This is a genomic window from Streptomyces paromomycinus (assembly GCF_003865155.1).
GTDB classification, from domain to species: Bacteria; Actinomycetota; Actinomycetes; order Streptomycetales; family Streptomycetaceae; genus Streptomyces; species Streptomyces chrestomyceticus.
Genome location: NZ_BHZD01000001.1, coordinates 7,381,221 through 7,835,806, shown reverse-complemented (window position 1 = coordinate 7,835,806; position 454,586 = coordinate 7,381,221). Strand labels below are relative to the sequence as shown.

The 454,586-nt window shown below is 72.4% G+C and carries 405 protein-coding genes, 1 tRNA gene, 3 rRNA genes, 4 pseudogenes and 1 riboswitch (2 of these 414 cut by a window edge); of the genes and pseudogenes, 185 read left to right on the top strand and 228 right to left on the bottom strand.

The genetic code is table 11. The features are described 5' to 3' along the window. Positions 1–1,110 carry the end of a helix-hairpin-helix domain-containing protein gene (locus OEIGOIKO_RS33795; RefSeq protein WP_125057226.1) on the top strand. The gene continues 1,608 nt to the left of window position 1, outside the view, so 1,110 of the gene's 2,718 nt are visible here — the last part of the coding sequence; its start codon lies off the left edge, out of view; the stop codon is at positions 1,108–1,110. 88 nt (positions 1,111–1,198) lie between these two features. Here OEIGOIKO_RS33795 and OEIGOIKO_RS33790 read toward each other — a convergent pair whose 3' ends face one another. Then, a complete protein-coding gene (locus OEIGOIKO_RS33790; protein WP_125048006.1) occupies positions 1,199–1,900 on the bottom strand; it encodes a hypothetical protein in 702 nt (233 codons plus the stop codon). A 47-nt stretch (positions 1,901–1,947) separates the two neighbouring features. Between OEIGOIKO_RS33790 and OEIGOIKO_RS33785 the strand changes: the two genes are divergently transcribed. Further along, a complete protein-coding gene (locus tag OEIGOIKO_RS33785) occupies positions 1,948–2,136 on the top strand; it encodes a DUF5703 family protein (RefSeq protein WP_003986762.1) in 189 nt (62 codons plus the stop codon). Positions 2,137–2,396: 260 nt separating this feature from the next. Here OEIGOIKO_RS33785 and OEIGOIKO_RS33780 read toward each other — a convergent pair whose 3' ends face one another. The 3 genes from OEIGOIKO_RS33780 to OEIGOIKO_RS33770 form a co-directional block, all read right to left on the bottom strand. After that, complete coding sequence (locus OEIGOIKO_RS33780) at positions 2,397–3,248, bottom strand: chaplin (protein ID WP_125057225.1); 852 nt, start codon at positions 3,246–3,248, stop codon at positions 2,397–2,399. A 140-nt stretch (positions 3,249–3,388) separates the two neighbouring features. Continuing rightward, a complete protein-coding gene (locus OEIGOIKO_RS33775) occupies positions 3,389–3,622 on the bottom strand; it encodes a chaplin (RefSeq protein ID WP_031010739.1) in 234 nt (77 codons plus the stop codon). A gap of 189 nt (positions 3,623–3,811) precedes the next feature. Then, entirely contained in the window at positions 3,812–5,137 is a 1,326-nt protein-coding gene (locus OEIGOIKO_RS33770) for a M20/M25/M40 family metallo-hydrolase (RefSeq protein WP_125057224.1), read from the bottom strand. Between the two features lie 234 nt (positions 5,138–5,371). Between OEIGOIKO_RS33770 and OEIGOIKO_RS33765 the strand changes: the two genes are divergently transcribed. From OEIGOIKO_RS33765 to OEIGOIKO_RS33745, 5 genes are all read left to right on the top strand, one after another. Continuing rightward, positions 5,372–5,459: transfer RNA gene (locus OEIGOIKO_RS33765), tRNA-Leu, on the top strand. Positions 5,460–5,518: 59 nt separating this feature from the next. Next, positions 5,519–6,457 carry an NAD-dependent epimerase/dehydratase family protein gene (locus OEIGOIKO_RS33760; protein WP_125057223.1) on the top strand — a complete coding sequence of 313 codons (939 nt, stop codon included), beginning with the start codon at positions 5,519–5,521 and terminating at the stop codon, positions 6,455–6,457. Positions 6,458–6,767: 310 nt separating this feature from the next. Further along, on the top strand, positions 6,768–7,208 hold the full coding sequence (locus tag OEIGOIKO_RS33755; RefSeq protein ID WP_125057222.1) for a helix-turn-helix transcriptional regulator: 441 nt from the start codon (positions 6,768–6,770) through the stop codon (positions 7,206–7,208). A 62-nt stretch (positions 7,209–7,270) separates the two neighbouring features. Then, on the top strand, positions 7,271–7,780 hold the full coding sequence (locus OEIGOIKO_RS33750; RefSeq protein ID WP_246177713.1) for an ImmA/IrrE family metallo-endopeptidase: 510 nt from the start codon (positions 7,271–7,273) through the stop codon (positions 7,778–7,780). Then, positions 7,777–9,114 carry an MAB_1171c family putative transporter gene (locus OEIGOIKO_RS33745; RefSeq protein WP_125057220.1) on the top strand — a complete coding sequence of 446 codons (1,338 nt, stop codon included), beginning with the start codon at positions 7,777–7,779 and terminating at the stop codon, positions 9,112–9,114. The genes OEIGOIKO_RS33750 and OEIGOIKO_RS33745 overlap by 4 nt, the downstream gene beginning before the upstream one ends. A gap of 55 nt (positions 9,115–9,169) precedes the next feature. Here the strand turns inward: OEIGOIKO_RS33745 and OEIGOIKO_RS33740 are convergent, their stop codons facing one another. From OEIGOIKO_RS33740 to OEIGOIKO_RS33720, 5 genes are all read right to left on the bottom strand, one after another. After that, positions 9,170–10,012, bottom strand: coding sequence for an SMP-30/gluconolactonase/LRE family protein (locus OEIGOIKO_RS33740; RefSeq protein ID WP_125057219.1), 843 nt, complete (start codon positions 10,010–10,012; stop codon positions 9,170–9,172). Between the two features lie 34 nt (positions 10,013–10,046). Further along, positions 10,047–11,120, bottom strand: a complete 1,074-nt coding sequence (locus OEIGOIKO_RS33735; protein ID WP_170251938.1) for a DUF1611 domain-containing protein — start codon at positions 11,118–11,120, stop codon at positions 10,047–10,049. 107 nt (positions 11,121–11,227) lie between these two features. After that, on the bottom strand, positions 11,228–12,730 hold the full coding sequence (locus OEIGOIKO_RS33730) for an aldehyde dehydrogenase family protein (RefSeq protein WP_246177711.1): 1,503 nt from the start codon (positions 12,728–12,730) through the stop codon (positions 11,228–11,230). 1 nt (position 12,731) lies between these two features. Continuing rightward, positions 12,732–13,829, bottom strand: a complete 1,098-nt coding sequence (locus tag OEIGOIKO_RS33725) for an acyl-CoA synthetase family protein (RefSeq protein WP_125057217.1) — start codon at positions 13,827–13,829, stop codon at positions 12,732–12,734. A gap of 285 nt (positions 13,830–14,114) precedes the next feature. Next, positions 14,115–14,939, bottom strand: coding sequence for a class I SAM-dependent methyltransferase (locus tag OEIGOIKO_RS33720; protein ID WP_125059306.1), 825 nt, complete (start codon positions 14,937–14,939; stop codon positions 14,115–14,117). A gap of 257 nt (positions 14,940–15,196) precedes the next feature. Here OEIGOIKO_RS33720 and OEIGOIKO_RS33715 point away from each other — a divergent pair, with 257 nt between their 5' ends. Next, entirely contained in the window at positions 15,197–16,462 is a 1,266-nt protein-coding gene (locus OEIGOIKO_RS33715) for a DegT/DnrJ/EryC1/StrS family aminotransferase (protein ID WP_170251937.1), read from the top strand. Between the two features lie 72 nt (positions 16,463–16,534). Here the strand turns inward: OEIGOIKO_RS33715 and OEIGOIKO_RS33710 are convergent, their stop codons facing one another. Both OEIGOIKO_RS33710 and OEIGOIKO_RS43225 read right to left on the bottom strand, forming a co-directional pair. Then, positions 16,535–17,152 (bottom strand): class I SAM-dependent methyltransferase, encoded by a 618-nt coding sequence (locus OEIGOIKO_RS33710; protein ID WP_125057215.1) that lies wholly within the window; start codon positions 17,150–17,152, stop codon positions 16,535–16,537. A 22-nt stretch (positions 17,153–17,174) separates the two neighbouring features. Next, positions 17,175–17,801, bottom strand: a complete 627-nt coding sequence (locus OEIGOIKO_RS43225) for a DUF6314 family protein (protein WP_246177709.1) — start codon at positions 17,799–17,801, stop codon at positions 17,175–17,177. Positions 17,802–17,973: 172 nt separating this feature from the next. On the opposite strand from OEIGOIKO_RS43225, the gene OEIGOIKO_RS33700 reads away from it, so the two are divergent. After that, positions 17,974–18,684, top strand: a complete 711-nt coding sequence (locus OEIGOIKO_RS33700) for an HAD family hydrolase (RefSeq protein WP_246178194.1) — start codon at positions 17,974–17,976, stop codon at positions 18,682–18,684. Positions 18,685–18,741: 57 nt separating this feature from the next. Here OEIGOIKO_RS33700 and OEIGOIKO_RS33695 read toward each other — a convergent pair whose 3' ends face one another. Together OEIGOIKO_RS33695 and OEIGOIKO_RS33690 are read right to left on the bottom strand one after the other, a co-directional pair. Then, positions 18,742–20,373: an ABC-F family ATP-binding cassette domain-containing protein gene (locus OEIGOIKO_RS33695; RefSeq protein ID WP_125057213.1), complete on the bottom strand. Its 1,632-nt coding sequence runs from the start codon at positions 20,371–20,373 to the stop codon at positions 18,742–18,744. Between the two features lie 384 nt (positions 20,374–20,757). Further along, a complete protein-coding gene (locus tag OEIGOIKO_RS33690; RefSeq protein ID WP_125059304.1) occupies positions 20,758–22,128 on the bottom strand; it encodes a cytochrome P450 in 1,371 nt (456 codons plus the stop codon). 43 nt (positions 22,129–22,171) lie between these two features. Here OEIGOIKO_RS33690 and OEIGOIKO_RS33685 point away from each other — a divergent pair, with 43 nt between their 5' ends. Then, positions 22,172–22,573 (top strand): (2Fe-2S) ferredoxin domain-containing protein, encoded by a 402-nt coding sequence (locus OEIGOIKO_RS33685; RefSeq protein ID WP_125057212.1) that lies wholly within the window; start codon positions 22,172–22,174, stop codon positions 22,571–22,573. A gap of 80 nt (positions 22,574–22,653) precedes the next feature. Continuing rightward, a complete protein-coding gene (locus OEIGOIKO_RS33680; protein ID WP_246177708.1) occupies positions 22,654–23,550 on the top strand; it encodes a phosphotransferase family protein in 897 nt (298 codons plus the stop codon). A gap of 75 nt (positions 23,551–23,625) precedes the next feature. On the opposite strand, the gene OEIGOIKO_RS33675 is transcribed toward OEIGOIKO_RS33680, so the two are convergent. The 4 genes from OEIGOIKO_RS33675 to OEIGOIKO_RS33660 all read right to left on the bottom strand — a co-directional run bounded on the left by OEIGOIKO_RS33675 (position 23,626) and on the right by OEIGOIKO_RS33660 (position 30,243). Then, entirely contained in the window at positions 23,626–25,587 is a 1,962-nt protein-coding gene (locus tag OEIGOIKO_RS33675; RefSeq protein WP_125057210.1) for a primary-amine oxidase, read from the bottom strand. A gap of 3 nt (positions 25,588–25,590) precedes the next feature. Then, positions 25,591–27,198: an APC family permease gene (locus OEIGOIKO_RS33670; protein WP_174857263.1), complete on the bottom strand. Its 1,608-nt coding sequence runs from the start codon at positions 27,196–27,198 to the stop codon at positions 25,591–25,593. Between the two features lie 192 nt (positions 27,199–27,390). Beyond that, positions 27,391–28,344: a hypothetical protein gene (locus OEIGOIKO_RS33665; RefSeq protein WP_125057209.1), complete on the bottom strand. Its 954-nt coding sequence runs from the start codon at positions 28,342–28,344 to the stop codon at positions 27,391–27,393. A 243-nt stretch (positions 28,345–28,587) separates the two neighbouring features. Next, complete coding sequence (locus tag OEIGOIKO_RS33660) at positions 28,588–30,243, bottom strand: FAD-binding dehydrogenase (protein WP_125057208.1); 1,656 nt, start codon at positions 30,241–30,243, stop codon at positions 28,588–28,590. A gap of 233 nt (positions 30,244–30,476) precedes the next feature. Between OEIGOIKO_RS33660 and OEIGOIKO_RS33655 the strand changes: the two genes are divergently transcribed. The 10 genes from OEIGOIKO_RS33655 to OEIGOIKO_RS33610 all read left to right on the top strand — a co-directional run bounded on the left by OEIGOIKO_RS33655 (position 30,477) and on the right by OEIGOIKO_RS33610 (position 38,953). After that, positions 30,477–31,367: a DMT family transporter gene (locus OEIGOIKO_RS33655; RefSeq protein ID WP_125057207.1), complete on the top strand. Its 891-nt coding sequence runs from the start codon at positions 30,477–30,479 to the stop codon at positions 31,365–31,367. Between the two features lie 225 nt (positions 31,368–31,592). After that, a complete protein-coding gene (locus OEIGOIKO_RS33650) occupies positions 31,593–32,465 on the top strand; it encodes an MBL fold metallo-hydrolase (protein WP_174857262.1) in 873 nt (290 codons plus the stop codon). Positions 32,466–32,552: 87 nt separating this feature from the next. Further along, positions 32,553–33,212: a helix-turn-helix domain-containing protein gene (locus tag OEIGOIKO_RS33645; protein ID WP_125057205.1), complete on the top strand. Its 660-nt coding sequence runs from the start codon at positions 32,553–32,555 to the stop codon at positions 33,210–33,212. Between the two features lie 41 nt (positions 33,213–33,253). Continuing rightward, positions 33,254–34,018, top strand: coding sequence for a glucose 1-dehydrogenase (locus OEIGOIKO_RS33640; protein ID WP_125057204.1), 765 nt, complete (start codon positions 33,254–33,256; stop codon positions 34,016–34,018). 85 nt (positions 34,019–34,103) lie between these two features. Beyond that, the gene (locus OEIGOIKO_RS33635) at positions 34,104–34,637 is read left to right on the top strand and encodes an NUDIX hydrolase (protein ID WP_125057203.1); all 534 of its coding nucleotides are present in this window, start codon (positions 34,104–34,106) and stop codon (positions 34,635–34,637) included. 162 nt (positions 34,638–34,799) lie between these two features. Continuing rightward, positions 34,800–35,210, top strand: coding sequence for a YidH family protein (locus tag OEIGOIKO_RS33630; RefSeq protein ID WP_125057202.1), 411 nt, complete (start codon positions 34,800–34,802; stop codon positions 35,208–35,210). 3 nt (positions 35,211–35,213) lie between these two features. Further along, positions 35,214–35,552 carry a DUF202 domain-containing protein gene (locus OEIGOIKO_RS33625; protein ID WP_125057201.1) on the top strand — a complete coding sequence of 113 codons (339 nt, stop codon included), beginning with the start codon at positions 35,214–35,216 and terminating at the stop codon, positions 35,550–35,552. Between the two features lie 131 nt (positions 35,553–35,683). After that, a complete protein-coding gene (locus OEIGOIKO_RS33620; protein ID WP_125057200.1) occupies positions 35,684–36,742 on the top strand; it encodes a phosphotransferase family protein in 1,059 nt (352 codons plus the stop codon). Between the two features lie 9 nt (positions 36,743–36,751). Continuing rightward, on the top strand, positions 36,752–37,966 hold the full coding sequence (locus OEIGOIKO_RS33615) for an acyl-CoA dehydrogenase family protein (RefSeq protein ID WP_125057199.1): 1,215 nt from the start codon (positions 36,752–36,754) through the stop codon (positions 37,964–37,966). Between the two features lie 99 nt (positions 37,967–38,065). Then, positions 38,066–38,953 (top strand): bifunctional helix-turn-helix transcriptional regulator/GNAT family N-acetyltransferase, encoded by an 888-nt coding sequence (locus OEIGOIKO_RS33610; protein ID WP_125057198.1) that lies wholly within the window; start codon positions 38,066–38,068, stop codon positions 38,951–38,953. 29 nt (positions 38,954–38,982) lie between these two features. Here the strand turns inward: OEIGOIKO_RS33610 and OEIGOIKO_RS33605 are convergent, their stop codons facing one another. From OEIGOIKO_RS33605 to OEIGOIKO_RS33595, 3 genes are all read right to left on the bottom strand, one after another. Continuing rightward, positions 38,983–39,579, bottom strand: coding sequence for a TetR/AcrR family transcriptional regulator (locus OEIGOIKO_RS33605; RefSeq protein WP_125057197.1), 597 nt, complete (start codon positions 39,577–39,579; stop codon positions 38,983–38,985). Positions 39,580–39,652: 73 nt separating this feature from the next. Next, positions 39,653–41,308, bottom strand: a complete 1,656-nt coding sequence (locus OEIGOIKO_RS33600) for a class I adenylate-forming enzyme family protein (protein WP_125057196.1) — start codon at positions 41,306–41,308, stop codon at positions 39,653–39,655. Next, on the bottom strand, positions 41,305–42,099 hold the full coding sequence (locus tag OEIGOIKO_RS33595) for an SDR family oxidoreductase (protein ID WP_125057195.1): 795 nt from the start codon (positions 42,097–42,099) through the stop codon (positions 41,305–41,307). Before OEIGOIKO_RS33595 ends, OEIGOIKO_RS33600 begins: the two co-directional genes overlap by 4 nt. Positions 42,100–42,315: 216 nt before the next feature. Here OEIGOIKO_RS33595 and OEIGOIKO_RS33590 point away from each other — a divergent pair, with 216 nt between their 5' ends. Both OEIGOIKO_RS33590 and OEIGOIKO_RS33585 read left to right on the top strand, forming a co-directional pair. Next, on the top strand, positions 42,316–43,662 hold the full coding sequence (locus OEIGOIKO_RS33590) for an exo-beta-N-acetylmuramidase NamZ family protein (RefSeq protein WP_125057194.1): 1,347 nt from the start codon (positions 42,316–42,318) through the stop codon (positions 43,660–43,662). Positions 43,663–43,781: 119 nt separating this feature from the next. Then, the gene (locus OEIGOIKO_RS33585; protein WP_125057193.1) at positions 43,782–44,795 is read left to right on the top strand and encodes a methyltransferase; all 1,014 of its coding nucleotides are present in this window, start codon (positions 43,782–43,784) and stop codon (positions 44,793–44,795) included. A gap of 79 nt (positions 44,796–44,874) precedes the next feature. Here OEIGOIKO_RS33585 and OEIGOIKO_RS33580 read toward each other — a convergent pair whose 3' ends face one another. Next, positions 44,875–45,306, bottom strand: a complete 432-nt coding sequence (locus tag OEIGOIKO_RS33580; protein WP_125057192.1) for a hypothetical protein — start codon at positions 45,304–45,306, stop codon at positions 44,875–44,877. Positions 45,307–45,541: 235 nt separating this feature from the next. Here OEIGOIKO_RS33580 and OEIGOIKO_RS33575 point away from each other — a divergent pair, with 235 nt between their 5' ends. The 7 genes from OEIGOIKO_RS33575 (at position 45,542) to OEIGOIKO_RS33550 (ending at position 53,392) form a co-directional block, all read left to right on the top strand. Beyond that, positions 45,542–46,858 carry an MFS transporter gene (locus OEIGOIKO_RS33575; RefSeq protein ID WP_125059300.1) on the top strand — a complete coding sequence of 439 codons (1,317 nt, stop codon included), beginning with the start codon at positions 45,542–45,544 and terminating at the stop codon, positions 46,856–46,858. Positions 46,859–47,075: 217 nt separating this feature from the next. Beyond that, positions 47,076–48,392 (top strand): serine-threonine protein kinase, encoded by a 1,317-nt coding sequence (locus OEIGOIKO_RS33570; RefSeq protein ID WP_125057191.1) that lies wholly within the window; start codon positions 47,076–47,078, stop codon positions 48,390–48,392. 455 nt (positions 48,393–48,847) lie between these two features. Next, the gene (locus tag OEIGOIKO_RS33565; RefSeq protein WP_125057190.1) at positions 48,848–49,465 is read left to right on the top strand and encodes a hypothetical protein; all 618 of its coding nucleotides are present in this window, start codon (positions 48,848–48,850) and stop codon (positions 49,463–49,465) included. A 79-nt stretch (positions 49,466–49,544) separates the two neighbouring features. After that, positions 49,545–50,357, top strand: coding sequence for a 3-keto-5-aminohexanoate cleavage protein (locus OEIGOIKO_RS33560; RefSeq protein ID WP_125057189.1), 813 nt, complete (start codon positions 49,545–49,547; stop codon positions 50,355–50,357). A gap of 19 nt (positions 50,358–50,376) precedes the next feature. Next, positions 50,377–51,756, top strand: a complete 1,380-nt coding sequence (locus tag OEIGOIKO_RS33555) for an OFA family MFS transporter (RefSeq protein WP_125057188.1) — start codon at positions 50,377–50,379, stop codon at positions 51,754–51,756. Next, a complete protein-coding gene (locus tag OEIGOIKO_RS44075) occupies positions 51,753–51,866 on the top strand; it encodes an MFS transporter small subunit (RefSeq protein ID WP_413790152.1) in 114 nt (37 codons plus the stop codon). Before OEIGOIKO_RS33555 ends, OEIGOIKO_RS44075 begins: the two co-directional genes overlap by 4 nt. A gap of 83 nt (positions 51,867–51,949) precedes the next feature. Then, on the top strand, positions 51,950–53,392 hold the full coding sequence (locus OEIGOIKO_RS33550) for an amidase (protein WP_125057187.1): 1,443 nt from the start codon (positions 51,950–51,952) through the stop codon (positions 53,390–53,392). Between the two features lie 33 nt (positions 53,393–53,425). Here OEIGOIKO_RS33550 and soxR read toward each other — a convergent pair whose 3' ends face one another. From soxR to OEIGOIKO_RS33530, 4 genes are all read right to left on the bottom strand, one after another. After that, entirely contained in the window at positions 53,426–54,019 is a 594-nt protein-coding gene (gene soxR, locus OEIGOIKO_RS33545) for a redox-sensitive transcriptional activator SoxR (protein WP_125057186.1), read from the bottom strand. A gap of 108 nt (positions 54,020–54,127) precedes the next feature. Further along, complete coding sequence (locus OEIGOIKO_RS33540; RefSeq protein WP_125057185.1) at positions 54,128–54,589, bottom strand: MaoC family dehydratase; 462 nt, start codon at positions 54,587–54,589, stop codon at positions 54,128–54,130. A 176-nt stretch (positions 54,590–54,765) separates the two neighbouring features. After that, the gene (locus OEIGOIKO_RS33535) at positions 54,766–55,392 is read right to left on the bottom strand and encodes a TetR/AcrR family transcriptional regulator (protein ID WP_125057184.1); all 627 of its coding nucleotides are present in this window, start codon (positions 55,390–55,392) and stop codon (positions 54,766–54,768) included. Positions 55,393–55,512: 120 nt separating this feature from the next. After that, complete coding sequence (locus tag OEIGOIKO_RS33530) at positions 55,513–56,664, bottom strand: acyl-CoA dehydrogenase family protein (protein WP_125057183.1); 1,152 nt, start codon at positions 56,662–56,664, stop codon at positions 55,513–55,515. Positions 56,665–56,770: 106 nt separating this feature from the next. Between OEIGOIKO_RS33530 and OEIGOIKO_RS33525 the strand changes: the two genes are divergently transcribed. Together OEIGOIKO_RS33525 and OEIGOIKO_RS33520 are read left to right on the top strand one after the other, a co-directional pair. Then, complete coding sequence (locus OEIGOIKO_RS33525) at positions 56,771–57,418, top strand: TetR/AcrR family transcriptional regulator (RefSeq protein WP_125057182.1); 648 nt, start codon at positions 56,771–56,773, stop codon at positions 57,416–57,418. Positions 57,419–57,501: 83 nt separating this feature from the next. Continuing rightward, a complete protein-coding gene (locus tag OEIGOIKO_RS33520) occupies positions 57,502–58,533 on the top strand; it encodes an urea transporter (RefSeq protein WP_174857261.1) in 1,032 nt (343 codons plus the stop codon). 618 nt (positions 58,534–59,151) lie between these two features. Here OEIGOIKO_RS33520 and OEIGOIKO_RS33515 read toward each other — a convergent pair. From OEIGOIKO_RS33515 to OEIGOIKO_RS33490, 6 genes are all read right to left on the bottom strand, one after another. Then, on the bottom strand, positions 59,152–59,589 hold the full coding sequence (locus tag OEIGOIKO_RS33515) for a hypothetical protein (RefSeq protein WP_125057181.1): 438 nt from the start codon (positions 59,587–59,589) through the stop codon (positions 59,152–59,154). Positions 59,590–59,695: 106 nt separating this feature from the next. Next, positions 59,696–60,778, bottom strand: a complete 1,083-nt coding sequence (locus tag OEIGOIKO_RS33510; protein ID WP_125057180.1) for a Zn-dependent alcohol dehydrogenase — start codon at positions 60,776–60,778, stop codon at positions 59,696–59,698. Positions 60,779–60,846: 68 nt separating this feature from the next. Continuing rightward, positions 60,847–62,265, bottom strand: a complete 1,419-nt coding sequence (locus OEIGOIKO_RS33505) for an aldehyde dehydrogenase family protein (protein WP_125057179.1) — start codon at positions 62,263–62,265, stop codon at positions 60,847–60,849. A gap of 139 nt (positions 62,266–62,404) precedes the next feature. Continuing rightward, positions 62,405–63,175 carry a class I SAM-dependent methyltransferase gene (locus OEIGOIKO_RS33500; RefSeq protein ID WP_125057178.1) on the bottom strand — a complete coding sequence of 257 codons (771 nt, stop codon included), beginning with the start codon at positions 63,173–63,175 and terminating at the stop codon, positions 62,405–62,407. Between the two features lie 31 nt (positions 63,176–63,206). Next, positions 63,207–64,601, bottom strand: coding sequence for an MFS transporter (locus OEIGOIKO_RS33495; protein ID WP_125057177.1), 1,395 nt, complete (start codon positions 64,599–64,601; stop codon positions 63,207–63,209). Positions 64,602–64,604: 3 nt separating this feature from the next. Then, complete coding sequence (locus OEIGOIKO_RS33490; RefSeq protein WP_125057176.1) at positions 64,605–66,128, bottom strand: CitMHS family transporter; 1,524 nt, start codon at positions 66,126–66,128, stop codon at positions 64,605–64,607. 283 nt (positions 66,129–66,411) lie between these two features. On the opposite strand from OEIGOIKO_RS33490, the gene hmgA reads away from it, so the two are divergent. From hmgA to OEIGOIKO_RS33475, 3 genes are all read left to right on the top strand, one after another. Continuing rightward, positions 66,412–67,737, top strand: a complete 1,326-nt coding sequence (gene hmgA, locus OEIGOIKO_RS33485; protein WP_125057175.1) for a homogentisate 1,2-dioxygenase — start codon at positions 66,412–66,414, stop codon at positions 67,735–67,737. A 120-nt stretch (positions 67,738–67,857) separates the two neighbouring features. Beyond that, positions 67,858–68,607: a GntR family transcriptional regulator gene (locus OEIGOIKO_RS33480; RefSeq protein WP_125057174.1), complete on the top strand. Its 750-nt coding sequence runs from the start codon at positions 67,858–67,860 to the stop codon at positions 68,605–68,607. Between the two features lie 70 nt (positions 68,608–68,677). Continuing rightward, positions 68,678–69,547, top strand: a complete 870-nt coding sequence (locus tag OEIGOIKO_RS33475) for a poly-gamma-glutamate hydrolase family protein (RefSeq protein WP_125057173.1) — start codon at positions 68,678–68,680, stop codon at positions 69,545–69,547. 115 nt (positions 69,548–69,662) lie between these two features. Here OEIGOIKO_RS33475 and OEIGOIKO_RS33470 read toward each other — a convergent pair whose 3' ends face one another. Beyond that, the gene (locus tag OEIGOIKO_RS33470) at positions 69,663–71,024 is read right to left on the bottom strand and encodes an MFS transporter (RefSeq protein WP_125057172.1); all 1,362 of its coding nucleotides are present in this window, start codon (positions 71,022–71,024) and stop codon (positions 69,663–69,665) included. A gap of 213 nt (positions 71,025–71,237) precedes the next feature. On the opposite strand from OEIGOIKO_RS33470, the gene OEIGOIKO_RS33465 reads away from it, so the two are divergent. Further along, a complete protein-coding gene (locus tag OEIGOIKO_RS33465; RefSeq protein ID WP_371858990.1) occupies positions 71,238–72,512 on the top strand; it encodes a type ISP restriction/modification enzyme in 1,275 nt (424 codons plus the stop codon). Between the two features lie 71 nt (positions 72,513–72,583). Then, positions 72,584–73,789, top strand: a complete 1,206-nt coding sequence (locus OEIGOIKO_RS33460) for a CaiB/BaiF CoA transferase family protein (protein ID WP_125057171.1) — start codon at positions 72,584–72,586, stop codon at positions 73,787–73,789. A 31-nt stretch (positions 73,790–73,820) separates the two neighbouring features. Here the strand turns inward: OEIGOIKO_RS33460 and OEIGOIKO_RS33455 are convergent, their stop codons facing one another. From OEIGOIKO_RS33455 to sigK, 3 genes are all read right to left on the bottom strand, one after another. Further along, entirely contained in the window at positions 73,821–74,090 is a 270-nt protein-coding gene (locus tag OEIGOIKO_RS33455) for a hypothetical protein (RefSeq protein ID WP_033039582.1), read from the bottom strand. Positions 74,091–74,223: 133 nt separating this feature from the next. After that, positions 74,224–75,078, bottom strand: a complete 855-nt coding sequence (locus OEIGOIKO_RS33450) for an anti-sigma factor (RefSeq protein WP_125057170.1) — start codon at positions 75,076–75,078, stop codon at positions 74,224–74,226. After that, a complete protein-coding gene (gene sigK, locus OEIGOIKO_RS33445; RefSeq protein WP_125057169.1) occupies positions 75,075–75,674 on the bottom strand; it encodes an ECF RNA polymerase sigma factor SigK in 600 nt (199 codons plus the stop codon). The genes OEIGOIKO_RS33450 and sigK overlap by 4 nt, the downstream gene beginning before the upstream one ends. A gap of 203 nt (positions 75,675–75,877) precedes the next feature. On the opposite strand from sigK, the gene OEIGOIKO_RS33440 reads away from it, so the two are divergent. Genes OEIGOIKO_RS33440 through OEIGOIKO_RS33425 form a run of 4 tightly spaced genes read left to right on the top strand, consistent with a single transcriptional unit; the run spans position 75,878 to position 81,982 of the window. Then, positions 75,878–77,521 (top strand): DUF4331 domain-containing protein, encoded by a 1,644-nt coding sequence (locus OEIGOIKO_RS33440; protein WP_125057168.1) that lies wholly within the window; start codon positions 75,878–75,880, stop codon positions 77,519–77,521. 23 nt (positions 77,522–77,544) lie between these two features. Then, positions 77,545–78,864: a tetratricopeptide repeat protein gene (locus tag OEIGOIKO_RS33435; RefSeq protein WP_174857260.1), complete on the top strand. Its 1,320-nt coding sequence runs from the start codon at positions 77,545–77,547 to the stop codon at positions 78,862–78,864. Then, complete coding sequence (locus tag OEIGOIKO_RS33430) at positions 78,861–80,429, top strand: nickel transporter (RefSeq protein WP_125057167.1); 1,569 nt, start codon at positions 78,861–78,863, stop codon at positions 80,427–80,429. Before OEIGOIKO_RS33435 ends, OEIGOIKO_RS33430 begins: the two co-directional genes overlap by 4 nt. Before the next feature lie 44 nt (positions 80,430–80,473). Further along, positions 80,474–81,982: a serine/threonine-protein kinase gene (locus tag OEIGOIKO_RS33425; protein ID WP_125057166.1), complete on the top strand. Its 1,509-nt coding sequence runs from the start codon at positions 80,474–80,476 to the stop codon at positions 81,980–81,982. A 77-nt stretch (positions 81,983–82,059) separates the two neighbouring features. Here OEIGOIKO_RS33425 and OEIGOIKO_RS33420 read toward each other — a convergent pair whose 3' ends face one another. Continuing rightward, positions 82,060–82,863, bottom strand: coding sequence for an SGNH/GDSL hydrolase family protein (locus OEIGOIKO_RS33420; RefSeq protein ID WP_125057165.1), 804 nt, complete (start codon positions 82,861–82,863; stop codon positions 82,060–82,062). 356 nt (positions 82,864–83,219) lie between these two features. Between OEIGOIKO_RS33420 and OEIGOIKO_RS33415 the strand changes: the two genes are divergently transcribed. The 6 genes from OEIGOIKO_RS33415 to OEIGOIKO_RS33390 all read left to right on the top strand — a co-directional run bounded on the left by OEIGOIKO_RS33415 (position 83,220) and on the right by OEIGOIKO_RS33390 (position 91,874). Continuing rightward, positions 83,220–83,741 carry a hypothetical protein gene (locus OEIGOIKO_RS33415; RefSeq protein WP_246177706.1) on the top strand — a complete coding sequence of 174 codons (522 nt, stop codon included), beginning with the start codon at positions 83,220–83,222 and terminating at the stop codon, positions 83,739–83,741. Between the two features lies 1 nt (position 83,742). Next, positions 83,743–84,840 (top strand): GNAT family N-acetyltransferase, encoded by a 1,098-nt coding sequence (locus OEIGOIKO_RS33410; protein WP_125057164.1) that lies wholly within the window; start codon positions 83,743–83,745, stop codon positions 84,838–84,840. Between the two features lie 387 nt (positions 84,841–85,227). Then, entirely contained in the window at positions 85,228–86,043 is an 816-nt protein-coding gene (locus tag OEIGOIKO_RS33405) for a glycosyltransferase family 2 protein (RefSeq protein ID WP_125057163.1), read from the top strand. Beyond that, on the top strand, positions 86,040–87,179 hold the full coding sequence (locus OEIGOIKO_RS33400; protein WP_125057162.1) for a glycosyltransferase family 2 protein: 1,140 nt from the start codon (positions 86,040–86,042) through the stop codon (positions 87,177–87,179). The genes OEIGOIKO_RS33405 and OEIGOIKO_RS33400 overlap by 4 nt, the downstream gene beginning before the upstream one ends. Positions 87,180–87,205: 26 nt before the next feature. Then, entirely contained in the window at positions 87,206–87,988 is a 783-nt protein-coding gene (locus OEIGOIKO_RS33395; RefSeq protein ID WP_125059292.1) for a polysaccharide deacetylase family protein, read from the top strand. After that, complete coding sequence (locus OEIGOIKO_RS33390; RefSeq protein WP_125057161.1) at positions 87,981–91,874, top strand: lipopolysaccharide biosynthesis protein; 3,894 nt, start codon at positions 87,981–87,983, stop codon at positions 91,872–91,874. Before OEIGOIKO_RS33395 ends, OEIGOIKO_RS33390 begins: the two co-directional genes overlap by 8 nt. 3 nt (positions 91,875–91,877) lie before the next feature. Here OEIGOIKO_RS33390 and OEIGOIKO_RS33385 read toward each other — a convergent pair whose 3' ends face one another. Further along, positions 91,878–93,305, bottom strand: coding sequence for a glycoside hydrolase family protein (locus OEIGOIKO_RS33385; protein WP_125057160.1), 1,428 nt, complete (start codon positions 93,303–93,305; stop codon positions 91,878–91,880). Positions 93,306–93,460: 155 nt separating this feature from the next. On the opposite strand from OEIGOIKO_RS33385, the gene OEIGOIKO_RS33380 reads away from it, so the two are divergent. After that, positions 93,461–94,573, top strand: a complete 1,113-nt coding sequence (locus OEIGOIKO_RS33380; protein WP_125057159.1) for a DUF5925 domain-containing protein — start codon at positions 93,461–93,463, stop codon at positions 94,571–94,573. 140 nt (positions 94,574–94,713) lie between these two features. Further along, positions 94,714–95,070 (top strand): hypothetical protein, encoded by a 357-nt coding sequence (locus tag OEIGOIKO_RS33375; protein WP_125057158.1) that lies wholly within the window; start codon positions 94,714–94,716, stop codon positions 95,068–95,070. A 34-nt stretch (positions 95,071–95,104) separates the two neighbouring features. On the opposite strand, the gene OEIGOIKO_RS33370 is transcribed toward OEIGOIKO_RS33375, so the two are convergent. Continuing rightward, positions 95,105–95,533 (bottom strand): VOC family protein, encoded by a 429-nt coding sequence (locus OEIGOIKO_RS33370; RefSeq protein ID WP_125057157.1) that lies wholly within the window; start codon positions 95,531–95,533, stop codon positions 95,105–95,107. After that, positions 95,530–95,928, bottom strand: coding sequence for a GntR family transcriptional regulator (locus tag OEIGOIKO_RS33365; RefSeq protein ID WP_125047946.1), 399 nt, complete (start codon positions 95,926–95,928; stop codon positions 95,530–95,532). Before OEIGOIKO_RS33365 ends, OEIGOIKO_RS33370 begins: the two co-directional genes overlap by 4 nt. Positions 95,929–96,146: 218 nt before the next feature. Between OEIGOIKO_RS33365 and OEIGOIKO_RS33360 the strand changes: the two genes are divergently transcribed. The 5 genes from OEIGOIKO_RS33360 (at position 96,147) to OEIGOIKO_RS33340 (ending at position 99,376) form a co-directional block, all read left to right on the top strand. Beyond that, positions 96,147–97,076: a GNAT family N-acetyltransferase gene (locus OEIGOIKO_RS33360; protein ID WP_125057156.1), complete on the top strand. Its 930-nt coding sequence runs from the start codon at positions 96,147–96,149 to the stop codon at positions 97,074–97,076. 201 nt (positions 97,077–97,277) lie between these two features. Beyond that, complete coding sequence (locus OEIGOIKO_RS33355) at positions 97,278–97,667, top strand: hypothetical protein (protein WP_125057155.1); 390 nt, start codon at positions 97,278–97,280, stop codon at positions 97,665–97,667. Further along, a complete protein-coding gene (locus tag OEIGOIKO_RS33350) occupies positions 97,664–98,476 on the top strand; it encodes a transcriptional regulator (RefSeq protein ID WP_246177705.1) in 813 nt (270 codons plus the stop codon). The genes OEIGOIKO_RS33355 and OEIGOIKO_RS33350 overlap by 4 nt, the downstream gene beginning before the upstream one ends. 76 nt (positions 98,477–98,552) lie before the next feature. Next, a complete protein-coding gene (locus tag OEIGOIKO_RS33345; RefSeq protein ID WP_125057154.1) occupies positions 98,553–98,951 on the top strand; it encodes a roadblock/LC7 domain-containing protein in 399 nt (132 codons plus the stop codon). 50 nt (positions 98,952–99,001) lie between these two features. Further along, positions 99,002–99,376 carry a hypothetical protein gene (locus OEIGOIKO_RS33340; protein ID WP_125057153.1) on the top strand — a complete coding sequence of 125 codons (375 nt, stop codon included), beginning with the start codon at positions 99,002–99,004 and terminating at the stop codon, positions 99,374–99,376. A gap of 5 nt (positions 99,377–99,381) precedes the next feature. Here the strand turns inward: OEIGOIKO_RS33340 and OEIGOIKO_RS33335 are convergent, their stop codons facing one another. From OEIGOIKO_RS33335 to OEIGOIKO_RS33320, 4 genes are all read right to left on the bottom strand, one after another. Further along, complete coding sequence (locus tag OEIGOIKO_RS33335) at positions 99,382–100,650, bottom strand: type III PLP-dependent enzyme (protein WP_246177704.1); 1,269 nt, start codon at positions 100,648–100,650, stop codon at positions 99,382–99,384. After that, positions 100,647–102,443 carry an IucA/IucC family protein gene (locus OEIGOIKO_RS33330; protein ID WP_125057152.1) on the bottom strand — a complete coding sequence of 599 codons (1,797 nt, stop codon included), beginning with the start codon at positions 102,441–102,443 and terminating at the stop codon, positions 100,647–100,649. Before OEIGOIKO_RS33330 ends, OEIGOIKO_RS33335 begins: the two co-directional genes overlap by 4 nt. A gap of 165 nt (positions 102,444–102,608) precedes the next feature. Continuing rightward, positions 102,609–104,471, bottom strand: coding sequence for an IucA/IucC family protein (locus tag OEIGOIKO_RS33325; protein ID WP_125057151.1), 1,863 nt, complete (start codon positions 104,469–104,471; stop codon positions 102,609–102,611). Positions 104,472–104,557: 86 nt separating this feature from the next. Further along, positions 104,558–105,799 (bottom strand): ATP-grasp domain-containing protein, encoded by a 1,242-nt coding sequence (locus tag OEIGOIKO_RS33320; protein WP_125059286.1) that lies wholly within the window; start codon positions 105,797–105,799, stop codon positions 104,558–104,560. 708 nt (positions 105,800–106,507) lie between these two features. On the opposite strand from OEIGOIKO_RS33320, the gene OEIGOIKO_RS33315 reads away from it, so the two are divergent. Together OEIGOIKO_RS33315 and OEIGOIKO_RS33310 are read left to right on the top strand one after the other, a co-directional pair. Further along, positions 106,508–107,539 carry a lytic polysaccharide monooxygenase gene (locus OEIGOIKO_RS33315; protein ID WP_125057150.1) on the top strand — a complete coding sequence of 344 codons (1,032 nt, stop codon included), beginning with the start codon at positions 106,508–106,510 and terminating at the stop codon, positions 107,537–107,539. 397 nt (positions 107,540–107,936) lie between these two features. Continuing rightward, the gene (locus tag OEIGOIKO_RS33310) at positions 107,937–108,599 is read left to right on the top strand and encodes a pyridoxamine 5'-phosphate oxidase family protein (RefSeq protein ID WP_125057149.1); all 663 of its coding nucleotides are present in this window, start codon (positions 107,937–107,939) and stop codon (positions 108,597–108,599) included. Here the strand turns inward: OEIGOIKO_RS33310 and OEIGOIKO_RS33305 are convergent. Beyond that, positions 108,563–109,633, bottom strand: coding sequence for a DNA polymerase Y family protein (locus OEIGOIKO_RS33305; RefSeq protein ID WP_174857259.1), 1,071 nt, complete (start codon positions 109,631–109,633; stop codon positions 108,563–108,565). The genes OEIGOIKO_RS33310 and OEIGOIKO_RS33305 overlap by 37 nt on opposite strands. Further along, complete coding sequence (locus OEIGOIKO_RS33300; protein WP_125057148.1) at positions 109,630–113,352, bottom strand: DNA polymerase III subunit alpha; 3,723 nt, start codon at positions 113,350–113,352, stop codon at positions 109,630–109,632. Before OEIGOIKO_RS33300 ends, OEIGOIKO_RS33305 begins: the two co-directional genes overlap by 4 nt. Before the next feature lie 243 nt (positions 113,353–113,595). On the opposite strand from OEIGOIKO_RS33300, the gene OEIGOIKO_RS33295 reads away from it, so the two are divergent. Then, positions 113,596–114,675 carry an ABC transporter permease gene (locus OEIGOIKO_RS33295; RefSeq protein WP_125057147.1) on the top strand — a complete coding sequence of 360 codons (1,080 nt, stop codon included), beginning with the start codon at positions 113,596–113,598 and terminating at the stop codon, positions 114,673–114,675. Positions 114,676–114,711: 36 nt separating this feature from the next. Here the strand turns inward: OEIGOIKO_RS33295 and OEIGOIKO_RS33290 are convergent, their stop codons facing one another. Then, positions 114,712–115,161, bottom strand: a complete 450-nt coding sequence (locus OEIGOIKO_RS33290) for a hypothetical protein (RefSeq protein ID WP_125057146.1) — start codon at positions 115,159–115,161, stop codon at positions 114,712–114,714. A gap of 114 nt (positions 115,162–115,275) precedes the next feature. Then, the gene (locus OEIGOIKO_RS33285) at positions 115,276–116,040 is read right to left on the bottom strand and encodes an SDR family NAD(P)-dependent oxidoreductase (protein WP_125057145.1); all 765 of its coding nucleotides are present in this window, start codon (positions 116,038–116,040) and stop codon (positions 115,276–115,278) included. A 128-nt stretch (positions 116,041–116,168) separates the two neighbouring features. Between OEIGOIKO_RS33285 and OEIGOIKO_RS33280 the strand changes: the two genes are divergently transcribed. Further along, positions 116,169–116,882, top strand: coding sequence for a TetR family transcriptional regulator (locus tag OEIGOIKO_RS33280; RefSeq protein WP_125057144.1), 714 nt, complete (start codon positions 116,169–116,171; stop codon positions 116,880–116,882). Between the two features lie 117 nt (positions 116,883–116,999). Here OEIGOIKO_RS33280 and htpG read toward each other — a convergent pair whose 3' ends face one another. Next, a complete protein-coding gene (gene htpG, locus OEIGOIKO_RS33275) occupies positions 117,000–118,928 on the bottom strand; it encodes a molecular chaperone HtpG (RefSeq protein ID WP_125057143.1) in 1,929 nt (642 codons plus the stop codon). A gap of 540 nt (positions 118,929–119,468) precedes the next feature. On the opposite strand from htpG, the gene OEIGOIKO_RS33270 reads away from it, so the two are divergent. Then, complete coding sequence (locus OEIGOIKO_RS33270; RefSeq protein WP_125057142.1) at positions 119,469–119,894, top strand: subtilase-type protease inhibitor; 426 nt, start codon at positions 119,469–119,471, stop codon at positions 119,892–119,894. A 794-nt stretch (positions 119,895–120,688) separates the two neighbouring features. On the opposite strand, the gene OEIGOIKO_RS33265 is transcribed toward OEIGOIKO_RS33270, so the two are convergent. From OEIGOIKO_RS33265 to OEIGOIKO_RS33235, 7 genes are all read right to left on the bottom strand, one after another. Then, entirely contained in the window at positions 120,689–121,753 is a 1,065-nt protein-coding gene (locus OEIGOIKO_RS33265) for a S1 family peptidase (protein WP_125057141.1), read from the bottom strand. A gap of 446 nt (positions 121,754–122,199) precedes the next feature. After that, on the bottom strand, positions 122,200–123,180 hold the full coding sequence (locus OEIGOIKO_RS33260; RefSeq protein ID WP_125057140.1) for a slipin family protein: 981 nt from the start codon (positions 123,178–123,180) through the stop codon (positions 122,200–122,202). A 273-nt stretch (positions 123,181–123,453) separates the two neighbouring features. Next, on the bottom strand, positions 123,454–124,362 hold the full coding sequence (locus OEIGOIKO_RS33255) for a S1 family peptidase (protein ID WP_125057139.1): 909 nt from the start codon (positions 124,360–124,362) through the stop codon (positions 123,454–123,456). Positions 124,363–124,650: 288 nt separating this feature from the next. Next, positions 124,651–125,454, bottom strand: coding sequence for a DUF1684 domain-containing protein (locus OEIGOIKO_RS33250; RefSeq protein ID WP_125057138.1), 804 nt, complete (start codon positions 125,452–125,454; stop codon positions 124,651–124,653). A 4-nt stretch (positions 125,455–125,458) separates the two neighbouring features. Next, complete coding sequence (locus tag OEIGOIKO_RS33245; RefSeq protein WP_125059282.1) at positions 125,459–126,748, bottom strand: NtaA/DmoA family FMN-dependent monooxygenase; 1,290 nt, start codon at positions 126,746–126,748, stop codon at positions 125,459–125,461. Positions 126,749–126,867: 119 nt separating this feature from the next. Then, the gene (locus OEIGOIKO_RS33240) at positions 126,868–127,908 is read right to left on the bottom strand and encodes an LLM class flavin-dependent oxidoreductase (protein ID WP_125057137.1); all 1,041 of its coding nucleotides are present in this window, start codon (positions 127,906–127,908) and stop codon (positions 126,868–126,870) included. A gap of 52 nt (positions 127,909–127,960) precedes the next feature. Further along, positions 127,961–129,886 (bottom strand): FAD/NAD(P)-binding protein, encoded by a 1,926-nt coding sequence (locus tag OEIGOIKO_RS33235; RefSeq protein WP_125057136.1) that lies wholly within the window; start codon positions 129,884–129,886, stop codon positions 127,961–127,963. 852 nt (positions 129,887–130,738) lie between these two features. Between OEIGOIKO_RS33235 and OEIGOIKO_RS33230 the strand changes: the two genes are divergently transcribed. Beyond that, positions 130,739–131,191, top strand: coding sequence for a cell division protein SepF (locus OEIGOIKO_RS33230; protein ID WP_030019475.1), 453 nt, complete (start codon positions 130,739–130,741; stop codon positions 131,189–131,191). Between the two features lie 72 nt (positions 131,192–131,263). On the opposite strand, the gene OEIGOIKO_RS33225 is transcribed toward OEIGOIKO_RS33230, so the two are convergent. Together OEIGOIKO_RS33225 and OEIGOIKO_RS33220 are read right to left on the bottom strand one after the other, a co-directional pair. Next, a complete protein-coding gene (locus tag OEIGOIKO_RS33225; protein ID WP_125057135.1) occupies positions 131,264–132,460 on the bottom strand; it encodes an acyl-CoA dehydrogenase family protein in 1,197 nt (398 codons plus the stop codon). A 228-nt stretch (positions 132,461–132,688) separates the two neighbouring features. Further along, a complete protein-coding gene (locus OEIGOIKO_RS33220; protein ID WP_125057134.1) occupies positions 132,689–134,308 on the bottom strand; it encodes an MFS transporter in 1,620 nt (539 codons plus the stop codon). Between the two features lie 212 nt (positions 134,309–134,520). On the opposite strand from OEIGOIKO_RS33220, the gene OEIGOIKO_RS33215 reads away from it, so the two are divergent. Together OEIGOIKO_RS33215 and OEIGOIKO_RS33210 are read left to right on the top strand one after the other, a co-directional pair. Beyond that, positions 134,521–135,747: a hypothetical protein gene (locus tag OEIGOIKO_RS33215; RefSeq protein ID WP_125057133.1), complete on the top strand. Its 1,227-nt coding sequence runs from the start codon at positions 134,521–134,523 to the stop codon at positions 135,745–135,747. Positions 135,748–136,012: 265 nt separating this feature from the next. Next, a complete protein-coding gene (locus OEIGOIKO_RS33210; RefSeq protein ID WP_174857258.1) occupies positions 136,013–137,035 on the top strand; it encodes a phosphatase PAP2 family protein in 1,023 nt (340 codons plus the stop codon). 117 nt (positions 137,036–137,152) lie between these two features. Here the strand turns inward: OEIGOIKO_RS33210 and OEIGOIKO_RS33205 are convergent, their stop codons facing one another. Continuing rightward, positions 137,153–137,368, bottom strand: a complete 216-nt coding sequence (locus OEIGOIKO_RS33205) for an I78 family peptidase inhibitor (RefSeq protein ID WP_125057132.1) — start codon at positions 137,366–137,368, stop codon at positions 137,153–137,155. 399 nt (positions 137,369–137,767) lie between these two features. Between OEIGOIKO_RS33205 and OEIGOIKO_RS33200 the strand changes: the two genes are divergently transcribed. The 11 genes from OEIGOIKO_RS33200 (at position 137,768) to ctaD (ending at position 145,116) form a co-directional block, all read left to right on the top strand. Further along, complete coding sequence (locus tag OEIGOIKO_RS33200) at positions 137,768–138,088, top strand: gas vesicle protein GvpO (RefSeq protein ID WP_125057131.1); 321 nt, start codon at positions 137,768–137,770, stop codon at positions 138,086–138,088. Continuing rightward, positions 138,085–138,516: a gas vesicle structural protein GvpA gene (locus tag OEIGOIKO_RS33195; protein WP_125057130.1), complete on the top strand. Its 432-nt coding sequence runs from the start codon at positions 138,085–138,087 to the stop codon at positions 138,514–138,516. Before OEIGOIKO_RS33200 ends, OEIGOIKO_RS33195 begins: the two co-directional genes overlap by 4 nt. Further along, the gene (locus OEIGOIKO_RS33190; RefSeq protein WP_125057129.1) at positions 138,513–139,253 is read left to right on the top strand and encodes a GvpL/GvpF family gas vesicle protein; all 741 of its coding nucleotides are present in this window, start codon (positions 138,513–138,515) and stop codon (positions 139,251–139,253) included. Before OEIGOIKO_RS33195 ends, OEIGOIKO_RS33190 begins: the two co-directional genes overlap by 4 nt. A gap of 3 nt (positions 139,254–139,256) precedes the next feature. Continuing rightward, the gene (locus tag OEIGOIKO_RS33185; protein ID WP_125057128.1) at positions 139,257–139,502 is read left to right on the top strand and encodes a gas vesicle protein GvpG; all 246 of its coding nucleotides are present in this window, start codon (positions 139,257–139,259) and stop codon (positions 139,500–139,502) included. Between the two features lie 156 nt (positions 139,503–139,658). Next, positions 139,659–140,339: a DNA primase gene (locus OEIGOIKO_RS33180; RefSeq protein WP_125057127.1), complete on the top strand. Its 681-nt coding sequence runs from the start codon at positions 139,659–139,661 to the stop codon at positions 140,337–140,339. Continuing rightward, on the top strand, positions 140,332–141,525 hold the full coding sequence (locus tag OEIGOIKO_RS33175) for an SRPBCC family protein (protein WP_125057126.1): 1,194 nt from the start codon (positions 140,332–140,334) through the stop codon (positions 141,523–141,525). The genes OEIGOIKO_RS33180 and OEIGOIKO_RS33175 overlap by 8 nt, the downstream gene beginning before the upstream one ends. After that, positions 141,522–141,845 (top strand): gas vesicle protein, encoded by a 324-nt coding sequence (locus tag OEIGOIKO_RS33170; protein WP_030019464.1) that lies wholly within the window; start codon positions 141,522–141,524, stop codon positions 141,843–141,845. The genes OEIGOIKO_RS33175 and OEIGOIKO_RS33170 overlap by 4 nt, the downstream gene beginning before the upstream one ends. Then, positions 141,842–142,669, top strand: a complete 828-nt coding sequence (locus OEIGOIKO_RS33165; RefSeq protein WP_246177703.1) for a GvpL/GvpF family gas vesicle protein — start codon at positions 141,842–141,844, stop codon at positions 142,667–142,669. Before OEIGOIKO_RS33170 ends, OEIGOIKO_RS33165 begins: the two co-directional genes overlap by 4 nt. Further along, positions 142,666–142,887: a gas vesicle protein gene (locus OEIGOIKO_RS33160; RefSeq protein WP_125057125.1), complete on the top strand. Its 222-nt coding sequence runs from the start codon at positions 142,666–142,668 to the stop codon at positions 142,885–142,887. The genes OEIGOIKO_RS33165 and OEIGOIKO_RS33160 overlap by 4 nt, the downstream gene beginning before the upstream one ends. 31 nt (positions 142,888–142,918) lie before the next feature. Continuing rightward, positions 142,919–143,194, top strand: a complete 276-nt coding sequence (locus OEIGOIKO_RS33155) for a gas vesicle protein K (RefSeq protein ID WP_031008978.1) — start codon at positions 142,919–142,921, stop codon at positions 143,192–143,194. A 197-nt stretch (positions 143,195–143,391) separates the two neighbouring features. Further along, positions 143,392–145,116, top strand: coding sequence for an aa3-type cytochrome oxidase subunit I (gene ctaD / locus OEIGOIKO_RS33150; protein ID WP_125057124.1), 1,725 nt, complete (start codon positions 143,392–143,394; stop codon positions 145,114–145,116). Here ctaD and OEIGOIKO_RS33145 read toward each other — a convergent pair. The 5 genes from OEIGOIKO_RS33145 to OEIGOIKO_RS33125 all read right to left on the bottom strand — a co-directional run bounded on the left by OEIGOIKO_RS33145 (position 145,031) and on the right by OEIGOIKO_RS33125 (position 149,711). Further along, entirely contained in the window at positions 145,031–146,041 is a 1,011-nt protein-coding gene (locus tag OEIGOIKO_RS33145; protein WP_125057123.1) for a helix-turn-helix transcriptional regulator, read from the bottom strand. The two genes, ctaD and OEIGOIKO_RS33145, sit on opposite strands and share 86 nt — an antisense overlap. A 53-nt stretch (positions 146,042–146,094) precedes the next feature. Continuing rightward, positions 146,095–146,265 carry a hypothetical protein gene (locus OEIGOIKO_RS33140; RefSeq protein ID WP_030019458.1) on the bottom strand — a complete coding sequence of 57 codons (171 nt, stop codon included), beginning with the start codon at positions 146,263–146,265 and terminating at the stop codon, positions 146,095–146,097. 71 nt (positions 146,266–146,336) lie between these two features. Beyond that, complete coding sequence (locus tag OEIGOIKO_RS33135; RefSeq protein ID WP_246177702.1) at positions 146,337–147,392, bottom strand: hypothetical protein; 1,056 nt, start codon at positions 147,390–147,392, stop codon at positions 146,337–146,339. 455 nt (positions 147,393–147,847) lie between these two features. After that, positions 147,848–149,179, bottom strand: coding sequence for an ABC transporter substrate-binding protein (locus OEIGOIKO_RS33130; protein ID WP_125057122.1), 1,332 nt, complete (start codon positions 149,177–149,179; stop codon positions 147,848–147,850). Beyond that, a complete protein-coding gene (locus OEIGOIKO_RS33125; protein WP_246177701.1) occupies positions 149,157–149,711 on the bottom strand; it encodes a hypothetical protein in 555 nt (184 codons plus the stop codon). The genes OEIGOIKO_RS33130 and OEIGOIKO_RS33125 overlap by 23 nt, the downstream gene beginning before the upstream one ends. A 113-nt stretch (positions 149,712–149,824) precedes the next feature. On the opposite strand from OEIGOIKO_RS33125, the gene OEIGOIKO_RS33120 reads away from it, so the two are divergent. The 3 genes from OEIGOIKO_RS33120 (at position 149,825) to OEIGOIKO_RS33110 (ending at position 153,973) form a co-directional block, all read left to right on the top strand. Then, positions 149,825–150,358, top strand: a complete 534-nt coding sequence (locus tag OEIGOIKO_RS33120; protein WP_125057121.1) for a hypothetical protein — start codon at positions 149,825–149,827, stop codon at positions 150,356–150,358. Further along, on the top strand, positions 150,355–153,144 hold the full coding sequence (locus OEIGOIKO_RS33115) for an ABC transporter permease subunit (protein ID WP_125057120.1): 2,790 nt from the start codon (positions 150,355–150,357) through the stop codon (positions 153,142–153,144). The genes OEIGOIKO_RS33120 and OEIGOIKO_RS33115 overlap by 4 nt, the downstream gene beginning before the upstream one ends. 82 nt (positions 153,145–153,226) lie before the next feature. Then, a complete protein-coding gene (locus tag OEIGOIKO_RS33110) occupies positions 153,227–153,973 on the top strand; it encodes an ATP-binding cassette domain-containing protein (protein ID WP_125059272.1) in 747 nt (248 codons plus the stop codon). On the opposite strand, the gene OEIGOIKO_RS33105 is transcribed toward OEIGOIKO_RS33110, so the two are convergent. Both OEIGOIKO_RS33105 and OEIGOIKO_RS33100 read right to left on the bottom strand, forming a co-directional pair. Further along, positions 153,894–154,412, bottom strand: coding sequence for a transglycosylase family protein (locus OEIGOIKO_RS33105; protein WP_174857257.1), 519 nt, complete (start codon positions 154,410–154,412; stop codon positions 153,894–153,896). The genes OEIGOIKO_RS33110 and OEIGOIKO_RS33105 overlap by 80 nt on opposite strands. A 174-nt stretch (positions 154,413–154,586) precedes the next feature. Further along, positions 154,587–155,252, bottom strand: a complete 666-nt coding sequence (locus tag OEIGOIKO_RS33100) for a LysM peptidoglycan-binding domain-containing protein (protein WP_125057119.1) — start codon at positions 155,250–155,252, stop codon at positions 154,587–154,589. A gap of 594 nt (positions 155,253–155,846) precedes the next feature. Between OEIGOIKO_RS33100 and OEIGOIKO_RS33095 the strand changes: the two genes are divergently transcribed. Then, positions 155,847–156,668, top strand: coding sequence for a hypothetical protein (locus OEIGOIKO_RS33095; RefSeq protein WP_125057118.1), 822 nt, complete (start codon positions 155,847–155,849; stop codon positions 156,666–156,668). Between the two features lie 257 nt (positions 156,669–156,925). Beyond that, positions 156,926–157,309, top strand: a complete 384-nt coding sequence (locus tag OEIGOIKO_RS33090) for a hypothetical protein (RefSeq protein ID WP_246177700.1) — start codon at positions 156,926–156,928, stop codon at positions 157,307–157,309. 9 nt (positions 157,310–157,318) lie between these two features. On the opposite strand, the gene der is transcribed toward OEIGOIKO_RS33090, so the two are convergent. From der to OEIGOIKO_RS33060, 6 genes are all read right to left on the bottom strand, one after another. Next, on the bottom strand, positions 157,319–158,779 hold the full coding sequence (gene der, locus OEIGOIKO_RS33085) for a ribosome biogenesis GTPase Der (protein WP_125057117.1): 1,461 nt from the start codon (positions 158,777–158,779) through the stop codon (positions 157,319–157,321). 65 nt (positions 158,780–158,844) lie between these two features. Then, on the bottom strand, positions 158,845–159,432 hold the full coding sequence (locus OEIGOIKO_RS33080) for a lysophospholipid acyltransferase family protein (protein WP_246178189.1): 588 nt from the start codon (positions 159,430–159,432) through the stop codon (positions 158,845–158,847). A gap of 89 nt (positions 159,433–159,521) precedes the next feature. After that, a complete protein-coding gene (cmk, locus tag OEIGOIKO_RS33075) occupies positions 159,522–160,235 on the bottom strand; it encodes a (d)CMP kinase (protein ID WP_031008998.1) in 714 nt (237 codons plus the stop codon). A 161-nt stretch (positions 160,236–160,396) separates the two neighbouring features. Beyond that, positions 160,397–161,482: a prephenate dehydrogenase gene (locus OEIGOIKO_RS33070; RefSeq protein ID WP_125057115.1), complete on the bottom strand. Its 1,086-nt coding sequence runs from the start codon at positions 161,480–161,482 to the stop codon at positions 160,397–160,399. Then, on the bottom strand, positions 161,479–161,841 hold the full coding sequence (gene aroH / locus OEIGOIKO_RS33065) for a chorismate mutase (RefSeq protein ID WP_125057114.1): 363 nt from the start codon (positions 161,839–161,841) through the stop codon (positions 161,479–161,481). Before aroH ends, OEIGOIKO_RS33070 begins: the two co-directional genes overlap by 4 nt. 203 nt (positions 161,842–162,044) lie before the next feature. Then, positions 162,045–162,527: a YidB family protein gene (locus OEIGOIKO_RS33060; RefSeq protein WP_125057113.1), complete on the bottom strand. Its 483-nt coding sequence runs from the start codon at positions 162,525–162,527 to the stop codon at positions 162,045–162,047. A 142-nt stretch (positions 162,528–162,669) separates the two neighbouring features. Here OEIGOIKO_RS33060 and OEIGOIKO_RS33055 point away from each other — a divergent pair, with 142 nt between their 5' ends. Continuing rightward, positions 162,670–163,398, top strand: coding sequence for a nucleotidyltransferase domain-containing protein (locus OEIGOIKO_RS33055; RefSeq protein WP_125057112.1), 729 nt, complete (start codon positions 162,670–162,672; stop codon positions 163,396–163,398). Here OEIGOIKO_RS33055 and OEIGOIKO_RS33050 read toward each other — a convergent pair. The 11 genes and pseudogenes from OEIGOIKO_RS33050 to OEIGOIKO_RS33000 form a co-directional block, all read right to left on the bottom strand. After that, a pseudogene (locus OEIGOIKO_RS33050) lies at positions 163,351–163,766 on the bottom strand (hypothetical protein). The gene OEIGOIKO_RS33055 and the pseudogene OEIGOIKO_RS33050 sit on opposite strands and share 48 nt — an antisense overlap. 45 nt (positions 163,767–163,811) lie before the next feature. Further along, entirely contained in the window at positions 163,812–164,828 is a 1,017-nt protein-coding gene (locus tag OEIGOIKO_RS33045; protein ID WP_125057111.1) for an ADP-ribosylglycohydrolase family protein, read from the bottom strand. An 86-nt stretch (positions 164,829–164,914) separates the two neighbouring features. After that, positions 164,915–166,111 carry a pseudouridine synthase gene (locus OEIGOIKO_RS33040; RefSeq protein WP_125057110.1) on the bottom strand — a complete coding sequence of 399 codons (1,197 nt, stop codon included), beginning with the start codon at positions 166,109–166,111 and terminating at the stop codon, positions 164,915–164,917. Continuing rightward, entirely contained in the window at positions 166,111–166,770 is a 660-nt protein-coding gene (scpB, locus tag OEIGOIKO_RS33035; protein ID WP_371858989.1) for an SMC-Scp complex subunit ScpB, read from the bottom strand. Before scpB ends, OEIGOIKO_RS33040 begins: the two co-directional genes overlap by 1 nt. Next, entirely contained in the window at positions 166,767–167,639 is an 873-nt protein-coding gene (locus tag OEIGOIKO_RS33030; protein ID WP_125057109.1) for a segregation and condensation protein A, read from the bottom strand. The genes scpB and OEIGOIKO_RS33030 overlap by 4 nt, the downstream gene beginning before the upstream one ends. Positions 167,640–168,771: 1,132 nt before the next feature. Further along, positions 168,772–169,329, bottom strand: a complete 558-nt coding sequence (locus OEIGOIKO_RS33025) for a hypothetical protein (RefSeq protein ID WP_125057108.1) — start codon at positions 169,327–169,329, stop codon at positions 168,772–168,774. Further along, the gene (locus OEIGOIKO_RS33020) at positions 169,326–170,342 is read right to left on the bottom strand and encodes a ParA family protein (protein WP_030019435.1); all 1,017 of its coding nucleotides are present in this window, start codon (positions 170,340–170,342) and stop codon (positions 169,326–169,328) included. Before OEIGOIKO_RS33020 ends, OEIGOIKO_RS33025 begins: the two co-directional genes overlap by 4 nt. 489 nt (positions 170,343–170,831) lie before the next feature. Then, the gene (gene ald / locus OEIGOIKO_RS33015) at positions 170,832–171,947 is read right to left on the bottom strand and encodes an alanine dehydrogenase (protein WP_032928116.1); all 1,116 of its coding nucleotides are present in this window, start codon (positions 171,945–171,947) and stop codon (positions 170,832–170,834) included. Positions 171,948–172,113: 166 nt separating this feature from the next. Beyond that, the gene (locus OEIGOIKO_RS33010) at positions 172,114–174,342 is read right to left on the bottom strand and encodes a tetratricopeptide repeat protein (protein ID WP_371858988.1); all 2,229 of its coding nucleotides are present in this window, start codon (positions 174,340–174,342) and stop codon (positions 172,114–172,116) included. A gap of 173 nt (positions 174,343–174,515) precedes the next feature. After that, a complete protein-coding gene (locus OEIGOIKO_RS33005) occupies positions 174,516–175,142 on the bottom strand; it encodes an NUDIX domain-containing protein (RefSeq protein WP_030019433.1) in 627 nt (208 codons plus the stop codon). Between the two features lie 125 nt (positions 175,143–175,267). After that, positions 175,268–176,947, bottom strand: a complete 1,680-nt coding sequence (locus OEIGOIKO_RS33000) for a CTP synthase (protein WP_125057107.1) — start codon at positions 176,945–176,947, stop codon at positions 175,268–175,270. 436 nt (positions 176,948–177,383) lie between these two features. Here OEIGOIKO_RS33000 and OEIGOIKO_RS32995 point away from each other — a divergent pair, with 436 nt between their 5' ends. Next, positions 177,384–179,195, top strand: coding sequence for a glycoside hydrolase family 15 protein (locus OEIGOIKO_RS32995; RefSeq protein WP_125057106.1), 1,812 nt, complete (start codon positions 177,384–177,386; stop codon positions 179,193–179,195). A gap of 69 nt (positions 179,196–179,264) precedes the next feature. On the opposite strand, the gene OEIGOIKO_RS32990 is transcribed toward OEIGOIKO_RS32995, so the two are convergent. Together OEIGOIKO_RS32990 and OEIGOIKO_RS32985 are read right to left on the bottom strand one after the other, a co-directional pair. Further along, positions 179,265–180,431 (bottom strand): beta-1,3-glucanase family protein, encoded by a 1,167-nt coding sequence (locus OEIGOIKO_RS32990; protein ID WP_125057105.1) that lies wholly within the window; start codon positions 180,429–180,431, stop codon positions 179,265–179,267. Further along, positions 180,428–181,456 (bottom strand): glycoside hydrolase family 16 protein, encoded by a 1,029-nt coding sequence (locus tag OEIGOIKO_RS32985; RefSeq protein ID WP_246177699.1) that lies wholly within the window; start codon positions 181,454–181,456, stop codon positions 180,428–180,430. Before OEIGOIKO_RS32985 ends, OEIGOIKO_RS32990 begins: the two co-directional genes overlap by 4 nt. 173 nt (positions 181,457–181,629) lie before the next feature. Between OEIGOIKO_RS32985 and OEIGOIKO_RS32980 the strand changes: the two genes are divergently transcribed. Together OEIGOIKO_RS32980 and OEIGOIKO_RS32975 are read left to right on the top strand one after the other, a co-directional pair. Beyond that, positions 181,630–182,676: a LacI family DNA-binding transcriptional regulator gene (locus OEIGOIKO_RS32980; protein ID WP_125057104.1), complete on the top strand. Its 1,047-nt coding sequence runs from the start codon at positions 181,630–181,632 to the stop codon at positions 182,674–182,676. Between the two features lie 75 nt (positions 182,677–182,751). After that, positions 182,752–184,377, top strand: a complete 1,626-nt coding sequence (locus tag OEIGOIKO_RS32975) for a PucR family transcriptional regulator (RefSeq protein WP_125057103.1) — start codon at positions 182,752–182,754, stop codon at positions 184,375–184,377. A gap of 47 nt (positions 184,378–184,424) precedes the next feature. Here OEIGOIKO_RS32975 and OEIGOIKO_RS32970 read toward each other — a convergent pair whose 3' ends face one another. The 4 genes from OEIGOIKO_RS32970 to recN form a co-directional block, all read right to left on the bottom strand. Next, positions 184,425–185,120 (bottom strand): LysE family translocator, encoded by a 696-nt coding sequence (locus OEIGOIKO_RS32970; protein WP_125057102.1) that lies wholly within the window; start codon positions 185,118–185,120, stop codon positions 184,425–184,427. A gap of 136 nt (positions 185,121–185,256) precedes the next feature. After that, a complete protein-coding gene (locus OEIGOIKO_RS32965) occupies positions 185,257–186,399 on the bottom strand; it encodes a glycosyltransferase family 4 protein (protein ID WP_125057101.1) in 1,143 nt (380 codons plus the stop codon). A gap of 265 nt (positions 186,400–186,664) precedes the next feature. Then, the gene (locus tag OEIGOIKO_RS32960) at positions 186,665–187,447 is read right to left on the bottom strand and encodes a hypothetical protein (protein ID WP_125057100.1); all 783 of its coding nucleotides are present in this window, start codon (positions 187,445–187,447) and stop codon (positions 186,665–186,667) included. Positions 187,448–187,594: 147 nt separating this feature from the next. Beyond that, entirely contained in the window at positions 187,595–189,331 is a 1,737-nt protein-coding gene (recN, locus tag OEIGOIKO_RS32955; protein WP_125059264.1) for a DNA repair protein RecN, read from the bottom strand. Positions 189,332–189,597: 266 nt separating this feature from the next. On the opposite strand from recN, the gene OEIGOIKO_RS32950 reads away from it, so the two are divergent. Then, positions 189,598–191,094, top strand: a complete 1,497-nt coding sequence (locus OEIGOIKO_RS32950; protein WP_125057099.1) for a S41 family peptidase — start codon at positions 189,598–189,600, stop codon at positions 191,092–191,094. Next, positions 191,091–192,098 carry a CPBP family intramembrane glutamic endopeptidase gene (locus OEIGOIKO_RS32945; protein WP_125057098.1) on the top strand — a complete coding sequence of 336 codons (1,008 nt, stop codon included), beginning with the start codon at positions 191,091–191,093 and terminating at the stop codon, positions 192,096–192,098. Before OEIGOIKO_RS32950 ends, OEIGOIKO_RS32945 begins: the two co-directional genes overlap by 4 nt. Here OEIGOIKO_RS32945 and OEIGOIKO_RS32940 read toward each other — a convergent pair. The 3 genes from OEIGOIKO_RS32940 to OEIGOIKO_RS44010 all read right to left on the bottom strand — a co-directional run bounded on the left by OEIGOIKO_RS32940 (position 192,034) and on the right by OEIGOIKO_RS44010 (position 194,376). Next, on the bottom strand, positions 192,034–192,906 hold the full coding sequence (locus OEIGOIKO_RS32940; RefSeq protein WP_032928120.1) for an NAD kinase: 873 nt from the start codon (positions 192,904–192,906) through the stop codon (positions 192,034–192,036). The two genes, OEIGOIKO_RS32945 and OEIGOIKO_RS32940, sit on opposite strands and share 65 nt — an antisense overlap. A gap of 107 nt (positions 192,907–193,013) precedes the next feature. Beyond that, positions 193,014–193,829: a TlyA family RNA methyltransferase gene (locus tag OEIGOIKO_RS32935; RefSeq protein ID WP_125057097.1), complete on the bottom strand. Its 816-nt coding sequence runs from the start codon at positions 193,827–193,829 to the stop codon at positions 193,014–193,016. Between the two features lie 7 nt (positions 193,830–193,836). Further along, positions 193,837–194,376, bottom strand: a complete 540-nt coding sequence (locus OEIGOIKO_RS44010) for a hypothetical protein (RefSeq protein WP_371858987.1) — start codon at positions 194,374–194,376, stop codon at positions 193,837–193,839. A gap of 76 nt (positions 194,377–194,452) precedes the next feature. Here OEIGOIKO_RS44010 and OEIGOIKO_RS32925 point away from each other — a divergent pair, with 76 nt between their 5' ends. After that, on the top strand, positions 194,453–194,800 hold the full coding sequence (locus tag OEIGOIKO_RS32925; RefSeq protein ID WP_125059262.1) for a sterol-binding protein: 348 nt from the start codon (positions 194,453–194,455) through the stop codon (positions 194,798–194,800). 55 nt (positions 194,801–194,855) lie between these two features. Here OEIGOIKO_RS32925 and OEIGOIKO_RS32920 read toward each other — a convergent pair whose 3' ends face one another. From OEIGOIKO_RS32920 to OEIGOIKO_RS32910, 3 genes are all read right to left on the bottom strand, one after another. Next, positions 194,856–195,668, bottom strand: coding sequence for an ABC transporter ATP-binding protein (locus tag OEIGOIKO_RS32920; RefSeq protein WP_031010640.1), 813 nt, complete (start codon positions 195,666–195,668; stop codon positions 194,856–194,858). Positions 195,669–195,807: 139 nt separating this feature from the next. Further along, complete coding sequence (locus OEIGOIKO_RS32915) at positions 195,808–196,917, bottom strand: FecCD family ABC transporter permease (protein WP_125057096.1); 1,110 nt, start codon at positions 196,915–196,917, stop codon at positions 195,808–195,810. After that, entirely contained in the window at positions 196,914–197,957 is a 1,044-nt protein-coding gene (locus tag OEIGOIKO_RS32910) for an iron chelate uptake ABC transporter family permease subunit (RefSeq protein WP_125057095.1), read from the bottom strand. The genes OEIGOIKO_RS32915 and OEIGOIKO_RS32910 overlap by 4 nt, the downstream gene beginning before the upstream one ends. Positions 197,958–198,142: 185 nt before the next feature. On the opposite strand from OEIGOIKO_RS32910, the gene OEIGOIKO_RS32905 reads away from it, so the two are divergent. Continuing rightward, complete coding sequence (locus tag OEIGOIKO_RS32905; RefSeq protein WP_125057094.1) at positions 198,143–199,186, top strand: ABC transporter substrate-binding protein; 1,044 nt, start codon at positions 198,143–198,145, stop codon at positions 199,184–199,186. Between the two features lie 115 nt (positions 199,187–199,301). Continuing rightward, positions 199,302–200,201 carry a siderophore-interacting protein gene (locus OEIGOIKO_RS32900; protein WP_125057093.1) on the top strand — a complete coding sequence of 300 codons (900 nt, stop codon included), beginning with the start codon at positions 199,302–199,304 and terminating at the stop codon, positions 200,199–200,201. Between the two features lie 117 nt (positions 200,202–200,318). Here the strand turns inward: OEIGOIKO_RS32900 and OEIGOIKO_RS32895 are convergent, their stop codons facing one another. Beyond that, positions 200,319–201,344: an HAD-IIA family hydrolase gene (locus tag OEIGOIKO_RS32895; RefSeq protein ID WP_125057092.1), complete on the bottom strand. Its 1,026-nt coding sequence runs from the start codon at positions 201,342–201,344 to the stop codon at positions 200,319–200,321. Between the two features lie 141 nt (positions 201,345–201,485). Here OEIGOIKO_RS32895 and OEIGOIKO_RS32890 point away from each other — a divergent pair, with 141 nt between their 5' ends. The 5 genes from OEIGOIKO_RS32890 to OEIGOIKO_RS32870 all read left to right on the top strand — a co-directional run bounded on the left by OEIGOIKO_RS32890 (position 201,486) and on the right by OEIGOIKO_RS32870 (position 208,391). Further along, positions 201,486–202,748 carry a DUF1015 family protein gene (locus OEIGOIKO_RS32890; protein WP_125057091.1) on the top strand — a complete coding sequence of 421 codons (1,263 nt, stop codon included), beginning with the start codon at positions 201,486–201,488 and terminating at the stop codon, positions 202,746–202,748. Between the two features lie 271 nt (positions 202,749–203,019). After that, positions 203,020–204,606 carry a pyridoxal phosphate-dependent decarboxylase family protein gene (locus OEIGOIKO_RS32885; protein ID WP_246177698.1) on the top strand — a complete coding sequence of 529 codons (1,587 nt, stop codon included), beginning with the start codon at positions 203,020–203,022 and terminating at the stop codon, positions 204,604–204,606. Between the two features lie 64 nt (positions 204,607–204,670). After that, positions 204,671–205,993 carry a lysine N(6)-hydroxylase/L-ornithine N(5)-oxygenase family protein gene (locus tag OEIGOIKO_RS32880; protein WP_125057090.1) on the top strand — a complete coding sequence of 441 codons (1,323 nt, stop codon included), beginning with the start codon at positions 204,671–204,673 and terminating at the stop codon, positions 205,991–205,993. Then, positions 205,990–206,562, top strand: a complete 573-nt coding sequence (locus tag OEIGOIKO_RS32875; protein ID WP_125057089.1) for a GNAT family N-acetyltransferase — start codon at positions 205,990–205,992, stop codon at positions 206,560–206,562. Before OEIGOIKO_RS32880 ends, OEIGOIKO_RS32875 begins: the two co-directional genes overlap by 4 nt. After that, a complete protein-coding gene (locus OEIGOIKO_RS32870; protein WP_125057088.1) occupies positions 206,556–208,391 on the top strand; it encodes an IucA/IucC family protein in 1,836 nt (611 codons plus the stop codon). Before OEIGOIKO_RS32875 ends, OEIGOIKO_RS32870 begins: the two co-directional genes overlap by 7 nt. Before the next feature lie 86 nt (positions 208,392–208,477). Here the strand turns inward: OEIGOIKO_RS32870 and OEIGOIKO_RS42355 are convergent, their stop codons facing one another. The 6 genes from OEIGOIKO_RS42355 to OEIGOIKO_RS32840 all read right to left on the bottom strand — a co-directional run bounded on the left by OEIGOIKO_RS42355 (position 208,478) and on the right by OEIGOIKO_RS32840 (position 217,280). Further along, positions 208,478–209,320, bottom strand: coding sequence for a tetratricopeptide repeat protein (locus OEIGOIKO_RS42355; RefSeq protein ID WP_218040071.1), 843 nt, complete (start codon positions 209,318–209,320; stop codon positions 208,478–208,480). After that, positions 209,257–210,510: a hypothetical protein gene (locus OEIGOIKO_RS42350; protein ID WP_218040082.1), complete on the bottom strand. Its 1,254-nt coding sequence runs from the start codon at positions 210,508–210,510 to the stop codon at positions 209,257–209,259. Before OEIGOIKO_RS42350 ends, OEIGOIKO_RS42355 begins: the two co-directional genes overlap by 64 nt. 206 nt (positions 210,511–210,716) lie before the next feature. Beyond that, positions 210,717–210,833: ribosomal RNA gene (gene rrf / locus OEIGOIKO_RS32860) — 5S ribosomal RNA — on the bottom strand. A 121-nt stretch (positions 210,834–210,954) separates the two neighbouring features. Then, positions 210,955–214,075, bottom strand: a 23S ribosomal RNA gene (locus OEIGOIKO_RS32855). Between the two features lie 303 nt (positions 214,076–214,378). Then, positions 214,379–215,907: ribosomal RNA gene (locus OEIGOIKO_RS32850) — 16S ribosomal RNA — on the bottom strand. Together the 16S, 23S and 5S rRNA genes form the textbook arrangement of a ribosomal RNA operon. 719 nt (positions 215,908–216,626) lie before the next feature. Next, positions 216,627–217,280: a DNA-3-methyladenine glycosylase gene (locus tag OEIGOIKO_RS32840; RefSeq protein WP_125057085.1), complete on the bottom strand. Its 654-nt coding sequence runs from the start codon at positions 217,278–217,280 to the stop codon at positions 216,627–216,629. A 183-nt stretch (positions 217,281–217,463) separates the two neighbouring features. Between OEIGOIKO_RS32840 and OEIGOIKO_RS32835 the strand changes: the two genes are divergently transcribed. From OEIGOIKO_RS32835 to OEIGOIKO_RS32825, 3 genes are all read left to right on the top strand, one after another. Beyond that, positions 217,464–218,246 carry a sporulation protein gene (locus OEIGOIKO_RS32835; protein WP_125057084.1) on the top strand — a complete coding sequence of 261 codons (783 nt, stop codon included), beginning with the start codon at positions 217,464–217,466 and terminating at the stop codon, positions 218,244–218,246. A 97-nt stretch (positions 218,247–218,343) separates the two neighbouring features. Beyond that, positions 218,344–218,883: a YbhB/YbcL family Raf kinase inhibitor-like protein gene (locus OEIGOIKO_RS32830; protein WP_125057083.1), complete on the top strand. Its 540-nt coding sequence runs from the start codon at positions 218,344–218,346 to the stop codon at positions 218,881–218,883. A 461-nt stretch (positions 218,884–219,344) separates the two neighbouring features. Continuing rightward, entirely contained in the window at positions 219,345–219,848 is a 504-nt protein-coding gene (locus OEIGOIKO_RS32825) for an HNH endonuclease (RefSeq protein ID WP_031010336.1), read from the top strand. Between the two features lie 12 nt (positions 219,849–219,860). On the opposite strand, the gene OEIGOIKO_RS32820 is transcribed toward OEIGOIKO_RS32825, so the two are convergent. From OEIGOIKO_RS32820 to OEIGOIKO_RS32805, 4 genes are all read right to left on the bottom strand, one after another. After that, positions 219,861–220,628 carry a sulfite exporter TauE/SafE family protein gene (locus OEIGOIKO_RS32820; RefSeq protein ID WP_125057082.1) on the bottom strand — a complete coding sequence of 256 codons (768 nt, stop codon included), beginning with the start codon at positions 220,626–220,628 and terminating at the stop codon, positions 219,861–219,863. Positions 220,629–220,763: 135 nt separating this feature from the next. Continuing rightward, the gene (locus OEIGOIKO_RS32815) at positions 220,764–221,714 is read right to left on the bottom strand and encodes an SPFH domain-containing protein (RefSeq protein ID WP_031010341.1); all 951 of its coding nucleotides are present in this window, start codon (positions 221,712–221,714) and stop codon (positions 220,764–220,766) included. A gap of 139 nt (positions 221,715–221,853) precedes the next feature. Then, positions 221,854–222,264, bottom strand: a complete 411-nt coding sequence (locus OEIGOIKO_RS32810; protein WP_031010343.1) for an NfeD family protein — start codon at positions 222,262–222,264, stop codon at positions 221,854–221,856. Between the two features lie 88 nt (positions 222,265–222,352). Next, positions 222,353–223,144, bottom strand: coding sequence for an ABC transporter ATP-binding protein (locus OEIGOIKO_RS32805; RefSeq protein ID WP_125047871.1), 792 nt, complete (start codon positions 223,142–223,144; stop codon positions 222,353–222,355). A 108-nt stretch (positions 223,145–223,252) separates the two neighbouring features. On the opposite strand from OEIGOIKO_RS32805, the gene OEIGOIKO_RS42255 reads away from it, so the two are divergent. Continuing rightward, a complete protein-coding gene (locus tag OEIGOIKO_RS42255; protein WP_125057081.1) occupies positions 223,253–224,074 on the top strand; it encodes a hypothetical protein in 822 nt (273 codons plus the stop codon). Positions 224,075–224,228: 154 nt separating this feature from the next. Here the strand turns inward: OEIGOIKO_RS42255 and OEIGOIKO_RS32795 are convergent, their stop codons facing one another. From OEIGOIKO_RS32795 to OEIGOIKO_RS32780, 4 genes are all read right to left on the bottom strand, one after another. Then, entirely contained in the window at positions 224,229–224,474 is a 246-nt protein-coding gene (locus OEIGOIKO_RS32795) for a chaplin (RefSeq protein ID WP_125057080.1), read from the bottom strand. A gap of 114 nt (positions 224,475–224,588) precedes the next feature. Further along, positions 224,589–224,828 carry a chaplin gene (locus OEIGOIKO_RS32790; RefSeq protein ID WP_125057079.1) on the bottom strand — a complete coding sequence of 80 codons (240 nt, stop codon included), beginning with the start codon at positions 224,826–224,828 and terminating at the stop codon, positions 224,589–224,591. A gap of 219 nt (positions 224,829–225,047) precedes the next feature. Further along, entirely contained in the window at positions 225,048–225,695 is a 648-nt protein-coding gene (locus OEIGOIKO_RS32785) for a response regulator (RefSeq protein WP_125057078.1), read from the bottom strand. After that, a complete protein-coding gene (locus tag OEIGOIKO_RS32780) occupies positions 225,688–226,863 on the bottom strand; it encodes a GAF domain-containing sensor histidine kinase (RefSeq protein WP_125057077.1) in 1,176 nt (391 codons plus the stop codon). Before OEIGOIKO_RS32780 ends, OEIGOIKO_RS32785 begins: the two co-directional genes overlap by 8 nt. Before the next feature lie 202 nt (positions 226,864–227,065). On the opposite strand from OEIGOIKO_RS32780, the gene OEIGOIKO_RS32775 reads away from it, so the two are divergent. From OEIGOIKO_RS32775 to OEIGOIKO_RS32760, 4 genes are all read left to right on the top strand, one after another. Beyond that, complete coding sequence (locus tag OEIGOIKO_RS32775; RefSeq protein ID WP_125057076.1) at positions 227,066–227,860, top strand: SDR family NAD(P)-dependent oxidoreductase; 795 nt, start codon at positions 227,066–227,068, stop codon at positions 227,858–227,860. Then, positions 227,857–228,975 (top strand): S-adenosylmethionine:tRNA ribosyltransferase-isomerase, encoded by a 1,119-nt coding sequence (locus tag OEIGOIKO_RS32770; RefSeq protein ID WP_125057075.1) that lies wholly within the window; start codon positions 227,857–227,859, stop codon positions 228,973–228,975. The genes OEIGOIKO_RS32775 and OEIGOIKO_RS32770 overlap by 4 nt, the downstream gene beginning before the upstream one ends. Before the next feature lie 16 nt (positions 228,976–228,991). Continuing rightward, positions 228,992–229,693, top strand: a complete 702-nt coding sequence (locus OEIGOIKO_RS32765; RefSeq protein WP_174857256.1) for a nitroreductase family protein — start codon at positions 228,992–228,994, stop codon at positions 229,691–229,693. A gap of 364 nt (positions 229,694–230,057) precedes the next feature. Beyond that, complete coding sequence (locus OEIGOIKO_RS32760) at positions 230,058–230,792, top strand: transglycosylase SLT domain-containing protein (protein WP_125057074.1); 735 nt, start codon at positions 230,058–230,060, stop codon at positions 230,790–230,792. Positions 230,793–230,868: 76 nt separating this feature from the next. On the opposite strand, the gene OEIGOIKO_RS32755 is transcribed toward OEIGOIKO_RS32760, so the two are convergent. Next, entirely contained in the window at positions 230,869–233,595 is a 2,727-nt protein-coding gene (locus OEIGOIKO_RS32755; RefSeq protein ID WP_125057073.1) for an FHA domain-containing protein, read from the bottom strand. Positions 233,596–233,846: 251 nt separating this feature from the next. Between OEIGOIKO_RS32755 and OEIGOIKO_RS32750 the strand changes: the two genes are divergently transcribed. Both OEIGOIKO_RS32750 and serB read left to right on the top strand, forming a co-directional pair. After that, positions 233,847–235,976, top strand: a complete 2,130-nt coding sequence (locus OEIGOIKO_RS32750) for a streptophobe family protein (protein ID WP_125057072.1) — start codon at positions 233,847–233,849, stop codon at positions 235,974–235,976. Positions 235,977–236,069: 93 nt separating this feature from the next. After that, positions 236,070–237,317, top strand: coding sequence for a phosphoserine phosphatase SerB (serB, locus tag OEIGOIKO_RS32745; RefSeq protein ID WP_031010382.1), 1,248 nt, complete (start codon positions 236,070–236,072; stop codon positions 237,315–237,317). 161 nt (positions 237,318–237,478) lie between these two features. Here the strand turns inward: serB and OEIGOIKO_RS32740 are convergent, their stop codons facing one another. The 4 genes from OEIGOIKO_RS32740 to OEIGOIKO_RS32730 form a co-directional block, all read right to left on the bottom strand. Continuing rightward, positions 237,479–237,997 (bottom strand): SixA phosphatase family protein, encoded by a 519-nt coding sequence (locus tag OEIGOIKO_RS32740; protein ID WP_125057071.1) that lies wholly within the window; start codon positions 237,995–237,997, stop codon positions 237,479–237,481. 97 nt (positions 237,998–238,094) lie between these two features. Then, complete coding sequence (locus tag OEIGOIKO_RS32735) at positions 238,095–238,304, bottom strand: hypothetical protein (protein WP_125057070.1); 210 nt, start codon at positions 238,302–238,304, stop codon at positions 238,095–238,097. 205 nt (positions 238,305–238,509) lie between these two features. Further along, the gene (locus OEIGOIKO_RS43615) at positions 238,510–238,626 is read right to left on the bottom strand and encodes an SGM_5486 family transporter-associated protein (protein WP_275126387.1); all 117 of its coding nucleotides are present in this window, start codon (positions 238,624–238,626) and stop codon (positions 238,510–238,512) included. A gap of 4 nt (positions 238,627–238,630) precedes the next feature. Then, positions 238,631–239,956, bottom strand: a complete 1,326-nt coding sequence (locus OEIGOIKO_RS32730; RefSeq protein WP_125057069.1) for a CynX/NimT family MFS transporter — start codon at positions 239,954–239,956, stop codon at positions 238,631–238,633. 141 nt (positions 239,957–240,097) lie between these two features. On the opposite strand from OEIGOIKO_RS32730, the gene OEIGOIKO_RS32725 reads away from it, so the two are divergent. Next, positions 240,098–240,781 carry a FadR/GntR family transcriptional regulator gene (locus OEIGOIKO_RS32725; RefSeq protein WP_125057068.1) on the top strand — a complete coding sequence of 228 codons (684 nt, stop codon included), beginning with the start codon at positions 240,098–240,100 and terminating at the stop codon, positions 240,779–240,781. 79 nt (positions 240,782–240,860) lie between these two features. Here OEIGOIKO_RS32725 and fabI read toward each other — a convergent pair whose 3' ends face one another. After that, positions 240,861–241,637, bottom strand: coding sequence for an enoyl-ACP reductase FabI (fabI, locus tag OEIGOIKO_RS32720; protein ID WP_030021378.1), 777 nt, complete (start codon positions 241,635–241,637; stop codon positions 240,861–240,863). Positions 241,638–241,642: 5 nt separating this feature from the next. Continuing rightward, the gene (fabG, locus tag OEIGOIKO_RS32715) at positions 241,643–242,347 is read right to left on the bottom strand and encodes a 3-oxoacyl-[acyl-carrier-protein] reductase (RefSeq protein WP_031010395.1); all 705 of its coding nucleotides are present in this window, start codon (positions 242,345–242,347) and stop codon (positions 241,643–241,645) included. A 208-nt stretch (positions 242,348–242,555) separates the two neighbouring features. Here fabG and OEIGOIKO_RS32710 point away from each other — a divergent pair, with 208 nt between their 5' ends. Then, on the top strand, positions 242,556–244,091 hold the full coding sequence (locus OEIGOIKO_RS32710; protein WP_125057067.1) for a TldD/PmbA family protein: 1,536 nt from the start codon (positions 242,556–242,558) through the stop codon (positions 244,089–244,091). A gap of 82 nt (positions 244,092–244,173) precedes the next feature. Here the strand turns inward: OEIGOIKO_RS32710 and OEIGOIKO_RS32705 are convergent, their stop codons facing one another. The 6 genes from OEIGOIKO_RS32705 to OEIGOIKO_RS32680 all read right to left on the bottom strand — a co-directional run bounded on the left by OEIGOIKO_RS32705 (position 244,174) and on the right by OEIGOIKO_RS32680 (position 249,177). Continuing rightward, the gene (locus tag OEIGOIKO_RS32705) at positions 244,174–245,421 is read right to left on the bottom strand and encodes a tyrosine-type recombinase/integrase (protein WP_125057066.1); all 1,248 of its coding nucleotides are present in this window, start codon (positions 245,419–245,421) and stop codon (positions 244,174–244,176) included. 47 nt (positions 245,422–245,468) lie between these two features. After that, positions 245,469–245,630 carry a helix-turn-helix domain-containing protein gene (locus OEIGOIKO_RS32700; protein ID WP_125057065.1) on the bottom strand — a complete coding sequence of 54 codons (162 nt, stop codon included), beginning with the start codon at positions 245,628–245,630 and terminating at the stop codon, positions 245,469–245,471. 20 nt (positions 245,631–245,650) lie between these two features. After that, positions 245,651–247,243 (bottom strand): replication initiator, encoded by a 1,593-nt coding sequence (locus OEIGOIKO_RS32695; RefSeq protein ID WP_359872295.1) that lies wholly within the window; start codon positions 247,241–247,243, stop codon positions 245,651–245,653. A gap of 79 nt (positions 247,244–247,322) precedes the next feature. After that, positions 247,323–247,517: a hypothetical protein gene (locus OEIGOIKO_RS32690; RefSeq protein ID WP_125057064.1), complete on the bottom strand. Its 195-nt coding sequence runs from the start codon at positions 247,515–247,517 to the stop codon at positions 247,323–247,325. Further along, positions 247,514–248,821 (bottom strand): FtsK/SpoIIIE domain-containing protein, encoded by a 1,308-nt coding sequence (locus OEIGOIKO_RS32685; RefSeq protein ID WP_125057063.1) that lies wholly within the window; start codon positions 248,819–248,821, stop codon positions 247,514–247,516. The genes OEIGOIKO_RS32690 and OEIGOIKO_RS32685 overlap by 4 nt, the downstream gene beginning before the upstream one ends. Continuing rightward, positions 248,821–249,177: an SCO3933 family regulatory protein gene (locus tag OEIGOIKO_RS32680; RefSeq protein WP_125057062.1), complete on the bottom strand. Its 357-nt coding sequence runs from the start codon at positions 249,175–249,177 to the stop codon at positions 248,821–248,823. Before OEIGOIKO_RS32680 ends, OEIGOIKO_RS32685 begins: the two co-directional genes overlap by 1 nt. Positions 249,178–249,347: 170 nt before the next feature. Here OEIGOIKO_RS32680 and OEIGOIKO_RS32675 point away from each other — a divergent pair, with 170 nt between their 5' ends. Then, entirely contained in the window at positions 249,348–250,127 is a 780-nt protein-coding gene (locus OEIGOIKO_RS32675) for a GntR family transcriptional regulator (protein ID WP_125057061.1), read from the top strand. Between the two features lie 381 nt (positions 250,128–250,508). Here OEIGOIKO_RS32675 and OEIGOIKO_RS32670 read toward each other — a convergent pair whose 3' ends face one another. The 4 genes from OEIGOIKO_RS32670 to OEIGOIKO_RS32655 form a co-directional block, all read right to left on the bottom strand. Continuing rightward, on the bottom strand, positions 250,509–251,228 hold the full coding sequence (locus OEIGOIKO_RS32670; protein ID WP_125057060.1) for a hypothetical protein: 720 nt from the start codon (positions 251,226–251,228) through the stop codon (positions 250,509–250,511). Between the two features lie 833 nt (positions 251,229–252,061). Further along, positions 252,062–252,349, bottom strand: coding sequence for a hypothetical protein (locus tag OEIGOIKO_RS32665; protein WP_125057059.1), 288 nt, complete (start codon positions 252,347–252,349; stop codon positions 252,062–252,064). A gap of 580 nt (positions 252,350–252,929) precedes the next feature. Then, complete coding sequence (locus OEIGOIKO_RS32660) at positions 252,930–253,166, bottom strand: DUF7848 domain-containing protein (RefSeq protein WP_125057058.1); 237 nt, start codon at positions 253,164–253,166, stop codon at positions 252,930–252,932. Between the two features lie 208 nt (positions 253,167–253,374). Then, entirely contained in the window at positions 253,375–253,830 is a 456-nt protein-coding gene (locus tag OEIGOIKO_RS32655; RefSeq protein WP_246177693.1) for an ATP-binding protein, read from the bottom strand. Positions 253,831–253,909: 79 nt separating this feature from the next. Here OEIGOIKO_RS32655 and OEIGOIKO_RS41910 point away from each other — a divergent pair, with 79 nt between their 5' ends. From OEIGOIKO_RS41910 to tyrS, 5 genes and pseudogenes are all read left to right on the top strand, one after another. Beyond that, positions 253,910–255,208, top strand: a complete 1,299-nt coding sequence (locus tag OEIGOIKO_RS41910) for a tetratricopeptide repeat protein (RefSeq protein WP_170251935.1) — start codon at positions 253,910–253,912, stop codon at positions 255,206–255,208. Positions 255,209–255,240: 32 nt separating this feature from the next. Then, positions 255,241–255,975 (top strand): creatininase family protein, encoded by a 735-nt coding sequence (locus OEIGOIKO_RS32640; protein ID WP_125057055.1) that lies wholly within the window; start codon positions 255,241–255,243, stop codon positions 255,973–255,975. A gap of 182 nt (positions 255,976–256,157) precedes the next feature. Further along, a pseudogene (locus tag OEIGOIKO_RS32635) lies at positions 256,158–256,424 on the top strand (TldD/PmbA family protein); the annotation flags it as partial. Next, a complete protein-coding gene (locus OEIGOIKO_RS32630) occupies positions 256,421–257,824 on the top strand; it encodes a metallopeptidase TldD-related protein (RefSeq protein ID WP_125057054.1) in 1,404 nt (467 codons plus the stop codon). The pseudogene OEIGOIKO_RS32635 and the gene OEIGOIKO_RS32630, both read left to right, overlap by 4 nt. Positions 257,825–257,945: 121 nt before the next feature. Beyond that, positions 257,946–259,349 (top strand): tyrosine--tRNA ligase, encoded by a 1,404-nt coding sequence (tyrS, locus tag OEIGOIKO_RS32625; RefSeq protein WP_125057053.1) that lies wholly within the window; start codon positions 257,946–257,948, stop codon positions 259,347–259,349. 110 nt (positions 259,350–259,459) lie between these two features. On the opposite strand, the gene OEIGOIKO_RS32620 is transcribed toward tyrS, so the two are convergent. Beyond that, positions 259,460–259,738: a GlsB/YeaQ/YmgE family stress response membrane protein gene (locus OEIGOIKO_RS32620; protein WP_125057052.1), complete on the bottom strand. Its 279-nt coding sequence runs from the start codon at positions 259,736–259,738 to the stop codon at positions 259,460–259,462. 218 nt (positions 259,739–259,956) lie between these two features. Between OEIGOIKO_RS32620 and OEIGOIKO_RS32615 the strand changes: the two genes are divergently transcribed. Both OEIGOIKO_RS32615 and OEIGOIKO_RS32610 read left to right on the top strand, forming a co-directional pair. Then, positions 259,957–260,331: a DUF3099 domain-containing protein gene (locus OEIGOIKO_RS32615; protein WP_125057051.1), complete on the top strand. Its 375-nt coding sequence runs from the start codon at positions 259,957–259,959 to the stop codon at positions 260,329–260,331. A 280-nt stretch (positions 260,332–260,611) separates the two neighbouring features. After that, complete coding sequence (locus OEIGOIKO_RS32610; RefSeq protein WP_125059252.1) at positions 260,612–260,887, top strand: hypothetical protein; 276 nt, start codon at positions 260,612–260,614, stop codon at positions 260,885–260,887. A 69-nt stretch (positions 260,888–260,956) separates the two neighbouring features. Here OEIGOIKO_RS32610 and moaA read toward each other — a convergent pair whose 3' ends face one another. The 3 genes from moaA to OEIGOIKO_RS32595 form a co-directional block, all read right to left on the bottom strand. After that, positions 260,957–261,946: a GTP 3',8-cyclase MoaA gene (gene moaA / locus OEIGOIKO_RS32605; protein ID WP_125057050.1), complete on the bottom strand. Its 990-nt coding sequence runs from the start codon at positions 261,944–261,946 to the stop codon at positions 260,957–260,959. Positions 261,947–262,167: 221 nt separating this feature from the next. Then, positions 262,168–263,832: a solute symporter family protein gene (locus OEIGOIKO_RS32600; RefSeq protein ID WP_174857255.1), complete on the bottom strand. Its 1,665-nt coding sequence runs from the start codon at positions 263,830–263,832 to the stop codon at positions 262,168–262,170. Continuing rightward, complete coding sequence (locus tag OEIGOIKO_RS32595; RefSeq protein ID WP_125057049.1) at positions 263,829–264,176, bottom strand: DUF485 domain-containing protein; 348 nt, start codon at positions 264,174–264,176, stop codon at positions 263,829–263,831. Before OEIGOIKO_RS32595 ends, OEIGOIKO_RS32600 begins: the two co-directional genes overlap by 4 nt. Positions 264,177–264,357: 181 nt before the next feature. On the opposite strand from OEIGOIKO_RS32595, the gene OEIGOIKO_RS32590 reads away from it, so the two are divergent. Further along, on the top strand, positions 264,358–264,543 hold the full coding sequence (locus OEIGOIKO_RS32590) for a hypothetical protein (protein ID WP_125057048.1): 186 nt from the start codon (positions 264,358–264,360) through the stop codon (positions 264,541–264,543). A gap of 212 nt (positions 264,544–264,755) precedes the next feature. Beyond that, positions 264,756–266,279 carry a S8 family peptidase gene (locus tag OEIGOIKO_RS32585; protein ID WP_125057047.1) on the top strand — a complete coding sequence of 508 codons (1,524 nt, stop codon included), beginning with the start codon at positions 264,756–264,758 and terminating at the stop codon, positions 266,277–266,279. Positions 266,280–266,375: 96 nt separating this feature from the next. On the opposite strand, the gene OEIGOIKO_RS32580 is transcribed toward OEIGOIKO_RS32585, so the two are convergent. The 3 genes from OEIGOIKO_RS32580 to OEIGOIKO_RS32570 all read right to left on the bottom strand — a co-directional run bounded on the left by OEIGOIKO_RS32580 (position 266,376) and on the right by OEIGOIKO_RS32570 (position 269,666). Further along, a complete protein-coding gene (locus tag OEIGOIKO_RS32580; RefSeq protein WP_170251934.1) occupies positions 266,376–267,923 on the bottom strand; it encodes a TIGR03086 family metal-binding protein in 1,548 nt (515 codons plus the stop codon). Positions 267,924–268,014: 91 nt separating this feature from the next. Further along, positions 268,015–268,722 carry a lysoplasmalogenase gene (locus tag OEIGOIKO_RS32575; protein ID WP_125057045.1) on the bottom strand — a complete coding sequence of 236 codons (708 nt, stop codon included), beginning with the start codon at positions 268,720–268,722 and terminating at the stop codon, positions 268,015–268,017. After that, a complete protein-coding gene (locus tag OEIGOIKO_RS32570; protein ID WP_125057044.1) occupies positions 268,719–269,666 on the bottom strand; it encodes a sterol desaturase family protein in 948 nt (315 codons plus the stop codon). Before OEIGOIKO_RS32570 ends, OEIGOIKO_RS32575 begins: the two co-directional genes overlap by 4 nt. A gap of 352 nt (positions 269,667–270,018) precedes the next feature. On the opposite strand from OEIGOIKO_RS32570, the gene OEIGOIKO_RS32565 reads away from it, so the two are divergent. The 5 genes from OEIGOIKO_RS32565 (at position 270,019) to OEIGOIKO_RS32545 (ending at position 274,803) form a co-directional block, all read left to right on the top strand. After that, on the top strand, positions 270,019–271,050 hold the full coding sequence (locus OEIGOIKO_RS32565) for a DEDDh family exonuclease (RefSeq protein ID WP_371858750.1): 1,032 nt from the start codon (positions 270,019–270,021) through the stop codon (positions 271,048–271,050). A 63-nt stretch (positions 271,051–271,113) separates the two neighbouring features. Further along, positions 271,114–271,347 (top strand): hypothetical protein, encoded by a 234-nt coding sequence (locus OEIGOIKO_RS32560; RefSeq protein WP_063759381.1) that lies wholly within the window; start codon positions 271,114–271,116, stop codon positions 271,345–271,347. 47 nt (positions 271,348–271,394) lie between these two features. Continuing rightward, the gene (locus tag OEIGOIKO_RS32555) at positions 271,395–272,228 is read left to right on the top strand and encodes an SURF1 family cytochrome oxidase biogenesis protein (protein WP_125057043.1); all 834 of its coding nucleotides are present in this window, start codon (positions 271,395–271,397) and stop codon (positions 272,226–272,228) included. Between the two features lie 29 nt (positions 272,229–272,257). Continuing rightward, entirely contained in the window at positions 272,258–274,042 is a 1,785-nt protein-coding gene (locus tag OEIGOIKO_RS32550; protein ID WP_125057042.1) for a glycoside hydrolase family 15 protein, read from the top strand. Positions 274,043–274,047: 5 nt separating this feature from the next. Continuing rightward, positions 274,048–274,803 (top strand): SDR family oxidoreductase, encoded by a 756-nt coding sequence (locus OEIGOIKO_RS32545; protein WP_125057041.1) that lies wholly within the window; start codon positions 274,048–274,050, stop codon positions 274,801–274,803. A gap of 99 nt (positions 274,804–274,902) precedes the next feature. Here the strand turns inward: OEIGOIKO_RS32545 and amaP are convergent, their stop codons facing one another. The 5 genes from amaP to OEIGOIKO_RS32520 all read right to left on the bottom strand — a co-directional run bounded on the left by amaP (position 274,903) and on the right by OEIGOIKO_RS32520 (position 277,472). Next, a complete protein-coding gene (amaP, locus tag OEIGOIKO_RS32540; protein ID WP_125057040.1) occupies positions 274,903–275,508 on the bottom strand; it encodes an alkaline shock response membrane anchor protein AmaP in 606 nt (201 codons plus the stop codon). Positions 275,509–275,516: 8 nt separating this feature from the next. Further along, on the bottom strand, positions 275,517–276,302 hold the full coding sequence (locus OEIGOIKO_RS32535; RefSeq protein WP_246177691.1) for a DUF6286 domain-containing protein: 786 nt from the start codon (positions 276,300–276,302) through the stop codon (positions 275,517–275,519). Then, complete coding sequence (locus tag OEIGOIKO_RS32530; protein ID WP_125057039.1) at positions 276,299–276,703, bottom strand: Asp23/Gls24 family envelope stress response protein; 405 nt, start codon at positions 276,701–276,703, stop codon at positions 276,299–276,301. The genes OEIGOIKO_RS32535 and OEIGOIKO_RS32530 overlap by 4 nt, the downstream gene beginning before the upstream one ends. Before the next feature lie 6 nt (positions 276,704–276,709). Beyond that, on the bottom strand, positions 276,710–276,907 hold the full coding sequence (locus tag OEIGOIKO_RS32525) for a hypothetical protein (protein WP_125057038.1): 198 nt from the start codon (positions 276,905–276,907) through the stop codon (positions 276,710–276,712). A gap of 82 nt (positions 276,908–276,989) precedes the next feature. After that, positions 276,990–277,472 carry an Asp23/Gls24 family envelope stress response protein gene (locus OEIGOIKO_RS32520; RefSeq protein WP_125047843.1) on the bottom strand — a complete coding sequence of 161 codons (483 nt, stop codon included), beginning with the start codon at positions 277,470–277,472 and terminating at the stop codon, positions 276,990–276,992. A 192-nt stretch (positions 277,473–277,664) separates the two neighbouring features. On the opposite strand from OEIGOIKO_RS32520, the gene OEIGOIKO_RS32515 reads away from it, so the two are divergent. Beyond that, positions 277,665–278,501 carry a hypothetical protein gene (locus OEIGOIKO_RS32515; protein ID WP_246177688.1) on the top strand — a complete coding sequence of 279 codons (837 nt, stop codon included), beginning with the start codon at positions 277,665–277,667 and terminating at the stop codon, positions 278,499–278,501. Positions 278,502–278,517: 16 nt separating this feature from the next. Here OEIGOIKO_RS32515 and OEIGOIKO_RS32510 read toward each other — a convergent pair whose 3' ends face one another. The 3 genes from OEIGOIKO_RS32510 to OEIGOIKO_RS32500 all read right to left on the bottom strand — a co-directional run bounded on the left by OEIGOIKO_RS32510 (position 278,518) and on the right by OEIGOIKO_RS32500 (position 281,585). Then, positions 278,518–279,297, bottom strand: a complete 780-nt coding sequence (locus tag OEIGOIKO_RS32510; protein WP_125057037.1) for an enoyl-CoA hydratase/isomerase family protein — start codon at positions 279,295–279,297, stop codon at positions 278,518–278,520. Between the two features lie 121 nt (positions 279,298–279,418). After that, a complete protein-coding gene (locus OEIGOIKO_RS32505; RefSeq protein ID WP_030021347.1) occupies positions 279,419–279,640 on the bottom strand; it encodes a helix-turn-helix domain-containing protein in 222 nt (73 codons plus the stop codon). A gap of 346 nt (positions 279,641–279,986) precedes the next feature. Further along, entirely contained in the window at positions 279,987–281,585 is a 1,599-nt protein-coding gene (locus OEIGOIKO_RS32500) for an ABC-F family ATP-binding cassette domain-containing protein (protein WP_125057036.1), read from the bottom strand. Positions 281,586–281,972: 387 nt separating this feature from the next. Between OEIGOIKO_RS32500 and ypfJ the strand changes: the two genes are divergently transcribed. Continuing rightward, positions 281,973–282,863: a KPN_02809 family neutral zinc metallopeptidase gene (gene ypfJ, locus OEIGOIKO_RS32495; protein ID WP_125059246.1), complete on the top strand. Its 891-nt coding sequence runs from the start codon at positions 281,973–281,975 to the stop codon at positions 282,861–282,863. A 192-nt stretch (positions 282,864–283,055) separates the two neighbouring features. Next, positions 283,056–283,481 carry a VOC family protein gene (locus OEIGOIKO_RS32490; protein ID WP_125057035.1) on the top strand — a complete coding sequence of 142 codons (426 nt, stop codon included), beginning with the start codon at positions 283,056–283,058 and terminating at the stop codon, positions 283,479–283,481. A gap of 78 nt (positions 283,482–283,559) precedes the next feature. Here OEIGOIKO_RS32490 and OEIGOIKO_RS32485 read toward each other — a convergent pair whose 3' ends face one another. The 3 genes from OEIGOIKO_RS32485 to OEIGOIKO_RS32475 form a co-directional block, all read right to left on the bottom strand. Further along, positions 283,560–285,044 carry a hypothetical protein gene (locus OEIGOIKO_RS32485; RefSeq protein ID WP_125057034.1) on the bottom strand — a complete coding sequence of 495 codons (1,485 nt, stop codon included), beginning with the start codon at positions 285,042–285,044 and terminating at the stop codon, positions 283,560–283,562. 867 nt (positions 285,045–285,911) lie between these two features. Continuing rightward, entirely contained in the window at positions 285,912–287,036 is a 1,125-nt protein-coding gene (locus OEIGOIKO_RS32480; protein WP_125057033.1) for an alpha/beta hydrolase, read from the bottom strand. A 300-nt stretch (positions 287,037–287,336) separates the two neighbouring features. Next, positions 287,337–287,990, bottom strand: coding sequence for a class II aldolase/adducin family protein (locus OEIGOIKO_RS32475; RefSeq protein WP_125057032.1), 654 nt, complete (start codon positions 287,988–287,990; stop codon positions 287,337–287,339). A gap of 360 nt (positions 287,991–288,350) precedes the next feature. On the opposite strand from OEIGOIKO_RS32475, the gene OEIGOIKO_RS32470 reads away from it, so the two are divergent. The 9 genes from OEIGOIKO_RS32470 (at position 288,351) to OEIGOIKO_RS32430 (ending at position 298,992) form a co-directional block, all read left to right on the top strand. Then, positions 288,351–289,187 carry a lysozyme gene (locus OEIGOIKO_RS32470; RefSeq protein WP_125057031.1) on the top strand — a complete coding sequence of 279 codons (837 nt, stop codon included), beginning with the start codon at positions 288,351–288,353 and terminating at the stop codon, positions 289,185–289,187. Positions 289,188–289,449: 262 nt separating this feature from the next. Next, entirely contained in the window at positions 289,450–290,778 is a 1,329-nt protein-coding gene (locus OEIGOIKO_RS32465; protein ID WP_170251933.1) for an inorganic phosphate transporter, read from the top strand. 37 nt (positions 290,779–290,815) lie between these two features. Then, a complete protein-coding gene (locus OEIGOIKO_RS32460; protein ID WP_125057030.1) occupies positions 290,816–291,061 on the top strand; it encodes a hypothetical protein in 246 nt (81 codons plus the stop codon). A gap of 170 nt (positions 291,062–291,231) precedes the next feature. Then, a riboswitch (cobalamin riboswitch) is annotated at positions 291,232–291,378 on the top strand. 131 nt (positions 291,379–291,509) lie between these two features. Then, on the top strand, positions 291,510–292,493 hold the full coding sequence (locus tag OEIGOIKO_RS32455) for a cobalamin biosynthesis protein (RefSeq protein WP_125057029.1): 984 nt from the start codon (positions 291,510–291,512) through the stop codon (positions 292,491–292,493). Positions 292,494–292,524: 31 nt separating this feature from the next. Then, positions 292,525–294,141, top strand: coding sequence for a cobyric acid synthase (locus OEIGOIKO_RS32450; protein WP_125057028.1), 1,617 nt, complete (start codon positions 292,525–292,527; stop codon positions 294,139–294,141). After that, positions 294,141–296,276, top strand: coding sequence for a putative cobaltochelatase (locus OEIGOIKO_RS32445; RefSeq protein ID WP_125057027.1), 2,136 nt, complete (start codon positions 294,141–294,143; stop codon positions 296,274–296,276). The genes OEIGOIKO_RS32450 and OEIGOIKO_RS32445 overlap by 1 nt, the downstream gene beginning before the upstream one ends. After that, the gene (gene cobO, locus OEIGOIKO_RS32440; protein ID WP_125057026.1) at positions 296,276–296,875 is read left to right on the top strand and encodes a cob(I)yrinic acid a,c-diamide adenosyltransferase; all 600 of its coding nucleotides are present in this window, start codon (positions 296,276–296,278) and stop codon (positions 296,873–296,875) included. Before OEIGOIKO_RS32445 ends, cobO begins: the two co-directional genes overlap by 1 nt. A gap of 55 nt (positions 296,876–296,930) precedes the next feature. Then, complete coding sequence (locus OEIGOIKO_RS32435; protein WP_125057025.1) at positions 296,931–298,355, top strand: cobyrinate a,c-diamide synthase; 1,425 nt, start codon at positions 296,931–296,933, stop codon at positions 298,353–298,355. After that, positions 298,348–298,992: a VOC family protein gene (locus OEIGOIKO_RS32430; RefSeq protein WP_125057024.1), complete on the top strand. Its 645-nt coding sequence runs from the start codon at positions 298,348–298,350 to the stop codon at positions 298,990–298,992. The genes OEIGOIKO_RS32435 and OEIGOIKO_RS32430 overlap by 8 nt, the downstream gene beginning before the upstream one ends. A 38-nt stretch (positions 298,993–299,030) precedes the next feature. On the opposite strand, the gene OEIGOIKO_RS32425 is transcribed toward OEIGOIKO_RS32430, so the two are convergent. Next, positions 299,031–299,756 (bottom strand): ZIP family metal transporter, encoded by a 726-nt coding sequence (locus OEIGOIKO_RS32425; RefSeq protein ID WP_125047827.1) that lies wholly within the window; start codon positions 299,754–299,756, stop codon positions 299,031–299,033. Between the two features lie 122 nt (positions 299,757–299,878). Between OEIGOIKO_RS32425 and OEIGOIKO_RS32420 the strand changes: the two genes are divergently transcribed. Together OEIGOIKO_RS32420 and cobC are read left to right on the top strand one after the other, a co-directional pair. Beyond that, positions 299,879–300,340 carry a cobalamin biosynthesis protein gene (locus tag OEIGOIKO_RS32420; RefSeq protein ID WP_125057023.1) on the top strand — a complete coding sequence of 154 codons (462 nt, stop codon included), beginning with the start codon at positions 299,879–299,881 and terminating at the stop codon, positions 300,338–300,340. Continuing rightward, positions 300,337–301,440: an Rv2231c family pyridoxal phosphate-dependent protein CobC gene (gene cobC, locus OEIGOIKO_RS32415; protein WP_174857254.1), complete on the top strand. Its 1,104-nt coding sequence runs from the start codon at positions 300,337–300,339 to the stop codon at positions 301,438–301,440. Before OEIGOIKO_RS32420 ends, cobC begins: the two co-directional genes overlap by 4 nt. A gap of 29 nt (positions 301,441–301,469) precedes the next feature. Here the strand turns inward: cobC and OEIGOIKO_RS32410 are convergent, their stop codons facing one another. Next, positions 301,470–302,216: an SDR family NAD(P)-dependent oxidoreductase gene (locus tag OEIGOIKO_RS32410; protein WP_125057022.1), complete on the bottom strand. Its 747-nt coding sequence runs from the start codon at positions 302,214–302,216 to the stop codon at positions 301,470–301,472. A gap of 3 nt (positions 302,217–302,219) precedes the next feature. Here OEIGOIKO_RS32410 and OEIGOIKO_RS32405 point away from each other — a divergent pair, with 3 nt between their 5' ends. Both OEIGOIKO_RS32405 and OEIGOIKO_RS32400 read left to right on the top strand, forming a co-directional pair. Next, on the top strand, positions 302,220–302,570 hold the full coding sequence (locus tag OEIGOIKO_RS32405; RefSeq protein WP_246177686.1) for an ArsR/SmtB family transcription factor: 351 nt from the start codon (positions 302,220–302,222) through the stop codon (positions 302,568–302,570). Positions 302,571–302,641: 71 nt separating this feature from the next. Beyond that, positions 302,642–303,613, top strand: a complete 972-nt coding sequence (locus OEIGOIKO_RS32400) for a bile acid:sodium symporter family protein (RefSeq protein ID WP_125057021.1) — start codon at positions 302,642–302,644, stop codon at positions 303,611–303,613. 256 nt (positions 303,614–303,869) lie between these two features. Here OEIGOIKO_RS32400 and OEIGOIKO_RS32395 read toward each other — a convergent pair whose 3' ends face one another. Beyond that, on the bottom strand, positions 303,870–304,961 hold the full coding sequence (locus tag OEIGOIKO_RS32395) for an amidohydrolase family protein (protein ID WP_125057020.1): 1,092 nt from the start codon (positions 304,959–304,961) through the stop codon (positions 303,870–303,872). Between the two features lie 491 nt (positions 304,962–305,452). Here OEIGOIKO_RS32395 and ectA point away from each other — a divergent pair, with 491 nt between their 5' ends. From ectA to thpD, 4 genes are all read left to right on the top strand, one after another. Then, positions 305,453–305,968 carry a diaminobutyrate acetyltransferase gene (gene ectA, locus OEIGOIKO_RS32390; RefSeq protein WP_125057019.1) on the top strand — a complete coding sequence of 172 codons (516 nt, stop codon included), beginning with the start codon at positions 305,453–305,455 and terminating at the stop codon, positions 305,966–305,968. 65 nt (positions 305,969–306,033) lie between these two features. After that, positions 306,034–307,302 (top strand): diaminobutyrate--2-oxoglutarate transaminase, encoded by a 1,269-nt coding sequence (gene ectB, locus OEIGOIKO_RS32385; protein WP_125057018.1) that lies wholly within the window; start codon positions 306,034–306,036, stop codon positions 307,300–307,302. 57 nt (positions 307,303–307,359) lie between these two features. Further along, positions 307,360–307,773 (top strand): ectoine synthase, encoded by a 414-nt coding sequence (locus tag OEIGOIKO_RS32380; protein ID WP_125057017.1) that lies wholly within the window; start codon positions 307,360–307,362, stop codon positions 307,771–307,773. Positions 307,774–307,866: 93 nt separating this feature from the next. Next, positions 307,867–308,766, top strand: coding sequence for an ectoine hydroxylase (gene thpD / locus OEIGOIKO_RS32375; RefSeq protein ID WP_125057016.1), 900 nt, complete (start codon positions 307,867–307,869; stop codon positions 308,764–308,766). Between the two features lie 93 nt (positions 308,767–308,859). Here the strand turns inward: thpD and OEIGOIKO_RS32370 are convergent, their stop codons facing one another. Further along, a complete protein-coding gene (locus OEIGOIKO_RS32370) occupies positions 308,860–310,017 on the bottom strand; it encodes a maleylpyruvate isomerase mycothiol-dependent enzyme family protein (RefSeq protein ID WP_246177684.1) in 1,158 nt (385 codons plus the stop codon). A 340-nt stretch (positions 310,018–310,357) separates the two neighbouring features. Next, positions 310,358–310,963 (bottom strand): RNA polymerase sigma factor, encoded by a 606-nt coding sequence (locus tag OEIGOIKO_RS32365; RefSeq protein WP_246177683.1) that lies wholly within the window; start codon positions 310,961–310,963, stop codon positions 310,358–310,360. A gap of 155 nt (positions 310,964–311,118) precedes the next feature. Here OEIGOIKO_RS32365 and OEIGOIKO_RS32360 point away from each other — a divergent pair, with 155 nt between their 5' ends. Continuing rightward, a complete protein-coding gene (locus tag OEIGOIKO_RS32360; RefSeq protein WP_125057013.1) occupies positions 311,119–312,429 on the top strand; it encodes an alpha/beta fold hydrolase in 1,311 nt (436 codons plus the stop codon). An 86-nt stretch (positions 312,430–312,515) separates the two neighbouring features. Here the strand turns inward: OEIGOIKO_RS32360 and OEIGOIKO_RS32355 are convergent, their stop codons facing one another. The 4 genes and pseudogenes from OEIGOIKO_RS32355 to OEIGOIKO_RS43215 all read right to left on the bottom strand — a co-directional run. Then, positions 312,516–313,574 carry an aminotransferase class V-fold PLP-dependent enzyme gene (locus tag OEIGOIKO_RS32355; RefSeq protein ID WP_170251932.1) on the bottom strand — a complete coding sequence of 353 codons (1,059 nt, stop codon included), beginning with the start codon at positions 313,572–313,574 and terminating at the stop codon, positions 312,516–312,518. Between the two features lie 117 nt (positions 313,575–313,691). Continuing rightward, positions 313,692–314,423 (bottom strand): DsbA family oxidoreductase, encoded by a 732-nt coding sequence (locus tag OEIGOIKO_RS32350; protein WP_125057012.1) that lies wholly within the window; start codon positions 314,421–314,423, stop codon positions 313,692–313,694. A gap of 310 nt (positions 314,424–314,733) precedes the next feature. Then, a complete protein-coding gene (locus OEIGOIKO_RS43220) occupies positions 314,734–315,495 on the bottom strand; it encodes a hypothetical protein (RefSeq protein WP_246178294.1) in 762 nt (253 codons plus the stop codon). Positions 315,496–315,765: 270 nt separating this feature from the next. Continuing rightward, positions 315,766–315,948, bottom strand: a pseudogene (locus tag OEIGOIKO_RS43215) (helix-turn-helix transcriptional regulator); the annotation flags it as partial. Between the two features lie 449 nt (positions 315,949–316,397). Here OEIGOIKO_RS43215 and OEIGOIKO_RS32340 point away from each other — a divergent pair. Then, positions 316,398–316,706 carry a DUF7848 domain-containing protein gene (locus OEIGOIKO_RS32340; protein ID WP_246177681.1) on the top strand — a complete coding sequence of 103 codons (309 nt, stop codon included), beginning with the start codon at positions 316,398–316,400 and terminating at the stop codon, positions 316,704–316,706. A gap of 220 nt (positions 316,707–316,926) precedes the next feature. Beyond that, positions 316,927–317,580 (top strand): class I SAM-dependent methyltransferase, encoded by a 654-nt coding sequence (locus OEIGOIKO_RS32335; protein ID WP_125057010.1) that lies wholly within the window; start codon positions 316,927–316,929, stop codon positions 317,578–317,580. Here OEIGOIKO_RS32335 and OEIGOIKO_RS32330 read toward each other — a convergent pair. Both OEIGOIKO_RS32330 and OEIGOIKO_RS32325 read right to left on the bottom strand, forming a co-directional pair. After that, positions 317,558–318,235, bottom strand: coding sequence for a GNAT family N-acetyltransferase (locus OEIGOIKO_RS32330; RefSeq protein ID WP_125057009.1), 678 nt, complete (start codon positions 318,233–318,235; stop codon positions 317,558–317,560). The two genes, OEIGOIKO_RS32335 and OEIGOIKO_RS32330, sit on opposite strands and share 23 nt — an antisense overlap. A gap of 11 nt (positions 318,236–318,246) precedes the next feature. After that, complete coding sequence (locus OEIGOIKO_RS32325; protein ID WP_246177679.1) at positions 318,247–319,893, bottom strand: aldehyde dehydrogenase (NADP(+)); 1,647 nt, start codon at positions 319,891–319,893, stop codon at positions 318,247–318,249. 127 nt (positions 319,894–320,020) lie between these two features. Here OEIGOIKO_RS32325 and OEIGOIKO_RS32320 point away from each other — a divergent pair, with 127 nt between their 5' ends. The 5 genes from OEIGOIKO_RS32320 to OEIGOIKO_RS32300 all read left to right on the top strand — a co-directional run bounded on the left by OEIGOIKO_RS32320 (position 320,021) and on the right by OEIGOIKO_RS32300 (position 324,799). Further along, entirely contained in the window at positions 320,021–320,791 is a 771-nt protein-coding gene (locus OEIGOIKO_RS32320; protein WP_125057008.1) for an IclR family transcriptional regulator, read from the top strand. 230 nt (positions 320,792–321,021) lie between these two features. After that, positions 321,022–322,350 carry a histidine kinase gene (locus OEIGOIKO_RS32315; RefSeq protein WP_174857252.1) on the top strand — a complete coding sequence of 443 codons (1,329 nt, stop codon included), beginning with the start codon at positions 321,022–321,024 and terminating at the stop codon, positions 322,348–322,350. Between the two features lie 83 nt (positions 322,351–322,433). Then, positions 322,434–323,057, top strand: a complete 624-nt coding sequence (locus OEIGOIKO_RS32310; protein WP_246178181.1) for a response regulator transcription factor — start codon at positions 322,434–322,436, stop codon at positions 323,055–323,057. A 391-nt stretch (positions 323,058–323,448) separates the two neighbouring features. After that, on the top strand, positions 323,449–323,955 hold the full coding sequence (locus OEIGOIKO_RS32305) for a hypothetical protein (protein WP_125057006.1): 507 nt from the start codon (positions 323,449–323,451) through the stop codon (positions 323,953–323,955). Between the two features lie 151 nt (positions 323,956–324,106). Then, positions 324,107–324,799, top strand: coding sequence for a class F sortase (locus OEIGOIKO_RS32300; RefSeq protein ID WP_125057005.1), 693 nt, complete (start codon positions 324,107–324,109; stop codon positions 324,797–324,799). A 65-nt stretch (positions 324,800–324,864) separates the two neighbouring features. Here OEIGOIKO_RS32300 and OEIGOIKO_RS32295 read toward each other — a convergent pair whose 3' ends face one another. From OEIGOIKO_RS32295 to OEIGOIKO_RS32285, 3 genes are read right to left on the bottom strand one after another with little or no spacing between them, the layout of a single operon-like run. Continuing rightward, entirely contained in the window at positions 324,865–325,974 is a 1,110-nt protein-coding gene (locus OEIGOIKO_RS32295; protein WP_125057004.1) for a DUF7916 family protein, read from the bottom strand. 51 nt (positions 325,975–326,025) lie between these two features. Further along, the gene (locus tag OEIGOIKO_RS32290) at positions 326,026–327,342 is read right to left on the bottom strand and encodes a glycoside hydrolase family 10 protein (protein ID WP_125057003.1); all 1,317 of its coding nucleotides are present in this window, start codon (positions 327,340–327,342) and stop codon (positions 326,026–326,028) included. Continuing rightward, complete coding sequence (locus tag OEIGOIKO_RS32285) at positions 327,342–328,289, bottom strand: 5-dehydro-4-deoxyglucarate dehydratase (protein ID WP_246177677.1); 948 nt, start codon at positions 328,287–328,289, stop codon at positions 327,342–327,344. Before OEIGOIKO_RS32285 ends, OEIGOIKO_RS32290 begins: the two co-directional genes overlap by 1 nt. A 393-nt stretch (positions 328,290–328,682) precedes the next feature. Between OEIGOIKO_RS32285 and OEIGOIKO_RS32280 the strand changes: the two genes are divergently transcribed. The 3 genes from OEIGOIKO_RS32280 to OEIGOIKO_RS32270 all read left to right on the top strand — a co-directional run bounded on the left by OEIGOIKO_RS32280 (position 328,683) and on the right by OEIGOIKO_RS32270 (position 331,251). Further along, positions 328,683–329,492 (top strand): NAD-dependent epimerase/dehydratase family protein, encoded by an 810-nt coding sequence (locus OEIGOIKO_RS32280; RefSeq protein ID WP_125057002.1) that lies wholly within the window; start codon positions 328,683–328,685, stop codon positions 329,490–329,492. 138 nt (positions 329,493–329,630) lie between these two features. Beyond that, positions 329,631–329,903 (top strand): GlsB/YeaQ/YmgE family stress response membrane protein, encoded by a 273-nt coding sequence (locus tag OEIGOIKO_RS32275; protein WP_030021300.1) that lies wholly within the window; start codon positions 329,631–329,633, stop codon positions 329,901–329,903. A 103-nt stretch (positions 329,904–330,006) separates the two neighbouring features. Continuing rightward, on the top strand, positions 330,007–331,251 hold the full coding sequence (locus tag OEIGOIKO_RS32270) for a TerD family protein (protein WP_125057001.1): 1,245 nt from the start codon (positions 330,007–330,009) through the stop codon (positions 331,249–331,251). Between the two features lie 165 nt (positions 331,252–331,416). Here the strand turns inward: OEIGOIKO_RS32270 and OEIGOIKO_RS32265 are convergent, their stop codons facing one another. The 5 genes from OEIGOIKO_RS32265 to OEIGOIKO_RS32245 all read right to left on the bottom strand — a co-directional run bounded on the left by OEIGOIKO_RS32265 (position 331,417) and on the right by OEIGOIKO_RS32245 (position 335,944). Continuing rightward, complete coding sequence (locus OEIGOIKO_RS32265) at positions 331,417–331,674, bottom strand: hypothetical protein (RefSeq protein WP_125057000.1); 258 nt, start codon at positions 331,672–331,674, stop codon at positions 331,417–331,419. 268 nt (positions 331,675–331,942) lie between these two features. Further along, positions 331,943–333,130: a helix-turn-helix domain-containing protein gene (locus OEIGOIKO_RS32260; RefSeq protein WP_125056999.1), complete on the bottom strand. Its 1,188-nt coding sequence runs from the start codon at positions 333,128–333,130 to the stop codon at positions 331,943–331,945. Between the two features lie 105 nt (positions 333,131–333,235). Next, complete coding sequence (locus OEIGOIKO_RS32255; RefSeq protein ID WP_125056998.1) at positions 333,236–333,874, bottom strand: HAD family hydrolase; 639 nt, start codon at positions 333,872–333,874, stop codon at positions 333,236–333,238. A 271-nt stretch (positions 333,875–334,145) separates the two neighbouring features. Then, positions 334,146–335,039 carry a hypothetical protein gene (locus tag OEIGOIKO_RS43205; protein WP_246177674.1) on the bottom strand — a complete coding sequence of 298 codons (894 nt, stop codon included), beginning with the start codon at positions 335,037–335,039 and terminating at the stop codon, positions 334,146–334,148. Next, positions 335,036–335,944 carry an ABC transporter ATP-binding protein gene (locus OEIGOIKO_RS32245; RefSeq protein WP_125056997.1) on the bottom strand — a complete coding sequence of 303 codons (909 nt, stop codon included), beginning with the start codon at positions 335,942–335,944 and terminating at the stop codon, positions 335,036–335,038. The genes OEIGOIKO_RS43205 and OEIGOIKO_RS32245 overlap by 4 nt, the downstream gene beginning before the upstream one ends. Positions 335,945–336,515: 571 nt before the next feature. Here OEIGOIKO_RS32245 and OEIGOIKO_RS32240 point away from each other — a divergent pair. The 4 genes from OEIGOIKO_RS32240 (at position 336,516) to OEIGOIKO_RS32225 (ending at position 338,271) form a co-directional block, all read left to right on the top strand. Further along, complete coding sequence (locus OEIGOIKO_RS32240) at positions 336,516–336,980, top strand: hypothetical protein (protein ID WP_125056996.1); 465 nt, start codon at positions 336,516–336,518, stop codon at positions 336,978–336,980. A gap of 19 nt (positions 336,981–336,999) precedes the next feature. Further along, on the top strand, positions 337,000–337,326 hold the full coding sequence (locus OEIGOIKO_RS32235; protein ID WP_125056995.1) for a hypothetical protein: 327 nt from the start codon (positions 337,000–337,002) through the stop codon (positions 337,324–337,326). Between the two features lie 145 nt (positions 337,327–337,471). After that, entirely contained in the window at positions 337,472–337,924 is a 453-nt protein-coding gene (locus OEIGOIKO_RS32230) for a hypothetical protein (RefSeq protein WP_125056994.1), read from the top strand. Positions 337,925–338,004: 80 nt separating this feature from the next. Then, complete coding sequence (locus tag OEIGOIKO_RS32225) at positions 338,005–338,271, top strand: hypothetical protein (protein ID WP_125056993.1); 267 nt, start codon at positions 338,005–338,007, stop codon at positions 338,269–338,271. Positions 338,272–338,324: 53 nt separating this feature from the next. On the opposite strand, the gene OEIGOIKO_RS32220 is transcribed toward OEIGOIKO_RS32225, so the two are convergent. Both OEIGOIKO_RS32220 and OEIGOIKO_RS32215 read right to left on the bottom strand, forming a co-directional pair. Beyond that, positions 338,325–339,434, bottom strand: coding sequence for an LLM class flavin-dependent oxidoreductase (locus OEIGOIKO_RS32220; RefSeq protein WP_125056992.1), 1,110 nt, complete (start codon positions 339,432–339,434; stop codon positions 338,325–338,327). Positions 339,435–339,544: 110 nt separating this feature from the next. Further along, positions 339,545–341,011: an alkaline phosphatase PhoX gene (locus OEIGOIKO_RS32215; protein ID WP_125056991.1), complete on the bottom strand. Its 1,467-nt coding sequence runs from the start codon at positions 341,009–341,011 to the stop codon at positions 339,545–339,547. 505 nt (positions 341,012–341,516) lie between these two features. Between OEIGOIKO_RS32215 and OEIGOIKO_RS32210 the strand changes: the two genes are divergently transcribed. Together OEIGOIKO_RS32210 and OEIGOIKO_RS32205 are read left to right on the top strand one after the other, a co-directional pair. Continuing rightward, positions 341,517–342,674 carry a chymotrypsin family serine protease gene (locus tag OEIGOIKO_RS32210; RefSeq protein WP_125056990.1) on the top strand — a complete coding sequence of 386 codons (1,158 nt, stop codon included), beginning with the start codon at positions 341,517–341,519 and terminating at the stop codon, positions 342,672–342,674. A gap of 23 nt (positions 342,675–342,697) precedes the next feature. Further along, a complete protein-coding gene (locus OEIGOIKO_RS32205; RefSeq protein WP_125056989.1) occupies positions 342,698–343,138 on the top strand; it encodes a hypothetical protein in 441 nt (146 codons plus the stop codon). A gap of 95 nt (positions 343,139–343,233) precedes the next feature. Here OEIGOIKO_RS32205 and OEIGOIKO_RS32200 read toward each other — a convergent pair whose 3' ends face one another. Continuing rightward, positions 343,234–344,742: a hypothetical protein gene (locus OEIGOIKO_RS32200; protein WP_125056988.1), complete on the bottom strand. Its 1,509-nt coding sequence runs from the start codon at positions 344,740–344,742 to the stop codon at positions 343,234–343,236. 311 nt (positions 344,743–345,053) lie between these two features. Between OEIGOIKO_RS32200 and OEIGOIKO_RS32195 the strand changes: the two genes are divergently transcribed. Then, complete coding sequence (locus tag OEIGOIKO_RS32195; RefSeq protein ID WP_371859034.1) at positions 345,054–346,865, top strand: endonuclease/exonuclease/phosphatase family protein; 1,812 nt, start codon at positions 345,054–345,056, stop codon at positions 346,863–346,865. Between the two features lie 5 nt (positions 346,866–346,870). On the opposite strand, the gene OEIGOIKO_RS43200 is transcribed toward OEIGOIKO_RS32195, so the two are convergent. Then, positions 346,871–347,041: a hypothetical protein gene (locus OEIGOIKO_RS43200; protein WP_246177673.1), complete on the bottom strand. Its 171-nt coding sequence runs from the start codon at positions 347,039–347,041 to the stop codon at positions 346,871–346,873. On the opposite strand from OEIGOIKO_RS43200, the gene dapA reads away from it, so the two are divergent. Then, entirely contained in the window at positions 347,040–347,894 is an 855-nt protein-coding gene (gene dapA / locus OEIGOIKO_RS32190; RefSeq protein WP_246177671.1) for a 4-hydroxy-tetrahydrodipicolinate synthase, read from the top strand. The genes OEIGOIKO_RS43200 and dapA overlap by 2 nt on opposite strands. On the opposite strand, the gene OEIGOIKO_RS32185 is transcribed toward dapA, so the two are convergent. The 3 genes from OEIGOIKO_RS32185 to OEIGOIKO_RS41905 are packed head-to-tail and all read right to left on the bottom strand — an operon-like array spanning position 347,851 to position 349,595. Further along, positions 347,851–348,666 carry an EI24 domain-containing protein gene (locus tag OEIGOIKO_RS32185; protein WP_246177669.1) on the bottom strand — a complete coding sequence of 272 codons (816 nt, stop codon included), beginning with the start codon at positions 348,664–348,666 and terminating at the stop codon, positions 347,851–347,853. The genes dapA and OEIGOIKO_RS32185 overlap by 44 nt on opposite strands. A gap of 57 nt (positions 348,667–348,723) precedes the next feature. Further along, positions 348,724–349,434 carry a hypothetical protein gene (locus tag OEIGOIKO_RS32180; RefSeq protein ID WP_125056986.1) on the bottom strand — a complete coding sequence of 237 codons (711 nt, stop codon included), beginning with the start codon at positions 349,432–349,434 and terminating at the stop codon, positions 348,724–348,726. Continuing rightward, a complete protein-coding gene (locus OEIGOIKO_RS41905) occupies positions 349,431–349,595 on the bottom strand; it encodes a hypothetical protein (RefSeq protein ID WP_170251931.1) in 165 nt (54 codons plus the stop codon). Before OEIGOIKO_RS41905 ends, OEIGOIKO_RS32180 begins: the two co-directional genes overlap by 4 nt. 363 nt (positions 349,596–349,958) lie before the next feature. On the opposite strand from OEIGOIKO_RS41905, the gene OEIGOIKO_RS32175 reads away from it, so the two are divergent. The 5 genes from OEIGOIKO_RS32175 to OEIGOIKO_RS32155 all read left to right on the top strand — a co-directional run bounded on the left by OEIGOIKO_RS32175 (position 349,959) and on the right by OEIGOIKO_RS32155 (position 360,403). Continuing rightward, complete coding sequence (locus OEIGOIKO_RS32175; RefSeq protein WP_125056985.1) at positions 349,959–350,429, top strand: hypothetical protein; 471 nt, start codon at positions 349,959–349,961, stop codon at positions 350,427–350,429. A 171-nt stretch (positions 350,430–350,600) separates the two neighbouring features. Further along, positions 350,601–350,912, top strand: a complete 312-nt coding sequence (locus OEIGOIKO_RS32170) for a hypothetical protein (RefSeq protein ID WP_246177668.1) — start codon at positions 350,601–350,603, stop codon at positions 350,910–350,912. Between the two features lie 243 nt (positions 350,913–351,155). Continuing rightward, positions 351,156–357,848, top strand: a complete 6,693-nt coding sequence (locus OEIGOIKO_RS32165; protein WP_125056984.1) for a toxin glutamine deamidase domain-containing protein — start codon at positions 351,156–351,158, stop codon at positions 357,846–357,848. Next, entirely contained in the window at positions 357,845–358,114 is a 270-nt protein-coding gene (locus tag OEIGOIKO_RS32160) for a DUF6406 domain-containing protein (RefSeq protein ID WP_125056983.1), read from the top strand. The genes OEIGOIKO_RS32165 and OEIGOIKO_RS32160 overlap by 4 nt, the downstream gene beginning before the upstream one ends. A gap of 57 nt (positions 358,115–358,171) precedes the next feature. Beyond that, a complete protein-coding gene (locus OEIGOIKO_RS32155) occupies positions 358,172–360,403 on the top strand; it encodes an SUKH-4 family immunity protein (protein ID WP_125056982.1) in 2,232 nt (743 codons plus the stop codon). 69 nt (positions 360,404–360,472) lie between these two features. On the opposite strand, the gene OEIGOIKO_RS32150 is transcribed toward OEIGOIKO_RS32155, so the two are convergent. The 8 genes from OEIGOIKO_RS32150 to OEIGOIKO_RS32115 all read right to left on the bottom strand — a co-directional run bounded on the left by OEIGOIKO_RS32150 (position 360,473) and on the right by OEIGOIKO_RS32115 (position 367,659). Next, positions 360,473–361,792 carry an SUKH-4 family immunity protein gene (locus OEIGOIKO_RS32150; RefSeq protein ID WP_125056981.1) on the bottom strand — a complete coding sequence of 440 codons (1,320 nt, stop codon included), beginning with the start codon at positions 361,790–361,792 and terminating at the stop codon, positions 360,473–360,475. Positions 361,793–361,830: 38 nt separating this feature from the next. Continuing rightward, positions 361,831–363,861, bottom strand: coding sequence for an ATP-binding protein (locus OEIGOIKO_RS32145; RefSeq protein WP_125056980.1), 2,031 nt, complete (start codon positions 363,859–363,861; stop codon positions 361,831–361,833). A 236-nt stretch (positions 363,862–364,097) separates the two neighbouring features. Beyond that, entirely contained in the window at positions 364,098–365,090 is a 993-nt protein-coding gene (gene dapD / locus OEIGOIKO_RS32140) for a 2,3,4,5-tetrahydropyridine-2,6-dicarboxylate N-succinyltransferase (RefSeq protein WP_125056979.1), read from the bottom strand. 137 nt (positions 365,091–365,227) lie between these two features. Then, positions 365,228–365,803: a TetR/AcrR family transcriptional regulator gene (locus OEIGOIKO_RS32135; RefSeq protein WP_125056978.1), complete on the bottom strand. Its 576-nt coding sequence runs from the start codon at positions 365,801–365,803 to the stop codon at positions 365,228–365,230. Beyond that, positions 365,803–366,123, bottom strand: a complete 321-nt coding sequence (locus tag OEIGOIKO_RS32130) for a DMT family transporter (RefSeq protein WP_125056977.1) — start codon at positions 366,121–366,123, stop codon at positions 365,803–365,805. The genes OEIGOIKO_RS32135 and OEIGOIKO_RS32130 overlap by 1 nt, the downstream gene beginning before the upstream one ends. A 79-nt stretch (positions 366,124–366,202) precedes the next feature. Further along, entirely contained in the window at positions 366,203–366,568 is a 366-nt protein-coding gene (locus OEIGOIKO_RS32125) for a VOC family protein (RefSeq protein ID WP_125056976.1), read from the bottom strand. 52 nt (positions 366,569–366,620) lie between these two features. Continuing rightward, positions 366,621–366,848: a DUF397 domain-containing protein gene (locus OEIGOIKO_RS32120; RefSeq protein WP_125056975.1), complete on the bottom strand. Its 228-nt coding sequence runs from the start codon at positions 366,846–366,848 to the stop codon at positions 366,621–366,623. Then, entirely contained in the window at positions 366,835–367,659 is an 825-nt protein-coding gene (locus OEIGOIKO_RS32115) for a helix-turn-helix domain-containing protein (RefSeq protein ID WP_125056974.1), read from the bottom strand. The genes OEIGOIKO_RS32120 and OEIGOIKO_RS32115 overlap by 14 nt, the downstream gene beginning before the upstream one ends. Before the next feature lie 119 nt (positions 367,660–367,778). On the opposite strand from OEIGOIKO_RS32115, the gene OEIGOIKO_RS32110 reads away from it, so the two are divergent. Continuing rightward, positions 367,779–368,003, top strand: a complete 225-nt coding sequence (locus OEIGOIKO_RS32110) for a hypothetical protein (protein WP_125056973.1) — start codon at positions 367,779–367,781, stop codon at positions 368,001–368,003. A gap of 74 nt (positions 368,004–368,077) precedes the next feature. Here OEIGOIKO_RS32110 and OEIGOIKO_RS32105 read toward each other — a convergent pair whose 3' ends face one another. From OEIGOIKO_RS32105 to OEIGOIKO_RS32070, 8 genes are read right to left on the bottom strand one after another with little or no spacing between them, the layout of a single operon-like run. Next, positions 368,078–368,413 (bottom strand): metal-sulfur cluster assembly factor, encoded by a 336-nt coding sequence (locus OEIGOIKO_RS32105; RefSeq protein WP_125047785.1) that lies wholly within the window; start codon positions 368,411–368,413, stop codon positions 368,078–368,080. After that, positions 368,410–368,868, bottom strand: coding sequence for a Fe-S cluster assembly sulfur transfer protein SufU (gene sufU / locus OEIGOIKO_RS32100; RefSeq protein WP_003983960.1), 459 nt, complete (start codon positions 368,866–368,868; stop codon positions 368,410–368,412). Before sufU ends, OEIGOIKO_RS32105 begins: the two co-directional genes overlap by 4 nt. Before the next feature lie 20 nt (positions 368,869–368,888). Then, positions 368,889–370,145, bottom strand: a complete 1,257-nt coding sequence (locus OEIGOIKO_RS32095; protein WP_125056972.1) for a cysteine desulfurase — start codon at positions 370,143–370,145, stop codon at positions 368,889–368,891. After that, on the bottom strand, positions 370,142–370,906 hold the full coding sequence (gene sufC / locus OEIGOIKO_RS32090) for a Fe-S cluster assembly ATPase SufC (protein ID WP_030021262.1): 765 nt from the start codon (positions 370,904–370,906) through the stop codon (positions 370,142–370,144). The genes OEIGOIKO_RS32095 and sufC overlap by 4 nt, the downstream gene beginning before the upstream one ends. A gap of 6 nt (positions 370,907–370,912) precedes the next feature. Further along, positions 370,913–371,248 carry a non-heme iron oxygenase ferredoxin subunit gene (locus tag OEIGOIKO_RS32085; protein WP_125056971.1) on the bottom strand — a complete coding sequence of 112 codons (336 nt, stop codon included), beginning with the start codon at positions 371,246–371,248 and terminating at the stop codon, positions 370,913–370,915. Continuing rightward, positions 371,245–372,429, bottom strand: a complete 1,185-nt coding sequence (gene sufD, locus OEIGOIKO_RS32080) for a Fe-S cluster assembly protein SufD (protein ID WP_125056970.1) — start codon at positions 372,427–372,429, stop codon at positions 371,245–371,247. The genes OEIGOIKO_RS32085 and sufD overlap by 4 nt, the downstream gene beginning before the upstream one ends. Positions 372,430–372,486: 57 nt before the next feature. Beyond that, positions 372,487–373,908 (bottom strand): Fe-S cluster assembly protein SufB, encoded by a 1,422-nt coding sequence (sufB, locus tag OEIGOIKO_RS32075; RefSeq protein WP_031007078.1) that lies wholly within the window; start codon positions 373,906–373,908, stop codon positions 372,487–372,489. Further along, the gene (locus tag OEIGOIKO_RS32070; protein ID WP_125056969.1) at positions 373,905–374,753 is read right to left on the bottom strand and encodes a helix-turn-helix transcriptional regulator; all 849 of its coding nucleotides are present in this window, start codon (positions 374,751–374,753) and stop codon (positions 373,905–373,907) included. The genes sufB and OEIGOIKO_RS32070 overlap by 4 nt, the downstream gene beginning before the upstream one ends. Before the next feature lie 360 nt (positions 374,754–375,113). Between OEIGOIKO_RS32070 and OEIGOIKO_RS32065 the strand changes: the two genes are divergently transcribed. From OEIGOIKO_RS32065 to OEIGOIKO_RS32055, 3 genes are all read left to right on the top strand, one after another. Continuing rightward, complete coding sequence (locus tag OEIGOIKO_RS32065; protein WP_125056968.1) at positions 375,114–376,076, top strand: ABC transporter ATP-binding protein; 963 nt, start codon at positions 375,114–375,116, stop codon at positions 376,074–376,076. Further along, on the top strand, positions 376,073–376,879 hold the full coding sequence (locus tag OEIGOIKO_RS32060) for an ABC transporter permease (protein WP_125056967.1): 807 nt from the start codon (positions 376,073–376,075) through the stop codon (positions 376,877–376,879). The genes OEIGOIKO_RS32065 and OEIGOIKO_RS32060 overlap by 4 nt, the downstream gene beginning before the upstream one ends. A 98-nt stretch (positions 376,880–376,977) precedes the next feature. Beyond that, on the top strand, positions 376,978–378,015 hold the full coding sequence (locus OEIGOIKO_RS32055; protein WP_125056966.1) for a COX15/CtaA family protein: 1,038 nt from the start codon (positions 376,978–376,980) through the stop codon (positions 378,013–378,015). On the opposite strand, the gene OEIGOIKO_RS32050 is transcribed toward OEIGOIKO_RS32055, so the two are convergent. The 3 genes and pseudogenes from OEIGOIKO_RS32050 to OEIGOIKO_RS32040 all read right to left on the bottom strand — a co-directional run bounded on the left by OEIGOIKO_RS32050 (position 377,979) and on the right by OEIGOIKO_RS32040 (position 380,703). After that, entirely contained in the window at positions 377,979–379,034 is a 1,056-nt protein-coding gene (locus tag OEIGOIKO_RS32050; protein WP_125056965.1) for an amidohydrolase, read from the bottom strand. The two genes, OEIGOIKO_RS32055 and OEIGOIKO_RS32050, sit on opposite strands and share 37 nt — an antisense overlap. A 189-nt stretch (positions 379,035–379,223) precedes the next feature. Beyond that, positions 379,224–379,607, bottom strand: coding sequence for a hypothetical protein (locus OEIGOIKO_RS32045; protein ID WP_125056964.1), 384 nt, complete (start codon positions 379,605–379,607; stop codon positions 379,224–379,226). Positions 379,608–379,750: 143 nt separating this feature from the next. After that, a pseudogene (locus OEIGOIKO_RS32040) lies at positions 379,751–380,703 on the bottom strand (heme o synthase). Between the two features lie 520 nt (positions 380,704–381,223). On the opposite strand from OEIGOIKO_RS32040, the gene tkt reads away from it, so the two are divergent. The 5 genes from tkt to pgl are packed head-to-tail and all read left to right on the top strand — an operon-like array spanning position 381,224 to position 387,883. Beyond that, the gene (gene tkt / locus OEIGOIKO_RS32035; RefSeq protein ID WP_125056963.1) at positions 381,224–383,302 is read left to right on the top strand and encodes a transketolase; all 2,079 of its coding nucleotides are present in this window, start codon (positions 381,224–381,226) and stop codon (positions 383,300–383,302) included. A gap of 35 nt (positions 383,303–383,337) precedes the next feature. After that, positions 383,338–384,456, top strand: coding sequence for a transaldolase (gene tal / locus OEIGOIKO_RS32030; protein WP_125056962.1), 1,119 nt, complete (start codon positions 383,338–383,340; stop codon positions 384,454–384,456). Between the two features lie 6 nt (positions 384,457–384,462). Next, positions 384,463–385,986: a glucose-6-phosphate dehydrogenase gene (zwf, locus tag OEIGOIKO_RS32025; protein WP_125056961.1), complete on the top strand. Its 1,524-nt coding sequence runs from the start codon at positions 384,463–384,465 to the stop codon at positions 385,984–385,986. Then, positions 385,983–387,104, top strand: a complete 1,122-nt coding sequence (opcA, locus tag OEIGOIKO_RS32020; RefSeq protein ID WP_125056960.1) for a glucose-6-phosphate dehydrogenase assembly protein OpcA — start codon at positions 385,983–385,985, stop codon at positions 387,102–387,104. The genes zwf and opcA overlap by 4 nt, the downstream gene beginning before the upstream one ends. Then, positions 387,101–387,883, top strand: a complete 783-nt coding sequence (pgl, locus tag OEIGOIKO_RS32015; RefSeq protein ID WP_031007103.1) for a 6-phosphogluconolactonase — start codon at positions 387,101–387,103, stop codon at positions 387,881–387,883. Before opcA ends, pgl begins: the two co-directional genes overlap by 4 nt. A 378-nt stretch (positions 387,884–388,261) precedes the next feature. Here pgl and OEIGOIKO_RS32010 read toward each other — a convergent pair whose 3' ends face one another. The 14 genes from OEIGOIKO_RS32010 to OEIGOIKO_RS31945 form a co-directional block, all read right to left on the bottom strand. Then, the gene (locus OEIGOIKO_RS32010) at positions 388,262–388,525 is read right to left on the bottom strand and encodes a hypothetical protein (RefSeq protein ID WP_125056959.1); all 264 of its coding nucleotides are present in this window, start codon (positions 388,523–388,525) and stop codon (positions 388,262–388,264) included. Then, positions 388,525–390,177, bottom strand: a complete 1,653-nt coding sequence (gene pgi / locus OEIGOIKO_RS32005) for a glucose-6-phosphate isomerase (protein WP_125059227.1) — start codon at positions 390,175–390,177, stop codon at positions 388,525–388,527. Before pgi ends, OEIGOIKO_RS32010 begins: the two co-directional genes overlap by 1 nt. Positions 390,178–390,413: 236 nt before the next feature. After that, positions 390,414–390,749, bottom strand: a complete 336-nt coding sequence (locus OEIGOIKO_RS32000; RefSeq protein WP_003986538.1) for an RNA polymerase-binding protein RbpA — start codon at positions 390,747–390,749, stop codon at positions 390,414–390,416. Positions 390,750–390,906: 157 nt separating this feature from the next. Beyond that, positions 390,907–391,143, bottom strand: coding sequence for a preprotein translocase subunit SecG (gene secG, locus OEIGOIKO_RS31995; RefSeq protein WP_003986537.1), 237 nt, complete (start codon positions 391,141–391,143; stop codon positions 390,907–390,909). A gap of 133 nt (positions 391,144–391,276) precedes the next feature. Then, positions 391,277–392,053 carry a triose-phosphate isomerase gene (gene tpiA, locus OEIGOIKO_RS31990; protein ID WP_030017965.1) on the bottom strand — a complete coding sequence of 259 codons (777 nt, stop codon included), beginning with the start codon at positions 392,051–392,053 and terminating at the stop codon, positions 391,277–391,279. Positions 392,054–392,059: 6 nt separating this feature from the next. Beyond that, entirely contained in the window at positions 392,060–393,271 is a 1,212-nt protein-coding gene (locus tag OEIGOIKO_RS31985) for a phosphoglycerate kinase (RefSeq protein ID WP_125056958.1), read from the bottom strand. A gap of 114 nt (positions 393,272–393,385) precedes the next feature. Continuing rightward, a complete protein-coding gene (gene gap / locus OEIGOIKO_RS31980) occupies positions 393,386–394,390 on the bottom strand; it encodes a type I glyceraldehyde-3-phosphate dehydrogenase (protein ID WP_125056957.1) in 1,005 nt (334 codons plus the stop codon). A 171-nt stretch (positions 394,391–394,561) separates the two neighbouring features. Further along, a complete protein-coding gene (locus OEIGOIKO_RS31975; RefSeq protein WP_125056956.1) occupies positions 394,562–397,519 on the bottom strand; it encodes a M14 family metallopeptidase in 2,958 nt (985 codons plus the stop codon). 945 nt (positions 397,520–398,464) lie between these two features. Beyond that, positions 398,465–399,454: a DNA-binding protein WhiA gene (whiA, locus tag OEIGOIKO_RS31970; protein WP_003987139.1), complete on the bottom strand. Its 990-nt coding sequence runs from the start codon at positions 399,452–399,454 to the stop codon at positions 398,465–398,467. Beyond that, positions 399,445–400,509 (bottom strand): gluconeogenesis factor YvcK family protein, encoded by a 1,065-nt coding sequence (locus OEIGOIKO_RS31965; RefSeq protein WP_031007127.1) that lies wholly within the window; start codon positions 400,507–400,509, stop codon positions 399,445–399,447. Before OEIGOIKO_RS31965 ends, whiA begins: the two co-directional genes overlap by 10 nt. Continuing rightward, positions 400,506–401,411: an RNase adapter RapZ gene (rapZ, locus tag OEIGOIKO_RS31960; protein ID WP_030023515.1), complete on the bottom strand. Its 906-nt coding sequence runs from the start codon at positions 401,409–401,411 to the stop codon at positions 400,506–400,508. The genes OEIGOIKO_RS31965 and rapZ overlap by 4 nt, the downstream gene beginning before the upstream one ends. 86 nt (positions 401,412–401,497) lie before the next feature. Beyond that, complete coding sequence (gene uvrC / locus OEIGOIKO_RS31955; protein WP_125056955.1) at positions 401,498–403,660, bottom strand: excinuclease ABC subunit UvrC; 2,163 nt, start codon at positions 403,658–403,660, stop codon at positions 401,498–401,500. Between the two features lie 275 nt (positions 403,661–403,935). Then, complete coding sequence (locus OEIGOIKO_RS31950; RefSeq protein WP_246177666.1) at positions 403,936–404,832, bottom strand: hypothetical protein; 897 nt, start codon at positions 404,830–404,832, stop codon at positions 403,936–403,938. Positions 404,833–404,836: 4 nt separating this feature from the next. Next, on the bottom strand, positions 404,837–405,487 hold the full coding sequence (locus tag OEIGOIKO_RS31945) for a papain-like cysteine protease family protein (RefSeq protein WP_125056954.1): 651 nt from the start codon (positions 405,485–405,487) through the stop codon (positions 404,837–404,839). Between the two features lie 408 nt (positions 405,488–405,895). On the opposite strand from OEIGOIKO_RS31945, the gene OEIGOIKO_RS31940 reads away from it, so the two are divergent. After that, a complete protein-coding gene (locus tag OEIGOIKO_RS31940) occupies positions 405,896–406,816 on the top strand; it encodes a hypothetical protein (protein ID WP_125056953.1) in 921 nt (306 codons plus the stop codon). A gap of 49 nt (positions 406,817–406,865) precedes the next feature. Here OEIGOIKO_RS31940 and OEIGOIKO_RS31935 read toward each other — a convergent pair whose 3' ends face one another. The 6 genes from OEIGOIKO_RS31935 to OEIGOIKO_RS31910 form a co-directional block, all read right to left on the bottom strand. Then, a complete protein-coding gene (locus OEIGOIKO_RS31935; RefSeq protein WP_125056952.1) occupies positions 406,866–407,252 on the bottom strand; it encodes an MTH1187 family thiamine-binding protein in 387 nt (128 codons plus the stop codon). A gap of 61 nt (positions 407,253–407,313) precedes the next feature. After that, a complete protein-coding gene (locus OEIGOIKO_RS31930; RefSeq protein ID WP_125056951.1) occupies positions 407,314–408,471 on the bottom strand; it encodes an MAB_1171c family putative transporter in 1,158 nt (385 codons plus the stop codon). Continuing rightward, the gene (locus tag OEIGOIKO_RS31925) at positions 408,456–409,007 is read right to left on the bottom strand and encodes an ImmA/IrrE family metallo-endopeptidase (RefSeq protein WP_125056950.1); all 552 of its coding nucleotides are present in this window, start codon (positions 409,005–409,007) and stop codon (positions 408,456–408,458) included. The genes OEIGOIKO_RS31930 and OEIGOIKO_RS31925 overlap by 16 nt, the downstream gene beginning before the upstream one ends. 266 nt (positions 409,008–409,273) lie before the next feature. Beyond that, positions 409,274–409,684, bottom strand: a complete 411-nt coding sequence (locus tag OEIGOIKO_RS31920) for a Rieske (2Fe-2S) protein (RefSeq protein ID WP_125056949.1) — start codon at positions 409,682–409,684, stop codon at positions 409,274–409,276. A 34-nt stretch (positions 409,685–409,718) separates the two neighbouring features. Then, positions 409,719–411,167, bottom strand: coding sequence for a sugar porter family MFS transporter (locus OEIGOIKO_RS31915; protein ID WP_125056948.1), 1,449 nt, complete (start codon positions 411,165–411,167; stop codon positions 409,719–409,721). A 6-nt stretch (positions 411,168–411,173) separates the two neighbouring features. Beyond that, on the bottom strand, positions 411,174–412,208 hold the full coding sequence (locus OEIGOIKO_RS31910) for a zinc-dependent alcohol dehydrogenase family protein (RefSeq protein WP_125056947.1): 1,035 nt from the start codon (positions 412,206–412,208) through the stop codon (positions 411,174–411,176). A 177-nt stretch (positions 412,209–412,385) separates the two neighbouring features. Between OEIGOIKO_RS31910 and OEIGOIKO_RS31905 the strand changes: the two genes are divergently transcribed. Then, a complete protein-coding gene (locus OEIGOIKO_RS31905; RefSeq protein WP_125056946.1) occupies positions 412,386–413,387 on the top strand; it encodes a LacI family DNA-binding transcriptional regulator in 1,002 nt (333 codons plus the stop codon). A gap of 41 nt (positions 413,388–413,428) precedes the next feature. Continuing rightward, complete coding sequence (locus OEIGOIKO_RS31900) at positions 413,429–414,376, top strand: carbohydrate kinase family protein (protein ID WP_125056945.1); 948 nt, start codon at positions 413,429–413,431, stop codon at positions 414,374–414,376. Positions 414,377–414,996: 620 nt separating this feature from the next. On the opposite strand, the gene uvrA is transcribed toward OEIGOIKO_RS31900, so the two are convergent. After that, positions 414,997–418,068 (bottom strand): excinuclease ABC subunit UvrA, encoded by a 3,072-nt coding sequence (gene uvrA / locus OEIGOIKO_RS31895; RefSeq protein ID WP_125056944.1) that lies wholly within the window; start codon positions 418,066–418,068, stop codon positions 414,997–414,999. 588 nt (positions 418,069–418,656) lie between these two features. Beyond that, positions 418,657–419,358, bottom strand: coding sequence for a TetR/AcrR family transcriptional regulator (locus OEIGOIKO_RS31890; protein ID WP_125056943.1), 702 nt, complete (start codon positions 419,356–419,358; stop codon positions 418,657–418,659). A 48-nt stretch (positions 419,359–419,406) separates the two neighbouring features. On the opposite strand from OEIGOIKO_RS31890, the gene OEIGOIKO_RS31885 reads away from it, so the two are divergent. From OEIGOIKO_RS31885 to OEIGOIKO_RS31875, 3 genes are all read left to right on the top strand, one after another. Next, the gene (locus tag OEIGOIKO_RS31885; RefSeq protein WP_125056942.1) at positions 419,407–421,221 is read left to right on the top strand and encodes an FAD-dependent oxidoreductase; all 1,815 of its coding nucleotides are present in this window, start codon (positions 419,407–419,409) and stop codon (positions 421,219–421,221) included. Positions 421,222–421,550: 329 nt separating this feature from the next. Then, a complete protein-coding gene (locus OEIGOIKO_RS31880) occupies positions 421,551–422,321 on the top strand; it encodes a maleylpyruvate isomerase family mycothiol-dependent enzyme (RefSeq protein WP_125056941.1) in 771 nt (256 codons plus the stop codon). A 9-nt stretch (positions 422,322–422,330) separates the two neighbouring features. Then, positions 422,331–422,987: an MBL fold metallo-hydrolase gene (locus tag OEIGOIKO_RS31875; RefSeq protein ID WP_125056940.1), complete on the top strand. Its 657-nt coding sequence runs from the start codon at positions 422,331–422,333 to the stop codon at positions 422,985–422,987. Positions 422,988–423,086: 99 nt separating this feature from the next. On the opposite strand, the gene OEIGOIKO_RS31870 is transcribed toward OEIGOIKO_RS31875, so the two are convergent. From OEIGOIKO_RS31870 to uvrB, 5 genes are all read right to left on the bottom strand, one after another. Then, a complete protein-coding gene (locus tag OEIGOIKO_RS31870; RefSeq protein WP_125056939.1) occupies positions 423,087–423,545 on the bottom strand; it encodes a lamin tail domain-containing protein in 459 nt (152 codons plus the stop codon). Between the two features lie 234 nt (positions 423,546–423,779). Further along, complete coding sequence (locus OEIGOIKO_RS31865; protein ID WP_125056938.1) at positions 423,780–424,838, bottom strand: TerC family protein; 1,059 nt, start codon at positions 424,836–424,838, stop codon at positions 423,780–423,782. Positions 424,839–425,233: 395 nt separating this feature from the next. Further along, positions 425,234–427,399 (bottom strand): TerD family protein, encoded by a 2,166-nt coding sequence (locus OEIGOIKO_RS31860; protein WP_125056937.1) that lies wholly within the window; start codon positions 427,397–427,399, stop codon positions 425,234–425,236. Positions 427,400–427,456: 57 nt separating this feature from the next. Next, positions 427,457–428,035, bottom strand: coding sequence for a TerD family protein (locus tag OEIGOIKO_RS31855; RefSeq protein ID WP_031003749.1), 579 nt, complete (start codon positions 428,033–428,035; stop codon positions 427,457–427,459). 588 nt (positions 428,036–428,623) lie between these two features. Beyond that, entirely contained in the window at positions 428,624–430,753 is a 2,130-nt protein-coding gene (gene uvrB / locus OEIGOIKO_RS31850) for an excinuclease ABC subunit UvrB (protein WP_125056936.1), read from the bottom strand. A 363-nt stretch (positions 430,754–431,116) separates the two neighbouring features. On the opposite strand from uvrB, the gene OEIGOIKO_RS31845 reads away from it, so the two are divergent. The 3 genes from OEIGOIKO_RS31845 (at position 431,117) to OEIGOIKO_RS31835 (ending at position 433,422) form a co-directional block, all read left to right on the top strand. Next, the gene (locus OEIGOIKO_RS31845; RefSeq protein WP_125056935.1) at positions 431,117–431,998 is read left to right on the top strand and encodes a glycerophosphodiester phosphodiesterase; all 882 of its coding nucleotides are present in this window, start codon (positions 431,117–431,119) and stop codon (positions 431,996–431,998) included. A gap of 117 nt (positions 431,999–432,115) precedes the next feature. Further along, on the top strand, positions 432,116–432,691 hold the full coding sequence (locus OEIGOIKO_RS31840) for a methylated-DNA--[protein]-cysteine S-methyltransferase (RefSeq protein ID WP_125059224.1): 576 nt from the start codon (positions 432,116–432,118) through the stop codon (positions 432,689–432,691). Between the two features lie 188 nt (positions 432,692–432,879). Further along, entirely contained in the window at positions 432,880–433,422 is a 543-nt protein-coding gene (locus OEIGOIKO_RS31835; protein ID WP_125056934.1) for a DUF1697 domain-containing protein, read from the top strand. A gap of 27 nt (positions 433,423–433,449) precedes the next feature. On the opposite strand, the gene OEIGOIKO_RS31830 is transcribed toward OEIGOIKO_RS31835, so the two are convergent. Continuing rightward, positions 433,450–434,049 (bottom strand): DUF1349 domain-containing protein, encoded by a 600-nt coding sequence (locus tag OEIGOIKO_RS31830; protein WP_125059222.1) that lies wholly within the window; start codon positions 434,047–434,049, stop codon positions 433,450–433,452. A gap of 213 nt (positions 434,050–434,262) precedes the next feature. Further along, complete coding sequence (locus OEIGOIKO_RS31825) at positions 434,263–434,901, bottom strand: nucleoside/nucleotide kinase family protein (protein ID WP_125056933.1); 639 nt, start codon at positions 434,899–434,901, stop codon at positions 434,263–434,265. 770 nt (positions 434,902–435,671) lie between these two features. On the opposite strand from OEIGOIKO_RS31825, the gene OEIGOIKO_RS31820 reads away from it, so the two are divergent. Further along, on the top strand, positions 435,672–436,916 hold the full coding sequence (locus tag OEIGOIKO_RS31820; protein ID WP_246177662.1) for a hypothetical protein: 1,245 nt from the start codon (positions 435,672–435,674) through the stop codon (positions 436,914–436,916). Here OEIGOIKO_RS31820 and OEIGOIKO_RS31815 read toward each other — a convergent pair. From OEIGOIKO_RS31815 to OEIGOIKO_RS31795, 5 genes are all read right to left on the bottom strand, one after another. Next, entirely contained in the window at positions 436,900–439,377 is a 2,478-nt protein-coding gene (locus OEIGOIKO_RS31815; RefSeq protein WP_246177661.1) for a tetratricopeptide repeat protein, read from the bottom strand. The genes OEIGOIKO_RS31820 and OEIGOIKO_RS31815 overlap by 17 nt on opposite strands. Beyond that, on the bottom strand, positions 439,370–439,828 hold the full coding sequence (locus OEIGOIKO_RS31810) for a hypothetical protein (protein WP_125056932.1): 459 nt from the start codon (positions 439,826–439,828) through the stop codon (positions 439,370–439,372). Before OEIGOIKO_RS31810 ends, OEIGOIKO_RS31815 begins: the two co-directional genes overlap by 8 nt. 192 nt (positions 439,829–440,020) lie before the next feature. Then, complete coding sequence (locus OEIGOIKO_RS31805) at positions 440,021–442,006, bottom strand: helicase-associated domain-containing protein (protein WP_246177660.1); 1,986 nt, start codon at positions 442,004–442,006, stop codon at positions 440,021–440,023. Positions 442,007–442,020: 14 nt separating this feature from the next. Continuing rightward, positions 442,021–443,820, bottom strand: coding sequence for an SWIM zinc finger family protein (locus OEIGOIKO_RS31800; protein ID WP_125056930.1), 1,800 nt, complete (start codon positions 443,818–443,820; stop codon positions 442,021–442,023). After that, positions 443,817–446,705 (bottom strand): SNF2-related protein, encoded by a 2,889-nt coding sequence (locus OEIGOIKO_RS31795; RefSeq protein ID WP_170252082.1) that lies wholly within the window; start codon positions 446,703–446,705, stop codon positions 443,817–443,819. The genes OEIGOIKO_RS31800 and OEIGOIKO_RS31795 overlap by 4 nt, the downstream gene beginning before the upstream one ends. Before the next feature lie 671 nt (positions 446,706–447,376). Between OEIGOIKO_RS31795 and OEIGOIKO_RS31790 the strand changes: the two genes are divergently transcribed. Together OEIGOIKO_RS31790 and OEIGOIKO_RS43795 are read left to right on the top strand one after the other, a co-directional pair. After that, positions 447,377–448,894 (top strand): UvrD-helicase domain-containing protein, encoded by a 1,518-nt coding sequence (locus OEIGOIKO_RS31790; RefSeq protein ID WP_125059218.1) that lies wholly within the window; start codon positions 447,377–447,379, stop codon positions 448,892–448,894. Positions 448,895–449,054: 160 nt separating this feature from the next. Further along, on the top strand, positions 449,055–449,483 hold the full coding sequence (locus OEIGOIKO_RS43795) for a DUF6343 family protein (RefSeq protein WP_307721252.1): 429 nt from the start codon (positions 449,055–449,057) through the stop codon (positions 449,481–449,483). A 193-nt stretch (positions 449,484–449,676) separates the two neighbouring features. Here OEIGOIKO_RS43795 and OEIGOIKO_RS31780 read toward each other — a convergent pair whose 3' ends face one another. From OEIGOIKO_RS31780 to OEIGOIKO_RS31765, 4 genes are all read right to left on the bottom strand, one after another. After that, a complete protein-coding gene (locus OEIGOIKO_RS31780; protein WP_125047710.1) occupies positions 449,677–450,060 on the bottom strand; it encodes a tetratricopeptide repeat protein in 384 nt (127 codons plus the stop codon). 351 nt (positions 450,061–450,411) lie between these two features. Further along, entirely contained in the window at positions 450,412–450,747 is a 336-nt protein-coding gene (locus OEIGOIKO_RS31775; protein ID WP_125056928.1) for a cupin domain-containing protein, read from the bottom strand. Positions 450,748–451,035: 288 nt separating this feature from the next. After that, positions 451,036–451,632, bottom strand: coding sequence for a dephospho-CoA kinase (gene coaE, locus OEIGOIKO_RS31770; RefSeq protein ID WP_125056927.1), 597 nt, complete (start codon positions 451,630–451,632; stop codon positions 451,036–451,038). 85 nt (positions 451,633–451,717) lie between these two features. Next, positions 451,718–452,665, bottom strand: a complete 948-nt coding sequence (locus OEIGOIKO_RS31765; RefSeq protein WP_125056926.1) for a proteasome assembly chaperone family protein — start codon at positions 452,663–452,665, stop codon at positions 451,718–451,720. A 349-nt stretch (positions 452,666–453,014) separates the two neighbouring features. Here OEIGOIKO_RS31765 and OEIGOIKO_RS31760 point away from each other — a divergent pair, with 349 nt between their 5' ends. Continuing rightward, the gene (locus OEIGOIKO_RS31760) at positions 453,015–454,007 is read left to right on the top strand and encodes a right-handed parallel beta-helix repeat-containing protein (protein ID WP_125056925.1); all 993 of its coding nucleotides are present in this window, start codon (positions 453,015–453,017) and stop codon (positions 454,005–454,007) included. 199 nt (positions 454,008–454,206) lie between these two features. Here the strand turns inward: OEIGOIKO_RS31760 and rpsA are convergent, their stop codons facing one another. Next, positions 454,207–454,586 carry the 3' portion of a 30S ribosomal protein S1 gene (gene rpsA / locus OEIGOIKO_RS31755; RefSeq protein WP_031003786.1) on the bottom strand. It continues 1,138 nt past the right edge of the window, so the window shows 380 of its 1,518 coding nt (coding positions 1,139–1,518); its start codon lies beyond the right edge, outside the window; the stop codon is at positions 454,207–454,209.

Here is a 454,586-nt window from a genome sequence, read left to right as displayed (position 1 = left end):
CGCGCGCTCGGTCTCCGGGCGTGCGGCGCCACGCACACCCCGGACGGCCGGGCCCGCCTGGCCCGGCACCTCGCCGAGGCCGCCGACCCGTACACCGGCCTCGCCGCGGCCCCGGCGCCCGGTGCCGCCGCCGAGGCCGCCGTCACGCTCTCCGGGCTGCTGGCCGGCCGCGAAGGCCCCGGCCGGGACGCGGACGGCGCGCTCGCCCTGGACCTGCTCGTCGTCCTGGACGCGCCCCAACTGGACCTGGAGACCGCCGCGCTGCTCGTGGAGTCGCTGACCGACGGCGCCCGGCTGGTGCTCAGCGGCGACCCGGGCGTGCTGTGGTCGGCCGGTCCCGGCCGGCTCTTCGCGGACGTACTGGCCGCCCGCTGCTGCCCGCAGGTCGCCTCCCGCACCCCGGACTTCGGGCCGGTCGGCGAGCTGGTCTCGGGCATCGGCATCGGCGAGCTGAACCAGGTCGAGGCGCCCGGCAAGGAAGTAGTGATCATTCCGGCGCGTGATGCGGGCGAGGCGGTGCACCGTACCGTCCAGCTCGTCGCCGACTCGGTGCCCCGGGCGATCGGGGTGCCCGCCGAGCAGACGCAGGTCGTCACCGTCGGCCACGGCGGCGCCGCGGGCACCCGCGCGCTGAACGCGGCCCTCAAGGAGCGGCTCAACCCCGGCCCCGGCCGGTTCGGCGGCTTCGACCCGGGCGACCGCGTCGCCTACTCGCCCGCCCCCGGCCGTACGGTCACCGGCACGGTCACCGGCGCCGACGCGGCCGGCCTGCACCTGGACTGCGCCGGCTCGCCCGTGGTCGTGCCGCGTGAGCGGGTGGGCCCGGACACGGTCCGGCACGGCTGGGCCGTCACCGCCCACCAGGCGGCCGGGGCGCGCTGGCCCGCCGTGGTGGCCGTCCTGCCGGGCGACGCCGCGAAGGGCCTCACCCGCTCCTGGGTGTACACCGCCTTCGGCCGCGCCGAGCGCCATCTGTCCGTCGTGCAGGGCGTGGACCAGGCGCTGCCGCGCGCGGTCGCGGAAATTCCGGCGAAGGAGCGCACCACCCGTCTGCGGACGCTGCTCCAGCTCCACACGGCACAGGCCACGGCGGACGCGTCGGCCGGCTGACCACTCGACGCCCGGTGCCGGAGCGGCGCGTCGGTACGCGCCGCCCCGGCACCGGGCACCCGTCACCCGGCAGGGCGTCCGTGCGCCGTCAGCGATCCCCGTCGAGCGTCTCCAGCACGTCGTCGTCATCGGCGCCCAGCTCCTCGTCGAAGACGGAGCTGACGTCGAAGCGGCACACCACCCGCTGCGGATCGGTCTGGTCGAACGGCGCGGACAGCCACTCCCCCGGTTCCGGCGTCTCGTCGGCGGCGACGACCCACAGGGTGGAGTCGCCCTCCTCCAGGCCGAACTCCTTGTGCCGGGTGGCGATCTCGTCCGGTTCGAACTCCCCGAAGAGCACGCCCAGCGCCGCGTGCACGCTGCTGCCGACCACGCCGGCCACCGATCCCGTACCGCCGTTGACCGCCCTGGCCTCCGCCGCGGCGTCGGCCGCCGACTCCGGATCGAGATCGGCGATCCGCTGCGCCTGCGACAGCAGCCGCTGTGGTTCGACCACCGCGTAGTCGCGGCGGATCAGCACGCTGAGCGCGCTGGGTTCCTCCGGGCCCGCGTAGGCGGGCAGGGTGTCGTTGCCGGGGATCTCGAAGGGAGTGACCTCGTCATAGGTGTCGTACAGCAGCTCGTCGTACGCCTCAGCCGCCGCGGCGAGTTCGTCGAACGCGGCGTAGACGGCGGGGTCGTCCTGGCCCGAGCGGTGTTCGACCGCGTCGAGGTGACGGTCCAGCGCGGCTTTGACCGCCTCGGCGGCGGCACGTACCTCGGCAGCGGAAGGCTGCGCAGCATCAGACATAGTGCAGACGCTATCCGTACCGGGGCCGGTCCCGCACAATAGATGCGATGCCGGAATACGAATTCTGCGATGTGTACGTGCCGCGAGGGGTCTCCCGCAAGGCCGCCACACGCCTGCTGACCGACCATGCCGAGTACGGACACTGGGAGTTGGACCGCCTGCGCCTCAACCCTGACGGCAGCCGCCGGGTGCGGCTGCGCCGCCGTATCATCCGCCAGATCCGGGCGACCTGGTGAACCGCCACGGCCGCCGCGGCACGGGCCGGACCGCATGACCGCTCCCGGAATCCCCGGTTCCGTGCGGTCCGTACGCGCCGGGGCCCGGCAGCCCCCTTCCCGGCAGCTCCGCATACGCCGGAGCGGGCCCCGCCGGCGCGGGACCCGCTCTGACGTGCCGGCCTGACGGCGCGGCCGGGCCGGTGCACGACCGGCCCCGTCGGCGCCCGTTCGGTGCGCCCGGCGGCCGGGCCGCTCCCGGCCGCGGCGCCGGTGACCGGTCAGGCCCGTGCGGAACGCGCGCGGCGGTACAGCACCGCACCGCCGATCAGCAGACCCGCGCTCGCCGGAAGCGCGATGCCGAGCGCTCCCGCACCGGTCTGCGCGAGGAAGTGCTCCTCGCCCCCGGGCGGGGTGACGATCTGCGTATGCGGCGTCGACTCCTCCTTCCGGACCTGCGGTGCCCGGTCCTGCACGGCGCCCGCCGTGTCCGTCGTGTGCGGCCGGTGGTCCGGGGTGACCGGCCCGGCCGGTTCGCCCGCGCGGTCCTCGGCCGGTGACGCGGAACCGCCCGGGGCCCGCGGGCCAGGGCGGCCGTCGGACGGCCGCGGGTCCTGTCCGGCCGGGGTGTCCGGCGAGGAGCCGTGATCGGTGCGCGTACCCGTACCGTCGCCGGTGCTGCCGCCCCCGCCCGCGCAGCCGTTGGCGTTGACGGGGTTGCCGATCCCGACGACCGACACGGAGTTGCCGCAGGCGTTGACGGGCGCGTGGACCGGCGCCTGCACCTGGTTGCCCGAGCCGACGCCGGGCGAGCCCTGCGCCGAGCCCTGGGCACCGGCGCCGCCGCCACCGCGGCTGTTGGCGCCCTGGCCCCGTTCGCCGTGCGAGCCGCCGCCGTTGACACAGGTGTTTCCCATGGCGGGATTCAGCAGTCCGACGACGTTCGCGGAATTCCCGCAGGCCTGCACCGGGATGTCCACGGGAATTTGGGCGGCATTGCCGGCCAACACCCCGGGGGAATGCGCCGCATTCCCCTGCGCACCGGAATCCGCGTGCGCGTAGCTGCCCGCGACGGCCAGTACACCGCTCGCTGCCGCCATCGTGATCAGGCCCTTTTTCGCGACCTGTCGCATAGGTTCGCTCTCCCCTGCCTCTGACTTCCGAATGACCCGCGGCGCGTAGCGCGGCGGGCCGGAACACCCGTCGGCTCCGGAGTGCATGGCGCGCACTCCGGAGCCGACCGGGTTACAGCCTTACGGATTCAGGCACCGCGTCAGTCGTTGACGCAGGTGTTGCCAAAGGCAGGGTTCAGCAGCCCGATGATGTCAATCGTGTTGCCGCACAGGTTGATCGGCACGTGGATCGGGACCTGGACGGCGTTGCCCGAAATGACACCCGGGGAGTTCAGGGCGGCGCCCTGCGTCCCCGAGTCGGCAACGGCCAGGCCCGCGCCGGCGAGCACCAGACCGCCGGTGGCAGCCGCGGCAGCGACGACCTTCTTGATCATTATTCCTCCTTGTTGGCAATGCGGTCCCAGCCGCGGACCGCACCCTCTGCAACGAGGAGAAGGTGATGAAGCTACGAGCCTATGACGCCATTCACCCGTTCCGGCTACATGCGTACACCTGGCCGACAGTGCCGGTCGCGTACCACGTCAGGGCCCGGTTTTCCGTGCCGCGCCGCGGCAGTTCGCCGGTCAGCTCTGCTCGATGAACCGGTCGAGTACCCGCGTACCGAACTTCAGTCCGTCGACCGGCACCCGCTCGTCCACGCCGTGGAACATCCCGGCGAAGTCCAGCTCCGGCGGCAGCTTGAGCGGCGCGAAACCGAAGCACCGGATACCGAGGTCGTCGAAGGACTTCGCGTCCGTACCGCCGGAGAGCATGTACGGAACGGCCCGCGCGACCGGGTCCTCGGCCTTCAGCGCCGACTGCATGGCCGCCACCAGCGGGCCGTCGAAACCGGTCTCCAGTGCCTTGTCGGCATGAATGTCCTCGCGCTTGACCCGCGGGCCGAGAATCCGGTCCAGATCGGCGAGGAATTCCTCCTCGTGGCCGGGCAGGAACCGGCCGTCGACGGCCGCGGTCGCCTGGCCCGGGATGACGTTGACCTTGTAGCCGGCGCCCAGTTGGGTCGGTGCCGCGGTGTTCTGCAGCGTGGCACCGATGATCTTCGCGATGCCGCCCAGCTTGGCGAGCGTCTCCTCCATGTCCTCCGGGTCCAGCTCGGTGCCCAGGGCGTCCGACAGCTCGTCGAGGAAGGACCGTACGGTCTTGGTCACCCGCACCGGGAACTTGTGCCGCCCCAGCCGCCCGACCGCCTCGCACAGCTCGGTGATCGCGTTGTCGCTGTTGGTCATCGACCCGTGACCGGCCGTGCCGTCCACGGTCAGCCGCATCCAGTGCATGCCCTTCTGGGCCGTCTCGATCAGGTACAGCCGCAGGTTCTCGTTGACGGTGAAGGAGAAGCCGCCGACCTCGCCGATGGCCTCCGTGACGCCCTCGAAGACGCCGGGATGCTTGTCCACGAGGTGCCGGGCGCCGTACACGCCGCCCGCCTCCTCGTCGGCGAGGAAGGCCAGCACGATGTCGCGCGGCGGCCTGCGGCCGGAGCGCAGCCGGTCGCGGACGACCGCGAGGGTCATCGCGTCCATGTCCTTCATGTCGACCGCGCCGCGGCCCCACACGCAGCCGTCCGCGATCTCCCCGGAGAACGGGTGGTGGGTCCAGTCCTCCGCGTTGGCGGGCACCACGTCGGTGTGCCCGTGGATCAGCAGCGCGGGCCGCGACGGGTCGGTGCCCTCGATGCGGGCCACCGTCGAGGCGCGGCCCTTGTGCGACTCGATGATCTGCGGTTCCAGGCCGACCTCGGCGAGCTTCTCCGCCACGTACTCGGCGGCGGCGCGTTCACCGGGGCCGGAATGGTCGCCGTAGTTGCTCGTGTCGATCCTGATCAGGTCCCGGCACAGGTCGACGACCTCGTCCTCGCCGGTGACCGTACGGGCCGGCTGCGACTCGCTCACACTGCCTCCTCATGGTTCACGGCCGCGCCGTCCTCCCGGTGGGGCACGGACCGCGGCGGGGGTCCACCGCCATCCTCCCTCTCGGCGGCGCTGTGCCCAAGGCCGCAATACTCCCGACATCCGCTGGTCACAGGCGCACCCCTGGCGCCGGACGGCCGTGATCGACCACCCCTGAACGTTTGCTATTGTTTTCCATGTCGGAACGGCCCAGCGGGCCGCACCGGCAGACACCTGGTCCGGGTGGCGGAATGGCAGACGCGCTAGCTTGAGGTGCTAGTGCCCTTTATCGGGCGTGGGGGTTCAAGTCCCCCCTCGGACACCAGCAAGAACCAGCTCAGCTGGGGTTCTTCGCGTTTGCGCCCCGCCCGCTACCCTGCGCGCATGAATCTTCATGTCGTCATAGGTCACGGCCCGGCCGGAGCCGCCACCGCGCGGCTGCTGGCGGACAAGGGCCGTGCGGTACGGGTCGTCACGCGGTCGGGCGGGCAGGCGGAGCCGGGCATCGAGCATGTCGCACTGGACGCCGCGGACCCCGGGCGGCTGACAGCGGCCGTGCGGGACGCGGCGGCGATCCACCTCTGTGCCGCGCCGCCCTATCACCGCTGGACCCGCGACTGGCCGCCGCTGGCCGCCGCGGTCAGCCAGGCGGCTGAGGCGACCGGCGCGGTGCTCGTCCTGCTGGGGAATCTGTATGGGTACGGCCCGGTTCAGGGTGAGATGACGGAAACGCTGCCGTTGGCGGCGACCGGCCCGAAGGGGCGCGTACGGGCCCGTATCTGGGAACAGGCGCTCGCGCTGCACGAGAAGGGCCGTATCCGGGCGGTGGAGGTACGCGCCTCGGACTTCTTCGGGCCGGGTGTGACCGACGGCGGTCACCTGGCCTCCCGGGTCGTGCCGCGGCTGCTGCGCGGCAAACCGGTGTCCGTCCTCGGTGATCCGGACGCGCCGCACAGCTGGACCTACGTTCCCGATGTGGCGCGGACCCTGGCCGAGGTCGCGGAGCAGGAGCAGGCGTGGGGGCGGGCCTGGCACGTGCCGACCTTGCCGCCCTTGTCGGTACGGGAGATGACCGGCAGGCTCGCGGCACAGGCGGGGGTGCCGCCGGTTCCGGTGCGCCGGCTGCCGTCCGTGGCGCTGCGTGCCGGGGCGGTCTTCTCGCCGATGTTGCGGGAACTTCGGGAAGTCCAGTACCAGTTCGACCGGCCGTTCGTGGTGGACTCCGGTGCGTACCGTGCCGCGTTCGCCGCCGAGGCCACGCCTCTCGACCGTCAGCTCGAAGCGACGGTGGACTGGTGGCGCGGCCGGCCGGCCGGAGGGTGACAGGAGGCGAAGGGCCCGTGGCGCGGCAGTGGCCACGGGCGGACGTCATGTGGGGGGCGGCTGAACGGCAGTCCGCGCCACCGCGGGGCAGCGGCTCATCGCGTCGGCGCCGCGCGACCGTGGCCGGTCGCCGCCGCGACGAGCTGTCCCTCAAGCGGACACCCCCGTCGTCCGCGTGAGTGGACATCGGAACTGCTCTGTTCATCTCCGCTAACGCGCTCCGACGGTAAGTGCACGCAAGATTCCTGTCAACTAGGATGAGTTGGCACTCCCAGGCAGCTCACCCCGGCGCACTCACGAAGGAGACCTGATGTCGTCACTGGCCGGGAAGGTCGACAAGCTGTTCACCACGATCCGCGCGAACGGCCGTGAGTACACCTACGAGGAAGTCGCGCGCGGGTGCAGCGAACTGAGCGGCGGAACGTTCTCCAAGACGTACGTCTGGCAGCTGCGCACCGGCCAGCGCACCAACCCCACCAAGCGCCATCTGGAGGCGCTCGCCGCGTTCTTCCGGGTCCCGGCGGCCTACTTCTTCGACGACGACACCGCCGACCGCGTCGACTCCCAGCTCGCCCTCGCCTCGGCGATGGGCAACGCGGAGGTCCGCGACATCGCGCTGCGCGCCATGAGCATGGACGACTCCGGCCGCAAGTCGCTGGCCCGCATCATCCGCGAGGTCAGCATGATGCACGCCACCACCGGCGCGGCCCGGGGCCGGCAGGCGAACCGTCCGGCCGACGGCGAGGAGTAGTGCTCCGGATGCCTTTCCGCCGGCGTGACCGCCACGGCAGAGGGTCTTCCGGGATGAGGGCCATGCGCCGCCAGTGCCAGGACAAACTGGCGTCGTTCGGGCTTCCCGCCCGCTACGACCTCCCGCAGCTCTGCGACCATCTGGCCCGGGCACGGGGCCGGGAGCTCGAACTGGTCGCCATGCCGATGGAGACCTCGGGGCCGTGCGGCCTGTGGCTGACCTTCCCCGGTACGGACTACGTCGTCTACGAGGCGCACACCAGCCGCCATCACCAGGAACACATCATCGCCCACGAACTGGCCCACATGATCTGCGGGCACCACGGAGTCGGCGTCCCCGGGACCGATCCCGGCAGTCTGCTCTTCCCCGACCTCGACCCCTCCCTCGTGCAGGACCTGCTGTACCGCGAGAACTACTCGGACGCCCAGGAACAGGAAGCGGAGGTCATGGCTTTTCTCCTCGGGGAGGCGCTGCGCGCCGGTCCACGCGGGGGCGCGGCGGCGCCGGACCCGGACAGCGCGCTGGGCCGGATCCACGGCTCGCTGAACTGGCGCCGTGAGGACGGTACATGACCGGCATCACCCACATCCGCTATCCGATCGCCGCGCTCGCCTGCTGGCTCGCGTTCGCCTACACCCTGGTGCCGCTGCTGCGCGGGCACCGCCGCAACGCGGGGCTGACGGCGCTGTGCGTCTCCTTCGGGTGCCAGGGCATGTACCTGGCGATGTCCACCCCCGCCCGCTGGACGGGCACCCTGTTCGGCACCATCACCTGGTACAACGTCTCGGTCCAGTTGTGGATCATCGCGGTGCTCGCCAGCCAGCAGATCCTGCTGATCCACTGGATGTACCCCAGGGCCGAGGCCCGGGTGCGGGCCCGGCGGCGGATGCTGCTGCTCGCGGTGGTGCCGGTGACGATGGCGGTGCTGTTCTTCCTGGCGACCCTCCAGGGCCCGCCGCGCAACGTCTTCAAGCATCCGGGCGACCAGCCGTTCTTCGTCGCCTACCAGGCCGCTTACCTCACCGCGTTCGTGGTCGGCAAGGTCCTGGTGGCCCGCGCCTGCTGGCACTTCGCCAAGCTCACCGACCACGCGTGGGTGCGGCGCGGGCTGCGCATCGCGGCGGCCGGCGCGGCCGTCGAGCTGGTCTATCCGGCCGGCCGGTACGCCGATGTCTTCCTGACGCAGTACGGCTGGAATCCGCTCCAGTGGTCCGACGTGTCCCGTACGACGCTGACGATCGGCATGGTCCTCAACATCGTCGGCTGGACCGCGCCGCTGTGGGGGCCGCGGATCTCCGCCGTCCGCGGCTGGCTGGCGGACTACCGCAGTTACCGGCTGCTGCGCCCGCTGTGGCTGGCCCTGCACCAGGCCCATCCGGAGATCTCCCTGCCGTCCAGCACCGGCAGCGACCTGTCTGCCCTGTACGACCTGCGGTTCCACCTGCACCGCCGGGTGATCGAGATCCGGGACGGCTGTCTGGCGCTGCGCGGGCACCACGGGGACCCGGGCGCGGTGCTCTCACCGGGTCAGGGGGCCGCCGGGGAGCGGCAGGCCGAGGTGGAGGCGGCACACATCGCGGCGGCGCTCGCGGCCGGGCCCCGGGTGCCGGGGCAGGTGCCGGTACCGGTGCCGGACGGCCGGGCGGCGGAGGACGGCTCGGGAACGGACGGCCGGGCGGCGGACGGTGCGGCAACAGTGACAGGCGGTCTGGCGGCGGACGGTACGGCAACAGCGACAGGCGGCCTGGCGGCGGACGGTGCCGCGCCGGACCCCGCGGGTACGGGCGGGGTGCCCGCGTCCGCGGCGGCCGGCGGGCCGGACTTCTCCGCCGATGTCGCGTGGCTGGTGCAGGTGTCCCGCGCGTTCGCACGCCAACGGCCCGCGGCGGCGCGGGCCGGACGGTAAGCCCGTACGGACCCCGGCCCCCGTACGGCCCCCGGCCCTCGTACGGACCGGGCCCTCACCCCGCGAACGCCACCCCTTCCAGCCCCTGGGCCACGCCGGGTACGACGAACAGGTTCCCGGCCTCCGGCTCGGCGTCCCCGAGGTCACGGCGGGCCGAGGTGACGTAGAGGTCGGTCAGGTCCGGGCCGCCGAAGCCGCAGGAGGTGGTCAGCGAGGCGGGCAGGGTGATCTCGCGGTCCAGCCGCCCGTCCGGGGTGTAGCGGCGGACCGCGCCGCCGCGGAAGAGGGCCACCCAGATGCCGCCCTCGGTGTCGGTGCACATGCCGTCCGGGAGGCCGTCGGTGTCCGTGACGGCGGTGAGTACGCGGCGGTTGGCCGCCTTGCCGGTGTCGAGGTCGTAGTCGAAGACGTCGATCCGGCGGGTGCGGGTGTCCACGTAGTACATCCGGGTCGCGTCGGGGCTCCAGGTGATGCCGTTGCTCAGCTGTATGCCGGTGGCGGCGGTGTGCGCGGTGCCGTCGGCGTCGATGCGCGCCAGCCAGCCCGGTGAGGTCTCGCCGGCGATGGTGCCCACCCACAGCCGGCCCCGGCCGTCGACGCCCGCGTCGTTGCCGCGCACTCCCTCGCGCGCCCATTCGGTGAGCCACCGGCGTGATCCGTCCGGTCCGGTCACCGCGACGCCGTCGCGCAGGCTCAGCGCCAGGCCGCCGCCCGCCCGGGGCAGCGCCGCCGCCACCGGCTGGTCGACGACGGTGACCGTGTCGCCGCCGTCGGAGGGGCGGTAGCGGTGCACCCCGCCTTCGTTCATGTCGACCCACAGCAGGGTGCCGTCGGCGGCGTCCCAGGTGGGGCATTCGGCAAAGTGCGCCCGTACGGCCAGGGCCACTTCAACGCTCACGGTGCACAGTCTCCTCGTCACGGGGTTGTCGGGGTCATGGGGTCAGTACGGGGCCGAGCACGTCCATCAGCGCGGCGGTGCCGTCGCCGTCGAGCACGTCGACGACCGGCAGCCCCAGCGGCCGCAGCCGCGCCACGCTGTCCCGGCCCCGGGTGGCGACGGCGACGACGGGGGCGCCGCCCAGCTCCTCCACCGTACGGATCTCGCTGCGCGGCTCCCCCACCGGGACGTGCTCCCAGTGGTAGCGGTGGGTGCGGCGCGGGTCGTGCACGAAGACGACGGCGTCGGGCTGCGAGCCCTGGAGGATCGCGGTGGCCAGGCCGCCGAAGGCGGGGTGCAGCACGGACGCCTGGCCCTTGATGATCAGCAGGTCATGCCGGGGGTCGGCGCGCAGCACCAGGTGTTCGACGAGTCCGGCCGCCTGGAAGACGGGGGTGCGGTCGATGATCGCGCCCTCCGTGCAGCCGGCCAGCAGGCAGGTCTGGCCGGTGCCGACGTATCCGGCGTCGATGCCGCGGGCCCGTGCCTCGCGGTGCAGTTGCAGGGCGACGGTGCGTTTGCCCACCACGCAGTCGCTGCCCGCCACGTGGACGAGCCGGGCGCGGGTGCGCCGCAGCCGGCCCGAGTACTTCGGCAGTTCGTCGTGCGGGCGCCGGACGTCGACCAGTTGCTGGCCGTGCGCGGTCTTGCCGGCGAACTCCGTGTGGCGCAGCGGGAGGTGGAGGCAGGAGATGACGTGCAGACCGTTGCGTACGGCGGTCGCGATCTGCTCCCACCAGAACGCCGGGAGGTCGCCCGGCGGCCGCGGCGCGTGCCGCGCCGCGCCGTCCACGACCTCCACGTGGTCGGACTCGGTCATGGCCACGACCAGCGCCTCCGGCCCGTACGGCAGGGCCGCCTCCAGCGAGGGGACGACCGGGACGTCGGTTCCGGGCACCACGGACGCCGTGCTGCCGGACGGGTGGAGGCGGTCGACGACCGCCACGGATTCGAGGACGGTGCTGTGCCGCAGCACCCCTTGGGCGGTCTTGCCTTCGAGTCGGGCGAACACTCCGTCGGCGAAGAGCACGGCGCGGAGCGGAAGCCGCGGAAATCCGGAGAGGACCATGACCGGAACCCTACGCACCGGACGGTTGCCGCGGAACGGCCGAGACGGCCCCCGGGCGGCGGTACGGCGGGGACCGGTCCGTACCGCCGGGCGACAGCGGCCGGACGTCATCCGGCCCGCCCCGGGACGGCCGCCGCCCCGGGCCCTCCGGCGAAGGTCTTCGACTCCATCAGGAACTCGGCGAGCGAGCCGTCGTGCGGCAGCCCGGGGCGGGTCCAGTGGGTGGGGACGTCGCCCTGGTGGACGTTGCGGATCAGCGGGGCGGCGACGCACTCGCGTACCAGGGTGGCGTCTTCGCTCAGCACCGTCAGGGACAGAGTTCGGCCGAACGCGGACGGGCGCAGGTCCGGCCGCCAGGGCGCCACGGCCGCGTACGGGAAGGGCAGTTCGGTGCCGAAGTGCGGGTCCTGCGGGCTGCCGAGGGCGACGACGAGCGGTCGCAGGACGGCGCTGCCGTCGCCCAGGTCGGCGAAGAACCGTTCAGCCGGGTCCGTCTCCGGGGCGGCCGCCGACCGCGTACCGGCCGGATCGACCGCACCGGCCGTACCTACGGTGTCGTGCAGTTGCCGCGCGAGGCGCCGGGCCTCGTCCAGCGGCCGTACGGGCAGTACCGCGTCCGGGTGGTCCGGCGGCAGCAGCGGCAGGTGCCCGAGCCGGTCGGCCAGCGCCCGCGCGAGGCCCTGCGGGTCGTCCTCGCACAGGACGGCGCTGGCGTTGAGGCACTGGACCCCGGCATCGGCTGCGACCGAATCGGCGACGGTGTCCAGGTGGTCGCGCCAGGGCACGTCCCGAGTGATCAGGACCTTGGAGCGGCCGGGGCCCTGCGCGAGCACCCGCCGGCTGTCGGCGTAGCGGGCGACGACGCCGTCACCGCCGTAGACCAGACCGAGGTCGGCCTGCTCGACGAGGGCCTCCGCGTGCTCGTGGGTGGTCGGCAGCAGCGCCGTGTACGCGGGTGCCAGCCCCGCCTCGCGCAGCGCGCGGACCAGCCGGCGTGGGGTGAACGGGTCGCGCTGGGAGGGCCGGACGGCGACGCGGTAGCCGAGGGCGAGGGCGCCCAGCCACTCCAGGTGGGTGGCGGGGTGGTTGCCGGGCGCCAGCACTCCGAGGACGTCGCCCTTGCGTACCCAGACCGCCGTCGTGTCACCGGCGGACAGGGCGTCGAGGGGCACGGCGCCCGTGGGGCGCTGCGCGGCCGCGGTGTCCGCCGCGGCGCGGCCGGTCCGCGCCGCCCGGTCGAGGGTGCGGCGGGCGACGGACACGGGCAGCCCGGAGACCAGCGCCTGGCGGCGGCAGTACGCGTCGGGTGTCTCCCCGTCCAGGGTGGCGGTGGCGAACAGCTCGCCCGCCCTGGCGAGGGCCGCGAGGCGTTCGGCGGCGGGCTGTTCCGGCGCGGCGCGCATCTCGTCGAGCACCTGGCGGATCAGCAGCGGCGGCGCGAGCGAGAGTTCGCCCGCCGGGCTGCCGGTGGCGTCGGTGAAGGTGGTGCGGGTGGCGGAGCGGTACGGGCCCGAGGGGCGTTCGACGGTGATGTCGTCGGGGGCACTGCCGATGCCGGAGCCTGCAGCGAGGTGACCGGTCCCGGCGGCCGTTTCCGGACGGCCGGCCACGTCAGTACACCCCCTCGATGATCTTCTTGCCGCCGTCGGTGAACGGCTGGACGTCGGCCACCCCGTCGCCCCCGAAGCCCGGCACCGGCGCGACGCGGACCGCGGTGTCCCGTTCGAGCACGTGCGGCAGCAGCACCTCCGGGCTCAGCTGACGCATGCACACCCGGCCGCGCTCGCCGTACGCCACCTCGCGGGTCAGGTCGTCGGGGTCGAGCAGGGACAGGTGCACGTACGGGTGGAAGCTCTGGAAGACACAGGGCTCGGTGTCGCCGGGCACGGCCGGCCGCTGGGGCGCGGCGCCCATCATCGTGTTCCCGTACAGGCCGCTGACGGCCGCGTCGGGGAAGACCTCGGTGGACAGCAGCCGCAGCGTCTCGGGGTCGATGGAGGTGCTGCCCCACATGATGCCGCGCACCTTGTCGCGGACCAGCCCAGCGAGGCGCGGGCGTTCGGCGATCGCCTCCAGGAGGGGCGGGGTCGCGTACAGCAGGGAGATGTGCTGCGAGGTGAGCACCCATTCGGCCTGGTCGAGGAGGTGGTCGACGTAGTGCCGGGCGATGTCGCTCTGGCCGTCCTGGAGGCAGCGCCGTACCCAGCGCGGGTCGAGGTCGACCGGGAAGAACACCGCGCCGCGCAGCCGGGCGAGGCCGCGCAGGGCGTCGGCGACGACGTGCGGGCCGCTGGGGCCGAGGAAGAGCAGGTTGCCGTCGCCGGAGGGGAAGCCGTGCTCGTCGAGGACCTCGGACCACCAGCGGGTGTTGCGTTCCCACTGGCCGAGGTCGACGATCCGCTTCGGGGCGCCGGTGGTGCCGCCGCTCTCCCAGACGGAGGGCAGCCTGCCCAGGCCGCGCAGGCCCGCGGGCAGCAGGTCCTCGACCGGTACGTCCCGCCACTCGGCGCTGACGTCGGGGAAGCGGTTCAGGTCGGCGAGGGTGGTGATGTCCTTGCGCGGGTCGAAGGGCAGCGACGCGGCGCGCTCCACCCAGAACCGGGAGCCGGTGGCCGGGTCGAAGTGCCATTCCATGGCCGCGGCCACGACGGCGTCGGCGGAGGGCAGTTCGTGCCAGGGCGTGCCGAGTACGGCATCCACGTCGCGCATCTGGTTCACCTCTCTGCTGGCTGGAGCTGTCGGCCGGGCCCTGCGGGGGTGGGGCGGCCCCGGGGTGGGGGCCGCCCGGTGCCGGGCCCGTCCGGTGGATCCACCGGATCATGGGATGTTTGACCGGTGCAATGCGGCCCCGGACATTCCGGCTTGAAGCGGCCGGGGGCTGGCCAAAACGTGTCCCCGCTGCTGGTCGGGGTGGTGCCGGGGCGTGCTCGGCCCCGGCCCGCGGGTTCCGGAAAGCCGCCGTACGGTGCAGCACCCGACGGTCCGTCATACCGCTCAGGCCCGGACGGCCCGCAGCGCGAACAGTAGCGGAATGCGTGGTTCCGACGGGGGCAGCCGCCACCAGCCGTTGTCCGCCTGCTCCATCGTCGCGAAGCGCTTCCAGGGCAGCAGGTCCGTCTCCCGCAGCCGGTCGACGGTCAGCCCCGCGCCGACGAGCGCGTTGACGGTCTCCCCGAGACCGTGCCGCCACTCGTAACTGGTCGTCGCGCCCTCCACCGGCGGCCCGTCGGTGTACGTGTGCGGCGTGTCGCTGCGGAGCGCGCCCCGGCCCTCCAGGTAGTCGTGGGCCAGCAGCAGCCGCGCGTCGTCCGGGTCCTGACCCGGGTCGGGAGCGGCGCCCAGGGAGTTGAGCAGCGGGTGGAACTCGACCACGTACAGCATGCCGCCCGGCCTCAGCAGCCCGGCGATCACCTGGGCCCAGCGGGGCAGGTCGGGCAGGTAACAGAGCGCGCCCTTGCCCGTGTAGATCACGTCGAAGCGGCGGCCGCCCAGCGCTTCGGCGGCCTGGTGCACATCGGCCTGGACGAACTCGACGTCCCGTCCGTTGTGGGCCGCCAGGCGGCGCGCCTGGTCCAGTGCGGCGCCGGAGAAGTCCAGGCCGACGGTGTGCGCCGCGCCCCGCTCGGCGAACGCCTGCGTCTCGGTGCCGAGGTGGCACTGGAGGTGCAGGACGTCCCGGCCGGCCAGCGGCCCGAGGTCGTCCCATTCGAAGGGCGCGAACCAGTGGTCGGCGGTCCGTGAGCCGTCCAGCCCGTAGAAGTCACTGGCCACGTGCACCGGGGTACGGGCGTCCCAGTTCTCCCGGTTGGCCCGCAGCATGGCGTCGGTCGTGGGGGCGCCGTCCTGATGAGGCGTGCCGTCCTGATGAGGTGTGCCGTCCTCGTCGGGCGCGTTCTTCTGATGAGGCGTGCTGTCCTGAGTAGTCACGACGGCGTCCCTACCCGGCGGCTTGCGGCCGGATGCCCGGCGGCCTGCGGCCGGATGCGCGGTGGCGGCCTCGGCAGAGCCGGCCGCACGGCCGGTCAGGTGCGCGGCGGCGCCCTGCGTCTGCCCCGGTGAGGAGGAGGTGGTGCGGGGTGTACCCACCGAAGGACTTCGACATCGGCTGGCCGGATCTCGCGTACGGGATGGCGGCCTGCGGGCGGGACGGGGACGCCGAGCGGTGGGCGGCCACCGTGGAACGGCGGTTCGGGGACGGCGGTACGGGCGGGAGCGCGCGGACGGCGGACGAGGCCGCGAACCGGTGCTCGGCGACCCGATGCCTGGCGACGCTGTCGGTACGCAGTGCGCTGGACCTGACGTTGCGCGCCGCCGCGCTGCCCCGTGGCAGTGAGGTGCTGATGTCCGCCGTCACGATTCCCGACATGTGGCGGATCGTGACGGAACACGGCCTGGTGCCCGTTCCGGTGGACCTGGACGCCAGCACCCTGCTGCCCACCGCCGGGCAGTGGGAGGCAGCCGCCACCCCGCGCACCAAGGCCGTCGTCGTCGCCCATCTTCTCGGCACCCAGGCGCCGCTGGGGCCGCTCGCCGGACTGGCCGCGCGGCGCGGCTGGCTGCTGATCGAGGACTGCGCCCAGGCGTACAGCGGCCCGGGCTTCCGGGGCGATCCGGGCGCGGACGTGTCCCTGTTCAGCTTCGGCCCGATCAAGACCGCCACCGCGCTGGGCGGCGCGCTGGCGGTCGTCCGCGATCCCGCCCTGCTGACGGCCATGCGCGCGCTGCACCGGGAGTGGCCGGTGCAGGGACAGGACGCGCAGGCCCGGCGGGTCGCCAAGTACGCCCTGCTGTCGCTGCTCACCACGCGGCCGGTCTACACCGGGGTGGTGGCCGCCGCCGGAGCGCTGGGTCGCGACCGCACGAGCGGCCTCCAGGACACGGTGGGCGCGTTCGCCGGTACGGACCTCATGCCCGCGATCCGGCACCGTCCGGGCGCCGCGCTGCTCGCCCTGCTGGACCGGCGGCTGCGCACCACGGACGCCGCGCGGGCGGTGGAGCGGCGGGCAGCGACGGCACGTCGGCTGGTGGCGCGGCTGCCCGACCCCTCGCTGGTGTACGGCGCGGGCGCGCCCGTACACACGTACTGGCTGTGTGCCGTGCCCACCCCGGACCCCACCGCGACGACCGCCCGCCTGCGGTCCGCGGGCTTCGACGCGGCCCGGCCGACCTCGCTGGGCGCGGTACCGGCACCGCCCGGCCGCCAGCAGGGCGCGCGGACCGCGGCGCACCTCGTGCGCCAGGCCGTGTGCCTGCCGCTGCGTCCCGGTATGCCGGAGCGCGCGCTGGACCGGTTGGCGGCCGCGCTCGTTCCGGAGGGCGGGGAGACCGCGCCGGGGCCGTGAGGGCAGCGGGGACGCGGGCCGTCGCTAAGCAGCACTCCAAGCCCGTGCCCGGGGGCCTCGCCTTGTCCGGCCCTACGGGCGCCGCGCCCAGAACAGCACATGGCCGCCGGCGCCTTCCGGCACGAACGCCTCGCCGTCCACGGTGAGCCCGGCCGCGGTGATCCACTCCCGGTAGGTGTCAGCGCCGGGATGGCTCCACCACATGGTGGCTCCGGCCCCGAGCCAGTTCTCCTCGGTGCCTGTCCAGGCTCCGTGACCGGCGACGGCGAGCAAGGTGCCGCCGGGCCGCAGCCAGCCGGCGATACGGGAGAGCAGGGCCGGCTGCTCGTCGAGCGGCAGGTGGATGAGCATGTAGAGGCAGACGACGGCGTCGAAGGAGGCGTCGGGGAGGTCGAGGCCGGCGGCGTCGGCGCGGTGGAAAGTGGCCTGCGGCACGAGGCCACGGGCCCGCCGGACCTGCACCTCGCTCAGGTCCACACCGGTCACGGCATGACCCGCGGCGCTCAGGGACCGTGCGACGGGGACGCCGCACCCGCACCCGAGGTCGAGCACGTCGGCCCGGCCGGGCAGGCGGTCGAGCAGGGCGGCGATCCAGGGGGCGTACGTGCCGTCCCCGGCGTCGTCGGCACGGTAGGCGTACGAGACGGCGTCGTAGCCGCGCCGGACCAGGTCTTTGGGGGCTTCGGTCACGGGCACGGACGGTAGGCCACCGTCACGGCAGCGGGCGAACGTTTTTCCGGTACACCGAGCACAGCACCTGGGCCTTGGCCGGGCCGCCCACCCGCCAGCGCAGGTGCCACTCCCCCGGCGAGACGACGGTGAACTCGCCGTCGTACAGGTCGGCGGCGCAGGGGTGGCGGGTGGTCCAGTGGCCGGTGCGCAGGTCGAGGTCGTGGAAGGGCCGCCCGTCGGCGAACGTGACGTCGGCGGTGCCGTCCGGGCGCGGGCACAGGCGCAGGGTACGGGTGGCCGGGACGGTGGTGCCGTTCCAGGTCAGCTCGCCCTCTTCCACGTGCAGCAGTACACCGGGCACGGTCCCACCCTCGGAGCCTTCCGGGCCTTCCGGGCCGCCCGTGGCCTCCGGGCCGCCCGTGGCTCCCGGGCCACCCGTAAGCTCCGTGCCATCCGTACCCTCCGTGCCCTCCGGGCCACCCGTAACCTCCGCGCCCTCCGCGCCTTCCGGCCGGAAGTGCGCCGTGCCGCGGAAGGTCCCCTGCGTACCGGTACGGGCGTCCAGCACCGTACGGTCGACCGTCCACCAGCCGGCCAGGTACTCCGCGGCGTCGGGGACCCCGTACGGGCCGCCGGGTACGGTCGGGGCGTCGGGCTCTGTGGGCATACGGCCATTGTCCCCGGTGAGGGCACGCGCCCGTCGGCCGGGCCGGGCGTTCCGGGCCGCGCGGAATTGCGGTGCGTACGCGCGTAGCCGGTCAGTAGGGTGCCGCGGGGCCGGGGCGTCTTCCGGCCTGGACGGCGGCGACATGTACGAACGAGGAGACGGTGTGAGCGCAGTGGACGGCGGGCCCGGGACGCGCCGGGCACGGCAGGTGCTGGTCTTTGACGCCGACGACACGTTGTGGGAGAACAACGTGATCTTCGAGCGGGTCATCAAGGAGTTCCTGACCTGGCTGGACCACCCGGAGCTGGGCCGGGACGGCGTACGGGCCCTGCTGGACGAGATCGAGGCCGCCAACGCCGTGGTGCACGGCTACGGCAGCAAGGTGTTCCTGCGCAGCCTCGGCGAGTGTGTGCGGCGGGTGCGGCTCCGGGAGGCCAGTGAGGCGGAGCTGGCGCGGATCGCGGACTGGGCGCGGGCCTTCGAGGCGGACGAGGTGGAGCTGATCCCCGGGGTGGCCGAGACCCTGGCGGAGCTGGCCGGGCGGCACGAGCTGCTGATGCTGACGAAGGGGGACGCGCAGGAGCAGCGCGCGAAGGTGGCGGCGTCCCGGCTGGCCCACCACTTCCGCGGGGTGCACATCGTGCCGGAGAAGAACACCGGCACGTACGAGGAGCTGATCCGGACGTGCGTGCTGACGCCGGCGCAGACCTGGATGATCGGCAACTCCCCCAAGTCGGACATCCTGCCCGCCCGGCAGGCCGGTCTGAACGCGGTGTTCATCCCGAACGACAACACCTGGGTGCTGGAGCACGGCGTACTCGACCCGGCCGACGAGCAGGTGCTCCGCCTGGAGACGTTCAGCGAGCTGCTGCGGCACTTCTGAGCGGAGCGTCGCGTCACGGGCGGCGCGCGGCGGTGCTGCCACGCGCCGCCCGTCGGGTCACATCGGGGCGGTGTCCTTCAGTTCGCCGTCCAGGGCGAGCCAGCGGGTGACGCCGATCTCGCGGAGGAACGCCAGGTCGTGGCTGACCACGAGCAGCGCGCCCCGGTACGACTCCAGCGCCGTGACGAGCCGGCGTACGGACGCCATGTCCAGGTTGTTCGTCGGCTCGTCGAGCATCAGCAGCTGGGGTGCGGGCTCGGCCAGCATCAGGGCCGCGAGGGCCGCACGGAAGCGTTCGCCGCCGGAGAGCGTGCCGGCCTGCTGGTCGGCACGGGCGCCCTTGAACAGGAAGCGCGCCAGTCGGGCCCGTACCTGGTTGACGGTGGCGTCCGGGGCGAACCGGGCGACGTTCTCGGCGACGGTCAGCCCGTCGTCGAGGATGTCCAGCCGCTGCGGCAGGAAGCGGTGCGGTACATGGATCTCCGCCTCGCCCTCCTGCGGCGGGATCTCGCCCGCCAGGGTCCGCAGCAGCGTGGTCTTGCCGGAGCCGTTGCGGCCGGTGAGCGCCACCCGTTCCGGTCCGCGCAGCTCGATGTCGGCGTACGCGCCGTAGCGGACGCGCAGGCCCCGCAGGGTCAGTACGCCGCGGCCCGGCGGCACTTCGGTGTGCGGCAGGTCGACCCGGATCATGTCGTCGTCCCGTACCGCGTCGGCGGCCTCGTCCAGTTTCTGCCTGGCCTCCTTGAGTTTCTCGGTGTGCATGATGCGGTGCTTGCCGGCCGAGACCTGGGCCGCGGCCTTGCGCTGGTTCATGATGATCTTCGGCTCGCGCTTCTGGGCGTACATCTTGTGCGCGTACCGGGCCCGGCGGGCCAGTTTGACGTGCGCGTCGGACAGTTCGCGCTTCTGGCGGGCCACGTCGGCCTCGGCGACCCGCAGCATCCGCTCGGCCGCCTCCTGCTCGACGGCGAGGGCGTGTTCGTACGCGCTGTAGTTGCCGCCGTACCAGTGGACCTCGCCGCCGCGCAGATCGGCGATCCGGTCCACGAGGCCGAGCAGTTCCCGGTCGTGGCTGACCACGATCATGACGCCGGGCCAGCCCGCCACCGCCGCGTACAGCCTGCGGCGGGCGGCCAGGTCGAGGTTGTTGGTCGGCTCGTCCAGCAACAGCACGTCGGGGCGGCGCAGCAGCAGCGCGGCCAGCCGCAGCAGGACCGACTCGCCGCCGGACACCTCGCCGATGGTGCGGTCGAGGTCGATGGAGTGCAGGCCGAGCTGGTCGAGGGTCGCGCGGGCGCGCTCCTCCACGTCCCAGTCGTCGCCCACGGCGGTGAAGTGGGCCTCGTCGGCGTCTCCGTTCTCGATGGCGTGCAAGGCGGCGCGGGTCCCGGCGATGCCGAGGGCCGCGTCCACCCGCAGGCCGGTGTCCAGGGCAGCGTTCTGCGGCAGGTAACCGACCTCGCCGGCCACCTTCACGGAGCCTTCGGACGGCTGGAGGCGGCCGGCGAAGAGTTCCAGCAGGGTGGACTTGCCGGACCCGTTCAGGCCGATCAGGCCGGTGCGTCCGGGGCCGACGGTCAGGTCGAAGTCCTCCAGGACGGGGGTGCCGTCGGGCCAGGCGAAGCCGAGGCCGGAGCAGACGACGGAGGCGGCGGCCGGAGTGGCGGAAGAGGCAGAAGAGGTGGTCATACAGGTCTCCTCGGTGCACGGCGAAGGTACGGGGACGGCGCGGGAGACACCACGGGAAGGTCCACGAGAGCCGGGCGGCGGCACCGAGCGGTGTGCCGGGGCGGAGAGGGCGGGCCGGTGCTGCGGATCGCCGAGGTCGCGGACAGGGGCGCACGGCGGGTGCCGGGCGCGCTCTGCGCGCGCTGTCGCACCTCGCGCCGTGGGCGCGGTGTCTCAGGACCTCAGACGAGCAACGGCCTACTCCTGTCGGCGGCGATGGGAACGGAAAGAACGGTACGAGGCGCGCCGCCGGAACTTCAACGCATTTTTCGTCGCGCCCGGCGGCGCGGCGCGTTCACACCGCCGCCCGCGCCCGGCCCGCGACCGCCCCGGCCCGTACGTACGTCACCCCACCGCGCGCAGCCGCACCCGCGCCGGTCCGGCCGCCTGCAAGGTGATCCCCGCGGTGAGCGGCACGTCCCGGTCCACCGCCGTCAGCTCGTACGACCGCAGCAGGACCGCCGCCGCCAGCACGGACTCCAGCATCGAGAAGTGCTGCCCGATGCAGGCCCGCGGGCCGCCGCCGAAGGGGAACCACGCGTACCGGTGGCGTGCCGCCTCGCGCTCCGGTGTGAACCGCAGCGGATCGAAGCGTTCCGGGTCCTCCCACAGGTCCGGGTGCCGGTGGGTCACCCAGGGCGAGACGATCACGTCGGCGCCGTCCGGGATGCGGTACCCGCCGATCTCGGTGGCCGCGACGCCGCGCCGGCTGACCACCGGCGCCGCCGGGTACAGCCGCATCGCCTCCTTGAGGGCCATGGTCAGCTTCGGCAGCCGGTCCAGGTCGGCGGCCTCGGGGTCGCGCCCCGCCAGTACGGCGTCGATCTCCTCCCGTACCCGTGCCTGTTCCCCGGGGTGCCGGGCGAGCAGGTGGAGGGTGAAGGCCAGCGAGGTCGCGGTCGTCTCGTGCCCGGCCAGCAGGAAGACCAGCACCTGTTCGCGGATCTCGGTGGCGTCCAGGCCGCCGTCCTCCTCGGTGCCCGCGCGGGTGAGGAGCGTAAGGAGGTCAGCGCCCTCGCCGTCGCCGGGGGCTCCGGCGGCCCGCCGCCCGGCGGCGATGCTGTCGCAGACGGCGTTCAGCTCGGCCGTCGCCGCGGCGGCCTTCCGGTTGGCGGGGGTCGGCCAGCGGCGGGGCAGGTTACGGGGTGAGAAGCCGCGCCGCACCACATACTTGTTGATCACCGGGAAGCAACGGTGCACGGTGGCGACCGCGGCCTCCACGTCCGTACCGAACAGGATGCGGGAGACGGTGCGCAGCGCGAGCCGGTTCATCTCGCCCACCAGGTCGACGGTGCCGCCGGGCGGGGTACGCCAGCGGTCGGCGACGGCCTGCGCCTCGGACGCCACGGCCGCCGCGTACCCGTCCACCCGGCGCTTGGTGAACAGCGGCTGCACAATGCGGCGTTGACGCAGGTAGTCGGCGTCCTGGCTGGTCAGCAGGCCGTTGCCGAAGGGCTGCCGGACCTCTTCGTAGAACGGGTGGTCCTTGCGGAAGTTCGCCGCCTCGGACGCCAGTATCTGCTGGCTGCCCTCGGGCGAGAAGACCGCGTGGAAGACGCTGCGCAGGCCGGGCGGTCCGGCCACGAAGCGGACGAGGTCGCCGTGTTCGCGCCGGGCGCGGGTGAACGTCTCCAGGGTGGACCGCCGCAGGTCGAACATCGAGCCCAGGAACGGGACTCCTTTGGGGCCCGGTACGGTCCGGGTGGTGTGCGTCATGGAGGTCATGGGGGCGATACCTACCCCGCGTAGCATGGGCCGAATGATCAATAAGCGTTCCGGCCGCGCGCCCGCCGAAACCCCTTGCCGCGTCACCGTCTGCCGCGGCTGCTGCTGCGGTGATCCGCGCAAGGTCCCGGGCGTGGACCACGCGGCGCAGATACCCCGGCTGCGGGCCGCGCTGGCGGGGGCGGCCGAGGTCCGCGCCTCGGACTGCCTGGACGTCTGCGACCAGGCCAACGTCGTCGTGGTCCAGCCGTCCCGCGCGGGCCGGGCCGCGGGCGGTCGCCCGGTGTGGCTGGGCCTGGTCAACGACGACGGGGCGCTGGACGACGTCGCCGCCTGGATCAAGGCCGGCGGACCCGGCCTCGCGGAGCCGCCGGGCGTGCTGGACCTGTACACGTTCACCGTGTCGCGCCGGGTGCGGGAGGCGCTGGAGGACTGAGGGGCGGCGGCTCACAGGAGCTTCAGGGCCGACGGCCGGTTGCCCGCCCCCCGGCGGCCCCCTGCGGCATGATGGCGATCATGACGGATGAACGTTGGCCGGAGGCCGCAGAGGTGGCCCGGCTGGCCCAGGACACCGTTCCCGGCGCGACCTCGGCCGACGTCCGGCCCATCGGCGAGGGCGGCGACCACGCGTCCTGGTGGGTGGGGCCGGACCACGTGGCCCGGTGCGCGCTGGACCGGGGCGGTTCGGAGCGGCTGCGCCGGGAGGTCGGGTTGCGCGAGCTGATCGGGGGCCGGGTCGGGGTGCCGGTGCCGGTCAGTGTGGCGAGCGGTGAGTGGGCGCGCGGGCGGGCCTTCACCCTGGACACCCGGCTGGGCGGGGTCTCCGCCGAACTGCGCCCGGTGACGGCGGCGGGCGAGGCCGGGCTGGCGCGGCTGCTCGTCCTGCTCGCCGAGGTGCCGGTGGGGTCCGCCGAGGCGCTGGGCGTGCCGCCGGAGGCACCGCGCAACATGCCGGGGCTGCTGCGCCGCGCCACGGCGGCGGCGGAGGCCGTCGCCGCGCGCGGCGAGTTCACGGCCGACCGGTTGCCGAGGCTGCGCGTGCCGGGGGCGGAGAGCGCCACCGCACCCGGCACGCTGGTGCACAACGACCTCAAGGGAGAGCACCTGCTCGTCGCCGAGGACGGCCGGATCAGCGGCGTGCTGGACTGGACGGACGCGGTGACCGGCGACCCCGCCGAGGACGTCGCGGGCCTCGCGATCTCGGTCGGCGCGGTGGCCGCCGTACGGATCGCGGAGGCCGCCGGGTTCGGCCGCGGCGGGTGCGCCCGTGCGCTGCAACTGGCCCGCTGCGACACGCTGACGCTCCTCTCCGACCGGCTCCGCGGCATCGACGACAGTCCGCTGCCGTTGCTGCGCGCGCAGCTGCGGCGCGCGTGGGAGCCGACGCCGCTGGACGGACCGGCGGCAGCCTGACGGCCAGGCGCCGGCCCGCCTCGCCCACCGGAAGACCGGACACCGGCGCCCCGCCTCACCCACCAGACGGCCCGCTCACCTCCCCTGAGCGTGGCAGTGCCCGCCCGCGCCGCTCTCCCGGGGCAGGTCCAGGGTCGGGTTCCGGTCGAAGAACCCGGTCGGCCGGAGCGTGAACCCGCAGCGGTCGACCGGCATGACCGGCCAGTCCTCCAGACGCGGCAGGTGCGTCGGCCCGAAGCAGTGCCAGAGCGTGAGGGCGGTGTTCTCCAGGGACTCGCCGGGTCGTGACCACTCGGGGACGCCCGCGCCGCCGGGGTGCTGGTTGGGGTAGTCACCGACCGGGTAGCGGCGGCCGGCCGCGCTCCGGGTGATCCACAGGTGCTTGGCGGCGTAGGCGACCCGCGCGGCGACCGCGGAGCCGGGCTGTGCGAGGAGCGGCGGGCCGGACGGCTGCGGGGTCAGGGTGTACGCGACCGGCTGTCCGGTCCGGTTGCGGGCGGCGGGGTTGGTGATCCGCCAGCGGCGGCCGACGGCCGGGTCGGCCAGCCGTCCGCCTTCCCCCGAGTCGGTGACGGGGGTGGCGCGGACGGTGAAGGCGTTGCCGTTGGGGTTGTCGGGGCCCATGGGGAGCCGGACGATGTCGACCTCCTCCACCGTGTTCGCGTGGCCGTCCACCGCCGGGTCCAGCCGGGCGCAGAACAGGTGCTGGTGGTACGGGGCCTGGAGGCCGGGGGCGACCTCGGTGGCGTACGGGGAGACCGTGCCCGGCTCGGCCGCCGAGGTCTGCACCAGGCCGGTGGACTTGACCTCGAACTCGACACCGCCGTCCTGGTACAGGTACCAGTAGAAGCCGTAGTCGTAGTTGCCGAGCGTGGCGATGCACGAGACGACCAGGCGGCGGGAGCGGCGGCTCTCGGCGGAGAACCCGCTGAACATGTTGGTGTGCTTCCACAGGAGGCCGTGGTCCTCCTCGTGGATGCAGACGGCGTTGGGCAGCGTCTGCGGTCTCCCGTGGTCGTCGGGGAGGACGGCGTCCACGTACCGGATCTCGCCGAGGCAGTCGCAGCCCAGCCGCAGGGCGTTGGCGTTGCGGCCGAGGGTGTACTCGCCGACGTCCAGGTAGCAGATCCAGTTGCGGTCCGGGCCGGGGTCGGCGTACGGGACGGCCATCTCGGCGAGCGAGGCGCGGTGCAGTACGGGCCGTACGCGGTCGCCGTCACGGTAGGACAGCTCGTGCAGGACCAGGCCCTCGCGGGCGTTGAAGTCCAGCCGCAGTGACCAGTTCTGCCAGCTCAGGCGGTGTCCGTCCAGGGTGAAGGAGGGGCCGTCGGGCTGGCTGGTCTCCAGGGCCTTCAGGTCGGTGCGCGCCGGGCCGTTGAACTCGGCCTCGTAGCGCCCGCAGGCGGCGGGCACCGGCACCGCGCCGGTGTCGATGAGCCGGACGACCCGCCGCTCGGTCAGGTCCACGTCGGCGACCAGGCCGCCCACGGGGTGCGCGAAGGGATTGTCGGCCGTTTCGCAGCGCAGGAACGTCAGCGAGCGCAGCATCCGGCGCCCGGTCTCCTCGGCCCGGCCGAAGTTGCCGGCGGCCAGCGGTGCGCAGACGGCGAGCGAGGTGTCGGTGATGCCGCGCTCGGCCATGGCCTTGCGCCAGCCCGGGTCGGCCTTGACGATCTCGTCGCAGCGCTCGTACTCCTCGAAGAGCACGGGCGGCTGGCCGTCCGCCGCCGGGTCCAGCGGGCGGTGGGCGAGCAGGACGCGGGCGCCGACGTCCACCACCGCCTCGGCGGCGGTGCCGGTCGCGGTGTCCAGGAGGGTCACGCGCACCCGGCGGACGACCGGGTCGCCGGGGCGGTGGGCGGCGACGGTGTGCCGGTCCGGCTCGTCCGGCAGGACGAGCGGGAACCGGGTGGTGTCCCCCACCAGGCCCGCGCCGTGCAGCACGGCGCGGGCCGCGGTGATCTCGTCGGCGGTGAGCGGGTCGAGGGGGTGCGGGGCGGGAGCGGGCGGCTGCGGTTCCGGCGTGCCGTGTGCCATCGGTCAGCTCTCCTCACGCGGGGACGACGGGGACGGCGTGCTCGCCGCCTTCTCCAGTTGGAACGCCTCGTTGCCCAGGCCGATACGGGCGTGCACCTGCGGCCGCCGGGCGCGCAGCACCCGTCCGTACCCGAGTCCGACCACCGCGGCCAGCCCGATGACGCCGGGCAGCACCCAGGTCAGCGCCGACCCCGCCTCCGCGCTGACCAGGACGCCGAAGTCCTTGACGGCGTAGACCAGTACGGTCAGCAGCGCCAGCGCGGCCAGTCCGGCGGCCAGCAGCCGCCCGGCCTGCGCCCGGCCCGCTCCGCGCCGTACGAAGAACGCGATGACGGCGACCGACGCGGTGGCCATCAGCACGATCACGCCGAGCGCGCCCACGTTGCCGCCCCAGGTGAACAGTTTCAGTACCGGAGTGGTGGGGTCGCCGTCCGGATGGCGGTCGGTGAGCGCGAAGACGCCCACGACGAGCAGCGAGATGACGGACTGGAGGAGCGAGCCGAGCGCCGGGGCGCCGCTGGACCTGACGGTACGGCCGAGCGCGGCGGGCAGCAGACCCTCGCGGCCCATCGCGAAGGCGTAGCGGGCCACCACGTTGTGGAAGCTGAGCATCGAGGCGAAGATGCCGGTCACGAAGAAGAGGTGCAGGATGTCGGTGAACGTGCCGCCGAGCCGCGGGCCGGTGAGGGCGAAGATCAGGCCGGGGCCCTCCTTGCCCGCCGTGCCGACGACGTGGTCCGGGCCGGTGGCGACACCGATCAGCCAGGAGCTGAGCGCGAAGAAGACCGCGACGAAGCCGACGGCGAGGAACATCACCCGCGCCACGACCGTCTGCGGCCGGCTGGTCTCCTCGGCGTAGACGGGGGCCTGTTCGAAGCCGACGAACGCGGCGACGGCGAAGCACAGCGCGGTGCCCAGGCCCGCGCCGCCGAGGGTGGCCGGGTCGAAGGCGTGCAGCGACAGGCCCTGCGGCCCCGGTTCGGCGGCGAAGGCGATGTCGAGGACGGCGATCAGGACGACCTCGGCGGCGAGCAGCACGCCCAGCACCTTGGCGTTCAGGTCGATCTTCAGCGCGCCGAGCACCCCGATCAGGGCGACGCCGAGGAGCGCGGGCACCCACCAGGAGACGGTGACGCCGAAGTGTCTGCCGAGCAGCCCGGTCACCTCGAAGCCGAAGATGCCGTAGATGCCGAACTGCAGGGCGCTGTACGCGGCGAGCGCGACGAAGGAGGCGCCGGCGCCCGCCGTGCCGCCGAGGCCGCGCGCGATGTACGCGTAGAAGGCGCCGGCGTTGTGCACATGCCGGCTCATCTCCGCGTAGCCGACGCTGAACAGCGCCATCACCGCGCCCAGGATGACGAACAGCAGCGGCTGCCCGACGATGCCCATGACCTGGTACGTGGTGACCATGACACCGGCCACCACCATCAGGGGCGCGCTGGCGGCCAGCACGGACAGCAGCAGGCCCGCGGTGCCGATGCGGCCGGCGCGCAGGGCCCGGTCCTGGCCCTTGAAGGTGCTGATCTCCCCTGGACCGCCCGGACTTCCGGCACGTCCCGTGCGTTCCGTGCGTCCCAGCTTGCTCTTGTTACCCGTACTGCTCGTCAGCATGGCGCGGAGGTGTCCTTTCCGTGGAGCGCGGAGTCGGGGGTGCGCGTCGTGCGTGGTGCATGGTGCGGGTGGTACTGCGTACGGCGTACCAGTGGTACTGCGTATGCCGTGCCGGTGGTGCTGATGGTGCTACGTGGTGCCGGTGGTGCTGCGTACGTGGTGCGTGCGCCGGGTGGGGCCGGGCGCAAGGGGTCAAGCGGTGCGGAAGGCCGTGGCGCGGGCCGCCTTGAACGCCTTGCGGGCGTCCCGGTCGGGGTAGGACCAGGGAGCGGCGGTGACGTGCGGGCCGATGCGGTGGAAGAGCGCGGCGGCCTCCGCCATCCGCCCCTCGTGGTACTTGGCGTGCGCGAGGAAGTTGAGGTCCACCTTGCGGCGCGGGTGGTCCTCGCCCTCCCACTCCAGCCACCAGTCGAAGGCCGCCTTCATGACCTGGCGGGCGCGGCGGGTGGACCAGTGGGCGGAGGCGGCCGGGTCCGCCGGTTCGAGACCGGCGGCGGCCAGGGCCCGGTAGCGCTCGGCGTGGGCGACGACGGGCAGGATCGCCAGCGGCGAGTCGGCGGGGGCCTGTTCGGCGGCCCAGTACGCGAAGTCGTAGACCTGGTGCAGCGGGTCGTCGGCGCCGTTCTGCCGCTGCTCGGCCAGGCAGGCGGCCATCAGGTGGTGGGCGTGATGGTGGTCCGGGTGCCGGGCCCGCACCTGGTCGAAGGCGTGCTCGCGTTCGTCGGGGGTGCCGGTGCGGCGGGCGAGGATCAGCAGACCGAGCCACGGGGTCGGGTCGCGGGGCGCCATGGCGGCGGCGAGCAGGCAGGCCTCGCGCGCGGCGTCCTGGTCGCTCCGGCCGCGCAGCGCCTGGAAGACCAGGGCGCAGGCCAGCAGGGTGGCGGCGTCGGCGCTGTCCGGTTCGGCGAGACGCCAGTCACCGGCCCAGGCGGCGCTGGCCGCGCCTTCGGCGAGCACCACCAGCCGGTGGCCCCGCAGGTCCCAGTCCGTACCGGTGTCGGCCAGCAGGGTCCGTACCCGGACCCAGCGTCCGTGCGCCAGGGCGTCGACGGAGGCGGCGAGCTGGACGTCGTCCAGGGCCGGGTCGAGGACCGGCGCGTCCTTGCGGCGGGACCGGCCCAGCGGCAGAGGGGGCGGAGGGGTCACGGGCAGGAACACTCCACGACGCGCTTCACCTCCGGACGCGCCGCATCCCGGACGCGTGTGTGCGGATTCGGTGCACTGATCGACACCATCAGGTCACGCACAGCAAACCCGGCGGCACAGCTTCGCGTCAAGGCGGTTCGGAGAATGACCGAAAAGCCAACTCCCTTGCCCGTCAACACACTTGTCAATAAGCGTCGGGGCGGGGCGGCCCGGCAGCCGGCCCCCGGCCCGGCTCCCCCGCGCTCAGCCCACCGCCTTCGCCGCCGCCCGTCCCGCCGTGCGTCCCGAGAAGATGCAGCCGCCCAGGAAGGTGCCCTCCAGCGACCGGTAGCCGTGCACGCCACCGCCGCCGAAGCCCGCCGCCTCCCCCGCCGCGTACACGCCCGGCAGCGGTTCGCCGCCCTCGGCCAGGACCCGTGCGGACAGGTCGGTCTCCAGGCCGCCGAGGGTCTTGCGGGTGAGGATGTTCAGCCGTACGGCGATCAGCGGGCCGGCCTTCGGATCGAGCAGCCGGTGCGGGGACGCGGTGCGGATCAGCCGGTCGCCCAGGTACTTGCGCGCTCCGCGCATGGCGGTGACCTGGAGGTCCTTGGTGAAGGAGTTGGCGATCTCGCGGTCGCGCGCGACGATCTCTCGGCGCAGGGCGGCCTCGTCGAGCAGCGGCTTCTCGGTGAGCCGGTTCATCCGCCGTACGAGATCGCCGAGCGAGCGCTCGACGATGAAGTCCGCGCCCCGGTCCATGAACGCCTGCACCGGGCCGGGAGCGCCGGGCAACGGCCGCCTCAGCACCTCCCGGACGCTGCGCCCGGTCAGGTCAGGGTTCTGTTCGGAGCCGGAGAGGGTGAACTCCTTCTCGATGATCTTCTGGGTGAGGACGAACCAGGTGTGGGCGTGGCCGGTCCGCATGATGTGTTCGAGGGTGCCGAGCGTGTCGAAGCCGGGGAAGAGCGGTACCGGCAGCCGTTTGCCGTGCGCGTCCAGCCACAGCGGTGACGGGCCGGACAGGATGCGGATGCCGTGCCGGGGCCAGACGGGGTTCCAGTTGTCGATGCCCTCGGTGTAGTGCCACATGCGGTCCCGGTTGACGATCCGGCCGCCGGCCGCCTCGGCGACGCCCAGCATCAGACCGTCCACGTGCGCGGGCACCCCGGACAGCAGGCGCTCCGGCGGGGTGCCGAGGCGTGCGGGCCAGTTGGCGCGCACCAGGTCGTGGTTGCCGCCGATGCCGCCCGAGGTGACGATCACGGCCTGGGCGCGCAGTTCGAAGGCGCCGGCCACCGCGCGGCTGCTGGGCGTGCCGCGCTCGGCGTCCGACGGCTCCAGGATCTCGCCGGTGACGGTGTCGACCGCGCCCGCGCTGCGCGCCAGGCCGGTGACGCGGTGCCGGAAGCGCAGCTCCACCAGGCCGCGCGCGACACCGGCCCGTACCCGCCGTTCGAACGGTGCGACCAGGCCGGGCCCGGTGCCCCAGGTGATGTGGAAGCGCGGTACGGAGTTGCCGTGCCCGGTGGCTTCGTAGCCGCCGCGCTCGGCCCAGCCGACGACCGGGAAGAAGCGGACGCCCTGCCGGTGCAGCCACGGGCGCTTCTCGCCCGCCGCGAAGTCGACGTACGCCTCGGCCCACTGGCGCGGCCAGTGGTCCTCGGGGCGGTCGAAACCGGCCGCGCCGAGCCAGTCCTGCCAGGCCAGCGCGTGACTGTCGCGGATGCGCAGCCGCCGTTGCTCGGGCGAGCCGACGAGGAAGAGACCGCCGAAGGACCAGTGGGCCTGACCGCCGAGGCCGCTCGCGGGCTCCTGGTCCAGGAGGATCACCTTGCGTCCCGCCTCGGCGAGCTCGGCGGTGGCCGCGAGGCCCGCCAGACCCGCTCCGATCACGATCACATCAGCGTCGTAGGCCATGACCGCCAGTCTTCTCTCCTCGCCGCGGCGCACCGGAGGCCCCGGCCGCCATCGTGGCTACCGATCCTCAGCGCGGGCGGACCGCGCGTCAACCGCGGGTTCCGGTGCCACTCGTACGGGGTACTCGGGCGGACCCGGTGCCGAAGGGCGGGCGGCAAACGGGCGACGGGCGGCCGCACGGCGACCAGGGTCGGCGAAGCCCCCGCCTTCTCAGCAGACTTGAGGTGCCTGACGTGACGGTGTTCCTGCTGGCCGTGAGCGCGGCCGGCTGTCTGGGCGTCGGATTCGTGCTCCAGCAGCGTGCGGCCCGGCACGCGCCGATGCAGGACTTCCTCTCCCTGCGCCTGCTGCTCGACCTGGCCCGGATGCCGCGCTGGCCGGCCGGCATCGGGTGCATGGCCGCCGGCATGGCACTGGGCGCGGTGGCGCTCGGCATGGGGGAGGTCACCCTCGTCGAGCCACTGCTGGCGACCAACCTGCTCTTCGCGATGGCCCTGTCCCGGTACCTCACCCGGCAGCGGCTCGGCCGGCAGGGGTGGAGCGGCCTGTGGCTGCTGGCGGGCGGGGTGACGGCGTTCATCGTGGCCGGTGAGCCGCACGGCGGCCGCGGCGTGGCCGCCCCGGTGCGGCACTGGCTGGTCATGGGCGCCGTACTCGGGCTCGCGTTGCTGCTGGCGGCCTGCGCCAAGCGCGTACGGATGAGCCGGGAGGCGGCGCTGCTGGGGGTGGCGGCCGGGCTGCTGTACGGGCTCCAGGACGCCCTGACCCGGATCAGCGGCGAGCGGTTCGGGCGCGGCGGCTGGACGGCGCTGCTCACCGGCTGGGAACCGTACGCGGTGCTCGCGCTGGGGGTCGTCGCGCTGGTGCTGGTGCAGAGCGCCTTCGAGACGGCGCCGCTGCGCATGTCGCTGCCCGCGCTGACGGCGGCCCAGCCGCTGGCGGGCATCGTCTGCGGGGTCGGCTTCCTGGGCGACCGGCTGAACGTGACCGCCGGGGCGCTCGCCTGGGAGGCGGCCGGGCTGGTGGCGGTCGTGGGCGGCATCGTCCTGATCGGGCGGCATCCGGCGATGCCCGCGGGGGTGACCGGACGGCCGGAGCGGGTGCGGGAGTTGCAGCCGGGGTGAGGGCGGGCGGCCGACGGCGCGGGGGCCCGCCCGCCTTCCGGGCCGCCGCATCGCCTTGTCATGAACCCATCACGTCGCAGCGCTGTGCGAGATACCCCTTGAGCAGGAGAAACAAGACCTGACACCCCTTCCTCTTCCGCGGCCGGGCGCGTTACCTCTACCTACGCACCCGTTTTCGTACGCACTCCGCACAAGCCGCCCCAAGCCCGAGGAATGAGGCATGCCATGAACGATTGGTACGTCGACCACCGCTGCACCAACTGCGACGTCGCCCGGCAGCTCGCCCCCGGCCTGATAGCCGAGACCGGCGGCCGCTCCGAGGTCGTACGGCAGCCGCGCGGCGCGGCCGAGGAACGGCAGCTGCTCGCCGCGGCGTTCGCGTGCCCCACCCGCTCCATCCGGCACCCCGACCGCCGGCTCGACCCGGCCCTGGACCCCTACCCCCTGCGGCTCGGCACCACCGACGTCCTGTTCTGCGGCCACAACTCCCCGCACACCGCCGGAGCCAACTCCTACCTCCTGCACCGACCCGGCGGCACGCTGATGATGGTGGACACGCCGCGCTGGAGCGAGCCCCTGGCCGCCCGGTACGAGGCGCTCGGCCCCGTCACCGACGTGCTGCTCACCCACCGGGACCACGCGGCGCACGGCCGCCGCTACGCCGACCGTTTCGGGGCCCGGCTGTGGATACACGAAGGCGACCTGGATTCCGTGCCCGACGCGGACCACGTCCTGCGCGGCACCCGGCCCACGGAGATCGCCGACGGCGTGCTCGCCCAGCCGCTGCCCGGCCACACCGAGGGCAGCGTGCTCTTCGTCGCCGACGAGCGGTACTGCTTCAGCGGGGACAGCTTCTACTGGTCGCGCACGACCGGCGACATCGAGGTGGCGGACACCGTCACCTGGTACTCCATCGAGGAACTGGCCGCCTCCCTGGACCGTACCGTCGCCGGGCTGCGCTTCGAGTGGCTGCTGCCCGGTCACGGCGGACGCAAGCAGTTGCCCGCCGACGAAATGGCCGCCCGGATGCGGGGACTGGCCGCCCGCACGCGGGAACTGCGGCCGCGGCCGGTCGACTTCACGGCGGTGCGGTGGTGAGACGGGGCCCGGGTCCGGGTGCCGGCGTCATCCCTGCTTCCCGGCGCGGACCTCGACACTGATAATGCCCAGCATTAAGGTGCCCGCATGGCACGTACGCCAGGGGCCGGGACCGGGACCAGGGAGAAACTGCTGCGCGCCGCGGAGGAACTGTTCGCGGCGCACGGCGTCGACGGCGCGCAGACGCGGGACATCGTCCGGCTGGCCGGACAGAGCAACCCGTCGGCCGTGCAGTACCACTTCGGTTCGAGGGCCGGGCTGCTGGACGCGGTGATGGCCGGGCGCCTGGCCCGTACGGAGGCGGTGCTCGCGCCCGCGCTGGCGGCCGTCGAAGCGCAGGCCGGTGCGGCGGGCCCCGATCTGCCCGCGCTGGTCGGTGTGCTGGTCACCGCCGAGGCGAGCCTGCTGCGCGACGACCGGGGCCGCCGCTGCCTGCGCGTCTCCGCCCAGTTGGCCCACGAGAGCGGCGTACGGGCCCGCACCCCGCACCCCACGCTGGACGGCACCGCGACCTGGCGGCTGATCTGCCTCGCGGAGGAAGCGCTCGCCGCGGCGGGCCTGCCCGAGGCGCTGCGGCTGGAACGGATCGAGCTGGCGCTGACGCTGGTCGGCGCGGCACTGGCCGACCGGGCCCGGCAGTACCTGGACGGCGCCCGGCCGCTGACGTACGAGGAGGCGTTCCTCGCCGACCTCGTCGGCACCACGTCGGCGGTCCTGCTGGCCCCCGCCCCGGTCCCGTACCCGTGATCCGTACCCCTGGTCCCACTCCCCCGAAGCAAGGAGCCACCATGCCCGGCCTGCAAGGCAAGAACATCATCGTCACCGGCGGTGCGCGCGGTCTGGGAGCGGCCGCCGCCGAGCAGGCGGTCGCGGCCGGCGCGCACGTCGTCCTCACCGACATCCTGGAGGACGAGGGGCGGGCGACGGCCGAACGGCTCGGCGAGCGCGCCCGGTTCCTCCTGCACGACGTGACGTCCGAGGACGACTGGCAGCGGGCCGCGGACTTCACGGCCGAGACGTTCGGCGGCATCGACGGCCTGGTCAACAACGCGGGCATAGCCACCGGCCAGCCGCTGGACTCTATCTCCGTCGACTTCTTCCGCAAGGTCCTCGACGTCAACCTCACCGGCGTCTTCATCGGCATGAAGACGGTGATTCCGGCGATGCGCGAGCGCGGCGCCGGGTCGATCGTGAACATCTCCTCGGCGGCGGGCCTCATGGGGCTCGCCCTGACCGGCGGCTACGGCGCCTCCAAGTGGGGCGTACGCGGTCTGACGAAGATCGGCGCGGTGGAGCTGGGCACGGCGCGGATCCGGGTGAACTCGGTGCACCCCGGCATGACCCACACCCCCATGACCGCCCAGGCCGGCATCGAGAAGGGCGAGGGCAAGTACCCCAACACGCCGATGGGGCGGGTCGGCGAGGCCGAGGAGATCGCGGGGGCGGTGGTCTTCCTGCTGTCCGACGCGGCGTCCTACGTCACCGGGGCCGAACTGGCGGTGGACGGCGGCTGGACCTCCGGGCCGACCGTGCGCTACGTCATGGGGCAGTGACGCGGGAGGCGGTGCCCCGTGGGGCGGTGACACACGCCGCCGGGCCGGTGCCGCACCGGCCCCCGCGGACTGATTGCATGGGGACATGGACCGACAACAGTCACTGAGCGCGGACGAGATCGTCGACGTCGTCAGCGAGAGCGACGAGGTCGTGGGACAGGCCCGGCGGGGCGACGCCTACGCCCACCGGCTGCGGACGCGCTGCGCGTTCGTCCTCGCCCGCGACGCCGAGGACCGGATCTTCGTGCACCGCCGGACCGCGCGGAAGCTGGTCTTCCCCTCGCACTACGACATGTTCGTCGGCGGCGTGGTCGGCGCGGGCGAGACGTACGACGGGACCGCGCTGCGCGAGGCGGAGGAGGAACTGGGCGTGAGCGGCCTGCCGCGGCCGGTCCCGCTGTTCAAGTTCCTGTACGAGACGCCCGAGCACACCTGGTGGTCGACGGTCTACGAGGTGCGCTGCACGCTGCCCGTGCGGCCGCAGGAGTCCGAGGTCGACTGGCACGCCTTCCTCACCGAGGAGGAACTGGCGCGGCGCATCCCGGAGTGGGAGTGGACGCCGGACGGCATGTCCGCCTGGCGGCGGCTGCTGGAGCGGCGGGCCGGGCAGGAACGATAACTCCTGTGGCCTCGCAGGACCGGTAAGCCCTGTGGCCTCGCAGGACCGGTAAGCCCTGTGGCCGCACAGGCACGGTAGTCCTGTCGGCCGGCGCGGGGAAGGGCGGCCGCCGGGCGGCCCGGGAAGGGGCCCGCCCGGCGGGCACAGCGTAGGGTTCTGGCCATGATCCTCACCGACAGACTGCGGTCGATCGGCGCGGGCGTACGGCTGTGGTTCGCGCCGGCGCGCGTCCGCGAGGAGGGCACGACGCCCGACTACCGCTTCTCCCTGGCCAACGAACGGACCTTCCTGGCCTGGCTGCGGACCGGGCTGGCGCTGGTGGGCGGCGGCTTCGCGGTGGACCAGTTCCTGCCCCGGCTGCACGACGTGCTGCGGGTGACGTTCACGGTGGTCCTGCTGGTGGGCGGCGCGCTGTGCGCGGTGCGGGCGGTCAACCACTGGGTGCGCTGCGAACGGGCGATGCGCCGGGGCGAGGATCTGCCCGCGTCCCGCTTCCCGGCCGTGCTGGCGGTCGCCGTCGGCCTGCTCGCGGCCGCGATGGTCGTCCTCGTCGTCATCGGCTGGACGCGCTGACCGATGGCCGGTTCCTTGCCGCGGGAGCGGCCGCGCCCGGCCCGCGACCCCGGGCTCCAGCCGGAGCGCACCCGTCTCGCCTGGCGGCGCACCACCCTGTCCTGCACGCTGGTCGCGATCCTCGCGGGACGGCAGGTGGTGCAGCACCACGGCCCCGGGCCCGTGGTGGTCGTCGCGGTGGCGCTGGTGCTGCTGGTGTGGCTCGCGTTCCTGGCAGCGGCGCACCTGCGGATGCGGGCGATGGGCACGGGCCGGCCGCCGGTCCTGTCCGCCCGTACGGCACTGGCCCTGGCGGGCTGCGTCTGCGCCCTGGCGGTGCTCGGCGCGGCGATCCTCCTCTGAGGGCCGACCGGCCCTTTCCGGCCAGGTGACCCGCACCCCGTACGCACCCTCTGGACGCCATACCGACTAGTCGGCATGATCGTAGCGGCCGTCCGACCGGAGCGGCCGTCCCTTCCGTACGGAGGAGCACGATGAGCAACGGCACCCCTCCCCCGCGTTCCGCACCACCGGGCCTGGACCTGGAGCGGCTGCGGGACCATCTGGACCGGGAACTGCCCGGCGCGGTACGGGGACCGCTGGATGCCGAGCTGATCGAGGGCGGCCGGTCCAACCTCACCTACCGGGTCACCGACGGCACCGGCCGGTGGGTCGTCCGCCGCCCGCCGCTCGGCCACGTCCTGGCCACCGCGCACGACATGCGGCGCGAGTTCCGGGTGATCAGCGCGCTGCACCCGACGGCGGTGCCGGTCCCCGAGGCGCTGCTGCTGTGCGCGGACGAGGCGGTCCTCGGGGCGCCGTTCTACGTGATGGAGCTGGTCGAGGGCGTGCCGTACCGTACGGCCGAACAGCTCGCCGGGCTCGGCCCGCAGCGCACCCGAGGGGTGCTGCTCTCCCTCGTCGACACGCTGGTGGCGCTGCACGCCGTGGACCCGGCGGCGGTCGGGCTGGAGGACTTCGGCCGGCCGGACGGCTTCCTGGAGCGGCAGTTGCGCCGCTGGGGCAAGCAGCTGGCGGCGTCGAAGAACCGCGACCTGCCGGGCATCGACGCGCTGCACGAGGCGCTGGGCGCGGCGTTGCCCGCCTCCCCCGCGCCCGCCGTCGTGCACGGTGACTACCGGCTGGACAACGTGCTGGTCGGCGCCGACGACCGGATCACGGCCGTACTGGACTGGGAGATGTCCACTCTTGGCGATCCGCTGACCGATCTCGGACTGCTGGTGATGTACAGCGAGCAGGAGGACGTACCCGGTTCCCCGATCGCCACGACGCGCGGCGCGCCCGGCCACCCGGAGGCGGCCGAGCTGATCGAGCGGTACGCGGCCGGGTCCGGCCGGGACGTGTCCGGCATCGCCTGGTACACGGCGTTCGCGTACTTCAAGCTCGCCGTGATCCTCGAAGGCATCCACTACCGCTTCACCCTCGGGCAGACCGTCGGCGCGGGCTTCGACCGGATCGGCGAGCTGGTGCCGGTCTTCATCGACCGCGGCCTGGCCACCCTCGACACCCTGACGACCGCCAAGGAAGGCTGAGGCACGCTGATGGACTTCGCATTCGACGCCCGCACCGAAGAGCTGCGGGGCAGGCTGCTGGCCTTCATGGACGAGTACGTGTACCCGGCCGAGGCGGCCGCCGACGCGCAGCGGGCCGCGCTCGCCTCGCCGTGGGACACCCCGGCGGTGGTGGAGGAGCTCAAGGCCGAGGCGCGCAAGCAGGGGCTGTGGAACCTGTTCCTGCCGGACGAGGAGTACGGGGCGGGGCTGACCAATCTCCAGTACGCGCCGCTGGCCGAGATCACCGGCCGCAGCCCGCAGCTGGCGCCGACCGCGCTGAACTGCGCGGCGCCGGACACCGGCAACATGGAGGTGCTGGCGCAGTTCGGCTCCGAGGAGCAGAAGAAGCAGTGGCTGCGCCCGCTGCTGGCGGGCGAGATCCGGTCGGCGTTCGCGATGACCGAGCCGGACGTGGCCTCCTCGGACGCCACGAACATCGAGACCCGGATCGAGCGGGAGGGCTCGGACTACGTCATCAACGGCCGCAAGTGGTACATCTCCGGCGCGATGAACCCGCTGTGCCAGATCTTCGTCGTGATGGGCAAGACCGACCCGGACGGCGCCGACCCGCGCCGCCAGCAGTCGATGGTGCTGGTCCCGCGCGACACCCCCGGCGTCGAGGTCCGCCGCGCCATGCAGGTGTACGGCTACGAGGACCACTACCACGGGGGACACGCCGAGGTGGTCTTCCACGACGTCCGCGTACCGGCCGCGCACCTGATCGGTGAGGAGGGCGGCGGCTTCGCCATCGCCCAGGCCCGTCTCGGCCCCGGCCGCATCCACCACTGCATGCGGCTGATCGGGATGGCCGAGCGCGCCATCGAGCTGATGTGCCGGCGCGCGGTGTCCCGTACGGCCTTCGGCAAGCCGCTGGCGCGTCAGGGCGTCGTCCAGCAATGGATCGCGGACGCGCGGGTGGCCGTCGAGCAGCTGCGGCTGCTGGTGCTGAAGACCGCGTGGCTGATGGACACCGTCGGCAACAAGGGCGCGCACACGGAGATCCAGGCCATCAAGATCGCCACGCCGCGTACGGTCGTGGACATCCTGGACCGGGCGGTGCAGCTGCACGGCGCGGGCGGTGTCAGCCAGGACTTCCCGCTGGCGGAACTGTGGGCGGCGGCCCGTACGCTGCGGCTCGCGGACGGCCCGGACGAGGTGCACCAGCGGTCGCTGGCGCGCCGGGAGCTGAAGCGCTACAGGTGACCCGGCGACGCCCTGCCCCTTGCCCCGCCACCGTCCGCCCCGTGCTCTGCCACGCCCCGCCCCTTGCCCCGCCGCGATTTCCCTGACTAAGGTCAGGGAATGGATGCGGCACAGGTCAGCCAGGTACGGCGGTTCAACCGCACGGTCACCGAGCGCGTGGGCGTGCTCCACGACCACTACCTCGGCCTGGACCGGCCCGTCGGCGAGGCCCGGCTGCTCTGGGAGATCGGCGGGCAGGGGCAGGACGTACGGCGGCTGCGCGAGCGCCTGGGGCTCGACTCCGGTTACGTGAGCCGGCTGCTGCGCTCCCTGGAGGCCGACGGCCTGGTGACGGTGGAACCGCAGCCCGAGGACCGGCGGGTGCGCACCGTCCGGCTCACCGAGGCGGGCCGCGCGGAGCACGCCGCGCTCGACGGCCGCAGCGACGAGCTGGCCGGTTCCCTGCTGGCGCCGCTCAACGCCGCCCAGCGCGCCCGGCTGGTCGCCGCGATGGCCGAGGTCGACCGGCTGCTGACCGCCACCACGGTCACACTGGACGTCGTCGACCCCGACCACCCGGACGCCCGGCACTGCCTGCGGTCCTACTCCACCGAGATGCGGGAACGTTTCGAGACGGGCTTCGACCCCGCCCGGAGCCTGCTGCCCGACGCGGGCGGACTCCGCGCGCCCGAGGGCCTGTTCCTGGTGGCCCGGCTGCACGGCGAACCCGTCGCCTGCGCGGGGCTGAAGCTGCCGCCCGGCACCGCCGAGATCAAGCGCATGTGGGTGGCCCCGCACGCCCGGCGGCTCGGTCTCGGCCGCCGGCTGCTGGCCGAGCTGGAGGCGCGGGCCGTCGGGCACGGGCGCGGCGTACTCCGCCTGGACACCAACAAGGTGCTCGGTGACGCGATCGCCCTGTACCGCTCGTACGGCTTCGAAGAGGTCGCGGCCTTCAACGACGAGCCGTACGCCCACCACTGGTTCGAGAAGCGGATCGGCGGGGCCTGAGCACTCCCGTACCCCTGTCCGACGGCTCGCTACGGCCGCAGCGCCCGCAGCAGCAGGTCGGCGAGGTGGTCGGCGACCTCCTGCGGGGTGAGCGGGCCGTCCTCGCGGTACCAGGTGCCGAGGTGGTGCACCGACCCGAAGTGGTAGTCCACGACCAGGTCGGCCGGGGTGGCGGTGCTGAACACCCCGGCGCGCTGGCCCTCTTCGACCAGCGCGCGGAACTGTTCGTGGTAGCGCCGCCGCTCGGCCCGTACCTGCTTGTCCTTCTCGGGCGCGAGATGGTGCATCGAGCGGAAGAAGATCTTCGTGTCGTCGAGGTTCTCGATGGTGGTGACCACGACGTCCGCCGCCGCGTCGCGCAGCCGCCGCTCCACCGGCGCGTCGGCGCGGGCGAAGTGGTCCAGCCGCTCCTGCTGGAGCCGCAGCACCCGTCCGTACACCTCGTGCAGCAGGTCGTCCTTGGAGCCGAAGTAGTGGTAGAGGGCGCCCTTGGTCACCCCGGCGGCCTCGACGATCTCCTGTACGGAGGTACGGTCGTAGCCCCGCTCGGCGAAGAGCCGGGTGGCGGTGGCCAGCAGCCGCTGCGCCACGGGTTTGCCGCTCCCGCCGTCCTTCGTGCCGGCCATCGCCCTCACCTGTCCCTCGTGCGTCGTACGTCTCGTGCGTCGTGTCGTTGTCTGCCGCCCGCCGCGGTCGCGGTCAGCCGCGCCCGCGCAGTTCCCGCCTGAGGATCTTGCCACTGGTGGTCTTCGGCAGCTCGGGCAGGATCTCCACCTGCCGCGGGTACTTGTACGCGGCCAGCCGTTCCCGGCAGTAGCCGGCCAGCTCGGCGGGCTCGGCCCGCTGCCCGGGCCGCAGGCTCACATACGCTTTCACCGACTCGCCCCGGTAGGCGTCCGGCACGCCGACCACCGCCGCCTCGCGCACCGCGGGGTGGCCGTACAGCACGTCCTCGACCTCCCGCGGCCACACCTTGAACCCGGACGCGTTGATCATGTCCTTCTTGCGGTCCACGACGTACAGCCAGCCGTCCGGGTCCATGAAGCCGATGTCGCCGGTGCGCAGTTCGCCGTCCGGCAGGGTCTCGGCGGTGGCGTCCGGGCGGCGCCAGTAGCCGGGCACCACCTGGGGGCCGCGTACGGCGATCTCGCCCTGTTCGCCGAACGGCACGGCCCGCCCCCGGTCGTCGATGATCCGTACGACCGTGTCCGGACCCGGCACACCGACGGCGAGCGTCCCGGAGGCCGGGTCCACGGGCGCCTCGCGGCCGGGCGGGACGCTGGCGCACGGCGCGGTGCACTCGGTCAGCCCGTAGCCGTTGTGCAGATACGGGCCGAAGGCCGCCCGGAACTTCTCCACCAGCGCGGGCGGCAGCGGCGCGCCGCCCGAGGAGAGCGAGGCGAACGACGCGAAGTGCTCGCGGGTGACGCCGGGCTGCGCCGCCAGCGCCATGTACGCGGTGGACGGGCCGACCGTGTAGGCGGGGCGGTGCTCCAGGAAGGCGTCGAGGACCACGCCGGGCTCGAAGCGGTAGGCGAGGGCGAGGGTGCCGGCATTGGTGAAGCAGGCGGCCAGTTCGCAGACCATGCCGGTGATGTGGAACAGCGGTGCCAGCGCGAAGTACGTCGCGCCGTCGGGCAGTGCCAGGCCGGTGCGCTGCCGTTCGGCGTTGTAGGCGATGTTGCCGTGGGTGTTGGTGGCGCCCTTGGGGGTGCCGCTGGTGCCGGAGGTGTAGCTGATGAGGGCGGTGTCCGCGGCGGCCGGCGGCGTCACGCCGGGCGGCCTGCCCTCGTACGCGCGGGCCGCGGCCAGCAGGTCGTCGGCGCCCTCGCGCGGCCCGAGCCGCTCACCGCGCAGCACGCGGGTGTCGTCGCGCGTCTGGAGGTCCAGTTCGCAGGCGGTCAGGGCGATCCGTACGGAGGGGGCCGCGGCGGCGGTCGCGCGGAGGAAGGCGTCCCAGGCGCGGTCCGCGCAGACCAGCGCGGTGACCTCGGCGTCGGTGAGGACGTGCGTCATCTCGGCCGACTTGTACATGGGGTTGACGGGGACGACGATGCCGCCCGCCTTCCAGACGCCGAGCAGCGCGAGCACGAAGTGCGGCGTGTTCTGGAGCATGATCGCGGCACGGTCGCCGGGCCGGAAGCCACGGGCCGCCAGGTGCCCGGCCACGCCGTCACTGAGCGCGTCGGCCTCGGCGTACGACAGCCGCCCGTCGAAGTAGGCGAGGGCCGTCCGGTCCGGGGCGCGGCGGACGGCGTCCCGGAAGGCGTGCAGGGCGGAGGGGTGCGGGTCGACGGGGGCGCGCTGGGCGTCGGTGAGCTGCGCCAGCCAGGGCTTGTCCTCGTAGGTGGTCATCGCGGCGTCCCCTCGGCTTGCGGCGTACGGCTCCCGGCCTGCTCCAGCTTCCGCTGGAGGTGGTTCATCCCGCCCAGCCACCGCTCGGTGTCGGCCGCCCGCGCGGTGTAGTAGCCGCCGACCTCCGGGTGCGGCAGGACCAGGAACCGCTCTTCCGCCATGGCCGCGAAGAGCGCGTCGGCGACGGCGGCGGGCTCGATCGCCGTCGGGGTCAGCACCAGTTCCCCGGCCGCGCCGGTGCCCGCGAGCATGTCCGTACGCACCCCCTGCGGGCAGATCGCGTGCACCGCTATCCCCCGGTGCCGGTACGTCAGCGACAGCCACTCCGCGAAGGCGTACGCGCCGTGCTTGGTGACGCTGTACGGGGCCGCGCCGACCATGGTGAGCAGACCCGCCGCCGACACGGTGGACACGAACCGGCCCGCGCCGCGCTCCAGCCACTCGGGCAGCAGCGCGCGGGCCGCCCGTACGTGCGCCATGACGTTGACGTCCCAGGCCAGCTCCCAGTCGGCGTCCGGCGCCTCGGGGCCGCCGCCGGTGCCGACCCCGGCGTTGGCGCAGAAGATGTCGACGGTCCCGCCGAGTGCCGCCCGGGCCGCCGGTACGACGTCGGAGGCGTCCCCGGGGACCGCGACGGCGCCGAGTTCCCGCGCGGTCCGCTCCGCCTTCGCCGCGTCCAGGTCGTTGACCGCCACCCGCGCGCCCTCGGCGGCGAAGCGGCGGGCCAGCGCGGCCCCGATGCCACCGCCCGCCCCGGTCACCACGACTGTCTTGTCCCGTACGGCTTCCACCTGCGGTCTCCCTCGGTCGGCCCCTGACTCGACTGCCAGGCAGACTAACCAGTCGGTATGCCGGAGTGGAAGGGCGCGGACCCGCGGCGGACGGGCACCGGCACACCGTGGGCCGGACGCGGCAGCCGCGCGCGGCACGCCGTCCGGCGCGTTCCCCCGGAGGCTGCCGGGCGTTAGCGTGCGCACGACACGGGCTCCGACGGCGGAGGTGGACGCATGACTCTGTCCAGACGGAAACTGCTGGCCGCGACGGCGGCAACGAGCGTGACGGGCGGGACGGCGATGACCGGCGAGGCGAGGGCGGCGGGCGCGGCACACGGGTCCACGGGCACCGGAGCGACTGGAGCCGGACCGGCGGAGGCCGCCGCGCACGGCTCCCGCCTCCCCCGCCCCCGTACCCGCACCGGCTTCGACCGCCTCGCAGCCGACGGCTACGCGCTCCTGTCCGGCCGCCGGGTCGGCATCGTCACCAACCCCACCGGCGTCACCCCGGACGTACGCCACATCGTGGACGTGATGCACGCCGACGAACGGGTGGATCTGGCCGCCGTCTTCGGCCCCGAGCACGGCTTCCGCGGCACGGCCCAGGCCGGCGGCTCGGAGGGCAGCTACGAGGACCCCGCCACCGGGCTGCGGGTCCACGACACGTACGGCAAGAGCGGCCGCGCGCTGGCCGACATCTTCACCCGCTCCGGCGTGGACACCGTCGTCTTCGACATCCAGGACGTCGGCGCGCGCTTCTACACCTACATCTGGACGCTGTACGACTGCATGGTCGCCGCCGTCCTCGCGGACAAACGTTTTGTCGTCCTCGACCGCCCCAACCCGGTGACGGGCCGCGCCGCGAGCGGCCCCGTACTCGACCGCGCCCTGGCCTCCGGGATCGGCCGCGAACCGATCGCCCTCGCACACGGCATGACCGTGGCCGAACTGGCCCTCCTTTTCAACGCCGAGTTCGTCCCCCGCGCCGCGGGCCGCCCGGCCGCCCTGGAAACCGTCCTCATGACGGGGTGGCGCCGCTCACACTTCTTCGACGCCACCGGCCTCCCCTGGGTCCCGCCCAGCCCCAACATGCCCACCCCGGACACCGCCCTCGTCTACGCGGGCACCTGCCTCTTCGAAGGCACCAACCTCTCCGAGGGGCGCGGCACCACCCGCCCCTTCGAACTGCTCGGCGCGGACGGCATCGACCGCCGCTGGTCCGCCGCCGCCACCGAACTGGCCGCCGCCGTCGGCCTCCCCGGCGTCCGCTTCCGGGAGGCGTACTTCGCCCCCACCTTCTCGAAGTTCCAGGGCAAGACCATCGGCGGGGTCCAGCTCCACGTCCACGACCGGGAAGCCTTCGACCCGGTCCGCACCGGCATCGCCCTGCTGATCACCGCGAAGCAGGTGTGGAGCGGCTTCGCCTGGCGCCCGGACCACTGGATCGACCGGCTGACGGGCACCCCGAGCGTACGGACGATGATCGACGCGGGCGCCGGGGTGGACGAGGTGGCCGCGGCCTGGCAGGACGGCCTGGCGCGCTTCCGGCGGGTGCGGCGCGGGTATCTGCGCTACCGCTGACGCCCTCTGAGACGCAGGCGACGCAATCCGCCCTGGTGGCGCCCGAGCCGTACCGCCATGGTGGAAACCCCCGAAACCCCGGAATCCCCTGCCGTCACTCGTGGAAGGACCGCGCCCCGATGGCCACCACGCCGCACTCCCCCGCCGTCCAGCTCACCGAACACGCCCTGGCCTACCTCCACTCCGCCGCACTGCGGGCCGCGGCCCTCCTCGGCGTCGCCGACCACCTCGCCGACGGCCCCCGCACCGCCGAGGAACTCGCCACCGCCACCGGCGCCGACGCCGCCCACCTGCGCCGCGCGCTGCGCCTCCTCGCCACCCGCGACGTGTTCCGCGAGGACCCCGACGGCACCTTCCACCTCACCCCCGCGGCCGACGCTCTCCGCTCCGACGTCCCGTCCTCCATGCGGGACGCCGTCGTCATGCTCACCGACGAGCCGTTCTGGCGCCCGGCCGGACAGCTCGCGGACACCGTCCGGGCCGGCCGCACCGTCTTCGAGGAGATCTTCGGCGCACCGTACTTCGGCCATCTGGAACGCGTACCGGCCGCGGGCGCCGTCTTCGACACCGGCATGGCCGGCCTCGCCGAGAGCGAGAACGACCCCGTCGCCGCCGCGTACGACTTCCCCGCCACCGGCACGGTCGTGGACATCGGCGGCGGACGCGGTGGCCTGCTGCGCCAGGTCCTGCTCCGCAACCCCGGTCTGACCGGCATCCTCCACGACCAGGAAACCGTCCTGCGCCACCACACCCTGGACCTCCCCGGCCTCACCGGCCGCTGGCAGACCCACTCCGGCGACTTCTTCACCACCGTCCCGCCGGGCGCCGACGTCTACCTGCTCAAGCGCATCCTCCACGACTGGCACGACGACGACTGCCTGCGCATCCTGCGCACCTGCCGCACCGCCATGACCCGCCCCGGCAGCCGCCTCCTGATCGTCGACGCGGTCCTCCCCCAGGGCAACGACGCCCACCCCGGCAAAACCATGGACATCCTGATGATGACCTCCCTCAACGGCCGCGAACGCGACGAGTCCGCCTTCCGTCAACTCCTCGGCGCCGCAGGTCTGAAACCGTCCCGGACCATCCCGACGGAGTCGACGCTTTCGATCGTGGAGGCGGTGGCGGGGTAAGGGGCCGGCCGGGGCGGGGCAGGGGGACGGCGGGGGCGGCGGGCGCTCCGGAGCAGACGCCAGGTCGCCTTCGCCGACGTCAGGCCGTCTTACGGAAGTCGATCCCCAACGCCGACTCCGCGGACACCGGTACGTGGATTCCGTCCCGCGCCCCGTCGCCGTCGATCAGCAGCTCGACGGTCGCGCTCTCTCCCGGCCCGGTGACGACCTCGACCCGGATCACCTGCTCCGCGGCAGAGTTCGGCGCCTTTGGCAGCGTCCACGTGCCCGTGCCACTGAAGGTGTGGACCGGGTGGTAGCCGCTGTAGCCGCCAGGCACCTCCGTCGCGGTGGCCGACCCGTCCTCGCGCAACGTCACCTGCGCGCCGCGCGGCCCTGACCAGGTACCGACGAGGTCACCCGGCTCCGCCCTACCCGGCCCCCACCCGATGTACAGGTAGAGCACGCCGAGCGGCACCAGCACGCTGCCCACCACGGAAGCCGCGACGGCCACCCGAGCCACGGTCTTCATCAGGCCGACCCCTCCCCCGCGAACGCCTCCATGGTGCGCTCTGTACGGAAAATCCTACCCATACGGGAAATCTGCCTGTACCGGCCCCTTCCGTCGCTGCCGCAACCACCTGCCCAACTCAGCATTCGAGACGCCGCATCCCGCCTATTGACGGCCCGGACGCTCCCACGTGACAGTGCGCCTCGTGCACACTGACGCGACATCAGCAGCCGTCCCGGCGGACGGAATCCCGGACGTGGCGGACACGCCCCCGAGCGAGAGCGCCGCGGCGTCCGGGTCCGCCACCGGCCCGGAGAGCCTCCGGCGCGTGGCCGTGGCCTCGTTCATCGGGACGGCCATCGAGTTCTACGACTTCTACATCTACGGGACGGCCGCCGCGCTCGTCCTCAACCAGGCGTTCTTTCCGACGCTCGATCCGGTCAACGCCACCCTCGCGTCGTTCTCCACCTACGCGGTGGCGTTCGCGGCGCGGCCGATCGGGTCGGTGGTGTTCGGGCACTTCGGGGACCGGGTGGGGCGGAAGTCCGTGCTGGTCGTCTCGTTGCTGCTGATGGGGCTGTCGACGGCGCTGGTCGGGCTGCTGCCGGGGTACGGGACGCTCGGGATTTGGGCGCCGTTGCTGCTGATCCTGCTGCGGTTCCTCCAGGGGATCGGGCTGGGCGGTGAGTGGGGCGGGGCCGCGCTGCTGGCGGTGGAGCACGCGCCGAAGAAGCGGCGCGGGCTGTATGCGGCGTTCCCGCAGGTCGGGCCTTCGGTGGGGTTCTTCGCGGCGACCGGGGTGTTCTGGTTGCTGTCGGCGGTGCTGGACGACGGCGCGTTCCGGTCGTGGGGCTGGCGGGTGCCGTTCCTGCTGTCGTTCCTGCTGGTCGGGGTGGGGCTATTCGTACGGCTGAAGATCAGCGAGACGCCGGTCTTCGCGAGGGTGATGGACGCGCGGGAGGCCAGCCGGGTGCCCGTGCTGGACGTCGTACGCCGGCACCCGCGCGAACTGCTGCTCGGCGCGGGCGGCATGATCATCGCGTACGGGCTGTTCTACACCGCGACGACGTACTGCCTCGCGTACACCACCGGCACGCTCGGCGTCTCCCGCAACACCATGCTCGGCCTCTCCCTCGTCGCCTGCCTCTTCCTGGCGGCCGGCACCTGGCTCGCCGCCACCCGCTCGGACGGCGCCGGGCGGCGCAAGCTGGTCCTCATCGGGACGGTGCTCTCGGCTGTCTGGGGACTGATCCTCTTCCCGCTGCTGGACACCGGACAGCCGGTGCTGATCGCGGTGGCGGTCGGCGGCGCGCTGTTCTGCATGGGCGTGGTGTACGGCCCGATGGGCGCCTACCTGCCGGAGCTGTTCGGCACGACGGTGCGGTATTCGGGCGCCTCGCTGGCGTACAACCTGGGCGGTGTGCTGGGCGGCGCGGTCTCGCCGCTGGTGGCGACCCGGCTGCAGGCGGCCTTCGGGTCGGACTCGGTGGGGTGGTACGTGACGGCGATGGCGGTGGTGTCGCTGGTGTGCGTACTGGCGCTGCCGGAGACGCGGGAGCGGGAACTGGGCTGAGGGCGGCGCCCGGCGGTTCCGTGCGGCCCCGGTGGTCGGGCGTGAGAGCCGGCTGCCGGGGGCGCGCGGTCCCCGCCGGGCGCCGACTGCCGCGAACGGGCCATGCGTGGCGTATGGCCGGATCCGCCCGCCCGCAGGACGATGCGCTGCACACCGCGGCGCGGCTTCGGAACTCCGGCCCGGCAGGGTGGCCCGGCGCGCCGCTCAGGGGGTCGTCATGACGGATGCAGCGGGCGGTTCCGGCACGGCAGCGGCCGGGGACATCGGCGTACAGCCGTACTGGGAGCTGACGTTCGACGCCGACGGCGACCCGGACGCCGGGCAGCGTGACCGGCTGGCGGCCGGGGTGGCACAGCAGCGCGTCACCGACCTGCTGGTGTTCGCGCACGGCTGGAACAACGACCGGTCGATGGCCACGCGCCTGTACGGGCGGTTCTTCGCCCCGTTCCCCGGGATGGCGGGGGCCGGGGTACGGCTTGGCTACACCGGTGTGATCTGGCCCGCGATGCGGTTCACGGACGAGCCGATTCCGGACTTTCCCTCGACGGCGGCAGACCCGCCCGCGGCTCAGGTCGGGCCGCCGCTGCTGGACGACGCGTCGCTGCGCGCGCTGGCGCGGGTCTTCCCCGGGCGGGAGCTGACGTTGCGGCGGCTCCAGGAGCTGCTCGCGGAGCGGCCGGCGGCCCGTTCCGCCTTCGACGAGTTCGCGCGCCTCGGACGCGAACTGGTGGCGGTGCGCGAGAACAGCCCGGCGCAGCGGCTGGCCGAGGACATGGGGACCGGCACGCCCGCGATGCTCACCGACGACCCGATGGCGGTGTGCGAGATCTTCACGGCGGCGCTGGAGAAGTGCGGCCACCAGGAGCTGTTCGGCGACGGGCTGAAGCGGCTGTGGAACGGAGCCAAGGAGTTCCTGCGGCAGACGGCCTACTACGCCATGAAGCGGCGCGCGGGCGTGGTGGGCCAGCTGGGGCTGGGCCCGGCGCTCGGCCGTCTGGCCAAAGCAGCGCCCGGTACCCGTATCCATCTGATAGGGCACAGTTTCGGCGCCCGCCTGGTGTCGTACGCGCTGCGCGGCATGCCGCCCGGTGTCACCGGGGTGAAGTCCATGACCCTGCTGCAAGGGGCCTTCTCGCACTACGCGTTCGCCGCCCGGCTGCCGCACGACCCGGACCGGGGCGGGGCGCTGCAGGGGGTGCAGCAGCGGGTGGACGGCCCGGTGGTGTCCTGCTACTCGCGGCACGACTCGGCGCTGAGCATGCTGTACCCGCTGGCCTCCCGGCTCTCCGGAGACTCGGCGAGCTTCCAGGGCCTGTTCGACCGGTGGGGCGCGGTCGGTCACGACGGCATCCAGGCCGTGGACGGTGCCCAGCGGCTGGAGCTGGGTGCCGCGGTGCCCGGTAAGGGCTGTGTGAGCATCGACGCGTCCTCGGTGGTCCGCGACGGTCCGCCGCCGGCCGGCGCGCACAGCGACGTCTGCCACAGGGAACTGGCGCACGTGGTCCTCACCGCCGGGCGGGTGGTGACGAAGTAGGCCCGGGGGGCGGGCGGCGCGGATCGGTCCTGTCGGGTTCCGCAGCGGAAGCGCCGGTCCGTCGTCGGGTTCCGCCTGATCCCGAGCGGCTCCGGACCGTACCGGACCGGTCGGGACCGACCCTGGACCGGAAGCAGCCAAGTCGGCCGCGGGACGGATCGACGGCCGTGGCGCGGGTACCAGCAGTCACCGGCGCATCTCTCGCACGGGCTGCCGGTAGCGCGCCGCAGCCGGAAGGCGGACGACCTTAACTTTCTCAAATCCCCACAGATGTACGGTGGATGATGCACACGAGGCGCGCTGGGCGCCGCGGGGGGCATCGGGAGCGAGTGGCGCTTCCGGTGCGGCGCGAGTGTCGCCACCACGTATCCGCAAGACAGTTCGATGGATCCGGCGGGCGGTCCGCTACGTCCATTCCCTGTCCAGTCGGGTCCTCCCCACGGAGGTGGGATGAATTGGCCGGTTTCAGAGCTCTCGCAGAACAGGTGCGCAACCCCCGTCTCGTCGCCACGCAGCGGCGTACGGCCTTGCGCAAGTGCCTGGAACGCTTCGCCCCGTACGGGCACCGCGCGACCTGGCACCATCTGTGCACCAGGGCGGGCATCGCGACCGAGGACCGCGAACCCGACCCGGCGCGGCTGACGGCCGCGCTGGAGGAACTGGAGGAGGCCCGCGCCGTCTGGCTCGGGTACGAGAAGGAGTTCGCGGCCCGTCGGCGCCGCGAGAAGCACGACGGCATCCGGCAGCCCAGCGCGCTCGACGACTGGCACCGGCGCACCTGGGGCGGCTGTGACATCGTGCCGTGCGAGGCCCCCCACCGGCATCCGGCGGCGCCGCTGGCCGCGGTGCTGCGCAGCATGATCCGGGCGATGGAGTCGGGCACGCCGCGGTCCGGCTGCCCGGTGTGCGGCACCCGGCGCTTCGTGTGGCGCACGGACCTCGAACGTTTCCCGGTGGCCGGGCCGGTGTGCCAGGAGTGCGGGATCGTGGCGCCGCTCTCGGTGCTGACCCGTGAGGCGCTGGCGGAGGCGCGGGAGTCCTCACGCGTGCGGCGGCTGTACGTGGCGGCCTGAGCCGGGCGGGCCGGGGACGCGGGGCGCGCCGCCCCGCCGACGGAACCCGTTGTCAGACCCTGCTGTCATGCTCGTGGGCATGGTGCAGGTATGCCTCAACGGCTCCCGGAACGCCGCCGGTTCCGGGGTGGTGCCGATGGTCCCGGCGGAGCTGGCCGATGCCGCGGGGAAGGCGGTCGCGGCCGGCGCCCGGGACGTCCACGTCCACCCCAGGTCGCCGTGCGGGCGGGAATCCCTCGCGCCCGGTGTGCTGACCCCGGTGCTGGAGGCGGTGCGGGCCGTGGTGGACGTGCCGGTGGGGGTCACCACCGGCGCGTGGGCCGAGCCGGACCCGGAGCGCCGGGCGGCCTGGATACGGGCCTGGCCGGTGCTGCCCGACCACGCCTCGGTGAACTGGCACGAGCCGGGCGCCGAGGCGGTCGCCGCCGCTCTGCTGGAGCGCGGTGTCGGCGTCGAGGCGGGCATCTGGTCGGGCACGGACGGCGCGGAGCGCTTCGCGGCCTCGCCGCTGGGACCGCGGGTGCTGCGGGTGCTGGCCGAGGTCATGGACCCGTGTGCCGGGTCGGCGCGGGAGACGGCGCACGGCCTGCTGCGCGCGCTGGACGCGTACGGTGCGCACGGCCGTCCGGTGCTGCTGCACGGCGAGGACGGCGGGGCCTGGCCGGTGCTGCGGCTCGCCGGTGAGCTGGGGCTGGCCACCCGTATCGGTGTCGAGGACACCTTGCTGCTGCCGGACGGGTCGCCCGCGGCCTCCAACGCGGAGCTGGTGCGGGCGGCGCTGCGGGAGCTGGCGCGGGGGACGTCGGCAGGCGGCAGGCCGTCGGAATGCGGTACGGCGGGCCGGAACGACGCAGGTCCCGGTGGCCGCGGCACCCTTCCCCGGGGTAGGTGAACGATGTACGTTCCGCGTCATGCGCGCGCCCGCCCGTTCCCGTACCGTCGCGCCGCCGGGGTGGAGCCGCTGGCTCGTGCCGCCCGCGGCGCTGTCCATCCACCTCGCCATCGGCCAGGCGTATGCCTGGAGCGTGTTCAAGCCGCCCTTGGAGTCCTCGCTCGGGCTCTCCGGCACGGCCTCCGCGCTGCCCTTCCAGCTGGCCGTCGTGATGCTGGGGCTCTCCGCCGCGTTCGGCGGCACCCTCGTCGAGCGCAACGGCCCGCGCTGGGCGATGTCCGTCTCGGCCGTCTGCTTCTCCTCGGGCTTCCTGGTGGCGGCGCTCGGCGCGGCCACCGGGCAGTACTGGCTCGTCGTCCTCGGTTACGGCTTCATCGGCGGCATCGGCCTGGGCATCGGGTACATCTCCCCCGTCTCGACGCTCCTGAAGTGGTTCCCCGACCGGCCCGGCACGGCCACCGGCATCGCCATCATGGGCTTCGGCGGCGGCGCCCTGATCGCCTCGCCGTGGTCCGCCGGGATGCTGGACACCCTGGGCCGGGACTCCGCCGGCATCGCCCGGACGTTCCTCGTCATGGGACTGGCGTACGCCGTCTTCATGACGCTCGGCGTGCTGCTGGTACGGGTTCCGCCCGCCGGGCCGGGCGCCCCCGGTGCGGGCCGGGCGGCGGCCGCGCCCCGCCCGCTGGTCACCACCGCGCAGGTCTCGGCCCGTAACGCCGTGCGGACTCCGCAGTTCTGGTGTCTGTGGGTGGTGCTCTGCACGAATGTCACGGCGGGCATCGGCATCCTGGAGAAGGCCGCGCCGATGGTCTGCGACTTCTTCGCCCGCAGCTCCGCGCCGGTGAGCGCGTCGGCCGCCGCGGGCTTCGTCGGGCTGCTCTCGCTCGCCAACATGCTCGGCCGGATCGTCTGGTCGGCCACCTCGGACCTGACGGGCCGCAAGCACGTCTACCGTCTCTATCTGGGCGTGGGCGCGCTGATGTATCTGTTGATCGCACTGGCCGGGGACGGGTCCAAACCGCTGTTCATCGCGTGCGCGGCGGTCGTCCTGTCGTTCTACGGCGGCGGGTTCGCCACCGTACCGGCCTATCTGCGGGACCTGTTCGGCACGTACCAGGTGGGGGCGATCCACGGCCGGCTGCTGACCGCCTGGTCCACCGCGGGCGTCCTGGGGCCGCTGATCGTCAATGCCGTCGCCGACGCGCGCCGCTCCTCCGGACACACCGGCGCCGACCTCTACACGACGTCCTTCTTCGTCATGATCGGGCTGCTCGTCGTCGGGTTCGCCGCCAACGAGCTGGTGCGGCCCGTGCATCCCCGGCACCATGAACCGCCCTCCGCCGGGGCCAGGCCGGCGGACACCGCACCCACCGCCCCGAAGGGAGCCACCCCGTGACCGCCCGCCGTACCGCCCTGCTCGTCTGCGCCTGGCTGTGGGTGGGCCTGCCGTTCGGGTACGGCCTTTACGAACTGGCCCGGAAACTGAGACAACTCTTCACGGGATGAGACAGCGGCCGCGCACCACATCCACCGGACCGGAAGACACCGGGCCCCGGTCCGACCACCGGCACACACGAAGGCGGACGTCCATGGCAGAACTGCACGACCTGACCGCTCTGGAGCAGGCCGCGGGGGTGCGGACCGGCGAGCTGTCCCCCGTCGAGATCACCGAGCACTACCTCGACCGCGCCGGGGAACTGGACGCCACGCTCGGCGCGTTCCTCACCCGTACCCCCGACATCGCCCGCAAACAGGCGGCGGACGCGGAGGCCGCGGCCTCCGCCGCGCGCCGCGAGGGCCGGGAGCTGCCGCCGCTGCACGGCGTGCCCGTACCGGTCAAGGACCTCAACCAGGTCGCCGGTGTGCGCTGCACGATGGGGTCACGGACGCTGGCCGGCAACGTGGCGCAGGTGGACGACCATGTCGTCACCAAGCTGCGCCGGGCCGGCACGATCCTGCTCGGCAAGACCAACACCCCGGAGTTCGGCCTGCCCTGCTACACGGAGAACCTCCTCGCGCCGCCCGCCCGCACCCCGTGGGACCTGGAGCGTTCGGCGGGCGGTTCGAGCGGCGGCGCCGCCGCCGCGGTGGCCGGCGGGCTGGCCCCCGTGGCGCACGGCAGCGACGGCGGCGGCTCCATCCGCATCCCGGCCTCGGTCTGCGGCCTCTACGGCATCAAGCCGAGCCGCGGCCTGATCAGTTCCGGGCCGCTGCTCCACGACGTGACGGGCGTGGGCACCTCGGGCCCGCTGGCCCGTACGGTCGCGGACGCCGCCGCGCTGCTGGACGCGATGGCCGGCCCGATGCCCGGCGACCCGTACGCGGCGCCCGCGCTGCCGCCGGGCGAGACGTACACCGCGTACGCCGGGCGCGACCCGGGGCGGCTGCGCATCGGCTGGCTGGTCGACGTGCCCTTCCCCGGCAGCGAGGTGCACCCGGACTGCCGGACCGCCGTCATGGAGACGGCCGCGCTCCTCACGGACCTCGGTCACGAGGTGACCCCGCTGACGCTGCCCGCCGACGACAGCTCCCGGCTCGCCTTCACCCGCGTCTGGTCGGTGATCGCCGCCGGCCGCCCGGTGCCGCCGCAGGACGAGGCGGACCTGATGCCGCTGACCCGCTATCTGCGGGCGCGGGGCGCGGAGATCCCGGCGGTCGAGTACGCGCGTGCGCTGTACGCGTTCCGGATGCTGGGCCAGCTGATCGCCGACCAGGTGATGCCACGGGACGGCGGGGTCGACGTGGTGCTGACCCCGACGGTCGCCAAGCCGCCGCCACGCGTCGGCGAGCTGCGCAACGACGCGGACCCGCAGGCCGAGTTCGCCGCCGTCGGCGCCTTCACCCCGTACACGCCGTTGTACAACGCCACCGGCCAGCCCGCGGTGAGCATCCCGCTGCACTGGAACGCGGCGGGCCTGCCGATCGGTGTCATGCTCGGCGGGCGGTACGGGGAGGACGCGACGCTCGTCGCGCTCTCCGCGCAGCTGGAGGAGGCGCGGCCGTGGGCGGGCCGCAAGCCCGACGTGTGGTGATCCGCGGTGCGGCGATCCGGGGCGTGATGAGCGTCAGCGGCGCGCGCAGCGGTCCCCGTCCCGCGCGCCGGCCTCACCCGCCGTACCGGCCTCTTGGGGCTCGCCGCCCCGGCGCCCCTCCCCCGTACCGGTCCCGGACGCGCCACCGCGCGCCCGGGACGGCCCGCCGGCCCGGTCCACCCGCAGTCGCCGCGCGCCTGGACCCTGCTCGCCGAGTTCGTCGTACGGGTTCGACAGCGCGCAGGTCTGCAGGGACAGGCAGCCGCAGCCGATGCAGTCGGTCAGCCGGTCGCGCAGCTCGACGAGCTGGGTGATGCGCTCCTCCAGCTCCTCGCGCCAGACCTCGGAGAGCCGGGCCCAGTCGTCCCGGTTGGGCGTGCGCTCGTCGGGCAGCTCGGCGAGCGCGTCGCGGATGACGGCGAGCGGGATGCCGACCCGCTGGGCGGCGCGGACGAACGCGACCCGGCGCAGCGCGTCGCGGGTGTAGCGGCGCTGGTTGCCCGCGGTCCGGGTGCTGCTGATCAGTCCCTTGGACTCGTAGAAGTGCAGGGCCGAGACCGCCGCGCCGCTTCGCGCGGAGAGCTGGCCGACCGTGAGCTCGTGAACCTTGTGAGGAAGCTGGGGCACGGGGCCAACCCTAACCGTGGGCAGGCCCGGTGGACTGCGGGGATGCGCCCGGCCACGGGCGGCGCGGGTGCCCGGCCGGCGGCGGCGCGGCGGCCGCCCGGTACCGGGTCACAGGTAGAAACGGCTGAGCGTCTCCGCGACGCAGACCGGCTTCTCGCCGCCCTCGCGTTCGACGGTCACCGTCGTCGCGAGCTGCACGCCGCCGGACACCTCCGCCACGCCCGCGATACGGGCCGTCGCCCGCACCCGCGAGCCGACCGGGACGGGGGCGGGGAACCGGACCTTGTCGACGCCGTAGTTGATGCCCATCTTGACGTTGTCGACCCGCAGCAGCTGCGGTACGAGGGCGGGCAGCAGCGCCAGCGTGAGGTAGCCGTGCGCGATGGTGGCGCCGAACGGCCCGGACGCGGCCCGCTCCGGGTCGACGTGGATCCACTGGCGGTCGCCGGTGGCGTCGGCGAACAGATCGATCCGCCGCTGGTCGATCTCCAGCCAGTCGCTGGTGCCGAGGTCCTCGCCGACCGCGTTCCGCAGTGCGTCGAGCGAGCCGAACACCCGGGGCTCTGCCATGTCCGTATGCCTCCTCAGGCTCCGCGCGGACCCGGGCCGTGCCCTCGGCCCGCCACCGACTAAGCGCTTGCTCAGCATGTGCGGCGAGCCCTCCCGTGTCAATGCCCGCCGGCCACCGCGGCCCCGGCCGTCCACTCCGGCCCCGCCCTCACCGGCGCCCCCACCAGACCCCGGACCTACGGCCGCGCGCCGACCATCCGCAGCACCAGCCCGGCATACAGCTCGCCCACCTCCTCGGGCGTACGGGCGCCCTCGGCGGAGAACCAGCGGGCCACGTCCACACACAGCGACAGCACCGCGAGCGTCGTGCCCGGTACGTCGCCGACCGTGAACTCCCCGGCGTCGGCGCCGTCCTGGAGGATGCCGCGCAGCGAACGGTCGGTACGCCGCCGCAGGCCGGCCACGTGCGCGTAGTGCTCCTCGCTCAGCGCCTGCAGCTCGTACTGGATGACCCGGGCGGTGGTGTGGTGCCGGGCGTGCCAGCACGCGAAGGTGCGGACGGCGGCGGCGAGCCGCTCGGCGGGGCCGCCGTCGGCGCCGGCCGCCTCCTCCATGATCCGCAGGGCCTTCTCGTGGCCGATGCCGCTGATCCGGAAGAGCAGCTCTTCCTTGGTCTTGTAGTGGATGTAGAGCGCGGCGGGGCTCATGCCGGCCCGGCCCGCGATGTCGCGGGTGGTGGTGGCGTGGTAGCCGCGCTCGGCGAACGCCTCGACGGCGGCACGGACCAGACGGCGGGCCGCCTCCGGGGACACGTCGGCCCAGTCCTCCGCCGAGCCGTCCGCCTGCTCCGCCTCCGTGACCATCGCGCACCCCGATCCTCGGTCCCCCGCGGGCCATCCGCGACGGACCGAACACCTTACCCCGCCGGTGAGCAAGCGCTTAGAACCGCCGGGACGGGGCGCGGAGAGGGCGTCCGCACCCCCTCAGAACGCCGACACTCCGGTGAGGGCCCGCCCGATGACCAGCTTCTGGATCTGGCTGGTGCCCTCGTACAGGGTCATCACCCGGGCGTCGCGCAACAGCTTGCCGACCGGGTACTCGTCGATGTAGCCGTAGCCGCCGAAGACCTGGAGCGCGTTGTTCGCCGCCCGTACCGCCGCCTCGGAGGCGAACAGCTTCGCCTTGGACGCCTCGGTGGCGAACGGTTCGTCGCGGTCGATCAGGTCGGCGACCCGCCAGGTCAGCAGGCGCGCGGCGTCCACGTCGACGGCGATGTCGGTGAGCAGTTCCTGCACCAGCTGGTGGTGAGCGATGGTCCGGCCGAACTGCTCGCGCTCCGTGGCGTGGCCGACGGCGGCGTCCAGCGCGGCCCGCGCGATGCCCACGCAGCCGGCGGCGACCGACATCCGGCCCTTGGCCAGGGCCGACATCGCGACGGAGAAACCTTTCCCCTCAGGGGCCAGCAGGGCGTCCGCGGGCACCCTCACGTCCTGCAGCACCAGTTCGGCGGTGGCCTGGCCGCGCAGCCCCAGCTTGCCGTGGATCTCCCGGCGCTCCAGGCCGGGCGTGTCCGTGGGGACGAGGAAGGCGCTGACCCCCTTGTGGCCGGGGGCGCCGCCGGTCCGCGCGAAGAGCAGCACCACGTCGGCCCAGGTGCCGTTGGTGATGAACATCTTGCTGCCGTTGACGACGTAGGAGTCGCCGTCCCGTACGGCACGCGTGGTCAGGTTCCCGGCGTCCGAGCCGGTGCCGGGCTCGGTCAGCCCGAAGCAGCCGACGGCCGCACCGGAGGTCAGCGGCGGCAGCCACCGCCGCTTCTGCTCCTCGCTGCCCCAGGCCGCGACCGTCTTGGCGACCAGCCCCAGGGACACGGAGACGATGCCGCGCACCGCGGAGTCGCCACGGCCCAGTTCCTCGGTCACCAGCGCGTAGGTGAGGTGATCACCGCCGGAGCCGCCGTACTCCTCGGGGACGGTCAGGCCGAGGAAGCCGACCTCGCCGAGCTTCTTCACGATGCCCCGGTCGACGCGTTCGGCGCGGTCCCAGGCGGCGGCGTGCGGGGTGATCTCGCGGCCGACGAAGTCCTCGGCGAGCTGCCGGGCGGCAGCCTGCTCCTCGCTGAGCTCCAGGTTCATCAAGGCCCCTTGGGGAGGGTGACGGCAGCCGGGCGGCCCGGAACAGCCGGACGACTCATTAACTACCACTGCTAGTTTTTTAGCGGCAGCCTCTACTATGTGCGGCATGGCCCGACCCCGCAAGCCCCTCCTGAGCCGGGAGCGCATCGTCACCACCGCCCTCGCGCTCGTCGACGCGGAGGGCCTGGCCGCCCTGTCCACCCGGCGGCTGGCCGCCGAACTGGGCGTCAGCGGGCCGTCCCTGTACAACCACTTCACGACCAAGGACGGCATCCTGGACGCGGTCGCCGACACGGTGATCGCCGAGGTGGACGTCTCGGCCCTCGCCACCGGCACGGACTGGCGGACCGGTCTGCTGGCCTGGGCCCGCTCCTACCGCGCGGCGCTCGCCGCGCATCCCCACATCGTCCCGTTCCTCGCCCAGGGCCCCGGACGCCGCCCGGCCGGCCTGAAGATGGCCGACGCGGCCTTCGGCGGCATGGTGGCGGCCGGCTGGCCCCCGGCCCAGGCGACCCGGATCTGCGCCATGGTCCGGTATTTCGTCGCGGGCTCCGCGCTCGGCTCCTTCGCCCGCGGTTTCGTGGACGATCCGAGCGCCTACGACCCGGCCGACTACCCGCGCCTGGGCCAGGCCCACCTGCTCGCCGAGCATCAGCAGCGGGTCGACGAGGGGGCGTTCGAGACGGGCCTGCTGGCCCTGGTCGACGGGCTGGCGCTGCGGCACCCGGAATCCGGCCCGGCCCCGCACAGATAGCTGTAAGGTGCATCCGCCCGGGTGGTCCCGGTGCGGAGCGCGTACGGCCCGACGGCGTGCTCCGGTGCCCGAGGGGAGACGACGTGCGAGACCCGATCACCACGCTGCGGGACCGGACCACCCCCTGGTCGCGGCGCCCCGGGCCCCGGTACCTCGTCCACGTCCTGCGCGGCCAGGCCCAGGTCGACTTCCTGCCGAACGCGGTCACCGGCGCGGTCTTCTCGGTGGCGCTGTTCGCCGCGGGCTGGGCGTACGGCCTGTACGGGCTCCTCGGCACCGCGGTGGGCACGGCCACGGCCCACCTGCTGGGCGTGGACCGCGAACGCATCACCGCCGGGCTCGAAGGGTTCAACGCCTGCCTGGTGGCCGTCGGTTCGGCGGTCTTCCTCGGCGCCGGGCACCTGTCCACCGCCCTGCTCGCGGTGGCCGGCAGCGTACTGGTCACGATCGTCACCGCCGCCGTCGCACGCGTCCTGGGCAGCCGGCAACTGCCCACGCTCACTCTCCCGTTCTGCCTGACGGCGAGCGCGATGACACTCGCGGCACCGGGACTCGCACGCCTCTGGCACCACGCCGCGCCCCCGGCGTCCCTCCCCCAGCCGGCCGGCCCGCCGTCCGCGCTGTCGTTCACCGACCTGTGGCACGGGCTGTTCGCCAACGTCGCCCAGATCTTCTTCATGCCGCAGTGGTACGTCGGCGCGCTCTTCCTCATCGGCATCTTCCTCGCGGACCGGACCGCCGGGGCGATGGCGTGCCTGGGCAGCCTGACCGGCACCGGCACCGCCTGGGCGCTGGGCGCGCCCGCGGCACAGATCGCGTCCGGCGCGGCGGGTTACAACGCGGTGCTGGTCGCGATGGCACTGTGCGGGGTCTTCCTCCCGGCCGGCCGCCGGACCGTGGCGTACGCGCTGACGGGAGCAGCCGCAGCGACAACGCTGACCCCGGCCCTGACCGCCCTCACCGCCCCCTCCGGAGGCCACGCCTTCACCTGGCCGTTCGTCCTGGTCACCCTCGTCTTCCTGGCGGCGGCACCGGCGTTCCCACACCTACGGGCAACCGGGAAGCCGACGCCCGTGGCCACCCCTGCCTCGCCGACCACGCCCACATCGGCCTGACGCACCTCTCGTACCAGGGAGAAACGCATGGTTTTCTGCGGTGGCCGTGCCGCCTTTCACTGGCGGCTCCTCCCGGCGCAGATGTCGGGTGGGGATTTCCTTGGTGGGTCCGGGTCGTCACCGGCCTGTTCGCCGCGTTCGCACTGTATGCCGCATGGGACACCCGGCCAGGCTCCACCGAGGCCCTGGATGTCCGGGGCGGCCCCCGCCTGGAGGAATTGCGGCAGAGCGCCGCGGCGCGCCAGGTGGCCGCATGGTCGCGCGAACGCGACGGCTTCGACCCACTGGACGAAGCGACCCTCAGGACGGCAGAGGACGGCGTGCGTGGACTGCGCGCCAAGAGAGACCGGCTCGTCGTGAGGGCGTTCTTCGCCCTCATGGTCGGCGCCTTCACCGCGATCGCCGTGGGTGCGGCCTGGCTCAACGGCTCGCTGCCGGGCGGCTTCACCGAGGGAGACGACTGGTCGGCGTACGTGCTGGGGCACGTCCTCGCAACGGGGGGACTGCTGCTCGGCGGCCACTGGATCCGACGCGCCAAGCAGGCAAAACGGGAGAGCCGCGCCCGTCATGAGCCGGTCGTCGCGGCCTACCGCGATGCGGTCCTGGCGCGCGAGGCCGTCAGCCCTCCACCGCGCGCGCATACCGCCGCAACCCCACGAACTCCACCACCGCGTACACCGCCACCACCACCGCGCCGCACACCAGGAAGACGGTGCCCAGGCCCGTGAGCGGCAGGAGGCCGGAGAAGGCCAGGAGCAGCATCGCCACGGAGGAGAGGGCGTTGCCGACGGCGACGGCCGTGGCCGGGCCCTTCGGGATGCGCGGGTAGCCGGCGATCAGGGCGAGGGCGGCGGCGCCGCCGAGCATGGCGATGCCGAGCGGGACGGACCAGGTGGGCGGGATGCCGAGCGGAGCGCTGAGCGGTTTGCTGCCGGCGAGCATGACGACGCCGAACACGGCGGTGCTCCAGCTGTCGATCCGCAGGACCTTGCGCAGCAGGGCCGCCCCCGCAGCCGGTGCGGCGGGGGTGCCGGGCGTGGTGATCGTGGTGGTCATACGCGTCTCCTCCTGGCGTGGCCGGTGCGGGAGACGATGCCGTGACCGGGGCCGGGCCTCAATGACCTCCCAGGTCATGAAAGTGATGACCGCCGGTCCGGCCCGCTCAGCAGACGACCAGGGCGCGGCCTCCCCGGCCGTCCCGCATCGCCTGGAAGGCGGCGGGGATGTCGTCGAGGGCGATGTGTCCGGTGACCATGGCGGACAGGTCGAGTGCGCCGCTGCGGACGTGTTCGGCGATACGGGGCAGGTCGGCGGCCGGGTCGCTGTTGCCGTAGACGCAGCCGGAGAGGGTACGGCCGAAGTAGAAGAGTTCCAGGGCGGAGAAGGTGACCTGCTGGTCCTGGCCGCCGATGCCGACGACGGTGGTGCGTCCGCCGCGCCGGGTGGACGACCAGGCCGTACGGATGGTGTCCGCCCGGCCCACGCACTCGATCGCGACGTCCGCGCCGTGTCCGCCGGTGAGCTCGCGGATGCGTTTGGCGGTGGCGTCGGAGGTGAGGAGGAATTCGGTGGCGCCTGCCGCGCGCGCCAGTTCCTCCTTGGCCGGGGACACGTCGACGGCCACGATCGGACCGGCGCCCGCGATCCGCGCGGCCTGGAGGGTGGCCAGGCCCACGCCGCCCGCGCCGAACACCGCCACCGACTCTCCCGCCCGCACCCGCGCGCTGTGGTGCACGGCGCCCCACCCCGTCAGTACGGCGCAGCCCAGCAGTGCCGCGTCGGTGAGCGGCACGCCGGGCGGCAGCGGCAGTGCCGCGTGGGCCGGTACGACCGTCTCCTCGGCGAAGACCGCGGTACCGAGGCCGGGGTAGAGGTCGCTGCCGTCGGCGGCGAGCTTGGCGTACGGGACGCCCGCCGCCTTTCCGGCGTCGGCGCACAGCCAGGGCTCGACCAGCCCGCAGAAGTGGCAGTTCCCGCAGGAGGGGGCCCAGTTCAGGACGACCTGGTCACCGGGTGCGAGGGTGTCGACGCCCGCGCCGACGGCGGTGACGGTGCCCGCCCCCTCGTGCCCGAGGACGGCGGGCGCGGGCTGCCGCAGGGCTCCGTCGGACAGTGACAGGTCGGAGTGGCAGACGCCGGCCGCCGCCAGGCGGATGCGCACCTGGCCCGGGCCGGGGCCGGGCAGTTCGATCTCGGCGACCTCCAGCGGGGCGCCCACGGCGGTCAGTACGGCGGCACGGGTCATGCGGGTGTGGCTCCTTCACGTTCGGCGGACTGTACGGGTACGGCGGGCGGCCGCCCGGACCCGCGCGCTCAGAGCTGGAGGGACTTGGTCTGGAGGTACTCGCTCAGGCCGTGCGGGCCCAGTTCCCGGCCGATGCCGGACTGTTTGTAGCCGCCGAACGGCGCGAGCGGGTTGAAGCGCCCGCCGTTGATGTCGACCTGCCCGGTGTCCAGGCGCCGCGCGAAGGCGACCGCCTCGTCCTGGTCACCGGCCCAGACCGCGCCGGCCAGGCCGTAGACCGTGCCGTTGGCGATCCGTACGGCCTCCTCCTCGTCCGCGTACGGGAGGACCGCGACGACCGGGCCGAAGATCTCCTCCTGGGCGATGGTCATGCCGGGCGTGACGTCGGCGAACAGGGTCGGGCGGACGTAGTAGCCGCGCTCGCGGCCCTCGGGGGCGTCCGGGCCGCCCGCGACGACCCGGGCGCCCTCCTCGATGCCGCGTTCGATGTAGCCGCGGACGCGGTCGCGCTGAGTGGCGCTGACGACCGGGCCGAGGCGGCTGGCGCCGTCCAGCGGGTCGCCCGGCACGTACTTGGCGATGGCCGTCGCGGCCAGTTCCAGTGCCTCGTCGTACCGGTCGGCGGGGACCAGCAGCCGGGTCCAGGCGCTGCATGTCTGTCCGGAGTTGGCCATGACGTTGGCGATGTTGACGCCGACGGCCTTGCCCAGGTCGGCGCTGGGCAGCACCACGTTGGCGGACTTGCCGCCGAGTTCGAGGGCGCAGCGCTTGACGGCGGCGCCGGCCAGGGCGCCGACCTTCTTGCCCACGGCGGTCGATCCGGTGAAGGAGACCAGGTCGACGTCCGGGTGCTCGGCCAGTGCCTGTCCCGCGACCGGGCCGCGCCCGGTGACGAGGTTGAAGACACCGGCCGGCACGCCCGCCGCGTCCACGCACTCGGCGAAGAGCTGGGCGACCAGCGGGGTGTTCTCGGCGGGCTTGAGGACGACCGTGCAGCCCGCGGCGAGGGCCGGGGCCACCTTGGCGACGATCTGGTGCAGGGGGTAGTTCCAGGGGGTGATGGCGCCGACCACGCCGACCGGTTCGTGCAGGACGGTGGAGGTGCCGATCTTCTCCTCGAAGGCGTACGTGGCGGCCAGTTCGGCGTACGAGCCGGCCACCATGACCGGGACGGCGGCCTGCACCGCCTTGCTGAACGCCAGCGGCGCGCCCAGCTCGGCGGTGATCGTCTCGGCGATCTCCCGGGCACGCCCGGCGAGCTGGTCGCGCAGCGCGGTCAGCCGGGCGGCGCGCTCGGCGGGCGCGGTGCGGGCCCAGCCGGGCAGAGCGGCGCGAGCGGCCCGTACCGCGGCGTCGATGTCCTCGGCGGTCCCGGCGGGGACGGTGCCGATGACCCGTTCGTCGGCCGGGTTGACGACGTCGATGGTGTCCGGCCCGGCGGCGGGCCGCCAGCTCCCGTCGATGTACATGGCGTCATGCTGCTTCACGTCGTCGCCCTCCCGTGCCGGCTGCTGTCGGTGCGCCCGAAGGTACCCGCCGACCCAAACTAGCGGTGGTAGTTTTTGGGCGCCAGCCCTCCTTACCGGCCACCTCGGAGGCCATCGGTCGGCGTCCGGCTCCCGCGGCTCAGCGGCGGGCCGTCAACAGCGGCTGGAAGTAGCCGTCCTCCTCCGGATCGTGCCAGGCCGGGCGCTCGAAACCGGCGGCCGTGACGAAGGCGGTGACCTGGTCCCGGGTCAGTGCCCAAGAGGTCGCGCGCCGACTGTGCACCTCCCAGGTGGCGCCGCGCGGCAGCAGCTGGATCAGGTCGAAGTTGTAGTGCTCGCCGTCGTCGCGCCACTCCCACAGCTGGAGTGTGACGGCCCGGCCGCCGTCGGAGGTACGCGTGACGCGGACCGGCAGCACCTCGCGGTGTTCGCGGCGCGCTTCCTCGTAGGCGCGCATGCCGAGGAGGAGTTGGCCGCCGGGGCGCAGCACCCGTCGCACGGAGGCGAGGGCCGCGCGTACCGACTCGGGGGTGATGAGGAGGGCCAGGGAGTTGTCCGCGCACACCACCGCGTCGAAGAAGGCGTCGCGGAACGGGAGCTTCCGCATGTCGGCGGCGGCGGTCGGCAGACGCAGGCCGCGGGCGGCCGCCTCGGCCGTGGCGCGGGCCGCCGCGACCGGGCTCAGGTCGGTGCCGGTGACGGCGTGACCGGCCGCGGCCAGGCCGATCGCTTGGGTGCCGATGCCGCAGGCGCAGTCCAGTATCCGGTGTGCTCGGTCGCCGAGCGCGGCGCGCAGGTGGCCGTCGAGGGCGCGGCCCTGCTGGGCCACGGCGGTGGGCCAGTCCGGGTACAGCAGGTCGTACGTCGGGGCCAGCTGGTCGAAGAACCGTGCCAACGGCGGGTCCGGCATGGGGTCACGATAGTGCGGCGGGGGCGGGTCTTCACCGGGTGGCGCGGGTTCCGTTGCCGGGGGCGGGAGCCGGGGGCCCGTGGGGGCCGTCGCCGCTCTCCGGGCGCGGGGGCCCGGACTTCTTGCGCGCCGGGCGGGCGGCCACGGCTGCCGAGGCCAGGAGCAGGACGCCGAGCAGCGCGAAGGGCGCCGCCGTACCGGCCAGTCCGGCCAGCAGGCCCGCTGTCGCGGGGGCCGCGACCTGGCCGAGGCGGTTGCCGGTCAGGCGCAGGGCGAGTGCCGTGCTGCGGGCCGCCGCCGGGGCCGCCTGGACGACCGTGGTCATGGAGAGCGGCTGCCCGACGCCGAGGCAGAAGCCGAGGACGCCGAGCATCGCGGCCAGTACCCAGACCGGCGCGGGCAGGGTCAGTCCGGCGCACAGCAGGCCCGCGAGCGCGCAGCTGCCCGCCATCAGGGCGGTGCGTCCGAGCAGCCGGATCATGGGCGTCATGACCAGCCGGCAGGCGACCGTGGCCGCCGCGCGCAGGCTGAGCAGGAGTCCGACGGTGGCGGGGGCGATGCCCCGGTCCTCGCCGATGACGGGGAGGTAGGCGGTGAGGATGTCGGTCGCGGAGAGCACCGCGAGGCTCATGAAGATGCCGGCCGCGACGCCCCGGGTGCCCAGGATGTTCCGTACGGGTGTGTGGGCCGCCGATGTCGTACGTCCTCGGAAGCCCAGGGCGCTCCGTACCGGCGTGCGGGCCGCCGATGTCGTACGGCCCCGGGTGCCCAGGGCGCTCCGTACCGGCGTGCGGGCCGCCGCCTTCGTACGGCCCCGGGCGGGTCGCGTGGCCCCGGAGGCAGCGGCCGGGTGGTGTTCGAGGCGCCACAGGGACAGGTAGGAGAAGGCGGCGAGGGCGCCCGCGGCCAGGAGTGCGGTGGCGCTGGTGGCCGCCATGGCGCCGTCGTGCTCGGAGACGACGAGTCCGGCTGCGGCCGGGCCGACGAGCTGGCCGAGGGAGGCGCCGATGGTGAAGTGGCCGAAGTTGCGGTCGCGTTCGTCCGGGGCGCTGCGGCGGGCGACGATGGACTGGGCTCCGATGACGAAGCACAGGTGCCCCAGGCCCATCACCCCGCTCCAGGCGGCCATCGCGGGCAGCGAGCCCGCCACGCCGCTGAGCGCGCAGCCGCCCGCGATCAGCGCGACGCCGGCGACCAGCAGCGGGGCGCAGCGGCCGTGGTCGGTGCGGCGGCCGAGCGGTACGGCCACCAGCAGCGGCAGCAGCGCGTACACCGCCGTGATCACGCCGACCGCCCGCTCGTCGGCGCCGAGCGCCAGCGCCCGGTAGGAGACGGCGGGCCGGGCCATGCTCACCGCGGCCTGGGCGAAGGTGAAGGTGATGACCAGGCGCAGCAGCCAGCCCCGGCCGGGCGTCGCGGCGTCCACGGGTCAGATGATCCCGTACAGCAGGCCGGCCGCGAGGACGACCAGGGAGGTCAGCACCGCCCACTTCACGGTGAACCGGGTGTGGTCGCCGAACTCCACCTTCGCCATGCCGACGAGGACGTAGACGGCGGGGACGAGCGGGCTGGACATGTGCAGGGCCTGGCCGACGAGGGAGGCGCGGGCGATCTCCAGCGCGCCGACGCCGTGCGCGGCGCCCGCCTCGGCGAGGATCGGGACGATGCCGAAGTAGAAGCCGTCGTTGGACATGAAGTACGTGAGCGGGATGCTCAGGACGCCGGTGACGATGCCCATGTGCGGGCCGAGCGCGTCCGGGATGCCGTCGACGAGCCAGCGGGCCATGTGCGCGACCATGCCGGTGCCGGTGAGGACGCCGGTGAAGACGGCGGCGGCGAAGACCATGCCGGAGACGTTCAGGACGTTCTCGGCGTGGGCGGCGATGCGGGCCTTCTGGTCCGTCATGCGGGGGAAGTTGACGGTGAGCGCGGTGGCGGCGCCGAGGAGGAAGAGCACCGGGATGGGGAGGGTCTGGAGGACGAGGAGGACCAGCAGGGCGACGGTGAGGGCGGCGTTGAACCAGTAGAGCTTGGGGCGCAGGGTGGCGCGGTGCGGGTCCAGGCCCTGGAAGTCGTCGGTGCCGGGGGCGGCGGCGTCGGTGCCGGGGGCCGCGTCGACGGTCGTGGGGTCCGCGTCGACGGTCGTGGGGTCCGCGGAAACCGTGCCGCCGTTTCCGCCGTCGGCCACCGCGGGACGCGCCTTCCCCGTACGCAGGGCCGTCGTCCGCAGGACGGTCGTACGGACGCGGGCCCCGAAACCCCCGGTCGCCGCGGCGAGCACCGGCTCACCGGCCGGAACAGCACGCCCGGTCGCGGTGCCCGCGTCGTCGAGCGTGAGCAGGCCGAGCCGCTTGCGCTCGCGGCGCCCGAGGACGTACGCGAGCAGGAAGACCGCGACCAGGCCGGTGGCCAGCGCCGGGACCATGGGGACGAAGATGTCGCCGGCGTCCAGCTTGAGGGCGGTGGCGGCACGGGCGGTCGGGCCGCCCCACGGGACGGTGTTCATCACGCCGTTGGCGGTGGCGGCGACGCCGGTCATGACCACCAGGCTCATCTTCAGGCGGCGGTAGAGCGGGTAGAGCGCGGACACCGTGATCATGAAGGTGGTGGAGCCGTCGCCGTCCAGCGAGACGATCGCGGCGAGCAGCGCGGTGCCGACCACGACCCGGACCGGGTCCGCCTTGCAGAACCGCAGGATGCCCCGGACGACCGGGTCGAACAGCCCTACGTCGATCATCACGCCGAAGTAGATGATGGCGAACATCAGCATCGCGGCGGTCGGCGCCAGGTCGCCCACGCCCTTGAGGACGTACGCGCCCAGGTGCGCCCCCTGGCCCACCAGGACGCAGAAGAGCGCGGGGATCAGGATGAGCGCGGCCATCGGCGACATCTTCTTCGTCATGATCAGCACCAGGAAGGTGGCGATCATGACGAATCCGAGGACTGTCAGCATGGGGGTACCTCACGTTCGCCTTCGAACACCGCCCGGGACGGCGGTCGAGGCGACGGTAGGTGGCCGAAACTTTCGTTAACAAGGTCTTGACGCGCGAGCAATACGAGCAAAACAGCGGGCTGTGCGAGCGGCCGTCCCGCCGGTCCGGCGGCCGGGAGACTTCCGGAGCGGTACCGCGTACGGCCTCCGCCGGGTGGCCGAGAGTTTCCGTTGACGGGCCGGGCCCGCAATCCTAAGGTCCTCCATAGGATTGCTAGATCCCCTTGAGCGGCGGGAGCGCGCGATGACAGGCACGGGCAACGAGCGGGCGAGGAAGACGGCCGAGGGACTCGCGTACTCCTCGGGATTCGGCAACGAACACAGCTCGGAGGCGGTCACCGGCGCCCTGCCGGTGGGCCGCAACTCCCCGCAGCGCGCGCCCCTGGGCCTGTACGCGGAGCAGCTGAGCGGTTCGGCGTTCACCGAGCCGCGCGCGCACAACCGCCGTACGTGGCTCTACCGCGTCCGCCCGTCCGCCGCCCACCCGGCGTTCACGCGGGTGGACAACGGCGCGCTGCGCGGCGCGCCCTTCACCGAGACCGAACCGGACCCCAACCGCCTGCGCTGGAACCCGCTGCCCGTACCCGAGGCCCCCACCGACTTCCTGGCCGGGCTCTGGACCCTGGGCGGCAACGGCGACGCCACCCAGCGCACCGGCATGGCGATCCACCTCTACCACGCCAACACCTCCATGGACCGCCGGGTGTTCAGTGACGCGGACGGCGAACTGCTGATCGTGCCCGAGCACGGCGGCCTGCTGATCCGCACCGAACTGGGCCTGCTGCGCGCCGAACCGGGGCACGTCGCGCTGATCCCGCGCGGCGTCCGCTTCCGCGTCGAGCTGCTGGACGCCACCGCGCGCGGCTACGTCTGCGAGAACTACGGGCAGCCCTTCCAGCTCCCCGACCTCGGCCCGATCGGCGCCAACGGCCTGGCCAACGCCCGGGACTTCCTCGCGCCGACCGCCGCGTACGAGGACGAGGAGGGCTCCTACGAGGTCGTCAACAAGTTCTGCGGCAACCTCTGGAAGGCGACCTACGACCACTCGCCGCTGGACGTCGTGGCCTGGCACGGCAACCACGTCCCGTACGTCTACGACCTGCGCCGCTTCAACGTCATCGGGTCGATCAGCTACGACCACCCGGACCCCTCGATCTTCACCGTGCTGACCTCGCCGTCCGACACCCCGGGGCTCGCGGGCGTGGACTTCGTGGTCTTCGCACCGCGCTGGCTGGTCGGCGAGGACACCTTCCGGCCGCCGTACTTCCACCGGAACGTGATGAGCGAGTACATGGGGCTGGTCGAGGGCGCCTACGACGCCAAGGCGGAGGGCTTCGTCCCGGGCGGCGGCTCGCTGCACAACATGATGTCCGCGCACGGCCCCGACCGGGAGACCTTCGACCGGGCGAGCGCGGCGGAGCTGAAGCCGCAGAAGATCGACGACGGGCTGGCGTTCATGTTCGAGACCCGCTGGCCGGTCACCCTCACCGGGCAGGCGGCCGGCGCCGACCACCTGCAGAGCGGCTACGACGGCGTGTGGCAGGGTCTTGAGCGCCACTTCCGCCCCTGAGAGCACCGGACCGACCGGGACCCGTCCGGCCGCTGTGAGCACAGAGCCGGCCGGAAACCGTCCGGCCTCTGAGAGCACAGAGCCGGCCGGGAACCGCCCGGCCCCCGATACGGAGCCGCCGTGACCACCTTCGCCCCCGACTCGCTGGACCTGAACCGCAAGCTGCCGCTGTGGTACCAGGTCTCGCAGTCGCTGCGCGCGTCCATACTCGGCCGCTCCCCCGGCGCCCCGCTGCGCCTGCCGACCGAGGACGCGCTCGCCGCGCACTACGGCGTGAGCGTGCTGACCATGCGCCAGGCGCTCAAGGAGCTGGAGACGGAAGGGCTGATCAGCCGGCACCGCAGGCGCGGCACGTTCATCGAGCCGAGCGCGCGGCGCGGGGCGCCGGTGCGGCTGCTCGGTTCGGTGGACGCGATCGTGGCCCAGCAGTCCGGTATGCGGACCGAACTGCTGGGCCACGGCCCGGCCGCGGTGCCGTCCGAGCTGGCGGAGTACTTCCCCGGCCTGACGGAGGTGGCCGCGTACCGCAGGCTGCGCGGCGACGCGAAGACCGGTGAGCCGACGAACCACGCGCGCAACTTCCTGCGTCCCGATGTCGCCGCCCGCGTGGACCCCGCGGACCTGGAGCGCTGGCCGATGACGAAGGTGCTGCGGGACGCGGTGGGCGTGGCCATCGCCCGCATCACGGACACGGTCGAGGCGCGGCTGGCCGACCCGGAGACCGCCCGGCTGCTCCAGGTGCCGCTGCTCAGCCCGATCCTGCACTACACGGGGATCACCTACGACCAGGACGGGCGGGTGGTGGACGTGGCCCTGATCCACTACCGGGGCGATCGTTTCTCCTTCACGGTGACGCTGGACGCGCACTGAGCCCGCCCCGCACCGCGGTTGGCCCACCCCGGTGCGAGGGCCGGCGGCGCGGCAGGTGAAGATGTGCGACATGTCACCCATCAACCGTCGTACGGTCCTCACCGCCGCGCTCGGCGCGGCAGCCCTCAGCAGCACCCCTCTGGTCACGGGCATGGGGGCCGGCCTGGCCCGTGCCACGTCCGACAAGGACGTGTACGACACCAACACGGACCTGTACAAGAAGCTCTCCGGCCAGGAGGGCATCCAGTTCGGGCGCCGCTACAGACGCCATGAGCTGCTCGACAACGAGCGGGGGGAGAGACACCCGTACCACCGCACGACGATCATGGCGCTGCACGGCGGCGGCATCGAGAAGGGCACCTCCGAGCTGTGCCTGGGCATAGCGGGCTACCTGCCCGACACCCTGGCGCCGCTCTTTCCGGGCGAGCCGGTGTACGACTACTGGATGTTCGAGGGGCTGCGGCTGCCGAGCATGAACCTGGGGTCCAACCGCGACCTGCACGTCACCGCGAAGCACTGCGACGACCATGTCGCGCTCTCCATGGCGGCCTCCAGCCTCAACGTCCTCAGCCTGCACGGCTGCACCGCCGAGCAGGCCGGTGTACGCAGCGGCCAGGACCCCAAGGTGGTCGTGGTCGGCGGCCTGAACGCCGCGTTCAAGAAGCTGCTGCACGAGGAGTTGGGCAAGCACTTCAAGACGGTGGACGGCGACGACTTCCCGGACCTGGCCGGAGTCAACCCCGCCAACCCATGCAACCGGACCATGCTCGGCAAGGGCGGCCAGCTGGAACTCAGTACCGAACTGCGCGCGTCCTTCTTCGACAAGGACACGATGGAGGGGCGTCCCGGCAGCACGAACGACGAGTTCAAGAAGTTCGCCGGCGCCTGCCGCAAGGCGATCGCCCGCCTGGAGACCCGCTCGGACCAGGTGATTCTCTGAACGCCGCGGGCGGTGCCGGTCCGCCGGCCCGCCCGCCCTCAGGACACCCCCGCAGGCCCTCAGATCCCCAGCACCCCAGCTCCTCAGATCCTCAGATCCTCAGATCCTCAGATCCTCAGATCCGCTCCAGGCTGCGCCCCGTACTGCGCGGTCCCAGCAGCGCCACATCCAGACACAGCAGCACCATCAGTACCGCCGAGCCTATGAAGACGGCACCAGGCCCGAGGTCCGTCAGCACGGTGAGCGCGACGAACGGCAGGATCACCGAGGTGAGCCGGGACAGCGAGTAGGCGATGCCGATGGCGCTGCTGCGCAGACCGGTGGGGAAGATCTCGGTCTGGTAGACGTGGAAGGCGTTGGAGAAGACGTTGCTGCACACGGTCAGCGCGAAGCCGGCGCTCACGATCAGCCACCCCGCGTCGGCGAAGCCGAAGGCCAGGCCGCACCCGGCCATGCCCAGTGCGGCGGCAATGATCAGTGTTTTGCGCTCGATCCGGTCGATCAGCGGTACGGACAGGGCCGAACCGATCGGATAGCCGCAGAAGCTGAGCGCGGCATAGCTCAGCGACGCGGTGACGGTGTGACCCTTGGCGGTCAGTACGACCGGCGCCAGCGAGCCGAACCCGTAGTAACCGACGGTCTGGAGCACCTGGAAGAGCCACCACATGACCGTTCGGCGCCGGTAGTCGCCGCGGAACATCTCACCCAGCGGGACACGGCGCTGCGGCACTTCCGCCGCCACCGCGACCGACGGCAAAGTATCGCCGGTCTCCCGCGCGACGCGCTCCTCGATGTCCGTGACGATCCGCGCGGCCTCCTCCTCGCGGCCCTGCACGGCGAGCCAGCGCGGCGACTCGGGCAGCCGGGCGCGCATGAGCTGGATGAACGCCGCGCCCAGGCCGCCGGCCACCAGCAGCCAGCGCCAGCCCTCGACGCCGAACAGCTCGCGGGTGGCGACCAGGCGCGCGCCGACGAAGGCGGCCACCGGCACGCCGAGGAAGCCGAAGGTGTAGGCCCAGGCGATGTAGCGGCCGCGGACCGCGCGCGGCAGGAACTCGGCGAGGTAGGTGTCCACCAGGACGAGTTCCGCGCCGAGGCCGAGCCCGGCCAGGAAACGCAGCGCGATCAGCCACTCGGCGTTCGGCGCGAAGGCGCAGAGCAGCGAACACAGGGAGTACGCGCCCAGATTGACCAGGAACATCCGGCGCCGTCCGAACCGGTCCGCGAGCACGGAGAGCACATTGGCGCCCACGAACATGCCGAGGAACCCGGCGGCGATCACCCACGACTTGGCGGTGTGGTCCAGGTGCCAGCGCTCGGCGAGCACCGCGGCCAGCACCCCGCCGAGGAAGATCTCGTAGAGGTCGAAGAAGGCACCGATGCCCACGGTGAAGGTGAGGCGGCGGTGCCAGCGGGACGGCGGCAGCCGGTCCAGCCGGGCTCCCGCCCGCGCCCCGGTGAGCTGCGTGGCGGTCATGGCGCTCCTCCCGGCGGACGGCGGCGGCACGGGCCCAGGCCCTGACGACAGGACTTACGGCGTACGGCGGTCCGCTGCACGGGCGCACCGCGGCACGGCGTACGGCCTGGACCGTACCCCCCGGTGATCACTCGCAAAAGACCGCCTCCGGCCGCCGCCGTTACGATGCCCCCAGCGAAACGGGCGCACCGAAGGTCCAGGGAGGGCGACCGCGTGACGGTGACACAGGCGACGGGGAGCGGCGGCGGCAGGCTCGCGGCGGCGCCCCGGCTCGACGACCTGATGCCCTGGTCGGCGGCGCCGCTGCGGCTCGGCCGCGGCTGGGTCATGGCCCCGGACGCCGCCTCGCTGCGGGCCCGCTGGGCGGCGCTGCACGCGGCCGGGGACGACGCGGCGCGCGAGCGGCTGTTCCGGCCCAGCCGCGCCCGTACGCTGCGCACGGCCGTCCCCCAGCTGCCCGGCCAGGCCACCCCCACCGGCCGGCTCGCACACACCGGCGGGCCGTGCCCTGAGCCGGTGCGCGTCCTGCACGGCCCGTACGACCAGCAGTGGCTGCTGCCCGACCACCGGCTGATCGACAGCGCCCGGCCGGAGTTGTGGCGGGTCGCGGACGGGCGGCAGGTCTTCGTGGTGGAGCTGGGACACGTGCCGCAGACGCAGGAGCCGGCGCTGGTCGCCTCCGCGCTGCTGCCGGACGGCCGGTCCCCGGCCGGACGCCCCGGCCGCATCCGGCCCCTCTACCGGCGGCCCGGCGGCTGTGAACCCAACCTGGCGCCTGGCCTGACCGAGCTGCTGGCCCGGCGGCTGGACCGGCCGGTGGGCGCCGCCGAAGTGCTCGCCTGGACGGTGGCGAGCGCCCGTTCCACGCCGTCCGGCGCCGTCGTACCGCTGACCGCCGACGCCGGGGTGTGGGAGGACGGGGTGGGGCTGGGCGAGCGGCTGCTGTGGCTCCAGACGAGGGGCGCACGGGGTGACGGGACGGCGTACGGGGCGCACGCCGGTGACCGCCCTCGGCTGCCGGGTGGCCGACGGCCCTACGTACGGGCCCCGCTGCCCGCCCGCGGACTGCCCGACAGCATCTCCTACCTGCCGGACGAGGAGGCGCTGCTCCTCGGCCCCGGCCGGGTCTCCCCCGTGCCGCGGGCGGCCTGGGAGGCCGAGGCGGGCGGTGTGCCCGTGGTGGAGGCGTGGTTCGAGCGGCGTACGGCCGCGGTGGCCGAGCCGGGCAGCCTGGAGGCGGTACGGCCCGCGGCCTGGCCCCAGGAGTGGACCACCGAACTGCTGGAGCTGATCACGGTGCTGGCGCTGGCGGCCGAACTGCGCCCGGCGCTGGAGGACGTGCACGGCCGGACGGCGGACGGGCCCCGCGTCGAGGCGTCCGAGCTGCGCGCGGCGGGGGTGCTGCCGCCACCTGCCGCGGCCCGCCGCCCGGCCTCCGTCCTGGACCACCACGAGGAGGGCCCGGAGGGGCAGTTCGCCCTGCTGTGACGCGCTGCTGTGACGCGGTCGTGCGGCCCGGCGCGTTGCCCGGGGCGCGGCGGCGGGTAGGTGCTCCGACCATGGATGACACCGTGCCGCAGCCGCCGCCCCTGGAGGGCATCACCGTCGTCGCCGTCGAGCAGGCCGTGGCCGCGCCGTTCGCGACCCGGCAGCTCGCCGACCTCGGCGCCCGGGTGATCAAGGTCGAGCGTCCGGACGGCGGTGACTTCGCCCGTGGCTACGACACCTCCGTACGCGGCCTGGCCTCGCACTTCGTGTGGGCCAACCGAGGCAAGGAGTCCTTGGCGCTGGACCTGAAGGACCCGCGCGGGCGCGCGCTGCTGGAACAACTGCTCACCGACGCCGACGTGTTCGTGCAGAACCTGGCACAGGGCGCGGCCGCCCGGCTGGGGCTCGACGCGGCGGCGCTGTGCGCCCGGTACCCGCGCCTGGTCGCCGTCGACATCTCCGGCTACGGCCCCGACGGCCCGTACGCGCACAAGCGGGCCTACGACATGCTCGTGCAGTGCGAGGCCGGACTCGTCTCGCTGACCGGGACGCCGGAGGAGCCCGCGAAGGCCGGGATACCGGCGGCGGACATCGCGGCGGCGATGTACGCGTTCTCCGGTGTGCTGGCCGCGCTGCTGCGCCGTGGCACGACCGGGCGCGGCGGCCCGGTGGAGGTGGCGCTGCTGGACGCGCTGGCCGAGTGGCTGGGGCATCCCCTGTACTTCGGGATGTACGGGGGCACACCCCCCGCGCGCACAGGGGTCGCGCACGCCGTCATCGCGCCGTACAACGCCTATCCGACGGCGGACGGGCAGCCGGTGCTGGTGTCCGTGCAGAACGACCGGGAGTGGCAGCGGCTGGCACGGCAGGTGCTGGAACGGCCCGAACTGGCCGAGGACCCGGCGTTCGCGACAAACGTGGCGCGCGTCGGCAACCGGGACAAGACGGATGGTGTGGTGGGTGAGGTGCTGGCCGGGATGGGCGTCGAGGAGGCCGTACGGCGGCTGGAGGCGGCGGGGATCGCCTGTGCGCGGCTGAACGGGGTGGCGGAGCTGGCCAGGCATCCGCAGTTCGCGGCGCGGGACCGCTGGCGGGAGGTGGGGTCACCGGCCGGGCCGCTGCGTGCGCTGCTGCCGCCGGTCACGCTGCCCGGGAGTGCGGGGCCGGTGATGGGGGACGTCCCGGCCCTCGGCGAACACACCGACGCGCTGCTGAGCGCTCTGGGTCTGACGAGCGAGCGGATAGCAGCGCTGCGCCGGGACGGTGTGGTCGCCTGAGGGACCGGGAACGGTGTCGTCCGGACGGACCTCAGCCGTGGCCGTGGCCGCCGAAGAGCGACCGACGCAGCCTGCGCAGCGGTGCGAACAGCGACACCCTGGCGCCGCGGCTCGTCCTGCTGCGCCGGTGATCACGAGCAGTGAGCTCCTGCATCAACGATGTCGCGCCCTCCGTCTCCCGGTGCGGGACGGCGGGTCCGCCCAGCACCGCGAGATGGCGGTCGAGCCGCGCGCTGGACGCGCCGCTTCCGCAACTGATGGCAGGCACTCGTGGCCTGCTGCGCATTGTTATCTGTTCCATGACACTCCCCACCCGTACGAGGGCACCCGGCCCGGGCAGGGTAACCCTATCTCTCTCCTGTGACACGCGCGCGGCCCGGTCACCGGCATTCACCTCCCGCACACCGACGTTGACGCCACCTTACGGATCACTGTCAACCGAGGGCGAGTTGGATGAGTACCGAGGTCGTGGGCCTGACGGAGCCGCCGGCCGGCTCCAGGGTGACCGCCAGCCGGTCCGCCCGCCCGGTGCCGCCGTGCCGAAGATCACGTACGACGGCGGGGCCCGCGGTACGCGACCCCCGGTCGTACGGCAGCATCGCGGCCGGGCGGGCGGTGGCGAGGCCGTCCCGCATCCGCCACAGCTGGTACGCGTACCCGTCGGGCGGCGGGGGCAGTCCGGCGGCGTTCACCACGGCCTGGTTCATGGCGACCGATTCGACCGCGCTCAGTGACCGGCCGCCGATCGGGCGGCCGGAGACGGCCAGCGCGTCCGGTGCGGCCAGGACGGCGTTCACGGCCTGGGTCACCGCGCGCTGCCGGTCCAGTTCGGTGTCCGTACGGGCGAGCTGGAGGGCGAGCAGCGCGCTGACGACGAGGCTCAGCGCGGTGACCGCCGCGGCGACGCGGGGGCCGAACCGGGCGGACCGGCGCAGAGGGGCGCGCTCGGTGCCGGTCTCCGGCGCACGCGCCGTAGGCACAGCGGCCGGAGCGGTGGATTCCGGTTCTGTCGGGGCCTCCTGCGGGGTGGCGAGGGCGGCCGCCAGCACCCGGGTGCGCAGTTCGCCGGGGGCGGGGCGGGCGGCGGCGCGGGCGAGCCAGGTGGCGTCCTCGGTGAGGACGCGCAGTTCGGCCGCGCAGTCCGGGCAGCGGCGCAAGTGCCGCTCGAAGCGGCGGCGTTCGCGCGGCCCGAGGGCGTCGAGGGCGTACGGGGCGGCCAGGGCGTGGGTGCCCCGGCGTCCGGCGCGCCACGCCTCCCGGAGGGCCGCGTACGGCGGGCGGCGGCTCATACGGCACCCGCCAGGCAGTCCCGCAGCCGCGCCAGCCCGTCGCGCAGCCGGGACTTGACCGTGCCGAGCGGTACGGCCAGCCGACGCGCCGCCTCCCGGTGGGTGTAGCCGTCGTAGTACACCAGCGTGACCGACTGCCGCTGCAACGCGGTGAGCCGCTCCAGGCACCGGCGGACCCACTCCCGTTCGAAGGAGCCCTCGACCTCCTCGGCCACCTCGTCGAAGACGGTCACCGCGCCCCGCCGCGCGGCCCGTTCCTCGCGCTCGCTCGCGGCCCGCGCCGCCCGCACCCGGTCCACCGCCCGGCGGTGGGCGAGGGTGAGGATCCACGACAGCGCGCTGCCGCGCCCCGGGTCGTAGCGCCCGGCCCGCCGCCAGATCTCCAGCAGCACCTCCTGCGTCACCTCCTCGGCCTGGGCGGTGTCCCGCAGGACCCGCCGGGCCATGCCGAAGACCGGGGGCGACACCAGGTCGTACAGCTCTTCGAAAGCGCCGTGGTCACCCCGTGCGATCAGGGGCAGCAACACCTCGGCGCCGCGCCCTGCGCCCGTTCTGGAGTCCACGCGGCTCACCCCGTTCCCGTGCCGACCGGTCATTGTCCCGCCGGGGTGGATTCGGGGCGAGACGCGCGGCGGACCGGTCCGGGCGGCCCCGGTTTCGCGGGGCGCGCGAAATCCGTACCCATCCGCACGGCGCGCGGCCCCGAATAGCCGCCACAGCGCCGGTACGGCAGAAGCGCCGCCGTACCGGTGCTACCAGGCCGGCCCGTCCGGCCCGTTCGAGGGGGAGGACCGAGGCGATGACCGCCACCACACAGGACGTGCAGGAACCCAGGCCCGGAGAGCCCGGAGAGCCCTGGAAGTCCGGAAAGCCCGGACAGCCCGGAAAGCGGGCCAGGCTCAGGAGCCGCCGGACCGTCGCCGTACTGGCGTGCGGCTCGCTGGCCACCGCGGGCATCGCCGGCGCGGCCGCGGGGCCGCTCTCGCTCCGCTCGGCGCAGGCCGCCAGCCACCGGGAGGCGCCGCAGATCTCCGGGCAGCCGGAGTACGACACCACGGACGTGTACGCCTACCAGAGCCCCGACAAGCCGGACACCACGACGCTGACGGTGAACTGGTGGCCGTTCGCGGAGCCCGCGGGCGGCCCGAACTTCTACAAGTTCGCCACCGACGCCCAGTACGACGTGCACGTGGACAGCGACGGGGACGGACAGGGCGACCTGATCTACCGCTGGACGTTCAAGGACAACTACCGCAGCGGTGACACGTTCCTCTACAACACCGGCCAGGTCACGTCCCTCGACGACAAGGACCTGAACTTCTACCAGACGTACGACATCGACCTGCTGCGGCTGAAGGACCAGAAGGTCGTCTCCAGCACGAAGGTCGCCGACAACCTGATCGCCGCGCCCTCCAACGTCGGCAAGGCGTCGATGCCGGACTACCAGAAGCTGCGGGACCAGGCGGTGCGCCCGGTCGCGGGCGGCGCGAAGTCCTTCGCGGGCCAGGCGGACGACCCGTTCTTCCTGGACCTGCGCGCCTTCGACCTGCTGTACGGCGGTGACCTCTCGGAGGTCGGCCGGGACACCCTCGCGGGCTACAACGTGCAGTCCGTCGCCCTCCAGGTGCCGACGAGCACCCTGCGGCAGTCCGCCGCGCAGCCGGTGATCGGTGTCTGGTCCACCACCCAGCGCAAGAACGCCTCCGGCGGCTGGTCCCAGGTGTCCCGGATGGCCAACCCGCTCGTCAACGAGCTGGTCGTCCCGGTCAAGGACAAGGACCGCTTCAACGCGTCGGCGCCGTGGAACGACGCGCAGTTCCTGAAGTACGTCACCGACCCCGAGCTGGCCCGGCTGATCGAGAAGATCTACGGGATCAAGGCACCGGCGCTGCCCCGCAAGGACCTGGTCCAGGCATTCCTGACCGGTGTGCCGAAGCTCAACCAGCCGCCCAACGTCCGCCCCGCCGAGGCGCTGCGGCTGAACACCTCCGTCCAGCCCACCGACCAGCCCAAGCGCCTCGGCGTCCTGGACGGGGACAACGCGGGCTACCCGAACGGCCGGCGGCTCACCGACGACGTCGTGGACATCTCGCTCCAGGTCGTCGAGGGCGAGCTGGTCGGGCAGAAGAACGACCTGGGGGACGCGGTCGACGCCAACGACCGGGCCTTCGGGAAGACCTTCCCGTACCTGGCGCTGCCCACCTCCGGCTCCGAAGGGCCGCTGGCGAAGAAGAGCGGCGGCGACAGCACGAACGGGAGCGGCCAGGGCTCGACGAACCAGTCCGCCCGCCTCCAGACCGGCCTGCGTCCGCAGGACAGCGGTACCGGTGACGACGACACCGTGCTGATCGCGTCGGCCTCGGCGGGCGCCGCCGGACTGGTGCTCGTCGGCGTCGGACTGCTGTGGCTGCGCGCCAACCGGCGGTCGAGGGCCGGGCGTTGAAACACCCCAAGGCGCCCAGGAGCGTGCGCGGCCGGCTGGCCGCCGCCGTCGGGACCGTACTCCTCGCGTGCGGGATCACCGTCGGCGGGCTCGCGCTGGGCGATGACGGCGGCCGGGCACCTGCCCTCGTGCCCGCGCCGCCGTCGTCCGACGTCCCCGTGGGCCGCGGCACGACGGCCGGCGCCGTGACCGCCCTCCAGGCGCAGTTGCGTGCGCGGCCCGGGGACTGGCGCGGCTGGGCGCAGCTCGGCGCCGCCTATGTCGAGCAGGCCCGGACGACCGGGGACCCGACCCGCTACCCGCAGGCCGAACGTGCTCTCGGCCGCTCGCTGGCGCTGCGCCCGCAGGGCAACGACGCCGGGCTGGCGGGCCGGGGCGCGCTCGCCGCGGCGCGGCACGACTTCCGTGCCGCGCTGCGGGACGCGGACGCCGCGCTCGCGGTCAATCCGTACAGCGAACGGGCGCTGGCGGTACGCGTGGACGCGCTGGTCGAGCTGGGCCGCTACGACGCGGCGCTCGCGGCGGCGCGGCACGCCGACGCGGTGCGCCCCGGCCTCCCGGCCTTCACCCGGCTCGCGTACGTGCGGGAGCTGCACGGCGACGCCGACGGCGCCCGGAAGGTGCTGGACCTGGCGCTGCGCTCCGCCGGGCGGCCCGACGACATCGCGTACGTCGCCACGGCCCTCGGCAATCTGGCACGCGGGCAAGGCCAGTACGCACAAGCTCTGCGGCATTACGGGGCTGCGCTGCGCGCCGTCCCGGGACACCTGCCCGCCTTGGAAGGACGGGCGCGGACCTACGCGGCGCGCGGCCAATTGGGCACGGCGGCCCGCGAACTGCGCGAAGTGGTACGCCGCTACCCGCTGCCGGGCCCCCTGGCCGCGCTCGGCGAGGTCTACGAAGCGCGCGGCGAACGGGCCGCAGCCCAGCGCCAGTACGCCCTGGCCGGGACCTGGGCAGACCTCGCGCGCGCCAACGGCGTGGCGGTCGACCTGGAAACCGCCCTGATCGAGGCCGACCACGGTGACCGCCAGGCCGCCCTGCGCGCGGCACGCGCCGAGTGGTCCCGCCGCCAGACCGTGCACACCGCCGACAGCCTGGCCTGGGCCCTGCACCGCGCCGGCCAGAACCGGGCAGCCCTCCCCTACGCCGAGCGCGCCGCCGCGCCTGGGTTCCGGGACGCGGCGTTCCTCTACCACCGCGGCATGATCGAGCGCGCGCTCGGCCGGACCGCCGACGCCCGCCGCGACTTGTCCGCCGCGCTGCGCCTGGACCCCGGCTTCTCGCCCACCGGCTCGGCCGCGGCCCGGTCCGCGCTCGCCGCCCTGGAGGCCGGACGGTGACCCGGCGGGCAACCGCCCTGGCGGTCGTGGCGCTCGCGGCCGTCCTGCTGCTGCTCGTCCCGGCCGGTTCCGCGAGCGCGCATCCGCTGGGCAACTTCACCGTCAGCCAGTACGACGGGCTGGTCGTCCGGCCCGGCGCACTGCGCGTGGACCATGTCGAGGACCTCGCGGAAGTCCCCGCCGCCCAGCAGAAGCCCCGTATCGACGGGGACGGGAACGGGACGCTGAGCCGGGCCGAACTGGCGGGCTGGGCCCGGGAGCGGTGTGCGACGGCGGCGCGCGGCAGCGGGCTGACCGTCGACGGGCGCCGGGAGCCGCTGCGGTCCACGGACGCCACGGCCGTCACCCGGCCCGGCCAGGCGGGACTGCCGACGCTGCGCCTGGAGTGCCGGCTGGCGGCCCGGCTGCCTTCGGACGGGCGGGCCGCGCTGCGGTTCCTCGCGGCGGAGGGCGACGGCGCACCCGGCTGGCGGGAGGTCACGGCCCAGGGCGACCGGACCCGGCTCACCGCGTCCGACGTGCCCGCGGCGTCGGCCTCCCGACGGCTGACCGCGTACCCGCAGGAGGTGCTGGAGTCACCGCCCGACCGCCGCTCGGCAACCGTACGGGCCGTACCGGGCGGGCCGGCGCTGTCCGAGGCGGACGGCGCACCCGCCGCCGCCCCGCCCGCCGGGTCCGTCCTGCCGCGGGGCGCGGACCGCTGGGCCCAGGCACTGACCGGACTCGTCGCCCGCCACGAACTGACCCCCGCCTTCGCCGCGCTGGCGCTCGGCGCGGCGCTGCTGCTCGGCGCGCTGCACGCGCTCGCGCCGGGGCACGGCAAGACGATGATGGCCGCGGCAGCGGCGGCGGGCGGGCGCAGCTCGCGGCGGGACGTGCTGGCGCTGGGCCTGTCGGTGACCGTGACGCACACCCTCGGGGTCTTCGCGCTGGGGGCGCTGATCGCGGCGGGGTCGGCCGCCGCGCCCTCCGTGGTGGCGTGGCTCGGGGTGGCCAGCGGGGCGCTGGTGGCCGGGGCGGGGGCCGTACTGCTGCGCCGGGCCCTGCGGCTGCGGCGCCACGGGGGCGAGCATTCCCACGGCTACGGCCACGACCACAGCCACGGCCACAGCCACAGCCACGGCCATGCACAGGAACACGGGCACCAACACGGGCACGGGCACGAACACGGCCATCAGCACACCCACGGTCACCACCACCATCACCATCACCACCCCGCCCGTCCCGGCCTGCGCGGCATCGTCCTGCTGGGATTCGCCGGCGGACTGGTACCGAGCCCCTCCGCCGTGGTCGTCCTGGTCGGCGCCGCGGCGCTCGGCCAGGCGTGGTTCGGGTTCCTGCTGGTCGTGGCGTACGGCGCGGGGCTGGCCGGCACGCTGGCCGCGGCCGGGCTGTTCGCCGTCCGGCTGACGCTGCGGCTCGGCGGCCGAGGGACCGCCGGGCGGGGGGCCGGTGCGCGGCTGCTGGCCGCCGCGCACCGGCTGGCTCCCGTCGGCACCGCCTCCGTCGTCCTGCTGCTCGGTTGCGGATTGTTGCTCAAAGGGGCGGCAACCACGCTGGGTTGAGGTACGTTTCCACCGCATCGCTCTTTCGCGAGGGGGGCTCGTCCATGAGCGAGGGTCCTGGCAGTGCGGGAACCGGCGCCCCGCTGGGCGGCGGGGACGGCGGACGGCTGCTGGCGGGGCGCTACCGGCTGGTCGACCAGTTGGGCCGGGGCGGCATGGGTGTGGTGTGGCGGGCCCGGGACGAGGTGCTGGCCCGCGAGGTCGCCGTCAAGGAGGTGCGGGCGCCGCGCGACCTGACGGGCCGCGAGGAGGAGTTGCTGTACACGCGGCTGGAGCGGGAGGGCCGGGCCGCGGCCCGCATCTCGCACCGCAACGTGGTGACCGTCTTCGACGTGGTGTCCGAGGGCGGGCGGCCGTGGATCGTCATGGAGCTGGTGCGCGGGCTGTCGCTGGCGGAGGCCCTGGACGCGGAGGGCCCGATGGCGCCCGCCCGGGTCGCGGGCATCGGGGCCCAGGTGCTGGCCGCGCTGCGGGTCGCGCACACGGCGGGCGTGCTGCACCGGGACGTGAAGCCGGGCAACGTCCTGCTGTCCAACGACGGCCGGGTGGTGCTGACCGACTTCGGCATCGCGCGGGTGGCGGGCTCCGCCGCGCTGACGCTGACCGGCGAGCTGGTGGGGTCACCGGAGTTCCTGGCGCCGGAGCGGGCGCTGGGCCGGCAGGCGGGCCCGGAGTCGGACCTGTGGTCGCTGGGCGTGACGCTGTACGCGGCGGTGGAGGGGCAGTCGCCGTTCCGCCAGGACACCCCGCTGACCACGCTGCGCGCGGTGGTCGACGAGGAGCTGCCGCCGCCCCGCCGTGCGGGCCCGCTGGCGCCCGTACTGGAAGGGCTGTTGCGCAAGGAGCCGCAGGAGCGCCTGGACGCGGCAGAGGCGCAGGGGATGCTGGAGGCGGTGGCGGCCGGCGAGGCCACGCCCACGGTCGTGGTGCCGCCCGGTCAGCCGCCCACGGTCACCGCCGATCACGCGGCGGCCGGGTACGGGTACGGGCCCGCGACGCCGGTGCCGGGCCCGCCGACCGGAACGCCGGGCGATGACACCACGACGACGACCGCGGCCGATCAGGAGGCCGAGCGGCGCCGGCGGCGCTCGGTCCGGCTGCTGCTGGCGGGTGCGTTGCTGGCCCTGCTGGCTGCGGGCGGAGTGGCGTACGCGCTGCTGGACGACAGCGGCACACCGGCCCGTACGCCGGGCAGTACGACGGGCGGCGGTTCCGGAGGCGGCACCGGTGACGACGGCGGAGGCGGCGGAACGGGCGGCGGGGCTTCCTCCCCGGGGCAGTCGGCTTCCGGCGGCACGTCCTCCGCCACCACTCCCCCGGCCGCCACGACTCCCGGCCGTACGTACCCCGGCACCACCTCGCCCGGCCGCACCTACCCCGCCACCCCGCCCCGTACGACAGACCGGCCGCCGACGACCGGGCACCCCACCACCACCGCGCCGACCACGTCGGCTCCCACGACCTCCGCCGGTTCGGCCACGGGCGGGACCACGGGCGGCGGCCCGTACGGCGGAGCGACCGGCACGGGCTACGACGCCGGCCCGCGGACCTAGCAGCGGCTCCACGCCCCGGACGCGGAAGAAGCCCCACCCGGCGGGCGGGACTTCTCCTGAGGGGGGTGGGGGCGGGGTCAGGCGGCGGAGCCGAAGACGGGCAGGTAGCCCTTGGACTGGCCGTTGGCGGTGGGGTGGTAGGAGTTCTCCACGGGGAGGGTGACACTGTGCAGCCAGGGGGCCGAGGAGCAGATCTCGTGCCCGGCGAAGGTCTTGTTGACGTCCGCGAAGGTGAAGCCGTGGTCGGCGGCGCGCTTGGCGGTGACGGCGTTGATGTCGTCGGCGGCGGCGTTGATCGCCGCGCGGGACTTCTCCGAGAGGCCGACGGAGCAGTTGCCGAGCTTGTAGAAGCGGGGGTAGCCGAGGACGACCACCCGGGCGGCGGGCGCCTTGCCGTCGATGGCGTCGTAGACCTGGTCCAGTTTGCCGGGCAGGGTCTGTCTGACGTAGGCGCGTGCCGTGGCGACGCGGTTCAGACAGGCGGTCTCGCCCTGGAGGACGCAGGTGGTCATGGTGTCGGCGAAGCCCGCGTCGTTGCCGCCGATGGTGATGCTCACCAGGTCGGTGCCGGAGTTGAGCGGGGCGAGCTGGTTGGCCAGCACATCGCCCGTACGGGCGCCGGAACAGGCCGTGAAGTGGTAGGACGCGGGCTTGTGGGCGGCGGCCCAGAGGGCCGGGTACGCCTTGGCGCTGCGCTTGCAGGAGCCGCTGCCGCTGTCGTAGCCGCCCGCCCCCACGCCCGAGGAGTAGGAGTCGCCGAGGGCCACGTAGTCGGTGGCCTTGGGGCGGGGTGCGGACACGGCGGCGCTCGCGCCGGAGAGCGCGAGCGCCGTGGTGACGAGGAACGCGGACGCCGTCGCCGCGCGTCGGGACAGTCTCATGGAACCTCCCTGAGCAGGATCTCTGCCACTCCTGATGTAGCAGGACCCATCCGGTACGGGAAGTGTTGACACGCTTTCTCACGATCACGGGTGATCTCGGTGGACGTGTCACGGCATCGGCGTGACGCGTATATGACATACCCACATTCCGACCGGAGGCACACCGGCGTGCCCGGGCCCGCCACCGCGGCGATCGGGCCAGGCCGCCCCGGGCCCCCTCCCCGTCACGTGGCGGCCAGTGCCCAACCACGTGCCGGACATGGCCCGTTCACACCTTCTTCGCGTCTTGACGCCCCCGCGCCCGCTGCGCGACATTGAAGCCCGGCATCAGGCGGTTCTGGGGGGCAAAGCTGCCAATGCACATCAAGACCATCAACGGCAACACACCGGACGGCGGCAGAGCCGCCGGCGACGGGCCCGCGTACGGCGGTCCGGGAGGTGACGGTCCGGGAGGCCCGGAGCCGGGCGGCACCGAGCCGGGCGCGGACGGCCGGGGCGGCGGGCGGCTGCGCGCCGACTCGGCACCCGTACTGGCCGGGGCGGCCGTGGCCGTGGGAGGCGTGGGCGCCTTCCTGGCGCTCGCCGACATCGCCTCGCCGCTGCGCGCGCCCTGCACCCTCTTCTTCCTGGTGCTGGCGCCCGCCGCGGCCGTCGCCACCGCGCTGGGGCGGCTCGACCCGCTCAGCAGGGCCGTCGTCGCGGGGGCCGCGGCCGTCGCGGCGGACCTGCTGGTCGCCCAGGCCATGCTCGCGCTGCACATCTGGTCGGCGCGGGGCGGAGTGGTGGCCGTCGCCGTGCTCAGCGGCATCGTGTTCCTAGGGGTCAGCGTGCGGCGCCGGCACAGCGGCGCCCGTGGACGGGGAAGTCGGACGAACTGACGTGGACATCAGCGTGTACCGCCCGGGTGAACTCAACGGCACCGACCGGGCGGCGTGGAGCGCGGTGCAGTCGCAGGCCCATCTGCTGGGCACACCCCAGCTGGCCAATCCTTTCCTCGCACCCGAGTTCGCCCTCGCCGTCGGACGCTGCCGGCGCGGGGTGCGCATCGCGGTGATCCGGGAGGACGGCGAACCGGCCGCCTTCCTGCCCTTCCAGCGCTCGGCGCTGGGCGTCGGGCGGGCGATCGGGCTGGGTGTCTCCGACGCCCAGGGCCTGGTGCACCGGCCCGGCTTCCAGTGGGACTCCCGCGAACTGCTGCAGGCCTGCGGACTGTCGGTGCTGGAGTTCGACCACCTGGTGGAGGGCCAGAAGCCGTTCGAGACGGTGCCGGTGCACAGCTTCCCCTCCCCCGTCGTCGACCTCGACCAGGGGTACGAGGCGTACCTGACGTGGCTGCTGGCGAACTCCCCGAAGTTCACCCGCCGGACCCGGACCAAGGAGCGCAAACTGGGCCGGGAGGTCGGCCCGGTGCGGTACGTGCACGACGAACGGGACCCGGCGGTGCTGCACCGGCTGCTCGACTGGAAGTCGGCGCAGTACCGCAGGACGGGGCGGAGCGACCGCTTCGCCCACCCCTGGATCGTCCAGCTCGTCGACCAGCTCTTCCACACCCGCAACGGGTCCTTCGCCGGCCTGCTGTCGGTGCTCTACGCGGGCGACACACCGGTCGCCGCGCACTTCGGCATCCGCTCCGAGCGGGTGTTGTCCTGCTGGTTCCCCGCCTACGACCCGGCGTACGCGAAATTCTCACCCGGCCTGGTGCTGCATCTGCACATGGCCGAAGGAGCCGCCGCCGAAGGGATCTCCTACATCGATCTGGGACGCGGTGAAAAACAGTACAAGGACTGCCTCAAGACGCGTGAGCTGACCGTTTCCGAAGGATGGGTGTCACGGCACCGCCATCCGATCGCGCTGTGCCATCGCGCACACCGCGTCCCGGTGCGGGCATTGCGCAACACGGTGGTGTCCCGGCCGGAATTGTTCGGGCCGGCCGATCGCCTCCTCAAACGGATGGGCCGAATCCGGTCGCGCGGCTGATCAATGGACCGCTTCATATCCGCCAATGAACCAGAACGGGATACGAGGTCGAGGTATTGCCATAGAGTCCCAGTCATCAATACCGTCGTACACCACCCGCACCGGCACGTCATGCAAGGCGGCTCTAGGGGAGGGCTCAAGCGCCGCGACAGGGCCCGGGGCGGGGCGCGGTAGGGGGGTGCCGTGTCCGATCTTCACATGCCGAGAACCACCGCCGATCATCGGGACACGTGCCGCGCGGCCGGAAACACGCATGCCAGCTCACCCTGTGCACCCGGCGAAAGATCTTTGCCGTCGTGAACGGGGTGTGAACCCCCCTTTCGAACCGGATACCCATCCGGGCCGCCCGGGGGTGGGCGGCCCACCGGACGAGAGGGAAACAGACTCATGAGTTCATTTCTCCACTCCGCGGAAACGGATCAGAAGCCGTTGACGCCGGTGCGCGCCGAGGGGCAATACCGTCCCGTTTCCTCGCATCTGGCCATAGCTCCGCCGGTCAGTGTCGTCATACCCGCCATGAACGAGGCGGAGAATCTTCCGTACGTCTTCAAGACACTTCCGGAGTGGATACACGAAGTGGTCCTGGTGGACGGGAATTCCACCGACGACACGGTCGCGGTCGCGCGGGAACTGCGGCCGGACGTCAAGGTCGTCGAACAGCGCGGCAAGGGCAAGGGGGATGCCCTGATCAGCGGGTTCGCCGCCTGCACCGGCGACATCATCGTGATGGTCGACGCGGACGGCTCGGCGGACGGCGCCGAGATCGTCAGCTATGTCTCCGCGCTGGTGGGGGGCGCGGACTTCGCCAAGGGCTCGCGGTTCGCCAACGGCGGCGGCACCGACGACATGACGCCGGTGCGCAAGCTGGGCAACCGGGTGCTGACCACCGTGGTCAACGCCAAGTTCGGCGCCCGCTACACCGATCTGTGCTACGGCTACAACGCCTTCTGGCGGCACTGCCTGGACCGGATCGCCCTGGACTGCAACGGGTTCGAGGTCGAGACGCTGATGAACATCCGCGTGGTCAAGGCCGGTCTGAAGGTGCAGGAGATCCCCAGCCACGAGTACAACCGCATCCACGGCGTGAGCAACCTGCGCGCCGTACGGGACGGCTTGCGGGTACTGAAGGTGATACTGCGCGAGCGCAGCACCCGCCACCGGCGCCCCGCCCGCCCCGCCATGATCACGGGAGAGGCGTCTTGAGCGTCCGCGTCTCCGTGGTCGTCTGCGCGTACACCGAGGACCGCTGGGACGACATCCTCGCCGCGGTGGCCTCGGTGCACGGCCAGTCCCATCCGGCCCATGAGCTGCTGCTCGTGGTCGACCACAATCCGGCTCTGCTGGACCGGCTGGGGGAACGTTTCGCGTCACCCGGCCCGTGCGGCCCGGTACGCGTCCTGGCCAACGCCGGTCCGCGCGGCCTGTCCGCCGGGCGCAACACCGGCGTCGCGGAGTCCACCGGTGAGGTGATCGCCTTCCTGGACGACGACGCGGTGGCCGAACGCGACTGGCTGCTGCACTTCGCCGAGGGGTACGCCGACCCCCGGGTGCTGGCCGTCGGCGGCCGGACCGAGCCGGTGTGGGCCTCCGGGCGCCGGCCGGCCTGGTTCCCCGAGGAGTTCGACTGGGTGGTGGGCTGCGCGTACCGGGGGCTGTTCCCCGACGGCACCGGCGGCCCGCACACCGTGCGCGTCCGCAACGTCCTGGGCGGCAACGCCTCCTTCCGCAGGGAGGCGTTCGAGACCGCCGGCGGGTTCGCCACCGGCATCGGCAGAGACGCCGGAAAACGGCCGCTGGGCTGCGAGGAGACCGAGCTGTGCATCCGGCTGGCCCGCGCGGTGCCGGACGCCGTGCTGCTGGTCGACGACCGGTCGGTGATCCACCACCGGGTGCCGCCGGGCCGGGAGCGCTTCGCGTACTTCCGTTCCCGTACGTACGCGGAGGGCCTGTCCAAGGCGCTGGTGACACGCAGCGTGGGCGCGCGGGAAGGGCTGTCGACGGAACGGCGCTACGCGACCCGGGTGCTCCCGGCGGGCGTCGCGCGCGGTGTGCGCGACGCGCTGCTGCGGCGGCCGGGCGGCGCCGGCCGGGCGGGCGCGATCGTCGCGGGGGTGTCCGCCACCGCGTTCGGCTACGCGCTCGGCAGCCTGCGGGCGCGGCGCGACCGGCGGACGGTGGGCCGCAGCGGCTTCGTGGTGGTGCCCGTGCCGGACAGGACGGGAGGTACGGCCCGGGAACCCGCGGGCCCGCACGAACCGGCCGGGGCGACGGCCCCGACGGTCTCCCGGACGGGCGGCGGCGGGTCCGTGACCCCGGGCAATGAGGGGGCGGTGGCGTGAGCACGCCGTGCACGGTGCCGATCCTGATGTACCACGCGATCGCGCACGCGCCCTCGCCGGCCGCGCTGGACCTGTCCGTGACCCCGCAGGCGTTCGCCGAGCAGATGGCCGTACTGGACGACCGCGGCTTCACCCCGCTGACCACGGCAGAGCTGGGGACGGCGTGGCGGGGCGGCCGGCCGCTGCCCGCGCGGCCGGTGCTGATCACCTTCGACGACGGCTACGAGGGCGTGCACCGGCACGCCCTGCCCGTGCTGTCCGGGTACGGTTTCGGGGCCACCCTGTTCGTCTCGACCGGCTGGCTGCGCGGCCCGTACGACACCGGGGGCGCCCTGGACACCATGCTGGACTGGGACCAGACGCGTGAACTGGCCGCCGCCGGCCTGGAGATCGGCGGCCACAGCCACACCCACCCACAGCTGGACCAGGTGTCCGACGACCGCCTGTGGTCCGAGGTCACCCGCTGCAAGCACCTCGTCACTGACGAACTGGGCGCTCCCCCGGTGTCGTTCGCCTACCCCTACGGCCATTCCAGCCGGCGGGTGCGGCGGGCGGTGCGCGGTGCGGGCTTCCGGCAGTCGCTGGCGGTGAACAACGCCCTGGCGGGCCGCTGCCAGGGCCCGTACGCGCTGACCCGGCTGACGGTACGGCGCGACACCGCCACCGAGGAGTTCGCGCGGCTGGTGGAGGGCCGGGCCGTGGGCCGGTACTTCGCCCGGGAGCGGGCACTCACCAAGGGATACGCCGTGGTCCGCAGGGCCCGTCAGGCGGCCAAGGCAGTGGGGAAGGTGCACGGAAGCCGTGTCTGACACGACCACCCGGACCGAGCGGCGTACGGAACGGGAACCGGCCGGGAGCGGGCGACGACGCCTGTTCGGCGGCCTGGGACCCGGCGGTAAGGGCGGCGGGGGCAGCCAGCTGTTCCGCAACGCCTACGCGCTGATGCTGAACACCGGCATCTCCGGCCTGCTCGGCCTGGGGTTCTGGCTGGTCGCGGCCCGGTACTACACGGAGTCCGCGGTCGGCCAGGGCTCGGCGGCCATCGCCGCGATGAAGCTGCTGGCGGGACTGACCTCGCTGACGCTGACCGGCGCGCTGGCCCGCTACATCCCGATCGCGGGCCGGTCCACCGGGCGGCTGGTCCTGCGTACGTACCTGGGCAGTTCGGTGGTCGTCGCGCTCGCCGCGACGGTCTTCCTGCTCACGCTGAACCTCTGGGGGCCGTCGTACCGGTTCCTGCACGGGCCGCTGCACGGGCTCGGATTCATCGTCGCCGTGATCGCCTGGTCGGTGCTGACCCTCCAGGACGGGGTGCTGACCGGGCTGCGCAGCGCGCTGTGGGTGCCGGTCGGCAACCTGGTGTTCTCCACGGTCAAGCTGGGGCTGCTGATCGCGTTCGCCGCGGCGATCCCGACGGCGGGCGTCTTCGTCTCGTGGGTCGCCGCCATCGGGGTGTCCGTGCTGCCGCTGGGCTGGCTGGTGTTCCGGCGGCTGGTGCCCCGGCACGTCAAGGCCACCGAACGCACCGCCCGGCCGCCGTCGCTGCGTGAGATGGGCCGCTTCCTGGCCGGCGACTACACCGGCTCGCTGTTCTCGCTGGCCGTCGTCTACCTGGTGCCGGTGCTGGTCGCCTCCCAGGTCAGCTCCGCCGACAACGCGTACTTCTACATCACCACCACCATCGGCGGCACGGTCAACCTGCTCGCCATCAACATGGGCGCCTCGCTGACCGTGGAGGGCTCGCACGACCCGGCCCGGCTGGCCGAGAACACCCGGGCCGCGCTGCGCCGGATGGCCCGGATCATGATTCCGGTCTGCCTCTTCCTCTTCGTGTGCGCGCCGTACATCCTCGCCGTCTTCGGCCAGGGGTACGCGGACGCCGCCACCCCGCTGCTGCGCCTGTTCGCGGTGGGCGCGGCGCTGCGCGTCGTGATGGAGGTCTACTTCGCGGTGCTGCGCGCCCAGAGCCGTACGTCCGGACTGGCGTACATGCAGGGCCTGCTGTGCGCCCTGGTGCTCGGCCTGACGGTGCTGCTGCTGCCGCGGATGGGGCTGACCGGCGCGGGCGTCGCGGAGATCTCCAGCCTGGCGGTGATCGTCTCGATCGCGTCCGTCAAGCTGTACCGCATCCTCAAGGGGCACCCCTCCGCGCCGCTGACGCGGGCGCCCGCCGAAGGGCTGGCACCGGACGGGGACCTGGCGGACCTGGCGGTCAACGGCGACCTGGGGGACGCGCGCACGCCCGGCCCGGACGCCACCGCACCGCTGATGCCGGACCGCACGCGGGAGCCGGCGGACGGCGCGGACGGCGCGGTGCCGCACCGGCCCAGCTGGGCGCAGCGGGCGCTGCGGGACGTGGACACCGTGCCGCTGGGGCTGCACGTGGACTTCGAGCACATGGAACGCCGGCCCGACGTCCGGCCGCCGGCGCCGTCCTGGGCGCAGGACGACGGGGGCGGCGGTACAGGGCGGCCGGTGCCTCCGGCGCCTGCCGGGCCGGTCGCGCCCGCCGCGCCCGCCGCGCCCGCCGCGCCCACGAAGATGTACCGGGCGGAACCGGCCGCGGCGCCGACGGAGGACGAGCCGCTGCCGGACCGCTCCGTCCCGGCCCAGGACGCACCCACCCCCCGACGCACCGCCTCCGCTTCCCTCAAGGCCAGGCTCACGGCCCCCGGCCCGCTCGGCACCCGCCTCACGGCCCGGCTGAGCGACCGCCCCGACCTCGGCATCTGGGCGCTGCTGGGCGCCGCCCTCCTGCTGTTCTGGCTGCCGCTGCGCGGCATGAACGACGCCGACCTGGACCGGATGGGCGGGCTCGGCCTGATCAGCGTGCTGCCCGCGGCGACCCTGCTGGGCGCCGTCCTGCTCGTACTGGCCTTCGCCTCGGCCCTGTGGCTGTCCCGGCCCCGGCGTGCCCTGCTGGCGGCCGTACTGATCCTGACCGTGGTGGCCCTGCACGCGCTGCCCGCCGTCCTGGAGGCCGAGCCGCGCTTCCCGACGGCCTGGCAGCACCTGGGCTTCCTGGACTACATCGACCGGACCGGCACCGCCGTGCCCGACCTGGACGCGCGCTGGAGCTGGCCCGGATTCTTCGCGGCGGCACAGTTCCTCGCCGAGGCGTGCGGCGTCACGGACTTCACCGAGGTGCTGCGCTGGTGGCCGCTGACGATCCAATTGCTGTACCTGGCTCCGGTGTTCCTGCTGCTGAAGTCCGTACGGGCGGGCTGGCGCGCGAAGTGGAGCGCGGCATGGCTGTTCGCGCTCTGCGGCTGGGTCGGCCAGGACTACTTCTCCCCGCAGGGCTTCACCTACCTGCTGTACCTGGTCTTCGCGGCGATCCTGCTGGTGTGGTTCCGCGACCCGCGGGTGCTGCGCGGCAAGCGCTGGCCCGGCGAGGCGGAGGTCGCGCCGGCCGGGCGGGGGCAGCTGGTGGCGCTGCTGGCCGTACTGGCCTTGCTGTTCACCGCGTCCGTGGCGGGCCACCAGCTCACGCCGTTCGTGATGCTGGGCGTACTGACCTTCCTGGTGCTGGTGCGCCGGACGTCGCTGTACGGGCTGCCACTGCTGTTCGGTGTGGTGGTCGTGGTCTGGGTCGGCTTCCTCGCCGAACCGTACTGGTCCGGGCACTTCGACGAACTGTTCGGCGGCGTGGGCGGCATCGGCGGAAATGTCTCCTCGTCCGTCACCGGCCGTATCGGCACCGGCGACAGCGTGCACAAGCTGGTGCTGTACACACGGGTGGCGCTGGCCGGCGGAGTGCTGGCGCTGGCCTGCTGGGGCGTGCTGCGGCGGCGCGCCGCCGGGTTCTCCGAACGGTCGCTGCTGGTGCTGACCTTCGTGCCGTTCCTCGCCTTCGGGATGCAGTCCTACGGCGGCGAGATGGCGCTGCGGGTGTTCATGTTCGCGCTGCCCGGCGCCTGTGTCCTCGGCGCGCTCGCGCTGTTCCCGCGCGCCGCCGGCACCCGCCGCGGCCTGGGCCCGCTCGCCGCCCTGCTGACCGGCGTGGTGCTGATGACCGGCTTCCTGGTGGCACGCTGGGGCAACGAACCGTTCGAGCGCGTCCGGCCGGGCGAGGTCGCCGCGATGGACTACGTCTACGCGCACGACCGGCCCACGGCACGGCTGCTCTGGCCGTCCAACGACACGGTCAACGACGTCACCCCGGCCATACCGTGGGGCGCGAGGGACATGGAACGGGTGCAGTACGTCCCCGTCCTCGCCCCGCGGGACCCGGTGCTGACCGACTCGGTCGTCGACGCGCTGCGCGACGCCGGGCCGCACTCCTACTTCATGGTCAACCGCGCCCAGGCGGAGTCGCTGCGCCTGGGCTCGGGGTACGCCGCCACCTGGGAGCAGCGGCTGCGTACCGCCCTGGACCAGCGCCCGGAACTGCGGCGCGTGCTGAGCAACGCGCACGCGGCGCTGTACGAGCTGAAACAGCAGCCGCCGGGGCCGGTGGACGAGCCGGCCCCCGGCCCGGTCGGGCCGCGCATCACGTGGACGTCGTGGTCGGTCGTCGGCGCGCTGGCGGCCGGTGCGCTGATCCTGCTGCTCGGGGCCCGTGAGGTGGTGCGGGTGGCGGTGCGGCCGAGCGTGCGCAAGCTGCGCTGGATGCAGAGTTCCTTCTGGTTCACCCTGCCGCTGCTGCTGGTGTTCCTGGTCTCTCTCGTGCAGCGGTTCGTGACGATGTCGTGAGCGTCAGCGCTTCAGCCACTGGATACCGTACGCGTCCAGGGTGACGGGCTTGCCGCCCACCGTCGTCCGGACGGGACGGTCACGGACGTTGACGACCAGGACGTCCTCGTCGTCGGCCAGGACGCGGACGTCCGCCCGGCCGGCCGCGGCCATGTCGACCCGCTCGTAGGACGTACCGGGCGGGAACGCGCGGGAGAAGCGGGACAGCAGGTCCATCATGGGCAGCCTGCTGCCGCCGTCCCGGAGTTCGGTGCTGCGCCACAGGCAGCCGGGGCAGTCGGCGCCCTCGTTCTGCGGGTTCCAGTAGAAGCCGCTGGTGGCGCCGCCCTCGGCCATGGAGATCAGCGCGCTCGCCTGGGTGGCGGTGCGGCGCGGCTCGCTCCAGCCGCGGCGGTCGTCGTTGCGGTCGGGGACCTCGACGTACCACTCCGCCCACCACAGCGGCAGGCCGGTCGTCTGCCGCAGCCAGCGCCCGACGTCGGCGAACTTGCGGGTGGCGGTGAACGCGTCGGGCACGTACCGGTCGTCCTTGGTGTAGCTGGAGCCGTCGACGACGACGAAGTCCGCGCCCGCCTTGTGCTCGTTCCAGTACTCGACGGCGTCGACGGTGCGCCGGTCCAGGCTGCCCCACGGGCCCTTGACGTCGGAGGCGTAGGTGTCGTCGCCGGGCGCGTAGCTGTCCATGACCGTGTACGGGCCGCCCACCAGGTTGTTCTTGTCGGCCTTCTTCAGCTCCCGGTAGACCATGTTGTACAGGCGGGTGTAGCCCTCGTGGTCCCAGCGGTTGCGTGCCTCGTCGAAGAAGCCCTTCAGCTCGTTCCAGACGATGAAGTGCCGGATGTCCGGGTAGCGGCGGGCGATCGTGCCGGCCAGCGCGGCGAAGTCCGCGTAGTGCTCCGGGCTCGGCGCCTTCTCCAGCTCGCTCCAGTCCGTCTCGCCCGCCCGGCCGCCCTTCATCCAGTCCGGGGCGCAGCACAGCGTCAGTACGGGCGTGCCGCCGGTCCGGCGGATCAGGTCGACGCGGCTGTCCAGTTCCTTGAAGTCGTACTTCCCCGGGCTCGGTTCGGGGTTCTGCGCGCCCCAGCCCATGACGTGCTGGTTCTGCGGCATCGGATCGGCGGACAGCAGCCGGTCGGCGCTCGCGGTGGCCGGCTCCTCGCCGCGGTCCGCGCTGTACTCGGTGTGCGTGAAGCCCCAGCCGACCTGTGCGGCGGGCGAACCGGCGGCCCGCCGGACGCCGCCGTCCTCCGGCGGGAACCCGCACATCGCCAGCGCCATGGCCAGCACCGCCACGCCCATCGCGAGCAGGGCGGTGGCCCGGGACCGGTTGCGGAACCTGCGGCCCCGCCCGCCGTCCGCCGGGTGCGGCGGCCGCGCCGCTCCCGTACCGCCGTGCCGGCCCCCACCGTGACGTTCCCCATGACGTCCCACAACGGGCCAGCCTAGCCAGCTTCGCGGGCCGGACGGCCGGTTTCCCGGGAAGTGCGCAAGGCCGGTCCGCCTGCGGCCGGACTTCTCGAAGAAAGAGCCGTTGACAGGGGAAATTCCGTGTACGCGGCGGGCGCTGTTGCCGGATCATGGTGGTCATGTGTGCCGACCGCGTCCAGCCGTCCCCCGCCGAGGAGTCCCTCCCGATCCGTCTGAACATGGACGACAGCGATTCGCCGTCCGATGTCGTCGACGCCCTGTTCCTCGGGCGGTTCGCCAGCGGCGAGCAGCCGTACGCGCGCAGCCGCTCGGTCGACCGGGTCAAATCCGGTCTGACGCTGCTGCCGCCCGGCGCCAAGGTGCTGCGCTCGGCCCGTGACGAGGACCGCAGCGCGACCCTCGCCGAGGGCGACGGCTTCACCCTGCTGGTGTCGCGGTGGAACCGCGGCGCGGACGTGACCGTCACGGCCACCACCGACGAACTGGCCCAGAAGGTGCTGGGCCAGTCCGCCGACGGCGCGGAGGACGAGCCGGAGCCGCAGCCGGAGAACGTCTCGATGGGATTCTGGTACCTCTCCCCCCGGCGCGGTCCGCACCGCACGACCCGGCAGATCTCCGCCGGCACGTGGGACGAGATCCGCCCCAACTACACCGCGCCGGTGGCCGAGGCCCTCGACCGGCTGATGAAGGTCGCGCCGGAGGAGATCTCCGGACGGCTGCTGTTGCTGCACGGGCCGCCCGGTACGGGCAAGACCTCCGCGCTGCGCACCCTGGCCCGCTCCTGGCGCGACTGGTGCCAGGTCGACTGCGTCCTGGACCCGGAACGCCTCTTCAACGACATCGGCTACCTGATGGACATCGCCATCGGCGAGGACGACGCGGCGGGCAAGGGCCGCTGGCGGCTGCTCCTGCTGGAGGACTGCGACGAACTGATCCGCGGCGAGGCGAAGCACACGGCGGGGCAGGCGCTGTCCCGGTTGCTGAACCTGACGGACGGGCTGCTGGGCCAGGGCCGCAACGTCCTGGTCGGCGTGACGACCAACGAGGACCTGGAGCGGATGCATCCCGCGGTGGTACGGCCCGGCCGCTGCATGGCCCGGATCGAGGTGGGCCCGCTGAACCGGTCCGAAGCGGTGCGCTGGCTGGGCAAGGAGGACGGCATCGGCCGGGACGGGGCGACCCTGGCGGAGCTGTACGCGCTGCGCCGCGGCACCGGCCCCGCCGCGGTACCGGCGCAGGACTCGGGCGCGGACGCGGGGCTGTATCTGTAGCGGCGGGGGCGCCGGCCGGGCGGCCGGTCGGCTGACCTGCCCGTCAGCCGATCTGCCCGTCGGCCGATCTGCCCAAAGCCCGGCGGCGCCGCGCGGCGGAGAGGACGATGGGAGCCTCGGCTGAGGGGAGAGGTTCCGGCATGAGTCAAGGAAGGCCGCGCGGCGGACCGGTCGGCTTGGACCCGCGCCATGTCGGCGTGCTGCTGTGCCGGTGCGGCCAGGAGACGGTGAAGCTGCCGGGCCTCGACGAGGGGCTGTGTCTGCGCTGCTACGGGGCGGAACGGTCGGCGTACGAGCGGCGGATGGCCAACGGCAACCACCGCGGCGTGGCCGCCGACGTCGCGGGCGACACCTGTATGGCGTGCGGCGGGGACGACGTGGACGCGGACGGCTGCCTGTGGTGGTGCAACCACTGCCACATCGTCACGCGCGTCGCCTATCCGGCCCCGTACCCCGGCCTTCCCCGGCCCAAGGGCCATCCCGCCTGGCTGCGTTGAGCGACGCGCGGGGCGGGGCGTGCCCAGGTGCCCGTCACGCCGTGCTCTGCTCGTACGCCCGCTGGTCCCCGGGCTGTTCCCGTACGAGGCAGAAGGGGTGCCCCGCCGGGTCGGCGTAGACCCGGAAGCCGTGCGGGCCGTCGCCGTGGGTGGTGTCGAGCAGGGTGCCGCCCGCGTCGAGCACCTGCCGGTGCGCGGCTTCCAGGTCGTGCACGCCGAGGTCCAGGTGGGACTGCTGGGGGTGCTCCGGGTCCGGCCAGCGGGGCGGGCGGTGGCCGGGGGCGCGCTGGAAGGCGAGGACCGTGCCGCTTTCGGTGTGCAGGGTGGTCCAGTCGTCGTCGGTGGTCCAGAGCGGGGTCGGGCGGTTGATCTCGCCGCCGAGCAGCTCGGCGTAGAAGCGGGCGAGCCGCATCGGGTCGGGGCAGTCCAGGGCGGTGCACTGGACGCGGGCGAGGGCGGTCATACGTCGTCTCCGTAGGCCGCGCGCAGGGCGTCCGTGACGGCGGTGCGGGCGGCGGCGTGGTCCAGGCCGAGGCGGCGGGCGCGCCGGGCGTAGGAGGCGGCGGCCGCCGCGGCTTCCTTGTCGGCGGCCTCGCCGGCCGCCGCGACGAAGGTGCCGTTGCGTCCCCGCGTCTCGATCACGCCGTCCGTCTCCAGGGCCCGGTACGCCTTGGCGACGGTGTTGGCGGCCAGCCCGAGCTGTTCGGCGAGGCCGCGTACGGTGGGCAGTTTGCGGCCGACCGGCAGCCCGCCGGCCCGGGCCTGACCGGCGATCTGGGCCCGGACCTGTTCGAACGGCGCGTCCGCCGCGTCCGGGTCGATGGTCAGCCGCAGGGGCGGCGCTTGCTGGACTGCCACGGTGGCGCTCCTGGTACGGGGGTTGCGAGAGACGCAGGGGTGGGTCGCCCCCATTGTGCGCCAGCGGCACCCGCCGTGTCCGCAGGGCCGCACATGTCGTGCCGGGACGCGCACCGGGGCGCGGCTTGCGGGCGCCGTTCCGGCCCCGGCCGTGCGGTGGTGTCCCGCCCGGCGATATTCGGAGGCGGCATCCGGGCGGTGGGCGTACCGTCCCGCTGATGACTGTCACTGTGCGGCCCTTCCACCGCTCCGATGCCCGGGACGTCAGCGAGCTACGGCGCCGGGTGCTGTCCTACTGCATCTCGACCCCGCAGTCCGTCGCCTGGGAAGTCGCCGAGGCGCCTGCCGCCCGGCGGTTGCGGGTGTTCGTCGCCGAGGCCGGCGGCCGGATCGTCGGCGTCGTCAAGGCGAGCGTCCGGCACGACAGCAGTACGGCCGGGCAGGGCGTCGTCGCGCTGCTGGTGGACCGGGGACACCGCGGGCTGGGCGCGGGCCGCGCCCTGCTCGACGTGGCGGAGGACCACCTGGCGGGCCACGGTGTCACCCGTCTGCACGCCTACCCGCAGGACGACCCCCGTTCGCTGGCCTTCGCCGAACGCCGCGGTTACCGCCGCCTGCGCCTGGCCCGCTACCTCCGCCTCGACCTCGTCCACGCCGTCCTGCCGCCGCTGCCCGCGAGCCTGCCGCCCGGTACGGAGCTGTGTACCGCCGCCGACTTCGGTGCCGATCCCCGCCCGCTGTTCGCGGCGGACGCCGAGGTCACGGCGGACGAGCCGGACGACCTGACCGTCGACGCGATGACGTACGAGGACTGGATCGTGCACACCTGGGAGCAGCCGGACATCGATCTGGACCTGACGACGGTGGTGACGGTCGACGGTGAGATCGCCTCGTTCAGCCTGGCCGGCACGGACGGGCAGGGGCGCTACGGCTCGCAGATGACCGGCACCCGCCGCGCCCACCGGGGCCGGGGGCTGGCCGGACTCGCCAAGACCGACTCCCTGCGCCGGGCCCGGGACGCCTGCTGCACGGAGGCGTTCACGTCCAACGACGCCGAGAACGCCCCGATGCTCGCCGTCAACGCCGCGCTGGGCTACCGGCCGTTCGCCGCCGAGTGGCACTGCGTCAGGGACCTGTCGCACCCGTAGGGTGCCCGGCGCCGACGGGGCCGACGTCTTCCGGAACCCGAAACCTGTCAGGAACCGAACAACTCTGGGCGCACTCCTGTTGGCGCGGAACAAGTTCCGCGGGAAAGTGCCAGATTCCCTGGCGGGCCCGGTCGCCTGCGTAGCCTCCTCGTCACCCGCAAAGCCGGGTGCGCCGACCGGCGCGGCAGGAGAGGAGTTCGGGTGCCCGGTATCGAGGTGTGCCTGCTGGAGGCCATGAGCGTGCCCGGGGCGCGGGGCGCCGCGCTCGTGGACTGGACGTGCGGGTTCGCGCTGGAGTCGGTCGGTGAGCGGGCCCCGGGCGGGGCCGAGACGGCCGCCGCCGAAGCGGCCGAACTGGCCCGGCTGGTGATGGGGGCCGCCGTCTTCGCCGAGAACGCGGCCCCGGTGCCCGCCCTGCCGGTCGAGGACCTGATCGTCACCACCCGCAGCGGATACCACCTGGTGCGCTTCGTGGACCCCGGGGCGGGCCACAGCGTGCTCCTGCACCTCTGGCTCGACCGTACCTCCGGCAACCTCGCACTGGCCCGTCTCCGCCTGGAGGGCGTCGCCGGACAGCTGGCCCTGGCATGAGCACCGCACCGCCGGTGGCACCGACGCCCCTGACCCGGCGCCCCTCGATGCTGTCGCGCCTGGCCGAGGCGCACGCCACCGGCGCGCTCCAGTGCGGCCCCGGCACGCTCTACCTGGTAAGTGGTCGCGTCGTGCATGCCGAGAGCCCGGCCTCCCCCGGGCTGGAGGTGCTGCTCACCACGGGCAGACGGGTGCCGCGCGCCGTGTGGGACGAGGCGCTCGAACGGGCGGGGGTTCCCGACCACGTGCCCTGCCGCCTGGTCAAGGAGGGCTTGCTGTCCCCGGGTCAGGCCGAGGTGTGGTGGCTGACCGCGCTCTTCGACGCGGCGTTCTTCGCCCTGGCCCCGCGCAGCGGCCCGACGCGTTTCCAGCACGGCTTCGTACGGGAGGGCGGCGGCCGGCAGCGCTCCGTGGCGGCGGACCGGGTACTTCGGGAGACCCGTCGGCGCAGGCGGCTGCTGGACGGGCGATGGCCGGGACCGGAGATCGACACCGCGCCCGTCCTGCGCCGGCCGGCGGCGGGCCCCGGAGTGCCGGTGCGTCTGGCAGCCGTGCTGGCCCTCGCCGACGGGACGCGCACCCCCGCCGCCATCGCCCGTGAACTGGGGCGGCCGGCCTTCCACGTACTCCTGGAGGTGCGGCGTCTCGCGGTGGCGGGCCTGCTCGTCCTCCGCTCCTGCGATCCGCCGTCCGACGACCGCCCGTCCGGCCACCCGGGCGGCGGGCGCCCGCCGGTACCGGGCCCCCCGGATCCGCCCGACGTCGCCCTGCTGCGGCGCGTCCGTGACGCACTGGAGGCCCGTCTGTGAAGTCACCCCGCTCCGTCTTCGGCGGTGCACCGCCGTGAAGCGTGCAGCGCGTCGCCTCTTCGGAAGGAAGCACGTCATGGCGACAGAGGCCGAGCTCACCGGTGAGCTGGAGCGACTGCGGGCCTGCGTCGCCCAGGTGACCGGAGCGCTGGTCGTGGACGACGACGGCCGGGTACTGGCCAGGGACGTCTCCGGCACCGTCCAGCATCCCCTGGGGCCCCGCACCGCGGACGCGCTGCGGGCCGCCCTGCACCTGGCCGCGGCGGCCGGGCACGGCACCGCCCACGAACTCCTGGTCCGCGCGGACCACGGCTGGGTGGGTGCCTACACCGCGGGCCCCTCGGCCGCGCTGGCCCTGGTGACCGCGCCGCAGGCCAACGTCGGCCGGCTGCGCCTGGAAGCGCGCCGGTCCAGCACCCGCATCAGCGCGCTGATCGAAGGCGCTCCGGGACCACAGGAGAACACCCGACCATGAACCGGACCACCCCCCGCTCCCCGCACGGACGAAAGGCACGGACAACTCCCATGATCAACACAGAGACGGCCCTCAAGGAAGCGATGACCGGCATAGAAGGCGCCCTGGGCGTGGCCCTGGTCGACTACGGAAGCGGCATGGCGCTCGGCACCCTGGGCGGCGGCAAGGACCTGGACCTGTCCGTCGCCACGGCCGGCAACACCGACGTCGTGCGGGCCAAGGTGCGCACCATGGAGATGCTCGGCCTCAAGGACGAGATCGAGGACATCCTGATCACCCTCGGCACCCAGTACCACCTCATCCGGCTGCTGAAGTCCCGTAACAACAGCGGCCTGTTCCTCTATCTGGCGCTCGACAAGGGGCGGTCCAACCTCGCCATGGCCCGGCACCAGCTCCGGCGCATCGAAGGCGAACTGGACATCTGACCCGGTCAGGGGCGGCGCCGGGCACGGGCAGCGGCGCCGCCCCGCGGACCTGGGACGGCCGGGCCGCCCGCGTGGTGGAAGGCGGGCGGCGGGTGCATCAGGAAGCCGTGGTGCGAGATGTTCCAGGCGTAGGCGCCGGCCAGCGCGAAGGCGACCCGGTCACCGGCGCGCAGGTGGGCGACCGGGACCCGGCGCGCCAGTACGTCCTTGGGGGTGCACAGCTGCCCGGCGAGGGTGACCTCCTGCCCGTGTGCGCCCGGGCGTGGCCAGGGGCGGGTCCACTCCTCGACGGGCAGGACGACGAAGGGGTGGTCGTGTCCCTTGGCCACCGGGGTGCGCAGGTGGTGGGTGCCTCCGCGCAGTACGGCGAAGGCTTCGCCGTGGCTGTGCTTGACGTCCAGGACCTCGGTCACGTACCAGCCGCAGTAGGCGGTCAGCGCCCGGCCCGGCTCGATGCGCAGGGTGAACTCGGGGTAGCGGTCGGCCAGCTCGGCGAGCCCGGTGCCGTACTCCGCCCAGTCGAAGCGGGTGTCCGGGCGCGTGTAGTCGACCGCCATGCCGCCGCCGAGGCCGACCTCGCACAGGGAGTGGCCGTGCCGGGCGGCGAAGTGCCGGGCCCATTCGGTGATGCGGGCGGCGAGGGCGAGCTGGGCGGGCGCGTCCAGGCCGCTGGCCAGATGGGCGTGGATGCCGCGCAGCCGTAGCGGCCCTTCGCAGAGCAGCGGCAGGCAGTGTTCCGCGCGCGCCGGGTCGAGGCCGAAGGGGGTGGCCCGGCCGCCCATCGCGAGGGCGGCGCCTGCCGTCACGCCCGCGCCGAGCGGCAGGTTGACGCGGAGGAGCACGTCGGCGGTCCGGCCGGTCTCCCCGGCGAGGGCGGAGAGCATCCGCAGTTCGTGCTCGCTCTCCAGGTGGAAGCGTTCGACACCCAGGTCGAGGGCGGCGCGCAGTTCCGCCTCGGTCTTGCCCGGTCCGCCGAAGGCCAGCGGCAGTGCGGCCACGGCCGCGCGGACGTGGGCGGCCTCGCCCGCCGAGGAGACCTCGCAGCCGTCGGTGTACGGGGCCAGGGTCCGCAGCAGATGCGGGTCCGGGTTGGCCTTGGCCGCGTAGTACAGCTCGACGGCGGGCGGCAGCGCGGCCCGTACGGCGGCCGCGTGGGCGTCCAGGTCGGCCAAGTCGTAGACGTAGGCGGGCAGCGGGCCGTCGAGTGCGCCGCCGGGGCCCGGGTGTCCGGCCGTGAGGAGGTCCACCTGGCGCGCGGCCAGCTCGGTGATCATGAGGTGCTCCGGGGACGGGGGAAGGCGGCCCGGGATGCGGCGCGCGTGCGGGGCGCTGCCAGGCCGTCGGACACCGTACCGTTCGCCGTGCCGCTCACCGTGCCGGGGCCGACGGGCGAGGTGAGGTGGACGTACCCCGCCTCCCGGTCCGCCGCTCGCCCCCACCGCGTCAGCAGGTTGGCCTTGGCGGGCAGCGGCGCGCCGGCCAGCAGGGCACGCAGTTCGGCCGGTTCGCCGTGTGCGGCGCTCCGTTCGCGCAGCACTCCGCGTACGGCGCGCCACAGTTCGCCCTCCAGCCCCGGGTGCCGGTCGGCGACGGCGGCGGCCGTCTCGGAGAGGTGGTTGACCAGCAGGCAGTAGACGACCCGGTCCCAGCCGCGCCGCGGTGCGTAGACCAGGGGCCGGGCCACGTCCCGCGGCAGGCTGTCGAGGAACGCGGTGTGCGGGCCGGGCAGCAGCTTGGTGCCCTCCAGGTCGCGGAAGAGTGCCTGGACGGGCATGCCGAGGGCGTCGACGCCGAGGACGACGTTCTGGAGGTGCGGTTCGAGGACCACGCCGTGGTCGAAGTAGGCCGCCAGCACGGGCGGTACGAGCAGCGAGAGGTACGCGTCCCACCAGCCCAGCGCGGCCACCGGGTCGGCACCCCGCAGCAGCTCGCCGAACTGGGCGTCGCTCGAAGGGTGTTCGTCGGCGACGGCGGCGGCCAGCAGCGGGGTGACGCCGGGCCGCAGCCGCGCGTCCAGCCCTTCCCTGACGATGACGCCGAGCCCTTCGGCCAGTTCCCGGTCGCCCACGTCCACGGTGCGGTAGCCGGGCTCCCGCAGCAGGTCGCAGCCGGGGAAGCGGGCGGTGAGGGCGGTGGCGACGGGTTCCAGGTGGCGGGTGAGGGCGACGGCGCCGCGCAGTTCGTAGTCGGCGTTCTTGCGTACGCAGTTGGTGATACGGGTGTTGAGGCTGAACTTGAGGAAGTTCCGGCCGTCGTAGAGCGTGCGGACGGACGCGGTGGGCGCGAAGGAGTCGCCGCGCTCCCCCAGGTCGAGCACGTCGCCGCGCCGTACGGCGTCCCGCAGGGCGGGATGCGCGCGGAGCATGGCGTACTGCCAGGGGTGCGCGGGCAGCAGCCGGTAGCCGTCGGGCACCTCGCCCTGCCGGTCCAGCGCGGTCAGGGCGGCGGGGGCGGCGGCCTCCTCGCGTACCCGGTCGGCGCGTACGGCCAGGTGGCGCAGGGGGAAGCGGGCCCCGGCCTCGGGCGCGTAGCGGGCCCAGTCGGCGGGGCTGCCGGTGCGGGACTTGGGTGTCGGGTGGAAGCGGTGGCCGAACAGCAGCGACTGTTCGGAGCGCAGGTAGCGGGCGTGCGGGCCGGTGCCCCGGCTGCCCGCCCGGCCGGGGGCGGCGGCGTGTTCCAGGGCGGCGGCGACGCCCGCGTGGCTCGACGCGACCTGTGCCCGGAATTCCTCGTTCCGTACGCCCGTACGCAGCTCCAGCTCCCGCTGCGCGCACGCGGCCAGCTCCTCCCAGCCCAGTGCGTGCCAGCCGCCGTCGCGCCACCGCCCGGCCGGGCCGGTGAAGCGGTGCGCCCCGGTGAGCGAGACGCGGCGCAGGCCCACCCGCAGGAGTTCGCCGCAGCGCGGCAGCCGGAGCAGCAGGTGCGTACCGGACACGGCGGTCTGCCGCTCCGGGCCGCAGATCTCGCGCAGCAGGCAGTTCAGGAGGGTGTGGGCGACGGGTTCGTCGGCCGTGAGGGGGACCGTGCGGTCGTCCGTGCCGGTGGTGCGGGAGGGGGCGAGGGGCATTGCGGGGACTCCAACAGGGGTGGGGAGCGGATACCTGGGAGGGGCGGGGCCCGGCCACGAGGGGACGGTGGGGGGTGGGTGTCTTTGGGCCCTTCGGGCCCGGAACCCGTCAGCGGGCCCGGACAGGCGGCATGCCGGGCACCGGGCACGGAGCCGGGGAAGCGGTCACCGGCCCGGTACCAGGTAGTTCGGCCCGGTGACGTAGAACTTGTTGACGTCCGACGCCCCCGACCGGCGTTTCGACAGCAGGCTGCCGGCCGTGACCATGGCCTTGACCGGCAGCCGGTCGGCGTCCAGGACGCGGTGGCGCAGGACGGCGGCGGCAGCTCCGGGGGCGGCCTCCAGCCGGTCGACGGCCTCCGTGAGCCGCGCTCTGAGCTGCCCGAGCAGGACCGGCAGCGGCGCGCGGCCGAGCCGGGCCAGTTCGAAGGCGAGGGCCCCGGCGCACAGGTGGACGGTGATGGTGGCGAAGACGTCGGCCACCGGTGCGTCGCCGCCCACCAGGATGCGCCGGTCGTCGAATCCGCACAGGTCGGCGGCGTCCCCGCCCAGGACGGCGGCCAGCCGTACGGTGTTCACCCGCGGCCCGTCGTTGTCCTTGAGCAGCAGGCGCAGGCGCGGGCGCCCGGCCACCTCGTCCAGGACGAGGGAGGTGTTCTGCTGGTGCGACTCCAGCGCGATGCCGTACGCGAAGAGGGTGGTGTGCCAGTCCAGGAGGAGCGTCAGGTAGGCGTCGAGAAGGGCGAGCAGGTCACCGCCGTAGAAGCGGCGGGCGAGGTCGTCGGCGACGAGTGAGCCGTCCGGCATCCGGGCGGCGAGCGCGGCCAGCGGCACCACCCGGGCGCCGCGCAGCCCGCTGGACCCCCGCAGGCCGCGCAGACTCCGCGCCCCCTTCAGCCCGTCGGCGCTGCCGCACACCGCCGCCGTGCCGCCGCTGCCCTTCGGGAAGCGGCGCACCAGGGTGGCCAGCAGGTCGTGTCCGGCGTCCAGGTGGGTGGTCTCGTCGGCGAGGAGCACGGTCTCGGCGAACCGCGGGTGCCGGTCGACGACGGTCTCCAGCAGCCGTTGGCCCACCGCGCCGTCCACCAGCGTGCCGGGTTTCATGCCGCGCCGGTTGAGGCGGCCCAGGGTGGCGGTGGCGAGCGGGAGTTTGAGGTGGGTGTACGGGTCGTCGGTGACGGCGACGGTCCGCATCGACAGGGTGGGCCGTACCCGCAGCCAGGCGCGGTCGGCGAGCCGCGCGCCGTCTGCGAGGCCGCGGGCGCGCAGCGCTTCGGCCAGTGGTCCGTCGGCGGTGAGCGGGTGGACGGGCAAGGCGAGGTGGCTGCCGTCCAGCCGGGGCAGGCCGAGGTCCCCGGGGGCGGGCCACCAGGCGGGCAGCGCCGCCGGGTCGCCGTTGACGGCCTCGCGCGGGAGGGCCAGCCAGCGCAGCGCGAAGCCGGGGGCGAACTCCGGTGCGTAGGCCCGGATCTGGCCCTCGTCCAGGCCGAGGCGGGCCCGTCCGGTGGGGTAGACGGGGTGGTCGCGGTAGGCGGCGAGCGTGTCGTAGTCGAGCGCGCCGCCGGGGCCGCACCAGGCGCGGTCGCCGTCGTACGCGCCGGCCGCCGCGCCGCGGACTCCGCCGACCGTCGCGCCGTTGTTCCCGCCGTACGCACCGCCACCCGCGTGCGGGCCGAGGCGGGCGATCACCGTCACGCGCTCGGCGGCCTGCATCCGGGCGGTGGCCAGCGCCTGGTGGCACTCGCCGGTGAAGGCGTCGAAACCCGGCCGGTCCTCGGGCGGCACGGCGGTGCGCAGTACGCCCATGATGCCGTCCACCCCGGTCACCCGCGTACCGTCGGCGCGCGCCAGCTCTCCCCTGCGGGCGGCGGTCTCGCACTGGAAGCCGTCGGCCTCGACCGGGACCAGGACCAGGCCGTCCGGGAGGCCCAGCCGCAACCAGTCGCCGTCCGGGCGGCGCACCGTCCCGGCGCGGCGGCGCAGCCCGTACGCGTCCTCGCGCAGCAGCGCGCTCAGCACGCGCCGCATCAGTTCCTCTTCCGCTCCGCCCTCCGGGGCGACTCCTTCCGTCGCCCCCCGCAGTGTGTCCGGTACGCCGTCTCCCGCCACCGCCGTCACGGCACGATCTCCCAACAGTGTGCGGCCAGGAACTCCTGTACGGCCGCGTCGATTCGCCCTTCGTCGCGGCCGGTCGCCCGCAGCACCCCGAGGAAGTCCCGGTTGGTGCGGTACAGCGGGTGCCGCTCGCCCGTCTCACGTAAGGGCCGGTAGTCGAGACGGACGCCGTCCGCCTCCTGCACGTGTGCCTCCGGCGCGGCCTTGAGCGTCCCGTCCCGGTCGGCGCACACGTACTCCATGCGCACCCGCGTGCCGTGCCGCACGGCCAGGGCGTCCGGCAGCGGCTCCCCCAGGTGTGTACGGAGGATCAGCTCGAAGAGCGGGAGGTCCAGGGCTTCGGCGAGGGCGAGGTCGCACCGGTCGCCGATGGCGCGGTAGTTGACCTCGATGATCCGGGCCCGGCCGCCCTGGTCCACGTACTCCGTGTGGCAGGCGCCGAATCCGACGCCCAGCGCGCGTAATTGCTCCAGCACCTGGCCAGTACAGGGGCCGGCCGGTTCGGGGAGCAGGGTCAGCCGCTCCTCGATGAAGTGCGGCGGCGGCGAGATGTCTGTACGGAACGAGGCCAGCGGGTGCAGCACGTGCCCGTCGCCGAGGGTTTCCAGGGTGTGCAGCGGGCCGTCCAGGTACTCCTCCAGGACCAGCGCGGCGCCGGGCCGCCGTGCCCGGATCTCGCCGCACCGCGCGGCCAGTTCCGTCTCGTCCGCCACCAGGAAGACGTCCTCGCTGGCCACCCCTTCGCGCGGCTTGAGCACACAGGGGTAGGGGACGCCGTGCCCGGCCGGGGCGTCGCCCGGCGCCAGTTCGGCGGAGCGGACGGTGTCCAGTCCGGCGGCGGCCAGGCCGCGGCGCAGTTCGGCCTTGTTCTTCGTGCGGAGCGCGGCCCGCCAGTCCTTGCCGGGCAGTGCGAAGTAGTCGGCGGCCAGGGCGGCCTGGACCTGGAGATGGTCACTGTTGGTGAAGACCGCGGCAGGGGCCCCAATCCGACGCGCCTGCGCGGCGGTTCGCGCGATCACGGCGCGGAAGTCCTGCACGTCGCACGGTACGATCTCCAGCCTGCCGGGCAGCGCTCCCGCCGACGGCCCGCCCCCGCGCCGTTCGCGCGCGTACCGCCCGTACGCCGCGTGATGGGCGTCCGGCTGGTCGGTCAGCAGCGTCACGGCGAGGCCGAGGCGGGCCGCGGCCGGCAGGAAGCCTTCCGTGACGGAGTCGGTGGGGTTGCGGGCCAGGAGGACCATGCCCGCGCAGGCGTCGTTCGGGGTTGCGGCCTCGTTCACCCGCGCAAGATTAGGTTAGGCATACCTAACCTTGTCAACTCGCCGCGCGCCACCGCCGTACCGCCCCTTCCCGCACGTCATCGGCATGGTCCACCAGGGGGACGAGAGGCGGGCCGGTTCCCCCGTCCAGGGGGACGAGAGGCGAGCCGGTTCCCGCATCCAGGGGAGCGACACGGCACTTCGGCCGCCTTGAGGGATGAGTGATCGTCACCCCCGGGCCCGATGCCCTGGCGCGCCGGTCCGTGGGGCCGTGCTGCCCGCTCCCCCTTTTCCGCCACCGTCAGGAGAAACCGGGCCTGCGTTCTCCGCGACCGTCGGATTCATCCCGCTGCACGCGGTCTGGGCGCTGGGCGTTCCCCTCTGGGCGGACGAGGAGAAGTTCCGGGAGTGGTACGCGGCCGGCGGCGGCCCCTGTCTGCCCGTCCTCAGCGACCTGGCCCTGTTGGCGGGCATTCTGGCCTTGAGCCCGGTCCGGGCGGCGACGAACCCGGCGGGACCCGTGGGGCTTAATCCGTCCTCACGCCTCCCTTAAGGGGGCCATAAAGATCGTCGGGAACCGGCTTCCGGACCGAAATGCGCTGCTCAGCGGGGCTAGCGTGCTGATCGCACCGCCCGGGCCGAGCGTCCGTCCGGTGCCGCTCCCCCGATCCGACGAAGGAGACCCCCACGATGACCGCTCGCCGCACGGCAGCCGGGATCGCGCTGACCGGCATCGCCCCGCTGGTGCTCACCGCGCTCACCGCGACCCCGGCCGTCGCCCACGGCTCGATGACCGACCCGGTCAGCCGGATCTCCGCCTGCTTCGCCGAGGGCCCCGAGCACCCGAAGTCCGCGGCCTGCAAGGCGATGGTCGCGGCCGGCGGCACCCAGGCTCTGTACGACTGGAACGGCGTACGGGACGGCAACGCGGGCGGGCAGTCGAAGAAGCGCATCCCGGACGGCAAGCTGTGCAGCGCCAACGCCCCCGAGTACCGGGGCCTGGACCTGCCGCGGGCCGACTGGCCGGCCACGAACCTGAAGGCGGGCGACCACACCTTCCGGTACAAAGCGACCGCCCCGCACCGCGGCTCCTTCGAGCTGTACGTCACCAAGGACGGCTACGACCCCGCCAAGCCGCTCAAGTGGTCCGACTTGGAGGCGAAACCGTTCGCCAAGGTCACGAACCCGAAGCTGACCGACGGCGACTACGTCTTCGGCGGCAAGGTGCCCGCCAAGTCCGGCCGTCACCTGATCTACAGCATCTGGCAGCGCTCGGACAGCCCCGAGGCGTTCTACACCTGCTCCGACGTCGTCTTCGGCAAGAGCGGGGGCACGGGCAGGAGCGGGGGTACGGGCAAGGGCGCGGCGGCCTCGGCTCCGTCCGCGGCCGCGCCGAGCGACCGGCAGATCGCCGCCGAAGCGGGCAAGTCGACCATCGACCACATGCACCACGGCGCGCACGGCGGCGCTCAGGCTGCCGGGGACACCGGCACGGCACCGGACACCTCCGCGGGGAACGCGGCGCACCCCAACGGCGGTGCGGCCAAGGAGGTGGACCCGAAGCAGGCTGGTGCACAGCAGGCGGCCGGCAGCCACCTCGCGGAGACCGGCGGCGACAGCTCGACCGCGCCGATGGCCGTCGGCGGCGCGGCCGTTGTGGCGCTGGGCGCCTCGGTCCTGCTCGTGAGCGCGCGCCGCAAGGCGGCCCGACAGCGCGGCTGACCCACACGCTTCTCCCCCAGGGCCCTCCCCCCCACGCATAGGGCCCCCTGCGAGGCCATCCCCCACTGGCCCCGCAGGCCCCCCGCGAGGTCATCCCCCACTGCCCTCGCGGGGGCACCCCCACACCGGCGCCGCCGCCCCCTTTTCCTTCACCTCAGGGGGCGGCGGCGCCTCGCGCGCCCCGCTGCCGCGCCGCACTCCCCTGTGGTGCGGCGTGACAGCACGGCAGGCGCGCGCGGCCGTGGCGCTTTCCACGTCGTGTCATCTCTCAGCGACGGGCGGCAGGGCGGAGATTCCCGTTCCGGCGGAGGAATCCCGGAAATTCGCCGCTGCGGACGGTTGTCAGTGGTGTCCCGTACAGTCAAGGGAGTTGACCTTGACGACGAGGGGGAGCGCCGTGACGACGAGGGAGTGGGCGGGGGCCGAGCCCGACGGGACCCGGCAGGTCACGGAGGTCGCGTCCGAGCGCGAGCTGCGAGAGCTGATCGGCGAGCCGAACGACCACGCGCTGTACAAGGTGCGCGACCGGCTGCACGACCTGGACCGGCAGTGGCTGGCGCACGCGCCGTTCTGTTACATGGCCACGTCGGACGCCGCGGGCCGGTGCGACGTCTCCCCCAAGGGCGACCCCGCCGGTTTCACCACGGTGCTGGACGACACGACGATCGCGATACCGGACCGCCCCGGCAACAAGCGGGTGGACGGCTTCCGCAACATCCTCGCCAACCCGCAGGTCGGGCTGAACTACGTCCTCCCGGGCCGCGGCGACACCCTGCGCATCAACGGCCGCGCCCGTATCCTGCGCGACGCCCCGTTCTTCGACGCCATGGTCGTCCGGGGCAACCGCCCCCGGCTGGTGCTGCTCGTCGAGATCGACGAGGTCTTCTACCACTGCTCCAAGGCGTTCCTGCGCTCCCGGATGTGGCAGCCGGAGAGCTGGCGGCCCGACGCGGTGCCCTCACGGGCCCGCATAGCCAAGGGTGTCGAGGTCCCCGACACCCCGCTGGAGCAGCTGGAGGAGCACTACGGCCCGCGGTACGCGGAGCGGCTGTACGGCTGAGCGAACTTCGCCGCGGGGCGGGCCGCCGCCTCGCCGAAGCGCTCCCGCGCCCGGTCCACGGCGGCCTCGATGCGGCGCGCCTTGTCCTCGGCCGGGTCGAACGTGAGCTGCCGAGCGGCGAGTTCGGCGCGGCACAGGTCCTCCGCCCGCAGCGACACGGACCGTACGCGGGCCCGTTGCAGTCCGAGCGCCGCGTGCAGCGCGTACGCCGCGTCCGTCAGCGCGGGCCCGTGTGCGGTCGGTTCGGGCAGCCGCCGGGTGCGCGTCGTCGTGGAACGGTCGGCGTAGCGCACGGTGAGGGTGAGCGCGCGGGCCGCCCGGCCGCTGCCGCGCAGCCGGGCACCGAGGTCGTCCGCCAGCGAGAGCAGCGCGCGCCGCCGCCGGTCCGGATCCAGTTCGTCGTGCGCGAAGCGGTGTTCGGCGCCGATCGAGCGGGCGGCGGCGTTCGGGGTGACCGGGCTCGGGTCGATCCCGCGGGCCTTGTCGTACACCGCCCGGCCCGCCTTCGCGCCGAGGATGCGCTGCAGGGTCGCGGGCGGCGCGGCGGCGATCCGCCCGACGCTGTCCAGTCCGTACGCACACAGGGCACGCGCGGTCGCCGGCCCGACGCCGTGCAGGGCGGCGGCCGGTTTGCGGTCGAGGAAGTCCGCGACGGCGTCCCCGGGGACCCGGCGCACCTCGCCGGGCGCGGCGCCCTGCGCCGCCATCCGCGCGAGCAGCGGATTGCCGGCGACACCGATGGTGCACCGCACGCCGTACCAGGCCAGCGCCCGCAGCCGGATCAGCTCGGCGATGCCGGCGGCGTCCCGTTCGAAGTAGCGCAGCGCGCCCCGTACGTCGGCCAGCGCGGCGTCCGGCGGCAGCGCCTCGATCACCGGCGTGAACTGGCCGAGCAGCCGCAGGAGTTGTTCGTAGGTCTCCTCGCCGGGCGGGGCCTCCCGGTCTCCGTCCGGCCCGCCGTCACCGGCGGCGCGGAACCGTACGTACAGCATCTCGGCAGGGGCCCCGGCGGCCGCCCCGTCCCGGCCGGTCATCCCGCGCTCCCCGGGCTGGCGTGCCACAGCTTGCGTCCGGTGGCGGCGCCTTCGCCCGCCGGGCGGAGGTCGGCCCAGGGGTGCAGCTCGTAGCCGGTCTCCAGCCGGATGGTACGGCCGGCCGGCGCGGGCACCGGGTCCGCTCCGGGCCCGGACGCGGCGGCCGGTGCCGGAGCCCGGTCCGCCGCCCAGGTCGCCTCGGCCGCCGCCGAGCCCGCACGGCCCGGCTCGGTGTGCACCCGGCGCGGCACCCCGGAGCCCACCGGCCCGCCGTCCCCCACTCCGCCGTCCACCGGCCCGGCCTGTTCCGCCGCCGTCCGGCCCTCTTCGGCGAGGCGCGCGGTGACCGCTTCCAGCCCGCCCTCGCGGCGCAGTTCGGCCAGTTCGGCGAGGTTCCAGGCGGCGGCGCCGACCACGCTGAAGCTGCGCGGCCCGCGCCGCTGGACCGTGCCCCGTACGAGCAGCAGCCAGGAGTGGAAGACGGTGTGCGCGCACGCCTCGTGGGAATCGTCGAAGAAGGCGCAGTCGACCAGGCCCGTACTGTCGTCGAGGGTGGTGAAGATGACCCGGCGGCCGGAGCGGATCGGCGGGGTCTGGGTGGCCGCCTTGGCCCCGGCGACCAGCACCGTCTCCCCGTGCTCGGCGTCGCCCAGCCGCTTGGCGGGCAGCGCCCCCAGCTCCGCGAGGAACTCCCGGTGGTCGCTCATCAGGTGCCGGGTGGTGTCCATGCCGAGGACACCCAGTTCGGCACTGAGCTTTTCGACGTCGGTCAGGTCGGGCAGCCCGGCCGGTTCGACCGCCTCGACGGGCGCGGCGGCGCCGTCCCCCGCGTCCAGGGGAAGCTGCCCCTCGGCCACGCCCCGCTGCCGGCCGTGCAGTTCGGCGAGGTGCAGCAGCAGGTCGCGCCGGTTGGCGCCGAAGGCGTCCAGCGCGCCGACCCGGGCGAGGCGTTCGGCCACCGGGCGGCTGGGGCGGGCCCGCTGCCACAGGTCGGGCAGCGAGGAGTAGGGCTGCCCGTCCTCGATGCGCCGGGCCTCGGCCTCGCTCATGCCGTGCACGTCGGCGAGGGCGAGCCGCAGGCCCCAGACCGCCGGACCACTCCCCTCACCACCATCAGACACCAGTTCGATTCGATGAGCGACCGCCGACCGGTTCACGTCCAGCGGCAGCACCGGCACCCCGCGCCGCCGCGCGTCCGCCAGCAGCAGCCGCTTCGGGTACATCCCGGGGTCGTGGGTGAGCAGCCCGGCGTAGAAGGCCGCCGGATGGTGCGCCTTGAGCCAGGCGGACTGGTACGTCGGCACCGCGAAGGCGACCGCGTGCGCCTTGCAGAAGCCGTACGAGCCGAACGCCTCGACGATCTCCCAGGTGCGTTCGATCACCTCGGGGGTGTACCCCCGCCGCCCGGTCCGCTCCACGAACCAGGCGCGCACCTGCCCCTGCACCTCCGGCTTGGACAGCGCGCGCCGCTTCTCGTCCGCCTCGCCCCGGTCGCAGCCGGTCATGATCCGCAGGATTTCGATGATCTGCTCGTGGAAGACGACCACACCGTAGGTCTCCCGCAGCGGCTCCTCCAGGTCAGGGTGCGGGTAGCGGGCGGGCCTGCGGCCGTGCCGGGCCTCGATGAAGGGCCGTACCATGTCGGCCGAAACCGGTCCGGGCCGGAACAGCGAGATGTCGACCACCAGGTCGTGGAAGGTGGACGGCTGGAGCCGGCCGACCAGGTCGCGCTGGCCCGGCGACTCGATCTGGAAGCAGCCGAGCGTCTCGGTGGAGCGGATCAGGCCGTACGTGGCGGGGTCGCCGGGCGGCACCTGCGCCGGGTCGTCGAGATCGACGGTGCGGCCGGTGGCCCGCCCGATCTCGGCGGTCGCGTGCGCCATCGCGGACTGCATCCGCACGCCCAGCACGTCCAGTTTGAGCAGCCCCATCTCCTCCACGTCGTCCTTGTCGAACTGCGACATCGGCAGCGGCGAGCCACCCTCGCCGTCGCGGTGCGGGATCTCGCTGCGGGTCGGTACGACAGGGGTGCGGTCCAGCAGCGAGGCGTCCGAGAGCAGCACCCCGCACGGGTGCATGGCCATGCCGCGCGGCAGCGCGTCCAGCGCCTCCACCAGGTCCCACATCGGCCCGTACCGGTCCGCGTCCACGCCGCGCAGCTCCGGCAGCTCGGCGAGGGCCGCGCGGGCGTCGCGCGCCCGGATGTGCGGGAAGGACTTGGCCAGCCGGTCCACCTCGGCCGGGTCCATGCCCATGGCGGCGCCCACGTCCCGTACGGCGTGCCGGACCCGGTAGGTCTCGGGCATGGCGACGGTGGCGACCCGCTCGGTGCCGAACCGGTCGAAGATCGCGCGGTAGACCTCCAGACGGCGCGCGGACTCCACGTCGATGTCGATGTCGGGCAGTACCGCGCGGCGCGTGGACAGGAAGCGCTCCATCAGCAGGTCCTGTTCGACCGGGTCGGCGTGCGCGATGCCCAGCAGGTGGTTGACCAGCGAGCCCGCGCCGGAGCCGCGCGCGGTGACCCGGATGCCCAGGTCCCGGGTGTCCTGGACGACCTGGGCGACGGTCAGGAAGTACGAGGCGAAGCCGTGGTGTTCGATGATGTCCAGTTCGTGGTCCATCCGCTCCCAGTACGTGCGGCGGCGGTCGTAGCCACGCAGCACCATCCCGGCGGCGCAGCGCGAGCGCAGCACCCGTCCGGCGGTGCGGCGCGCGGCGCCGACCAGGCGGGGTTCGGGGAAGTGCACGGTGCCCAGCCCGATGTCGTCCTCCGGGTCGACCCGGCACCGCGCGGCCGTCTCCTCGGTCATCTCCAGCAGCCGCCGCGCGGTGCCGTGCCCGAGGCCGGCCGCCTCGGCGATCCGCTCGGCGGCGCGGCCCATCGCGTTCGCGTCCTTGAGCCACCGCTCGCCGCTGTCCCGGGCGCCCGGGCGGTGCCGGTCCACCGGCACCAGGCGGCGGGCGGAGTCCAGGACGTCGGCGACCGGGCCCTGGCCGGGGTCGGCGTAGCGGACGGCGTTGGTCAGTACGGCCCGGACGCCGTGTTCGACGGCGAAGCCGAGGGTGCGGGCGGCGAGGCGCAGCGAGCCGGGACCGGTGCCGGTCCGGCCGTGGTCGACGACCTCCAGGCGCAGCGCGTCACCGAACAGCTCACGCCAGGGGGCGAGGAGCCGGGCGGCGCGGTCGGGGCGCCCGGCGGCCAGCGCGCGGCCGGTCTCGGAGTCGGGCCCGAGCAGGACGGTGACCGCGTCCGGCGCCCCGGCGCGTACCGCTTCGGTGAGGGCGGTCCAGGTCAGTACGGGCCGGGTCGGGTCGCCCGGCAGGGAGGCCGCGTGCGCGGCCGAGACCAGGCGGCACAGCATGGCCCATCCCGCGGCACCGTCCCGGGCCAGGAAGGCGGCGCGAGCCGCCGACTCGTCGACGAAGGCGCCGCCGCGCACCGGACCGCGCCGCCGGGCCGTCCCCGGAGCGGCGCCCGGTACCGTACGGACACCCTCGGGCGGGGCGACCGCCAGCTCGGTGCCGAACAGCGGGCGGACACCGGCCGCGGCCGCCGCCTTGGCGAAGCGGACGGCTCCGGCGAGGCCGTCCCGGTCGGTCAGGGCGAGGGCGTCCATGCCGCGCTCGGCGGCGCGCTCGACGAGCCGTTCCGGGTGGGCGGCGCCGTACCGCAGGGAGAATCCCGAGGCGGTGTGCAGATGCGTGAACCGTGGCATCCGCGCCTCCTGCCGCTCGTACACCCCCTGACCGTTGCTGCGTCCCCCGTCGCGGTTCCACCATAACTCTTTTCTCGAACAACCGTACGAAATTCGAACAGCACCCGCCCCCGCCCACCCCGCACCCTCCCCGCCCCGATCAGCCCGCCCGTCCTGCGAAGATCCGTAATACGCCGGAAGATATGGGGCAAAAGGCCTGATAACCAAAGACCTACTCGGCACCACAGGGCGAGGGAGCAGCGCATGGCCACGGCGGACGACGGCACCCGCGGCATCCGGGACCAGGACACCCGGGACCGGAGCTTCCTCGGGGAGGTGAAGGACGCCATCTCGGGGCGGGCCGCCCTGCTGATGATCGGCGTACTGGCCCTGACGGCCCTGTTCATCGCGTCGTACGCGGGCGCCTTCCACTCCCCGAAGCCGAAGGACGTACCGCTCGCGGTCGTCGCGCCCCAGCAGATGAGCGGACAGCTCGTCGAACAGCTCGACAAGCTGCCGGGCTCCCCGCTCGACCCCCGTACGGCCTCCTCCGAGGCGGACGCGGCACGGCAGATCAAGGAGCGGGACATCGACGGCGCGCTGATCGTCGACCCGCGCGGCACCACCGACAAGCTGCTGGTGGCCAGCGGTTCCGGAGCCTCGCTGTCCCAGGCCGTCGAACAGGTCGTCACCCAGGCCGAGAAGGCGCAGCAGCGCACCGTACAGGTCCAGGACATCGCCCCTGCCGACCAGGACGACACCCGCGGCCTGTCCTCGTTCTACCTGGTGGTCGGCTGGTGCGTGGGCGGCTACCTGTGCGCCGCGATCCTCGCGATCAGCTTCGGCGCCCGCCCCGTCAACCTCAAGCGGGCGGTCATCCGGCTGGCCGCGCTCGCCGTCTACTCGGTGCTCACCGGCCTGGCCGGCGCCGTCGTCATCGGCCCCGTCCTGGGAGCCATGCCCGGCAGCCTGTACGGACTGTGGGGCCTGGGCGCGCTGATCGTGTTCGCGGTGGGCGCCACCACCTTCGCCTTCCAGGCCGTCGCCGGGATCGTCGGCATCGGCCTGACCATCCTCGTGGTGGTGATCGCCGGCAACCCCAGCGCGGGCGGCGCCTACCCGTACCCCCTGCTGCCGGACTTCTGGCGCGTGATCGGCCCCGCGCTGCCGCCCGGTGCGGGCACCTGGGTGGCCCGCTCCATCGCGTACTTCCACGGCAACGCGGTGACCGGCCCCCTCCTGGTGCTCTCCGCGTGGGCCGTCGCCGGCACCGCCCTGACCCTGCTCTTCTCCGCCCTCACCAAGGGCCGGACGGTGATCAACCGCAGCGAGGTGCGGCAGTGAGCGCGCAACACTGCCGGAGGGGCGGACGGGGTGTGCTCATGCGTCGTCGGATCTGATTTTCGCGCTCAGAGCCTGTACGGCGTCACCGTATTGCTTCCGGTCGAACTGAAAGGGGCCGAACGCCGTGTAGTCGCGTTCCGGGCGGTAGGGCTGCTCGAAAGAGTCCCAGATTACGAACTCGCCCGTCACGGCGATACGGGCCATGAGCGGCCAGCAACCCTGCTCGCCGCATTGACAGCCGAGCAGGACTGTCATCCCCAGTACGTCGGCGGACCGGCCATGGAAGTAGTCCTCCACCGGACCCAGCCGGGAAAGCCGCGGAAAAATACCGCCGTAGGCGTCGCCTGCGGGCTGCATCCCGGCTCCGGTCTCGAACGTGTCGATCAGGTCGGTGAACGGTATTCCGTCGATGCAGGGGACGACCTCAAGCCCGTCGCCGTAATCCTCGCGGCGCTCACAGTCGAATTGGATCTCATTGCTGGCCATCCCCTGATGATCTCAATACCCTCCTTTCTTCCTTCGCCCCGGCCCGGTTGAGCCGGGGCGAAGCAATTCCAGCAGGCGAGTGGTCTGCGGCGGGCTGCCGGTCTCAGGCGCGTCTCACATGTGCGTCCCGCCATCGATACGTATCTCCGTACCGGTGATGAACGCGCCGTCCTCGGAAGCCAGCATCGCGATGACGCCCGCGACCGTCTCCGGGGGCGCGAAGCCCTCGCCGATGGCCGGCAGCAGCTTTCCGAACAGGGTCATGTCGGCGTCTGCGGGCAGGCCCGGGTCGTCGGTCATGCCGGAGCGCACCGAGCCCGGCGCCACACACACCGCGCGCAGCCCCTGCTTGGCGTACTCGCTCGCGATGGCGTGGGTCATGGACTGGATGCCGCCCTTGCTGGCCGCGTATGCCGCCATGTAGGGGTGCGCGAACGCGGCGGAGGTGGAGCTGAAGTTGACCACCACCGGTGCCCGGCCACGCAGCAGTGCGGGCAGCGCCTCGCGGATCATCAGGAAGGTGCCGGTCAGGTTGACCGCGACGATCCGGTTGAAGGCGTCCAGGGTGGTCTCGTGGGTGTGCGAGGCGCGCAGGATGCCCGCCGCGTTGACCAGGACGTCCAGGCCGCCCAGCTCCTCGACGGCGGCGGCGACGCCCGCGCGCGCCGCGGTCTCGTCCGCGATGTCCAGGACCGCGGTGCTCAGCCGGTCGCCGTGGCCGTCCGCCGCGGCCCGCTCGGCGGTGGCCTTCAGCCCGGCCTCGCTGATGTCGGCGGCCACCACCCGGCCGCCTTCGGCCAGGACCCGGTGGACGGTGGCCTGCCCGATGCCCGACCCGGCTCCGGTGATCAGGACGCGGCGTCCGTCGAAGCGCTCCATGTGGCTCTCTCCTGCCTTCGGTGTCCGCGTCCGCCGCGGACGACACCGGCACCGTACGCCCAGGTGGCACAATGTGCCACCTCGGCGTAGCGAGCCACTTCGTCGTACGGGCGACGTAAGCTCGTCCCATGCCCACCGCACCGCGCCCCACCGCACCGGCTCCCGCACCCCTGCCGCCCGCCGCGCCCTCCCTGACCGAGCGGCGCAAGGCGGAGACCCAGCTGGAGATCGCGCGCACCGCGGCGGCCCTGTTCGCCGAGCGGGGCAGCGCCGTCACCGCCGACGACATCGCCCGGTCCGCCGGTGTCGCCCTGCGCACCTTCTACCGGTACTTCCGCACCAAGGAGGACGCGGTCGCGCCGCTGCTGGCCGTCGGCGTACGGCAGTGGCTCGCGGACCTGCGCCGGATGGCTGTGGCGGCGGAGGCGGACGGCCGGCCCGTGCGGGACGTGCTGGAGCGGGCGGCCCGGCAGGCGCTGACGCCGTCCGACGAGCAGGCCGCCGAGGCGCTGCGGTGGACGCGCGGGCTGCTTCGGGTGATGCGGGACGATCCGGCGCTGCGTTCGGTCTGGCACCGGGTGCACCACGACTCCGAGGAGGCGCTGATCCCCGTCCTCGCCGGGCTGACGGACGGTGGCCCGGCGGAGGTGCGGCTCGCGGCGGCGGCCGCGAACACCGCGATGCGGGTCGCGGTGGAGACGTGGGCGGCGGAAGAGGAGGAGCACGTTGCGGCGGAAGAGGCGGCGCTCGATCCTGCCGAGTTGGTGGTGCGGGGGATGCGCGCGCTGACGGCCGGCCTGTCCGGGCTGGACCGGCGCCGGACGCCCGCGCCGCGTGCCTGACCGGCGCCGGACGACACCACCGCCCGGCCCGCACAGCCCGTCCGGCACCGGACATGAAGCCGCCGGGCCCACGAAGGACCCGGCGGCAGTATTACGGAACGAGCCGTGCCGGCGCGCTTACAGCGCGCGCTCCAGCCGCTCCGCCACCAGCTTGGTGAAGCGGGCCGGGTCGCTCAGTTCGCCGCCCTCGGCGAGCAGCGCCATGCCGTGCAGCAGTTCGGCCGTGCCGGCGAGGTCCGCGTCGTCGGGGCGCTCGGCCTGGGCCTTGCGCAGGCCCTCGACCAGCGGGTGGCCGGGGTTGAGCTCCAGGATGCGCTTGGCCTCGGGCAGTTCCTGGCCCATGGCGCGGTACATGTTGCGCAGCGCCGGGGTCACGTCGTCGGTGTCCGAGACGACGCAGGCCGGGGAGACGGTCAGCCGGGAGGACAGCCGTACCTCCTTGACCTCGTCGCCGAGCCGCTCCGTCATCCAGGCCAGCAGTCCGGCGAAGTCCTCCTGCCGCTTGGCCCGCTCGGCCTTGTCCTCCTCGGACTCCTCCTTCGCGAGGTCCGCCTCGCCCTTGGCGATCGACCGCAGCTCCTTGCCGTCGAACTCGGGGACGGTCTCGACCCACACCTCGTCGACCGGGTCGGTCAGCAGCAGCACCTCGTAGCCCTTGTCCCGGAAGGCTTCCATGTGCGGCGAGTTCTCGATGGCGGTACGGGACTCGCCGGTCATGAAGTAGATGTGCTCCTGGCCCTCCTTCATGCGCTCGACGTACTGCTGGAGGGTGGCCGGCTTCTCCTGGTCGTGGGTGGTGGGGAAGGAGGCGATGCGCAGGATGGCGTCGCGGTTCTCGTGGTCGCTGAGCAGGCCCTCCTTGACGACCCGGCCGAACTCGCCCCAGAACGTGGCGTAGTTCTCCGGTCGCTGCGCCATCATCTCCTTGATGGTGGACAGCACCTTCTTCACCAGCCGGCGGTGCATCAGCTGGATCTGGCGGTCCTGCTGGAGGATCTCGCGGGAGACGTTGAGCGAGAGGTCCTGGGCGTCGACGACACCCTTGACGAAGCGCAGGTACTCGGGCAGCAGCGCTTCGCAGTGGTCCATGATGAAGACGCGCTTGACGTAGAGCTGCACCCCGCGCCGGTGCTCGCGCGCGAACAGGTCCTGGGGCGCGCGGGACGGCAGGAACAGCAGCGCCTGGTACTCGAACGTGCCCTCCGCCTGCATCCGGAGCGTTTCGAGCGGGTCGGACCAGTCGTGGCTGATGTGCTTGTACAGCTCGTGGTACTCCTCGTCGCTCACCTCGTCCCGGGAGCGCGCCCACAGGGCCTTCATCGAGTTGAGCGTCTCGGGCCCGGCCGCGGCCTTGCCGTCCTCGGCGTCCTGCGCCTGCTCCCCGTCCGCCGGCGCCTCGGGGGCCATCCGGACCGGCCAGGTGATGAAGTCGGAGTACCGCTTGACGATCTCCCTGATCTTCCAGCGGGAGGTGTAGTCGAAGAGCTGGTCCTCCTGGTCCACCGGCTTGAGCCGCAGGGTCACCGCGGTGCCCTGCGGCGCGTCCTCGACCGGCTCGACGGTGTACGTGCCCTCGCCGGTCGACGACCAGCGGGTGCCCTCGCTCTGTCCGGCGCGGCGGGTGACCAGCGTGACCTCGTCGGCCACCATGAACGCGGCGTAGAAGCCGACGCCGAACTGGCCGATCAGCCCCTCCGCGGTGGCCGCGTCCTTGGCCTGCTTCAGCTCCTGGAGGAACTTCGCGGTGCCGGAGTTGGCGATCGTCCCGATGAGCTGGACCACCTCGTCGTGCGACATGCCGATGCCGTTGTCACGGACGGTCAGCGTCCGGGCCTCGCCATCGGTCTCGATGGCGATGTGCAGGTCGGAGACATCGGCGTCGAGCGACTCGTCGCGCAGCGCTTCGAGGCGCAGCTTGTCCAGCGCGTCGGAGGCGTTGGAGATCAGCTCGCGCAGAAAAACGTCCTTGTTCGAGTAGATCGAGTGGATCATCATCTGCAGGAGCTGGCGTGCTTCTACCTGGAACTCGAACGTCTCGGTCGGCATATGTGTCAATTCCTTCTTGTGTCACCAGGTGGCGGACCGTCCCGAGAACTGTAGATGAGCCGGTCAGGACGTATGCGCGCTTCCCCCGCACCGTCGCACGGCCGGCAGGGGAACGGCAGTGCGGACTGACGTTCGAGCGGTGGTGCGGATGGTGGCGCGCACGGCGGGCGCGAGTCGCACATCGCGCGCCCCGCTGACGCCTCTCACACCCCGCCACGCCCCGGCGCGCTCCCTCGGCAGCCGCACTTCGGCCATTAGCGACGAACCCCCACGAGCCCCCTGCACCCCCACGAACAACGGGAGTTGGCCGCTTTTCGCCGCACACCCGACCCGGCCGGAACCCCACTCCCCCGATGTTCTGGCTGACCGCACGGCATAGCACACATCACACACCGAAACGCCCGTCACATCACTTCACGCCACCACACAGCGTTTTCAACCAACGACTGGAAGTAACCGATCGATGTGCTTTCCTGTCGCACCTCGGCCAGACTCCTCACCGTCCGGCATTCGAGACGACAACCGAAGGAGAGTTCGAAAATGCGGTACATCACTGGGGGGATCGCGCTCGGCGCGGCGCTCGTGCTCGGCGGTCTGGCCACCACGGCCCAGGCGCAGCCCGCGACGCCGAAGAGCCTGTACGCACCCTCGGAGTTGGTCCTCACCGTGGGGTACGGGGACAACGCCGCTACGGCCTCCATCCAGCGCGCGGTGACGCTGAGCTGTAGCTCGTCCGGAACCGGTTCGCACCCGGCGGCGCGTGCCGCCTGCGCTCAGCTGCGCACCGCGAACGGCGACTTCGACGCGATCACCAAGTCCGCGGCGGACCGTATGTGCACCAAGGAGTGGAACCCCGTCACGGTCACCGCGAACGGTGTCTGGCAGGGACGCCGCGTCGCCTACGAGCACACCTTCGCCAACCCCTGCGCGATGGAGGGCGGCAAGGGCCTGGTCTTCGAGTTCTGACGGACCCGACCGGGCGGCGATCCGCTGAACGGCGCGGCCGCCCCGTCGCCGCCGCGCCACCGGCCGGCCCCCGGGCACCCCCGCGGATGCCCGGGGGCCGGCCCCTGTCGTCGCTCCGCGCGCGGCCGCGCACCGTGCCGCCGCCCCGCCCCCTCCACGGGACGGCAGCACGGAAGCCCTCGCACCGCCCGCCGGAACGGCACGGCGCGCGGCTCACCGGCGGCTCGCCGGATTCTTTTCGGCCGCCGGGCTGATGCATCATTAGAGCCAGCCGCAACGGGCTTGGCAAATCCGTTCCGGCCGTTGCACGGGAAAAGCCGGAAGGGCATTTCGGCAAAGAGCTCCAGACTTCCTGAAGTCGCCGCACACCACGGCGACTAAACACCCGCATACCGGACATTTGGCGATCACTTTCCCGGAAAGCGACCCCCCTGAGAGCTGCCTCACACTCCTTCGAATGGGCGGGTCGCATGACATTCCCGTCAACATTTCAACGGCCCGCGCCGCTTCATGAAAACGATTCCCTTGATGCGTGGCCGCGCCGCCGACGGAGGCTGCGACATGGGGCGCCGCCTGCCACCCGACCGGAAGCCACCCGTCCGGCAGTATTTACACAGCCTCCTTTCCTATTCTTTTGCCGGCCGCCGGCACCGCGTCCCGCGCCACCCGTTCGCAACGCCGGAAAACGGCAAACGGCCCCCGGCGGCAATTGCCGCCGGGGGCCGTTCCGCTACCGAATGACCGCGCTCAGGACATCGGCCGCACGACCGGCCGGTGGCACGGCCCGGCCGGCGTCAGCCGATCTCCGCGCCGACCGCCTTCAGGGCCGCCGGGACCGGCTGGAAGTACGTCTCGCCGCCCGAGGAGCAGTTGCCGCTGCCGCCCGAGGTCAGGCCCACCGCGGACTCGCCGTCGTACAGCGCGCCGCCGCTGTCGCCGGGCTCGGCGCAGACGTCGGTCTGGATCAGCCCTTCGACCGTCCCCTCCTGGTAGTTGACGCTCGCGTTGAGCGCCTTGACCGTCCCGTCGTGCACCTGGGTGGTGCTGCCGCTGCGCGTGACCTTCTGGCCGACGGTCGCCTCGGCGGCCTTGGTGATCTTCTGCGGGCTGCCGCCGTAGGTGTTCACCTCGCTCGGGTGCGCGATGTCCGCGGTGTACTTGGCGATGGCGTAGTCACTGCCCGGGAACTTGGAGTCCTCGGTACTGGCGATCTCCTGGCCGCCCTGCTTGTCCGACCACGACTTGACGGCGTTGCCGCAGTGCCCGGCGGTCAGGAAGTAGGGCTGGCCGCCCTTGACGACGTTGAAGCCGAGCGAGCAGCGGGAGCTGCTCCCCCAGATCGCGTCACCGCCGGCGATGAACGGGGTGAACTCGCTCTTGCTGTGCCGGAGCGTGGCCTTGCTGCCCAGGCTCTTGACGACCTTGTTCAGTTTGTCGAGCTTCGCGCCCGAGACCGTGCGGTCGGCGGTGACGACGACCTTGTTGGTCCGCGGGTCCATCGCCCAGGCCGTACCCGGGATGGTGGCCTGCTGCTTGAGCGTCTGCCGGGCCGCGTCGAGCTGGGCGAGGCTGTGCCGGACCATTCTCGCCTCGGCGCCCTTGGCCCGTACGGCGTCGGCCGCCGCCCGGTCGACGACGTTGACGACCAGCTTCTTCGCCGCCGCGTCGTAGTACGAACCGGCCGCGTGGCCGTCGAGCTGGGATGCGAGCGCGGTGGCCGCGGCGGGTGTCAGCTGCTTCGCGGCCGGCCCGTCCGCCGCGTTGGCGTTGGCCAGGGTGAGCGTCGCGGTGGCCGCGAGGGCCAGCGCGCCCGCGCCGGCCAGGACTGCGCGCCGCTGAGTATTCCGTCGGTGCTTCAACTCAATGCCTTCCGTGGGGGATGGGCCGCGGTGTGTGGGGGGCCGCGGGCCCGGAGGGTGTTGAGGAACAGACACGGAACGGGAGTTGCCTGCGCAGCCTGCCGCAGGAAGTCGCGTCCATGCCAATGCGCGGTCTTGAGTATTCCGATTAACGGGGCTCGCGCACAAGAACGAGATCCGGTCTGGAGAACGGAACGCGTCCGACCGGTCGTTCGCCCCGCGTTCCGATATCCGCGCACGTCGTTTCCCTGTGCGGACACCAAACGAACACTTTGGAGTGGACCGGAACGGGCCTCAGGCGCGGTCTACACCTGTCCGAAAACCGACGCTCCAGGCCGGACTTCGCCCACCGGCGCCGGAAAGCCGCACCGGAGATTCAGCCCAGCGGGGGACTTCCTTCGCACACCAGGACAGTTTTTCCGCTCCCGGGAACCACCGCTCCCGTGTCAGGGGAGCTGTTCCGCCTCCGGCAACTCCTCCAGCGCGGCCGCCGCTTCGGCACCCGGCGCGGTTCCGGACACCGGGTCGGTGCGCGGCGCGGCCGCGGGCGCCGGACCGGGTTCCACGGCTTCCGGCCGGACGGCCGGCCCCGTCCCCGGCCCGGATTCCGGCGCGGCCCCGGCCCCGGCGCCGCGCCGCTCGTACGCCTCCGTCCGGGCCTGCGCCTGGAGACCGGAGCGCTCCAGGAAGCGCAGCAGCTCCACCGGGAACGGCAGCACGAGCGTGGAGTTCTTCTCGGCGGCGACCGCCACCACCGTCTGCAGCAGCCGCAGTTGCAGCGCGGCGGGCTGGTCGGACATCGCCTGGGCCGCCTCGGCCAGCTTCTTGGACGCCTGGAGTTCGGCGTCGGCGTTGATGACCCGGGCCCGCCGGTCGCGGGTGGCCTCCGCCTGGCGGGCCATCGACCGCTTCATGGTCTCCGGCAGCGACACGTCCTTGATCTCCACCCGGTCGATCTGCACGCCCCAGCCCAGCGCCGGGCTGTCGATCATCACTTCCAGCCCCTGGTTGAGCTTCTCCCGGTTGGAGAGCAGATCGTCGAGGTCGCTCTTGCCGATGATGGAGCGCAGCGAGGTCTGGGCGACCTGGGAGACCGCGAAGCGGTAGTCCTCGACCTTGACCACCGCGTCGGCGGCGTCCACGACCTTGAAGTAGACCACCGCGTCCACCCGGACCGTCACGTTGTCGTGGGTGATGCCCTCCTGGGCGGGCACCGGCATCGTGACGATCTGCATGTTGACCTTACGCATCCGGTCGACACCCGGGACGATCATGGTGAACCCCGGCTCGCGCGGGACCGACGTCAGCCTGCCCAGCCGCAGCACGACACCCCGTTCGTACTGCTTGACCACCCGCGCCGCCGCCACCACGTACAGCGCGCCCGCCGAAGCCAGCGCGATCCCGGCCGCCACCAGTTCCTCGACCATCACGGCCCCCTGCCGTATGCGCCCATGTCCGCGTTCGTGCCTGCGCACCACGGTATGACCGGCCCCGGGAACGGTCGAGGGTGCGCGTCGGCCCGGCTCCCGGCGCCGCGTTCCCGCCTGCCGCACGCCGGCGACGGGCCCCCGCCCGCGGGTGCGGACGGGGGCCCGGGTGCTGCCGGCTGCGTGGCGGCGGTGCGGTGTGCGAAGGCCGTCCGGGCGCGGCACGCCGGGACCGGGGCGGCCCCGGGCGTCGGTACCGGACGGCCCGGGGCGTCAGTAGATGCTGACCCCGTACGCGCTGATCGCTTCGGTGACCGGCTGGAAGTACGTGGTGCCGCCGGAGGAGCAGTTGCCGCTGCCGCCGGAGGTCAGGCCGAGTGCCGTGCTCCCGGCGTACAGCGGGCCGCCGCTGTCGCCGGGTTCGGCGCACACGGTGGTCTTGATCATGCCGTAGACGATGTCGCCGTTGCCGTAGTTGACGGTGGCGTTCAGGCCGGTGACCTTGCCGGTGTGGGTGCCGGTGGTGGAGCCGCGGCGGGTGACGTTCTGGCCGACGGTCGCGTTGCCGGCCTTGGTGATGTCCTGGCCGCCGACCGTGCCCTCGTGCGACACGCTGCTGTTGCTGTACCGGACCAGGCCGTAGTCGTTGTTCGGGAAGCTGGAACCGGCGGTCGGGCCGATGCTCGTGGTGCGCGCGGAGTTGGTGTACCAGGGCGGGTTGCCGTCGGTGCAGTGACCGGCCGTCAGGAAGTAGTACGTGCTGCCCTTCTTGACGTTGAAGCCGAGGGAGCAGCGCCAGCTGGTCGCGTAGATGGCGTCGCCGCCGGAGATCAGCTTGCGCAGCACGCCGGGTGTGCGCTCCACCTTCAGCGCACCGGCGTTCGCGCCCGCGGCCTGCTTGATCTTGTCGAGCTGGGCCTCGGTGACCCGGCTGTCGGCCTGGACGACCACCTTGCCGGTCTTCGGGTCGACGGCCCAGGCGGTGCCCGCGACGTCCGCGGAGCGTACGGAGTCGCTCACGGCGGCGAGCTGGGACGCGCTGAACGTGGTGGGCGGGGCGGGTTCGCCCGCGTGGGCGGTCGGCAGGGCCATCGCGCCGATCGCGGCCAGCCCGGACGCGACGGCGATCAGCCGTCCGCGTCTCGCGATGCCGCTCCGGGGGGTAGTGCGCTCGAACCTCACTGCTACCTCCGAGGGGATCGGAAGACCTGCCGGTGGGCAGGTCCGTGTGCCGCTGCCCGGCGGGCCCGCGGGACTCCGCACGTCCTTCCGGTGCGGGCCCCGGACAGCGCTGCTCGGGAGTTTCGAGGGACCGGCCCGCCCGCGCAAGGGTGCCTTTCGGACGCCCGCCCGAAGTCCGTACGCATGCCCGCGCCGACCGCACCGGGCCTGTCCGCAACACACGTCCCGGCAGCATCAACTCACGCTGCCGGGACGGTGGTTGACCCCCTCGGTCGGAGGTTCGACGGTTCAGTCCGCGATACGGTTCCGCTCTCCCGCGCGCAGTGCGAAGGGCAGGGTGTTGCCGGGCGGCGGGAAGGGGCAGACGAAGTGGTCGGCGAAGGCGCAGGGCGGCAGCAGGGTGCGGTTGAGGTCCACCGGCACGGTGCCGTCGGCCGCGGGGGCCGGCGTCCGCAGGAAGCGGAAGCGGTAGCTGTCCGTGCCGCTGGTGGCGTCGGCGAGGACGGCCCACAGGGTGCCGTCGGCCTCGACCGCGACCTGGAGGGTGTGCTCGTCGCCGTCGAGGGTGAAGGCCAGTTCACCGGCCAGGCCCAGGCCCCGCTCCCGCCCGTCGGCGTTGGGCACCTGGACCGTGCGTGCCGCGCCGTACGGCCGGAACAGTCCGGGCCGTACCCAGCGCTCGTCATAGGGGAAGACGTCGATCCCGCCGAAGGCGCGCCGGGCCGCGGACTCGGGGTCGAAGATCCGTACGGCCCACTCCCCGTCGCGGCGCAGCACCGGCAGCCGCCGGCCGTCGTGCGTCACCCGGGCCGTCGCGGGGGCGCCGTCCGTGCCGAGCCGTACGGTGCCGTCCAGCGGGAGACCGTCGACGGTCAGCCCGTCGGCGGCGGCCGCGCGCAGGAGCACCGCGTCGCCGTCCGCGTTCCAGTGGCCCGGTACGCCGTCGAGGCGGCCGTCGGGGAAGGCGGCGAGCCAGTGGGTGGCGGTCAGGGCGAGCGGGCCGTACGGGAGGGCGATCTCGGCGGTGCGCCGCTCGTGCCAGGTCTGCCAGTGCCGCTCGGCCTGGGTGCCGGTGCTGCTCGTGGTGCTCATACGGTCAGTCCTTCCCTACGGGACGTACCGGATCCGGCAGCCCCAAGTGTGAGCGCAGTGTCGTGCCCGCGTATTCCGTCCGCAGCACGCCGCGCTCCTGGAGCAACGGCACCACCCGGTCGACGAAGTCGTCCAGACCGCCGGGGGTCAGATGCGGTACGAGGATGAAGCCGTCCGCCGCGCGGGCCGCCACGTAGGCGGTCATCTCCTCGGCGACGGCGGCGGGGGTGCCGACGAAGGACTGCCGCCCGGTCGTCTCGATCACGGTCTCCCGGATGGACAGGCCCTTGGCCTCGGACAGTGCCCGCCAGCGGTCGGCGAGCGCCTTCGGGTCGGCGATCCGGACGCGGCCCTGGGCGAGCTGGGAGCCGGGGTCCGGGTCGATGTCCGGCAGCGGCCCGTCCGGGTCGTACCCGGACAGGTCCACGCCCCAGACCTGTTCCAGGGCCAGCAGGGCGTTCTGCGGCGAGACCTGCTGCCGGCGGATCGTGGCGGCCCGTTCCTGGGCGTCGGCCGCGGTGTCGCCGAGGACGAAGGTGACGCCGGGCATGATCTTGAGGGAGTCGGCGGTACGGCCGTGGGCGGCCAGCCGGCCCTTGACGTCGGCGTAGAACTCCTGACCGGCCGCGAGCGTGCTGTGCCGGGAGAAGATCACGTCGGCGGTGGCGGCGGCGAAGTCGCGGCCGGCCGCCGAGTCGCCCGCCTGGATGATGACGGGGTGGCCCTGCGGGCTGCGCGGGAGGGTGAAGGCGCCCCGGACGCGGAAGTGCGGGCCGTGATGGGTGACCGGCCGCGGCACGCCCCCGGCCGTCCAGGAGTCCCACAGTGCGCGGGCGGTGGCGACGAACTCGGCGGCGCGGGTGTAGCGGTCGGCGTGGTCGAGGTAGCCGCCGCGGCGGAAGTTCTCGCCGGTGAACGCGTCGGAGGTGGTGACCACGTTCCAGGCGGCGCGGCCCGCGCTGAGGTGGTCCAGGGTCGCCAGCCGCCGGGCGAGCTCGTAGGGCTCGTTGAAGGTGGTGTTGACGGTGGCGGCCAGGCCCAGCCGGTCGGTGACGGCCGCCAGCGCGTTCAGTACGGTGATCGACTCCGGGCGGCCCAGCACGTCGAGGTCGTGGATGCGGCCCTTGTGCTCGCGCAGCCGCAGCCCCTCGGCGAGGAAGAAGAAGTCGAAGCGGCCGCGCTCGGCGGTACGGGCGAGGTGTTCGAAGGAGGCGAAGTCGATCTGCGAACCGGCCCTCGGGTCGGTCCAGACGGTGGTGTTGTTGACGCCGGGGAAGTGCGCCGCCAGGTGCATGCGCCGCAGGCCGGGCGCGGTGGCCGGGGCCGCGGGCGTGGGCTCGGGCGTGGGCGTTCGCACCGGCGTCGGCCTGGGCGTGGGCGCCGTACGGGGCGAGGTACGGGACGAGGTCGTGGTCACGAGGAGACCTTCCGGGCCGGGGCGTAGCGGTTGGCCGGGCGCGGCAGGCCGAGGTGCTCGCGCAGCGTCGTGCCCGGGTAGAAGCGGCGGAGCAGGCAGCGGTGCTGGAGCACCGGCACGGTGCCGTCGACGAGCAGCGCGAGGTCGCGCACGGGGTCGGCGGGCCGCAGGTGGAAGCCGTCGCCCGCGCCGTCCGCGTGCCAGTCGCCGAGCAGGTCGGCGAGTCCGACGGCGTCGCCGGAGGAGTACAGCTCGACCGGCAGCGAGGCGAGGACCAGCAGCCGGTCCGGGTCGCGGCCCAGGGCGCGGGCGCGTTCACGCAGGTCGGCGCGGGCGGCGGCCGCCGTGGCGGGGTCCTCCACCCGGACGAACGCGACGTCCGCGTGTGCTGCGGCCACCTGCCGCGCGGGCCGGGCGGTGGCGTCGACGGCGACGACCGGGCGGCCCTGCGGCGGCCTGGGGGTGATGGACGGCCCGCGTACGGAGAAGGAGGCACCGCGGAAGTCGACGTAGTGGAGCTTGTCGCGGTCGACGAACCGGCCCGTCGCGGTGTCGCGGATCTCCGCGTCGTCCTCCCAGCTGTCCCACAGCCGGGCGGCCACGTCGGCGACCTCGCCGGCCTCCCGCCACAGCGCGTCGGCGGGCGCGGCCTCCCGGCGGCCGAAGAGGCGGGCCTCGGCGGGGGTGCCGGACACCTCCACGGTCCAGCCCGCCCGGCCGCGGCTGACCCAGTCCAGGGTGTTCACGGCGATCGAGACGTGGAACGGCTCGGTGTGGGTGGTGGTGACGGCCGGGACCAGGCCGACGCGGCCGGTGCGCGGCGCGACCCGGGCGAGGACGGCGAGCGCGTCCGGGCCCGGCCGGGCGAAGGAGTCGCCGAGGGTGACGAAGTCCAGGGTGCCGCGCTCGGCGAGCCGGGCCAGGCGGACGTAGTGCTCGGGGTCGTGGACCGCGGTGGCGCGGCGGGCCCGGCGGGGCGGCCCGTCGAGCGCGAAGGCGAGGTGCAGGGGGCGCAGGGAGCAGGAGGGCTGGGGCATGGGACGGCCTTTCGTCGCTGTGCACGTGGGGTGGCGGGTGCCGTGGTGCTGCTCAGCCGGGTGGGCACCGGGCCGGCTCCGGTACGGCGTGCGCGCGCAGGAACCGCAGCAGGGCACGGGCGGTGGCGTCGTTCTGCCGGAAGGCGGGCGCGTTGGTGCGGGGCCGGGCGAAGGCGCCGGAGGCGCGGGCGTCGGTGTGCGGGCCGAGCGCGAAGCGGCGCGGGTGCGGCCGGCCGGTGCGGTCCAGCACCCGGCCGTCGCCCGGGTCGACGGCGAGCAGGCCGCTTCCGGTGGCGGCGGCCCCGTCGTCGTACAGGCCGCGCAACAAGGCGTCCTTCGTGTCCGTCACGGTGGGCTGCGGGAGCCGCGCCTCCACCAGCGCCCGGGCCTCGACGCGTACGTCCGGCACGCTGTCGCTCGTGGCCGAGAACACGCCGCGTTCCGGGTCGGCGGTGACGGTGGTGCCGGCGCCGAGGAAGCGCACCACTCCGGCGCGGGACAGCGCGAGCAGCTGCCGCAGGCGGGGGCCGGGCGGACCGGAGGCGAGGTGGCTGAAGAAGCCGTGCCACCAGGGGCCGTGGTCGCCGAGCCGTACGAGCTGTCCGTACACCGACAGCAGGGCGAGGAAAACGGCGAGGTCGGGGCTGTGGGCGGGGTTGTGCCGCCGGGCCAGGTCGGCCTCGATGTAACCGCGCAGCCCGTCCTGGAAGGCGTCCGCGCCGGGGAAGCGGACGCCTTGCAGCGGCCGGTCGAGGGCGTCCAGGTCGAGGTGGTCGGCGGGGTCGGGGACGGCGGCGGCGACCAGCGCCCGCAGGCCCGGGCCGAGCGGTTCGGCGGCCGCGTACTTTTCCTCGAAGGCGGCCCGGTCGGTGCGGACCCGCTCGGGGTGCGCGGTGAACAGCCGGTGGTAGTGGGCGTGGCCCAGCTCCTTGGCGATGAGCGGCCAGACGTCGCGCCGGAAGTCGTAGCCGCCGGGCCGGGCGAGGAGTTCGTCCACCTGCGCGGGCCCGAAGAAGCGCGGCAGCGGCGGCCGTTCGCCCCGGTAGGTGTAGCCGATCTTGGAGTGGTACGGCACGCCGCGCCGCGACCCGACGTACAGGACCGGCTCCTTCCCCGACGGCCGGTACACCGGCTCCCCGTCCGGCCCGGCCTCGTACGCCCCGCCGCGCCCCTCGGTGAGCAGCACCATCAGGTCGACGAAGGCGAGTCCGAAGCCGCGTACGAGCACCGGCTCGCCGGGGGCCAGGACGTCCAGGCCCGCGTCGGCGGTGAAGTCGGACGGCAGGTAGGTCAGGTGGTGGCGGGCGGCGAAGGCGGCCAGGTCCCGCTGTTCCGGCGGCGGCCGGCCGTCGAGGTGGCCGAGGGCGAGGACGACGAGGTCGGCGACGAGCGGGGTGGGGGCGCCCTCCAGCCACACCTGCTGCGGGCCGCCGCGCGGGCCCGTGACCCGTACCGCGCGGCAGCGGTGCTCGTGCACGACGACGCCCGGCGGCAGCGCGGCCACCGCCTGCTCGTACACCCACTCCAGGTAGGCGCTCTGCACCTGCCGCCCGGCGAATCCCTGCGGCCCCAACCCGCGTACGGCGTCCGCCAGTTCGCCGGGTACGGAGAGTTCCCCGGCGCGCACCCGGGCGGCCCACTCGGCGAGCGAGGGTCCGGGCCGCACCGGTCCCCGCAGCTCGACGGACGCGTCGGTGAACATGGTGACGTCCTCGGCCGTGGAGTTCATCCACAGCAGCGGGGACTGGTCGCGGCGCCAGACGCGCCCGCCGCCCGGCGGGTACGGGTCGACCAGGTGCAGGTCGAGGGGCGCGTCGCCGTACAGCTCGGGGGCGTTGGCGGCGATGCGCTCGATCAGCCCGGTGCCGCGCGGGCCCGCGCCGACGAGGACGACGGCGGGGCGGGCCGGGGCCCGGGACGGGGGGTGGAGGGGCCGCGGGGGCGGCGCGGAGTGCGGCGCGTGGCCGGTCGCAGACATGCGTGAAGGCTCCGTGGACGCAGTGATCCCACTGGGAGTTGAGCGTCTTCACACACGGGGCCCGGAGGCCGGCACCGGACCGCGCCCCTCAGCACGGCCGATCCCTGAGGCTATGTGCCCGGGACGCCCCGCTGTCAAGGCTGTCCGGACTGTGAGCAGCGGGGCACGTCATGGTTGACGGGAAACCGGATGCCTGTTCCACTTAGCCGCATGGACTCACGGCAGTGGCTGGTCACCCGCGACCACATCGACTTCGGTCGTGTGTGGTCGGCGTCCTGTTGAGCTGACCCGCTGCCCGCCCGCCGCCGTTCCGGCCGGGCCTTTCGCGGCTTCTCCTCCCGTCCGCCGCGCCTTCACACATCCGCGTCCCGCCGGCGCACCCCTCCCCTCGTAGCTCCACCCTGGTCCGTCGTTCCACGCTTCACCCTCGCTCCCCGCCTGCCCCGTCCGGCCCCGGTAACGCATTGTCGACAAAGTTCGGCGTCCGCGCTGCCGGGCCGGCGCCCGTCCCGGGTCAACACCGCGCCTCCATCCTGCGGCCGGCCGGGTTCACCTGACCCCCCTTACGGGGTGGAACGGGACACCCTCCGCACTCGGGCGGTTCGTATTCCGTCCGGTTTGGATGCAAGAACGATCGGGTACCGGTCGGCCACTGGACGTTCCGACACTCGATGTGACAGCCTTCACACGGTCAGTTCCCGCGACTCTTCCCAGTTCTGACGCCATGCCACCCTCTTTGCACCAGATGTGTCACGAACCCCCCGTGCGGCGGCTATCCACTTGGCAGAGCATCCGCATCATGGACGACGATAGAGGTGCGGACACACAGACCGCGGGTGAGAGGAGGCGTCAATGGGATCGGTACGCAAGGCAAGCGCCTGGCTGGGCCTCGTCGACGACAACGATGACGAGCGCTACTACGACGACGACTACGCCGAGGGGTCCGAGCCCGGCAGCACCGGGAACAGCCCCTGGGTGACCGACCCGCGCGTCCAGGTCGCCGACGAGAGCGCCCAGGACCAGGGCACCCGCATCGCCACCGTCACCCCGGAGGGCTTCGGGGACGCCCGCGGCATCGGAGAGCTGTTCCGGGACGGCATCCCCGTCATCGTCAACCTGACCGCGATGGACTCCTCCGACGCCAAGCGCGTGGTGGACTTCGCCGCCGGGCTGACCTTCGGGCTGCGCGGCTCCATCGAGCGGGTCGCCACGCGCGTCTTCCTGCTCACCCCGGCCGACTACCGCATCCTCAGCGGTGAGCCCGGCCGGCGCCGCCCCGAGGGCGGCTTCTTCAACCAGAGCTGAGCGCGGGGGCCGGTGCGTCGTTCCGGCCGGTGGCCGGGGCGGCCGACGCCCCCGGCCGCCGGCCGGCTCCGCTCAGCGGAACGCGTCCAGGCCGGTGAGCGCCTTGCCCAGCACGAGCTGGTGCATCTCGACGGTGCCCTCGTAGGTGAGCACCGATTCCAGGTTCGTCGCGTGCCGCATGACGGGGTACTCCAGCGAGATCCCGTTCGCGCCGAGGACCGTACGGGCCGTACGGCAGATCTCGATCGCCTCCCGCACGTTGTTGAGCTTGCCGAAACTGATCTGTTCCGGCCGCAGCCGTCCCGCGTCGAAACGCCGCCCCAGGTGGTGGGCGAGCAGGATGCCCTTGTGCAGTTCCACGGCCATGTCGGCCAGCTTGGCCTGGGTGAGCTGGAAGCCGCCGATGGGCTTGCCGAACTGCTCGCGGGTACGGGAGTACTCCAGCGCGGCCTCGAAGCTGGCGCGCGCGGCGCCCATCGCGCCCCACACGATGCCGTACCGGGCGTGGCCCAGGCAGCGCAGCGGGCCGCCCAGCCCCTTGGCGTCGGGGAGCACCGCGTCGGCCGGCAGCCGTACCTCGTCCAGGATCAGTTCGCTGGTGACCGAGGCGCGCAGCGACCACTTGTGCCGGATCTCGGGCGCGCTGAAGCCGGGGGTGCCGGCCGGGACGAGGAAGCCGCGGATACCGTCGTCGGTCTGTGCCCAGACCACCGCGACGCCGGCCACCGACCCGTTGGTGATCCACATCTTGCGGCCGGTGAGCACCCAGTCGCCGCCGTCCCGCTTGGCGTAGGTGCGCATGTCGCCGGGGTCGGAGCCGTGGTCCGGCTCGGTCAGGCCGAAGCAGCCGATGGTCTCGCCGGACGCCATGCCCGGCAGCCAGCGCTGTTTCTGCTCCTCGGAGCCGAAGCGCCAGATCGCGTACATGGCGAGCGAGCCCTGCACGGAGACCAGCGAGCGGATGCCGGAGTCGGCCGCCTCCAGTTCCAGGCAGGCCAGGCCGTACTGGACGTGCGAGGCGCCCGCGCAGCCGTAGCCGGTCAGTGCCATGCCGAGGGCGCCGAGGGAGCCCAGTTCGCGGGCCAGGTCCCGGATGCCGGGCAGTTCGCCCTGTTCGTACCACTCGGCGATGTGCGGCAGGACCCGGTCGCCGGCCCATCGGCGGACGGTGGCGCGTACCGCCCGGTCCTCGTCGCAGAGCAGGTCGTCGAGGCCCAGCGGGTCTTCCGCGTCGAAGGGCGGGAGCTTCGGGGACGGGGGTGCGGACATGGCGGGGCCTCCGGTAGCTGCGCGCGCACAAAAACTAGCGGTGTTAGTTATCCGGGTCCGACGTTACGGGCGGCCACGGCACGGCGGCAAGAGCCCCCGTCGTGGGGGCGGCCCCTGCCCGGCCGTTCCGCTCCCGTACGCGAAGCCCCTGCTCCCGTACGCGAAGCTCCCGCTCAGCGCCGTACTCCCCGCGCCGCTGCAGCCCCCGCCCCCGTTCCCTGGTTCCCGCTACCGTCCGGTGTTCGCGCGCGCCGGCTCCGGGCCGCAGTGCGTGCCGTCGCTGTCGGTCCGGTCCCCCGCGTCCGCGGCCCGCCGGGGCAGCCGCAACGCGATCGCCGCGCCGGCCAGCAGCAGCACGGCGCTGGTGACGAGTGTGACGTGCAGCCCGTGCACGAAGGAGCCCTGCGCGGCGTCGCGCAGCACCGACTTCGCCGTGCCGCCGAGCGAGGAGGCGACCTTGTACGCCTCGCCCAACGAGTGCGCGGCCGAGGCGGACGCCCGCTCCGGGACGCCGTCCACATGGGCCAGTCCCGGGGCGTAGGCGGCGTTCATGACGCTGCCGAGCAGGGCCACGCCGATGCCCGCGCCGAGCTGGTAGGAGGTCTCGCCGATGGCCGCCGCGCCGCCCGCCTGATCGGCGGGGGCCTCGCTGAGCATCGACTCGTAGGCGCCGAAGAGCGTGCTCTGGAAGCCGAAGCCGAGCAGGACGAAACCCAGCACGAGCAGCCAGGGGCGGTCCGTCTCGTCCATCGCGGTCAGGCAGAGGACGGCCGCGGCGGTGAGCACGAAGCCCAGCGACACCATCACCCGGGGCCCGACGGCCTGCAGCACCTTCGAGCCGGTGAGCCCGGCGGCCATCGCGGCGAAGACCAGCGGCAGCATCCGCAGCCCGGTCTCCAGCGGGCTCAGGCCGAGGACGAGCTGGAGGTACTGGACGGCTATGAGCTGGAGCCCGACGAGGGCGAGCATCGCCAGCACGATGCAGCCCACCGAGGTGCCGAAGGCCGGCCGGGCGAACAGCCGCATGTCGATGAGCGGATGCTCGCGCTTGCGCTGGCGCCGTACGAAGACGGTCAGCAGCAGGACACCGACGAGCATGGAGCCCAGCGTGGTCGGGCCGAGCAGCGTCTCGCCGCTGCCGATGCGCTTGACGCCGAGGACGACACCGAGCACACCGAGCGCCGCGACGACGGCGCCGACGGTGTCCCAGGGCCCGTTGCGCTCGCCCCGGGACTCCGGCAGCAGCCAGCGTCCTATCAGGGCCATGACCGCCATCATCGGGATGTTGATGAGGAAGACCGAGCCCCACCAGAAGTTCTCGACGAGGAAGCCGCCGAGGACCGGTCCGACGGCGGCGCCGACGGCGGCCACCGCGCTCCACACGCCGATGGCGACCGCCCGCTCGCGCCGGTCGGGGAAGACCTGGCGCAGGATCGACAGCGTGGCCGGCATGATCATCGCGCCGCCGATGCCGAGCAGGGCCCGGGCGATCATCAGCGTCTGCGGGTTGGGGGCCAGCGCGGCGGCGGCCGAGGCCGCGCCGAACAGGCCGTACCCCAGCAACAGGATGCGCCGGCGGCCCACCCGGTCGCCGAGCGTGCCGAAGAGGATGAGCAAGGACGCCGCGATCAGCGGATAGATGTCCACGATCCACAGCAGTTCCACCGGCCCGGGACGCAGATCCTCGGTGACCGACGGCACCGCCACGTACAGGATGGTGGTGTCCAGCGCGACGAACAGCAGGCTGACGCAGAGCACGACCAGTACGGTCCAGCGGTTGGCGCCGCCACCTCCATGCCGGGGAACACCCGCCGTCCGCTCGCTGCCGGACGTGGTCGTCCCGGACATTCGCGTACCTCCTGTCATGCTCTCGCGGCCGCGTGCCGGGGCGCGGGAGGCGCTCCGGCGGAACCGGCGGACGGGCGAGTTGAGACGTCAGACTACGCGAGTCGCGTGACGTGACGCGTGGCTCACCCCACGATGAGACGCTCGTCGCAGGGCCCGGCGGTTCCCATACCCGTTGACGGGCGGCGGACTCCGGCCACGGGATAATCGGCCGGATGAACGATCTTGCCCCCTTTCGCGGCCCGGAGCGGAACGGCCCCGTCCGGACGGACCGGCCCCGCTCCGCGCTGCGCCGGGCCGCCCCCGCCCTGCTGGTGTACGCCGCGATCCGGGCGCTGGGGCTCGTCGTACTGGCGGCCTGGTCCGCCGCGCGCGGCAAGAGCTGGCACACGCTGCTCACCGCCCGCTGGGACTCTCTCTGGTACACCCGGGTCGCCGAGCAGGGGTACGGCTACAGCGTCCAGCTCGCCAATGGGGACGTGCATTCGAACCTGGCGTTCTTCCCGCTGCTGCCGTGGCTGGAGCGCGGACTGTCCGCCGTGACGTCGCTGTCCGCCGCCGACGCCGGGCTGGCGGTGTCCTGGTTCGCGTCGCTCGCCGCCGCCTGGGCGCTGTACCTGACGGGCGAGCGGCTGCACGGGCCGCGGGCCGGTGTCGCGCTGGCGGCGCTGTGGGCGGCGCTGCCGGTGGGGATCGTGCAGTCGATGGCGTACTCGGAGTCGCTGTTCACCGCGCTCGCGGCGTGGGGGGTGTACTGCGTACTGACCGGGCGGTGGGTGACCGCGGGGGTGCTGGCCTCGCTGGCGGGGCTGACCCGGCCGGTGGGGGCCGCGGTGGTCGCGGCGGTGTGGATCACCGCGGCGGTGACACTGTGGCGGGACCGGACGACGGGGGCCGGGCCGGACGACGCACCGGGCGGCGGGGCGGGTGCCGAGCCGGGCGCCGGGCCGCTTCTGCGCAGGCACCGGCGGATGCTGCTGGGCGTACTGCTGGCACCGCTCGGCTGGTGCGGCTATTTCCTCTGGGTGGGTGTCCGGGAAGGCGGCCTCACCGCATATCTGGACGTCCAGGGCGGCTGGGGCAACGGTTTCGACGGCGGCGTCGCCTTCGCCTCCTTCCTGTGGGACCTCGGCTTTCCGGCGGGCCTCGGGCTGCTGGCCGGCGTCGCGCTGGTGGTCTGGCTGTACGTACTGGGCGCGCGCCGGGGGCAGCCGCTGCCGCTGCTCGTCTACGGCGGGGCCGTCCTGCTGCTGGCGCTGACGGCCAAGGGGTACTTCGGCTCCAAGCCGCGCCTGATGCTGCCCGCCTATCCCCTGCTGCTGCCGCTCGCCGCCGGGCTGGCGCGGTGGCGTCCGGCGGCGGCCTGGACGGTGACGGCCCTGGTCAGCGCGGGGTCGGCGGTGTACGGGGCGTTCTGGCTGAACGGTTCGGGCCCGCCGTGAACGGAGGATTCCCCTCCGTGAGCGCCCGCGCGGGGAAACGGACCGCGACGCCCGCGCGAATCGGCGATAAACTACTCCGGCGAATTGGGAAGAAGCCTCTCGGGACCTCCTTCGGCGCTCCTCCCGGAGGCAATCCGACAGCCGTTGAATTCCTTCCGAAATCCTCTGCCCAAAGTCACCTTTGAGACAGATTGCACATCACATCGTCATCACAAAGCTCACAGTTTGACCAAGCGCCGACATCACACGCGGTAACGTCGATTGAGTGCGTACCGATGACAAGCTCGACCAGATGGAGGAGCACCCGCCCGACCGCCCGCCGTCACGCATGACCCGGACCCGCTGGTGGCTGTTCGGGGGCACGCTCGCGGTGTACGTGGCGATCGTGGCCGGTGTGCTCGCCACCTCATGGCTGGTCACCTTCGACTGGCAGGCCATGCTCTTCCGGCCGTACAAGCAGTGGCCGGAGATCCACGCCTTCCTGGACTACTTCGTGGTCCTGGGCCAGCGCGGCCCCACCGCGGTCGCCGTGGCGGCCTGGCTGGGCTGGCGCTGCTGGCGGACCAAGAACCTCCACCCGCTGCTGGTGCTGGGCACCTCGCTGCTGCTGCTCAACATCACCGCGGGCGCCGCCAAGCTGGGCATGGGCCGGCTCGGCCCGCACTACGCGACCACCATCGGCGCCAACGAGATGTGGCTGGGCGGCGATATATTTCCTTCCGGACACACCGCCAACGCCGTCGTCACCTGGGGTGTCCTGGCCTATCTGGCGACCACTCCGCTGCGCCGCCGCGCACTCTCCGTGATCGCCGCGCTCGGCGCCCTGGGCGTCGGCATGACCACCGTCTACCTCGGTACCCACTGGGTCAGCGATGTGCTGCTGGGCTGGGCCGCCGGACTGCTGGTGCTGCTCGCACTGCCCTGGTTCGAGCCCGGAGTGGAGTGGGCCGAGTCCCGGCTGACGGCCCTGTGGCGGCAGCTGCGCACCCGCTGGCTGCCGGCGCCCGCGCCGCTCGCCCCGGCGCCCGCCCGCAGCGGCCTGTCCGCGCCGCGCCCGGCGCCGGAGGAAGAGGTGCTGGTCCGGGACGCGATGGGCGCCGCCAGGCCCGGTTCCCCCACCCGCGCCGCGGACAGCCGCCCGCACCATCCGCCGCGGCCGCACACGGTCCGCTCGGAGCGCACCCCGGTCACCCCGACCGGCAGCCGGCGCCCGCCGCACGCCGACCGCGCGCCGCGCACCGCGCCGCTCGCCCCGGCCCCGGTCCGCGGCCGCACCGGCGGCAGCTGACCGCCACCGGACCCGCGGGGACGGTACGCACAGCCTCTCCCCCGCGCGGCCGACGGCCCCGGCAGCTCCTTCCGGAGCGCCGGGGCCGTCGCCTTGTCCGGGTCCGCCGCGGGCCGCTCAGCCCTTCCAGCTGCGGGTCACGGAGCCGTCCTCGACCTCGAAGTTCAGGCGGCCGCCCAAGTACTCCATGGTGATGATCGCGCCCGGCGCCAGGGAACGGACCGTGGTCCAGCCGTGTGCGCGGGCGCGCTCCTCGGCGGCCTGCTGCGCCAGCCCGACATAGGCCTCGGGGTCGTCGTCGGGCTCGAAAGGGGAGTTCGGTACGGGTGCCATGGCAGCCACCGTAGGCGTACCGCACAGCAGGTGGAAGGGCCGGGTGCCATACGCGCGTACCCGCCCCGTCCCCCCTTGGTCACACTTCTGTCACAGCATGACAGCGCGTGTTTGCCCTTGATTCCGTCACCCGTACGAGCCGGTCACTGCACCAACCGGGTGGGAATCGGAGACGGCCTGATTTCGGCCTTGATCGCCCGTCGGCGGCCGGTTCCGGGCCCGCCGGGAGCGGCCGGAATTAATTCCCCGTCAGCAGCCGTTTATTCCTTCCTTTTTACGGTGTCCGACATCCCGGAAATGGGCCGACGGCACGCCGCCGCAGCATATTTCGCGAGCATCGGTGCCGGTAGACGGGTTTGACTCCACCGCCGTGCGGTACTCGCTGATGCCGAGGAGCCCATGGGAGACAACACAGCGAACACACCGGACAAGAGCAACAACCACCGAGCGGCGTCCGCCCGCCCCAGCGCACCGGAACTCCTGCGGTCGGCACGGGAACAACTCGCCGAGCTGACCGGCCTGACCCCCGAGACCGTGTCCCGGTTCGAGAGGACCGAGGACGGCTGGGTCCTGGAGACCGAGGTGCTGGAGCTCGCCCGGGTACCCGAGACGATGAGCCTCATGGCGTTGTACGAGGTCACGCTCGACCCGGACGGAATGCTCACGGGCTACCGGCGCGTCAGCCGCTACGAGCGTGCGAGAGGAAGACCACAGTCATGACCGTTGTCCCGGCACAACAGCAGTCCGGGGGCGGGGGCGGCACCAGTGGCCTCTACGACGTACTGGAGCTGATCCTCGACCGCGGCCTGGTGATCGACGCGTTCGTCCGCGTCTCACTGGTCGGTATCGAGATCCTCAAGATCGATGTCCGTGTGGTGGTGGCCAGCGTCGACACCTACCTGCGCTTCGCCGAGGCCTGCAACCGTCTCGACCTGGAGACCGGCGCCAACAAGAGCCCCGGCCTGCCCGACGTCGTCGGCCAGGTCACCGAGTCCGGCGCCAAGGGCAAGTCCAAGGGCGCGCTCTCCGGCGCGGCCGAGACCTTCGCCGAGGCGATCGGCTCGGGACGGGACAAGGCCGAGAGCGAGGGCGAACCGCAGCGCAGGCCGCGGCGCACCGCCTCCCGTAAGAAGGAGGAGAGCGAGTGAGCACGTACGTCTACGGCATCGCCCGCGCCGACCACCCGAAGCCCGAACAGGAGATCCTGGGCATCGGCGACCCGCCGCGCCCGGTCCGCATCGTCCGCCAGGGCGACCTGGCCGCGATCGTCAGCGACTGCCCCGACAAGCTGCGGCCCAAGCGCCGTGACCTCCTCGCCCACCAGCACGTCCTGACCGAGGCCGGCGCGGACGGAGCGGTACTGCCGCTGCGCTTCGGCTCGCTCTCCGACGACGACGAGGCGGTCCAGGCCGTCCTGACCGAACACGCCGAGCACTACAAGGCGCAGCTCGACGACCTCAACGGGCGGGTCGAGTACAACGTCAAGGCCGCCCACCGTGAAGAGGACGTGCTGCGGCGGGTACTGACGGAGGAGCCGGAGATCCGCGCCCTCAACGAGGCCAACCAGGCCGCCGGCGGCGGCGCTTACCAGCAGAAGCTGCGGCTCGGCGAACTGGTCGCCAACGCCGTACGGGCCCGTGAGGTCGCCGACGCGCACACCGTGGAAGCGGCGCTGGTGCCGAAGGCGGAGCAGTCCTGCCCCGGGCCCGAGGGCTCCGGCTGGCTGGTGAACCTGTCCTTCCTGATGCGGCGCGAGGACGCGGCCGCGTTCCTGGACGCCGCCGACCGGCTCGGCGCCGACCACCCGCACCTGGAGCTGCTGGTCAACGGGCCGCTCCCGCCGTACAGCTTCGTCCGCCCGCTAGAGTCCGCCGCCGCGGAGTGACCGATGGGCCTGATCAAGGAACTGCTGCTGCTCCCGGCCGCTCCCGTACGGGGGACGGGCTGGGTGCTGCGGCAGGTCCTCACCGAGGCCGAGCGGCAGTACTACGACCCGGCCGTGGTCCAGCGCGAACTGCGGGAACTGGCGGAGCAGCTGGACAGCGGACAGATCGACGAGGCCGAGTTCGACCGGCGCGAGGACGCGCTGCTGGACCGGCTGGAAGAGCTGCGCAAGCGGCAGGCCGGGGCGTGAGCGCCCCGGCCCCCGGGCCCCTCCCCCGCGGAGCGGCCCCCACGGTGTGACGAGACGTCCCACCCGGACAGTACGAGATCCCCGAAACTCGCGCGGGACGCCGGGCCGTCACCAGGACGGCGGGCGGGCGCGACCTACACGGAGGAGATCCCCGACATGAAGAACCGGCCGGCACTGGTGCTGGCCGTCGCCGGAGGCTATCTGCTCGGCCGCACCAAGAAGGCCAAGCTCGCCATCGGTATCGGCAGCATGGTCCTGGGCAAGCGCCTGAATCTGAGCCCGCAGCAGCTGATCTCTCTGGTCAACGACCAGATAGCGGCCAACCCGCAGCTCAAGGAGTTGCGCGAGCAGCTGCGCGGTGACCTCAAGGGAGTGGGCAAGGCGGCGACCGGCGCACTGGTCACCAAGCGCCTCGACTCCCTGGCGGACAGCCTGCACGAGCGGACTCTGAACGTGCGCGACCAGTTGGACGCGGGCGAGGTCGGCGGCAAGGCCGCGGACACCGTACGCGGCGTGACCGGCGGCGGACGGGACGACGAGGAAGCGTCCGGCGACGACAGCGAGGAGAGCGCGCCGAGAAGCCGCGGCGGCGGGGCACGCAAGTCCGGGGATGAGGGACGCGGCGCTGCCAAGAAGCAGAGCGCGCGGTCCTCGAAGGCCCCCGCCAAGTCCGGTGCCAGGTCCGGCACGGGCTCCGGTTCCGGCGCCAAGTCCGCGCCGGACAGGCGCAAGCGGCCCGCGAAGCAGGCGGCCGCCGCGCCGAAGAAGACCGCCTCGGCCGCGAAGAAGACGGCCCGCGCCGGTACCCGCCGGAGCGGAGGTGAGGACCGTGGCTGACACCAAGTCCGGCGGCCCGATGGCCGCCGTCAAGGACACCGTGGCCGGCAACCCGGCGGTCGACCGTCTCAAGGAAGAAGCCGTCTCGTTCGCCGCCGCGCAGGCCCAGCGCCTGCTGGTGTCCACCGGGAAGCGGCTCGGCGAGGCGACCACCCGGCTCACGGACGTGGCCGAGGGGCGCAGCGACAGCCTGATCGGCCCGGTGATCAAGGACACCCTCAAGGGCGCGGTCAAGGACACCGCCAAGAACTCCGTCAAGGGCGCCTTCAAGAAGCTCACCGGCGGGCGCAAGGGCGGCGGCGGCAAGGGCAAGTTCGTCACGATCAGCGAGGACGTCGACGTCGGCGTGCCGGTGCGCGAGGCGTACAACCAGTGGACGCAGTTCCAGGAGTTCAGCACCTTCGCCAAGGGGGTGCAGGGGGTGGAGTCCGCGGACGACACCGAATCCAACTGGCGCGCCAAGATCTTCTGGTCGACCCGCAGCTGGAAGGCGCACACCACCGAGCAGCTCCCCGACGAGCGCATCAGCTGGACCTCGGAGGGCGCCAAGGGCACCCTCAAGGGCGTCGTCACCTTCCACGAGCTGGCCGCCAACCTCACCCGGGTGCTGCTGGTCATCGAGTACTACCCCAAGGGTCTGTTCGAGAAGACCGGCAACATCTGGCGGGCGCAGGGCCGCCGTGCCCGGCTCGACCTGAAGAACTTCCGCCGCTTCGTGATGATGCGCGGCGAGGCGACCGGCGAGTGGCGCGGCGAGATCCGCGACGGCGAGGTCGTCGTCGGCCACGACGAGGCCGTCGAGCGCGAGGAGCAGGAGCACGACGAGCAGGACACCGAGCAGGGAGCGGAGCGGGACACCGAGGGCGCGGGCAAGCCGTCCGAGGACGCGTACGAGGAGGAGACCGGCGACTCCGGCGAGGAGCCGGACGCCGAGGACGCGTACGAGGACGAGGACGCCGAGGATTCCGGGGAACCGGAGGACGAGGGCGAGGACGACGCCGAGGGCGCGTACGAGGACGACGACGCCGAGGACGACGCCGAGGACGAGCCCGAGGACGCGTACGACGACGAGGCCGGCGCCGAGGAGGAGGACGCCGCGGACGAGTACGACGAGGAACCGGAAGCCGAGGACGCGGACGCCGAGTACTCCGAGGAGGACGAGCGGGAGCCGGAGCCGGCCCGATGAGTTCCCAGGTCCCCTCCCCGTACGGCTCGAACGGCGGCGCCAACCTCGCCGACATCCTCGAACGCGTGCTGGACAAGGGCGTGGTCATCGCCGGGGACATCCGTATCAACCTGCTCGACATCGAGCTGCTCACGATCAAGCTGCGGCTGATCGTGGCCTCGGTCGAGCGGGCGGAGGAGATGGGCATCGACTGGTGGCGCGACGATCCGTCGCTGTCCTCCGGTGCCCGGCGCCGTGAGCTCGCCCAGGAGAACGAACGGCTGCGCGAGCGGATCGCCGCCCTGGAGGGCGACCAGGAGCCGCGAGAGGAGATCACTTGAGTACGCACGGCGCCGAGCTGATGTACACCTACGCCGTCGCCCGGGCAGGCTGCCGACCGCCGGACGGACTGCTCGGCGTCGCGGACGCACCCGTGGAGACCGTCACGGAGGGCGCGCTGGCCGCCCTGGTCTCCCGGGTGCCCGCCGCCGACTTCGAGGAGGAGGCGCTCCGCGCCCACCTGGAGGACATGGCGTGGCTGGAGCGGACCGCCCGGGCGCACCGCAGCGTGGTGGACACCGCGGCCGCGGAGTTCTGTGTGCTGCCGCTGCGCCTGGTGACGGTGCACCGCGACACGCGCGGGGTCCGGCAGGTCCTCGCGCAGCGCGCCGAGGAGTTCCTGAGCGCGCTGGTGAGCCTGGACGGCCGGATGGAGTGGGGCGTCAAGGCGTATGTCGAGGACGCCGGGGCCGCCAAGCCCGCCGTTCCCGCGGGCGGTTCGGAGCGCGAGACGGCCGCGGGCGGCTCGGGACGCGACTTCCTGCGCCGGCGGCTCGCCCACCGGCAGGCGCAGGAGCAGAACCAGCGGCGCGCCGACGAGCTGGCCCGTGCCGCGCACGAGGCGCTGGACAAGTTCGCCGAGCGCAGCCGGCTGCACCGCCCGCAGGACGCCCGGCTGTCCGGGGTCAGCGGCCGCAATGTGCTCAACGGCGCCTATCTGATCCCCCGCGAGCAGGCCGGGGTGTTCGCGGGCCTGGTCGGTGAGCTGGCGGACCGCAGCCCGGGGCTGCGGATCGAGCTGACCGGTCCGTGGGCCCCGTACTCCTTCGCGCAGCCGCCGCAGCCCTCCGAGGCGGGCGGGGACACCGGGACCGGTGCGGTATGACGTCGCCGGTGGCCGGCCCGCAGCCGGACAACCCGCTGGCCGAACGGCAGATCGCGCTGGTGGACCTGCTGGACCGGCTGCTGGGCGGCGGCGCGGTGATCGTGGGCGACCTGACCCTGCGCATCGCCGATGTGGATCTCGTACGGATCGACCTGCGGGCCCTGATCAGCTCGGTCAACGCCGACGTTCCCTCTCCCTTCGAGGAGCTGGAACCGTGACGTCCGAGGAACCCGAGGAGGAGGTGGCGCCGTGAGCCGGCGTGTGGAACTGGACGAGGACACCGTGGAGCGCGACCTGGTGCGGCTCGTGCTGACGGTGGTGGAACTGCTGCACCAGCTCATGGAGCGCCAGGCGCTGCGCCGCGTCGACCAGGGCGATCTGTCCGAGGACCAGGAGGAACGGATCGGCCTGACGCTGATGCTGCTGGAGCGGCGGATGGGCGAGCTGTGCGAGCGGTACGGCATCGGCAAGGACGAACTCAACCTCGATCTCGGCCCGCTGGGCCCGCTGCTGCCCCGGGAGTGAACCCCGCGCCGCGCCCGGCGGCCCGCCGCAATGATCCGGCCGGGCTGCGCACACCCTCTCGCGCGACCGGGCCGGGGCGGCCATCATGGCTTGAGCCCGAGCACGGACAGCACATCCAGCACGTCGATTACCGACTTCCCGGGCGCGCCGGCGGGTTCCGGCCGCTTCGGTGTCTCTTGGCGAACGAGGTGGCGCAGATGGGTACGGACACCGTGGACGCGAGCCCGGAGCCGGTGCGGGCGCGGCGACCCGGCGCGGTGGTGGTGGACTGGCTGACCACCACCGACCACAAGAAGATCGGCCACCTCTATCTGTTCACCGCGTTCGGCTTCTTCCTGGTGGGCGGTCTGCTGGCGCTGCTGATGCGGGCCGAACTGGCCCGCCCCGGGCTCCAGCTCATGACGAACGAGGAGTTCAACCAGGCGTTCACCCTGCACGGCACGATCATGCTGCTGCTGTTCGCCACCCCCGCCTTCGCGGGCTTCGCCAACGAGATCATGCCGTTGCAGATCGGCTCGCCCGACGTGGCCTTCCCGCGGCTGAACATGCTCTCGTACTGGCTGTTCGCCTTCGGCGGCCTGATCGTGCTGGGCAGCCTGCTGACGCCGACCGGCGGCGCGAACTTCGGCTGGACCGCCTATGCGCCGCTGAACTCGATGGTCCGCTCCCCCGGCATCGGCGCCGACATGTGGATCATGGGCCTGGCGCTGTCCGGCTTCGGCACCATCCTCGGCTCGGTCAACTTCATCACCACCATCATCGGGATGCGCGCCCCGGGCATGACGATGTTCCGGATGCCGGTCTTCACCTGGAACGTGCTGTTCACCTCGATCCTGGTGCTGATCGCCTTCCCGGTGCTGGCGGCCTCGCTGCTGGCGCTGGAGGCGGACCGGCGCTTCGGCTCGGTGGTCTTCGACTCCGAGTGGGGCGGTGCGCTGCTGTGGCAGCACCTGTTCTGGTTCTTCGGGCACCCCGAGGTCTACATCATCGCGCTGCCGTTCTTCGGCATCATCACCGAGATCATCCCGGTCTTCTCGCGGAAGCCCATCTTCGGCTACGTGATGCTGATCGGCGCGACGATGGCGATCACCGGGCTGTCGGTCGTGGTGTGGGCGCACCACATGTTCGCGACGGGCGCGGTGCTGCTGCCGTTCTTCTCGTTCATGTCGTTCCTGATCGCGGTGCCGACGGGGGTGAAGTTCTTCAACTGGATCGGCACGATGTGGCACGGCTCGCTGTCCTTCGAGACGCCGATGCTGTGGGCGGTCGGCTTCCTGGTGAGCTTCCTGTTCGGCGGGCTGACCGGGGTGATCCTGGCGTCGCCGCCACTGGACTTCCACGTCACCGACACGTACTTCGTCGTCGCCCACTTCCACTACGTCGTCTTCGGCACGGTCGTCTTCGCGACGTTCGCCGGCTTCTACTTCTGGTGGCCGAAGTTCACCGGGAAGATGCTCGACGAACGGCTGGGCAAGCTGCACTTCTGGACGCTGTTCACCGGCTTCCACACCACCTTCCTCGTCCAGCACTGGCTGGGGGTGGAGGGGATGCCGCGCCGGATCGCCGACTACCTGGCGGCCGACGGTTTCACCGCGCTGAACACCCTCTCGACCGTCGGCGCCTTCCTGCTGGGCATGTCCACGCTGCCCTTCCTCTACAACGTCTGGAAGACGACGAAGTACGGCACGAAGGTCGCGGCGGACGACCCGTGGGGCTACGGCCGCTCCCTGGAGTGGGCGACCTCCTGTCCCCCGCCGCGCCACAACTTCCTGACCATCCCGCGCATCCGCTCGGAGTCGCCCGCCTTCGACCTGCACCATCCGGAGATCGTGCGGCTCAGCCCGCCGGAGGCTCCGGAACCGCAGGGGACACCGGAGGCGCGGCAGGAGCCGGGTGCAGGGCCCGGGTCAGCCGGTCCCTGAGCTCCCGTACCGCGTCCGTCAGCGCCGGCGGTTCGCGCACCTCGAAGTCGAAGCCCAGCAGGGCGGCGTGGACCACCAGGACGTCCAGGCGGTGCGCACCGGTGTGCAGCAGGCAGCGGTGGTCGTCGAGCGGTTCGACGACGCCGACGGACGGGCCGATGCGCTGGGCGGCCTCCTCGGCGGAGGCATGCAGCACCAAGGTGGCGCGCTCGGCGTACGCGTCCGTGGAGACGCCCCGCGAGACGTACGCGGCGAGATCGGCGGCCGGGCCGGGGCGCGGGGTGAAGCGCGGGCCGTGCGGCGGGGTGGGGGTGATCCGGTCGGCGCGGAACGTGCGCCAGTCGGCGCGGTCCACGTCCCAGGCGACGAGGTACCAGCGGCGCTGCGCGGACACCAGCCGGTGCGGCTCGACGACGCGGCGGCTGGCCGTACCCTCATGGCTCGCGTAGGCGAAGCGCAGCCGTTGGCTGTCCCGGCAGGCGTTGGCCAGTTCGGTGAGGGTGGCGGCGTCGACCCGGGGGCCCGCGGCGCCGAGCATGGGCACGGTGAAGGCGTTGAGGGCGCCGACGCGGCGGCGCAGCCGGTGGGGCAGTACCTGTTCCAGCTTGGCCAGGGCCCGTACGGAGGTCTCCTCGATGCCTTCGACGCCGCCGGCCGCCGCGGTGCGCAGCCCCACGGCGACTGCCACCGCCTCCTCGTCGTCGAGGAGCAGCGGTGGCAGTTCGGCGCCCGCGCCCAGTTGATAGCCCCCGGCGGTGCCGGGGGCCGAGTGGACGGGGTAGCCCAATTCACGTAGGCGCTCTATGTCGCGGCGGACGGTGCGCGGGGTCACGCCGAGCCGGTCGGCGAGGCCCGCGCCCGTCCACTCGCGGTGTGCCTGCAGGAGAGAGAGCAGGCGCAGCAGTCGTGCTGAGGTTTCCACCATGCCGGGCAGTCTGGCAGCACATGCGGACAGCTACGGTCCGCGTCTCTCCCGGTTCACCACCTGTACCAGCGCGTGCGACCACCGCCCGCGCCCGTCGAACGGAACAGGAAGCCCAGCAGCCATACGACCAGCACCGCGACGGCAACCCACCACAGTGCCTTGAGCGCGAAGCCCGCGCCGAAAAGGATCAGAGCCAGCAGCAGTACCAGAATGACAGGAACCATGTGTATCGCACCTCCGCTGCACCGAGTGCCCCCGGCGTGCGGTGTTATGCGCGCTGTCTGATGAGGCGCGGTCAGGAACCGGCCGGGCCCGGTCCGTCCGGCCCGCCCGTCCCGTCGGCCCCTTCCTGCCCGTCCGTCTCGTCCGTCCCGTCCGCCCCGTGGCCCGTGACGCGGACCGTCAGGTCGTTGTCGCGGGTGTAGGACGGGCCGACGCGCAGCCGGTCCGACGGGCGGCCGGCGGACCGCGCCGGGTGGCTGACGGTCTCCGCCTTCTCCGGTACGTCGTCGAGCAGCCGGGCGATCCGCACCGGCTCGGCCTCCTCGGTCACCCGCAGCCACAGGTCCCAGCGTTCACTGCCGCCCTGCCAGCGCTCCGCGAACTGCGCGTGGGGCAGGGTGAAGACGAAGTCGGGGCCGTCGCCGGTGAGCGGGACGGTGACGCGGGAGGCCGGACCGGCCGCCTCCGGGGTGCCGCGGCGGGTCGTGGCCTCGGCGCGGGCGCCCGGGCCGAGGGCGGCGCCGTAGAGGCGGCCCGCCACCGTCACGCCGACGGCGTCGACGAGGACGTCCCCGGCCTCGGCGTGCGGCCCGCGCAGCCAGCTGCGCAGCGCCAGGCTGCCGGACCTGGTGGCGTACGGGATGCGGACGCCGAGCCGGCCGATCCCGGCCAGCGGACGGCGGTCCACCAGCGGGCTCAGGTCGGTGACACCGGGCAGCAGCCGCTGCGGGCCGCGGCCGTCGCCCAGGTCGGCGTAGGTGTTCCAGCGGCCTTCGGGGAGCGCGACGGTGCTGGGCAGGACGGCCCGCAGGCGCCCGGAGCCGTTCGGGCCGAGCGGCAGCCGCAGTTCCTCGTCGGCGCCGCCGTCGCGCGGGCTCAGGACGAGCGCCGCGCTCCAGACCGGCCTGGTGCCCTGCGGGGTGGTGATGTCGAAGGTCAGGCCGCCGGCGGAGTCGGCTATGCAGTCCGCGCGCAGCGGCTGGGCGGCCCCGGCCGCCGCGCGGGCACCGCGGCGGGCGGCCGTGGCGTCCGGCCCGGCGGGGGCCGTGGGCTCGGCCCGCACGGGAGCGACGGCTTCGGGACCGGCCGTCCCGGCGCCCGTCACGGGCAGTTGCGTCGACGCGTTCATACCCTCCGCACCCCTCTCACAGCGGCCTGCGCCGCGTCCTTGGTTGCGTACGCCCCGTGCTCCGGGCGGGGTCGCGTCCGCCGGGCGCCGGTCCGGACCGCCCCTCCGGTGCCGTGGGCGTGGTGAATCAGGAATGAGCTGTGCATCCGTCCCCGTATTCCGTCCCCGTATCCCTTGGTCGCCGCGGACGAGTCCCGCTGTCTGCCCCGTTGAACGGTTGGACCGCGCTCCCGGGTTCCGGGTTGAGGCGTTTGGCCAACTTGTTCCGAAAGAGTTAGGACATCGGTAGCGGCGTCGAGGAACTTTCCCGAACCGTTGATCGTCGGTTCTGTGCCGTGCTGTAACGCCACAAGTTATGCCGTCCCGGGGCGTCCCGTCACGAGGTGTGCAGCCACCGGCTCGCTCCGCCGGTGTGCCCGGACCGGCGGCACGGGACGGTGGTGACGGCCGGGCCCTCAGGGCCGGTACGGAAGCTGGGGGACGGTGAAACAGGTGGTGTCCATGTCGCCCTGGGTGACCCAGCCGCCCCGGCCGCCCCGCGCCGTGTCGCGCCAGCGGGCGACCGACAGACAGGTCCGGTCGGTGGCCGGCGGCTCGGCCTGCGGCCGGTATGCGGCGGGAAGCAGCAGGCCACGGGCGGTGTAGGGCGCGCCCTGCCCGACGAAGCGCTCCACGCACGCGCGGGTGAGCCGCTGCCCGCAGGACCGCGCCGCGTCGGCGAACCACATCGCGGCCGCCCACCCCTCCAGCTGCCACTGCGCCAGCGGCCTGCCCTCGGCGTACCGGGCCATACCGGCGCGGAAGTCGCGTACCGCCGCGCCGCCCGGTCCGCTCCCCGGATCGTCGTAGTTGCGGCTGGCGCCGGTGGCCCACAGGGCGTTGCGGCAGCCCGGCGAGTCCTTGTAGTCCTTCGCGACCGAGTCCGACCAGTTCTGCACGTTCGTGACCTTCGCGGTCGGCCGGACGCCCGCCGCGTCCATCGCCTCGCACAGCCGCGCGTTGCCGTGCGTGTCCATCGCGTCGAAGACCAGATCGGCCCCCCGGTCGCGCAGCCCGGCGGCGACCGCGGGGAAGTTGGGCAGCGCGAAGTCGACCTGCTCGCCGGTCACGTCGTACCCCTCGGCCTCCAGACCGCGCACGATCAGCCGGGCGTACGCGGCGGACGCCGCCTGGTTGTAGGAGACGACGGCGGCGGTGCGGGCCCGCTGCACGCGCTTGAAGTAGCGGTAGACCTCCGTGCCGCCGTACAGCTTCCCGTCCCAGCCCGCCGCCTTGCCGTCCCGTGGCGCCCGGCTGCCGTAGATCCCGTACAGATGCGGATACGTGTCGTACGCGGCGCCGACCGGCTGCCCCCCGATGTCGGGGACGCCCGCACCGGAGACCCTGGGCGCGCCCGCGTAGTCCAGCGCGGTGGTCGCGACCAGCGCGAACACCTTGTCCTCGGTGAGCAGTTTGCGCACGCACTCGTTGTTGCCGACGCCGCTGCCCCCGTCGTCGCAGGTCACCGCGCGCACCGGCCGTCCGTTGACGCCGCCCTTCGCGTTCAGGTCCGCGAAGTACGCCAGCGCGCCGTCCCGCGGCCCGGTGAACGCCTCGCCGCCCACCGGGCTCGTCGCACTGGTGATGATCCCGACGACGATCGGTTCCCGCGCCCGGCCGGTGGCGGACGCGGTCCCGCGGTGTTCGAAGTCGCTCTCCGGCAGCCTGCTGCCGCAGGCGGCGGTCAGCGCGAGCAGCAGCGCCGTGGCGGCGGCTCCGGCCGCCTCAGCAGCCCGGCGCGTCCGCATTGCCGCTCATGCCCACCAGCGCGCACAGGGTCTTGAGCGCCACCTTCCACACCTTGTCCTGGTACACGGAGGCGCCCTTGGCGTTCGGCAGCGCGGTGGCGCCCTTGAGGGTGAGGCTGTACGTCACGTCGGCCGTGGTCGCCGAGGTGAACCGTACGGCGGACACCTGCGCCGCGACCTGCCGTCCCCGCTGGTCGCCGTTGAACGCCTCCAGCAGCAGCTGGAGTTCCTCGCCGTTCTGGAGGTACTTCGCCTTCTCCGCGTTGGACAGCTTCGGATCGAAGAACTTCTGCCAGTTCTCCTTGATCTCCCGCTCGGCGGCGGCCGGATCGGCCGGGGCGTCGCCCGGGGAGGACGGCGAACCGGCGGTCGCCGTTCCCGTACCGCCGTCTTCCGGGGCGGAGGACGCCCCGCTGGGCGCGCGCTGCCCGCCGTCCTCGGCGTCACTGCAACCCGCCGCCCCGGCCGTCATCAACAGCACCGCCGCCACCAGCGCCGGAGCCCGCCGCGCACGCCCTCCACGGACCGTCATGTACACCACCGCCTGTCGTCGCGACCGGCCGCGACCGGTCTGGCACAAGCCTTCTAGGTGCTGTCTTCACAGGGCATAGTGCAGGCATTCGCCGGAAGCCGCGAGGGGGCGTGATGCGCAACGCGCGAACACGGTTTGGGGCGCGCCTGGCCCCGTGGGGCGGCTGGGCGGCGCTGGCGGGCGGGGCGGTGCTGTGCGCGGCGGGCTGGTACGGCGTCTCCGGCGAGCGGTTCGCCGAGCGCCAGATCCCGTTCCTGGCCTCCTGCTCGATCCCCGGCGCCGCACTGATCGTCGCGGGTGCCGTGCTGGTGGCGCGGGGCGACCAGGGGCCGGCGGCGGCGCGCGTCGAGGAGTTGTACGGGCTGCTGGTGGCGTACGGGGCCGACGACACGGACGTGGACGCGGGCGGCGGGGAGCCGGCCGCGACGGGCGGGGCCGCAGCCGTGCGGGAGAGGCGGGACGCGGAGGCCGGTCCCCCTCTCACCGTGCCCGGCGGAACGCTCCTGCACCGGCCCGGCTGCCCGCTCGTGGCCGGACGGCCGGACGCCCGCCCCGCCGTCGGCGGACCGCCGGAAGCGGACGCGCCCCCTCCGACGCCCTGCCCCGTCTGCGAACCGGACCCCCCGCGCCCCGGCCCGCAACGGTGAGCTCGCTCTCGTACGACCTCACCCTGGCCGGGCTCGCGGTGGGCAGCGCCGCCGCGCTCACCGGCATCGGACTGATCGTCACCTATCGGGCCACCGGCGTGCTGAACTTCGCGCACGGCGCCGTCGCCATGGTGTGCGCCTACGTCCTGCGGCAGCTGGTGGTCGGCTGGAACTGGCCGCTGCCGCTCGCCGCCGCCGTCACCCTCCTCCTCGTCGCGCCCGGCATCGGACTGGCACTGGACCGCGCCGTCTTCCGGCCGCTCTCCGTACGCGGTACGGGCCCGGCCCGCACCCTGGTCGCCTCCCTCGGCGTCTTCGTCCTGCTGGTCGGCGCCGCGGGACTGCTGTGGGGACCGGGAGCGCGCGCGGACGCGCCCGCGCTGCTGCCGGACGACCCGTGGGTGCAGCTCGGCACGGCCGTCACCCTGGCCGCCGGGGTCGCCGCCGTCACCCGCTGGACCCGCTTCGGCCGCGAACTGCGCGCCGTCGTCGACAACCGCCCGCTCGCCGTCCTCGGCGGCATCGACGCCGACCGGGTCGCGGCCGCCGGCTGGGCCTTCGGGACCTTCACCGCCGGGCTGACGGGCGTCCTGCTGGCCCCGCTGCTGCGCCTGGACCCGTACGGGCTGCCGCTGCTCGTCATGGAGGTGATGGCGGTCGCGGTGGCGGCCGGGCTGCGCAGCCTGCCGGTGGCGGTGGCCGTGGCCCTGGCCATCGGCGTCGCCCAGAGCCAGCTCACCCGGCTGCACCCGGGCGGCAGCCTGGAACCCCTCGTCCAGGCCGTCGGCGCCAACCTGTTCGTCGTGGCCCTGCTGGCCGCCGCCCTGGCCCTGCGCGGCCTCGGCGTCCCGCACGCCCTGCCGGACGCGCCGCACGGCACGGCGCCGGCCCTGCGCACCGTCCGGCTGCCCGACCACGACGGCCGCGCCTGGCTGGTCTGCGGCATCCTCTTCCTGCTGCCCCTGGGCTTCGCCTACGGCGACCTGCGCACCTCCGTACAGGTACCGGCGCTCGCCGTGGTGCTGCTCTCCTTGGTGGTGGTCACCGGGCGCGGCGGCCAGATCTCCCTGGGACAGGCCGCGTACGCCGGGCTGGGCGCCCTGTTCACCGCACTGCTCGCGGCGGGCCGCTTCCCGGGCCTGCCGGCCGTCCCCGGGCTGACCGCCCTGCTGCTGGCCGTCCTGCTGACCGCGCCGCTCGGCCTGCTCACCGGCTGGCCCGCGCTGCGGCGGCACGGCCTCGCGACGGCCCTGGCCACCCTCGCCTTCGGGGTCGCCGTCAGCCGGTTCGTCTTCGCCCAGCCGTACGCCACCGCCGGACTCTCCCTCGACCGCCCCGCCGGTTTCGCCGGCGACCGGGCGTACTACGTCCTCGAACTGGCCCTGCTCGGCCTCGCGCTGCTCGGGGTGGCGGCGCTGCGCCGCGGCCGTACCGGGCGCGCGCTGGCCGCGATGCGCGACCACGAGCCGGGGGCGGCCGCCGCCGGGGTGCCCGTACCGGCCCTGAAACTGGCGGCCTTCACGGTGGGCGCCGCCCTCGCCGCACTGGGCGGCGGGATGCTCGGCATGGCGCTGCGCGCCTTCGACCCGGCGTCCTACGACCCGGTACGCGGCCTGCTGTGGTTCGCGGCCGTACTCGTCCTGGGCGCCGACAGTCTGCTGGCGGCGCTCGCCGCGGCGGTCCTGCTGGTCGGCCTGGACTCGGGGGCCGGAGGCGGTGCGGCGGCCGCGGTGGTCGGCGTGCTCGCCGTACTCGCGGGGCGGCTGCCGAGCGGTCCGTACGCCGCCTTGCGCGAGGCCGTGGCCCGCCTGTCCGGGGCGCCGGAACCGCGGCTGAGTCCGCTGGGGGCGCGGGTGCGGGCGAGGGTGGCGTCGGCGCGGAGGCTCGGGGGGTGTACGCCCGGGAGCCGTACCCCTGGGGGCCGTGCCTCCGCGACCGGCCCTCCCGTCCCGAAGGAGCCCGTACCCTCCACCCCGCAGCCCCCGCCCTCACCAGCATTCCCCTCCGCCCCGCAGCCCCCGCCCTCACCAGCATTCCCCTCCGCCCCGCAGCCCCCGCCCTCACCAGCATTCCCTTCCTCCCCTGGCCGTCCCATCCCCTCCGGTCGCCTCACCGCCCGCTCCCTCCACGCCCGTTACGACGGCTTCACCGTCCTGGACGGCGTCGACCTGACCGTCGCGCCGGGCCGGATCACCGCGCTCATCGGGCCCAACGGGGCGGGCAAGAGCACCCTGTTCCACTGTCTGTGCGGCACCCTGCGCCCGACGGCGGGCCGGGTGCTGCTCGACGGGACGGACATCACCCACCGCCCCGCGCACGTCCGGGCCCGCCTCGGGCTCGCCCGGACCTTCCAGCAGCTCGCCGTGTTCGACGGGATGACCGTGGCCGAGAACGTCCGGGTCGGCGCCGAGCAGAGCGGCGTACCGGACCCGGCCGCCGCCACCGGCCGGGCGCTGGACCTGCTGTCCCTCGACGGCCCGCTGCGCGCCGCACCCGTCGCCGGACTGGACACCGGCACCCTGCGCCGCATCGAACTGGCGCGCGCACTCGCCGCCCGCCCGCGCACCCTGCTGCTGGACGAGCCCGCAGCGGGCCTGGACAGCGCGGAGGTGGCCGCGCTCGCCGTCGTGCTGCGCGCCGTGGCGGCCGACGGCACAGCCTTGCTCGTCGTCGAGCACGACCTCGACCTGGTCGCCGGGCTGGCCGACACGGTCTACGCGATGGCGGCGGGCCGGATCGTGACGCGTGGGCCCGCCCGCCATGTCCTGGCGGAGCCGCGGCCGTGAACGGCCGGCAGCGCGCGGGATGCCGACCGCGACGACCCGCGACGGCGAAGACAGTGGCGGCGGCAGCAACAACGGCAACGGCATGAGCATCGAGACGGCCCTGTACGCGGCCCGCGTCCGCTACGGCTCCCTGGAAGCCCTGCACGGCATCGACCTAGTCGTACCCGGCGCCCGGGTCACCGTGCTCCTAGGGCGTAACGGTTCCGGCCGCACCACGGTCCTGCGCGCGCTCGCGGGCACCGTGCCGCTCACCGCCGGGCGGGTGGTGTGGCGCGGTACGGACATCACCCGACTGCCCGCCCACGCCCGCGCGCGCCGCGGACTGACCCTGGTGCCCGACCGTGGCGCCGTGTTCGGTTCGCTCTCCGTCGGCGAGCAGCTCGAACTCGCGGCGCCGGACGGTGCCGTCGGTCCGGCCCTGGATGCCTACCCGCAGTTGCGCGCGCTGCTCGGCCGCCGCGCGGGCACTCTCTCCGGCGGTGAGCAGCGGATGCTCGCCGTGGCCCGCGCGCTGGCCGGAACCGCCCGGCTGCTCCTCCTGGACGAACCGGCGCAGGGCATGTCTCCGGCCGTCACGGCACGCACGTACGGGCTGCTCGGCGACCTGGCGGCCGCCGGACGCACCGTCCTCGTCGCCGAGCAGATGCTGCCGCCCGCCCTGCGCCGTGCCGCCACGGTCGCGTACGTCCTGCGGCGCGGCACCGTCGCCTTCGCCGGTGAACCGGCCGAGGCGGCTCGCCACCCCGGGCTCACCGGTCCGGCGTCACCGCCCGGTCCGGCGTCACCGCCTCGACACCCACGTCCCGGCGGGCGTCCTTCCAGCCCGTGAGCCCGGACAGCGCCCGGTCCCGCTTGCCGAGCCCGTACCGCTTGGCGCAGTACGGCCAGGCCGACCAGCCCTGCGTACGCCGCACCCGTTCGGCGACGGCGATCTGCTCCTTACGGGTGGCGAGGTCGGCGCGCGGCGCGTAGGCCAGGCCGCCGTACTGCTTCCAGGTCGACTGCCGGAACTGCAGTCCGCCGTAGAACGCGTTGCCGGTGTTCTTGCGCCAGTCACCGCCGCTCTCGCACTCGGCGATGCAGTTCCACGGCCCCTTGCTGAGGGAGCAGCCCGCCGGGGACGGCAGGAAGTGCGCGGTGTCCCGCGCCTGCGCGCCACTGGGCACGCACAACAGGACGACGGCCGGGACGAGGGACAGGACGGCCGCTCTGCGGCGACCGGTGCTCGCGAGACGCTTGGGCATCAGCGCCCGAAAGGAATGGGACATCGGGTCACGCTAAACAGGGATGCGCCCGCCTGCGCGCCGCCGCGCCCGGACAGCGCGACGCCCCACCCGGTCGGTGGACGGCCGGGTGGGGCGTTCGGAGTACGGGCTCCGGGTGGCCGAGGGCCGGGTCGCGGCCCGTGCGCGCCGCGCGGCGGCCCCGTGGCGCGGAGGGGCTCAGACCGAGAGCCGCTGCCCCGGGACGATCATGTTCGGGTCACCGCCGACGACGGCCCGGTTCGCGGCGTACAGCCGGTGCCAGCTCACGTTGTGCGCGGCGGCGATCCGGCTGAGCGTGTCGCCCTGCCGCACCGTGTAGCCGCCGGTGCCGGCCCGCGCCCGGCCGCGGTCGGCGTGCCCGCCGAAGCCGCGCGCCTTCTTGCCGATCTTGGCACCCACGTCCCGGCGGACGTCCTTGTGCACGTACCGCTTGCCGCTGCCGCCCTGTCCGGAACGGAACGCCTTCGGTGCCTTGGGGGCGCTCCCGTACGCACCGGCACGTGCGGCGCAGGTCGGCCAGGCGCCCCAGCCCTGCGACGCCTGGACCCGGGAGGCCACGGCGATCTGCTGGGCGCGGCTGGCCCCGGCGGCCGTCGGCGCGTAGGCCCCGCCGCCGTGCGCGCGCCAGGTGCTGTGGGTGAACTGCAGTCCGCCCGAGAAGCCGTTGCCGGTGTTGATGTGCCAGTTGCCGCCGCTCTCGCAGCGGGCGATGCGGTCCCACACTCCGCCGTCCGCCGCCTGCGCCGGTCCGGCGGTCGCGGCCACCAGCGCGAGCGGGGCCACCAGGGCCGCCCCGGCGAGCGCGGCGATGTCACGGCGTATGAAGCCCTTCGAAAAAGGCATGGAATCCCTCTCCACGGCCCCGGGAGTCCCCCTGGTGACGCGGTGCGGGCGCATCCTGCGTCCGCGGTCCGCGGCACCCCGCCCGCCGCGGGGTGGTGCCGGTCGTGCTCGGTGGTGCTGCGTGCGGTGCATCCGGTGCCGCGTGACACGGCTCGCGAGCCGTGTGCCGCGCGGCGTACCGGCCGTGGTGCGGGCCGGCGGATGCGGACGGCGGGCGTCCCCGGGTGGTGCTCGGTGCACACGGCCGGAGAATGTAGGGAGGCTCACGCGCTGTTATCAACCACGCCGCCGTCCTGCCTGGCCAGTCGGCCGTTACCGGAGGTATCAGCCAAAACAGGCCACCCACTTGATTGCTCGATTTCCGCATTTGTCACCCGGACCGCCCGACGATCTGTGACCCACCTCACCGACCCAACTTCCGTGCCCGCAGCACAGGTTGGCAGGGAGTGAGCGGTTCCGGTCCGCAGCTCACGCTCCGCTTCGAACGGTTCGATCCGGTACCCGGCGGCGCGTGACTCCTGCCACAGATCGCCCGTTGTCCTGGTACGAGCCGGGCGCCGCCCGGCAGCCCGCGCAACGATCGAGGAGCCATCCGTGCCGCGCATGCTCGACGTCAGTGACGACGTTCGCGCCGAGATCGGTGACGAAGAAGCCGACCGCCTGCTGGCCGGTGGCAACGCCCCCGGCAACTACGACTGCACCTCCTGCCGCACCCCCGGCGACAGCGAGCAGGAGCGCACCAGCACCGTCCTGTTCGTCGGCGAGGAGACCGCGGTGCTCGCCTTCGCCCACGCGTCGTGCATCCCCTCGCAGGTCGTACCGGTCTCCGAGGAGCAGCTCCAGGGCGCCGTGCGCTCCATCACCGGCGAGGACGGCCCGGCCGCCGAACCGCCCGCGGCGCCGCCGCCCGCCACCCCCTTCACCGCCCTCCCCGGCGAGCACCGGCAGGCGACACTCGGTGTCACCTGCGGCCTGGTCCTGGTCGAGAACGACCTGCGGCCGGCGCTGGTCGTCGAACCCGCCGGGCCCATCGCCCGCCCCGGCTCCACCGAGCCGGGCGACGCGTTCCTCCCGCTGCTCCTGGAGCACGGCTTCGCCACGGTCACGGACATGGCCCTGCTGCCCGCCCCCAACCCGGGCTGGTCGGTGCTGCTGGCCGCCGGGCAGCTGCACGCCATCCTCCAGCCGGGCAGCGACGGCGGCCAGCCCAGCTCGTGGTGGCAGGCGCACCAGCCCCTGCCCGTCTCGGACGGCTGGCGGGCCGCCGCCGCCAAGGCGCGGACCGTCCTGGTGTACGCGGCCCCCGTCGGCGCCGTCGGCCACCAGCCGCGGGAGGACCTGATGCGCGAGGCGATGGAGAAGGCCGCGGCGGAGAGCAGGCTGGTGGCCGCCTCCATGCCGCTGGCCGGCACCTGACCTGCGCGCTCCCCCCTTTTTTGGCGCCCCGCCTCCGCCCGTACGGTGCGGGGCCGGGGCGCCGCCGCGTCAGCGCCCGGCCCCGGTCGTGAGCCGGTCGCGCGCCCCTCCGATCAGCCGATTCTTCGCAGAGCCCGCATCCCGGGAGCATCCGGGTCGTTGGCACAGACGTGCACCCATACGACCCCTCCTCCCGCGTCCCGTATCCCTACCAGATCCCCGGTATGCGCCCGTCGCACGACGCGACCACGGCGACCATGACGGCCCCGCACGCCGCCCCCGCCTCGGCCACGCCGATCTTCGACGCGCTGTACGCCGAGTACCGCCGGTCCTTCCGGGCGCTGCCGGGGGACCGGAGCGGCGAGGAAGGGCTGAGCGCCGAGGCGATGCGGAGCATCTGGGGCCGTACGACCACCGCGTCCGGCCACTGGGAACCGGTCCACCGCCAGCCGTTCCACGGCCACCCGCACCACGCGGGCGGCCACCACCGGGGTCACTTCCCCCGGCCCTGCCACCGGCTCCCCGCGAGTACCGCCCGCACGGCCACTGACCGGACCGCAAACCCGTACGTCCCCCGCGCACGAAACGGTGGCGGGGCGGCCCCCAGGAGCCGCCCCGCCACCGTTTCGCCATCGCGGTGACGGCTGCCGCTACTTCTTCTTGCTGCGCTTCTCGCGCACCCGTACGGAGATGTGGATCGGCGTCCCCTCGAAGCCGAACTCCTCCCGCAGCCGGCGCTCGACGAAGCGGCGGTAGCCCGCCTCCAGGAAGCCGGAGGCGAAGAGCACGAAGCGCGGCGGCTTGGTGCCCGCCTGGGTGCCGAAGAGGATGCGCGGCTGCTTGCCGCCCCGGATCGGGTGCGGGTGGGAGGCGACGATCTCACCGAGGAAGGCGTTCAGCCGGCCGGTGGGGACGCGGGTCTCCCAGCCGTCCAGCGCCGTCTCGATCGCCGGGACGAGCTTGTCCATGTGGCGGCCGGTGCGCGCCGAGACGTTGACCCGCATCGCCCACGGGATCTGCACCAGGTCCCGCTCGATCTCCCGCTCCAGGTAGAAGCGGCGCTCCTCGTCCAGCTGGTCCCACTTGTTGTACGCGATGACCAGCGCGCGGCCCGCCTCCACGGCCATCGTGATGATCCGCTGGTCCTGGACGCTGATGGACTCGCTCGCATCGATCAGGACGACCGCGACCTCGGCCTTCTCCACGGCGGCCGCGGTGCGCAGCGAGGCGTAGTAGTCGGCGCCCTCCTGGAGGTGGACGCGCTTGCGGATGCCCGCGGTGTCCACGAACTTCCAGGTCTTGCCGCCCAGCTCGATCAGCTCGTCGACCGGGTCGCGGGTGGTGCCGGCCATCTCGTTGACGACCACCCGCTCCTCGCCCGCGACCTTGTTCAGCAGCGAGGACTTGCCGACGTTCGGACGGCCGATCAGCGCGATCCGGCGCGGCCCGCCGAGCGGGGTGCCGAAGGTCTGCTCGGGCGCCTCGGGCAGCGCGTCGAGGGCGGCGTCCAGCATGTCGCCGGTGCCGCGGCCGTGCAGCGCGGAGACCGGGTGCGGCTCGCCCAGGCCCAGCGACCACAGCATGGCGGCGTCCGCCTCGCCGGACGGGCCGTCCACCTTGTTGGCGACCAGCACGACGGGCTTGCCGGCCCGGCGCAGCAGCTTGACGACGGCCTCGTCGGTGTCGGTGGCGCCGACCTTGGCGTCCACGACGAAGACCACCGCGTCGGCGGCCTCGATCGCGAACTCGGCCTGCATCGCCACGGAGGCGTCGATGCCGAGCACGTCCTGCTCCCAGCCGCCGGTGTCGACGACCTTGAAGCGGCGGCCGTTCCAGTCGGCCTCGTACGTGACCCGGTCGCGGGTGACGCCCGGCTTGTCCTCGACGACCGCCTCCCGGCGGCCGATCATGCGGTTCACCAGGGTCGACTTACCGACATTGGGGCGGCCGACGACGGCGAGGACGGGCAGCGGACCGTGCCCGGCCGCGGCGATGTCGCCCTCGACCTCCTCCAGGTCGAAGCCCTCCTGGGCGGCGAGCTCCATGAACTCCGTGTACTCGGCGTCACCAAGCGCACCGTGCTCGTCGCCGGTGGGGGTCTGGTCGTTCATGAAGTCCGTTCCTCGTTCTCCGTCATCGGTGCCCGCACCTGCGCGGGCCGCCGTTCAAGTCTCGTTCAGTGCCCGGTCAGGCGCCTGGCCTGGGCAAGGTGAGCGGTCAGCCGCTCCTGGATGCGCGTCGTCGCCGCGTCCAGCGCCGTACGGGTGCGCCGGCCGCTGCCGTCGCCCGCCGCGAAGGCGTCGCCGAAGACCACGTCGACCCGGCTGCGCAGCGGCGGCACCGCCTTTATCGCCCGGCTCCGGCGCTCCGCGCTGCCCAGCACGGCCACCGGTACCACGGGCGCGCCGGAGCGCACCGCGAAGTACGCCAGGCCCGCGCGCAGCGAGGCGAAGTCGCCCTCGCCACGAGTGCCCTCGGGGAAGATCCCCAGCACCCCGTCGTCGGCCAGCACGGCCAGCGCGTCGGTGACGGCCTTGCGGTCGGTGCCGGAGCGGTCCACCTTGAGCTGGCCGATGCCGCGCAGGAACGGGTCCAGCGGGCCGACGAACGCTTCCTTCTTGATCAGGAAGTGCACCGGCCGCGGCGCGGTGCCCATCAGCATCGGGCCGTCCAGGCCGTGGGCGTGGTTGACCGCGAGGATCACCGGGCCGGCCGACGGAACCCGCCAGGCACCCAGCACCCGCGGCTTCCACAGCCCGTACATCAGGCCGATGCCGATCCGCCGGCCCACCGCGGCGCCGCTCGCGCTGGGCGGCCGGCCGCCGTCCGCGTCCGCCGTCCTGCCGCTTCGCCTCACCGCGCCGCCTTCGCGGCCATCGCCGCCTCGGTCAGGGTGACCACGCACTCGATGACCTGCTCCAGCGTGAGGTCGGTGGTGTCCACCTCGACCGCGTCGGCCGCCTTGGCCAGCGGCGAGGTCTTGCGGCTGGAGTCGGCCGCGTCCCGCTTGACCAGGGCCTCGCGGGTGGCCGCCAGGTCGGCGGCCTCCTTGCCGGTCAGCTCACCGCTGCGGCGGGCCGCGCGGGCCTCCGGCGACGCGGTGAGGAAGATCTTCAGGTCGGCGTCGGGCAGCACCGTGCTGCCGATGTCCCGGCCCTCGACGACGATGCCCTCCGGGGCCCCGGCCGCGATCTCGCGCTGCAGCTCGGTGATCCGGGTCCGTACCTCGGGGACCGCGCTGACGGCGCTGACGGCCGAGGTGACCTCCTGGGTACGGATCGGACCGGCGGCGTCCAGGCCGTCCACGGTGATCGTCGGCGCGGCCGGGTCGGTGCCGGAGACGATCGCGGGCTTGACCGAGGCGTCCGCCACGGCCACGGCGTCGTCGACGTCGACGCCGTTGCTCAGCATCCACCAGGTGATCGCGCGGTACTGGGCACCGGTGTCCAGGTAGCCGAGCCCCAGCTTGGCGGCGACGGCCTTGGAGGTGCTGGACTTGCCCGTGCCTGCGGGGCCGTCGATGGCGACAATCACTGCAGCCGGGGCGGTCCGGGCGGGGGTTTCCACGGTGTCGGGCACCTTCCTCGATCACGGGGCGGGACGGGGGCCGCCGCACGGGGCCCCGCACAAGGTTACTGGCAAGCAGCGGCGCCCCGTGCAGCCCGTACGCCCCGGCCCGCGGGTTTGCTCCCCGACCCGGGCACCGGACCCGGCTACCGGCGGATCGGCTACTGGCGGATCGACCAGCCCCGCTCGCGCAGCTCCGCCGTCAGTATCGGCGCCGCCTGCGGCTCGACCATGAGCTGGATGAAGCCCGCCTGCTGGCCGGTGGCGTGCTCGATGCGGACGTCCTCGATGTTGACCGCGGCCCGGCCGGCGTCCGAGAAGATCCGGGCCAGCTCACCGGGCTGGTCACCGATGTGCACGGCGACGATCTCGTACGCGGCCGGGGCGGCACCGTGCTTGCCCGGCACCCGCTCGCGGCCCGCGTTGCCGCGCACCAGCACGTCCTCGACGCCGCGCGCGCCCTCGGCACGCTTGTCCTCGTCGGCCGCCTGCAGCGCGCGCAGCGCCCGTACGGTCTGCTCCAGGTCGGCCGAGACTGCGCCGAGCACGTCGGCGACCGGCCCCGGGTTGGCGGCGAGGATGTCCATCCACATCCGGGGCGCGGACCCGGCGATCCGCGTCACGTCTCTGATCCCCTGGCCGCACAGCCGTACGGCGGTCTCGTCCGCGTCCTGGAGGCGGGCGGCGACCAGGCTGGAGACCAGCTGGGGCGTGTGCGAGACCAGCGCCACGGCCCGGTCGTGGGCCTCCGCCTCCATGACGACGGGCACCGCGCGGCACAGCGCGACCAGCTCCAGCGCCAGGTTCAGCACCTCGGTGTCGCCGCCCTCGGCGGGGGTCAGGACCCAGGGCCGTCCCTCGAAGAGGTCGGCGGTAGCGGCGAGCGGCCCGGAACGCTCCTTGCCCGCCATCGGGTGGGTGCCGAGGTACGCCGTCAGGTCGCAGCCCATCGCCTCCAGCTCGCGGCGCGGGCCGCCCTTGACGCTGGCGACGTCGAGGTAGGCGCGGGCGGCGCCGCGCCGGATCACCGCGGCCAGCGCCGGCGCGACATGGGCGGGCGGCACGGCCACCACGGCCAGGTCGACCGGGCCGGGCGGCTCCGCGGCGGTGCCGGCGCCGAGCGCGGCGGCGGTCTCGGCCTGGTCCGGGTCGTGGTCGGCCAGGTACACCTGGACGCCGCGGCCGCGCAGCGCGAGGGCGACGGACGTGCCGATCAGGCCGGTGCCGACGACGAGCGCGGTCCTCACTGGGCGATGTCCTTCCGCAGGGCCCCGGCGGCACCGAGGTAGACGTGCTGGACCCTGGCCTTGCTGCGGTCGGTCTCGACGTGCGCGAGGACGCGGACCACGCGCGGCATGGCACCGGCGATGTCCAGTTCCTGCGCGCAGATGAGCGGGACGTCGGTGATGCCCAGCTGGCGGGCGGCTACCGCGGGGAAGTCGCTGTGCAGGTCGGGGGTGGCGGTGAACCACACGCTGATCAGGTCGTCCGGATCCAGGTCGTTACGCTCCAGCACGGCCGTCAGCAGCGCGGACACCTGCTCGTGCATATGTCCGGCCTCGTCCCGCTCCAGTTGCACGGCCCCGCGTACCGCTCGTACCGCCACGTCACCGCTCCCCTGCGCATCCGTCCACGCCGCCCGGCACGCACTCCGCACCGGCCGCCGGCTTCTTCCCCCGCAAGCCTAGCCAGGTCCGGCACCCGGACACGACGCCGGCCGGTCCGCGAGACACGGACCGGCCGGGTACGGGACAGGCACCGGCCGCCTACAGGGCGCCGGGGCGCTGTGCAGGACAGGTGCGGTGAGGACTAACTTCGCCCGGCGGTCCGGTGCCGTCCAGGGGTCCGGTACCCCCGGGCGACGAGATCCTGCAACGCGGGGTCCTGCGGTATCCGGCCGTCGGGGGTCAGCCGGTCCACGGCCTGCGGCAGCGTGTGCGCGAGCTGCCGGGCCGCCTCCTGGGCGCTGACGCCGTGCTCCTCGGCGATCCGCCGCAGGGTCTCGCCGGGCAGCGCCTGGGCGACCTGCTCGGGAGTGACCGGTTCGTTGACGCCGTGTCCCACCCAGGAGTGCGCCTGCCGTCCCAGCTCCCCTTGGAGGAGCTTGCCGAGCACGGTCTGTATGCCGCCATGGCCGCCGGGACCGGCGCCGGACACGGGGCCGCCGTGCCCGCCGGGCCCGGTGCCGCCGAGCGCTCCGAGCAGCGATCCGACGAGGTTTCCTGCCGCGCCGCCCTGGCCGCCACCGGGCAGTCCGCCCGTCGGTCTCCCGAGGTCTGGTGATCCCGTCATGTCCGTGCCCTTCCGCGAGATACCGGCAGTGTCGATGAGGCCCGCGCGACGCGTGACGTCATTCCAACGTACCGACACGCCGGGTTTCCGCCACCCGAAACCGGGTGGCACCACACCTCTCCCACCAGCCACAATCCCCCTCATGCCGACCTCCGCCGCAGGCCACGCCCTGGTCACCGGACACACCGTCTACGCCTGCGTCATGGGCTCGCGCGCCTTCGGGCTGGCCACCGGCGCCAGCGACACCGACCGGCGCGGGGTCTACCTCGCGCCCACCCCGCTGTTCTGGCGTTTCGAGAAGCCGCCGACGCATGTGGACGGGCCGCGCGAGGAGGAGTTCTCCTGGGAGTTGGAGCGTTTCTGCGCACTGGCGCTGAGCGCCAACCCGAACATCCTGGAGTGCCTCCACTCCCCCCTCGTCGAACACGCCGACGCCACCGGCCACGAACTGCTCGCGCTGCGCGGCGCCTTCCTCTCCCGCCACGTGCACCGCACCTTCACCGGCTACGCGGCCGGCCAGCTCAAGAAGCTGGAGGCGGACGTACGGCAGCACGGCGCGCCCCGCTGGAAGCACGCGATGCACCTGCTGCGGCTGCTGCGTTCCGCCCGTGACCTGCTGCGTACGGGCGTCCTGACGCTGGACGTCGGCGAGGCGCGCGCGGAACTGCTCGCCGTCCGGCGCGGTGAGGTGCCCTGGGCCGAGGTGGAGCGCCGGATGGCCGTCCTGACCGAGCAGGCCGCCGCGGCCGAGCCCGGCTCCCCGCTGCCGCCCGAGCCCGACCGCCGCCGCGTCGAGGACTTCCTGTACCGCGCCCGGCGGGACTCAGCCCTGCGCTGCGCCGAGGCGGGCGCGTACGACGAGGCCGTGTAGCGCGTCGTGACCGCCGGGAGTGTCCGGCAGCGCGGAGGCGGCCTGCGCCGCCTCCAGCCGGTCGTGCAGCGCCGCCACGTCCTCCCGCAGCCGCGCCACGTCCACCAGCCCGGCCGCCGCCCCGCGCTCCGCTTCCGCCTTGGCCGCGACCAGCTCCGGTACGTACGAGGGCGCCGCCCCCAGCCCGGTCAGCGTGGGCAGGTGCGTCGGCGCAGCATCAGCCGCGCGGACTTACGCAGGTCGTGCGTCACCAGGTCGACGCCGGAGTCGCGGGACGGGAAGCCGTACAGATGCGCGCCGGAGACCGTCGCGAAGACCAGCGGATCGCCCTCCCCGCCCGTCACCGCACCCAGATCGAAATCCGGCAGCCCGGCAGCCCGGCAGCCCGCGGCACAGCGCCGTCCGGCACGCCGTCACACATCCCACACCTTCCCCAGTCCCACCAGCTGGTCGCGGTACTCGATCCGGTCCGCCCACTCCGCGGGCCACGCCCCGGCGCCCAGGTGGGCACCGGCGAAGGCGCCGGCGAGGCAGGCGATCGAGTCGGAGTCGCCGGACGAGCAGGCGGCCCGGCGGAGCGCGGTCAGCGGCTCGGCGGGGAAGAGCAGGAAGCACAACAGGCCGGTGGCGAGCGCCTCTTCGGCGATCCAGCCGGCGCCGGTGGCCAGGCACGGGTCGGCCTCCGGGTCGGGCGCGCGCAGCGCCGCGTCCAGCCGGTCCAGCACGCCGAGACACTCGTCCCAGCCACGCGCGACGAAGTGCTCCGGAGACGGATCCTGTGCGTACCGCCACAGCTCACCGAGCCAGTCGCCCCGGTACACACCACGGCTCTCGACCGCGTACGAGCGGAGCAGCCCGGTCAGCTCGTCCGGCCGGGCACCCTGGGCGAGCAGGTGCACGGCGTACGCGGTCAGGTCGCTGGCGGCGAGCGCGGTCGGATGCCCGTGCGTCAGCGCGGACTGGAGCTGTGCCGCCCCGGAACGCTGCTCCCGGCTCAGCCCCGGCACCAGCCCCACGGGCGCCACCCGCATGTTCGCGCCGCACCCCTTGGAGCCGGTACGGCTGGCCTCGGCCCACGGCCGCACGTCCTCGCTGAGGAGCCGGCACGCGACGAGACAGGTGTTGCCCGGCGCCCGGTTGTTGTCCGGCGAACGCCACCACTCGACGTAGGCGCGCCGTACGGGCGGAAGCAGGTGCGCGGCGTCCAGACCACTGATGCCGCCCGCGGCCGCCACGGCGGTGCGCAGACCACGCCCGAGGGCGATCGTCATCTGCGTGTCGTCGGTGACGTACGCGGGGTCGGGCAGCGCCATCCCCCGCCACGGGCCGTACGCGGCCTCGATCGCCCGTACATCCTGGAACTCGGTCGGGTACCCGAGCGCGTCACCGAGCGCCAGCCCGATGAGCGCTCCGGTCGCGGCGGACGCCATGAAAAGAACCACCCCTTAATCGTCACAGTGACAATAAGGGGTGGTCCCACCACCTGACAAGGCACGCAGCGCCCTGCACCCGGTGCTTACAGCTCGACCTCGCGCATCAGCATGCCGACCTCGGTGTTGGTCATCCGCCGCAGCCAGCCCGACTTCTGGTCGCCCAGCGCGATCGGCCCGAACGCCGTCCGCACCAGCTTGTCCACCGGGAAGCCCGCCTCGGCCAGCATCCGGCGCACGATGTGCTTGCGGCCCTCGTGCAGGCTCACCTCGACCAGATAGTTCTTGCCGGTGTTCTCCACCACCCGGAAGTGGTCGGCGCGCGCGTAGCCGTCCTCCAGCTGGATGCCGTCCTTGAGCTGCTTGCCCAGGTCACGCGGGAGCGGGCCCTGGATCGCGGCCAGGTAGGTCTTCTTCACGCCGTACCGCGGGTGGGTCAGGCGGTGGGCCAGCTCACCGTGGTTGGTGAGCAGGATGATGCCCTCGGTCTCGGTGTCCAGCCGGCCCACGTGGAACAGCCGCGTCTCGCGGTTGGTCACGTAGTCGCCCAGGCACTGGCGCCCGTCCGGGTCCTCCATCGTCGAGACGACACCGGCCGGCTTGTTCAGCGCGAAGAAGAGGTACGACTGCGTGGCGACCGTCAGGCCGTCCACCTTGACCTCGTCCTTCTCCGGGTCGACACGGACGCCCTGCTCCATGACGATCTGCCCGTTGACCTCGACCCGCGCCTGGTCGATCAGCTCCTCGCACGCCCGGCGCGACCCCATGCCCGCACGGGCCAGCACCTTCTGCAGGCGCTCGCCTTCCTGGTCACCGAAGGTCTTGGGCGTCTTGATCTGCGGCTTGCTGTGGCGGGCGCGGTTGCGCTCCTCCACCTGCGCGTCGTACTCACGCGGCCGCGCCGGAGCCTGGCCGCGACCACGCTGCTGCGGCCCCTTGCCCCCGGGCTTACCGCCGCTCTTCGGGCTGGTACGGGGACCACCCTTGGCGCCGCCGCGGGCGGCCGCACCGCGGCCCCTGCGCTCCTCGCCGCGATCCGGAGCCCCACCACGGCCGGCGGAGCCGCCGCGACCGCCCTGGCCGCCGCCCTGCCCGCCACCACGGCCGCCGGAACCGCCCCGGCCGCCGCCGTCGCCACGGCCCGGACCGCCCTCGCCCACGTCGTAGCGGCGCTCCTCGGGACGGGGCCGGCCGGCGCGCTGCTGCTTCTCGTCCTTCTTGTTGCCCGCACCCCGGTAGTTGCCCCTACCGGTGTCCCTGTTGTTCCTGCCGCTGCTTCGCATCAATGATCCGTCTGAGAGTCGCCGCTGTCGTCTACGTCGAACGACGGAACACCTTCCCGGGAATCGCCCTCGACCGCCTCCGCCTCCGGGAGGAAGGGAGCGAGCTCCGGGAGCTCGTCCAGGCCGCGCAGGCCCATCCGCTCCAGAAAGTAGTTCGTCGTCCTGTACAGGATCGCACCTGTTTCAGGTTCCGTCCCCGTCTCCTCCACCAGACCGCGCTGGAGAAGGGTGCGCATCACACCGTCACAGTTCACCCCGCGAACGGCCGAGACCCGGGAACGGCTGACCGGCTGACGGTACGCGACCACCGCCAGAGTCTCCAAGGCGGCCTGCGTCAGCCGCGCCTGCTGACCGTCCAGCACGAAGCTCTCCACGGCGTCCGCGTACGCCGGACGGGTGTAGAACCGCCACCCCCCGGCCACCAGCCGCAGGTCGAATCCGCGCCCCTGCCGCGTGTAGTCCTCCGACAGCTCCCGCAGCGCCAGCGCCACCTCCCGGCGGGGCCGCTCCAGCACCCTGGCCAGGTGTTCCTCGGTCGCGGGCTCGTCCACGACCATCAGCACCGCCTCCAGCGCGGGCCGCAACTCCAGCTCCCCGACACCGAGCGCCCCTGCCGGGGCGTCCCGCGCCTCCCCGTGCGCCACCTCCACGTCACTCACCCCGCATCCTCCTCACCCTCACCCGCCGGGGCCTCCGGCCCGGGTTCCCGGTCGAACTCGTCCGTAACAACCGGATCGGCCTCCGCACCACCCGTCCACCGGACCGTCAGCGCCCCCAGCGCCTGCTCCTGGTCCAACTCCACCACCCGCTCCCGGTACAGCTCCAGCAGCGCCAGAAAGCGCGCGACGACGGTAAGGGTGTCCGGCGCGTCCTTCGCAAGCTCCGCGAACCCGGCCTCCCCCACCACACGCAACCGCGCCACCAGCACCTCCGCCTGCTCCCTGACGCTGACCAGCGGCGCATGGATGTGATCGACATACACCTGCGGCCGCGCCTTGGGCTGCATCGCCTTCACCGCGAGCCGCGCGAACCCCTCGCCTCCGATGCTGATGGCGACCTCGGGCAGCAGCTCCGCGTGGTGCGGCTCCAGACCGACCGTACGGGGGTAACGGCGCCCCTCGTCCTCCAGCCGCTCGCTGAAGATGTCCGCGATGCGCTTGTACGCGCGATACTGCAGCAGCCGCGCGAACAACAGGTCACGCGCCTCCAGCAGCGCGAGGTCCGCCTCGTCCTCCACCTCGGCCACCGGCAGCAGCCGCGCCGCCTTCAGATCGAGCAGCGTCGCCGCCACGACCAGGAACTCCGTGGTCTGGTCCAGGTCCCAGTCCGGCCCCATGGCCCGGATGTACGCCATGAACTCGTCCGTCACCCTGGACAGCGCGACCTCGGTGACGTCCATCTTGTGCTTGGAGATCAGCTGAAGCAACAGATCAAAAGGCCCCTCGAAGTTCTCCAGCCGAACCGTGAACTTCCCGTCCCCGGCCGCACCGTCCTCGACGGACGGAACATGGTCTTCGGTCGTGAGCATCGTGATCCAGGAAAGGGGGCGACGGGGCCCTCAAGCGTATCCGCCCCGGCGGCAACGCCATTCCCAGGCGCGCGTTCTAGGGGTGCGCGTTGTGCGCGGAGGGTCCGGCGGTGGGGGGCTCGGGGCCACTCCGGGGTCACTCTCCCCCAGCCTTCGGCCGGGGGTACCCCCACGGCATCCTTTAGTTGAAGTGCCTCGGATACGTGGGCCAGCGTGCGGACTGCCTGCGGGGAGACCCCTGCGCGACCCCGAGCCCCGGCCGTCCGGCGGCATTCCGTGCAATCGGGCTGGGCTTCTACAAGCCCAAACGCTCCCGATGCGGTGCTCGCGTTGTGCGCGGAGGGTCCGGTGGTGGGGGGCTCGGGGCCACTCCGGGGTCACTCCTCGGCATCCTTTAGTTGAAGTGCCTCAGATGCGTGGGCCAGCGTGCGGACTGCCTGCGGGGAGACCCCTGCGCGACCCCGAGCCCTGGCCGGATGGCGGCTTTCCGAGCGATCGGGCTGGGGACTTTCACAAGCCGGGCGCGTCCCGGCGCGCCCCGGCACCCCGGTGCTCCCCGGCATCCCGGTGCGCCTCGGCGCCCGAGTGCCCGGGCGCGCGAGTGCCCGAGTGGCGTCCGGCGCGCCAGCGTCCGAGGGCCCACGTGCCCGAGTGGCCGCGCGTCGTCCGGCGCGCCAGCGTCCGAGTGCCCGAGCATCCGGGTGCCCGAGTGGCCGGGTGTGGTCCGGCACGCCAGTGCCTGGGTGCGCGAGTAGCGTCCGGCGCGTCAGCGCCCGGTGGCGCGGCGGAGCCGCGTCGGGGTGGGCCGGCCCGGGGCGCGCGTTCCGCCGCCGGGGAGTGGCCTGCCGTGCCGCCATGCCCGCCGCGAGCCTCACCACCAGGAGGGCGGGCACCGGTGTGATCGGAAACCTCCCCCCACCGACCTCGGCTCGCCGAACCGGCCGGAGGGGGCGCGTAGGGGGCCATCCCCGCAGGCAGTCCGCACGCTGCCCCACGTATCCGATTCACTTCAACTAAAGGATGCCGAGGAGTTGGCCCCCTGCGCGCCCCCGCCCCCACCACGAAAGCAACGCGAGCCTGCGGTCAGCAAAACCCTCGCGCGAAGCGCCGAGACCCCCGGTGCACCACCGCGTCAGCGGCCCCGCAACCGCCGAACCAAAATACTCGCATCCCCGCGCGACTCCAGATCCGCCAGCACCACCGCCACCGCCTCGCGCACGATCCGCCCACGATCGACCGCGAGCCCGTGCTCGCCGCGGAGGACCAGCCGCGCGTGCTCCAGGTCCATCAGTTCCTCGGCGGACACGTAGACCGTGATCTTCTCGTCGTGCCGCTCGCGACCGCTCGGCCGCCGATTCGCCCCACGGCCCCGGCGGCGCGAGGAGGCAGCCTGCTGGGCCGCGGTCTCCGTGTCCTGCCGGCGGCGCCCCTTCGGGCCGTCCGCCTCCGCGCCGCGGCCCCCGTGTTCGGCCACCGACCCCTCCGCGCCGGCATCCGACTCGGCCCGCCGCTGCCGCGGGGTCGTTTCCTCGCCGGATCCCGGCACAGGCTCCGGCTCACTGCCGGGCGCAGGAACGCGCGCCGCCTCCCCGCTGCCCGGCGGAACCCCGTTCGTCTTGCGGGGCGCCGGGGACTGCAGCCCCGACCCCCCGGTCGTGCGGAACAATTCGTCGGCTCCGGGCAGACTCACTCGGCGTGACACCGGGCGAGCACCTCCCTGGCCAGCTGACGATAGGCGGCGGCACCGACGGAGTTGGACGCGTACGTGGTGATCGGCTCACCCGCGACGGTGGTCTCCGGGAAGCGCACGGTACGGCCGATGACCGTGTGGTACACGTGGTCGTCGAACGCCTCGACGACACGCGCGAGGACCTCGCGGCTGTGGACGGTCCGCGAGTCGTACATCGTCGCCAGGATGCCGTCGAGCTCCAGGTCGGGGTTGAGCCGTTCCTGGACCTTCTCGATCGTCTCGGTGAGCAGCGCCACACCGCGCAGCGCGAAGAACTCGCACTCCAGCGGCACGATGACCTTGTGAGCCGCCGTCAGCGCGTTGACGGTGAGCAGACCGAGCGAGGGCTGGCAGTCGATGACGATGTAGTCGTAGTCGGCCATCAGCGGCTTCAGCGCACGCTGCAGCGTCGACTCGCGCGCGACCTCGCTGACCAGCTGGACCTCGGCGGCTGACAAATCGATATTGCTGGGCAGCAGGTCCATGTTGGGGACGGCCGTCTTCAGCAGCACCTCGTCGGCCGACATGCCCCGCTCCATGAGCAGGTTGTAGACCGTCAGGTCCAGTTCCATCGGGTTGACTCCGAGCCCGACGGACAGCGCGCCCTGCGGGTCGAAGTCGACGAGCAGCACCCGTCGGCCGTATTCGGCGAGCGCGGCACCCAGGTTGATGGTCGAGGTGGTCTTCCCCACCCCGCCTTTCTGGTTGCACATCGCGATGATTTTGGCGGGGCCGTGGTCCGTCAACGGTCCTGGGATCGGGAAGTAGGGAAGGGGGCGCCCGGTGGGGCCGACACGTTCGCGGCGCTGGCGGGCGGCGTCCGGCGCGAGCGTGGCCGCGTATTCGGGGTCCGGCTCGTACTCCGCGTCCGGGTCGTAGAAGTGCCCCTCGGGCAGGTCGTCGTAGTCGGCGAGCCGGGTGGGATCTGAGCCGCCCCGGTCGCCGGCCATGGCGTTCACGTGATGGCCGTCCATGCTCTGGTGGGCTGTCGTCGTGGGGCTCTGTTGGGTCGCGAAGGTGTGGACAGCGACGGAGCCGACAGCCTGGAGCCCCGAGGGACCCTGGCCCCGTGCAACCGCTCCTGGTCGACCACCTCCGGGAGTAAATGTCGACTCATTCACAAGTCGTCTTACCTCCTTGGATGTGACCAGGAAACTTATCGATAGGTCAGCGTGGCACTATGCCGACGGTTGGCGACTCTATGGCGTGTCGGGCGTTCGCAGCAACACAATCCGCCGGACCCGGCCCGATGTGTCGGCAATCGAACATGCCGATGTCAAGGGTGCAGGCCGCACAAGCCCGAGGTTTCGAGGGTGTGCGAATCGGTTAAAGGGTTACGTTCTCGGCGAGTTGGGGTCCGCCCGTGCCGTCCCGGGCGTGCGGCGTGTCGGCGAACGGCCGCGGCCGGGCCTTGTGGACAAGGCCCGGCCGGCAGAGCGTCATTGACGCGCGCTATTGACGCCTCAGCCGAGAAGCGTCGCCAGGTCGGTGGCCTCCAGGCCGTGCGCCTCGGCGACCGGACCGTAGACGACCTTGCCGTCGTGCGTGTTCAGGCCCTTGGCCAGGGCGGCGTCGCGGCGCAGCGCCTCGACCCAGCCGTTGTTCGCCAGCGACACGATGTAGGGCAGCGTGGCGTTGGTCAGGGCGTACGTGGAGGTGCTGGGCACCGCGCCGGGCATGTTGGCCACGCAGTAGAAGACCGAGTTGTGGACCTGGAAGGTCGGCTCGGCGTGGGTGGTGGGCCTGGAGTCCTCGAAGCAGCCGCCCTGGTCGATCGCGATGTCGACAAGGACACTTCCGGGCTTCATCTTGGCGACCAGCTCGTTGGTGACCAGCTTCGGGGCCTTGGCGCCCGGGATGAGGACCGCGCCGACGACGAGGTCGGCCTCGACGACGGCCTTCTCCAGCTCGTAGGCGTTGGAGACGATCGTCTGCACCTTGGTGCCGAAGATGCGGTCCGCCTCGCGCAGCTTGTTGATGTCCTTGTCGAGCAGGGTGACGTGGAAGCCGAGACCCACGGCGATCTGCACGGCGTTCCAGCCGGAGACACCGCCGCCGATGACGACGGCCTTGCCCGCGGCCACGCCCGGGACACCGCCCGGCAGCACGCCGCGGCCGCCGGCCTGGCGCATCAGGTGGTAGGCGCCGACCTGCGGGGCGATGCGGCCCGCGACCTCGGACATCGGGGCGAGCAGCGGGAGCTGGCGGCCCGGGGTCTCCACCGTCTCGTAGGCGATGGCGGTGGTGCCGGACTCCAGGAGGGCGTCGGTGCACTCGCGGGAGGCGGCCAGGTGCAGGTAGGTGAAGAGGGTCTGGTCCTTGCGGAGGCGGTGGTACTCCTCCGCGATCGGCTCCTTGACCTTCAGCAGCAGGTCCGCGGCAGCCCAGACCTCGTCGGCGGTGTCGAGGATCTCGGCGCCGGCCGCGACGTACTCCTCGTTCGGGATGGCCGAGCCGAGGCCGGCGTCCTTCTCGATGACGACCTGGTGGCCGTGGCGGACCAGCTCGTGCACACCGGCGGGCGTGATCGCCACCCGGAACTCGTTGTTCTTGACCTCGCGGGGGATGCCGACCTTCACGTCGATCACGGTCCTTGTAAGAGAGCTTGCAGGAGGAAATCCATGCATGCCAGGCATGCCGGGACTGACCGCGGCGTCCGCGGCCTGGCCAGTCTATTTAAGGATTCTGAGTTGTCTAGCCTTGCAAAGCATCTGTTACTGAGAGGAACACCACCGATTTCGTAGGTCACTGTGGGTGATCTGAGAGAAGGCGTTCCCCCAGACCCCGGTGCAGCCTTGCGGCTGCCGGGTCGCCGAGCCGGTCGAGGGTGTCCGCGATCCGCAGCTGGAGCGCCGCCTCCAGCCGTCCGTCCTTGGCCTCGGCGGCCAGGGAGAGGGCCGCGGTGCAGGTCCGCAGCGATTCCTCGGGGCGGCCCGCATACTCCTGCACCCGCGCCGCCTCGCCGAGCGCGCGCGCTTGGCCCGCCACGTCGCCCAGCCTCCGGTACGCGCCGTATGCGGCCCGCCACTCCTTAAGGGCCTCGCCCCACCGCGCCGCATAGGTCAGCACCGCGCCGATCCGGCCGTGCAGCCGGGCCCCGTCCGCGTTCTCGCCCCGGGTCAGGCGCAGCTCCAGCGCCCGCCCGTACCAGTCGGCGGCCCGCTGCCAGTCCCCCAGCTCCGTGTACGTACCGCCCAGCGACTCCAGCGCGCGTACCGTCGCGATGGGGTCCCGGACCTCGCGTGCCGCGGTCAGCGCGCCCCGGTAGCGGGCCATCGCATCCGCGGTCCGCCCGGCCTGCGCGTCCAGGTCGCCCAAGTTGAGCAGGGCCGCGGCCCGCTCCCGCGCCAGGCCGCGCCGCTCGGCGACCTCCAGGACCAGGCCGTGCAGCCCGTAGAGGTCGGGCGCGGCGGCCTCGGCCCCCTGGTGGGCGATCAGGGTGCGCACGATCGCGGCCATCAGCCGCCGGTCCAGGGTGTCCAGCTCGCCTTCCTCGACGGCGATCCGGGCCGCCTCCAGCAGGGCGGGCCGGCGGCTGCGCAGCCAGGCGGCGGCGGAGGCGGCGGACGCGAAGCGCAGCGAGCGCGGCAGGCCCGCCACCTTCTGCCGGGCCGGTGACCCGGCGGGTTCGCCGAGGGCCCGGCAGGACTGGAGCAGCCGTACGGTGCGTTCCAGCATCCGGGCCCGGGCGAGCTGGATCTCGGCGGGCCGTTCCTTCTCGTGCAGCACGGCGCGGACGAGCTGGACCAGGCAGCCGGGCATCCGGTACTGCGCCTGGAGACCGGCGCTCCCGGCGGCCGGGGCCCCGGGCCCGGACGGCTGCGGTTCCGCGTCCTCCACCGGCCGCAGCAGCCCCCGCGCGGCGAAGTCCTGGAGCGCCGCCTCGGCCGCGGCGACCGAGCAGCCGGCCAGGGCGGAGGCGATGTGCGCGTCCACCAGTCCGGCCGGGGCCAGGGTGAGCAGCCGCAGGGTGCGGGCGGCGACCGGCGGCAGGGTGGCGTGGACGAGCCGGAAGGCGCGGGCCATGGGGCGTCCGCCGGCCGGTTCGTCGGCCTGCTCGGGTACGTCCCGCAGCGCCTGGAGGAGGTCGGCGACGGAGTTCTTGGGGTGCCCGGCGAGCCAGCCGCCCGCCAGGACGAGCGCGGCGGGGCGGCCGCCGCACTCCTCGGCGACGGCGTCGGCGGAGCGCGGGTCGACGGTGATGCGGGTGGGCCCCGCGTACCGGCTGAGCAGTTCGACGGCGGACGCGTTGTCCAGGCCGCCCAGGGTGCAGGGCCGTACGTCGGTGATGCCGGTGAGCGGGCCTTCGGAGACGGCGACGACGAGGCAGTCGGCGGCGTCCGGCAGCAGCGGTTCGACCTGCTCGGCACCGGCCGCGTCGTCCAGCAGCAGCAGGGCGCGGCGCTCGGCGAGGGCGGCGCGCAGCGCTTCGGTCAGCTCGTCCTCGGCGGCGCCGGGCTTGACCGGGGCGCCGAGTGCGGTGAGCAGGTCGCGGGCGACGAGGTCGAGGGGTACGGGACCGCCGCCCGGGGTGCTCAGGGTGGCGCGCAGGACACCGTCGGGGTAGTCGTCGGCGAGCTGCCGGGCCAGTTCGGCGGCGAGGGCGCTGCGGCCGGAGCCGGGACGCCCGGCGATCAGCAGGACGCGGCTGCGGGCGCCCCGGCGGCCGGAGAGGGTGTCCAGGCCCGTACGGGCGATGTCGGCGCGGAGGGACTTCAGTTCGCGGCGGCGGCCGATGAACCCGCCGGCCGCGGTGGCGGCGGGCGGCACGGTCCGGCGGGCGGGGGGCCTGCGGCTGCCCGGTCCGGCCGCGGCGGTGCCCCCGGCCGGGCTCCGGCCGGGGGCGGCGCGGTCGGCGGCGGACTCCACGGCCGTGCCGTCCGGGTCCGGTCCCGGCCGCTGCCGTGCCGCCGTCGCGGGTCCGCCCGCCTTCCCCGGCGGGACGCGTCCCCCGCCCACCGCCTGATCCGCCACGGGTCACGCTCCCGTCCACCTGCGCTTACGAGCCCGCCGCGGTCGCGTACGGGAACGCCGTCGAGCGTAGTTCACGACCCGTCACACGCCCGGTGGAGCGCGACGGTTGAGTCACTCGTCCGGATCAGCACATCATCGGACCGCGGTCGCGTACGGGGCCGCAGCGGCGGCGCTCAGGCTTCGAACGGGCGGGCCGGCCAGGGCGCGTCGGCCGGGCGCAGCGCGTCCAGTCCGTCACCCGCGCGGGCGGCGGCCAGCGCGAGCACGCCGACCACCAGGCAGTTGTTGTGCAGTTCGCCGGCGAGCGCGCCGCGCACGAGGTCGGCGACCGGTACCCGCGCCAGCTCCATGTCGGCCTCCTCCTCGGAGACTTCGAAGCGCTCGCCCTCGGCCTCGGACAGATCGCGGGCCAGGAAGATCCGTACGGCTTCGTCGCAGCCGCCGGGGGTGGTGTAGACGTCCGTCAGCACCCGCCAGTCCTCGGCCTTGACGTGGGCCTCCTCGTACAGCTCCCGCTGGACGGCGTGCAGCGGGTTCTCGCCGGGGACGTCCAGCAGCCCGGCCGGGACCTCCCAGAGCTTGTGCCGCACGGGGTGACGGTACTGGCGCAGGACCAGCACCCGGTCCTCCTCGTCGAGCGCGACGACGGCCACCGAGCCGGGGTGCACCTGGTAGTCACGGGTGGCCGTGGAGCCGTCCGGCATGACGACCTCGTCCGTACGCATGCTGGTCTTCTTGCCGGTGAACGGCGTCGCGGTGGCGGTGACCCGCCACGCTTCCGGGCTGTCCTGGATGGCCATGTACGTCCTTCCGCAAAGCAGTCGACCGGGGCACCCGGCCGTGAAAGGCCAGGTACCCCGGTCAACCGTACCCAACGGCGGCCGGTCCCCCGCGCGCGCTGCGAGGGGGCCGGCCGCCCGCGGGATCAGCCCTTGGCGCCCTTCTTGGCACCGGCGGCGGCGCCGGTCTTGCGCTCGACGGCCGCCTTCACCAGGCCCGCGAAGAGCGGGTGCGGGCGGGTCGGGCGGGAGCGCAGCTCCGGGTGCGCCTGGGTGGCGACCAGGTAGGGGTGCACCTCGCGCGGGTACTCGACGTACTCGACCAGCTTGTTGTCCGGGGAGGTGCCGGAGAACAGCAGGCCGGCCTTCTTCTCCAGCTCACCGCGGTAGGCGTTGTTGACCTCGTAGCGGTGGCGGTGGCGCTCCTCGACGTACGGCTGGTCGTCGTAGACCTCGCGCACGATCGAGCCCTCGGCCAGCTTGGCCGGGTACATGCCCAGCCGCATGGTGCCGCCCATGTCGCCCTCGCCGGCGACGATGTCCATCTGCTCGGCCATGGTGGAGATGACCGGGTCGGCGGCGGCCGGGTCGAACTCGGTGGAGTTCGCGCCCTCGATGCCGGCCAGGTTGCGGGCCGCCTCGATGACCACGCACTGCAGGCCCAGGCAGAGGCCGAGCAGCGGGAGCTTGTTCTCGCGGGCGTAGGTGATGGCGCCGACCTTGCCGTCCACGCCGCGGTCGCCGAAGCCGCCGGGGACGCAGACCGCGTCGCAGTCGGCGAGCTGCTGCTTGGCCCCGGCCGGGGTCTTGCAGTCGTCGGAGGTGACCCACTTGATCTTGACGCGGGCCTTGTTGGCGAAGCCGCCGGCGCGCAGCGCCTCGGTGACCGACAGGTAGGCGTCGGGCAGGTCGATGTACTTGCCGACCAGCGCGACCTTCACCTCGTGGTCGGGGTTGTGCACCCGGTCCAGCAGGTCGGCCCAGACGGTCCAGTCCACGTCGCGGAACGGCAGGTCCAGCTTGCGCACGACGTACGCGTCCAGGCCCTCGGCGTGCACGACCTTGGGGATGTCGTAGATGGAGGGCGCGTCCGGGCAGGCGATGACGGCGGCCTCGTCCACGTCGCACATCAGCGAGATCTTGCGCTTGATGGCGGTGGGCACCTCGCGGTCGGCGCGCAGCACGATGGCGTCCGGCTGGATGCCGATGTTGCGCAGCGCCGCGACCGAGTGCTGGGTCGGCTTGGTCTTCAGCTCGCCGGAGGGGCCGATGTAGGGCAGCAGCGAGATGTGCACGACGAAGACGTTGTCGCGGCCGACCTCGTGGCGGACCTGGCGGACGGTCTCCAGGAACGGCAGCGACTCGATGTCGCCGACCGTGCCGCCGACCTCGGTGATGACGACGTCGACGTCCTCGTGGGCCAGCCGCCGGATGCGGTGCTTGATCTCGTTGGTGATGTGCGGGATGACCTGCACGGTGTCGCCCAGGTACTCGCCGCGCCGCTCCTTGGCGATCACGGTGTTGTAGACCTGGCCGGTGGTGACGTTCGCGGAGCCGTCGAGGTCGACGTCCAGGAAGCGCTCGTAGTGGCCGATGTCCAGGTCGGTCTCGGCGCCGTCGTTGGTGACGAAGACCTCACCGTGCTGGAACGGGTTCATCGTGCCGGGGTCGACGTTCAGGTACGGGTCGAGCTTTTGCATCGTGACCCGCAGGCCCCGCGCCTTGAGCAGCGCGCCCAGGCTGGAGGCGGTGAGGCCCTTGCCGAGCGAGGAGGCGACGCCCCCGGTGACGAAGAGGTGCTTGGTCGTCGTTGATTTGGGCGGCATGGCCAAGAGGGGGCTCCCGTGGTCGCGTGGTGAAGAGGTGCGAATCAGCCACGCCCTGCGGTTGTCAGGGGTGCCTTCGCTGCGGTCGGGGGTGCCGTGCGACTGACGCCGGGCCCCTCGGTCCACGGGGTACCAGGCTATCAGCGACCGGGCATGGTCGCGCCCGGCCACGCTCACGGCGCACACGTACGGCCCTCTCCCGCGGGGCGCGCGGCGCCGCACGTGACCCAGGCCACCCGTTCGGCGCAGTGCTGTCTCACCGCAGCGGCAAGCGGATCACTGCCGTGCGTCGTATCCTGCTCGGACACTCGCCAGGAGCCGTCCGGCAAGGCACCACCCCCGCCCGATTTCCGGACTCGCCGCTCGGCAGAGTTTCATGGGCAGGACGGACAAGATCACACGTCCCATGGGGGGCGTCACTCCAGTTCGACGGGAGATGCACGTGGCCGGGCGCATCGAGGACTACGCACTCATCGGCGATATGCAGACCGCCGCTCTTGTGTGCCGGGACGGCACGGTGGATTGGCTGTGCCTGCCCCGCTTCGACTCACCCGCGGTCTTCGCAGGACTGCTGGGCACGGAAGAGAACGGTTTCTGGCGGCTGGGGCCCGCACACAGCCCCGAAGGCGGGCCGCTGCCCGCCGACCGACGCCGCTACCGGGGCGACTCGCTCGTCCTGGAGTCCGAGTGGGACACCCCGCGCGGCACCGTGCGCGTCATCGACTTCATGCCGCCGCGCGAGGACGCGACACCGCAGCTGATCCGGATCGTGGAGGGCGTCAGCGGGCGGGTGCCGATGCGTTCGGCGCTGCGCATGCGGTTCTCCTACGGCTGGGTGGTGCCGTGGGTCCACAAGATCGACGAGCGTACGGTCGCCGTCGCCGGGCCCGACTCGGTGTGGCTCGACACGGACGCCGAGACCTACGGCAAGGACCTGACGACCTACGCGGACTTCACGGTCGGCCCGGGCGAGCGGATCGCCTTCACGATCAGCTGGCAGCCCTCGCACAGCCGCCCGCCGCACGTGCCGGAGCCGGAGGCGGCGCTGGAGGCGACCGAGGACTTCTGGCGCGAGTGGGTCGACCACTGCACGTACCACGGCCCGTACCGGGACGCGGTGGTCCGCTCGCTGATCACGCTGAAGGCGCTCACCTACGCGCCGACCGGCGGCATCGTCGCGGCGCCCACCACCTCGCTGCCCGAGGACATCGGCGGCTCCCGCAACTGGGACTACCGCTTCACCTGGCTGCGCGACGCGGCGATCACCCTGTCCTCGCTGCTGCGCACCGGCTACCGCGAGGAGGCCCGCGCCTGGCGCGAGTGGCTGCTGCGCGCGGTGGCCGGCGACCCGGAGAACCTGCAGATCATGTACGGGATCGCGGGCGAGCGGGAGCTGGGCGAGAACGAGCTGACCTGGCTGACCGGCTACGAGAACTCGCAGCCGGTCCGGGTCGGCAACGGCGCCGCCGGGCAGCTCCAGCTCGACGTGTACGGCGAGGTCACCGAGGCACTGCACCTGGCGCACAACACCGGCCTGGCCCGCAACGACTACGCCTCGCTGCTCCAGCTCAAGCTGATCCAGTGGGTGGAGAAGCACTGGGACGAGCCGGACGAGGGCATCTGGGAGGTGCGCGGCCCGCGCCGGCACTTCGTGCACTCCAAGGTGATGACCTGGGTGGCGGTGGACCGGACGATCAAGCTGATCGAGTCCGGTGACGTGGACGGGCCGCTGGACCGCTGGCGGCAGCTGCGCGAGACGATCCACCGGGAGGTGTGCGCCAAGGGCTACGACCCGCAGCGCAACACCTTCACGCAGTCCTACGGCTCCAAGGAGCTGGACGCCTCGCTGCTGCTGATCCCGCAGATGGGCTTCCTGCCGCCGGACGACAAGCGGGTGATCGGCACCATCGAGGCCATCCAGCGCGAGCTGGGCACCGAGGACGGTTTCATCCTGCGCTACCCGACCTCGGGCGACGACGCGGGCGTGGACGGCCTGGAGGGCGACGAGGGCGCGTTCCTGGCGTGCTCGTTCTGGCTGGCCGACGACCTGGCGATGATCGGGCGGGTCGAGGAGGCCCGGATCCTGTTCGAGAAGCTGCTGGCGCTCCGCAACGACCTGGGCCTGCTGGCCGAGGAGTGGGACTCCAAGCTCCAGCGGCAGGTGGGCAACTTCCCGCAGGCGTTCAGCCACGTCCCGCTGATCGACACGGCGCTGCGGCTGACGGCCAGCGGCGCGTACGGCGGCTGACGGAGGACACGGACGGACGAGGGGCCACGGCAGCGGTGCCGTGGCCCCTCGTTCTTGCTTCCGGGCGGCTCAGAACGCCGTCAGGGTGAGGGTCATCTCGCGCGGCGCGCCGTCCTCGATGTACGAGGCGAAGTTGGCCACGTCGTCGAAGGCGAAGCCGTACGCCTTGCCGTCGGCGGCCTCGGCGTGCAGGACGCGCGCGTAGTGGTTGGCGAGCTGTCCCTTGTAGAAGGTGCCGGCGTCGGTGGTGGGCTGGGCCGCGTGGTCGGCGAGGGTGGCGCGGTTGAGGGCGGCACCGAGCACCGCGGCGACCGGGCCGCGCAGCCCGTCGTTGGGGGCTTGCAGGGTGCCGTGGCAGAAGAGCACGTCGCGGGTGGACGGCTTGGCGACGGAGAACTGGGCGGGGCCGCGGAAATTGAACTGGCCGCCGCTGACCCGGCCGGTGAAGGTGCCCCTGTTGGTGGTGACCTTCAGGTCCTTGGAGGTGTACGCGTTCCAGGAGCGGTCGATGTACGGCGCGAGGTAGTTCCGGTCGAACAGCCCGGCGTCCAGGCCGTGGCTGGGGGCGATGACGCGCTTGTCGCCGACGACGAGCTTGCCGAAGCCCGGCGTCCGGCCGATCTCGGAGAAGATGCGGGAGCGGGCACCGGCCTTGAGGGCCCCGGCCGTCTGGTCCCGGGCGCCGACGAGGCGGATGGACATCGGGACGCTGAACATGTCGACCGACGTGGTGTTGCAGTGCATGCCGGCCCCGTCGTACGTGAACTCCGCGCAGTCGTGCACGATCGGGTAGTTGGGGTCGCCGGACACCCAGCCCGCGGGGTAGGCCAGCGCGGGCCGGCCGTTGCCGTCCCGTACGGCCTTGAACTTGAGCTTGGAGCCGAGCGACGCGTAGATGCGGCCGGACATCTTCGGTATCCGCAGGGTGGTGCTGCCGTTCGCGGCGAGCGGCATGGCGTAGTCGGTGAAGCCGTCCGGGCGGTTGTCGCCGAGGGATATGGGCTTGATGTCACCTTGGGGTGTGACCCGTACCTGCTGGCCATCGACATTGCCGACGATGTAGATCCACACCGCCGAATTGGCGTAGCGGCCCGTGCGGTTGACGACGTGCAGCGGCAGTCCGGCCGCGGTGGCGCCGGCCGGCGCGGCACCGGCGGTACGGGCGAACAGGCCCGCGCCGGCTCCGGCGGCGGCGGTCGCGGCGACGCCGCCGATGAGGGTGCGACGGGAGATCATGCGGTGGCTCCTTGCTGTACGGAGACGGACACGTGGTCGACGAGGAGGGAGGCGCCGGGGCGTGTCGCGTCGGTCGGGGTGGCACGGCCCGCGACGGCGTCGGGGAAGGCGCCACCCATCGCGAGGTTGATCAGGAGGAAGTGGCCGTGGTGGGTCGTTCTGGCCCAGGTCGCGGCGTCCATCTGGGCAGAGCTGACGGTGTGGAAGCGCTGCCCGTCCACGGACCAGTGGAGGTACTCGGTCGATCCGGTGCGGTCCAGTTCCAGGGCGTAGGTGTGGAAACCGGCCTGGCAGGCGGCACCGGGGCAGACGCGGGAATTGCCGATGCCCTGCGCCTCGTTGCAGGGGCCGCCGGGGTTGACGCCGCAGTGCAGCACGCCCCAGACGCGGTTGGCGCCGTTGACGTTCTCCATGATGTCGAACTCGCCGATGCCGGGCCAGTTCCAGTAGTTGCCGCGGAACTCGGCGCCGAGCGTCCAGAAGGCGGGCCAGTAGCCGAGCGCCGCGTCGCCGGAGATGTTCGGCATCTGGACGCGCGCCTCGATGCGCAGCTTGCCGCGGGCCGGGGCGGCGAAGTCGGTACGGCGGGTCTCGATGCGGCCCGAGGTCCAGGTGGCGCCGTTCTTGAGGGCGGTGATCTTCAGGTGGCCCGCGCCGTCGAGCTTGAGGTTCTCGGGGCGGTCGGTGTAGGTCTGGTGCTCGCCGGTGCCCCAGTTTGCGGGGCCGCCCGGGTAGCCCTTGCCGGTGTCGATGATCCAGTCGTTGGCGGACGGGCGGGAGCCCGCCGCGCCGTTGAAGTCGGTGCGCCACACTTCCTTGTACGCGGCGGACGCGGCAGGCGCGGCAGGCGCGGCGGCCACGGTAGCCGCAGGGGACGCGGCGGGCGCGGCGGCCGGTGCGCCGGCCGAGGCGGTGGGCAGGGCGGGTGGCCAGGCGAGGACGAGGGCGAAGGCGGCGGTGAGCGCGCCGAGCAGTGACGCGGTTCTGGCCCGGGCCCGCTTCCGTACCGGTATTTTCGTGTTCATGACATAGCTCCTCGGCGACGTGGGGTGATGAGGAGTTCCGTGTGCACACGCGGCCTGAGACAATGTGAGAGCGCTCTCATGCCGTGTTGGGGCACACAGTGCCGACTTCCCGCCGAGCCGTCAAGGCTTGGTATGGACCGACGAGTTGGCCCGAAATCAGCTACGGGGGTTGAATGGTGCATGCAGCAAAAGGCGGGCGTCCGACGCTGGAAGCGGTCGCCGCACGGGCCGGCGTCTCGCGCGCCACGGTCTCCCGTGTGGTCAACGGCGGCGCCGGAGTCCGCGGCGAGGTACGGGACCGGGTCCGGCGCGCGGTCGCCGACCTCGGCTACGTACCGAACAGCGCGGCCCGCTCCCTGGTGACCCGCCGCACCGGCGCGGTCGCCGTGGTGATCGCCGAACCGGAGTCCCGGGTCTTCGCCGACCCGTTCTTCGGCCGCCAACTGCGCGGCATCAGCCGGGAACTGTCGGCCGCCGACATCCAGCTCCTGCTGCTGCTCCAGGAGACCCGCGCCGACTGCGACCGCGTCGGCCGCTACCTGGCCGCCGGACACGCCGACGGCGTCCTGATGTTCTCGCTGCACCGCGACGACCCGCTGCCCGCGATGGCCGAGGCGTCCGGCCTGCCCACGGTCTACGGCGGCCGCCCCGGCTGGGCGGACACCGGACCCGGCCCGGGCCCGCTGTACGTCGACACCGACAACCGCGACGGCGCCCGGCAGGCGGTACGCCACCTCCGTGACCGCGGCCGCCGCCGGATCGCCGTGATCACCGGTCCGCTCGACCAGACCTCCGCCCAGGACCGTCTGGACGGCTACCGCGACGCGCTGGCCCCCGCCGCACCCGACCCCCGGCTGATCGCCGACGGCGGCTTCACCGCCCAGGGCGGCGAGCGCGCCATGGCCGGCCTGCTGGCCGCCGCGCCGGACCTGGACGGCGTCTTCGTCTGCTCCGACCTGATGGCCTCCGGAGCGCTGCGGACCCTGCGGGCACACGGCCGCCGGGTGCCGGAGGACGTCGGCGTGGTGGGGTACGACGATCTGGACCCCGCGGCGTGGACGGACCCGCCGCTGACCACGGTGCGCCAGGACGTGGAGGAGATGGGCCGGCTGATGGCACGGCTGCTGCTGCGGCGGCTGGGGGCGGATGCGAAGGCTCCTGGGGACGAGCTGTCCTCGGTGGTCACGCCGGCGCGGTTGGTGGTCAGGGAGTCGGGGTGAGCGGGCCTGCTCCGGGGAGGGGCAGCCACCGTCCCGGTACGTCCGGACAGCGGACGGCGGGTAGCGTTCCCCGCCATGGGGCCGGAAGCGGAAGTCGAAGCGGTGATCACGGTACGCAGGGCACTGGAGCTGCCCGCGCTGCGGCGCGGGCTGCCCGAGGTGCTGGCCGGTGAGGACCGTCTCGACCGCGCCGTCCGCTGGGTGCACGCGGGCGAGGTGCCGCACATCGCCTCCCTGCTCAAGGGCGGCGAGCTGCTGCTGACCACCGGCCTCGGCCTGGGCACCCGCCCCTCCGAGCAGCGCGCGTTCGTCCGCGAGCTGGCCGACCGGGAGATCGCCGCCCTCGTCGTGGAGCTGGGCTCCCGCTTCGAGGCGCTGCCGTCCGCCGTCGTCGACAGCGCGCGTGCCTGCGGCCTGCCGCTGGTGCAGCTGCACCGCGAGGTCCCGTACGTCACCGTCACCGAAGAGATCCACACCGAGCTGGTCAACAGCCACTACCTGCTGCTGCGGCAGGCCGACGAACTCCTGCGCAGCTGTACGGACGTCCTGCTGCGCGGCGGCGGCGCCCCCGAGGTGCTGCGGCGGCTGGCCGCCTTCACCGGCAACCCGCTCTGCTTGGAGACCCCCGACGGCAGCCCTCTGTACGCGGCGGGCCCGGACGACGGCAAGGCCGCGGACGCCGATCCCCTCCAGGCGTGGGAAGGGCTGCGGGAGACCGGGCTCCGGGTGGACGTGCCCGGCGGCGGGCCCGGCCCCGACGCCGTACGCGCCCGCCTGGTCCTGCTGCCCGTCAACGCGCCCGTCGCGCCGGTGCACCGGATCGCCGCCGAGCGCGCCGCCGACCTGCTCGCCGTCGTGATGCTCCAGTCCCGGCAGGAGGAGGTGCTGGCCGCGCGCGGCCGCGGTGACTTCCTGGCCGATCTGGCGGAGGGCCGGATCACCGCGGGCGAGGCCCCGGCGCAGGCCCGCCTGCTGGGGTTCCGGCCGGGCGGCGAACCGATCCTTCCCGTGGTCATGCGGCTGCCCGCCCAACTGCCCGCGCCGGGCAGTTGGGCCGTACTGGCCCGCGCCCTGCGGGAGGAGCTGGCCGCGCTGGGTGTGCCCGTCCTGCTGGGCGTACGTCCCGTGGAGGGCCGGGTGCCGCTGCTCGTCGCGCTGCGCGCGGGCCAGGACCGTACGGCCGTCGCCGACCGGGTCGCCGAGGCCCTGCGCACGGGCGTCGAACGGGCCGGGGCGGACTCCCCGGCGGCGCGGCGCCCGGTGGTCGTGGTCGGCACGGCGGGCGACTGGCCGGCGGCGGGCCCCGGGCTGCGGCACGCGACGGAGGCTGCCGCCGCCGCGCAGGGCCTGCCGGAGCAGCCCTGGCACGACGCGCGTCGGCTGGACATCGAGCTGCTGCTGTGGCGGATGCGCGAACACGGCGAGCAGGGCGTGCTGACGGACTTCGTGGACCGTGCCGTCGGCCCGCTGCTCGTCCACGACCGGGCCGCCCGCCAGCCGCTGCTGCCGACCCTGGAGGCGTATCTGGCCAGCGCGGGCCGCAAGGCGGAGACGGCACGCGACTTGAACGTCAACCGGCAGACGCTCTACGACCGGCTGGCCCGCATCGCCCAGCTGCTGGGCACCGACCTGGACGACCCGCAGACGGTCCTCGGGCTGCGGCTGGCTCTACGGGCCAGGAGGCACACGGAACGGGGGTGAGGGCGCCCCCAAGGGAGGCCCCCGAAGGCCGTCAGAGCAGTGCCCGCTCAGGCCCGCAGCGTCTCGGCCGCCGTGCCGACACCCAGGGCCAGCAGGACGCCGCCGGTACCGCGCTCCAGATTGCGGTGCACCCGGGGCCGCCGCAGCCAGCGGAGCAGCCGCCCGGCGCCCACCGCCACCAGCAGCAGCCAGCCCGCCGCGATCACCGCGTCGATGACGCCGAAGAGCAGGGTCGCCCCCAGCACCGAGTGGTCCTGCGGCAGGAATTGGGGGACGACCGCGACGAAGAAGATGCCGACCTTGGGGTTGAGCAGACAGCTGTAGAGGCCCTGCCGGAACGCCTGTGCCGACCGGACAGCCACGGGACCCGTGGGGTCCGTCGGACCCGAGGTGTCCGTGGGGTCCGTCATGTCCTTGCCACCGCCCTCCCCCGCCCGGCCCGTGGCACCGGAGGCCGCCCTCCGGTACGTCCACAGGGCCTGCGCGCCCAGGAAGACCAGATAGGCCGCGCCCACCAGCCGTACGGCCATGAAGGCGGCGTCCCAGCGTTGCAGCGCGGCCGCCAGGCCCGCCGCGGCGGCGACGGCCCAGGCCAGCGAGCCCGCGGCGGAGCCGAGCGCGGAGGCGGCTCCGGCGCGTCTGCCGCCGCGCAGGCAGTTGCGGAGCACCAGCAGGGTGTCGGGCCCGGGAGCCATCGTCACCAGCAGGGCGAAGAGCGCGAAGCCGAGAAGCGCAGCCGTCACAGCGGCCTCCTGTCGTACGGGGCGTGCCTGGTCGCGGGCAAGGTGAAGATCGCGCGCGGTGCCGGGCGACTCTACCCGTCGCCGGCCTGCGGGAGTTCTGGGTTTCCGGACGCCCGGCCCCTGGCTGCCCGGCCGCTCAGCGCTCCCGCCGCTGCATCAGCTCGTCGTACACGCTCAGCACCTGCGCGACCGTGGCGTCCTCGGTCGGCCAGCCCGCGGCCTGCGCGCGTCCGGCGGCAGCGAGCGTGTCCCGGCGGGCGGGGGCGGCCAGCAGGTCCAGGACGGTACGGGCGAGGGCCGTCGCGTCGCCGTACGGGACCAGTTCGGCGGCATGGCCGACCAGTTCACGGGTGCCGCCGACATCGGTGGCCACCAGCGGGACACCGGCCCGCAGCGCCTCCTGGGCGATCAGCGAGCGGGCCTCCCAGCGGCTGGGCAGCACCAGGAGGTCGGCGGCCGCGAGGAGTTCGGGCACGTCGTCGCGGCGGCCGAGCAGACAGACCGGCAGGTGCTCGGCGTCGATACGCCGCTGGAGCGCCTCACGCTGCCCGCCCTCCCCCGCCACCGCGACCATCGGCTGCGGGTCCAGCGCGCACCAGGCGTGCGCCGCGTCCAGCAGGAAGCCGTGCCCCTGGTGCGTCTCCAGGCGGCCGACGACGAGGATCAAGGGGCGGTCCACGGCGCCCAGTTCGGCACGCTGCTTGTGGGCGGGGCGGTCCTCCGCCGTCAGCGGGCGGCCGCCCGTCCGGGGCGCCGGGATGGCGACGGGGGCCAGGCGCGCGTCCCGGGCGCCGCGTTCGCGGGCCCGGTCCACCAGGTCCGAGCACGCGCCCAGGACGACCGCGGCGGCCCGCGCCACCCGGCGTTCCAGCAGTTGGACCAGCCGGGCACGCGGCCCGTCCGTGTGAGCTTTGGTGTGCCAGGTGACCACGAGGGGGACCCGGCGGCCCCGCGGGCCCTGGAGGGCCAACGCGGCGTGCAGGCCCGCCCGCAGGCCGTGCGCGTGCACGAGGTCGGCGTCCCCGCAGGCGGCCCGCAGCGACGTCACGCCGGCCGGGTCGGCGCGCGGCGGGACCGCTACGAACCGCGCGCCCGCGTCGGTGTAGTCGTACGTGTCCTCGGCGTCGGGCGAGGCGCACACCGTCACCCGGACCCCGCGCGCCACCAGCCCGGCGGCCAGCGACCGCACATGGGCGGCGCTGCCCGCGCTGCCCCGGCCCAGCACCTGGACCGTGCGCAGCGGCGACGGTCCGTGCGGCGGGGCCGGGGTACTGGTCACGTGGGCGGTGCTCCTGGGGTCGGTGGCGGACCGGGCGGCGCGCCGCGGCGGCCGGCTCCGCCCCGGGCAGGCGCCGGTACGGGGCGCGGTCGCGCAGCTGTACGCGCTGCGCCCCCAGGATGCCAGCCCGCGCCGTCGATCCGGGACCGCCGACGAGCCGTTCCAAGGGCACACATCGCCCATACACCCACCTGACCACCCATATGGGCGACAAACCACCCACTCCGTCGGCCCAGCGGCAGTGACCTGACGCGGGGTCCCGCCGTTACGCGCCGCCGGGCGCGGCCGCCCGCCCGGCCCGGTCGCCGGCCACCGCGGCTCCGACCAGGGCGGCGGCGTGCACGGCCAGCCCCGCGCGGCCGCACCCGGCGGCGACGGCGAGCCCGATTCCGGCGCCCAGGGAGTGGGCGCCCGCGTCACCGATCATGGTGCACTCCCCCAGGTCGTCCGCGAGGACCGCCGCCACGGCCCCCGCGGGCGCCGCGGCCAGGGCTCCCGCAGGGCCGCGCCGCAGCAGCCCCGGCGCCGCCGCGGCGAGCGTGGCCAGCGCCGCCCGGCCCGGTCGTACGTCCACCAGGTTGACGGCGTGCGCGGCGCCCGCGATCACCACCCCGGCGAGCACCTTGTCCAGCGGCCGCTCCTTGAGCAGCGCGCCGGCGGCCAGCCCGGCCGCGCCGATCCCGAACAGCTTCACCGCGCCGCTGGTCAACTCCCCGTCCGACAGGGCCGACAGGTGGGCCCGGAAGCCGCGCCGGGGGTCCCCCGCTCCGGCGAGGTCGTCATACGTACCGCAGCCCCCGGCCACCAGGACGGCCAGCGCCGCCGCCGTGCGCGTACGGGCGGACAGACCCGGCGCGGTCACGGCCGCGAGCGCGGTGCCCGCCACGGTGGCGGGCCCGCTGTACAGGTCGACCGTGCGGCCCGCGTGGTTCGTACGCTCCCAGCGCCCGCGCCCACCGGGCGGCCGGCGCCGGATCTGTCCGTACACGGTCCGGGTGGCGCCTGCCGCGACAGCGAACGGCAGGCTTTTGCGCGACATTTCGATCATGATCGGCAGCGTAGGGCGGCCGGGCGGCGCGGTGTTCGTGGGGCCGGGGCGTCCGAACGGCTCGGGGGCCGGTTCCCTGCCGCCGGCCCCGGCTGCCGGCCCGTCGCCGGCCCCGGTCCCGGTCCTCCGCCGCCCTCCGCCCGCGCCTCAGCGCCCCGCGCGGGCCGTCTCCAGGAGTTCCTCCGCGTGCGCCCGCGCCGTCTCGGAGTCCTCCTGCCCGGCGAGCATCCGGGAGAGTTCGCGCACCCGGTCCTCGCCCTCCAGGACCGTGACACCGCTGCGGGTCACCGAACCGTCGTGGGTCTTCTCCACGAGCAGCTGCCGGTCGGCGAAGGCCGCCACCTGCGGGAGGTGGGTGACGACCACGACCTGGGCCGACCGGGCCAGGCGGGCCAGCCGGCGGCCGACCTCCACGGCGGCCTTGCCGCCGACGCCCGCGTCCACCTCGTCGAACAAATACGTCGGTACGGGGTCGGAACCGGCGAAGACCACCTCGACCGCGAGCATCACCCGGGACAGTTCACCGCCCGAGGCGCCCTTGGCGATGGGGCGGGGCGGCGTGCCGGGGTGCGGGGCGAGGAGGAGTTCCACCTCGTCGGCGCCGGTGGGGCCGTAGGCCACCGTACGGCCGCCGACCTCGACGCCGTCGCTCTCGTCGGCGGTCTCCGGCAGCTCCGTCTGACCGATCTGGACGCTGACCCGGGCGTGCGGCATGGCCAGCTCGGCCAGCTCGGCCGTCACCGCGTCGGCGAATCGCTTCGCCGACGCCTCCCGGGCGTCGGTCAACGCCTGCGCCAGCTCGCCCAGTTCCGCGCGCAGCGCGTCGCGCTCCGCCGCCAGTTCGCCGATCCGGTCGTCGTCGCCGTCCAGCTCGGCGAGGCGGGCCGCGCCCTCCTCGGCCCAGGCCAGCACGGCGGCGATGTCCGCGCCGTACTTGCGCGTCAGGTGCGTGAGCGCGGCCCGGCGCTCCTCGACGGCGGCCAGCCGCAGCGGGTCCGCGTCCAGTCCGTCCGCATAGCTGGCCAGTTCGCCAGCCACGTCGGCCATCAGGATGCCGATCTCGCCCAGCCGCTCGGTGAGCGCGGACAGCGCCGGGTCGTGGCTGCGTACGGCGTCCAGCGCCCGGTGCGCGCCCGCGACCAGCGTGCTGGCGTCGACGGCCTCCAGGTCCTCCGGGTTTCCGGTGAGCGCGGCGTGCGCGGCCGACGCGGCCGACGCCAGCGCCTCGGCGTGGCCGAGCCGTTCGGCCTCGGCGGCCAGCTCGGCGTCCTCGTCCGGCTGCGGTTCGACTCCGGCGATCTCCTCCAGGCCGAAGCGCAGCAGGTCGGCCTCCTGGGCCCGTTCGCGGGCCCGGGTGGTCAGCTCGTCCAGTTCGGCGGCGACGGCGCGCAGCCGCCGGTACGCGGCGGTGTACTTGGCGAGCGGTACGGACACCGCGTCGCCCGCGTAGCGGTCCAGGGCCTGCCGCTGCCGGGCCGGGCGCAGCAGGCCCTGCTGGTCGGTCTGGCCGTGCACGGCCACCAGGTCGTCCGCCAACTCGCCCAGCAGCCCGACCGGGACGGAACGGCCGCCGACGTGGGCGCGCGAGCGGCCCTCGGCGGAGACCGTGCGGCTGATCAGCAACGTCCCGTCGTCCAGCTCGGCGCCCGCCTCCTCGGCGCGCACCGCGGCCGGTGCCGCCGGGCCCACCGTTATGCGGCCCTCCACGACCGCCGATTTGGCTCCGATCCGCACCAGGGCGGGGTCGGCGCGCCCGCCGAGCAGCAGCCCGAGGCTGGTGACGACCATGGTCTTGCCCGCGCCCGTCTCGCCGGTCACCGCCGTGAAACCCGGCGACAGCTCGACGACGGCATCGTCAATGACGCCCAGGGACCTGATCCGCATCTCCTCCAACACGGATACGACCTTACGAGGTCCCGGGCCCGCCCCGCGACGGCCTCCCCTCGCCCGGCCGCCGTGCCCTGCGGAAAACCCCACCCCGAGAACGGGTGATCTCCTCATGGTGGCGCCCCTGTCCCGCCCGTCACGCTGGTGGGAGCACGACCGGGAGGGGGCGGAAGAGGGCGGTCTCCATGCCGGTCCACATGTCGATTCTTTTCCGTATCCGCCCTGGACCGCGGCCCTCGCGCCGCCACAGTGGGAGCAAGAACATGACCGGACGACCGGCCGGGCCGGACACCGCACACCGCACCCCCCGGCGGCACGGCCACCCCACCCGCCGTACTGCCCTGCTGCTGGCCGCCTGCACCGCCCTGGCCGCCACCGTTTCCGCGCCGGCCGCCGCGCAACCGGGCCACGCGGCCCGGCCGGGGGCGGCCACGCTGCAAGGCGTGTGGCAAATGGACGGTTACGGCACGTACGTCACCATCGACGGGCAGCGGCTGCGCGCCTACGAGACCACGGCTGTCAGCTGCCTCCCCGGCTCCCTGGCCGGCGTCCGCGAGAGCGGGCCCGACGCGCGGGGCCGGGTGCGCTTCGCCGTACCGGGCTCGGCGCGTGTCACGGTCGCCCCGCAGAACGCCCACGAGGCCCGCCTGAGCATCGAGGACAACGTCGGCCACCGCACCCTGCACCGCGTGGCCGGGCTGCCCGCCCGCTGCCACCAGGAGCCGCCGGAGGACGCCCGTGGCGCCCGTGCGGTCTTCGACGTCTTCTGGCACACCTACGCCGAGAACTACCCGTTCTTCGCCGCCAAGGGCATCGACTGGGCCGCGGCGCGCGACCGGTACCGCCCGCGCGTCCCCGACGGGACGAGCGACGACGCGCTCTTCGCCGTGCTCCGCGAGATGATCGAACCGCTGCACGACGGGCACACCAAGCTGGCCGCGGGCCCCGGCCGCGAGTACAGCGGAGTGCGGCCCGGGACGACCCTCCCCTCCGACACGCTCCTGAAGCAGGTGGACGCGGCGATCGGCGCCAACCTCGGCCGGGACGTCACCCTGCGCCGGTGGGCCGGGGGCGCGCTCTCCTACGCCGACCTCCCCGGCCGTCTCGGCTACCTCCGCATCACGTCCTTCACCGGCTACACCGACCAGGACGACTACGCGAGCGATGTCGCGGAGCTGGACCGCGCGCTGGACGCCGTGTTCACCAAGGGCCGTACGTCCGGACCGAAGGCCCTGCGCGGTCTCGTCGTCGATCTGCGGCTGAACGGCGGCGGCTCGGACCCGCTGGGGCTGCGCGTCGCCTCCCGCCTGACGGACCGCCCGTACCTCGCGTACCGCAAACACGCGCGCAACGATCCGGCCGACCCCCGGAAGTTCACCCCCGACCAGCCCGCATGGATACGCCCGCACGACGGCCCCCGCTACACGGGCCCGCTCACGCTGCTGACCGGACCGCTCACGATCAGCGCGGGCGAGACCTTCACCCAGGCCCTGCTCGGCCGTACCCCCGCGCCGGTGCGCATCGGGGAGAACACCCAGGGCCTCTTCTCCGACACCCTGGACCGCACCCTGCCGAACGGCTGGAGGTTCGCGCTGCCCAACGAGGAGTTCCTGACCGCGGAGGGGCGCACGTTCGACGGGACGGGCATCCCCCCGGCCGTCCGTGTCCCGGTCTTCGCCGCCGAGGACCTGGCGGCCCGCCGTGACCCGGCCCTGTCCCGCGCCCGGGCCCTCCTGGCCACCGGCCGCCCGATGCCATGACCCGGGTCGCGACGGGCCGCGGATCGCCCTTCACGTTCATCGCGTTGCTGGCGGCCCTCTCCGTCCCGTTCTGGGTGGCCGGTGCGGTCTTCGACCTGTCCGGCGTGCTGCCCATGGGCATGCCGCTGAGCGCGTTCCAGTTCGTCCTGCCGGTGGCGGTGGCCTCGCTCCTCCTCTTCCGGGAGGAGGGCGGGCGCGGGGTGCGACAGCTGCTGCGGCGGACGTTCTCCGTGCGCGGCGCGGCGCGGCCCGGCTGCTGGGCGCTGTCCGTCCTCCTGATACCCGCCCTGTTCCTCGTGACGTACGGACTGCTGTCGGCGGCCGGGGCGCCGCCCAGCGGGCCGCACTCCCCGCTCGCGTCCGTGCCGCTGCTCCTCGTCCTGTACGTCGTCGCCGCCGCTGCCGAGGAAGCGGGCTGGACGGGGTATCTGCTGGAACCCTTGCGGGAGCGGTGGGGGACGCTCGGCGCGGGCCTGGTCATCGGCCTGGTGTGGGCCGCCTGGCACGTCGTCGCGTACGCCCAGGCGGGCCGTTCCGCCGGGTGGACGGCCGGACAGGTGCTCGGTTCGGTCGCGGTGCGGGTGCTGATGGTCCGGCTGTACGACCGCTCCGGCGGGGTCGTGCTGACGGCCGTCGTGGTGCACACCGCGATCAACGTCGTCGAGTCGGTGTTCCCCGGCTACACCGAGCACGCCGCGCCCGCCCTCGTCCTCGGCGCGGCCGCGTCGCTCACGGCCGCGCTCGTGACGCTCCTGGGGCCCCAGCCCCGGCCCCGAGCCGTGCACCCGCTCCGGGCCCGGGGCGAGCCGATACCCGCCCGCCCAGCCACGGAGCCCCTACCTGCCGACCCCGCGGCGGGGCCCTTACCCACCCGCCCCGCGGCGGAGCCCGTACCTGCCCGCCCCGCAGCGGAGCCCGTACCTGCCCGCCCCGCGGCGGCTACTGCGGTGCGCCGCGCCAGCCCGCCACCGGCAGGGCGAACTTGGCCACCAGACGATCGGTGAAGGAGGCGTGATGCAGCCGGGCGAGGCGTACCGGGGTGGCGCCGCGGCGGACCTCCACCCGCGCGCCCGCGGGCAGTTCGACGCTGCGGCGGCCGTCGCACCACAGCACACCGTGCGGCGTCTTGGGCTGCACCTCGACGGCCAGTACCGAGTCCGGCGAGGTGACCAGCGGCTTGGCGAACAGCGCGTGCGCGCTGATCGGCACCATCAGCAGGGCCTCGACCTCGGGCCAGACCACCGGGCCGCCCGCCGAGAAGGCATAGGCGGTGGAGCCGGTCGGGGTCGCGCAGACGACGCCGTCACCGCCGAAGCGCGAGACGGGCCGCCCGTCGACCTCGGTGACGACCTCCAGCATGCGCTCCCGCGCCGCCTTCTCCACGGACGCCTCGTTCAGGGCCCAGTCGGTGTGCGCGACGCTGCCGTTGTTGCGCACCAGGACGTCGATGGTCATCCGCTCCTCGACCTCGTAGGAGCGGGTCACGACCCGGTCGACGACCTTGTCCAGGTCGTCCCGCTCGGCCTCCGCGAGGAAGCCGACCCGGCCGAGGTTGACGCCGAGCATCGGCACCCCGGACGTCCGGGCGAAGTCCGCGCCGCGCAGCAGCGTCCCGTCCCCGCCGAGGACGACCAGCAGTTCGCAGCCCTCGGCCGCGCACTGCTCGGACTCGACGCGGACCACGGACGCCGGCAGCGGCAGGTCCGCCGCCTCCTCGGCCAGGACCCGTACGCCGATGCCGCTGCGCAGCAACCCCTGGACGACGAGTTCGGCGCTGCGGACGGCCGCGGGACGGCCGGTGTGCGCCAGCAGGAAGACGGTGCGCTCCCCGGACGGCGCCGGGCCGTCGCCCGGGGACGGTGCGGTACAGGTGGTGCGCGAGCCGGCTGTCTCAGCCGCTCCGGATGCTTCAGAACTGGTCAACGGGGCCCCTCCGCCACTGCTCGGTCGACGTCCGCCGGGTCGAGTGCGTCGGCCCCGGCGCGCAGCCACAGAAAGTACTCGACATTGCCGGAGGGCCCGGGCAGCGGGCTGGCGGTCACCCCGGCCACCCCCAGTCCCAGCGCGGCGGCCCGCTCGGCGACACCGCGTACCGCCTCGGCCCGCAGTTCGGCGCTGCGCACCACTCCGCCGCTGCCGAGGCGCTCCTTGCCGACCTCGAACTGCGGCTTGACCATCAGCACCAGGTCGGCGTCGGGCGCTGCGCAACGGACCAGGGCGGGCAGCACCAGGCCCAGCGGGATGAAGGACAGATCGCCGACGACGAGGTCGACGGGCTCGCCGTCGAGCTGCTCCAGCGTCAGCTCGCGCACGTTGGTGCGGTCCTTGACGGTGACCCGGTCGTCGCTCTGCAGCGACCAGGCGAGCTGTCCGTATCCGACGTCCGCGGCGACGACGTGCCCCGCGCCGGCCCGCAGCAGGACGTCCGTGAAGCCGCCGGTGGAGGCGCCCGCGTCCAGCGCGCGGCGGCCCGTCACCTTCAGGCCGCGGGGTGCGAACGCGGCGAGGGCCCCGGCCAGCTTGTGGCCGCCGCGCGAGACGTAGTCCGGGTCGCTGTCGTCGTCGCGCACGACCAGGGCCGCGCTGGTCTCCACCTGGGTGGCGGACTTGGTCGCCGTCGTCCCGCCGACGGTCACCCGCCCCGCGGCGATCAGCTGGCTCGCGTGTTCGCGCGAGCGGGCCAGCTTGCGGCGCACCAGCTCCGCGTCGAGTCGGCGTCGTGCCACTCCTGCCACCTGTGGTTCAGCTCCTGTTGTCGTACGTTGCGGACGGCTGCGGGGACGGCGCCGCGCCGGACGGGCCGGCGGGCCCGGGGCGCCGGTCGAGCGCGGCCAGCGCGTCGCGCAGTCCCCGGTGCACATCCTCGTACACCTCAAGGTGTCCGCTCGCGGCGAGGTGGTCGGCGTCGGCCAGGCGCCGCAGCTGGGCGTCGACGGCGGCGTCCCCGGTGGGCGTCACCCCGACACCCAGCGGCTGCGGTCCGGCGGGCCCGGTGCCGTTCCGGGCCGGCTGGTCCGCAACGGTGCCACTCGGCTCCGGGCCACTCTGCTCCGGACCGACCGGGCCGGTGCCGACCGGCCCGGCGCCGTCCCGCTCCGAGCCGCCCCGGTCCGAGCCGCCCGAGCCATAGGAGCCGTACGAGCCGTACGAGCCGTACGAGCCGTCCCGGTCCCGGCCGTCCGAGCCACCCCGGTCCCGGCCCTGCGGGCCACCGGAATCAGGCCCCTTCGGCCCCCGCTCGTCCGGTACCCCGCCGCCCACCGGCTCCTTCGGCTCTTCCATGCCCCGACGCTACCTCGAACCGCCCGCCGACCGGGCCACCGCCCGCCCGTCCCGCACCGGCGTATCGTCGATCTCGATGGCAACCCTCGAAGAGTGCCGCGCCGCCCTCGGCCGGCTCGCACAGAACCTGTCCACCGCCGACGGCGACATCCGCAGCGCGGCCGCCTTCGACCGTTCGCTGAGCTGCCGGATCACCGACCTGGACGTCACCTTCACCGGCCGGCTCGCGAACGGCACCCTGGAGGACGTCACGAACGTCCCCGGCCCGCCGCCCGAACGCGCCCAGATCCGCCTGACCATGCGCGGCGACGACCTGGTCGCCATGGTCGACGGCGAGCTGCACTTCGCCAAGGCGTGGGGCAGCGGCCGGGTCAAGCTGGAGGCGGGCTTCCGCGACCTGCTGCGCCTGCGGTCGCTGCTCTGACCGTAGCCGCGGGCCGGCCCCTCACCCGTACGCCTCGCAGCGCCCCGGCCCCCGCTCAGGACGCCGCGGCCCCCGCCGCCGTACGCGCCTTGCGCGCCGCCGGCACCACCAGCGGCGTGCCCGTCTCCGGGTCGTCGATGACCTGGCACTTCAGGCCGAAGACCCGCTCGACGAGGTCGGCCGTGACGACCTGCTCCGGCGGTCCCTCGGCGACGATCTCGCCCGCCCGCATCGCGATCAGGTGCGTGGCGTAGCGCGCGGCGTGGTTGAGGTCGTGCAGGACGGCGACGAGGGTGCGCCCCTGCTCCTCGTGGAGTTCGGCGCACAGGTCCAGCACCTCGATCTGGTGCTGGATGTCGAGGTAGGTGGTCGGCTCGTCCAGGAGGAGCAGCGGTGTCTGCTGGGCCAGGGCCATCGCGATCCACACGCGCTGCCGCTGTCCGCCGGAGAGTTCGTCGACGTAGCGCTCGGCCAGTTCGCCGACGCCGGTCGCGTCCATGGACTCCCGTACGATCCGCTCGTCCTCGCCCGACCACTGGCGCAGCAGTCCCTGGTGCGGGTAGCGGCCGCGCGCGACCAGGTCGGCGACGGTGATGCCGTCGGGCGCGATGGAGGACTGCGGGAGCAGCCCGAGGGTGCGGGCGACCTTCTTGGCGGGCAGCGAGGAGATGGCCGCGCCGTCCAGCAGGACGGAGCCGGCGGCGGGCTTGAGCATCCGCGACAGCGCGCGCAGCAGCGTGGATTTGCCGCAGGCGTTCGGCCCGACGATGACCGTGAAGGACTGGTCCGGTATGGCCACCGAGAGGTCCTCGGCGATGACCCGCTGGTCGTAGGCGAGGGTCACGTTCTCGGCCGTGAGACGGCTCACTGGTTGCTCCTTGTAGCGGTCTGCGTCGTGGGGGCCTGGGGCGGCTCGGTCGGAGTGGCGGGAACGGGGGCGGAAGCGGGAGCGGAGGCGGAGGCGGAAGCGGAGGCCGTTCCGGGCTTCCGTGCGGCAGCCTGGGGGCTCATATCCGTCCCGCCTTGCGTTCGGAGGCCAGCAGCCACAGCAGGTAGCCGCCGCCGAGCAGACCGGTCAGCACACCCACCGGGAGCTGGTCGGCGCCGAAGATCTGCTGCGAGAGCCAGTCGGCGGTGACCAGGAGGGCGGCGCCCATGAGGGCGGCGGGCAGCAGGTTGGGGCCGGGCGAGCGGGTCAGCCGGCGGGCCAGCTGCGGAGCGGTCAGCGCGAGGAAGGCGATCGGTCCGGCCGCCGCGGTGGCCGCGGCGACCAGCAGGACGGCCGCCGCCAGCAGGACGACGCGGACCCGGGTGACCGGGACGCCCAGCGCGTACGCGGCGTCGTCGCCCATCTCCAGCATCCGCAGCGGCCGCCCGTACAGCAGCGACAGCGGGATCAGCAGGGCGCAGACGATCGCCAGCGGCCAGACCTGATCCCAGTCCCGGCCGCTGAGGGTGCCGGTCATCCAGGTGACGGCCTGGGTCGCCTCGACGATGTTCGCCTTGGTCATCAGGTACAGGACGATCGCGTAGAGCATCGCGGCGGCACCGATGCCGACGAGCACGAAGCGGTAGCCGTGGATGCCGCCCTTCCAGGCCAGCAGAAAGATCGCCAGCCCGGTGACGAGGCCGCCGACGACCGAGCCGGCCGCGACGGCGAAGGTGCCGCCCTGGAAGAAGACCAGGACGAGCAGCGCGCCGGCCGTCGAGCCCTGGGAGAAGCCGAGCACGTCGGGGCTGCCGAGCGGGTTGCGGGAGACGGCCTGGAAGACCGCGCCGGCGACCCCGAAGGCGGCGCCGACCAGCAGCCCGACCAGGACCCGCGGCAGCCGCAGGTCGTTGACGATGAACTCCTGCGCGGCGGTGCCGGACCCGGTGAGGGTGGCGAGGACGTCTCCCGGACCCATCGGGAAGTCGCCGGTGCCGATCAGCAGCACGCTCGCGAACAGGGCCACGGCCGTCAGCAGCACGCAGACCACGAGGGTCCGTACGTCCAGGCGCACGGACAGCCCGCCGGCGGTGCGGACCGCCCGCACGGCCCTGCCGGTCCGCGCGGCGGCCTGCCCGGCCGCCGGGGAATCGTTTCGGCCGGTGTCGGTCTTGACGGTGGAACTCACAGCTGGGCCATCCTCCGACGCCGTACGAGGTAGATGAAGACCGGGCCGCCGACGACGGCGGTCACGATGCCGACCTGGATCTCGCCGGGCCGCGCCACGACGCGCCCCAGGATGTCCGCGCCGAGCAGCAGGACCGGCGACAGGACCGCCGAGTACGGCAGGATCCACCGCAGGTCGGGGCCGGTGACGGCGCGCACGACGTGCGGGACCATCAGGCCGACGTAGACGATCGGGCCGCAGGCGGCGGTCGCGCCGCCGCACAGCAGGGTGACGGCGATCATCGCCAGCACCCGGGTGCGGGTCAGCCGGGCGCCCAGGGCCCGCGCCTGGTCGTCGCCGAGCGCGATGGCGTTCAGGGGACGTCCGACGGCGAGCGCCAGGACGGCGCCGGCCAGGAGGAACGGCGCGACCTCCTGCACGGTGGTCAGGGTGGCGGAGGCCAGCGAGCCGACCGTCCAGAAGCGCATCCGGTCCAGCGCCGCGGTGTCCAGGAGGTTGACGGCGTTGATGTAGCCGATCAGTACGGCGGACAGGGCGGTGCCGGCCAGCGCGAGCCGTACGGGGGTGGCGCTGCGGGTGCCGCCGAGCACGTACACGGCGACCGAGACGACCGCGGCGCCGAGGAAGGCGAACCACACGTACCCGGTCAGTGAGGTGATCCCCAGGAAGCTGATGGCGGAGACGACGGCCGCCGAGGCGCCCGCGTTGATGCCGAGGACGCCGGGGTCGGCGAGGGGGTTGCGGGTCAGTGCCTGCATCACGGTGCCGGCCAGCCCCAGGGCCGCGCCGGCCAGCAGGCCGAGGAGGGTGCGCGGCAGGCGGACGTCCCGTACGACCACGTCGGTGTCGTCACCCGTGTAGTGGAAGAGGGCGTGCCAGACCTGGTCGAGGGGTACCTGTTTCGCGCCGACGACGATGCCCAGGGCGGCCACGACCACCAGTGCGCCGACGGAGGCGACGAGCCCCGCCGAGCGAGTGATCTGCCGCCGCCGCGGGGCCGCGGGGGCGTTTGCTGCTTCGGGGGGACTGTCAACCAACACGGGAGTTAGGTTAGCCTACCCTCACGATCAGACATCAAGTCGTTCTGCAGGGCCTTTTACCGGCCCTTTGCCGTCCGGCCTGAAGTCCGTCCGAAAACGCACTGAAGACCGTGAACGACCGGCTGAAGTCCCGTCAAGCCCTGACGGCCGTGCCGAGGCCCAGCCCAGAGAGAAGCGCATCGACCATGAGCACCCCCCGTAGCGTATCCCTGTCCCGACGCGGCGTTCTCGCCGCCGGTGGCGCCGTCGGCGTCGGCGCCCTGCTGGCCGCCTGCGGAGGCGGCAAGGACAAGGACGCGGGCACGGGCGCGGGCGCGCAGGGGAACGTCAAGGGCGGTGCCTGGTCCTTCACGGACGACCGCAAGAAGAAGGTCTCGCTGGACCACACGCCGCAGCGCATCGTCGCCTTCACCGGCACCGCGGCCGCGCTGTACGACTTCGGCATCGACAAGCAGGTCGTCGGCGTCTTCGGCCCGACCAAGCTGAAGAACGGCAAGCCGGACGCGCAGGCCGGCGACATCGACGTGGACCGCCTGACCATCATCGGCAACGCGTACAACCAGTTCGCGGTCGAGAAGTACGCGGGCCTCGACCCGGACCTGCTGATCACCAACATGTTCGAGCCGAACGCCCTGTGGTTCGTGCCGGACGAGAGCAAGGACAAGATCACCAAGCTGGCCGAGACGGTGGCGATCACCGCCTCCCGCACCCCGCTGGTGAAGATCATCGAGCGGTACGCCGAACTGGCGCAGTCCCTCGGCGCCGATCTGAAGGCCAAGAAGGTCACCGACGCCAAGGCCCGCTTCGAGAAGGCCGCCGCCGAGCTGCGCAAGGCCGCCAAGTCCAACCCGGTCCGGGTGCTCGCCTGCTCCGGCAGCGCCGACCTCTTCTACGCCTCCAACCCCGGCATCAACTCCGACATCATGTACTTCAAGTCGCTGGGCGTGGACATCATCGTCCCCGACAACCTGGACAAGGGCGGCTACTTCGAGAACCTGAGCTGGGAGAACGCCGACAAGTACCCGGCCGACGTGCTCATGCTCGACAACCGCACCTCCGCCCTCCAGCCCAAGGACCTGGCCGCCAAGCCCGCCTGGAACAAGCTGCCCGCCGTCAAGGCCGGACAGGTCACGGGCTGGTCCAGCGAGCCGCGCTTCTCCTACGCGGGCGCCGCGCCGCTGATGGAAGAGCTGGCCAAGGTCATCCAGAACGCCAAGAAGGTCGCCTGACGCACCCCGTGGCCGGCCGCCGCACCGGCCGGCCACGGCACCGCGCCACCCCGCGCGGCACACCGCACCGCCCCCACCGCAGTCACCGAGTCACGGTTCCGGGAGGTTCCTCCGCATGACCACGACCGCCGCACCCGCCACCACCCCGTTCCGCTTCTTCGACGTGCGCGTCGTGCGCACCCGCCGGCTCGGCCCCTCCATGGTCCGGATCACCTTCGGCGGCGAACGGCTCGACGAGATGGCCTCCGGCGGCCGTGACCAGCGCTTCAAACTGTTCCTCCCGCAGGCCCACCAGTCCGAGCCGGTCTTCGCCGACCAGAGCGAGAACTGGTACCCCGCCTGGCGCGCCCAGGACCCCGCCGAGCGGCCGCTGATGCGCTCGTACACCATCCGCGAGCAGCGCCACGAGCCGGCCGAGATCGACGTGGACTTCGCGCTGCACGGCGCGGACGTCCCGGGTGCCGCGGCCGGCGGCCCGGCCTCGCGCTGGGCGGCGTCCGCCGTGCCCGGCGACCGCGTCTCGGTCCTCGGCCCGGCCGTCGAGGACAACGGCGGCGTCGACTTCCGCCCGCCGCCCGGCACCGACTGGATCCTGCTGACCGGCGACGAGACGGCGCTGCCCGCCGTGGCCGGCATCCTGGCCTGGCTCTCCCCCGGCACCCAGGCCAAGGTCTTCCTGTCCGTCGCCCACGCGGCGGACCGCCAGGACCTGCCCACCTTCGCGGACGCCGACATCACCTGGCTCGTGGCCGACGAGCGGCCGGCGGACGGGCAGGACGCCCTGCTGGAGGCGGTGCGTGCCGCCGAACTGCCCGAGGGCACGCCGTACGCCTGGATCGCGGGCGAGGCGGGCAACGTGAAGATGCTGCGCCGCCACCTCGTGCGGGAGCGCGAGTTCGACCGCCGGGCCGTGAAGTTCACCGGCTACTGGCGGCGCGGCGCCAGCGAGGAGGACCTGCTCGCGGAGTACATCGCGAGCACGGCCGCCGGCGACGCCGCCGACAACGAGGACTGACCCGGCCGCGGCTCCGGCCCCCGTACCGTGCGCGTACGACGGTCCGTACACGCACCACAGGGAGGGGCCCCGCTCGTCAGCGAGCGGGGCCCCTCCCTGCTTTCCAGCGCTTGCGCGTCACAGCCCGAGCCGCGCCAGCGCCTTCCCCGCGTCGGCGCCGCACGTACCGTCCCCGGCCGCCGTCCAGGCCGCCGCGCACAGCGCCCGCAGTCCGTCCAGCGGCGCGCCGTCCCCGTCCAGCGCCAGCACGCCGTCCCGTACGGACGCCGTCCAGCCGCCGCACCCGAAGCCGTCCGCCTCCTCGGACACCTCCGGCTGCGGGCCGAGCACGCCGCGCAGGTCCGCGTCGACGTAGGTGGGGCGGTGCTGCGGCGGAGCGGCCAGCAGTCCGGCCGCGGTGGTCACGCCGGTCAGCACCAGCAGCGAGTCCACACCGCCGTTGTAGGCGCCCTCGATGTCCGTGTCGAGCCGGTCGCCGATGACCAGCGGCCGCTGCGCCCCCGTACGGAGCACCGTCTCGCGGTGCATGGGCGTCTCCGGCTTGCCCGCCACCTGGGGCGTGCCGCCGGTGGCGGTGCGTACGACCTCCACGAGGGCGCCGTTGCCCGGCGCGATGCCGCGCTCCTTGGGGATCGTCAGGTCCGTGTTGGAGGCGAACCAGGGCACGCCGCGCTGGACCGCGTAGGCGGCCTCCGCCAGCCGTTCCCAGTTCAGTTTCGGGTCGAATCCCTGCACCACCGCGGCCGGGTCGTCGTCCACGGAGTCCACCGGCACCAGCCCGCGCTCGCGCAGCGCCACCCGCAGGCCCTCGCCGCCGACCGCCAGCACCTTGGCGCCCTCGGGCACCTGCCCGGCGATCAGCCGGGCGACCGCCTGCGCCGAGGTGATCACGTCCGTCGGGGCGGTCGGCAGCCCGAAGCCGGTGAGCTGGCCGGCGACCGCGTCCGGCGTCCGGGAGGCGTTGTTGGTCACGTACGCCAGGTGCATGCCGCCGTCCCGGGCCGTGCTGAGCGACGCGACGGCGTGCTCGATCACCGAGCCGCCGGCGTAGACGACTCCGTCCAGGTCCAGCAGCGCCGTGTCGTACGCCTCGCTCAGTGCCCGTTCGCACCGTCCGGGCTGCTTGCGCACCCGCTCGCTCATGCCGTTTCGCTCCTTCTGCACAGGTGGTTCCGCCGACTCCGCGGGTCCCGCGAAACGGAACCCGGCCTACCGGTACATCCGGTGGGACAACGGTTTCCCCCCGATCATCCCGTACTCCCGAAGGCGGCATAGCATTCCCCAATGACCAGCACCGACGGCCTCCGCCTCCACCCCTTCCGCGGGCTGCGCTACGCCCCGGACCGCGTCAGCAGCCTCACGGCCGTCACCTCCCCGCCGTACGACGTCGTCGTACGGCCGGACGGTGTGCGCCACCTCGAAACGGCCGACCCGTACAACATCGTGCGGCTGATCCTCCCGCAGGCCCCCGATCCCGCCACCCGGCACCGCCAGGCCGCCGAGACGCTGCGCCGCTGGCGTGCGCAGGGCGTCCTGGCCACCGACGACCGGCCTGCGCTCTACGTGTACGAGCAGAGCAAGGGCAGCCTCCTGCAGCGCGGCCTGATCGGCGCACTCGACCTCGACGGCCCCGTCCTGCCGCACGAGGACGTGATCCCCGAGGTCGTCGAGGACCGCGCCGCGCTGATGCGCGCGGCCGCCGCCAACTTCGAGCCGCTGCTCCTGTCCTACGTCGGCCAGGGCACCGGCAACGGCGCCACCGGCGTCATCGAACGGACCGTCCGCACCACGCCGCTGCTCTCCACCACGACCGAGGACGGCTTCGCGCACCGCCTGTGGGCCGTCACCGACCCCGCCGACCTGACCGCCGTCGACGAGGACCTCGCGATACGGCACGCCCTGATCGCCGACGGGCACCACCGCTGGGCCACCTACCAGCGGCTGCGCGAGGAGCACCCCGCCAACGGCTCGGCGAGCCCCTGGGCGAGCGGCCTGGTGCTGCTGGTGGACTCCGCCCGCCACCCGCTCCAGGTGCGGGCCATCCACCGCGTACTGCCGCACCTGCCGCTGGACGGCGCGCTGGCCGGGCTGGACGGCGCCTTCCACGTCCGGCCGGTGGACGGCCCGCTCGACGCGGCGCTGGCGGTGCTGGACGGGACGCCCGGCAACGCCTTCCTGCTGGCGTCGGGGCCGGAGCGGTTCTGCGTGCTGGACCGCCCGGACCCGGAGCTGCTCCACCGGACGATCCGCCGGGACCGCCCCGCGGCGTGGCGGGAGCTGGACGCCACCGTGCTGCACTCCGCCCTGCTGGACGAGGTGTGGCGGATCCGCGACCACCCGTCCGAGATCAGCTATCTGCACAGCGCCGCGGACGCCGTCGAGCAGGCGGCGAAGCACGGCGGTACGGCCGTCCTGATGCGCCCGGTCCTTGAGCAAACTGTGCGCCAACTCGCCATGGACGGAGTGACCATGCCGCGCAAGTCGACCTCTTTCGGGCCCAAGCCGGCCACTGGTCTGGTTCTGCGCGTACTGGACGAAGAGCTCTGACTCCGGTCCGTCCCGAGGCCTGAACCAGGCTGTCCCGAGGCCTGGTTCCGGGCTGTACGGCTCTCCGCCGCCCGTCGCCGGCCCGGCGCGCGTGTCCCGCGCCGGCGCCTCGGCACCCCCTTCTCTCCCGTCGCGCAAGTTAGGTTAGGCTTACCTCATCACGTAAGCGGATGGAGCCGTTCCCCCCTGCGCCGACGGTCTTCTGCCCCAGCGCGGGCGTTCCATGCGCATCCCCCCACGTGAGCAAGTCCGCATCAGGGAGGACACGTTCATGAGTCTCCTCGCGCACTCCGCCGAGGACCCGTCGCCCGCCGCACACGCCGGGGCGCCGGACAGCCGGTCGCAGCTGTTCAACGACAGCACCACCGAGCACTACCGCCGCTCCGTCGCCGAAGGCGTCGCCCGCATAGCCGACAAAATATCCACCACCGAACGCCCCTTCACCGGCGTCACGGTCGACGGCCTCTCCCCCACGGTGGCCGGCATCGACCTCGAACAGCCGCTGCACGACCCCGCCGCCGCCCTCGACGAGCTCGAAGAGGTCTACCTCCGCGACGCCGTCTACTTCCACCACCCGCGCTACCTCGCGCACCTCAACTGCCCGGTCGTCATCCCCGCCCTGGTCGGCGAGGCGGTGCTGTCCGCGGTCAACTCCTCGCTGGACACCTGGGACCAGAGCGCCGGCGGCACCCTCATCGAACGCCGCCTGATCGACTGGACCGCCCGCCGCATCGGCCTCGGCGAGCGCGCCGACGGCATCTTCACCAGCGGCGGCACCCAGTCCAACCTCCAGGCCATGCTGCTGGCCCGCGACGAGGCGTGCCGTACGGCCCTCGCCCGCGAGAACGACCCGGACAAGAACGCCCAGGGCGCCGCAACTCCGGTACGCCGTACCGACATCCTGCCCCGGCTGCGCATCTTCGCCTCCCAGGCCGGACACTTCAGCATCGAGAAGGCCGCCACCCTGCTGGGCCTGGGCGCGGAAGCCGTGATCGCGGTGCCGTGCGGCCCGGACAAGCGGATGCGGGCCGACGCGCTCGCCGCCGAGCTGGCCCGCTGCGAGGCCGAGGGCCTGATCCCGATGGCCGTCGTCGCCACCGCGGGCACCACCGACTTCGGCAGCATCGACCCGCTGCCCGAGGTCGCCGACCTGTGCGCCCGGTACGGCACCTGGATGCACGTGGACGCCGCGTACGGCTGCGGCCTGCTGGTCTCCCGCCGCCGCGCCCTCCTGGACGGCATCGAGCGCGCCGACTCGGTGACGGTGGACTACCACAAGTCCTTCTTCCAGCCGGTCAGCTCCAGCGCCGTCCTGGTACGCGACCACGCCACGCTGCGGCACGTCACGTACCACGCCGACTACCTCAACCCGGCCCGGATGGCCGAGCGCCGCATTCCCAACCAGGTCGACAAATCGATCCAGACCACCCGCCGCTTCGACGCGCTCAAACTCTGGCTGACGCTGCGCACCATGGGCGCCGACGGCATCGGCGAACTCTTCGACGAGGTCGTGGACCGCGCCGCCGACGCCTGGAAGATCCTCAACGACGACCCGCGCTTCGAGGTCGTGGTCGAGCCCCAGCTGAGCACCCTGGTCTTCCGCTACCTGCCGTACCCCGACGACCGGGACCCGGTGCTGAGCGACGAGGTCAACCTGCACGCCCGGGAAGCGCTGTTCGCGTCCGGGGACGCCATCGTCGCGGGCACCGTCGTCGACGGCCGGCACTACCTGAAGTTCACGCTGCTCAACCCCGAGACCACGCTGGCCGACATCGCCACGGTCCTCGACCTGATCGCCGAGCACGCCGGCGCGTACCTCGCCGCGCGCCCCGAACCGGCCCTCAGCGCCGCGAGCTGACCGTCCCCGCCGACCGGCCCCCACAGCCGACGGCCGACCGACACCCCGCAAACGGAGACCCCACGTGTCCGCCCCTCACGACTTCATCGCCATCGGCCTCGGGCCCTTCAACCTCGGCCTCGCCTGCCTGACCGAGCCCATCGGCGAGCTCGACGGCCTGTTCCTGGACAACAAACCGTCCTTCGACTGGCACCCCGGCATGATGCTGGAGACCAGCACCCTCCAGGTGCCCTTCATGGCCGACCTGGTCACCCTCGCCGACCCGACCTCGCCGTTCTCCTTCCTGAACTACCTGAAGGAATCGGGACGGATGTACTCCTTCTACATCCGCGAGAGCTTCTACCCGCTGCGCGCCGAGTACAACGACTACTGCCGCTGGGCCGCCGCCAAACTGGACAGCGTCCGCTTCGGCCACCAGGTCACCACCGTCGAGTACGACGAGACCGAGCAGGTCTACGTCGTCCACGCCGACCACCTGCCCACCGGCGGCAAGAAGACCTACCGCGCCCGCAAACTCGTCCTCGGCACCGGCACCCCGCCGCACATCCCCGAAGCCTGCCAGGGCCTCGGCGGCGACTTCCTGCACAACGCCGACTACCTGGCGAACAAGGCCGCCCTCCAGGCCAAGGACTCCATCACCATCATCGGCAGCGGCCAGAGCGCCGCGGAGATCTACTACGACCTCCTCCAGGACATCGACAGCCACGGCTACCACCTGACCTGGGCCACCCGCTCCCCGAGGTTCTTCCCCCTCGAATACACCAAGCTGACGCTGGAGATGACCTCCCCGGAGTACGTGGACTACTTCCACGCCCTGCCGCCGGCCACCCGCGACCGGCTCAACGACCGGCACAAGAACCTCTACAAGGGCATCGACTCCGAGCTGATCAACGAGATCTTCGACCTGCTCTACCAGAAGAACCTGCACGGCCCCTGCCCCACCCGGCTGCTCACCAACACCGCGCTCTCCGAAGCGGCGTACGACGCGGCCTCCGGCACGTACACCCTGGGCCTGCGCCAGGAGGAACAGGGCCAGGACTTCACCCACGCCACCCAGGGCCTGGTCCTCGCCACCGGATACCGCTACGCCACACCGGAGTTCCTCGCACCGCTGACCGACCGCATCGCCTGGGACGACGCCGGCCGCTACGCCGTCGCCCGCAACTACAGCGTCGACACCGCGGGCCGCGACATCTTCGTGCAGAACGCCGAACTGCACACCCACGGCTTCGTCACCCCCGACCTGGGCATGGCCGCGTACCGCAACTCCTGCATCATCCGCGAGCTGCTCGGCCGCGAGTACTACCCGGTCGAGAAGTCCATCGCCTTCCAGGAGTTCGCCGCACCGGCCGGCCCGCACCACCCCGTGGAGGTCTCGCCCGTATGACCGCGCCCGTCTTCACCCGCACCCACGCCTCGCTCGGCGAGTTCGCGCTGCGCCCGGTCGACCCGGCCGGCGACGCCGAGCTGCTGCACGGCTGGGTCACCCACCCCAAAGCCGTGTACTGGATGATGCAGGACGCGGACCTCGCGGCCGTCGAGGCGGAGTTCGCGCGCATCGACGCCGACCCGTACCACGACGCCTTCATCGGTCTGCACAACGGTGTCCCCGCCTTCCTGATGGAACGCTACGACCCGGCGCACCGCGAGGTCACCGAGGTCCACGAGGCCGCGCCCGGCGACATCGGCATGCACTTCCTGACCGCGCCGACCGACACCCCGGTGCACGGCTTCACCCTCGCCGTGATCACCACCGTCATGGACGCGCTGTTCGCCGAGCCCGGCAACCGGCGCGTCGTCGTCGAACCGGCCACCGGCAACACCGCGGTACACGCCCTGAACAAAGCCGTCGGCTTCGAGATCGAACGCACGGTCACGCTGCCCAAGGGCGAGGCGTACCTGAGCACCTGCACCCGCGACCAGTTCCTGGCCGCCCGAGGAGAAAACCCATGCTGAACCCCACCGCGGACACCACCGCGGACCCCGTCGAGACCACAGCACGCGACGCCGTCCGCCACCTCACCCCCGAGCTGTGGGCGCGCGCCAACCGCCTCCTCGTCCGCAAGGCCCTCGCCGAGTTCGCCCACGAGCGCCTGCTGACCCCGCAGCGCCTGCCCGAGGACGGCCACTACGTCGTGCGCAGCGACGACGACCGTGTCGAGTACCGCTTCGCCGCCCGCCGGCTGAGCTTGGACCACTGGCACATCGACGCCGACGCCATCACCCGCCGCCGCGACGGCGCCGAGGTCCCGCTGGACGCCCTCGACTTCTTCATCGAGCTGCGCCGCACCCTCGCCCTCAGCGACGACATCCTCCCCGTCTACCTGGAGGAGATCAGCTCCACCCTCTCCGGTACGGCGTACAAGCTGGCCGCGGGCCCCGCGTCCGCCGCCGAGCTGGCGAAGGGTGACTTCCAGGCCATCGAGACGGGCATGTCCGAGGGCCATCCCTGCTTCGTCGCCAACAACGGCCGTCTCGGCTTCGGCGTGCACGAGTACCACGCGTACGCCCCCGAGGCCGCGAGCCCGGTCCACCTGATCTGGCTGGCCGCGCGCCGCGACCGCTCCACCTTCACCGCGGGCGAGGGCCTGGACTACGACGGGCTGGTACGGGACGAGCTCGGCGGCGCCACTCTGGAACGGTTCGCCGCCACGATGCGCGACCTCGGCCTGGACCTGGCGGACTACCACCTCATCCCCGCCCACCCGTGGCAGTGGTGGAACAAGCTCTCCGTCACCTTCGCCGCCGAGGTCGCCCGGCAGCACCTGGTCTGCCTCGGCCCCGGCGACGACGCGTACCTGGCGCAGCAGTCCATCCGGACGTTCTTCAACACCAGCGACCCGTCCAAGCACTACGTCAAGACGGCCCTGTCGGTCCTCAACATGGGCTTCATGCGCGGCCTGTCCGCCGCCTACATGGAGGCCACCCCGGCCATCAACGACTGGCTGGCCGGCCTGATCGCGAGCGACGAGACGTTCCAGGCCGCCCGCTTCTCGATCATCCGCGAGCGCGCCGCCATCGGCTACCACCACCGCCAGTACGAGGCCGCCACCGCCAAGGGCTCCCCGTACCTGAAGATGCTCGCCGCCCTGTGGCGCGAGAGCCCGGTGCCCAGCCTCGAACCGGGCCAGCGGGTCGCCACCATGGCCTCCCTGCTGCACACCGACCCCGAGGGCGGCTCGCTGGCCGCGGCCCTCATCGAGGAGTCCGGCCTCGAACCCGCGGACTGGCTGCGCCGCTACGTCGACGCCTACCTCACGCCCGTCCTGCACGCGTTCTACGCCTACGACCTGGTCTTCATGCCGCACGGCGAGAACGTCATCCTGGTCATCGAGGACGGCACCGTACAGCGCGCGATCTTCAAGGACATCGCCGAGGAGATCGCGGTGATGGACCCGGACGCGGTACTGCCGCCGGCCGTCGAGCGCATCCGCGCCGACGTTCCCGAGGACAAGAAGCTCCTCTCCCTCTTCACGGACGTCTTCGACTGCTTCTTCCGCTTCCTGAGCGGCATCCTGGTCACGAACGACGTGCTGGACGAGGACACCTTCTGGCGTACGGTCGCCGACTGCGTGACCGCCTACCAGGAGGCCAACCCACAGCTCGCCGACAAGTTCCGGCAGTACGACATGTTCGCGGACGAGTTCGCGCTGTCCTGCCTGAACCGCCTCCAGCTGCGGAACAACGAGCAGATGGTGGATCTCCAGGACCCGGCCGGCGCCCTCCAGCTGATCGGCACCCTGGAGAACCCGATCGCCCGCTTCGCCCCGGCTGCCGGAGCCTGACACCCGGGCGGAAATGAGGAAGGGCGGGACCCGATGGGGTCCCGCCCTTCACTCATGTGCCGTCACGCGGCCGGGCCGCGACAGGCTCAGCCCTGCTCGGGGCGCCCTTCGCGCGGGGCGTCGGCGGTGGCGCCGCCTTCGGAGGCGTCCTGCCGCGCGGGGGCGGCAGGCTCCTCGGTCACGGCCTCGGCCACGTTCCCGGTCTCGGGGGCCGCGTCCGTGTTCTCGTGGTCGTCCCCGTCCTCGTCCTCGTCCAGCGCGTCGGTGAACTCCACGCCGTCCAGCTCGGCCAGCCGGTCCGAGGCGTTCGTGGTGCCGCCCTGGTCGGCCTCCAGCGCCTTGGCGAACCACTCGCGTGCCTCGTCCTCACGGCCGACCTCCAGCAGCGCGTCGGCGTACGCGTAGCGCAGCCGGGCGGTCCACGGCTGTACGGAGTTCGACGCCAGCTCAGGGCTCTGCAGCGTCACGACGGCCGCGTCGGTCTGGCCCATGTCGCGCCGGGCACCGGCCGCGACCAGCCGCATCTCGACCTGACCCGCCCGGTCCAGCTTCTGCACCTCGGGCTCACCGGCCATGGCGAGGGCCTTTTCGGGACGGCCGAGACCGCGCTCGCAGTCGGCCATCACGGGCCACAGCTCCACGCTGCCGGTCATCCGGCGGGCCGCCCGGAACTCCGCCAGCGCCTCGCCGTACTTCTCCACGGCGTACGCGGCGAAGCCGGCCGCCTCCCGCACGGCGGGGACCCGCGACGCGAGCCGCAGCGCCACGCGCGAGTAGCCGTACGCCTTCTCCGGCTCCTCGTCGAGCAGCTTGGCCACCATGACCAGGTTCCTGGCGACATCGTCGGCGAGCGTCTTCGGCAGGCTCAGCAGCTCCTGCCGTACGTCCTTGTCGATCTCCTCGCCCGTGACGTCGTCCGGGATCGGCAGCCGCTTGATCGGCTCCCGGTCGCGGCGGTCGTCCCGCCGGTCGTCGCGGAAACCACCGCGGTCACCACGGTCGTCGCGGCCACGCCCGGCACCGTACGGGCGGCGCCCGCCTCGGTCGTCGTCCCGGCGGAAGCCACCGCGGTCGTTGTCACGGCGGGGGCCGCGGTCGTCGCGACGGAAACCGCCCCGGTCGTCACGGCGGTCGTCGCGGCGCGGACCGCGGTCGTCACGGCCGCCACCGAAGCCGCCGCCCGAGGGGCGACCACCACGGTCGTCGTCACGACGGGGACCACGGTCATCGCGACGGAAGCCACCGCGGTCGTCATCGCGACGCGGGCCACGGTCGTCCCGGCGGAAACCGCCACGGTCGTCGTCACGGCGCGGACCACGGTCATCGCGACGGAAGCCACCGCGGTCGTCACGGCCGCCACCGAAGCCGCCACCGGAGGGGCGACCACCACGGTCGTCGTCCCGGCGCGGGCCACGGTCGTCACGCCGGAAGCTGCCCCGGTCGTCGTCCCGACGCGGGCCACGATCGTCCCGGCGGAAACCGCCCCGGTCGTCATCGCGACGCGGACCACGGTCGTCACGGCGGAAACCGCCGCCGCGGTCGTCCCGGCGTCCACCGCCGAAACCGCCACCGGAGGGTCGGCCGCCCCGGTCGTCGTCACGACGGGGACCACGGTCGTCGCGACGGAAGCCACCGCGGTCGTCGTCCCGACGGAAGCTGCCCCGGTCGTCGTCCCGGCGCGGGCCGCGCGGACGGTCGTCACGGCGGAAGCCACCACGGTCGTCATCGCGACGCGGGCCACGATCGTCACGGCCCCCGAAGCCGCCGCCGGTGGGGCGGCCGCCCCGGTCGTCGCGACGGAAGCTGCCACCACGGTCGTCATCGCGGCGCGGGCCGCGGGGGGCACGGTCGTCACGCGAGAAGCCAGGGCGGTCGTCGCGGCGGAAACCACCGCGGTCGTCGCGACGGTCGTCCCGGCGCGGGGCACGGTCGTCGCGCGGGAAGCCGCCCCGGTCGTCACGGCGGTCGTCGCGGCGGAAGCCACCACGGTCGCCGTCACGGCGGGGGCCGCGGTCGTCACGGCGGAAACCGCCACCGCGGTCGTCCCGGCGTCCACCGCCGAAACCGCCACCGGAGGGCCGGCCGCCCCGGTCGTCGCGGCGCGGGCCGCGGTCGTCACGCCGGAAACCGCCGCGGTCACCGCCCTCGCGCCGCTGCGGCCGGCGCTCCGAGCGATCGTCGGAAGAGTTGGGGGACATCGACGTGACTCCTGTCTTCGGTACTGCAAACATTCTCGCGCACCGACCACTCCGGCGCGCTTCGACCAAACAAAAAAGGACCCTCAGCCCCAGCGTGAACGCTGGGACCAAGGGTCCTCCAAAGATTGTTCGGCGGCGTCCTACTCTCCCACAGGGTCCCCCCTGCAGTACCATCGGCGCGGAAAGGCTTAGCTTCCGGGTTCGGAATGTAACCGGGCGTTTCCCTAACGCTATGACCACCGAAACCCTATCGGGTTCAAGCGAACAAGCACACTCTTCAATTAAAGAATGAAACAGTGGAACTTGGTTCAACCGACGCTGCGACTGTTCGCAACCCGGGAACCACACAGTGGACGCGAGCAACTGAGGACAAGCCCTCGGCCTATTAGTACCAGTCAACTCCACCCGTTACCGGGCTTCCATATCTGGCCTATCAACCCAGTCGTCTACTGGGAGCCTTACCCTCTCAAGGAGGAGGGAGCCCTCATCTCGAAGCAGGCTTCCCGCTTAGATGCTTTCAGCGGTTATCCTTTCCGAACGTAGCCAACCAGCCATGCCCTTGGCAGGACAACTGGCACACCAGAGGTTCGTCCGTCCCGGTCCTCTCGTACTAGGGACAGCCCTTCTCAAGACTCCTACGCGCACAGCGGATAGGGACCGAACTGTCTCACGACGTTCTAAACCCAGCTCGCGTACCGCTTTAATGGGCGAACAGCCCAACCCTTGGGACCGACTCCAGCCCCAGGATGCGACGAGCCGACATCGAGGTGCCAAACCATCCCGTCGATATGGACTCTTGGGGAAGATCAGCCTGTTATCCCCGGGGTACCTTTTATCCGTTGAGCGACGGCGCTTCCACAAGCCACCGCCGGATCACTAGTCCCTACTTTCGTACCTGCTCGACCCGTCAGTCTCACAGTCAAGCTCCCTTGTGCACTTACACTCAACACCTGATTGCCAACCAGGCTGAGGGAACCTTTGGGCGCCTCCGTTACTCTTTAGGAGGCAACCGCCCCAGTTAAACTACCCACCAGACACTGTCCCTGATCCGGATCACGGACCCAGGTTAGACATCCAGCACGACCAGAGTGGTATTTCAACAACGACTCCCCCGCCACTGGCGTGACGAGTTCACAGTCTCCCACCTATCCTACACAAGCCGAACCGAACACCAATATCAAGCTATAGTAAAGGTCCCGGGGTCTTTCCGTCCTGCTGCGCGAAACGAGCATCTTTACTCGTAGTGCAATTTCACCGGGCCTATGGTTGAGACAGTCGAGAAGTCGTTACGCCATTCGTGCAGGTCGGAACTTACCCGACAAGGAATTTCGCTACCTTAGGATGGTTATAGTTACCACCGCCGTTTACTGGCGCTTAAGTTCTCAGCTTCGCCCTGTCGAAACAGAGCTAACCGGTCCCCTTAACGTTCCAGCACCGGGCAGGCGTCAGTCCGTATACATCGCCTTACGGCTTCGCACGGACCTGTGTTTTTAGTAAACAGTCGCTTCTCGCTGGTCTCTGCGGCCACCACCAGCTCAGAGTGCAAGACTCATCACCAGCAATGGCCCCCCTTCTCCCGAAGTTACGGGGGCATTTTGCCGAGTTCCTTAACCATAGTTCACCCGAACGCCTCGGTATTCTCTACCTGACCACCTGAGTCGGTTTAGGGTACGGGCCGCCATGAAACTCGCTAGAGGCTTTTCTCGACAGCATAGGATCATCCACTTCACCACAATCGGCTCGGCATCAGGTCTCAGACTTCATGCACGACGGATTTGCCTACCGTGCGTCCTACACCCTTACCCCGGGACAACCACCGCCCGGGCTGGACTACCTTCCTGCGTCACCCCATCACTCACCTACTACCACCTTGGGTCAGCGGCTCCACCACTCCCCTTTGTCCGAAGACTCCAGGGCGGCTTCACGGCCTTAGCATTAATGGATTCGATGTTTGGCGCTTCAAAGCGGGTACCGGAATATCAACCGGTTGTCCATCGACTACGCCTGTCGGCCTCGCCTTAGGTCCCGACTTACCCTGGGCAGATCAGCTTGACCCAGGAACCCTTAGTCAATCGGCGCACACGTTTCCCACGTGTGTATCGCTACTCATGCCTGCATTCTCACTCGTGAACCGTCCACAACTACCTTCCGGTGCTGCTTCACCCGGCACACGACGCTCCCCTACCCATCACAGTCCCCGTTAGGAGTACATACTGCAATGACACGACTTCGGCGGTGTGCTTGAGCCCCGCTACATTGTCGGCGCGGAATCACTTGACCAGTGAGCTATTACGCACTCTTTCAAGGATGGCTGCTTCTAAGCCAACCTCCTGGTTGTCTCTGCGACTCCACATCCTTTCCCACTTAGCACACGCTTAGGGGCCTTAGTCGATGCTCTGGGCTGTTTCCCTCTCGACCATGGAGCTTATCCCCCACAGTCTCACTGCCGCGCTCTCACTTACCGGCATTCGGAGTTTGGCTAAGGTCAGTAACCCGGTAGGGCCCATCGCCTATCCAGTGCTCTACCTCCGGCAAGAAACACACGACGCTGCACCTAAATGCATTTCGGGGAGAACCAGCTATCACGGAGTTTGATTGGCCTTTCACCCCTAACCACAGGTCATCCCCCAGGTTTTCAACCCTGGTGGGTTCGGTCCTCCACGAAGTCTTACCTCCGCTTCAACCTGCCCATGGCTAGATCACTCCGCTTCGGGTCTTGGGCACGCTACTCAACGCCCTCTTCGGACTCGCTTTCGCTACGGCTTCCCCACACGGGTTAACCTCGCAACATACCGCAAACTCGCAGGCTCATTCTTCAAAAGGCACGCAGTCACGACGCAAGAACAAGTTCTTGCGCGACGCTCCCACGGCTTGTAGGCACACGGTTTCAGGTACTATTTCACTCCGCTCCCGCGGTACTTTTCACCATTCCCTCACGGTACTATCCGCTATCGGTCACCAGGGAATATTTAGGCTTAGCGGGTGGTCCCGCCAGATTCACACGGGATTTCACGGGCCCCGTGCTACTTGGGTGTCTCTTAAACGAGCCGCTGACGTTTCAGCTACGGGGGTCTTACCCTCTACGCCGGACCTTTCGCATGTCCTTCGCCTACATCAACGGTTTCTGACTCGTCCCACAGCCGGCAGACTGCAGAAAAGAGATCCCACAACCCCGCACTGGCAACCCCTGCCGGGTATCACACCAATACGGTTTGGCCTCATCCAGTTTCGCTCGCCACTACTCCCGGAATCACGGTTGTTTTCTCTTCCTGCGGGTACTGAGATGTTTCACTTCCCCGCGTTCCCTCCACATACCCTATGTGTTCAGGTATGGGTGACAGCCCATGACGACTGCCGGGTTTCCCCATTCGGACACCCCCGGATCAAAGCTCGGTTGACAGCTCCCCGGGGCCTATCGTGGCCTCCCACGTCCTTCATCGGTTCCTGGTGCCAAGGCATCCACCGTGCGCCCTTAAAAACTTGGCCACAGATGCTCGCGTCCACTGTGCAGTTCTCAAGCAACGACCAGCCACCCATCACCCAGACCGTTACAGCCTGGTGCACTGGGGCCGGCGTTTGAAGGTACAGACCCTTGGTCCGTGCCCTCAGACACCCAACAGCGTGCCCGACACCCTCGCCCCCCTGACACGTTCCACGCCGAAGCAGTACTAGTGACAGTTGAGTCAAGTGTGCCGAGTAGTCAACGTTCCACCCATGAGCAAACCACCGCAGAACATTCGCCTGCGTAGTGGCTCTGGACAACCTTGCGGCTGCCTAGAAGCTCCTTAGAAAGGAGGTGATCCAGCCGCACCTTCCGGTACGGCTACCTTGTTACGACTTCGTCCCAATCGCCAGTCCCACCTTCGACGATTCCCTCCCACAAGGGGTTGGGCCACCGGCTTCGGGTGTTACCGACTTTCGTGACGTGACGGGCGGTGTGTACAAGGCCCGGGAACGTATTCACCGCAGCAATGCTGATCTGCGATTACTAGCGACTCCGACTTCATGGGGTCGAGTTGCAGACCCCAATCCGAACTGAGACCGGCTTTTTGAGATTCGCTCCACCTCGCGGTATCGCAGCTCATTGTACCGGCCATTGTAGCACGTGTGCAGCCCAAGACATAAGGGGCATGATGACTTGACGTCGTCCCCACCTTCCTCCGAGTTGACCCCGGCAGTCTCCTGTGAGTCCCCATCACCCCGAAGGGCATGCTGGCAACACAGAACAAGGGTTGCGCTCGTTGCGGGACTTAACCCAACATCTCACGACACGAGCTGACGACAGCCATGCACCACCTGTACACCGACCACAAGGGGGACCCTGTCTCCAGGGTTTTCCGGTGTATGTCAAGCCTTGGTAAGGTTCTTCGCGTTGCGTCGAATTAAGCCACATGCTCCGCCGCTTGTGCGGGCCCCCGTCAATTCCTTTGAGTTTTAGCCTTGCGGCCGTACTCCCCAGGCGGGGAACTTAATGCGTTAGCTGCGGCACGGACGACGTGGAATGTCGCCCACACCTAGTTCCCAACGTTTACGGCGTGGACTACCAGGGTATCTAATCCTGTTCGCTCCCCACGCTTTCGCTCCTCAGCGTCAGTATCGGCCCAGAGATCCGCCTTCGCCACCGGTGTTCCTCCTGATATCTGCGCATTTCACCGCTACACCAGGAATTCCGATCTCCCCTACCGAACTCTAGCCTGCCCGTATCGAATGCAGACCCGGGGTTAAGCCCCGGGCTTTCACATCCGACGTGACAAGCCGCCTACGAGCTCTTTACGCCCAATAATTCCGGACAACGCTTGCGCCCTACGTATTACCGCGGCTGCTGGCACGTAGTTAGCCGGCGCTTCTTCTGCAGGTACCGTCACTTGCGCTTCTTCCCTGCTGAAAGAGGTTTACAACCCGAAGGCCGTCATCCCTCACGCGGCGTCGCTGCATCAGGCTTTCGCCCATTGTGCAATATTCCCCACTGCTGCCTCCCGTAGGAGTCTGGGCCGTGTCTCAGTCCCAGTGTGGCCGGTCGCCCTCTCAGGCCGGCTACCCGTCGTCGCCTTGGTAGGCCATTACCCCACCAACAAGCTGATAGGCCGCGGGCTCATCCTGCACCGCCGGAGCTTTCCACACGGAGATCATGCGATCCCGTGTCGTATCCGGTATTAGACCCCGTTTCCAGGGCTTGTCCCAGAGTGCAGGGCAGATTGCCCACGTGTTACTCACCCGTTCGCCACTAATCCCCTCCCGAAGGAGGTTCATCGTTCGACTTGCATGTGTTAAGCACGCCGCCAGCGTTCGTCCTGAGCCAGGATCAAACTCTCCGTGAATGTTTACCCGTAATCGGGTCAACACACACGAGAGCGGAACAGGAAGCGGAATAGGCTTCCCGTTCACAGCGTCCTCGCTGTGTGTGCCACCCGCACCGCTCGGATGCTGGTGGGCTTTTCAAAGGAACCTCATCCTCCGACTGCTGCCGGTGGACGGGGTATCAACATATCTGGCGTTGACTTTTGGCACGCTGTTGAGTTCTCAAGGAACGGACGCTTCCTTTGTGCCTGTTTCACCAGGCTCTCCGGGCGCTTCCCTTCGGTCTTGCGTTTCCGACTCTATCAGATCCTCGCGGTCCTGATTTCCGCCGGTGCGTTTCGGCCTTTCGGCTTCTCCGCGGTTCCAACCTTACCAGATCCGTTCGGCGTTTCCGCTTTCCGTTTCCGGCTCCCTGCTGGAGCGGGGCGGCCGTCCGGCTTTCGCTTTCCGGCCCTTCCGACGTTATCAGATCCGATTCGCGATCCGTTGCCGGACCGAATTCGTTTCCGATGCCCCGTCGGCGGGGCGTGTTACGCCTTTCGGCGTGATCACTACTTTAGGCGAATTCCCGTGCGGCACATAATCGCGCCGTGGCGGCCTCGAATTTCGGCAAGCGAAACAAGACCCCGCCGGGGGTGATCGTTCGTAGGTAGTGGATGTGCGTCGCTCGGCGGCCCGCGCAGACAGCGCTGCCCGTGTCAAGCGGCTCGGGCCACGTTAGGCGGTCCGGAGCGCAGAGTCAAGCAGCCCTGCTCCGGCGCTTGCGCGGCACGTGGGCGCGGTACGGGCTGACGGTGGGGTCGCCGTCGATCCAGAAGCGCCACGGGTGCACGGCGCCCTCGCCGCTGATGCCCGTACGCGGCCCGTTGAGCACCTCGGCGGCCTTCGCGGGGTGCCCGTGCAGGACGGTGAGCGGCTGGTCCGGGTCGGTGGAGCAGATGTCCGTACCGTCCAGGGAGCGGTCGATGTCGAGGGCGGTGGCGAGCCGGGCCGGGCCCTTGGCCAGTTCGCGGGTGTTGCGTGCCTTCGGGCGGCGTTCGGCCGCCTGCTCCGTTCCGGTGAGCACTTCGCCGGCCCGGAGCAGCACACCGCTGGCGGTGTCCTCCTTGTTGCAGACCAGGTTGAGGCTGAACCACATGCCGTAGATGAAATACACGTACGCGTGACCGGGGGGTCCGAACATCGAGGCGTTGCGCGCGGTGCGTCCCCGGTAGGCGTGGGAGCCCGGGTCCGAGGAGCCGTTGTATGCCTCGACCTCGGTGATGCGCAGTTCGATCGGCCCCTGCGGGGTGCGGCGTACGAGGGTGCGGCCGAGCAGCTCAGGCGCGACGTCCAGGACGGGACGGTCGAAGAAGTCCCGCGTGAGCGGTCGGCGGTCCGGTGCGACGATCATGCGGATCAAGGGTAACGGAGAGCTACCCGAACCACCGGGTGGGCGACTGGCCACCGGGGCGTTCCGTTGGGAAGGTGTCGCCCACGGAACCGGTCGGCGCCGTGCGGCGTGGCTAGCTGACGACCGGGCCGCGATCACGGCGCATCACACGAGGTACAGGCGTCTGCCTGGGGAGGAACGAGCATGGGGTTCAAGAAGCTGCTGGCCAGCTTGGGGGCCGGAGGCGCGTCGGTGGAGACGGTGCTCTTCGAGGAGAACGTCGTGCCGGGCGGGGTCGTGCAGGGCGAGGTGCGGATCGAGGGCGGTTCGGTCGCCCAGCAGATCGAGAAGCTGTCGGTGGGCCTCCAGGCGCGGGTGGAGGTCGAGGGCGGCGAGCAGGAGTACAAGCGGGACGTGGAGTTCACCAAGCTCCAGCTCGGCGGGGCCTTCGAGGTGCAGGCCGGTGCGGTGCACACGGTGCCGTTCGGGCTGGAGATCCCGTGGGAGACGCCGGTGACGACGTTCCTCGGGCAGCAGCTGCACGGGATGCACGTCGGGGTGACGACGGAGCTGGCGATCGCCCGTGCGGTGGACTCCGGCGACCTCGACCCGGTCAACGTGCACCCGCTGCCCGCTCAGCAGGCCCTGCTGGACGCCTTCGGCCGGCTCGGCTTCCGGTTCAAGAGCGCGGACCTGGAGCAGGGGCACATCCGGGGTACCCGGCAGCGGCTGCCCTTCTACCAGGAGATCGAGTTCCACGCGCCGCAGCAGTACCGGGGTCTGAACCAGGTCGAGCTGTCCTTCGTGGCGGACGACCGGGAGATGGACGTGGTGCTGGAGATGGACAAGAAGGCGGGGCTGTTCAGCGAGGGCAGCGACACGTACCGCTCGTTCGTGGTGCCGCTGGACGGCTATCAGGAGACGGACTGGGCGGCCTACCTCAACCAGTGGCTGGCCGAGGTCGGCGGCCGGCGCAACTGGCTCTGACGGGGCCGTGTCGCACCCCCGGCCGGGCGCCGGGGGCCGCGGCGCAGGATCTAACCTGGCCGGACAGGTGTCCATTCGCGACTCAGGAGGTGCCCAGGTGTCCGAGCTCAAGCGCCGGCCGCTCCCGCACGATTTCCATCCGCCGGTGGCCGGGTTCACCGTGGTGAGCGACGAGGTGACCGACGGCGGCAGGCTCCCGTCGGCGCAGGTGCAGGCGGAGGGCAACACCTCGCCGCACCTGCGGTGGGAGGGCGCGCCGGAGGGGACCCGCAGCTACGCGGTCACCTGCTTCGACCCGGACGCGCCGACCGGCAGCGGTTTCTGGCACTGGTCGGTGTTCGACATTCCCGCGTCGGTCACCGAGCTGCCCGCCGGTGCCGGCAGCGGTGCCATGAAGGGGCTGCCGGAGGGCGCCGTGCACGTACGCAACGACGCGGGGACGCCGGACTTCACGGGTGCGGCGCCGCCGCCCGGTGACGGGCCGCACCGCTACGTCTTCACGGTGTACGCGGTGGACCAGGAGAAGCTGGGCCCGGACGCGGACGCGACGCCGGCCGTGGTCGGCTTCAATCTGCGGTTCCACGCGATCGGGCGGGCGCAGCTGATCGGCGAGTACGAGGTGCCGGCCGGCGACTGAGCGGTGGGCCGGTGCCGGGGGCTTGGCCGAAAGCGGCCAAGCCCCCGGCACCGGCCCTAATTCCGTTGCGCCCCGGCGCTTGTGCTCGCACAGTGGTGCATGGCTGGCAAACGGCGCGCAGGACGGCCGTCGGGCAGCCGGTACCGCAGCGGCGGGGACGGCGGGGCGCAGGTGTGTCGCCGGCCGTCTGCCGGAGTCCGTTCTCGTGTCGGACGGCCGCGTCGGCTGCCATACGCTCCGGGGTCCCGGCGAACGCACGGGGGTGGGGCCCCGGAGCGTGCCACCCGCTCCGCGCCGTGGCGTGCTTCCTTCCGCCCCCTCGCGCGCACCCGTACCTTCACCTCTCCGTCATCTCCCATCTCCCTTGTGGCGTGCGGAAATTGCGTTGTCCAGGGGATCACTGGAGCTGCACAGTGGAGCCACTTCGCCGAGCGGCGAACGGGGACCGGGAGGTGGACGGGATGCGCGAGACACTGGTGCTCAACGCGAGCTTCGAGCCGCTGGCGACGGTGTCGCTGCGGCGTGCGGTGGTGCTGGTCATGCAGGACAAGGCCGTGGTCGAGCAGGCGCATCCGGGGCTGCGCATCCGGGCCGCGGCGGTGGACGTACCGGTGCCCCGGGTGATCCGGCTGAGCCGGTACGTACGGGTGCCGTTCCGAAGACAGGCGGCGTGGTCGCGGCGGGGTGTGCTGGTGCGGGACCAGCACCGGTGCGCGTACTGCGGGCGGCGGGCGACGACCGTGGACCACATCGTGCCGCGGTCGCGCGGCGGCGGGGACAGCTGGCTGAACACGGTCGCGTCCTGCGTCGAGGACAATCACCGCAAGGCGGACCGGACGCCGGAGCAGGCGGGGATGCGGCTGCTGACCCGGCCGTTCGAGCCGACGCCCGCGGACGCGCTGGTGGCGGCGTTGGCCGGTTCCGTACGGGAGGAGCTGCCGGAGTGGCTGGGGCTGCCGGCGTAGCGTCCCGGCGGGTCAGTCGAGCAGCAGCTGGGTGATCGCCGCGATGCCGACGGCGACGATCACCCCGCGCAGTACGGCGGGTGGCAGCCGGCGGCCGATCCGGGCGCCGATCAGGCCGCCGAGGGCCGAGCCGGCGGCGATGAGGACGGCGGCGAGCCAGTCGATCTGCGCGGCGAAGAGGAAGAAGAGCGCGGCGACGCCGTTGACGAACAGGGCCAGCACGTTCTTGACGGCGTTGAGGCGTTGCAGGTCTTCGCTGAGCAGCAGGCCCATCAGGGAGAGGTAGATGACTCCCTGGGCGGCGCCGAAATAGCCGCCGTACATGCTCGCGAAGAAGAGTCCGGTCAGCAGCAGGGCACCACCGTCCGCACGGACGGTGGTGCCGTTGCGTTCGCGGCGGGCGCGCAGGGCGGCGGCGAGCCGGGGCTGGAGGACGACGAGGACGAGCGCCACGGCGATCAGGGCGGGCACGATCGCGTCGAAGGCGTCGGAGGGCAGCACCAGGAGGAGGGCCGCGCCGATCAGCCCGCCGGCCAGGGCCGCGGCGCCGAAGCGTCGTATGCGGCGCCCCTGGCCGGCCAGTTCGCGGCGGTAGCCGAAGGCGCCGCTGAGCGAACCGGGCACCAGGCCGAGGGTGTTGGAGACGTTGGCGGTGACCGGTGGCAGCCCGACGGCCAGCAGGACCGGGAAGGTGATCAGGGTTCCGGAGCCGACGACGACGTTGATCGCGCCGGCCGCACCGCCCGCGCCGAAGACGGCGAGCGCTTCCCAGACGGTCATACGGGCTCCCTCGTACATGATCGGTACGGTCCGGCCTGATCATGCACCAGGGCCCGTCCCCGGGAACAGCACTTTCGTGCGTGCTGCCGGGGGCGGGCCCTGGGGAGAACCGGGCCGGTCCTGGGAGGAACCGGGTCAGTCGATGGGCGGCTGTTCGCGGTGGGGGGCGGACTTGGTCATGCCGGGGCCGCCGGCCGGGGCGCCGCCGCCCGCGGGGTTGAAGCTGTTGATGGCGCCGCCGAGGCCCTTGAGGGCGTCGCCGATCTCGCTGGGCACGATCCAGAGCTTGTTGGCGTCGCCCTCGGCGATCTTCGGCAGCATCTGGAGGTACTGGTAGGACAGCAGCTTCTGGTCCGGATCGCCGGCGTGGATGGACTCGAAGACCACCCGGATCGCCTGCGCCTCGCCCTCGGCGCGCAGCGCGGCGGCCTTGGCCTCACCTTCGGCGCGCAGGATCGAGGACTGCTTCTCACCTTCGGCGGTGAGGATCTGGGACTGCCGGACACCTTCGGCCTGGAGGATGGCGGCACGCTTGTCACGGTCGGCGCGCATCTGCTTCTCCATCGAGTCCTGGATGGAGGTCGGCGGCTCGATGGCCTTGAGCTCGACGCGGTTGACGCGGATGCCCCACTTGCCGGTGGCCTCGTCCAGGACGCCGCGCAGGGCCGCGTTGATCTCCTCGCGGGAGGTCAGGGTCCGCTCCAGGTCCATACCGCCGATGATGTTGCGCAGGGTCGTGACGGTCAGCTGCTCGATCGCCTGGATGTAGCTGGCGACCTCGTACGTCGCGGCGCGCGCGTCGGTGACCTGGTAATAGATGACGGTGTCGATGTTCACGACCAGGTTGTCCTGGGTGATCACCGGCTGCGGCGGGAAGGGGACGACCTGTTCGCGCAGGTCGATGCGGTTGCGGATGGAGTCGATGAACGGGACGACGATGTTCAGGCCCGCGTTCAGGGTGCGGGTGTAGCGGCCGAAGCGCTCGACGATGGCGGCGCTGGCCTGCGGGATGACCTGGATCGTTTTGATGAGTGCGATGAAAACGAGCACCACCAGGATGATCAGGACGATGATGATCGGTTGCACTGCGGCTCCCCGGTACCCCTCGGTTGCTGACTGCGGCGGCCTGTGCCGGCCCGGTCTTGATCGAGTCTTTCAGAGCGACCGGCCGGCACGCAGGCGCTTCGCCCGATCCGTGCGCTCGTACGACGACCGGCCGGTCCGCTCACATGACGACCGCGGTGGCACCTTCGATCTCCACCACGTCCACCTTCTGGCCCGGTTCGTAGACCTGGTCCGCGTCCAGCGCGCGGGCGGACCAGACCTCGCCGCCCAGCTTGACCCGGCCGCCGGAGGCGTCGACCCGCTCCAGGACCGTGGCGGAGCGGCCCTTGAGGGCGTCGATTCCCGAGGCCAGTTGCGGGCGTTGGTTCCGGTGGCGGTTGGCGATGGGGCGTACCACCGCGATCAGCGCGACCGAGACGGCGGCGAAGACGACGAACTGCATGACCGTGCCTCCGCCGAGTCCCGCGGTGACGGCGCCGGCGACGGCACCGACCGCGAGCATGCCGAACTCCGGCATCGCGGTCACGACGAGCGGAATGCCCAGTCCTACGGCGGCGACGAGCCACCACACCCATGGATCCACGCCTTCATGGTAGATCCGCCGGACGGCCCGGGACAGGGGCCGTCCGGTCAGGAAGAGCGCGGCGCCGGCAGGCCGTTCAGGAGAGCGGCAGGCCCTGGGCGGTCCAGCGGTCGCCGTTGCGCTCGACGACCAGCGGCAGGCCGAAGCAGTGCGAGAGGTTGCTGGAGGTCAGCTCCAGGTCGAGCGGTCCGGCGGACAGGACCTTGCCCTGGCGGATCATCAGGACGTGGGTGAAGCCCGGCGGGATCTCCTCGACGTGGTGGGTGACCATGATCATGGAGGGGGCGTACGGGTCGCGGGCGAGCCGGCCGAGGCGGCGTACGAGGTCCTCGCGGCCGCCGAGGTCGAGGCCGGCCGCGGGCTCGTCCAGGAGGAGCAGCTCGGGGTCGGTCATCATGGCGCGGGCGATGAGGGTGCGCTTGCGCTCGCCCTCGGAGAGGGTGCCGAACTTCCGGTCGAGGTAGTCGTTCATGCCGAGCCGGTCGAGGAAGGCGCGGGCGCGCTGCTCGTCGATGTCCTCGTACTGCTCGCGCCAGCCGGCGGTCATGCCGTACGCGGCGGTGAGCACGGTCTGCAGGACGGTCTGGCTGCGCGGCAGCTTGTCGGCGAGGGCGATGCCGGCCACGCCGATGCGCGGGCGCAGGTCGAAGACGTCGACCTTGCCGAGGGTCTCGCCGAGGATCGAGGCGGTGCCGGTGCTCGGGAAGACGTAGCTGGAGGCGACGTTGAGCAGGGTGGTCTTGCCGGCGCCGTTGGGGCCGAGGATCACCCAGCGCTCGCCCTCCTTGACCGACCAGGAGACCTGGTCCACCAGAGCCCGTCCTTCGCGGACCACGGATACGTCCACCAGCTCCAGCACATCGCTCATGAGCGCGTTGTCTCCCATTGCATATCGGTCGGTCTCGTGCGCCTGTGGGCGCATCCCCCCTGCAAACCTACGCCACTCGATGTCAGTGCCTGTCCTTAGGCTGGGGACATGCTCGATGAACCTCGTTCGGGACGGCTGGCCGCGTGGGGAAATGCCCTGTTGGCCGGGCTTGTCTCACCTGATGAAGCCGCACAGCGGATCGCGGAGGACGACGCGGTGCACCGCGTGCGGGGCCTGCCCGGGGAGCCGGGCCCGGTCGGGCTGACGCTCGCCCTGGGACGGCTGCGGGCGCTGGGCGCGACCGGCCTGCGGGTGGCACTGCCGGTGCCCGGGCATCCGCTGGGACTGAGCGGCCCCGCGGAGTTCAACGCGCGGGCGATGGAGGCCGAGGAGGCGGTGCTGGTGTCCGGGGCGGCGCTCGGGCTCGTCCCGGAGGTGTGGGAGTCCGGCCCGGAGGGCGCCGGGGTGCCGCGCGAGGACGTGCATGTCGAGGTGGTCTGGCAGTGCCTGCCCGTCCGGGACGCTCCCCCGGCGGACGTGCCCTCGCTCGGTGAGGCGGAGCGGGAGCTGGCGGAGGCGCTGCGGGAGGCGACCGAGGTCCTCTCCCGGCTGGACGTGGCGGGGTCCGGGCCGGTCGCCCAGGCGGCGCTGGAGGCGTACCGCGCGCGGGCCGAGGCCGGGCGGCAGGTGCTGGCGCCCGGGTATCCGCCGCGGGCGGTGCGGGTGCTGGAGCTGGCGCAGCGGGTCGGCGCGCTCATCGGTATCGCGCGGGGCGCCGGCGGGGACGGGCGGGAGCACGGCGGTGCGGTGAGCGCGTCCGAGATGGCGGCGCGGGCCGAGGCGCTGCGTCCGGTGGAGCGCACGGCCCGGCGGGCCCAGGTGGCGGCGTACAACGCGTACGTGGAGGAGGCGGAGCGGCGCCGGGGGTGAGCGCCGGGGGCGGGGCCCGGAGGGGCGCCGGAGGGCGCGGCCGGGCCGGCTCCGTACGGGAAAGGCCCCGCCGGCCGGGATGCGGTCGGACGGGGCCTTCGGACGGACGCGGGTGCTGACGCGGTCCGGGAGGTGCGGCGGGGTGTGCCGTGGATCAGCGGTTCGCGGCGGCGTTGCCGTGAGCCGGGTTCAGCACGCCGACGACGCTGACGGTGTTGCCGGAGACGTTGACGGGCACGCTCACGGGGGCCTGTACGAGATTGCCCGAGAGGACACCGGGGGACTTGACGGCCGCGCCGTTGGCGTGCGCGTGTCCGGTCGCGGCGGCGGACCCGGCGGCGGCACCGGCGGCCAGTCCGGCGGTGGCGAGGACGAAGGCGGCCTTCTTGGCGGTGTTCATGGAAGTGTGTTCCTCACGTGTCGGCGCGGGGCCGTGGGGTGGTGGTCATCGGGTGCTCGGCGAGGCCGGCCCGTCGGGGGTGGGTGGCCGGGCCGGCCTGTCGCGCGGAGACGGTCAGGAGTTGTGGCCGCGGTTCCCGAAGGCCGGGTTCAGGACGCCGACGACCGAGACGGTGTTGCCGGTGACGTTGACCGGGACGTGCACCGGGACCTGGAGCAGGTTGCCGGAGGCGACGCCGGGGGAGTTCACGGCGTGGCCCTGGGCGACACCCTGGGCGGAGGCGATACCGGCACCGGCGACGGCGAGCCCGCCCGTGGCGATCGTGACGGCCACGGCCCTCTTGATGTTCTTCACTTCTCTGAACCTCTCCTCACAACGGCCGCGGTCGACTTCCGCGGCACGTCATGGAGAACGGCCGGACGCCTGACGGGTTGCGCCACCCGGGTGACGTACACCCGACGGTATGAATCTCGGATGGGATGACGGCGAACCGGCGCACGCCCTGATAGTCGGACCGGCGCCGGGCGACGCCGGTCCGCCGGTGCGGCAGCCGGCCCGCCGCCACTCCGGCTCTCAGGCGCCGATGCCGTGCCGGACCGCCCAGAGGGCGGCCTGGGTGCGGTCGGCCAGGTCCAGCTTCATCAGGATGTTGGACACATGGGTCTTGACGGTCTTCTCGGACAGCACCAGCGCGCGGGCGATCTCCCGGTTGGAGCGGCCGTCCGCTATCAGGCCGAGGACTTCGCGCTCCCGCTCGGTCAGCGAGGTGCCGCGCCCCTGCCCGTTGTTGCCGTCCTCCTGGGAGAGCAGCGCGCCGGCCACCTCGGGCTGGAGCAGGACGTGTCCGGCGTGCACGGAACGGATCGCGCCGGCCAGCGCGTCCGGGTCGACGTCCTTGTAGACGTAGCCCGCGGCGCCCGCGCGGAGCGCCGGGACGACGGTGCGCTGTTCGGTGAAGCTGGTGACGACCAGCACGCGGGCCGGGTTGTCCAGTTCGCGCAGCTTGCGGAGGGCTTCGATACCGTCCGTGCCCGGCATCTTGACGTCCATCAGGACGACGTCCGGGCGCAGTTGCTCGGCGGCGGCGATGCCCTCGGCGCCGTCGGACGCCTCCCCCACCACCTCGATGTCGTCCTGGACCTCCAGGAACGTGCGCAGTCCGCGGCGGACGACCTGGTGGTCGTCCACCAACAGCACCCGAATAGCTCCGGTGTCACCCACCAGGCACCTCCATCTCCACAGCGGTGCCCTTGCCGGGCTCCGATTCCACGGTGAGCCGGCCGCCGACACCGCTCGCCCGGTCGCGCATCGACACCAGGCCCAGGTGACGGCCCGCGCGGCGGACCGCGCCGGTGTCGAAGCCGCGGCCGTCGTCGGCGACGCGCAGCAGGGCGCCCTGGCCGTGCCGTACGAGGGTGACCTCGACGCGGTCGGCGCCGGCGTGCCGCAGGGCGTTGTGCAGGGCTTCCTGGGCGACCCGCAGCAGTGCTTCCTCCTGGGCGGCGGGCAGGGCGCGGACGCCCTGGGCCTCGAAGGTGACGTGTGCGTGGTGGGCGCGGTCCAGGACCTGGGTCTGCGAGCGCAGGGTGGCGACGAGGCCGTCCTCGTCCAGGGCGGCGGGCCGCAACTCGACGACGGCGGCGCGCAGTTCGTCGGCGGCTTCCGCGGCGAGGGCGGCGACCTGCTGCAACTCGCCCTTGGCGCGCGCCGGGTCGCGGTCCACCAGGGCGGTGGCGGCCTGGGCGGTCAGCCGCAGCGAGAAGAGTTTCTGGGCGACGGCGTCGTGCAGTTCGTGGGCGAGCCGGGCCCGCTCCCCCGCGATGGTCAGTTCGCGGCTGCGCTCGTAGAGACGGGCGTTGGTCAGGGCGATGGCGGCGTGCTGGGCGAGTATGCCGAGCAGCCGTTCGTCCTCGGCGGTGAAGCCGCAGCCGCCCGCGGGCTTGGGGCACTTCTTGTTGGCGAGGAAGAGCGCGCCGAGGATCTCGTCGCCGTCGGCGACCGGCAGGCCGATGAAGTCGGACATGTCCGGGTGGGCGGCGGGCCAGCCGCCGAAGCGGGGGTCGGCGCGGACGTCGGCGAGCCGCTCCGGGGTGGCGTTGTGCAGCATCGCGGCGAGGATGCCGTGCTGGCGCGGCAGCGGGCCGATGGCCTTCCACTGCTCCTCGCTGACGCCGTCGACCACGAACTGGGCGAAACCGCCGTGGTCGTCGGGCACGCCGAGGGCAGCGTACTCGGCGTCGAGCAGTTCGCGGGCGGAGGCGACGATCGTCTTGAGCACGTCGCGCACCTCCAGGTGCCGGCTCATGGCGAGGATCGCGCTGCTCACGGCGGGGATCCCGGCGCCCGGCCCGTCTCCCGGCCCGTGTCCGTCTCCCGGTCCGTTGGTCATGGCTTCACGGTACCGGCGGGCACTGACAGCCGTATCGGACCACCGGCGGCCTTCGTCTGGGTCCACCGGACTAGGGCGAAGTGCCCTCGGCCGTCCCGCCCGCTGCCCGAGGTGGCCCGGGCCGTCCGGTTCCTAGCGTGAGCAGCGAGGACGTATTTCGGGGCGGCGACGGCGCCCATCGAGGCGAGAGGCGGTTCGGGCCATGCCGGTGGCGGTCATCACGGGAGCATCGAAGGGGCTGGGGCGTGCGCTGGGCGCGGCGCTGGCCGGGCGCGGCTGGGATCTGGTGGTGGACGCCAGGTCGGCCGGGCCGCTGGAGGAGGCGGCGCGGGGGCTGCGCCGGGCGGGGGCGCGGGTGGTGGCGCTGCCCGGGGACGTGGCGGACGCCGCGCACCGGGCGGAGCTGGTGGCCGCGGCGCGGGAGCTGGGCGGGCTGGATCTGCTGGTGAACAACGCGAGCGTGCTGGGTGCCGAGCCGCTGGTGCGGCTGGAGGCGCAGCCGCTGGACGGGCTGCGGGCGGCGCTGGAGGTCAACGCGGTGGCGCCGCTGGGGCTCGTACAGGAGGCGCTGCCGTTGCTGCGGGCGTCGAAGCTCTTCGCGGGGTCCGCCTCTTCCCCTCATACAGGGGATGGCGACGCCCCTTCTTCTCATACAGGGACAGAGAGCAGCAAAGCGCCCGGCTCCGGTGGGGCCGTGCTCAACATCAGTTCCGACGCGGCGGCCGAGGCGTACGAGACCTGGGGCGGTTACGGGGCGGCGAAGGCGGCGCTCGACCAGCTCTCGGCGGTGCTGGCGGTCGAGGAGCCGGGGCTGCGCGTGTGGTGGGTGGACCCGGGCGACATGCGGACGGATCTGTACGCGGCAGCCGTGCCGGACGACGACGGCTCCCGGCGCCCGCTGCCCGAGACGGTCGTACCGGCGCTGCTGCGGCTGCTGGACGCCGGTGCGGCCGACGGGCGGTACGCGGCGCCGGGCCTGCTGGACGGTGTCCGGTGACCGCCGAGGTGCTGCGGGTGCCGGCGGAGCTGTCGGCACGGGAGCCGGCCGAGCAGCGCGCGCCGGGCCGGGGCCGGGACGCGGTGCGCCTCCTGGTCAGCCGGGGCACGGCGGAGCCGGCGCACCACGCGTTCCGGGAGCTGCCGGAGCTGCTGTCGGCCGGGGACGTGCTGGTGGTGAACACTTCGCGCACCCTGCCGGCGGCGGTGGACGGCCGGATCGGGGACGGGCGGGGCCGCGGCGAGCCGGTGGTGGTGCACTTCTCGACGCGTGCGGACGGGCGGTATCCGCGTCCGGAGGCGGCGGCCGGGGACTGGGCGGTGGAACTGCGGACGCCGGACGGCCGGGGCAGCACCCGGCAGCGGGCGGGCGGCCCGGCGGGCACGGTGGTGCGGCTGCCGGGCGGCGCGCGGCTGACGCTGCGGGCGCCGGTGGACCCCGGGAGCGTACGGCTGTGGTGGGCGCGGGTCTCGGGGGCGCCGGTGGCGGACGTGCTGCACCGGTACGGACGGCCGATCCGGTACGGCTACACGGACCGGGACCAGCCGCTGTCCGCGTACCAGACGGTGTTCGCGGTGGGTTCGCCGGACGGCGGGGGCAGTGCGGAGATGCCGAGTGCGGCGCGGCCGTTCACCGCGTCGCTGGTGGCGCGGCTGGTGAGCCGGGGCGTGCAGATCGCGCCGGTGACGCTGCACACGGGGGTGGCGTCGGCGGAGGCGTACGAGCCGCCGTACCCGGAGCGCTTCGCGGTGCCGCCGTCCACGGCGTGGCAGATCAACGCGGCACGGGCGGGTGGCGGCCGCACGGTGGCGGTGGGCACGACGGCGGTACGGGCCCTGGAGTCCGCCGCCGACGGGGCCGGGCGGATCCGGGCGGCGTCCGGATGGACGGATCTGGTCGTCACGCCGGAGCGCGGGGTGCGGGCGGTGGACGGGCTGCTGACCGGGCTGCACGAGCCGGAGGCGTCGCACCTGCTGATGCTGGCGGCGGTGGGGCGGGCGGCCGCGGGCGGCGCGGCCTTCGGGGACGCGCTGTGCCGGGCGTACGCGGAGGCCGTCCGGCAGCGCTACCTGTGGCACGAGTTCGGGGATCTCCACCTCGTACTGCCGGTCTGAGCTCCAGACTCGGAGCATGTCGACACCAACGAGGAACTGGACACCGACCCACGGCGATCCCTACCGGTCGGTGCCGTACCACCCGGAGCGGATGCCGGCCGGCGAATCGCTGGCCCGCGCCGCCGAGCTGCGGGAGCGGATGGACCGGCGGCGGACCGTCCGGCAGTTCTCCGCCGATCCGGTGCCGGAGCAGGTGGTGAAGGACGCCATCGCCTGCGCGGCCACCGCGCCCTCCGGCGCGCATCAGCAGCCCTGGACGTTCGTCCTGGTCAAGGACCCGGAGGTGCGGCGGCGCATCCGGGAGGCCGCGGAAGAGGAGGAACGTGTCTCCTACGCGGGGCGGCTCGGCGAGGAGTGGCTGGCGGCGCTGCGGCCACTGGGCACGGACGAGATCAAACCGCACCTGACGGACGCCCCGCACCTGGTCGTCGTCTTCCAGCAGCGGTACTGGCTGGGCCCGGACGGCACCAAGCACAAGCACTACTACGTGGACGAGTCGGTGGGCATCGCGGTCGGGATGCTGCTGTCCGCGCTGCACCTGTCGGGCCTGTCGGCGCTGGTGCACACGCCGAGCCCGATGCGCTTCCTCCAGGAGGTGCTGGGGCGCCCGGCGAACGAGAAGGCGTTCGCCGTGATTCCGGTCGGATATCCGGCCGAGGACTGTCGCGTACCGGATCTGGTGCGAAAGACCCTGGACCAGGTACTGGTGGAGATCTAATGCATTGACGCAGTGCGCGAAGGCAATCACACCGGGCAACTAAACCTCTTGCCCGGTGTGACGCCGCGCATAGGACCCACGTCACTTACGAACGGCATTAGTGGCGGTTCGGGACACGTACGACTTTTGGATGATGCGGGGTGTACCAGGGGTGGATCCGGTCGCGACGCCGGTATGACCCGGCGATGACGCGTTATCAGCACTCCGGGTTCCACTAAGCGGGATCGTAATTCGGCTCTTTGCCCGTCGAATTTCCGGCCGCTAACAATGACTCCCGTCGCTCGGCGCCGTGGACAGAACTCGGCGTTCACCGCCTTTCCCGGCCACAGCGGCGCACCCCCGTCGGATAGAGGTCAGTCCCCCCATGCCCCAGCACGCCATTCCCGGCTACGCCCGCCTGAACCGGACGCACAAGCTCTCGGCCGCCGGCGTCGCCGCGGCAGGTGCCGCCGCCCTGGTCTTCGCCCTCGTCCCGGGTTCGGCGGACGCCGGGCAGAACGACCAGGCCGCCCCCCAGAACGTCCGGCCGGTCGCCTTCAGCGCGGTCGACAACGCCGCCAAGACCCAGCAGGACACCATCGGCAAGCAGGCGGACGCCTCCGCGCAGCAGGCCGAGAAGGACGCCGCCGAGGCCAAGAAGAAGGCAGCGGACGAGGCGAAGGCCAAGGAAGAGGCCGACGCGAAGGCCAAGGCCGAGCAGGAGCGCAAGGACCAGGAGGCCGCGAGCCGGTCCGCCGACCGCGCCGCCGCCCCGGCCCCCGAGCCGGCCAAGACGTACAGCAACGACCTGGACGGCTGGATCCGCGAGTCGCTGGACATCATGCAGAAGCAGGGCATCCCCGGCTCCTACGACGGCATCTACCGCAACATCATGCGCGAGTCGACCGGCAACCCGCAGGCCGTCAACGGCTACGACTCCAACGCGCAGCAGGGCACCCCGTCCAAGGGCCTGCTCCAGGTCATCGACCCGACGTTCCAGGCGTACCACGTCGACGGCACGTCCTGGGACATCTTCGACCCGGTCGCCAACATCACCGCCGCGTGCAAGTACGCCGCCGCGACCTACGGCTCGATGGACAACGTGAACTCCGCGTACTGAGCCGGACGCACACACGCCGCGGGGCGGCACCCACTGTGGGTGCCGCCCCGCGGCGTTCGTCGTGCCGTGCGCGCTCCTACTTGCGCATGACCTCCGGCTCGTGGCGGCGCAGCAGCCGGGCCACCACGAAGGCGAGGGCCACGCCGAGCGCGAGCAGGATGACCAGGTCCATCGCGTAGACGCTCGCCTCGTGCTTCCACAGCGGGTCGGGGTTGCCCGCCTCCCACGGCAGCAGCGTGTTCATGTCGGCGGTCGCGCCCATCGCGGCCACCGCCCAGCGCGACGGCATCAGCCACGCCACCTGGGCCACGCCGACCGTGTCGAAGAGCTGGAAGAGCACGCCGGTGAAGACCACCTGCACGATGGCGAACATGACCAGCAGCGGCATGGTCTTCTCGGCGGTCTTGACCAGCGCCGAGATGATCAGGCCGAACATCATCGAGGTGAAACCGAGCGCGATGACCGCGAGCCCCATCTCGACGGCCGGCAGGTTCTTGAACAGCACGCCCTCGGTGGGCATCTTGCGCGGGCTGAAGCCGATCGCCGCGATGATCACGCCCTGGAAGGCGGTGACCACGCCGAGCACGATCACCTTGGACATCAGGTACGCGGAACGCGACAGGCCGGTGGCCCGCTCGCGCTCGTAGATGACCCGCTCCTTGATCAGCTCACGGACCGAGTTGGCGGCGCCCGAGAAGCACATGCCGACCGCCAGGATCAGCATGATCGTGCTGGCGTCGCGGTTGGGGCCCTTGGGCCCGTAGCCGAGGCCGTGCTGGCTGGGGATGAGGATGGAGACCACGCCGAGGACCGCGGGCAGGATCAGCATCAGGCCGAGGAAGCCGCGGTCGGAGGCGAGCACGGAGACATAGCGCCGCATCAGGGTCCACAGCTGCGAGCCCCAGCTCTGCGACTTCTGCATCCGGGCCGGAGGTGCCTGGACCGACACCGACTGCGGGGCGACGGCGTCGATGTCCGCGGCGTACATCTGGTAGTGCGGGGAGCCGCGCCAGCGGCCCATCCAGTCGTAGTCCCGGTAGTTCTCGAAGGCGGAGAAGACGTCCGCCCAGGAGTCGTACTGGAAGAAGTTCAGCGCCTCCTCCGGCGGGCCGAAGTAGGCCACACCGCCGCCCGGCGCCATCACCAGCAGCTTGTCGCACAGGGCCAGCTCGGCGACGGAGTGGGTGACCACCAGGACCGTACGGCCGTCGTCGGCGAGGCCGCGCAGCAGCTGCATGACGTCGCGGTCCATGCCCGGGTCCAGGCCGGAGGTGGGCTCGTCCAGGAATATCAGGGACGGCTTGGTCAGCAGCTCCAGGGCGACCGAGACGCGCTTGCGCTGGCCGCCGGACAGGGAGGTGACCTTCTTGTCCTTGTGGATGTCGAGCTTGAGCTCGCGCAGCACCTCGTCGATCCGGGCCGTGCGCTCGGCCTCGGCGGTGTCGCCGGGGAAGCGCAGCTTGGCCGCGTACTTGAGGGCCTTCTGGACGGTCAGCTCCTTGTGGAGGATGTCGTCCTGCGGGACCAGGCCGATGCGCTGGCGCAGCTCGGCGAACTGCTTGTAGAGGTTGCGGTTGTCGTACAGGACGTCGCCCTGGTCGGCGGGCCGGTAGCCGGTCAGCGCCTTGAGCAGGGTGGACTTGCCGGACCCGGACGGGCCGATCACCGCGACCAGCGACTTCTCCGGGACGCCGAAGGAGACGTCCTTGAGGATCTGCTTGCCGCCGTCGACCGTGACGGTCAGGTGGCGGGCGGAGAAGGACACCTCACCGGTGTCGACGAACTCCTCCAGCCGGTCGCCGACCAGCCGGAAGGTGGAGTGGCCGACGCCGATGATGTCGTTCGGGCCGACCGGCGCCTTGCCGGACTTGGGGACCGGCTGGCCGTTGATGTACGTACCGTTGTGGCTGCCGAGGTCGTGGATCTCGAAGCGGCCGTCGGGCGTGGCCCGGAACTCGGCGTGGTGCCGGGAGACCTGGAGGTCGGAGACGACCAGCTCGTTCTCCAGCGCGCGGCCGATGCGCATCACGCGGCCGAGGTCGAGGCGGTGGAACGTGGTCGGGCTGCGGTCTCCGTAGACCGGCGGGGCGGCGGCGCGGGACCGGTCGCCGGGGGGCTGCTGGGACGCGGGGGGCTGCTGGGACGCGACGGGTCCGCCCTGCGGGGGCCGCTGGGCGTACGGGGCCTGCGGCTGCTGGTTCCAGCCCTGTTGCTGCGGCACGTGGTGGGCCGGGGGCTGGTGCGGTGCCTGATGGGCGGGTGCCTGGTGGGCGGGTGCCTGGTGGGCGGGTGCCTGGTGGGCCGGGGGCTGGTGGGCGGGTGCCTGGTGGGCGGGTGCCTGGTGGGCCGGGGGCTGGTGGGCGGGTGCCTGACGGACCGGCGGCTGCTGGGCGTGCGGCGGCGCGGCCCAGCCAGGCCCGCCCTGCTGCTGCGGCGCGGGCCTGGCGGCCTGCGGCGGAGCCATCGCGGTCTGCGCGCCGTGCACACCGGCCGGCGCGGCACTGCCGGACAGGGTCAGCCGCGGGCCGTCGGTGGCGTTGCCGAGATGCACCGCGGAGCCGGGGCCGATCTCCAGCTGGTGGATCCGCTGCCCCTGGACGTACGTGCCGTTGGTGCTGCCCTGGTCTTCGATGACCCAACTGCGCCCGCCCCAGCGCACGGTGGCGTGCCGCCAGGAGACCCTGGCGTCGTCCAGCACCATGTCGCCCTGCGGATCCCGGCCCAGGCTGTAGGACCGGGACGGGTCGAGCGTCCAGGTCCGTCCGTTCAATTCGAGTACGAGTTCAGGCACTCCATGCCCCATTACATAGTCCCCCGAGTGACGCCCTGTATGGGAAGTCTAGGGATGGCGAACATCGTGAGGAACTATTTCAGGCGCGGTGCCCGGAGCCAAAAAACCGGTCGCGCAAGGTCATGAGCCGGCTGCGTTGACGGCGGCGAAAGGCCCACGGAGAGTGGTAAGCGCCCACGGATGCCCATGGATGCCCATGGATGCGTACGGATCATGGCATCGCGCGCGTTCGGGGCGACCCGTCTCGGATCGGGGGGCTGCCGATGACCGCCGCGAGGACCGCGGGAATCCGCTGGGGCGATGTGGCGCTGTCCGCCGTCGCCGCGGTCAGCTGGGCGTTCCTGGCGATGGCCGGGGTGGCCGCGCTGGGGCTGCACCTGCTGGGCGCCGACTCGGCGGCGTCGCTCGGGCCGTTGACGGCCGCGGCAGTGGTGCTGGCCGTGGGCGGTTCGGTGACGCCGTCGGGCGATGTGAGCGCCTTCGGGCTGGAGGGGCAGGCCGCCCGGTCCGCCGTCGACCTCGCCCCGTTGGGCGTGGGACTGGTGGGTGCCCTGGTGCTGGGCTGGGTGTTCGCCCGCTCGCTGCGCCGGGCCGGCGCGACGATCGGGTGGGGCGAACTGGCCGCCCGGGCCGGCGCGACGGCAGGGCTGTTCGTCGCCCTGCTGGCCTTCCTGGCCTGGGCCGGACACGGCTCCGTGACGATCGACGGCAAGACGCTGGCCGGACTGGGCGGGCTGCTCGGCGGCGGGGGCGGCGGCTCGGGCGGCGGCAGCGGCGACGGCGGACTGCTGGACCGGCTGCGCGACGGCCTGGGGGACCTCGGGATCGGCGACGGCGGCGACGACAACGGCGGGCTGCCCGGTCGGATCGCCGATCTCATCGGCGCCGAGGCGTCCGTCGGGTTCGCGGTGAACACCGGCGCCTCCCTCGCCGGCGGCGCGGTGTGGGTGCTGGGGGTACTGGTCATCACGGTGCTGGCGGCCCGGCGGGCACCGCTGCCCCGTGCGCTGGAGGCGGCCCACCGCTTCGTACGGCCCGCCGCGTCGGCGCTGGTCACGGTGGCGCTGGTCGCGGTGGCCGCGGGCCTGGCGGCAGCCGGGTACGCGGCCGTCGGCGACGACCACCCAGGGCGCGTGCTGGGCGCGGCGCTGCTCGCCGCCCCGAACGGCGTCTGGCTCGGCATCCCGCTCGGCCTGTTCGTCCCCTGGCACGGCAGCGCGTCCGGCGTCCTCACCCGGTTCCTGCCCGACCCCGTGGACCGGCTGCTCGACGGGCGCGACGACATCCAGGTGACCGTCGGACGGCTCGCCGAGCTGGACGGCCGGGTGTGGCTGCTGCCGGTGGCCGCCGCGCTGCTGATGCTGCTCGCGGGCGTGCTCACGGCGGTCCGTACGCCACGGGAGGGCGTCCGGACGCTGCCGTTCGCCCTGCGGTGCGCGGCCGGACCGGGCGGGCTGACGGCGCTGACACTGCCGCTGTGGGTCCACCTGACCGGCGTCTCGGCCAACGCGAGTCTGTCCGTCTTCGGGTTCGACGCCTTCGGCGCGGGGCTGGAGCTGCGCGGGAGCGTGCCGGCGGCGTTCGCGCTGGGGGCGGTGTGGGGGGCGGCGGCGGGCCTGCTGGGCGGGCTGCTGGCGTGCGCCACCGGGGCCGCGGGGCGGCGGGCGGTACGGCTGCCCGGACCAGCGGCGTCGTTGGAGGGCGGGCGGGAGTACGTACGGGAGGAGGGCGGGAGGCACGGGGCCCGTACGCAGGATGCCCGTACGCACGATCCTCGTACCCAGGGCTCCCGGGAGCAGGACGCTCGTACGCAGAACGCCCGCATGCAGGGTTACGGGCGTCCCGGCACCCAGGACTACCCCGACGCCGCCTACCGGCCCGGCCCGTACACCCCCTCCCCCGCCTACCGGCCGCCGCACGCCGACACCAACCCCTACATGCGCCCGCCGCAGGAGGCGGAGCCGCCCGGGGCCTCTCCCGGGGCGCCCTCCGGCAGGCCGTCGACGGCCGGTGAGCCGCCGCGCAGGCAGAGCTGGCCGACGCCACCGCAGGGGCCCTTGCCGGAGACCCAGACCTGGCCGCCACCGCCGGAGCAGCCCCCGCACACCCGGGACTGGAACCCGCCGCCCGCCGGGCACGCGGCACCGACGGCCCGCCGCCCCGGGAGCAGGCCGCCGGAGGCCCCTCCGCCGCCCGAGTCCCACCCCACGGTGGGCGACGGGCACCGGCCGCCGCCTCCCCCGCGTCCCCCGGTGCCGCCGAAGCCGCGCGGCAGGCCGCGGCAGCGGCGCGAGGACCCGGCCGAGGGGACGCCCGAGAGGCCGCCTGATGGGCCACCTCAAGATCCGCCCCAAGGCCCGCCACCCCCCGGACAGCCAGGAGAAGGGCGCTGAGCAGGGAGGCCGGGCCGGGCGCCGAGCAGGAGGCCGTCCGTACCACGGACACCTGTACGGCGGCCGGCGCGGTCCGGTTACCGTAAGAGCACCATGAGCGCATCGCAGATCCCGCCTGCCACCGCCGTACCGGGCGACGACGTACCGACCCTTCTCGTCAAGATCTTCGGCAAGGACCGGCCCGGCATCACCGCCGGGCTCTTCGACACTCTCGCCGCCTACTCCGTCGACGTCGTCGACATCGAGCAGGTGGTCACCCGGGGCCGCATTGTGCTGTGCGTCCTGATCACCTCCCCCGTCCCGGCCGGCGGCTCGTCCGGCGTCACCGAGGGCGACCTGCGGGCCACCGTGCACAGCTGGGCCGAGTCGCTGAACCTCCAGGCCGAGATCATCTCCGGCATCGGCGACAACCGGCCGCGCGGCACCGGCCGCTCGCACGTCACCGTCCTCGGCCACCCGCTCACCGCGGAGTCCACCGCCGCCATCGCCGCCGCGATCACCGGCACCGGCGGCAACATCGACCGTATCTTCCGGCTCGCCAAGTACCCCGTCACCGCCGTCGAGTTCGCGGTCTCCGGCACCCCGACCGAGCCGCTGCGCACCGCGCTGGCCACCGAGGCGGCCGCGCTCGGCGTGGATGTCGCGGTGGTCGCCTCGGGGTTGCAGCGCCGGGCGCAGCGGCTGGTCGTCATGGACGTCGACTCCACCCTCATCCAGGACGAGGTCATCGAGCTGTTCGCGGCGCACGCGGGCTGCGAGCAGGAGGTCGCCGAGGTCACCGCGGCGGCGATGCGCGGCGAGCTGGACTTCGAGGAGTCGCTGCACGCCCGCGTCGCGTTGCTGAAGGGCCTGGACGCGGGGGTGGTGGAGCTGGTGCGCAAGGAGGTACGGCTGACTCCCGGCGCGCGGACGCTCGTACGCACCCTGAAGCACCTGGGTTACCAAGTCGGTGTCGTGTCCGGCGGGTTCACCCAGGTCACCGACGCGCTCCAGGAGGAGCTGGGGCTGGACTTCGCGTCCGCCAACACGCTGGAGATAGTGGACGGCAAGCTCACGGGCAAGGTGACCGGCGAGATCGTGGACCGGGCGGGCAAGGCCCGGCTGCTGCGCCGCTTCGCGCACGAGGCCGGTGTGCCGCTGGCGCAGACCGTCGCGATCGGCGACGGCGCCAACGACCTGGACATGCTGAACGCGGCGGGTCTGGGCGTCGCCTTCAACGCCAAGCCGCTGGTGCGCCAGGCCGCGCACACGGCGGTGAACGTGCCGTTCCTGGACACCGTGCTGTACCTGCTGGGCATCACCCGCGAAGAGGTCGAGGCGGCGGACACGCACGACGACTGAGGGCTGCCTCTTCCGCCGGGCCCGCACGACGACCGGGAGCCGTCTCTCCCGCCGGGCCCGCACGACGGCTGAGTGCCTGCCCCTCCCTCCGGACACGCACGAGGGCTCCGGCGCACACGGCGCCGGAGCCCTCGTCCGTTCGGTGCGGCCGGGTCACCGGGTCAGGCGTGCGGCGCCCAGAAGGACACCAGGCGGCCGACGCCGTGCTCGACAGCCTTCCAGGAGCCGGTGAAGGTCAGCACGGCGACCGCGGAGGTCGGGAAGCCGCTGCGGTTCATCCGGGCCAGCAGGTCGCCCTCGGCCTCGCCCGCCAGCGCGTCGGCGAGGCCGTGCATCCCGGGGTTGTGGCCGACCAGCATCAGGTCGTGCACGTCTTCGGAGGTCTCGTTCAGCACGGCGATCAGTTCGCCGAGGGAGGCTTCGTACAGCCGCTCCTCGTAGACGGTCCGGGGGCGCTGCGGCAGCTCGCCCACGACGAGCTTCCAGGTCTCGCGCGTACGCGCGGCGGTCGAGCACAGGGTCAGGTCGGGGGTGATCCCGGCTCCGGCCAGCCAGTGACCGGCGACCGGGGCGTCCTTACGGCCTCGCTCCGCGAGGGGGCGCTCGTGGTCGCTCTCCTGCGACCAGTCGGCCTTGGCATGGCGGAGCAGGACAATCCGGCGAGGTGTTTCGGCGCTCATGTGTCCAGCTTCGCACGAAACGCAGCGCGGGGCGCGAGGTGTTGAGGCGCTCCCTCCGCAGGGTGAACGCTCCTGCGGGACGCCGCCGTCACCGGGCTCATCCGCCGATGCCGACGAGGCGGGCGAGGAATTCCAGGACGGGCGCCAGCTCCTGGGACGCGCTCACCGCGTGCGCCGTGGACGGTGCCGTCATGACGGCGAGCAGCGCGACGAAGGAGACCACGGCGAGGGCCACGGCCCACCAGGACAGGCCCGTGCGCGCGCCCGGGCGGCGGGGGACGGACGGCCTGCTGGAGACGGCGGACATCGGTGGCCTCCGGGGGCTTCGGCGGGGACGACGCGGCCGCGTGGTGCGGCCGCGCCCACCGCAGCGGCACGGTGTGCTCCGAACCTACGGTCCCTCGGGGGCCGTTCCCATCCGGTACGCCACCCACTTGCCCCTGACCCTGGCCCCCTAGGGGACGGTGGGGCTGTCCCCACCCCGTACGGCAGGACCGGCGCGCCGGGGTGCGTCAGGGTGAGGCGAGGCTCGCGATGACGGCGATGACGGCGGTCACGGCGAGCATCGCGCCCAGGACGATGAGCAGCTTCTTCTGTCCGCCCGGCGGATTCGGTTCGAGCACTGGCATGGCTTCAGTGTCGCACCTCGGCCTCGTCCTCCATCCGGCGGTCCCGGCCCGCGAGCATTCCGACGGCCATCTGGGGCACCATCAGCCCGGCCATCAGCGCGATGGGCTGCCCCCAGCCGCCGCTGTGCTGGTAGAGCGCGGCCACCAGGAGCGGCCCGGGGATGGAGATCAGGTAGCCGACGCTCTGCACGAAGGCGGACAGCCGTACGACGCCTTCGGCGCTGCGCGAGCGCATCCCGATCATGGTGAGGGCCAGCGGGAAGGAGCAGTTGGAGATGCCCATCAGCAGCGTCCAGACCCAGGCTCCGGAGGCCGGGGCCAGCCACAGTCCGGCGTAACCGGCCAGCCCGCACAGGCCGAGTCCGACGGCCAGCGGCCCCTGGTTGCGCATCCGGGCGGCCACCCGCGGCAGGACGAAGGACAGCGGTATGCCGATCGCCATGGTGACGGCGAGCAGCACGCCCGCGGTGCCCGCCGGGACCCCGGCGTCGCGGAAGATCTGCGCCATCCAGCCCATGGTGATGTAGGCGGCGGTGGCCTGGAGGCCGAAGAAGACGGCCAGCGCCCAGGCGGTCGGCGAGGTGCTCACCCGCAGCGTGGCGGCCGGGGCGGCGGGCCGCCCGGCGCCCGTACCGTCCGCCGCCCGGCGGCCGCGGACGACCGTGAGCCAGGGCAGGACGGCGAGGACGGCGAGCACCGCCCACACCGCGAGCCCGGACTGCCAGCTGCCGCTGAGTACGGCCGTGACGGGGACGGTCAGCGCCGCGGCGAGTGCGCTGCCCAGGGCGAGCGCCATCGAGTACAGGCCGGTCAGCGGGCCGACCCGGTCCGGGAACCAGGTCTTGATCACCACCGGCAGCAGGACGTTGCTGACCGCGATGCCCGCGAGGGCCAGCGCGGTGGCGGCGAGGAAGCCGGCGGTGCTGCCGGTGTAGGGCCGTACGACGACACCGACGGCGATCGCGGCCATGCCCGCGCAGACGACCGCGCCCGGGCCGAAGCGCCGGGCCAGCCGCGGGGCGGCGGTGCCGAAGACCGCGAAGCACAGGGCGGGTACGGAGGTGAGCAGCCCGGCCACGGTGGCGCTCATGCCCAGGCCGGACCGGACCTCTTCCATGAGCGGGCCGAGGCTGGTGATGGCGGGGCGGAGGTTGAGGGCGGCCAGGGCCAGGCCGGCGACCATGAGGAACGGCAGCCCTCGCCGGACGGCCGGGGCGCGGGCCGGCTCCGGCGCCGCGGCGGGCCCGGACCCTTGGGCCGGGTGCCGCTCCGGCGGGGTGTCCGGGGCCCCGGTGCCGGGGCCGAGGGTCGCGAGGGAGTCGTCTGTCATGGACAGCATCATAGAATCATGGGATGAATGCCTGTCCAGTGAATTCGCGCCCAGGCCCCCGGTCCCCCGGCCCCGGCGCTCGCTATCCTCTCGCGGTGCCCCCTGCCGGACTTCCGGTTCCCGTCCTTCTGGAGCGCTGACATGCCACTGACCTCGCCCCGGCGCTCCGCGCTGGCGGACCAGGTGATCACCCAGTTGCGGGCGCAGATCACCTCCGGCGAATGGCCGGTGGGCTCCCGCATTCCGACCGAGCCCGAACTGGTCGAACAGCTCGGGGTGGCCCGCAACACCGTCCGCGAGGCCGTACGGGCCCTGGCGCACAACGGCCTGCTGGACATCCGCCAGGGGTCGGGCACGTACGTGGCCGCGACCAGCGAACTGGCCGGGGTGATGAACCGCCGCTTCGCGGACGCCGACCCCGGGCACGTGGCGGAGCTGCGCAGCGCGCTGGAGGCGGCGGCGGCCCGGCTGGCCGCCCGGCGCCGCACCGACCAGGACCTGCGGCAGCTCGACGCCGCGCTGGAGCGGCGCGAGCGGGCCTGGGAGTCCGGCGCGGCGACGGCGTTCGTGGAGGCCGACGCGACGCTGCACATGGCGGTCGTCGCGGCCTCGCACAACGAGGTGCTGGCCGAGCTGTACGCCGACCTCGGGGGCGTACTGCGGGAGTTCCTGCGCGCCGACGTGGGCGACGTGCTGCGGCCCGAGGCCCACGTGGACCACGCGCGGCTGGTGGCGGCGATCCGCGCGGGGGACGACGAGCGGGCCGCGAACGAGGCGAGCGCCCACCCCTTCGGCTGCCGGCTCGGCTCCGGGACCGGCGGCTGAGCCCCGTACAGCGCCCGTGCAACACACGCTGCCCGCCCCGGCGGACCGGGGCGGGCAGCGTTGTGGGCTCTTACGGGCGTCAGGCGCCCATCATGTGCACGCCACCGTCGACGTGCACGATCTCGCCGGTGGTCTTCGGGAACCAGTCCGAGAGCAGCGCGACGACGCCGCGGCCGGCCGGCTCCGGGTCGGTGAGGTCCCAACCGATCGGGGCGCGGGTGGACCACACGTCCGTCAGCTCCTCGAAACCGGGGATCGAGCGGGCGGCCATCGACTTGATCGGGCCCGCCGAGACCAGGTTGCAGCGGATGTTCTTCGGGCCCAGGTCACGGGCCAGGTAGCGGGAGGTGGCCTCCAGCGCCGCCTTGGAGACGCCCATCCAGTCGTACTTCGGCCAGGCCATCTGCGCGTCGAAGTCCATGCCGACGACCGAGCCGCCGCGCTTCTCCAGCAGCGGGAGCAGCGCCATGGTCAGGGCCTTGAGGGAGTACGCCGAGACCTCGACGGCCGTGGCGACCGACTCCCACTCGGTGTTCAGGAAGTTGCCGCCCAGCGCGTCCTGCGGGGCGAACCCGATGGAGTGCACGACACCGTCGAGCTGGTCGTCGCCGAAGTGCTCGGTGACCTTGGCGGCCAGGCCGTCCAGGTGCTCCTTGTTCTGCACGTCCAGCTCGATGACCGGAGCGGGCTTCGGCAGCCGCTTGGCGATGCGCTCGACGAGGGAGAGCCGGCCGAACCCGGTCAGCACGACCTCGGCACCCTCCTCCTGCGCCAGCTTGGCGACGTGGAAGGCGATCGAGGCGTCCGTGAGGACCCCGGTGACCAGAATGCGCTTGCCTGCGAGGATTCCACTCATGCTGATCAGTGACCCATGCCCAATCCGCCGTCGACGGGAATGACGGCTCCGGTGATGTACGCGGCCTCGTCGGAGGCCAGGAAGCGGACCGAGGCGGCGATCTCCTCGGGCTGCGCGTAGCGCGCCAGCGGCACCTGCTTCACGATGCCCTCCCGCTGCTCGTCGGTGAGCGCGCGGGTCATGTCGGTGTCGACGAAACCGGGCGCGACGACGTTGACGGTGATGTTACGGCTGCCCAGCTCACGGGCGAGCGAGCGGGCGAAGCCCACCAGCCCGGCCTTGGAGGCGGCGTAGTTCGCCTGGCCCGCGGAGCCCAGCAGGCCCACGACGGACGAGATCAGCACGACCCGGCCCTTGCGCGCCCGCAGCATGCCGCGGTTGGCGCGCTTGACCACCCGGAAGGTGCCGGTGAGGTTGGTTTCGAGGACCGAGGTGAAGTCCTCCTCGGACATCCGCATCAGCAGCTGGTCGCGGGTGACGCCGGCGTTGGCCACCAGCACCTCGACCGTGCCGTGCTTCTCCTCGATCTCCTTGTAGGCCTGCTCGACCTGCTCGGCGTCCGTGATGTCGCACTTCACGGCCAAAAATCCCTCGGGCGGCTCCCCCGAGCGGTAGGTGATGGCGACCTTGTCGCCTGCCTCGGCGAAGGCCCGGGCGATGGCGAGGCCAATGCCGCGGTTGCCTCCGGTGACCAGAACCGAGCGGCTCAAGAGATCACCCTTTCCGTGTCCTGTCCGACCTGCGTTCGCTACGAAACTATCGGTCACCGGCCTCGTACGGAGAATCGAGCCCGGACAGGCGCGCACGCCGGTCACTGTCGGGTCCCTACAGAAGGCGCCGCCCCGGGGATCCTCCGACGGGGTGGGCCGGGGGCTCCGGGCAGGGCATGATTCATGGCGCCGACCACGGGAGGACGCCTTGCCTGTCACACCTCGTTCGATCGACGAGACCTTCCTCGCGCTGCCGCTGCACGCGCTGGCCGACGCCGCGCTGGCGCGGGCCCGGGCGCTGGGCGCCGCCCACGCGGACTTCCGCCTGGAGCGGGTGCGCAGCGCGTCCTGGCGGTTGCGGGACGCCCGGCCCTCGGAGGCGTCCGACACCACGGACCTGGGCTACGCGGTGCGCGTGGTGCACAACGGGGCCTGGGGGTTCGCGTCCGGCGTCGACCTGACGATGGACGCCGCGGCGCGGGTGGCGGGCCGGGCGGTGGCGATGGCGAAGCTGTCCGCCAAGGTCATCGAGGCGGCGGGCGCCACCGAACGCGTCGAGCTGGCGGACGAGCCCGCATATCCGGACCGTACATGGATCTCCTCGTACGAGATCAACCCGTTCGACGTACCGGACGCCGACAAGACCGGCCTGCTCGCGGACTGGAGCGCCCGGCTGCTGGCCGCACCGGGCGTGGCACATGCCGACGCCTCGCTGCTGACCGTCCAGGAGAACAAGTTCTACGCGGACACCGCGGGCACCGGCACCACCCAGCAGCGGGTACGGGTGCAGCCGCAGCTGACGGCGGTGGCCGTGGACCCGGCGACCGGCGAGTTCGACTCGATGCGCACCCTCGCCCCGCCGGTGGGCCGCGGCTGGGAGTACCTGACCGACGGCGGCTACGACTGGGACGCCGAGCTGGCCCGGATGCCGGACCACCTCGCCGAGAAGCTGCGCGCGCCGGGCGTCGAACCCGGCCGCTACGACCTGGTCGTCGACCCGTCCAACCTGTGGCTGACCATCCACGAGTCGATCGGCCACGCCACCGAGCTGGACCGCGCGCTGGGCTACGAAGCGGCGTACGCGGGCACCTCCTTCGCCACCTTCGACCAGCTCGGCACGCTGGCGTACGGCTCCGAGGTGATGAACGTGACCGGCGACCGCACTGCCGAACACGGCCTGGCGACCATCGGTTACGACGACGAGGGCGTCGCCGCCCAGTCCTGGGACCTCATCAGAAACGGCACCCTCGTCGGCTACCAGCTCGACCGCCGCACCGCCGCGCTCACCGGCTTCCCCCGCTCCAACGGCTGCGCGTTCGCCGACTCCCCCGCCCACGTCCCCGTACAGCGCATGGCCAACGTCTCCCTCCAGCCCGCCCCGAAGGGCCCGTCCACCCGCGACCTGATCTCCGGGGTGGAGCACGGCATTTACGTCGTCGGGGACCGGTCCTGGTCGATCGACATGCAGCGGTACAACTTCCAGTTCACCCAGCAGAGGGCCTACCTCATCCGGGACGGCCAGCTGTGCGGGCAGCTCCGGGATGTTGCCTATCAGGGAAGTACTACGGAGTTCTGGGGGTCGATGGCGGCCGTCGGCGGGCCGGGGACGTACGTCCTCGGAGGGGCCTTCAACTGCGGGAAGGCGCAGCCGGGGCAGATCGCGGCGGTGTCGCACGGGTGTCCGGCGGCGATGTTCCGGAGTGTAAATATTTTGAACACCTCCGGTGAGTCCGGGCGGTCGTAGGCAGTCGAATCAAGATCGCCGGGGACTCGCGAAGTCAACACCAGGTCGACACGCCGTCACGTGGTTCTCTACGCAGTTCCGACTACGCGACCTCATCCCAGTCGTCCACGGACCCCTCGTCCGGAGTCAGCCGAGGCGGAGCAATCAGTCCCTTGAAGGGCGCCAGGCCCAGCCCCAAGCGGTTGTGCATGGTCCGGGCACCTCGTTCCATCGCCCTACGGACGAGGTGCCCGTACACCAGCTCCGTCGTCCTCGTACTCCGATGCCCCACCCAGGCCGCGACCTCGAACAGCGGAATGTCCGCGTGGATGGCCTCCGAGACGAAGAAGTGCCGGAAGCTCTTGGGCGTGTATCGGGGAGTCCCCGCGGCCTTGGCCGCCGCCTTGAACTGGTTCAGGAACCAGTCGTACGACGGGTGGCGGTCGTTCAGCCGGGGGGACTCGAAGAACCAGCCCCGGTCCCCCCACGTCCCGAAGGCATCGACGTGATCGTTGAAGATCTCGTTGACCGACTCGGGCACCGGGGCCTTCCTCGCCTCCTCGAAGGTACGGTGCTTCGTCCCCCGCTTCACCCCTCGCCGATAGCCCGAGATCCCCTGGCAGCCGTACGCCGAGACCTGGTGGTCCACGGCCAGGATGCCGCGCTCCCAGTCCATCGACTCTTCGGCGAGCGCCAGGGACTCACCGGGGCGTGTGCCGCAGCCCGCCATGGCCCAGAAGCCGGCCCGGATGATTTTGGGAGTCTCCGCGATGATCCCCAAGACCTCTTCCATGCTCGGAATGTCGTCATCGGTGACGGGAGTGAGGAACTGGCCGGAACGCCTGCGGGGGTTCGCCTTCTTGCACGGATTCCGGCCGATGATTTCAGCGGCTACCGCGTAGTTGAACACGGAGGAGAGGACGTTCTTCCGTCCGGAGATCCCAGAACCCTTGTATCCCCTCTCCCGCTGGTTCGCCTCCCATTCTTGGATCATTGACGGAGTGATACTGCCGATGGGCTTCTTACCGAAGAACGGCCCGTAGTGATTCTCGTAGACGCTGTGATAGTTCCGCTTCGAGGATTCTTCCAGCGTGCCCGCATCCACCCACTCGCGCCAGATCTCTTCGAACGGCCGCATCCCGCCTTTGGGATTGACGTACGTCCCTAAGTCCTTGTCCCGTTCGACCTTGACCGCAAACGCCTCAGCGTCTTCCGACTTCTTGAACGAAACCTGTCGGAGTTTTCCTGCTCGCCCACCGGGTTCGCGGTACGTCACCCGGTACGGCTTGTGTGGACACGTTGCCTTCTTGCGCCGAGGGCAAGGGCAGTCTTCTTTCTTGATCGTCGCCACGGATGTTCACCTCCTGCATGTTGATGGGTCAGCGATTGGCCGGGAAGCTAGTCAGCCCTCATCCGGGCGTCAACCCAGTGGTGCAGGTCGCGAGTTCGGAACCGGACATGCTTGCCGACCTTCAGATACGGGATGCCCCAGCGCCGGTACGAGTCCATGAGGACACGCTTGGTCACGCCCAGCTCCACAGCAGCCTCCGCCGGAGTCATCAGCAAATTGCTGCCGCCCCTCACGTTCCCTCTCCCTTTCTGCTGGTCAGCTCCTCCCTCGCGATGACGAGATTGCGGGCCGCGTCTTGGGCGATGCCTGCCGTGATGAGGGCGCCGCCGGGGGTGTGACCGGAGCCGAGATAGCGCCAGTCGCGTGCAGTGATCGCGTTATCAGCAGCAGCAGATTGGCTGATTGAACTCCGATGTTTGGCACGGGCCTCACGCAGCGCCGAGTACGTGGTGGAGTACGTCCGGGATTTGGTGAGGATGTGGCCACGGAATCCGAGTGTGTGGGTCCAGGACCTGAGGTTCAGGGACGCGTATTCAGGCAGGCCGCCGAGGCGCCAAGTAGTGCGCATAAGGGTGCGCGAGTGGGCCGTGGCCGGTATCGCGTCGATCTCTCGGATACTTTTCAGCCGGTGGTCAGCGCCGGCCAAGGTGTCGGCGGCACCCTTGGTCACGTATTTGGCGACGTACGCCGCCACCGCATCGGCATCCGGTCCATCGGTGGTGTCACAGGCTTCGAGCGGGCGCGCGTCGAGTTGGGCTCCCCAGCGCAGCTCGTACTGCCCCACAGCCTGGCTGTAGGGGGAGCTGAGACAGACCGCACGGGCAGCGGAGTGGATGACGGAAACGAGAAGATCAGCGATGCCCCAAGCTGGGGGCGCCACAGCCCGGCCGTCCGCGCTGTCGAGGCGGAGCACAGCGTGGAGGTGGACCGCCGCGCGCCGCTGGAGTTCGGCGATCTTCGCATGGCAGATGCGTACCGTCCGGCGCAGACCGGTACGGGTCAGACCGATGCGGGCCGCGAGGTGGTTGTGGAGGTTGTCGGTGAACGCCTTCCACAGCCGCCCTGCTTGCGCGTGCCACAGGACGTGTCCGGTGTAGTCGTAGCAGGCTGGGCACAGCGGCTGACCAACCAGAGGGTCCAACTCCGCGTGAACGGCTGGACAGCCTAGGAGGTGACCGTGCTCGCAGTGCTGCGCGTCCCGGCGGGGGCTGCAGCGTGCCCCGTCTGTAGTGGCGCGGTGCACGGGGCCGAAGGAGGGGGCGGTCAGGGTGACGAACAGCCGAGGGTGGTGCCGAACGTCGGCGGGGACGGATTTGCCACCGACGAGCCCGGCACGGACGAGGTGGAAGGTGTCGCCGGCGTGGATATGGGAGCAAGGCGCGCAGACTCTGGCGCGGCGGTTTCGACAGCGGACGAGCAGTCGCTCCCCTGGCTCACAGCGGGTGTCGTAGTGGTGCAGGATCTCGCCGGTTGCCGCGTCCCGGACGGTGGTGGCTCCGGCCAGATGGATCGGATTTGCGCAGCCACCAGTAGCGGTGACCTGGTCCAGCCAGCGGGGAAACTGAGGACCCTGGACGATGCGGATGGCGTCACGGTCAGTCTCGGAGAGCCGGCCGAGGCGCGCCGCCCGTTCGAGTACGGCGCGCCGGCCAGCCGAAGCGATGTCGGGGTTGATGGCGGGGACCTCCCCAGGTAGGCCGCCGCAGCGGCACGGTGGATGGCTGGGGCGGAACCGTCCATGGCAATCACTCCTCGTGTGGTCGGTGGTGGTGCAGGTCAGCGGATGGTGCCGGTGCCCCGGCAGCAGCGGCAGCGCCGCCACCGCCCGGAGCGGGTCTTTCGGGACCGCTCGCCCTTGCACACAGGGCAGCGCACGCGACGCATCGGCATACGAGGCCTTCCTAGGTGTGCTGAAACCCGGAGAAGACCCAGTTGACGATCCCGCCGATGGTGAAGACGAGCGGGGTCTGACCGACGTAGAGGCCGAACAGGCCGATGGCCACGGCCTCCCAGAACTTCACGTCACGGGAGCGGATCAAGAGGATGGTGATGATCCCGAAGACCACCGCGAACGGGATCGAGGTCGCTTCGCTCATGTGCCGGACTCCTCGCCTTGAAGGGCAACCAGGGCGCGGGCCGCGCCGGGCAGCAGTGGCGTACTCGCCGCGTGCTTCGCCGCCGCGTTACGCGCTTCCTCGGTGGTGGTCAGGTGAGAACGGGCTCGCACCCAGCCCCCGTCCGTTCCGGTGCAAACGGCAACGCCACGTTCGGCAGCGGTGATGGACTGAGCCACGGCCACTGCGTCCTTGTTGAGGTCGCCGAGCGTCATCTCGGCTGTCCCGGAGTCGTGGACCCGATGGCAGATTCGCCCGCCGAGTTGCGCCCGAAGGGCCGTGACGCCGGGACCGAGATCGGAGCCGACCCGTTGCCCGGAGAGGACCAGGTGCAGCCCCAGGGCCGCGCCGAGCTGAGCCAGCCGCAACAGGTAGGTGGAGCACTGCTCGATCTCCGCCCGACTGATCTTCGTGCCGTCGGACAGATACAGCTCCGCCAGCTCATCGACAATGACGACGATGGGGATGGGCCGCCGCTTGGGCGGCAGCTCCCAGATGGAACGCGCCCCCGCATCCCGGCAGCGCCGCATCCGCCCCTGAAGGTCGACAACCAGGGCACCGAGAACAGCAACCGCTTCGCGTCGGCAGGTGGCCAAGGCGGACAGACGATCGGCGAACAGCCCCAGCTCCATACCGCCCTTGCAGTCGATGCCGACCAGCGCGACCCGCTGAGGCGCCAACTCCTTGATCAACCTGGCTATCAACGTCGACTTGCCCGACTGCGTGGCCCCCGTGATCAGCCAGTGCGGCACCTGAAGCAGATCCATGATCCAGGCACCGCCACTCTCCAGAGCCCCGAGCACAGCACTCATCGGCGCGGACGGGGCGGAGACGATGCCGGGGCGCTCCAACGGGTCCCGAGCCGTGGCGGACAGATGGACGAGGCCACGTTCGGACGAGGTGACGCGTACGGCGTGCACCCGCCAGGTGTGCGCCAAGGTCTCCGCGATCTCCAAGTACCGGGCCGGCGCCTGGCCCGGATGCAGCCGCACCACCACCTCCAGCCCGTTGGACATGGCCCGGGGGAAGGAGATCCGCGGTGCCTTGGTACGCAGTGGTTCGCCCCGGACCTCCAGCCCTTTGATTACGCGACTGGCGGGCCGGTCGCTAACCGCCAGACCGTTCAGGTCGGCAACCTTGCGCCAGGTGAACAGCACCCGCAGAGCGGTGACGGGGTAGCCGGTCAGGTACCAGTGCCAGGCCGGACGGTTCTCCTCCAGCCAGCGGCCGAACACCAGGAGCCAGGCGAGCGCGGCAAGCGCGAAGGCAAGCAGGATCGCTCCCATCAAGCACCCCCACCCTTGCCCGGTAAGGCCGTAGTGGCGGCCGGCTGGACGGGCGTGATGGCCTCAGCACGGAAGCTAATGCCGTGCCGTTCCCCCATGGCCCAGGAGAACGCCTCCAGCCCGGTGACCCGGATCTCCTGCCCCTCCTTGATCCCTTTCGGCTCCCCGGCCACAGCTATCTCGATCACCGAGATGCGGCGCCCCTCCTGCCGCACGGTCGCGGCCACGGTGTAGATCGTGTTGCCCTCCCTATCCCTCTTGACCTCCTTGGTCTCGTAGTTACTGATCTTGGGTTCCGGTTCAACGGCACAGCGCAGAACGCCAAGCCGCGACGTGTCCACCGGTATCGCCTGCATTGGGCTGTCACTCCTAGAGCACTCGAAGAACACCGAAGACGTCACCTGACGTCACTCGTGCTTACGAGTTACGACTATGCACACCTTGACGCCCGCAGGCAAGAACTTATGCTTACGAGTGACGTCAGGTAACGTCATGAAGATCGCTGACGACGAGGAAGAAGCCCGGCATGGACGATTCGATGCAGCGCCCCGGAGCGCTCTACCAGCAGCTCGCGGCCGAGATGCGCAGCTCCATCGCATCCGGCGAACTCAAGCCCGGCACCCCGCTCCCCTCCGAGGCGCAGCTCATCGATCGCTACCGAGTCAGCCGGCCCACGGTCCGCAAGGCCGTGTCCCTGCTCAAGGCCGAGGGGCTCATCGAGGTCATCCACGGCAAGGGCTCGTACGTGAAGGCCGTCCCCGCCCCACCCCTGACCATCAAACGGACCGTCACCCGCAAGGGCAAGACCTTCACCACCCCCCAAGCCATCTGGGAAGAGACCGCCCCGCCGACCGTCTACCGGACTCGCACCACGACCGTCACCGGTCCCCCGCTCGGCCTGCCCGAAGACGAAGAACTCTTCGCCTGCGACCGCGTCCTACGCCACCCGAAGACCGGCACCCGCGCCCTGCACCGCACCTTGATCCCCTTCGCCACCGCAGACACCGCGCCTTCGCTGGCCGAAGCCCCCGACGCCTCACCAACAGACATCTACGCAGCCCTCACCGCTGCCGGGCACAAACTCACCTGGACCGAGACCGTACGAGCCCGTATGCCCCTAGCCGACGAACGCTCAGCCCTCGAACTCCCCGATGCCACCCCGGTAGTGCATCTTCTGGCCGTCACCCATGGCACCGACCTGGAGCCCCTGCTCCTCGAAGAACTCCGCACCAACGGCCACCAGGCTCAGTTCGCCTTCCGCGTCACCGCCGACAGCCCCCGCGCCCTGCACTCCGTCCCGGACTGACCCGGCAGCACAACGCGTCGAAAACTATCTCTACTTCCTCAAGGCGGCTCGCTCCGCTCCCCGCGCGCGGCCCGGCCCCCGTCCGGGCCTGCGCTCGTGTCTCCGCCCCGCTCCAGCCCGGCCGGCGCCCGCCCGCGCACACAGCGACCAGCCACCTGATCTCAGAGAAGAGGCACGTCGTGGCTGGGGCCGGTCGGCTCCACGGCTTTAGGCAGCCACTTTGGGGCGAGCCTCTAAGATCACGGCCCCAACGTCGTGCTTCACCGGGCAGGTCCACAGACCGCCCGACGCGCCATCAGCTTACGGGGCCATGATCACTCGCCCCAAAGCAGCTCCCGCCCAAAGCCGCTCCGCCGACCTCGCCAGGATGCCCTCCGTAAATCAGGACCCTGCGGTCGAGTCATCTCGCAGCGTTTCGAGCACCTTTCGACCGAGATCAGACAAGGCGTATGTACGTGAACTATCTAGATATGTCATTCCGTTTGTAGCATCCTCGACCACACCCAAATAAATCAGTTTCCGAAGAATGGCATACGCCCCCTCCGTCAAGCCCGAATCTTGTTGGGTTATTTCCGATAGTCGCATACCGTACCGGATACTGTCATCAGGTTGAGCAGAGATGGGTACCGCACCTTCCAGAATGGCCATCATCCTAATATGCGGCGCATCGAGACCAGTAATGGCCGTTGCGATTAGCCCAGAGATATCAAGAGTCGCAGGACGCTCATCTGCCACGGCAGCTGCTAGTGCACGAGCAAGGGCATATCTCTTCCGTTCCAAAGAAATGTCCTGCGCCGCTAGGATGACTCGACTCGCCAACTCCAATAGTCCGTCGTCGGAGACCAGACGATCCACTACCGAGCTTTCATCCGTACCGAGCACGTGCGCAACGTTCCTCAGGACCTCCCCGCTTCGGCGCAACCTACGACGTTGGACATGTTCGATCAGCGCCTCGGCAGCAGAACTCAGCACTGGAGCAGAAGCAGCCCCCGTGATTCCACCGACAGGGCCGCCGACGGCAACCCCGGCGCCTGTGGCGATCGCTGCAGCAATTGCATCTACGGCACCTTTCTCTACAATGCGCCTAGATTTCGAAGTCATCACGCGTCTCCATTGCTCGCCTTTCGACTCTCTGAGTGGAGAGTGCGATCAACGCCCTGCATCGATTTGGCAATACCTTTCAAGGAAGCACGAATTTCCTTAACCTGAGACTCCATGGAGAGCGATGAGGTGACCCACGTTTCGCCTCGCATTAGCTCTACATCGAGATCGAAGGAGTCTACGTAATCCTGCTTCCCGTCAGCCGACTCATACGAGATCGTAACCGTGACTCGCTCTGGCGTGGGTTCTGAGTTGACGAAGCGACCGTCCTGCGACTCACCCACGTAATAGATGTTGCGGAGTTCTACCCCTGGCATCAACATACGAATTGTCCTTGCATAGCGACTCTTCAGGAAGGGCACTACGCTCTCTCGGGCAGCGTTAGGGGCAGGGTCAGGTATTTCGGGGTCAAAACTAACCCGTACATTCTTCGCCACCGACGGGCCGTAGTTCCGGATCACAAGGTACAAAGTGCCGCGGGATGGCAGTGCGTCGCGGAACTCCGCCGCGACCATCGGCCTACTTCTGCTTATACTGTCGCGTCGCGTTTGAAGTAGTGTGCGCACACCATTCACCGCAGCGAACCACGCTGCACCAGCACCCGCAGCGCCGGCTGCTGCTGCCAACCACGCCGGACCATTGGACATTTCCTCCCCCATCCTGTTTCCGCCAAGACACGCGCCCACGCCACGGCAACATGCTTGCACCCTGGATGCCCCATGGTTCCCAGCCGCACACTTGCTACGTCGCAACAGTTGCCCTGTGCCGCTTCCGGCTTACGTGTCTCACAGCGATACGTCACTTCCCCGGTTAGCGATCCGGAGGAAGCTCGCTCAACTCGCCCTGCCCCACCGCGACATCGCCCACAACAGCTCCGTTGTCTGCCGGGCCGTCTCCGTTGGTAGCTTCAAGGTGACCTCCCCGGAGCCGTCCGGTCGGGCGTGAGCCTGCGCCCTGACGCTTGCCACGTCGATTCCGGCTGCAGCCAGCGCCTCCGACAGGGCCGCGCCGGCGTCGTGGGCCTCGCGCCAGCCTGCTACGTAGTCCACGCCTCTGACCCACACCGTCTCGTCAGGGTCGAACCCGTGGTCTGCCAACCCCTCGCCGCCGAAGGCGTCCATCGACTCAAGTCCCTTCCCTGCTCACCGGATCACTGATCAAGCAGGGCAACCGCACATGCGCATCACGGCAACCCCGGTACCATCGGCACCGGGGTTGCCAGCAACCCCACCCGGGTCACCCCGGAAGCTGTCCAGGCGAGGGGTGGCCCGGTCTTGCATCTTGGGTTGTCGATCACGGTCCGGCCCTGAACGAAGCGCAGAGCCGGACCGCCGCCCCCGGTGACATGACCGTTAGCCTGCACGACCCTGCGGAGCAACGGAGCCGCACAGCCTGCGATCACCAGGGGAGTTCAAGAGCAGGTACTGGCCGGTCCCGGCCAGCCCGACCGGGGCTACGCCAGGGGTCAGCCCCGCTCCTTCTTGACGAGGTACGTCCTTGGGGACGAGCAGCACCGCGCGCAACGCTGGCACCCTCGTGCGCTCGACGCCGTCAGCCGGGCGCGCTCGCGGTCGAAGAGGCGGAACAACCTTCGGTCGGCCACGTGTCGCCACCACTGCTCTTGCGCTCGGAGGGCTGCTTCGTCAGCCATCCCTGCGGCCCATCGGAGCCCCCGGCGCGCGTTCCTCCACCCCTGGCGTATCACCGGGTCTCCTCTACCGCCGTCGCTCGGAAGTACGAGAGGTTTACGGCCTGGAAGAGGGTGTGGCCCTCGCGGCCCGCGTGCTTCAGCGCCCAGTTCTGCGCCGGCGCCGGGTCCTCGAAGGCTCCTGAGACCGCGTCGCACTTCATGCACTTCATCTCGAAGATCGGCGGACTGCCCGACGTGTCGAGTTGCAACACCCAGTCCACGAACCTGTAGATCGCCTTGACCACCATCAGCGCGACCTCTTCCGGTCGCGTCCCCAGAGCCAGGTGTCGGCAGTGAACCGCTCCGACGGGTGTTCCTTGAAGACCAGGACCACCGTGGGGCGCCGGGAAGACGCCTGGTCGGGACGGACCGCCTTCACCTCCCGCAACCGGCCCCGCAGCCGTACTTGGTCTCCCCGACGTACCCGAGAGGCCATCAGTCGGTCATCCATCACGCTCAGCCTTCCTCAGGGGCCGTCACCACGGCCCATACGGACTTCCCGGCCCCGGCGCGTTCGTCCACGCCCCAGCGGGCGGACAGCTCGCCGACGAGGCACAGGCCCCAACCACCCGTATCGCTCGGTACGCGGATCACCGGGCGTTCGTCCGCCCAGTCGCGCACCTCGATCCGGACGCCATCCGGTACGCGGGAATACCGCGTCTCGATCTCGCGCTCGGCAGTCGCGCGCCCGTGCCTGACCGCATTGGTGACCAACTCGGAGAGCACCAGCAGCACTTCGTCAGCCACCGTGCTCAGGCCCCATTTGATCAACAGGCCACTCAACTCGGCGCGAGCCAGGCCGACACTGCGAGCGCTGTGGGGCCATCGGCTCACTGCCGAATCTCCACTGCTCACTGTCGCATCGGACTTCATACGCAGCAGGATCAGGGTCAGTTGTTCCGGAATCGACACCAGCGTGATTACCCACGGTGGGTAACATCGCGAGGGAAGCGTCACAGCGTTCCAGGCTGAGTCCATCGGAGCATCGCTCATGCCCAAGTTCGAACCGCCGCAAGATCTCCCCGCGCGTATCTTGAACGACGCCGAAATGATCAAAGCGTGCTACGAACGCGACTTTTCGCGCATCTTCAAGATCGTGAAACGGGCAGGTTTCTACCCTGCTCTCATCGCGCGGCGCTGCGACCTGACACCGAGCCGGGTCGGCGAGGTCATCCAGGGACAGCGGATCATCAAGGACATGGCGGTTGTCGAGCGTGTGGCCGACGGGCTCCGTATCCCTGGGCAGATGCTCGGTCTCGTGCGCCGAAGCTGGGAGGGCAGCAGCGGCGAGCCGAAGGAGGCCGTCCTGCTGACGCCGCCCGACCCGGCCATGAGCCCTGTGCCGGCTGATGATCTGTGGGTGGCGACGTCCGGCGAGGACCTGGCCGATCCGGAGTTCACCGCGACTCTCATTGAGAGTCAGCTACCTCAGCGCTACAAAAGTGCGAATTACTTCGGGGCGAGACAACCGCTAGCCACGGTCAATCACGATGCGAAGACCATCGCCCGCCTCCTGGACACTGCCAATGGTTCGGTGCGCCGCAGGCTGCTACATGTGGGCAGCCAGACCGCTGAATTTCTCGGGTGGCTTTATCAGGATTTGGGTGACTTCACGGCAGCGGCGTACTGGTCTGACCGTTCGATGGAGTGGGCACAGGAAGCCGCTGATCATCACATGCAGTCCTACCTGCTATTCCGCAAGAGCCACCAGGCCGCCGCGCAGGGAAGCCCAGCGCGGGCCGTCGGGCTGGCCCAGGCAGCACAGTACGTACCGAACAGGACTCCCCAGCTCTCTGCGCTCGCGGCGCTGCAAGAGGCCGCCGGCCATGCGCTCCAAGGAGACCCGCAGGCCGCACTGACCAAGTTCGACGAGGCGCACGAGCTTGCGTCGCAGACGTACGAGGCCGACCCCGACGCCATCCTCGACACGTCCTACTGCACCCCGACCTACGTGGAGATCCAGCGCGCCAATTGTTGGATCGATCTTGGTGACCCGTCGCGCGCCATCCGCCTCTTCGAGGAGGAGATCGCAGTCCTCCCCCAGGTCTTCCGAAACGACCGCAGCGTCTACCTCGCGCGCCTCGCCCGTGCCTACGCCAAGGCCGGCGAGCCCGAGCCGTGCGCGGAGGCCGCTGGCAAGGCTCTGGCGATCGTCGCGCAGACCGGTTCGGCCCGGACCCTCGCGGAGCTGACGGCCGTGGCCCGCGCCGTCCCGACACGTCAAAAGGTTCCTGCCATAGCGGCCTTCACCGAGCGCCTTCAGATCGTTCGCGACCGACTTACGACCTAGTTCGGCCGGAAACCATGAGGGATGCTAAGGACATGGACGATCTGATCACCCAGGCCACGTCCGAGGACGAGCGCCGCAAGGGCCCGACCATCGCCGTACTGCCCGTGGGGAGCTTTGAGCAGCATGGCGCCCACCTGCCCCTGACCACGGACACCGCCATAGCGTGCATGATCGCCAAGCGGATCGCGGACGATCACGGGCTCTTCCTCCTCCCGCCCATCACCGTCTCCTGCTCCCACGAGCACGCAGGTATGGCAGGCATGGCGGGAACGGTGAGTATCAGCGCCGGGACCCTGTACGCCGTCGTCAACGACATCTGGCGATCGCTGAAGGCATCCGGCGTCCCGGGTCTGCTGATCGTCAACGGTCACGGTGGCAACTACGTGCTGTCGAACGTCGCCCAGGAGGCCAACGTGGACGGCCCCCGCGTGGCTCTCTTCCCCGTCAGTGAGGATCGGGCCCGTGCGCGGCAGGAAGCCGGCCTGGAGAGCGATGGTCCCGGCGACATGCATGGAGGAGAGTTCGAGGTTTCCCTGCTCCTGCACGGCGCTCCGCACCTCGTACGCGACGGGATCGAGCAGGACGATCACTCAGCTCCCAGCCGTCCTCATCTGCTGACGCTGGGCATGGCCGGGTACACCACCAACGGCATCATCGGTCAGCCATCCCTCGCAACAGCGGCCAAGGGGAAGGCTCTGCTGGACAGTCTTTCCCAGTCCGCTCGCGCTCACCTTGCCGTTCTGACCGAGGGCCGGCCTGCCTGCTGAGGCGTCTACGATCTAGCGTCGGAAGCTTCGCAGCGCCCCGCCAAAAGTCGGCACCAGGCCGTCACCACACCCCGTACAGTCCGGTTTCATCCAGTATCAACAGGGATTGAGGGTGGACCGTGAAACAGCGTCTGACCTGCAAAGACACCCCTCAGCGAGATATGCCCTCCGCTCCCCCGGTGAACTTCCAGTTCACCCAGCAGAGGGCATATCTCATCCGGGATGGCCAGCTTTGCGGGCAGCTCCGGGATGTTGCCTATCAGGGAAGTACGACGGAGTTCTGGGGGTCGATGGCGGCCGTCGGCGGGCCGGGGACGTACGTCCTCGGAGGGGCCTTCAACTGCGGGAAGGCGCAGCCGGGGCAGATTGCGGCGGTGTCGCACGGGTGTCCGTCGGCGCTGTTCACCGGCGTCAGTATCTTGAACACGGCACGGGAGGCGGGCCGATGAGGAGTCGTACGCCGCGGGGGAACGCGCCCCACGAGATCGTCGAGCGGGCCCTGGAACTGTCCCGGGCGGACGGCTGTGTGGTCATCGCGGAGGAGCGGTCCAGTGCCAATCTGCGGTGGGCCGGTAACGCGCTGACCACCAACGGGGTCACCCGGGGGCGGTCGCTGACCGTCGTCGCCACCGTCGACGGCGGGCAGGGCACCGCGTCCGGTGTGGTGTCGCGGACCGCGGTGACCGCCGCGGATCTGGAGCCGCTGGTGCGGGAGGCGGAGGCGGCCGCACGGGCGGCCGGGCCGGCCGAGGACGCCGCGCCGCTGGTGTCCGGCGCGGCGCCGGCGAAGGACTTCACCGACGCTCCCGCCGAGACGTCCTCCGCGGTCTTCGACGCCTTCGCGCCGGCGCTGGGCGAGTCGTTCAAGCGGGCCGGGGACGGGGGGCGGGAACTGTACGGGTTCGCGTTCCACGAGGTCGTGTCGACCTATCTCGGCTCGTCCACGGGGCTGCGGCTGCGGCACGACCAGCCCACCGGGACGCTGGAGCTGAACGCCAAGACCCCGGACCGCACCCGGTCCGCCTGGGCGGGACTGTCGACGCGTGACTTCCGTGACGCGGACCCGCTGGCCATGGACGCGGAACTGGCCACCCGGCTCGGCTGGGCGGCGCGCCGCGTCGAGCTGCCGGCCGGGCGGTACGAGACCCTGCTGCCGCCGTCCGCCGTCGCCGACCTGCTCGTGTATCAGCAGTGGTCGGCGACGGGCCGGGATGCGGTGGAGGGCCGTACGGTCTTCTCCCGGCCCGGCGGTGAGACGCTCGTCGGGTCGAAGGTCGCGGAGCTGCCGCTGACGCTGCGCAGCGACCCGGGCGCCCCCGGGTTGGAGTGCGCGCCGTTCGTGCTGGCTCATGCTTCGGGCGACGACGCCTCCGTGTTCGACAACGGGCTGCCGCTGGAGCCGACCGACTGGGTCCGCGACGGTGAGCTGCGGCGGCTGGTGACCACCCGGCACAGCGCCGGGCTGACCGGGCTGCCGGTGGCCCCGGGGGTGGACAACCTGATCCTGGAGGGCGGCGGCAGCCGGTCGCTGGAGGAGATGGTGGCGGGTACCGAGCGGGGGCTGCTGCTGACGTGCCTGTGGTACATCCGCGAGGTGGACCCGGCGTCGCTGCTGCTCACCGGGCTGACCCGGGACGGTGTCCACCTGGTCGAGAACGGCGAGGTGGTCGGTGCGGTGAACAACTTCCGGTTCAACGAGTCGCCGGTGGACCTGCTGGGGCGGGCGGTGGAGGCGGGCCGTACGGAGCGGACGCTGCCGCGGGAGTGGAGCGACTACTTCACCCGCGCGGCGATGCCGGCCCTGCGCGTCCCGGACTTCAACATGAGTTCGGTGAGTCCGGGGGTGTGAGGCCGGTGCCGGCGGGGCCCGTGGCCGGGACCGGGTGCGGGCTCCACCGGGGCCGGGCGGCGGCTCTAATAGACTCTCCCTTTGTCCTCCCGTACGGGAACACCGACCGATCAGGAACGCCATGACACGCCTCGGCGAATCCGTCGCCCGCGCCAGCTCGCTGCTCTCCGCAGACCTCTCCGCCGACGCCACTGTCGCGGAGCTGCTCAAGGAGACGGGCGAGCGGCGCTATCTCGACCTGACGGACCTGCCCGCCAAGGAGCAGGCCGAGCTGATCGCCTCCCGTACCGTCGAGGTGCTGCCGGGCGTGGACCGGCTCGCCGAGCGCATCGAGGAGCGCCGCGCCGCGGGCAAGGGTCTGCACATCAAGCTGGGCATCGACCCGACCGCCACCGACGTGCACCTCGGGCACGCGGTGCCGCTGATCATCCTCAGCCGGTTCCAGCGGCTCGGACACGACGTGACGCTGATCATCGGTGACTTCACCGCCAAGATCGGCGACCCGTCGGGCCGTACCGCCGAGCGTCCGCCGCTGACCGACGAGGACATCGCCGCCAACCTGGCCAGCTACCGCGACCAGGTCCGGCCGTTCTTCGACTTCGAGAAGGTCAGCTTCCGGCAGAACAGCGAGTGGCTGGCCCCGTACACCTTCCCCGAGCTGCTGGGCCTGCTCGCGCAGGTGCCGGTCTCGCAGCTGCTCCAGCGCGAGGACTTCAGGAACCGCCTCGCGGCCGGTTCCGGGCTGACGATGACGGAGCTGCTGTACCCGGTCGCGCAGGGCCTGGACTCGGTTGCGCTGGAGTGCGACGTGGAGCTGGGCGGCGCCGACCAGCTGCTCAACCTCCAGATGGGCCGCAAGCTCATGGAGCTGCGCGGGCAGCGGCCGCAACTGGTCGTCACGATGCCGCTGATCGAGGGCACCGACGGCACCGGCGCGAAGATGTCCAAGTCCAAGGGCAACTACGTGGGGCTCAGCGCCCCCGCCGACGACGTCTTCGGCAAGATCATGTCGGTGCCGGACCGGCTGATGGAGCCGTACCTGAAGGCGTGGACGGAGTGGACGGACGAGGAGATCGCCGTCGCGCTGGGCCGGGTGGCGGACAAGACGCTGCACCCGATGGACCTGAAGAAGATCCTGGCGGGCGAGGTCGTGACGGCGCTGTACGGGCTGGAGGCGGCGATGGCCGCGCGCGCCGGGTTCGTGGCGCAGTTCTCCAAGAAGTCCTTCGCCGACGTCGGCACCCTGCCGGTGGTGGACGTCGCCGAGCACGGCGCGGAGACGGTGGCCACGGTCCTGACCACGGTCCTGGAGTTCACGCCGAGCGCCTCGGCGGCCCGGCGGCTGGCGAAGCAGAACGCGCTGCGCCTGGTCGTGGAGGCCCCGGAGGGCCAGCAGACGCTGACGCTCGCCGAGTCCGAGGTGATCCGTCCGCTGGGCGAGGTCCTGGCCGAGCAGCTCGCCGGTCTTTCCGGCGCGGCCTACCTGAAGGCCGGGCGCAAGCTGGCACAGCTCGAAGGCCGCTAGGTGTACGGACCGGGGCGTGCGGACGAACGTTCCGCCCCCCGGTACGGCGACGGCCGGTGCGCATGCTGTGCGCACCGGCCGTTCCGCGTTCGGGGCCGGTCAGATGCCGGTCAGGTGGTTTCTCTCCCGTGGCCGCGGACGGCCGTCCAGAGCCGGTCGCCGATGGCGACCACCACGACCGCTCCGACCAGTTGCAGCAGGTGCCGCGTCCAGTCGACGCCCTTGGTGTCGTTCACTCCGATGCCGGTGGCCAGCCAGTTGCCCAGGACGCTGCCGAGCATGCCGAAGACCACGGTCAGCCACAGCGGGATCTGCTGCTTGCCCGGGAGGATCGCCTTGGCGATCAGGCCCAGGACCAGGCCGACGATGATTGCCCACAACCAGGTCATGTCGCCTCCTAATGCGGCGCGCGCACGTGAGCGTGCCCAGCCAGTTTCCTCCCGGACCGGCTACGCCGCACGCCGGAGCGGACCGTACGCGGCGCGGCGGTGCGGACCCGGCCCCGGCGTAGCGCGCCCCGGTCTCGAAGGCGGCGCAGACGCGGCGTAACGTGGGAGCGGTGCGGAACCGGGGAGAATCCGGCACGACAAGCAGGTGGTGGAACGTGATGCGGAAGCAGACCGGCGCCCAGGCCTTCCGGATCACGGGAGCGCGGCAGGGGCTGACCGAGGATGTGCGGGGCCGGCAGCGGCGCTATGTGATCTCGATGTCGCTGCGGACGGTGGCCGTCGTGCTCACCGCCGTGCTCTGGAACATCGAGCGTCACGTGGCCATCGCCACACTGGCGCTGGGCATCGTGCTGCCCTACGTCGCGGTCGTCATCGCCAACGCGGGGCGGGAGAACGTACGTTCACTGCCGTCCACCTTCATACCTGTTCCCACCCGGCCGATGCTGGGCCCCGGGAGCACCGCCGGCCCGGCGGAACCGGTCCCGGAAGCGGCCGGGCCGGAAGCGGACGGGCCGCGGCGGGAGCCGAGTTGAGCCGGGCGTGATCCGCAAAGCTCAAGAAAAGCTCAGATCAATCATGCGGTTCCGGTGCACCGAGCCCACTTCCGCGTGACATACTGCGTACGCGCTCCGCATCCCCCGTCGGAGCGACGGACCGACGCCGGGCGGCTCCCCCCGTGGCTGCCCGGCGTCGCCATGTCCGCTCCGGCGGCGACGTAGGGTTGAGGCCGTGAACTCCCCTGACGCCCCGAATTCCGCCTCCTCCGGTGATGCCGTACCGCCGCGCCTCCCGGGTCTGCCGGGCTTTCCCGGTCTGCCCGGTACGGCCGGCGGGGCGCCGGAGACCGCCGCCGAAACCCCCGCCGGGGCCCCGGTCTGCTCGGCCAAGGGCTGCCGCGCCGACGCGGTGTGGGTGCTGGCCTGGAACAACCCGAAGCTGCACACGCCGGAGCGCCGCAAGACCTGGCTCGCCTGCGAGGAGCACCGCGAGCAGCTGTCCAACTTCCTGGGTCTGCGCGGTTTCCTGAAGGACGTCGTGACGCTGGAGGAGTGGGAGAAGGGCGCCGCGGGGCGCCCGGCCGACGGCTGATCGCCCGGCCGACGGCGTCGCCGCCATTGGTCCGGCCTCTGGCACAGCCGGCACGGCCGAGGGGCCCGCTCAGCCCCCGATCGCCGACATCGGCCGTGCGGGCTGGAGGAACGACGGATCGTCCAGGCCCGACCCGGCCTTCTTGCCCCACATCGCCTGCTTCCATATGCGCGCGATCTCCGCGTCCGGGACGTCGGAGCGCAGCGCCGCCCGCAGGTCCGTCTCCTCGGTGGCGAACAGGCAGGTACGGATCTGGCCGTCGGCGGTGAGCCGCGTACGGTCGCAGGCGCGGCAGAACGGGCGGGTGACGGAGGCGATGACGCCGACGCGGTGCGGGCCGCCGTCCACGGTCCAGCGCTCGGCGGGCGCCGAGCCGCGCTCCTCCTGGTCCTCGGCGGTCAGCGTGAAGCGGGTGCGCAGCGAGGCGAGGATGTCACCGGCGGTGATCATGCCTTCGCGCTTCCAGCCGTGCTGGGCGTCGAGCGGCATCTGCTCGATGAACCGCAGCTCGTAGTCGTGGGCGATCGCCCAGGCCAGCAGGTCGGGCGCCTCGTCGTCGTTGAGGCCGGGCATCAGGACGCTGTTGACCTTGACCGGGGTGAGGCCGGCGGCGCGGGCCGCCTCCAGGCCGCGCAGCACGTCCTCGTGGCGCTTGCGGCGGGTCAGCGCGCGGAAGACGTCCGGGCGCAGCGTGTCGAGGGAGACGTTGACGCGGTCCAGGCCTGCGGCGCGCAGGGCGGTGGCGGTGCGCTCCAGGCCGATGCCGTTGGTGGTCAGAGACATCCGGGGGCGGTGCTCCAGGGCGGCGACGCGCTCCACGATGCCGACGAGCCCGGGGCGCAGCAGCGGCTCGCCGCCGGTGAAGCGGACCTCTTCGATGCCCAGGTCGCTGACGGCTATACGGATCAGGCGGACGATCTCGTCGTCGGTGAGCAGATCGGGCTTGGCGAGCCACTGCAGGCCCTCTTCCGGCATGCAGTACGTGCAGCGCAGGTTGCACCGGTCGGTCAGCGAGACGCGCAGGTCGGTGGCCACGCGCCCGAATGTGTCGATGAGCACTGAAGCCCCCAGCCCGAGTCCGATCAGTTCGCTTTCGAGCCTACGCGATGGGTCTGACAGCGAGCACGGGTGAGATGTCACGAGGCGGGCGGGGCGGCGTCGTAGATCTGCACGATGCCGCCCCGCCCGCCGTCGGTGCGGACGTCGACGTCCGGAGGGCCCCGGTCAGAGGGCCCCGGTCAGAGGGCCCCGGTCAGAGGGCCCCGGTCAGTGGGCTCCGGTCAGTGCGCCCCGGTGCCGGTCAGGGAGCGGACCTCCAGTTCGGCGTACTTCTGCACGTCCGGCTCCTCCTTGGACAGCAGCGAGCCCAGCCAGCCCAGCAGGAAGCCCAGCGGGATGGAGATCAGGCCCGGGTTCTCCAGGGGGAAGAAGTGGAAGTCCACGCCGGGGAACATCGAGGACTCCTTGCCGGAGACGACCGGCGAGAACAGCACCAGCAGGACGGAGGAGGCCAGGCCGCCGTAGATGGACCACAGCGCGCCCTGGGTGGTGAACCGTTTCCAGAACAGGCTGTAGAGGATCGTCGGCAGATTGGCCGAGGCCGCGACGGCGAAGGCGAGGGCCACCAGGCCCGCGACGTTCAGGCCGCGCGCGAAGACGCCGAGGACGATGGCGACGGCGCCGATGCCGACGGTCGCCCAGCGGGCCGCCCGTACCTCCTCCTTCTCGGTCGCCTGTCCCTTGCGGATCACGTTGACGTACAGGTCGTGCGCGAAGGACGAGGACGAGGCGAGGGTGAGTCCGGCGACGACGGCGAGGATGGTCGCGAAGGCCACCGCGGAGATCACCGCGAGCAGGATCGCGCCGCCGGTGGAGTCGGCGCCGCCGCCGATCTCCTGGGCGAGCAGCGGGGCGGCCGTGTTGCCCGCCTTGTTGGACGCGATGATCGTCTCGGGCTTTATCAGGGCGGCGGCGCCGAAGCCCAGCGCGATGGTCATCAGGTAGAAGACGCCGATGATGCCGATCGCCCAGTTCACCGACTTCCGGGCGGCCTTGGCGGTGGGCACGGTGTAGAAGCGGATCAGGATGTGCGGCAGCCCGGCGGTGCCCAGGACCAGGGCGATGCCCAGCGAGATGAAGTCGATCTTCGAGGTGGCGGTCACGCCGTACTTCAGGCCCGGCTCCAGGAAGGCGGCGCCCTTGCCGCTCTCCTCGGCCGCCCGGCCCAGCAGCGTGGAGATGTTGAAGTTGAACTTGAGCATCACCAGGAACGTGATGAGCAGGGTGCCCGCGATCAGCAGGACGGCCTTGACCATCTGGACCCAGGTGGTCCCCTTCATGCCGCCGATGGACACGTACAGGATCATCACGATGCCGACCAGGACGACGACCAGGATCTTGCCGGCCTCGCTGGTGATGCCGAGCAGCAGCGTGACCAGGGCGCCCGCGCCCGCCATCTGGGCGAGCAGGTAGAAGATCGAGACGATGATGGTGGAGACGCCGGCGGCGGTGCGCACCGGGCGCTGGCGCATCCGGTACGCGAGCACGTCGCCCATGGTGAACCGGCCCGAGTTGCGCAGCGGTTCGGCCACCAGCAGCAGCGCCACGAGCCAGGCGACGAGGAAGCCGATGGAGTACAGGAAACCGTCGTACCCGAAGAGGGCGATGGCCCCGGCGATGCCGAGGAAGGACGCGGCGGACATGTAGTCGCCGGAGATCGCCAGGCCGTTCTGGAAACCGCTGAACTGGCGGCCGCCCGCGTAGAAGTCCTCGGCGCCCTTGGTCTGCCGGCCGGCCCAGACGGTGATGCCGAGTGTCGCGGCGACGAAGACCGCGAACAGCGTGATGATCAGCGCCCGGTGCTCGCCCGCGCCGCCCGCGGCGAATTGGGCGGCGCCGTCGGCGAGCCGTCCCGTGCCGGCGGTGATCCGCTCGGTCGCGCTCATGCGTCACTCTCCACACGGGACTTGATCGCCTGGGCCCTGGGGTCCAGCTTCGCGGCGGCGTGCCGGGCGTACCACCAGGCGATCAGGAAGGTGGTCACGAACTGCGCGAGGCCGAGCACGAAGGCGACGTTGACGTTGCCGAAGACCTTGATGCCCATGAAGCCGCCCGCGTAGCTGGAGAGCAGCACGTACAGCAGGTACCAGAGGATGAAGGCGACGGTGAGCGGAAAGGCGAACGAACGGTACGAACGGCGCAGTTCGCCGAACTCCCGGCTCGCCTGGACCTCGGCGAAGTCCGGCGGCCGGTGCGGCCCCGGACCGGTGGGCGGTGGTGCGGTGCTCACGGAATCTCCTGGTGGCGTAGGGCGGACGGCGGAGCCCGGCGGTAAAGGGTGCGTAAGTGATCCGGATCACGCATCGTAGAGGGGTGGCATCCGAAGGGACAGAGGCTGGTTGGTTGAATTCCGCAGGAAGCACGGGTGCCGGCCGCCACCGCGGCCGGGCCCGTTCGTTGGGCGGAGTGTGATGTCCACACCGCACACCGAGCCCGCGGACCCGGGCCGCCGCCCGTACGGAACCGTGCGGCTGCCCGCTCCCGTCGCCGCGGCCGCGGCCCCGCGGCGGCCCGTACGGACGGCACCGGGCCGTTGGTACGGCCGCCGGCCGGTGCTGCCGCCGCTGAGCCTGGCGGCGCTGCGACGCGAGTCCTGAGACTCCGCGCCCCGTCCGTGACGCCAGTGGCTGACGGGGTATCAATGCGCGGCTTGTGACAGGTTTTCTCCCTGATCCATTGATGTTCCGTGGTCGACACGGATAACTTCACGGGGACTTGCCGCGCGTGGGGGCCATTCCCCCGGACGGCGGTATGCACCTGCCCGTGCGCAATCGGCGACGGGCGGTCTTACGGATGATGTGGAGTACCCATGGCGCATCCCCGATCCAGACGGGTGCGGGCGCTTGCCGTGCCGCTCGGTCTGGCTCTGACGGCATCCCTCGGCTTCCTGCCGGCCGCGGCCACCGCCGCGTCCCAGGACGCGGCCCCGGCGGCCGCCGCCACCGCTGCCGGACCGCAGCTCTCGTACGTCGTGAACGCCACGCCGGGCAAGGCCTCGGTCGGCAAGGTCACGAAGGCGATCAAGGCGGCCGGCGGCAAGGTGATCGTCGCCCACGAGAAGATAGGCGTGATCGTCGTCCACTCGGCGAACCCGCTCTTCGCGGCCACCATACGCAAGGCGCCGGGCGTGCAGTCCGCCGGCGCCACCCGTACGACCCCGCTCAAGGCGTCCGCCACCACGGACGTCGGCAAGCCCCAGAAGGTCGAGCGCCTCACCGCCGACAAGGCGGCCAAGGCGGCCCGCGTGGCCAACGCCGCGGGCGACGACAAGGAGCCGCTGGAGCCGCTCCAGTGGGACATCCCCGCGATCAAGGCCGACCAGGCCGCGAAGATCGACGAGGGCAGCAAGAAGGTCACCGTCGCGGTCATCGACACCGGTGTGGACGACACCCACCCGGACCTGAAGGCCAACTTCGCCCCCAAGCAGTCCGCGAACTGCGTGGGCGGCGTGCCGGACACCTCCCCCGGCGCCTGGCGTCCGTACGACCCGGCCGAGGACTACCACGGCACGCACGTCGCGGGCACCATCGCCGCCGCCCGTAACGGCGTGGGCGTGGCCGGTGTGGCGCCGGGCGTGAAGCTCTCCGCCATCAAGGTCAGCGAGCCCCAGACGAGCCTGTTCTACGCCGAGAGCGTGGTGTGCGCCTTCGTCTTCGCGGCCGACCACGGCGCCAAGGTGACGAACAACAGCTACTACGTCGACCCGTGGATGTTCAACTGCAAGGACGACCTGGACCAGGGCGCCATCGTGGACGCCGTCGGCCGGGCCGCCAAGTACGCGGAGAACAAGGGCGTGGTGAACGTCGCCGCGGCCGGCAACTCCAACATGGACCTGGCGGCGGCGCAGCTGACCGACACCTCCAGCCCGAACGACTCCACGCCGGTCTCGCGGACGATCGACCCGAAGAAGTGCTGGGACGTCCCGACCCAGCTGCCGGGCACCGTCACGGTGGCCTCGACCGGCGTCAAGGGCCTGAAGTCGTACTTCTCGAACTACGGCAACGGCGTGATCGACGTGGCGGCCCCGGGCGGCGACTCCCGCCAGGTCCCGGACCTGCCCGCCAAGCACGGCGGCATCCTGTCGACCATGCCCGGCGGTGACTACGGCTACCTCCAGGGCACCTCGATGGCCAGCCCGCACGTGGCCGGTGTCGTGGCGCTGCTGAAGAGCACCCACCCCAAGTCCAGCCCGCAGGAGATCCAGTGGCTCCTGAAGATGCAGGCCGACAACCCGGGCTGCCCGACCGCCGACAAGACGTGCACCGGTACGCAGCACGTCAACGGCCACTACGGCTACGGCATCGTGGACGCGCTCGACGCGGTCAAGGACTGACGTAGCCGACGGGCCGGTGAACGGTCCTGAGGCACGGGGCCGGGCGGCACTCCGCCCGGCCCCTCCCCTGTTTCCGCCTCACCTGCCCAGGAAGCCTCACCTGCCCAGGTAGGCGGCCAGCCGGTCCGCACCACTCGCTCCCTCGGGCGCGGGCCGCTCCGGGGCGAACGAGCCGCCCTCCGTACGCGGTGCCGCCCCGTAGAGGCCGCGGGCCGCCGCCAGCACCTCGTCGGCGACCTCCGGCGCCAGACCGGTCGGCGCGCCGAGCGCGCGGGCCAGGTCCCAGCCGTGCGCGAGGAGTTCGACCGCGGCCTGCTGCGCGAAGAGCGCTCCGGGCGCCTCGTAGGGGCCGTACGTACGCGTCAGCATCCCGCTGCCGGTGAAGGCGGCGAGCAGTCCGGCCACCGATCCCCGGAAGGCGGCGGCGTGGTCGGCGCCCAGGTGATCGGCGCCCCGGTCGGTGCGCGGCGCCTCCCGGGCGATCGAGGTGATCATGAGGTTTTCCCAGGTCATGTGGTCGATGAGCTGCCGTACGGTCCAGCCGTCGCACGGCGTGGGCCGCTCCAGCGCCTCCTTCGGTACGGCGTCGACCAGCGCGGTGACGTGCGCGGCCACCCGCTCGTACACGTACAGCGCGCGCTGCGCGTCCGGTGCGGGCGGCAGGACGACGCCAGGGCCGGGCCGGGGGTGGGCGCGCAGCGCGGCGGCGGTCCAGGCGCCCGCCGCGTCCCAACGAGGCGGCGTCGGGCGGCCGGTGGCGGCGCACATCAGCTGCCAGTACCGCTCGATGTGCGGCTCGGCGGCGGCTTCCAGTTGTTCCAGCAGCCTGGCGCGCGCGTGGGTGTCGTCCCGCTGCGGCGGGTCGGCCGTGTCCGCCTGGGTCGGCAGCCAGGCGGCGACCAGCTCGGCCACGACGGGCTCGGCCGCCGGGGAGTCGGCGGCGACCCCGGCCGCGAGGGCCGCCTCGCCGCGCTCGCGCATCAGGCGTGCGACGCGTGCGGCGTCCTCGGCGGCCGTCGCGGACGGTACGGCGGGGGTGGTGCGGGCGCTGTACTCGGCCAGCCGCCGCAGCGCGGCCCGCACCTCGGGGCGCTGGACGTGTTCGGCCAGGTCGAGCCAGGCGCCGAGCTGTCCGGGCGCCGGGTCCTCGGGCAGGTCGGGGGCGGCGGCCAGCAGGCCGGCGCGGTAGGCGGGGGCGGCCACGCCGTCGAGGGCGTCCGTGACGAACTCCTCGATGGTGCGGCGCCGTTCGGCGGCGGTCAGGCGGGCCAGTCGGTGCACGTCCGGTAGCTCCTCGGCTGCGGTCCCCCGCGCGGCCACCGCCCGCAGTACGGCGCGCCGCAGCCGCAGGGTGCGGATCTGCGCGTCCAGCGCGTCCGCCCAGTGCCGGGCGGCGTCGGCGACGGTGCGTCCGCTGTGCAGGACGGCGCGGATCTCCGCGGTGCCGATGCCGAGTTCGCGCAGGGTGCGCACGGTCTCCAGGCGGGCGGGGGCGTCGGGGCCGTACAGCCGGTAGCCCGCGGGGGTGCGGGCGGCGGGCGGCAGCAGGCCCTCGTCGGACCAGCGCCGGACCGTCTTCACCGTGACCCCGGTGAGCCGGGCCAGCGCGCCGATCGTCAGCAGGCCGTCGCCGTCCTCGTTCATGCCGTCCACTGTCGGGTCTCCCCCGGTGGGAGACTCAAGTCCGCGGCCGTCGTCGCAGGTGGGATCTGAGACCGGCGACGGCGGGGACGGCTCAGACAGGGGTACTGCGCACCTCACCGTACGTCCGCGCGGCACCCGCGTCCCCGGGCCGCTCCCCTGCCGTGTACGTCCGCCGTACGCCGTCGGCCAGCGCGTACTGAGCCGCGGCGTAGGTCAGCATCACCCAGAATTGGGCGGCGGGCGGCTGCTGCCAATGGGCCAGACCGGTGGCGAGCAGCGAGTCGGAGAGCAGGAAGAGCAGCCCGCCGAGCGCGGCCCGCGGCCCGAGCCGCAGGGCGCTGAAGGCCGTCGCGGTGAGCAGCAGGCTGTACGCGGCGACCGGCAGCCGCAGGTCCGCCGCCAGGTCCGGCCACAGCAGGGCGACGAAGCCGAGCCAGGCGGCCGCGTAGCAGGCGGCGAGCGGCCCGGAGAGCCGAAGGCCGCCCGGGAAGGCGCCACGCCGGGTGAGGAGGACCAGGTAGCAGACGTGTCCGGCGGCGAAGGAACCCATGCCGACGAGGAACAGCGCGTCGTCGCCGGTCTGGAGGAGGGTGTCGCCGCCGCAGCCGAAGAGCAGTGCGACGGCGAGCAGCCGGGGCGCTCCGGCGGCCAGCACGTACCCGGCCAGGACCGGCATCAGCGCCGGTTTGGTCAGGTGGACGACGGTGGTGGCCCCGGCGAGCAGCGCGCCGAGGTGGACGGCGGTCAGCACGGCGAAGGCGCCGAGCAGGACCCGCGCGGTGCGCGCGGCGCTGGTCACGCTACGGGCTCCTTCTTGACGCCGGTGGACTTCTTCGTGGCGCCGGTGGGCTCGGCGGCTCCGGGTGCACCGGTCCTGTCGGCGGCCTTTTCGGGTGCCTTGCCTGCCACGGACCCCGCCGGCTGCCACCCAGGCCCCCGGAACACCCGCCCCGCCCGCTCGCTCCAGCTTCCCGCCGCCCGGACGTCACGCGCGATGGCCGCGTACTCGTGGGTGGCGACGCGCAGCGGGTTGAAGGTGTGGATGTTCTTGGTGAGGCCGTACACGGGGCGTTCCGTCTCCGGGACGAACGAGCCGAACATCCGGTCCCAGACGATGAGGATGCCGCCGAAGTTGCGGTCCAGGTAGCCGCCCTGCGAGGCATGGTGCACCCGGTGGTGCGAGGGCGTGTTCAGGACGTACTCGAAGGGCCTGGGCAGCTTGCCGACGCGTTCGGTGTGCACCCAGAACTGGTAGACGAGGTTGGCGCCCGAGCAGAACGCGACCGCGGCCGGGTGCACGCCGAGCGCGATCATCGGCAGGTAGAACGGCCAGACCGTCCAGGTCGTCCAGGGCTGGCGCAGCGCGGTGGTGAAGTTGAACTTCTCGCTGGAGTGGTGCACGACGTGGCACGCCCACAGGACGCGGATGACGTGGTGGCCGCGGTGCGACCAGTAGTAGAAGAAGTCCTGGACGAGCAGCATCAGCGGCAGCGTCCACCACAGCACGGGCACGCGCAGCGGCGTCAGCGTGTAGACGGCCGAGTAGACGGCGACGATCGGAATCTTCCACAGCGCGTCGAAGACCAGGCTGCCCAGTCCCATGCCGACGCTGGTCGCGGCGTCCTTGGCCTCGTACCCGGCGGCGTCCTCGTCGGGACGGAGGCGGTAGCTCACCATCTCCACCACGGTGAGGACGACGAAAGCGGGCACGGACCACAGCACGACATCGGGCAGGTGCGGCATGTCGGCACCATAAAGGCGCCGACGGGGCCCCCGCTAGGGGTTGTTACCGAGAAGTATGTAAGAAGGAGTGTCAGCGACGGGCGCCGTCAGGCACGCACCCCTCCACGGCCGGAACCCGAACCGGACCTTTGCGACGTAACACCACAGGAGGGGTCGGTCGACAGCGCCACACGGGAGAGGGCCGCCGCACCACCCTGTCGCCCCGTCCCCCGTTCGGGGGCCAACCGGCGGCCGCCCGCGCACCGTTCGCGCACGTCCGCGCCCGCCCGTACGGCCCCGGACGGTGCCGGAGCGCCGGACGGTACGGGGAGGGCGGTGGCGCTGTCAGTGGGGGCCCGTATCCTCAGTGACCATGCTCGAAGACCGTATGGCAGCAGCCCGCCCGATCACCCCGGCGATCGGGCAGCAGCCGTCCCCTCCGGAGGCGGCCGCCTCCTGGCCGGCCGCGTATCCCCAGGGGTACGCGGTGGTCGACGTGGAGACCACCGGCCTGGCCCGCGACGACCGGATAGTCTCCGCCGCCGTGTACCGCCTCGACGTCCACGGCGAGGTCGAGGACCACTGGTACACCCTCGTCAACCCGGAGCGGGACCCGGGCCCGGTGTGGATCCACGGTCTGACGAGCGACATGCTCGCCGCCGCGCCGCTCTTCCCGGAGATCGTCCCCGAGCTGTCGAAGCGGCTGGAGGGGCGCGTCCTGGTCGCCCACAACGCGATGTTCGACTGGTCGATGATCGCCCGCGAGTACGCCCGCGCCGAGGCCGAGGCGCCCGTACGGCAGCGCCTGTGCACCATCGCGCTCTCCAAGGAACTGCGGCTGCCGCTGCCCAACCACAAGCTGGAGTCCCTCGCCGCCCACTACGGCGTCACCCAGCAGCACGCCCACCACGCGCTCGACGACGCCCGGGTGCTGGCGGAGGCGTTCCGGCCCAGTCTGCGACTGGCCGCCCAGGCCAACCTGCGCCTGCCGCTGCTGGCCTGCCAGCCGCTCACCGAGTGGGCGGACGGACCGGCGGCGCCCCGGCAGCGGCCGGCCGCGGCCGCCTACCGGCCCACCAGCTGGCGCCCGTCGCGCAAGCGGCCCGCCTGCCCCTACCCGAACCCCGGCCGGTACGAGCCGGGTGCCCGGCTGGTGCAGGGGATGCGGGTGGCGTTCTCCGGCGACACCTCCGTCGACCGCGAGCTGCTGGAGGACCGCGCGATCGAGGCCGGACTGCACGTGGCCACCAGCGTCTCCCGGCTGACCAGCCTGCTGGTCACCAACGACCCGGAGTCCCGGACCTCCAAGACCGCCAAGGCCGCCTCCTTCGGCACGCCGGTGATCGACGAGGCGGCCTTCATGCAGCTCCTCCAGGACGTGGCCCCGGCGCCTGCGTCCGGGTGAAGCCCCACAACACGCCTTCCGCAGGCTCGCCCGACCGCCCGCCGCACCCGCACGCTGTGGCACATGGCACGTTGTGAGGTCTGCGGAAACGAATACGGCATGACGTTCGAGGTGCACGCGCAGGGCGCGGTGCACGTCTTCGACTGCTTCTCCTGCGCCATCCACCGCATGGCGCCGATCTGCGAGCACTGCCGGTGCCAGATCATCGGCCAGGGCGTGGAGGCCGCCGGGCGCTGGTTCTGCGGCGCCCACTGCGCCCGCGCGGAGGGGCAGACGGGCATCGTCGGCCGGGTCTGACGACCCCGGCGGCGGGGTGCCGAAGGCCCCGGTCGTACCCTCGTGGGGTGTACCGCTTCCTGTTGTCCCGGCAGTGGGTGATCCTCACCCTCGTGGGCCTCGTCCTGATCCCCGTCATGATCAAGCTGGGGTTCTGGCAGTACCACCGCCATGAGCACCGGGTCGCGCAGAACCAGCTCATCGCGGACAACCTGCACGCCACCCCGGTGCCGGTCACCGACCTGACCGCCCCCGGCCGGACGCTGCCCCGCGACGACATGTGGCGCCGGGTCACCGCCTCCGGCACGTACGACACCCGGCACGAGGTCGTGGTCCGCCAGCGCACCGCCGCCGACGAGAAGACCATCGGCTACTACGTGCTGACGCCGCTCGTCCTGGACCAGGGGCCGCGCAAGGGCACCACCGTCCTGGTCAACCGCGGCTGGATCGCCGCGGGCAACGACCTCACCCGCTTCCCCGACGTGCCCGCCGCCCCCAAGGGCCGGGTCACCGTCACCGGCCGGATGATGGCGGACGAGACCACCGAAGGCAGCGGCATCAAGGACAAGCGCGGCCTGCCCGACCGCCAGGTCATGCTGATCAACAGCGAGCGGCAGGCCGAAGCCCTGCACCGGCCGGTCCTCGGCGGCTACATCGAGCAGACCGCGCCGGAGCCGCCCGGCGGCACGCCCGAGCTGGTGCCCGAGCCGGACCACGACAGCATCGGCCCGCACATGGCCTACGCGGTCCAGTGGTGGCTGTTCGCCGCGGCCGTGCCCGTCGGCTGGTTCGTCCTGGTCCGCCGGGAGCGCAAGGACCGGCTCGCCGCCGCAGCGGGCGCCGGCAGCGCCGAATCCGCCCCTGCCGAGCCCGTGAGCCGTACAGTCGCCAGCACCGAGTAGCCGCCGGTCGCCGACGGAAGGGACGCCGCGTGCACGCACCCATCGAGGACTACGCGCTCATCGGCGACCTGCAGACCGCCGCCCTGGTAGGCCGGAACGGCTCCGTCGACTGGCTGTGCCTGCCGCACTTCGACTCCGCCGCCTGCTTCGCGGCGCTCCTCGGCGACCAGGAGAACGGGCACTGGCTGCTCGCCCCCGCCGACCCCGACGCCCGGCCCGAACGCTCCTACCGGGGCGAGTCCCTGGTCCTGGACACCGTCTGGCACACCCCCACCGGCTCGGTGCAGGTCACCGACTTCATGCCGCAGCGCGACCGTGCGCCCGACGTCGTGCGCATCGTGGAGGGCCTGGAGGGCGACGTCCCCATGCAGGGGGTGCTGCGGCTGCGCTTCGACTACGGGCTGGTCGTGCCCTGGGTGCGGCATGTCGGCCGGTGCCGGGTCGCGGTGGCCGGCCCGGACTCCGCGTGGCTGCGCACCGAGCCCGAGGTCAAGACGTACGGCCAGGGGCTCAGCACCCGCTCGGACTTCGGCGTCGCGGCCGGCGAGCGGGTGGCGTTCATCCTGACCTGGCACCCCTCGCACGAGCCGCGCCCCGCCGAGATCGATCCGTACGAGGCGCTGGAGCACACCCTGGAGGACTGGCGGGCGTGGGCGGCGCACTGCCGCTACGCCGGTCCGTACCGGGCCGAGGTGCTGCGCTCCCTGATCACGCTCAAGGCCCTGACCTTCGCGCCCACCGGCGGCATCGTCGCGGCGCCCACCACCTCGCTGCCCGAGGAGCTGGGCGGCGTACGCAACTGGGACTACCGCTTCTGCTGGCTGCGCGACGCCACATTGACCCTCAACTCGCTGGTCACCGCCGGATACACCGAGGAGGCGTCGGCCTGGCGGGACTGGCTGCTGCGCGCGGTGGCCGGCAACCCGGCCGACCTCCAGATCATGTACGGCCTGGGCGGCGAGCGGCGGCTGCCGGAGGCCGAGCTGCCCTGGCTCGGCGGCTACGCCGGCTCCACACCCGTACGCATCGGCAACGCCGCCGTCGAACAGCGGCAGCTCGACGTGTACGGCGGGGTGCTGGACTCCTTCCACATCGCGCGCGTCGCCGGGCTGCCGTCCAAACCGCACGCCTGGAACATCCAGCGCTCGCTGCTGGACTTCCTGGAGTGCCACTGGCGGGAGCCGGACGAGGGGCTGTGGGAGGTCCGCGGGCCCCGCCGGCACTTCGTGCACTCCAAGATCATGGCGTGGGTCGCCGCGGACCGCGCCGTCAAGGCCGTCGAGTCCGACCCGGAACTGGAGGGGGACGTCGCCCGCTGGCGCGCGATGCGCGACGAGGTGCACCGCGAGGTGTGCGAGAAGGGGTACGACGCCGAGCGCAACACCTTCACCCAGTCCTACGGCTCGGACCTGCTGGACGCGGCGACGCTGCTGATCCCGCGCCTCGGCTTCCTGCCCGCCGACGACCCGCGGGTCGTCGGCACGGTCGACGCGGTGCGCGAGGAGCTGGCGCACGGCGGCCTGATACGGCGTTACAGCACCGGCGCGACCACCGTGGACGGGCTGCCGGGCGACGAGGGCACCTTCCTGGTCTGCTCGTTCTGGCTGGCCGAGGCCCTGCACCTGACCGGGCGGCAGGAGGAGGCCAGGGAGCTGTTCGACCGGCTGCTGCGGCTGCCCAACGACGTGGGGCTGCTGGCCGAGGAGTACGACCCGGTCGCCGGCCGCCAGCTGGGCAACTTCCCCCAGGCCTTCAGCCACATCGGCCTCATCAGCACCGCCTTCACCATGTTCGGGTGCGACGGGGCAGACTGACCCCCATGGATCTAGGACTCACCGACCGGACCTACATCGTCACCGGCGCCACCCGCGGCCTCGGCTTCGCCACCGCGCGGGAACTGGTCGCCGACGGCGCCAACGTCGTCCTCAGCGGCCGCAGCGAGGAGAGCGCCGAGGCCGCCGCGGCCGCGCTCGGCGACCGCGCGCACGGCGTCGCCGCCGACAACGCCGACCCGGACGCCGCCGCGCGCCTGGTCGACACGGCCCGCGAACGCTTCGGCCGCCTCGACGGCATCCTCGTCAGCGTCGGCGGCCCGCCCCCGGGAGCGCCCACCGGCAACACCGACGACCAGTGGCAGGCCGCCTTCGAGTCGGTCTTCCTCGGCGCGGTACGGCTCGCCCGCACGGCGTCCGCCGCGCTCGGCGACGGCGGCGCGATCGGCTTCGTGCTGTCCGGCTCGGTCCACGAGCCCATCGCCGGCCTGGCCATCTCCAACGGCCTGCGCCCCGGCCTCGCGGGCTACGCCAAGTCCCTCGCCGACGAACTGGGCCCCCGCGGCATCCGCGTCTTCGGCGTCCTGCCGGGCCGCATCGCCACGGACCGGATGACCCAGCTGGACGCCCTGTCCGGCGCCCCGGAGGAGTCCCGCGCCCGCAACAGCGCCGCCATCCCCCTGCGCCGCTACGGCGAACCGGAGGAGTTCGGCCGCACCACGGCGTTCCTGCTGTCGCCGGCGGCGTCCTACGTGACGGGTGTGATGGTGCCGGTGGACGGCGGGGCGCGGCGGGGGTTCTGAGGGGCGGAGAGCTGCGGAGCCGGACCGGTGACGGCGCGTGCTTCCGCCGACGTCACCGACCGCGCCTCCGGCCAGGGCAGCACGCCGTGCCGCACGTGCCTAACTCACCCGCTCGGCCCGGTGCTTGACCGCGCGCAGCCGTACCTCGGCGGGCAGCCGTTCCAGGCCTGCCGAGGTACGGGCGTGGTGGATCGCCTCCGAGGAGAGGCGGGCGACCACGGCGCAGGGCTCCGCGTGCGGGGCGAGGGCCAGGCCGGCCCGTAGCCGTGGTTCCGTGCGGCGTCCGGTCAGCTGGACGCGGGCCCGGTCGACCCCGTCCAGCGACTCGGACTCGGCCGTCAGGACGTTCTCCATCGCCCGGCCGCGGAGCTGGGCGCCCTCGCCGTCGCCGCTGTCCACGAGGATCTCGCGCAGCCGGTGCCGCCGGAACTGCGACAGCAGCCACCACAGCGCCAGCAGGACGAGTACGGCCAGCACCGCGATGACCACCGGCCACCACCAGCCGCTGTCCGTCCAGCGCGTCCGGTCCGGCTCGCGCAGCAGCACCTCGTCGGGCCGGGACCAGCGCCCGCCGGTCGGCATGTCGAAGCCGGCCTTGCGCGGCACGTCGAAACCGCCGAGCAGCACCGTGCCGCCGACGCCGATCAGGACCAGGCCCGTCAGGGCCAGCAGCACCCGGTTGACCGTTCGCAGGACCTTGCGCATCGCCGTGCTCACCTCTTCGCCGACCGGCGCACCCGTACGGACAGCGCGGGCCGCCGGGCGAGGCCCAGCTGCCGCAGTCCGTCGCCGAGCGCCGTGTCCAGGTCGCTCCGTACCTCGTCCAGTTCGCGGAAGTGCGAGACCGCGCGTGCCTTGGCCTTGCGGCGGCCGACGGCGACCCGTACGGACTGCACGCCCGGCACCTCCATGGCCCGGTCGCGCAGCACCAGCGCGGCCGCGGCACGGTCCAGGCCGCCGCGTACGTCCGGTGTCGTACGCCGCATCGGCAGCACCCCGCGCAGACCGGGGGTCAGCGCGAGCACCAGCAGCCAGACGCCGAGGGCCACGGCCACCGCGGCGCCCGCGAGGACCCAGACGTCGTCCAGGTGACGGGTCGCCAGCTCGGTGGCGAGGCGCTTGCGCCAGGCCATCGCGGGGCGGTCGGCGCGTACCGCGGCCACGTCGTACAGCAGCAGTCCGGCGGCGCCGAGCACGACGAGCGCGACCAGCGTGGACGGTACGCGCCGGGCCGCCCAGAAGCGCCGGGCCCGGCCGCCGCCGTCGGTCTCCTCGCGGGGGGCCTGGCCGGTGTCCGCCGGGCCGGTGTGCCCCGGGCCGGTCTGCCCGGGGCCGTCGGCAGTGCCGGAGCCGTCCGGGCCGCCCGGAGTACCGGAACGGTCCTGGCCGGAAGGTGCGCCGGAGCCGCTCCGGCCGGGCGGGACCGCTGTGGCGCCCGCCGACTTGTCGAGGGCGGGCAGCCGCTGGGTGTGCCGCAGCTCGGGATCGTCGTCGTTCATCGCACCCTCCCCCGGCCCGACCGCTCCATCTGGGGCGCGTGCAGCCGTTCGACCTGGACGGCGACCTCGGGCACCGACATGCCGGCCAGTTCGCGGACCCGCTGGGTGACCTGCCGCCGTACGGCGCCGCACTGGGCACCGATGTCGGAGGGGTAGCCCAGTTCGACGGCGACCCGTACCCGGGCCTCGCCGAAGTCCCGCCTTCCCTCGCGCCGGCGCACCGTCACCGACGCGTGGGCGTCGGTGTGTGCCGTGGACGCGTCGCGCAGGGCCTCACGGGCGGCCTGTGCGGCGATCTTGGCCACGACCCGGTCCGCGACCTTGGTGGCACCCCGTTCACCGGCCGGTACGGCCGGCTGGGCGGCGCCGGGTGCCGCGGCCGCGGGAGACACGGTCGCCACCGGGCGTCACCTCCGCCGGCCGTCGCGGTCGCCCGTACGGGTCCGGAAGAACTCTCCGGCCTCCAGGTCTCCGTCCACGAACTTCCCGACGATGAATCCGATGGCGCCCAGCGCCGCCACCAGTACGAAGGCCCCAAAACCGCCGAAGTATCCGGCGAAGCCCAGCGCCATTCCGGCCAACAGACCGACCACGGGCATGCTCATCTACGCGCTTCCCTTCGCTACCACCCCGGCCGGGTCCTGCGGAGCGAAGCCCCGGCGCTGTCTCAGTCGTGACCGGACCGCCCTACTGGAGGCGCGGCTCCTCGTCGTCCTCGTCCTCCTCGTCGTCGGGCAGCTTCACGTCGCTCACCGCGATGTTGACCTCGACGACCTCCAGGCCCGTCATCCGCTCCACGGCGGAGATGACGTTCTCCCGTACGGCCCGCGCGAGGTCCGCGATGGAGACGCCGTACTCGACGACGATCTCCAGGTCCAGCGCGGTCTGCACCTCGCCGACCTCGGCCTTCACACCGCGGGTCACCGACTTGCTGCCGCCGGGGACCCGGTCCCGCACCGCGCCGAGCGTGCGGGCGAAGCCGCTGCCCATCGCGTGTACGCCCACGACATCGCGGGCCGCCATTCCGGCGATCTTCTCCACGACGCCGTCGGCGATGGTGGTACGCCCGCGGGTCGCGGGGTCGCCGCCGCCCCGCTTGGCTCCCAGCGTCTTGCCCTGCGACTCTCCGGTCCGCGGCTCGGGCCGGTTACCTTGTGCGCTCTCGGTCATCGCCGATCGTCCCTTTCCGAGGGGTCGGAGCTGCAAGCCGCTCCGTTTTCCACAGTAAGGCGGCTTTCCCGAGCCCGCTGCGGAGATGCGGCAGTGGGGTGCACCGGATGCGGCCATTCGGGTACGTGGCCCTGCCGCCCGGCCGGGTGTGCGGCAAGGTGGAGGCACTGTTCGGGAAAGAGGTGACGGCCGGTGGCCGGTGACCAGTTGGTGACGGCGGTACGGCGGCAGCTCGGACTCGGCCGGCTGCTGCCGCTGGGCGGCCCGGCGGACGGAGCGTGGATCGCCGAACGGGCGGCCGCCGGGGTGCTGCGGCAGGCAGGCGACGCGCTGCCGGGACTGCGGGTCGGTACGCTCCGCCTGTCCTTGGCGGACGCGGACGCCGCGCCGGAAGCGGCGGTTCCGTCGCCGCCGAGCGCGCTGCCGCCGGGGCCGCTGCTGATCGAGGCGGACGTCGCGGCCACGGCCGGACGTCCGGTTCCGGCTTCCGCGGGCCTGCTGCGGGAAGCACTGCTGGCGTGTGCGGCGGAGCGGCTGGGGCTGGACGTGTCCGTCGTCGATGTGCGGGTCACGGACCTGCTCGACGAGGACGAGGCAGAAGGGGCGAAGGGGGAGGGAGGGGAAGGGGAAACGGGCGGTGGCCAGGTCGGCGACGCCTTCCCCGGCGGCGGAGCCACGGCCGGCGATGCCGGCCCCCTGGAGGCGGCCGTACTGCGTGTCCCGGGAGCCGTGCGGCTCGTGCCGGCCTTGGGGGCGCTGTCCCGGCCGGTGCGCGAGGAGGACGGGCACGTACTCGTCCAACTGGCCGTCGCGCCGGACCGGCGGACGCTGGACGTGGCGCGGGACGTACGCGCCGCGGTCGGGAAGGCGGCGGACGCTGGACAGCCAGCGGACGGCGGGCCGTCGGCGGGTGACGGGCAGCCGGCGGGCGGCGGGCAGTCGGCGGACGGCGGGCAGCCGGCGGGCGGCCGAAAGCGGCCCACCGTCGCGGTGCTCGTCGCCGCCCTCGAACCGCCCGCCGCCGCCTGAGCGGCCCGTCGCGCGGCTACTCGCCCAGGCCCGCCAGGTCCCGCAGCCTGCGTGCCTGCGCGGCGCGTTCGGCGGCCCGCTGCTCCTCGTACGTACGGGAGGCGGCGCCCATCAGCAGGGCCTTGGTCTCGATGACGGCGTCCCGAGGCGCGGCGACGAGGGCGCCCGCCAGATCCGCGACGGCACCGTCCAGGTCGGCGGCGGGCACCACGAGGTTGGCCAGGCCGATGCGTTCGGCCTCGTCGGCGTGGACGAAGCGGCCGGTGGCGCAGATCTCCAGCGCGCGGGCGTAGCCGACCAGGGCGACCAGGGGGTGGGTGCCGGTCAGGTCCGGCACCAGCCCGAGGCTGGTCTCCCGCATGGCGAACTGCGCGTCGTCGGCACACACCCGCAGGTCGCAGGCGAGCGCGAGCTGGAAGCCGGCGCCGATCGCATGGCCCTGGACAGCGGCGATGGACACCACGTCGTTCCGCCGCCACCAGGTGAACGCTTCCTGGTACTCGGCGATGGTGGCGTCCAGTTCGCTGTCCGGGCCGCGTGCCATGTCGAGGAACGACGGCTCGCCGTCGAAGCCCTCGGGCGTGAACGCCTGCCGGTCCAGGCCGGCGGAGAAGGACTTGCCCTCGCCGCGCAGCACCACGATCCGGACGTCTCCCGGCACCAGTGATCCGGCCTCGGCCAGCGCCCGCCACATGGCGGGCGACTGCGCGTTGCGTTTGGCCGGTCCGGCGAGGGTCACCGTGGCGATCTCGTCGTCCACGGTGAGCCGCACACCGTCCTTGTCGAGCAGGGTCATGGGGCGCCTCCGAGTCAGTCGGCCGACCGCACGTGCGTGCTTAAGTGACTGAACAGTAACCACCCGGTCGCCTGCTCGACCGACCGGGTGGCACCGTAGCTCCCGGAGCGGAACGCCTCGGTCAGGCCGAGGCGGCCTTCTTGCCCCTGGTGGCTCCGCCACGACCACGCAGGGTCACACCGGATTCGCTGAGCATCCGGTGCACGAACCCGTAGGAGCGGCCGGTCTCTTCGGCCAGCGCCCGGATGCTCGCTCCGGAGTCGTACTTCTTCTTCAGGTCTGCCGCGAGCTTCTCGCGCGCGGCGCCGGTCACCCGGCTGCCCTTCTTCAGAGTCTCGGCCACCCGTGCCTCCTCGTGGGAAGTGCGCTCTGGACTCTCATGATCACCCCTCCCGGCCGTCCTGGCCACCCATTCAGCAAGGTCCGTGGGACATCGTTTGGCGCCGGCGGCGCCGTATTGACTCTTGGAATTAGGGATTCCGTTAGGAAAATCACCGCTCCGACCATGGAGTTTTCCGCGAACGAGCAGGTCAGAGGGGGCTGGTACGAAATGATGACGGCCGGGCCCCTGGGGCCCGGCCGTCACAGGGAGGCTCGCCGATGTACGAGCCGCTCTCACTCAGATGATGGATCACCCGTCGGCCGAATGATCCATACGCCCTTGATCCCTCCCGGGCTCCGGGCGGCCCTCAAGCCAGCGCGACGAGGTCCGCGTAGTCCTGGCCCCAGAGGTCCTCGACCCCGTCGGGCAGCAGGATGATGCGCTCCGGCTGGAGGGCGTCCACCGCGCCCTCGTCGTGGGAGACCAGCACCACGGCGCCGGTGAAGGTGTGCAGCGCGCCGAGGATCTCCTCGCGGCTGGCCGGGTCGAGGTTGTTGGTCGGCTCGTCCAGGAGCAGCACGTTGGCGGAGGAGACGACCAGGGTGGCCAGTGCCAGCCGGGTCTTCTCGCCGCCGGAGAGCACGCCTGCGGGCTTGTCGACGTCGTCACCGGAGAACAGGAAGGAGCCGAGCGTCTTGCGGATGTCGACCAGGTCCATGTCCGGCGCGGCCGAGCGCATGTTCTCCAGGACCGTGCGGTCCGGGTCCAGCGTCTCGTGCTCCTGGGCGTAGTAGCCCAGCTTCAGGCCGTGCCCGGGGCGCACCTCGCCGGTGTCCGGCTTCTCGACGCCCGCCAGCAGCCGCAGCAGGGTCGTCTTGCCCGCGCCGTTCAGACCGAGGATCACGACCCGGGAGCCCTTGTCGATGGCCAGGTCGACGTCGGTGAAGATCTCCAGCGAGCCGTACGACTTGGACAGGCCCTCGGCGGTCAGCGGGGTCTTGCCGCAGGGCGCGGGGTCCGGGAAGCGCAGCTTGGCGACCTTGTCGGAGGCGCGCTTGGCGTCCAGTCCGGCGAGCAGCTTGTCGGCGCGCTTGGCCATGTTCTGCGCGGCGACGGTCTTGGTGGCCTTGGCCCGCATCTTGTCGGCCTGCGAGTGCAGTTGCGCGGCCTTCTTCTCGGCGTTGGCGCGCTCGCGCTTACGGCGCTTCTCGTCGGCCTCGCGCTGCTGCTGGTAGAGCTTCCAGCCCATGTTGTAGATGTCGATCTCGGAGCGGTTGGCGTCCAGGTAGAACACCTTGTTCACCACGGTCTCGACCAGGTCGACGTCGTGGGAGATCACGATGAAGCCGCCGCGGTAGTTCTTCAGGTAGTCGCGCAGCCACACGATCGAGTCGGCGTCGAGGTGGTTGGTCGGCTCGTCCAGGAGCAGCGTGTCGGAGTCCGAGAAGAGGATCCGGGCCAGCTCGACGCGGCGCCGCTGGCCGCCGGAGAGGGTGTGCAGGGGCTGGCCGAGGATGCGGTCCGGCAGGCCCAGGCTGGCGGCGATGGTCGCGGCCTCCGCCTCGGCCGCGTAGCCGCCCTTGGTCAGGAACTCCGTCTCCAGGCGCTCGTACTTCTTCATCGCCTTTTCGCGGGTGGCGCCCTTGCCGTTGGACATCCGGTCCTCGTTCTCGCGCATCTTGCGCAGGACCTCGTCCAGGCCGCGGGCGGACAGGATGCGGTCGCGGGCGAGGACGTCCAGGTCGCCGGTGCGCGGGTCCTGCGGCAGGTAGCCGACGTCGCCGGAGCGGGTGACGGTGCCGGCGGCGGGGATGCCCTCGCCCGCCAGGACCTTGGTGAGGGTCGTCTTGCCCGCTCCGTTGCGGCCGACCAGGCCGATCCGGTCGCCCTTGGCGATACGGAAGGAGGCGGACTCGATGAGGACGCGGGCGCCGGCGCGCAGCTCCAGGCCGGAGGCGGTGATCAAGGGAAGACTCCAGGGCAGACGAGGACAGCGGAAAGGACGGGGGTGATCACGGCCGCGCGGCGCGCCCCGTACACGGCACAAGCCTGTGCGGACGGGCGGCGTGGGCGGCGTGCCTGCGCCGTCTAATGCACGAGGAGAATTGCCATACGGACCAGTCTAGCGGTGACGTGCAACCAGTTTTCCCGGGCTGCCGGACGGCCGCGGTCCGGTCCCGGTCCGGCCGTACGGACCCGCCGTGACCTGCTCCTCCCCTGTTCTTCCCCTGCTCCTCCCCTGTTCTTCCCTCGCCCGTTCGGCCGCCCGGGGTCGCGGCCCGGCGGCGGGCGCGGCTGGATGGGGCGAGGCGGTGTGCGCCGCCGGGAGGACGCGGCGGAGGGCGGTGCGGCCATGCAGTTCGACGACGACGCCGGGCTGGACACCTCGCAGGTCCAGGACCAGCGGGGCAGCCGGCTGCCCGGCGGGCGAGCCACGATCGGCGGCGGGCTGGCGGGGCTGATCGCGCTCGTCGCCGGCCTGTTCTTCGGCATCGGCCCCGACGAACTGGGGCTGACGGAGTCGGACCATCCCCCGGAAGCGACCGCCTCCTCGGCGGAACGGGTCCAGGAACGGTGCCGTACCGGGCAGGACGCCAACAGCAGGGAGGACTGCCGGATCGTGGCGGTCGTCAACAGCGCCCAGTCCTTCTGGCAGCAGGAGTTCCGGCGGCGCGGCGCCTCGTACGGACGGGCGCCGACGGTGTTCTTCACCGGCCGGACGGACACCGCGTGCGGGGCCGCGACCTCGGCCGTCGGGCCGTTCTACTGTCCCGGCGACCGCAAGGTCTACCTGGACCTGGACTTCTTCCGCGAGCTGCGGACGAAGTTCGGCGCCCGGGGCGGGCCGTTCGCGCATGCGTACGTGGTGGCTCACGAGTACGGGCACCACGTGCAGAACCTGTCCGGCACGCTGCGCCGGTCGCAGGGCGGGCGGCCGGGCGCGGACAGCGCTTCCGTGAAGGTGGAGCTGCAGGCCGACTGCTACGCGGGGGTGTGGGCCCGGCACGCCACCGGGACGCCCGAGGAGTCCACCGGGCGGCCATTGATCACCAGCCTCACCGAGGCGGACGTACGGGACGGGCTCGACGCGGCGGCCGCGGTCGGCGACGACCGGATCCAGGAGCGGTTCCAGGGCCGGGTCACCCCGGAGAGCTGGACGCACGGGTCGGCGGCGCAGCGGCAGCGGTGGTTCTCGGCCGGGTTCCGCACGGGGGACGCCGGGCGCTGCGACACGTTCCGCTGAATTCGCCGGCGCGGTGGGCGGACGGCGGAACGGTGCGGGACGGTGCGGTGCGGGACGGTGCGGTGCGGCGCTGGTCAGAGGGCGTCCAGAGGGTCTTCGGGAGGCGTTGTCAGACCCTGGTGCCAGACTGTGATGTGGGTCTCAGAGCGGGGCTCGGAGCGATCTGATCGCAGGATGGGAAAGGTGATCGTCATGACCGACGTGGCGGCAGGGACGGCAGGGACTCCCACGTTCTGCCCGACGCTGCACTACCGCGACGCGAAGGCGGCGATCAAGCAGCTGACGGAAGCCTTCGGCTTCGCGCAGAGCGCGCTGTACGAGAGCGAGGACGGCGCGGTGCTGCACGCCGAGCTGTCCTTCGGCAACGGTGTGGTGATGCTGGGCTCGAAGGGTGTCGGCGGGACGTACGAGGAGGCGCTGGGCGGCGGCGGCCCGGTCGGCGTGTACGTGACCGTCGCGGACCCGGACGCGCATCATCGCCGGGCGGAGCAGGCCGGGGTGGAGATAGCGCTGCCGCTCACGGACCAGGACTACGGCTCCCGGGAGTACACGGCCCGCGATCTGGAGGGCAATCTCTGGACGTTCGGTACGTACACACCGGCGGTGCCGAAGGCCTGAAAAGGCGCCGGCAGCGCGCTTAGAGGAGCGGCGCCGTCGGGTTCCGTTCCCGGGGGCGGGCGCCCGCCCCCGGGGGCGTCACGCGCCGCCGGTGTGCACCTGGAAGGCTGCTCGCCGTACGGCCTTGGCGAGGGCCGGGTCGGGGTGGGCGGCGGCCAGGGCGACCAGCACCTGCACGGTGCGCGGGTGGCCGACGGCCCGTACCTCCTCCAGCAGGCGCGGGACCGAGCCCTGGACGGCCGAATCGAGGTGCCGGACCAGCAGCTGGCTCTCGCCGTGGTCGGCGACGGCCGCGGCGGTGTCCACCCACAGCCAGGTGGACTCCTCGCGGGTGAGCACGTCCGGCGCGGTCTCCGGGTCGCCGCCCTCGTGCTCGACCAGCCAGAGCAGGGCGTACGGCCGCAGGCCCGGCTCGTCGGCGGCGGCGCGCACGGCGGGCTCCGCCGGGGCGCCGACGGCGCGCAGGGCCTCGAAGGCGAGGCCGCGCAGCAGCGCGTCCTCGCCGCGGGCGACGCCGAGGAGTTCCTCGACCGCGCTGCCCGCGGACCGGGCGGCCAGCCAGGCACGGTATTCGGCGCGCGCCGGGCCCGGGGTCAGCCGGGCGCAGCCGCGCAGCATCGCCTCGGCGGACTGCTCGATGTTGCCCGCCGGGCTCTGCGCGGCGACGCAGATCTGTTCCAGCTTGACCCAGACCGACCAGTTGCCGAGGGGGGTGAGCAGGGCTTCGCGTTCGGCCGGCACGCCGGTCCTGGCGCCGTCGCGCACGACGAGCGCCCCCACGGCGGCGAGGCCGTCCAGCGACCAGTCCAGGAGCTCCGCGAGTGACACCCCCGCGGTGTCACCCGCCGCTCCGGCGCGGGCCGCACCCGGGTCCGCCTTCGGGTCCGCGCCCGGGACCGCGGCGGGTCCCGCGTCCGGGGCGCGGTCCGGTCCGTACGGCACCTCGCAGCGTTCGGTGCGGAGTTCGGCGACGCGCTGTTCCAGCATGTCCAGCAGGACCGGGAGCCGTACCGGACCGGCCGACAGATGCAGCAGGGACAGCAGCTGCGGCACGGCCTCGACGACCTCGGCGACGGCGGTCGGCCCGGCGCCGGGCGGCGCCGGGCGCGCCAGCGACCAGGCGTCGAAGAGCGCGACCCAGCCGCGCAGCGCGGCGGTGTCGTCGCGCTCCCAGGCGCGCAGCCGCCAGCCGGGGCGGGCCACGCCGCCGTGCAGTTCGACGAGTCCGGCCAGCCGCGCCAGGTCCCAGTCCGTACGGACCTGGTCCGGTGTCAGCCGCAGGTCGTCCGCCGCCTGTTCGGCGACGTCCGCCGGGAGGGCGCCGTCCGTGCCGGCCCGCAGCCCGGCGCCCGCGCCGTGCTCGCCGTCGGCCCAGCGGGCGAGACGTACGGCACCGGCCAGGCCGGCGCGGGCCTGCCGGGCCAGTTCCGCGGGCGGCGGTGTGCCCTGCGGCGGCCGGGGCGCCGGCCGGGCGGCCCGGGTGCTCACCGCTCGGCGGGCGGCGGCAATCGGTTGACGGGGGACGAGTCGGAGCCGGGAGTCGCGCGGAGTACGGGACGTCACAGGGTGCAGTCTTCCCGCTGACGGCCCGAAAGCCCAATCGGAACGGTCGGTACGTTCCGGCGGCCCGACGCACGAGGGGCGCACGGGGCACCCGGCACGGACCGTACGCGTGGGTCACCGGAGGCTGTACAGGGGGTGGCCGCGGGCCGTACGAGGGGGCGGCCCCGGGGCGCGCGCGGTGTGGCCACCGTCCGTAGAAACGGTTCACCACGGCCCACCCGGCCACCGCGGCCCGCGCGGACAGGCCGTCACAACCCGGGCAAGTCGCCGTCGGGCGCACGGGGCACGATGCCGCGCCCGCGCCACGGAGGGAGCGCGGAAGCGGAACGGCCGGGAGGGCACGGGAACGGTCGCACCGGGGCGGATGGAACGGGCCGGGAAAGGGAGCGGAAACGATCGGGCCGGGAGGGACACGGGAAGGAGCGGGCCCGGAGGGACACGGGAAGGAGCGGGCCCGGAGGGACACGGGAAGGAGCCGGCCGGGAGGGACACGGGAAGGCGAGGGTCCGGAGGGACACGGGAACAATCGGGCTGGGATGAGCACGGGATCTCAGGCCGGAAAGATGATGGGAAGCCGGACCGGAGGACGCGCGGGCTCGGCACGGCCCGTGCGGCTCATGAACAAGGCTGCCCCGGACAGGCGCGCGGAAGCGGACCGATCACAGGACGCCTGAAAGCGGGCCGCCCCGGACGACGCGCGAGAGCGGCCCGTCCCGGGAGACGCACGGCATCGTTTCGCCCCGCAACGTGCACGGGAGCGACGACTCCCGAGGGCCCTCGGGAACGCAGGGACCATGGGAACGGCCGGGAGAACTCCGGGACCCACCGGGGCCCAGGGAACACCCGGGACGGATGCCCCCGCCCGGCTCACATGAGGGGCGTGAGGAAGCGGCGGAGTGTTTCCTCGTATGTGGCCGGGTCGGCGTTCCACATGGCGGCGTGTGGGGCGTGCGGTACCGGGTGCAGCGTGATCAGGTCGGGGCGGCGCGCGGCCAGTTCGCGGGAGGCCGCCCAGGGGGCGAGGGAGTCGTGCGGTCCGTGGATCAGCAGGGTCGGCACGGTGAGCAGGTCGGCGGTCCAGGCTTCGGCCAGCCGTCCGGCGTGCAGGCCGGTACTGCCCTCGGCGGCGCGTACGGCCAGCGGGAGCAGCGGGCGGGGGACGCGGCGGGCGGCGGCCAGGGCGCGGACGGTGGCCTGCCAGTCCAGTACCGGCGAGTCGAGGACGAGGCCGGCGATGCGGTCGCGCAACGCGGAGTTGGCGGCGGCGTGCAGAGCCATGGAGGCGCCGGTGGACCAGCCGTGCAGGACGACGCGTTCGGCGCCGTACTGGACGGCGTAGCGGATCGCGGCGTCCAGGTCGCGCCATTCGGAGTCGCCGAGGTGACTGATGCCGTCGGCGGTGTGCGGGGCGCCGACGTCGTTGCGGTAGGCGGGGTCGAGGACGGGCAGTCGCTGGTCGCTGAGGAACGGCATGACCACCATGGGATGTTCCCGGGTGGTGCCCAGGCCGTGCACGGTGATCACCCAGGTCTCCCGGTCACCCGGCACGAACCACGCGGGCAGTGCGCCCAGTTCTCCGGGGATGTCGACGTCGGCGCAGTCGAGGCCGAGTGCGTCGCGCGGGTTGCCGATGTGCACCTGGGGGGTCAGGCGCATCCTCGCGCCCGGCTGGAGGGCGCCGTGGGTGACCCGCTCCAGACGGCGGACGACCGTGTCCGCCGGGTGCGGCACGTCGTCCAGGAGGGGGCCGACGACCGCGTGGCCGCCCGCGCCGGTCAGCCCGTAGGTGCCGGGCCGCAGCGAGGCGAGACTGCGGGTGAGGGTGATCCGCCCGGGGCCGGTGGCGTGCACCGTGAGCCGGGGGTCGCCCGGCAGCGGCCGGTCGGGGGCGGGTTTGAGGACCATGTCGCTGGCGTACCGGCCGGCCGCCACCGCGGCCGCGCCGGTACCGATCACCGTGGTGGCGGCTGCTGCCGCGGTACCCAGACGCATCCTCCCCAGTGTGGGCGGCCGCCGCGGCCGCGGCCAGTGGGCGGGAGCGCCCGGGTGACGGCGGGCGGGCACGGGGGCGGCTGTCCGGGGCCGGGGCGGCTGTCCGGGATCCGGTTGCCATCAGGCGAGGCCCGGGGCGCCTGTCCTGGGCCCGGTTGCTGTCGGGCGCGACCGGGGGCTCTTGCCCGGGGCCCTGCTGCTGTCAGGCGAGGCCCGGGTGACGGCGGCCGGCCCCAGTGGCCTGGGACGGGACCCTGCCGCCGTCGCCCGGCGCCGTACGTCAGCGGCACCCGCCGTACGTCAGCGGCGCTGCCCGTAACCGCGCAGCTGCTCGCCGGCCGCGTCGAGCTGTTCCGGCGTGAGCAGGCTGGGCGTGCGGCCGGGCAGCGAGCCCGCGGCGAGCCAGACGCGGCACATCCACTCCAGCTGGGCGGTGCGGTCGTACGCCTCGTCAAGGGTGTCGCCGTAGACGATGGTGCCGTGGTTCCGGAGGAGGCAGCCGGTGCGGTCGCGCAGGGCGGCGAGCATGTTCCCGGCCAACTCCTCGGTGCCGTAGAGGGCGTACGGCGCGACGCGGACGGGTCCGCCGAGGGCCGCGGTCATGTAGTGCACCGGCGGGAGCTCGGTGACCAGGGTGGAGACGGCGGTGGCGTGGGCGGCGTGGGTGTGCACGACCGCGGTGGCGCCGGTGGCCCGGTAGACGGCCAGGTGCATGGGCAGTTCGCTGGTGGGCCGCAGCGTGCCGCGGGTCTGGCGGCCTTCGAGGTCCACCGCGGTGAGGTCGCCGGGCCCGAGCCGGTCGTAGCGGACGCCGCTGGGGGTGACCAGCACGAGGTCGCCGACGCGGACGGAGACGTTGCCGGAGGTGCCGACGACCAGGCCGTCGGCGACCGTGCGGCGGGCGGTGGCGACCAGCTCGTCCCAGGCGTGGTCGAGGGCTTCCGGCTCCGTCATGCGTGTGCCTCCGGTGTGCGGTGCGGGCGGGGCCCGGTGAGGGGGCGCGCGGACGTGGTGCGCGCGGGGCTGCCGACACCGTACGGGGCTGGTGGGAAGCCGTGGGGCGGATCCTGGCCCTCCGGTATCCGCCATGTCGGACCGGCGGTGTCTCGGACGGACTTGACCGAGTGACGACCGTCTTGTGCGGATCTCCCGGTACGCTTCCGAAGCTTTGTCATGCACGTAGTCACCTGTCAGGCATGTCCAGCCATCTGTCATGCAGGTGCAGCCATCTGTCAGGCATGTGCAGCCACTGTCATGCACGGCAGCCGCCCGTCATGCACGTAGCCGTCCGGGGGACTTCCTGGGGGAGCAGCCATGGCCCGTGACCGCGATCGTCCGTCCGGTACGCAGCAGCCGTCCCACCACCCGCCCGACGCACCACACCCGCCCGAAGCACCGCACCCGCCCCGCCGCCCGCGCAGCCCACGGCGTCGGCTGGCCGCCGGGGCCCTGGCGCTCGGCACGCTCACCGGCGTCCTGTCCACCGCCCTGCCCACGGTCCCCGCCGCCGAGGCCGCAGGCAAACCCGCCGGGCACGACGTCTCCTCGCACCAGGGGAACGTCGACTGGAAGTCCGTACGGGCGAAGGGCGGCCGTTTCGTGTACGTGAAGGCCACCGAGTCGACCTGGTACCGCAGCCCGCACTTCCCGCGGCAGTACCGCGGCGCGCGCAAGGCGGGCCTGCTGCGCGGCGCGTACCACTTCGGCGTCCCGAACGCGTCCTCCGGCCGCGCGCAGGCCCGGTACTTCCTGCGGCACGGCGGCCGCTGGAAGGCGGACGGCTGGACGCTGCCCCCGGCGCTCGACCTGGAGCACAACCCGTACGACCGGGAGCACGCCTGCTACGGGATGAGCGGCACGGCGCTGGTCCGGTGGGTCCGCGGATTCAGCGCCGAGGTGCTGCGGCAGACCGGGCGGCGGCCGGTGATCTACACGACGGCCCGGTGGTGGAACGGCTGCACCGGCGGCAGCCGGGCGTTCGCCGCCACCCACCCCCTGTGGCTGGCCCGCTGGCACAGCACCCCGGGCAAGCTGCCCGCCGGCTGGGTGTACCCGAGCATCTGGCAGCACGCCGGGTCCGGCGCGCTGCCCGGCGACCAGAACAAGTGGAACGGTACGGTCACCGGGCTGCGGCGCTTCGCGCGCGGCTGACACGCCGACGCGCCGGCCACCGGTACGCGCCCCGACACGCCCGGCCCCCGACACGCCCGGCACCCCGCCTCACCGCCACCGGTACGCCTGCGGCACACGAGGCGTCCGTGCTGGTAGGCATGGGACCCGGGCGACGGTACGGGCGCCTCCGCACCACCCCTGCGGGGGCGTCACTGCGGCGCCCGCCCCAGTTCACCTTCCGTTCACCCGTCGTCCGTACGGTCCCGAGCGTCACTGCCCAACGAACTGATTGCCTGGGTGAATGGAACACATCACGCTTCTCATCGGGATCGTGATCGTCACGGCCTTGGTGTTCGACTTTACGAACGGCTTCCACGACACGGCCAACGCCATGGCCACCACCATTTCCACCGGGGCACTCCAGCCCAAGATCGCGGTGGCGATGTCGGCGGTCCTCAACCTGGTCGGCGCTTTCCTGTCGGTGGAGGTCGCCAAGACCATCTCCGGCGGGATCATCGACGAGACGGCCGGCATCAGACCAGAAGTGATCTTCGCCGGGCTGGTCGGCGCCATCGTCTGGAACCTGGTCACCTGGCTGGCCGGACTCCCCTCCAGCTCCTCGCACGCCCTCTTCGGCGGTCTGATCGGCGCGACCCTGGTGGCCGTCGGCCCGAGCGGCGTGCACGGCGGCGCGGTGGTCATGAAGGTCCTCATCCCGGCCGTCGCCGCCCCCGTCGTGGCCGGTCTGGCCGCGACGGCCGCGACCCGGCTGACCTACCGGCTGGCCCGCGACCGCGCCGAGGAGGACACCGCCAAGGGCTACCGCGCCGGGCAGATCGCCTCGGCCGCGCTGGTCTCCCTCGCGCACGGCACCAACGACGCCCAGAAGACGATGGGTGTGATCACCCTCGCGCTGATCACCGGCGGCGTCGTCGCCCCGCACGCCGACCCGCCGCTGTGGGTCATCGCCTCGGCCGGCCTGGCCATCGCGCTCGGCACGTACCTGGGCGGCTGGCGGATCATCCGCACGATGGGCAAGGGCATCACCGACATCCAGCCGCCGCAGGGCTTCGCCGCCCAGACCGGCGCCGCGGCCACCATCCTGGCCTCCTCCCACCTCGGGTTCGCGCTCTCCACCACCCAGGTCTGCTCCGGTTCGGTGATGGGCTCCGGCCTGGGCCGCAAGGGCGGCGTGGTGCACTGGTCCACGGCGGGCCGGATGGCCGCCGCCTGGGGGCTGACGCTGCCGGCCGCCGGGCTGGTCGCGGCGGGCGCCGCGCTCCTGGCGGACCAGGGCGACTGGGGCATCGCGACCGTCGCCGTGCTGGCACTCGCCGTCTGCGGCGCGATCTGGACGGCCTCCCGGCGCAAGCCGGTGGACCACACCAACGTCAACGAGGGCCCGGCCGCCGAGCCCGCCGGTGTCGTCACCGCCGCCCTGCAGGCCGTCTCGCCGCCGCCCGCGGGCCCGGTCGCGGCGGGCACGGCCGCCATCCCGGCCCCCACGGTCGCCGAGACCCGGATCACGGACCCGGTCGGTGCCGCCCCGGTGATCGCCGCCCCGGTGGCCGCCCACCCGCACGACAAGAGCGCCCGGCGCCGCGCCAAGGCCGGCTCGGCCGCCGGCTGACCCGGCCGCACGGCTCCCACCAAGGAACGAGAACGCAATGAGCATCGACTGGGCCGCTCTCGGCCAGGTCTTCGGCGTCACGCTGTTCGTGACGGTCGGGATCGTGGGCCTGTTCACCCTCGGCATCGTCGGCACGTCCCGCAAGCCGCAGCAGGAGGGCACGCCGGTGACCGCCGACGGGCCCGCCCCCTCCGGCGGAGCGGCGCGGGCCGGGGCGTACGTCTGCTTCGCGCTGTGCGCGGCGGCCGTGGCGTACGGGATCTACCTGATCGTCGCCGCCTGAGGCGCGGCACGGCACCACGGGCGTCCGGTGGCCGCGGCATCCCCGCCGCGGCCACCGGACGCCTGTGTCGTGCGACACAGGCGCCGCCACCGCCCCGCACCGCAGGTCAAGCGTGAGTTGACGGGCTTGGCGGAGCGTGGTGGACTGCCGGAGCCAATCGGCGACAGATGAGGAAGTCCGGTGAGAATCCGGCGCGGTCCCGCCACTGTCACCGGGGAGCGCCCCTCCACCAAGGGCCACGGTCCGCGTCCCGCGACGCAGGTTCCCGTACGGACTGGAAGGCCGGGGGAAGCGCCGATCCGGGGAGCCAGGAGACTCTCGTCGCCGTACCCGTCGAGCCAGGGCGCGGACCCTGAGTGAGGACCTACCGCCATGCCCGGCCGCAGTGCGCAATCTGCTGGACGTACCCCCACGCCATCCCTCCGAGGCGCGACGGCGGTCTGATCCGATGCGTGCCGAACACGCCGGCTACGCGTGCGGCGCGGCCCTCGGTTTCCTCGGCGACCTGGTCGTGGGCGATCCCCGGCGCGGTCACCCCGTGGCCGCCTTCGGGCGGGCCGCGGCCGCCGTGGAACGCCGTCTGTGGCGCGACCACCGAGGGACCGGCGCCCTGCACACCGCGCTGCTCGCGGGCGGCACCGCCGCCGGTGCCGCGCTGCTCGACCGCGCCGTACGCCGCTCCCCCGCCGCCTTCCCCGCCTCCGTCGCGCTGACCGCCGCCGCCACCTGGGCCGTCCTGGGCGGCACTTCGCTGGGCCGCGAGGCGCGGGCCGTCGGCGGCGCGCTCGCGGCGGGCGACCTGGACGTGGCGCGCGAGCGGCTGCCGCACCTGTGCGGGCGCGACCCGCAGGCCCTGGACGGGCAGCAGATGGCGCGCGCGGTGGTCGAGTCCGTCGCCGAGAACACCTCGGACGCGGTGGTCGGCGCCCTGGTCTGGGGCGCGGCCGCCGGTGTGCCGGGGCTGCTGGCCTTCCGGGCGGTGAACACGCTGGACGCGATGGTGGGGCACAAGTCGCCGCGCCACCGCCGATTCGGCTGGGCCTCGGCCCGGCTCGACGACGTGGCCGGTTACCCCGGCTCCCGGCTGACCGCCGCGCTGGCGGTGCTGGCCGGGCCGGACCGGCGGGGCGCGCTGCGCGCCTGGCGGCAGGACGGCCCGTCCCACCCGAGCCCCAACGCGGGCCCGGTGGAGGCGGCGTTCGCCGGGGCGCTGGGGGTACGGCTGGGCGGCACCCTGGCGTACGGCGGCCGGGTCGAGCACCGGCCGGTGCTCAACGGCGACGCGGGCCGGCCGGTCGCGGTGCCGGACATCGAGCGGGCCGTACGGCTGTCGCGCCGGGTGAGCGCGCTGGCGCTGGCGGCCACGGTCGCGGGCCGACTGGCGGCCGGGGCGGTACGACGGTCCCGTACAGCCGGGAGGGCGGCCAAGTGAGCAGCGCAGTACGGACGGCGAGGAGTGTCAGGTGAACGGTTCGAGTGGGGCGCCGCTCGGCGGCGGGCTGCTGGTGGCGGGCACCACGTCCGACGCGGGCAAGAGCGTGGTGACGGCGGGCATCTGCCGCTGGCTGGCCCGCAAGGGCGTCAAGGTGGCGCCCTTCAAGGCGCAGAACATGTCGCTGAACTCGTTCGTGACGCGCGAGGGCGCGGAGATCGGGCGGGCGCAGGCCATGCAGGCCGCGGCAGCGCGCGTCGAGCCGAGCGCGCTGATGAATCCGGTGCTGCTGAAGCCGGGCAGTGACCGCAGCAGCCAGGTCGTGCTGATGGGCAAGCCGGTGGGCGAGCTGAGCGCGCGCGGCTATCACGCGGGCCGTCAGGAGCAGTTGCTCGGTACGGTCACGGACTGCCTCCAGGAGCTGCGCCGCACGCACGACGCGGTGATCTGCGAAGGCGCCGGCAGCCCGGCGGAGATCAACCTGCGGCGTACCGACATCGTGAACATGGGCATCGCGCGGGCCGCCCGTATCCCGGCCGTGGTGGTCGGCGACATCGACCGGGGCGGAGTGTTCGCCTCCTTCTTCGGCACCACGGCGCTGCTGTCCCCGGAGGACCAGGCGCTGGTCGCGGGGTACCTCGTCAACAAGTTCCGGGGCGATGTGACGCTGCTGGAGCCCGGCCTGGACATGCTGAAGGAGCTGACCGGGCGGCCCGCCCTCGGAGTGCTGCCGTTCGCGCACGGCCTCGGCATCGACGAAGAAGACGGCCTCCGGGTGTCGCTGCGCGGCGCGGTCCGCGAGAGCGTCGTCGCACCGCCGCACGGCGCCGACGTGCTGCGGGTCGCGGTGGCCGCCGTACCGCTGATGTCGAACTTCACGGACGTGGACGCGCTCGCCGCCGAACCGGGCGTCGTGGTGCGGTTCGTGGACCGCCCCGAGGAACTGGCCGACGCCGACCTCGTCGTCCTGCCCGGCACCCGCGGCACCGTCCGCGCGCTCCAGTGGCTGCGCGAGCGCGGCATCGCGGACGCGGTGCGGCGGCGGGCCGCGGAAGGCCGCCCGGTGCTGGGCATCTGCGGCGGTTTCCAGATGCTGGGCGAGCGGATCGAGGACGAGGTCGAGTCGAAGGCCGGGACGGTGGACGGGCTGGGCCTGCTGCCCGTACGCGTCCGGTTCGCGGCGGAGAAGACCCTGGCCCGTCCGTCCGGCGAGGCGCTGGGCGAGCCGGTCGAGGGGTACGAGATCCACCATGGCGTGGCGGAGATCGACGGCGGGGAGCCCTTCCTGGCGGGCTGCCGGTCCGGCGCGGTCTGGGGCACCCACTGGCACGGCTCGCTGGAGAGCGACGGCTTCCGGCGGGCGTTCCTGCGGCGGGTGGCCGCCGACGCGGGCCGCGCGTTCGTCCCGGCGCCGGACACCAGCTTCGCCGCGCTGCGCGAGGAGCAGCTCGACAAGCTGGGCGACCTGATCGAGGAGCACGCGGACACGGCGGCGCTGCTGCGGCTCATCGAGGACGGCGTACCGGCGGGACTGCCGTTCGTACCACCGGGGGCGCCGCCGATACCGCCGCCCCGCACCCCGGCCGCCCCCGCCGCGGCCTCCCCCGCACCCGCACATCGCACGACCCTCGAAGGGGGTACTCCTTAATGGCAACGGTCCCTTACCCGTTCACCGCGGTCGTCGGCATGTCCGACATGCGGCTGAGCCTGCTGCTCAACGCCATCTCGCCGGCCATCGGCGGGGTGCTCGTCCGGGGCGAGAAGGGCACCGCGAAGTCGACGATCGTGCGGGGCCTGACGGCGCTGATGCCGGACGTCCCCGTCGTCACCGGCTGCCGCTTCTCCTGCGACCCGGCCGCGCCGGACCCGGCCTGCCCGGACGGCCCGCACGAGGCGGCCGGCGCGGAGGACCGCCCGGCCCGCATGGTCGAGCTCCCCGTCGGCGCCTCCGAGGACCGTCTCGTCGGCGCGCTGGACATCGAGCGGGCGCTGTCGGAGGGTGTGAAGGCGTTCGAGCCGGGCCTGCTGGCGGACGCGCACCGCGGCATCCTGTACGTCGACGAGGTCAACCTCCTCCACGACCACCTCGTGGACCTGCTGTTGGACGCCGCCGCCATGGGCGCCTCGTACGTGGAGCGTGAGGGCGTCTCCGTACGGCACGCCGCGCGCTTCCTGCTCGTCGGCACCATGAATCCCGAAGAGGGCGAGCTGCGGCCGCAGTTGCTGGACCGTTTCGGGCTGACCGTGGAGGTCGCCGCGTCCCGCGAGCCGGACCAGCGGGTCGAGGTCGTCCGGCGCCGCCTGGCCTACGACGCGGATGCGGAGGGCTTCGCCGCCCGCTGGGCCGTCGAGGAGGGCGAGCTGCGGGAGCGGATCGCCGCCGCGCGGGCCCTGTTGCCGGACGTGGTCCTCGGGGACGCGGTGCTGCGGCAGATCGCCGCGGTGTGCGCCGCGTTCGAGGTGGACGGCATGCGCGCCGACATCGTGATGGCGCGCACCGCCTGCGCGCTGGCCGCCTGGGCGGGCCGTACGGAGGTCCGCGAGGAGGACGTACGGCAGGCCGCCCTGCTGGCGCTCCCCCACCGGCGCCGCCGCAATCCGTTCGACGCCCCGGGCCTGGACGAGGACAAGCTCGACCGGACACTGGAGGAGTTCGCCGCCGACGAGGACGACGATCCGGAGCCCGACCCGGACGGCGGCCCCGACGACGGACCCGACGGCCCCGGCGGCGGACAGCCGCCGCAGGACGGCGACGGCGGCCCGGACGGCCCGCAGGCCGAGGACGCCCAGGGCCCGCACGACCAGCCGCAGGCATCCGACCAGCCGCAGCTGCCCGAACAGCCGCAGGCCCCGGAGGCGGACCCGGCGCCCGCCGACCCGAAGGCACAGTCCGAGGGCGACGCGGACAACGCTCCGGGCGAGGGCGGCGAGACGGCCGCCGTCGGCGCGGGCGAGCCGTTCCGTACCCGGCGACTCGACGTCCCGGGGCTCGGCGAGGGCGCGGACGGCCGCCGCTCCCGCGCCCGTACGGCGCACGGCCGGACCACCGGCGCCCGGCGCCCGCACGGCACCCTGACCAAGCTGCACCTGGCCGCGACCGTGCAGGCCGCCGCGCCGCACCAGGTGGCGCGCGGCCGCCGCGGTCCGGGCCTGGTGGTGCGCCGGGACGATCTGCGCGAGGCGGTGCGCGAGGGCCGGGAGGGCAACCTCGTGCTCTTCGTCGTGGACGCGTCCGGCTCGATGGCGGCGCGCAAGCGGATGAGCGCGGTCAAGGGTGCGGTGCTCTCGCTGCTGCTCGACGCCTACCAGCGGCGCGACAAGATCGGCATGATCACTTTCCGTGGTGCGGAGGCCGAACTGGCGCTGCCGCCCACCTCGTCGGTGGAGGCGGGCGCGGCCCGGCTGGAGTCGCTGCCCACCGGCGGCCGCACACCGCTGTCCGCGGGCCTGCTCAAGGCCCACGAGGTGCTGCGGGTCGAACGGCTGCGGGACGCCTCGCGCCGGCCGCTGCTGGTGGTCGTCACCGACGGGCGCTCCACCGGCGGCCCCGAGCCGCTGGTGCGCACCTCGCGCGCCGCCCGGCTGCTGGGCGCCGAGGGGGTCGCCTCGGTGGTCGTCGACTGCGAGGCCGGGCCGGTACGTCTGGGTCTGGCGGGCGAGCTGGCCCGCGACCTCCAGGGCACCGCCGTCACCCTCGACGAACTGCGCGCGGACAGCGTCTCCGCGCTCGTCCGCGACGTCCGCGGGCAGGGCAACCACCACACCACTCGGAAGGCCGCTTAATGCCTCAGGGACAGCCGTCCGTCGTCCCGGACGACGGACTCACCACCCGCCAGCGCCGCAACCGCCCGCTGGTCCTCGTCCACACCGGCCCCGGCAAGGGCAAGTCCACCGCCGCCTTCGGACTGGCGCTGCGGGCCTGGAACCAGGGCTGGCCGGTCGGGGTGTTCCAGTTCGTGAAGTCGGCGAAGTGGAAGGTGGGCGAGGAGCGCGCGCTGCGGGTGCTCGGCGACACCGGCGAGGGCGGCACGGTCGCCTGGCACAAGATGGGCGAGGGCTGGTCGTGGGTCCAGCGCGACTCCCAGTTCAGCAACGAGGAGGCGGCCCGTGAGGGCTGGGAGCAGGTCAAGCGGGACCTGGCCGCCGAGACGTACAAGCTGTACGTGCTCGACGAGTTCGCCTACCCGATGCACTGGGGCTGGGTGGACCCCGCCGAGGTCGTCTCCGTCCTGCGCGACCGTCCGGGCCACCAGCACGTCGTCATCACGGGCCGCAACGCGCCGCAGGAGCTGTGCGACGTCGCGGACCTGGTGACCGAGATGACCAAGGTCAAGCACCCGATGGACGCGGGCCAGAAGGGCCAGCGGGGCATCGAGTGGTGACGGCGCGGCCGGGCACCACAGCGACCGGAGCGGCAGGACCAGGAGCAGTCACCCCGTGAGTACGATTCCCCGGCTCGTCATCGCCGCGCCCGCCTCGGGCAGCGGCAAGACGACCGTCGCCACCGGCCTGATGGCGGCCTTCACCGAGGCCGGGCTGACGGTCTCCGCGCACAAGGTGGGCCCGGACTACATCGACCCGGGCTACCACGCGCTGGCCACCGGCCGGCCGGGCCGCAACCTGGACGCGTACCTGTGCGGCCCCGGCCAGATCGCGCCGCTGTTCCTGCACGGGGCGGCCGGTGCCGATCTGGCGGTGGTCGAAGGCGTGATGGGGCTCTACGACGGCGCCTCCGGGCTCGGCGAGCTGTCCTCCACCGCGCAGGTCGCCAAGCTGCTGCGGGCACCGGTGGTGCTGGTCGTGGACGCCTCGGCGCAGTCCCGGTCGGTGGCCGCGCTGGTGCACGGCTTCGCGTCCTGGGACCCGGAGGTGCGGCTGGCCGGGGTGATCCTGAACAAGGTCGGCTCGGACCGGCACGAGGAGCTGCTGCGCGCGGCGCTGGACGAGGCGGGCGTGCCGGTGCTGGGCGCGCTGCGCCGGGCGCCGCAGGTGCAGACGCCGTCGCGGCACCTGGGCCTGATCCCGGTCGCCGAACGGCAGGCCGACGCGCTGGAGTCCGTACGGGCGCAGGCCGCCCAGGTACGGGCGGGCTGTGACCTCAAGGCGCTGCTGGCGCTGGCGCACAGCGCGCCGGAGCTGCCCGGCACGGCCTGGGACCCGGCGCTCGCCGTCGCACAGGGCGCGGAGGGCGCGGAGGGCGCGGAGGGCGCGGAGAACACCGCTCCGGTCCCCGGCAAGCCCGTGGTGGCCGTCGCGGGCGGCGCCGCGTTCACGTTCTCGTACGCCGAGCACCCCGAGCTGTTGCGGGCCGCCGGGGCCGAGGTGGCCGTCTTCGACCCGCTGCGCGACGAGCGGCTGCCCGCCGGGACGCAGGCCCTGGTGATCGGCGGCGGCTTCCCCGAGATGTACGCGGCCGAACTGTCGGCCAACGCGCCGCTGCGCCGCGCCGTGGTGGACCTGGCGGCCTCGGGCGCGCCGGTCGTCGCCGAGTGCGCGGGGCTGCTGTACCTGTCCCGGACCCTCGACGGCAAGCCGATGTGCGGGGTGCTGCCCGCCGACGCGCGGATGTCGGAGCGGCTCACGCTGGGCTACCGGGAGGCGGTGGCACTGGCCGACAACGCCCTTGCCGTGGCCGGTACGCGGGTGCGCGGACACGAGTTCCACCGTACGGTGCTGGAACCGGGCGCGGGCGCGTTCCCCGCCTGGGGCATGACCCACCCCGCGCGCCGGGTGGAGGGCCACGTCCAGAGCGGGGTGCACGCCTCGTACCTGCACGTCCACTGGGCGGCCGAGCCGTCGCTGGCCCGCCGCCTGGCCGCCCGTGCCGCCGACCGCCCGCCGCTGGAGGCCCGCCGTGGCTGACGCCGTACTGGACCACCTGGTCCTCGCCACGCCCGACCTGGAGGGCACCGCCGCCCAGGTCGCCGCGCTGACCGGCGTCCGGCCGGTGCCCGGCGGCGGCCACCCGGGCCGGGGCACCCGCAACGCCCTGCTGGGCCTGGGCGACGGCGCCTACCTGGAGATCATCGGCCCGGACCCCGCGCAGCCCGCGCCCGAGGCGCCGCGGTGGTTCGGCATCGACGCGCTGCACGGTCCGAGGCTGGCCCACTGGGCGGTCCGGGTGCACGGCATCACCAGGCACGTGGCCCAGGCCCGCGCGCTGGGTTACGACCCTGGCGAGCCGGTGGCGATGTCCCGCCGCGCACCGGACGGCAGCACCCTCTCCTGGACGCTCACGCCGCCGCGCACCGGCGGCGGCCTGGTCCCCTTCCTGCTGGACTGGGGCGACACACCGCACCCGGCCGCCGCACAGGAACTGCCGGTCGTCCCGCTGCGCGCGTTCTCCGGTACCCACCCCGACCCGTCGACGATCCGCGCCGAGCTGGCCGCCCTGGGTGCCACGCTCGCCGTCGAGGCGGGCGACGAACCGGGCCTGTCGGCCGTACTGGAGGGCCGCAACGGACCGGTCTCGGTCGGCCTGGGAGCCGGCGCGCCGTGACGTTTCCTCCCGGTGGCGCGCACTCCCGGCGCACCGGTTCAGGCCGCGAGCCCGACCACCAGCCAGATGAACCCCACACCCGCCACCGTGCACAGCAGGGTGGACAGCGCGGGATGGTCGTGGTGCGCCTCCGGGAGGATGTCGGAGGTCGCCAGGTAGAGCAGGACACCGCCGAAGAAGCCCAGGTAAATCCCGAGCCATTGCTCCGGAAGGGTGAACAGCAGCGTCGAGGCGGCACCGGCCAGCGGGGCCAGCGCGTCCGCGCCGAGCATGGTCAGCGCCCGGTTGCGGGCGTTCCCGTACAGGCTGGTGATCGTGTACGTGTTGAAGCCGTCCGCGAAGTCGTGGGCGATGACGGCGATCGCCACGGCCACCGCCATCTCCCGCCCCACCTGGTACGCCAGGCCGATCGCGAAGCCGTCCATGAAGCTGTGCACCACCATGGCGGCGGCTGCCGTCAGGCCGACCTGCGGCACCCGCTCCTCCGGGTCCATGCCGTGCGCCGCCTTGCGGACCGCCAGCAGCCGTTCCACCGCGTGCGCGGCGAGGAACCCCAGGACGAAGCAGAGCAGCGCGGCCGGCACGCCATGAATCTCCTCGCCCGCCGCCTCCAGGGCCTCGGGCAGCAGGTCGAGGCCGACCACGCCCAGCATCAGGCCGCCCGCCAGCCCCAGGACCAGGTGGCGGCGGTCGGTGACCCGGTGGGCCACCCAGCCGCCGACCAGGGTCATCAGGAACGCGCCCAGCGCGATGACCACCGGCACGGTCTCACCCCTTCCCCGGGGTTCCGGCACCCCTCACTCCTGCTTACTGACCGGCCGGGCATCCCGCATGTCCGGGGCACGGGTGCCCGGAGCGCGGCCGTGCGAGGCGCGGAGCGGGCACGGTGAGCGCGGCGCCGGTCGTCGTGGGCGTCGGCGCCCGCCGGGGCGTCCCGGCCGCCGAGGTACTGGCACTCGTCCTCGACAGCCTCGCGGCCGCAGGTGTGCCACCCGAAGCGCTCACCGCGCTCGCGACCGTGGACACCAAGGCGGCCGAGCCCGGACTGACCGAGGCGGCCGCCCGGCTCGGCGTGCCGCTGCTGGCGTACCCGGCCGCGGTGCTGGCCGCCGTACCCGTACCGCACCCGTCCGCGGCGGCACTGACCGCCACCGGCACGCCGAGCGTCGCGGAGGCCGCCGCGCTGACCGGCGCGGATGCCCTCACCATGGGTGCCCTCACCACGCGTGCCCCCGGTACGGCCCGGCTGCTCGTCGGCAAACGCACGTCGGGGCCCGGAGCCCGGGCCACCTGCGCCGTGGCACACGGACGCACACCTCACCACCTCTGCACCAAGGAGACGTCGTGACCACCCCGCCGTCCGCCGCCCCCGGCGGCATACCCGGCCCGTACCCGCACGAACCGGACCTGCGCCATCACGGGGACGCCGAAGTGCGCGGCGCGAACGCCGGGCTGACCGACCTCGCGGTCAATGTGCGCGCCGGGACGCCGCCGGCCTGGCTCAAGGCACGCATCGCGGCCTCCCTGGACGGGCTCGCCGCGTACCCGGACGGCGGTCCGGCGCGCCGGGCGGTGGCGGCGCGGCACGGCCTCCCGCCGGAACGGGTGCTGCTGACGGCGGGCGCGGCGGAGGCGTTCGTCCTGATCGCCCGCGCCGTACGGGCCCGGCGGCCGCTCGTCGTGCACCCGCAGTTCACCGAGCCGGAGTCGGCGCTGCGCGACGCCGGGCACCCGGTCGAACGGCTGCTGCTCACCGGGCGCGACGGCTTCCGGCTGGCCGCGGACGCGGTCCCCGACGAGGCCGACCTCGTCGTCGTCGGCAACCCGACCAACCCCACCTCCGTCCTGCACCCCGCCGAGGAGATCGCCCGGCTGGCGCGGCCCGGCCGCACCCTGGTCGTGGACGAGGCGTTCATGGACGCGGTGCCCGGCGAGCACGCGTCGCTGGCGTCGCGTACGGACGTACCCGGACTCGTCGTCCTGCGCAGCCTGACCAAGACGTGGGGCCTGGCGGGCCTGCGGATCGGGTACGTACTGGCCGCCCCGGAGATCATCGCGGATCTGGCACGGGCCCAGCCCCTGTGGCCGGTCTCCGCACCGGCCCTCGCCGCGGCCGAGGCGTGCTGCGAACCGGCGGCGCTGGCGGAGGCGGCGGACGCGGCCCGGCAGATCGCGGCGGACCGGGACCACCTGCTGGCCCGGCTGGCGCAGGTACGCGGGCCCGACGGCCAGCGGGTGCACGCCACGGCTCCGGCCGAGGGCCCGTTCGTCCTGGTCCGGCTGCCGGACGCGGCGGCCGTCCGCACCCGGCTGCGGACGCTCGGCTTCGCGGTACGGCGCGGCGACACGTTTCCGGGGCTGGGACCGCAGTGGCTGCGGCTGGCGGTACGGGACCGGGCGACGACGGACCGTTTCACGGAGGCACTCGAAAAAGCCCTGACCGGCTGACCAGCGGTCCCCCGCTCCCCGCTGCTTCCTCAGCGCATCAACGCCCCGCCATTGACGTCGTACGTGGCGCCGGTGACGAACGTTTCCTCCGACGCCAGGAAGACGGCGACGCGGGCCACCTCCTGCGGAGTGGCGATCCGCCCGAGCGGCACCTGCGCGGTCAGCCCGGCCAGCGCCTCCGGCGCGACGGACCGGACCATCGGCGTGTCGATCATCGCGGGCGCGACGGTGTTCACGGTGATGCCGTCCCCGGCCAGTTCGGCGGCGAAGACCCGGCTCAGCGCGATCGTCCCGGCCTTGGACGTCCCGTACGCGGCGCCGGTGGGCCGGGGCGTCTGTCCGGCGATCGAGGCCATGTTGACGATGCGCCCGTGACCGCGCTCGCGCATGTCCCCGGCCACGGCCCTGGTGAGGAAGAAGACGGCGCGCAGGTTGACCGCGAACACCTCGTCCCACTCCTCGGGGGTGATCTCCCACAGGGAGGCGGCCGATGGCCGGGCCGCGTTGTTGACCAGGACGTCCACGGGCCGCCAGGCGCGGACCGTACGGTACGCCTCCTCGGTGGCGGCGAGGTCGCGCAGATCGGCGTGGACGGTACGGATGCGCTTCCCGCCCGGGTCGAGGCCGGCGGCCAGCGCCCGGTTCGCCACGTCGTCGCGCTCCAGGGCCGCGACGTACGCGCCCTCGGCGTGGAAGGCGCGGACGAGGGCGGCGCCGAGGCCCTGGGCGCTGCCGGTGATCAGTACGGTACGGCCGGCGAGGCCGGCGTCGAGCACGGAGTGCTCCGCTCTGAAGACGGACCGGACGGACGGCCGGATCGGTCACTCGGTGCCGAAGAACAGCGGACGCCCGGCCCGCGCCTCCAGGCGTTCGGCGACCCGCTGCGCCAGCACATCGTGCGGCGGCTCGCGGCGGACGGCGAGGCGGGCTGCGGCGACATCGAACTGCCGGTGACCCGGGCCACCGGCTCGTACCACTTCCGCGTCCTGCGGCAGGCGGGCTGGACCCCCACCCGCCGGATCGGCCGGGAGCGCTACATCTCGCTGCGCCGGGACGACCTGGAGGCACGGTTCCCCGGGCTGCTGGCAGCCCTGCTCAAGGCGGCGGAGACGGAAGCCGCGAACACCTGAACTGCGGCCTTCCCTGTCCACCATCCGAAACCCGTTGTCTCATACACGCAGCCTGGCACTAAGGTGCCGCCGTGCCCACCGAACAGCTCAGCCAGCACCCCGCCCCCACCGGCGACCTGCCCGCCTCCGACCGGGCGGCGCGGCGGGCCGTCACCGTCTTCCCTCTCCTGGTGATCGCGGCGGGCGCGGTCGGGCTGCTGTGGCCCGCGCCGTTCACCGGCTGGGCGCCCGCCGTCCCGTGGCTGCTCGGCGTCGTGATGTTCTCGATGGGCCTGACCCTCACGCCGCCGGACTTCGCGGCGGTGGCCAAGCGGCCCTGGGCGGTGGGCCTGGGCCTGGTCGCGCACTACGTGATCATGCCCGGCCTGGGCTGGCTGATCGCCACCGCCCTCCACCTGCCCCCGCAGCTCGCGGCCGGTGTCATCCTCGTCGGCTGCGCCCCCAGTGGCACCGCCTCCAACGTCGTGACCTACCTGGCCCGCGGCGACGTGGCGCTCTCCGTCTCGGTCGCCACCGTCTCCACCGTCCTCGCCCCCCTGATCACCCCACCGCTGACCCTCCTCCTCGCCGGTCAGTTCCTGGACGTGGACGCAGGGGTGATGGTGACCGACATCCTCAAGACGGTGCTGCTGCCGGTACTCGGCGGGCTGCTGGTCCGGCTCGTCGCGGGCCGCTGGGCCGACCGTGCGCTGCGCGCGCTGCCGTGGCTGTCCGCCGTGACGATCGCGGCCATCGTGCTGATCGTGGTCTCCGGCAGCGCCGCACGCATCAAGGACGCGGCGGCCCTGGTCGTCCTGCACAACGGCCTGGGCCTGGCCCTCGGCTACGCGGCGGGCCGGCTGGCCCGACTGGGCAAATCGGCCGGCCGGGCGATGGCCTTCGAAGTCGGCATGCAGAACTCCGGCCTCGCCGCCTCCCTGGCCACCGCCCACTTCAGCCCCGCGGCGGCACTCCCGGCGGCCGTCTTCTCCGTATGGCACAACATCTCCGGCGCCCTGGTGGCCGCCTGGATGGCCCGCAACGCCCGCCGCGAACGCTGCTGACCGCCACCCCGCACCCTTACACGGGACCGGCCCTCCGGACTTCATCCTCCAGCCCGCCCCCTCCCGCCGTACGGCGATCGACGGCCGGTGGGAGCAGACGTCCCCCCACCCATGTACGTGTCAGCCGACCACGTACGGGAGGGTGCGGGACCGGAGGACGAAGTCTGTAGGGCCCGGACCCGCGCCCCCCCGGTCGGGAAACCGGCCCGCCAAAGGGTCAGCCCACCTCAGACCGGAAACCCGACCCGCAAGCGGGTCATCCCACCACGCGCCCCCGCAACACCACCCGCCGCGGCGCCGCCAGCACCCGTACGTCCGCGCGCGGATCCCCGTCGTAGACGACGAGGTCCGCCGGGGCGCCCTCCTCCAGGCCCGGACGCCCCAGCCACCGCCGCGCGCCCCACGTCGTCGCCGCGAGCGCGTCCACCGGGGGGATGCCGGCCTTGGTCAGTTCGGCCACTTCCTGTGCGATCAGGCCGTGGGCGAGCGAACCGCCCGCGTCGGTGCCGGCGAAGATGGGCACCCCCGCGTCGTACGCCGCGCGTACGGTGTCGTAGCGCCGCTCGTGCAGGCTCCTCATGTGGCTCGCCCAGGCGGGGAACTTCTTCTCACCACCGGCCGCCAGGGCCGGGAAGGTGGCGATGTTGACGAGGGTGGGGACGATCGCGACGCCACGCTCCGCGAACAGCGGAATCGTCTCCTCGGTGAGGCCGGTGGCGTGTTCGATGCAGTCGATGCCCGCCTCGACCAGCGGGGCGAGGGTCTCCTCGGCGAAGCAGTGGGCCGTCACCCGGGCTCCGAGGCGGTGCGCCTCGGCGATGGCCGCCTCGACGGCGCCGCGCGGCCAGCAGGCCGACAGGTCGCCGGTCTCGCGGTCGATCCAGTCGCCGACCAGCTTGACCCAGCCGTCGCCGCGCCGGGCCTCCCGCGCGACGTACGCGACCAGGTCCCCGGGCTCGATCTCGTGGGCGTAGTTGCGGATGTAGCGGCGGGTACGGGCGATGTGGCGGCCCGCCCTGATGATCCGCGGCAGGTCCGCACGGTCGTCGATCCAGCGGGTGTCGGACGGCGAGCCGGCGTCCCTGAGCAGCAGGGTGCCCGCCTCCCGCTCGGTCAGCGCCTGCTTCTCGCTGGTCGCCTCGTCCACCGGCCCGTGGGCGTCGAGTCCGACGTGGCAGTGGGCGTCGACCAGCCCGGGCAGCGCCCAGCCCTGAACGGTCGTCACCTCCCGCGCGCCCGTCGGCCGTTCGTAGGTCACCCGGCCGTCGACGACCCAGAGTTCGTCGCGCACGTCGTCCGGTCCGGTCAGGACCCTGCCCTTGATGTGCAGCACCACGCTCTCGCTCATGGCCGCACTGTATGACGCGCGGGGCGGCGGGCGGCACGGGGTCCGGGGCGCAGAGCACGGTGCACCGCGACCCCGTACGGCGATCCGTTCCACAGAAACACCGTGGACGCTCGGGCTTTTCTTGCGGTACACCTTTTACCGGCGAATTTCCAATTCTCCAGTGCGCAGCTTCCCGTATTCTTCTGCCCGCTTTTTCGCAGCTCAAACGCCAAGATTTCGCTAGTGCCGGAGCAGGTAATTCCGTCGGGTCACCAGGACGTTACGGAGCTGTGACCGACCCCACACCCTGTCCGCTTCACCCCGTATTTTCCGGGCAAACCCGTACATCGTGCAGTCGTTTCGCGCGCTCGTGCGCCCCCGCGCGATAACACAAGAGCCCCTTCCCGCGTAACCCCTCCTCGCGATGCATTTTCCTTTTTCCCTGGGTAAATTGAATTCGCATGACCGCCGCACAAGCAGACCATGCAGGTGCCCGAAGCGATATCAGAGAAATGCCGGAGGGTTTCAAGCTCGACACACCGCGCGTGGAGGACGGAGCCGCGATCTGGCGCATCGCCCGCGACTCCGAGGCACTGGACCTGAACTCCTCCTACAGCTACCTGCTGTGGTGTCGCGACTTCGCCGCCACCTCCGCCGTCGCCCGCGACGGCGCGGGCGAGCCGGCCGCCTTCATCACCGGCTACCTCCGCCCCGAGTCCCCGGACACGCTCTTCGTCTGGCAAGTCGCCGTCGACGAGGCGCACCGCGGCCGCGGACTGGCCGCCGCCCTCCTGGACGGCCTGGTCGCCCGCGTCGCCGCGGACCAGGGCGTGTGTCGCATCGAGACCACGATCACCGAGGACAACGCGGCGTCCAACCGTCTCTTCGCCTCGTTCGCCGAGCGCCACGGGGCGCCGCTGGCCCGCGAAGTCCTCCTCGACGCCGGGCACTTCCCGGAGCAGGGGCACGACGCCGAGGTGCTCCACCGCATCGGCCCGCTCGGTCCCCCTGCCGGGCACCGCCCCTGATCGCCCCTTTCGCAGCCCCCGCAGACTTCTCCCCGCTCACGCCACTCATCTCCCAGGAGCATGCTGTGACCATCACCCAGCCCGACCTGAGCGTCTTCGAGACCGTGGAATCCAACGTACGCAGCTACTGCCGCGGCTGGCCCACCATCTTCGACCGCGCCCAGGGCAGCCGCATGTACGACGAGGACGGCCACACCTACCTCGACTTCTTCGCCGGCGCCGGGTCACTGAACTACGGGCACAACAACCCCGTACTCAAACGCGCCCTGATCGACTACATCGAGCGCGACGGCGTCACCCACGGCCTGGACATGTCCACCACGGCCAAGCGCGCCTTCCTGGAGACGTTCCAGAACACCATCCTGCGCCCGCGCGACCTGCCCTACAAGGTCATGTTCCCCGGCCCGACGGGCGCCAACTCCGTGGAGGCCGCGCTCAAGCTGGCCCGCAAGGTCAAGGGCCGCGAGTCGATCGTCTCGTTCACCAACGCCTTCCACGGCATGTCGCTCGGCGCCCTCGCGGTCACCGGCAACGCCTTCAAGCGCGCCGGTGCCGGCATCCCGCTCGTGCACGGCACCCCGATGCCGTTCGACCACTACCTCGACGGCACCTACCCGGACTTCCTCTGGTTCGAGCGCCTGCTGGAGGACAGCGGCTCCGGCCTGAACACCCCGGCCGCCGTGATCGTCGAGACGGTGCAGGGCGAGGGCGGCATCAACGTGGCCCGCGCCGAGTGGCTGCGCGCCCTGTCCGACCTGTGCAAGCGCCGCGACATGCTGCTGATCGTCGACGACATCCAGATGGGCTGCGGCCGCACCGGCGCGTTCTTCTCCTTCGAGGAGGCGGGCATCGTGCCGGACATCGTGACCGTCTCGAAGTCCATCAGCGGCTACGGCCTGCCGCTCGCGCTCACCCTGTTCAAGCCGGAGCTGGACGTGTGGGAGCCGGGCGAGCACAACGGCACCTTCCGCGGCAACAACCCGGCCTTCGTCACCGCCGCGGCGGCCCTGGACACGTACTGGGCCGACGGCCAGATGGAGAAGCAGACGCTGGCCCGCGGCGAGATCATCGAGTCGCACCTGCGCGCCATCGTCGAGGAGCACCCGGCCTCCATCGCCGAGTACCGCGGCCGCGGCATGGTCTGGGGCCTGGAGTGCTCCGACAAGCCGCTCGCCAACAAGATCGCCAAGCGCGCCTTCGAGCTGGGTCTGCTCATCGAGACCTCCGGCCCGGAGAGTGAGGTCGTCAAGCTGCTGCCGGCGCTGACGACCACCCCCGAGGAGCTGGACGAGGGTCTGCGCATCCTCGCCCGCGCGGTCCGCGACTGCGCCTGAGCGCACCCCGCAACCGCACCACTCCTTGTCCGCACCACAGAAAGGTACGAAAACACCGTGATCGTCCGATCCTTCAAGGACATCGAAGGCACCGACCGCCACGTCAAGGCCAAGTCGGGCACGTGGGAGAGCAAGCGCATCGTGCTCGCCAAGGAGCGCGTCGGCTTCTCGCTGCACGAGACCATCCTGTACGCGGGCACCGAGACGTCGATGTGGTACGCCAACCACATCGAGGCCGTGCTGTGCGTGGAGGGCGAGGCCGAGCTCACCAACGACGAGACCGGTGAGAAGCACACCATCACCCCGGGCACCATGTACCTGCTCGACGGGCACGAGAAGCACACCATGCGCATCAAGGAGGACTTCCGCTGCGTGTGTGTCTTCAACCCGCCGGTGACGGGCCGCGAGGACCACGACGAGAACGGCGTGTACCCGCTGCTCACCGAGCCCGAGCCCGAGCCGTCGGCGTAACCCGGCGGTTAATCGGCGCACCCCCTGCCCCGTCCGGCAGTTGAGCAAGGCGCGAGAAGGAAAGCACGTACGAGAGGAGAGGAAGGCAACACCATGGCCACCGCACCCGAGCGCACCGCCGACCTGTACCCGACCCGGGGGACCACCGAGGTGATGACCCCGCGGCAGGACCCGGTGGTGTGGTCGCAGCCCGGCACGGAGGGACCTTTCCAGCCGGCCGAGCTGAGCGACTTCGAACGCGACGGTTTCTTCGCCATCGGGGAACTGCTGACGGCGGAAGAGGTCGCGGTGTACCGCGCCGAACTGGACCGGCTGGTCAACGACCCGGCGATGCGGGCGGACGACCGCTCCATCGTCGAGCCGAAGTCCCAGGAGATCCGGTCCGTCTTCGAGGTGCACAAGATCAGCGAGGTGTTCGCCAAGCTGGTCTCCGACCCGCGCGTGGTGGGACGCGCCCGGCAGATCCTGGGCTCGGACGTGTACGTCCACCAGTCGCGGATCAACGTCAAGCCGGGCTTCGGCGCCTCCGGGTTCTACTGGCACTCCGACTTCGAGACCTGGCACGCCGAGGACGGCCTGCCGAACATGCGGACCGTGTCGGTCTCGATCGCGCTGACGGAGAACTACGACACCAACGGCGGCCTGATGATCATGCCGGGTTCGCACCGGCACTTCCTCGGGTGCTCCGGCGAGACGCCGCGGGACAACTACAAGAAGTCGCTGCAGATGCAGGACGCCGGCACGCCCTCGGACGAGGCGCTGACCAAGCTGGCCGACGCGCACGGCATCAAGCTGTTCACCGGCAAGGCCGGTTCGGCCACCTGGTTCGACTGCAACTGCATGCACGGTTCCGGCGACAACATCACGCCGTACCCGCGCAGCAACGTCTTCATCGTGTTCAACAGCGTGGAGAACACCGCGGTGGAGCCCTTCGCGGCGCCGGTCCCGCGCCCGGAGTACATCGGCGCGCGTGACTTCACCCCGGTGAAGTAACTCCCGCGCCGTACGGTGCCGGCGGGGCACCACGGCACAGCGCCGCAGCGCGGGCGGGGCCCCGGCCGGGTGACCGGGGCCCTGCCCGCGCTCTCAGAGCCAGGCCAGCGACGTGGCCGTCTCCAGCAGCCGCTGCGAGGCGGCCACGTCGCCTGCCTGGCCGCGCGCGATCTCGTCCAGATCCTGCCGGCCACCGATGAGCAGGAGGAAGTCGGTGGCCTCCAGGACCAGTTCGGCGGCGATCGGCTCGGCGTCCGAGCCGAGCACCCAGTCGCCGCCCGCCTCGCCCTCCACCGACAGCAGCACCGGCTGTGCGTCCGGCCCCAGCGCCAGGTCCAGGATGCGTACCGCCAGTCCCAGGAAGCGCTGGAGGTGCTCCGGCAGCGGCGGCGGTACGGTACGGCCGAGCGCCCGCCCGATGTCCCGGGTGTGCACCCAGGTCTCGAACGCGCGGATCACGTAGTGGTCGGCGACCGGCAGCCGCAGTCCCATCAGCGTCGTGGCCATGGCGGCCATCTGCTCGTCGCCCGCCTCGGGCAGCGCGAGCAGCCCGTGTGCCTGGGTCCGCCACGCCTCCCGGGTCTCGGCGGGCGGCCGGGTGTGTTCGTACGTCACCACCTCGTGCGTACGGGCCACCCAGCGCACCTCCCAGGGGGCACGCGCACCGGCCGCCCGTCCCCCGGACAGCGCGTCCGGGTCCGTACCGCCCTCCGGCCCGTACTCCTCCGGCCCGTACCCTTGCGGCCCGTATCCCTCCGGCGGCCGCGCCCCCGGCGCCGGCCCCAGGCCTGTGCCCGCCTCCGTCACCGGCGCCAGGCCCAGCCGTTCGGCCAGCACCTCGTCGGCCGCGACCAGGTGGGCGACGGTGCCCTGGACGTCCCAGTCGTGCACGACCGGGGTGCCCCAGCGGGCCGGTGCCTGGTCCAGTTCCCGCAGCAGCGCGTCCAGGCAGGCCACCGCGCCCGCGTACGGAGCGGCGTGCGCGGCAGGCGGGACCTGGCCGGGCCGCGCGGCGCGGGCCGCGGCCATCAGCCGCCCGCGCGCCAGGCCCGCGTTCGCCTTGCGCCCGGCTCCGCGCCCCGTCCCGCCGGGCGCCGGTTCGTCCAGCAGCCGTGCGGTCTCCCGCAGCCGCCGCGCTTCGGCCGCGCAGGGGGCGCACTCGTGCAGGTGGCCGCGGACCCGCGCGTCGTCGCCCGGCATGCCGGCGCCGAGCGCCCATGCCGCGAGCAGCGCGCTGACCTCCTCGTGCACCGCGGACGGACCGTCCGCTCCGCCGGGCTCACCGAGGCCGTCGGGACCGGCGGGCCTGCCGGGATCCTCCGACCCCCCGCTCCCACCCGGACCGCCCGTACCACCCGTACCGCCTGTCCCATCCGCGCCGCCCATGTCTCCCGGACCGCCGGTACCTCCCGGACCGCCGGTACCTCCCGGACCGCCCGAACCACCCGCGCCGCCCCGGCCACCCCGGCCGCTCCTGCCTCCCGCGCCCATCGCACGCCCCTTTCCGCTGTTCCGCCGCCCGGCCGGCCCGCGCGCCCGCCTGTCGCTTCCCTTGCTGCCCGCGGCCGCCGCCCGGCATTCGGAGCCCGGGTCAGCACTCGTCCCGTGCCTCGTCGGCCGGGCTGCCGGGACCGGCCGGCGGCCCGGCGAGCCGGTCGGCCAGACTGCTCAGGGCGTTCCGCAGCCGGGCGGTGGCCGCCGTCTCCGCGATGCCCAGTTCCACCGCGACCTGCCGGTACGTACGTCCGGCGAAGCATGCCAGGTGCAGGGCTTCCCGTTCCGGCAGGGGCAGTTCGGTGAGCGCGGTGTGCAGTGCCACCCGCGCCTCCTCGACGGGCTCGGACGACCCTTCCGCCCCTTCCGCCCCCTCCTCCCCTTCCGTACCGCACCCCGCGCGCTCCGCCTCCGCCTCCGCCTCCCGCATCCGGGCCACCGCGCCGTGGTGGCCCCGGATGCTCAGCCAGGCGCGCAGCGAGCCCTGGCCGGGTTCGAAGGCGTACGGGCACGTCCACAGATCGATGAAGACGCGCTGGGTCACCTCGCCGGCGACCGCCGTGCTGCCGGTCACCCGCCGGGCCACCGTCCTGACCAGCGCGCTGTAGGCGTCGTACGCCTCGCCCAGCGCGGTTTCGTCCCCGTACACCAGCCGCCGGTGCAGCTCCCGGTCGCGCGGCGGGTACCTGGTTGTCCCGTCCACCGGCACCACCTCGTGAGTGTGTGGTGACATTCCTAGCCTTTCGCCCTCCTCCGCGGTAGCCGTCCGTCCGGCCGAATTGCGCGGCGCCCGGTGGGTGCCGCACGATCCGGGGGGCTCCGAAGGGGTGCGGGGCCGGAGAAGACCGAGGAGCACACATGAGGACCGACCGGCTGCCCGGTGTCGTACTGACCGACCACTTCCTGGACGTGCCGCTGGACCACGCCGTGCCGGACGGCGAGCGGCTGACCGTGTACGGGCGCGAAGCCGTGGCGCCCGGCCGCGAGCACGAGGAACTGCCCTGGCTGGTCTTCCTCCAGGGCGGACCCGGCTACGCGGCACCGCGTCCGCCGGGCCGGACCTCCTGGCTGGTGAGCGCGCTGGACCACTACCGGGTGCTGCTGCTGGACCAGCGGGGCACCGGCCGTTCCACGCCGGCCAACCGGCAGACCCTGCCGCTGCGCGGCGGACCGCGGGAACAGGCCGATTATCTGGCGCATTTCCGCGCCGACGCGATCGTGCGGGACGCCGAGCTGTTCCGCCGTGAACTCGCCGGCCCGGACGAGCGGTGGAGCGTCCTGGGGCAGAGCTTCGGCGGCTTCTGCGCCACGACCTATCTCTCGTACGCGCCCGAGGGCCTGCGCGAGGTCATGATCACCGGCGGTCTGCCGGGGCTGCGGGCCACCGCGGAGGACGTCTACCGGGCCGCGTACCCGAGGGTGGCCCGCAAGAACGCCGCGCACTACGCGCGCTATCCGCAGGACATCGAGCGCGTCCGCCGCATCGCCGCGCACCTGCGGGAGCGCCCGGCGCGGCTGCCCGGCGGCGGGCGGCTGACGGCGGAGGCGTTCCAGGGGCTGGGCCGGATGCTGGGGACGGGCACCGGCTCGTACGTCCTGCACTACCTGATCGAGGACGCGTGGGTGACCGGCCCCGCCGGCCCCGAACTGGCGGAATCCTTCTTGCAGACCGTACAGAGCCACCTCTCCTTCACCGCCGCCCCGCTGTTCACCGTTCTGCACGAAGCGATCTACGCCCAGCGGTCGGTGCAGCCGGGGAGCACCGGCTGGGCCGCCGAGCGTGTCCGCGCCGAGTTCCCCGGGTTCGACGTCGGCACGGCGCTCGACGGCGGGCGGCCCGTCCACTTCACCGGCGAGTCGGTGCACCCCTGGCTCTTCGACACCGACCCGTCGCTGCGCCCCCTCAAGGAGACGGCGCAGGCCCTGGCCGAACGCGCCGACTGGCCCGATCTGTACGACGCCGACCGCCTCGCGGCCAACGAGGTCCCGGCCGCGGCCGCCGTCTACGCCGACGACATGTACGTCGACACCGCCCACTCCCTGGAGACCGCGCGGGAGATCCGCGGGCTGCGGACCTGGGTGACCAACGAGTGGGAGCACGACGGGCTGCACGCCGGCGGCGGCGTGGTGCTGGACCGTCTGATCCGGATGGTGCGCGGCGAGGTCTGACGTTCCGCAGGGCGGCACCGGGCGGCAGCGGAGAAAGCTTCCTGCTGCCGCCACCCCGGCAAGAACGCCCCTGCCGCCGCCCCCGGCTACCGCCGCCGCTCCCCCACCACCTCCAACACCCGGTCCACATCGTCCGACGAGTTGTAGAGGTGGAAGGCGGCCCGGAGGCTGCCCGCGCGCACGGCGATCCGTATGCCGGCCGCCGCCAGCCGGTCCGCCGCGTCCGCGAGCCCCGGTACGGACACGATCGCCGAGCCGGGCGCGGGCAGCGGGGTGTGGCCGAGCGCCGTGATCCCCTCGCGGTACCGGTCGGCGAGCGCGATGTTGTGCGCGTACACGGTCTCGATGCCGATCTCGTTCAGCAGGGCGAGGGACTGGGCTGCGGCCACGTACGAGTAGTGGGCGTGCGGTTCGTCGTAGCGGCGCGCGCCGGGCGCCGGTTCCCGGATCGGTCCGTAGTTGGACTCGTACGGGTTCGCACCGGCCACCCACCCGGCGTGCAGCGCTTCCAGCCCGTCGTCTCCACACACAAGGAAGGAGGCGCCGCGCGGACACAGCAGCCACTTGAACGCCCCGCACACCACGTAGTCGAAGTCGCCGCCCCGCAGCGGCAGCCAGCCCGCGGCCTGCGTGGCGTCCAGGAGGGTGCGCGCCCCGTGGGCTGCGGCGGCGGCCCGTACCGCCGCCATGTCGGCGATCCGCCCGTCCAGCGCCTGCACGGCACTGAAGGCGACGAGCGCCGTACCGGGCCGTACGGCATCGGCCAGCTCGGCGAGCGGCGCGGTACGGAGCTTGATCCCGGACCGGGCCGCGAACGGGTTGACCAGCGAACTGAACTCCCCGTCGGGCACCAGCACTTCGGCGCCGTCCGGGAGCGACCCGGCGATCAGTGCGGCGTGCACCGCGACCGCCCCGCCGATCGCGACCCGTTCCGGCGCCACGTCCATCAGCCGGGCGAAGGCGGCCCGGGAGGCGTCCGCCGGCCCGAAGTAGTCCTGGCCCATGGTCCCGTACGAAACGGACTCCTCGACGGCCGCACGCAAGGCGGCGGCCGAACGGGCCGGGAGCAGGCCGCTGCCCGCGGTGTTCAGGAACGTCGTCAGGGGCGCGAATTCGTCCCCACCTAATGGCTCGATGCGTTGCATGCCCCCACTGTGGCCGTCCGGCCGCCCGCCGTCCATCGCAAATTCCGTTTGCACGGCGCCAAGCGGCCCTTATCCGCGCAGCTCAGCGCGGTGCCGCTGCGCCGGGGCCCGCCGGGATCAGTTCCCCGCCCCCGCCCCCGTACCGGGCCGGCACACGTCCCCCTCGCACCCCGGCGCGGCCGCCTCACCGCCGTCTCCGCCCGGCACGGGTGCAGCACCCTCTTCCCACGCCCGCTCCAGCGCCTGCCGGAACACCTCGGCGGGCTGCCCGCCGGAGATCCCGTACCGCCGGTCGATCACGAAGAACGGCACGCTCCGCGCCCCCAGCTCCGCCGCCTCCCGCTCGTCGGCCCGCACCGCGTCCGCGTAGGCCTCCCGGTCCGCCAGCACCCGGCGCACGTCCTCCTCGTCCAACCCGGCGGCCACCGCCACCTCGGTCAGCACATCCCCGTCCCCCAGCGCCCGCGCCTCAGCGAAATTGGCCCGGTACAGCGCGCTGAGCAGCGCGTCCTGCACGCCCCGCTCCTTGGCCAGGTGCAGCAACCGGTGCAGGTCGAAGGTGTTCCCGTGGATCCGGTCGGACCGGTACCCGAGCCCTTCCCCCGCGGCCGCCTCGGCAACCCGCGCCTCCATCGCCTCGGCCTGCTCCCGCGACACGCCGTACTTCTGCGCGAGCATCTCCAGCACCGGCGTACCCGCCGCCGGAGCCGCCTCCGGGTCGAGCTCGAAGGACCGGTGGACGATCTCCACCTCACCCCGGTGCGCGAACCCGGCCAGCCCCTTCTCGAAGCGGGCCTTGCCGATGTAGCACCAGGGGCAGGCGATGTCCGCCCAGATCTCGACGCGCATGTCAGGTGTTTCCTCAGATGATCGGTACGAATGGGGACAGTGGCGGACAACCTTTCGGGGGTGGCGGCTATTCCCCGGCGCGGTGGCGTACGCGGGTGTGCGGCGTCACATGGCGGTACGGGAGCCGGGGTGTGGGGGAGCCCCGCCGCCCCCCGTGGCGGGAATGGCGGGGCTCGCGGGCCGGTCGGCCGAGGTCAGGCGCCTCACGGCACAAACACGACTCATCCAGCACCACCCACAGCAGCGGCAGGTCGGGGCGCTGAGCCTCGTGATTGCTCCTACAAGGGCTGGTCACGGGACTCTTCCTGCTTCAGTTTTCGAGCGCTTTCAAACCCTGGTACGCCTCTCGCAGGTCCGCGGCTTCCGGCAGTTTACGGGCCTCTACGGCCTTGACTACTTCCAGAGCGCGCCAATGGTTTGACGGCACGATACGGCCCGACAGAATCGCGCGCTGAGCCGCATCGCATGCCTCATCCAGCCGATCACCGCTGAGCAACGTCAAGGCAAGATCGATGTTCGCCGAAGCAACACGCCGAGGCCACTTATGCATGTCGGCGACAGGAGCCAATCGGGCGATGACTTCCCGCGCGTAAGTTTCTGCTGCCGGGTCACCTACCCATGCGAGTGTTGTGGCTGTGTAGGCCAACGACTTCGCCGGGTCATACTGGTAATGATGCTCTGTCCCCTTGTGCGGGACCATGGACACCGCTTTTCGTTGCACACGGTCTATGGCGGCATAGGTTTCAGTCCGTTCGCCGAGGCGTGCTCTCGCTCGTCCCTCTTGCGCCGTTGCTTGAATCTCCGCGGAACTACCTGTCGGTGCAAGCTGTTGCGCGACCAAAGACAGCTCCAGCGCACGCCCGTACTGCCCAACCGTGAGGACTCGCCAAGCGTCTGTCTCGTAGCACCAGGCTTCGATCTCTCGGTGCTCCGCGTGCTGGGCGAGCGTGGCCGCTGTGTGCAACCGAGCTGTAGCCGCGTGGTCTTGATGGAGATCAATGTGCAACGTAGCACCTAGAAGCTGAAACCAGCCGCCGACCGCATACAGGCGTCGCTCTTCGGCCAGAGTCATACGGGCATCCATGAGGTGGCCCACGTAAGCCGAGTGCTTACGTACTCGCTGCAACAGTTCCTGGGGAGGTGACATCGGGTACGCCATGGCCGACTCGTCGAACGCGGATTCCAGTCGGCTGAGAGTCTCCTTCCCCACGTCGCTCGCCGCCACTCGTCGCGCCAATTCGAGGGCTTCGAACTCATCGTCGTCAGACGGAGGAGCAACGGAGAGCCACCCCGATGGCAGTCGGCGCGAGTAACTTCCGTCAGGAGCCAGAAGCGCCTCAAGTTCGTTGGACGTCAGGTCCAGGGCTTTCGCGATTCTCGGGCGTTGCCAGGGCTGAGGGCCACTCTGCCCGCTTTCCCAACGCTGGACAGTAGTGCGATCTACGCCGACTGCTTCTGCGAACGCTTCTTGGTTGTAGCCGCACGCTTTCCGACGCTCCGCCAACCTCCGCCGCTTGCAAGCCATCGTGGCCGACCCCCTCTCGTCCGAAGGTTTCTCCGCAGGTCAGCCTAGCCAGCGCGGCCTGGATGCGGCAGGACTGCGGCTATTTTGCCGTGGACGCCCCCAACTTCCGCTGATTCGCTGGCCGATACAGCCACCCCATCGGTGCGGAGCCGGTGTCGTCCGACACAGCGACGCAGAGGCAAGAACCGGAGGTACGGCATGGAGGCCCGAGACAAGTGGCGTTTCCCCTTCGACGGATCCCTGGTGCGCCCGTACATGACGGCCGATTGCGAAGAGATAGCCGGTGATTCTGACCCACTCTTCGCACACCTTGACGGTTTGCGCGGCTTGATCACCTACCGACGCACCCCCAGAAACGGTGACCACAAGTGACCGAACGCACCCCTGGCCCCGGCCGGGAACACCTCACCCGGCTCATGCGCTCACGCGGGCACGACGGTGTACTTCGTATGCGCACCAGCGGCGACGGTGACGCTGCTTTCAATCTCCCCCGGCCGGAAGGTACGACCATGGCAACCCCCGTCCCCGTGCCGACCCGCATGGAAATTCAGATCACCGGCATCCGGGCGCACTTCGCCGAGTGCGTCACCGAACAGGACGACGGCGAGATGTGCGACGCCTGCTCCTCCGCCTGGGACAGCCCCGTGCCGGCGAACGCATGGATTCGCGCCCACGCAGACGAGAAGGGACACACGAAGTTCAAGAAGCACACGGAAGAGGACGTCACCACCTTTACGCGGCCTGCGAGGGCGAAGTGAGGGACCAGCGGCGCGATCGGAGCGAGGTGTCTGTGGCCGCACTGGGAGCCTTCTTAATCGTTATGGGAGTCGTGGCACTCGCCCTTTCCCGCGCACTGCTCTATCAGCCCCGCACGCCCCTGCCCGTCCGGTCGTCCAGGTCCGGCGGCCGGACCGGGCCGATGGCCGTACGACGCCGGAACGACCGCCCGCCCCGCCCCCTCCGCGGTAACGTCCGCCCATGGAGATCAGCCGGGAAGCGCGGGAGTTCTGGGAGCGCGCCGGGGCCGGCAAGACGTTCACCCATCCGCTGGACCGGGAGCTGCTGGACGCGTACGTGCCGCGTGACGTGCCGGTGCTGGACTACGGATGCGGGTACGGGCGGCTGACGGCCGAGCTGATGGCGGCCGGGTACGCGGACGTGCGCGGGGTGGACGTGTCGCGGGCGCTGGTGGAGCGGGGCCGCCGGGAGCATCCGGAGGTGCGAATCGAGCACTGTGCGAGGCTGCCGCTGCCGTTCGGGGACGCGAGCTTCGGGGCCGCGCTGCTGTTCGCCGTGCTGACGTGTGTGCCCGGCACCGCGCAGCAGCGGGAGATCGTCGCGGAGCTGGGCCGGGTGGTGCGGCCGGGCGGGGTGCTGTACGTCAGCGACATGCCGTTGCAGCGCGACCGGTGGGACGTGGCGCGGTACGAGGAGTACGCGGACCGGTTCGGGACGTACGGGGTGTTCGGGACGCCCGACGGCGGAGTCTTCCGGCACCACGAGCCGGACCGGCTGCGCGGGCTGGTCCGGGCGCACGGCTTCACGGTGGAGGCCGAGCGCACGGATGTGGTGCCGACGCTGGACGGGCGGACCGCCGAGCGGCTTCAGATCATCGGGCGGCGGCAGGGCTGAGCGGCAGTACGAGGTCGAGGTGGGTGGCGTCCGGTGCGGGGCGGCGGGACGGGTCCGGCTGCCAGCCGTGCCGGTCGTAGAAGGCGCGGGCCCGCCGGTTGTGCCAGTACACGTCCAGACGGGCGGTGGTGACACCCGCAGCCCGCCAGCCCGCGACGCAGGCTCCGTGCAGGGCGGAGCCGATGCCGCCGCGCCAGCGGTCCGGGTCCACGTGGAGCTGGAAGAGTTTGACGGTGTCGGCGGGCGCGCCGTCCTCGCGGCGGTAGGAGGCGACGCCGACCACCGTGCCGTCCCGTTCCGCGCACAGCACGGTGGCGTCCGTACGGGCGAGGGAGCGCGCCCAGCCTTCGCGCCAGCGCTCGCGCTCGGCCGGGTCGTCGAGCTGCGCGTCGGGGACGCGGCCGCGGTAGTACGTCGCGCGGGCGCGTTGGTGCAGGTCCGCTATGACGTCGAGGTCGGCGGCCGTGGCGTCGCGGATGTGGGTGGCGGAGGTGGCGGCCGGGTCGGGCGCTTCCGGGACGTGGGTGGCGGAGGTGGCGGCCGCGTCGGATGCTTCCGGGACGTGGGTGGCGGTGGCGGTGGCCGCGTCGGGCGCTTCCGGGGCGTGGGTGGCGGAGGTGGCGGCCGCGTCGGGCGCTTCCGGGGCGTGGGACATGTGCGTGTACGTCACCTTTCGGGGCGGCCGTCGACTCGGCGGGGCAGGTTCAGCGGGTTGTGCTCGCGCAGCTCCGGCGGGAGCAGGGCGGGCGGGGTGCCCTGGTGGACGACGGGCCGCAGCCATCGTTCGACCGCCGTGCCGCCGACGGAGGTGGCGGTGGAGGTGGCGGCCGGGTAGGGGCCGCCGTGGTGCTGGGCGGGGGCCACGGCGACGCCGGTCGGCCAGCCGTTGACGAGCAGCCGGCCGGCCAGCGGGGTGAGCGCGGCCAGCAGGCGCGCGCCGCGCCCCGTACCGCCCTCGGACGCGTCGCCTCCCGTACCGCCTGCGGCCGCGTCGGCCCCCGTACCGCCCGTGGCTGCCGTGATACCCGTACCGCCTCCGGACGCATCGGCCCCCGCGTCCTCGCCCACGCACTCCGCCGCCCCCAGCTGGAGTGTCGCGGTGAGGTTGCCGGGCAGCCGCGCCAGTACGGCGCCGATCTCGGCGTCGTCCGTATAGCGCGCGAGGACGGTGACCGGGCCGAAGCACTCTTCCAAGAGCAGGTCGTGGGTACCGCCGTCCTCGGCGAGCCGGGCGGCGGGGACGGTGAGGAAGCCCGCGCTGACGGTGTGCTCGCCGCCCGCGCCGGGCGTCACGGGTGCCTGCACGTCCGGCAGGGCGGCCCGCTCCCGTACGCCGTCGAGGAACGCGTCGCGCATCCGGTGGTCCAGGAGCACCCCGGCCTCGGTGTTGCTGACGGCCTCGGTGAGGGAGCGCTCCAGGCGGTCGCCGGCCGGGCCCTGCGGCGCCAGGACGAGCCCCGGCTTGACGCAGAACTGGCCGGTGCCGAGGGTCATCGAGCCCGCCAGGCCCGTGCCGATCTCCTCGGCGCGCTCGTCGGCGGCGGCCTCGGTGACCACGACCGGGTTGAGGCTGCCGAGTTCGCCGTGGAAGGGGATCGGGTGCGGGCGGGCGGCGGCCGCGTCGTACAGGGCGCGTCCGCCGCGTACCGAACCGGTGAAGCCCGCGGCGGCGACGAGCGGGTGCCGGACCAGCTCGATGCCCGCCTCGAAGCCGTGCACCAGGCCGATCACGCCCGCGGGCAGGCCGGTTTCGGCGGCGGCGCGGCGCAGCAGGGCGGCGCTCAGTTCGGAGGTGGCCGGGTGGTCGGGGTGGGCCTTGACGACGACCGGGCAGCCGGCGGCGAGCGCGCTGGCGGTGTCGCCGCCGGGCACGGAGAAGGCGAGCGGGAAGTTGCTGGCCGCGTAGACCGCGACGACGCCGAGCGGGATCTTGTAGCGGCGCAGGTCGGGGCGGGGCGGGATGAGCGCGGGGTCGGCGTGGTCGATCCGTACGTCGAGGAAGGCGCCCTCCTCGACCACGTCGGCGAACGCGCGCAACTGGTATGTCGTACGGCCGAGTTCACCGGTCAGTCGGCCCGGCCCGAGCGCGGTCTCCGCGTCGGCGGCCTCGACGATCCGCTCCCCGGCCCCGTCCAGCAGGTCGGCGGCGCGGCGCAGCAGGGCGGCCCGCACGCGGCGGTCGGCGAGCGCGTCCCGGGCGTCGTGCGCGGCCCGTACGGCGGCATCGACCTCGGCCGCTGTGGCCTCCACCGCAACCTGCTCGCGCCGCTTCCCGGTACGGGGGTCGACACTCCAGACTGGTGCTGCTGCCACCGCGCATTCCTTCCGGCGAACCCTTGTCGCGTCCAGGACGCCGTTCGCTATGCTGAACGCCGTCCCAGCTGGTGAATGTGACGTCCGCTGGGACTCTATGGCTGTCCGAACTGAGGGGTCAAGGCCGATGTCCGCTGCCGAGACCACCGGAGCGCAGGTCAAGTCCGCTGTGCGCACGGTGGAGTTGCTGGAGTACTTCGCGGGCCGCCCCGGAATGCACAGCCTCGCCGCCGTCCAGGAGGCCGTCGGCTACCCGAAGTCCAGCCTCTACATGCTGCTGCGCACCCTCGTCGACCTCGGCTGGGTGGAGACCGACGCCACCGGCACCCGGTACGGCATCGGCGTCCGCGCCCTGCTGGTCGGCACCTCCTACATCGACGGCGACGAGGTGGTGGCCGCCGCCCGCCCCACCCTGGACCGGCTCGCCGACGACACCACCGAGACCATCCACCTGGCCCGGCTGGACGGCACCAACGTCGTCTACCTCGCCACCCGCCAGTCCCAGCACTACCTGCGCCCCTTCACCCGCGTCGGCCGCCGGCTGCCCGCGCACTCCACGTCCCTGGGCAAGGCGCTGCTCGCCACGTACACCGACGACCAGGTACGGGCCCTCCTCCCGGAGCAGCTCGACGCCCTCACCGAGCACACCGTCACCGACCGAGAGCAGCTCATCGAGGAGCTGCGCCTGGTGCGCGAGCAGGGGTATGCCGTCGACCGCGAGGAGAACACGCTCGGCCTGCGCTGCTTCGGCGTGGCGATCCCGTACCGCACCCCGGCGCGGGACGCGGTCAGCTGCTCGGTGCCGGTGGCCCGGCTGACCCCGGGGCACGAGCAGCTGATCAAGGACGCGCTGCTCGACGCGCGGGACCGGCTGACGCTGGCGACGCGACGCCTTTGAAGCTCAGGTTGAAGGCCGGGGCGAGGACCGGTGCGAAGACCCGCCGGTGGTCCGGGGCGAGGACCGGTGCGAAGATCCGCCGGTGGTCCGGTGCGAAGTCCGGGGCGAGGACCGGCGCGAAGACCCGCCGGTGGATCGGGGCGAGGACCGGTGCGAAGTCCGGGCCGGAGCCTGGTTCGACGCCCCGCGCGTCACGGACGGGCGGGGCGCGCCTGACCCTCGGCCGCTGGGTGCATCTCGTCCTCGGCGGCGCCCTGCTGACCCCTTTCTTCCTGCTGGCGGCGCTCGTCGTCCCGCTCGCCTTCGACGGCGTGAACCCCTTCAGCGACTTCCCCTGGCAGTTCGCCGCGTTCGCCGTCGCGCTGCCGCTCGCCGCGCTGGGCGCGCTGCTCTTCCCGCTGCTGCGCACGCTGGAGGCGACGGCGGCGCGGTCACTGTGCGGCCTGCCCGCCGACGTGACGGCCGAACTGACCGAGGAGCCCGCCGACTCATGGGCCGCCCGGCGGCGTACGGCACTGTGGTTCGTGGCGCACCTGACGGCCGGCGGCATCGTCAGCGGCATGACCCTGGCGGCGCCGCCCGCTGCCGTGATGCTGATCCTCCTGCCGGTCACCGACCCGCTGCGGCACGCGGAACTGGGCTGGCCCGACCTGGCCGGCGGCCTGCTCGGCCCACTGACCGGGCTCGGCCTGCTCGCCCTGGTGGCGGGCACCACATGGGCGGGCGGCCGGCTGCTGGCCCGTGCGGCGCCCGCGCTGCTCGGCCGTACACCCGCCGACCGGCTGGCCGCCGCCGAACAGCGCGCCGCCGATCTCGCCTCCCGCAACCGGCTCGCCCGCGAACTGCACGACTCCGTGGGCCACGCGCTCAGCGCGGTCACCCTCCAGGCGGGCGCGGCCCGCCGGGTGCTCGACGCCGACCCCGAGTTCGCGCGGCAGGCCCTGCTCGCCATCGAGGAGACCACCCGCGGCGCGGTCGCCGAACTCGACACCGTACTGGGGCTGTTGCGGGCGGACGGGGACGACCCGGCCGGCACTCCCGCCCCCGTACCCGCACCGGCGCTGGACGCCCTGGACGCGCTGCTGGACCGCACCCGCGCCGCCGGGTTGCGGATCGACGCGGACGTCGACGACGGGTGCGGGCGGCTGCCACCGCTGGTCTCGCGGGAGGCGTACCGCATCGTGCAGGAAGGTCTCAGCAACGCGCTGCGGCACGCCGGTGCCGTACCGGTCCGGCTGCGGATCGCCTTGGACGCCGACGAGCTGAGGATCACGGTGGAGAACCCCGTACAGACAGACCCCGTACAGACAGACCCCGTACAGACACACCCCGTACAGACACACCCCGTACAAGAAGACCCCGTACAAGAAGACCCCGAGCAGAGAGGCAAGACGGTCCCGCCGAGCGATACGGCCGTGGGCGCATCCCGCCCCGGTGGCGGCCGCGGCCTGCCCGGCGTCGCCGAACGGGCCCGCCTCCTGGGCGGCGAGGCCCGGGCCGCGGGCCGGGACGGCGTGTGGCGGCTGACCGTACGGCTCCCCCTGGGGGCATCCCGGTGAGCGGCACGGACGAGGGACGCGCGGACGCCCGCACCGGCGCCACCCCTCCCCCGCTGCGCATCGTCCTCGCGGACGACGAACGGATGGTGCGTACGGCGCTCCGTGCGATCCTCGGCGCCGAGCCGGACATGGAGGTCGTCGGCGAGGCGGCCACCGGTGCCGAGGCGGTACCGCTGATCCGCGAACTGCGCCCGGATGTCGTCCTGATGGACGTACGGATGCCGGAGATCGACGGCATCCGCGCGACCGAGCAGGTGCTGACCGGCATGGCGGAACCGCCGCGGATCATCGTGGTGACGACCTTCGAGAACGACGCGTACGTGTACGACGCGCTGCGGGCCGGCGCCAGCGGCTTCCTGCTGAAGCGGGCCGGCGTGGAGGACCTGGTGCAGGCGGTGCGGATGGTGGCACGCAGCGATTCGCTGCTGTTCCCGGCGGCGGTACGGGAACTGGCCGCCCGGTACGCGGGGGCGCGGGCCGCGCGCGAGTCGGCGCGGGCCCTGCGGGCGCGCCTGTCCGACCGGGAGGCGGACGTGCTGCGGCTGATGACCAAGGGCCTGACGAACGCGGAGATCGCGGACCGGCTGACGGTCGGCCCGGCGACGGTCAAGACGCATGTCGCGGGGGTGCTGGCCAAGCTGGGGGTGCGGGACCGGACCCAGGCGGTGATCGCGGCGTACGAGAGCGGTTTCGTCCGGCCGGGGTGACCCCGCCGGCCGCCCGCCGGCCGCCCGCCGCCCGCGCCCGCCCCGTCAGCCATGCCTGGACCGCCCCTCGGCCACCCCTCACCCCCCGCTCGACCACCCTCCGTGACACCCGATTACGCAGCGCCACTACCACATTCCGCGCGAAATATCCGTCACCCGTTCATCCCAATCCGCAACGTCACCGAACGTCACGACCACCCAGCCCCTGACCTGCTGAAACGCAACCGATCATGCGCGACACGCCGACGGTGCGCGGGAGTTCTGACAGCACGTCAACAGGCTTCCGGCGCGCCCGGCCGTTTACCTCGATTGCAGGAGGCGCGGAACTCCCCCCAACTTCCTTTGCGGCGCTGCGGTGTGCCGCGGTCCGTGCCTCGTGGAGGTTCGTCCCATGCGTTCCACTCGCGTTCTCACCGGTGCCGCGCTGTCCGTCGCCGCCCTCGGCCTGTCCACCTGCGCGGCCTTCGCGGCCACCGGCAGCATCGAGGTGACGCCCAACCCGGTCAAGGCCGGCAACTCGGTCAACCTCAACAGCAGTGCCTGCGGCAAGGACGGCTCGGCCACCGTCGACGCCAGCACGCTGGGCGCCGGCCGGATCACCCTGTCGTCGAAGAACCAGACGCACACCGAAAACGTGCAGGGCTCCCTGCGGGTGCCGGCCAGCACCAAGCCGGGCAACTACGGCATCGGCGGCAAGTGCGCCAACGGGACGGAGATCTCCGGCACCGTACGGGTCACCTCCGGGAGCACCCCGCACGGCCCGACCAGGACCGGCGTCGGTACCACCAGTGAGAACTCCAGCACCACGGAGATCGTCGCGGGTGCGGGCGTCCTGCTGGCGGCCGCGGCCGGCGGCGTGTGGATGGTGCGCCGCCGTCGCGCGGACGACTCGGCCTGAACCTCCGCGGGCCGTCGGACGCGATCGGTCCGGCGGCCCGACGGTCCGCAGCGCACCCGCACACCCGACGGCCCGACGGCCCGCGGCACACCCGGACACCCCGCAGCCCGACGGCCCGCAGCACACCCGGACACCCGGAGGCACGACAGCCATGGGACACACCCCCCGCCGCCGCGGCGACCAAGGGCTGATAGCCCTGCTCACCGCGGGCGCGATGGGCACCGGCATCTGGCTGATAGGCCACGGCGCGCAGGCCCAGGCGCCGCCGCCGCAGCCCTCCGCCGACCAGGGGTTCGCCGCGGGCCCGCGGCACCCCGGGCCGTCCGCGGCCCCCACCCCGCCGCCCCCGCCGATGCCGGCCTCCCGGCCCCTGCGGGTACGCATCCCGTCCGTCGGCGTGGACGCGCCGCTGATGCGCCTCGGTCTCGACGAGAGCGGCAGCCTGGCGACCCCGCCGCAGGAGGACAAGAACCTCGCCGGCTGGTACGCGGACGGCAGCACCCCCGGCACCACCGGCACTTCACTGATCGCGGGCCACGTCGACAACCGCTCCGGACCCGCGGTCTTCTACAACCTCGGGTCCCTGAAGAAGAACCACAAGGTGGAGGTCGTCCGCGCGGACGGCCGGACCGCGGTCTTCTCCGTCGACGCCGTCGAGGTCTACGACGGCGCGGACTTCCCCGACAAGAAGGTCTACGCACCGGCCTCCCGCCCCGAACTACGGCTGATCACCTGCGGCGGCGGCTTCAACAAGGCCCGGCAGGAGTACCTGGGCAACGTGGTGGTCTTCGGCCACCTGACCGGTACGAAGCGCGAACCGGCCCCGCGCGCGGGCGACGGCTGAGCCCCCGGCGCGTCCCCTCCTCCCCCCCTCCTCCTTCTCGGCCTCTTCCCGGCCTCTTCCCGGCCTCAGCCGGGGATGCGGTTGCCGCGCCCGTTGAGCGCCATCCGGTTCCAGGTGTGCCGCCGTCCGCGGACCGCGACGGAGTAGGCGTAGAGCAGCTCCGGATCGCACATCCCCGGCAGGAACGCGTCCCCGAAGTGGTGCGCGTCCACCCCGATCTCCTTGGCGGTCAGCGCCAGTTGGGGCACGATGTCGGCGTGCGCGCCCTCCTGGCTCGTACCGATCGCCCCCATCACCACCGCGCCCGCGTCCTGGACGGCGGCGACCGCCTCGGCGGCCCGCTCCTTGGTGAGGCCGGGCAGGGTGCCGGGCAGCGGCAGGACGATGCCGTCGGCGCCCGCGTCCACCAGCGCGGTCAGCCGCCCGGGGGTCACCCGCTCGGGGTGCCCCGCGTGGTGCATCTTGCCGGACCACAGCGCCACGTCGTCGCCGAGCCCGCGGCGCAGTTCGTCGGTGACCCGGGCCAGGCCGTCGAAACTTCCGCCGGTGCCGGGGTTGGCGGTCAGACAGAGCAGGGCGGCGCCCATGTCGACCAGGCGGCGGGCCTGCTCGGGCCCGGCCCGGCGGATCTCCGGCACGTCGCCCGGTTCGAGGTTGACGCCGATCGGGCGGCCCACGTACGAGGCGAGGTCGGCGAAGCTGGTGAAGGTACCCAGTCCGGGCAGCCGCAGGTACTCCCCGTCCCAGGCCCGCTCGATGAGGTTGAGGACGACGATGTCCGCGCCGAAGGCGGAGACCAGCTCGATGTTGTGCACGCCCGCGTGGCCTTCGGGGTGCGGGGAGAGCGCCGCGCGCTCCGCGAAGACCTCGGCGACCATCGTGCGGCCCTCGGCGGCGGCGACCGCCTCGGTCAGCTCCCGGCCCCGCAGCGAAGCCAGTTCCTCCCGGTCGAGGTCGAGGATGCGCTGTGTCATGACGTTCCTTCCAGGTCGGCTCGTGGTCGTGCTCGCCGTCGTACGCGCGGTGCACTCGCGGGTGTGAGCGGCGGCGAGCACGTTGACGTCTCGGGCGCGCGGCCCTGGCCGTACGGCGAGGAGCACGGCCGCGAAACGGAACGCGTTGTAGTAGATCACCGAGCACTGCGGGTGCAGCGGAACGGGCGGGGCGATCTTCACGGAGTCGTCTTCGCGGGGCGGCACGGGACTGTTCGCCCCGGCAGACGGCGCCTACCGTACGGCCGCCAGCCCGCGCCGTACGGCCGCCAGATCCCCGTCGCCCGCCAGGCCCGCGTGGTAAAGCCGCAGCTCGTCGGCGCCGAGGGCGGCGGCGTGCGCGGCGTCGGCGGCGAGGGAGCCGGGGCGGCCGCCCATGGCGGTGACGACGGTGAGGTTGGCGGCGACGACGGGGGCGGCGGGCGTAGCCGGGAGCGTGGCCGAGCGGACCTGCACTTCTGGCGGCGTGGCCGAGCGGGCCCGTACCTCCGCGAACGTGGCCGAGCGGGCCCGTACCTCCGCGAACGGCATCAGCGCGTCCGTACGGGCCGCATCGTCACCTGTGCACGGCACCACCACCCCGTCGGCGTGCGCGAGGACGTCCGCCGGGTCGACGCCCGCGTTCGCGCCACAGCGGTGCCCGGCCGGGTCGGCGTGCAGCAGCACGCGGAAACCGTCGTCCGCGGCGGCGGCCCGTACGGCCGCGACGACCTCCCGCTGGAGCGTGCGCGCGGCACCGTCGCGCCAGCTCCGTACGAGCTGTACGAGCTGTACGGGCTCCGCCAGCTCGCCCCCGAGCAGCTTCCCGACCCCGCTCCACTCCCCCGCCCGCCCGTCCCCCGCCTCACCTTCGTCAGCCTCCGCACCCGCCCACACCGGCTCCAACGCCCGTACGACCGCCCCTCGCACCTCCCGTGCCGGCACGCCCAGTGCCGTGTAGCCCGCCTCGCAGACCTCGCAGAAGCACAGCGACATCAGGTACTGGGCGGCGCCGGAGAGCGGCACGCCGGCGGTCTTGTCGTGGCCGTGCAGGTGGGCCAGCCCGTACCAGCCGCAGGACTCCAGCTCCGTGCCGCGCGCGCCGGGCCGTACCGCAGCCTCGGCGGCCAGGTCACACAGATAGGCACGCACCTCGGGCCGGGCGATGCAGGGCGCCCACGGGTAGCGGTCGCCGTAGGCATTGCGTACGGCGATGGCGGGGTGCTCGGTGCCCAGGCGCGTGTTGTGGGCCAGTACGACCCAGCTGTGCACCTCCAGGCCCGCGTCCGCCAGCGCCCGCGCCGCCTCGCCGAAGGGGTCCGGCCCTTCCACCCAGTCCTGCCCGTACGGGCGCAGGGCGCGGCCCGCCCAGCGTTCCGCGTCCGGCGGGTACAGGACGGCCGCGTGCCGGGCGGTCACGACACGGTGGCGGGGGTGGCGCGGGGTCAGCGCCCGGGTGGAGTGGTAGGCGGCGGCCAGGGTGGCCTGCTGGACGCCGAGGTCCGCGACGCGGCGGGCGGCGTCCGGGTCACCGGCCACGTCCCACGGGTACAGGAACGCGGCGGCGCGCATCACCGTCCGCCCGTCGGCGCGCCGACCAGCGCCAAGCCCTGTTCGATCAGCCCGGCCAGCGCCTGGACATGCTCCGGCGCCGGTTCGCCGAGCGGCGGCCGGACCGGCCCGACGTCCGTCCCGCGCAGCCGTACCCCCGCCTTGACCAGCGAGACCGCGTAGCCCCTTCCCTGGTTGCGCAGCTCGACCAGCGGCCGGTAGAAGCCGTCGATCAACCGGTTGACCATCGTGCCGTCGCCGCCTTCGAGCGCGCGGTGGAAGGCGGTGGCGACCTCCGGGGCGAAGGCGAAGACGGCCGACGAGTACCGGCGGACGCCGAGCCCGCGGTAGGCGAGGCCGGTCAGCTCGGCGGTCGGCAGCCCGTTGAAGTACAGGAACTCCTCCCCCTCCGCCTCGGTCCGCACCGCGCTGACGATCCGTTGCAGCAGATCGAGGTCGCCGAGGCCATCCTTCAGGCCGATGATGCCGGGGGTGCGCGCGAAGGCGGCGACGGTCTCCGGGGTGAAGACGGCGTTGTCGCGCTGGTAGACGATGACGGGCAGCGCGGTGGCGGCGGCGAGGTCGGTGTAGTGCCGCAGCAGGCCCGCCTGGTCGGCGACGACGAGGTACGGCGGCATGGCCAGCAGCCCGTCGGCGCCGGCCGCTTCGGCGAGCCGGGCGTAGCGCGCGGCGAGCGCGGTGCCGTACCCGGCGCCGGCCAGCACCGGGACCCGCCCGGCCGCCTCCTGGACGGCGGCGGCCACACAGTCCCGGAACTCCTCCGGGGTCAGCGCGTGGAACTCGCCCGTACCGCAGCAGGCGAAGACGGCGGCCGCGCCCGCGTCCACACCGGCGCGTACGTGGGCGCGGAAGGCGGGCAGGTTCAGGGCGCCGTCGGGTCCGTACGCGGTCACGGGGAAGAACAGCAGTCCGTCGAGTCGGTCGGCGAGCGGCGGGGCTGAGGTCACGGGCTCTCCCTGACAAGCTCGTACAGGAGGCGTGTACGGACGTGGTGACGCCACCACCCGTTCTCGTGCACGTCCCTGACTGGCGTCCATACTCATGAACGCGCTCACGCTAAGGCAGCGCCCCGGCCCGGTCAAGACCCGTGGACGGCCACGCCGCCCCCCGAAATCCCGCCCCAGCCAACGCATTTAGCGGCCCGTCAAGCACCTTGACCCTGTCCGGCGCGCCTTCCTACGGTGACGGCGATCGTTCACTTGTACGGTGACGGTGATCGCCCACCTGACAGCGTCGGTGACGGCGATCGCCCACTTGACCGGGACCGTGACCGTCCATTCACCTGAACCCCGTCCGCGGACGAAGCCTCACCCTCACCCCCGAACCGCCCGGAGGAGCCCATGCCCGCACCCCGCACCGTCCTGCTCACCGGCGCCGCCGGCGGCCTCGGCACCCTGATGCGCGGGCTGCTGCCCCCGTACGGCTACCGGCTCCGGCTCCTCGACCAGCGGACCATCGACGACGCACCGGAGGCCATCGCCGCGGACCTGGCCGACAAGGAAGCTCTCCGCCAGGCCGTACGCGGCGTGGACGCGATCGTCCACCTCGCCGGGATCTCCCTCGAAGCCCCCTTCGAGAAGATCCTGCGCGCCAACATCGAAGGCACCTACAACCTCTACGAGGCGGCGCGCGAGGAAGGCGTCCGCCGCGTCGTCTTCGCCTCCTCCAACCACGCCGTCGGCTTCACCCCGCGTCCCGCCGACGGTTCCGGCGCGATCCCGGTGGACACCCCGCGCCGCCCCGACACGTACTACGGCCTCTCCAAGGGCATCGGCGAGGACCTCGCCTCCCTCTACTGGGACCTGCACGGCATCGAGACGGTCTCCGTCCGCATCGGCTCCTGCTTCCCGCGCCCCACCACCGTCCGCATGCTGTCGATCTGGCTGAGCCCGCCCGACTGCGCCCGTCTGCTGCACGCCGCGCTCACCGCCGAAGGCGTCGGCCACACCGTGGTCTACGGCTCCTCCGCCAACACCCGCCTCTGGTGGGACCTGACCACGGCCCGCGCACTCGGCTACGTACCGCAGGACGACTCCGAGCCGTACGCCGCCGAACTCCTGGCCGCACACGGAGCGCTCGACCCCGCCGACCCCGAACACGCCCACCTGGGCGGCGCCTTCTGCGTGGACCCGCCCCAGTGGCCGTACTGAGCCCGCCGCCGGCCACACCCGTCCCACCGCCCTGCCCGCACCACCCCACAAAAGCCGACGCAACCCGCCCCGCCCTCCCGGCGTCCTTGTCTACGTATCAATCATTTGCGCAACCGCGCAGGAAACGAGGAACGCACCATGGGTATCGTCAGCTGGCTCGTACTGGGACTGATCGCGGGCGTCATCGCCAAGGTCCTGCTGCCCGGACGCGACCCGGGCGGACTCGTCGGCACCACCCTCATCGGCATCGTCGGCTCCTTCATAGGCGGCTGGCTCTCCACGAAGTTCCTGGACAAGCCGATTCCGAAGGACTTCTTCGAGCCGTCCATGTGGATCGCCGCCATCGCCGGCTCCCTGGTCCTCCTCATCGCCTACCGCCTGCTGTTCGGCAACAGCCGCGAACGCCGCTGAGCCCGTACGGGGTGTCCGCCCCGTAATGCCCCGCCCGGCCCCGTCCGGACCTCGGTAATGGAACCGCAAAGGAAGGCCACTCGTTATCCCCGGCATGACCGCTATGACTCCTGGCTCGAACCTCCCGCTCACCGCCTCGCGGGTGGCGGTGGACGTCACCGCGCCCGTGCGGCTCGATGTGTCGGGCCTGCTGCTCACCGCCGACGGCAAGGTGCGTTCCGACGACGACTTCGTGTTCTACAACCAGCCGGCCGGCCCGGGCGTGACCCACACGTCCGGCGCGGGCGGCGCGGGCGACACGATCACGGTGGACACCGCCGCGGTGCCGGCCGGCATCGAGAAGATCGTCGTGACCGCCAGCCTGGACGCGCCCGGCGCCACCTTCGCCGGCACCGAACCGACCGGCACGGTCCGCAACGCCGCCGACGGCAGCGTCATCGCCTCCTTCACCCCGCCCCGGCTCGGCGCGGAGACCGCCCTCGTCGTCGTCGAGATCTACCGGCGCAACGGCGCCTGGAAGGTCCGCGCCGTCGGCCAGGGCTATGCGAACGGCCTGGCCGGCATCGCCACGGACTTCGGCGTCAGCGTCGAAGAACCCGCGGCCCCGGCCGCGGCCCCGCAAGCCCCTCCGGCTCCTCCGGCGGCGGCCCCCGCTCCTCCCGCCGCTCAATGGGGCCCGCCCACCGGCGCCCCGGCCCCCATGGCCCCGCCGCCCGCGGCCACCGCTCCCGCCGCTCCCCCGGCTCCTCCCGCGCCCGCGCCCGGCGCCGGCAAGATCAACCTCGACAAGGGCCGCGTCAGCCTCCAGAAGAACCAGACCGTCTCCCTGGTCAAGGGCGGCCGCCCGCTCCTGTCCTCGGTCCGCATGGGCCTCGGCTGGGAGCCCGCCTACCGCGGCAAGGACATCGACCTGGACGCGTCCGTGATCGCCTACGGCCCGGACCGCAAAAAGGTCGACAACTGCTTCTTCGGCAAGCTCCAGATCCTCAACGGCGCCATCCAGCACTCCGGCGACAACCTCACGGGTGAGGGCGCCGGCGACGACGAGGCCATCACCGTCCACCTCGGCGGCATCCCCCCGCAGGTCACGGGCCTGGTCTTCACGGTCAACTCCTTCTCCGGCCAGAAGTTCTCCGACGTCGCCAAGGCCTACTGCCGCCTCCTCGACGCCCAGACCGGCGAGGAACTGGTCCGCTTCGACCTCACCCACTCCGAACCGCGCACGGGCGTGATGATGGCCAAACTCATCCGCCAGTTCTCCGGCGAATGGGAAATGACCGCCCTGGGCGAATTCGTCGACTCCCGCACCGTCCGCGGCATGGTCAAACCGGGCGGCGCGGCGCTCTGACGCCACCAGGGGCGGCACCCTTCCCCCGGCTGCCGCCCCTGCGCCACCGCTCCCGCTTCTCCTCGCACCCCGCACACCGCCCGACGTCGGCACCGCCCCCATTGGCGGTGTGCACCGTGCCGATCACGGTCACGTCCCGTACGGCACCGCAGTCCGCACACCCGATCACCGCCCGGCCCCCACCGCGATGACCGCCGCCCGCAGCGTCACCGGGCTCGTGACCAACGCACCGACCTCCGGCCGCACCCGCCACCACAGCCGCTCACTGCGCATCTCCAGCCCCGGCACGAACAGAGCCGCCCCCATGCTCGCGTCCTCCCACAGGGGCAGCCGAACGCCACCGGCCGTCCCGGCGGGCACCATCCAGCACATCCCGGCCGGACGCCGATGGTCCTCGATGACGGCCCCGGACCGCGCTCCCAACTCCCGGAGCACCTTCTCCCCCCACCGCCAGTGCCAGCCACACGACATCCACGCCGAGCCCGGCCATGTCACGCACGACCCGCAAGCCGGCTCCTCGCGGGATCCAGGCAGGCAGGGCACCGGGCGGCGGGCACGTCCCCGCCGGTGGACGTTCGCCGACCACACGGGGCGGCACACTGGGCATGATCATCACAAGCTCCTGTCGTTCGGACAAGGAGATGCTGACCTGCCGTGGACGGCACAAGTACCCCTGTGCGGGGTAGCCCGGTCACCCGCCCGCGCGGCACCATTCCGCGAATGCCGACAGGCTCCCGGAGTCACCGCGCTTCAGCCTGCGCAGTGTCGCGGCGTCCTCACGTACCCACTTGTGTTCACGGGTGTGCTGAGGAGCGATGTGGCGTGCGGTCTTGAGGGAGGCGAAAGCCTGGTCCGGCCGACCCGACCAGAGCTGGGCGCGCGCCAGTTCGATGAAGAAACCCGACCGGCGTTCCGCGGCGAGGCCAACTGGCGGGGCCCAGGCGCTCACTGCGTCAAGGGCGCGTCGTACGTCATCGTTCCCCAAGCTGACAGCCACGGACAGTTCATGGATGCGTACGGTGTCCGGGCCGAACCCGGTCCCCCGGTAGACGGCTTCCGGGACGCGAGCGGCGAGAGAGCGGGCGTCGGAAAGATGAGTGGCGGCAACGGCCGCGTCTCCGGCACGACCGGCCATGACGGCGGCCCGCATGTGCAGAGCCCCACGCGTCGCAACGGCTGCCGGGCCGACCGGACGGCGCGGTAGGGCGTCCAACGCGCGCTCCAGGACACGCAGGCCGGCCGCATGCGCTTCGGCGGCGAAATAGGTCTCGGCCCGTGTATAGACCACCGCGGCTTCGAGCAATGGATCTTCCGCCTGCGACACAGCCCATCTCATGAGGTCGACCAGGCGGGCGGACAGGTCGTAGGCGCCGTACTTGTACGCCATCGCGTCGGCAGCCCGGTATGCGGCGACCAGCAACTCGGCGAGCTCGGCACGGTACGCCACGGGCGCACCGTGGAAGGCACGGCCGAGTTCCGTGAGAAGCTCCGGCGCACGGCAGGAGATACGAACGTACTGGGCTGCGAGCCGCCAGGTGACGGCCTCGGCCACCGCCTCCCGGAGTTCGCTCAACGGACGCGTGGGACCGTCCTCGGGCATGTCGTAGGTGGCGAGGGCTGCGGACAGCTGGGGCATGGCCCGGTGCACCCGGTCGTCAGCGCGGTCGCGCCGGGGCAGCAGGCAGGCGACGTCGACGCCGAGAGCCGCGGCGATGGCATCCAGAACGGCCTCACCGACGCCTCGTTCCCCCGACTCGATCTTGCGTACGGTCCCCAGGGCTACATCTGCCGCACGCGCGAGCTCCTGCTGTGTGAGGCGAGCCAGCCGACGCTGATACGCGATCCGCTTTCCCGTACCGGTCGAGGCGTCGGCATGCATACAGCGCTCCGTTCGGGGTGCAGTACACACGGTAACGCGGTGGGTGTGGCCACGGCGCCAATGCTCTCCGGCAAGAGCGGCCCACGCACGCACGTTGACGGGTGATCAGCCCGCGACGATGTCCACCAACTCGGCCAAGCCGTCGACACGCCAGTCAGCCAGGCCGGCTTCCGGACCGGCTGCCCACAGGAATCCGTACGGACCACGACGTACGTGTGCGGTCCGCAGGCCGACCGCGCGGGCGGGCACGATGTCATTGGCAGGGTGATCGCCGACGTACAGGATGTGCTCCGGTGCGACACCGGCGAACTCGATGACCTTTTCGAAGAATGCAGGCCGAGGCTTGGCGACTCCCCACTCACCCGATGTCGCGATGCCGTCGGCGGGCAGGTCCAGGCCGCGAAGCAGCGCGGCGGCACGGGACGTCTGGTTTCCAGCGATCAGGACCTTGACCCCGGCCGCGCGAAGCGCCGCCAGTGCCGGTCGCACGTCCGGGTACAGGTCCGTCTCGTCGAGGAACTCACCCTGCCCGGCTGCTTCGCGTGCACGGTATTCGGCGGCGATGTCCGTGCCGGGCCGCAACAGGCGCACGGCATCCGCGTTGTCACGGCCTTGCGCGACCACCGCCCCCACCAACGCGGAGAGGGTGTGCCGGGGGACGCCCAGCCAGTCAGCCCAGCCATGCCAGTACCGGTCATCGCAGACCAGCGTCTCTCCCACGTCGAACACCACCGCTTCGATCACCCTGGCAGCCTAGTGACCATCTCATCTGGGGGACCTGTGCACATGCGGCTGTACGGTGAGACGTGATCCGGCGCCCGATGCGGTGATCGTCGCGCCCATGACGATGAACTCCGTGAACAAGTGGGCCGCGGGCATCGCCGACACATACGCCCTCGGTCTGCTCACCGAGGCGGTCGGGCTCGGATTGCCGGTGGTCGCGCTGCCGTTCTGGTCCACGGCGCTGGACGCGGCCGGTGGGGCGGGCCAGGAGTGCCGGGCGGGCGGCGTCACCTCACGCGGTGGACCGTCGTGCGTAGGCGAACCAGCCGAGCGCGCCGACAGCCAGGGTGAAGAGGACGAACAGCGCCGTGGCGGCTCCGGCGGGCAGGGAGCTGCCGACCAGGGCCTGGGTGAACGGGTCGGTGGCGGGCTCCGCGCGCATCGCGGCCCGGGCCGCGGCGAACGGCAGGACCTCGGCGATCCCGTCGAAGCCGGGCAGCTTGGCGAGCAGGAGCCCGGTCAGTCGCTCGGCCAGGATCGGCCAGAGTGTCAGGGCCAGGACGGTGGCGACCCGGCTGCGTAGCAGCGCGGCGAGGCCGGCTCCCAGGACGGGCCAGCAGCCCATGACGAGGAGGTAGCGCAGGACCGGGCCGCCGGCTTCGGTCCAGGCCGGTTGGGGTGCGCCGGTGAGGGCGAGCGCGGTTGCGCCCACCGCGGTCTGGAGCAGGAGGCTCAGGGCGGCTGCGCTGAGGACGGCGGTGGCGCCGACCAGGAGTTTGGCCGTGTAGGCGATGCCGCGGCTGCCCAGGGTCAGCCAGGTGGTGCGTGCTGTCCCGTAGCGGAGTTCGCCGGCGACGGGGCCGCTGCCGAAAACGAAGACGAGCAGCAGGGCGCTCAGCGGGACCTGCTGGGCAGTGGGGCTGTGCTGGAGCCAGTCGGCCAGGTCGGCGGTGCTGACGGCGAGCGGTTCGCCGTTGGGTGCCGTCGGCAGGTCCGTCCGCAGCAGGATGCCGTTGAGGACGCTGACGGCGCACAGGAGGCCCAGCACGATACGGGTGGAGGTCAGGCCCTGGAGCCGTCGGATCTCGTATCGCGCCGCTCGTCGCAGCGCGGTGACGAGGGAGGTGGGGGCGGCGGGGAAGGGGAGGACAGGGAGAGGTGGCGTGGCGGGCGCGTGGGGATTCACCGGGCTGCGAACTCCTGCTGTGCGACGGAGAGATAGAACTCTTCCAGTGACGGTCTGCGCTCTTCGAGCCAGTGCAGGGGGATGCCCTGCTCGGCGGCGTAGTCGCCGATCCGGAAGCGGTCGATGCCGGATACGCGCGCGGTGCCGGGCCCGGTGGATTCGAGGACGGCGTCGTGCCGGCGCACCAGGGGGAGCAACCGGTCGAGGTCCGGCCCCTGGACGATTACGTGACCGGTGGCCCGATCGCCCAGTTCGGCGGCGGTGGCCTGCGCGACGACGCGGCCCTGGGCGAGCACGGTGACGTGGTCGGCGAGCTGTTCGGCCTCGGCGAGCAGGTGGGTGGCGAGGAGCACGGCCTTGCCGTCGTCGGCCAGTTGCCGCAGGAGCGTGCGCAACCAGTGGATGGAGTGCGGGTCGAGCCCGTTGACCGGTTCGTCGAGCACCAGCACGGCCGGGTCACCGATCAGCGCCTGGGCGATGCCGGCGCGTTGGCCCATGCCCAGGGACAGCTTCCCGAGGCGCCGGCCGGCGGCGGCGGTCAGGCCGACGCGCTCCAGGACCGCGCCCACCACCTCGTCGTCGGCCCCCACACCGGCGGCGACCATGCGCAGGTGGTCGCGCAGGGTGTGCTTGGGGTGGCCGGCGACACCTCCCATGACGGCGCCGACCGCACGGGCCGGGGCGCGCCAGGTGTGCAGGGGCCGGCCTCCGTAGAGGGTGTGGCCCGTGTCGGGCGTCAGCAGGCCGAGCAGCAGGCGGAGTGCGGTGGTCTTGCCCGCGCCGTTGGCGCCGAGGAATGCGGTCACGCTTCCGGCGGACAGCGTCAAAGATACGTCGTCCACGGCGGCCTTGCCGTTGTACGACTTGCTCAGGTTGTGGGCGACGAGCGCGGCGTTCTTGTTCATGAAACGGGGGTTCGGCTTTTCATGGAGAGCCCTGTCGAATAAACGGGCGATCGAGGTGCGCGGGGCCGTATCGGCCGCGCCGAGCGGAGAAATGATGTGCGGTGACCCGCATCGCCTGCGTCGAGGCAGGGCGTAAAGACTCTCTAATGCGTTGGCCAAGCGATGCAACTCTTACCAAGCGGTTGAGAGATAGGTCACCCAGCCCGGACAAGGGGGGCCATTGGGAACACTCATCCCCACGCCCGCAACCGAGTCTTGTCGTGAACATCTCCCATGAGACCTTACTTGGTGACGCGAGAGGAGCATATGACCATGGAAGCCATGGCTTAATCCCAAGTAAACCTTGGCTTGCAAGGTGACCTGAGTCACAAAACGGCATCACGGCTTGAAAGTTTTGGTCTGGACCATGGACAGTCATCTCGTCCCGGCCTGACCAGCCGGGAGATTGGCAACAGGTAAAGCCCGAAATCCATTCGGGCCCTCGAAACCTGCCAAAGTTGTTTTCATGAAGAGGGGGTATCACGTGAACCGTAAGCACCTTCGGATGGCCGCTGCTGTTTCCCTGGCCGCTGTGGCGCTCGGCGTCTCGGCGCCCATGGCGTCAGCTGTGGAAGCACACCGGGCACAGCCGCAGTCGCAGACCGCGACAGCGCTTCCCGTTTCCGACGCGGAGGCCGACCGCATTGCGGCGGCCGTCGGGCAGCTGCCCGAAAATCCGACGGCCGACGCGGTCGCCGAGGCGTTCTTCCCCGGCGACTCGCATGCTCGGCACGACCTCGCCGCGGCGCTCTCCGGCACGACGCCGCAGCATCCGGCCACGGCGGACGCCCAGCACGCGTGGCCCGTGAAGGTCGCCAAGCTGGTCTGGAAGTACGGTGCCGGTGTCGTCACCGGCGCCATCAAGGCCGCGAAGAACGGCGCGGGCGCGCTGAAGGAATACCTGAAGACGACCAAGCTGGCTCGCGATCCCAGCGAGATGCAGGCATTCATCAACACCATTCTGGAGTTCTTCAGCGCACCGGCCCGCACCCGCTGACCCGGGCCGGTGATGGCTCATGAGTGAACGAGATCGACAGGGCTTCGCCTGGCCGGTGAAGACGCGGTGCGCCGTGTGGGGCGCGGGCAGCGTCCTCCTGGCGCTGCTGGGAATCTTCGCCGAATCCGCTCCCGCCCTGGTGGGCGCGGCTGCCGTCAGCCCTCTCGCGCTCTATTTCCTGACCGACGTCATCGGCGCACCCATGCCGCTCGGAGACTCGCTGCGTCTGTCGTACCGACGGATCGCGGACAGCGTGCGCGCAGCGCTGCGCGCCCCCTGGGAGCGGGGACTCCTGGCGGCTCTCGCACTGGCCGCGCTGTTCCTGGTCGGACGCTTGGTGCTCTGACCGGGAACCGCACCCGGCCCGACCACCGCCCGGGCAGACGGCTGACCACCGGCCCGGATCGGCATCTACCCCACCAGACAGGTGAGCGGAGGAGAACTTTGACCGGTACCGCCCCCGCCCACCTCCCTGTATCACGGAGGATAACGTGAACAAGCGCCTGCGGATCGCCGCAAGCACCGCTGCCGCCGCTGTGGCCCTCGGCATCGCCGCCCCTGCGGCGAACGCCGTCGAGCACCACCGTCACACGGCCGCACCCACCCTGACCGCGGCCGAGCTCGCGGCCCACAAGGCCGCGTCCCCGGCCACCGCCACCAACGGCGAAGCGCACCTGACCGCCGAGCAGATCGCCGAACTCGCCGCCGCGGCACAGCAGGTCGACGGGGCGCAGCACGCGAGCGCCAAGGTCGAAGCCCTCAAGGCCCTGTTCAAGAAGTCGGGTGACCTCCTCAAGCCGGCCATCGCCGCGGCCAAGCGGGGCACCGACGCCTTCAACCGCTGGGTGAACAGCCTGTCCAACTGGAATCCGGCCAAGTGGGTCATCAAGGCGTCCCCCGGCATGGTCCTCGATGAACTGATCGGCTGGCTGACCGGCCAGTAAGAGCCAGTAAGAACCGTCCCGCCGGTGCCGGGCAGTCCTCCCGGAGGGCTGCCCGGCACCGGCAGCAGTGGAGGAACCGCATGCCCAAGTCCCGGCAGCAGAAAGTCGAAGACGCCCTGTGGTCAGCACCGATCGTCCTGGTGATGCTGGCCTATCTGTCGTTCCGCATCGTGCAGAACGACATCGGCCGAACCGTGGGGTGGGGGTTGTACGGCCTGGGGTGGGCGCTCGTCATCGCGGGCTACGCGCGCCTCGCGGCAAAGCGCCGCCGCCCGGGAGCCGGCGGAGTGCTGGCCGTCGTCTTCCTCGGCGCGTTCGGCCTGCTGTTCTGGGCCAACCACGGATAGCCGACCACGCGCAGCAACCACGGACAAGCGCTCGCGGGCCCACCGGGCCCGGCCTACATCGCCTCCCGCTCCGGCCGCCCCGCCTCCCCCAACCCCACCACCCGCCCCAGCCGCTCGTACGACTCCAGCAGTCCAGCGCGGTCGTACGTACTGGTCGTCACCAGGAATTCGTCGGCGGCGGTCTCGGTGAGGAGGGTGTCGAGTTGGGCGGCGACTTCGGGCTCCGTGCCGTAAACGTGGCCGGTGAGGGCGGACTCGTACAGATCGCGTTGTTTCGGCGGCATGGACGGTTCGCGGGCGGCGATCGACTCGGCCGGTTCCAGGGGTGGGAAGACGCCGTGGGTGCGGGAGTAGGCCATCGACCAGGCTTCGGGGAGCAGGAGGTCGCGGGCCTGTTCGCGGGTTTCGGCCACGGCGACCGTGCCGGAGACGATGACGTACGGGTGGGGCCAGAGCGGGGAGGGCTCGAAGGTGGTGCGGTAGCGGTCGATGGCGGCCCGCATCGCTTCGCGGCCTCGTAGGTCGCCGATCACCAAGGCCAGTCCGGCGCGGGCGGCGATGTCCGCGCCCGCGCCGGTGGCCAGAACGAAGGCGGGGACGTGCAGGCCCTCCGCCGGGCGGGCGTGCACCTGTGGGTGGGGGCGCGGGCTGTCGGTGAAGTAGGCGGTGAGTTCCGCCAGTTGGGGGGCGAAGGAGTCGGCGGCGTCCTTGTCGGTGCCGAGGGCGCGGCGGATGCCGTCGGTGAAGCCGACGGAGCGGCCCAGGCCCATGTCGATGCGGCCGGGGAAGAGGGACGCGAGGACGCCGAACTGTTCGGCGACGACCAGCGGGCGGTGGTTGGGCAGCATGACGCCGCCCGTGCCGACCCGGATACGGGAGGTCGCGGCGGCCACCGCGGCGGCGAGCACGGTCGGCGCGGAGCCGGCGACGCCCGGCACGCTGTGGTGTTCGGAGACCCAGAAGCGGTGGTAGCCGAGCGTTTCGGCGTGCCGCGCGAGGGCCACCGTGTCGCGGAGCGCCTCGGCCTCCGGGTGGCCCTGGCGGGTGCGGGAGCGGTCGAGGAGGGAGAAGGGGGTGGTGCGGAGGCGGGCGGCGGGCGCGTCCGCGGTTCCGGCCGCCGTCTTCTCGGGTGCCTGGGTCGTCGTACTCGTCCACGTGCTCACCCTCAGTACAACGTGCGCGCTACGGTCGGGATTCCTGGAGGTGCACGTCAGGTACGCCAGGTACTCAGGTACGCCAGGCACCCCGCGTCAGGCCCCCGGCCGCGCAGCGGTCAGCGCTGCCGCCGCCACGGCCCCGTGATCGCCAGCATGATCCCCGGCTCCTGGATGTTGGCGTAGAGGGTGCGGCCGTCGGGAGAGAACACCGGGCCGGTGAATTCGCTGTAGGCCGGGTCGTCGGCGGTGCCGATGTTGAGGTCGTTGCGGGCGATCGGGTACGTACGGCCGTCGTCCGTGGCGCCGAAGAGGTGCTGGACGCCCTCGCCGTCCTCGGCGATGATCAGGCCGCCGTACGGGGAGACGGTGATGTTGTCGGGGCCGTCGAAGGCGCCGTCCCGGCCGGGGTCGGGGTTGACGCCGAGCAGCACCTTCAGGGTCAGGGTGCGGCGGCGGGGGTCGTAGAACCAGACCTGGCCGTCATGGCGGACCGGGCTCTCCGCGCGGGCGTACGAGGCGACGACGTACGCGCCGCCGTCGGCCCACCACATGCCTTCCAGCTTGCGGGCGCGGGTGATGTCGCGGTCGCCGAACTGCTTGCGTACGGGGGTGGTGCGGGCGTCGCGGTCGGGGACCTCGATCCAGTCGACGCCGTAGACCGTGCCGGTCTTCGTGGCGCGGGAGAGGTCGTCGACGAACCGGCCGCCGGAGTCGAAGCAGCGTGGCGCGGCCAGGACGCCCGCGTCGTCGGCGAGCGTGCGGAGCCGGCCGCGGCCGTGCTGGAAGCCGTGTGGCGGGGTCCAGCGGTAGAGGAGGCCGTTGGGGCGGTCGGCGTCCTCGGTGAGGTAGAGGTGGCCGCGCTTGGGGTCGACGACGACCGCTTCGTGGGCGTAGCGGCCCAGGGCCTTGACGGGGCGGGGCGCGCGGGCGGCGCGCACGTCGTGGGGGTCGACCTCGAAGACGTAGCCGTGATCCTTGGTCATGCCGTTCCGGCCGGCCTTGTCCTCGGTCTCCTCGCAGGTCAGCCAGGTCCCCCAGGGGGTGCGTCCGCCGGCGCAGTTGGTGGACGTACCGGCGATGCCGACCCGTTCGCAGACGTGCGAACCGTCCCGGGAGATCTCGACGACGGTGCAGCCGCCGGCTGCCGCCGGGTCGTAGACCAGGCCGTCGGCGAGCGGTACGGGGTGCGGCCACTGCGCGCGCGGCCCCTTCAGCTCGTGGTTGTTGACGAGCAGGGTGGTGCCGCGCGGGCCCTGGAAGGCGGCGGTGCCGTCGTGGTGGGAGGGGGTGGACTCGCCGGTCTCCAGCTTGGTGACTCCGGTCCGGGTGATGATCCGGTACGAGAATCCGGCGGGCAGCGCCAGGATGCCCGCCGGGTCGGGGATCAGCGGCCCGTACCCCGGGGTGCGCCCTCGTGCGCCGGCGGCCGGGGCGGGCGCTTCCGCTCCCGTGAGCCCCTGGTCCGGGACCTCCTGCCCGATGGCGCCGGGTGCGGTGGCCAGGACGCCCACGCTGCCGGTCAGTGCGACGCCGGCACCGGCGACGGCGGAGCGCTTGGCGAAGTCTCTGCGGGTGAGCGGCATGGTCATCTCCTGGACGGCCGGTTCGGTGTGCTCGGTCCCTGCGCCGCACACCCTCGCGCGCCCCGGCGAACACCGGTTGAACCCCGTACGACGCCGCGATGTCCGGAAGCGTTCCTCCGCGGCCCGGAAAACCATGGCAAACAAGGTCATCAGCGGCATCAGCGCAGCAAGCGCAAGATTTATCGCGTACCTCCTTGACCGCCGACCAGCCCGGCAATAGACAGTCCCTACCTGCATCACCCGTAGGGAGAGCGGAGAATCCGCCGCTGCACGGAGTTGCCCGGGGAGCAGTCCGTGCCGGGTTCCCGCCCTCCCCTGAGAGCCCGCCGCCGTGCACGGCCCAGGCTCGTGAAGCGAACGCGGTCCCGCCCCGCAGCCGTGGCCGCCCGTCCGCAGGAGCACTCCGGCCCGTAGGAGCGCTCCTTGCCCGTACGGCCCGTCCGTACGGCCCGGGCGCACGGCTGAGAGCCGCGCGGGACGCCCACCGGGGAAGAGGTGGTCTGGTGTGAACCAGCCCGAGATGATGCGCGGACCCACCGGAGGTCAGGTCAGCGACACCTCCCGTCAGCAGGCACTTTCCGACTTCATGCACCCGCAGAACCCGACCGCGAACGTCGTCGGCTTCGGGCACGGGGTGAAGTGGACCAACGGTGAGCCGACGGGCGAGGAAGCCGTCCTGGTCTTCGTCACGCAGAAGGTCCCGGAGTCGATGCTCCCCGAACGGGACGTGATCCCCCGGGAGATGGACGACGGTACCCCGACCGACGTCCTGGCCGTCGGCCACATCTCCGCGCAGGCCCAGCAGCGCGTACCGAGCGGTCAGAGCCGCTCGATGGCGCAGGAGCAGGGCCTCGGCAGCAACGGCGGCCGGATGGGCGCACTCGCCCAGCCGCTGCTCGAAGAGCTGAGCCAGCTCGGCAGCGCCCTGGAGCCGCAGCTCCTCAAGCGCCGGATGCGGCCCTGCCCGGCCGGCTTCTCCGTCGGCAACGTGCAGGTCACCGCGGGCACGCTGGGCAGCGTGGTGTACGACTTCCTGCCCGGCGCACAGACCAACCCGCCGGCGCCCGGCCTCGGCGTACCGGGCAAGTTCTACATCCTGAGCAACAACCACGTCCTGGCGGACTCCAACCGGGCGCCGCTGGGCAGCTCCGTGCTCCAGCCGGGCAAGTTCGACGGCGGCACGGACCCGGCGGACCGGATCGGCACGCTGGACCGTTTCATCTCGATCCAGTTCGCCCCGCAGATCCCGCTGACGCAGCACAACAACGTGGTGGACGCGGCCCTCGCGAAGATCGAGTTCGAGGACGCCACCCGGCAGCAGTACTTCAGCGGCGCGCCGCGCGCGTGGCGCCGCAAGTCGTCGGTCGCGGTGGGCGACCTGGTCAAGAAGACCGGCCGGACCACCAACATCAGCTTCGGACGGATCGTCTCCACCGACGCCACGGTCGACGTCAACTACGGCACGGCCGGTACGGCGCGCTTCAAGGACCAGATCATGACCACGAACATCTCGGCGGGCGGCGACTCCGGTTCGCTGGTCACCTCGCTCGACAACGTCGCGGTCGGTCTGCTCTTCGCGGGCTCGTCGACGGTCACCGTCGTCAACCACATCGAGACCGTCCGCACGCTGCTGCGCGTCGAGGTCGCCGAGCAGCTGGCCTGACCCACCGAGCCCGAGGGAGAGCCATGACAAGCGCAGCGCAGAAGAGGAAGGGTCCGGGCCGCGAGCACCAGTTCGTCAACGCCCAGGGGTCCGAGGTCAAGACCCGGGACGAGGCGTTCGCCGTACAGCGCGAGGTCTCGGCCGAAGCCGTCCAGGTCACCCAGAAGATGGCGCTCCACAACCAGGCGCTCACCTTTGACATGGAGGTCAACTACAACCCGAACACCAACGCCGTCACGGGCGGCCGGATCACCTCCGGCATCTGCGGCGCCCCGTGGGACATCACCGGCGGCTCGATCGGCAGCTCGCTGCGGATCGACGCCAAGCGGCCGGGGACCGGCGGCAACTGCGCCGCGACGGTCACCATCATCGGCCAGTTCCAGGTCCCGCTGTCCTACCGCGGCACCTACGGCTTCAACGGCCAGTCCACCACGTTCAACTGCGTGACGCAGCTGGTGTGCTGACGGCGAACCGCCGCGGAACACGCCGGCGGGCGGCGGGAGCACCGAGGTGCTCCGGCCGCCCGCCGGTCGCCTGCGGCCGGTGAGCCGCGGAACGCTCAGCCCCCCTGCCGGGACCGCGCCTTGAACGCGGCCTTGCGGGCCTCCTTGGCGGTCTTCTTGTCCGGGTGGAGGCGGCCCATGGCTTCCAGCACGTCGGAGGTCGCCGGGTGGCCCACCCGCCAGGCGGCGTCGAAGAAGCCGTTGTGCTGACCGACCACGCCCTCGACCAGGCCGCGCAGCTCGGCCGCGCTCTCCTCGTCGGCCTCGGCCGCGCCGAGCTGGGCCGCGATGGTGTCCACGGTCAGCCAGAAGATCATGTCCTGGGACGGCTCGGGGATGTCGGCGGCACCGCGCTCGGCGAGCCAGACCCGGGCCAGACCGCCGAGCTGCCCGTCGTCCAGCACCTCGCGCAGCGCGGGCTCGGCCTCCGCCCCGGCCAGCGACAGCGTCTGCTGGCAGGCCAGCCGGCGCCGCGGCCCGTCCTCGTCGTCGCCGCGGGCGGCCGAGAGCAGGTCACGGGCGGCGTCGACGGGCGTACGGGCGGCGAGCCACTGCTCGGACTCGGCCTGCGCCAGCGGCTCCGGGTAGTCGGGCAGCGCGTCCAGGAGGACGTCGGCGCCCTTGTCGGTGAGGTCGCCGACGGCCGGTGCGTCGACGCCCGCGTCCAGCATCCGGGCGCGTACGGCGTAGACGCCGAGCGGGGTGAGCCGGACCATGCCGTACCGGGAGACGTCCTCGTCCTCCAAGGGCTCGGCCGCCCGCGTCGTGGCGCCGTCCTCGTCCAGCTCCTCGATGAGCGCCTCGTCCACCGGCTGGTAGTCGACCAGGCCGATCGGCTGCAGCACCCGGAACTGGTCGTCGAGGCGCATCATCGCCTCGGAGACCTCTTCGAGGATGTCGTCGGTGGGCTCGTCCATGTCGTCCGGGACGATCATGGAGGCGGCGAGGGCGGGCAGCGGTACGGCCTGCGCGGGGTCCTCGTCGAGGGCGGTGAGCAGGTAGAGGTTGCCGAGGATGCCGTCCAGCAGCTCGGCCTCCTCCTCGGGGTTCCAGTCGATCGCGTCCAGGTCCAGGTCGCCGCCCTCGGCGATCTGGTCGGCGATGTCGGAGAGGTCGGGCGCCACGGCGTCGGCCAGTACGGTCTCCATGCCGCCGAGCCAGATGTCGAGGATGTCCTGCGGGCTGCCGGAGGTCAGCAGGGACAGTTCCTCGCCGGGAGCGGCGGTGCCGGTGGCGGCGTCGTCGGGCAGCTCGTCGCCGTCCGCCTCGGTCGCCCCGGTCTCCTCGGTCTCCTCGATCTCCACCAGCCCGGTGTCGACCGCGAGCTGCCAGGCTTCGGCGGCGTACCCGGCGCCGTCCTCGTCCCCGGCCAGACCCAGGTGGTCGACGGCGGCGGCCAGCTGCTCCTCAAGGAGCTCGCCGCCGACCCCGACGGGGACACCGGCCTCGGCCCAGCGGGCCAGCTGCGCGGCACGGGCGAAGAGCGGTGCGCTCAGCGCGTCCCGCGCCAGCTCCGCGTCGGAGTGCAGCCGCACCGGCGGCAGGGTGGGGCGGTCTGCGGACATCTCGGGCTCAGCTCCTCGTGCGGACTACGGCTCGTGCGAAGCCCCAGCGTAGACGGAATTCCGTGCATGGCGGGCGGTTCACCTTGCTTTCCGTTCCCGTACACCCGGCGAGCCTTGACAACTGCCGTCGCCACGCAAGAGATTGACGCGCGTAGAGGCTGCCGGACCGTTTCCGCTCCGCCGCGTTCACGCCTTTCGCCCGCTGTTCCCCACCCTCGCCCGCCTTCCGGAGGCTCTCCGTGTCCGCGCAGATACCGTCGCACGATCCGAACCGTACGCACCGTACGTCCCGCACATCCCGGCGCCGCGCCCTGCGCCGGCCCGCCACGCTGACCGCGCTGGTCGCCGCCGCCCTGACCGGCGGGCTGCTCGCCGTACCCCAGACCGCCTCCGCAGCGGTCACCCGCATCCACGACATCCAGGGCACGACCCGGCTCTCGCCCTTCGCGGGCAAGCGGGTCACCGACGTGCCCGGCACGGTCACGGCGGTACGGGCCTTCGGCTCGGCCCGCGGCTTCTGGGTGCAGGACTCGCGGCCGGACCGCGACCCGGCGACCAGCGAGGCGATCTTCGTCTTCACCGGCAAGCAGACGCCGAAGGCCGCCGTCGGCGATTCCGTACGGGTCTCCGGCACGGTCAGCGAGTACTACCCGGGCGGCGAGCAGGCCGGCCTCCAGTCCGTCACCGAGATCACCGACGCCACCTGGACCGTGGCGTCCTCCGGCAACCCGCTCCCGGCGGCCTTCAAGCTCAACGCATCGTCCGTGCCGGACCGTTACGCCCCCGCCGCGGGCGGCAAGAGCATCGAGAACCTGCGGCTGCGCCCGAACGCGTACGCCCTGGACCGTTACGAGTCCCTGGAAGGCATGCGGGTCTCGCTCGCCGACGCCTCCGTCGTCGGCCCCACCAGCACCCACAACGAGCTGTGGGCGACCGCGGAGCCCCGCCACGGCCGCACCGTGCGCGGCGGCGCGCTGTACGGCTCGTACCAGGACCCCAACCCCGGCCGCGTGAAGATCACCTCACTGATCCCCTTCGCCCAGCGGCCCTTCCCCGTGGCCGACACCGGCGACCGGCTGGCCGGCACCACCGCGGGCCCGCTGGACTACGACAACTTCGGCGGATACGGGATCGCCGCCACCGAACTGGGCACGCTGGAGGACCGCGGCCCGGCCCGCGAGACCACCCGCAAGCAGCGCGCCGACGAGCTGGCCGTGGCCACGTACAACGTCGAGAACCTCTCCCCGAAGACCCCGCCCGCCAAGTTCGCGCGGCTGGCCGAGGCGCTGGTGAAGAACCTCGCGTCGCCGGACGTCGTGGCGCTGGAGGAGGTGCAGGACGACAACGGCCCCACGAACGACGGAACCGTTTCCGCGGACGCGACGCTCAAGCAGCTCACCGACGCCGTCAAGGCGGCCGGCGGCCCCTCCTACGCGTGGCGGCAGATCGACCCGGTGAACAACCAGGACGGCGGTCAGCCCGGCGGCAACATCCGGACCGTGTTCCTCTTCAACCCCGCCCGTGTCTCGTTCACGGATGTCGCCGGGGGTGACGCCACCACCCCCGTCAAGGTGACCGGCTCGCCCGGCAAGCCCCGCCTCTCCGCCTCGCCCGGCCGCATCGACCCCGGCAACGCGGCCTGGGCCAACAGCCGCAAGCCGCTCGTGGGGCAGTTCTGCTTCCGGGGCCGCCCGGTCTTCGTCGTCGCCAACCACTTCAACTCCAAGGGCGGCGACCAGGGCCTCGACAGCCGCTTCCAGCCCCCGGCCCGTACGTCGGAGACCCAGCGCGTCCAGCAGGCGCAGGCCGTGCACGCCTTCGTCGAGGACGTGCTGCGGGTGGACCCGAAGGCCGACGTGGTGGTGGCCGGCGACCTCAACGACTTCCAGTTCTCGCCCGCGCTCAAGACCCTGACCGCCGGCGGCGTCCTCACCGACCTCGTCGACCGGCTGCCGCGCGGCGAGCGCTACGGCTACGTCTACCAGGGCAACTCCCAGGTTCTGGACCACATGCTCACCAGCCGCCACCTGCGCCGCGTGGACTACGACATCGTCCACATCAACGCGGAGTACGCGGACCAGTCGAGCGACCACGACCCGCAGGTGCTGCGACTGAAGCCGTAGCACTACTAATCATTTACTCCAGAACAACTAAGTAGACCTGAAGACAGCGGTGGGGCCAGACTCCGCTCCATGACCTCGATCTCGTTCTCGACACCGATCTCGACCTCGAACTCGATCTCGACCTCGGCGAGCGGCGTCCCGTCCCCACCGCCCTTCGGCCGCACCACCGCCGCCATGATCACCCCGTTCCGCACCGACGGCGGGCTGGACCTCGACGGCGCCCAGCGCCTCGCCGCCCGCCTGGTCGGCGAGGGCTGCGACGGCCTCGTCCTCAGCGGCACCACCGGCGAGTCCCCCACCACCACCGACGCCGAGAAGGAGGCCCTGATCAGGGCCGTCGTCGGGGCGGTCGGCGACCGGGCGCGGATCACCGCCGGGGTCGGCACCAGCGACACCCGGCACACCGTCCAGCTGGCCCGCACCGCGGAACGGGCCGGCGCCCACGGCCTGCTCGTCGCCGCCCCCGCCTACTCACGCCCCGGCCAGGAGGCCGTCGCCCACCACCTGCGTACGGTCGCGGACGCCACCGACCTCCCCGTAATGCTCTACGACATCCCCGGCCGCACCGGCTCCGGAACCGCACTCACCGCCGACACGCTGCGGCGACTCGCCGAACACCCACGAGTCCAGGGCGTCAAGGACTGCGCGTACGACCTCATGAAGAGCGCGACGGTACTGGCCACGACCGGCCTCGCCTACTACGCGGGCTGCGACGAGCAGACCCTCCCCCTGCGCGCCATGGGCGCCGTCGGCTGCGTCAGCACGGTGGCCAACGCCGCGCCCCGGGAGGTACGGGCGGCCCTCGACGCGTACGACGCGGGCGACCCGGCCGGGGCCACGCGCCGCTACCTCCGCCTCGTACCGCTCATCGAAGCGATGACGGGCACCGAACACCCCGGCGCGGTCACCGCCAAGGCGCTGCTGAACGTGCTCGGGCTGCCCGCCGGACCGGTCCGCGCGCCCCTGCTGGCAGCAGGCCCTGGGATCACCAGCGAGCTGGCGTCGGCCCTGAAGACGGCGCAGCAGTAGCCTCCTCCGGACCCTGCGCCGCCTCCGTTGCTTCGTTCTCCGCCGTCAGGTCCCGGACCAGCAGCGTCGCCCCCGCCACCGCGCCCGGCATCAGGAACACCGCCACGAACGGCACCAGGAACAGCAGCACCAACGGCGTACCGAACCCCACCGCGAGCCCCTTACGCCCGCGCAGCATCCGCAGCCGCTCCCGCACCGGAATACCGCGCCGCTGCATCGCCACCGAGGTCAACTCCACCGTCAGGAAGAACCCCGACACGCAGAACCCGATCGCGGGCACCACGGTCTGCCCCACCACCGGCACAAAACCCAGCACAAAGAAGAGCAGCCCGAACCCGGCAGCCCGCACCAGCACGTGCACGCTGTCCCTGAGCGAGACCCACAGCTCCCGCCACAACGGCATTCCCGTACCCGGCGGGCAGTCGCCCTCGCTCTCCTCCACCTTCTCCGACAGCGACTCGTAGAACGGGTCGCCGATCAGCAGCGTGACGGCCGTGAAGGTCAGGACGGACAGCAGCAGCCCGCCCGCGAACAGCAGCGCGACGAACAGCCCGCGCAGCAGCCCCTGCCAGGGCGATCCCCAGCCGTCGGCGAAGGGCGTCGCCCAGGCCGCGAGGTCCCCCGCGAAGAAGGCCAGCGCGACCAGCGCCCCCGCGTAGAGCACGAGAGCGATGAGCGCGGGAATCATCCCGAACCCCCACCACCGGCCGTGCCGGGCAACCCATCGTTGCCCCTTCCCGAGGTACCCCGTTCCCGCCACAAGATCGCGCATGCCGGTCAGCGTAGTTGGCTGGGGACAGGCGTCCGTCTCCGTACGGTACGAATCCGGTTACGAAACCTTGCCGCCACCGGTGAACCGCGCCAGCTGCCGCTGCAACCAGTCCAGCCGGGCCTGCATGAGCGAAGCCTCGGCAGCCAATTCCGGCACCGACCGCACCTCGGCCGGCACCTCCTGCCTGCCCTCCTCCCCCGCCTCGGGCTCCCCACCCGCCACGATCCGCAGCGCCCCGCCCCCGCACCGTACGAACTCCGCGAAGCTCACCGCCGTCCACCGCGCGAACGCCGTACGCCCACGCCGGGCAGCACACTCCGCGCACACGGCCGTCAGGACCCGCCAGCCCGTACGCCCCCACCCCGCATCCGCGAACGCACACGGCATCCGGCCGCACGCACACGCGCCGACCCGCGCCACCCGCACCCGCTGCCGCTCGTACCGCATCCCGCGCTCGAAGCGGATGTACGCCCCGAGCACGGTGACCTCCAGGAGCACCGCCCTGCGGTACTCACTCGCACACACCAGGGCCAACGCCTGCTCGACCGTATGCAGGCAGTAGAAACCGCAGTCACAGCGCAGGGCCGGGCAGCGGTGGCGCCGCCCGTACACACAGCGGGCCTCATCCACGAACCCGTACGGCAGCGCCCCACCGAGCGACACCCCGGCGAACCCGGTCCGCGTCCCGTCATGGGAGATCACCGGATGCGCGAGCTTGAACCCCGCGGGCGGCGTGGCAGGCCGCTCCTCCGGCAGCCGCAGCCTCATCGCCCGGCCGGCACCGGGTCCCGCCGCTCCGGCACGCCGTCGGCCACCGCCTCGTCAGGCAGCGCCGTCTCCACGACCGCCTCCGCCGCGCACGGCACGCCTTCCGTGCACTCCACGTCCTCCTCCGCGAAACCGACAGCAAGCGCTTTACCCAGCCTCATGACGCCTCCCGGTACGGATCGGCCCGTTCGCGTCAATGGTGACGCAGGGAAGGCCGGGTTGGCACGGTCACATACCGGCCACAGCACCTGCCGCTTACGTGGCGGGGGCGATCCAGGGTGCGCAGTGGTGACTGTTCTGTCGGGGTTCCGGGCCAGGTTTTCCCACCGCGCGACCGAACTCGTGACCAATAGGAATACACCCGCCCAAAAGGCTTTCCCTGACGGTCGTCCGGGCGCTCCGGGACAGCACTGTGACGCTGCGGGGTTGAGGGTTTGTCAGTGCCTCCGGATACCCTGGCACTCACATGAGACAGGCGTGAACCGGCCACTCGACGAGGCCGGACGGTGAACGGGGGCACACTCATGGGCGACGGGTTCCAGAGCAACGCGGACATGCTGAAGGTCGAGGGGAAGAACTTCTCCGAGATCGCCAGGGATTTCCACCAGGCGACCACCAAGCTGAGGAACGGCCTGGCCGCACAGGGCGACGGCGGCGGAGGCGGCGGCGAAGCGCCGAAGGAGACGACGTTCTCCAGTGTCGCCCAGGACGCCTGGAAGGGCCTGACCACCTTCAGCGACAAGCAGGGCACTCCGCCGTGGGGGGACGACGAGCTCGGTGAGAAGTTCGGCGTGGTCTACGAAGGTCTGCGCGACGGCATGACGGACTCGATGAAGCACCTTGCCACCAAGCTCGACGAAGTAGGCAGGGCGTTGGAGCGCATGGCGAAGAACCACGAGGAGAACGAGGACTTCACCGAGGCCCTGATCAAGGAGCAGAAGCCGGAGAAGCAGTTCGCCGGCGAGATACGGGGTCCGAAGTCCACGACCAGGTGACGCAGTCCGCCCCCGGAGGGGGGCGGGTGACGACCGTGCGGGGTTGCGGGGCCGCCACAGCAGTACGGTCGCGGGCGCCGAATCCGAGTTCAGCCGTATGACCGCATCTGCTGCCCCGCAGGGGCCCCTTCACCGACAGTTCACCGACAGTTCACTGACAGGAGAGAGTCCGTGTCGCAACCCGACGCGCCGGAACCGGTACAGCCCGCCCCCACCACCGCCGAAGAGGCATTGGCCGCCGCTCGCGCCCGGTTCGAAGTACTGGATCCGGAAGGAAATCCGGCGCCCTTGCAGGTGGCGGAGTTCGACCTCGGCTTTCTCGTGCACGCCGTCATGCCCCCGCCGCCGCCCGGCATTCAGGCGCCGTTGGGCGGCAGTCACATGGTGATCTCAAAAATCGACGGAGCCGTCACCTATGTCCCCAATTTCCCGCCGGACTCCGCGATCGAGCTGTACCGCAGCCTGCGCCGGCCTCCTGGCTAGGGCCGCTGCCTGACGACGGCATGAGTCGCAGGGCCACAAGGGCCGTTGGGTAGGCTCAGGCTCTGACATGGGCATGGCTCTGCACTGACGCAGGCCGGTCGAACACGCACGAGGCTCCGCACGGCGCCTCCGGCAGCAGCAGAGAAGCAGGACCCGTCCGCCGGCGCTGAGGCGGACGGGGTCGGTCGGCCCCCAGGGCCGGGGCGACACGCATTACATGGGCGACAACGGGGGTTCTTCGTCATGGCTTTGATGCTGCCGAACGCACTTGAGTGGGTTCTCGAAATGTGCGGTTTCGAGTGGCCCACCGGCGACGAAGACAAAATGATGGAATGCGCCAACACCTGGCGCCAGTTCGCCGCCGATGTACAGAGTCTCCAGGTCCGTGGCGTGAGCGCCGCCGGCAACGTCCTCGCCGAGAACGCCGGCGACTCCATCGAGGGCTTCCACAAGACCTGGGAGAAGTTCGGCGGCGGCTCGGGCTACTTCGACGACGCCCGCCAGGGCGCCGAGCTGATCGCCATCTGCCTGGACGCCGCGGCGATGCTCATCATCGGGCTGAAGGTGGCGGTGATCGCCCAATTGGTCATCCTGGCCGTCGAGATCATCGCGGCCCAGGCCGCCGCCCCCTTCACCCTGGGCCTGTCCGAGCTCGGCGCGCTGGGTGCGGCCGCCGCCACGCGGCTGATTCTGCGCAAACTCCTCAAAGAGGTGGCCCAACAGATATTGCAGGCGGTGCTGGAGACCGCCAAGGAACCCTTTGTCTCCGCTCTGGAAGCCATGGTCTCCGACCTGGTGGCCCAGACCGTCGAGCAGAACTTCGGCAAGCAGTCGGGCTACGACCTGGGCCGCACCGCCAAGAAGGGGTACGAAGAGGGCAAGGAGGCCCTGAAGAACTCCGGTTCCACCTTCGGCGAGTCCCTGCGCGACGGCGCCGGCTCCCGCGCGGGGCACGGCGCCCGCCACGGACTGACCCACGGGGGTAACGACGGCGGCGACGGCAGCGGCAGCGGCAGCGGCTCATCGGACTCCGGTAATGACAGCTCACCGAAATCCAATGATTCGCCGTCGGGTAATTCCTCTTCGTCGTCCTCGTCGTCCTCGTCGTCAAACAATTCGTCGCCGTCGAGCAACACCTCTTCGTCCAACGACAGCAGTTCGTCCGACAACTCTTCCCGCTCCTCCAATACTTCGCACTCGCCCAGCTCATCCACCTCGTCATCGAGCGACAGCAGTTCGTCCAGCCCCTCCCCGAGTCACAGTGGTTCGCCGAGTTCGAGCAGCGGCGACTCCGGTCGCAGGGCGCCGGACATCGGTGGTCCGTCGGCGGCAAGTGCGCCCTCCTCTTCCCCGAGTACGCCGTCCAACGGCAGTACGGACAGCAGTACGGACAGCACCGGCAGCCCGGACTCGTCGAGCCCCTCGTCGTTCTCGTCCTCGCCGAGCCGTGGATCCGACTCGCCCAGCCCCTTCGACGTGGGCACCCAGGCCTACAACGAGAGCATCAGCCGCCCTTCGGGCGACGACTCGTCCGCCCCTGATTCCAGCCGCCCGGACAGCACACCGGACGCCCCGCCGCGCACGGCACCGGGCACCGAGCCGTCCATGCCCGCCAACTCCTCGCCCATCGAGAGCCCAGGCACCGCACCGAGTGCCGCCGATGGCTCCCCGGAGCGGGACGCGTCGATCCCGGACGCGCGCAACGCCGAGCCCGCGCCCATGCCGTCCCCGCCGCCGGAGACGGGCCGCTCCGAGGCCGCACCGGCCCCGGCCCCCGACACCGCCCGCCCCGAACCGGGCGTGCACCAGGTCGACCGCGATTCGGGCGCCGCCATGCCCGCAGCAGCCCAGGGCCCCACGCCGGGCGACTCCAACGACGGCAACAGCAACGGCAACCAGAACCAGGGCAGCGGCCGCGTCTCCATGCCGAGCGGCGCCATGCCCGGCACCGCGCCCACCGCCCACCCCAGCCCCGGCCAGGGCCACGCGCCGACACCGTCGTCACCGTCGTCACCGACACCGCACAACCCGGACGACGACAGCCTCGACCTCATGGGCAACGTCGCCACCATGGCGCCCCCGCCTTCCGGTACACAGCCCGGCGACGCGGGCATCCCGCAGCAGACGCCCCCGCCCTCCGCAACGCCCTCGACGCCGGCCCCGGGAGCCATGCCCCCACCGGCGGCCGGCCCCGTCCCGACGCAGGCGCCGGCAGCAGGCAACCCCACGAGCACACCGCGGGCCACCAGGCCCAGCGCCACGACGCCGCGTGCTGAACGGCCGGGCACCAGGCCCACGACGCCTTCGCGGGACACCCAGCAGAACCGCCCCGCGTCGTCGCTGCGCACCGAGACGCCGCGTACCCGGACGCCACACACCGAGACACCCGGGCGCCCGGCCACGCCGCCCCGCGGCGAGCAGCCCACGAACCGCCCGACGGACCACCAGTCACCGGCCGCGTCCCCCACCGCCACCCCCACGCCCACACCCACACCGAACGACCAGGGGATGCCGGCACCGAGCAACCAACAGCCGGACCATCAGCAGCCGGACGCCACCCACCAGACGCCCGACCAGCACCAGCCCTCCGCTGACGGCAACGCACCCAAGCACCCGACGGCGCCTCCGCCTCCGCCTCAGGCGGACAGCCTTTCGGATATTCGCGACAACCTGAACATCCCGTTCGAGGGCCTGGCCACACCCGCCCCCGCCCATCAGCAGTACCTCGAAAACGCCCACCCGAAGAACCCCGACGGCACCCCGCAGGTGTACGCGGACCCACGGCAGGGCAACTGGGCCGCTCTGCAGAACGACGGCGGCGTAGGGGTGCCCGGCCGGTCCAACAACTGCGCCGACTGCACCCGCTCGTTCCTCGAAACATGGTTCGGCCGCCCGACGGTGTCCGCGCCGCGCACCTTGGACCTCAACGCGGACGGCACCCTGAACACCTTCTCCGCGGAGCGTGACTCGGTCGCCAACCAGGAGCGCTGGGCCGGCGCACCCGCCACGTACGCGGGCAACGACCACCCCAACCCGTACGCACGTATCGCCTACGAGCTGTCGCAGGCCGGGCATGGCTCGGCAGCCGTGATCGGCGTCAACTGGCCCGGCGGTGGCGGCCATGCCTTCGCCGCGGTCAACCACAACGGCCAGGTCCTGTTCGTCGACGCGCAGACAGGCGTCGTCAGCGAAAACCCGATCCACCTGGGTGCCCAAGAGGTCTTCTACACCCCGCTGGACGCCAACCGGAATCCGATCACTCCGTACTTCCTGACCCCGTCGACGCCTCAGCCGTCCACTCAGAACACCCCGGACAGCAACAACACCTCGGGTTCCGCCCCGTCGACGACCCCGGAGTCCTCCACAACGCCGGAGGCGACGCCGACCCCCGAAACGACGCCGGACCAGGAGCCCAAGCCGGATCAGGAGCCCAAGTCGGACCAGGCGTCCAAGCCGGACCAGGCGTCCGAGACCGCCCCGGACACGGACTCCACCACGGACCGGGACACGGAAACGCGCCAGGACTCGGACACGACGGACCAGGACAGCCCGCAGCCCGACAACGCGCAGGACACCCACGACACCCAGGCCCCCCACGACACCGCGCCCCCTCCCGACACCGACCAGCAAGCGGAGTCGCGCGAACCGGTCTTCCCGTCCACCGCCACGCGCCCCTCCGGCCCGCCGGACGGCTACGACGATCCCACCGACGCCGACAACCGCGCGCAGCGGGAGAGATTCCCGCGCAACGAGGACGGCTCGTTCCAGCAGGCCCCTGACCCGCGCGAGGGTACCTGGGTCGACGATCTGCGCGGCCGGAACCCGGACGAGTCCGGTCGCGACGTCAACTGCCCTGACGCCTCGCTGGCGTTCGTCGAGTCGTACGCGGGCAATCCCACGGTCGCCGCCCGCCGCAGCCCGAACGAGGACGGCACCCCCGCCGACGCCCCCGAGCCCAACGGCCGCGACCGTATCGAGAACGCCCTGGGCGCCGAGTTCGACGACTTCGGTGACGGCCGCGAGGCGTACCACCACCTGGAGTCCACCCTCCTCAGCGAGGGCCACGGCGCACAGGCCGTGATCATCACCCAGAACGCCGACGGCCGTGCCCACGCCTGGAACGTGGTCAACCACAACGGCCAGATCGTCTACGCCGACCCGCAGACGGGCCGGCACGGCACCACCCCGCTCCACAGCGGCGACAACGGCGTCTTCGCGATCCCGCTGGACGCCGGCCGTCGCCCCATCGACACCACCAACCAGCCCACCACGCAGAGCCAGCCCACCACGCAGAGCCAGGCCACCACGCAGCGCCAGAACGGGACCACACCTGCCGAGCCCGCCCACGCAGCGCCCGAGCGCCCGGCCGGTACGCCCCCTGAGTCCGACCCCAGCGCGGAAGCCACTCGCGAACGGCGCAACCAGAGTCTTCCCGACCCGGAAGCACGGACCGATGCGTATGCGGGCCTTCCTCCGGACCAGGCACAGGGCGACCTGCGAGACGCGCACGACGTCCATCGGATCGGACTGGACCCGGTCCAGGCGCAGATGCGGCAGTGGGCCCAGCCCCAGGGCGATCCGCCCCGGGTGCCCTTGGCCGACGTACTGCGGGAGTCCATCGGTCGCCGCCAGGCACACGCGGAGTCGGCGCAGTCGGTACGCGAGGCCAGACACGACTATGACCGGGCGCTGAAGGAAGTCGCCGACGCCAAGGCAGAACGGACCAGGGCGGCGACCGCGGAGCGGAAAGCCAAGACCGACGACGCGAAGCAGGCGGCTCAGGCCAAGCGGGCGGCGGCGGAGCAGCGGCTCGCCCAGGCCCAGCAGGCTCTCCCCCAGGCCGATGCCGCCCACAAGGCCGCGATGGCCGCGCACCGGGCTGTTCCGATGCCGGCGACGAACTTCACCGACAGTGATTTGCGGCAGCATCTTGATCCGGCGTGGTCGCGGATGGATGACGGCCAACGGTACGCCGCGATCGCCGCGCTGGCCCGTATCAGTCAGTCCTTCCACGCCAACAACGCCGTCGGCGTGAACCCTGGCCCGGCCGCGCACAACGACACGTACGACAACGGGAAGTTCCACGAATCAGCGGCACCCTGGCGACGCGAACTCGCCTCGCACCCGGACGGGACGAACCTTCGGGACGTGGAGGACCTCAAGCGGCTGCTTGAGGAGACGGAGAGCAACGCGCCCGACTTCTCCGGCAAGAACTATGCGGTCGTGGAAGTGTTCGACCCGAATACCGGGGAGAGTCACTACATCGTCGATTCGTCGGTTCCGCCTGCCGTGGACGGCGCCGACCCGATGCACTCCGAATCCCACATCCTCAATTGGATCGACCAGCTCAACGAGAATCGCGAAGCTCGGGCGCAGACCAAAGTCGAGGTCAAGGGCCTCTACACCGAACGTGAGCCCTGCGGTCTGCCCAACACCGCGTCCGGTCATCCCACCGGCCACGCCAACTGCTCCAGGACCATCAACGATTCTCGGGCGATGGACGGCGTTCCCGTCTACTACAGCACGACCTATCGAGCGGACCCGGACCTCAAGGCTCTCAAGGCGGCCGAGCGGGACAGACTGCGTGCGGAAGGCAAGACCGAGTCGCAGATCAGGACGGCGCTCAGCAAGTACCGCACGCCGAGCCAACAGGTCCAGGACCGGGAGATCCAGCAACACCTGAAATTCGTCAACGACCTGGCGAAGGCGCTGGCGGATCCCGGCCAGACCCCACCGCCGGCCCCCACGCGCGCCCAGCACACACCCCCCGCACAAACGCCTCAGTCGGGCCCGTCACATCCCACCACCGACCCCGACCGCACACCCCCGTCGAATCCGGCAGGCACGGACCGTCGCGCCCCGGCGGACCCCGCCGGCACGGCGACCGGTGCTCCGGCCCCAACCGCCGACGCGTCCCGCGAGGGCTCCCCCGCCTCGGAGGACCAGCCGAAAAAACCAGGCCGGCTCAAGCAGATCTGGCAGTCCATCACCCACTCGGGCACGGCTGAGCCCACCGAGCTCACCACTGAGGTGGACCAGCCGCGCTTCGGCAACCACAAGAAGCTGCCGGAGCTCCAGCCCGACCGTTACGGCACTCCGCTGGACCGCCCCGACGGTACGCGCGTGCCACTGTTCGACGGGCCTCCGTCGCGTGAGCAGACGCAGCAGGGCTCCATCGGCGACTGCGGCATGATCGCCACCATGGGAGCCGTCGCGAGCAGGTACCCGGATCTCCTCCAGGACATGATCAGGGAGACCGAGGACGGCAATTACGAGGTCCGTTTCCACGAGGTGCGGCGCGACAAGTACGGCAATAAGGCTCCGACCGGCCGCATCCTGACCGTGCGCGTCACTCCCGAAGTACCCGTGTTCAGCGACTTCCCCAACACCACCGCCTACGCCAACGCCAACGACACGGGTGTGGCCTGGCCGGCGATCATGGAGAAGGCCATCGCAGGCCTGGACCAGTTCTGGGACGACAAGAAGCGCGAGAACGAGTTGCAGTTCCCCGGCAGCAGGGACTTCGACGGCAACCTGCTGACGGGCTACTCCCGTATCGGTCAGGGCTCCACGTCGGGTGACCGTGCCGAGCTGCTCGCCCAGCTGACGGGACGCACGGCAGAGAACCACGATTTCCCGACGCATTACGATATGAACGGCCGCAGCCCGGAAAAGCAACTCCTGGCCCACCTGCGGGAGCTCACGGAAAGCGGTCGGCCGGTCGTCATCGGCACCCGCCCCAAGGGTAAAGGGGTAGAGAACAGGATGGCGAAGGGCCTCCTGAGTTCCCATGCCTACGAGATTGTATCGGTCGACGAAAAGGGTCTGATTCAGTTGCGCAATCCGCACAACGAAGATGATCCCCAGCCGCTGACCATCAAGGAATTCATGAAATACTGCAGCAGTCAGTACGCGTCTTTGGAGGATGAGAAGTGAGCGCCGACACCATTCATCTCTCGCACGGGATCCAGCGGCATACCGACACCGCGAGGTTTGCAGTGATGGACATCTACAGGGAGTCCGATGCCTCGATCAGGGTCCTGCTGAGGACCGTCGCCACCGAGAAACAGCATCACACCCTCCGCGTCGGTGAGAGCTTCCCGGTGGGCAACGAGACGTGGCAGCTCGCCGAATTGACCGGCTGGCCGAGCGAGGACGACTGGACCGTGGTGCTGCGCCGCGTCGCGACGGCCCCAGCCTGACTATTCGCAGTCAGCCACACGTAGGGTCGACGAGCCACCGCGCACTTGAGGAGGACCATGCCCGAGCCCACCACCGACACCCCCGAACTCCCCCAGATCCCCGAGGTCCCCGAGATCCCCGAGGAAGAGGCCGCCGGTCGTATCGGCGCATGGTGGCGTGCGGGTGGACACGGTGGCCATGTGGCCTTTTTGGTCGCTGCGGGCGGCCATGACGCCTCGGCCGTCATGCGGGAGACACCCGAGCACGTCCCCGGCAGTGTGGTCGTCGACGCCACCGGTCTCACCGCTGAGCAGGTCATGCAGCAGGCCCTCACGGCGCTCGGTGTCGATCTGTCCGCGGACGAGCGGGACGACTGGCGTTTCGCGCTCGGCGCGTGGCCCGAGGAGCGGTTGCTGCTGGTTGTCAACGCCCATCGGGCCGGGCCGACACGGCGGTCGTACGAGCCCGAGCGGTTGGTGACCGGGACCCTTCCGGGGCTGGCGCGTGGCAAGTTGGCCGTGCTGGTCCATGTGGTGCCCGAGTTGCTGCCGGCTCGCGTCGATTCCGGGACGGTGTTCCGGTTGTCCGCGACAGCCGTCGAGGCTCCGCCGATGGTGACGGAGTCCGTTGCCGTGCGGGCGTTGGCACTGGCCGAGCCCCGTTTCGTACCCGTTCCGGTCTGGGCCCAACTGGTCACCGCGCTGACCGGTGAAGCCGCGTCCGAGGCCGAACTCGCTGAATCGGCGAGGGAAAGGTCCGGGGTTCTTCGGCTCGGCCCGCTCGGGGTTTCCTTTGTCGACGAGGGGCTGGCCGAAGCCCTGCGCCGGGAGACCGAACCTGCCGAACTGTCCCGGGTCAGCGGGCATATGGTGGCTTGGCTGATGCGCTCGGCTCCGGATTTCGCCCACCCCGAAGGGTGGTCCAGGCGCAGTGCCGTCGGTCTGTACGCGGCCACGGGGCTCGCCATGCACGCCGTGCAAGCGGGAACGTACGACGAAGTCCTCCGGGACGGGCGTGTCATCGCCCATCTGCCGCAGACGGCGCTCATGGACGCGGCACGAAGCAGCACGTGCTTCATTCCCGGAAACACGGCCGCCGCCGACGCGATTCATCTGTGGGGCTGGGGAATCACACCGCGGCAGCAGACGGAATGGGCTTCGTGGCTGCACTTGATGGCGCTTTCGCGCGGCGATCTCGAATTCGCGTCGGCGGTCGCCTCCTCCCGTGTGGCACTGCCCTGGCAGGCCAAGTGGGCCCACTGGCGGCCGCCGGGCGGCTTCCATCCGCACTATCTGCGGGCCGGGAGGTTCGCCGCGCTGGCGGAGGTGCGCTGGCAGGGGCGACCCGCCCTTGCCGGTTTGCAGCAGCGGACGGTGGAAGAAGAACAGCAGCCGTACGTCTCGATCTGGGACGCGGAGACCGGAGACCGTGTCGCAGGTCCTTGGGAGTACGACGAGATTCCGCAGGAGCATCGTGCGGATCTCACCTGGCCCGCGTCAGCCACGGGCCACTCCGCTTCGCCCGCTCTCGTCCGGGAACTGTTCACCTCATCCTCCCCCCGCCGAAGCAAGCAGGCTTTTGTCCTGCCCTGTACTCCATTGGCCGTGGGTGACGTCGTCATTTTCGCGGGCGACGCGGGGCTGATCGCCATCCGGCCTGCGGACGGTGCGGACAGTGTCGACAGCTCCGGTTTCGGCGCTCGGCAGCAGCCTCTGAGCTGGGATTACGCCGATGCGGGCCCGAGCTGTCCGAGCGGCGCGCCGACTCCGAGCCACGAGGACGTCAGCACCCTGTTCGGCGAGGACGCGATCTATCCCATCGAGGTCGAGGATTTCCCCGCTCGGCTCACTCACGCGGCAACCCGCGAACTCCTCCTGGAATTCGGGCTGCCGAACATGAACGAGGGAGGCATGGGACTTTTCCCGTACGGCAACTGGGAGATGGGCATTCTCGACGAACTGCCCTCCTGGCCCGAAGGAATCGAGCCCGTCCCCGAAACCGGGCCCTTCTTCCAGATCGGTCAATGGATGGGCGGCAAGCTCGTCGTCGACGGGCCCACCGGACATGTCCTGCGCGTTCCCACGAAGCCGGGCCAGGATCACCTCGCCGCCCTCCCCGCCGCGCACAGCCTCGAAGATTTCCTCACCATGGTCACGCTGTGCGTCACCGGGCTGCGTACCCGGAACATTCTGCCCCCGGGCGGTTCCGAACGAGATCAGATCACCTATTGGGTCCTGGGAGCGCTGGCCGAGGTCGACGGTACGGGCGGTGAGCAGCCCGCCTGGGCGTACGTACTCCACAACACGTGACGCCGACAAACCGGAGAGGCGCGGCGCGTCGCCGGCGACGCGTCGCGCCTCCACGGCGATCGGGGCAGATCAGAACAGCCCGTGCCACATCTGCTCGACGATCACCGACCACCAGTTCCTCGGGTCGTCCAGGGCCGATGCGTCGATGGCGAAGAGCTGATCCTGGAAGTCGGCGACGGCCCGGCCCGCCATGCCCGGATCGAGCCCGATCATCCGCTCGCGGGTGGTCTCCAGAAGCACGAGGGAGCGGACGAAAGCGGCCACCGAGACGTTGACGCGGCGGCCCGCGCCGTTCTCCGGAGTGACGGCCCAGAGCTGGCCGACCGGCTCACCTTCCAGGTCCGACCCCGTGCACTGGACGGTGATCAGCGCGACCCCGTCGGTGCCGATCCTGACGTGCCCCTCCAGGAACGCCAGGGAATCGTCGCTCGCCTGGGTGCCGACCCGGCGCAGATACGCTGCGGCATTGCCGAACAAGCCGCCCGGAACCTCCGCCTCCGGGCTGTCCGCCGTGAAGAAGAACGGAACGTCGGCCGGAAGCCCGGCCCATATCAGCGTGGCCTTGGCGGCCTCGGGGAGCGGGGCGCCCGCCACGTCATCGGCGTCGTAACGATGTACCTCGTCAGCGCCGAAGGCCTCCGCCAGCTCGCGGCCCAGGGCGACGTCGCGGAGCGGCTCGGCCGGCTCGACATCGGTGCGTACCGGCACGCGGTGCGGCCGCGGCGGCGGCTGCTGTCCCGCGATCCGGTGCATCATCTCGACGTGCTGGAGCAGCCCGGCGACCGCCTCGGCGCGCTCCTCGCGCCGCAGACCGTACTCCTGCACGCAGGAGAACCGGACGCCGGGGTAGGCACGGCTGATCAGCCGGCCCGGGTACCCGCCGGGGAGCAGGCTGGAGCTGAGGTCGGTGTGGATCGCGACCACGTTCTCCGCGGGGACGTCGAGGTCCTGGATCTCCGCCAGGGCCTGGAACTCGGAGTGCGGCAGGCCGGGGGCGGAGTTCATGGAGAGGCTCTGCTCCTCTCCGGTGCGCGGGTCGACGTAGGTGACGACCGTGGTGTTGCCGGGGCCGGTGACCGGCGGCTGCGCGGGCGGCGCGGCCTCCTGGCCGCCGCCGTGCTTCTGCTGGTACATCCGTACGACCTCCTCGACCGGCACGGACGGCCAAGTGCTCAGCTCGCCGGTGCGGCGGTCGACCACGCCGCAGGAGTGCCCGATCGTGGCCGGCGGCCGGCGCTTGCCCGTGACCGGGTCACGCTCGGCCGGCGGGGCCGCGGCCCACACCGCCCAGCCCAGATCGAACTCCTGCATCCGCACCTCGCGGCGCTCCTGTCCCTCGGGGTTGAGCCACCCCTCGGCGGTCGCGAGCGCCTGCTCCTGGCTGATCACGGGAACTCCCTTCGAAATCTTCGGGCGGACGGGGCCGGTCAGGGGGTCGGATGAGCACCGGGCTGCGCCGGGCGGATCCGCAGCGCCTTGACACCGCTTTCCGTGGCGACGAGGAGGATGCCGTCGGGAGAGAGATCGGTTCCCGTGAAGGGCGTGGCGGAGATCAGGACCGTGACGATCTGCTCGTCACCCTGCTGCTCGTCACCCTGCTGCTCGCCACGACGCCAGACGCGTACATAGTCGGCGCCGCGGCTGAGCCCGAGTGGCCCGGTGGCGCGCTCGTCGTCCGAAGGGCGCTGGATCCGGGCCGGGTCGGCATCGATGACGGCGCCGGTGGCGAGGTCCTGCACCAGCACGGCGGGGGCCGTGGGATCGTCGGCCTGCAACGGGCTCGCCCCCGTGGTGCCGTACGGCACCACGCTCACGGCGACCGCCTGCGCGGCGCCGTCCGACACGGCCGCGGGCGGGGCCGGGGCCACGGATGGGAGCAATGTGCCGACGGTCACGGCATCAGCCCCGGCGACCCGTACGCTCCACAGCGTGTGCCAGGGAAGCTCGGGCACGATGCGGCGCAGCACCGCCGCGTACTCCGGCAGTCCGTCTTCGACGAACGCGGTCTCCAGCAGCGCCGCCCGAAGAGTGGCGGGTGCCTGGGTACGGGTGAACAGCGGGGCCGTACGCAGATAGGTGCGCGCCGGCGCGTCCAACTGCTCCGGCGGTACGGCCTCCACCGCGGCGCGCAGCCGCACCGGATCGGCGTGGGCGAACAGGCCGGGGTCGGTGAGGAGCCGGGGAAGCAGACCGGCCTCCAGGGTGTGTCCCGCGATGTGATCGCGGACGTACGCCCCTGCCTTCGCCCAGTCCTGGTCGGGTACGGCCTCCAGCAACTCGATGGCGATACGCGCCTGAGCGCCCGGAACATCCGTAATGCCCGCCCGAACAGCCTCGCCGATGCCCGGGTGCTGCAATCCGAGGAGGGTCCGCTCGTCCTCGGGGACGTCTTCGCCGGCCCTCCCGACGGGCCGGATGAAGGGGGCGGCGAGCAGCATGCCCCGCGCCATGTCCTCGCTCATGTCCCGTTCGGCGACCGCGGAGGCGAGCGGGGTCAGCAGGGGCACGGGCAGGCCGTCGCCCTCGGCAAGGGCGAGGGGCGCGAGGATCTGCCGCAGGGTGCGGGGGTGCGAGCCGAGTCGCCGGGCGTGCAGATCGAGCGCTTCGTCGACGCTGCCGGGCAGTTGGTCCGTATCCGCCGGGTCGAACCCCTCCGGGTGCATCAGGATCGACTGCACGGCGAGCTGCACGGTGAGGCGGCTGCCCGCGCCGACTCCCGCGCGCCGGGCGATCGCCTCGGCGAGCGCGCGCCGAGCGTCAGGCTCGGTCGTGAAGGGCAGTTCCGGGGCGCCGAAATGCGGATCGAGCAGCGTCTCGGCCTGAAGCACCAGCCCTTCGGGGTCGGCCCACTCGGGTGCGTCGAGGTCGATGATCTGGGCCACGCCGGGCGGCAGGCTCTCGGCGAGCCCGGCGGCGAGCTCCCGGGGTACGTCGGCGAGCAGCCGTACGGAATCGAGGGCGGCGAGGGGCTTCAGCACGTCCCGCACCACGCGCGCGGGCTCACCCGTCCCCCGTACCGGACCGGCTCGGTCCACATCCGGCACCACGATCGTCACCGGCTGCCCGGACGACCGGAGTTGACCGAGTTCGGGAACGATGTCGGCGGTGCGGCGCGCGGCCAGCCCGTAGTGATCGGCGAGCAGCCACAGGGTCTGCGCCGCCGTCAGCCCGGCGACGCTCGGCACCGCGGGCGCAGGCAGGTCCGGAGGCACGGTCGCCGGATCGAGCGCGTCCAGTTCGAGCCCCATGCGGTGCTCCGGGTCGCAGAGCATCAGGAACCCCGTGAGCAGCCGCGAACAACCGGTGCCCGGGCTTCCGGTCAGGATGACGACCCGAGGGGCGCCCGGCCACTCCATCCGCCACGCGGCGAGCGCGCTCAGCGCGGCATCGCGTCCACCGATGTAGGGGTGAGGTTCATGGGCCTTTGTCCGTTTTGGGGCCTGGGTCGGGCTGGTCATCGTCTCCCCGTTGCACTGTCCGTCCGGCACCGTCAAGCCGCGTTGATCGTACGCTGTTCATCCTAGGCCGCTCCTTCCGCTTCACCGGGCCGACGACCTGGCGGACCACCGGGCGGACCACCGGGCAGCCCCCGGATCCCCCGATCCCCCCTGACGCACGAGTGCCCTTCCGGGCCGTCCTGGGACCATGGAAGGGCACTCGGACGGCCGCGGGGAGCGGCCGTCGTGGGGTGGGGTCAGTTGTGGCTGTGCAGCACGTCGTTCAGGCCGCCCCAGTTGGCCTTGTTGGGGCGGGCCTCGACGGTGCCGGTGGTGGAGTTGCGGCGGAAGAGGATGTTGTCGGCGCCGGAGAGCTCGGCGGCCTTGACGATCTGGCCGTCGGGCATGGTGACGCGGGTGCCCGCGGTCACGTACAGGCCGGCCTCGACCACGCACTCGTCGCCCAGCGCGATGCCGATGCCGGACTCCGCGCCGAGCAGGCAGCGCTCGCCGATCGAGATGATCTGCTTGCCGCCGCCGGACAGGGTGCCCATGGTGGAGGCGCCGCCGCCGATGTCCGAGCCGTCGCCGATGAGGACGCCCGCGGAGATGCGGCCCTCGACCATCGAGGTGCCGAGGGTGCCCGCGTTGAAGTTGACGAAGCCCTCGTGCATGACGGTGGTGCCGGCGGCGAGGTGCGCGCCGAGCCGGACGCGGTCCGCGTCGGCGATCCGTACGCCCGCCGGCATGACGTAGTCCGTCATGCGCGGGAACTTGTCGACACTGGTGACCTGGAGGTGCAGGCCCTCGGCGCGGGCGTTCAGGCGCGCGGTCTCCAGCCGGTCGACGGGCACCGGGCCGATCGAGGTCCAGGCGACGTTGGCCAGCAGGCCGAACATGCCCTCCAGGCTCTGGCCGTGCGGCTTGACCAGCCGGTGGCTGAGCAGGTGCAGGCGCAGGTACACGTCGTGCGCGTCCAGCGGCTTGTCGTCCAGCGAGGAGATGACCGTACGGACGGCCACGACCTCCACACCACGGCGCGGGTCCGGGCCGATCGCCTTCGGCGCGGCCTCGCCGAGCAGCTCGACGGCCCGCTCGTCGGTCAGCCGCTCGGTCCCGGCGGGGCCGGGGTCGGCCACCAGCTCGGGCGCGGGGAACCAGGTGTCGAGGACGGTGCCGTCGGTGGTGACGGTCGCGAGCCCGGCGGCGACGGCGCCGGTCGTACGGGAGGAGGTAGCAGCATCGGTCATGCCGAAAACCTAACCGGAGGGGGGCTGCGGTGGCGAACCGGGCGGCCCGTACGACCAGCACGCCCCGCGCGGCCACCGGAAACCACCCGCAAGCACCGGCAACCACCCGCAAGCACCCGCAACCACCGGCCCCCGCCTCAGCCGATCACCCTCGCCACCGCGTCCCGCACCTCTCCCCGGTCGAAGGCCCGCCCCGTCAGCAGATGTTGCAGCATCAACCCGTCGATCAGCCCGACCAGCGCCCGCGCCGTCCCTTTGTCCCCGGTCCGCCGCTCCAGCAGCTCGACCATCGCGTCGAGGCATTCGGCGGCAAGCGGCCGCACCGCCGCGTGCCGCAGCGCCGCGAGATACAGCTCGTACTCCAGCTCCACCCGAGCCCGGTCGCCGCCCCTGACCCCGCCTCCCTCTCCGCTTCCGCCGCCACCCAGCCACTCCTCGACCAGCCGCGTCACCTCGTCCGCGAGCGGGACCGAGGGGTCCACGCCCCGCACCCACACCTCGACACCGGCCAGCCACTCCCCGTTGACCTGCCGCAACGCCGCCGTCAGCAGATCGTCCAGCGAGGCGAAGTGGTATGTGGTCGACCCCAGCGGTACGTCCGCCTCGGCCGCCACCGCACGGTGACTGAGCCCGGCGATACCCCGCTCCCCCACCACACGGATCGCCGCGTCGATGATCCGCTGCGGCCGGTTCGGGTCGTAACGGCGCGGCATCAGTGCGTCCCGCCCAGATTCAGCACGACGACCCCCGCGATCACCAGCACCACCCCGATGATCCGCGCGGCCGTCGCCGCCTCCCCGAGAAACACCATCCCGATCGCCGCGACGACAGCCGTCCCGGCCCCGGACCAGATCGCGTACGCCGTCCCGACGTCCATCGTCTTCAGCGTCTTGGCGAGCAGCGCGAACGCGACGACGTACCCCAGCACCGTGCCCAGCGAAGGCCACAGCTTGCTGAAGCCGTCGCTGTACTTCATCGCGGTCGTCGCCAGGATCTCGGAGATGATCGCCGCGGCAAGCGTCACGTACACCATGCGTACGAGCGTACACAACGTTGCGTACGGCCGTACGCATCGCTGAGTACGCGACGGCGCGCGGCGATCACCGCCGCCCTCAGTCCAGCAACGACTTCTTCGGCCTCAGCACACAGAACTCGTTCCCCTCGGGATCTGCCAGCACCACCCACGACACGTCGTCGCCCTGCCCCACATCCGTCCGGCGCGCCCCGAGCCCGATGATCCGCTCGACCTCGGCGGCCTGGTCGTCCGGCGAGAGCTCGATGTGCAGCCGGTTCTTCCCCGCCTTCGCCTCCGGGACGGCGAGGAACCCGATGCCCGGCAGCGCGTTCTCGTCCACCGCGATGATCACTTCTTCCTCGTCCTCGTAGATGATGCGCCAGTCCAGCACCTGGGCCCAGAAGGTGGCGAGCCCCTTCAGGTCGTGCGCGTCGAAGGAGAGCTGATACAGAGAAACGGCCATACCCGCCAGTGTGCCTGGTGGGCATGGCCGTGTCAGGGGGTTGGACGGGCGGTCAGGTGCAGAACTCCCCGCGGTTGAGGGCGCTGACGAAAGCCGCGAACGCGTCGTGAGAGAAGACCAGTGCCGGGCCGTGGGGGGCTTTGGAGTCTCGTACCGGAACTATTCCGGCCGCCCCGCCCGCAACTTCGAGGCAGTTGGCCGCACTGCCCCCGCTGTAACTGGACTTGCGCCATTCCTTCAACACCGATGCGTCCGAGATGACGTGGCTATCGCGCTTCATCTTCGTACTCCTCAGCAACAGTCTTGATCAAGGCCAGCGAGTCCGCGTGCGACATGGCGTCACTCAGGGCGAGAGCGTAGGCGGTCTGTCCGTTGCGCACCATTGCCGGATCGTCGTACAGGGCGCCGGTGTACAGCCCCTCCACATAGGCGAGAGGCGGCTCGCCATCGAAGCACAGAAGCATGAGGCCGCTTTCCATCAATGGGTGCGCGCCGACCGAGAAAGGGAGAACGTGGAGGCGAACACGCTCACGCGCTCCCAACTCCGCGATGTGACGCAGTTGGGCTGCCATGACAGCCGGGCCCCCGACAGGTCGGCGCAACACCGCTTCGTCAAGGAGCTCCCACAATACGGGCGGGTCCGGGGTGTCGAGAATTTTGGCGCGCTTCAGCCGAGTGCCGATTACGTTGTCACAGTGCTCGCTGCTCTTCGGCGGAAAGAATGCCCCAAAAACCGCACGCGCGTACGCATCGGTCTGGAGCAGGCCGGGCACCAATGTGGCCGCATACTCGCGGATCATCGTGGCCTCCTGTTCGAGCAGCGCCACCTGCTCGAAATGATCGGCAATGAGCTTGCCGTCCAGCGTCGGCAGAAATCGGGTGAGAACGCCGCCCGTACCCAGCACTTGGTCCAGACGCCGCGCATCGTCCGATGAAGGCCGACGGCGCCCCGCCTCGATGTGAGCGATGTGGGTGCGGGACATGATGACCATCTCGCTCAGCTTTTCCTGGGTGAGGCCGGCGGCCTCCCGCTGCGCTTTCAGCTCCTCTCCGTAAGCCGTACGGGACTTCGGGATGCGCTTACCGACCATGCGGACAACTCCTCTGTGTGACCCACGCTTTGTCACTCCTCGCCTGCTGGCGAGCGTACTCACGGAGCTCCACTCTGTAAGCGAAAACAACTACCCCACCCCCTACGGAGGTACAGCGCATGACCCACCATTACGAGAACCTCTCCCCCGCCGAAACCGCCCGCGAAATCATGTGCGACCTCGGCGAAGCCGCCCGTGCCGTCGGCATCCAGTTCCCCAGTCTCCGGCTGGACCCGCACCCGGTTGCCGGGCTGGGCGCGCCCGCGCACCTCATCGAGACCGGGCGTATCAACATCGTCACGGCGGTTCAGATGACCGAGGTCTTCCGGGCAGCGCGGAAGTAGACGCGCAAACGCGAAAACGGCTGTGCCCGCCGGAGTTTCTCCGGCGGGCACAGCCGCAAAATGATCGCGTCCGATCAGACGTTGAACCCCAGTGCCCGGAGCTGCTCACGTCCCTCGTCGGTGATCTTGTCCGGGCCCCACGGCGGCATCCAGACCCAGTTGATCTTCAGTTCGCTGACGATGCCGTCCGTGGCGGACTTCGCCTGGTCCTCGATGACGTCGGTCAGCGGGCAGGCCGCCGAGGTGAGCGTCATGTCGATGGTGGCGATGTTGGCGTCGTCGACGTGGATGCCGTAGATCAGGCCCAGGTTGACGACGTCGATGCCCAGCTCGGGGTCGACGACGTCGTAGAGGGCCTCGCGGACCTCTTCCTCCGAGGCCGGCTTGGTGGTCACTGCGTTGTCGGTCATGCGGTTTTCGCCTCCTCGGAGAGGGCCTTGGCGGTGGCGTCCTTCCAAGCCATCCAGCTCAGCAGGGCGCACTTGACGCGGGCCGGGTACTTCGAGACGCCGGCGAACGCCACGGCGTCCTCCAGCACCTCCTCCATCGCGTCGTCCGGCTCCAGCTGGCCGCGGGACTGCATCAGTTCCAGGAAGGTCTCCTGGATCTTCTGCGCCTCGCCCAGCTCCTTGCCGACCAGCAGGTCGTTGAGCACGGACGCGCTGGCCTGGCTGATGGAGCAGCCCTGGCCCTCGTACGACACGTCTTCCACGGTCGCACCGTTGAGCCGTACGCGCAGGGTGATCTCGTCACCGCAGGTCGGGTTGACGTGGTGCACCTCGGCGTCGCCGTCCCGAAGACCGCGCCCGTGCGGGTGCTTGTAGTGGTCCAGGATGACGTCCTGGTACATGGAATCCAGCTTCACGGCTCAGTCAGTCCTCGTCCTCATCCGAAGAAGTTGCGGACGTGCTCCAGCCCCTCGACGAGGGCGTCGACCTCGGCCGGAGTGGAGTACAGGTAGAAAGACGCTCGCGTGGTCGCGGGAATTCCGTACCGCAGGCAGACCGGCCGCGCGCAGTGGTGGCCGACCCGGACCGCGATGCCCTGCTCGTCCAGCACCTGGCCCACGTCGTGCGGGTGGATGTCACCGAGCGTGAAGGAGATCGTCGCGCCGCGGTCCTCGGCCGTTGCGGGGCCGATGATGCGCAGGTCCGGGACCTCCAGCAGCCGCCGGACGGCGTACTCCGTCATGGCGTGCTCGTGCGCGGCGATGTTCTCCATGCCGATCGAGGAGAGGTAGTCCACGGCCGCGCCGAGGCCGACGGCCTGCGCGATCGGGGGCGTGCCCGCCTCGAACTTGTGCGGCGCGGGGGCGTAGGTCGAGGAGTGCATCGAGACCGTCTCGATCATCTCGCCGCCGCCGAGGAACGGAGGCAGGTCCTCCAGGAGTTCCTGGCGGCCCCACAGGACACCGATGCCGGTCGGGCCGCACATCTTGTGGCCGGTGAAGGCCACGAAGTCGGCCTGGAGGGCCTGCACGTCCAGCACCATGTGCGGGGCGGCCTGCGAGGCGTCGATGCAGACCAGCGCGCCGACCTCCTGGGCGCGGCGGATGATCGCCTCGACCGGGTTGACGGTGCCCAGCAGGTTGGAGACGAGCGTGAAGGAGACGATCTTCGTACGGTCGGTGATGACCTCGTCGATCGTGTCCAGGTCGAGCCGGCCGTCGTCGGTCAGCCCGAACCACTTCAGCTTCGCGCCGGTGCGCTGCGAGAGCAGCTGCCACGGCACGATGTTGGAGTGGTGCTCCATCTCGGTGATGACGATCTCGGTGTCGTGGTCGACCCGGTACGGCTCGTCCGCCCAGCCGAGCATGTTGGCCACGAGGTTCAGCGACTCCGAGGCGTTCTTGGTGAAGATCACCTCGTCGCGGCTGGGCGCGTTGACGAAGGCGGCGACCTTGTCGCGCGCTCCCTCGTACAGCGCCGTGGCCTCCTCGGCGAGCACATGCACGCCGCGGTGGACGTTGGCGTTGTAGCGCTCGTAGTACCCGTTCAGCGCGTCGAGCACCTGGCGGGGCTTCTGGGAGGTGGCCGCGTTGTCCAGGTACACGACCTTCTTCCCGTCATGGATCTGTCGGTCCAGGATGGGGAAGTCCTTGCGGATCGCCTCTGTGTCGAGGAGGCCCGGCAGCTTTGTCACGCGGTTGCGCCACCCTTCACGTACTCCTCGTAGCCCTCGGCCTCCAGCTTGTCCGCCAGCTCCGGGCCGCCGGACTCGGCGATCCGGCCGTTGGCGAAGACATGCACGTGGTCGGGCTTGATGTAGCGGAGAATCCGGGTGTAGTGGGTGATCAGCAGGGTGCCCACGTCACCGGACTCGCGGACGCGGTTGACGCCCTCGGAGACGACGCGCAGCGCGTCGACGTCCAGGCCGGAGTCGGTCTCGTCGAGGATCGCGATCTTCGGCTTGAGCAGCTCCAGCTGGAGGATCTCGTGGCGCTTCTTCTCACCGCCGGAGAAGCCCTCGTTGACGTTGCGCTCGGCGAAGGCCGGGTCCATGGACAGCCGCTCCATGGCCTCCTTGACCTCCTTGACCCACGTACGCAGCTTGGGGGCCTCGCCGCGGATGGCGGTGGCGGAGGTACGCAGGAAGTTGGAGACCGAGACGCCGGGGACCTCGACCGGGTACTGCATGGCGAGGAAGACGCCGGCGCGGGCGCGCTCGTCGACGGACATCTCCAGGACGTCCTCGCCGTCGAGGGTGACGGTGCCGCCGGTGATCGTGTACTTGGGGTGACCCGCCAGCGAGTAGGCGAGGGTGGACTTGCCGGAGCCGTTGGGGCCCATGATGGCGTGCGTCTCGCCCTGCTTCACGGTCAGGTCGACGCCCTTCAGGATCTCGCGCGAGCCGTTCTCGGCTTCGACGGAGACGTGCAGGTCGTGGATCTCAAGCGTTGCCATGGGGACTCAGGACTCCTGGGTGACGGAGACGAGCACGGAAGCGTCCGCGCCCTCTCCTTCGATCTTTACGGGGTATACGGGGACGGGCTGCGTGGCGGGGAGCCCGGACGGCTTGCCGGTGCGCAGGTCGAAGCTGGAGCCGTGCAGCCAGCACTCGATCGCGCAGTCGTCCACCTCGCCCTCGGACAGGGAGACGTTCGCGTGCGAGCAGATGTCGTTGATCGCGAACACCTCCCCCTCGGTACGGACGAGGGAGACCGGCACGCCGTCGATCTCGACGCGCTTGGGGCTGTCCTCCTCCAGCTCGGCCAGCCCGCAGGCGCGTACGTAGGCCGGGCTCATGCCACGGATGCTTCCAGCTCGGCCTCGATCTTGGCGATCAGGCGCTCCTCGACGTCCGGCAGGCCGATCTGCTGGACGAGTTCGGTGAAGAAGCCGCGGACGACCAGCCGGCGGGCCTCGTCGGCCGGGATGCCGCGGGCCATCAGGTAGAACAGCTGCTCGTCGTCGAAGCGGCCGGTCGCCGAGGCGTGGCCGGCGCCGACGATCTCGCCGGTCTCGATCTCCAGGTTGGGCACCGAGTCGACCCGCGCGCCGTCGGTCAGCACGAGGTTGCGGTTGAGCTCGTAGGTGTCCGTGCCGGTGGCGGCGGCCCGGATGAGCACGTCGCCGATCCAGACGGCGTGCGCGTCCTGGCCCTGGAGGGCGCCCTTGTAGACGACGTTGGAGCGGCAGTTGGCCGCCTCGTGGTCGACGAAGAGGCGGTGCTCCTGGTGCTGGCCGTTGTCGGTGAAGTACAGGCCGTAGAACTCGGCCTCGCCGCCGGGGGCCGCGTAGGTCACGCGCGGGTGCAGCCGGACCACGTCGCCGCCGAAGGTGACGACCACGGACTTGAAGCCGGCGTCCCGGCCGACCAGCGCGTTGTGCTGGCCGACGTGGACGGCGGTGTCGTCCCAGTCCTGCACGGAGACGACGGTCAGCTTGGCGCCGTCGCCGATCAGGTAGTCGACGTTGGCGGCGAGCGTCGCGTCGCCGGTGTGGTCGATGACGACGACGGCCTCGGCGAACGCGCCCAGCTCGATCACCTGGTGGCCGAAGGCCGTGCCGCCCTCGCCGTGCACCGCGATGCGGATCGGCTCGGTGAGCACCGTCTCCTTGGGCACCGTGATGACGGACGCCTTCTCGAAGGAGCTGTACGCCTGGGCGGCGATCCGGTCGACGGGCTTGCCGGCCTTGCCGACCCGCGGGTCGTCGCGCTCGACGAGCTCGTGGGTGACGCCCTCGGGCGCCGTGATGTCGATCTTCAGGTCGGCGCCGGACGCGACGGCGGTGCCGTCGTGCAGGCCCTTCAGGCGCGCGAGGGGGGTGAAGCGCCACTCCTCCTCGCGGCCGTGCGGCACCGGGAAGTCCGCCACGTCGTAGGACGGCGGGGCGCTCATCCGGGTGGCGACGGTGGACTCGGCGGCCACCGCGATCGAACCGGTGGTCGTGGACCCCGCCGGGATTGTCGAAGCCTCAGCCATGGCTGTCGTCGTGCTCTCTTCCTCGTTGAGAATCAGTCGCTGCGTGGGCGAGGGGCGTCAGCCGACCGCGCCTTCCATCTGCAGCTCGATCAGCCGGTTCAGCTCCAGCGCGTACTCCATGGGCAGCTCGCGGGCGATCGGCTCGACGAAGCCGCGCACGATCATCGCCATCGCCTCGTCCTCGGACAGGCCGCGCGCCATCAGGTAGAAGAGCTGGTCGTCGCTGACCTTGGAGACGGTCGCCTCGTGGCCCATGGTGACGTCGTCCTCGCGGACGTCCACGTACGGGTAGGTGTCCGAGCGGGAGATCGTGTCGACGAGCAGGGCGTCGCACAGGACGTTGGACTTGGAGCCCTCGGCGCCCTCGCCGATCTCGATCAGACCGCGGTAGGACGTACGGCCACCGCCGCGCGCCACCGACTTCGAGACGATGTTGGAGGACGTACGGGGAGCCATGTGGACCATCTTGGCGCCCGCGTCCTGGTGCTGGCCCTCGCCCGCGAAGGCGATGGACAGGGTCTCGCCCTTGGCGTGCTCGCCCATCAGGTAGACGGCCGGGTACTTCATCGTCACCTTGGAGCCGATGTTGCCGTCGACCCACTCCATGGTCGCGCCCTCGTAGGCGACGGCGCGCTTGGTGACCAGGTTGTAGACGTTGTTCGACCAGTTCTGGATCGTCGTGTAGCGGCAGCGGCCGCCCTTCTTCACGATGATCTCGACGACCGCGGAGTGCAGCGAGTCGGACTTGTAGATCGGGGCCGTGCAGCCCTCGACGTAGTGGACGTAGGCGTCCTCGTCGACGATGATCAGCGTCCGCTCGAACTGACCCATGTTCTCGGTGTTGATGCGGAAGTACGCCTGGAGCGGGATGTCCACGTGCACGCCCTTGGGGACGTAGATGAACGAGCCGCCGGACCAGACCGCGGTGTTCAGCGAGGCGAACTTGTTGTCGCCGGCCGGGATCACCGTGCCGAAGTACTCCTTGAAGAGCTCCGGGTGCTCCTTGAGCGCGGTGTCGGTGTCCAGGAACAGGACGCCCTGCTGCTCCAGGTCCTCGCGGATCTGGTGGTAGACCACCTCGGACTCGTACTGCGCGGCGACACCCGCGACCAGCCGCTGCTTCTCCGCCTCGGGGATGCCCAGCTTGTCGTAGGTGTTCTTGATGTCCTCGGGCAGGTCCTCCCAGGAGGCGGCCTGCTGCTCCGTGGAACGCACGAAGTACTTGATGTTGTCGAAGTCGATGCCCGACAGGTCCGAGCCCCAGTTCGGCATGGGCTTCTTGTCGAAGAGCTTCAGGCCCTTGAGGCGGAGCTTGAGCATCCACTCGGGCTCGTTCTTCTTGCCCGAGATGTCGCGGACGACCTCCTCGGACAGGCCGCGCTTGGCGGAAGCGCCGGCCACGTCGGAGTCGGCCCAGCCGTATTCGTACGTGCCCAGGCCCTCAAGCTCAGGGTGAGCAGTCTCCGTGGGGAGAGTCATGCGGGGTTCCTCCCGGCCGTGCTTGCAGAAGCATTGGTGGTCTTGGTGGTGCGGTGGGCGGTCTTGCCGGCGGCCTCGCGGCCCTTCGGGACGAAGGTCGTGCAGACACCGTCGCCGTGGGCGATGGTGGCAAGACGTTGCACGTGGGTCCCCAGCAGGCGGGAGAAGACCTCGGTCTCCGCCTCGCACAGCTGCGGGAACTGCTCGGCGACGTGGGCGACCGGGCAGTGGTGCTGGCAGAGCTGCTCACCTAGCTGATGACTGGGCGCGCTGCGTGCCGTAGCAGCGTACCCGTCCGCGGTCAACGCCTCGGCAAGTGCCTGCGTACGTCCTTCGGGGGACGCGGACTCCACGCTCGCGCGGTAGCCCTCGGCCAGCGCGGCGAAGCGGGCGCGGGCGAACGCCGCGATCGCGGCCTCGCCCAGCTCGCCGCCGCCCGCGCTCTCCGCGATCCAGCGCAGCGCGTCGGCGGCTAGCTGGTCGTAGGACTGGTCGAAGGCGTCCCGGCCGCAGTCGGTGAGCGCGAAGACCTTGGCCGGGCGGCCGCGGGTGCGCGCGCCGTAGACGCGCTTCTCGCGGGGCTCGACCACGTTCTCCGCGACGAGGGTGTCGAGATGGCGGCGGACGGCCGCCTGGGTCAGCTCCAGCCTGAGGGCCAGCTCGGCCGCGGTGGACGGACCGTGGTCGAGGATCGAACGCGCGACGCGGTTGCGCGTGCCCTGCTGCTCGTCGTGGTGCGGCGCGGCGCCGGAGGCGGACCGCGTCGTCCGCGCGGGCGCAGGACGGTCCGGCCCGCCGGCCGGGCGGGCCGCGGTGCCTTCCTGTTCCTCGCTCGCGTATTTCACAACGCCATTGTTGCGTAATTCCTCAGGCCGAGACAACCCTCGGCAGGATCACGGACCGGTGGTCTCGATCACTTAGGGTCACCTAATTGCCGCATCGGTCCGGACCTCGTACGAGTGTGCCGACACCCCGACTGACCTGCCATTTTGCCTGCCCCGACGAGAGTCGGCGAGCCACCTCGCACCCCCGGCCCCAGGCCCGGAAGATCTACACACCGCACAGGGCCGCCCCGCTCCCCCACCCGGAGGAGGCCGTACTTTTTGTCGCGCGAGTCCGCCTTTTCCGGTTCCTGAAGCGGCGGGAGCCGGTACCTTTTCGCCCCCGCTCCTGCCGGCACCCCCGCGCTTCGTAGACTGCCGGTCATGCGCAGCGCCTCCTCCGGGGACACCCCCCGGACCCCCGGCCGTCCGCCTGCCGTCGAGGTCACCGGCCTGGTCAAGCGGTACGGCACCAAGACCGCGGTGGACGGCCTCGACCTCAGGGTCGAGGCGGGCTCGGTCACCGCCGTCCTCGGGCCCAACGGCGCCGGGAAGACCACCACCGTCGAGATCTGCGAGGGCTACCGCCGCGCCGACGCGGGCACCGTCCGCGTCCTGGGCCTGGACCCGGTCGCCGACGCCGCGGCGCTGCGCCCCCGTATCGGCGTGATGCTCCAGTCCGGCGGCGTCTACGCGGGTGCCCGGGCAGAAGAGATGCTGCGGCACACCGCCAGTCTGCACGCGCACCCCGTCGACGTGGACCTCCTCATGGAGCGGCTGGGTCTGGGCAGCTGCGGCCGTACGAACTACCGGCGGCTCTCCGGCGGGCAGCAGCAGCGGCTCGCGCTGGCCATGGCCGTCGTGGGCCGCCCCGAACTGGTCTTCCTGGACGAGCCGACGGCCGGGCTGGACCCGCAGGCCCGGCACGCCACCTGGGACCTCGTACGGGAACTGCGCGCCGACGGCGTCAGCACCGTACTGACCACCCACTTCATGGACGAGGCCGAGCAGCTCGCCGACGACGTCGCGATCATCGACGGCGGCCGGGTGATCGCTCAGGGCAGCCCGGAGCAGCTGTGCAAGGGCGGCGCCGAGAACACCCTGCGCTTCACCGGCCGCCCCGGCCTCGACCTGGGGGCGCTGCTCAAGGCGCTGCCCGCGGAGAGCGCCGCGGCGGAGCTGACGCCCGGCACGTACCGGGTGACCGGCAAGATCGATCCCCAGTTGCTGGCGACCGTCGCCTCCTGGTGCGCGCAGCACGGCGTGCTGCCGGACGCCATAGCGGTCGAGCGGCACACCCTGGAGGACGTCTTCCTCGAACTGACCGGCAAGGAGCTGCGTTCATGACCGCCACCGGCACGACGGACCGGGACGGCGCGGCCGGCGCCGCCGGCACCTTCGCCCCCCGGCCGGGCGCGGCGCCGCTGCCCCGGATGATCCGTGCGCAGGCCCTCCTCGAAACGAAGATGCTGTTGCGCAACGGCGAGCAGCTGCTGCTGACCGTCGTCATCCCGACGCTGCTGCTGGTGCTGTTCTCCGCCGTCGACATCGTCGACACGGGCGCGGGCAAGGCGGTCGACTTCCTGACGCCGGGCATCCTGGCGCTGGCCGTCATGTCCACCGCCTTCACCGGGCAGGCCATCGCGACCGGCTTCGAGCGCCGCTACGGCGTCCTGAAGCGGCTGGCCGCGTCGCCGCTGCCACGCTGGGCGCTGATGACGGCGAAGACCTGCTCGGTGCTGGTGACCGAGATCCTCCAGATCGTGCTGCTGACGGTGATCGCGTTCGTGCTGGGCTGGTCTCCGCACGGCAATCCGCTGGCCGTGGTGCTGCTGCTCGTCCTCGGTACGGCGGCGTTCTCCGGGCTCGGCCTGCTGATGGCGGGCACCCTCAAGGCAGAGGCGACCCTGGCGGCGGCCAACCTCGTCTTCCTGCTGCTGCTGGTGGGCGGCGGCGTGATCGTGCCGTTGGACAAGTTCCCGGACGCGGCGCAGTCGGTGCTCGGCCTGCTGCCGATCTCCGCGCTGTCGGACGGCCTGCGGGACGTCCTCCAGCACGGCGCGGGCATGCCGTGGGGCGACCTCGGCATCCTCGCGGTGTGGGCGGTGCTCGGGCTGGGCGCGGCGGCCAAGTTCTTCCGCTGGGAGTAGGCCGACGGGGCAGGGCATGACCTGCGGATATGTGAGCGGCCCGCGCGTTGCCCACCCCCTCGTGAAACTTTGCACAAGCCGCCGCCTACGATGGCTGCGTGCCGAACACGTGGAACCCCTTTGAGCTGATCGCGCGCCGCTGGCAGCCGAGCGCCGCCTTCGTACGGCGGGCCGCGCTGGCCACCGTCGTGATGTCCGTCGTCATCGTCGTGACCGGCGGCGCCGTCCGGCTCACCCAGTCCGGGCTGGGCTGCTCGACCTGGCCCAAGTGCACCCCGGACAGTCTGACGCCGACCGCCGCGATGGGCATCAACGGCCTGATCGAGTTCGGCAACCGGCTGCTGACGTACGTGCTGTGCGCGTTCATCGGCGTGTTCATCATCGCGGCCCGGGCGCGCGCGCCCCGGCGCCGCTCCCTCACCCGCCTCGGCTGGGCGATGTTCTGGATCGTCATGGGCAACGCCGTCTGGGGCGGCATCGTCGTCCTGACCGGCCTGAACCCGTACCTGGTCGCCGCGCACTTCCTCCTCACCACCGCCCTGCTCACGGTCTCCGTGCTGGCCTGGCGGCGCGCCGCCGAGGGCGACGAGGAGCCGCGCGACCTGGTCGCCCGCCCGGTGCGCCAGCTCGCCGGGCTGCTGGTCCTGGCGACCGGCGTACTCACCGTCATCGGCACGGTCGTCACCGGCGCCGGGCCGCACGCGGGCGACGCCAAGAAGGTCCACCGCATCCCGGTGGACTGGCACGAGATCACCCAGCTGCACGTCGACTTCGTCTACATCGTCGTCGGCCTGTCCGTGGCCCTGTGGTTCACGCTGCGCGCCGTCAAGGCACCGGCCGCGCCGCGCCGCATGATGCTGGAGCTGTTCGGCTGCATCGTGCTCCAGGGCGTCATCGGCTACATCCAGTACTTCGCGGGCCTGCCGGAGATCGTCGTCGGCCTGCACATGCTGGTCTCCACGCTGGTGTGGATCTGCGTACTGCGGATCTACCTGGCGCTGCGCGACCGCGGCCCCGTACCGGCCGGCCCGGCCGGCTCCCCCGACGGCGTCGGCACCGCTCCGGCCGCGGACGCCGAGGTGCCCGCCCCCGCCGAACCTCAGCCGGCCGCCGGGACCTCCGCCTCCAGCCGGTAGACGCGGCGCGCGGTCCCGGACGCGACCATGGCGGTGATCCGCCCCGCGTCCGCCCGCGCGCACATGCCTTCCTCCGTCCACTCCCGTACGACCCGCTCGACGGTCCGTACGAAGAAGCGCGCGCCCGTCACGTACAGCTCGGGCAGCGCCCGCGCCCCCGTGGAGAACAGCAGCTTGCCGAACGGGGCCTGCCTGAGCGTTTCCTCCGGGTCCGGTCCGGCGTCCGCGTAGACGTGCGGATGGACGGCGGCCAGCTGCGCCGCGCGGCGGTGGTGCGGCGGCCGGGGCAGCAGCACCAGGTCCGTACCGATACCGGTGGTGGCCTGCAAGAACCCCGCCAGCGGCAGCGGGTCGGGACCGTGCAGCTGTACGGGTACGCCGGTGGCGACCGCGCTCCACAGCAGATGCCGCAGCAGCGACGGCTCGGCCAGCCGCTCCCCCGGTTTGCGGCCCCGCAGCCACCGCTCGGCCGCGCGCCGCACCTCGCCCGCCTCCGGGGCGCGGCCCTCGCAGAAGGGGGCGCCGGAGGCGAAGGCGGTGGCGTCCTGGGCGGCCGCGTAGATCGCTTCGGCCGTGTAGCCGATGAAGGAGTCGACGCTGCCGGAGGTGTCCGCGATCTGCTCGGCGAGCGGTTCCAGCCGTACGACCTCGTGGGCGCGGGCCTCGGCTGCGGCGGCCAGCTCACCGGCCGTGGTCAGCTCGCTGGGGGCGCCGGTCTCCAGCAGGAACGTGCCGATGCCGGCGCCGCGCAGCAGCAGGCGGCTCGCGTGGAAGGTACCCAGCTCCCGTCTGCGGGCCAGGTAGCGGGCGGGCGGGCAGTGCGCCTCCAGGCCCAGCAGGGGCGGGCACCAGCGGCGTACGCCGAGGCCGGTCCAGCTGTCGAAGAAGGTGGTGCCGGCGGGTGCCGGGCCGTGGCCGCCGGAGGCGGCGGCCAGATGCGCCTCGAAGGCGCCGAGCCCCAGGTCCCCGTGGAGCGCGCCGTGGCTGTGCTGGTCCACGAGCGGTGGCAGTCGGTCCATCCGCCCCTCCTCGCCGAAACCGTCGGAGCCGAAGACGCCCGCGGCGCCGAAAGCCCACCCGGCGCGGCACGGACGCCGCCCCTGGTGGGCTCAACGGACGACGTGGTCGTCAGGTAGCGGGCCGGGCCGCGCGGCCCGTTCGAACCGGGTCGCACCGGCGCTCCCGCGGCCCCTGACCCGGCCCCGGCTTCAGGAGTTGGCCGGGCCACCCACCTGGATGCCCGCCATCCGCGACCATTCGTACGGGCCGGTGCGCACCTTGGCCGCGAGGTCGCCGTCGAATTCCTCGTGCAGGGTGACCCCGGCCCGCTCGGCCGCGGCCCGCGCGACGTCCTGCGTCCCGGCGACGAGGTTGCCCCACTGGCCGTCCGCGCCGACCAGCGCGATCCGGACGCTGCCGCGGGCGATGTGGGCGAGCTGGCCGTCGGCGCTGCCGCCGTGGGAGGCGGCGAAGGCCGCGATCTCCTTGGCCAGCCGGGCGGTCCGCCGCTCGGCCCGCTTGTCCGCCCGGCCCGGTGCTGGCTGCCCGCCGGCCTGCTCGTCCACCGCGTCCGCCTGCTGTGTGTCTGCCATGGACAGGATGCTACCCGTCGGTAATCGGCGACGGAAGGGCTGTCCGGGGCGGCGGAAGAGCCGTCCGGGGCACCGCGCACACGCCGCGGGCCCGCCACGAACGGATCGTGACGGGCCCGGCGGGAAACTCTCGGCGGCAGCCCCTACCAGCGCAGGAACGGGTCCACGGCGATGGCGACGAACAGCAGCGACACATAGGTGATCGACCAGTGGAACAGCCGCATCTCCTTCAGCTTCGGCCCGGTGATCCCGGCCTTGGCGCGGGCCTGGAGGGCATGCGCCTCCTTCAGCCAGAAGGCGCCGCAGAGCACCGCCACCACCGTGTAGAACCAGCCGGTGTAACCGAGCGGCTGGAGCAGCAGCGACACCAGGACCATCACCCAGCTGTACGCCACGATCTGCCGCGCCACGGCCTTGTTGCCCGCGATGACCGGCAGCATCGGCACGCCGACCCGCTCGTAGTCGTCCTTGGCCTTCATCGACAGCGGCCAGTAGTGCGGCGGCGTCCAGAAGAAGATGACGAGGAAGAGGACGGCGGAGGCCCAGGAGACGGTGTTGGTCACCGCGGACCAGCCGATGAAGACCGGCATGCAGCCCGCGATGCCGCCCCAGACGATGTTCTGCGCGGTACGCCGCTTGAGGATCATCGTGTAGACGACGACGTAGAAGAGCAGGGCCCCGAGCGACAGCATCGCCGACAGCGGGTTGACCAGGAACCAGAACCAGGCGGTCGAGCCGACCGCCAATGCGGTCGCGAAGACCAGGCACTCGCGGGGGAGACCATTCCGGTGACCAGGGGCCGCTGCGAGGTGCGGTCCATCAGGGCGTCGATGTCGCGGTCGATGTACATGTTGTACGCGGCCGCGCCGCCGGCGGAGAGATAGCCGCCCACGCAGGTGGCCAGCACCAGCCAGAGGTCGGGCACCCCGCCGGCCGCCAGGAACATCACCGGCACCGTCGTCATGAGCAGCAGCTCGATGACGCGCGGCTTGGTCAGTGCCACGAACGCCTTGACGCGGGCCCCGAACGGACGGTGACCTGAACCCTGCGGTCCCTGGGCTAGGACCCCCGCAGGACGGGATTCGACGGCCGTCACGCACACCCCTGGAAGTAACATCAGCGGCTTGCGCCGCGAAGATAAGGCCAGCAAGCGTTCCCGGCCGTGAAGACCCGGTTAAGGCTTGCGCGTACCACGCCACTTTAGACGTTGGCCATACGACGGCCTTCGCGGGGGTGGGGTCGTGTTGAGGGGGTACCGGGACCACTGGGGCCCTGCCCCCGGCGGGTTGCGGCGTGTGCGGTGTCCCGGTTCCGCACGCCCGCCCGGGCCCCGTCGCCGCTTCGCACGGGCGCGCCTCCGCGGGGGCCCCGCCCGCCGTTCACGCCGTTCAGGAGGCGAAGGCGGGCAGCGCCCGGCAGGCTGGAGTGGTGGCCGTCTCGTCCGGGACGGGAATGCCCGGAGTCCGAAATTGGTTGCCTAAGGCGTCGAGTTTTCCCGGGGTGAGCTGCCGACGCTCCGTCGAAAAGACGGCCGTAGCTGCAGGGGTAGGCTCGACAACGCCCGGCGGACAAACCGTCCCCGGCATTCGACATGTGGAGAGGAGCCCTGACTCAGGGTGAGCACCAAGCCGACCACCACAGATTTCGAGTGGACCGACCTGGACCAGCGGGCCGTCGATACCGTCCGCGTCCTGGCCATGGATTCCGTGCAGAAGGTCGGTAACGGCCATCCGGGTACCGCCATGAGCCTCGCGCCGGCCGCTTACGTTCTCTTCCAGAAGCTGATGCGGCACGACCCGGCGGACGCGAAGTGGACCGGCCGCGACCGGTTCGTCCTCTCCGCGGGCCACTCCAGCCTGACCCTCTACATCCAGCTCTACCTGGCCGGCTACGGCCTGGAGCTGGACGACCTGAAGTCCTTCCGCACCTGGGGCTCCAAGACCCCCGGCCACCCGGAGTACGGCCACACGGTCGGCGTGGAGACCACCACCGGCCCGCTCGGCCAGGGTGTCGCCAACGCCGTGGGCATGGCCATGGCCGCCCGCTACGAGCGCGGCCTGTTCGACCCCGAGGCCGCCCCCGGCACCTCGCCGTTCGACCACACCGTCTGGGTCATCGCCGGTGACGGCTGCCTCCAGGAGGGCGTCTCGGCCGAGGCCTCCTCGCTCGCGGGCCACCAGAAGCTCGGCAACCTCGTACTGCTGTGGGACGACAACCACATCTCCATCGAGGGCGACACCGAGACCGCCATCTCCGAGGACACGATCAAGCGCTACGAGTCGTACGGCTGGCACGTCCAGCGCGTCGACCAGCTGCCCAGCGGTGACCTCGACCCGGTCGGTCTGGCCCAGGCGCTGAAGGCGGCCCAGGAGGAGACCGAGCGTCCCTCCTTCATCGCGGCCCGCTCGATCATCGCCTGGCCCGCCCCGAACGCCCAGAACACCGAGGCCGCGCACGGCTCCGCGCTGGGCGCCGAAGAGGTCGCGGCCACCAAGAAGGTGCTGGGCTTCGACCCGGAGAAGTCCTTCGAGGTGTCCGACGAGGTCATCGAGCACACCCGTGCCGCCTGGAAGCGCGGCAGCGAGGCGCACGCCGCGTGGGACGAGAAGCTCGACGCCTGGCGCGCGGCCAACCCGGAGCGCGCCGCCCAGTTCGACCGCATCCAGGCGGGCGAGCTGCCGGACGGCTGGGAGAAGGCGCTGCCCGCCTTCGAGACCGGCAAGGGCGTCGCCACCCGCGCCGCCTCCGGCAAGATCCTCCAGGCGCTGGGCGCGGTCGTGCCCGAGCTGTGGGGCGGCTCCGCCGACCTCGCCGGCTCGAACAACACCACGATCGACAAGAACTCGTCGTTCCTGCCCGAGGGCAACCCGCTGCCCGAGGCCAGCCCGTACGGCCGCACGGTCCACTACGGCATCCGCGAGCACGCCATGGGCTCGACCATGAACGGCATCGCGCTGCACGGCAACACCCGCATCTACGGCGGCACCTTCCTGGTGTTCTCCGACTACATGCGCCCCGCCGTCCGGCTCGCCGCGCTCATGCAGCTGCCGGTGACCTACGTGTGGACGCACGACTCCATCGGCCTCGGCGAGGACGGCCCGACCCACCAGCCGGTCGAGCACCTGTCCGCGCTGCGCGCCATCCCGGGCCTGAACATCGTCCGCCCGGCCGACGCCAACGAGACCGCCACCGCCTGGGCCGAGATCCTGCGCCGCCACCAGAGCAAGCCGGCGCCGCACGGCCTCGCGCTCACCCGCCAGGGCGTACCGACGTACGAGGCGAACCCGGCCGCGGCCAAGGGCGGCTACGTGCTGTTCGAGGCCGAGGGCGGCGAGCCGCAGGTCATCCTGATCGGCACCGGCTCCGAGGTGCAGCTCGCCGTCGAGGCGCGCGAGGCGCTGCAGGCCGAGGGCATCCCGACCCGTGTCGTCTCGATGCCGTCCGTCGAGTGGTTCGAGGAGCAGGACCAGGGGTACCGCGACAGCGTGCTGCTGCCGACGGTCAAGGCCCGGGTCGCGGTCGAGGCCGGCATCGGCCTGACCTGGCACCGCTACGTGGGCGCCCAGGGCCGCATCGTCTCGCTGGAGCACTTCGGTGCCTCGGCGGACGCCAAGGTCCTCTTCCACGAGTTCGGCTTCACCGCCGACGCGGTCGCCACGGCGGCCCGGGAATCGCTCGCAGCGGCTCAGCGCTGACGCCCGTACACGATCAAGTAGGAGATGCAAACCCCATGACAGACGCACTCAAGCGCCTCTCCGACGAAGGCGTCGCGATCTGGCTGGACGACCTGTCCCGCAAGCGGATCACGTCCGGCAACCTGGCCGAGCTGATCGACCAGCAGCACGTCGTCGGTGTCACCACCAACCCGTCGATCTTCCAGAAGGCCATCTCGCAGGGCGACGGGTACGACACCCAGCTCACCGACCTCGCGGCCCGCAAGGTGACCGTCGAGGAAGCCATCCGGATGATCACCACGGCGGACGTCCGGGACGCGGCCGACATCCTGCGCCCGGTCTTCGACGCCACCGACGGCCAGGACGGCCGGGTCTCCATCGAGGTCGACCCGCGCCTGGCGCACAACACCCGCGCCACCGTCGCCGAGGCCAAGCAGCTGGCCTGGCTGGTGGACCGCCCCAACGCGCTGATCAAGATCCCGGCCACCAAGGCGGGTCTCCCGGCGATCACCGAGACGATCGCCCGGGGCATCAGCGTCAACGTCACGCTGATCTTCTCGCTGGAGCGCTACCGCGCGGTCATGGACGCCTACCTGGAGGGTCTGGAGAAGGCCAAGGCCGCCGGCCTGGACCTGTCCAAGATCCACTCGGTGGCTTCCTTCTTCGTGTCCCGTGTGGACACCGAGACCGACAAGCGCCTGGACGCGATCGGCACCGACGAGGCCAAGGCCCTGAAGAGCAAGGCCGCCGTCGCCAACGCACGCCTGGCCTACCAGGCGTACGAGGAGGTCTTCTCCTCGGACCGCTGGAACGCGCTGGACAAGGCGCACGCCAACAAGCAGCGTCCGCTGTGGGCCTCGACCGGCGTCAAGGACCCGTCGCTCAAGGACACCATGTACGTCGAGGAGCTGGTGGCGCCGAACACGGTCAACACCATGCCCGAGGCCACCCTGGAAGCCACCGGCGACCACGGCGAGATCTCCGGCGACAAGGTGCGCGGCAGCTACGAGCAGGCGCAGGCCGACCTCGACGCGCTGGCGAAGATCGGTATCTCGTACGACGACGTCGTGCAGGTGCTGGAGGACGAGGGCGTCGAGAAGTTCGAGGCGTCCTGGAACGACCTGCTCAAGTCCACTGAGGCGGAGCTCAAGCGCCTCGCTCCTTCGGAGGGCTGACCCACCTTGTCCAGCAGCAATCCGCTGCGTGACGCCGCGGACCGACGGCTCCCGCGTATCGCGGGGCCGTCGGGCCTGGTCATCTTCGGCGTCACGGGCGATTTGTCCCGTAAAAAGCTGATGCCTGCCGTCTACGACCTGGCCAACCGCGGGCTGCTGCCGCCGGGCTTCTCCCTCATCGGCTTCGCCCGCCGCGAGTGGGAGCACCAGGACTTCGCGCAGGAGGTGTACGAGGCCGTCAAACAGCACTCCCGTACGCCGTTCCGCGAAGAGGTCTGGCAGCAGCTCGTCCAGGGCTGCCGGTTCGTCCAGGGCAACTTCGACGACGACGAGGCCTTCGAGACCCTCAAGGACACCATCGAGGAACTCGACAAGGCCCAGGGCACCGGCGGCAACTTCGCCTTCTACCTGTCCGTGCCCCCCAAGTTCTTCCCCACCGTCGTCCAGCAGCTCAAGAAGCACGGCCTGGCCGACCAGCAGGGCGACTGCTGGCGCCGCGCCGTCATCGAGAAGCCCTTCGGGCACGACCTGGCCAGCGCCAAGGAACTGAACCGGATCGTCCACGAGGTCTTCCCGCCCGAGTCGGTCTTCCGGATCGACCACTACCTGGGCAAGGAGACGGTCCAGAACATCCTGGCGCTGCGCTTCGCCAACACCCTCTTCGAGCCGCTCTGGAACCGGTCCTACGTCGACCACGTCCAGATCACCATGGCCGAGGACATCGGCATCGGCGGCCGCGCCGGCTACTACGACGGCATCGGCGCCGCCCGTGACGTCATCCAGAACCACCTCCTCCAGCTCCTCGCGCTGACCGCCATGGAGGAGCCCGCCTCCTTCGACGCGGACGCGCTGGTCGCCGAGAAGACCAAGGTGCTCGGCGCCGTACGGCTCCCCGCCGACCTGGGCAAGGAGACCGTGCGCGCCCAGTACGCGGCCGGCTGGCAGGGCGGCGAGAAGGTCGTCGGCTACCTGGAGGAAGAGGGCATCGACCCGAACTCCCGCACCGACACCTACGCCGCGATCAAGCTGGAGGTCGACAACCGCCGCTGGGCGGGCGTCCCCTTCTACCTGCGGACCGGCAAGCGCCTGGGCCGCCGCGTCACGGAGATCGCGGTCGTCTTCCAGCGCGCGCCGCACTCCCCCTTCGATCACACCGCCACCGAAGAACTGGGCGCGAACGCCCTGGTCATCCGCGTCCAGCCGGACGAGGGCGTGACCATGCGCTTCGGGTCGAAGGTGCCCGGCACCTCCATGGAGGTACGGGACGTCTCGATGGACTTCGCTTACGGCGAGTCCTTCACCGAGTCCAGCCCGGAGGCGTACGAGCGCCTGATCCTGGACGTCCTGCTCGGTGACGCCAACCTCTTCCCGCGCGTCGAGGAGGTCGAGCAGTCCTGGCGGATTCTCGACCCGATCGAGGAGTACTGGGACGAGCACGGCAAGCCCGCGCAGTACGCGGCCGGGACCTGGGGACCGGACGAGGCGGACGAAATGCTCGCACGAGACGGACGGAGCTGGCGTCGGCCATGAAGATCGATCTGACGGAAACCACGGCCAGCAAGGTCAACAAGGCGCTGGTCCAGGGCCGTCGTACCATCGGCACCCCCGCCATCGGCATGGTGCTCACCCTCGTCATCGTCACCGACGAGGAGAACGCCTACGACGCCCTCAAGGCCGCCAACGAGGCGTCCCGCGAGCACCCCTCGCGCACCCTCGTCGTCATCAAGCGCGTCAGCCGGTCGCCCCGCGACCGCGCCAAGGCCCGCCTGGACGCCGAGGTCCGCGTGGGCGCGGACGCCGGTACGGGCGAGACGGTCGTGCTGCGGCTCTACGGCGAGGCCATCAACCACGCCCAGTCCGTGGTCCTGCCGCTGCTCCTGCCGGACGCCCCGGTCGTCGTGTGGTGGCCGGTCAACGCCCCGGTGGACGCGGCACGCGACCCGCTCGGCGCGCTCGCCCAGCGGCGCGTCACCGACATGTACACCGCCGAGAACCCGATCCGGGAGCTGGCCGAGCGCGCCGACGCGTACTCGCCCGGCGACACGGACCTGTCCTGGACCCGCATCACGCCCTGGCGCTCGATGCTGGCCGCGGCGCTCGACCAGCTGCCCTGCAAGGTGGCCGAGGTCGAGGTCGAGGGCGAGGAGTTCAACCCCAGCGTCGAACTCCTCGGCATGTGGCTCGCCGACCGCCTCGGCGTCCCCGTCCGACGACTCCTCTCGGCCGGCCCCGGCTTGACCGCCGTCCGGATGGAGACGGACTGCGGCCCGGTCGCACTGGACCGCGCGGACGGCTCGCTGGCCACCCTCGCCATGCAGGGCCAGCCGGACCGCAACGTCGCGCTCAAGCGGCGCGAGACCGCGGAACTCCTGGCGGAGGAGCTGCGGCGGCTCGACCCGGACGACACGTACGCCTCGGCGCTCAAGTACGGCGTCGACCGGCTCGGTGAGCCGCAGCGGGCCCAGACCCCGCTGGCGGCGAAGGCGGCCGAGTCCTCCGACGAGCCGGCGGATGCGAATGCCGCTGGCGCGGCGGAGGCTTCGGAGGGCAAGTCCGAGTCCTCCGAGCCCAAGGCCAAGGCCCCCGCCAGGAAGTCCGCCTCCAAGAAGGCGGCCTCGAAGGCGGACGCGAAGGCGGCCTCCGAGTGAGCGCGCCGCAGGTCGTCGTCCACCGCGACAAGGAGCTGATGGCCAAGGCCGCGGCGGCCCGGCTGATCACGAAGATCGTGGACGCCCAGGCCGCCCGCGGCTCCGCCTCCGTCGTCCTGACGGGCGGCCGCAACGGCAACGGGCTGCTCGCGGCCCTCGCCGAAGCGCCCGCCCGGGACGCGGTGGACTGGTCGCGCCTCGACCTGTGGTGGGGCGACGAGCGGTTCCTCCCGGACGGCGACCCGGAGCGCAACTACACGCAGGCCCGCGAGGCCCTGCTGGACAGCGTTCCGGTGGACCCGGCCCGGGTGCACGTGATGGCCCCGTCCAACGGCCCGTACGGCAACGACGCGGACGCCGCGGCGGAGGCGTACGCGGTCGAGCTGGGCGCCGCGGCGGGCCCCGAGGACCACGGTCCCGTCCCGTCCTTCGACGTCCTGCTGCTGGGTGTCGGCCCGGACACGCACGTCGCGTCGCTCTTCCCGGAGCTTCCGGCCGTCCGCGAGACGGAACGCCCGGTCGTCGCCGTCCACGGCGCCCCCAAGCCCCCGCCCACCCGCCTCTCCCTGACCCTGCCCGCGATCCGCGCGGCACGGGAGGTCTGGCTGCTCGCGGCGGGCGAGGACAAGGCGAAGGCCGCGGCGATGGCGCTCTCCGGCGCCGGGGAGATCCAGGCCCCGGCAGCGGGCGCGTACGGCCGCAGCCGCACGCTGTGGCTCCTGGACGAGGCGGCAGCGTCACAGCTGCCGCGCGGCCTGTATCCGCCGGCTTCGGCCTGAAGTCCCCGTACGCCGAACGGCCCCGTTCCCGGGTGGGAGCGGGGCCGTTCGGCGTGGTGTCCAACTGACCAAGAGGGTTTCGACGCCTGGTGACGGACGGGGCGCCGTGGCCGACTCACTGCCCGTACCGGGCGGCGCTCCCTCGGTCCGCGGGCACGGAACCGGCCCTCCAGACTCCGTCCTACGGTCCGCCCCCTCCCGCCGTACGACGACGAACGACCGGCGGGGGCAGACGTCCCCCCACCCCGTACGTGTCAGCCGTACACGTACGGAAGGGTCCGGGACCGTAGGACGAAGTCTGTAGGGCCCGGACCCGCACCACCACAGACCGGAAAACCGGCCCGCAAGCGGGCCAGCGCGGGCCAGCTCCTCAGCCCTTCACGACCGTCGCTCCTGCTCCTGGCGGACCATCGCGTTGGCGAGGTGGCCGGGGTCCTGGAGGTCACCCACCGCGACCCCCGACACGTCGGTGTCCTGCGTGTCGTACCGGCCCAGTCCGTGCTCCTTGTCACCCTGTACGGCTTCGAGGTGACGGACCGCCACGTCGCGCTGCTCGGCCTCCGGGAGGCTCTGGAGCCATGCGCGGTTCTCCGGGGTGAGGAGGTCCAGGAAGCTCGCCAGGACGTCCTCGTCCGCCGCCATCAGCGGCCCCGCATGGCGCGGTACGTGGCCACCAGGGACTTCGTCGAGGCGTCCAGGCCCTCGACCTCCGCGCCCTCGGTCAGCGCGGGCTCGACCCGCTTCGCGAGGACCTTGCCGAGTTCGACACCCCACTGGTCGAAGGAGTCGATGTTCCAGATGGCGCCCTGGACGAAGACCTTGTGTTCGTACAGGGCGATGAGCTGGCCGAGGACGGACGGGGACAGTTCCTCGGCGAGGATCGTGGTGGTGGGGCGGTTGCCCTGGAAGGTCTTGTGCGGGACCAGTTCCTCGGGTACGCCCTCGGCCCGTACCTCGTCCGGGGTCTTGCCGAAGGCCAGCGCCTGGCCCTGGGCGAAGAGGTTGGCCATCAGCAGGTCGTGCTGGGCCACCAGGCCGGAGTTGAGGTCCTCGACGGGCTTGGCGAAGCCGATGAGGTCGGCGGGGATGAGCTTCGTGCCCTGGTGGAGGAGCTGGTAGTAGGCGTGCTGACCGTTGGTGCCGGGGGTGCCCCACACGACCGGGCCGGTCTGCCAGCGCACCGGGTTGCCCTCGCGGTCCACGGACTTGCCGTTGGACTCCATGTCGAGCTGCTGGAGGTACGCGGTGAACTTGGAGAGGTAGTGGCTGTACGGCAGCACCGCGTGCGACTGGGCGTCCCAGAAGTTGCCGTACCAGACGCCGAGCAGACCGAGCAGGAGCGGGACGTTCTCCTCGGCGGGGGCGCACCGGAAGTGCTCGTCGACGAGGTGGAAACCGGCCAGCATCTCGCGGAACCGCTCCGGCCCGATCGCGATCATGAGCGAGAGGCCGATGGCGGAGTCGTAGGAGTAGCGGCCGCCGACCCAGTCCCAGAACTCGAACATGTTGTCGGTGTCGATGCCGAAGTCGGCGACCTTCTCCGCGTTGGTCGACAGCGCGACGAAGTGCTTGGCCACCGCGTCCTCGCCGGCCCGCAGGCCGGTCAGCAGCCAGTTGCGGGCGGAGGTGGCGTTGGTGATCGTCTCGATGGTGGTGAAGGTCTTCGAGGCGACGATGAAGAGCGTCTCCGCGGGGTCGAGGTCGCGGACGGCCTCGTGCAGGTCCGCGCCGTCCACGTTGGAGACGAAACGGAACTGCATCTCGCGGTGGGTGTAGGCGCGCAGCGCCTCGTACGCCATCGCCGGGCCCAGGTCGGAGCCGCCGATGCCGATGTTGACGACCGTCTTGATGCGCTTGCCGGTGTGGCCCTTCCACTCGCCCGAGCGCACCCGGTCGGCGAAGATCTGCATCTTGCGCAGGACGGAGTGCACGGCCGGTACGACGTTCTCGCCGTCGACCTCGACCGAGGCGGACTCGGGGGCGCGCAGCGCGGTGTGCAGCACGGCCCGGTTCTCGGTGACGTTGATCTTCTCGCCGCGGAACATCGCGTCCCGCAGCCCGGCGACGCCCCGGGCCTCGGCCAGCTCGCGCAGCAGGCGCAGCGTCTCGTCGGTGACCAGGTGCTTGGAGTAGTCCAGGTGCAGGTCGCCGACCTTGAGGGTGTAGCGTCCGGCGCGCTCCGGGTCCTGGTCGAACAGCTCGCGCAGTCGCACCTCCCCGAGCTGCTCCCGGTGCTTGTTCAGCGCGGTCCACTCAGGCGTCTGGTCGAGCCTGGTGCGGCCTTCTGCGTTCATCTCGGACATCAGCCTTCTTCTTCTCGTACCGGCCCCGCCGTCTCCCAACCTAATTGATCAGGGAGCGGGATGAGGTGTCCCCCCGCTGTCGGCCGCCCCGGCGAACCGTTTCGGCACCCCGCGCCGGTACCCGACCGGTCCCCCCGCCGGTACCCGGCCGCAGGCCGGATACGCGGACGGCCCGGCCGGAAGGGAGCGTCCCTCCGGCCGGGCCGGTCGTGGTGTGTGCTGGTCCGTCAGATCTCTCCGCGGAGCTTGGCGAGGGCCTCGGCGAGGATCGCCTCACCGTCGGCGTCGCTGCGGCGCTCCCGGACGTACGCGAGGTGCGTCTTGTACGGTTCGGTGCGCGGCGGGTCCGGCGGGTTGTCCCGGTCCTTGCCTGCCGGGAAGCCGCAGCGCGGGCAGTCCCAGGTGTCAGGAATCTGCGCGTCGCCGGCGAAGCTGGGCTGAGTCTCGTGCCCGTTCGAGCACCAGAAGGAGATGCGGATGCGCGGCGCGGACTCGCCTCGCTCGGCCTCCCCCATCGGCCCCGCCCCGACCCGACTTCCTCGGATCGCGTTGCCACTTGCCACGGTTGTAACTCCCTGCGTAATGGTGCTGCGAAGCATCGAACAGCAGTCGCGCTGCGAGCGCCCCAGTCTACGTAAGGCCCAACGCGCGTCCAGTGACAGGAGTTACACCCCCACCGAGGACGCCGCCTTCATGATAGGCCGCGTCCTCGACAGTTCGTCAGCTGTCCAGCTTCATCAGGACGCCGAGCACGACGATGCAGGCGAACCAGAGCAGGGCGATCACGATGGTGATGCGGTCCAGGTTGCGCTCGGCGACGGAGGAACCGCCGACCGAGGACTGCATGCCGCCGCCGAACATGTCGGACAGGCCGCCGCCCTTCCCCTTGTGCATGAGCACCAGCATCATCAGCAGCAGGCTGAAGACGATGAGGGCTACCGAGAACCCGATGACCACGGCTGGACCAACTCTCTAGGACTGACGGACGGGACGTACCGAAGAAGATCGAATGGTACGGGGCCGGGCGGCGCGCATGGCACCGGACCCGGCCCCGACAGGGTACGACGGGCCTGGCCCGTCGTCATAGCTGCTACTGGTCGCGGAACCGGACGATCTTGACGAACTCGTCCACGTCCAGCGCCGCGCCGCCGATCAGGGCGCCGTCCACGTCGGGCTGCGCCATGATCGCGGCGACGTTGCCGGACTTGACCGAGCCGCCGTACTGGATGCGGACCTTGTCGGCCAGCTCCTGGCTGTACAGCTCGGCGAGGCGACGGCGGATCGCGCCGCAGACCTCCTGCGCGTCCTCGGGCGTGGCGACCTCGCCGGTGCCGATGGCCCACACGGGCTCGTAGGCGATGACGATGGTCTCGGCCTGCTCGGCCGGGACGTCCTTCAGGCCGCCGTCGACCTGGGCGAGGGTGTGCTCGACCTGGTTGCCGGCCTTGCGGACGTCCAGGCCCTCGCCGACGCACAGGATCGGGGTGATGCCGTGCTTGAAGGCGGCCTTGACCTTGGCGTTGCAGATCTCTTCGTTCTCGCCGTGGTACTGGCGGCGCTCGCTGTGCCCGACGGCCACGTAGCTGCACTTGAGCTTGGCCAGCATGCCGCCGGAGATCTCACCGGTGTACGCGCCGGAGTCCTGCGCCGAGAGGTCCTGGGCGCCGTACTTGATCTTCAGCTTGTCGCCGTCGACCAGCGTCTGCACCGAACGCAGGTCGGTGAAGGGCGGCAGGACCGCGACCTCGGTGGCCTCGTAGTCCTTGTCGGCGAGTGCGAAGGCGAGCTTCTGGACGTGCGCGATGGCCTCAAGGTGGTTGAGGTTCATCTTCCAGTTGCCCGCCATCAGCGGGGTACGGTCAGTCACGGTTCTTCAGTCCTCCAGAGCGGCAAGGCCGGGGAGCGTCTTGCCTTCGAGGTATTCGAGGCTGGCGCCGCCGCCGGTCGAGATGTGGCCGAAAGCATTCTCGTCGAAGCCGAGCGAGCGCACCGCGGCGGCCGAGTCGCCGCCGCCGACGACGGTGAAGCCGTCGCAGTTCAGCAGGGCCCGCGCGATGGCGGTGGTGCCACCGGCGTAGTCGGGGTGCTCGGCGACGCCTACGGGTCCGTTCCAGAAGACGGTCTCGGCGTCGGCGATCTTCGAGGCGAACAGCTCCCGGGTCTTCGGGCCGATGTCCAGGCCCTCCTTGTCGGAGGGGATCTGGTCGGCGTCGACCGTGACGTAGTCCGCCGGGGCCTTCGTCTTCAGGTCGGGGAAGTCGGCCGAGGCCAGGATGTCGACGGGCAGTACCAGCTCGACGCCGTTCGCCGCCGCCCGCTCCATGTACTCGGTCACCTTCGGGATCTGGTCCTCCTGGAGGAGGGAGATGCCGACCTCGTAGCCCTTGGCCTTGAGGAAGGTGTACGCCATGCCGCCGCCGATCAGCAGCCGGTCGGCCTTGCCGAGCAGCTCGTCGATGACGGCGAGCTTGTCGGAGACCTTGGCGCCGCCGAGCACGACCACGTACGGGCGCTTGACGTCCTCGGTGAGCTTCTTCAGGACGGTGACCTCGGCGGCGATCAGGTCGCCCGCGGCGTGCGGCAGGCGGGCCGGCAGGTCGTAGACGGAGGCGTGCTTGCGGTGCACGGCGCCGAAGCCGTCGCCGACGTACACGTCCGCGAGGGCCGCGAGCTGGTCCGCGAAGGCGCCGCGCTCGGCGTCGTCCTTGCTGGTCTCGCCCGGGTTGAAGCGCAGGTTCTCCAGGACGGCGACCTCGCCCTCCCCGAGGCCCGCGACGACGGCGCGGGCGGACTCGCCGACCGTGTCGGTGGCGAAGGCGACCTCGCGGCCGATCAGCTCACCCAGCCGCTCGGCGGCGGGGCGCAGCGAGAAGGCCGGGTCCGGGGCGCCCTTGGGGCGGCCCAGGTGGGAGGCGACGATCACCTTGGCGCCGAGCTGCGCGAGCTTGGCGATCGTCGGCTGCACGGCGCGGATGCGGCCGTCGTCGGTGATGGTGGTGCCGTCCAGCGGCACATTGAGGTCCGCGCGGACGAAGACCCGCTTGCCGGACAGCCCGTCCTGGGCGAGATCGTCGATCGTCTTCATGCGAAGTGACTCCGTTGCGTAGGTCGGTCATGGGAGGGGGCCCGTACGGCGCTTCGGTGCGCCCTACGAGCCCCTTCCGCACATCTACGTGCCCTGGCCTTGATCAGGCAGGTGTCAGAGCTGGCCGCCGACGAAGGTGGTCAGGTCCACCAGGCGGTTGGAGTAGCCCCACTCGTTGTCGTACCAGCCGATGACCTTGACGCTCTTGCCCTGCGCCATCGTCAGGGAGGAGTCGAAGGTGCAGGAGGCCGGCCAGTTGACGATGTCCGAGGAGACGATCGGGTCCTCGGTGTACTCCAGGATGCCCTTGAGCTGGCCCTCGGACGCCTTCTGGAAGGCCGCGTTGATCTCGTCCTTGGTGACCTCGCGCTCCAGCTCGATGACCAGGTCGGTCACGGAGCCGGTGGGGACCGGGACGCGCATGGCGATGCCGTCCAGCTTGCCCTCCAGCTGCGGGAGGACCAGCGCGGTGGCCTTGGCGGCACCGGTCGTGGTCGGGATGATGTTCTCCGCGGCGGCGCGGGCGCGGCGCAGGTCCTTGTGCGGGAAGTCCAGGATGCGCTGGTCGTTGGTGTACGCGTGGACCGTGGTCATCAGGCCCTTGACGATGCCGAAGTTCTCGTCGAGAACCTTGGCCATCGGCGCCACGCAGTTGGTGGTGCAGGAGGCGTTGGAGATGACGTGGTGGTTGGCCGCGTCGTACTTGTCCTGGTTGACGCCCATCACGATCGTGATGTCCTCGTCCTTGGCGGGCGCGGAGATCAGGACCTTCTTGGCACCGGCCTGGATGTGCTTCTCGGCGTCGGCCTTCTTGGTGAAGATGCCGGTCGACTCGATGACGATGTCGGCGCCCAGCTCGCCCCAGGGCAGGTTGGCGGGGTCGCGCTCGGCCATCGTCTTGAAGGTCTGCTTGCCGACCGTGATGGTGTCGTCGGTGTGGCTGACGTCGTGCTTCAGGCGACCCAGGATGGTGTCGTACTTCAGCAGGTGAACCAGGGTGGCGTTGTCGGTCAGGTCGTTGACACCGACGATCTCGATGTCCGCACCCTGCTCCAGGAGCGCGCGGAAGTAGTTGCGACCAATGCGGCCGAATCCGTTGATGCCTACGCGGATCGTCACGAACCGATCTCCTCGTTGGTGCGCCGGTGCAGTACCGGCGAGCTGTATGGGATGTCCCCGACCGCCTCCGACCCTACCCCCAATACGAGACGTACGTGACATTGACAGGGGCGGTCCGGGCCCACTCTGGGGCCACGGGCCGCCCTGTTCGCCGAGAGAGGACGGGCACGGTCAGCCGTCGAGGGCCTTGAGGGCCGCGCCGGTCAGTTCCGCCCGTTCCGTGGCGGTCTGTACGTGCTCCAGGCCGAAGCCCAGCAGAACGGTGTTCCGGGTGGTCACCGCCCCGGCGGCCCGGAACAGCTCCTTGGACCGGACCCAGTCGCCCGTGGCGGGCGGGCTGCCCGCGGGCGGGCCGGGGACGGTCCAGGGCCCGAGCGAGGTCTCGAAGCCCTCCAGCGGCTCGCCGCCGGTGCCGGTGGTGAGCCTGGTGTTGTCCACGAAGACGCCGCGGCCGCCGGTGCTGGGGTCGGTGATGTACGAGATCGCCAGCTCGACGCGCTGCCCGGCGTAGGCGGACAGGTCGACGGCGACCGGCCGCCAGCCGTCCGAGGCGCCGGTGAAGCGGTTCCACGCACCGGTGCTGCCGGTGTTGCGGCACTCGGTGCCGGTACGGGTCAGGTAGTGCTGGAGGAAGGGGTGCGCGGCCAGGTAGAAGCCGGCCCCGCACTCCGCGGGCACGTCGGTGCGGGTGCCGCCGTTCGCGTCGGGCAGCGTCGTCCAGTCATCCTTGCCCACGGTGTGCGCCTCGACGACGGCGTTGTCGTACCCGTCCTCGGTGTCGTGGCTGAGCATGAACTGAAGGGTCGGCCGGTCGGCCGCGGTCACACCGGTCAGGTCCACGGTCCGGGACAGCCGCATCCAGGCGTTGTCACGGTGCTGTGCGGCGGCGAACCAGTCGCCCTCGTACGGCTGGAACGGTGTCCGTACTCCCGGGTAGTCGCCGGCCGCGGCACTGGCGAACTGGGGGAACGTGGCCGGCGGCAGCTCGTCGGAGATCACCGAGTGGGCGCCCGCGGAATCCAGCGGGTTGCCCGGCGCGTCGCCGAGCTTCACCTCCGTACCGGCCAGCTTCCCGGCCCCCTTGAAGGCGGGCGGGTTCTTGACGGGGACGCGGCTGCCGGCGCCCAGGTAGTACTGGCTGAAGTCGTCGGTGACGGCCCGGCCGACCACGGCACTGCCACCCGCCTGCTCCCCCGCGGTGATCAGCTTGCCGCCCTCGTTGAGGTAGTCGCGTACGGCCAGCAGGGTGGCGCCGCCCGGACGGCCCGCTCCGGTGTACCAGACGACGTTGTCGAAGTGGCTCAGGACACCGAGCGCGTCCGGGGCGCCCTGCCGGGCGACGTCCCAGACCGCCGCGCGGTGGCCGTTGGCGGCGAGGGCCTTGGTGTACGCGGCGGTGTGCTGCGCGGGGGTGGTGCCGCCCTCCTCGGCGAGGACGAGGGTGTCGGCGCGCGGGCGCTCGGCGACGGTGTAGGTGAAAGGTTGACTCTTGGTGGCCTTGCCGTCGCGGGTACGGCCGGAGAACCACACCTGCACCGTGTCCCCGGGATCGGCCCCTTCGACGGACGCCCGGTACTGGTCGAAGTGCAGATTGTCCTCGCCCCCGTAGGTCTCACCCCCCTTCCACGCCTCCAGTTCCTCCGTGTGCCGGCGGCCGCCGTTGACGCGGTAGTTGAGTTCCTTGTCGCGTACGGACTTGCGCGCGGTGACGGCGACTTCCTGGTCCTCGCCGCGGGCGTAGGAGGTGCTGAAGGCGTGCGGGGTGAAGTCCGGTGCCGTCATTCCCACGGACGAGACGGGCTGGTCAGGGCGCCGGGCGCTCTCGGCGACGGAGAGCGCGAAGGGAATGTTCTTCGCGAACTCCGCCTGGATCAGCTTCTCGGAGTCGGGGAAGTTGAAGACGGACTGGCAGTCGGCGGCGTTCCACTCGTCGTTCGGGTCGGCGTCGGAGACCGTCTGACAGGTCGACATCTCCGGGGTGAACATGGGGATGCCGTTGACGTTGGACGCGTGGCCGTCGGCCTCACCGTTGGTGATGTACAACTCGGAGGAGACCTGCGGGCGGTAGCCGGGAATCGCCGGCTTCTCGGGCGTTCCGGCCAGCGCCCGGTAGAGGACGTCGTCGGGGGTGGGGGTGGCCACCTGCCAGCCGACTCCGTACAGGATCAACTCGGCGGCGGAGTGGTAGTTGATGGCGTACCGGAAACCGATGCGCTTCTCGAAGGCGTCCAGCGCCTTGGTCTCGGGCTCGGAGGCGGCGGCCGGGCCGCGGTAGGTCTCGCTCGCCGGGTTCGGGGACGAACCCTCGTTGTCGTAGCCCCATTTGTAGGAGAAGTTGCGGTTGAGGTCGACGCCGTCGCCGGGGGTGATCTTGCCGTCGCCGTTGTTGTCGCGCAGGTTCTTGCGCCACAGGCGGTTCTGCGGGCTCTCGAAGGTGTAGTCGTAACCGTCCGGGTTGGCGGAGAGCAGGAACCACAGCTCGGTGGTGTCGAGGATCTTGGTCAGCCGCGGGTCCTTGCCGTACCCGGCCAGGTAGTACTGCATCAGCCGCCGGGTCATCTCGGGAGTGATCCACTCCCGGGCGTGCTGGTTGGACGCGTACAGCACCGCGGGCTTGGCGCCGTCCGCGGTCTTCTCGGCGTTCTTGGTGAGCTTCAGGGCCAGGATGTCGCGGCCCTTGACGGTCTTGCCGATGCTGACGACCTTGGCGAGGTTCCGGTGGTGCCGCGCGGTGTCGATCATCTCCTTCATCAGCCCGTTGGCACCCAGGTACGGACGGAAGACCCCGTCACCCTGGGCCTTGAGCTTGCGCTGCGTCTCCGCTGGAACGATTTTGCGCGTCAGCTCCACCCCTTGCCGGCGCAGCCCGGCGGCCTGTTCGGCGGAGAGGTACACCTCGACCTCCGCCTTGCCGCTGCCCGGCACCTGCGCGCTCAGCTCGTGGCCGTCCACCCCCGCCTTGAGCAGCAGCGGCACCTGCGCCTTGGTGACCGCGGCCGTCCAGACCCCGACAGCGTCCCGGCCCGCCGCGTCGTCCGCCCGCGCCTGCGCCTGCGCGGCGGGCACCGCCACCACCCCTCCCAGCAGCAACGCCGCTGCCGCGAGTAAGGATCTCGCCCTGCGTCTCATGAGCCCCCCTTGCCGTCGTCCTTCTCGTGAATAGGCGTTCGACAGACTGGTGACGCTGCATGATCAAGTCAATACAGGGCGTGGTGAATGGTGGGAGGTGTGGCCGAGAAGCTCCCGAAGACACCGCCCTGAGGTTTTGGCCTACGGCCAGTTCTTGTGGACTGCGCGGCACCGGCGGTTCGCAGCTCTCCGCCGCGCCCTCCCGGAGACCGGCGAACGCCTGCCCCCACCGGCAGGACGTCGCCGTACGGCGGGAGGGGGAGGGCCGTAGGACGGAGTCTGGAGGCCCGGCCCCGTGTCCGGGTACCGGGGACGCCACCCGGCATAGGCAGCCAGTCGGCCACCGAGCCAGCCCGCCGCCGGACACCGAAACTCCGCCGCACCGCGGGCAGGCCGACCGTGGCACGGGCCCGGGCCCTCCAGACTCCGTCCTCCAGCCCCGCACCCTCCCGAACGTGTCAGGCTGACACGTACGTGGATGGGGGACGCCTGCCCCCACCGGCCGTCACTCGCCGTACAGCGGGAGGGGCCGGGCCGTAGGACGGAGTCTGGAGGGCCGGACCCGCCACCGGACCAAGAGAGCGCCGCCCGTACAAACAGCCAGTCGGCCACCGAGCCAGCCCGCCGCCGGGCACCGAAACTCCGCCGCACCGCGGGCAGGCCGACGGTGGCACGGGCCCGGGTCCTCCAGACTTCGTCCTCCGGTCCCGCACCCTCCCGAACGTGTCAGGCTGACACGTACGTGGATGGGGGACGCCTGCCCCCACCGGCCGTCACTCGCCGTACAGCGGGAGGGGGCGGGCCGTAGGGCGGAGTCTGGAGGGCCGGATCCGTACCCGGACCGAGGAGAGCGCCGCCCGGTACGGGCGATGAGTCGGCCACGGTGTCCAGCGCGCCACCGGGCGGCGAAACCCCAACCCGACTTCCGGCGCGGAACGCGCCATCTCAGCCGACCATGCCGTCCGCCATCTCCTCCGACAGGTTGGACTCCGTGCCGGGGATGCCCAGGTCCTGGGCGCGCTTGTCGGCCATGGCCAGGAGGCGGCGGATGCGGCCGGCGACCGCGTCCTTCGTCAGGGGCGGGTCGGCGAGGGCGCCCAGTTCTTCGAGGGACGCCTGCTTGTGGTCCATGCGCAGGCGGCCGGCTGCGGCGAGGTGTTCGGGGACCTCCTCGCCGAGGATCTCCAGGGCGCGCTGGACCCGGGCTCCCGCCGCGACAGCGGCTCGCGCCGAACGGCGCAAGTTCGCGTCGTCGAAGTTGGCGAGGCGGTTGGCCGTGGCGCGGACCTCGCGGCGCATCCGCCGCTCCTCCCAGGCGAGTACGGACTCGTGCGCACCGAGGCGCGTCAACAGCGCGCCAATCGCATCACCGTCACGGACGACGACGCGGTCCACGCCGCGCACCTCGCGGGCCTTGGCGCCGATGCCGAGCCGGCGGGCGGCGCCGACCAGGGCGAGGGCGGCCTCGGGGCCGGGGCAGGTGACCTCCAGGGAGGAGGAGCGGCCGGGCTCGGTGAGCGAGCCGTGCGCGAGGAACGCGCCGCGCCAGGCGGCCTCGGCGTCGCAGGTGGCGCCGGAGACGACCTGCGGCGGCAGGCCGCGGATGGGCCGGCCGCGGCCGTCGACCAGGCCGGTCTGGCGGGCGAGCTGGTCGCCGCCGGCGACGACCCGTACGACGTAGCGGCTGCCGCGCCGCAGTCCGCCGGGGGCCATCACCACCAGGTCGGAGGAGTGGCCGAAGATCTCCAGAATGTCCTTGCGCAGCCGCCGGGCGGCGATGCCCGTGTCCAGCTCCGCCTCGATCACGATCCGCCCGCTGACCAGGTGCAGACCACCCGCGAACCGCAGGATCGACGAGACCTCCGACTTCCGGCAGCAGGTCCGGGTGACGGGGAGCCGGGAGATTTCGTCCTTCACCGCTGCCGTCATCGCCATGGGCCGATCCTTCCATGCATCCGAAAAATACGGTCGTACGCGGCGGCCAGCAGCTCCGGGTCGTGCCGGGCGGCACCCTTGTGGGTCTCCGCCGTGCCGCAGGGGCTGCCGGGCGCGGCGACCTCCGCCAGCTCGACCTCGCTGCCCACGAGCTGTTTGGCAGCGGCGGTCAGGCTCTCGGTGTCGGGCACGGCGGCCCGGTCGGCCAGCACCACGTCGAAGGCGAGTTTAGGGGCGTGTCGGGCCAAAACCTCCAAATGACGCTGCGGGGAAAAGCCATCGGTTTCGCCGGGCTGGGGTGCCAGGTTCAGCGAGAGGACCTTACGGGCCTTGGTCTCCTCCAGCGCCTCGCGCAGCTCGGGCACGAGCAGGTGCGGGATGACGGAGGAGAACCAGGAGCCGGGGCCGAGCACCACCCAGTCCGCGTCGCGGACCGCGGCGACGACCTCGGGCACCGCGGGCGGGTCCTCCGGGACGAGGTGCACGGACTGCACCTCGCCGGGGGTGAGCGCGACCGTGGCCTGGCCGCGGACCGTGGAGATCTCGTCCGGGCGGGTCTCGTCGTGGCCCTTGACCAGGGCCTGGAGCTCCAGCGGTACGGCGGACATGGGCAGCACCCGGCCGTGCGCGCCGAGCAGCTTGCCGACCAGGTCCAGAGCCTGGACGTGGTCGCCGAGCTGTTCCCACAGGGCGACGATGAGGAGGTTGCCGACGGCGTGGTCGTGCAGCTCGCCCTCGCTGGTGAAGCGGTGCTGGATCACCCGGGACCAGGTCTGGCCCCAGTCGTCGTCCCCGCACAGCGCGGCGAGCGCCTTGCGCAGGTCGCCGGGCGGCAGGACGCCCAGCTCGTCGCGCAGCCGGCCGCTGGAGCCGCCGTCGTCGGCGACCGTGACCACGGCGGTCAGGTCGCCGGTGATGCGGCGCAGCGCGGCGAGCGAGGCGGACAGGCCCATGCCGCCGCCGAGCGCCACGACCTTGGGCGTGGCGCCCCTGCCGGAGCGGCTGCCCGGGACCAGCTTGCGGACCCGGCGCAGCCGCAGGGGACGGGCGGTCATTCGCGCCCCATGTCCCGGTGGACGACGACGGTCTCGACGCCTTCGGAGACCAGGCGGTGGGCGAGCTTCTCGGACATGGCGACGCTGCGGTGCTTGCCGCCCGTACAGCCGACGGCGATGGTCACGTACCGCTTGCCCTCGCGGCGGTAGCCCTCGGCGACGATGCGCAGCAGCTCCGCGTAGCCGTCCAGGAACTCCTTGGCGCCGGGCTGGCCGAAGACGTAGCCGGAGACCTCGTCGTTCAGGCCGGTGTAGGGGCGCAGCTCCGGGACCCAGTGCGGGTTGGGGATGAAGCGGCAGTCGATGACCATGTCGGCGTCGACGGGCAGGCCGTACTTGAAGCCGAAGGACATGACCGTCGCGCGCAGCTCGGGCACCTCCTCGCCGGCGAACTGGGCGTCCATCTTGGCGCGCAGCTCGTGGACGTTCAGGCTGGAGGTGTCGATGACCAGGTCGGCGTCGCCGCGCAGCTCGCGCAGCAGGTCGCGCTCGGCGGCGATGCCGTCCACGATGCGCCCGTCGCCCTGGAGGGGGTGCGGGCGGCGGACGGACTCGAAGCGGCGCACCAGGGCCTCGTCGGAGGACTCCAGGAAGACGATGCGGCGCTTGACGCTCTGCGCGTCGAGGGTGGCCAGGGACTCCTTGAGGTTGTCGAAGAAGCGCCGGCCGCGCACGTCGACGACGACGGCGATGCGGGCCACGTTGCCCTGCGAGCGGGCGCCCAGTTCGACCATGGGCGGGATCAGCTCGGGCGGGATGTTGTCGACGACGAACCAGCCGAGGTCCTCCAGGCACTTGGCGGCCGTGCTGCGGCCGGCCCCGGACATCCCGGAGATGATCACCAACTCGGGGATGGCGGCGCTCTCGCCCGTGTCGGCATCGCGCATCGTGCCCGTACTCACCTGTGCACCGTCTCTCTCGGTCGTGCGGGGAAGCCGGGTGTCCTGGGCTTCCCGCGTGTCGTGCCTGTGCTGCTCGGTACTGCTGCTCATGGTTCCTGCCCCCGTTCTGACGACAACACGGCCGACGGGGTCGCGTCATCCTCGATGATCTCTCCTGTGGCGGTGTTCACGGCCGGGGCGGCCGGGGCCGCTCCGGCCAGCGCCGCCGCGATCGTCTCGGCCGTCTTGCGGCCGATCCCCGGCACCTCGCAGATGTCCTCGATCCGCGCGGCGCGCAGCCGCTTGACCGAGCCGAAGTGCTTCAGCAGGGCCTGCCGGCGACTCTCGCCGAGGCCGGGGACGCTGTCCAGCGGCCCGGCCTTGAGACGCTTGCCGCGCTTGTTGCGCTGGTAGGCGATGGCGAAGCGGTGGGCTTCGTCACGGACGCGCTGGAGGAGATAGAGGCCCTCGCTGCTGCGCGGCAGGACGACCGGGTCGTCCTCGTCGGGCACCCAGACCTCTTCGAGGCGCTTGGCCAGGCCGCAGACGGCGACGTCGTCGACGCCCAGCTCGGACAGGGCCCGCTGGGCGGCGGCGACCTGCGGCTGGCCGCCGTCCACGACGACGAGCTGCGGCGGGTACGCGAAGCGCTTGGGGCGGCCCTCCTCGTCGGTGGGGCCGGTGGCCACGGGCGCGTCCTCGACGGCCGTAGCGGCGGCGGGCCCGCCCGTGGGTCCGGCAGTGGGCCCGTCTGTGGGTCCGGCGGTGGGTCCGGCAGTGGGTCCGGCAGTGGGCCCGCCCGTGGGTCCGGCGGTGGCCGGCTGCGTGTCCTCGCCGGCCGGCGTCTCCTCGTCCCACTCCCCCGTCTGCTGCTTCTCCTGGAGGTAGCGCCGGAAGCGGCGGCCGACGACCTCGTGCATGGCCCGGACGTCGTCCTGGCCCTCGAAGGTCTTGATCTGGAAGCGGCGGTACTCGCTCTTGCGGGCCAGGCCGTCCTCGAAGACCACCATCGAGGCCACCACGTCGTCGCCCTGGAGGTGAGAGATGTCGAAGCACTCGATGCGCAGCGGCACCGAGTCCAGGCCGAGGGCCTGGGCGATCTCCTCCAGGGCGCGGGAGCGGGTGGTGAGGTCGGAGGCGCGCTTGGTCTTGTGCAGGGCCAGCGCCTGCTGGGCGTTGCGCTGGACCGTGGCCATCAGGTCCTTCTTGTCGCCGCGCTGCGGGATGCGCAGCGAGACGTTGGACCCGCGGCGCTCCGTGAGCCACTGCTGGACCGGTTCGACGGGGTCGGGCAGGGCCGGGACCAGCACTTCCTTGGGTACGGCGTCGCCGCTCTCCTCGCCGTACAGCTGCTGGAGGGCGTGCTCGACGAGGGCGGCGCTGTCCACGTTCTCGACCTTGTCGGTGACCCAGCCGCGCTGGCCGCGCACCCGGCCGCCGCGGACGTGGAAGATCTGCACGGCCGCCTCCAGCTCGTCCTCGGCGAGGGCGATCAGGTCGGCGTCGGTGGCGTCGGCGAGCACCACGGCGCTCTTCTCCATCGCCCGCTTGAGCGCGTCTATGTCGTCGCGCAGGCGGGCGGCCCGCTCGTACTCCATCTCCTCGGCCGCCTCCTGCATGGACTTCTCCAGGCGGCGGATGTACGCACCCGTACGGCCGGCCATGAAGTCGCAGAACTCCTCGGCCAGTTCGCGGTGCTCCTCGGGGGAGACCCGGCCGACGCAGGGGGCCGAGCACTTGCCGATGTAGCCGAGCAGGCAGGGGCGGCCGATCTGGGCGGAGCGCTTGAAGACCCCGGCGGAGCAGGTCCGCACGGGGAAGACGCGCAGCATCAGGTCGACGGTCTCGCGGATGGCCCAGGCCTGGCCGTACGGGCCGAAGTAGCGCACGCCCTTCTTCTTGGCGCCGCGCATGACCCGGACCCTGGGGTATTCCTCGTTGAGGGTGACGGCCAGGTACGGATAGCTCTTGTCGTCGCGGTACTTGACGTTGAACCGCGGGTCGTACTCCTTGATCCAGGTGTATTCGAGCTGGAGCGCCTCGACCTCGGTGCTGACGACCGTCCACTCGACGGAGGCCGCGGTGGTGACCATCGTGCGGGTACGCGGATGGAGGTTGGCCAGGTCCTGGAAGTAGCTGGACAGGCGCTGGCGCAGGCTCTTGGCCTTGCCGACGTAGATGACGCGGCGGTACTCGTCACGGAATCTGTAGACCCCGGGCGAGTCGGGGATCTGTCCCGGCTTGGGTCGGTAACTGCTGGGGTCTGCCATGCCGCCCACCCTACTTGGGGGCGGTGACAGCGGGCGGACCGTGGGCGGCGCCGGGCATGCACGCCGGGGGTACGGCGCGGGAAGCGGCGCTGCCGTACGCGCGGGCGCGGGGCACCCGGCCCGGACGGGTGGGGTCCGTCGGGGCCGGGTGCCGGGGGCGGTGGTGGTCTGTTCGGCCGCGGTCCCGGGGAGCCGGGGCCGAGAGCCGGGTCGGGCTCGGAGGCCGGGTCCGGCCCGGGGAGCCGGGGCGACGGCCCCGGCTCCCCGGGCGGGTCTCAGCGGCTGTGGCGCCTGCGCAGCGCCGCGGCGCCGGAGAGCCCGAGGGCGAGCAGGGCGGCGGTGCCCGCGACGGCCGAGGCGGCGGTCACCGGGCCGCTGCTGTCGCCCGCCGTGGCGCCGGCCGCGACGGGCTGCCCCGGCGTGCCCTGCCGGGCGGCCTCGTCGCCCGCGCCCGACGTCTGCGGGCCGTACCCGCCGGCGGCGCCGCGCCGGTCGTAGGCAGAGCCGGGCAGCTTGTCGCCGTACGCCTTCGCCACGCGCTTCTGGTACGCCGCGACGGTGGTGCCGCCCGCGCCGATCGCCTTGCGCGCCTCGGCGTCCAGTGGCCGGACGCGGTCGCCGCGCTGCTCGTACCAGGCGTTGATCTGCGGTTCCTGGAAGACCGTGCCGCCGTCGCCGGCCGCGCTGTAGCGGGCCTCGTCGTCGCCGGTCGCGATGTTGACGACCTTCCAGGCGCCGCCGGACCGGGCGGTCCACACGGACGCCTTCTGCCCGTCGGCGGAGACCGCCGTGCTGGCCAGGAACTCCAGCCGGGAGACGGGCGCCCCGGCCTTGCCGCGCACGAAGTCGGCCGAGAGGACGTACACGGGCACGGTCCGCCCCTCGATCCGCGGCTGCGCCTTCGCGAGGGCGACCGCGCCGTCGCGGGCGAAGAAGCGGGAGAGCGTCGCGAGGGTGTCCGGCGCGGTGGCCGCCGTGCGGGCCGCGGTGACGGTCGACGCGGCGGGCGCGGGCGGCGGCGCGGGGGTGGCGGCCAGCGCGCCCTGCGGCGCGAGGCCGAGGAAGGCGGCGGTGAGCGCGCCGGTGGCGGCGGCCCGTATGGCGGCGCGGAGGGCCGGGGTGCGGCGCCCGGCGGCGGTGCCGGATACGGCCGGAGCTCTGTGCTCGGTCATGGCCTCAGGCTCCGATCCGGTAGAGGGAGTGGGTCCAGGAGAAGGAGTCGCCGTTGACGTAGTAGTTGTAGTCGCCCCAGTTGTAGCGGCTGTTGGAGCCCCACGGGTCTCCCCAGTACACCCAGTTCCTGGCGGTGTCGAAACCGTAGATCACGTGCATGTGCCCGCCGCCCGACGACCACTGGATGCGGGTCTCCACGGGGCGTCCCGCGTTGATCTCGCTCTGGACGGTGCCGTAGCGCAGGTAGCCCGTGACGTACGAGCCCGGGTTGACGCCCATCCAGTCGAAGGCGTTCTGCACATTGCCGAGGGTGGCCTGGTTGTTGGGGCAGCTGCTGCCCTGCGAACGGTTGAAAGCGGCGTTGCAGAACTGGTTCTGGCTGTACCGCTTGCCGTAGAAGGTGGCGATGGTGTTGCCGGAGGCGGCCCAGCACCAGTTGGTCTGTTCCTGGGCCTGCATGGGTATGTTGAGCCGGTTGGCGGCCGTCACCCCCTGTGGGGCGGACGCGGCGGCTGCCGTCCGGACCGCCGTGCCGGTGGGGGCGGGCGCGGCGGTGGCGGGTGCGGCGGGTACGGCGGTCAGTGCGGCGGCCGACAGCGCCGCGGCCGACAGCCATCTGCGGCGTGCGCCGCGGGTGCGTGGTGCACAGGTCATGGCGTTCCTCTCCCGATGAGGGGGGTAGGGATGGAGGAGCGCATCCGGATGCTGGTCAGGAGCATCGGGTGTTGTCGGGAGCAGGTCAACACGCTTCAATGCGGGGTGACATGGGGGTGTGGACGTCCGGTGCCGGGTGTGAACGGCTCGTGCCCGGCGTACTGCAGCGGACAGGCAGGGACAGCGCACGGTGTGAAGACCGGTTGTGAACGTTCACCGCGCGCGCCGGAGGGTTGGGCGATGAATCAGCACATGGCACAGCAGGCACCACATACACCTCATGGAACACCCCGGGGAACACCCCATGGAGCGTCTCAGGAAACACCTCGCGAACACCGGGAAGCACACGAGCAGGCTCCGCACCAGGGGCACCGGACACACCCCGAGAACAGCCCGGCCTCCCCCCACTTGGCCGAACTGACGCAGATTTTGCGGACCGGTCCGTTCCATCTGGCTCTGCGGGCCGCCCTGGCCGCGCGCGGCCTCGCCCTGCACCGCGTCCAGCACAAGCTGGCGCAGCGCGGCATCAAGGTCGGTGTGACAAGTCTGAGTTACTGGCAGCAGGGGGCGCGGCGTCCTCAGCGCCCCGAGTCGCTGCGTGCCGTACGGGCCCTGGAGGAGGTCCTCGACCTGCCCGCACGCTCCCTGCACCGGCTGCTGGTCCCCGAAGGCGGGCCGCGGGCCGAGACGGCGGAGCGCCCCGCCGCCCGCTCCTACCGCTCGCTCTTCGACCCGTCCGACGCCCTGCACGCGCTCCTCGCCGAACTGGAGGCACCCGCGGACGGCGGGCTGCACACGGTCGGCCACCACGAATGGGTGCACATCGGAGCCGGCCGCGAACTGAGCCGGCGGCGCTCCCTCCAGGTGGTGCGCGCCCACCGGGACGGCGTGGACCGCTACATCGCCATCCACCAGGGTGACGCGGGCTGCGACCCGTCACGGGTGACCGTCACGGCCGGGGAGAACTGCCGCCTGGGCCGGGTGCGCCGGAACGCGGCCACCGCGATGGTGGTCGCCGAGCTGCTCTTCGACGTACGGCTGCGCGCCGGCGACACCCACGTCTTCGGGCACAGCTTCGAGGACGGCAGCGGCGGCCAGAGCGCGGAGTACGTACGCGGCTTCCGTTTCGCCGGCGGCCAGTACGTCCTCCAGGTGTGCTTCGACGAGGCGGCGCTGCCGGTCCGCTGCCGCCGCTTCACGCAGACCAAGGCGGGCGCGCCCCGCTCGGGCCAGCAGGAGCTGACGCTGGGCGGGCAGCACCGGACCGTACACCTGGTGGAGCAGGGCGTACGGCCCGGGATCGTGGGGATCGGGTGGGACTGGGGGTGATCCGGGCGGGGCACCCCCGGGGGTGCCCCGCTGGCGGCGTGGGCGCTCTCTAGGAGGCCGGCCCCGCCCCGGTGGCCGGGACGCCCGACGCGTCGGCGTCCGCGGCCGCCGTACGGCCGTCCAGGGCGCCCGCGGCCGCCGCGTTGTCCGCGACGCGCCGTTCCAGCATCGAGATCTTGCCGTCCAGCGGGCGGTCCATCCCCGGCCACACATCGATCCTGATGCTGGCCTGGACGCGCGGCACCCGGTCGGCGACGGCCTCGGTGGCGCGTTTGACGACGTCCATGACCTCGTCCCAGTCCCCCTCGATCATCGTGTACATGGAGTCCGAGCGGTTCGGCAGCCCGGACTCCCGGATGATCTTGATCGCGTCGGCGACGTACGCCGCGCCGTTCTCCTCCACGCCCATGGGCGTCAGGGCGAAGGCAATGAGCACGGTCTTCCTCTCCTCGTAGGGAAACGGCGGCCCGTCGGCGGCGGGCCGCGGCGCGGTACCGTCACCCGCTGCCGACGTGTACCGCCCGGTACTCGCGTACCACGGGAGACCGGTAGGCATCCGCGATCCGCAGCAGGTGACGGACCTCCGCGCCGAGATCGCCCGCGCCGGGGCCCGCGAGATTGGCCGTCTGGGCCCGCGGCGCCTCCCCGGTGCGCCGCGCGTGCAGGGCGGCGGCCAGCCAGCAGGCGGTGACGTGCGCGTCGGCCAGGTGCTCGGGGACGGCCCGCTCCCCCACGTGCCGGCGGACCCCGTCGAGCGTGTCCGGGGTGACGTAGTCGCGCAGCACGATCATCGCGTCGCGGATCTCGATGACGCGCCGGTACAGGCGCAGCTGGAGCGGCAGCACGGCGTTGCGCAGCCGGCTGCCCGGCCCGAGGACCACGTCGGGGGTGACCGCCGTCAGTTCCCGCCACAGCACGGCCAGCCCCCGGTAGGACGCGCGGTCCCGCCACAGCTGACGGGCCCCGGCCACCACGGGCAGTGCCACGCCTGCCGCGATGAACAGCGCCTCGACGCCGGTGACCGGCGAGAACAGCGGGCCGAACACCGGTGAACGGGTCTGGAGGTAGGCCAGTTTGAGCACCCACAGCAGGGATGCCAGCAGGATGCCGGTGCCGAACAGCCGCAGCCCGTACCGCAGCAGCCGGGGCGCGCCGGTACGGCCCTGGGCCCAGCAGACGAAGCCGCAGGTGGTGTCGGCCGTCAGGTGGAAGGCGAAGAAGACGTACCAGTAGGCGTCCGGCACGCTCGGGATGTCCGGCGACGGCGTGATCTGGTTGCGCGCGTGCGGGGGCCCGGTCAGGTCGAGCGCGATGAGCGCCAGCATGACGGCGAGCGCGGCGCCGAACACCAGCACCGTACGGCGCTGTCGCCCCGCCGCCTGGAAGATGAACCACAGCACGGCGGCCGCGTCGACGATGCTGAACAGGTGCGTGGACAGGTCCACCCAGTGGGCGCCCGGCACGAGGCGGGCCAGCACGGCGGTGACCGGCTCCAGGTGCATCGACATGGCCAGCGCGATCATCACGATGGCGAACCACAGCGGCCGCTGCGCCCGGTCCTTGAGACCCTGCGGCGCCCGGGCGAGCACCACCGCCCACAGGGCCACGATGCCGGCGTTCTCCAGCCAGGCGAGGTCCGTCAGCCACGTGAGCACGGCGCCCCCGAGTGGCGGCTGCCCCGCGGGCCCGTACCGGACCGCAGACCCATGCCGGACGCCAGGCCGCCGAGCGTGCCGGACAGCAGCGTCGGCGCGGGCACCCGGCCGGCGCCCTCCAGGATCAGGCTGGCGATCATCTCCGCCTCCTGCTCCTGCCGGTCGGAGTAGCGGGTGCGGCCCAGGGCCCGCCGGATGGACGCCGGGTCCTCGATGTCGATGTACCGGAAGAGCCGGGGGTCCTCGACGGCCATCCGGTGGTCGCAGACCAGGTGGCCGATCTCGTGGAGGATGATGTGCTCCTGGTGGAGCGGGCTGGTCTGGGCGTCGTAGAAGACGTAGTCGCCCTCCTCGGTGGCCAGCCACATGCCGGTCGGCATCCCCAGCCCGGTCGGGGTGGGCAGGGTCAGCAGCCGCAGCGGGCGGTCCCGGTCGGCGGCGAGCCGGGCGCACAGTTCCTGGGCGGAGAACGGCTCGGGCAGCGGTATCCCGTCGATCACGCGCCGGCAGCGGCGGCGCAGTCGCCTCCAGTGCATCGCGGGTGGCTCTCCATGGCTTGTGGGTACAGGAGGGCAGACGACCCGGTAGCGACGCCCGGTCATGCTGCCGCCGCCGGGTGGAGACACGAGGAAACCAGCACGACGACACCCCCTCGCGCGCCATCCGTGCCACGCGTCGTGCGATCGTAGATCGTCACCCGGCCCCCTGTCAGTCCCCCGCCGCCGAGCCGTCCGTTTCCGGCCAACTGCGCTGTGTGACGGCGCCCGGCGTCCACTGCGTCACCCATCGGCCCACCGGGCCGTCAGCCCGCGATCAGCTTCCCGCCCTCGGCCTTGACGGGGACCTCCGGCAGCGGCTTGGAGGCCGGCCCCTGGATGACCTTGCCGGTCGTGACGTCGAACCGGCTGCCGTGGCAGGGGCAGTTGCCCTGGTTCCGCTCGATCTTGTCCAGGACGCACCCCGCGTGGGTGCACTTGGCGCTGAAGCACTTGTACTGGCCCTTCTCGGGTTGCGAGACGAGCAGACGGCTCTCGCGGTACAGCTTGGCGCCGCCGACCGGTACCTCGGCCGCGGCGCCCAGGGCGACGGGCTCGGCGGGCGTCGCGGACGACTCGTCCGAGCCGCCGCCGGAGCAGGCGGCGACGCCGAAGCCCGCCGCGCCGACGAGCGCGGCCCCTCGCAGCACGGTCCGGCGGGCGGGGGGCTGGCTCATGTCGTACTCCCGGGAATTCGGTCAGGGCGCGGCGTCACCCCGCGGCGTCGGCTCCCGACGATACCGGTACCGATCCGTCCGCTTCGGGGTGACCCGACCGGCCTCCGTCGCGGTCCTCCGGATGACCCGAACGGCCCTTGAGCAGGTCCCGTTCGATCTCCTCCAGGCTGCGGCCCTTGGTCTCCGGCAGCAGCTTCCGTACGAAGAGGAAGGCGGCGAACGTCGTCACGGCGAAGAACAGGAAGTTGACGCCCGCTCCCCAGGCGCGCAGCAGCGACGGGAAGACCAGCGAGACCGCCATGTTGAACAGCCAGTTGAACATCACGCACAGGCTCACCGCCGCGGCCCTGATCCGCATCGGGAACAGCTCCGGCAGCATCACCCACTGCACCGGCCCCCAGGAGACGGCGAAGGACGCGATGTACAGGGCGATCCCGAAGAGGGTGAGGGTGGACAGCGCGGCGCCGTACCCGAGGCCGGACAGGTTGGTGACGGCCAGCACGAGCATCGCGGCGCACATCCCGAGGGCGCCGTACAGGAGCAGCGGCTTGCGTCCCTTGCGGTCGATGAGCCGCATGGCGGGCAGCGTCATCAGCATGTTCAGCAGCCCTATGCCGACGTTGGCGAGGATCGCGCCGTCGGAGCCGAAGCCGATGTCGGTGAGCAGCGTCGGCGCGTAGTAGATGATCGTGTTGATGCCGACGAAGTTCTGGAAGAAGACCAGCAGCATCCCGGCGAGGAGGACCGGCCGCAGCCGGGGCGCCGTGAGGTCCTTGAGGGTCAGCGGGCGGCTCTCGGCCCGTTCGACGCGTTCGGTCTCCTCGATCTCGGCCAGTTCGGCGTCGGCCGCGCCGCCCGTACCGCGCAGCCGCGTCAGGACGTGCCGCGCCTCGTCGTTGCGGCCCTTGCCGACCAGCCAGCGGGGGCTCTCCGGCTGGGTGACGATGCCGAGCGCGAGGATCGCGGCGGGCACCACGCCCAGGCCGATCATCCAGCGCCACGCCTCGGCGCCGGCGAGCAGGTAGTCGGTGACGTACGCGAGGAAGATGCCGACCGTGACCAGCAGCTGCATCAGCGAGGTCAGTCCGCCGCGCAGGTGCTTGGGCGCCAGCTCCGTCAGGTAGAGCGGTACGACGACGGAGGCGATGCCCACACCGGTGCCGATCACGAAGCGGAAGGCGATCAGCGTCCAGGGGGTGGTGGCCAGGGCGGCGCCGAGGGTGCCGAGGATGAAGACGGCGGAGGCGGCGAGGATCAGCCGGCGCCGGCCCCAGGAGTCGGACAGCCGGCCGGACAGGCCGGCGCCCAGCATCGCGCCGACCAGCAGGCCGGAGACGACCATGCCCTCCAGGAGCGGGGTCAGCGCGATGTCGTTCTTGATGAAGAGCATGGCGCCGGAGATGACGCCGGTGTCATAGCCCCACAGGATGCCGCCGAGGGCGCCGAAGACCCAGATCAGGGCGTTCTTGATGCGTGCGGGCACGGCCGGTCACCCCTTTCGCGCGGGGCGCGGGCCCGCCGTACGGGAGCCCGGCTGCGGCGCGATGTGGATCTTGCGGCCGGTGCCGGCCCGGAACCGGGCCACCGCCTCGTCGAAGTCCTCCAGCCCGTACACGTCGCTGACCAGCGGGTCGAGGTCGAGTCCCGCCTCCAGGACGTCGATGGCGGGCTGGAAGCTGTTGTGGACGGCCATCGAGCCGATGACGTCGATCTCGTGGTGGTAGACCAGGTACGGCGAAAACTTCGCGGAGCGGGCCGGGTCGGTGACGCCGAACTGGAGGAACGTACCGCCCTTGCGGACCCGGCCCAGGCCGTCCTCGATGGCCGGGACGGCGCCGGTCGCGTCGATGACGACCTCGAAGCCGGGCTTGCGGCCGAGCTGGTCGGCGCCGGTGACGGCGGCGTCCAGGCCGAAGCTCTCGGCGAAGGCCAGCCGGTCCTCGTTGAGGTCCACGACGGAGACCGAGGCGGCGCCGGCGGTGCGGACCAGCGCGGCCATCATCAGGCCCATCGTTCCGGCGCCGTAGATCAGGTAGTGCTCGCCGGGGCGGCGGGGCAGCCGGTTCAGGCCGTGCACCGCGCAGGACAGCGGCTCGATCAGGCCCGCGGCGGCCTCGGAGAAGGACTCCGGGACGAGGTGGCAGCAGCGTGCGGGGACGGCGACCAGCTCGGCGAAACCACCCGCCTGGGTGACGCCGATCGCCTGATAGTCCTCACAGAGGTTGGCGCGCCCGATACGGCAGTAGTGGCAGGCACCGCACGGCATGTTCGGGTCGACCGCGACACGGTCGCCGACAGCGGGGCTGGTGACGCCCTCGCCCACGGCCACCACCTCGCCGGTCAGCTCGTGCCCGGGGACGAGCGGGTAGGGCACGGCGGGCAGTTCGCCGCCCAGGATGTGCATGTCGGTCCCGCACAGCCCGCAGGAGGAGACGCGCACGACGACCTCCGCGGGTTCCGGCCGGGGATCGGGAACCTCGGTCAGGGCGGTACGGCCCGGCTCGGTGACCACGACAGCGCGCATCGGCGCCTCCTCACGTCTTCGTGCGGTGTTGCGGGTGTTGCGGGATGGAGCGGCGTGAACGTAACCCGGGGGTAAACGTTTGCGCAAGCGTTTACGTCTAGGCTGTGATGGACTACGTACCGGCAGCCGGACCTCCTGCCGGCGAAACAGGGCGACGGACTCGGGGAGACGGACCGGATGACGACGATGGTCGATGTGGCACGGCAGGCGGGGGTCTCCGTGGCCACGGTCTCGCACGTGCTCAACGAGACCCGGCCGGTACGCCCCGACACCCGCGCCGCCGTCCTCGCGGCCATCGACGAGCTGGGCTACACCCACAACACGCTGGCCCGCTCCCTGGTCACCGCGCGCACCCGCTCCATAGGCCTCGCGGTCTCCGCGATCAGCAACCCGTACTTCACCGAGATCCTCCAGGGCGTCGAGGCCGGCGCCCTGGAAGCCGGCTACAGCCTGCTGATCGCCGATCCGCACGACGACCCCGCGCACGAGCAGAAGGTGGTCCGGCTGCTGCACGAGCGCCGGGTGGACGGCATGATCGTCGCGCCGTCCGCCGAACCGGCGGGCATGGTGGACTACCTGACCCGGCGCAAGGTTCCGGCCGTCTTCCTCGACCGGCTCGTCGGCGACGCGTACGACCAGGTCTGCGCCGAGAACACCGCCCCCGTACGGCAGCTCGTCGAGCACCTCGCCGACCTCGGCCACACCCGTATCGGGCTGGTGGCCGGGCTGCCCGGACTGAGCACCACCACCGAACGCGTCCAGGGTTACCGCGAGGGCCTGCGCGCCCGCGGGCTGCCCTTCGCCCCCGAGCTCCTGGCGGGCGGCAACTCCGAGGCCGAGGGCGCCCAGGACGCCACCCGGCACCTGCTCGCCGCCCCCGAACCGCCCACCGCCGTCATCACCGCCAACAACGCGATGACCATCGGCACCCTGCGCGCGCTACGCGACCTGGGCCGCGACGTCCCCCGCGACATCGCGCTGGCCTGCTTCGACGACTTCTCCTGGGCCGACCTCTTCGCGCCGCGCCTGACCGCGATCTCCCAGCCCAGCAAGGAGATCGGGGCCGCCGCGGTCCGGCTGCTGCTGGAGCGGCTGGAGGAACCGGACCGCCCGCCACGCACCCTCCGGCTGCCCTGTACGTACGTGCACCGCGAATCCTGCGGCTGCGCCGGACACTGACCCACCCGCCCCGCCCCTCCCCCAGAAAGGCCAGGACTGTCGTGATCGTCGTCGCCGGCGAGGCCCTGATCGACCTCGTCCCCAGCTCGCAATCGCCGTCCGGGGACGGGCCGTTGCCCGCGCTGCTGCCGCGCCGGGGCGGCGGCCCGTACAACACCGCCCTCGCCCTCGGGCGGCTCGGCTCGCCCGCCGCGTTCTGCTCGCGGGTGTCCACCGACACCTTCGGCGAGGAACTGCTGCGCGGGCTGCGGACGGACGGCGTGGACACCTCGCTGGTCCAGCGCGGCACCGAGCCCACCACCCTGGCCGTCGCGGACATCAGCCCGGACGGCTCGGCCGGTTACGGCTTCTACGCCGACGGGACCGCCGACCGGCTGTTCACCCTCCCGGCCGAACTGCCCGACGCGGCGCGTGCGGTGTCGTTCGGCACCTGCTCGCTGGTCCTGGAGCCGGGCGCGAGCGCGTACGAGGCCCTGCTGCGCCGCTCGGCCGAGCAGGGGATCTTCACGGCGCTGGACCCGAACATCCGCGCCGGGCTGATCGCGGACGCGGACGCCTACCGCGCCCGCTTCCGCGCCTGGCTGCCGCACGTCACGCTGCTCAAGCTCTCGGAGGAGGACGCGGAGTGGCTGGCCGGTACCGAGGGGGTCGCGGCCGCGGTGAAGGACTGGCTGGCGGCCGGTCCCGCGGCGGTCGTGCTCACGCGCGGCGGCCACGGGCTGGCCGTGCTGACGCCGGGCGGCGCGGAGATCGCGGTGCCCGGTGAGCAGGTGGAGGTCGCCGACACGATCGGCGCGGGCGACACCGTCAACGCGGCCCTGCTGCACCGTCTCGACGCGCACGGCGCCCTCTCCCCCGACGCGCTCGCCGCGCTCTCCCCCGACGCCTGGCGCGACATCCTCGGCTTCGCCGCCCGCGCGGCCGCGGTGACCTGCTCCCGGCCGGGCGCGCAGCCGCCGTACGCGACGGAACTGCTGGGGCCGGAGTGACGGGGCGGCGCGATTCGCGGCTGTAGCGGTTGGGGGGCGGCGGGTTCGTCGTAGCCGTGGTGGTGCGGGACGGGGGTTCCGCAGGCGTGGCGGTGGTACGGGGCGGGGGGGGCCGCAGCCGTGACGGTGGGACGGGGCGGGGGGCCGCAGCCGTGACGGTGGGACGGGGCGGGGGGCCGCAGCCGTGACGGTGGTACGGGGCGGGGGGCCGCAGCCGTGACGGTGGGACGGGCGGCGGCTGGCACCAGCGTGGCAGTGGCACGGGACGGCGGGTTCCGCAGCCGTGACAGTGCTACGGGACGGGGGCCGCAGCCGTGACGGCGGGACGGGCGGCGGCTGGCACCAGCGTGGCAGTGGCACGGGACGGCGGGTTCCGCAGCCGTGACAGTGCTACGAACGGCGGGTTCCGCGGCCGTGGCGGTGGTACGGACCGGCTCGGCCGCTCGGGGCCTGTGCGGCGGCGGGCGGGCCGCGCGGCGCACGGCGGTCGGGCGGGCCGCCCGCCCCATGACGGACTGCCCACCCCAAGACGACGACGGGCCGCCGTCCCTCCCCTTATGGGTGGGGCGGCGGCCCGTCGACTCGTCCGTCGACTCGTCCGTCGACTCGTCCGTCGGCGATCAGGCCTGGCGGGCCCGCGTCGCCTTCTTCACGGCCGTCTTCTTGACCGCCGTCGTCTTGGCGACTGCGGGCTTGGCGGCCGTCTTCTTCGCCGTCGGCTTCGCCGCGGCCACCTTGGTGCCGGTCTTCGCCGAGACGGTCTTCTTCGCCGGGGCCTTCGCCGCGGCGACGGTCTTCTTCGCCGCGCGCTTCTTCGCCCCGCCGGCCGTGGCCGGCCCCGCGTCGCTGACCCGGTCGCCCAGGATGTCGCGCAGGAACTTGCCGGTGTGGCTGGCGGGCACCGCCGCGACCTCCTCCGGCGTGCCCTCGGCGACGACCAGACCGCCGCCGTTGCCGCCCTCGGGACCCATGTCCACGATCCAGTCGGCGGTCTTGATCACGTCGAGGTTGTGCTCGATGACGATGACCGAGTTGCCCTTGTCGACCAGGCCGGACAGCACCTTGATCAGCTTGCTGATGTCGTCGAAGTGCAGGCCGGTGGTCGGCTCGTCCAGGACGTAGACCGTACGGCCGGTGGAGCGCTTCTGCAGCTCGGAGGCGAGCTTGACGCGCTGCGCCTCACCGCCGGACAGCGTCGGCGCGGACTGCCCGAGCCGGACGTAGCCCAGGCCGACCTCGTCGAGCGTCTTCAGGTGCCGGGCGATGGTCGGTACGGCCTCGAAGAAGCTCAGCGCCTCCTCGATCGGCATGTCCAGCACCTCGGCGATGGACTTGCCCTTGTAGTGGACCTCCAGGGTCTCCCGGTTGTAGCGCGCGCCGTGGCAGACCTCGCACGGCACGTACACGTCCGGCAGGAAGTTCATCTCGATCTTGATCGTGCCGTCGCCCGCGCAGTTCTCGCAGCGGCCGCCCTTGACGTTGAAGGAGAAGCGCCCCGGCAGGTAGCCGCGGACCTTGGCCTCCATCGTCTCCGCGAACAGCTTGCGGATGTTGTCGAAGACGCCGGTGTACGTCGCCGGGTTGGAGCGCGGCGTACGGCCGATGGGCGACTGGTCGACGTGCACGACCTTGTCCACCTGGTCGTCGCCGGAGACGCGCACATGGCGGCCGGGGACCGACTTGGCGCCGTTCAGCTCGCGGGCCAGGTGGGTGTAGAGGATGTCGTTGACCAGCGTGGACTTGCCGGAGCCGGAGACACCGGTGACCGCGGTGAGCACGCCGAGCGGGAAGGAGACGGTGATGTCGCGGAGGTTGTTCTCCTTCGCGCCGTGCACCGTCAGCTGCCGCTTCGGGTCGGCGGGCCGCCGCACCTCGGGCGTCACGATGGCCTTCTTGCCGGACAGGTACTGCCCGGTGACCGACTCCTTGTTGGCCAGCAGCTCCTTCATCGTGCCGCTGTGCACGACCTTGCCGCCGTGCTCGCCGGCGCCCGGGCCGATGTCCACGACCCAGTCGGCGACCTTGATCGTGTCCTCGTCGTGCTCGACGACGATGAGGGTGTTGCCCATGTCGCGCAGGCGCACCAGCGTCTCGATGAGCCGGTGGTTGTCGCGCTGGTGCAGACCGATGGACGGCTCGTCGAGCACGTACAGCACGCCGACCAGGCCGGAGCCGATCTGGGTGGCGAGCCGGATGCGCTGGGCCTCACCGCCGGAGAGGGTGCCCGCGGCACGGTTCAGCGAGAGGTAGTCCAGGCCGACGTCGACCAGGAACTTCAGCCGCTCGTTGACCTCCTTGAGGACCCGCTCGGCGATCTTCTTCTCGCGGGCGTCGAGCTTCATCTCGCGCAGGAAGTCGGCGCAGTCGCTGATCGACATGGCCGAGACCTCGGCGATCGAGCGGCCCTTGACCGTGACGGCGAGGACGATCGGCTTGAGCCGGGTGCCCTCACAGGTCGGGCAGGGCACCTCGCGCATGTAGCCCTCGAAGCGCTCGCGGCTGCTGTCGCTCTCCGCCTCCTGGTGGCGCCGCTTGACGAACGGCACGGCGCCCTCGAACGCGGTGGTGTACGAGCGCTCGCGGCCGTAGCGGTTGCGGTAGCGCACGTCGATCTGGGTGCGGTGGCCGTTGAGGATCGCCTTCTTGGCGCGCTGCGGCAGCCCGGCCCACGGGATGTCCGTACGGAAGCCGAGGGCGTCGGCGAGCGCGCCGACCAGCCGGCCGAAGTACTCCTTGGTGTGGCCGTGCGACCAGGGGTGGACGGCACCCTCGTCGAGGGACTTCTCCTCGTCCGGAATGATCAGCTCGGGGTCGACCTCCATGCGCGTACCGATGCCGGTGCAGTCGGGGCAGGCGCCGAAGGGCGAGTTGAAGGAGAAGGAGCGGGGCTCCAGCTCCTCGAACGACAGGTCGTCGCGCGGGCAGTACAGGTGCTCCGAATACATCCGCTCGCGCTGCGGGTCGTCCTCGTCGAGGTCGACGAAGTCGAGGATGACCATGCCGCCGGACAGGCCGAGCGCGGTCTCCACGGAGTCGGTCAGCCGCCGCTTGGCGCTGTCCTTGACGGTCAGGCGGTCGACGACCACCTCGATCGTGTGCTTCTCCTGCTTCTTGAGCTTCGGCGGGTCGGAGAGCTGGATCGTCTCCCCGTCGACGCGGGCGCGGCTGTAGCCCTTGGTCTGGAGGTCGGAGAAGAGGTCGACGAACTCGCCCTTGCGCTCGCGCGCCAGCGGGGCCAGCACCTGGAAGCGGCTGCCCTCGGGCAGCTCCAGGACCTTGTCGACGATGGCCTGCGGCGACTGCCGGGCGATCGGGTCGCCGCACTCGGGGCAGTGCGGCTTGCCGATCCGGGCGAACAGCAGGCGGAGGTAGTCGTAGACCTCGGTGATCGTGCCGACCGTGGAGCGCGGGTTGCGCGAGGTCGACTTCTGATCGATGGAGACCGCGGGGGACAGGCCCTCGATGAAGTCCACATCGGGCTTGTCCATCTGCCCGAGGAACTGCCGGGCGTAGGAGGAGAGCGACTCGACATAGCGGCGCTGCCCCTCGGCGAAGATCGTGTCGAAGGCGAGCGAGGACTTGCCCGAGCCGGAGAGCCCCGTGAAGACGATGAGGGAGTCTCGGGGCAGGTCGAGCGAGACGTTCCGGAGGTTGTGCTCGCGAGCGCCACGAACGATGAGACGGTCGGCCACGCCGGTCGGCACCTTTCTGGAGAGGGGCGGGAGGCCGCGGCCCAGCTGCGTGCGGCCCTGACGGCGACGGTCGGGCGACCCGGTCGTCCGGGCGCCGAGCCTGGTGGGCACGGAAGCTGGGCGAGCCCCCGCCCCAGGGTATGGGGGCTGCCGCGGCGATGTCTTATTGATGCCACACACGAGCCTATAGCACGCGCATTCGAATTACGGGGTCCGTCGCACTGCTTCACCCGAACGTGTGGTCGCCGATGTCAACGTCCGGCGGCCCGCGTCTCTTCCTGGCGATCATCCACAGGCCGTGCCCCCCTTCACCCACGCCCGTCCGGCGGACCCGGTTCCCTCCGGTACCGGGGCCGCCGGGGCGGGAAACCGGCAGCGGGGTGAAGGTGTCCGAAGTCACGGGCGGGGCGAGCGTTGTTCGATTTTGGGATACATGCCGTGCGGTGCGGCCGGGGCGGCCGTCGGGCGCGCAGCTCCTCGTACTCGTCGGCCGTCCGGGGCGCGGGACTCCTGGATCGTCCGGCCGTCAGGTTCCGGCGATCCGGCCGCCGGATCCCCGCGCTCGGACTGCCGGGCCGCCTCCGGCGCTCAGGACTCGCGCACCGGCGGCCCCGTCCGCACCACCCGTGACAGCGCCTCGAACGTGCGCCGCAGCAGCTCCCCCTCTTCCGCGGCGATCTCCTCGACCGGGACGCCCGCGAGCTGCCGCCGGACGACCGTCGCGTACACGGAGCGGTACCCGGCCACGGTCAGCGCCGCGGCCAGCCTCGGCCCGTACGCGTCCGGCCCGGCACCCTCGGCCTCCGCGAACAGCCCGGCGAGCGTGCCCTCGAACTCCTCCAGCACCTCTCGCCCGCGCGCCATCAACGCCGGCGACTCGACCAGCACCCGCCACCAGTAGCCGACCCACTCCCCCACCCCGGCGAGCGGATGCCGCTGCTCCAGCAGGCCGAGCGCGAGGTTCTGCAACGCCTCCAGCGGCGAGCACCCCTCGCCCCGCTCCCGTACCGCGCGGGTCACCAGCTCCACGATCTCGGGGACGCGGTCGAGGAAGAGGTCCTCCTTGCGCGGGAAGTAGTTGAAGACCGTCATCGTCGAGACCTCGGCGGCGCGGGCGACCTCGGCGACCGTGACGTGGTCGAAGCCGCGCTCGACGAACAGCCGGGTCGCTTCGCCGGAGATCCGTTCGCGGGTCCGGATCTTCTTGAGTTCGCGCAGCGAGAGCCCGCCGCCGTCCGCGGCCGCCCGCGGTCCGCCGCGTCGCCCGCCCTTCTCCGTACCGTCAGCCATGACCAAAATTTTAGCCGAAACAAATTTTTAGTGACTACACTTCGCCGCATGGACATGGAGACAACCGGCAGCACGCACCACACGGACGCCCGCCCGGACGTGGTGATCGTGGGCGCCGGGCCCGTAGGACTGATGCTCGCCTGCGAACTCGCCCTGCGCCGGGTGCGCGTCGTCGTACTGGAGCGACTGGCCGCGCCGGACGAGACGATCAAGGCGGGGGCCATCAACACGCCCAGCGCGGAAGCCTTCTACCGCCGTGGGCTGCTGCCCGCGCTCGCCGAGGTGCAGAAGGAGGCGCTCGGCCGCTTCAGCTCCTTCATGCGGCAGCGGCAGGCGGCCGGGACGACACCCGTGCGCGCGGCGCCGAAGTTCGCCGGGCACTTCGCGGGCATCATGCTGCCCGCCGAGCTCCTGGACGCGTCCGACCCCGGCTTCCACGACGCCGGACCGGCCGGTGACGTCGGGCTGGTACCGCAGCTGGCGCTGGAACGGCTGCTCGCCGAACGCGCCGCCGAACTCGGCGTCGTACTGCGCCGCGGAGTGGAACTGACCGGCTTCGACACGGCGGACGACGGCGTGACGGTGCACCTGCGCCCGGTCGCGGGGGCCGGCGGCGCGGGCACCGCCCAGGACGGCCACCCGGACGGAGAGGCGGGCGGAGCAGCCCTCCGGGCCCGCTGGCTGGTCGGCTGTGACGGCGGGCGCAGTACGGTCCGCCGGCTCGCGGGTTTCCCCTTCCCCGGCACCGCCCCGGAGATCACCGGCCACCAGGCGATGGTGGAGCTGACCGGGTCCGAGAAGCTCGGCGCCGGCTGGAACGAGACGGCGACCGGCATCTACGCCCACGGCCCGCTGCCCGGCCGCATCCTCACCGTCGAGTTCGACGGCCCGCCCGCGGACCGTGACGCCCCGATCACCCTGGAGGAGTTGCAGACCAGCCTGCGCCGGACCTCGGGGACCGACGTCACGATCACCAAGGTGCTGACCGCCACCCGCTTCACCGACAACGCCCGCCAGGTCCCCGACTACCGCTCCGGACGCGTCCTGCTGGCCGGCGACGCGGCGCACGTGCACTCCCCCTTCGGCGGCCAGGGGCTGAACCTGGGCATCGGGGACGCGATGAACCTGGGCTGGAAGCTGGCCGCGACGATCCACGGTCACGCCCCGGAAGAGCTGCTGGACACCTACACCGCCGAGCGGCACCCGATCGGCGCGTGGGTGCTGGAGTGGACCCGTGCCCAGATCGCGATGATGCGGCCGGAACCGCACGCCCGCGCGCTGCGCGAGGTGGTCCGCGACCTGATCGGCACCGTCACCGGCACCACCTACTTCGTCAAGAAGATCTCCGGCGTCCAGCAGGGCTACGACCTGCCCGGCGACCACCCGCTGACCGGACGCAGCGCCCCCGACCTGGAGCTGGCCGACGGCAGCCGGCTCGCCGGCCACCTCCGGGACGGGCAGGGGCTGCTGCTCGTCCTCACCGACGCCCCGGAGACGGCCCGGCAGGCCGCGGAGTACGCCTCCGGGTACGCGGGGCGGGTGCGCGTGGTGACCGGGCGCTGCCCGAGCCGTCCGGAGCTGACCGGGCTGCTGGTACGGCCGGACGGGATCACGGCTTGGGCCGCCGGTACGGACGCGTGGCGGGACGGGGAGGGAGTGGGCGCCGAGGCCGGGGGCGGCGCCGGGGAAGGGGCCGGGGAGGCTGTGGTGTCCGCAGGTGTAAGCACCGCTTCCGTCCGTACGGCCGGTGCGGCGACCGCCACCCGGACGTCGGCCGCCGATACCCGTACGACAGCCGAAACCGGCTCCCTCGACGACGCGTTGCGGCGGTGGTTCGGTGCTCCTGTCGGAACGGCCGGGTGACGGACGCGGCACTGCGGTTCTGCGGCGCTGAGGCACCGCGGTTCTGAGGCGATGAGGCTCTGAGGCGATGAGGCTCTGAGGCGATGAGCCGCTGAGCCCGCCGAGCCCGCCGAGCCGCTGAGCCCGCCGAGCCGCTGAGCCCGCCGAGCCGCTGAGCCCGCCGAGCCGCTGAGCCGCCGAGGCGCTGGCCGGACCGGCTTCCCACCGGCCCGGCCAGGCCCGCGAGCTGCCCCCACGCCGCGTGCGCCGCCCGCGTACGCCCTCCCGCGTACGCCCGGATCCATGCAGGCCGACTCCCGCAGACGCCGCCGCGGCGCTAGCTTCGGACCATGACCGACAACGTGCCCGACTCCACACCGGGTTTCGCACAGGACACCGCCTCCGTCCGTGAGGCGACCGACCGACTGCTCGTCGACGTGGGCAAGTTGGACGACGAGGCGATCGGAGAACCGTCACTGCTGCCCGACTGGACCCGCGGCCATCTGCTCGCCCACGTAGCACGCAACGCCGACGCCCTGGTCAACCTGCTGACCTGGGCACGTACCGGCATCCGTACCCCGATGTACGCGAGTGCCGAGGCCCGCAACGCCGACATCGCCGAAGGCGCCGACCGGCCGCTCGCCGTGCACCTGGACGACCTGCGGTCCAGCGCCGAGCGCTTCGACGCGGCAGCGGCGGCGCTGCCGCCCACCCGCCGGCAGTACGAGCTGGAGATGCGCAACGGCGTCCTGGAACGCGCCGCCCGGCTGCCGTTCCGCCGGCTGACCGAGGTCGAGCTGCACCGGATCGACCTCGGGGTCGGTTACGGCATCGAGCAGTTGCCGACGGCCTTCGTCGACGCCGCACTGGCCTTTCTGACCGGGAAGAAGTTCGCGGGGCACGTCGACGTACCGGCCGTGGAACTGCGCACCCCCGACGGGCGGCGCTGGCGGACCGGCCGTACGGAGCACACGGGCAGGGTCACCGAGGACGCCGGGGACGTCCCGTACCTGGTGGTGTCCGGGGCCCCCGCCGAACTGGTCGGCTGGCTCACCGGCCGGGCCAAAGGCACCGGCCTCGACACCCGGGGCGGCCCCCTTCCGGCCCTTCCGCCGCTTTAGGGTGGAGCCATGAGTTACACGGGAGCAGTGAAGGTCGGCGGACCGGCCGACGTGCACGAGCTGGCCGACCTGATGATCTCCAAGGTCGCGGTCGGCCCCATGGACAACAACGCCTACCTGCTGCGCTGCCGGGCCACGGACGAGCAGCTGCTCATCGACGCCGCCGCCGAACCGCACACCCTGCTCAGCCTGATCGGCGACAGCGGCATCGCCTCCGTGGTGACCACCCATCAGCACGGCGACCACTGGGGCGCGCTGCGTGAGGTCGTGGACGCGACGGGAGCCCGCACGTACGCGGGCCGCTACGACGCCGAGGGCATCCCCGTACCGACGGACGTGCCCGTCGAGGACGGCGACACCCTCACGGTCGGCCAGGTGCGGCTGACCGCCCGCCACCTGGTCGGCCACACGCCGGGCAGCATCGCGCTGATCTACGACGACCCGCACGGGCACCCGCACGTCTTCACCGGCGACTGCCTCTTCCCGGGCGGCGTCGGCAACACCTGGAACGACCCGGAGCAGTTCGCCAGCCTCCTCGACGACGTCTCGGCCAAGCTCTTCGACCAGATGCCCGACGAGACCTGGGTCTACCCGGGGCACGGCTCGGACACCACGCTGGGCGCGGAGCGCCCGCACCTTGCCGAGTGGCGCGCACGCGGCTGGTGACGGAACGGACGGCCGGCGGCCGCCCGCCCGGTCAGCGGACCGGTGCGGGCGGCCGTTCCGTCAGCGGTTCACGGCGGACGGGTGCGGGCGGCCGTCCCGTCAGCAGTTCACGAAGGCGCGGCGCGCGTTGTTGTAGCTGCAGCTGTCGACGCGCGCGCCGGACGGCTTCTTGAGGGTCGCCGTGTCCTTGGTGTTGTTCCACACGTAGGCACGGCTGTTCTGGTAGCGGTGGGCCGCCGTGTCGCGCCCCTTGCCGGTGTGCACCGTCACGGTCTTCCCCGCGCCCAGGCTGTACGTACCGAAGGTGTACGTGTGCCGGGAGGCGTCGGTCAGCTTCCAGCCCTTGAGGCTGACGGCGCGCGAGGTGGAGTTCTTGATCTGCACATACTCGGCGTTGAGGCTGGCGTTGGAGCCGTTGTCGCTGCCGGGGCTGTTGTAGTAGATCTTCGTCAGGTGCACGGAGCCGGCGGCGGACGCCGGTGCCGCCGTGACGAGCCCTCCGACCGCCGTGGCTGTCGCGAGTGCGGCCGCGGCGGCCGCCTTGGTGTGATGACGCATGGTCCCCCCTCGGGACAGTGCGCGCCGGACGGGCCGTGGCCGGTGGGGCGTCGGTCTCCTCCGGGCGCGCGACCAACGATGCGCGCACTGTACGGGGTCGTGGGGGCGCGGGCGTACGCAGGGTGCATATGGAGGAACGCATATGCCCGTACGGTGCGAAGGAGGCCCCGCGGTGCACCCGCGGGACCTCCTCGAACGCGCCGGAGCGGTGCGACCGCCCCTCAGGACAGCCGGTCAGACGTCCACGGCGTCTTTGGCATCTTTGGTGTCTTTGGTGTCTTTGGTGTCTTTGGTGGCGTCGGCGTCTTCGGCAGCTTCCTTCGTCCCGGCGGCCGCCGCCTCCGCGCGGGCCTGCTTCTTCGAGGCCCGCAGACTCGTGATCGTCGTGACCACGAGGACGGCGCAGATCACGCCGAGCGAGACCGGGATGCTGATCTCCGGGACACTCACCCCCGACTCGTGCAGGGCGTGCAGCACCAGCTTCACACCGATGAACCCGAGGATGATCGACAGGCCGTAGGAGAGGTGCACCAGCTTCTTCAGCAGACCGCCGATGAGGAAGTACAGCTGCCGCAGACCCATCAGAGCGAAGGCGTTGGCGGTGAAGACGATGTACGGGTCCTGGGTGAGGCCGAAGATCGCGGGGATCGAGTCCAGCGCGAACAGCACGTCGGTGGTGCCGATCGCCAGCATGACGATCAGCATCGGCGTCATCAGGCGCCTGCCGTTCTCGACGACGAACAGCTTGGTGCCGTGGTACTTGTCGGTCGACGGGAACCGCTTCTCGACCATCTTCAGGAAGCGGTTCTCCTCGAACTCCTCGTCCTGCTCCTCCGCCCTGGCCTCCTTGATGAGCTTCCAGGCCGTCCAGATGAGGAACGCGCCGAAGATGTAGAAGACCCACGAGAAGTTGGCGATGATCGCGGCGCCCGCGCCGATGAACCCGGCGCGCAGCACGAGCGCTATCAGCACACCGACCATCAGCACCCGCTGCTGGTAGATCGTCGGCACCGCGAACTTCGCCATGATCAGGACGAAGACGAAGAGGTTGTCGACGCTCAGCGACTTCTCGGTGATGAAGCCCGCGAAGAACTCACCGGCCGGCTGCCCGCCGCCGAAGAGGAGCAGCCCGAGGCCGAAAAGCGCGGCCAGGGCGATCCACACGGCGGTCCAGATGCCGGCCTCCTTGATGGAGACCTCGTGCGGTTTACGGCCGCCGATGAAGAAATCGGCGGTGATCAGGGCGCACAGACCGACGATGGTCAGCACCCACAGGGTCAGGGAAACGTCCACTGCTCCTCCGGCAGAGTCGTACGGCACTAACAGCGTCGTCGCTGCCGGAGGTCTCTTCCACCCGGGAGCGCTGGTGCCGCGCTTCCTGAGACGGGCCGACGCCCCGGGATCTCGTCAGTGGTGCGATCCGTGATGACGGGGACGTCGCGCAGGAATACTCCCCTCCGCACCACAAGGGTAAAGGAAGTGCAATGGATAGTAAAGAGTTGGGTAAATGCGCTGGTCAGGCGGGGTTGCGGGCGGGGCGACGGGAGGTGTGAGGGCTTGATCATGGGCAGGGCAGGGCAGGGCAAGGCAGAGCAGGGCAGGACAGGACGGAAGCGCGGAGCCGGCTCGTGCCGCCGGTTCCGCCGCCCCGGCGGTGGTCAGCCCGTTCGTTCGCGGTCCGGCCGGCTTCAGCCCTCGCGGGTCCGGCTGCGGCCCTGCGACCGGCGGGCCTCCGCCAGGTCGCCCAGAACCTTGCGGAGCACCCGGCTGCCGTCCGGCACGCGCGACGGCTCGTACGTCCAGGCGTGCCCGACCCAGGGGTCGGCGAGGTGGGCGTCCGGCACCGGCGTCACGCGCAGCAGGGAACGCCACAGCGGGTCCAGCACCGGTCCGTACTCCCGGGCCTCGGCCCGGTCGGCGACCATCAGCAGGTGCACGCCGACCGACGGGCCCTCGTCCGCCAGGTAGCGGAGCTGGTTGACGGCGCGGTCGTCGAAACCGTGCGGGAAGTCGTGGACGATCAGCAGCTGCTCGGCGGTGTCCAGATCCGGCGGCAGGGCTTCCGCCGCCTGGTTGCGGACCGCCATCTGTACGAGGTCCACGCGCCGGGTCAGTTCGCCGAGCACCGCGGTCACCCCCTGCGCGCCGGTGGCCGGGGGCTCGCGGAGCGCGCCCGTCTCCAGCAGCGGCGCCAGAGCGGGCGTCGCCGAGCCGGCCGGGTCGATGACGTGGACGGTGAGTTCGCCGACCGGGTGGGCGGCCAGCAGGCGGGCGGCGAGCGTGACGGCCGTGTCGACCGCCCGGCGCCGCACCTCGGCCGCGTCGAGCGGCTCGGCCCCGTCCGGACCCCCGGCCAGGCCGTCGAGTCCTTCGAGACCGTCGAGACCGTCGAGACCGAAACTGCTCCCGGACGCGCCGTCGACCGTCTCCGGCCGCCCGCTGTCGATCCACAGGCCGCGGTTCATCGGCAGCCGTACGAGCATGGGGATACGCAGGTCGGGGCACTCCGGCAGACGCAGGTCACCGAGCCGCACCGCTGTCGGGTATTCCTCCGGCGGACGGTAGCCCTGCCAGACAGGGCTGCCCCAGGAGGCGAGGGCCGGCGGCAGGGCGGGCTCGACGACCTCGGCCTCGGCGGTGAGCTGTCCGAGATCGCGGTCGAGCACCTCGCGGGCCTGGGCCGCGAGACGGGCGTGCTTGTCGTGCGCGGCGGCCCGCGCTTCTTCGGCGGCCGCTCCCATGCGGTTGCGGGGGTCGGCGTTGACGGCGTCCAGTTCCTTCGCCAGGCGGGACTGGGCGAAGTCCATGGCGCTGCGGTAGGCGGCGACCGTCCGCGCCAGGTCCTCGAACATGCCCCAGACCTGGTTGTAGAGCCGCTCTTCCGGAGTACGGCCGGCAGCGTCACCGGCTACCGGGCCGGCGGGCTGTGCGTCGCCGGAGGGGGGCGCGGTGGGGGCGGAGACGGGTGTGGGGGTGGATGCGGATGCGGGTGGGGTGGATGTGAGCGATGGTGTCGCGGGAGTCTCCTGGCGCGGCTGCGAGGGCAGGGGTGGGTTCGAGGCGCGCCGCTTTGGATGCCGGTAGTCGACGGGGCCGGAAGACTCGGCGGGGGCGGACGCCGCGGGGGAGCTGGGTGATGCGGTGGTGGGGTTGGGCGATGCGGCGGCGGGGCTGGGCGATGCGGTCGGGCCGGACGCCCCGGCGGGACTGGACGACGCGGTGCGGTCGGGCGACGCGGCGGTACTGGACGGCGCGGCGGTACTGGACGACGCGGCGGGGGCCGGTACCGAACGCGCGTGGCCGCTGCGTACCGCTTCCTGGATCTCCGCGGCCAGTCCCGCGCCCGTGGCCTGCGGCAGGCCCTGGTCCTGGAACAGTGCGGCGAGCCCGCCCGCGTACCCCTGTCCCACGGCCCGCACCTTCCAGGCGCCCTGCCTGCGGTACAGCTCCACCGCCACGACGGCGGTCTCGGCGTCGAGGTCGACGAGCGTGTAGCTGGCCAGCTCCGTACCGTCCAGGCCCGTGACGGCGACGAACGGTGCCGCCGCCGCGCCGAAGACCGCCGGGCCGCCGATGCCGACGGGCAGCGCGAGCAGCACACTCGCCCGGTGCACGGCGGCGGGCAGGGCACCCAGGTCCACCGCGATCCGGTGCTCGGCGGCGGCCTGCCGGGGCACCTCCACGCCGTCGCGACGCGGCGCACCCGGATGGGCGACCGCTTCGGCGCCCGCGAGGCCGCCCCGCTCGTCGGCGAGCGTCACCCCCGCGACGACGGGCCCGCCCGCCGCGATCCTGATCTCCAAACGCGTCCGGTCCAGTGAGTGGTTCTGCCCGCGGACAAGCTCGGCCGTCATCGTCGTTCCCCCGAAGTGTCGTGCGCCCCGTGCTCGCCGACGGGGCCTGGTGCGTGCTTACAGGTACGGCAGGATCGCCGGGACGACGTCCTTGAACGTACGGCCGTCGGACGGTTCGCCGATCGCGGTCATCTGCCAGCCGTTGCCGGAACGGTGCACCTTGCTCATGATCTGCGCGGTGTAGTCACCGCCGCCGGTGAGGGTGTAGCGGGCGAGTTCCTGGCCGGTGGTCTCGTCGACCAGGCGGCAGAACGCGTCCTGCACCTCGGCGAAGGTCTGCCCGGTGAAGGAGTTCACGGTGAAGACGATCTGGTCGATGTGCACCGGCACCCGCGACAGGTCGACGAGGATCGCCTCGTCGTCCCCGCCCTGGCCCGCGCCGCCGACCACGTTGTCGCCGGTGTGCCGCACCGACCCGTCGTCGCTGATCAGGTGCTGGAAGAAGACGACGTCCATCGGCTGCTTGTCGGCGAACAGCACCGCCGAGGCGTCGAGGTCGATCTCCCGGGTGCGCGATCCGAACAGGCCGCGCCGGGGCGCCGAACGCCAGCCCAGCCCCATCCGTACCGCGGTCAGCGTCCCCCCGTCGGACTTCGCCAGGCTGATGCCCTGCCCCTTGGACAAGTTGACCGACACGTGCCGTCCCCTCTCGCTCTGTTCTCCCCGTGGCCGTCTCCCCGACGGCCTGCCCCGACCCTATGCACGGCCCGCCCCCGGCACGCAGTTGCCCCGCGCTTTGTGGCGTTCCTGCAACACAGCCCACCTCACTCGGGCAGTAACCGGCGGGCCCTTCCAGAGAGGTGCAGGGGCGGGCCCGGACCGTACGTCGGGGGGCGGGATGGGGTGGGGCGCAGGCGGGCGCCTCTCCGTCCACCCCTGGTCACCCGGTCAGCACGGCCCCGGTCAGCACGGCCCCGTCAACCCGACACCCCGTCAACCGGGCCGCCCGGCCACCGGGCCGTCCGGCCACCGGGCCACCGGGCCACCGGACCACCGGACCACCGGACCACCGGGCCACCGGACCACCGGACCACCGGGCCACCGGGCCACCGGGCCACCGGGCCACCGGGCCACCGGGCCACCGGGCCACCGGGCCACCGGGCCACCGGGCCGAAGTCGACCTGCCACCGCAGTCGCCGCACCAACCCAGTCGCCCCTCACCGCAGTCGCCCCCGCGGCGCGATCACCCCCGTACCGTCATCGCCCTCTCGCCGCCATCCCCCCTCAGCGCAGCCCCGCCTCCTTCATCTGCCGCAGTTCCTTCTTCAGTTCTCCCACCTCGTCACGCAGCCGGGCGGCCACCTCGAACTGCAGCTCGGCGGCGGCGGCCCGCATCCGGTCGGTCATCTCCTCGATGAGTTCGGCCAGTTCCGCGGCGGGCCGGTCGGTGGGCGTGCCGCCCTTCGCGGCCTTGCCCTTGGCCGCCTTGCCGCCCAGCGCGGGCACCGGCGCCTTGCCCTTGGCCTCCTTGCCCTCGGCTCCCTTGCGGTAGCCGGTGCCCAGCAGCTCCTGGGTGTCGATCTCCTCGCGGGCGAGGGTCGCGACGATGTCGCCGATCTTCTTGCGGAGGGGCTGCGGGTCGATGCCCTTCTCCTTGTTGTACGCGAGCTGCTTCTCCCGGCGGCGGTTGGTCTCGTCGATGGCCCTCCGCATCGCCGGGGTGATCTTGTCCGCGTACATGTGGACCTGGCCGGAGACGTTCCGGGCGGCCCGGCCGATGGTCTGGATCAGGGACGTGTCCGAGCGGAGGAAGCCCTCCTTGTCGGCGTCCAGGATCGCCACGAGCGACACCTCGGGCAGGTCGAGGCCCTCCCGCAGCAGGTTGATGCCGACCAGGACGTCGTACTCGCCGGCCCGCAGCTCCCGCAGCAGCTCCACGCGCCGCAGGGTGTCCACGTCGCTGTGCAGGTAGCGGACCTGGATGCCCAGTTCGACGAAGTAGTCGGTGAGGTCCTCGGCCATCTTCTTGGTGAGGGTGGTGACCAGGACCCGCTCGTCCTTCTCCGTACGCGTACGGATCTCGTGCACCAGGTCGTCGATCTGGCCCTCGGTGGACTTGACGATCACCTCGGGGTCGACCAGGCCGGTCGGGCGGATGATCTGCTCCACGTAGCCGTCGGAGCGTGAGAGCTCGTACGAGCCGGGCGTCGCCGACAGGTAGACGGTCTGGCCGACGCGCTCCAGGAACTCCTCCCACTTCAGCGGCCGGTTGTCGAGGGCGGACGGCAGCCGGAAGCCGTGCTCGACCAGGGTGCGCTTGCGGGAGGCGTCGCCCTCGTACATCGCGCCGATCTGCGGCACGGTGACATGCGACTCGTCGATGACCAGGAGGAAGTCGTCCGGGAAGTAGTCCAGGAGGGTGTTCGGCGCGGTGCCGGGGGCGCGGTCGTCCATGTGCATCGAGTAGTTCTCGATGCCGGAGCAGGAGCCGACCTGGCGCATCATCTCGATGTCGTAGGTCGTCCGCATCCGCAGCCGCTGCGCCTCCAGGTGCTTGCCCTGCTTCTCCATCGTGGCGAGGCTCTCGGCCAGCTCCGCCTCGATCCCGGCGATGGCCTTCTCCATGCGCTCGGGGCCCGCGACGTAGTGGCTGGCGGGGAAGACGTACAGGTGCTCGTCCTCGCTGATGACCTCGCCGGTCAGCGGGTGGAGCGTGGACAGCGCCTCGATCTCGTCGCCGAACATCTCGATGCGGACGGCCAGCTCCTCGTAGACCGGGAAGATCTCGATGGTGTCGCCGCGGACGCGGAACGTGCCGCGGGTGAAGGCCATGTCGTTGCGGGTGTACTGGATGTCGACGAAGCGGCGCAGCAGCTGGTCGCGGTCGATCTCGTCACCGACCTTGAGCGGCACCATGCGGTCCACGTACTCCTGGGGCGTGCCCAGGCCGTAGATGCAGGAGACCGAGGCGACCACGACCACGTCACGCCGCGTGAGCAGGGAGTTCGTCGCGGAGTGGCGCAGCCGCTCGACCTCCTCGTTGATCGAGGAGTCCTTCTCGATGTAGGTGTCCGACTGCGGGACGTACGCCTCGGGCTGGTAGTAGTCGTAGTACGAGACGAAGTACTCGACGGCGTTGTTGGGCAGCAGCTCGCGGAACTCGTTGGCGAGCTGTGCCGCGAGGGTCTTGTTGGGCGCCATGACGAGGGTGGGCCGCTGCAGCTTCTCGATCATCCACGCGGTGGTCGCCGACTTGCCGGTACCGGTCGCGCCGAGCAGGACGACGTCCTTCTCACCACCGCTGACGCGCTGCGCCAGCTCGGCGATGGCCGCCGGCTGGTCGCCGCTGGGCTGATAGGGGCTGACGACCTCGAAAGGTGCCACCGTGCGTTCGATCTTGGATACGGGCCGCATGGAACCAACCGTACGACTCCCCACTGACAACCGGCCGGAAAACGCTCCGACCAGCGGTTCCGCCGACGGATAGCGGTGGGCGGCGCCGGGCCGGGCGGCCGGCCGCGGCGAGCACAACCCCAGAACAGGACGCTTCCCACGCTTCTCCTTCACATTCTGTCCACCAAACGCCTGTCTTCCGGTACATCGCGGCTGCGACTCTCTGCCCGTCCGGCCCCGGATCCACCGTGCTCCCCGTAGGGGTTCCGGCTCCGCTTCCGGCCGTCCGAAGCCGGGACGGCGGCCGCGTAACCGGCTCCGGACCGGCCCGGCCGGGCCCGGCCCCGGCATGCTCCCGCCACCACGTCGTCACAAGGAGTTCGTATGCGTATCCGTCCTGTCGCCACTGTCGCCGGTGCGCTCGTGGGCCTGGCCGCGTCCCTGCTCCCCGCCTCCGGCGCGCAGGCCGCCGACGGGCACCGCGGAGTGGAGATCGTCGCCCACCGGGGCGCCTCCGCCTACGCGCCCGAGAACACCCTCGCCGCCGTCGACGCGGCCGCCGACCTCGGAGTGACCTGGGTGGAGAACGACGTCCAGCGCACCAAGGACGGCGAACTGGTCGTCGTGCACGACACGTCGCTCGCCCGGACGACCGACGCCGAACAGGTCTTCCCGGACCGCGCGCCCTGGAACGTCGCCGACTTCACGCTCGCGGAGATCGAGAAGCTGGACGCCGGCAGCTGGTTCGGCCCGAAGTTCGCCGGCGAGCGGGTGCCGACGCTGGAGGACTACATGGACGCGGTCGAGGACAACGGCCAGAAGCTGCTGCTGGAGATCAAGGCACCCGAGCTCTACCCCGGCATCGAGCGGCAGATCCTCAAGGAGCTGCGCGAGGACGGCTGGCTGGACCGCCACCACGTCAAGCACCGGCTGATCGTGCAGAGCTTCGACGCCGGCTCGGTCAAGAAGGTCCACAGCCTGCGCTCCGACGTCAAGACGGGCTTCCTCGGCACGCCCGCCGTCAGCGAGCTGCCCACGTACGCGGCCTTCGCCGACCAGATCAACCCGCAGTACAAGTCCATCGACGCCGGGTACGTCGCGTCCGTCCACAAGGTCAAGGGACCGCACGGCCGGCCGCTGGAGGTCTTCACCTGGACCGTCGACGACGCCGCCGGCGCGGTGAAGGCCGCCGGACAGGGCGTGAACGGCATCATCAGCAACAAGCCGGACGTCGTCCGCGACGCCTTGGAGGGGGAGGACCGCTAGGCGAGGGCCGCTACGAGGGCCGCCAGGACGGCAGCCGGCCCCGCTGTCGCTGTCGGCAACGCCCCTGGACCCGGCTCCGGGGGCGTTGTCAGTGGCAGGCCATAGGCTGATGCCGTGATGAACGCAGAGCGTGATCAGCAGGCCGACTGGGCCTGGCGCGTGCTGGACACCCCCATCGGGCCGCTGCTGCTCGCGGCGACCCGCGAGGGGCTCGCACTGGTCGGCTTCCACGCCGACGAGCGCACCACCCACCGGACACTGAGCCGTCTCCGGCAGGCGTTCGGCCGGGAACCGGTCCCGGAGATACCCCACCTGGCCACGGCGGCCGACGAGCTGACCCGGTACTTCGACGGCGGTCTGCGCACCTTCACCGTCCCTCTGGACTGGTCCCTGTCCTCAGGGACCTCCGGGTCCTCGGGATCCCCGGGCTTCAACGAGCGGGTGCTGCGCGCGCTGGCCACCGACGTCGCGTACGGCACGGCGGTCGGCTACCAGGATCTCGCCGACCGGGTCGGTGAACCGGGAGCCGCCCGTGCGGTGGGAGCGGCCATGGGCTCCAACCCGCTGCCGGTCGTCGTGCCCTGCCACCGGGTGGTGGCCAGCGACGGCGGTATCGGGGGTTTCGGCGGCGGCCTGGAGACCAAACGCCGGCTGCTGGCCCTGGAGGGCGTCCTTCCGCAGCCTCTCTTCTGACGGCGGCCGGGCCCCCGTCCCCGTACCGCTGGTCCCGCCCCCTACCGCTGCCCTCTCCCGGTTACGCCGACACCCTCGCGCCCGCTTGCCCCAGTTACGCCGATGCCTTCGCGCCCCGGTTCCCTCGGTTCCGGCTCTCCGCGCCCGCCGACCGCTCGCTCCGCCCGACCGAAAGACGCATCTCTGCCATGTCCCGCCAGGTAGCCCTGCTCCGCGGCATCAACGTCGGAGGCAACAAGAAGTTCCCCATGGCGCGGCAGCGCGAGCTGTTCGCGTCACTGGGCCACACCGACGTGACGGTCCTCCTGCAGACCGGCAACATCGTCTTCGCCGACCCGGGCACGCCACCCGCGGAGACCGCGCGCCGCATCGAGGCGCGGATCGCCGACGACCTGGGCTTCTCCGTCCCGGTCATGGTCCGCACGCGCGACGAGCTGGCCGCCACCGTCGCGGCCAATCCCTTCCCGCAGGCGGAGGCGGAGCCGAAGACCCTGCATGTGACGTTTCTGTCCGACATCCCCGCCGACGTGGCCCCGCTGGCGGGGCTGGATTCCGACGCCTACGCCCCGGACCGGCTGCGGCTGATCGGCCGCGAACTGTACCTCTGGTGCCCGGACGGAATCGGCCGCTCCAAGCTCGCCGATGCCGTGTCCCGCGCCCGGCTCGGCGTGACGGCCACGGCCCGCAACTGGAACACGGTGACCAAGCTGCTGGCCCTGGCCGACGCCTGACGCGGTCCGGGGTGGCGCGGCGGTCGCTCAGTGGAGAGACGTATCGGCCGGGCCCGTGGCGAAGCGGGTGAACCGCACCCGTAGGCCGGCCCGCTGCGGCGCGCAGCAGAACGGTCCCGCGGCCGCCGTCGCGTCCGGGTCGAGGGGCGCCAGCCGCACCATGCGCCACGGCTCCTGTTCACGCCGTGCCCGTACGGTCAGCGCGTCACCGCTGCGGCTCACGCGCACCGTGACCTCGCGGCCCGCCCAGGACGGCACGGGAGCCAGCGACCAGTCCGACCACCCACGGGTGACCACCGCGCCCAACTGCGGCGCGCCGTCGCTCATTTCCACCCCGGCCTTGATCCAGGTGCGGTCGTCCACCCGCACCATCACCCCGGCCTGGTCGTACAGTGCGTCGAAAGCGGCGATGAAGGAGACCTCGACGGCCGAGCCCGCGGGGAAGGGCGTCAGCAGCGCGTGGCCGGTGTCCCGGTCGAAGCCGTAACTGGTCCGCCGCCAGAAGTCACTCCCTTCGGCGGCCGTGACGACCAGCGTGCCACCGCCCGTCGCCGCCGGCTCGCACACCGCTTCCGGCGGTGGGTTCAGCCATCGCGCCGCGTCCGTGTCCCAGCCGATGTCCTCCATGCGCAGCGCCCCTCCCGGATTCCCGCACGTCGTGGTCATCGGCTCACGCTAACCGGCGCCGCACCCGACGGTGACGGATTGTCAGTGGTGGGGCGTACGGTTTTCGGGAGTGGGACAACTTCTCGGAAAGGGGGCTTGCTGCCGGGGGGGGGTGGGGCGGCTTCCCGACGGCGGAGGCTGATTCTCGGGAGGCGGGTGGCCGTGGCCGGCAGGTCAGCCGTGTCCGTTCCAGGCCGGGCGGTCAGGATCGTCCGCCTTCACGACGACATCGGCGGCCTCCTCGGGCCGCACCTCGTCCTCGTACCGCGCGAAGGCGGGCAGCGTCCACCGCTCGTCCTGCGGGGTACGGCGGCCCAGCGCGGCGGACGACAGTTTCAGATGGACCGACAGGTCGAAGGGGAACCAGTGCCCGAACAGCAGCGGACCGTGCAGGAGCAGTACGCCGCCCGGCGGCAGCTCGGCATACGGGCTGCGCGTGGCCCGGTCTGTCCGGGGATCCCACAGATCCGGCAGCACCCGCCCTGTACCGCCCGGGTCGAGTGGCGTGAACACCTCCCGCCAGAGCGCCTGCCGGTCGAACCACGTGTCGTAATACGCGTCGGGGTCTTCCTTCCCGTACTCCAGGCGCAGGGAGGCGGGACGCAGGAAGCCGTCGGCCGCGACGACGTGTACGGGCCTGCCGCGCAGCCGCAGCGCTTCGGCGAGCCGTCCGGCGGCATCGGCAGGCCGGGCCGCCGGTGCCCCGTCGACGGCGACGCGCAGCCACGGACCGCCGTCCGCCGGCGCCGTCGCACCGATGCGCTCGGCGAGCGCGTCCGTCAGCCGGTCCCAGGTGATCGCTTCGAGCCGCACTTCTTCATTGTGCCGGGCGGACCGGACGCACGAGCACAGCGGCTAGGGTGACCGGTCGAGCCAGGGTGAAGGGTGAGGCGTGTGGGGGAAGCGGTCACGGACGGGCAGCGGTGGCTGCGGGTTCCGGTCGGCCCGGAGGCGGCGCAGTGGTCCACCCGGGCCGGGACCGCGCGCGTCCTGTTCGTGGTGCACAACGTCACCTCCGCCACCCGGCTCCTGGACGTGCTCCCCTTGTTCGACGCCGACCCGCGCGTCCAGTGCCTGGCGACGTGTACGGGTTCCTCGCCGTACCTGCACGGCGTACCGGAACTGCTGGCGGACGCCGGGCTGCCCGTCCTGCCCTGGGAGCAGGCATTGGAGACTCCGGTGGACCTGGCGGTCAGCGCCAGCTACGGCGGTGAACTGCACCTGATCAGTGGGAAATTGGCCGTTCTGTCGCACGGCATTGGCTACAATAAGAGGCTCCCTACACCGGACACCGGACACCGGACACCGGACACCGGACAACGGACACCGGACAACGGGAGCCGGCGTCGGAGCCGGATCCGGACGCCGAACGGGCGCCGGTTTTCGGGCTCTCGCCGGAGTGGCTGCTGCGGGACGGTGCGCCCGTCGCGACGACGACCGTCCTGTCCCACCCCGAACAGCTCACACGTCTCCGCCGCGCCTGCCCGCCCGCTGCCCGTACCGCCGTACTCGCCGGTGATCCCTGCTTCGACCGCCTGCTGGCCGCGCTCCCCCACCGAGACAGCTTCCGCCGCGCACTCGGTGTGTCCGCCGGCCAGCGGCTCGTCGTCGTCAACTCCACCTGGGGGCCGCGTTCCCTGTTCGGCGATGCCGACGACGTCCTCCCCCGGCTTCTGGAGAGCCTCACCCGCGAACTGCCCGTCGACGCCTACCGCCGCTGCGCCGTCCTGCATCCGAACATCTGGCACGGTCACGGCCCTGGTCAGGTACGTGCCTGGCTGCGCCGCGCCGAACAGGCCGGGCTGACCGTCGTCCCGCCGCTCGGACCGTGGCGGCAGGTACTGGCCGCCGCCGACGCCGTCATAGGCGATCACGGCAGCGTGACGTACTACGCGGCCGCCATCGGCACGCCCGTCCTGCTCGGTGCCTTCCCGGAAGCGGACCTCGACCCGGCGTCGCCCGTCGCCGAACTGGGCCGCACGGCTCCCCGGCTACGCCCGTACGAACCGCTCCTCCCCCAGCTCGACGAGCTGCTGGCCCACCACCACCCCGACCGTCACGCCCAGCTCACCGCCCTGGCCAGTTCCTCTCCGGGCAGCTCGGCCGCACTGCTGCGCCGCGCTTTCTACGGCCTCATGGGCCTCGCCGAGCCCAGCGCTCCGGCCTACCTGCCGCGGCTGCTCGACCCCACGTACGGTGACCTGCCTTCCGACATCCCGCCCGCCCCGCCGCTCCTGGCTCCCCTCCAGGTCCTGACCCACCTGCGCGACCACCGCCCCGCCGCGCCTCCCGAGATAGCCGTCACCCGCCATGCGGACGGTCTCGGCGCGCACCCGGCTCCGCCCCGGGGCCCGGAGCCGACCGCTACCCCGGCCTCACCCCCGGCTGCCGCCCCCACCACATCCCAGGCCCCGCCGCATACCGCCTCCCCCACCACTTCCCACCCCGGCGCCCACACCGCCGTCCACGAGGACGTCCCGGACGTGACCCGGCTGGCCCTCGCCGACCTGGTGCTCCACGACTCCCGGCCCGAACCGGCGGCGTGGACACGGGAGGCGATGCGGCGCCACCGGCACTGCGCCATGGCCGCGTGCGTCACCGCGCCGGACACCTGCCTCGTGCGCCTTCCGGACGGGCGCCTGGTCACCCTCACCGCGGCGCCCGGCCCGGACGGCCACCGCGACCTGTGCGATCCGGCCGTCTACGCCTCGGCCCTCTACGCCTGGTACGAGCGCGGAAAGCCCGTCGAAGAACTCCTCGACGGCCTGGTCGTGGTGACGGGCGGCACGAGCCACCGCCTACAGGTGACGATCACCCCTCCTCGCTGACCTCACCACTGCCCTCGCCACTGACCTCCCTGCCGGCCTTCCCGCCGGCCCTTCCACTTGGAGCGTCCCTCCGCCGGGCGGCGGACTCCACCTGGTCGAGCCGTGCCCGTACGGCACCGGTCCTGGGTGATCCCGTCCTCTCGTGGAAGCCGAGCGCTGCCCGCAGATGCCGGCTCTCACCGGCCGTGTCCCCGGCCAGAGCGGCCCGGTCGGCGCGCAGTTCCGCCAGGTCCGCCTGCTGGACCACCGATCCTTCCGCAGCCATGACCGACGCGGCCCGTTCGAGCGGCTCGTCCGCCTCCTCGGCACGCCCGGCATCGAGGAGGGTCCGCCCGAGGCTCATCAGCACCCGAGCCTCGTTGTACGGGTCGGGCAGCGCGCGTAGCAGTTCCTGCGCGTGCCGCAGCTGGACGACCGCTTCCTCGTGGCGGCCCATGCCCTGGAACGCCCGCCCGAGGTGATGTTCGAGCAGGGCCAAGGCACGCGGATCGCCGACCTGCCGCGCCAGGCGTCTCGCCGTCCGGAAGCACTCGGCGGCATCGCTCCACCGCTCCTGCTTCAGCTGCAGCAGTCCCAGGGACTCCACCGCCGTCGCCTCACCCCGCACGTGTCCGGCCCGCCGGTCGGCGGCGGCCGCCCCGGCGAACTGCGCCCGCGCCTGCCCGTACTCCGCCAGTCCCAGGTGGGCGAAGCCGAGCTGGGCGCGCATCCGTCCTTCGGCCTCGGGGCACTCCTCCGCGCAACGGATGGCGGCCTCGACGCCGAGCCGGTGGGTGGCGACCCACTGCTGGTGAAAGCCGAGCCGTAGGTGCAGCCCCCACATGGCCTCGCACAACTGCCACGTCAGGTCGTCGAGTCCGTGGTCGGCCGCGGCCCGTACCGCCTCCGCCAGGTTTTCCCGTTCGTCCCGCAGCCAGGTCAGTGCGCTGCTGCCGTTCTCGTAGGCCGCGGGCCGCCCGGCCAACCGTGTGTACGCGGGCCCCAGGTGCCAGCGGCCCGGCAGCACGCATGCGTCGGCCGCGGCTGCGGCCCGCACGTACCAGAGCAGCATGCGGCGGACGGCTGCCGCGGCACCCGCGATGCCGTCCTGGGTCAGTGCACGCTGTTGCGCGTACTCCCGCCACAGGTCGTGAAGCCGGTGACGCACCTGGCCGGAAGCGTCGGCGCGGCCCTCGGGCCCGGTTTCCGCCGCCTTTTCCCCGCCGGTCGCGTCCTCCAGCAGCCGTGCGTCGGCGAGTTCGGCGAGCAGGGAGCCCGCCGCGTCTTCGGCGATTCCTGCGGCGGCCGCGGCGGCACCCGGCGTCAGATGCCGCCACGGGCGCAGGCTCGCCAGCCTGAACAGCCGGGCCGCTGCCTCCGAGAGATGCCCGTACGAGGCGTCCATCGCGCCGCGCATCGGCTCCTCCGCCGTGGTGGCTGGTGGGGCGTCTGCGGCGGCGGGGTCAGCTGCGGCGGATGGTGCAGAATCCGGCGAGGCGGCCGGTGCCGCGTCGCCCGCCGTGGCCGCGCCATGCGGTGCAGGCGCCGCCTCGTCCTCGCCGTTCGTGCTCATCTCGCGCTCCAGCAGTTCCCAGTCCGGCTGCTGCCGGCCGGCGGCACGTGCCCCGATCGCGCACAGGGCGAGCGGCATGCCGCCGCACCGCCGCGCCACTGCCTCGACTCCCGGGCCCGTACCGCCCAGGCGGGCGAGCAGCCCCACCGCGTCGGGTGTGCGCAGCGGCCCGAGCCGTATGGGGTGTGCGCCGTACTCGATCACCAGGCGGCCCAGGTCGGCCCGGCTGGTCACGATCGTCAGGGAGCCCGGTGACGCGGCCAGCAGCGGCCGTACCTGCGCGGCGGAATGCGCGTCGTCCAGCACCGTGAGGACGCGCCGATCGGCCGTCACACTGCGGAACGTGCTCTCCTGGGCGTCGGGTTCCGCCGGTATCCAGTCCCGGTGGACCCCGAGGTCGCGCAGGAAGCGCGACAGCACGTCGGACGGCGCGGCCGCGGTCGTGGCGGACGCCCCGCGCAGGTCCGCGTACAGCTCGCCCTGCCCGAAGCGCCCCCGCAGCGCGGCAGCCAGGCGTAGAGCGGTGGCCGTCTTGCCCACACCGCCCGGCCCCCACAGGACGACCACGAGAGGCGCTCCGGCATCCCCCGTGCCGTCGGCGTCGCCCTTCGGCGACGCCTCGTCCAATAAGCGCGTCACCTCGGCCAGTACGGCGTCACGGTCGACGAAATGGCGGGTGACCGGGGGCAGCGTACGGGGCACCGGCGCACCCGGCACGATTGCCGGGGTGGCCTCCTGGATCGTCACCGTGCCGATCGTCCGGGCCTGCACGACGGCCCCGTACACCGTCCCGCCACTGATCTCGTTCCGCACACCGGCGGGCGCCGGACCGGGCGTGCCGGGCTCATCGGGTGGGACCGCATCGGCTGCGGAGGAGGGTGCGGGAGCGCCGGGCTCCAGGTCAGCCACGAGCGGGCCCTTCACCGAACCCACCGCCGCGCTGGTCCAGCCGGGTCACCACGCCGGCCTGGATGGTCGTCCCGTGATGCACTCCGCCGCTGATGGAGTTGTGCACCTCTCGCACCTCGACCCTGGCGCCCTCGTCCGGCCGCAGTTCCGCCAGCAGCCGCCGCAGTTCCTCGGCCGCCGCCGGGTCGTCGCGGAGTGCCCGCCGCAGCCGCACCCGCCACTCGGCCGCCACGTCGGCCGCGCCGTCCTCGTCACCGTCCCGCTGCGCGGTCACCAGCTCCGTGCGCGACACTTCCAGCTCCCCTTCGAGGGCTTCTTCCTCACCGCCGCCCCGGCGCCGCGCGAGGAAGGACGCCACCCGTTGCCGCGCCTGCGTCCAGCCCTCGGTCACCATCTGCTGCACCAGCGCCGTCGCCCCCGCCGTCGCGAGCGCCGTCAACTCCGCGTCCATCGGTCCCCCCTTGTTCCCGCCGTACGAACCGTACGAGGTGTACGGACGTGCTCGCTGTCACGGTGCGTCACTGCCACGGTAGGGGAGGAAGTCCCCCGCCCGCTTCGCCCGTTCCCTCCGCTCGCCTCACCGACTCCTTCTTCTCCCAAGCTACTTGACCCCACTGACAGTCACCGCCCTCCGCTGCTTCCCTCACCCCGAAAGGAGTCGTCGGGCCAGGGCCAGGGGCGCGGTGGCGGAGCCGGACGAGGGGACGCCGGTGCGGTGGCCAGTGGGGCGTTCGACGGACGCGGTGCCGGTTTCGGATTCGAGCGCGGGAGCGTAACCGGCGCCTCGGAGCGCTTCGAGCGTCTCGGCGGGCGGTCGCGCACTGGCGAGGACGGTGGGGGCGATGGCGCGCAGGCCGAGGGCCTGGAGGGCGCGGTGAGCGGCGAGTTCGCGGAGCAGTGCCTCGTCGTCGGAGCGGATGCAGCAGGCGGTGGGCAGTACCCGCATCCGGCCGTGGGCACGGGCGGCGTCCTGGACGAGGTAGGTCAAGGGTTGCGGCAGAGGACCTGCCGCGGACACCTCGGCGAGTGCGGCGAGCAGGTCCGTGGCTCCGTGTCCGGCGTCGAGCGCCCGGCGTACGGACGCCGGGGTGAACCGCCAGGTCACGGCGTGCCCTTCGGACTCGCGGTCGGCGGCCGAGGACAGCAAGTCCGCGAGGGAAGCGGACGGGGGCCCGGGCACGACGGCCGTCAGATCGGCCTGGAAGTGGGCCTGCTCGACGGGCGGCGGAAGCAGCTCCCGGAGATGTGAGCGGAGCGCTTCGGGATCCGCTGGACACGTCGCGAGCAGGGCATGCCCCAGAGGGGTCAGAGCACCGTGTGCGACGAGCGCGAGGAAGGCGGCCTCGTCCAGGATGTGCGCGGTACGGTCCTCGGCCAGCGGATCGCCGACGACGGCCAGCGGGCGGTGCCAGGCCGCGGCGTCGAGAAGAGCGGGCAGGCCGGGCCGGCGGCTCGGCGCCCCGGACGGCTTGGCCGAGAGGGGCGTGCCCGCCGGGAGCCGGGAAGGCTGCCCGCCCGCCGGGGCACTGGCCAGAGCTTTGAGGAGCGCATGGCGCAGCGCCGGAGCGTGCCGGTCCTCGCCGCGCACCAAGGCGGTGGGGGTTTCGCCGAAAGGCGTGTACGTGGGGATGGCCCAGAGAGTGGTCCAGGCGGTGAGGACCGGCACCAGCCGTTCACCGGGCGCCTCGGCCAGCCATGCGTCGTACGCCCCGGTGGGCACCGCCGTGATGCCGGTGGGAGCCCGCTTCAGGGCGACGAGGCCGGCGGCGAGCACGAGATCGAGCAGGAGGCGGGTACGGGCCTCGGAAGCCCCCGCCGCCTTGGCCAGCCGCTTGATCTCGCGCAGCGCCAGGCCACCGGTCTTGCGCAGAGCCGCGGGCTGGGCCGCGAGCGCCGCGAGCAGCCGGTCCAGGGTGGCGGCGAGGGTCGATGCGGCCGCCTGGGACTCGTCCCGGAGGAAGGCCGCGGCAGGAGCGGGCGCTTCCGGTGCGGCGGCTGTCGCTGTGGCGGCTTCCGGAGGGGCAGATCCCGGAGCGGCGGATTCCGGTGCGGCAGTTTCCAGTACGGCGGATTCCGGTACGGCGGATTCCGGAAGGCGCGGGGCGACGGGGGTGAAGGTCCCCAGGTCGTGGGCGGCCAGGAGTTGCGGCGTGCGCGGCGGGATCACGATGGCGCCGTCCTCGGTGGGGGCGGCGAGCCCGTCCGCGTAGAGGAGTTCCAGTGCGGTCGTGACAGCGTCGCGTGCGGGGCCGGGGGCGGTGGCGCCGAGGGCCCGGAAGGCGTCGTCCGCCGGGACCGGTGCGGTGGCCAGGTCCGGGAACGACAGCCGGTGCGCCATCAGCGACTGGTAGTCGGCTCCGGCGGTGGGGGCCGCGGGCACGGGGGCGGCGCTGCGGGCCAGGTCCTGGCTGATGCGGGCGGTGGAGGCGAGCAGGTGAAGGCGGGGGTGGTCGAGATGGAGGACCGTGTGATGGAGGGTTTCGTACGACCAGAGGGCCCCGGCCAGCTCTCGGAGCCTGGTCGGGGCCGGCCTGCGGGACAGCGGTTCCGCGTGCCGGGTGAGCAGGGCGGCCAGCTCGTCGGGGGTGCGCTGTGCGAGGGATCGGGTGAGTGTGTCGAGACCTTCCACGGTCCCGAGGTTAGTCATCGGCCGAGCAGCGCGGTGAGGGCCCCTGCGGGGTCGGTGTCGGCGCGGCCGGTGGGCCACCAGTCCTCGGTGCCGGGGTCGGATTCGTACGGGTACCAGCGGTTGTCGTGGCCGAAGCGGAGCTGGATGCCGCGGGCCGGGTCGGTGAGGTGGTTGTACCGGGGGCGGAGGGAGGGGAGGCCGGCGGCGGTCAGGGCGCTGCGGGCGCGGTCGAAGTCACCGGCCGGCGGGTTCCAGGTGGTGTCGAGCAGGTCCAGCCCTTCGAGGCCGCCCTGGCGCCAGGCCGCGACGGCGCGCGCCACGTCCGTGACGGTACGGTCGGTGGCCGCGGCGAGGTCGCGGTAGAGGGCACGGGTGGTGGAGGTCAGGCCGGCGGTCGGATGGGCGGCCGCGGCCAGTCTGATGCCGTCCTGCCAGGTCGTGAGGGCGGGAAACGGGGACCGGCCGGAGGTTTGCGGGTGGTCCGGTCCGGCCGGGTGCACCTGCGGGAGGCCCGGCCCGGTCGACTGCGTCAGCGCGGCTCGTGGGCCACCGGCCTGCGGTTCCAGGACGGTGGCCTGCGACTCCAGGACGGTGGCCTGCGACTCCAGGCTGCTGCCCCGCGCCTCCGGGGCGGTGGCCCGTATGTGGCTCAGGTAGGCGTGCGCTCGGGCTGTGGCGTCGGTGACAAGGAATTCGAGGGCGCCCGCGTCCAGGGGAAGGCCGTCGGCGTCCGGGAGGGCGGGGGCGTACCCAGGCTGGGGCGGGAGGGGCATTGGTGGCGGGAGGGGTGGCAGCAGCCTGTCGGCCAGGGCAGCACGGGCGAGCACGCCACGGGGCGCACGGACCTGCCGGACCGGCTCTGACGGCGCGGAATCCGGCGCGTACTCCGCTTCCGCGCCCTCGCGCGCCCCGCTCTCCTCCCGCGCTCCGGAACTCCCCGGCGCGGTGGCGGCTCTCGCCGCCCTGCCCGCGGCAGCCGCCGCCCGTGCGTCGGCGCGGGGGCCGCTGCGGGCGTCGGACGGCGGCCCGGCGGCCGTGCCCGGCGACGCGAGCTGTGCGCTGCGGGATTCGCGGGCGGTGAGCGTCGCGTTGCGGCGGGAGAGCTCGTCGAGGAGTTCGCGTTCGCCGCGGCCGCGTATGAGGAGCAGGACGAACGGGTCGGCGTCCAGCAGCCGCGCCACCTGGAAGCAGACCGCGGCGGCGTGCTTGCAGGGGTTGCCGTGATCGGGGCAGGAGCAGCGCGGTACCAGGTCGCCCGGGCCGGGCAGCAGCTGTACGCCCGCTTCGGCGACGGCCTTCGGCAGTTTCTTGGCCAGGAGGGCGGTGAGCTGGGCAGGCTCGGCGGCGACCGAGTCCAGGAGGACGGCCCACTCGTCGGCGGTGAGTTGCCGGAGGCGGATGACCACGTTGTACGGGCGCGGTCTGCTGCCCCGTACGGAGGCGGCGATGCGCCCGGGGGTGATGTTGACCGTGTCGACGTTGCCGTCACGCGCGTACGTACGGCCGCGGGCGAGTCGGGCGCTGTCCAGGGCCGTGGTCTCCAGCGCGTCCAGCCAGGCGCTTCCCCACCACGTCTCGGCGAACAGCCCTCGGGCGCCGGAACGCTGCGGCAGGGGCGGGAACGTCCGTGACCGGTCGGCACGGTCCAGGTGTTCGGGCAGGCGCCGCGACTGCGGCAGGTCCCCCGCCGCATGCCCCGGGCGGGCCGGTCCGACACCGCGGCCGGAACGGGCGGCCGGGGCAAGGCCCTCACCCGGCGACGGGAAGCGGTCGGCTCCGTCGTCCCCGGGGAAGGGGCGTGGGCGGCGGCTCATGCGGCCCTCCTCAGGGAGACGAGGTCGGCGAGCTGGGCGTCGGTCAGTTCGGTGAGGGCCGTCTCCCCGCCGGAGAGGACGGCGTCCGCCAGGGCCCGCTTGGCGGTGAGCAGTTCCGCGATGTTGTCCTCGACCGTCCCCTCGGCGATGAGCCGGTGGACCTGGACCGGCTGGGTCTGGCCGATGCGGTAGGCCCGGTCGGTGGCCTGTTCCTCGACTGCCGGGTTCCACCACCGGTCGTAGTGGATGACATGGGCGGCCCGGGTCAGGTTGAGTCCGGTGCCGGCCGCCTTCAGGGAGAGCAGGAAGACCGGGGTGCGGCCCGACTGGAACCGGTCGACCATCTCCTCGCGGGCCTGTACGGGCGTACCGCCGTGCAGGAGGGCGTTGCCGATGCCGCGCGCGGTCAGGTGCTTCTCCAGCAGGCGCGCCATCTCCACGTACTGGGTGAAGATCAGTGTCGCGCCGCCCTCCGCGAGGATCGTGTCGAGCAGTTCGTCCAGCAGCTCCAGCTTTCCCGAACGGGCCGTCAGGTCGGGCGCCGCCTCTTTCAGGTACTGCGCGGGGTGGTTGCAGATCTGTTTGAGGGCGGTCAGCAGCTTCATCACGAGGCCGCGGCGGGCCATGCCTTCGGCCGCCTCGATACGGGCCAGGGTTTCGCGGACGACCGCCTCGTACAAGGCAGCCTGCTCGCGGCCCAGCGCGACCGGATGGTCCGTCTCGGTCTTGGGGGGCAGTTCGGGGGCGATGCCGGGGTCGGACTTCTTGCGGCGCAGGATGAACGGGCGGATCAGCCGGGCGAGGCGTTCGGCGGCTTCCGGGTCCTCGCCGCCTTCCACCTCGCGTGCGTACACGGCGCGGAAGGTCTTCAGGGAGCCGAGGAGGCCGGGCGTGGTCCAGTCGAGGAGGGTCCACAGCTCGGAGAGGTTGTTCTCGACGGGGGTGCCGGTGAGGGCGATGCGGGCCGGGGCCTTGATGCCGCGCAGTGCCTTGCCCGTGGAGGAGCGGGGGTTCTTCACGTGCTGCGCCTCGTCCGCGACGACCCAGGCCCAGGGGCGGGCGGCCAGGGCGGCGGCGCTCGAACGCATCGTGCCGTACGTGGTCAGGACGAAGCCGCCGTCCACGTCGTCCAGGCTGCGGCCGGTGCCGTGGAAGCGGCGTACGGGCACACCGGGGGCGAAGCGTTCGATCTCGCGCTGCCAGTTGCCGAGCAGGGAGGCCGGGCACACCACGAGAACGGGGGCGGCGGGCCGTTGGTGGAGGTGGAGAGCGATGACCGTGATGGTCTTGCCGAGGCCCATGTCGTCGGCGAGGCAGCCGCCGAGCCCGAGGGAGGTCATCCGGTCCAGCCACGCCAGGCCACGGAGCTGGTAGTCGCGCAGGATGGCGTTCAGTCCGGCGGGCTGCGGCGGTACGGGAGCTTCGCCGGTCAGGCGGGAGCGCAGGTCGGCGAGGGCGCCCAGGGGCACCACCTCGGTCTTTTCCCCGTCCACCTCGGTGGTGCCGTTCAACGTCGCGGCCAAGGCGTCGACCGGGTCCAGATAGCCCAGTTCACGCTTGCGGGCCTTGCGGACGAGCGCCGGATCGACCAGCACCCACTGGTCGCGCAGCCGTACCACGGGCCGGTGGGCCTCCGCGAGGGTGTCCATCTCCGCCTCGGAGAGCGGCAGGCCGTCCAAGGCCACCTGCCAGCGGAACTGCAGCAGCTTCTCGGTGTCGAAGAAGCCGAACCCGTCGGCTGCGGAGCCGGGGGCCGGGCGGATGACGGCGGCCGCGGTCAGTCCGCGGGCCAGTTCCTTCGGCCAGTGGACGGCGATGCCGGCGGCGGCCAGGCGGGGCGCCGCGTCGCCCAGCAGCTCGTACAACTCCTCCTCGGTCAGCGGCAGGACGTCGGGCACCGGCCGCTCCAGGAAGCGGGACAGCGCGGGCCAGACGCGGGCGGCCCGGCGCAGGGCCAGGAGGGTGTCGACGCGGGCACGCGGGCCGAAGTGGTCGGGGCCTTCGCCCTCCCACAGTTGTACGGCGTCGGCGACGAGGGTGGGGTCGGTGAGACTGTGCACCTGGAGGACGGCTGCCGCGGCACTGCGTTCTTCCGCAGCGGCATGATCCGCCGCAGCCTCGGCGGAGGCGTCACCCTCCACCGCGCCGGGCTCCGCCCGCATGTCGAAGAGCCCGTGGGCGGCCAGATCGAGCCGCAGCGACAGCCGCACCCCGGCGTCCACCCCGGCTGCCACTTCGGCAGCCCAGTCCCGCGCGCCGGGCAGATACTGCGGTGCCACCGCCGCGAAGGGGGCGCCGGTCAGGTGTGCCGCCGCCGGCGTACGGGGCAGCGCGTCCGCCACTGCGTCCACGAGAGCCCTGACCAGCAGCTCGGGGTCGTGGAGCTGCAACGGACTGCTGTCGGGCAGCGGAACGGCGTGCCCCTCGGGCGGCATGGCGGCGGCGACCGCCCGCAGGTGCGCGACGTCCTCGGACTCCAGCGGTCCGGCGCGCCAGGCGTCGAGGTCCCGGTCGGTCAGTCCGGGCAGAAGGCGGCCGCGCGCGGCCAGGTTCAGGGCGTGCAGGACGGCCGCGCCCCAGCAGGCGGCCGCGGGATGAGCGGACGGGTCGTGCCGGGCCCGGGCGAGCAGCGGAACCGCTTCGGCGACGGAAAGCCGCACCGCGGGGACCGTACGTCTACGGGCTCCGTTGCCGTGCCGCCGCACGACCGTGAGCTCGACCGCTTCCGCCGCACCAGCCGCCCCTGCTGTCCCCTCTCCACCTACTGCACCGTGCGCCCCAGCCGTCCCAGCCCCGTCTCCCCCAGCCGTGCGAACGCCTGGCAGCGGGCCACCGTCCGGACGCCAGAAAGCGAACCGGCCGGCCCGGGGCGGCTCGGCGGGCAGGAAAACCGCGGCACAGCGAACAAACGCAGCAGCATCCGCGCTCCCCTGTTCTCCCCGTTCTCCCCGGTCTCCCTGCTCCGCCGGCGCCTCCCACCTCGCGCGCCCCGCGGCAGCAGCGGACCCTACGGCCCCGGCGGACGGCAGTCCGGCGACAGGCGCCCGCTGCCCCGCTGCCTCTCCGCGATCCACCATGCCGCTGCCCTTCCTTGGTTCCCGTCGCGTCCGACGCGCCCATCGCGCCTGACTCGTCCCCGCCCCGTCGTCCCCTGCCTTCGCCCCCGCTCCCCTCCCTGTCCCCTCTCTCACTCCTGCCGTACACCGCTCACGTCTCGGTCGCCCCGCCGACTGCCCCACACCCCGACCTGCGAGTTTACGGTCGTCCATGCCCGCCCCTCCCTTCCTCAGCCGACCGGTGACGGTGACGGACCGGAGCCGGAACCGCGTCGACAGCACCGCGACCGAGGCTCGGAACCGTTCGGACCGTGTGAGATCGATGGAAGCAGACGGCACTGACAACGGCCTCGCCGACGAGCGCCGGAGCGAAGTTATCCACAGGCCGCGAGAGAAATCCCACGGCCGCCCCTCGATCCGCTACCGTCGATTCCGTCGTCACACACAGTGACGGAGAAACCACGACGTGAGGACCCGCCATGAACCGTCCGACCACCGACATGAACCATCCGACAGCCGAGCAGACCGCCGCCGCGGACGCCTTCCGCTCGGGCGACCACCTCGTGATCCAGGCCGGGGCAGGCACGGGAAAGACCACGACGCTCGCGATGCTGGCCCACTGCCCGCCCCCACGCGGGCGCCCGCCGTGCGGGCAGGGCCGCTACATCGCTTTCAACAAGGCGATCGCGCGGGACGCCTCCCGGCGCTTTCCCGGCCACATCACCTGCAGTACGGCGCATGCGCTCGCGTACGCGTCCGTCGGCAAGGACTATCGAGCCCGGCTGAACGCCCCACGGCAGGCGGGCTGGCGTATCGGCGCCGCCCTGGGCATCGACGCCGGGATGACCGTTCGCATCGGCGCCCGCCGGATCGGCAACAAGGCCCTGTCGTACTCGGCCCTGCGTACCGTGTCCCGGTTCTGCCAGTCCGCCGACCCGGACCTCACGGATCAGCATGTGCCCCGGCTGCGCGGAGTCGAGGAGGACGTGCTGCACGGGCAGCTGTCGGAGGCCGTCCTGCCCTTCGCCCGCAAGGCATGGGCGGACCTCCAGCACCCCGATCGGGGCACCGTGCGCTTCGAGCACGACCACTACCTGAAGATATGGGCACTGAGCGGCCCGAGAATCGCGGCGGACTTCCTTCTCCTCGACGAGGCCCAGGACACCAATCCCGTGGTCGAACAGCTCTTCACCGCCCAGCGCGGGCATGCCCAGCTGGTCATGGTCGGGGACTCCGCGCAGGCCATCTACGGATGGCGCGGAGCACGCGACGTGATGAGCACCTTCGACGGGAGACAGCTGACCCTGTCCCGGTCCTTCCGTTTCGGCCCGGCGCTGGCCGCGGAGGCCAACCGCTGGCTGGCCATCGTCGCCGCCCCGATCCGGCTCGACGGCTCACCATGGCTGGTCACGGAGCTGGGAAAGGTGCCCAGACCGGACGCGGTCCTGTGCCGGACCAACGTCGGAGCGATGGTGGAGGTGATACGCCAGCTCGAACAGGGCCGCCGGGTGGCCCTGGCGGGTGGTGGCGGAGCGCTGGCCGCGCTGGCGCAGTCCGCACACGACCTCCGGTCGGGACGCCGCCCGTCCCACCCCGAACTGATGCTCTTCGAGTCCTGGCAGGAGCTGCGGGAGTACGCGGGATACGACCCGTCGGGGCGGGACCTCCAGCCCTTGGTCGAACTGGTCGACGAGCACGGAACGGAGGCCGTATTGCAAGCGCTGGACCGCTTGTCGGAGGAGGAAGCGGCGGAGGTCACCGTATCGACGGCGCACCGGGCCAAAGGGCGGGAGTGGCCGACGGTCCGGATCGCGGACGATTTCACGGGCCCGGACGACCTCGACGAGCGGGACGAGCACGGAGAGCCGCTCCCGGGGCCCGTCGACCTCGCGGAAGCGCGCCTGGCCTACGTAGCTGTCACGCGGGCCCGGACCCGGCTGGACATCGGCGGCCTGTCATGGATCAACAGCCACCCGGCCGGCGACCCTCGCCCAGGCCTGCCTCGGAGATCACCGTGAGCCCGCGGCACGACAAGTGCCGGGCACGCGGCGAGACGATCACGGGCCACATGACGCGCCCCCAAGTCAGGAGGACCCTGGAAGGGACATCGGCACCGCGCGAACAGCTTGCGGAGAGCGACGCGAGACGCGTCGTGAGGGGTGATGAGGGAGATGGGTGATGCGTACCGGCAGTGAGCCACTTCAGGCGCGCAGCCCGCTGAAGATGCGCCGTGGGCTCGCGCTGTGGGGAATGTTCTGGGCCGCGGCAGGCACGGTCGCTTTCGTGCTGGCCGGCAGGCCAGGGTGGGCGGCAGCGTGCGCCGTGGTGACCGCACTGGCCGCGACGGATCTGGCGATGGTGATCCGGCACATCCGCCAAGGCCCGCACTACCAGCCGGGAAAGGACGTACCGCCGTACGAACCGGACCACGGCTCCGGCACCGGACCACCGCGCCCCAGCCCGCTCGAAAGCGGTCGGGGTGTCCGCCCGCCGGGTGATCACGACGCAGGCCACCGGGGTCGAGACCACCCTGACGCGGACGGGAACGAGGACGACAACGGGGAAGGGGGAAGCCGAGGGCGAATAGGCGACGGCTGCCAGGACTAGGAGCGGCCCCGGACGGAAGACACACGAACGGTCAGGGAGTGTGCCGTCCAGTCCAGGTCGAGTCGGGTCGAGTCGAGTCGGGTCGAGTCGGGTCGAAGTGAGGGAGGCCAAGGGGACAGGGACAGGCCAAGCCCGGCCGAGCGGGCCAGGCCGTGGGGCCAGGCAGGCCAGGCAGGCCAGGACGAGTCGAGCCTTATGCCTCTTCGGAGTCTTCCGGGGGTGCGAAGCGGGCAGCTTCGATGTATTCGGGGCGGGGGTCGAGAGCTGCGGCCAGGCGGAAGTGGCGCTGGGCTTCTTCCGGGCGGTTGGCGCGCTGAAGGGTGCGGGCCAGGGCGAAGTGGGCGAAGGCGTTGTCCGGTTCGCGCTCCAGGACGATCTGGAATTCCAGTTCGGCCGGACGCAGTTGTGCGGCGAGGAAGAAGGCACGGGCGCGCAGCAGGCGGGCCGCGGTGTTCTCCGGGTGCGCGGCGATGACCGGGTCCAGGAGTTGCACAGCGCCGCGTGGGTCACGGGCCGCCAGCAACTGCTCGGCGGCCCGGAAGTCGATGACGTTCGTCTCGGGGCTGCGTTCGGCCACGGCCGTCTCCTTTCCCGTGCCGCGGGCCATCAGCCGCACGGAACTCACCGCTTCGGTACGGGCAAGCACATGCGTCACCCGCTCGGCAGGCGTTACGTGCGGCTCAACAAGCGCCTCGCCCGTCGCATTCCCCACTCGGACGGCGCGCAATCTGAAGTCAGGTGTTCGCACGGCCGACTCGGCGCCTGGGCGAGGAGCCGTGAGCCGGTGTGCAGGATGGCTGGGACGTCAGGCCCCAAGGGTGAGGCGGAGGAGGGAGGGGGTGGGGGTGGGGGTGGGGGAGAGGGGTGAGCGCTGTCCGCATGTGTCCGGCGCCGGGACGCGTACGGACGCCGGTCGCACGGGCTGCCTTCACAAGCTGATGTCGTTCGCCTTGCGCAGCGTCTCGTGCACGGTCCAGCGCGTACGGGCATCCCCGCGCAGCATGCAGGCGTCGCCCCGGCCCACTTTCAGGACCTGCCCGTTCTCGGTCTCGATCATCGCACGGCCGCTGACGACCACGAACAGTTCGTTCGCCTCGGTATCGATGACAACGGCCGGAGTGATCCGCCAGATACCCCGCAGCTGCTTGCCGTCCGGTGACTCCCGCAGGGCCTTGACGGTCACCGCCGGTTCGCCACAGACGATCTGCTCGGGGTCCAGCGGCTCGGGGTCCAGCGGCTCGGCTTCCGGGTCCGCATCGGGCACACCGGGAACGTTGAGGACGAAGGAACCGGCGGCTGGATCAACGGGGGGCCGCGGCGGCGATGATCGCGGCGGCGCCGGCAGGGCCGTTGACGGCAGGAGCGTCCGGGCGCGGACCGTCAGAGATGCCGGCAGGGATGCCAGCAGGGATGCCGGCAGGGATGCTGTCAGGGACGGTAGTGCCGCTGACGGCTTGAGTGCCGACCAGGGCTGGGGCGCCGTTGGGGAGCATCCCGTTCGGGCGGGGCGACGGACCGGCGCGGCCGGTCGTCGGGGAGGGCGGGGGTTCGGTCAGCCGGTTCGTTCGCGGAGGTTTTGCCATACCTTGCGGACCTGGGGTTCCAGGGCTTCCAGGGGGCCGTCGTTGTCGATGACCAGGTCGGCGATCGCGAGGCGCTTCTCACGTGTCGCCTGTGCCTCCATGCGGGCCTTGGCCTCGCTCTCGGCCATGCCTCGCAGCCGTACCAGCCGGTCGAGCTGGGTGTCCGGCGTCGCGTCGACCACGACGACCAGGTCGTACAGGGGCGCGAGGCCGTTCTCGGTGAGCAGCGGTACGTCGTGCACGACCACCGCGTCCGGGCCGGCCGCCGCTTCCAGTTCGGCCGAGCGTGCGCCCACCAAGGGGTGCACGATCGCGTTCAGGGCCTGGAGTTTCTGCGGGTCGGTGAAGACGATCGTGCCGAGTTTGGGCCGGTCCAGCGTGCCGTCCGCGGACAGTACGTCCTCGCCGAACTCCGCGATCACGGCGGCGAGTCCGGGTGTGCCGGGCTCGACCACCTCACGTGCGATCTTGTCAGCGTCCACGATCACCGCGCCGTACGACGCCAGCAGCCGCGACACCTCGCTCTTGCCTGCGCCGATACCACCCGTGAGCCCCACCTTCACCATGGGGCCCACGGTATACGGCTCGGTCCGCTCCCGGCCACGGGCACCGGCCCGACGGGGCGGCCGGTGTTCCACGGGCGCCCGCTTCTCAGGCGCCGCCGTTCTCGCCTTCGCGTTCCGCGAGGAAACGCTCCAGTTCCCGGCCGATCTCGTCCGCGGACGGCAGCTCCATCGGCTCGGCGACCAGGTTGCCCCGGCTCTCCGCGCCGGCCACGGCGTCGTACTGGTGCTCAAGGCCGCTCACCAGGGCGACCAGTTCCTCGTCCCCCTCGGAGATCTGCCGCTCGATCTCCTCCTGGGTGCGCAGCGCCTCGGTGCGCAGCGAGTGTGCCGCGGTCGGGAGCACAAGGCCGGTGGCGGCCGTCACCGCTTCCAGCGCCGTCAGGGCCGCGTCCGGGTACGGGGAACGGGCCACGTAGTGCGGTACGTGCGCGGCCACGCCCAGCACGTCGTGCCCAGCCTCCGCGAGCCGGAACTCGATGAGCGACTCGGCGCTCCCCGGCACCTGGGCCTCGTCGAAGAAGCTGCTGTGGCCGGGCATGAGGTCGGTGCGGTTGCCGTGCGGGGTGATGCCCACGGGGCGGGTGTGGGGGACGCCCATCGGGATGCCGTGGAAGTTGACCGCCAGTCGCACGCCGAGCCGCTCCACCATCTGCCGCACCGCGGCGGCGAAACGCTCCCACTCCACGTCCGGCTCCGGGCCGGACAGCAGCAGGAACGGTGCGCCGGTGGCGTCCTCGACGAGTCGGAGTTCGATGCTCGGGGTCTCGAACGCGGTCCAGCGGTGGCGCTGGAAGGTGAGCAGCGGCCTGCGGGCGCGGTAGTCGACGAGGCGGTCGTGGTCGAAGCGGGCGACGACCCGGTGGGTGAGGCTGCCCAGCAGCCGTTCCACGATCTGGTCGCCGGTCTCACCGGCGTCGATGTAGCCGTCGAAGTGGTACAGCAGCACCAGCCCCGCGGAGTCCCGCGCGGTGATCGCCTCCACCGCCGCGAGCCCGCTCGGCTCCCATTCGTACAAACCCTGGGGATCCAACACAGTGACCGCTCCTCCTCGATGTCCGTCCCCCAGAACGTCGTACATGCCGCAGGCATTCCCGCCGTGATCCACGACCCGTCGGTGCCGCGCGGACGGGTGTACGTGACGGCGACGCCGACCGGCGCATTGCGGGAGGGGAGACATGCACACGGATGTTCATGTTGGTGAACAGCGGCATTCGAGGGTGGCGGGCCCGCCGCAGAGCGGCACGAGGCGGGATCACCACAGCCGCCACTCCCCCAATGCTCCACCCGAGTCTCCTGGTTGACGGTGCATCGATTAGTGCTACCTTCACCACCGTTCCCTGTTCATGGTGACGTTCTTCGTTCACGTACAGGAAGGCACCTTGATGCGTACGCGTTCCCCTCTGCCGCTTCCCGCCGCCGCGCTGCTGGGCATGGGTGCCCTGCTCTCCGCCCCCGGCGCGGCGCACGGAAGCACACCAGGGCCCGCCGCAGCCCCCACCCGCACCATCGACGTCTCCACCGCCGCCCAGCTCAAGGACGCGCTGACGGCCGCCAGACCCGGCGACACCATCCGGCTCGCGGACGGTATGTACAAGGGCAACTTCAAGGCCGCCACCGCGGGCGGCGCTTCCGCGCGGATCACTCTCACCGGCTCGGCCAAGGCTGTGCTGGCGGCGAGCGGCGGTTACGGGCTCCACTTGAACGGCGCCTCGTACTGGACGGTACGCGGCATCACCGTCACCGGCGGCCAGAAGGGCATCGTGACGGACGGGGCGAACGGCGTGGTCCTCGACTCCGTCACCGTGCACGGCCTGGACATGGAGGGGGTGCACTTCCGTAAGTCCAGCAAGGACGGTGTCCTCAAGAATTCGCGGATCTACGACACCGGGCGGGACGGCAGCGGTATGGGCGAGGGGGTGTACGTGGGCAGCGCGGGCGGGACCGGTGACAAGAGCGACAACGCGCAGATCCTGCACAACACCATCGGGCCCGGTGTCGGCGGCGAGAACATCGACATCAAGGAGGGCACCACCGGAGCGAAGATCATTGGTAATACGTTCGACGGCAGCGGGCTGACCGGCGCCCACTACGACGACTCGTGGGCCGACATCAAGGGCAACAAGGTCCTGGTGGAGGGCAACACCGGTAAGCACACCCGTAACAACGGGTACGAGACGCACAGCCAGCAGCCGGGCTGGGGCTGCGGCACGGTCTTCCGCGGCAACCGGTCCGATCTGAGGGGAGCGTCGGGCCCGAACCGCTACGGGTTCCACATCACCAACTACGACGCGTCCAACTGTCCAGTGACGATTTCCGGCGACAACACGGTCACGGGCGGACGCGGGATCGCCACCCCGGGCATCCCGGTCGGGTAGCGCCTCAGCCCCACCCCCACCCCCACCGCCACCCCCAGCCGCGGCTCCCGTAAGGCATCACCGCTCCCCGGAAGACGTCTCCGGCTCCCTGCCCCCGGACACGACGAAGGCCCGCCCCCACAAGGGGAGCGGGCCTTCCATGTCCTACCTGTCAGCACTCACCGGTTCCCACCGACGGCGCTCACCGGCCGGGCCGCGTTCAGCTCTGGCCGCCGGCCAGCTTCTCGCGCAGCGCGGCCAGGGCCTCGTCCGACGCCAGGGCGCCGGAGTTGTCGCCCGACTCGGAGGAGTACGAGCCGCCCGAGACGTTGCCGCCGCCGGCGTTGCCCGAGCCGCCCGCGGCCGGAGCCGCCGCGCCCTCGGCCGCAGCCTGCTCGTCGGCCTCGCGCGACTTGATGACCTGGGCCTGGTGCTGCTCGAAGCGCTGCTGCGCCTCGGCGTACTGGGTCTCCCACGCCTCGCGCTGGGCCTCGTAGCCCTCCAGCCAGTCGTTGGTCTCCGGGTCGAAGCCCTCGGGGTAGATGTAGTTGCCCTGGTCGTCGTAGGACGCGGCCATGCCGTACAGGGTCGGGTCGAACT

Bases quoted from the DNA above. Each gene is read 5' to 3' on its own strand.
- OEIGOIKO_RS33790 (WP_125048006.1), bottom strand. From the start codon at position 1,900: ATGTCTGATGCTGCGCAGCCTTCCGCTGCCGAGGTACGTGCCGCCGCC.
- OEIGOIKO_RS33785 (WP_003986762.1), top strand. From the start codon at position 1,948: ATGCCGGAATACGAATTCTGCGATGTGTACGTGCCGCGAGGGGTCTCC.
- OEIGOIKO_RS33780 (WP_125057225.1), bottom strand. From the start codon at position 3,248: ATGCGACAGGTCGCGAAAAAGGGCCTGATCACGATGGCGGCAGCGAGC.
- OEIGOIKO_RS33775 (WP_031010739.1), bottom strand. From the start codon at position 3,622: ATGATCAAGAAGGTCGTCGCTGCCGCGGCTGCCACCGGCGGTCTGGTG.
- OEIGOIKO_RS33760 (WP_125057223.1), top strand. From the start codon at position 5,519: ATGAATCTTCATGTCGTCATAGGTCACGGCCCGGCCGGAGCCGCCACC.
- OEIGOIKO_RS33755 (WP_125057222.1), top strand. From the start codon at position 6,768: ATGTCGTCACTGGCCGGGAAGGTCGACAAGCTGTTCACCACGATCCGC.
- OEIGOIKO_RS33750 (WP_246177713.1), top strand. From the start codon at position 7,271: ATGCGCCGCCAGTGCCAGGACAAACTGGCGTCGTTCGGGCTTCCCGCC.
- OEIGOIKO_RS33745 (WP_125057220.1), top strand. From the start codon at position 7,777: ATGACCGGCATCACCCACATCCGCTATCCGATCGCCGCGCTCGCCTGC.
- OEIGOIKO_RS33735 (WP_170251938.1), bottom strand. From the start codon at position 11,120: ATGGTCCTCTCCGGATTTCCGCGGCTTCCGCTCCGCGCCGTGCTCTTC.
- OEIGOIKO_RS33725 (WP_125057217.1), bottom strand. From the start codon at position 13,829: ATGCGCGACGTGGATGCCGTACTCGGCACGCCCTGGCACGAACTGCCC.
- OEIGOIKO_RS33720 (WP_125059306.1), bottom strand. From the start codon at position 14,939: ATGCTGCGGGCCAACCGGGAGAACTGGGACGCCCGTACCCCGGTGCAC.
- OEIGOIKO_RS43225 (WP_246177709.1), bottom strand. From the start codon at position 17,801: ATGCCCACAGAGCCCGACGCCCCGACCGTACCCGGCGGCCCGTACGGG.
- OEIGOIKO_RS33695 (WP_125057213.1), bottom strand. From the start codon at position 20,373: ATGACCACCTCTTCTGCCTCTTCCGCCACTCCGGCCGCCGCCTCCGTC.
- OEIGOIKO_RS33690 (WP_125059304.1), bottom strand. From the start codon at position 22,128: ATGACGCACACCACCCGGACCGTACCGGGCCCCAAAGGAGTCCCGTTC.
- OEIGOIKO_RS33685 (WP_125057212.1), top strand. From the start codon at position 22,172: ATGATCAATAAGCGTTCCGGCCGCGCGCCCGCCGAAACCCCTTGCCGC.
- OEIGOIKO_RS33680 (WP_246177708.1), top strand. From the start codon at position 22,654: ATGACGGATGAACGTTGGCCGGAGGCCGCAGAGGTGGCCCGGCTGGCC.
- OEIGOIKO_RS33675 (WP_125057210.1), bottom strand. From the start codon at position 25,587: ATGGCACACGGCACGCCGGAACCGCAGCCGCCCGCTCCCGCCCCGCAC.
- OEIGOIKO_RS33670 (WP_174857263.1), bottom strand. From the start codon at position 27,198: ATGCTGACGAGCAGTACGGGTAACAAGAGCAAGCTGGGACGCACGGAA.
- OEIGOIKO_RS33660 (WP_125057208.1), bottom strand. From the start codon at position 30,243: ATGGCCTACGACGCTGATGTGATCGTGATCGGAGCGGGTCTGGCGGGC.
- OEIGOIKO_RS33650 (WP_174857262.1), top strand. From the start codon at position 31,593: ATGAACGATTGGTACGTCGACCACCGCTGCACCAACTGCGACGTCGCC.
- OEIGOIKO_RS33645 (WP_125057205.1), top strand. From the start codon at position 32,553: ATGGCACGTACGCCAGGGGCCGGGACCGGGACCAGGGAGAAACTGCTG.
- OEIGOIKO_RS33640 (WP_125057204.1), top strand. From the start codon at position 33,254: ATGCCCGGCCTGCAAGGCAAGAACATCATCGTCACCGGCGGTGCGCGC.
- OEIGOIKO_RS33635 (WP_125057203.1), top strand. From the start codon at position 34,104: ATGGACCGACAACAGTCACTGAGCGCGGACGAGATCGTCGACGTCGTC.
- OEIGOIKO_RS33630 (WP_125057202.1), top strand. From the start codon at position 34,800: ATGATCCTCACCGACAGACTGCGGTCGATCGGCGCGGGCGTACGGCTG.
- OEIGOIKO_RS33625 (WP_125057201.1), top strand. From the start codon at position 35,214: ATGGCCGGTTCCTTGCCGCGGGAGCGGCCGCGCCCGGCCCGCGACCCC.
- OEIGOIKO_RS33620 (WP_125057200.1), top strand. From the start codon at position 35,684: ATGAGCAACGGCACCCCTCCCCCGCGTTCCGCACCACCGGGCCTGGAC.
- OEIGOIKO_RS33615 (WP_125057199.1), top strand. From the start codon at position 36,752: ATGGACTTCGCATTCGACGCCCGCACCGAAGAGCTGCGGGGCAGGCTG.
- OEIGOIKO_RS33610 (WP_125057198.1), top strand. From the start codon at position 38,066: ATGGATGCGGCACAGGTCAGCCAGGTACGGCGGTTCAACCGCACGGTC.
- OEIGOIKO_RS33605 (WP_125057197.1), bottom strand. From the start codon at position 39,579: ATGGCCGGCACGAAGGACGGCGGGAGCGGCAAACCCGTGGCGCAGCGG.
- OEIGOIKO_RS33600 (WP_125057196.1), bottom strand. From the start codon at position 41,308: ATGACCACCTACGAGGACAAGCCCTGGCTGGCGCAGCTCACCGACGCC.
- OEIGOIKO_RS33590 (WP_125057194.1), top strand. From the start codon at position 42,316: ATGACTCTGTCCAGACGGAAACTGCTGGCCGCGACGGCGGCAACGAGC.
- OEIGOIKO_RS33585 (WP_125057193.1), top strand. From the start codon at position 43,782: ATGGCCACCACGCCGCACTCCCCCGCCGTCCAGCTCACCGAACACGCC.
- OEIGOIKO_RS33580 (WP_125057192.1), bottom strand. From the start codon at position 45,306: ATGAAGACCGTGGCTCGGGTGGCCGTCGCGGCTTCCGTGGTGGGCAGC.
- OEIGOIKO_RS33570 (WP_125057191.1), top strand. From the start codon at position 47,076: ATGACGGATGCAGCGGGCGGTTCCGGCACGGCAGCGGCCGGGGACATC.
- OEIGOIKO_RS33560 (WP_125057189.1), top strand. From the start codon at position 49,545: ATGGTGCAGGTATGCCTCAACGGCTCCCGGAACGCCGCCGGTTCCGGG.
- OEIGOIKO_RS33555 (WP_125057188.1), top strand. From the start codon at position 50,377: ATGCGCGCGCCCGCCCGTTCCCGTACCGTCGCGCCGCCGGGGTGGAGC.
- OEIGOIKO_RS33550 (WP_125057187.1), top strand. From the start codon at position 51,950: ATGGCAGAACTGCACGACCTGACCGCTCTGGAGCAGGCCGCGGGGGTG.
- OEIGOIKO_RS33540 (WP_125057185.1), bottom strand. From the start codon at position 54,589: ATGGCAGAGCCCCGGGTGTTCGGCTCGCTCGACGCACTGCGGAACGCG.
- OEIGOIKO_RS33535 (WP_125057184.1), bottom strand. From the start codon at position 55,392: ATGGTCACGGAGGCGGAGCAGGCGGACGGCTCGGCGGAGGACTGGGCC.
- OEIGOIKO_RS33530 (WP_125057183.1), bottom strand. From the start codon at position 56,664: ATGAACCTGGAGCTCAGCGAGGAGCAGGCTGCCGCCCGGCAGCTCGCC.
- OEIGOIKO_RS33525 (WP_125057182.1), top strand. From the start codon at position 56,771: ATGGCCCGACCCCGCAAGCCCCTCCTGAGCCGGGAGCGCATCGTCACC.
- OEIGOIKO_RS33515 (WP_125057181.1), bottom strand. From the start codon at position 59,589: ATGACCACCACGATCACCACGCCCGGCACCCCCGCCGCACCGGCTGCG.
- OEIGOIKO_RS33510 (WP_125057180.1), bottom strand. From the start codon at position 60,778: ATGACCCGTGCCGCCGTACTGACCGCCGTGGGCGCCCCGCTGGAGGTC.
- OEIGOIKO_RS33500 (WP_125057178.1), bottom strand. From the start codon at position 63,175: ATGCCGGACCCGCCGTTGGCACGGTTCTTCGACCAGCTGGCCCCGACG.
- OEIGOIKO_RS33490 (WP_125057176.1), bottom strand. From the start codon at position 66,128: ATGCTGACAGTCCTCGGATTCGTCATGATCGCCACCTTCCTGGTGCTG.
- hmgA (WP_125057175.1), top strand. From the start codon at position 66,412: ATGACAGGCACGGGCAACGAGCGGGCGAGGAAGACGGCCGAGGGACTC.
- OEIGOIKO_RS33475 (WP_125057173.1), top strand. From the start codon at position 68,678: ATGTCACCCATCAACCGTCGTACGGTCCTCACCGCCGCGCTCGGCGCG.
- OEIGOIKO_RS33470 (WP_125057172.1), bottom strand. From the start codon at position 71,024: ATGACCGCCACGCAGCTCACCGGGGCGCGGGCGGGAGCCCGGCTGGAC.
- OEIGOIKO_RS33460 (WP_125057171.1), top strand. From the start codon at position 72,584: ATGGATGACACCGTGCCGCAGCCGCCGCCCCTGGAGGGCATCACCGTC.
- OEIGOIKO_RS33455 (WP_033039582.1), bottom strand. From the start codon at position 74,090: ATGGAACAGATAACAATGCGCAGCAGGCCACGAGTGCCTGCCATCAGT.
- OEIGOIKO_RS33450 (WP_125057170.1), bottom strand. From the start codon at position 75,078: ATGAGCCGCCGCCCGCCGTACGCGGCCCTCCGGGAGGCGTGGCGCGCC.
- sigK (WP_125057169.1), bottom strand. From the start codon at position 75,674: ATGACCGGTCGGCACGGGAACGGGGTGAGCCGCGTGGACTCCAGAACG.
- OEIGOIKO_RS33440 (WP_125057168.1), top strand. From the start codon at position 75,878: ATGACCGCCACCACACAGGACGTGCAGGAACCCAGGCCCGGAGAGCCC.
- OEIGOIKO_RS33425 (WP_125057166.1), top strand. From the start codon at position 80,474: ATGAGCGAGGGTCCTGGCAGTGCGGGAACCGGCGCCCCGCTGGGCGGC.
- OEIGOIKO_RS33420 (WP_125057165.1), bottom strand. From the start codon at position 82,863: ATGAGACTGTCCCGACGCGCGGCGACGGCGTCCGCGTTCCTCGTCACC.
- OEIGOIKO_RS33415 (WP_246177706.1), top strand. From the start codon at position 83,220: ATGCACATCAAGACCATCAACGGCAACACACCGGACGGCGGCAGAGCC.
- OEIGOIKO_RS33405 (WP_125057163.1), top strand. From the start codon at position 85,228: ATGAGTTCATTTCTCCACTCCGCGGAAACGGATCAGAAGCCGTTGACG.
- OEIGOIKO_RS33395 (WP_125059292.1), top strand. From the start codon at position 87,206: ATGTACCACGCGATCGCGCACGCGCCCTCGCCGGCCGCGCTGGACCTG.
- OEIGOIKO_RS33380 (WP_125057159.1), top strand. From the start codon at position 93,461: ATGTGTGCCGACCGCGTCCAGCCGTCCCCCGCCGAGGAGTCCCTCCCG.
- OEIGOIKO_RS33375 (WP_125057158.1), top strand. From the start codon at position 94,714: ATGAGTCAAGGAAGGCCGCGCGGCGGACCGGTCGGCTTGGACCCGCGC.
- OEIGOIKO_RS33370 (WP_125057157.1), bottom strand. From the start codon at position 95,533: ATGACCGCCCTCGCCCGCGTCCAGTGCACCGCCCTGGACTGCCCCGAC.
- OEIGOIKO_RS33360 (WP_125057156.1), top strand. From the start codon at position 96,147: ATGACTGTCACTGTGCGGCCCTTCCACCGCTCCGATGCCCGGGACGTC.
- OEIGOIKO_RS33350 (WP_246177705.1), top strand. From the start codon at position 97,664: ATGAGCACCGCACCGCCGGTGGCACCGACGCCCCTGACCCGGCGCCCC.
- OEIGOIKO_RS33345 (WP_125057154.1), top strand. From the start codon at position 98,553: ATGGCGACAGAGGCCGAGCTCACCGGTGAGCTGGAGCGACTGCGGGCC.
- OEIGOIKO_RS33340 (WP_125057153.1), top strand. From the start codon at position 99,002: ATGATCAACACAGAGACGGCCCTCAAGGAAGCGATGACCGGCATAGAA.
- OEIGOIKO_RS33335 (WP_246177704.1), bottom strand. From the start codon at position 100,650: ATGATCACCGAGCTGGCCGCGCGCCAGGTGGACCTCCTCACGGCCGGA.
- OEIGOIKO_RS33330 (WP_125057152.1), bottom strand. From the start codon at position 102,443: ATGCCCCTCGCCCCCTCCCGCACCACCGGCACGGACGACCGCACGGTC.
- OEIGOIKO_RS33325 (WP_125057151.1), bottom strand. From the start codon at position 104,471: ATGCGGCGCGTGCTGAGCGCGCTGCTGCGCGAGGACGCGTACGGGCTG.
- OEIGOIKO_RS33320 (WP_125059286.1), bottom strand. From the start codon at position 105,799: ATGGTCCTCCTGGCCCGCAACCCCACCGACTCCGTCACGGAAGGCTTC.
- OEIGOIKO_RS33315 (WP_125057150.1), top strand. From the start codon at position 106,508: ATGACCGCTCGCCGCACGGCAGCCGGGATCGCGCTGACCGGCATCGCC.
- OEIGOIKO_RS33305 (WP_174857259.1), bottom strand. From the start codon at position 109,633: ATGACCGGCCGGGACGGGGCGGCCGCCGGGGCCCCTGCCGAGATGCTG.
- OEIGOIKO_RS33300 (WP_125057148.1), bottom strand. From the start codon at position 113,352: ATGCCACGGTTCACGCATCTGCACACCGCCTCGGGATTCTCCCTGCGG.
- OEIGOIKO_RS33295 (WP_125057147.1), top strand. From the start codon at position 113,596: ATGGCCACGGCGGACGACGGCACCCGCGGCATCCGGGACCAGGACACC.
- OEIGOIKO_RS33290 (WP_125057146.1), bottom strand. From the start codon at position 115,161: ATGGCCAGCAATGAGATCCAATTCGACTGTGAGCGCCGCGAGGATTAC.
- OEIGOIKO_RS33285 (WP_125057145.1), bottom strand. From the start codon at position 116,040: ATGGAGCGCTTCGACGGACGCCGCGTCCTGATCACCGGAGCCGGGTCG.
- OEIGOIKO_RS33280 (WP_125057144.1), top strand. From the start codon at position 116,169: ATGCCCACCGCACCGCGCCCCACCGCACCGGCTCCCGCACCCCTGCCG.
- htpG (WP_125057143.1), bottom strand. From the start codon at position 118,928: ATGCCGACCGAGACGTTCGAGTTCCAGGTAGAAGCACGCCAGCTCCTG.
- OEIGOIKO_RS33270 (WP_125057142.1), top strand. From the start codon at position 119,469: ATGCGGTACATCACTGGGGGGATCGCGCTCGGCGCGGCGCTCGTGCTC.
- OEIGOIKO_RS33260 (WP_125057140.1), bottom strand. From the start codon at position 123,180: ATGGTCGAGGAACTGGTGGCGGCCGGGATCGCGCTGGCTTCGGCGGGC.
- OEIGOIKO_RS33250 (WP_125057138.1), bottom strand. From the start codon at position 125,454: ATGAGCACCACGAGCAGCACCGGCACCCAGGCCGAGCGGCACTGGCAG.
- OEIGOIKO_RS33245 (WP_125059282.1), bottom strand. From the start codon at position 126,748: ATGCACCTGGCGGCGCACTTCCCCGGCGTCAACAACACCACCGTCTGG.
- OEIGOIKO_RS33240 (WP_125057137.1), bottom strand. From the start codon at position 127,908: ATGCCCCAGCCCTCCTGCTCCCTGCGCCCCCTGCACCTCGCCTTCGCG.
- OEIGOIKO_RS33235 (WP_125057136.1), bottom strand. From the start codon at position 129,886: ATGTCTGCGACCGGCCACGCGCCGCACTCCGCGCCGCCCCCGCGGCCC.
- OEIGOIKO_RS33230 (WP_030019475.1), top strand. From the start codon at position 130,739: ATGGGATCGGTACGCAAGGCAAGCGCCTGGCTGGGCCTCGTCGACGAC.
- OEIGOIKO_RS33225 (WP_125057135.1), bottom strand. From the start codon at position 132,460: ATGTCCGCACCCCCGTCCCCGAAGCTCCCGCCCTTCGACGCGGAAGAC.
- OEIGOIKO_RS33220 (WP_125057134.1), bottom strand. From the start codon at position 134,308: ATGTCCGGGACGACCACGTCCGGCAGCGAGCGGACGGCGGGTGTTCCC.
- OEIGOIKO_RS33215 (WP_125057133.1), top strand. From the start codon at position 134,521: ATGAACGATCTTGCCCCCTTTCGCGGCCCGGAGCGGAACGGCCCCGTC.
- OEIGOIKO_RS33205 (WP_125057132.1), bottom strand. From the start codon at position 137,368: ATGGCACCCGTACCGAACTCCCCTTTCGAGCCCGACGACGACCCCGAG.
- OEIGOIKO_RS33200 (WP_125057131.1), top strand. From the start codon at position 137,768: ATGGGAGACAACACAGCGAACACACCGGACAAGAGCAACAACCACCGA.
- OEIGOIKO_RS33195 (WP_125057130.1), top strand. From the start codon at position 138,085: ATGACCGTTGTCCCGGCACAACAGCAGTCCGGGGGCGGGGGCGGCACC.
- OEIGOIKO_RS33185 (WP_125057128.1), top strand. From the start codon at position 139,257: ATGGGCCTGATCAAGGAACTGCTGCTGCTCCCGGCCGCTCCCGTACGG.
- OEIGOIKO_RS33180 (WP_125057127.1), top strand. From the start codon at position 139,659: ATGAAGAACCGGCCGGCACTGGTGCTGGCCGTCGCCGGAGGCTATCTG.
- OEIGOIKO_RS33170 (WP_030019464.1), top strand. From the start codon at position 141,522: ATGAGTTCCCAGGTCCCCTCCCCGTACGGCTCGAACGGCGGCGCCAAC.
- OEIGOIKO_RS33160 (WP_125057125.1), top strand. From the start codon at position 142,666: ATGACGTCGCCGGTGGCCGGCCCGCAGCCGGACAACCCGCTGGCCGAA.
- ctaD (WP_125057124.1), top strand. From the start codon at position 143,392: ATGGGTACGGACACCGTGGACGCGAGCCCGGAGCCGGTGCGGGCGCGG.
- OEIGOIKO_RS33145 (WP_125057123.1), bottom strand. From the start codon at position 146,041: ATGGTGGAAACCTCAGCACGACTGCTGCGCCTGCTCTCTCTCCTGCAG.
- OEIGOIKO_RS33140 (WP_030019458.1), bottom strand. From the start codon at position 146,265: ATGGTTCCTGTCATTCTGGTACTGCTGCTGGCTCTGATCCTTTTCGGC.
- OEIGOIKO_RS33135 (WP_246177702.1), bottom strand. From the start codon at position 147,392: ATGAACGCGTCGACGCAACTGCCCGTGACGGGCGCCGGGACGGCCGGT.
- OEIGOIKO_RS33130 (WP_125057122.1), bottom strand. From the start codon at position 149,179: ATGCGGACGCGCCGGGCTGCTGAGGCGGCCGGAGCCGCCGCCACGGCG.
- OEIGOIKO_RS33125 (WP_246177701.1), bottom strand. From the start codon at position 149,711: ATGACGGTCCGTGGAGGGCGTGCGCGGCGGGCTCCGGCGCTGGTGGCG.
- OEIGOIKO_RS33120 (WP_125057121.1), top strand. From the start codon at position 149,825: ATGCGCAACGCGCGAACACGGTTTGGGGCGCGCCTGGCCCCGTGGGGC.
- OEIGOIKO_RS33110 (WP_125059272.1), top strand. From the start codon at position 153,227: ATGAGCATCGAGACGGCCCTGTACGCGGCCCGCGTCCGCTACGGCTCC.
- OEIGOIKO_RS33105 (WP_174857257.1), bottom strand. From the start codon at position 154,412: ATGTCCCATTCCTTTCGGGCGCTGATGCCCAAGCGTCTCGCGAGCACC.
- OEIGOIKO_RS33100 (WP_125057119.1), bottom strand. From the start codon at position 155,252: ATGCCTTTTTCGAAGGGCTTCATACGCCGTGACATCGCCGCGCTCGCC.
- OEIGOIKO_RS33090 (WP_246177700.1), top strand. From the start codon at position 156,926: ATGACGGCCCCGCACGCCGCCCCCGCCTCGGCCACGCCGATCTTCGAC.
- der (WP_125057117.1), bottom strand. From the start codon at position 158,779: ATGAACGACCAGACCCCCACCGGCGACGAGCACGGTGCGCTTGGTGAC.
- OEIGOIKO_RS33080 (WP_246178189.1), bottom strand. From the start codon at position 159,432: ATGTACGGGCTGTGGAAGCCGCGGGTGCTGGGTGCCTGGCGGGTTCCG.
- OEIGOIKO_RS33060 (WP_125057113.1), bottom strand. From the start codon at position 162,527: ATGACGGGATCACCAGACCTCGGGAGACCGACGGGCGGACTGCCCGGT.
- OEIGOIKO_RS33055 (WP_125057112.1), top strand. From the start codon at position 162,670: ATGCCGACCTCCGCCGCAGGCCACGCCCTGGTCACCGGACACACCGTC.
- OEIGOIKO_RS33045 (WP_125057111.1), bottom strand. From the start codon at position 164,828: ATGGCGTCCGCCGCGACCGGAGCGCTCATCGGGCTGGCGCTCGGTGAC.
- OEIGOIKO_RS33040 (WP_125057110.1), bottom strand. From the start codon at position 166,111: ATGCGAAGCAGCGGCAGGAACAACAGGGACACCGGTAGGGGCAACTAC.
- OEIGOIKO_RS33030 (WP_125057109.1), bottom strand. From the start codon at position 167,639: ATGCTCACGACCGAAGACCATGTTCCGTCCGTCGAGGACGGTGCGGCC.
- OEIGOIKO_RS33020 (WP_030019435.1), bottom strand. From the start codon at position 170,342: ATGGACGGCCATCACGTGAACGCCATGGCCGGCGACCGGGGCGGCTCA.
- OEIGOIKO_RS33005 (WP_030019433.1), bottom strand. From the start codon at position 175,142: ATGGCCATCCAGGACAGCCCGGAAGCGTGGCGGGTCACCGCCACCGCG.
- OEIGOIKO_RS33000 (WP_125057107.1), bottom strand. From the start codon at position 176,947: ATGCCGCCCAAATCAACGACGACCAAGCACCTCTTCGTCACCGGGGGC.
- OEIGOIKO_RS32995 (WP_125057106.1), top strand. From the start codon at position 177,384: ATGCACGTGGCCGGGCGCATCGAGGACTACGCACTCATCGGCGATATG.
- OEIGOIKO_RS32990 (WP_125057105.1), bottom strand. From the start codon at position 180,431: ATGATCTCCCGTCGCACCCTCATCGGCGGCGTCGCCGCGACCGCCGCC.
- OEIGOIKO_RS32985 (WP_246177699.1), bottom strand. From the start codon at position 181,456: ATGAACACGAAAATACCGGTACGGAAGCGGGCCCGGGCCAGAACCGCG.
- OEIGOIKO_RS32980 (WP_125057104.1), top strand. From the start codon at position 181,630: ATGGTGCATGCAGCAAAAGGCGGGCGTCCGACGCTGGAAGCGGTCGCC.
- OEIGOIKO_RS32975 (WP_125057103.1), top strand. From the start codon at position 182,752: ATGGGGCCGGAAGCGGAAGTCGAAGCGGTGATCACGGTACGCAGGGCA.
- OEIGOIKO_RS32960 (WP_125057100.1), bottom strand. From the start codon at position 187,447: ATGATCGAAATGTCGCGCAAAAGCCTGCCGTTCGCTGTCGCGGCAGGC.
- recN (WP_125059264.1), bottom strand. From the start codon at position 189,331: ATGCGGATCAGGTCCCTGGGCGTCATTGACGATGCCGTCGTCGAGCTG.
- OEIGOIKO_RS32950 (WP_125057099.1), top strand. From the start codon at position 189,598: ATGACCGGACGACCGGCCGGGCCGGACACCGCACACCGCACCCCCCGG.
- OEIGOIKO_RS32945 (WP_125057098.1), top strand. From the start codon at position 191,091: ATGACCCGGGTCGCGACGGGCCGCGGATCGCCCTTCACGTTCATCGCG.
- OEIGOIKO_RS44010 (WP_371858987.1), bottom strand. From the start codon at position 194,376: ATGGAAGAGCCGAAGGAGCCGGTGGGCGGCGGGGTACCGGACGAGCGG.
- OEIGOIKO_RS32925 (WP_125059262.1), top strand. From the start codon at position 194,453: ATGGCAACCCTCGAAGAGTGCCGCGCCGCCCTCGGCCGGCTCGCACAG.
- OEIGOIKO_RS32905 (WP_125057094.1), top strand. From the start codon at position 198,143: ATGAGCACCCCCCGTAGCGTATCCCTGTCCCGACGCGGCGTTCTCGCC.
- OEIGOIKO_RS32900 (WP_125057093.1), top strand. From the start codon at position 199,302: ATGACCACGACCGCCGCACCCGCCACCACCCCGTTCCGCTTCTTCGAC.
- OEIGOIKO_RS32895 (WP_125057092.1), bottom strand. From the start codon at position 201,344: ATGAGCGAGCGGGTGCGCAAGCAGCCCGGACGGTGCGAACGGGCACTG.
- OEIGOIKO_RS32890 (WP_125057091.1), top strand. From the start codon at position 201,486: ATGACCAGCACCGACGGCCTCCGCCTCCACCCCTTCCGCGGGCTGCGC.
- OEIGOIKO_RS32885 (WP_246177698.1), top strand. From the start codon at position 203,020: ATGAGTCTCCTCGCGCACTCCGCCGAGGACCCGTCGCCCGCCGCACAC.
- OEIGOIKO_RS32875 (WP_125057089.1), top strand. From the start codon at position 205,990: ATGACCGCGCCCGTCTTCACCCGCACCCACGCCTCGCTCGGCGAGTTC.
- OEIGOIKO_RS32870 (WP_125057088.1), top strand. From the start codon at position 206,556: ATGCTGAACCCCACCGCGGACACCACCGCGGACCCCGTCGAGACCACA.
- OEIGOIKO_RS32840 (WP_125057085.1), bottom strand. From the start codon at position 217,280: ATGATCGTCGCACCGGACCGCCGACCGCTCACGCGGGACTTCTTCGAC.
- OEIGOIKO_RS32835 (WP_125057084.1), top strand. From the start codon at position 217,464: ATGGGGTTCAAGAAGCTGCTGGCCAGCTTGGGGGCCGGAGGCGCGTCG.
- OEIGOIKO_RS32825 (WP_031010336.1), top strand. From the start codon at position 219,345: ATGCGCGAGACACTGGTGCTCAACGCGAGCTTCGAGCCGCTGGCGACG.
- OEIGOIKO_RS32820 (WP_125057082.1), bottom strand. From the start codon at position 220,628: ATGACCGTCTGGGAAGCGCTCGCCGTCTTCGGCGCGGGCGGTGCGGCC.
- OEIGOIKO_RS32805 (WP_125047871.1), bottom strand. From the start codon at position 223,144: ATGAGCGATGTGCTGGAGCTGGTGGACGTATCCGTGGTCCGCGAAGGA.
- OEIGOIKO_RS42255 (WP_125057081.1), top strand. From the start codon at position 223,253: ATGCTCGATGAACCTCGTTCGGGACGGCTGGCCGCGTGGGGAAATGCC.
- OEIGOIKO_RS32795 (WP_125057080.1), bottom strand. From the start codon at position 224,474: ATGAACACCGCCAAGAAGGCCGCCTTCGTCCTCGCCACCGCCGGACTG.
- OEIGOIKO_RS32780 (WP_125057077.1), bottom strand. From the start codon at position 226,863: ATGACCAACGGACCGGGAGACGGACACGGGCCGGGAGACGGGCCGGGC.
- OEIGOIKO_RS32775 (WP_125057076.1), top strand. From the start codon at position 227,066: ATGCCGGTGGCGGTCATCACGGGAGCATCGAAGGGGCTGGGGCGTGCG.
- OEIGOIKO_RS32765 (WP_174857256.1), top strand. From the start codon at position 228,992: ATGTCGACACCAACGAGGAACTGGACACCGACCCACGGCGATCCCTAC.
- OEIGOIKO_RS32760 (WP_125057074.1), top strand. From the start codon at position 230,058: ATGCCCCAGCACGCCATTCCCGGCTACGCCCGCCTGAACCGGACGCAC.
- OEIGOIKO_RS32755 (WP_125057073.1), bottom strand. From the start codon at position 233,595: ATGGGGCATGGAGTGCCTGAACTCGTACTCGAATTGAACGGACGGACC.
- OEIGOIKO_RS32750 (WP_125057072.1), top strand. From the start codon at position 233,847: ATGACCGCCGCGAGGACCGCGGGAATCCGCTGGGGCGATGTGGCGCTG.
- serB (WP_031010382.1), top strand. From the start codon at position 236,070: ATGAGCGCATCGCAGATCCCGCCTGCCACCGCCGTACCGGGCGACGAC.
- OEIGOIKO_RS32740 (WP_125057071.1), bottom strand. From the start codon at position 237,997: ATGAGCGCCGAAACACCTCGCCGGATTGTCCTGCTCCGCCATGCCAAG.
- OEIGOIKO_RS32735 (WP_125057070.1), bottom strand. From the start codon at position 238,304: ATGTCCGCCGTCTCCAGCAGGCCGTCCGTCCCCCGCCGCCCGGGCGCG.
- OEIGOIKO_RS43615 (WP_275126387.1), bottom strand. From the start codon at position 238,626: ATGCCAGTGCTCGAACCGAATCCGCCGGGCGGACAGAAGAAGCTGCTC.
- OEIGOIKO_RS32730 (WP_125057069.1), bottom strand. From the start codon at position 239,956: ATGACAGACGACTCCCTCGCGACCCTCGGCCCCGGCACCGGGGCCCCG.
- OEIGOIKO_RS32725 (WP_125057068.1), top strand. From the start codon at position 240,098: ATGCCACTGACCTCGCCCCGGCGCTCCGCGCTGGCGGACCAGGTGATC.
- fabI (WP_030021378.1), bottom strand. From the start codon at position 241,637: ATGAGTGGAATCCTCGCAGGCAAGCGCATTCTGGTCACCGGGGTCCTC.
- OEIGOIKO_RS32700 (WP_125057065.1), bottom strand. From the start codon at position 245,630: ATGACTCCGGCGGAGGCTGCTGTGGAGCTGGGCGTGACCAAGCGTGTC.
- OEIGOIKO_RS32690 (WP_125057064.1), bottom strand. From the start codon at position 247,517: ATGAGCGAAGCGACCTCGATCCCGTTCGCGGTGGTCTTCGGGATCATC.
- OEIGOIKO_RS32685 (WP_125057063.1), bottom strand. From the start codon at position 248,821: ATGGGAGCGATCCTGCTTGCCTTCGCGCTTGCCGCGCTCGCCTGGCTC.
- OEIGOIKO_RS32680 (WP_125057062.1), bottom strand. From the start codon at position 249,177: ATGCAGGCGATACCGGTGGACACGTCGCGGCTTGGCGTTCTGCGCTGT.
- OEIGOIKO_RS32675 (WP_125057061.1), top strand. From the start codon at position 249,348: ATGGACGATTCGATGCAGCGCCCCGGAGCGCTCTACCAGCAGCTCGCG.
- OEIGOIKO_RS32670 (WP_125057060.1), bottom strand. From the start codon at position 251,228: ATGACTTCGAAATCTAGGCGCATTGTAGAGAAAGGTGCCGTAGATGCA.
- OEIGOIKO_RS32665 (WP_125057059.1), bottom strand. From the start codon at position 252,349: ATGGACGCCTTCGGCGGCGAGGGGTTGGCAGACCACGGGTTCGACCCT.
- OEIGOIKO_RS32660 (WP_125057058.1), bottom strand. From the start codon at position 253,166: ATGGTGGTCAAGGCGATCTACAGGTTCGTGGACTGGGTGTTGCAACTC.
- OEIGOIKO_RS41910 (WP_170251935.1), top strand. From the start codon at position 253,910: ATGCCCAAGTTCGAACCGCCGCAAGATCTCCCCGCGCGTATCTTGAAC.
- OEIGOIKO_RS32640 (WP_125057055.1), top strand. From the start codon at position 255,241: ATGGACGATCTGATCACCCAGGCCACGTCCGAGGACGAGCGCCGCAAG.
- OEIGOIKO_RS32630 (WP_125057054.1), top strand. From the start codon at position 256,421: ATGAGGAGTCGTACGCCGCGGGGGAACGCGCCCCACGAGATCGTCGAG.
- tyrS (WP_125057053.1), top strand. From the start codon at position 257,946: ATGACACGCCTCGGCGAATCCGTCGCCCGCGCCAGCTCGCTGCTCTCC.
- OEIGOIKO_RS32620 (WP_125057052.1), bottom strand. From the start codon at position 259,738: ATGACCTGGTTGTGGGCAATCATCGTCGGCCTGGTCCTGGGCCTGATC.
- OEIGOIKO_RS32615 (WP_125057051.1), top strand. From the start codon at position 259,957: ATGCGGAAGCAGACCGGCGCCCAGGCCTTCCGGATCACGGGAGCGCGG.
- OEIGOIKO_RS32600 (WP_174857255.1), bottom strand. From the start codon at position 263,832: ATGAGCGCGACCGAGCGGATCACCGCCGGCACGGGACGGCTCGCCGAC.
- OEIGOIKO_RS32590 (WP_125057048.1), top strand. From the start codon at position 264,358: ATGTCCACACCGCACACCGAGCCCGCGGACCCGGGCCGCCGCCCGTAC.
- OEIGOIKO_RS32585 (WP_125057047.1), top strand. From the start codon at position 264,756: ATGGCGCATCCCCGATCCAGACGGGTGCGGGCGCTTGCCGTGCCGCTC.
- OEIGOIKO_RS32580 (WP_170251934.1), bottom strand. From the start codon at position 267,923: ATGAACGAGGACGGCGACGGCCTGCTGACGATCGGCGCGCTGGCCCGG.
- OEIGOIKO_RS32570 (WP_125057044.1), bottom strand. From the start codon at position 269,666: ATGCCGCACCTGCCCGATGTCGTGCTGTGGTCCGTGCCCGCTTTCGTC.
- OEIGOIKO_RS32565 (WP_371858750.1), top strand. From the start codon at position 270,019: ATGCTCGAAGACCGTATGGCAGCAGCCCGCCCGATCACCCCGGCGATC.
- OEIGOIKO_RS32560 (WP_063759381.1), top strand. From the start codon at position 271,114: ATGGCACGTTGTGAGGTCTGCGGAAACGAATACGGCATGACGTTCGAG.
- OEIGOIKO_RS32545 (WP_125057041.1), top strand. From the start codon at position 274,048: ATGGATCTAGGACTCACCGACCGGACCTACATCGTCACCGGCGCCACC.
- amaP (WP_125057040.1), bottom strand. From the start codon at position 275,508: ATGCGCAAGGTCCTGCGAACGGTCAACCGGGTGCTGCTGGCCCTGACG.
- OEIGOIKO_RS32535 (WP_246177691.1), bottom strand. From the start codon at position 276,302: ATGAACGACGACGATCCCGAGCTGCGGCACACCCAGCGGCTGCCCGCC.
- OEIGOIKO_RS32525 (WP_125057038.1), bottom strand. From the start codon at position 276,907: ATGAGCATGCCCGTGGTCGGTCTGTTGGCCGGAATGGCGCTGGGCTTC.
- OEIGOIKO_RS32520 (WP_125047843.1), bottom strand. From the start codon at position 277,472: ATGACCGAGAGCGCACAAGGTAACCGGCCCGAGCCGCGGACCGGAGAG.
- OEIGOIKO_RS32510 (WP_125057037.1), bottom strand. From the start codon at position 279,297: ATGACCCTGCTCGACAAGGACGGTGTGCGGCTCACCGTGGACGACGAG.
- ypfJ (WP_125059246.1), top strand. From the start codon at position 281,973: ATGCAGTTCGACGACGACGCCGGGCTGGACACCTCGCAGGTCCAGGAC.
- OEIGOIKO_RS32490 (WP_125057035.1), top strand. From the start codon at position 283,056: ATGACCGACGTGGCGGCAGGGACGGCAGGGACTCCCACGTTCTGCCCG.
- OEIGOIKO_RS32480 (WP_125057033.1), bottom strand. From the start codon at position 287,036: ATGCGTCTGGGTACCGCGGCAGCAGCCGCCACCACGGTGATCGGTACC.
- OEIGOIKO_RS32475 (WP_125057032.1), bottom strand. From the start codon at position 287,990: ATGACGGAGCCGGAAGCCCTCGACCACGCCTGGGACGAGCTGGTCGCC.
- OEIGOIKO_RS32470 (WP_125057031.1), top strand. From the start codon at position 288,351: ATGGCCCGTGACCGCGATCGTCCGTCCGGTACGCAGCAGCCGTCCCAC.
- OEIGOIKO_RS32465 (WP_170251933.1), top strand. From the start codon at position 289,450: ATGGAACACATCACGCTTCTCATCGGGATCGTGATCGTCACGGCCTTG.
- OEIGOIKO_RS32460 (WP_125057030.1), top strand. From the start codon at position 290,816: ATGAGCATCGACTGGGCCGCTCTCGGCCAGGTCTTCGGCGTCACGCTG.
- OEIGOIKO_RS32455 (WP_125057029.1), top strand. From the start codon at position 291,510: ATGCGTGCCGAACACGCCGGCTACGCGTGCGGCGCGGCCCTCGGTTTC.
- OEIGOIKO_RS32445 (WP_125057027.1), top strand. From the start codon at position 294,141: ATGGCAACGGTCCCTTACCCGTTCACCGCGGTCGTCGGCATGTCCGAC.
- cobO (WP_125057026.1), top strand. From the start codon at position 296,276: ATGCCTCAGGGACAGCCGTCCGTCGTCCCGGACGACGGACTCACCACC.
- OEIGOIKO_RS32395 (WP_125057020.1), bottom strand. From the start codon at position 304,961: ATGAGCGAGAGCGTGGTGCTGCACATCAAGGGCAGGGTCCTGACCGGA.
- ectA (WP_125057019.1), top strand. From the start codon at position 305,453: ATGCCGGAGGGTTTCAAGCTCGACACACCGCGCGTGGAGGACGGAGCC.
- thpD (WP_125057016.1), top strand. From the start codon at position 307,867: ATGGCCACCGCACCCGAGCGCACCGCCGACCTGTACCCGACCCGGGGG.
- OEIGOIKO_RS32360 (WP_125057013.1), top strand. From the start codon at position 311,119: ATGAGGACCGACCGGCTGCCCGGTGTCGTACTGACCGACCACTTCCTG.
- OEIGOIKO_RS32355 (WP_170251932.1), bottom strand. From the start codon at position 313,574: ATGCAACGCATCGAGCCATTAGGTGGGGACGAATTCGCGCCCCTGACG.
- OEIGOIKO_RS32350 (WP_125057012.1), bottom strand. From the start codon at position 314,423: ATGCGCGTCGAGATCTGGGCGGACATCGCCTGCCCCTGGTGCTACATC.
- OEIGOIKO_RS43220 (WP_246178294.1), bottom strand. From the start codon at position 315,495: ATGACTCTGGCCGAAGAGCGACGCCTGTATGCGGTCGGCGGCTGGTTT.
- OEIGOIKO_RS32340 (WP_246177681.1), top strand. From the start codon at position 316,398: ATGCGCACCAGCGGCGACGGTGACGCTGCTTTCAATCTCCCCCGGCCG.
- OEIGOIKO_RS32335 (WP_125057010.1), top strand. From the start codon at position 316,927: ATGGAGATCAGCCGGGAAGCGCGGGAGTTCTGGGAGCGCGCCGGGGCC.
- OEIGOIKO_RS32330 (WP_125057009.1), bottom strand. From the start codon at position 318,235: ATGTCCCACGCCCCGGAAGCGCCCGACGCGGCCGCCACCTCCGCCACC.
- OEIGOIKO_RS32320 (WP_125057008.1), top strand. From the start codon at position 320,021: ATGTCCGCTGCCGAGACCACCGGAGCGCAGGTCAAGTCCGCTGTGCGC.
- OEIGOIKO_RS32310 (WP_246178181.1), top strand. From the start codon at position 322,434: ATGGTGCGTACGGCGCTCCGTGCGATCCTCGGCGCCGAGCCGGACATG.
- OEIGOIKO_RS32305 (WP_125057006.1), top strand. From the start codon at position 323,449: ATGCGTTCCACTCGCGTTCTCACCGGTGCCGCGCTGTCCGTCGCCGCC.
- OEIGOIKO_RS32300 (WP_125057005.1), top strand. From the start codon at position 324,107: ATGGGACACACCCCCCGCCGCCGCGGCGACCAAGGGCTGATAGCCCTG.
- OEIGOIKO_RS32290 (WP_125057003.1), bottom strand. From the start codon at position 327,342: ATGCGCGCCGCCGCGTTCCTGTACCCGTGGGACGTGGCCGGTGACCCG.
- OEIGOIKO_RS32280 (WP_125057002.1), top strand. From the start codon at position 328,683: ATGCCCGCACCCCGCACCGTCCTGCTCACCGGCGCCGCCGGCGGCCTC.
- OEIGOIKO_RS32275 (WP_030021300.1), top strand. From the start codon at position 329,631: ATGGGTATCGTCAGCTGGCTCGTACTGGGACTGATCGCGGGCGTCATC.
- OEIGOIKO_RS32270 (WP_125057001.1), top strand. From the start codon at position 330,007: ATGACTCCTGGCTCGAACCTCCCGCTCACCGCCTCGCGGGTGGCGGTG.
- OEIGOIKO_RS32260 (WP_125056999.1), bottom strand. From the start codon at position 333,130: ATGCATGCCGACGCCTCGACCGGTACGGGAAAGCGGATCGCGTATCAG.
- OEIGOIKO_RS32245 (WP_125056997.1), bottom strand. From the start codon at position 335,944: ATGAACAAGAACGCCGCGCTCGTCGCCCACAACCTGAGCAAGTCGTAC.
- OEIGOIKO_RS32235 (WP_125056995.1), top strand. From the start codon at position 337,000: ATGAGTGAACGAGATCGACAGGGCTTCGCCTGGCCGGTGAAGACGCGG.
- OEIGOIKO_RS32225 (WP_125056993.1), top strand. From the start codon at position 338,005: ATGCCCAAGTCCCGGCAGCAGAAAGTCGAAGACGCCCTGTGGTCAGCA.
- OEIGOIKO_RS32215 (WP_125056991.1), bottom strand. From the start codon at position 341,011: ATGCCGCTCACCCGCAGAGACTTCGCCAAGCGCTCCGCCGTCGCCGGT.
- OEIGOIKO_RS32205 (WP_125056989.1), top strand. From the start codon at position 342,698: ATGACAAGCGCAGCGCAGAAGAGGAAGGGTCCGGGCCGCGAGCACCAG.
- OEIGOIKO_RS32200 (WP_125056988.1), bottom strand. From the start codon at position 344,742: ATGTCCGCAGACCGCCCCACCCTGCCGCCGGTGCGGCTGCACTCCGAC.
- dapA (WP_246177671.1), top strand. From the start codon at position 347,040: ATGATCACCCCGTTCCGCACCGACGGCGGGCTGGACCTCGACGGCGCC.
- OEIGOIKO_RS43200 (WP_246177673.1), bottom strand. From the start codon at position 347,041: ATGGCGGCGGTGGTGCGGCCGAAGGGCGGTGGGGACGGGACGCCGCTC.
- OEIGOIKO_RS32185 (WP_246177669.1), bottom strand. From the start codon at position 348,666: ATGCGCGATCTTGTGGCGGGAACGGGGTACCTCGGGAAGGGGCAACGA.
- OEIGOIKO_RS32180 (WP_125056986.1), bottom strand. From the start codon at position 349,434: ATGAGGCTGCGGCTGCCGGAGGAGCGGCCTGCCACGCCGCCCGCGGGG.
- OEIGOIKO_RS41905 (WP_170251931.1), bottom strand. From the start codon at position 349,595: ATGAGGCTGGGTAAAGCGCTTGCTGTCGGTTTCGCGGAGGAGGACGTG.
- OEIGOIKO_RS32175 (WP_125056985.1), top strand. From the start codon at position 349,959: ATGGGCGACGGGTTCCAGAGCAACGCGGACATGCTGAAGGTCGAGGGG.
- OEIGOIKO_RS32165 (WP_125056984.1), top strand. From the start codon at position 351,156: ATGGCTTTGATGCTGCCGAACGCACTTGAGTGGGTTCTCGAAATGTGC.
- OEIGOIKO_RS32155 (WP_125056982.1), top strand. From the start codon at position 358,172: ATGCCCGAGCCCACCACCGACACCCCCGAACTCCCCCAGATCCCCGAG.
- OEIGOIKO_RS32145 (WP_125056980.1), bottom strand. From the start codon at position 363,861: ATGACCAGCCCGACCCAGGCCCCAAAACGGACAAAGGCCCATGAACCT.
- dapD (WP_125056979.1), bottom strand. From the start codon at position 365,090: ATGACCGATGCTGCTACCTCCTCCCGTACGACCGGCGCCGTCGCCGCC.
- OEIGOIKO_RS32135 (WP_125056978.1), bottom strand. From the start codon at position 365,803: ATGCCGCGCCGTTACGACCCGAACCGGCCGCAGCGGATCATCGACGCG.
- OEIGOIKO_RS32130 (WP_125056977.1), bottom strand. From the start codon at position 366,123: ATGGTGTACGTGACGCTTGCCGCGGCGATCATCTCCGAGATCCTGGCG.
- OEIGOIKO_RS32125 (WP_125056976.1), bottom strand. From the start codon at position 366,568: ATGGCCGTTTCTCTGTATCAGCTCTCCTTCGACGCGCACGACCTGAAG.
- OEIGOIKO_RS32120 (WP_125056975.1), bottom strand. From the start codon at position 366,848: ATGAAGCGCGATAGCCACGTCATCTCGGACGCATCGGTGTTGAAGGAA.
- OEIGOIKO_RS32115 (WP_125056974.1), bottom strand. From the start codon at position 367,659: ATGGTCGGTAAGCGCATCCCGAAGTCCCGTACGGCTTACGGAGAGGAG.
- OEIGOIKO_RS32110 (WP_125056973.1), top strand. From the start codon at position 367,779: ATGACCCACCATTACGAGAACCTCTCCCCCGCCGAAACCGCCCGCGAA.
- OEIGOIKO_RS32105 (WP_125047785.1), bottom strand. From the start codon at position 368,413: ATGACCGACAACGCAGTGACCACCAAGCCGGCCTCGGAGGAAGAGGTC.
- sufC (WP_030021262.1), bottom strand. From the start codon at position 370,906: ATGGCAACGCTTGAGATCCACGACCTGCACGTCTCCGTCGAAGCCGAG.
- OEIGOIKO_RS32085 (WP_125056971.1), bottom strand. From the start codon at position 371,248: ATGAGCCCGGCCTACGTACGCGCCTGCGGGCTGGCCGAGCTGGAGGAG.
- sufD (WP_125056970.1), bottom strand. From the start codon at position 372,429: ATGGCTGAGGCTTCGACAATCCCGGCGGGGTCCACGACCACCGGTTCG.
- sufB (WP_031007078.1), bottom strand. From the start codon at position 373,908: ATGACTCTCCCCACGGAGACTGCTCACCCTGAGCTTGAGGGCCTGGGC.
- OEIGOIKO_RS32065 (WP_125056968.1), top strand. From the start codon at position 375,114: ATGCGCAGCGCCTCCTCCGGGGACACCCCCCGGACCCCCGGCCGTCCG.
- OEIGOIKO_RS32060 (WP_125056967.1), top strand. From the start codon at position 376,073: ATGACCGCCACCGGCACGACGGACCGGGACGGCGCGGCCGGCGCCGCC.
- OEIGOIKO_RS32050 (WP_125056965.1), bottom strand. From the start codon at position 379,034: ATGGACCGACTGCCACCGCTCGTGGACCAGCACAGCCACGGCGCGCTC.
- OEIGOIKO_RS32045 (WP_125056964.1), bottom strand. From the start codon at position 379,607: ATGGCAGACACACAGCAGGCGGACGCGGTGGACGAGCAGGCCGGCGGG.
- tal (WP_125056962.1), top strand. From the start codon at position 383,338: ATGACAGACGCACTCAAGCGCCTCTCCGACGAAGGCGTCGCGATCTGG.
- opcA (WP_125056960.1), top strand. From the start codon at position 385,983: ATGAAGATCGATCTGACGGAAACCACGGCCAGCAAGGTCAACAAGGCG.
- OEIGOIKO_RS32010 (WP_125056959.1), bottom strand. From the start codon at position 388,525: ATGGCGGCGGACGAGGACGTCCTGGCGAGCTTCCTGGACCTCCTCACC.
- pgi (WP_125059227.1), bottom strand. From the start codon at position 390,177: ATGAACGCAGAAGGCCGCACCAGGCTCGACCAGACGCCTGAGTGGACC.
- OEIGOIKO_RS31985 (WP_125056958.1), bottom strand. From the start codon at position 393,271: ATGAAGACGATCGACGATCTCGCCCAGGACGGGCTGTCCGGCAAGCGG.
- OEIGOIKO_RS31975 (WP_125056956.1), bottom strand. From the start codon at position 397,519: ATGAGACGCAGGGCGAGATCCTTACTCGCGGCAGCGGCGTTGCTGCTG.
- whiA (WP_003987139.1), bottom strand. From the start codon at position 399,454: ATGGCGATGACGGCAGCGGTGAAGGACGAAATCTCCCGGCTCCCCGTC.
- OEIGOIKO_RS31965 (WP_031007127.1), bottom strand. From the start codon at position 400,509: ATGACCGCCCGTCCCCTGCGGCTGCGCCGGGTCCGCAAGCTGGTCCCG.
- uvrC (WP_125056955.1), bottom strand. From the start codon at position 403,660: ATGGCAGACCCCAGCAGTTACCGACCCAAGCCGGGACAGATCCCCGAC.
- OEIGOIKO_RS31950 (WP_246177666.1), bottom strand. From the start codon at position 404,832: ATGACCGAGCACAGAGCTCCGGCCGTATCCGGCACCGCCGCCGGGCGC.
- OEIGOIKO_RS31945 (WP_125056954.1), bottom strand. From the start codon at position 405,487: ATGACCTGTGCACCACGCACCCGCGGCGCACGCCGCAGATGGCTGTCG.
- OEIGOIKO_RS31925 (WP_125056950.1), bottom strand. From the start codon at position 409,007: ATGCACTGGAGGCGACTGCGCCGCCGCTGCCGGCGCGTGATCGACGGG.
- OEIGOIKO_RS31920 (WP_125056949.1), bottom strand. From the start codon at position 409,684: ATGAGCCAGCCCCCCGCCCGCCGGACCGTGCTGCGAGGGGCCGCGCTC.
- OEIGOIKO_RS31910 (WP_125056947.1), bottom strand. From the start codon at position 412,208: ATGCGCGCTGTCGTGGTCACCGAGCCGGGCCGTACCGCCCTGACCGAG.
- OEIGOIKO_RS31905 (WP_125056946.1), top strand. From the start codon at position 412,386: ATGACGACGATGGTCGATGTGGCACGGCAGGCGGGGGTCTCCGTGGCC.
- OEIGOIKO_RS31890 (WP_125056943.1), bottom strand. From the start codon at position 419,358: ATGGCTGACGGTACGGAGAAGGGCGGGCGACGCGGCGGACCGCGGGCG.
- OEIGOIKO_RS31885 (WP_125056942.1), top strand. From the start codon at position 419,407: ATGGACATGGAGACAACCGGCAGCACGCACCACACGGACGCCCGCCCG.
- OEIGOIKO_RS31880 (WP_125056941.1), top strand. From the start codon at position 421,551: ATGACCGACAACGTGCCCGACTCCACACCGGGTTTCGCACAGGACACC.
- OEIGOIKO_RS31875 (WP_125056940.1), top strand. From the start codon at position 422,331: ATGAGTTACACGGGAGCAGTGAAGGTCGGCGGACCGGCCGACGTGCAC.
- OEIGOIKO_RS31870 (WP_125056939.1), bottom strand. From the start codon at position 423,545: ATGCGTCATCACACCAAGGCGGCCGCCGCGGCCGCACTCGCGACAGCC.
- OEIGOIKO_RS31860 (WP_125056937.1), bottom strand. From the start codon at position 427,399: ATGACGGCCGAGCTTGTCCGCGGGCAGAACCACTCACTGGACCGGACG.
- uvrB (WP_125056936.1), bottom strand. From the start codon at position 430,753: ATGCGGCCCGTATCCAAGATCGAACGCACGGTGGCACCTTTCGAGGTC.
- OEIGOIKO_RS31845 (WP_125056935.1), top strand. From the start codon at position 431,117: ATGCGTATCCGTCCTGTCGCCACTGTCGCCGGTGCGCTCGTGGGCCTG.
- OEIGOIKO_RS31840 (WP_125059224.1), top strand. From the start codon at position 432,116: ATGAACGCAGAGCGTGATCAGCAGGCCGACTGGGCCTGGCGCGTGCTG.
- OEIGOIKO_RS31835 (WP_125056934.1), top strand. From the start codon at position 432,880: ATGTCCCGCCAGGTAGCCCTGCTCCGCGGCATCAACGTCGGAGGCAAC.
- OEIGOIKO_RS31830 (WP_125059222.1), bottom strand. From the start codon at position 434,049: ATGGAGGACATCGGCTGGGACACGGACGCGGCGCGATGGCTGAACCCA.
- OEIGOIKO_RS31810 (WP_125056932.1), bottom strand. From the start codon at position 439,828: ATGGACGCGGAGTTGACGGCGCTCGCGACGGCGGGGGCGACGGCGCTG.
- OEIGOIKO_RS31800 (WP_125056930.1), bottom strand. From the start codon at position 443,820: ATGAGCCGCCGCCCACGCCCCTTCCCCGGGGACGACGGAGCCGACCGC.
- OEIGOIKO_RS31790 (WP_125059218.1), top strand. From the start codon at position 447,377: ATGAACCATCCGACAGCCGAGCAGACCGCCGCCGCGGACGCCTTCCGC.
- OEIGOIKO_RS43795 (WP_307721252.1), top strand. From the start codon at position 449,055: ATGCGTACCGGCAGTGAGCCACTTCAGGCGCGCAGCCCGCTGAAGATG.
- coaE (WP_125056927.1), bottom strand. From the start codon at position 451,632: ATGGTGAAGGTGGGGCTCACGGGTGGTATCGGCGCAGGCAAGAGCGAG.
- OEIGOIKO_RS31760 (WP_125056925.1), top strand. From the start codon at position 453,015: ATGCGTACGCGTTCCCCTCTGCCGCTTCCCGCCGCCGCGCTGCTGGGC.